Annotated in this window: 424 protein-coding genes, 3 tRNA genes, 2 other RNA genes, 1 pseudogene and 3 riboswitches (2 of these 433 running past the window's edge); of the genes and pseudogenes, 216 read left to right on the top strand and 214 right to left on the bottom strand. The window is 55.6% G+C overall.

Going from position 1 to position 451,104, the window contains the following annotated elements; all coding sequences use genetic code 11:
- Positions 1-386, top strand: the 3' portion of a protein-coding gene (locus tag AAAH10_RS07845; RefSeq protein ID WP_343562270.1) for an MFS transporter. 637 nt of this gene lie to the left of the window's left edge; only the last 386 of its 1,023 coding nucleotides appear in the window; its start codon lies off the left edge, out of view; the stop codon is at positions 384-386.
- Positions 387-502: 116 nt separating this feature from the next.
- Here the strand turns inward: AAAH10_RS07845 and rnpB are convergent.
- The 5 genes from rnpB to AAAH10_RS07820 all read right to left on the bottom strand — a co-directional run bounded on the left by rnpB (position 503) and on the right by AAAH10_RS07820 (position 5,886).
- An RNA gene (rnpB, locus tag AAAH10_RS07840) (RNase P RNA component class A) lies at positions 503-910 on the bottom strand.
- Between the two features lie 51 nt (positions 911-961).
- Entirely contained in the window at positions 962-1,696 is a 735-nt protein-coding gene (locus AAAH10_RS07835) for an N-acetylmuramoyl-L-alanine amidase (protein ID WP_343562268.1), read from the bottom strand.
- A gap of 5 nt (positions 1,697-1,701) precedes the next feature.
- Positions 1,702-2,829 carry an NAD(P)/FAD-dependent oxidoreductase gene (locus AAAH10_RS07830; RefSeq protein WP_343562266.1) on the bottom strand — a complete coding sequence of 376 codons (1,128 nt, stop codon included), beginning with the start codon at positions 2,827-2,829 and terminating at the stop codon, positions 1,702-1,704.
- Positions 2,830-2,867: 38 nt separating this feature from the next.
- Positions 2,868-4,712 (bottom strand): ATP-binding cassette domain-containing protein, encoded by a 1,845-nt coding sequence (locus AAAH10_RS07825; protein ID WP_343562264.1) that lies wholly within the window; start codon positions 4,710-4,712, stop codon positions 2,868-2,870.
- Between the two features lie 151 nt (positions 4,713-4,863).
- Positions 4,864-5,886: a permease gene (locus tag AAAH10_RS07820; protein WP_343562263.1), complete on the bottom strand. Its 1,023-nt coding sequence runs from the start codon at positions 5,884-5,886 to the stop codon at positions 4,864-4,866.
- An 86-nt stretch (positions 5,887-5,972) separates the two neighbouring features.
- Between AAAH10_RS07820 and AAAH10_RS07815 the strand changes: the two genes are divergently transcribed.
- A complete protein-coding gene (locus AAAH10_RS07815; RefSeq protein WP_343562261.1) occupies positions 5,973-6,821 on the top strand; it encodes a LysR substrate-binding domain-containing protein in 849 nt (282 codons plus the stop codon).
- On the opposite strand, the gene AAAH10_RS07810 is transcribed toward AAAH10_RS07815, so the two are convergent.
- Positions 6,822-7,595, bottom strand: a complete 774-nt coding sequence (locus AAAH10_RS07810) for a TerB family tellurite resistance protein (RefSeq protein WP_343562259.1) — start codon at positions 7,593-7,595, stop codon at positions 6,822-6,824. It abuts the gene before it with no gap.
- 216 nt (positions 7,596-7,811) lie between these two features.
- Entirely contained in the window at positions 7,812-8,933 is a 1,122-nt protein-coding gene (locus tag AAAH10_RS07805) for a mandelate racemase/muconate lactonizing enzyme family protein (RefSeq protein ID WP_343562257.1), read from the bottom strand.
- A 102-nt stretch (positions 8,934-9,035) separates the two neighbouring features.
- Here AAAH10_RS07805 and AAAH10_RS07800 point away from each other — a divergent pair, with 102 nt between their 5' ends.
- A complete protein-coding gene (locus AAAH10_RS07800; protein ID WP_343562255.1) occupies positions 9,036-9,950 on the top strand; it encodes a LysR family transcriptional regulator in 915 nt (304 codons plus the stop codon).
- Here the strand turns inward: AAAH10_RS07800 and AAAH10_RS07795 are convergent.
- From AAAH10_RS07795 to AAAH10_RS07785, 3 genes are all read right to left on the bottom strand, one after another.
- Positions 9,947-11,251, bottom strand: a complete 1,305-nt coding sequence (locus tag AAAH10_RS07795) for a peptidoglycan -binding protein (RefSeq protein ID WP_343562253.1) — start codon at positions 11,249-11,251, stop codon at positions 9,947-9,949. The genes AAAH10_RS07800 and AAAH10_RS07795 overlap by 4 nt on opposite strands.
- A 15-nt stretch (positions 11,252-11,266) precedes the next feature.
- Positions 11,267-12,430 carry a flagellar motor protein MotA gene (locus tag AAAH10_RS07790; RefSeq protein WP_343562251.1) on the bottom strand — a complete coding sequence of 388 codons (1,164 nt, stop codon included), beginning with the start codon at positions 12,428-12,430 and terminating at the stop codon, positions 11,267-11,269.
- 240 nt (positions 12,431-12,670) lie between these two features.
- On the bottom strand, positions 12,671-13,789 hold the full coding sequence (locus AAAH10_RS07785; protein WP_343562248.1) for an OmpA family protein: 1,119 nt from the start codon (positions 13,787-13,789) through the stop codon (positions 12,671-12,673).
- A gap of 355 nt (positions 13,790-14,144) precedes the next feature.
- Between AAAH10_RS07785 and AAAH10_RS07780 the strand changes: the two genes are divergently transcribed.
- Together AAAH10_RS07780 and AAAH10_RS07775 are read left to right on the top strand one after the other, a co-directional pair.
- Complete coding sequence (locus AAAH10_RS07780; RefSeq protein ID WP_343562246.1) at positions 14,145-14,612, top strand: Lrp/AsnC family transcriptional regulator; 468 nt, start codon at positions 14,145-14,147, stop codon at positions 14,610-14,612.
- Positions 14,613-14,616: 4 nt separating this feature from the next.
- On the top strand, positions 14,617-15,255 hold the full coding sequence (locus AAAH10_RS07775) for a LysE family transporter (RefSeq protein ID WP_343562244.1): 639 nt from the start codon (positions 14,617-14,619) through the stop codon (positions 15,253-15,255).
- Between the two features lie 61 nt (positions 15,256-15,316).
- Here AAAH10_RS07775 and AAAH10_RS07770 read toward each other — a convergent pair whose 3' ends face one another.
- From AAAH10_RS07770 to tkt, 6 genes are all read right to left on the bottom strand, one after another.
- A complete protein-coding gene (locus tag AAAH10_RS07770; RefSeq protein WP_343562242.1) occupies positions 15,317-16,126 on the bottom strand; it encodes an inositol monophosphatase family protein in 810 nt (269 codons plus the stop codon).
- 100 nt (positions 16,127-16,226) lie between these two features.
- Positions 16,227-16,793 (bottom strand): elongation factor P, encoded by a 567-nt coding sequence (efp, locus tag AAAH10_RS07765; RefSeq protein WP_343562240.1) that lies wholly within the window; start codon positions 16,791-16,793, stop codon positions 16,227-16,229.
- A 169-nt stretch (positions 16,794-16,962) separates the two neighbouring features.
- On the bottom strand, positions 16,963-17,643 hold the full coding sequence (locus AAAH10_RS07760; RefSeq protein WP_343562238.1) for a thiamine phosphate synthase: 681 nt from the start codon (positions 17,641-17,643) through the stop codon (positions 16,963-16,965).
- Between the two features lie 93 nt (positions 17,644-17,736).
- The gene (locus AAAH10_RS07755; protein ID WP_343562237.1) at positions 17,737-18,405 is read right to left on the bottom strand and encodes a trimeric intracellular cation channel family protein; all 669 of its coding nucleotides are present in this window, start codon (positions 18,403-18,405) and stop codon (positions 17,737-17,739) included.
- Between the two features lie 141 nt (positions 18,406-18,546).
- Positions 18,547-19,557, bottom strand: coding sequence for a type I glyceraldehyde-3-phosphate dehydrogenase (gene gap, locus AAAH10_RS07750; RefSeq protein ID WP_343562236.1), 1,011 nt, complete (start codon positions 19,555-19,557; stop codon positions 18,547-18,549).
- Between the two features lie 162 nt (positions 19,558-19,719).
- Positions 19,720-21,735, bottom strand: coding sequence for a transketolase (tkt, locus tag AAAH10_RS07745; protein ID WP_343562235.1), 2,016 nt, complete (start codon positions 21,733-21,735; stop codon positions 19,720-19,722).
- Positions 21,736-22,096: 361 nt separating this feature from the next.
- Between tkt and AAAH10_RS07740 the strand changes: the two genes are divergently transcribed.
- The 5 genes from AAAH10_RS07740 (at position 22,097) to AAAH10_RS07720 (ending at position 24,567) form a co-directional block, all read left to right on the top strand.
- A complete protein-coding gene (locus tag AAAH10_RS07740; protein ID WP_343562233.1) occupies positions 22,097-22,450 on the top strand; it encodes a hypothetical protein in 354 nt (117 codons plus the stop codon).
- Positions 22,450-22,824 carry a cell division protein ZapA gene (locus AAAH10_RS07735; RefSeq protein ID WP_343562231.1) on the top strand — a complete coding sequence of 125 codons (375 nt, stop codon included), beginning with the start codon at positions 22,450-22,452 and terminating at the stop codon, positions 22,822-22,824. The genes AAAH10_RS07740 and AAAH10_RS07735 overlap by 1 nt, the downstream gene beginning before the upstream one ends.
- A 50-nt stretch (positions 22,825-22,874) precedes the next feature.
- Positions 22,875-23,033: non-coding RNA, 6S RNA (gene ssrS / locus AAAH10_RS07730), on the top strand.
- 29 nt (positions 23,034-23,062) lie between these two features.
- Positions 23,063-23,701, top strand: coding sequence for a 5-formyltetrahydrofolate cyclo-ligase (locus tag AAAH10_RS07725; RefSeq protein WP_343562229.1), 639 nt, complete (start codon positions 23,063-23,065; stop codon positions 23,699-23,701).
- Positions 23,702-23,745: 44 nt separating this feature from the next.
- Positions 23,746-24,567 carry a TIGR00282 family metallophosphoesterase gene (locus AAAH10_RS07720; protein WP_343562227.1) on the top strand — a complete coding sequence of 274 codons (822 nt, stop codon included), beginning with the start codon at positions 23,746-23,748 and terminating at the stop codon, positions 24,565-24,567.
- 26 nt (positions 24,568-24,593) lie between these two features.
- On the opposite strand, the gene AAAH10_RS07715 is transcribed toward AAAH10_RS07720, so the two are convergent.
- Entirely contained in the window at positions 24,594-24,872 is a 279-nt protein-coding gene (locus AAAH10_RS07715) for a hypothetical protein (protein WP_343562226.1), read from the bottom strand.
- A 270-nt stretch (positions 24,873-25,142) separates the two neighbouring features.
- On the opposite strand from AAAH10_RS07715, the gene AAAH10_RS07710 reads away from it, so the two are divergent.
- The 17 genes from AAAH10_RS07710 to AAAH10_RS07630 all read left to right on the top strand — a co-directional run bounded on the left by AAAH10_RS07710 (position 25,143) and on the right by AAAH10_RS07630 (position 41,244).
- Positions 25,143-25,892 (top strand): YebC/PmpR family DNA-binding transcriptional regulator, encoded by a 750-nt coding sequence (locus AAAH10_RS07710; protein WP_343562225.1) that lies wholly within the window; start codon positions 25,143-25,145, stop codon positions 25,890-25,892.
- 100 nt (positions 25,893-25,992) lie between these two features.
- On the top strand, positions 25,993-26,547 hold the full coding sequence (ruvC, locus tag AAAH10_RS07705) for a crossover junction endodeoxyribonuclease RuvC (protein WP_343562223.1): 555 nt from the start codon (positions 25,993-25,995) through the stop codon (positions 26,545-26,547).
- A gap of 42 nt (positions 26,548-26,589) precedes the next feature.
- On the top strand, positions 26,590-27,222 hold the full coding sequence (gene ruvA, locus AAAH10_RS07700) for a Holliday junction branch migration protein RuvA (RefSeq protein ID WP_343562221.1): 633 nt from the start codon (positions 26,590-26,592) through the stop codon (positions 27,220-27,222).
- 25 nt (positions 27,223-27,247) lie between these two features.
- Entirely contained in the window at positions 27,248-28,327 is a 1,080-nt protein-coding gene (ruvB, locus tag AAAH10_RS07695) for a Holliday junction branch migration DNA helicase RuvB (RefSeq protein WP_343562220.1), read from the top strand.
- On the top strand, positions 28,324-28,833 hold the full coding sequence (locus tag AAAH10_RS07690; protein ID WP_343562218.1) for a YbgC/FadM family acyl-CoA thioesterase: 510 nt from the start codon (positions 28,324-28,326) through the stop codon (positions 28,831-28,833). The genes ruvB and AAAH10_RS07690 overlap by 4 nt, the downstream gene beginning before the upstream one ends.
- Before the next feature lie 16 nt (positions 28,834-28,849).
- Positions 28,850-29,620 (top strand): protein TolQ, encoded by a 771-nt coding sequence (gene tolQ, locus AAAH10_RS07685; RefSeq protein ID WP_343562216.1) that lies wholly within the window; start codon positions 28,850-28,852, stop codon positions 29,618-29,620.
- Between the two features lie 2 nt (positions 29,621-29,622).
- Positions 29,623-30,108: a protein TolR gene (gene tolR, locus AAAH10_RS07680; protein WP_343562214.1), complete on the top strand. Its 486-nt coding sequence runs from the start codon at positions 29,623-29,625 to the stop codon at positions 30,106-30,108.
- 154 nt (positions 30,109-30,262) lie between these two features.
- Positions 30,263-30,697: a hypothetical protein gene (locus AAAH10_RS07675; RefSeq protein WP_343562212.1), complete on the top strand. Its 435-nt coding sequence runs from the start codon at positions 30,263-30,265 to the stop codon at positions 30,695-30,697.
- The gene (gene tolA / locus AAAH10_RS07670) at positions 30,682-31,098 is read left to right on the top strand and encodes a cell envelope integrity protein TolA (protein WP_503128504.1); all 417 of its coding nucleotides are present in this window, start codon (positions 30,682-30,684) and stop codon (positions 31,096-31,098) included. Before AAAH10_RS07675 ends, tolA begins: the two co-directional genes overlap by 16 nt.
- A 107-nt stretch (positions 31,099-31,205) precedes the next feature.
- Positions 31,206-32,546 (top strand): Tol-Pal system beta propeller repeat protein TolB, encoded by a 1,341-nt coding sequence (gene tolB, locus AAAH10_RS07665; protein ID WP_343562208.1) that lies wholly within the window; start codon positions 31,206-31,208, stop codon positions 32,544-32,546.
- Positions 32,547-32,817: 271 nt separating this feature from the next.
- On the top strand, positions 32,818-33,333 hold the full coding sequence (pal, locus tag AAAH10_RS07660; protein ID WP_343562206.1) for a peptidoglycan-associated lipoprotein Pal: 516 nt from the start codon (positions 32,818-32,820) through the stop codon (positions 33,331-33,333).
- Between the two features lie 210 nt (positions 33,334-33,543).
- A complete protein-coding gene (ybgF, locus tag AAAH10_RS07655) occupies positions 33,544-34,569 on the top strand; it encodes a tol-pal system protein YbgF (RefSeq protein ID WP_343562204.1) in 1,026 nt (341 codons plus the stop codon).
- Positions 34,570-34,581: 12 nt separating this feature from the next.
- Entirely contained in the window at positions 34,582-36,150 is a 1,569-nt protein-coding gene (gene tilS / locus AAAH10_RS07650; protein ID WP_343562202.1) for a tRNA lysidine(34) synthetase TilS, read from the top strand.
- A gap of 125 nt (positions 36,151-36,275) precedes the next feature.
- Positions 36,276-38,219 (top strand): ATP-dependent zinc metalloprotease FtsH, encoded by a 1,944-nt coding sequence (gene ftsH, locus AAAH10_RS07645; protein ID WP_343562200.1) that lies wholly within the window; start codon positions 36,276-36,278, stop codon positions 38,217-38,219.
- Positions 38,220-38,313: 94 nt separating this feature from the next.
- On the top strand, positions 38,314-39,381 hold the full coding sequence (folP, locus tag AAAH10_RS07640; protein ID WP_343562198.1) for a dihydropteroate synthase: 1,068 nt from the start codon (positions 38,314-38,316) through the stop codon (positions 39,379-39,381).
- 95 nt (positions 39,382-39,476) lie between these two features.
- Positions 39,477-40,838, top strand: a complete 1,362-nt coding sequence (glmM, locus tag AAAH10_RS07635; protein WP_343562196.1) for a phosphoglucosamine mutase — start codon at positions 39,477-39,479, stop codon at positions 40,836-40,838.
- Positions 40,831-41,244 carry a YchJ family protein gene (locus tag AAAH10_RS07630; RefSeq protein ID WP_343562195.1) on the top strand — a complete coding sequence of 138 codons (414 nt, stop codon included), beginning with the start codon at positions 40,831-40,833 and terminating at the stop codon, positions 41,242-41,244. The genes glmM and AAAH10_RS07630 overlap by 8 nt, the downstream gene beginning before the upstream one ends.
- A 3-nt stretch (positions 41,245-41,247) precedes the next feature.
- Here the strand turns inward: AAAH10_RS07630 and chrA are convergent, their stop codons facing one another.
- Positions 41,248-42,555: a chromate efflux transporter gene (gene chrA, locus AAAH10_RS07625; RefSeq protein ID WP_343562194.1), complete on the bottom strand. Its 1,308-nt coding sequence runs from the start codon at positions 42,553-42,555 to the stop codon at positions 41,248-41,250.
- A 286-nt stretch (positions 42,556-42,841) separates the two neighbouring features.
- Here chrA and AAAH10_RS07620 point away from each other — a divergent pair, with 286 nt between their 5' ends.
- On the top strand, positions 42,842-43,639 hold the full coding sequence (locus AAAH10_RS07620; protein WP_343562192.1) for a substrate-binding periplasmic protein: 798 nt from the start codon (positions 42,842-42,844) through the stop codon (positions 43,637-43,639).
- 19 nt (positions 43,640-43,658) lie between these two features.
- Here the strand turns inward: AAAH10_RS07620 and AAAH10_RS07615 are convergent, their stop codons facing one another.
- Entirely contained in the window at positions 43,659-44,972 is a 1,314-nt protein-coding gene (locus AAAH10_RS07615) for a 3-deoxy-D-manno-octulosonic acid transferase (protein WP_343562190.1), read from the bottom strand.
- Between the two features lie 177 nt (positions 44,973-45,149).
- Between AAAH10_RS07615 and AAAH10_RS07610 the strand changes: the two genes are divergently transcribed.
- The 4 genes from AAAH10_RS07610 to AAAH10_RS07595 all read left to right on the top strand — a co-directional run bounded on the left by AAAH10_RS07610 (position 45,150) and on the right by AAAH10_RS07595 (position 49,529).
- The gene (locus AAAH10_RS07610) at positions 45,150-45,833 is read left to right on the top strand and encodes a D-glycero-alpha-D-manno-heptose-1,7-bisphosphate 7-phosphatase (protein WP_343562188.1); all 684 of its coding nucleotides are present in this window, start codon (positions 45,150-45,152) and stop codon (positions 45,831-45,833) included.
- Positions 45,834-46,014: 181 nt separating this feature from the next.
- Positions 46,015-46,974, top strand: coding sequence for a hypothetical protein (locus AAAH10_RS07605; protein ID WP_343562187.1), 960 nt, complete (start codon positions 46,015-46,017; stop codon positions 46,972-46,974).
- Positions 46,971-47,828, top strand: a complete 858-nt coding sequence (locus tag AAAH10_RS07600; protein WP_343562186.1) for a response regulator transcription factor — start codon at positions 46,971-46,973, stop codon at positions 47,826-47,828. Before AAAH10_RS07605 ends, AAAH10_RS07600 begins: the two co-directional genes overlap by 4 nt.
- A gap of 78 nt (positions 47,829-47,906) precedes the next feature.
- Positions 47,907-49,529, top strand: coding sequence for a sensor histidine kinase (locus AAAH10_RS07595; RefSeq protein ID WP_343562184.1), 1,623 nt, complete (start codon positions 47,907-47,909; stop codon positions 49,527-49,529).
- Positions 49,530-49,531: 2 nt separating this feature from the next.
- On the opposite strand, the gene AAAH10_RS07590 is transcribed toward AAAH10_RS07595, so the two are convergent.
- From AAAH10_RS07590 to AAAH10_RS07570, 5 genes are all read right to left on the bottom strand, one after another.
- A complete protein-coding gene (locus AAAH10_RS07590; protein WP_343562182.1) occupies positions 49,532-50,929 on the bottom strand; it encodes an MATE family efflux transporter in 1,398 nt (465 codons plus the stop codon).
- 211 nt (positions 50,930-51,140) lie between these two features.
- Positions 51,141-51,698, bottom strand: a complete 558-nt coding sequence (locus AAAH10_RS07585; protein ID WP_343562180.1) for a hypothetical protein — start codon at positions 51,696-51,698, stop codon at positions 51,141-51,143.
- Between the two features lie 35 nt (positions 51,699-51,733).
- Positions 51,734-51,950: riboswitch (cobalamin riboswitch) on the bottom strand.
- A 140-nt stretch (positions 51,951-52,090) separates the two neighbouring features.
- Positions 52,091-53,056, bottom strand: coding sequence for a lysozyme family protein (locus AAAH10_RS07580; RefSeq protein ID WP_343562178.1), 966 nt, complete (start codon positions 53,054-53,056; stop codon positions 52,091-52,093).
- 65 nt (positions 53,057-53,121) lie between these two features.
- On the bottom strand, positions 53,122-53,670 hold the full coding sequence (locus AAAH10_RS07575) for a GNAT family N-acetyltransferase (protein WP_343562176.1): 549 nt from the start codon (positions 53,668-53,670) through the stop codon (positions 53,122-53,124).
- 62 nt (positions 53,671-53,732) lie between these two features.
- Positions 53,733-54,713: an N-formylglutamate amidohydrolase gene (locus AAAH10_RS07570; RefSeq protein ID WP_343562175.1), complete on the bottom strand. Its 981-nt coding sequence runs from the start codon at positions 54,711-54,713 to the stop codon at positions 53,733-53,735.
- A gap of 172 nt (positions 54,714-54,885) precedes the next feature.
- Here AAAH10_RS07570 and AAAH10_RS07565 point away from each other — a divergent pair, with 172 nt between their 5' ends.
- Positions 54,886-55,302 carry a response regulator gene (locus AAAH10_RS07565; protein ID WP_343562173.1) on the top strand — a complete coding sequence of 139 codons (417 nt, stop codon included), beginning with the start codon at positions 54,886-54,888 and terminating at the stop codon, positions 55,300-55,302.
- A 133-nt stretch (positions 55,303-55,435) separates the two neighbouring features.
- Positions 55,436-55,510, top strand: a tRNA-Val gene (locus AAAH10_RS07560).
- A 39-nt stretch (positions 55,511-55,549) separates the two neighbouring features.
- Here AAAH10_RS07560 and AAAH10_RS07555 read toward each other — a convergent pair.
- Together AAAH10_RS07555 and AAAH10_RS07550 are read right to left on the bottom strand one after the other, a co-directional pair.
- On the bottom strand, positions 55,550-56,638 hold the full coding sequence (locus tag AAAH10_RS07555) for an MBL fold metallo-hydrolase (protein WP_343562171.1): 1,089 nt from the start codon (positions 56,636-56,638) through the stop codon (positions 55,550-55,552).
- Positions 56,639-56,732: 94 nt separating this feature from the next.
- Positions 56,733-57,422, bottom strand: a complete 690-nt coding sequence (locus AAAH10_RS07550; RefSeq protein WP_343562169.1) for an IclR family transcriptional regulator — start codon at positions 57,420-57,422, stop codon at positions 56,733-56,735.
- Between the two features lie 110 nt (positions 57,423-57,532).
- Between AAAH10_RS07550 and AAAH10_RS07545 the strand changes: the two genes are divergently transcribed.
- Both AAAH10_RS07545 and AAAH10_RS07540 read left to right on the top strand, forming a co-directional pair.
- Positions 57,533-58,726, top strand: coding sequence for a CaiB/BaiF CoA transferase family protein (locus tag AAAH10_RS07545; protein ID WP_343562167.1), 1,194 nt, complete (start codon positions 57,533-57,535; stop codon positions 58,724-58,726).
- Entirely contained in the window at positions 58,723-59,538 is an 816-nt protein-coding gene (locus AAAH10_RS07540) for a citryl-CoA lyase (protein ID WP_343562165.1), read from the top strand. Before AAAH10_RS07545 ends, AAAH10_RS07540 begins: the two co-directional genes overlap by 4 nt.
- Before the next feature lie 42 nt (positions 59,539-59,580).
- On the opposite strand, the gene AAAH10_RS07535 is transcribed toward AAAH10_RS07540, so the two are convergent.
- Positions 59,581-60,690 (bottom strand): NADH:flavin oxidoreductase, encoded by a 1,110-nt coding sequence (locus AAAH10_RS07535; RefSeq protein WP_343562163.1) that lies wholly within the window; start codon positions 60,688-60,690, stop codon positions 59,581-59,583.
- A 103-nt stretch (positions 60,691-60,793) separates the two neighbouring features.
- Here AAAH10_RS07535 and AAAH10_RS07530 point away from each other — a divergent pair, with 103 nt between their 5' ends.
- Together AAAH10_RS07530 and AAAH10_RS07525 are read left to right on the top strand one after the other, a co-directional pair.
- Entirely contained in the window at positions 60,794-61,693 is a 900-nt protein-coding gene (locus AAAH10_RS07530; RefSeq protein WP_343562161.1) for a LysR family transcriptional regulator, read from the top strand.
- Between the two features lie 21 nt (positions 61,694-61,714).
- The gene (locus AAAH10_RS07525; RefSeq protein WP_343562159.1) at positions 61,715-61,876 is read left to right on the top strand and encodes a hypothetical protein; all 162 of its coding nucleotides are present in this window, start codon (positions 61,715-61,717) and stop codon (positions 61,874-61,876) included.
- 53 nt (positions 61,877-61,929) lie between these two features.
- On the opposite strand, the gene katG is transcribed toward AAAH10_RS07525, so the two are convergent.
- From katG to adh, 3 genes are all read right to left on the bottom strand, one after another.
- Positions 61,930-64,134 (bottom strand): catalase/peroxidase HPI, encoded by a 2,205-nt coding sequence (katG, locus tag AAAH10_RS07520; RefSeq protein ID WP_442490266.1) that lies wholly within the window; start codon positions 64,132-64,134, stop codon positions 61,930-61,932.
- A 242-nt stretch (positions 64,135-64,376) separates the two neighbouring features.
- Positions 64,377-64,709 carry a DUF779 domain-containing protein gene (locus tag AAAH10_RS07515; protein WP_343562157.1) on the bottom strand — a complete coding sequence of 111 codons (333 nt, stop codon included), beginning with the start codon at positions 64,707-64,709 and terminating at the stop codon, positions 64,377-64,379.
- An 84-nt stretch (positions 64,710-64,793) separates the two neighbouring features.
- Positions 64,794-66,284, bottom strand: coding sequence for an aldehyde dehydrogenase (gene adh / locus AAAH10_RS07510; RefSeq protein WP_343562154.1), 1,491 nt, complete (start codon positions 66,282-66,284; stop codon positions 64,794-64,796).
- A 183-nt stretch (positions 66,285-66,467) separates the two neighbouring features.
- Here adh and fosX point away from each other — a divergent pair, with 183 nt between their 5' ends.
- Complete coding sequence (fosX, locus tag AAAH10_RS07505) at positions 66,468-66,884, top strand: FosX/FosE/FosI family fosfomycin resistance hydrolase (RefSeq protein ID WP_343562152.1); 417 nt, start codon at positions 66,468-66,470, stop codon at positions 66,882-66,884.
- Between the two features lie 54 nt (positions 66,885-66,938).
- On the opposite strand, the gene AAAH10_RS07500 is transcribed toward fosX, so the two are convergent.
- The 3 genes from AAAH10_RS07500 to AAAH10_RS07490 form a co-directional block, all read right to left on the bottom strand.
- Positions 66,939-67,259 carry a P-II family nitrogen regulator gene (locus AAAH10_RS07500; RefSeq protein WP_343562150.1) on the bottom strand — a complete coding sequence of 107 codons (321 nt, stop codon included), beginning with the start codon at positions 67,257-67,259 and terminating at the stop codon, positions 66,939-66,941.
- An 11-nt stretch (positions 67,260-67,270) separates the two neighbouring features.
- The gene (locus AAAH10_RS07495; protein ID WP_343562148.1) at positions 67,271-68,254 is read right to left on the bottom strand and encodes a sodium-dependent bicarbonate transport family permease; all 984 of its coding nucleotides are present in this window, start codon (positions 68,252-68,254) and stop codon (positions 67,271-67,273) included.
- Positions 68,255-68,443: 189 nt separating this feature from the next.
- Positions 68,444-70,033, bottom strand: a complete 1,590-nt coding sequence (locus tag AAAH10_RS07490; RefSeq protein ID WP_343562146.1) for a BCCT family transporter — start codon at positions 70,031-70,033, stop codon at positions 68,444-68,446.
- 612 nt (positions 70,034-70,645) lie between these two features.
- Between AAAH10_RS07490 and AAAH10_RS07485 the strand changes: the two genes are divergently transcribed.
- Positions 70,646-71,368: a transporter substrate-binding domain-containing protein gene (locus AAAH10_RS07485; protein WP_343562144.1), complete on the top strand. Its 723-nt coding sequence runs from the start codon at positions 70,646-70,648 to the stop codon at positions 71,366-71,368.
- A 46-nt stretch (positions 71,369-71,414) separates the two neighbouring features.
- Here AAAH10_RS07485 and AAAH10_RS07480 read toward each other — a convergent pair whose 3' ends face one another.
- Positions 71,415-72,701, bottom strand: a complete 1,287-nt coding sequence (locus tag AAAH10_RS07480; RefSeq protein WP_343562142.1) for a glycerate kinase type-2 family protein — start codon at positions 72,699-72,701, stop codon at positions 71,415-71,417.
- 211 nt (positions 72,702-72,912) lie between these two features.
- Here AAAH10_RS07480 and AAAH10_RS07475 point away from each other — a divergent pair, with 211 nt between their 5' ends.
- The 3 genes from AAAH10_RS07475 to AAAH10_RS07465 all read left to right on the top strand — a co-directional run bounded on the left by AAAH10_RS07475 (position 72,913) and on the right by AAAH10_RS07465 (position 74,526).
- The gene (locus AAAH10_RS07475) at positions 72,913-73,728 is read left to right on the top strand and encodes an N-formylglutamate amidohydrolase (protein WP_343562140.1); all 816 of its coding nucleotides are present in this window, start codon (positions 72,913-72,915) and stop codon (positions 73,726-73,728) included.
- A 32-nt stretch (positions 73,729-73,760) separates the two neighbouring features.
- Positions 73,761-74,066 (top strand): DUF1244 domain-containing protein, encoded by a 306-nt coding sequence (locus AAAH10_RS07470; RefSeq protein ID WP_343562138.1) that lies wholly within the window; start codon positions 73,761-73,763, stop codon positions 74,064-74,066.
- Between the two features lie 124 nt (positions 74,067-74,190).
- Positions 74,191-74,526 carry a DUF2312 domain-containing protein gene (locus AAAH10_RS07465; RefSeq protein ID WP_343562136.1) on the top strand — a complete coding sequence of 112 codons (336 nt, stop codon included), beginning with the start codon at positions 74,191-74,193 and terminating at the stop codon, positions 74,524-74,526.
- 106 nt (positions 74,527-74,632) lie between these two features.
- Here AAAH10_RS07465 and AAAH10_RS07460 read toward each other — a convergent pair whose 3' ends face one another.
- Both AAAH10_RS07460 and AAAH10_RS07455 read right to left on the bottom strand, forming a co-directional pair.
- Positions 74,633-74,866 (bottom strand): DUF6552 family protein, encoded by a 234-nt coding sequence (locus AAAH10_RS07460; RefSeq protein WP_343562134.1) that lies wholly within the window; start codon positions 74,864-74,866, stop codon positions 74,633-74,635.
- Between the two features lie 93 nt (positions 74,867-74,959).
- A complete protein-coding gene (locus tag AAAH10_RS07455) occupies positions 74,960-75,568 on the bottom strand; it encodes a short chain dehydrogenase (protein WP_343562132.1) in 609 nt (202 codons plus the stop codon).
- Between the two features lie 129 nt (positions 75,569-75,697).
- Between AAAH10_RS07455 and AAAH10_RS07450 the strand changes: the two genes are divergently transcribed.
- Together AAAH10_RS07450 and AAAH10_RS07445 are read left to right on the top strand one after the other, a co-directional pair.
- Entirely contained in the window at positions 75,698-76,618 is a 921-nt protein-coding gene (locus AAAH10_RS07450) for a LysR family transcriptional regulator (protein WP_343562130.1), read from the top strand.
- A gap of 38 nt (positions 76,619-76,656) precedes the next feature.
- Positions 76,657-78,921, top strand: coding sequence for a mechanosensitive ion channel family protein (locus tag AAAH10_RS07445; protein ID WP_343562128.1), 2,265 nt, complete (start codon positions 76,657-76,659; stop codon positions 78,919-78,921).
- A 24-nt stretch (positions 78,922-78,945) separates the two neighbouring features.
- Here the strand turns inward: AAAH10_RS07445 and AAAH10_RS07440 are convergent, their stop codons facing one another.
- From AAAH10_RS07440 to AAAH10_RS07430, 3 genes are all read right to left on the bottom strand, one after another.
- Positions 78,946-80,262 carry an MFS transporter gene (locus tag AAAH10_RS07440; RefSeq protein ID WP_343562126.1) on the bottom strand — a complete coding sequence of 439 codons (1,317 nt, stop codon included), beginning with the start codon at positions 80,260-80,262 and terminating at the stop codon, positions 78,946-78,948.
- Positions 80,263-80,315: 53 nt separating this feature from the next.
- Positions 80,316-83,855 carry an indolepyruvate ferredoxin oxidoreductase family protein gene (locus AAAH10_RS07435; protein WP_343562124.1) on the bottom strand — a complete coding sequence of 1,180 codons (3,540 nt, stop codon included), beginning with the start codon at positions 83,853-83,855 and terminating at the stop codon, positions 80,316-80,318.
- 211 nt (positions 83,856-84,066) lie between these two features.
- On the bottom strand, positions 84,067-85,965 hold the full coding sequence (locus AAAH10_RS07430) for an AMP-dependent synthetase/ligase (protein WP_343562122.1): 1,899 nt from the start codon (positions 85,963-85,965) through the stop codon (positions 84,067-84,069).
- A 216-nt stretch (positions 85,966-86,181) separates the two neighbouring features.
- On the opposite strand from AAAH10_RS07430, the gene AAAH10_RS07425 reads away from it, so the two are divergent.
- Positions 86,182-87,987, top strand: coding sequence for a M3 family oligoendopeptidase (locus tag AAAH10_RS07425; protein WP_343562120.1), 1,806 nt, complete (start codon positions 86,182-86,184; stop codon positions 87,985-87,987).
- Between the two features lie 112 nt (positions 87,988-88,099).
- Here the strand turns inward: AAAH10_RS07425 and AAAH10_RS07420 are convergent, their stop codons facing one another.
- Together AAAH10_RS07420 and AAAH10_RS07415 are read right to left on the bottom strand one after the other, a co-directional pair.
- On the bottom strand, positions 88,100-89,791 hold the full coding sequence (locus AAAH10_RS07420; protein WP_343562118.1) for a BCCT family transporter: 1,692 nt from the start codon (positions 89,789-89,791) through the stop codon (positions 88,100-88,102).
- A gap of 58 nt (positions 89,792-89,849) precedes the next feature.
- Positions 89,850-92,318 carry a CoA transferase gene (locus AAAH10_RS07415; protein WP_343562116.1) on the bottom strand — a complete coding sequence of 823 codons (2,469 nt, stop codon included), beginning with the start codon at positions 92,316-92,318 and terminating at the stop codon, positions 89,850-89,852.
- Positions 92,319-92,427: 109 nt separating this feature from the next.
- Here AAAH10_RS07415 and AAAH10_RS07410 point away from each other — a divergent pair, with 109 nt between their 5' ends.
- From AAAH10_RS07410 to AAAH10_RS07390, 5 genes are all read left to right on the top strand, one after another.
- Positions 92,428-93,378, top strand: coding sequence for a LysR family transcriptional regulator (locus AAAH10_RS07410; protein WP_343562114.1), 951 nt, complete (start codon positions 92,428-92,430; stop codon positions 93,376-93,378).
- 106 nt (positions 93,379-93,484) lie between these two features.
- Entirely contained in the window at positions 93,485-94,573 is a 1,089-nt protein-coding gene (locus tag AAAH10_RS07405; RefSeq protein ID WP_343562112.1) for a PLP-dependent cysteine synthase family protein, read from the top strand.
- Positions 94,570-94,944, top strand: a complete 375-nt coding sequence (locus AAAH10_RS07400; protein ID WP_343562110.1) for a GFA family protein — start codon at positions 94,570-94,572, stop codon at positions 94,942-94,944. Before AAAH10_RS07405 ends, AAAH10_RS07400 begins: the two co-directional genes overlap by 4 nt.
- Before the next feature lie 110 nt (positions 94,945-95,054).
- On the top strand, positions 95,055-96,488 hold the full coding sequence (locus tag AAAH10_RS07395) for an ABC1 kinase family protein (protein ID WP_343562108.1): 1,434 nt from the start codon (positions 95,055-95,057) through the stop codon (positions 96,486-96,488).
- Between the two features lie 161 nt (positions 96,489-96,649).
- Positions 96,650-97,498, top strand: coding sequence for a DUF547 domain-containing protein (locus AAAH10_RS07390; protein WP_343562105.1), 849 nt, complete (start codon positions 96,650-96,652; stop codon positions 97,496-97,498).
- A 75-nt stretch (positions 97,499-97,573) separates the two neighbouring features.
- Here AAAH10_RS07390 and tmpB read toward each other — a convergent pair whose 3' ends face one another.
- Both tmpB and tmpA read right to left on the bottom strand, forming a co-directional pair.
- The gene (gene tmpB, locus AAAH10_RS07385) at positions 97,574-98,155 is read right to left on the bottom strand and encodes a (R)-1-hydroxy-2-trimethylaminoethylphosphonate oxygenase (RefSeq protein WP_343562103.1); all 582 of its coding nucleotides are present in this window, start codon (positions 98,153-98,155) and stop codon (positions 97,574-97,576) included.
- Positions 98,155-99,381 carry a 2-trimethylaminoethylphosphonate dioxygenase gene (gene tmpA / locus AAAH10_RS07380; protein WP_343562101.1) on the bottom strand — a complete coding sequence of 409 codons (1,227 nt, stop codon included), beginning with the start codon at positions 99,379-99,381 and terminating at the stop codon, positions 98,155-98,157. Before tmpA ends, tmpB begins: the two co-directional genes overlap by 1 nt.
- Positions 99,382-99,443: 62 nt before the next feature.
- Here tmpA and AAAH10_RS07375 point away from each other — a divergent pair, with 62 nt between their 5' ends.
- The 3 genes from AAAH10_RS07375 to AAAH10_RS07365 all read left to right on the top strand — a co-directional run bounded on the left by AAAH10_RS07375 (position 99,444) and on the right by AAAH10_RS07365 (position 102,142).
- The gene (locus tag AAAH10_RS07375; RefSeq protein ID WP_343562099.1) at positions 99,444-100,343 is read left to right on the top strand and encodes a LysR family transcriptional regulator; all 900 of its coding nucleotides are present in this window, start codon (positions 99,444-99,446) and stop codon (positions 100,341-100,343) included.
- Positions 100,340-100,708, top strand: coding sequence for a RidA family protein (locus AAAH10_RS07370; protein WP_343562097.1), 369 nt, complete (start codon positions 100,340-100,342; stop codon positions 100,706-100,708). The genes AAAH10_RS07375 and AAAH10_RS07370 overlap by 4 nt, the downstream gene beginning before the upstream one ends.
- A gap of 81 nt (positions 100,709-100,789) precedes the next feature.
- Positions 100,790-102,142: an MATE family efflux transporter gene (locus AAAH10_RS07365; protein ID WP_343562095.1), complete on the top strand. Its 1,353-nt coding sequence runs from the start codon at positions 100,790-100,792 to the stop codon at positions 102,140-102,142.
- A 6-nt stretch (positions 102,143-102,148) separates the two neighbouring features.
- Here the strand turns inward: AAAH10_RS07365 and AAAH10_RS07360 are convergent, their stop codons facing one another.
- Together AAAH10_RS07360 and AAAH10_RS07355 are read right to left on the bottom strand one after the other, a co-directional pair.
- Positions 102,149-102,367 carry a SlyX family protein gene (locus tag AAAH10_RS07360; protein ID WP_343562093.1) on the bottom strand — a complete coding sequence of 73 codons (219 nt, stop codon included), beginning with the start codon at positions 102,365-102,367 and terminating at the stop codon, positions 102,149-102,151.
- Between the two features lie 101 nt (positions 102,368-102,468).
- Positions 102,469-103,248 (bottom strand): SDR family NAD(P)-dependent oxidoreductase, encoded by a 780-nt coding sequence (locus AAAH10_RS07355; RefSeq protein ID WP_343562091.1) that lies wholly within the window; start codon positions 103,246-103,248, stop codon positions 102,469-102,471.
- Positions 103,249-103,413: 165 nt separating this feature from the next.
- On the opposite strand from AAAH10_RS07355, the gene AAAH10_RS07350 reads away from it, so the two are divergent.
- Positions 103,414-103,704 carry a winged helix-turn-helix transcriptional regulator gene (locus tag AAAH10_RS07350; protein ID WP_343562089.1) on the top strand — a complete coding sequence of 97 codons (291 nt, stop codon included), beginning with the start codon at positions 103,414-103,416 and terminating at the stop codon, positions 103,702-103,704.
- Between the two features lie 161 nt (positions 103,705-103,865).
- Here AAAH10_RS07350 and AAAH10_RS07345 read toward each other — a convergent pair whose 3' ends face one another.
- The 4 genes from AAAH10_RS07345 to AAAH10_RS07330 all read right to left on the bottom strand — a co-directional run bounded on the left by AAAH10_RS07345 (position 103,866) and on the right by AAAH10_RS07330 (position 108,113).
- Entirely contained in the window at positions 103,866-104,984 is a 1,119-nt protein-coding gene (locus AAAH10_RS07345; protein WP_343562087.1) for a sirohydrochlorin chelatase, read from the bottom strand.
- A gap of 696 nt (positions 104,985-105,680) precedes the next feature.
- Entirely contained in the window at positions 105,681-105,884 is a 204-nt protein-coding gene (rpsU, locus tag AAAH10_RS07340) for a 30S ribosomal protein S21 (protein ID WP_343562085.1), read from the bottom strand.
- Between the two features lie 384 nt (positions 105,885-106,268).
- Positions 106,269-107,261 carry a glutathione S-transferase family protein gene (locus AAAH10_RS07335; RefSeq protein WP_343562083.1) on the bottom strand — a complete coding sequence of 331 codons (993 nt, stop codon included), beginning with the start codon at positions 107,259-107,261 and terminating at the stop codon, positions 106,269-106,271.
- Between the two features lie 123 nt (positions 107,262-107,384).
- Positions 107,385-108,113 carry a pirin family protein gene (locus AAAH10_RS07330; RefSeq protein ID WP_343562081.1) on the bottom strand — a complete coding sequence of 243 codons (729 nt, stop codon included), beginning with the start codon at positions 108,111-108,113 and terminating at the stop codon, positions 107,385-107,387.
- Between the two features lie 156 nt (positions 108,114-108,269).
- Between AAAH10_RS07330 and AAAH10_RS07325 the strand changes: the two genes are divergently transcribed.
- Positions 108,270-109,199 carry a LysR family transcriptional regulator gene (locus AAAH10_RS07325; RefSeq protein ID WP_343562079.1) on the top strand — a complete coding sequence of 310 codons (930 nt, stop codon included), beginning with the start codon at positions 108,270-108,272 and terminating at the stop codon, positions 109,197-109,199.
- Here AAAH10_RS07325 and AAAH10_RS07320 read toward each other — a convergent pair.
- Positions 109,196-110,110, bottom strand: coding sequence for a GlxA family transcriptional regulator (locus AAAH10_RS07320; protein ID WP_343562077.1), 915 nt, complete (start codon positions 110,108-110,110; stop codon positions 109,196-109,198). The genes AAAH10_RS07325 and AAAH10_RS07320 overlap by 4 nt on opposite strands.
- A gap of 98 nt (positions 110,111-110,208) precedes the next feature.
- Between AAAH10_RS07320 and AAAH10_RS07315 the strand changes: the two genes are divergently transcribed.
- From AAAH10_RS07315 to AAAH10_RS07305, 3 genes are all read left to right on the top strand, one after another.
- Entirely contained in the window at positions 110,209-111,399 is a 1,191-nt protein-coding gene (locus AAAH10_RS07315; RefSeq protein WP_343562075.1) for a TauD/TfdA family dioxygenase, read from the top strand.
- Positions 111,396-112,160, top strand: a complete 765-nt coding sequence (locus AAAH10_RS07310; protein ID WP_343562072.1) for a class II aldolase/adducin family protein — start codon at positions 111,396-111,398, stop codon at positions 112,158-112,160. The genes AAAH10_RS07315 and AAAH10_RS07310 overlap by 4 nt, the downstream gene beginning before the upstream one ends.
- Positions 112,161-112,359: 199 nt before the next feature.
- Positions 112,360-114,207: a pyridoxal phosphate-dependent decarboxylase family protein gene (locus tag AAAH10_RS07305; protein ID WP_343562071.1), complete on the top strand. Its 1,848-nt coding sequence runs from the start codon at positions 112,360-112,362 to the stop codon at positions 114,205-114,207.
- Between the two features lie 80 nt (positions 114,208-114,287).
- On the opposite strand, the gene AAAH10_RS07300 is transcribed toward AAAH10_RS07305, so the two are convergent.
- Together AAAH10_RS07300 and AAAH10_RS07295 are read right to left on the bottom strand one after the other, a co-directional pair.
- Positions 114,288-114,758: a hypothetical protein gene (locus AAAH10_RS07300; RefSeq protein WP_343562069.1), complete on the bottom strand. Its 471-nt coding sequence runs from the start codon at positions 114,756-114,758 to the stop codon at positions 114,288-114,290.
- 95 nt (positions 114,759-114,853) lie between these two features.
- Positions 114,854-116,554, bottom strand: coding sequence for a methyl-accepting chemotaxis protein (locus tag AAAH10_RS07295; protein ID WP_343562067.1), 1,701 nt, complete (start codon positions 116,552-116,554; stop codon positions 114,854-114,856).
- Positions 116,555-117,325: 771 nt separating this feature from the next.
- On the opposite strand from AAAH10_RS07295, the gene AAAH10_RS07290 reads away from it, so the two are divergent.
- From AAAH10_RS07290 to AAAH10_RS07260, 7 genes are all read left to right on the top strand, one after another.
- Positions 117,326-117,874: a GNAT family N-acetyltransferase gene (locus AAAH10_RS07290; RefSeq protein WP_343562065.1), complete on the top strand. Its 549-nt coding sequence runs from the start codon at positions 117,326-117,328 to the stop codon at positions 117,872-117,874.
- A 138-nt stretch (positions 117,875-118,012) separates the two neighbouring features.
- Entirely contained in the window at positions 118,013-118,498 is a 486-nt protein-coding gene (locus AAAH10_RS07285; RefSeq protein WP_343562063.1) for a DUF1285 domain-containing protein, read from the top strand.
- A complete protein-coding gene (locus tag AAAH10_RS07280; protein ID WP_343562061.1) occupies positions 118,495-119,244 on the top strand; it encodes an NUDIX hydrolase in 750 nt (249 codons plus the stop codon). The genes AAAH10_RS07285 and AAAH10_RS07280 overlap by 4 nt, the downstream gene beginning before the upstream one ends.
- A gap of 29 nt (positions 119,245-119,273) precedes the next feature.
- Entirely contained in the window at positions 119,274-120,530 is a 1,257-nt protein-coding gene (locus AAAH10_RS07275) for a CCA tRNA nucleotidyltransferase (protein ID WP_343562059.1), read from the top strand.
- 108 nt (positions 120,531-120,638) lie between these two features.
- Positions 120,639-121,364: a sporulation protein gene (locus AAAH10_RS07270; RefSeq protein WP_343562057.1), complete on the top strand. Its 726-nt coding sequence runs from the start codon at positions 120,639-120,641 to the stop codon at positions 121,362-121,364.
- A 225-nt stretch (positions 121,365-121,589) separates the two neighbouring features.
- On the top strand, positions 121,590-121,778 hold the full coding sequence (locus tag AAAH10_RS07265) for a hypothetical protein (RefSeq protein ID WP_343562055.1): 189 nt from the start codon (positions 121,590-121,592) through the stop codon (positions 121,776-121,778).
- A 187-nt stretch (positions 121,779-121,965) separates the two neighbouring features.
- Entirely contained in the window at positions 121,966-122,355 is a 390-nt protein-coding gene (locus AAAH10_RS07260; protein WP_343562053.1) for a hypothetical protein, read from the top strand.
- 56 nt (positions 122,356-122,411) lie between these two features.
- Here AAAH10_RS07260 and AAAH10_RS07255 read toward each other — a convergent pair whose 3' ends face one another.
- Both AAAH10_RS07255 and AAAH10_RS07250 read right to left on the bottom strand, forming a co-directional pair.
- Complete coding sequence (locus AAAH10_RS07255; RefSeq protein WP_343562050.1) at positions 122,412-123,431, bottom strand: carbon-nitrogen hydrolase family protein; 1,020 nt, start codon at positions 123,429-123,431, stop codon at positions 122,412-122,414.
- A 56-nt stretch (positions 123,432-123,487) separates the two neighbouring features.
- The gene (locus AAAH10_RS07250; RefSeq protein WP_343562048.1) at positions 123,488-124,168 is read right to left on the bottom strand and encodes a helix-turn-helix domain-containing protein; all 681 of its coding nucleotides are present in this window, start codon (positions 124,166-124,168) and stop codon (positions 123,488-123,490) included.
- A gap of 81 nt (positions 124,169-124,249) precedes the next feature.
- Between AAAH10_RS07250 and AAAH10_RS07245 the strand changes: the two genes are divergently transcribed.
- The 3 genes from AAAH10_RS07245 to AAAH10_RS07235 are packed head-to-tail and all read left to right on the top strand — an operon-like array spanning position 124,250 to position 125,837.
- On the top strand, positions 124,250-124,579 hold the full coding sequence (locus AAAH10_RS07245; protein ID WP_343562046.1) for an NIPSNAP family protein: 330 nt from the start codon (positions 124,250-124,252) through the stop codon (positions 124,577-124,579).
- The gene (locus AAAH10_RS07240) at positions 124,576-124,938 is read left to right on the top strand and encodes an antibiotic biosynthesis monooxygenase family protein (protein WP_343562044.1); all 363 of its coding nucleotides are present in this window, start codon (positions 124,576-124,578) and stop codon (positions 124,936-124,938) included. Before AAAH10_RS07245 ends, AAAH10_RS07240 begins: the two co-directional genes overlap by 4 nt.
- Positions 124,935-125,837 carry a DMT family transporter gene (locus AAAH10_RS07235; protein ID WP_343562042.1) on the top strand — a complete coding sequence of 301 codons (903 nt, stop codon included), beginning with the start codon at positions 124,935-124,937 and terminating at the stop codon, positions 125,835-125,837. The genes AAAH10_RS07240 and AAAH10_RS07235 overlap by 4 nt, the downstream gene beginning before the upstream one ends.
- Before the next feature lie 20 nt (positions 125,838-125,857).
- On the opposite strand, the gene AAAH10_RS07230 is transcribed toward AAAH10_RS07235, so the two are convergent.
- From AAAH10_RS07230 to ychF, 5 genes are all read right to left on the bottom strand, one after another.
- A complete protein-coding gene (locus tag AAAH10_RS07230; RefSeq protein ID WP_343562040.1) occupies positions 125,858-126,793 on the bottom strand; it encodes a LysR family transcriptional regulator in 936 nt (311 codons plus the stop codon).
- 296 nt (positions 126,794-127,089) lie between these two features.
- Complete coding sequence (locus tag AAAH10_RS07225; protein WP_343562038.1) at positions 127,090-127,578, bottom strand: PAS domain-containing protein; 489 nt, start codon at positions 127,576-127,578, stop codon at positions 127,090-127,092.
- 167 nt (positions 127,579-127,745) lie between these two features.
- On the bottom strand, positions 127,746-128,162 hold the full coding sequence (arfB, locus tag AAAH10_RS07220; protein WP_442490265.1) for an alternative ribosome rescue aminoacyl-tRNA hydrolase ArfB: 417 nt from the start codon (positions 128,160-128,162) through the stop codon (positions 127,746-127,748).
- Complete coding sequence (locus AAAH10_RS07215; protein ID WP_343562036.1) at positions 128,162-128,698, bottom strand: GNAT family N-acetyltransferase; 537 nt, start codon at positions 128,696-128,698, stop codon at positions 128,162-128,164. The genes arfB and AAAH10_RS07215 overlap by 1 nt, the downstream gene beginning before the upstream one ends.
- 103 nt (positions 128,699-128,801) lie before the next feature.
- A complete protein-coding gene (ychF, locus tag AAAH10_RS07210; protein WP_343562482.1) occupies positions 128,802-129,899 on the bottom strand; it encodes a redox-regulated ATPase YchF in 1,098 nt (365 codons plus the stop codon).
- A gap of 391 nt (positions 129,900-130,290) precedes the next feature.
- Between ychF and AAAH10_RS07205 the strand changes: the two genes are divergently transcribed.
- The 3 genes from AAAH10_RS07205 (at position 130,291) to cysN (ending at position 134,582) form a co-directional block, all read left to right on the top strand.
- Positions 130,291-131,364, top strand: a complete 1,074-nt coding sequence (locus AAAH10_RS07205; protein ID WP_343562034.1) for a glycosyltransferase — start codon at positions 130,291-130,293, stop codon at positions 131,362-131,364.
- Positions 131,365-131,775: 411 nt separating this feature from the next.
- Positions 131,776-132,684: a sulfate adenylyltransferase subunit CysD gene (gene cysD / locus AAAH10_RS07200; RefSeq protein WP_442490264.1), complete on the top strand. Its 909-nt coding sequence runs from the start codon at positions 131,776-131,778 to the stop codon at positions 132,682-132,684.
- Entirely contained in the window at positions 132,684-134,582 is a 1,899-nt protein-coding gene (cysN, locus tag AAAH10_RS07195; protein WP_343562032.1) for a sulfate adenylyltransferase subunit CysN, read from the top strand. The genes cysD and cysN overlap by 1 nt, the downstream gene beginning before the upstream one ends.
- A gap of 721 nt (positions 134,583-135,303) precedes the next feature.
- Here the strand turns inward: cysN and AAAH10_RS07190 are convergent.
- From AAAH10_RS07190 to AAAH10_RS07170, 5 genes are all read right to left on the bottom strand, one after another.
- Positions 135,304-136,065, bottom strand: a complete 762-nt coding sequence (locus AAAH10_RS07190) for an outer membrane protein (RefSeq protein ID WP_343562030.1) — start codon at positions 136,063-136,065, stop codon at positions 135,304-135,306.
- Positions 136,066-136,245: 180 nt separating this feature from the next.
- A complete protein-coding gene (locus AAAH10_RS07185; protein WP_343562028.1) occupies positions 136,246-136,431 on the bottom strand; it encodes a YegP family protein in 186 nt (61 codons plus the stop codon).
- Between the two features lie 164 nt (positions 136,432-136,595).
- The gene (nhaA, locus tag AAAH10_RS07180; protein WP_343562027.1) at positions 136,596-137,804 is read right to left on the bottom strand and encodes a Na+/H+ antiporter NhaA; all 1,209 of its coding nucleotides are present in this window, start codon (positions 137,802-137,804) and stop codon (positions 136,596-136,598) included.
- Between the two features lie 244 nt (positions 137,805-138,048).
- Positions 138,049-139,737 (bottom strand): Na/Pi cotransporter family protein, encoded by a 1,689-nt coding sequence (locus tag AAAH10_RS07175; RefSeq protein WP_343562025.1) that lies wholly within the window; start codon positions 139,735-139,737, stop codon positions 138,049-138,051.
- A gap of 283 nt (positions 139,738-140,020) precedes the next feature.
- The gene (locus tag AAAH10_RS07170; protein ID WP_343562023.1) at positions 140,021-141,001 is read right to left on the bottom strand and encodes an ADP-ribosylglycohydrolase family protein; all 981 of its coding nucleotides are present in this window, start codon (positions 140,999-141,001) and stop codon (positions 140,021-140,023) included.
- A gap of 130 nt (positions 141,002-141,131) precedes the next feature.
- On the opposite strand from AAAH10_RS07170, the gene AAAH10_RS07165 reads away from it, so the two are divergent.
- Entirely contained in the window at positions 141,132-141,734 is a 603-nt protein-coding gene (locus AAAH10_RS07165) for a glutathione S-transferase family protein (RefSeq protein ID WP_343562020.1), read from the top strand.
- A 95-nt stretch (positions 141,735-141,829) separates the two neighbouring features.
- Here the strand turns inward: AAAH10_RS07165 and AAAH10_RS07160 are convergent.
- Positions 141,830-143,709: pseudogene (locus tag AAAH10_RS07160) on the bottom strand (PhoX family protein).
- Between the two features lie 195 nt (positions 143,710-143,904).
- On the opposite strand from AAAH10_RS07160, the gene AAAH10_RS07155 reads away from it, so the two are divergent.
- The 3 genes from AAAH10_RS07155 (at position 143,905) to AAAH10_RS07145 (ending at position 146,443) form a co-directional block, all read left to right on the top strand.
- Positions 143,905-144,510, top strand: coding sequence for a flavin reductase family protein (locus AAAH10_RS07155; protein WP_343562018.1), 606 nt, complete (start codon positions 143,905-143,907; stop codon positions 144,508-144,510).
- Positions 144,511-144,633: 123 nt separating this feature from the next.
- Positions 144,634-144,969 carry a hypothetical protein gene (locus AAAH10_RS07150; RefSeq protein ID WP_343562016.1) on the top strand — a complete coding sequence of 112 codons (336 nt, stop codon included), beginning with the start codon at positions 144,634-144,636 and terminating at the stop codon, positions 144,967-144,969.
- A gap of 10 nt (positions 144,970-144,979) precedes the next feature.
- On the top strand, positions 144,980-146,443 hold the full coding sequence (locus AAAH10_RS07145; protein WP_343562014.1) for a methyl-accepting chemotaxis protein: 1,464 nt from the start codon (positions 144,980-144,982) through the stop codon (positions 146,441-146,443).
- A gap of 54 nt (positions 146,444-146,497) precedes the next feature.
- Here the strand turns inward: AAAH10_RS07145 and pth are convergent, their stop codons facing one another.
- Positions 146,498-147,271, bottom strand: a complete 774-nt coding sequence (pth, locus tag AAAH10_RS07140; protein ID WP_343562012.1) for an aminoacyl-tRNA hydrolase — start codon at positions 147,269-147,271, stop codon at positions 146,498-146,500.
- 81 nt (positions 147,272-147,352) lie between these two features.
- Positions 147,353-147,988, bottom strand: a complete 636-nt coding sequence (locus AAAH10_RS07135; protein WP_343562010.1) for a 50S ribosomal protein L25/general stress protein Ctc — start codon at positions 147,986-147,988, stop codon at positions 147,353-147,355.
- A 373-nt stretch (positions 147,989-148,361) separates the two neighbouring features.
- Here AAAH10_RS07135 and nhaC point away from each other — a divergent pair, with 373 nt between their 5' ends.
- Complete coding sequence (nhaC, locus tag AAAH10_RS07130; RefSeq protein WP_343562008.1) at positions 148,362-149,822, top strand: Na+/H+ antiporter NhaC; 1,461 nt, start codon at positions 148,362-148,364, stop codon at positions 149,820-149,822.
- On the opposite strand, the gene AAAH10_RS07125 is transcribed toward nhaC, so the two are convergent.
- Entirely contained in the window at positions 149,819-150,766 is a 948-nt protein-coding gene (locus AAAH10_RS07125) for a LysR family transcriptional regulator (protein WP_343562006.1), read from the bottom strand. The genes nhaC and AAAH10_RS07125 overlap by 4 nt on opposite strands.
- Before the next feature lie 188 nt (positions 150,767-150,954).
- Here AAAH10_RS07125 and AAAH10_RS07120 point away from each other — a divergent pair, with 188 nt between their 5' ends.
- Entirely contained in the window at positions 150,955-151,866 is a 912-nt protein-coding gene (locus AAAH10_RS07120) for a hypothetical protein (RefSeq protein ID WP_343562005.1), read from the top strand.
- Between the two features lie 222 nt (positions 151,867-152,088).
- On the opposite strand, the gene AAAH10_RS07115 is transcribed toward AAAH10_RS07120, so the two are convergent.
- Positions 152,089-153,021, bottom strand: coding sequence for a ribose-phosphate pyrophosphokinase (locus AAAH10_RS07115; RefSeq protein ID WP_343562003.1), 933 nt, complete (start codon positions 153,019-153,021; stop codon positions 152,089-152,091).
- Between the two features lie 580 nt (positions 153,022-153,601).
- On the opposite strand from AAAH10_RS07115, the gene AAAH10_RS07110 reads away from it, so the two are divergent.
- Positions 153,602-154,081, top strand: a complete 480-nt coding sequence (locus AAAH10_RS07110) for a hypothetical protein (protein ID WP_343562002.1) — start codon at positions 153,602-153,604, stop codon at positions 154,079-154,081.
- Positions 154,082-154,478: 397 nt separating this feature from the next.
- On the top strand, positions 154,479-155,105 hold the full coding sequence (locus tag AAAH10_RS07105) for a CARDB domain-containing protein (RefSeq protein WP_343562000.1): 627 nt from the start codon (positions 154,479-154,481) through the stop codon (positions 155,103-155,105).
- An 11-nt stretch (positions 155,106-155,116) separates the two neighbouring features.
- Here AAAH10_RS07105 and pgeF read toward each other — a convergent pair whose 3' ends face one another.
- The 5 genes from pgeF to rfaD all read right to left on the bottom strand — a co-directional run bounded on the left by pgeF (position 155,117) and on the right by rfaD (position 160,211).
- A complete protein-coding gene (pgeF, locus tag AAAH10_RS07100; protein WP_343561999.1) occupies positions 155,117-155,896 on the bottom strand; it encodes a peptidoglycan editing factor PgeF in 780 nt (259 codons plus the stop codon).
- A 102-nt stretch (positions 155,897-155,998) separates the two neighbouring features.
- On the bottom strand, positions 155,999-156,955 hold the full coding sequence (locus tag AAAH10_RS07095; RefSeq protein WP_343561997.1) for a transporter substrate-binding domain-containing protein: 957 nt from the start codon (positions 156,953-156,955) through the stop codon (positions 155,999-156,001).
- A gap of 125 nt (positions 156,956-157,080) precedes the next feature.
- On the bottom strand, positions 157,081-158,217 hold the full coding sequence (locus AAAH10_RS07090) for a class I SAM-dependent methyltransferase (protein WP_343561995.1): 1,137 nt from the start codon (positions 158,215-158,217) through the stop codon (positions 157,081-157,083).
- A gap of 30 nt (positions 158,218-158,247) precedes the next feature.
- Positions 158,248-159,159 carry a prolipoprotein diacylglyceryl transferase gene (gene lgt / locus AAAH10_RS07085; RefSeq protein ID WP_343561993.1) on the bottom strand — a complete coding sequence of 304 codons (912 nt, stop codon included), beginning with the start codon at positions 159,157-159,159 and terminating at the stop codon, positions 158,248-158,250.
- 68 nt (positions 159,160-159,227) lie between these two features.
- Positions 159,228-160,211: an ADP-glyceromanno-heptose 6-epimerase gene (gene rfaD, locus AAAH10_RS07080; RefSeq protein ID WP_343561991.1), complete on the bottom strand. Its 984-nt coding sequence runs from the start codon at positions 160,209-160,211 to the stop codon at positions 159,228-159,230.
- A 390-nt stretch (positions 160,212-160,601) separates the two neighbouring features.
- On the opposite strand from rfaD, the gene AAAH10_RS07075 reads away from it, so the two are divergent.
- Entirely contained in the window at positions 160,602-162,548 is a 1,947-nt protein-coding gene (locus AAAH10_RS07075) for a methyl-accepting chemotaxis protein (protein WP_343561989.1), read from the top strand.
- 75 nt (positions 162,549-162,623) lie between these two features.
- Here AAAH10_RS07075 and AAAH10_RS07070 read toward each other — a convergent pair whose 3' ends face one another.
- Positions 162,624-163,031: a GFA family protein gene (locus tag AAAH10_RS07070; protein ID WP_343561987.1), complete on the bottom strand. Its 408-nt coding sequence runs from the start codon at positions 163,029-163,031 to the stop codon at positions 162,624-162,626.
- 139 nt (positions 163,032-163,170) lie between these two features.
- Between AAAH10_RS07070 and AAAH10_RS07065 the strand changes: the two genes are divergently transcribed.
- From AAAH10_RS07065 to AAAH10_RS07055, 3 genes are all read left to right on the top strand, one after another.
- Positions 163,171-163,974, top strand: a complete 804-nt coding sequence (locus AAAH10_RS07065; RefSeq protein ID WP_343562478.1) for a dimethylarginine dimethylaminohydrolase family protein — start codon at positions 163,171-163,173, stop codon at positions 163,972-163,974.
- 145 nt (positions 163,975-164,119) lie between these two features.
- On the top strand, positions 164,120-164,377 hold the full coding sequence (locus AAAH10_RS07060; protein ID WP_343561985.1) for an accessory factor UbiK family protein: 258 nt from the start codon (positions 164,120-164,122) through the stop codon (positions 164,375-164,377).
- 40 nt (positions 164,378-164,417) lie between these two features.
- Positions 164,418-165,050 carry a LysE family translocator gene (locus tag AAAH10_RS07055; RefSeq protein WP_343561983.1) on the top strand — a complete coding sequence of 211 codons (633 nt, stop codon included), beginning with the start codon at positions 164,418-164,420 and terminating at the stop codon, positions 165,048-165,050.
- Positions 165,051-165,153: 103 nt separating this feature from the next.
- On the opposite strand, the gene AAAH10_RS07050 is transcribed toward AAAH10_RS07055, so the two are convergent.
- Positions 165,154-166,875 carry a methyl-accepting chemotaxis protein gene (locus AAAH10_RS07050; RefSeq protein ID WP_343561981.1) on the bottom strand — a complete coding sequence of 574 codons (1,722 nt, stop codon included), beginning with the start codon at positions 166,873-166,875 and terminating at the stop codon, positions 165,154-165,156.
- 357 nt (positions 166,876-167,232) lie between these two features.
- On the opposite strand from AAAH10_RS07050, the gene AAAH10_RS07045 reads away from it, so the two are divergent.
- The 9 genes from AAAH10_RS07045 (at position 167,233) to AAAH10_RS07005 (ending at position 176,207) form a co-directional block, all read left to right on the top strand.
- Positions 167,233-167,736 (top strand): type III secretion system chaperone family protein, encoded by a 504-nt coding sequence (locus AAAH10_RS07045; protein WP_343561979.1) that lies wholly within the window; start codon positions 167,233-167,235, stop codon positions 167,734-167,736.
- Positions 167,737-168,290: 554 nt separating this feature from the next.
- On the top strand, positions 168,291-170,093 hold the full coding sequence (locus AAAH10_RS07040; protein WP_343561978.1) for a methyl-accepting chemotaxis protein: 1,803 nt from the start codon (positions 168,291-168,293) through the stop codon (positions 170,091-170,093).
- Positions 170,094-170,195: 102 nt separating this feature from the next.
- Positions 170,196-170,777, top strand: coding sequence for a DNA-3-methyladenine glycosylase I (locus tag AAAH10_RS07035; protein WP_343561976.1), 582 nt, complete (start codon positions 170,196-170,198; stop codon positions 170,775-170,777).
- 171 nt (positions 170,778-170,948) lie between these two features.
- Entirely contained in the window at positions 170,949-171,479 is a 531-nt protein-coding gene (locus AAAH10_RS07030; RefSeq protein ID WP_343561974.1) for a PAS domain-containing protein, read from the top strand.
- On the top strand, positions 171,454-172,761 hold the full coding sequence (locus AAAH10_RS07025) for a methyl-accepting chemotaxis protein (protein ID WP_343561972.1): 1,308 nt from the start codon (positions 171,454-171,456) through the stop codon (positions 172,759-172,761). The genes AAAH10_RS07030 and AAAH10_RS07025 overlap by 26 nt, the downstream gene beginning before the upstream one ends.
- Positions 172,762-173,190: 429 nt before the next feature.
- Positions 173,191-173,721 (top strand): PAS domain-containing protein, encoded by a 531-nt coding sequence (locus AAAH10_RS07020; RefSeq protein WP_343561970.1) that lies wholly within the window; start codon positions 173,191-173,193, stop codon positions 173,719-173,721.
- Positions 173,696-175,012, top strand: a complete 1,317-nt coding sequence (locus AAAH10_RS07015) for a methyl-accepting chemotaxis protein (RefSeq protein WP_343561969.1) — start codon at positions 173,696-173,698, stop codon at positions 175,010-175,012. Before AAAH10_RS07020 ends, AAAH10_RS07015 begins: the two co-directional genes overlap by 26 nt.
- A 267-nt stretch (positions 175,013-175,279) precedes the next feature.
- On the top strand, positions 175,280-176,008 hold the full coding sequence (locus AAAH10_RS07010) for an SIMPL domain-containing protein (RefSeq protein ID WP_343561967.1): 729 nt from the start codon (positions 175,280-175,282) through the stop codon (positions 176,006-176,008).
- A gap of 43 nt (positions 176,009-176,051) precedes the next feature.
- Complete coding sequence (locus AAAH10_RS07005) at positions 176,052-176,207, top strand: hypothetical protein (protein WP_343561965.1); 156 nt, start codon at positions 176,052-176,054, stop codon at positions 176,205-176,207.
- Positions 176,208-176,274: 67 nt separating this feature from the next.
- Here the strand turns inward: AAAH10_RS07005 and AAAH10_RS07000 are convergent, their stop codons facing one another.
- The 4 genes from AAAH10_RS07000 to AAAH10_RS06985 form a co-directional block, all read right to left on the bottom strand.
- Positions 176,275-176,940, bottom strand: a complete 666-nt coding sequence (locus tag AAAH10_RS07000; RefSeq protein ID WP_343561963.1) for a pyridoxamine 5'-phosphate oxidase family protein — start codon at positions 176,938-176,940, stop codon at positions 176,275-176,277.
- Positions 176,941-177,019: 79 nt separating this feature from the next.
- Positions 177,020-179,149, bottom strand: a complete 2,130-nt coding sequence (locus tag AAAH10_RS06995) for a methyl-accepting chemotaxis protein (protein WP_343561961.1) — start codon at positions 179,147-179,149, stop codon at positions 177,020-177,022.
- A 21-nt stretch (positions 179,150-179,170) separates the two neighbouring features.
- Positions 179,171-179,551, bottom strand: coding sequence for a response regulator (locus AAAH10_RS06990; protein WP_343561960.1), 381 nt, complete (start codon positions 179,549-179,551; stop codon positions 179,171-179,173).
- Positions 179,552-179,618: 67 nt separating this feature from the next.
- Positions 179,619-180,653, bottom strand: a complete 1,035-nt coding sequence (locus AAAH10_RS06985; RefSeq protein ID WP_343561958.1) for an ATP-binding protein — start codon at positions 180,651-180,653, stop codon at positions 179,619-179,621.
- A gap of 325 nt (positions 180,654-180,978) precedes the next feature.
- Here AAAH10_RS06985 and proC point away from each other — a divergent pair, with 325 nt between their 5' ends.
- The 4 genes from proC to AAAH10_RS06965 all read left to right on the top strand — a co-directional run bounded on the left by proC (position 180,979) and on the right by AAAH10_RS06965 (position 185,141).
- Positions 180,979-181,800, top strand: coding sequence for a pyrroline-5-carboxylate reductase (proC, locus tag AAAH10_RS06980; protein WP_343561956.1), 822 nt, complete (start codon positions 180,979-180,981; stop codon positions 181,798-181,800).
- A 138-nt stretch (positions 181,801-181,938) separates the two neighbouring features.
- The gene (locus AAAH10_RS06975; RefSeq protein WP_343561953.1) at positions 181,939-182,529 is read left to right on the top strand and encodes a hypothetical protein; all 591 of its coding nucleotides are present in this window, start codon (positions 181,939-181,941) and stop codon (positions 182,527-182,529) included.
- A gap of 141 nt (positions 182,530-182,670) precedes the next feature.
- Entirely contained in the window at positions 182,671-184,746 is a 2,076-nt protein-coding gene (locus AAAH10_RS06970; RefSeq protein WP_343561951.1) for an O-antigen ligase family protein, read from the top strand.
- A 50-nt stretch (positions 184,747-184,796) separates the two neighbouring features.
- On the top strand, positions 184,797-185,141 hold the full coding sequence (locus tag AAAH10_RS06965; RefSeq protein WP_343561949.1) for a tRNA-binding protein: 345 nt from the start codon (positions 184,797-184,799) through the stop codon (positions 185,139-185,141).
- A 66-nt stretch (positions 185,142-185,207) separates the two neighbouring features.
- Here the strand turns inward: AAAH10_RS06965 and AAAH10_RS06960 are convergent, their stop codons facing one another.
- From AAAH10_RS06960 to AAAH10_RS06950, 3 genes are all read right to left on the bottom strand, one after another.
- Entirely contained in the window at positions 185,208-186,668 is a 1,461-nt protein-coding gene (locus AAAH10_RS06960; protein ID WP_343561947.1) for an ATP-binding protein, read from the bottom strand.
- Between the two features lie 98 nt (positions 186,669-186,766).
- Complete coding sequence (locus AAAH10_RS06955; protein WP_343561945.1) at positions 186,767-188,059, bottom strand: O-antigen ligase family protein; 1,293 nt, start codon at positions 188,057-188,059, stop codon at positions 186,767-186,769.
- A 153-nt stretch (positions 188,060-188,212) separates the two neighbouring features.
- Positions 188,213-188,947 carry an SDR family oxidoreductase gene (locus AAAH10_RS06950; RefSeq protein WP_343561943.1) on the bottom strand — a complete coding sequence of 245 codons (735 nt, stop codon included), beginning with the start codon at positions 188,945-188,947 and terminating at the stop codon, positions 188,213-188,215.
- Positions 188,948-189,041: 94 nt separating this feature from the next.
- On the opposite strand from AAAH10_RS06950, the gene AAAH10_RS06945 reads away from it, so the two are divergent.
- A complete protein-coding gene (locus AAAH10_RS06945; protein ID WP_343561941.1) occupies positions 189,042-189,944 on the top strand; it encodes a LysR family transcriptional regulator in 903 nt (300 codons plus the stop codon).
- On the opposite strand, the gene AAAH10_RS06940 is transcribed toward AAAH10_RS06945, so the two are convergent.
- Positions 189,945-190,736 carry a response regulator gene (locus AAAH10_RS06940; protein ID WP_343561939.1) on the bottom strand — a complete coding sequence of 264 codons (792 nt, stop codon included), beginning with the start codon at positions 190,734-190,736 and terminating at the stop codon, positions 189,945-189,947.
- Positions 190,729-191,196 carry a MarR family winged helix-turn-helix transcriptional regulator gene (locus AAAH10_RS06935; protein ID WP_343561937.1) on the bottom strand — a complete coding sequence of 156 codons (468 nt, stop codon included), beginning with the start codon at positions 191,194-191,196 and terminating at the stop codon, positions 190,729-190,731. The genes AAAH10_RS06940 and AAAH10_RS06935 overlap by 8 nt, the downstream gene beginning before the upstream one ends.
- A gap of 257 nt (positions 191,197-191,453) precedes the next feature.
- Here AAAH10_RS06935 and AAAH10_RS06930 point away from each other — a divergent pair, with 257 nt between their 5' ends.
- Complete coding sequence (locus AAAH10_RS06930) at positions 191,454-192,335, top strand: branched-chain amino acid aminotransferase (protein ID WP_343561936.1); 882 nt, start codon at positions 191,454-191,456, stop codon at positions 192,333-192,335.
- Positions 192,336-192,434: 99 nt separating this feature from the next.
- A complete protein-coding gene (locus AAAH10_RS06925; protein WP_343561935.1) occupies positions 192,435-192,965 on the top strand; it encodes a GreA/GreB family elongation factor in 531 nt (176 codons plus the stop codon).
- Positions 192,966-192,969: 4 nt separating this feature from the next.
- Here the strand turns inward: AAAH10_RS06925 and AAAH10_RS06920 are convergent, their stop codons facing one another.
- A complete protein-coding gene (locus AAAH10_RS06920; protein ID WP_343561933.1) occupies positions 192,970-193,590 on the bottom strand; it encodes a LysE family translocator in 621 nt (206 codons plus the stop codon).
- A 143-nt stretch (positions 193,591-193,733) separates the two neighbouring features.
- Here AAAH10_RS06920 and AAAH10_RS06915 point away from each other — a divergent pair, with 143 nt between their 5' ends.
- The 4 genes from AAAH10_RS06915 (at position 193,734) to AAAH10_RS06900 (ending at position 195,959) form a co-directional block, all read left to right on the top strand.
- On the top strand, positions 193,734-194,177 hold the full coding sequence (locus AAAH10_RS06915) for an Lrp/AsnC family transcriptional regulator (protein WP_343561931.1): 444 nt from the start codon (positions 193,734-193,736) through the stop codon (positions 194,175-194,177).
- Positions 194,178-194,255: 78 nt separating this feature from the next.
- Complete coding sequence (locus AAAH10_RS06910; protein ID WP_343561930.1) at positions 194,256-194,642, top strand: ArsR/SmtB family transcription factor; 387 nt, start codon at positions 194,256-194,258, stop codon at positions 194,640-194,642.
- A complete protein-coding gene (locus AAAH10_RS06905; protein ID WP_343561929.1) occupies positions 194,602-195,075 on the top strand; it encodes an SRPBCC family protein in 474 nt (157 codons plus the stop codon). The genes AAAH10_RS06910 and AAAH10_RS06905 overlap by 41 nt, the downstream gene beginning before the upstream one ends.
- A gap of 131 nt (positions 195,076-195,206) precedes the next feature.
- On the top strand, positions 195,207-195,959 hold the full coding sequence (locus AAAH10_RS06900) for a glutathione S-transferase family protein (RefSeq protein ID WP_343561928.1): 753 nt from the start codon (positions 195,207-195,209) through the stop codon (positions 195,957-195,959).
- A 147-nt stretch (positions 195,960-196,106) separates the two neighbouring features.
- Here AAAH10_RS06900 and AAAH10_RS06895 read toward each other — a convergent pair whose 3' ends face one another.
- Complete coding sequence (locus AAAH10_RS06895) at positions 196,107-197,294, bottom strand: nitrate- and nitrite sensing domain-containing protein (protein ID WP_343561927.1); 1,188 nt, start codon at positions 197,292-197,294, stop codon at positions 196,107-196,109.
- 288 nt (positions 197,295-197,582) lie between these two features.
- Between AAAH10_RS06895 and AAAH10_RS06890 the strand changes: the two genes are divergently transcribed.
- On the top strand, positions 197,583-198,623 hold the full coding sequence (locus AAAH10_RS06890; RefSeq protein WP_343561926.1) for a hypothetical protein: 1,041 nt from the start codon (positions 197,583-197,585) through the stop codon (positions 198,621-198,623).
- On the opposite strand, the gene AAAH10_RS06885 is transcribed toward AAAH10_RS06890, so the two are convergent.
- The 4 genes from AAAH10_RS06885 to AAAH10_RS06870 all read right to left on the bottom strand — a co-directional run bounded on the left by AAAH10_RS06885 (position 198,613) and on the right by AAAH10_RS06870 (position 202,252).
- The gene (locus AAAH10_RS06885) at positions 198,613-199,074 is read right to left on the bottom strand and encodes a hypothetical protein (RefSeq protein WP_343561925.1); all 462 of its coding nucleotides are present in this window, start codon (positions 199,072-199,074) and stop codon (positions 198,613-198,615) included. The two genes, AAAH10_RS06890 and AAAH10_RS06885, sit on opposite strands and share 11 nt — an antisense overlap.
- 43 nt (positions 199,075-199,117) lie before the next feature.
- A complete protein-coding gene (locus AAAH10_RS06880; RefSeq protein ID WP_343561923.1) occupies positions 199,118-199,378 on the bottom strand; it encodes a DUF4169 family protein in 261 nt (86 codons plus the stop codon).
- 2 nt (positions 199,379-199,380) lie between these two features.
- Complete coding sequence (locus AAAH10_RS06875; RefSeq protein WP_343561921.1) at positions 199,381-200,280, bottom strand: transporter substrate-binding domain-containing protein; 900 nt, start codon at positions 200,278-200,280, stop codon at positions 199,381-199,383.
- A 238-nt stretch (positions 200,281-200,518) separates the two neighbouring features.
- Positions 200,519-202,252: an OFA family MFS transporter gene (locus AAAH10_RS06870; RefSeq protein ID WP_343561919.1), complete on the bottom strand. Its 1,734-nt coding sequence runs from the start codon at positions 202,250-202,252 to the stop codon at positions 200,519-200,521.
- A gap of 581 nt (positions 202,253-202,833) precedes the next feature.
- Between AAAH10_RS06870 and AAAH10_RS06865 the strand changes: the two genes are divergently transcribed.
- Together AAAH10_RS06865 and AAAH10_RS06860 are read left to right on the top strand one after the other, a co-directional pair.
- Positions 202,834-203,418 carry a plastocyanin/azurin family copper-binding protein gene (locus tag AAAH10_RS06865; protein WP_343561917.1) on the top strand — a complete coding sequence of 195 codons (585 nt, stop codon included), beginning with the start codon at positions 202,834-202,836 and terminating at the stop codon, positions 203,416-203,418.
- A gap of 94 nt (positions 203,419-203,512) precedes the next feature.
- Positions 203,513-203,794 (top strand): hypothetical protein, encoded by a 282-nt coding sequence (locus AAAH10_RS06860; protein ID WP_343561915.1) that lies wholly within the window; start codon positions 203,513-203,515, stop codon positions 203,792-203,794.
- Here AAAH10_RS06860 and AAAH10_RS06855 read toward each other — a convergent pair.
- The 3 genes from AAAH10_RS06855 to AAAH10_RS06845 all read right to left on the bottom strand — a co-directional run bounded on the left by AAAH10_RS06855 (position 203,769) and on the right by AAAH10_RS06845 (position 205,962).
- A complete protein-coding gene (locus AAAH10_RS06855) occupies positions 203,769-204,248 on the bottom strand; it encodes a c-type cytochrome (RefSeq protein ID WP_343561913.1) in 480 nt (159 codons plus the stop codon). The genes AAAH10_RS06860 and AAAH10_RS06855 overlap by 26 nt on opposite strands.
- A 221-nt stretch (positions 204,249-204,469) precedes the next feature.
- Complete coding sequence (locus AAAH10_RS06850; protein ID WP_343561911.1) at positions 204,470-205,003, bottom strand: peptide-methionine (S)-S-oxide reductase; 534 nt, start codon at positions 205,001-205,003, stop codon at positions 204,470-204,472.
- Entirely contained in the window at positions 205,000-205,962 is a 963-nt protein-coding gene (locus AAAH10_RS06845) for a DMT family transporter (protein ID WP_343561909.1), read from the bottom strand. The genes AAAH10_RS06850 and AAAH10_RS06845 overlap by 4 nt, the downstream gene beginning before the upstream one ends.
- A gap of 410 nt (positions 205,963-206,372) precedes the next feature.
- On the opposite strand from AAAH10_RS06845, the gene AAAH10_RS06840 reads away from it, so the two are divergent.
- Positions 206,373-206,933 carry a hypothetical protein gene (locus tag AAAH10_RS06840; protein ID WP_343561907.1) on the top strand — a complete coding sequence of 187 codons (561 nt, stop codon included), beginning with the start codon at positions 206,373-206,375 and terminating at the stop codon, positions 206,931-206,933.
- A 123-nt stretch (positions 206,934-207,056) separates the two neighbouring features.
- Here the strand turns inward: AAAH10_RS06840 and AAAH10_RS06835 are convergent, their stop codons facing one another.
- Positions 207,057-207,641, bottom strand: a complete 585-nt coding sequence (locus AAAH10_RS06835; RefSeq protein ID WP_343561905.1) for a helix-turn-helix domain-containing protein — start codon at positions 207,639-207,641, stop codon at positions 207,057-207,059.
- 101 nt (positions 207,642-207,742) lie between these two features.
- Here AAAH10_RS06835 and AAAH10_RS06830 point away from each other — a divergent pair, with 101 nt between their 5' ends.
- The 6 genes from AAAH10_RS06830 (at position 207,743) to AAAH10_RS06805 (ending at position 213,395) form a co-directional block, all read left to right on the top strand.
- Positions 207,743-208,972, top strand: a complete 1,230-nt coding sequence (locus tag AAAH10_RS06830; protein WP_343561903.1) for a benzoate/H(+) symporter BenE family transporter — start codon at positions 207,743-207,745, stop codon at positions 208,970-208,972.
- Between the two features lie 199 nt (positions 208,973-209,171).
- On the top strand, positions 209,172-209,966 hold the full coding sequence (locus AAAH10_RS06825; RefSeq protein ID WP_343561901.1) for a BUD32 family EKC/KEOPS complex subunit: 795 nt from the start codon (positions 209,172-209,174) through the stop codon (positions 209,964-209,966).
- Positions 209,967-210,072: 106 nt separating this feature from the next.
- Entirely contained in the window at positions 210,073-211,077 is a 1,005-nt protein-coding gene (locus AAAH10_RS06820) for an HNH endonuclease (protein WP_343561898.1), read from the top strand.
- A 39-nt stretch (positions 211,078-211,116) separates the two neighbouring features.
- Positions 211,117-211,917, top strand: a complete 801-nt coding sequence (locus AAAH10_RS06815) for an alpha/beta fold hydrolase (protein ID WP_343561896.1) — start codon at positions 211,117-211,119, stop codon at positions 211,915-211,917.
- Between the two features lie 103 nt (positions 211,918-212,020).
- Complete coding sequence (locus AAAH10_RS06810; RefSeq protein WP_343561894.1) at positions 212,021-212,965, top strand: AEC family transporter; 945 nt, start codon at positions 212,021-212,023, stop codon at positions 212,963-212,965.
- A gap of 58 nt (positions 212,966-213,023) precedes the next feature.
- Positions 213,024-213,395, top strand: coding sequence for a hypothetical protein (locus AAAH10_RS06805; RefSeq protein ID WP_343561892.1), 372 nt, complete (start codon positions 213,024-213,026; stop codon positions 213,393-213,395).
- 67 nt (positions 213,396-213,462) lie between these two features.
- Here AAAH10_RS06805 and AAAH10_RS06800 read toward each other — a convergent pair whose 3' ends face one another.
- A complete protein-coding gene (locus AAAH10_RS06800; protein WP_343561890.1) occupies positions 213,463-215,568 on the bottom strand; it encodes a methyl-accepting chemotaxis protein in 2,106 nt (701 codons plus the stop codon).
- A gap of 129 nt (positions 215,569-215,697) precedes the next feature.
- Here AAAH10_RS06800 and AAAH10_RS06795 point away from each other — a divergent pair, with 129 nt between their 5' ends.
- Positions 215,698-215,946, top strand: coding sequence for a hypothetical protein (locus AAAH10_RS06795; RefSeq protein WP_343561888.1), 249 nt, complete (start codon positions 215,698-215,700; stop codon positions 215,944-215,946).
- A 16-nt stretch (positions 215,947-215,962) separates the two neighbouring features.
- Here the strand turns inward: AAAH10_RS06795 and AAAH10_RS06790 are convergent, their stop codons facing one another.
- Entirely contained in the window at positions 215,963-216,352 is a 390-nt protein-coding gene (locus AAAH10_RS06790; RefSeq protein WP_343561887.1) for a hypothetical protein, read from the bottom strand.
- Positions 216,353-216,530: 178 nt separating this feature from the next.
- On the opposite strand from AAAH10_RS06790, the gene AAAH10_RS06785 reads away from it, so the two are divergent.
- The gene (locus tag AAAH10_RS06785) at positions 216,531-218,744 is read left to right on the top strand and encodes a S9 family peptidase (protein ID WP_343561885.1); all 2,214 of its coding nucleotides are present in this window, start codon (positions 216,531-216,533) and stop codon (positions 218,742-218,744) included.
- Between the two features lie 53 nt (positions 218,745-218,797).
- Here AAAH10_RS06785 and AAAH10_RS06780 read toward each other — a convergent pair whose 3' ends face one another.
- From AAAH10_RS06780 to AAAH10_RS06765, 4 genes are all read right to left on the bottom strand, one after another.
- Positions 218,798-219,355, bottom strand: coding sequence for a PAS domain-containing protein (locus AAAH10_RS06780; RefSeq protein WP_343561883.1), 558 nt, complete (start codon positions 219,353-219,355; stop codon positions 218,798-218,800).
- A 204-nt stretch (positions 219,356-219,559) separates the two neighbouring features.
- On the bottom strand, positions 219,560-220,945 hold the full coding sequence (locus AAAH10_RS06775; RefSeq protein ID WP_343561880.1) for an aldehyde dehydrogenase family protein: 1,386 nt from the start codon (positions 220,943-220,945) through the stop codon (positions 219,560-219,562).
- A 10-nt stretch (positions 220,946-220,955) separates the two neighbouring features.
- The gene (locus AAAH10_RS06770; RefSeq protein WP_343561878.1) at positions 220,956-222,605 is read right to left on the bottom strand and encodes an acetolactate synthase large subunit; all 1,650 of its coding nucleotides are present in this window, start codon (positions 222,603-222,605) and stop codon (positions 220,956-220,958) included.
- Positions 222,606-222,737: 132 nt separating this feature from the next.
- Entirely contained in the window at positions 222,738-224,309 is a 1,572-nt protein-coding gene (locus AAAH10_RS06765; protein WP_343561876.1) for an FMN-binding glutamate synthase family protein, read from the bottom strand.
- 856 nt (positions 224,310-225,165) lie between these two features.
- Between AAAH10_RS06765 and AAAH10_RS06760 the strand changes: the two genes are divergently transcribed.
- From AAAH10_RS06760 to AAAH10_RS06740, 5 genes are all read left to right on the top strand, one after another.
- Positions 225,166-226,515: a substrate-binding protein gene (locus AAAH10_RS06760; RefSeq protein ID WP_343561874.1), complete on the top strand. Its 1,350-nt coding sequence runs from the start codon at positions 225,166-225,168 to the stop codon at positions 226,513-226,515.
- Between the two features lie 225 nt (positions 226,516-226,740).
- Positions 226,741-227,757, top strand: coding sequence for a branched-chain amino acid ABC transporter permease (locus tag AAAH10_RS06755; protein WP_442490268.1), 1,017 nt, complete (start codon positions 226,741-226,743; stop codon positions 227,755-227,757).
- 3 nt (positions 227,758-227,760) lie between these two features.
- Entirely contained in the window at positions 227,761-228,903 is a 1,143-nt protein-coding gene (locus tag AAAH10_RS06750) for a branched-chain amino acid ABC transporter permease (protein WP_343561870.1), read from the top strand.
- 1 nt (position 228,904) lies between these two features.
- Positions 228,905-229,687 carry an ABC transporter ATP-binding protein gene (locus AAAH10_RS06745; RefSeq protein ID WP_343561868.1) on the top strand — a complete coding sequence of 261 codons (783 nt, stop codon included), beginning with the start codon at positions 228,905-228,907 and terminating at the stop codon, positions 229,685-229,687.
- Complete coding sequence (locus AAAH10_RS06740) at positions 229,687-230,454, top strand: ABC transporter ATP-binding protein (protein WP_343561866.1); 768 nt, start codon at positions 229,687-229,689, stop codon at positions 230,452-230,454. Before AAAH10_RS06745 ends, AAAH10_RS06740 begins: the two co-directional genes overlap by 1 nt.
- A gap of 108 nt (positions 230,455-230,562) precedes the next feature.
- On the opposite strand, the gene AAAH10_RS06735 is transcribed toward AAAH10_RS06740, so the two are convergent.
- The 4 genes from AAAH10_RS06735 to AAAH10_RS06720 form a co-directional block, all read right to left on the bottom strand.
- The gene (locus AAAH10_RS06735; RefSeq protein WP_343561864.1) at positions 230,563-231,363 is read right to left on the bottom strand and encodes a MipA/OmpV family protein; all 801 of its coding nucleotides are present in this window, start codon (positions 231,361-231,363) and stop codon (positions 230,563-230,565) included.
- A gap of 72 nt (positions 231,364-231,435) precedes the next feature.
- The gene (locus AAAH10_RS06730; protein WP_343561862.1) at positions 231,436-232,755 is read right to left on the bottom strand and encodes a sensor histidine kinase; all 1,320 of its coding nucleotides are present in this window, start codon (positions 232,753-232,755) and stop codon (positions 231,436-231,438) included.
- Positions 232,755-233,441: a response regulator transcription factor gene (locus AAAH10_RS06725; protein WP_343561860.1), complete on the bottom strand. Its 687-nt coding sequence runs from the start codon at positions 233,439-233,441 to the stop codon at positions 232,755-232,757. Before AAAH10_RS06725 ends, AAAH10_RS06730 begins: the two co-directional genes overlap by 1 nt.
- A gap of 621 nt (positions 233,442-234,062) precedes the next feature.
- Positions 234,063-235,028 carry a c-type cytochrome gene (locus AAAH10_RS06720; RefSeq protein ID WP_343561858.1) on the bottom strand — a complete coding sequence of 322 codons (966 nt, stop codon included), beginning with the start codon at positions 235,026-235,028 and terminating at the stop codon, positions 234,063-234,065.
- Positions 235,029-235,119: 91 nt separating this feature from the next.
- Here AAAH10_RS06720 and AAAH10_RS06715 point away from each other — a divergent pair, with 91 nt between their 5' ends.
- Both AAAH10_RS06715 and AAAH10_RS06710 read left to right on the top strand, forming a co-directional pair.
- Positions 235,120-235,668 carry an RNA polymerase sigma factor gene (locus AAAH10_RS06715; RefSeq protein WP_343561856.1) on the top strand — a complete coding sequence of 183 codons (549 nt, stop codon included), beginning with the start codon at positions 235,120-235,122 and terminating at the stop codon, positions 235,666-235,668.
- Positions 235,665-236,483 (top strand): hypothetical protein, encoded by an 819-nt coding sequence (locus tag AAAH10_RS06710; protein ID WP_343561854.1) that lies wholly within the window; start codon positions 235,665-235,667, stop codon positions 236,481-236,483. Before AAAH10_RS06715 ends, AAAH10_RS06710 begins: the two co-directional genes overlap by 4 nt.
- A gap of 151 nt (positions 236,484-236,634) precedes the next feature.
- Here the strand turns inward: AAAH10_RS06710 and AAAH10_RS06705 are convergent, their stop codons facing one another.
- The 4 genes from AAAH10_RS06705 to carA form a co-directional block, all read right to left on the bottom strand.
- Positions 236,635-238,326 (bottom strand): methyl-accepting chemotaxis protein, encoded by a 1,692-nt coding sequence (locus AAAH10_RS06705; RefSeq protein ID WP_343561852.1) that lies wholly within the window; start codon positions 238,324-238,326, stop codon positions 236,635-236,637.
- Between the two features lie 857 nt (positions 238,327-239,183).
- Positions 239,184-239,660: a transcription elongation factor GreA gene (gene greA / locus AAAH10_RS06700; protein WP_343561850.1), complete on the bottom strand. Its 477-nt coding sequence runs from the start codon at positions 239,658-239,660 to the stop codon at positions 239,184-239,186.
- An 82-nt stretch (positions 239,661-239,742) separates the two neighbouring features.
- Complete coding sequence (gene carB, locus AAAH10_RS06695; RefSeq protein ID WP_343561848.1) at positions 239,743-243,003, bottom strand: carbamoyl-phosphate synthase large subunit; 3,261 nt, start codon at positions 243,001-243,003, stop codon at positions 239,743-239,745.
- A gap of 78 nt (positions 243,004-243,081) precedes the next feature.
- On the bottom strand, positions 243,082-244,311 hold the full coding sequence (gene carA / locus AAAH10_RS06690) for a glutamine-hydrolyzing carbamoyl-phosphate synthase small subunit (RefSeq protein WP_343561846.1): 1,230 nt from the start codon (positions 244,309-244,311) through the stop codon (positions 243,082-243,084).
- Between the two features lie 202 nt (positions 244,312-244,513).
- Here carA and AAAH10_RS06685 point away from each other — a divergent pair, with 202 nt between their 5' ends.
- Positions 244,514-244,966 carry a GatB/YqeY domain-containing protein gene (locus AAAH10_RS06685; RefSeq protein ID WP_343561844.1) on the top strand — a complete coding sequence of 151 codons (453 nt, stop codon included), beginning with the start codon at positions 244,514-244,516 and terminating at the stop codon, positions 244,964-244,966.
- 71 nt (positions 244,967-245,037) lie between these two features.
- Here the strand turns inward: AAAH10_RS06685 and AAAH10_RS06680 are convergent, their stop codons facing one another.
- A complete protein-coding gene (locus tag AAAH10_RS06680; protein ID WP_343561842.1) occupies positions 245,038-246,993 on the bottom strand; it encodes a DUF2207 domain-containing protein in 1,956 nt (651 codons plus the stop codon).
- A gap of 123 nt (positions 246,994-247,116) precedes the next feature.
- Entirely contained in the window at positions 247,117-247,797 is a 681-nt protein-coding gene (locus tag AAAH10_RS06675; protein WP_343561840.1) for a substrate-binding periplasmic protein, read from the bottom strand.
- Positions 247,798-248,191: 394 nt separating this feature from the next.
- Here AAAH10_RS06675 and dnaG point away from each other — a divergent pair, with 394 nt between their 5' ends.
- Both dnaG and rpoD read left to right on the top strand, forming a co-directional pair.
- Complete coding sequence (gene dnaG, locus AAAH10_RS06670) at positions 248,192-250,294, top strand: DNA primase (protein WP_343561839.1); 2,103 nt, start codon at positions 248,192-248,194, stop codon at positions 250,292-250,294.
- A gap of 71 nt (positions 250,295-250,365) precedes the next feature.
- Positions 250,366-252,405 carry an RNA polymerase sigma factor RpoD gene (gene rpoD, locus AAAH10_RS06665; protein WP_343561838.1) on the top strand — a complete coding sequence of 680 codons (2,040 nt, stop codon included), beginning with the start codon at positions 250,366-250,368 and terminating at the stop codon, positions 252,403-252,405.
- Between the two features lie 84 nt (positions 252,406-252,489).
- Here rpoD and AAAH10_RS06660 read toward each other — a convergent pair whose 3' ends face one another.
- Together AAAH10_RS06660 and AAAH10_RS06655 are read right to left on the bottom strand one after the other, a co-directional pair.
- A complete protein-coding gene (locus tag AAAH10_RS06660; protein WP_343561836.1) occupies positions 252,490-254,163 on the bottom strand; it encodes a methyl-accepting chemotaxis protein in 1,674 nt (557 codons plus the stop codon).
- A 51-nt stretch (positions 254,164-254,214) separates the two neighbouring features.
- The gene (locus AAAH10_RS06655) at positions 254,215-254,799 is read right to left on the bottom strand and encodes a hypothetical protein (protein ID WP_343561834.1); all 585 of its coding nucleotides are present in this window, start codon (positions 254,797-254,799) and stop codon (positions 254,215-254,217) included.
- A gap of 267 nt (positions 254,800-255,066) precedes the next feature.
- Between AAAH10_RS06655 and AAAH10_RS06650 the strand changes: the two genes are divergently transcribed.
- The gene (locus tag AAAH10_RS06650; protein ID WP_343561832.1) at positions 255,067-255,639 is read left to right on the top strand and encodes a DUF4279 domain-containing protein; all 573 of its coding nucleotides are present in this window, start codon (positions 255,067-255,069) and stop codon (positions 255,637-255,639) included.
- 86 nt (positions 255,640-255,725) lie between these two features.
- Complete coding sequence (locus AAAH10_RS06645; RefSeq protein WP_343561830.1) at positions 255,726-256,232, top strand: DUF4279 domain-containing protein; 507 nt, start codon at positions 255,726-255,728, stop codon at positions 256,230-256,232.
- A gap of 164 nt (positions 256,233-256,396) precedes the next feature.
- Here AAAH10_RS06645 and AAAH10_RS06640 read toward each other — a convergent pair whose 3' ends face one another.
- The 3 genes from AAAH10_RS06640 to AAAH10_RS06630 all read right to left on the bottom strand — a co-directional run bounded on the left by AAAH10_RS06640 (position 256,397) and on the right by AAAH10_RS06630 (position 257,647).
- Positions 256,397-256,813 (bottom strand): thiol-disulfide oxidoreductase DCC family protein, encoded by a 417-nt coding sequence (locus tag AAAH10_RS06640; RefSeq protein ID WP_343561828.1) that lies wholly within the window; start codon positions 256,811-256,813, stop codon positions 256,397-256,399.
- Between the two features lie 158 nt (positions 256,814-256,971).
- Positions 256,972-257,115: a DUF2256 domain-containing protein gene (locus tag AAAH10_RS06635; RefSeq protein ID WP_343561826.1), complete on the bottom strand. Its 144-nt coding sequence runs from the start codon at positions 257,113-257,115 to the stop codon at positions 256,972-256,974.
- Positions 257,116-257,419: 304 nt separating this feature from the next.
- On the bottom strand, positions 257,420-257,647 hold the full coding sequence (locus AAAH10_RS06630; protein ID WP_343561824.1) for a TIGR03643 family protein: 228 nt from the start codon (positions 257,645-257,647) through the stop codon (positions 257,420-257,422).
- A gap of 206 nt (positions 257,648-257,853) precedes the next feature.
- On the opposite strand from AAAH10_RS06630, the gene AAAH10_RS06625 reads away from it, so the two are divergent.
- Both AAAH10_RS06625 and AAAH10_RS06620 read left to right on the top strand, forming a co-directional pair.
- Positions 257,854-259,017 carry an agmatine deiminase family protein gene (locus tag AAAH10_RS06625; RefSeq protein WP_343561822.1) on the top strand — a complete coding sequence of 388 codons (1,164 nt, stop codon included), beginning with the start codon at positions 257,854-257,856 and terminating at the stop codon, positions 259,015-259,017.
- Positions 259,018-259,064: 47 nt separating this feature from the next.
- Positions 259,065-259,346 carry a hypothetical protein gene (locus AAAH10_RS06620; RefSeq protein ID WP_343561819.1) on the top strand — a complete coding sequence of 94 codons (282 nt, stop codon included), beginning with the start codon at positions 259,065-259,067 and terminating at the stop codon, positions 259,344-259,346.
- Here the strand turns inward: AAAH10_RS06620 and AAAH10_RS06615 are convergent.
- The 5 genes from AAAH10_RS06615 to AAAH10_RS06595 form a co-directional block, all read right to left on the bottom strand.
- Complete coding sequence (locus AAAH10_RS06615; RefSeq protein WP_343561817.1) at positions 259,318-260,370, bottom strand: AbrB family transcriptional regulator; 1,053 nt, start codon at positions 260,368-260,370, stop codon at positions 259,318-259,320. The genes AAAH10_RS06620 and AAAH10_RS06615 overlap by 29 nt on opposite strands.
- Before the next feature lie 253 nt (positions 260,371-260,623).
- Positions 260,624-262,135, bottom strand: coding sequence for a tripartite tricarboxylate transporter permease (locus AAAH10_RS06610; RefSeq protein WP_343561815.1), 1,512 nt, complete (start codon positions 262,133-262,135; stop codon positions 260,624-260,626).
- 19 nt (positions 262,136-262,154) lie between these two features.
- Positions 262,155-262,637 carry a tripartite tricarboxylate transporter TctB family protein gene (locus AAAH10_RS06605; protein ID WP_343561813.1) on the bottom strand — a complete coding sequence of 161 codons (483 nt, stop codon included), beginning with the start codon at positions 262,635-262,637 and terminating at the stop codon, positions 262,155-262,157.
- A 262-nt stretch (positions 262,638-262,899) separates the two neighbouring features.
- Entirely contained in the window at positions 262,900-263,898 is a 999-nt protein-coding gene (locus AAAH10_RS06600) for a Bug family tripartite tricarboxylate transporter substrate binding protein (RefSeq protein WP_343561811.1), read from the bottom strand.
- Positions 263,899-264,141: 243 nt separating this feature from the next.
- Positions 264,142-265,284 (bottom strand): ABC transporter substrate-binding protein, encoded by a 1,143-nt coding sequence (locus tag AAAH10_RS06595; RefSeq protein WP_343561809.1) that lies wholly within the window; start codon positions 265,282-265,284, stop codon positions 264,142-264,144.
- A gap of 86 nt (positions 265,285-265,370) precedes the next feature.
- On the opposite strand from AAAH10_RS06595, the gene AAAH10_RS06590 reads away from it, so the two are divergent.
- The 9 genes from AAAH10_RS06590 to AAAH10_RS06550 all read left to right on the top strand — a co-directional run bounded on the left by AAAH10_RS06590 (position 265,371) and on the right by AAAH10_RS06550 (position 274,355).
- Positions 265,371-266,036 (top strand): response regulator, encoded by a 666-nt coding sequence (locus AAAH10_RS06590; protein WP_343561807.1) that lies wholly within the window; start codon positions 265,371-265,373, stop codon positions 266,034-266,036.
- A 231-nt stretch (positions 266,037-266,267) separates the two neighbouring features.
- Positions 266,268-267,899: a sensor histidine kinase gene (locus tag AAAH10_RS06585; protein ID WP_343561805.1), complete on the top strand. Its 1,632-nt coding sequence runs from the start codon at positions 266,268-266,270 to the stop codon at positions 267,897-267,899.
- Between the two features lie 63 nt (positions 267,900-267,962).
- Positions 267,963-268,841, top strand: coding sequence for an MBL fold metallo-hydrolase (locus AAAH10_RS06580; protein WP_343561803.1), 879 nt, complete (start codon positions 267,963-267,965; stop codon positions 268,839-268,841).
- 195 nt (positions 268,842-269,036) lie between these two features.
- The gene (locus AAAH10_RS06575) at positions 269,037-269,471 is read left to right on the top strand and encodes a carboxymuconolactone decarboxylase family protein (RefSeq protein ID WP_343561801.1); all 435 of its coding nucleotides are present in this window, start codon (positions 269,037-269,039) and stop codon (positions 269,469-269,471) included.
- Between the two features lie 2 nt (positions 269,472-269,473).
- Positions 269,474-270,409, top strand: a complete 936-nt coding sequence (gene sigJ / locus AAAH10_RS06570) for an RNA polymerase sigma factor SigJ (protein WP_343561799.1) — start codon at positions 269,474-269,476, stop codon at positions 270,407-270,409.
- 618 nt (positions 270,410-271,027) lie between these two features.
- Complete coding sequence (locus AAAH10_RS06565) at positions 271,028-271,534, top strand: putative pterin-binding protein (RefSeq protein ID WP_343561797.1); 507 nt, start codon at positions 271,028-271,030, stop codon at positions 271,532-271,534.
- Positions 271,531-273,339, top strand: a complete 1,809-nt coding sequence (locus AAAH10_RS06560) for a sensor histidine kinase (RefSeq protein ID WP_343561795.1) — start codon at positions 271,531-271,533, stop codon at positions 273,337-273,339. The genes AAAH10_RS06565 and AAAH10_RS06560 overlap by 4 nt, the downstream gene beginning before the upstream one ends.
- Positions 273,340-273,806: 467 nt before the next feature.
- Positions 273,807-273,883 (top strand) — tRNA-Ile (locus tag AAAH10_RS06555).
- A gap of 136 nt (positions 273,884-274,019) precedes the next feature.
- The gene (locus tag AAAH10_RS06550) at positions 274,020-274,355 is read left to right on the top strand and encodes a hypothetical protein (RefSeq protein WP_343561793.1); all 336 of its coding nucleotides are present in this window, start codon (positions 274,020-274,022) and stop codon (positions 274,353-274,355) included.
- A 2-nt stretch (positions 274,356-274,357) separates the two neighbouring features.
- On the opposite strand, the gene AAAH10_RS06545 is transcribed toward AAAH10_RS06550, so the two are convergent.
- The 6 genes from AAAH10_RS06545 to AAAH10_RS06520 all read right to left on the bottom strand — a co-directional run bounded on the left by AAAH10_RS06545 (position 274,358) and on the right by AAAH10_RS06520 (position 284,073).
- Positions 274,358-276,754, bottom strand: coding sequence for a DGQHR domain-containing protein (locus AAAH10_RS06545; protein WP_343561791.1), 2,397 nt, complete (start codon positions 276,752-276,754; stop codon positions 274,358-274,360).
- A 3-nt stretch (positions 276,755-276,757) separates the two neighbouring features.
- Entirely contained in the window at positions 276,758-277,636 is an 879-nt protein-coding gene (locus AAAH10_RS06540) for a DNA adenine methylase (RefSeq protein WP_343561789.1), read from the bottom strand.
- 434 nt (positions 277,637-278,070) lie between these two features.
- A complete protein-coding gene (locus tag AAAH10_RS06535; protein WP_343561787.1) occupies positions 278,071-278,616 on the bottom strand; it encodes an HNH endonuclease family protein in 546 nt (181 codons plus the stop codon).
- Positions 278,617-279,317: 701 nt separating this feature from the next.
- The gene (locus AAAH10_RS06530; RefSeq protein WP_343561785.1) at positions 279,318-279,872 is read right to left on the bottom strand and encodes a VUT family protein; all 555 of its coding nucleotides are present in this window, start codon (positions 279,870-279,872) and stop codon (positions 279,318-279,320) included.
- Positions 279,873-281,152: 1,280 nt separating this feature from the next.
- Positions 281,153-281,386 (bottom strand): hypothetical protein, encoded by a 234-nt coding sequence (locus AAAH10_RS06525; RefSeq protein ID WP_343561784.1) that lies wholly within the window; start codon positions 281,384-281,386, stop codon positions 281,153-281,155.
- 1,799 nt (positions 281,387-283,185) lie between these two features.
- Positions 283,186-284,073 (bottom strand): MBL fold metallo-hydrolase, encoded by an 888-nt coding sequence (locus AAAH10_RS06520; protein ID WP_343561783.1) that lies wholly within the window; start codon positions 284,071-284,073, stop codon positions 283,186-283,188.
- A gap of 85 nt (positions 284,074-284,158) precedes the next feature.
- Here AAAH10_RS06520 and AAAH10_RS06515 point away from each other — a divergent pair, with 85 nt between their 5' ends.
- Both AAAH10_RS06515 and AAAH10_RS06510 read left to right on the top strand, forming a co-directional pair.
- Positions 284,159-285,067 carry a LysR family transcriptional regulator gene (locus AAAH10_RS06515; protein WP_343561781.1) on the top strand — a complete coding sequence of 303 codons (909 nt, stop codon included), beginning with the start codon at positions 284,159-284,161 and terminating at the stop codon, positions 285,065-285,067.
- 59 nt (positions 285,068-285,126) lie between these two features.
- Positions 285,127-285,816 carry a haloacid dehalogenase type II gene (locus AAAH10_RS06510; RefSeq protein WP_343561779.1) on the top strand — a complete coding sequence of 230 codons (690 nt, stop codon included), beginning with the start codon at positions 285,127-285,129 and terminating at the stop codon, positions 285,814-285,816.
- A gap of 1,077 nt (positions 285,817-286,893) precedes the next feature.
- Here AAAH10_RS06510 and AAAH10_RS06505 read toward each other — a convergent pair.
- Positions 286,894-287,733: a hypothetical protein gene (locus AAAH10_RS06505; RefSeq protein WP_343561777.1), complete on the bottom strand. Its 840-nt coding sequence runs from the start codon at positions 287,731-287,733 to the stop codon at positions 286,894-286,896.
- 688 nt (positions 287,734-288,421) lie between these two features.
- Positions 288,422-289,288: an XRE family transcriptional regulator gene (locus tag AAAH10_RS06500; RefSeq protein WP_343561775.1), complete on the bottom strand. Its 867-nt coding sequence runs from the start codon at positions 289,286-289,288 to the stop codon at positions 288,422-288,424.
- A 369-nt stretch (positions 289,289-289,657) separates the two neighbouring features.
- On the opposite strand from AAAH10_RS06500, the gene AAAH10_RS06495 reads away from it, so the two are divergent.
- From AAAH10_RS06495 to AAAH10_RS06445, 11 genes are all read left to right on the top strand, one after another.
- Complete coding sequence (locus AAAH10_RS06495; RefSeq protein ID WP_343561773.1) at positions 289,658-290,029, top strand: hypothetical protein; 372 nt, start codon at positions 289,658-289,660, stop codon at positions 290,027-290,029.
- Positions 290,026-290,697, top strand: a complete 672-nt coding sequence (locus AAAH10_RS06490; protein WP_343561771.1) for a DUF2312 domain-containing protein — start codon at positions 290,026-290,028, stop codon at positions 290,695-290,697. Before AAAH10_RS06495 ends, AAAH10_RS06490 begins: the two co-directional genes overlap by 4 nt.
- A gap of 825 nt (positions 290,698-291,522) precedes the next feature.
- Positions 291,523-291,921 carry a hypothetical protein gene (locus AAAH10_RS06485; RefSeq protein WP_343561769.1) on the top strand — a complete coding sequence of 133 codons (399 nt, stop codon included), beginning with the start codon at positions 291,523-291,525 and terminating at the stop codon, positions 291,919-291,921.
- Positions 291,867-293,060 carry a hypothetical protein gene (locus AAAH10_RS06480; protein WP_343561767.1) on the top strand — a complete coding sequence of 398 codons (1,194 nt, stop codon included), beginning with the start codon at positions 291,867-291,869 and terminating at the stop codon, positions 293,058-293,060. Before AAAH10_RS06485 ends, AAAH10_RS06480 begins: the two co-directional genes overlap by 55 nt.
- Positions 293,057-294,085 (top strand): hypothetical protein, encoded by a 1,029-nt coding sequence (locus AAAH10_RS06475; RefSeq protein WP_343561765.1) that lies wholly within the window; start codon positions 293,057-293,059, stop codon positions 294,083-294,085. The genes AAAH10_RS06480 and AAAH10_RS06475 overlap by 4 nt, the downstream gene beginning before the upstream one ends.
- Positions 294,086-294,156: 71 nt before the next feature.
- Complete coding sequence (locus AAAH10_RS06470; RefSeq protein WP_343561763.1) at positions 294,157-294,624, top strand: hypothetical protein; 468 nt, start codon at positions 294,157-294,159, stop codon at positions 294,622-294,624.
- A 708-nt stretch (positions 294,625-295,332) separates the two neighbouring features.
- Positions 295,333-296,196 (top strand): hypothetical protein, encoded by an 864-nt coding sequence (locus AAAH10_RS06465; protein WP_343561761.1) that lies wholly within the window; start codon positions 295,333-295,335, stop codon positions 296,194-296,196.
- 204 nt (positions 296,197-296,400) lie between these two features.
- Positions 296,401-297,264: a hypothetical protein gene (locus tag AAAH10_RS06460; protein WP_343561759.1), complete on the top strand. Its 864-nt coding sequence runs from the start codon at positions 296,401-296,403 to the stop codon at positions 297,262-297,264.
- Positions 297,265-297,578: 314 nt separating this feature from the next.
- Positions 297,579-298,403, top strand: a complete 825-nt coding sequence (locus AAAH10_RS06455) for a tail fiber protein (RefSeq protein WP_343561757.1) — start codon at positions 297,579-297,581, stop codon at positions 298,401-298,403.
- Positions 298,404-298,568: 165 nt separating this feature from the next.
- Positions 298,569-298,790, top strand: a complete 222-nt coding sequence (locus tag AAAH10_RS06450) for a hypothetical protein (protein WP_343561756.1) — start codon at positions 298,569-298,571, stop codon at positions 298,788-298,790.
- A 63-nt stretch (positions 298,791-298,853) separates the two neighbouring features.
- A complete protein-coding gene (locus AAAH10_RS06445; protein ID WP_343561754.1) occupies positions 298,854-299,639 on the top strand; it encodes a hypothetical protein in 786 nt (261 codons plus the stop codon).
- An 843-nt stretch (positions 299,640-300,482) separates the two neighbouring features.
- Here AAAH10_RS06445 and AAAH10_RS06440 read toward each other — a convergent pair.
- A complete protein-coding gene (locus AAAH10_RS06440) occupies positions 300,483-301,070 on the bottom strand; it encodes a hypothetical protein (RefSeq protein ID WP_343561752.1) in 588 nt (195 codons plus the stop codon).
- A gap of 165 nt (positions 301,071-301,235) precedes the next feature.
- Between AAAH10_RS06440 and AAAH10_RS06435 the strand changes: the two genes are divergently transcribed.
- From AAAH10_RS06435 to AAAH10_RS06415, 5 genes are all read left to right on the top strand, one after another.
- Entirely contained in the window at positions 301,236-302,762 is a 1,527-nt protein-coding gene (locus tag AAAH10_RS06435; protein WP_343561749.1) for a terminase, read from the top strand.
- Between the two features lie 76 nt (positions 302,763-302,838).
- On the top strand, positions 302,839-305,223 hold the full coding sequence (locus AAAH10_RS06430) for an SIR2 family protein (protein ID WP_343561747.1): 2,385 nt from the start codon (positions 302,839-302,841) through the stop codon (positions 305,221-305,223).
- A gap of 181 nt (positions 305,224-305,404) precedes the next feature.
- Positions 305,405-305,689: a hypothetical protein gene (locus AAAH10_RS06425; protein ID WP_343561745.1), complete on the top strand. Its 285-nt coding sequence runs from the start codon at positions 305,405-305,407 to the stop codon at positions 305,687-305,689.
- 586 nt (positions 305,690-306,275) lie between these two features.
- A complete protein-coding gene (locus tag AAAH10_RS06420; RefSeq protein ID WP_343561744.1) occupies positions 306,276-307,130 on the top strand; it encodes a hypothetical protein in 855 nt (284 codons plus the stop codon).
- Between the two features lie 179 nt (positions 307,131-307,309).
- Complete coding sequence (locus AAAH10_RS06415) at positions 307,310-307,606, top strand: hypothetical protein (RefSeq protein ID WP_343561742.1); 297 nt, start codon at positions 307,310-307,312, stop codon at positions 307,604-307,606.
- 179 nt (positions 307,607-307,785) lie between these two features.
- Here the strand turns inward: AAAH10_RS06415 and AAAH10_RS06410 are convergent, their stop codons facing one another.
- The gene (locus tag AAAH10_RS06410) at positions 307,786-308,349 is read right to left on the bottom strand and encodes a hypothetical protein (protein WP_343561740.1); all 564 of its coding nucleotides are present in this window, start codon (positions 308,347-308,349) and stop codon (positions 307,786-307,788) included.
- Positions 308,350-308,703: 354 nt separating this feature from the next.
- On the opposite strand from AAAH10_RS06410, the gene AAAH10_RS06405 reads away from it, so the two are divergent.
- The 21 genes from AAAH10_RS06405 to AAAH10_RS06305 all read left to right on the top strand — a co-directional run bounded on the left by AAAH10_RS06405 (position 308,704) and on the right by AAAH10_RS06305 (position 329,053).
- Positions 308,704-309,888, top strand: coding sequence for a hypothetical protein (locus AAAH10_RS06405; protein WP_343561738.1), 1,185 nt, complete (start codon positions 308,704-308,706; stop codon positions 309,886-309,888).
- Positions 309,889-309,993: 105 nt separating this feature from the next.
- The gene (locus tag AAAH10_RS06400) at positions 309,994-311,679 is read left to right on the top strand and encodes a portal protein (protein ID WP_343561736.1); all 1,686 of its coding nucleotides are present in this window, start codon (positions 309,994-309,996) and stop codon (positions 311,677-311,679) included.
- Positions 311,679-311,933 (top strand): Bbp19 family protein, encoded by a 255-nt coding sequence (locus AAAH10_RS06395; RefSeq protein WP_343561734.1) that lies wholly within the window; start codon positions 311,679-311,681, stop codon positions 311,931-311,933. The genes AAAH10_RS06400 and AAAH10_RS06395 overlap by 1 nt, the downstream gene beginning before the upstream one ends.
- Entirely contained in the window at positions 311,926-312,624 is a 699-nt protein-coding gene (locus tag AAAH10_RS06390; RefSeq protein ID WP_343561732.1) for a hypothetical protein, read from the top strand. The genes AAAH10_RS06395 and AAAH10_RS06390 overlap by 8 nt, the downstream gene beginning before the upstream one ends.
- A 2-nt stretch (positions 312,625-312,626) precedes the next feature.
- Entirely contained in the window at positions 312,627-313,649 is a 1,023-nt protein-coding gene (locus tag AAAH10_RS06385) for a major capsid protein (RefSeq protein ID WP_343561730.1), read from the top strand.
- A 134-nt stretch (positions 313,650-313,783) separates the two neighbouring features.
- Positions 313,784-314,209, top strand: coding sequence for a Bbp16 family capsid cement protein (locus AAAH10_RS06380; RefSeq protein ID WP_343561728.1), 426 nt, complete (start codon positions 313,784-313,786; stop codon positions 314,207-314,209).
- A gap of 5 nt (positions 314,210-314,214) precedes the next feature.
- A complete protein-coding gene (locus AAAH10_RS06375) occupies positions 314,215-314,541 on the top strand; it encodes a hypothetical protein (protein ID WP_343561726.1) in 327 nt (108 codons plus the stop codon).
- Between the two features lie 157 nt (positions 314,542-314,698).
- Complete coding sequence (locus AAAH10_RS06370; protein ID WP_343561724.1) at positions 314,699-315,289, top strand: phage connector family protein; 591 nt, start codon at positions 314,699-314,701, stop codon at positions 315,287-315,289.
- On the top strand, positions 315,273-317,054 hold the full coding sequence (locus AAAH10_RS06365) for a phage tail protein (protein WP_343561722.1): 1,782 nt from the start codon (positions 315,273-315,275) through the stop codon (positions 317,052-317,054). Before AAAH10_RS06370 ends, AAAH10_RS06365 begins: the two co-directional genes overlap by 17 nt.
- A 5-nt stretch (positions 317,055-317,059) precedes the next feature.
- Positions 317,060-317,536, top strand: a complete 477-nt coding sequence (locus AAAH10_RS06360; RefSeq protein WP_343561719.1) for a hypothetical protein — start codon at positions 317,060-317,062, stop codon at positions 317,534-317,536.
- A complete protein-coding gene (locus tag AAAH10_RS06355) occupies positions 317,536-320,697 on the top strand; it encodes a hypothetical protein (RefSeq protein WP_343561717.1) in 3,162 nt (1,053 codons plus the stop codon). The genes AAAH10_RS06360 and AAAH10_RS06355 overlap by 1 nt, the downstream gene beginning before the upstream one ends.
- A 149-nt stretch (positions 320,698-320,846) precedes the next feature.
- Entirely contained in the window at positions 320,847-321,287 is a 441-nt protein-coding gene (locus AAAH10_RS06350; RefSeq protein ID WP_343561715.1) for a hypothetical protein, read from the top strand.
- A gap of 16 nt (positions 321,288-321,303) precedes the next feature.
- Entirely contained in the window at positions 321,304-321,810 is a 507-nt protein-coding gene (locus tag AAAH10_RS06345; protein ID WP_343561713.1) for a hypothetical protein, read from the top strand.
- Between the two features lie 166 nt (positions 321,811-321,976).
- Entirely contained in the window at positions 321,977-324,154 is a 2,178-nt protein-coding gene (locus AAAH10_RS06340; protein WP_343561711.1) for a hypothetical protein, read from the top strand.
- Positions 324,155-324,292: 138 nt separating this feature from the next.
- The gene (locus tag AAAH10_RS06335; protein ID WP_343561709.1) at positions 324,293-324,658 is read left to right on the top strand and encodes a phage holin family protein; all 366 of its coding nucleotides are present in this window, start codon (positions 324,293-324,295) and stop codon (positions 324,656-324,658) included.
- A complete protein-coding gene (locus AAAH10_RS06330) occupies positions 324,645-325,022 on the top strand; it encodes a D-Ala-D-Ala carboxypeptidase family metallohydrolase (protein ID WP_343561707.1) in 378 nt (125 codons plus the stop codon). The genes AAAH10_RS06335 and AAAH10_RS06330 overlap by 14 nt, the downstream gene beginning before the upstream one ends.
- A gap of 69 nt (positions 325,023-325,091) precedes the next feature.
- Positions 325,092-325,463, top strand: a complete 372-nt coding sequence (locus AAAH10_RS06325) for a hypothetical protein (RefSeq protein ID WP_343561705.1) — start codon at positions 325,092-325,094, stop codon at positions 325,461-325,463.
- 86 nt (positions 325,464-325,549) lie between these two features.
- Positions 325,550-325,939 (top strand): DUF1353 domain-containing protein, encoded by a 390-nt coding sequence (locus tag AAAH10_RS06320; protein ID WP_343561703.1) that lies wholly within the window; start codon positions 325,550-325,552, stop codon positions 325,937-325,939.
- A 191-nt stretch (positions 325,940-326,130) separates the two neighbouring features.
- Positions 326,131-327,585, top strand: coding sequence for a hypothetical protein (locus tag AAAH10_RS06315; protein ID WP_343561701.1), 1,455 nt, complete (start codon positions 326,131-326,133; stop codon positions 327,583-327,585).
- Between the two features lie 347 nt (positions 327,586-327,932).
- Positions 327,933-328,451, top strand: coding sequence for a PAS domain-containing protein (locus AAAH10_RS06310; RefSeq protein ID WP_343561699.1), 519 nt, complete (start codon positions 327,933-327,935; stop codon positions 328,449-328,451).
- 68 nt (positions 328,452-328,519) lie between these two features.
- Positions 328,520-329,053, top strand: coding sequence for a PAS domain-containing protein (locus tag AAAH10_RS06305; protein WP_343561696.1), 534 nt, complete (start codon positions 328,520-328,522; stop codon positions 329,051-329,053).
- A gap of 212 nt (positions 329,054-329,265) precedes the next feature.
- Here the strand turns inward: AAAH10_RS06305 and AAAH10_RS06300 are convergent, their stop codons facing one another.
- The 9 genes from AAAH10_RS06300 to AAAH10_RS06260 all read right to left on the bottom strand — a co-directional run bounded on the left by AAAH10_RS06300 (position 329,266) and on the right by AAAH10_RS06260 (position 337,605).
- Positions 329,266-330,438: a M20 aminoacylase family protein gene (locus tag AAAH10_RS06300; protein ID WP_343561694.1), complete on the bottom strand. Its 1,173-nt coding sequence runs from the start codon at positions 330,436-330,438 to the stop codon at positions 329,266-329,268.
- Between the two features lie 107 nt (positions 330,439-330,545).
- Entirely contained in the window at positions 330,546-331,187 is a 642-nt protein-coding gene (locus AAAH10_RS06295) for a LysE family translocator (RefSeq protein WP_343561692.1), read from the bottom strand.
- A gap of 150 nt (positions 331,188-331,337) precedes the next feature.
- Positions 331,338-331,922 (bottom strand): MarR family winged helix-turn-helix transcriptional regulator, encoded by a 585-nt coding sequence (locus AAAH10_RS06290; protein WP_343561690.1) that lies wholly within the window; start codon positions 331,920-331,922, stop codon positions 331,338-331,340.
- 220 nt (positions 331,923-332,142) lie between these two features.
- Positions 332,143-332,742, bottom strand: coding sequence for a YceI family protein (locus AAAH10_RS06285; RefSeq protein ID WP_343561688.1), 600 nt, complete (start codon positions 332,740-332,742; stop codon positions 332,143-332,145).
- Between the two features lie 257 nt (positions 332,743-332,999).
- Positions 333,000-333,854 carry a hypothetical protein gene (locus AAAH10_RS06280; RefSeq protein WP_343561686.1) on the bottom strand — a complete coding sequence of 285 codons (855 nt, stop codon included), beginning with the start codon at positions 333,852-333,854 and terminating at the stop codon, positions 333,000-333,002.
- Between the two features lie 146 nt (positions 333,855-334,000).
- Positions 334,001-334,444, bottom strand: coding sequence for a flavodoxin domain-containing protein (locus AAAH10_RS06275; RefSeq protein ID WP_343561684.1), 444 nt, complete (start codon positions 334,442-334,444; stop codon positions 334,001-334,003).
- A 334-nt stretch (positions 334,445-334,778) separates the two neighbouring features.
- Entirely contained in the window at positions 334,779-335,285 is a 507-nt protein-coding gene (locus tag AAAH10_RS06270; RefSeq protein WP_343561682.1) for a ClbS/DfsB family four-helix bundle protein, read from the bottom strand.
- A 12-nt stretch (positions 335,286-335,297) separates the two neighbouring features.
- Complete coding sequence (locus AAAH10_RS06265) at positions 335,298-336,470, bottom strand: M20 aminoacylase family protein (RefSeq protein ID WP_343561680.1); 1,173 nt, start codon at positions 336,468-336,470, stop codon at positions 335,298-335,300.
- 73 nt (positions 336,471-336,543) lie between these two features.
- Complete coding sequence (locus AAAH10_RS06260; protein WP_343561678.1) at positions 336,544-337,605, bottom strand: LysR family transcriptional regulator; 1,062 nt, start codon at positions 337,603-337,605, stop codon at positions 336,544-336,546.
- Positions 337,606-337,784: 179 nt separating this feature from the next.
- Between AAAH10_RS06260 and AAAH10_RS06255 the strand changes: the two genes are divergently transcribed.
- On the top strand, positions 337,785-338,159 hold the full coding sequence (locus AAAH10_RS06255) for a YybH family protein (RefSeq protein WP_343561676.1): 375 nt from the start codon (positions 337,785-337,787) through the stop codon (positions 338,157-338,159).
- A gap of 346 nt (positions 338,160-338,505) precedes the next feature.
- Positions 338,506-338,582, top strand: a tRNA-Met gene (locus AAAH10_RS06250).
- Positions 338,583-338,691: 109 nt separating this feature from the next.
- Here the strand turns inward: AAAH10_RS06250 and AAAH10_RS06245 are convergent.
- Positions 338,692-339,228 carry a TetR/AcrR family transcriptional regulator gene (locus AAAH10_RS06245; RefSeq protein ID WP_343561674.1) on the bottom strand — a complete coding sequence of 179 codons (537 nt, stop codon included), beginning with the start codon at positions 339,226-339,228 and terminating at the stop codon, positions 338,692-338,694.
- An 85-nt stretch (positions 339,229-339,313) separates the two neighbouring features.
- Here AAAH10_RS06245 and AAAH10_RS06240 point away from each other — a divergent pair, with 85 nt between their 5' ends.
- Both AAAH10_RS06240 and AAAH10_RS06235 read left to right on the top strand, forming a co-directional pair.
- Positions 339,314-340,249, top strand: coding sequence for an oxidoreductase (locus tag AAAH10_RS06240; protein WP_343561672.1), 936 nt, complete (start codon positions 339,314-339,316; stop codon positions 340,247-340,249).
- A gap of 42 nt (positions 340,250-340,291) precedes the next feature.
- On the top strand, positions 340,292-340,978 hold the full coding sequence (locus tag AAAH10_RS06235) for an NUDIX hydrolase (RefSeq protein WP_343561670.1): 687 nt from the start codon (positions 340,292-340,294) through the stop codon (positions 340,976-340,978).
- A gap of 277 nt (positions 340,979-341,255) precedes the next feature.
- Here AAAH10_RS06235 and AAAH10_RS06230 read toward each other — a convergent pair whose 3' ends face one another.
- From AAAH10_RS06230 to moaA, 12 genes are all read right to left on the bottom strand, one after another.
- On the bottom strand, positions 341,256-341,840 hold the full coding sequence (locus tag AAAH10_RS06230) for a hypothetical protein (RefSeq protein WP_343561668.1): 585 nt from the start codon (positions 341,838-341,840) through the stop codon (positions 341,256-341,258).
- A gap of 128 nt (positions 341,841-341,968) precedes the next feature.
- The gene (locus tag AAAH10_RS06225) at positions 341,969-342,472 is read right to left on the bottom strand and encodes a hypothetical protein (protein WP_343561666.1); all 504 of its coding nucleotides are present in this window, start codon (positions 342,470-342,472) and stop codon (positions 341,969-341,971) included.
- Positions 342,473-342,688: 216 nt separating this feature from the next.
- Positions 342,689-343,462 carry a hypothetical protein gene (locus AAAH10_RS06220; protein WP_343561664.1) on the bottom strand — a complete coding sequence of 258 codons (774 nt, stop codon included), beginning with the start codon at positions 343,460-343,462 and terminating at the stop codon, positions 342,689-342,691.
- Positions 343,463-343,498: 36 nt separating this feature from the next.
- Positions 343,499-344,149 carry a hypothetical protein gene (locus AAAH10_RS06215; RefSeq protein ID WP_343561662.1) on the bottom strand — a complete coding sequence of 217 codons (651 nt, stop codon included), beginning with the start codon at positions 344,147-344,149 and terminating at the stop codon, positions 343,499-343,501.
- A gap of 43 nt (positions 344,150-344,192) precedes the next feature.
- Positions 344,193-344,705: a hypothetical protein gene (locus AAAH10_RS06210; protein WP_343561661.1), complete on the bottom strand. Its 513-nt coding sequence runs from the start codon at positions 344,703-344,705 to the stop codon at positions 344,193-344,195.
- A gap of 57 nt (positions 344,706-344,762) precedes the next feature.
- A complete protein-coding gene (locus AAAH10_RS06205) occupies positions 344,763-344,981 on the bottom strand; it encodes a helix-turn-helix domain-containing protein (protein ID WP_343561659.1) in 219 nt (72 codons plus the stop codon).
- Between the two features lie 9 nt (positions 344,982-344,990).
- The gene (locus AAAH10_RS06200) at positions 344,991-345,611 is read right to left on the bottom strand and encodes a DUF2975 domain-containing protein (protein WP_343561657.1); all 621 of its coding nucleotides are present in this window, start codon (positions 345,609-345,611) and stop codon (positions 344,991-344,993) included.
- A gap of 354 nt (positions 345,612-345,965) precedes the next feature.
- The gene (gene proX, locus AAAH10_RS06195; protein ID WP_343561655.1) at positions 345,966-346,958 is read right to left on the bottom strand and encodes a glycine betaine/L-proline ABC transporter substrate-binding protein ProX; all 993 of its coding nucleotides are present in this window, start codon (positions 346,956-346,958) and stop codon (positions 345,966-345,968) included.
- A gap of 78 nt (positions 346,959-347,036) precedes the next feature.
- Positions 347,037-347,975 (bottom strand): ABC transporter permease, encoded by a 939-nt coding sequence (locus tag AAAH10_RS06190; RefSeq protein WP_343561653.1) that lies wholly within the window; start codon positions 347,973-347,975, stop codon positions 347,037-347,039.
- Between the two features lie 9 nt (positions 347,976-347,984).
- Positions 347,985-349,073 (bottom strand): quaternary amine ABC transporter ATP-binding protein, encoded by a 1,089-nt coding sequence (locus tag AAAH10_RS06185; RefSeq protein ID WP_343561651.1) that lies wholly within the window; start codon positions 349,071-349,073, stop codon positions 347,985-347,987.
- 321 nt (positions 349,074-349,394) lie between these two features.
- Positions 349,395-349,559, bottom strand: a complete 165-nt coding sequence (locus AAAH10_RS06180) for a hypothetical protein (protein WP_343561649.1) — start codon at positions 349,557-349,559, stop codon at positions 349,395-349,397.
- A 291-nt stretch (positions 349,560-349,850) separates the two neighbouring features.
- Positions 349,851-350,843: a GTP 3',8-cyclase MoaA gene (gene moaA / locus AAAH10_RS06175; protein WP_343562476.1), complete on the bottom strand. Its 993-nt coding sequence runs from the start codon at positions 350,841-350,843 to the stop codon at positions 349,851-349,853.
- 301 nt (positions 350,844-351,144) lie between these two features.
- On the opposite strand from moaA, the gene AAAH10_RS06170 reads away from it, so the two are divergent.
- Positions 351,145-351,321, top strand: coding sequence for a hypothetical protein (locus tag AAAH10_RS06170; RefSeq protein ID WP_343561647.1), 177 nt, complete (start codon positions 351,145-351,147; stop codon positions 351,319-351,321).
- Between the two features lie 71 nt (positions 351,322-351,392).
- On the opposite strand, the gene AAAH10_RS06165 is transcribed toward AAAH10_RS06170, so the two are convergent.
- Both AAAH10_RS06165 and AAAH10_RS06160 read right to left on the bottom strand, forming a co-directional pair.
- Positions 351,393-351,563 carry a hypothetical protein gene (locus AAAH10_RS06165; RefSeq protein WP_343561645.1) on the bottom strand — a complete coding sequence of 57 codons (171 nt, stop codon included), beginning with the start codon at positions 351,561-351,563 and terminating at the stop codon, positions 351,393-351,395.
- Positions 351,564-351,730: 167 nt separating this feature from the next.
- Positions 351,731-352,624 (bottom strand): LysR family transcriptional regulator, encoded by an 894-nt coding sequence (locus AAAH10_RS06160; protein ID WP_343561643.1) that lies wholly within the window; start codon positions 352,622-352,624, stop codon positions 351,731-351,733.
- Positions 352,625-352,855: 231 nt separating this feature from the next.
- Here AAAH10_RS06160 and AAAH10_RS06155 point away from each other — a divergent pair, with 231 nt between their 5' ends.
- From AAAH10_RS06155 to AAAH10_RS06135, 5 genes are all read left to right on the top strand, one after another.
- Positions 352,856-353,632 (top strand): class II aldolase and adducin N-terminal domain-containing protein, encoded by a 777-nt coding sequence (locus AAAH10_RS06155; protein WP_343561641.1) that lies wholly within the window; start codon positions 352,856-352,858, stop codon positions 353,630-353,632.
- Between the two features lie 203 nt (positions 353,633-353,835).
- The gene (locus tag AAAH10_RS06150) at positions 353,836-354,864 is read left to right on the top strand and encodes a fatty acid desaturase (RefSeq protein ID WP_343561639.1); all 1,029 of its coding nucleotides are present in this window, start codon (positions 353,836-353,838) and stop codon (positions 354,862-354,864) included.
- Positions 354,865-354,880: 16 nt separating this feature from the next.
- Positions 354,881-355,720: a 3-methyl-2-oxobutanoate hydroxymethyltransferase gene (locus AAAH10_RS06145; protein ID WP_343561637.1), complete on the top strand. Its 840-nt coding sequence runs from the start codon at positions 354,881-354,883 to the stop codon at positions 355,718-355,720.
- Positions 355,721-355,794: 74 nt separating this feature from the next.
- Entirely contained in the window at positions 355,795-357,090 is a 1,296-nt protein-coding gene (locus AAAH10_RS06140) for a M24 family metallopeptidase (protein ID WP_343561635.1), read from the top strand.
- A gap of 10 nt (positions 357,091-357,100) precedes the next feature.
- A complete protein-coding gene (locus AAAH10_RS06135; RefSeq protein ID WP_343561633.1) occupies positions 357,101-357,412 on the top strand; it encodes a non-heme iron oxygenase ferredoxin subunit in 312 nt (103 codons plus the stop codon).
- Between the two features lie 217 nt (positions 357,413-357,629).
- On the opposite strand, the gene AAAH10_RS06130 is transcribed toward AAAH10_RS06135, so the two are convergent.
- Both AAAH10_RS06130 and AAAH10_RS06125 read right to left on the bottom strand, forming a co-directional pair.
- A complete protein-coding gene (locus AAAH10_RS06130; RefSeq protein ID WP_343561631.1) occupies positions 357,630-358,859 on the bottom strand; it encodes a Zn-dependent hydrolase in 1,230 nt (409 codons plus the stop codon).
- A complete protein-coding gene (locus AAAH10_RS06125) occupies positions 358,843-359,928 on the bottom strand; it encodes a diaminopropionate ammonia-lyase (RefSeq protein WP_343561627.1) in 1,086 nt (361 codons plus the stop codon). The genes AAAH10_RS06130 and AAAH10_RS06125 overlap by 17 nt, the downstream gene beginning before the upstream one ends.
- A gap of 100 nt (positions 359,929-360,028) precedes the next feature.
- Here AAAH10_RS06125 and AAAH10_RS06120 point away from each other — a divergent pair, with 100 nt between their 5' ends.
- Positions 360,029-360,502 carry an Lrp/AsnC family transcriptional regulator gene (locus tag AAAH10_RS06120; protein ID WP_343561625.1) on the top strand — a complete coding sequence of 158 codons (474 nt, stop codon included), beginning with the start codon at positions 360,029-360,031 and terminating at the stop codon, positions 360,500-360,502.
- A gap of 114 nt (positions 360,503-360,616) precedes the next feature.
- Positions 360,617-361,444, top strand: a complete 828-nt coding sequence (locus AAAH10_RS06115; protein WP_343561623.1) for an SDR family NAD(P)-dependent oxidoreductase — start codon at positions 360,617-360,619, stop codon at positions 361,442-361,444.
- 142 nt (positions 361,445-361,586) lie between these two features.
- On the opposite strand, the gene AAAH10_RS06110 is transcribed toward AAAH10_RS06115, so the two are convergent.
- Both AAAH10_RS06110 and AAAH10_RS06105 read right to left on the bottom strand, forming a co-directional pair.
- Entirely contained in the window at positions 361,587-362,555 is a 969-nt protein-coding gene (locus AAAH10_RS06110; protein ID WP_343561621.1) for an Nmad3 family putative nucleotide modification protein, read from the bottom strand.
- A 156-nt stretch (positions 362,556-362,711) separates the two neighbouring features.
- The gene (locus tag AAAH10_RS06105) at positions 362,712-363,644 is read right to left on the bottom strand and encodes a C40 family peptidase (protein ID WP_343561619.1); all 933 of its coding nucleotides are present in this window, start codon (positions 363,642-363,644) and stop codon (positions 362,712-362,714) included.
- Between the two features lie 296 nt (positions 363,645-363,940).
- Here AAAH10_RS06105 and AAAH10_RS06100 point away from each other — a divergent pair, with 296 nt between their 5' ends.
- Both AAAH10_RS06100 and AAAH10_RS06095 read left to right on the top strand, forming a co-directional pair.
- Positions 363,941-364,897, top strand: coding sequence for a DMT family transporter (locus tag AAAH10_RS06100; RefSeq protein WP_343561617.1), 957 nt, complete (start codon positions 363,941-363,943; stop codon positions 364,895-364,897).
- Positions 364,898-365,263: 366 nt separating this feature from the next.
- Positions 365,264-366,220 carry a DMT family transporter gene (locus AAAH10_RS06095; protein WP_343561615.1) on the top strand — a complete coding sequence of 319 codons (957 nt, stop codon included), beginning with the start codon at positions 365,264-365,266 and terminating at the stop codon, positions 366,218-366,220.
- Positions 366,221-366,300: 80 nt separating this feature from the next.
- Here the strand turns inward: AAAH10_RS06095 and arsJ are convergent, their stop codons facing one another.
- Genes arsJ through AAAH10_RS06080 form a run of 3 tightly spaced genes read right to left on the bottom strand, consistent with a single transcriptional unit; the run spans position 366,301 to position 369,221 of the window.
- Positions 366,301-367,770 carry an organoarsenical effux MFS transporter ArsJ gene (gene arsJ, locus AAAH10_RS06090; protein ID WP_343561613.1) on the bottom strand — a complete coding sequence of 490 codons (1,470 nt, stop codon included), beginning with the start codon at positions 367,768-367,770 and terminating at the stop codon, positions 366,301-366,303.
- Positions 367,771-367,794: 24 nt separating this feature from the next.
- Positions 367,795-368,811, bottom strand: a complete 1,017-nt coding sequence (locus AAAH10_RS06085; RefSeq protein ID WP_343561611.1) for an ArsJ-associated glyceraldehyde-3-phosphate dehydrogenase — start codon at positions 368,809-368,811, stop codon at positions 367,795-367,797.
- Positions 368,812-368,846: 35 nt separating this feature from the next.
- Complete coding sequence (locus AAAH10_RS06080) at positions 368,847-369,221, bottom strand: ArsR/SmtB family transcription factor (RefSeq protein ID WP_343561609.1); 375 nt, start codon at positions 369,219-369,221, stop codon at positions 368,847-368,849.
- 124 nt (positions 369,222-369,345) lie between these two features.
- Between AAAH10_RS06080 and AAAH10_RS06075 the strand changes: the two genes are divergently transcribed.
- Positions 369,346-370,104 carry a DUF4344 domain-containing metallopeptidase gene (locus AAAH10_RS06075; protein WP_343561607.1) on the top strand — a complete coding sequence of 253 codons (759 nt, stop codon included), beginning with the start codon at positions 369,346-369,348 and terminating at the stop codon, positions 370,102-370,104.
- An 86-nt stretch (positions 370,105-370,190) separates the two neighbouring features.
- The gene (locus AAAH10_RS06070; RefSeq protein WP_343561605.1) at positions 370,191-371,384 is read left to right on the top strand and encodes an NnrS family protein; all 1,194 of its coding nucleotides are present in this window, start codon (positions 370,191-370,193) and stop codon (positions 371,382-371,384) included.
- 168 nt (positions 371,385-371,552) lie between these two features.
- Here the strand turns inward: AAAH10_RS06070 and AAAH10_RS06065 are convergent, their stop codons facing one another.
- The 6 genes from AAAH10_RS06065 to AAAH10_RS06040 form a co-directional block, all read right to left on the bottom strand.
- Positions 371,553-372,290: a transporter substrate-binding domain-containing protein gene (locus AAAH10_RS06065; protein WP_343561603.1), complete on the bottom strand. Its 738-nt coding sequence runs from the start codon at positions 372,288-372,290 to the stop codon at positions 371,553-371,555.
- Between the two features lie 222 nt (positions 372,291-372,512).
- Complete coding sequence (locus AAAH10_RS06060) at positions 372,513-373,250, bottom strand: substrate-binding periplasmic protein (protein WP_343561601.1); 738 nt, start codon at positions 373,248-373,250, stop codon at positions 372,513-372,515.
- Positions 373,251-373,601: 351 nt separating this feature from the next.
- A complete protein-coding gene (locus tag AAAH10_RS06055; RefSeq protein WP_343561599.1) occupies positions 373,602-374,396 on the bottom strand; it encodes an ABC transporter ATP-binding protein in 795 nt (264 codons plus the stop codon).
- On the bottom strand, positions 374,393-375,295 hold the full coding sequence (locus AAAH10_RS06050) for an ABC transporter permease (RefSeq protein ID WP_343561597.1): 903 nt from the start codon (positions 375,293-375,295) through the stop codon (positions 374,393-374,395). The genes AAAH10_RS06055 and AAAH10_RS06050 overlap by 4 nt, the downstream gene beginning before the upstream one ends.
- 160 nt (positions 375,296-375,455) lie before the next feature.
- Positions 375,456-375,842 (bottom strand): VOC family protein, encoded by a 387-nt coding sequence (locus tag AAAH10_RS06045; RefSeq protein WP_343561595.1) that lies wholly within the window; start codon positions 375,840-375,842, stop codon positions 375,456-375,458.
- Positions 375,843-375,928: 86 nt separating this feature from the next.
- The gene (locus tag AAAH10_RS06040) at positions 375,929-376,909 is read right to left on the bottom strand and encodes an ABC transporter substrate-binding protein (RefSeq protein WP_343561593.1); all 981 of its coding nucleotides are present in this window, start codon (positions 376,907-376,909) and stop codon (positions 375,929-375,931) included.
- Positions 376,910-377,143: 234 nt separating this feature from the next.
- On the opposite strand from AAAH10_RS06040, the gene AAAH10_RS06035 reads away from it, so the two are divergent.
- A complete protein-coding gene (locus AAAH10_RS06035) occupies positions 377,144-377,632 on the top strand; it encodes a hypothetical protein (protein WP_343561591.1) in 489 nt (162 codons plus the stop codon).
- Between the two features lie 210 nt (positions 377,633-377,842).
- Here the strand turns inward: AAAH10_RS06035 and AAAH10_RS06030 are convergent, their stop codons facing one another.
- Together AAAH10_RS06030 and AAAH10_RS06025 are read right to left on the bottom strand one after the other, a co-directional pair.
- The gene (locus AAAH10_RS06030; protein WP_343561590.1) at positions 377,843-378,607 is read right to left on the bottom strand and encodes an ATP-binding cassette domain-containing protein; all 765 of its coding nucleotides are present in this window, start codon (positions 378,605-378,607) and stop codon (positions 377,843-377,845) included.
- Positions 378,604-379,308 (bottom strand): ABC transporter permease, encoded by a 705-nt coding sequence (locus tag AAAH10_RS06025; RefSeq protein ID WP_343561588.1) that lies wholly within the window; start codon positions 379,306-379,308, stop codon positions 378,604-378,606. The genes AAAH10_RS06030 and AAAH10_RS06025 overlap by 4 nt, the downstream gene beginning before the upstream one ends.
- 243 nt (positions 379,309-379,551) lie before the next feature.
- Here AAAH10_RS06025 and AAAH10_RS06020 point away from each other — a divergent pair, with 243 nt between their 5' ends.
- Positions 379,552-380,919: a KAP family P-loop NTPase fold protein gene (locus AAAH10_RS06020; RefSeq protein ID WP_343561586.1), complete on the top strand. Its 1,368-nt coding sequence runs from the start codon at positions 379,552-379,554 to the stop codon at positions 380,917-380,919.
- Positions 380,920-381,084: 165 nt separating this feature from the next.
- Here the strand turns inward: AAAH10_RS06020 and AAAH10_RS06015 are convergent, their stop codons facing one another.
- The 7 genes from AAAH10_RS06015 to AAAH10_RS05985 form a co-directional block, all read right to left on the bottom strand.
- Positions 381,085-381,702: a C40 family peptidase gene (locus AAAH10_RS06015; RefSeq protein WP_343561584.1), complete on the bottom strand. Its 618-nt coding sequence runs from the start codon at positions 381,700-381,702 to the stop codon at positions 381,085-381,087.
- Positions 381,703-381,744: 42 nt separating this feature from the next.
- The gene (locus AAAH10_RS06010; RefSeq protein WP_343561582.1) at positions 381,745-382,434 is read right to left on the bottom strand and encodes a hypothetical protein; all 690 of its coding nucleotides are present in this window, start codon (positions 382,432-382,434) and stop codon (positions 381,745-381,747) included.
- Positions 382,435-382,711: 277 nt separating this feature from the next.
- Entirely contained in the window at positions 382,712-384,370 is a 1,659-nt protein-coding gene (locus tag AAAH10_RS06005; protein ID WP_343561581.1) for a N,N-dimethylformamidase beta subunit family domain-containing protein, read from the bottom strand.
- Positions 384,371-384,502: 132 nt separating this feature from the next.
- Positions 384,503-384,877: a hypothetical protein gene (locus tag AAAH10_RS06000; protein WP_343561580.1), complete on the bottom strand. Its 375-nt coding sequence runs from the start codon at positions 384,875-384,877 to the stop codon at positions 384,503-384,505.
- Entirely contained in the window at positions 384,874-385,482 is a 609-nt protein-coding gene (locus AAAH10_RS05995; RefSeq protein ID WP_343561579.1) for a hypothetical protein, read from the bottom strand. Before AAAH10_RS05995 ends, AAAH10_RS06000 begins: the two co-directional genes overlap by 4 nt.
- Positions 385,483-385,643: 161 nt before the next feature.
- Positions 385,644-386,126, bottom strand: coding sequence for a hypothetical protein (locus AAAH10_RS05990; RefSeq protein WP_343561577.1), 483 nt, complete (start codon positions 386,124-386,126; stop codon positions 385,644-385,646).
- Positions 386,126-388,189: a TonB-dependent receptor gene (locus tag AAAH10_RS05985; RefSeq protein ID WP_343561575.1), complete on the bottom strand. Its 2,064-nt coding sequence runs from the start codon at positions 388,187-388,189 to the stop codon at positions 386,126-386,128. The genes AAAH10_RS05990 and AAAH10_RS05985 overlap by 1 nt, the downstream gene beginning before the upstream one ends.
- Before the next feature lie 161 nt (positions 388,190-388,350).
- Between AAAH10_RS05985 and AAAH10_RS05980 the strand changes: the two genes are divergently transcribed.
- From AAAH10_RS05980 to AAAH10_RS05955, 6 genes are all read left to right on the top strand, one after another.
- Positions 388,351-389,232, top strand: coding sequence for a helix-turn-helix domain-containing protein (locus AAAH10_RS05980; protein WP_343561573.1), 882 nt, complete (start codon positions 388,351-388,353; stop codon positions 389,230-389,232).
- 378 nt (positions 389,233-389,610) lie between these two features.
- Positions 389,611-390,429, top strand: coding sequence for a formate dehydrogenase accessory sulfurtransferase FdhD (gene fdhD, locus AAAH10_RS05975; RefSeq protein WP_343562474.1), 819 nt, complete (start codon positions 389,611-389,613; stop codon positions 390,427-390,429).
- On the top strand, positions 390,429-391,070 hold the full coding sequence (gene mobA, locus AAAH10_RS05970; protein ID WP_343561572.1) for a molybdenum cofactor guanylyltransferase MobA: 642 nt from the start codon (positions 390,429-390,431) through the stop codon (positions 391,068-391,070). The genes fdhD and mobA overlap by 1 nt, the downstream gene beginning before the upstream one ends.
- Positions 391,071-391,145: 75 nt before the next feature.
- Positions 391,146-391,400, top strand: coding sequence for a hypothetical protein (locus tag AAAH10_RS05965; RefSeq protein ID WP_343561570.1), 255 nt, complete (start codon positions 391,146-391,148; stop codon positions 391,398-391,400).
- A 39-nt stretch (positions 391,401-391,439) separates the two neighbouring features.
- The gene (locus tag AAAH10_RS05960; RefSeq protein ID WP_343561568.1) at positions 391,440-391,676 is read left to right on the top strand and encodes a hypothetical protein; all 237 of its coding nucleotides are present in this window, start codon (positions 391,440-391,442) and stop codon (positions 391,674-391,676) included.
- Positions 391,677-392,027: 351 nt separating this feature from the next.
- Positions 392,028-392,168, top strand: coding sequence for a hypothetical protein (locus AAAH10_RS05955; protein WP_343561567.1), 141 nt, complete (start codon positions 392,028-392,030; stop codon positions 392,166-392,168).
- A gap of 54 nt (positions 392,169-392,222) precedes the next feature.
- Here AAAH10_RS05955 and AAAH10_RS05950 read toward each other — a convergent pair whose 3' ends face one another.
- Both AAAH10_RS05950 and AAAH10_RS05945 read right to left on the bottom strand, forming a co-directional pair.
- Positions 392,223-393,185 (bottom strand): hydrogen peroxide-inducible genes activator, encoded by a 963-nt coding sequence (locus AAAH10_RS05950; RefSeq protein ID WP_343561565.1) that lies wholly within the window; start codon positions 393,183-393,185, stop codon positions 392,223-392,225.
- A 316-nt stretch (positions 393,186-393,501) separates the two neighbouring features.
- Entirely contained in the window at positions 393,502-393,849 is a 348-nt protein-coding gene (locus AAAH10_RS05945) for a winged helix-turn-helix transcriptional regulator (RefSeq protein WP_343561563.1), read from the bottom strand.
- 82 nt (positions 393,850-393,931) lie between these two features.
- Here AAAH10_RS05945 and AAAH10_RS05940 point away from each other — a divergent pair, with 82 nt between their 5' ends.
- Positions 393,932-394,822 carry an EamA family transporter gene (locus tag AAAH10_RS05940; protein ID WP_343561561.1) on the top strand — a complete coding sequence of 297 codons (891 nt, stop codon included), beginning with the start codon at positions 393,932-393,934 and terminating at the stop codon, positions 394,820-394,822.
- Positions 394,823-394,842: 20 nt separating this feature from the next.
- Here AAAH10_RS05940 and AAAH10_RS05935 read toward each other — a convergent pair whose 3' ends face one another.
- The 3 genes from AAAH10_RS05935 to bmt all read right to left on the bottom strand — a co-directional run bounded on the left by AAAH10_RS05935 (position 394,843) and on the right by bmt (position 398,604).
- The gene (locus AAAH10_RS05935) at positions 394,843-395,958 is read right to left on the bottom strand and encodes a trypsin-like serine peptidase (RefSeq protein WP_343561559.1); all 1,116 of its coding nucleotides are present in this window, start codon (positions 395,956-395,958) and stop codon (positions 394,843-394,845) included.
- Positions 395,959-396,133: 175 nt separating this feature from the next.
- Positions 396,134-397,207, bottom strand: coding sequence for a recombinase RecA (gene recA / locus AAAH10_RS05930; RefSeq protein ID WP_343561557.1), 1,074 nt, complete (start codon positions 397,205-397,207; stop codon positions 396,134-396,136).
- A 266-nt stretch (positions 397,208-397,473) separates the two neighbouring features.
- Positions 397,474-398,604, bottom strand: coding sequence for a betaine--homocysteine S-methyltransferase (bmt, locus tag AAAH10_RS05925; protein WP_343561555.1), 1,131 nt, complete (start codon positions 398,602-398,604; stop codon positions 397,474-397,476).
- Between the two features lie 625 nt (positions 398,605-399,229).
- On the opposite strand from bmt, the gene AAAH10_RS05920 reads away from it, so the two are divergent.
- Complete coding sequence (locus AAAH10_RS05920) at positions 399,230-401,140, top strand: CAP domain-containing protein (protein WP_343561553.1); 1,911 nt, start codon at positions 399,230-399,232, stop codon at positions 401,138-401,140.
- A gap of 126 nt (positions 401,141-401,266) precedes the next feature.
- Here AAAH10_RS05920 and fdhF read toward each other — a convergent pair whose 3' ends face one another.
- Both fdhF and AAAH10_RS05910 read right to left on the bottom strand, forming a co-directional pair.
- Complete coding sequence (gene fdhF / locus AAAH10_RS05915; protein ID WP_343561551.1) at positions 401,267-404,044, bottom strand: formate dehydrogenase subunit alpha; 2,778 nt, start codon at positions 404,042-404,044, stop codon at positions 401,267-401,269.
- 27 nt (positions 404,045-404,071) lie between these two features.
- On the bottom strand, positions 404,072-405,787 hold the full coding sequence (locus AAAH10_RS05910; RefSeq protein ID WP_343561549.1) for an NADH-ubiquinone oxidoreductase-F iron-sulfur binding region domain-containing protein: 1,716 nt from the start codon (positions 405,785-405,787) through the stop codon (positions 404,072-404,074).
- Between the two features lie 465 nt (positions 405,788-406,252).
- Here AAAH10_RS05910 and AAAH10_RS05905 point away from each other — a divergent pair, with 465 nt between their 5' ends.
- A complete protein-coding gene (locus AAAH10_RS05905; protein WP_343561547.1) occupies positions 406,253-406,930 on the top strand; it encodes a histidine phosphotransferase family protein in 678 nt (225 codons plus the stop codon).
- A gap of 343 nt (positions 406,931-407,273) precedes the next feature.
- Positions 407,274-408,290 carry a Fe(3+) ABC transporter substrate-binding protein gene (locus AAAH10_RS05900; protein WP_343561545.1) on the top strand — a complete coding sequence of 339 codons (1,017 nt, stop codon included), beginning with the start codon at positions 407,274-407,276 and terminating at the stop codon, positions 408,288-408,290.
- A 73-nt stretch (positions 408,291-408,363) separates the two neighbouring features.
- Here AAAH10_RS05900 and AAAH10_RS05895 read toward each other — a convergent pair whose 3' ends face one another.
- Positions 408,364-409,026, bottom strand: a complete 663-nt coding sequence (locus AAAH10_RS05895) for a helix-turn-helix transcriptional regulator (RefSeq protein ID WP_343561543.1) — start codon at positions 409,024-409,026, stop codon at positions 408,364-408,366.
- Between the two features lie 126 nt (positions 409,027-409,152).
- Here AAAH10_RS05895 and AAAH10_RS05890 point away from each other — a divergent pair, with 126 nt between their 5' ends.
- Complete coding sequence (locus AAAH10_RS05890; RefSeq protein WP_343561541.1) at positions 409,153-410,052, top strand: DMT family transporter; 900 nt, start codon at positions 409,153-409,155, stop codon at positions 410,050-410,052.
- A gap of 18 nt (positions 410,053-410,070) precedes the next feature.
- Here AAAH10_RS05890 and AAAH10_RS05885 read toward each other — a convergent pair whose 3' ends face one another.
- Complete coding sequence (locus AAAH10_RS05885; RefSeq protein ID WP_343561539.1) at positions 410,071-411,048, bottom strand: permease; 978 nt, start codon at positions 411,046-411,048, stop codon at positions 410,071-410,073.
- A gap of 166 nt (positions 411,049-411,214) precedes the next feature.
- Here AAAH10_RS05885 and AAAH10_RS05880 point away from each other — a divergent pair, with 166 nt between their 5' ends.
- Positions 411,215-411,508: an ArsR/SmtB family transcription factor gene (locus AAAH10_RS05880; RefSeq protein ID WP_343561537.1), complete on the top strand. Its 294-nt coding sequence runs from the start codon at positions 411,215-411,217 to the stop codon at positions 411,506-411,508.
- Between the two features lie 253 nt (positions 411,509-411,761).
- Here AAAH10_RS05880 and ribB read toward each other — a convergent pair whose 3' ends face one another.
- The 5 genes from ribB to AAAH10_RS05855 all read right to left on the bottom strand — a co-directional run bounded on the left by ribB (position 411,762) and on the right by AAAH10_RS05855 (position 416,818).
- Entirely contained in the window at positions 411,762-412,463 is a 702-nt protein-coding gene (gene ribB / locus AAAH10_RS05875; protein WP_343561535.1) for a 3,4-dihydroxy-2-butanone-4-phosphate synthase, read from the bottom strand.
- A 156-nt stretch (positions 412,464-412,619) separates the two neighbouring features.
- A riboswitch (FMN riboswitch) is annotated at positions 412,620-412,769 on the bottom strand.
- A gap of 112 nt (positions 412,770-412,881) precedes the next feature.
- Complete coding sequence (gene sbmA / locus AAAH10_RS05870; protein ID WP_343561533.1) at positions 412,882-413,898, bottom strand: peptide antibiotic transporter SbmA; 1,017 nt, start codon at positions 413,896-413,898, stop codon at positions 412,882-412,884.
- A 232-nt stretch (positions 413,899-414,130) separates the two neighbouring features.
- Complete coding sequence (locus AAAH10_RS05865; protein WP_343561531.1) at positions 414,131-414,913, bottom strand: ABC transporter permease; 783 nt, start codon at positions 414,911-414,913, stop codon at positions 414,131-414,133.
- Complete coding sequence (locus AAAH10_RS05860) at positions 414,910-415,653, bottom strand: ABC transporter ATP-binding protein (RefSeq protein WP_343561529.1); 744 nt, start codon at positions 415,651-415,653, stop codon at positions 414,910-414,912. Before AAAH10_RS05860 ends, AAAH10_RS05865 begins: the two co-directional genes overlap by 4 nt.
- Before the next feature lie 121 nt (positions 415,654-415,774).
- On the bottom strand, positions 415,775-416,818 hold the full coding sequence (locus tag AAAH10_RS05855) for a zinc-dependent alcohol dehydrogenase family protein (protein ID WP_343561527.1): 1,044 nt from the start codon (positions 416,816-416,818) through the stop codon (positions 415,775-415,777).
- 155 nt (positions 416,819-416,973) lie between these two features.
- Here AAAH10_RS05855 and AAAH10_RS05850 point away from each other — a divergent pair, with 155 nt between their 5' ends.
- A complete protein-coding gene (locus AAAH10_RS05850; protein ID WP_343561525.1) occupies positions 416,974-417,459 on the top strand; it encodes an Lrp/AsnC family transcriptional regulator in 486 nt (161 codons plus the stop codon).
- Positions 417,460-417,540: 81 nt separating this feature from the next.
- Here the strand turns inward: AAAH10_RS05850 and AAAH10_RS05845 are convergent, their stop codons facing one another.
- The 10 genes from AAAH10_RS05845 to AAAH10_RS05800 form a co-directional block, all read right to left on the bottom strand.
- Complete coding sequence (locus AAAH10_RS05845) at positions 417,541-419,730, bottom strand: hypothetical protein (protein WP_343561523.1); 2,190 nt, start codon at positions 419,728-419,730, stop codon at positions 417,541-417,543.
- A 221-nt stretch (positions 419,731-419,951) separates the two neighbouring features.
- Positions 419,952-420,635 carry a thiaminase II gene (gene tenA / locus AAAH10_RS05840; protein ID WP_343561521.1) on the bottom strand — a complete coding sequence of 228 codons (684 nt, stop codon included), beginning with the start codon at positions 420,633-420,635 and terminating at the stop codon, positions 419,952-419,954.
- Positions 420,628-421,587, bottom strand: coding sequence for an ABC transporter substrate-binding protein (locus AAAH10_RS05835; RefSeq protein WP_343561519.1), 960 nt, complete (start codon positions 421,585-421,587; stop codon positions 420,628-420,630). Before AAAH10_RS05835 ends, tenA begins: the two co-directional genes overlap by 8 nt.
- A 52-nt stretch (positions 421,588-421,639) precedes the next feature.
- Complete coding sequence (locus AAAH10_RS05830; protein ID WP_343561517.1) at positions 421,640-422,263, bottom strand: thiamine phosphate synthase; 624 nt, start codon at positions 422,261-422,263, stop codon at positions 421,640-421,642.
- On the bottom strand, positions 422,260-423,045 hold the full coding sequence (locus AAAH10_RS05825; RefSeq protein WP_343561515.1) for a thiazole synthase: 786 nt from the start codon (positions 423,043-423,045) through the stop codon (positions 422,260-422,262). The genes AAAH10_RS05830 and AAAH10_RS05825 overlap by 4 nt, the downstream gene beginning before the upstream one ends.
- Positions 423,046-423,051: 6 nt before the next feature.
- Positions 423,052-423,249: a sulfur carrier protein ThiS gene (gene thiS, locus AAAH10_RS05820; protein ID WP_343561513.1), complete on the bottom strand. Its 198-nt coding sequence runs from the start codon at positions 423,247-423,249 to the stop codon at positions 423,052-423,054.
- Positions 423,246-424,250, bottom strand: coding sequence for an FAD-dependent oxidoreductase (locus AAAH10_RS05815; protein ID WP_343561511.1), 1,005 nt, complete (start codon positions 424,248-424,250; stop codon positions 423,246-423,248). The genes thiS and AAAH10_RS05815 overlap by 4 nt, the downstream gene beginning before the upstream one ends.
- Positions 424,247-425,110: a bifunctional hydroxymethylpyrimidine kinase/phosphomethylpyrimidine kinase gene (thiD, locus tag AAAH10_RS05810; RefSeq protein ID WP_343561509.1), complete on the bottom strand. Its 864-nt coding sequence runs from the start codon at positions 425,108-425,110 to the stop codon at positions 424,247-424,249. The genes AAAH10_RS05815 and thiD overlap by 4 nt, the downstream gene beginning before the upstream one ends.
- 105 nt (positions 425,111-425,215) lie before the next feature.
- Positions 425,216-425,323: riboswitch (TPP riboswitch) on the bottom strand.
- Positions 425,324-425,401: 78 nt separating this feature from the next.
- Positions 425,402-426,367 carry a DMT family transporter gene (locus tag AAAH10_RS05805; RefSeq protein ID WP_343561507.1) on the bottom strand — a complete coding sequence of 322 codons (966 nt, stop codon included), beginning with the start codon at positions 426,365-426,367 and terminating at the stop codon, positions 425,402-425,404.
- Between the two features lie 109 nt (positions 426,368-426,476).
- Positions 426,477-427,682: a PQQ-dependent sugar dehydrogenase gene (locus tag AAAH10_RS05800; protein ID WP_343561505.1), complete on the bottom strand. Its 1,206-nt coding sequence runs from the start codon at positions 427,680-427,682 to the stop codon at positions 426,477-426,479.
- A gap of 280 nt (positions 427,683-427,962) precedes the next feature.
- Here AAAH10_RS05800 and yaaA point away from each other — a divergent pair, with 280 nt between their 5' ends.
- Positions 427,963-428,736 (top strand): peroxide stress protein YaaA, encoded by a 774-nt coding sequence (gene yaaA / locus AAAH10_RS05795; RefSeq protein ID WP_343561503.1) that lies wholly within the window; start codon positions 427,963-427,965, stop codon positions 428,734-428,736.
- A gap of 154 nt (positions 428,737-428,890) precedes the next feature.
- On the opposite strand, the gene AAAH10_RS05790 is transcribed toward yaaA, so the two are convergent.
- From AAAH10_RS05790 to AAAH10_RS05780, 3 genes are all read right to left on the bottom strand, one after another.
- Entirely contained in the window at positions 428,891-429,127 is a 237-nt protein-coding gene (locus AAAH10_RS05790; RefSeq protein WP_343561501.1) for a hypothetical protein, read from the bottom strand.
- Positions 429,128-429,417: 290 nt separating this feature from the next.
- Positions 429,418-431,445 carry an ASKHA domain-containing protein gene (locus AAAH10_RS05785; protein ID WP_343561499.1) on the bottom strand — a complete coding sequence of 676 codons (2,028 nt, stop codon included), beginning with the start codon at positions 431,443-431,445 and terminating at the stop codon, positions 429,418-429,420.
- A 398-nt stretch (positions 431,446-431,843) separates the two neighbouring features.
- Complete coding sequence (locus tag AAAH10_RS05780) at positions 431,844-432,740, bottom strand: methyltetrahydrofolate cobalamin methyltransferase (RefSeq protein WP_343561497.1); 897 nt, start codon at positions 432,738-432,740, stop codon at positions 431,844-431,846.
- Positions 432,741-433,339: 599 nt separating this feature from the next.
- On the opposite strand from AAAH10_RS05780, the gene AAAH10_RS05775 reads away from it, so the two are divergent.
- Positions 433,340-434,575: an MFS transporter gene (locus AAAH10_RS05775; RefSeq protein WP_343561495.1), complete on the top strand. Its 1,236-nt coding sequence runs from the start codon at positions 433,340-433,342 to the stop codon at positions 434,573-434,575.
- Positions 434,576-434,782: 207 nt separating this feature from the next.
- On the opposite strand, the gene AAAH10_RS05770 is transcribed toward AAAH10_RS05775, so the two are convergent.
- From AAAH10_RS05770 to AAAH10_RS05755, 4 genes are all read right to left on the bottom strand, one after another.
- Entirely contained in the window at positions 434,783-435,706 is a 924-nt protein-coding gene (locus AAAH10_RS05770; protein WP_343561493.1) for a methylenetetrahydrofolate reductase, read from the bottom strand.
- A 174-nt stretch (positions 435,707-435,880) separates the two neighbouring features.
- On the bottom strand, positions 435,881-436,177 hold the full coding sequence (locus AAAH10_RS05765; protein ID WP_343561490.1) for a virulence factor: 297 nt from the start codon (positions 436,175-436,177) through the stop codon (positions 435,881-435,883).
- 32 nt (positions 436,178-436,209) lie between these two features.
- Positions 436,210-437,175 carry a DUF1638 domain-containing protein gene (locus tag AAAH10_RS05760; RefSeq protein WP_343561488.1) on the bottom strand — a complete coding sequence of 322 codons (966 nt, stop codon included), beginning with the start codon at positions 437,173-437,175 and terminating at the stop codon, positions 436,210-436,212.
- A 22-nt stretch (positions 437,176-437,197) separates the two neighbouring features.
- Positions 437,198-437,890, bottom strand: coding sequence for a cobalamin B12-binding domain-containing protein (locus AAAH10_RS05755; protein WP_343561485.1), 693 nt, complete (start codon positions 437,888-437,890; stop codon positions 437,198-437,200).
- Between the two features lie 630 nt (positions 437,891-438,520).
- Between AAAH10_RS05755 and AAAH10_RS05750 the strand changes: the two genes are divergently transcribed.
- Both AAAH10_RS05750 and AAAH10_RS05745 read left to right on the top strand, forming a co-directional pair.
- Positions 438,521-441,415 (top strand): PAS domain-containing sensor histidine kinase, encoded by a 2,895-nt coding sequence (locus AAAH10_RS05750; protein WP_343561483.1) that lies wholly within the window; start codon positions 438,521-438,523, stop codon positions 441,413-441,415.
- A 318-nt stretch (positions 441,416-441,733) separates the two neighbouring features.
- A complete protein-coding gene (locus tag AAAH10_RS05745; RefSeq protein ID WP_343561481.1) occupies positions 441,734-442,621 on the top strand; it encodes a LysR substrate-binding domain-containing protein in 888 nt (295 codons plus the stop codon).
- Positions 442,622-442,684: 63 nt separating this feature from the next.
- Here the strand turns inward: AAAH10_RS05745 and AAAH10_RS05740 are convergent, their stop codons facing one another.
- Positions 442,685-443,509 (bottom strand): ferredoxin--NADP reductase, encoded by an 825-nt coding sequence (locus AAAH10_RS05740; protein WP_343561479.1) that lies wholly within the window; start codon positions 443,507-443,509, stop codon positions 442,685-442,687.
- Positions 443,510-443,920: 411 nt separating this feature from the next.
- On the opposite strand from AAAH10_RS05740, the gene AAAH10_RS05735 reads away from it, so the two are divergent.
- Positions 443,921-444,415 carry a YcgN family cysteine cluster protein gene (locus tag AAAH10_RS05735; protein ID WP_343561477.1) on the top strand — a complete coding sequence of 165 codons (495 nt, stop codon included), beginning with the start codon at positions 443,921-443,923 and terminating at the stop codon, positions 444,413-444,415.
- Positions 444,416-444,476: 61 nt separating this feature from the next.
- Here AAAH10_RS05735 and AAAH10_RS05730 read toward each other — a convergent pair whose 3' ends face one another.
- The 3 genes from AAAH10_RS05730 to AAAH10_RS05720 all read right to left on the bottom strand — a co-directional run bounded on the left by AAAH10_RS05730 (position 444,477) and on the right by AAAH10_RS05720 (position 446,557).
- Entirely contained in the window at positions 444,477-445,328 is an 852-nt protein-coding gene (locus AAAH10_RS05730; RefSeq protein ID WP_343561475.1) for an EamA family transporter, read from the bottom strand.
- Positions 445,329-445,388: 60 nt separating this feature from the next.
- On the bottom strand, positions 445,389-446,228 hold the full coding sequence (locus AAAH10_RS05725) for a substrate-binding periplasmic protein (protein WP_343562472.1): 840 nt from the start codon (positions 446,226-446,228) through the stop codon (positions 445,389-445,391).
- A 92-nt stretch (positions 446,229-446,320) separates the two neighbouring features.
- A complete protein-coding gene (locus AAAH10_RS05720; protein ID WP_343561473.1) occupies positions 446,321-446,557 on the bottom strand; it encodes a hypothetical protein in 237 nt (78 codons plus the stop codon).
- Here AAAH10_RS05720 and AAAH10_RS05715 point away from each other — a divergent pair.
- Positions 446,551-447,327, top strand: coding sequence for a hypothetical protein (locus AAAH10_RS05715; RefSeq protein WP_343561471.1), 777 nt, complete (start codon positions 446,551-446,553; stop codon positions 447,325-447,327). The genes AAAH10_RS05720 and AAAH10_RS05715 overlap by 7 nt on opposite strands.
- Here the strand turns inward: AAAH10_RS05715 and AAAH10_RS05710 are convergent.
- Together AAAH10_RS05710 and AAAH10_RS05705 are read right to left on the bottom strand one after the other, a co-directional pair.
- The gene (locus tag AAAH10_RS05710; protein WP_343561469.1) at positions 447,303-448,181 is read right to left on the bottom strand and encodes a substrate-binding periplasmic protein; all 879 of its coding nucleotides are present in this window, start codon (positions 448,179-448,181) and stop codon (positions 447,303-447,305) included. The two genes, AAAH10_RS05715 and AAAH10_RS05710, sit on opposite strands and share 25 nt — an antisense overlap.
- A gap of 124 nt (positions 448,182-448,305) precedes the next feature.
- Positions 448,306-449,196 (bottom strand): substrate-binding periplasmic protein, encoded by an 891-nt coding sequence (locus tag AAAH10_RS05705; protein ID WP_343561467.1) that lies wholly within the window; start codon positions 449,194-449,196, stop codon positions 448,306-448,308.
- A 447-nt stretch (positions 449,197-449,643) separates the two neighbouring features.
- Here AAAH10_RS05705 and AAAH10_RS05700 point away from each other — a divergent pair, with 447 nt between their 5' ends.
- Positions 449,644-451,104 carry the 5' portion of a formate--tetrahydrofolate ligase gene (locus AAAH10_RS05700; RefSeq protein ID WP_343561465.1) on the top strand. It continues 210 nt past the right edge of the window, so 1,461 of the gene's 1,671 nt are visible here — the first part of the coding sequence; its start codon is at positions 449,644-449,646; the stop codon falls past the right edge of the window.

The following is a 451,104-nucleotide window of genomic DNA, read 5'->3' as shown; positions in this document are numbered from 1 at the left end:
AAGTTCTCATGGTTTTTGTCGTTAGCTTTGGGGTTTTTTATCAAGTGCTTATACAGTTTTGGCAGCCTGTTTTAAAAAATGCAGGAGGCATTTCTGATCATGCGTATTTGTGGGGTGTTATTTTCTTTCTTGTTTTGTCTGTTCAATCCTTGTCCGGATATCTTTCAGAAAAACGAACTCGCATGATTTTACCGTCGATTTGGGTTTTCACGTTTGCGTTGATTGCCATCTGGCTTTTTGCAGAAAGCAAGGAATTGTTCTTCACAGCATTGATTTTAATAATTTTTTTGTTTTCAGGCTTTTCTCAATTTATATTAATTCTGTTTTTCATGAGTCAATTGATGACAGGCTCAGGAGTACGATGGAGTCTGTCAAGTCAACGATAACCAGTCTGTTTGTTATTGCTCTTGTTCCGGTTGCCGGGAGCTGGATTGATGAAATGTTGGCCTATCTGTAAGAAAAATGGCTCTGTTTGGTCTTGGGGAAGAGAGGTAAACAGGAAAATGTCAGACGGTCGTAAGCCGGGTTTTGTCGCTTGCCCGAAGGCAACGGATGGCTATTCATCTGGGATGCCTGTCGCCAGACACCTCGCGCAACTGACCCGGTTGACAGTGCGGATATTCACCTGACCCGAAGGTCTGCCAACCCTATTTAGTCTTGCTTCCGGTGGGGTTTACCATGCCGCCGCTGTTGCCAGCAGCGCGGTGCGCTCTTACCGCACCCTTTCACCCTGACCTTCAGGCTTGATCCGCAGCAGGCGGGCGTGAAGGCGGTTTGCTTTCTGTGGCACTTTCCCTGAGGTCACCCTCGCCGGACGTTATCCGGCACCGTATATCCGTGAAGCCCGGACTTTCCTCCCCTCCCGATTCAGCGAAACACTGTCGGAAGCAGCAGCCATCGGACCGTCTGACATCCCAGACTTATGGCTTTTGATCAGAGGGGTCAAATGTTTTGTCGCAGGCTATTCTTCGTGTTGTGCCCGGCTTTCGGCAAAGCAGCGTCGAACAGCCCAGAGTGTATCCAGCGTTTGCCTGTCCGTTTGCCCGGTGAGGCTATGGGGCTGGAAGTGTCGCTGAAAGGCGGTGATGACGGCGCTGTTGCCATCAGAAACGAGGTCCTGCTCCGGTTGCAGGCTGTAGCCGATTTCTCCGAAGGCCTGTCTGATGTCGCCGTCTGTTGCGACCAGGGGGGCACCGGTGCGGTGCTGTTCCGAAGGCCAGAGGCCGATGCCTGCAGAGGCCAGTCGTGCCCAGTCGAACAGTTCGCCCGGGTCCTGCTTGCGCTTTGGAGCGACATCGGAATGGCCCAGAACCCGGTGGGGCGGGATCGGATGCCGGGACAGAATGCTGCGACAGAGAACCTCGACAGCCTGCATCTGTATTGTTGTGAAGGGGCGGTATCCCCATTCGTGACCGGGATTGACAATTTCCACGCCGATGGAGCAGCTGTTGATATCGTTTTGCCCGTCCCAGGCGGCAACGCCGGCATGCCAGGCCCGTCTGTCATCAGGCACCAGCTGCAGGATCTGGCCGTCTTCGCAGACCAGATAGTGAGCAGAGACCTGGGCGTCCGGATCACAGAGACGTTCAAGTGCTTCTTCGGCTGACTGCATCCCGGTGTAATGCAGGATCAGCATGTCGATAAGGCAGTCCTCCGGACGCGGACCGTGATTGGGAGAAGCAAGGTGTGGCAGCATTGCGCTCAATCCAGAAAGTCGGAGACGTGTTCGGCAAGGGCGAGGCAGGATGTCAGGCCGGGAGATTCAATGCCAAACAGCTGAACCAGCCCTTTGAAGCCGTGTTCTGTTTCGGCCTGAATCACAAAGTCGGCACTGTCCTGGCCTTCCGGCGGTTTGATCTTTGGTCTGATCCCCACGTAATCAGGATCCAGTCTGTCCGCTGTGACACCGGGCCAGTATCTGGAAACAGACTCAACGAAATGGAGCTTTCTGTCTTCGCTGACCTTCAGGTGTTCATGGGGATTGCAGCCTTCCGGCAGCCACTCCACATCCGGTCCAAAGCGGATCTGGCCCCCCATATCGAGAGTGGCGTGAACTCCAAGGCCTCCTTTTTCCGGAACCGGATAGATCAGGTGGCTGAAGGGAGCCTTTCCGGAGAGCTTGAAGTAATTGCCCTTGGCAAGCAGTGGTGCCGGAACAAGGGTCGACGGATACCAGTCCAGCTTTTCCGCCAGCGGGATAGCACCCAGTCCGGCCGCATTGATAACCCGCATGGCTTTGATCCTGGCAGGATGAGAGCCGCCAACGTTTATCTGAAAGCCTGATCCTTCCGGGGTGAGAGAAAGCACCGGAGCATCCAGAGCGAGCATGCCGCCCCGGTCTTCCACTTGTCCCAGCAGGGATGTCATGAGGGCAGGGGCATCGACAATGCCTGTGGCCGGGCTGAAGAGGGCTTCCCTTATTTTGAGTTCAGGCTCCTGTTCGCGTATTGCATCACGGGTGAGCCATTCGAGTGGAACGGTCCCGTTTGCAGCGGCCTTGTCCCTGATGGCGGAGAGTGTGGCGGCTTCCTCGTCACTGGTGGCGACAATCCACTTTCCGCAAGCATTGAAAGGAACAGCTGCGGTCTTGCAATAGTCATAGAGGAGGTTGAGTCCGCGAACGCAGAGTTTGGCCTTCAGGCTGTTCGCCGGATAGTAGATGCCGGCATGGAGAACGCCGCTGTTCCTGCCGGATACGCCGTCACCGATGGCATGACCTGATTCCAGCAGGATGACATCCTGGCCTTTTTGTGCCTGTCGGGCAGCAACTGCCAGCCCGATGATGCCTGCGCCAATGACAACGGTGTCTGTTTCAAATATCTCTGTCATGCCGGGAGTTTGAGCGAGCCGGTCTGAAAGATCAAGCTCTAGCCTTTCTGAAGCGCTTCCTGTTTTTCTTCCAGTTCAAGCCAGCGTTCCTCGGCTTCTTCCAGTGCCGTCTGGGTGTCTTCAAGCAACCTGGTAAGACGGGCGAAACGATCCGGGTCCTTGGTGAAAAGATCAGCCTGTCCCAGCTCGTCCTGACAGCTGTCGAGTTTCCCTGTCAGCTCTTCCATCAGGGCCGGAAGACCGTCCAGTTCGCGCTGTTCCTTGTAGCTCAGTTTGCTGGCCTGTTTGGATTTTCGGGCCGGGATTGCCGGTTCACTTGCCCTGATCTTTGCCTTTTCAGTTTTGCGAACCTCTTCCTCCTCTTGCCGGGAGAGGGCTTTCTGGGCAAGGTAATCGCTGTATCCGCCAGCGTATTCAACGACCTCTCCATCACCTTCAACGGCATAGATTGCCGTGGCGAGGCGATCCAGAAAATCACGGTCGTGGCTGACGATCATCAGTGTGCCTTCGTAATCATCCAGCATTTCGACCAGCAGATCGAGTGTGTCCATGTCCAGATCGTTGGTTGGTTCGTCAAGGACCATGAAATTGCTGGGCTGGGCCAGCATGCGCGCCAGGAGCAGACGGTTTTTCTCCCCGCCCGAGAGGGCATGGACCGGTTGTCGGGCCTGACCCTCGTCAAAGAGAAAGTCCTTGAGGTAGGACACAACGTGTTTTTGCTGGCCGCGCACCATGATGGAATCGCCGCCTTCGGGGGCAAGTGTTTCCCAGAGGGTGTCATCCAGCTTCAGGTCTTCGCGCTTCTGGTCAAAGTAGTGAAGTGTCAGGTTGGTTCCCAGCTTGATTGATCCGCTGTCCGGTTCCTGACGCCCGATCAGGGTCTTGACCAGTGTTGACTTGCCCGCACCATTGGGGCCGACGATGCCGATACGGTCGCCCCGTTTGATCTTGGTGGAAAAATCGCGCAGGATCGTGCGCTGATTGCTATCCTTGTCGAGGTAGCTCTTGCTGATGTGCATGGCTTCAATGACCTTGTCGCCGCCGGTGTCCAGGGTTTCTGCCTGAAGCTTGGCCGTGCCGGGAGCGCGCATCCACTCGGCGCGTTTCTGGCGCAGGTCATGAAGGTTGCGCAGGCGGCCCATGTTGCGTTTGCGCCGGGCTGTGACGCCCCTCTGCAGCCAGTGTTCCTCGCGCTGGATTTGCTTGTTGAGGCGATAGAGTTCCTGTTCTTCCTTTTCACGCAATTCCTCGGACCAGCGATCAAAGTCCTCAAACCCTTTGTTGTTTTTGAAAATCTGTCCGCGGTCCAGCCAGAAGGTCTGGCGTGTCAGGTTGTTCAGGAAAGTACGGTCGTGGGAGATCACCATCAGGGCCCCCTTGAAGCGGCCCAGCTCTTCTTCCAGCCACTGAATGGTCGGAAGGTCAAGGTGGTTGGTCGGCTCATCCATCAACAGGACGTCGGGTTCGGAAATCAGGGCGCGCGCCAGTGCAGCCCGTCGTCCTTCACCACCGGAAAGCCCCGCCAGCAGGCGTTCACCGGGAAGGTTCATCGGGGCCAGAATGGCGTCAACCATGTAATCGGCATCCGCCATTTCCGGACGCAGGCCAGCCTTGACGTGATCAAAGACTGTGCCATCCTTTTCGAATACCGGGTCCTGCGGAAGATAGGCAACAGTGCAGCCGGGCTGGACAAAGCGTTCGCCTTCATCGATTTCCTGCCACCCGGCAATGACCTTGAGCAGTGTGGATTTTCCCGAACCGTTCCGGCCGACCAGGCAGGCCCGTTCCCCTCTGGCGAGGCCAAAGGACAGATCGTTGAAAAGGCTTTTGGTGCCAAAGCGAAGGCCTGCGGATTGCAGGGCGACCAGATGAGTTGGGGTCATGATCGAAAAACTCGTGAAACAGGAAAAGGCAGCAGGATGACCCTGACTGCCTTTCTTCTAGCACAGCTTTGCGTTTAGCCAAGCTTCAATGAGGGCAGGTTTGTTCCGGTACCCTTTTTTGTGGGCAGATTATTGCGTTGCCTCCCTCTTTTTATTGGGCCCACTGGAAGATGTAACCAGCGGCCAGAGAACCGAGAAGAGCGAGCACAAGATAGAGAAGGAAGGGTTTGAGCTTCAACACGGGGGCAATTGCCATAGCCCCCCAGATACTGACAACGCCGCCTGAAACCAGAAAGGCCATCGCTGCACCATGGGACATGCCTTTGTCGATCAGGGCTTTTGTCAGTGGCAATGCTGCATAGCCGTCAATATAGGCCGGAGCGCCAACCAGGACAGCTGCGGGAATGGCCCACCATTTGTCTTCTCCGGCAAAGCTTGCAAGGGCCTCGGGATCGAGTGAGGCATTCAGAAGATATTCGGCTGCAAAGGCGGGTGTCAGACAAAGGAGAATCAGCTGGGTTGTGCTCCGGAACTGCTTCAGAAAGGACACCCGGCGTGCCGGGTCGCGCCAAACGCGGAATTCGAAGGATTGTGGTTTGCTGCATGCCGAACAATTCGGTTTTTGAGACGGGGCATTGTTCCGCAGCGCTTTCAGGGCCCAGCTTTTTTGGGAAAAGAGGACTGTGCCTGCCCCGCCAAATACACCCAGACCAAAGGCCGCAAGGGTTTTGCCCAGGGCGAAGGGCAGGCCAAGGGTTGCTATCGTTGTCGCCAGCATGGCTGGGTCTGTAACCGGAGAGGACAGCCAGAAAGCCATGATGGGGGCCAGGGGAACTCCGGCAGTCAGCAAACCGGCCATCAGAGGCAGGACAGTGACGCCGCAGACAGGAGTGATGGAGCCTATCAGGGCTGCTGTCAGAACAGATTGAAGCGTCCGTCCCTCAAAGGCTCCTGAAATGCGGGAGTCCGCTCCACTGGCTATGATCCAGGCTGACAGAAGAATGCCGGGAATGACGATAGGGGAAATTTCTATCAGGCTCCAGAACACGAACAGGGTTGTGTCTTTTGCATGCTCCGGCCAGATCAGGGCGGACCCGATGAGAAGGATAAGGACTATTCCCCGGACATAGGTTTTTCTGTTGGCGGTTTTTTTGGCGGATGTTTGATCAGTCATTGGGGGCCTCCTTTGTCATTGTAAACTAGGAGTGTTCCGAATATAAATGAAACGAATATTGTTTATTTCAGCTATTCGAATTTACGATGGAAAATCTGGACAGTGATCTTTTGCGCACCTTTATTGCTGTTGCTCAGGCAGGCAGTGTCACGGATGGTGCGACCCGTATCCACCGCTCTCAATCGGCTGCCAGTATTCAGATCAAGCGCCTTGAGACAATCCTTGGTCATGCCGTGTTTGAACGACACGGAAGAGGCGTTGTGCTGAGTGAGGTCGGGCGCCGTTTGCTCCCGGTTGCCCAGGAGGTTACGGCGCGACTGGATGCTGTGTGTCAGGATCTTGGACAGGATACAGTTTCAGGCAGACTCCGGTTGGGGGTTCCGGATGATCATGGTCGTGAGAAGCTCACACAAATTCTCTCGGTTTTTACCCGGCAATATCCATTGGTTGAACTGGAAGTGATCTGTGCTCTCAGTGCAGGATTCCCCGATGCCCTGGTGAAGGGAAAGCTCGATCTCGCTGTCTATGAGGTTGAGGAGCTGAGACCCCATGAAGAGCTTCTGTTTGAAGACCCGACCTGTTGGGTCTCTTCCGTCAGGGTGGATTTTTCAAGGGCTGAGACCCTGCCGGTTGCCCTGTTTGACCAGGCCTGCTGGTGGCGGGAGACAGCGATCCGGTCGCTTGAGGATCAGGCGCGTCCCTATCGCATTGCCTATTCCAGTCAGAGTGTGTCCGGCGTTGCTGCTGCTGTCGAGGCCGGAATGGCAATCGGGTTGCTGGGGCGATCATCTCTTCATTCAGGGCTGTCGGTTCTCGGGAAGGAGTTCGGTTTTGGCTATACCCCTTCTTCCAAGCTGGTCATGGCTTCAGGCGGGCCTGTGAAAACGCGACCCATCGAGGCCATGAAAGCTGCCATCCGCTCTGCTTTTGTGTGATCAGTTCAGGCCACGGCGTTTCTTGATGTCGTCATAGGCGGCGTTCACAGCGGCCAGTTTCTCGTTTGCCAGATCTAGGAACTCTTGTGGCAGGCCCTTTGCCATCAGGCGATCCGGGTGATTTTCAAGGGCCAGTTTGCGGTGAGCGGCCTTGATCTCTGCATCTGTGGCGTCTGGTGTAACACCGAGAATCTGATAGGGATCACATTGGTCCGGTGGAAGGTTCGGGGCCTTGATGCGATCCCAGTCCTGTTGGGAAAAACCGAAAATCTGTGCAACGGTTTCCAGATAGACCAGTTCATCCTCTGTGACAGATCCATCCGCCTTGGCGATATGGAACAGGCCACCGAGAAGTTCTTCCAGAACAGCGGGATCGTCTCTGAAGATGTTGGCAATCTGCTGGGCGTAGGGTTCAAAACCGCCGGCATCCTGCCGGGCGCGATCAAAAAGTCGTCCGACCTGTTTCATGTCGTCCGTTGAAATCTTGAAGACCTGTTTGAAGGCGGCAATTTCATCGCGGGTGACAACCCCGTCTGCCTTTGCCATCTTTGCGCCCAGGACAATCACGCCGATTGTAAAGGTGATCTGTCTGGTGCCGGTGTTGTGCCCGAAGAGTCCCTGGTCATCGTGGTGCAGGGATTCTGCACTGGCTTCCTCTGCCTGGGAGCGGAAGCGGTCCACAGCATGTCCCGCCAGTCCCCCAAGCATGGCGCCAATGGGACCTCCCATTGCGAAACCAACTGTTCCACCCAGCACTTTTCCCCAAATCGACATTCTTTCCGCTTTCTGCTTTCGTGTTTGCTTCCTTTGGTGAAGCCTTTACATAATCATGACGAACCACAGAAAAAGGGCAAGAGTTAGACTGTTATGATTTGATTGCTTTTTTGGGGGCCCGGTGTTGTGTGTCCGTGTGGCAGGGCCATGGATGAAGTGATGAGACTGGCAGTCCGCTGAAACCCGCCATAAAGCAGGCTGGACTGCCAGACAGTCTTAGCTCCAGATTTTCAGAGGTGTTCCCAGAACTGAAAAATTCGGCGTTGCTCCAAGGCCGGGTTCGCGTGGTGCGCTGAGGGTGGCATCCACGATCGGCATGTCGATGCTGAAGGGTTCTGCAGTTGTTGCTTCACGCGGGTCCCACAGGCAACGCAGGAACTTTTCAGGAATGGTCTGTGCCATATGGGCAATGGTTGCTGCAGAAAGCGGAGAGCCCATTGTGTCCTGAACAGCCATGGTCATACCGGCTGCGATGCCGATGTCCCGGTGGCGGCGCGACCGTGTGAGGCCGCCGCTCTTGGTGATTTTAAGACCGAAGCCATCTCCGGCATCTGTTGCGATCAGATTGATAATGTCGGCGTCTGTTTCAACCTGTTCATCCCAGATCAGGGGAATGTTGCTGCGCTGGCGTACGGACATCATTTCACGCCAGGACGGGCAGGGGGCTTCCAGGGTGAAATCGAGGCCCTCCGGCAACAGGCGCAGCATCCGCAGGGTGCTTTCGGGTGTCAGGCCGCTGTTGCAGTCGGCCAGAAAGAATTCGCCCGGCTGACGATCTGCGAGGCAGGCCTTGATGCGCTCTGCATCCAGTGCCGGGCCTCCTTCGGCTTCGGTGGCTCCGATCTTGAAGGAATGTCCTCTGAAACCCTGTTCACGGTATTCGCGAATGCGCTCCCGCATGTCGTCGGGATCGCCGGCATAGCAGGAGGTCATGACCGGCATGGGCTTGCCTGTGCTTCCCCCCAGCAGGTCACAGACCGGTAGCTCAACGGACTTTGCAAAGATATCCCAGCAGGCGATATCCAGGGCAGCCTTGACCGGATTGTTCCCGCACAGGAGCGCGTCCATGCGTTCGTTCACACGATCGAAAAGGCGCGGGTCCATACCCAGCAGTTCGGGGGCAATGATTTCAATGCCTGCCCTGACACCCTTGGCATGGGCCGGCATGTAGTTGGCTCCAAAAGGCGTGCTTTCGCCCCAGCCTTCAAGGCCCCTGTCTGTGAGGATGCGAACGAAAGTGGCGTCAAAGGAGCGGTATTCACGCCCGCCGGAGAGTTTGTAGACACCGCGCGCATAGGGGAGGTCCAGCTGATACATTTCGATGGCTGTGATTTTCATGGGAGCGCCCTTTTTGAATTTTTTGTCCTGACCCTGACTATTGCGCGGGAACAGAGCAGAGACCACTGGACAAAAACTCGTGCTCTATCCTAACTTCAGGTTATGAACAGATTTCGAAAAAACCTTCCATCTCTTGATGCTCTCGTCTTTTTTGAAGCCGCTGCAAGAACTTTGAGTTTCTCGCGTGCAGCCGAGGAACTCTATGTCACGCAGGTTGCTGTCAGCAAAAGGATACGGGGGCTGGAAGAGGAACTGTCTGTGCGATTGTTTGTCCGTACGGGACGACAGTTGTCCCTGACCCCGGCCGGTCAGCGCTTGCAGGAACGGGTTCGGCCTGCCCTCGGATTTCTGGATGAGGCCGTGGCGCTTTGCCAGCAGGAAGGTCTCAGAAGGCAGTCTGCGATCCAGCTTGTGTGTAACCAGCACCTCAACTTCTTCTGGCTGGCTCCTCTGTTGAGGGAGTTTCAGCTCAATGAAGGGGGAGGCATGGTTTCTGTTGTGACAGCAAACAATCTGGTTGATGTGATCACAGCGGAAACAGACGTGGCTGTCTTTTACGGCAAGGCTCCGCCGGCAGGATGGGATGTCGAGTTTCTTTTCCGGGATATTCTCGTGCCTGTGACGGCGCCCGGAGTGGTCGGTCAGGCTGCTTCCCTGCCAATTCTGGAGTATGAGCGTGAAGCGCCCGACTGGTTGAACTGGTCCAATGTGCCCCGGCATCTGGAGCGGTTCGGGCTGGGGGAGGCAGAGGTCCTTCCCTGCCGGTCTTTTGTCGAAACGATCAGCCTGGCCATGCGGGGAAAGGGGATTGCACTGGGAGTGCTTCCCTTGCTGGTCAACGAACTGGCGGAAGGCAGGTTGACAACTGTGGGGTCGTATTCCTGGGATACGGGGCGATGCTATTACTTCGCCACGCCGAAGGGACGGGAGGTCTCTGAAGCCACAGCATCTCTCAAGGCTCATTTGCTCGGGGCTGTGCAGAACATCTCCTGCAAGGAACCCTTCAGTGAGCTTTAGCGCTGGGTCAGTTTCAGCTCAATCCGGCGGTTCTTGCGAAAGGCCCCGGGAGTTTCTGCGGTGTCGAGAGGCTGGAATTCCCCAAAGCCTGTCGCGGCAAGACGGTTTGCGGGGATGCCCTGTGTCATCAGGAATTTCACGACGGAAATGGCACGCGCTGTTGAAAGCTCCCAGTTTGACGGGAAGGTTGCCGTTGCAATGGGCTGAATGTCTGTATGTCCGTCAACCCGGAGGACCCAGTCAATATCTTCAGGAATTTCCCGTGTCAGTTCCAGAAGTGTCCGGGCCAGAGCAGCCATCTGTTCGCGTCCCCCGGCTCCCAGAACAGCTTCGCCACTGTTGAAGAGAACCTCTGACTGGAAGACAAAGCGATCACCGACGATACGGATGTCGCTGCGGTTTCCAAGAACCTCGCGCAGACGGCCAAAGAATTCGGACTGATAGCGTGCCAGTTGCTGGACCTTGGTGGCGAGTGCAACATTCAGGCGTTTGCCCAGATTAAGAATCTGGGCCTTCTGTTCTTCGTTGAGGGCCTCGGAGGCATCAAGGGCATTTGAAATGGAAGCAAGCTGTCGGCGCAGGGCTGCAATCTGCTGGTTGAGCAGGACAACTTCAGCACGGGCTTCCTCGGTGAGTTCCTGTTGTTGCAGCTGCTGTTCTTTCAGGCGGCTGTTGTCATCCTCGCGCTCTGCGAGCTGGTTGGCGAGGTCCTGACGCAGTTCGCGAAGCAGGGCAATCTCTGCAAGCTGGACCTCGATTTTTTCCTTGTCGGCCTCGATGGTGGAATAGGCATCAACCAGTTCTGCATCAACCTTTGCTTTTTCGGCTGACAGCAAAACGGCCTGTGCTTCCAGAGCGGAAATCTGGTTTTCCAGCTCCTCACGGGTTTGAGCCTGTGCCTCCACCGTGGCTTCTGCCGCGTTGCGTGCGGCTGTTACGGCAACCAGTTCCTCTTCAAGCTGATCCTTCTCGCTGGCCAGCTGGGCCAGTTGATCGGCCAGACTGGCTCGCTGTTGCTCCGCCTGCGCAAGGGTTTCGTTCAGCCCCTTGATGGAGGCGCGCAGCTGGGAGTTTTCCGATTGCTCCAGAGCCAGGATTTCGGCCAGCTGGGCCACTTCCCTGTTCAATTGGCCCAGAGCCTTGTTCTTCTGATTGAGGGTGGCGCTCAGGGTAAATTGCGCCACCATAAAGACCATCAGCACAAAAATGACCACAAGCAAAAGCGTTGCCAGTGCATCCACAAAACCTGGCCAGATGTTGACGCTGCGCTGGTTGGAATAGCCTCTGCCGTAAGATTGCATGTGTTCGGCCCCGCTCTATTTCTCTTCTGCTATGGCAGCAAGAGTGCGGGTCAGCAGACGGATTTCGTTGCGAATATCCTGAACAGACTGGTTGCGCCCCTGTTCAAAGTTGCTTGAGAGTTTTTCGATCTGGAGATCCATGTTGCGAAGATGCGAACGCGAGGCTTCATCCAGAATGGTCTGCTGGGGAGACTGCGACCCCGTCGGGGTGTTCGCCAGTTTTTCGAGCACAGGGTGAAGGCGATTCTGTGTTTCGGCAACCGAGAGCATCACACTTTGCTGGGTGCGCATGTGCTCTGTCAGCGTGGAGAGGCGATCGGCCAGATTGGTGATGGCGTGATTGACGCGAACGCGTTCCTCATCCTCGCGGGCGATGGTGTTCTGAAGTTTCTCAAGTGTTTCTGCCGTTTGCTCCAGCAGGGCAGAGACATAGGCCGGAACGCCCTGTTCCCCTTCGCCAGCAGGGCCGGAAGACAGACGTGTCAGGCTGGAAAGCCATTCTTCCAGATGGTTCATGAAACGGTTGTGGGCCTGCCCGGCCTGCAGTTCCAGAAATCCGAGGATCAGCGAGCCTGCGAGACCAAAGAGCGAGGAACTGAAGGCGGTGCCCATGCCGGACAGGGGCTTTTCAAGCCCGCTTTTCAACTCGTCAAACATGGCAAGGGGATCATCGCCGCCACCGCCCAGGCTGGCAATGGTTCCGCCAACAGAATTGACGGTTTCCAGAAGCCCCCAGAAGGTTCCCAGCAGTCCCAGGAAGATCAGCAGACCAATCAGATAGCGGGAAATCTCGTGGCTTTCCTGAATACGGGCATGGATCCCGTCGAGCAGGCTGCGCATGGAAAGGGTGGACAGGGAAAGACGGCCTGTTTTTTCCCCGATCATTGTTGCCATCGGGCCAAGTAGCCGCGGTGTCGGGGCATCCTGCAGGGCGCCTGCGAAAACAACACCTTCGCGAGCCTCGTTCTTGACGAATTCCAGCCAGCGCAGCTCAGGCTTCAGGAGGAGAACCTGTCTGAAGATATAGAGAATTCCCAGCAGAAGAACGCCGAGGATCATACCGTTGAGAAGCGGATTCCCCAAAAAGGCCCCAACCAGTTTCGGTGCAAGAAGACCTGTAACTACACCGACGATGGCAATGAAAAGAACCATACGGATCAAATGGCGGTTGGAACTCATGGAAAACCGGTCCTGTGCTGACAAGAACAAAGAGTGCGCAACAGGGGTATGAAAAAGGCCCCTTGGGGGGCCTTTGCGGAAGAACTGTCAGGAACGACAGCTGTGATTTCCTCCACCCCATTGAAAAACATGATGAAGGTACATTGTGGCATGTCAAGGGCCAGAGCCGGAAGACTGTCTCTTTCTTGCCTGCTGCGGCAGAAAAATCACAGCAGGATACAATCCGGACTGGTCTTTGTCCTAGCGTGCGACCGGAATGATTTCCACACGGTCAGGGTTGCCGCTGGTGGCCTTGTTGCCAAGCGCACGGACCTGCATGCGGGTGCTGCGGATGCCGCGATCCATCAGGATGCCCCGGACTGCAAGGGCGCGGGAGAGGGAAAGGCGGCGAGCCTGGCTGGCCTCTTCGTCAGAGCCCTTAGCGTAGGCCAGAAGCTGGATTGTCAGGCTCTCGTCTGCCTGCATGGCTGCAGCAAGCTTGTCGAGCTCTGCAAGGTTGCCTGCTGTAAGATCCGAACTCTGGTCCGCAAAACCGAGCTGCAGGGGAGAGACAAGGCCACTCGTTGCAGAAGAGGATGGAGTGCTCACATCATCCAGTGCGGGAGGAGGCGTCAGCGCGGCAGTGATGTCTGTCGGCTGATTGGGAACCGGTTCAACTTTTTTCGGTGCGGGTTTGGCTGCAGGAGTAGGCTCTGCCTTGGCAAGCTGAACGGGCTTTGGTGTTTCGGCCTTCTTGGGCTGAACCGGTGCTGTTGCTGCAATTTCATCCGCCGTCAGGGAAGAGGGTTTGGCCGCCGGAGTGGCTGGCTTTACTGCCGCAACTTCCACAGGCTTTTTCTCGGCAGCAGGTGCCGGTTGTGGGGCGGGAACTGTCTTTGGAGCCGGTGCCGCCACCTGTTTCGGAGCCGGGGAAGGCTTGCGAACAGCTTGTGGCTGGGGTTGTGCACTTGCAGCACTGCTGACCACAGAGGAGTTCAGGGATGCTGCAGGGACATTTCCAACAGTTGGTTGCGGGGCTGGTGTCCGCTCTGTTGTCAGAAGATTCGCAGAAGAGGAAAAGCCGGGGACGGTTGTCAGGCTTCTTGGATATTGCTGCGGGGGATAATAGAGATTGGCCGGACGGCTCAGGCTCTGTGCATCTGTTGTGTAGGGATACAGGCCGGGTGCGCTGTTGTATCCTGACTGATACTGTGTGACTGGTGTGCTGGAGTAGGTGGTCAGACCATTGTGTGCGCCGCCAATAATGACTGTGCCCTGGTTCAGACCCTGTGCAGCAGCGGGTGCTGTCTGACTTGCGAGAATCGAGAAGCTGACGGTTGTTCCCATCAGCAGCAGTGCCAGTTTTTTGCTTGCAGTCATGGCGTTTGACTTCCCCTTAAGCGTCATTTTGTTTTTGGAAAAGGGCAGGTTTCTGTCCAAAAGCAATTCCCCGGAGCCTGTTTGAGGTTTCCTGTGCTTTCGTTTTGTTAACCTTTATACCTCTTCCATGTCATCTAGGACAGTTTTGCATGATAAATCTATATGATCCGTTAATCTTTTTCGGATTTTGACACAAAAAAAACCCTTAAAAATTGATTTTTGGCAAAATTTTCCAGGGTAGGGTTTTTCGGAAAAAATCCTGATTTTCTCCAGGTTTCCCTTTTTGTTTTTTGATAAAAGAAGATTTTTAAGAAAATAATTTGATTTGTTGACATTTTTGGTTATTTTTCCGGATATGGATGAGGTTGATCGTAAAATTTCTGATTTTGTGCAGCGGAATGGACGTGCCTCCAATGCTGAAATCGCAGAAGTGGCTGGTGTCTCTGTTTCGACAGCCAATGAAAGGCTGAGGCGCCTTGCCGGTACAGGCGTTGTCTCACAGTGGCGTGGTGTGCTGGATCCGCAGCGGGTGGGGGCAGGGCTCTGTGTCTTTGTGATGATCGATATGGCCTATGACGGTGAAGAGCAGGCCTGTGAACGTCTGTGTCAATGTGATGAGGTGCAGGAGCTGCATCACATCTCCGGTCCGCATTCCTATCTGATGAAGGTACGGGTTGCTGACACCAGGGCCTTGCAGGATTTCATCCAGACTGTCGTCAAGCCGATGAAGGCTGTTCTGAAAACCGAGACGCTGGTGTCTCTTTCGACGCAGAAAGAGACCTCTGTTGTTTCGATTCCTGTCCCTTACATGGCGGGAGGCTAGAGCTGTGGATGTGTTGTTAAAAGGGATTGCCGTCGGTGTTGCCATTGCGGCACCGGTTGGCCCCATTGGTTTGCTCTGTATTCGGACGACCCTGATGCAGGGGCGCGTTGCAGGGCTTGCGACCGGGCTGGGTGCGGCCAGTGCGGATGCTCTTTATGGCCTGATGGTTGCAGCAGGCCTGACCCTGACGGGAATACTCGTGGCCTATGCCTTGCCGTTGAAGCTCTTCGGCGGCCTTCTGATCGCTGTTCTGGGAGGCTTGACCGTCCGCTCCTTTTTCAGGGGAGGGGGCGAAACAGATCCGGAGGCGTCCCGATCGCTGTCCTCTGGCGGGTCTGTTTTCAAGGCTTACGGGGTGACCTTTGTGCTGACCCTGTCAAATCCCATGACGATCATTGCCTTTGTGGGGATGGTTTCTGCCCTTGGGTCCACGGCCACTGCTGATGGGGAGGGGGCCTATCTTCTGGTTGCAGGTGTTTTTTTTGGCTCTGCCCTCTGGTGGCTTTTTATGGTTCACTTGAGCCTCTTTGCCAGAAAACGTCTTCCTGTTGAAAGATTGCGGTTCGTCGAACTGTTTTCTGGGCTGATCCTGCTGGTCTGGGGAGGCTGGATTGCCGGTGAGGCTTTCTTCGAGCTCTTTTGAGCCGGATGCAGAAAGGGAGGCTGTGAAGCCTCCCTTTTTAAAGGAAACTGCCGAATGACTGTTACTTGACGCGGGCCAGAGCATCCTTGAAGAGCTTCACCATGCGGGGTTGAAGGTCAATGTTGGCTGTCAGGATGCTTTCGCTTTTCCAGACGTCAAATGCCTTGCCATTGATGTCCGACACAACGGCGCCCGCTTCCTGGGCAATCAGGACACCGGCAGCAACATCCCATGCAGAAAGGCCACGCTCCCAGTAGCTGTCATAGCGACCGGCCGCGACATAGGCCAGATCCAGAGCGGCGGCACCCCAACGACGGATACCGGCTGTGTTTGCCATCACAGCATTGATTTCATGGAGGAACGGTGCGCGATCACCCCGGCCCTTGAACGGTGTTCCTGTTGCAGCAATGGTGCCGTCCAGGCGGACGCGGCTTGAAGCCCGCAAGCGACGGTCATTCAGGAATGCACCTTCGCCCTTTTCGGCGTAGAACATCTCGTCTTTCATGGGATCGTAGACAACACCGGCAACGATCTGGCCATCCTTTTCCAGAGCGATGGAAACGGCAAAGTGGGGCAGGCCATGCAGGAAGTTTGTGGTGCCATCCAGCGGATCGACAATCCAGCGTGTGCCCTTTTCCTCGCCTTCCTTCGCACCGGACTCCTCACCGTGAAAACCGAACTCCGGGTGGGACTTTGCCAGTTCCTCGCGGATGATTTTCTCGGCCTTCAGATCGGCAGTGGAAACAAAATCGGATGGGCCTTTGCGGGAAACCTGAAGGTTTTCAACCTCACCAAAGTCTCGTTTGAGGGAGCGGGCGGCCTTTTCAGCCGTGCGGGTCATGATGGTGATCAGCGGAGAGCGAACGGACATGGGAAAAATCCTGAAAATACTGTGCTGCTGGAGGGGCAGGGCGCAAGAGAAACAGGGTGCAGATGACTGCACCCTGTCTGCTGTTTCTGAGTGGAAGATCCTAGTCTTTCGCGCGCTCTACGTAAGAGCTGTCGGCAGTGTTGATCACCACACGGGTTCCAGCACTGATGTGCGGTGGAACCAGGATGCGCGCGCCGTTATCCAGAACAGCCGGTTTGTAGGATGAAGAGGCCGTCTGACCTTTGACAACAGCGTCTGCTTCAACAATTTCGCAAACGACGTGGTCAGGCAGGGAAACGGAAATGGGCTCTTCTTCGAAGCTTTCGACGGTCACGGTCATGCCGTCCTGAAGGAAGATAACAGGCTCGCCAACCAGATCTTCGTGAAGGGAGATCTGTTCGTAGCTTTCGTTGTTCATGAAGGTCAGCATTTCGCCATCGCGGAACAGGAACTGGTAGTCCAGCTGATCCAGACGAACACGCTCGACAGATTCACTGGCACGGAAGCGTTCGTTCAGCTTTGTGCCGTCACGAATGTCACGCAGTTCGGCCTGCAGATAGGCACCGCCCTTGCCGGGTTGAGTGTGGGCGATCTTTACAGCGCGCCACAGGCGGCCATTGTGTTCAATAACGTTTCCGGGACGAATGGCGTTGCCGTTAATCTTCATGGGATCAAGCCTGTATCTTCACAATTAACAAAGAACAAAGAGCCGACCGGACGTCACAAGGAACAGCAGATGGTCAGCTCGACAGCGCGGAACCTATCATCAAATACCGCCGGACGCAATCGGACAAAAGCAGCTGTGCTATGCCTTTAACGCATGGCTTGGGCGGAAATCAGTCCCCGAGCTTTTGCAGGGCAGCGGAAAGTTCTGCCAGTGCTGCCTCGGGTCCGGCGCTGTGCGACCAGACGCAGGATTGAACAGCGATGAAGTCCGCACCACTTTCTGCCTGTGCAATAGCGTCTTCGAGCGTGCTGTTGTCCATTGCAACGCAGGGAACTGTCATCATGGTCTGCCACCACTGAAGCAGTTCGTTGCCCTTGGGGCCGTCTTCCTCGAAAGCCTGAACCTCCGGATCGGAAAATTCCGGCAGGGGCTTGCGGTTGTTGAAGGCGACGTAGTCTGCCCCGACATGGGCCTTGTCACCGTCGCCACTGACCAGCGCGGCATGGCGGGACACACCACAGTCCACGCCAACAATATAGTTCGGACCGAGTTCTGCGCGCGCGGTTTTGAAATCTGCAGCATCACCAAGATGAACACCATCTGCCTCGTAGCGACGAACCTGCTCGGGAGCGTCTTCCAGCAGGAAGGCAACGCCTGCGTCCTGCACGACGGAACAGAGGCGTGTGACCATCTCCACAGACTGTTCATCTGTCCCGGGTTTGCCGGGCAGCAGGAAACAGGCGATTTCCGTGTTCTTCAGAATAGCCTGCAAAAGCGGGATGAAATCATCCGGTGCCGTTTCACCCTTAAGCAGACTGTCGGGAGCAACAAGGTAAAGCTGGCAGGCCATGGGGGTGACTTTCTCTTTGTCTTACAGAGTTCCCGGAGTTGGGTATTCGAGTTCCTTTTGCCCTATTCGGAACGGATCGGGCAACAGCTTTTCTCAAAGAGGTTTGTTGTCATCATAGCTGCTGGTGCGAATGGGGCGTGGTTTGTAAACGGGAATGCGCCATCCCAGAGCCAGGCTGCCAGCGCGCAGAAGGAAGGTCACAATGGCTGTCGCCCACAGGGCTTCGCGCTCTGAGCCGCCTGCCAGAATGACCAGAGGGAAAAAGATCACACCGCACACCGCAGCACTGGCGTACATTTCGCGCTGTTTCAAAAGCAGGGGCATTTCGTTGGCCACAACGTCGCGCAGCAGACCGCCGAATGTTCCGGTGATTACCCCCATCAGCAGAATGATGGCCCATTCCTGACCCATGTCGTGAGTCGCCGATACTCCGGCTGAAACGGCAACGGGCAGAGCCAGGGCATCGATCCAGATGAGGACGCGATAGCGGCTTTCAAGCAGGTGGGCACTGAAGTAAACCACAATGGCTGCGGCAGAGGCCACGAAGAGATTGACGGGATTGGCGACCCAGAAGACCTGTTCTGCACCCAGAATGACATCGCGGACCGTGCCGCCACCGACAGCGGTCAGACAGGCGAAGAAAACGAAGCCGATGATATCCAGCTGGGCCCGGCTGGCGACAAGGGCGCCTGTCAGGGCGAAGACAAAAACGGCTGTCAGGTCAAGAACAGCAGTGAGATTCAGGGCAAGGTCAAAGGTCATCTGTTTTCCATCAGCGATAAGAACCTGAAAGAGTGGCCTGATTTGCCCTCTTCGTCCAGTCTGTTGAAAGAAAAAGCTTTTTCCCCATACAAAAAAGGCAGCCCATGGGAGCTGCCTTTGTCTGTGAATTCCGGCTTCCGATCAGAGGAAGCTTCCGAGAATACGGGCATTGTCGAGCATGCGCAGGCTGAAGCCCCACTCGTTGTCGTACCAGGACAGGACACGCACAAAGCGGCCATCGATCACCTGCGTCTGGGTGGCGTCAAAGATGGAAGAATGATCGTTGTGATTGAAATCACAGGAAACCAGTGGCAGTTCATTGACAGCCAGAACGCCTTTCAGGCGGCCCTTGGCGGCATCCTTCATGGCTTCGTTGATTTCCTCGACAGAGGTGTCGCGACCGGCATCGAAGGTCAGGTCAATGACGGAAACGTTGGCTGTCGGTACGCGAACCGCGTTGCCGTCCAGTTTCCTGTTCAGGTTTGGCAGAACTTCGCCAATCGCCTTGGCTGCACCGGTTGAGGTCGGGATCATGGACACGGCAGCAGCGCGGGCGCGGCGCAGGTCCTTGTGTTTTGCATCGACTGTTGTTTGGTCGCCGGTGTAGGCGTGAATTGTGGTCATGAAACCGCGTTCAATACCGACAACACGATCCAGAACGTCAGCAACCGGAGCCAGACAGTTCGTGGTGCAGGAGGCATTGGAAATCACGTGCTGATCGGCTGTGATCTTCTCGTGGTTGACACCGTAAACGAACATGGGAGCCTGAACGTCCTTGCTGGGGGCGGAGATCAGAACTTTCTTTGCGCCGCCTTGCAGGTGCAGGCTTGCGCCCTCATAGTTGTTAAAGGCACCGGTACATTCCAGAACAATGTCCACACCCAGTTCGGCCCACGGCAGGTTGGCCGGGTTGCGATCGTGGGTCATGCGGATTTTCTTGCCGTTGATGATCATGCCGTCTTCATCGGCAGAAACCTCACCACGGAAAGTGCCGTGAACAGAATCAAACTGGAACATGTGGGCGTGGATTGCAGGGTCGCCGGATGCGTTGACTGCTACCACTTCGATGTCATCGTAGCCGCCTTCCAGCGCGCCACGCAGACAGAGACGACCAATACGGCCAAAGCCGTTGATACCAACTTTCAGTGTCATTTTCTCAAACCGTTATCCGTATTTATGTTTGGGAAGCCGACCTCCGGCTTTTCGCCTCGGGAGCTTCCGGGTGCAGGGCCGTTCGCATGAGGGGATGCTTGTATGAACGGCCTTGCGAATGAAAAAGCCGGGCTGTTTGTGCCCGGCTTATCTTTTACAGGATCAGAGTCGCGCCTTTACGGCGTCAACAATGGCATCCGATGTAATGTTGAAGTGTTTGTAAAGCTGATCAGCCGGGGCGGAGGCACCAAAGCCGGTCATGCCGACAAAAGCGCCGTGCTGACCGATGAACTCGTGCCAGCCGAAGGAAGAGGCTGCTTCGCAGGCCACTGTGAGTGTGCCGGGGTCCAGAACCTCGTCGCGGTAGTGTTGCGGCTGCTGCTTGAACAGCTCCCAGCAGGGAACGGAAATCACAGCTGTTCCGATACCGTCAGCTTCCAGAACCTTCTGGGCCTCCAGGGCGATCTCGACCTCGGAACCGGACGCCAGCAGTGTGACGCGGCGATCCAGAACAGAAGGGTTGAGGATATAGGCACCATAACCGGAATAGTTCACGGTAATGTCCTTGCGCTGGTATGGAAGCCCCTGACGGGTCAGGGCCAGAACAGACGGGCCGGTTTCATTTTCAAGGGCCAGTTCCCAGCACTCTGCTGTTTCCAGGGCATCGGCAGGACGGAACACAGCGACGTTTGGCATGCAGCGCAGGGCTGCCAGATGCTCAACAGGCTGGTGTGTCGGGCCGTCTTCACCCAGTCCGATGGAATCATGTGTCATCACGTAGACAACGCGCTGGTTCATCAGGGCCGAGAGGCGGATGGACGGGCGACAGTAGTCAGTGAAAACCATGAAGGTGCCGCCATAGGGGATAAAGCCGCCGTGCAGGGCCAGACCGTTCATGGCAGCTGCCATGCCGTGCTCACGCACACCGTAGTAGATGTAGTTGCCGGTAAAGTCTGTGGGCGTTACCCCTGTCTGTGATGCAGCCTTGGTGTTGTTGGATCCGGTCAGATCGGCAGAACCGCCTGCGAGGTACGGGATGGCCTCGGCCAGAACATCCAGAGCCTTCTGGGATGCAACACGGGTTGCCCACTTCGGCGTTTCCTCAATGAGAGTCTTCTTGTACGCCTGCATTGCGTCTTTCCAGCCGTCCGGCAGCTTGCCGGTCATCTGGTTCTCGAAGAGCTTTTGCTGATCGGCCGGTTTGCTTTTCAGAACCTCGTCCCAGGCAGCGGCGAGTTCCGCGCCACGTGTGCCTGCTGCACGCCATGCAGCCAGAACGTTTTCAGGGATTGTGAAGGGTTCGTGAGGCCAGTCGAGGTCCTTGCGGGCACCGGCGATTTCTTCGTCGCCCAGGGGAGCGCCGTGCGTTTTGGCTGTGCCGGCCTTTGTCGGGGCGCCAAAACCGATAACGGTTTTGCAGGCGATCAGGGATGGCTTGTCGCTGTTGCGGGCCGCCTCGATTGCGGAGGCAATGGCTTCCGGGTCGTGACCGTCAATGGCAACGGCATCCCAGCCGGAGGCTTCAAAGCGTTTCAGCTGGTCGTCGGACACGGAAACGTCTGTGGAGCCGTCGATGGTGATGGAGTTGTCATCCCACAGCACGATCAGCTTGTTGAGTTTCAGATGGCCTGCCATGGAAATGGCTTCGTGGCTGATGCCTTCCATCAGACAGCCGTCACCTGCAATCACGTAGGTGTAGTGATCAACCAGATCATTGCCAAAGCGTGCGGCCAGCATTTTCTCAGCCAGAGCCATGCCAACAGAAGTTGCGATACCCTGACCCAGAGGACCGGTGGTTGTCTCGATACCCGGAGCGTGGCCGTATTCCGGGTGACCTGCTGTGATCGCACCAAGCTGGCGGAAGTTGCGGATCTGGTCCATGGTCATGTCCGGATAACCGGTCAGGTGCAGCAGGGAGTAGATCAGCATGGAGCCGTGACCGGCCGAGAGGACAAAACGGTCGCGATCGTGCCAGTCGGGACGAAGAGGATCGAACTTCATGAAGCGGCTGTAGAGAACAGTGGCAACGTCAGCCATGCCCATCGGCATTCCGGGGTGACCGGAGTTTGCTTTTTGTACAGCATCCATAGACAGGAAACGAATTGCGTTCGCCATGTCCTTGTGTGTGGTTCCAGACGCCGCGTCATCGGCAGAGATGGGCAGTCGCTTTGTGGTCATGGGAAGTTCCAAATCCTTGTTTGGTTTGAGCAAGCTCTTCCTGACGCAAAAGGCAAAGAAATTACGCTCCCGGTCAACGGAAAAGCAGATTTTCGGGCGCAATCTGCACCCATACTGGCGCGAGGTCAACTCCGATCCGGAAAAAAACAGAAATCACCCGGAAAATTGTCTCCGGAACAGCCTGTCTGATGCCTTATTGTATTGTCTGCTAAAATGTCGTGGTTCTTTTGCTCTTTTTGGGGCACTATCCTTCCTCTGAACGCGATGCAGCCCGGACAGCTTCAAGCAATATCAATGCGCTGATAGCGGATTTGCGGGTAAGGCAGCGAAGCCTCGGGAAACCTTACAGAGAAGAAAGCGGATGTCTGAACAGCCTCAAGAGATTGCCGAAGACGAAAAAGGGCAGGACAGTCACAATCGTGTGACGAATGCCCGGTCCGTCGAAAAACTGTCTGCTGCCCTGACCCGAATGGAAGAAAAGCTGGAGCAGCGCCTGAGGAACGACGAGGATGTGATCCGGATCCTGCGGGAGGAGCTGTCTGCTGCCCGGGAGGAAAACGAGAACCTGCGTGCTGAAAACGGCAAACTCAGAAAAACCCGCAATGAAGTGCGCGACGGGCTGGATGATGTGATCGGTCAGCTTTCCATCCAGCTGGATGTTCCTGTGAACGATCAGCGGGCCTCTGAAGACAAAACGCAAAAGGCAGAAGAATAATGGCCCAGGTTACAGTTACAGTTCACGGTCGCCGTTATGCCATTGGCTGTCAGGACGGGCAGGAAGAGCATCTGCAAAAGCTGGCAGCCTATATCGACCAGCGTGCGGCACAGCTGGGTGATGTTGCAAAAAGCCTGAGTGAGCCCCAGCTCTTGTTGATGTCCTCGCTCATGATTGCGGATGAACTGCATGAATCGCTTCTCAAGCTTGAAAAGCTTCAGGAAGGGAGCGATACAGGAGAAATTCCGGAGAGCGATTCTCTCTCCCGAAACCAGCCGGAACAGGAGCAGAAAGAGCCGTCCGATGTCGCAGATGCACTTGTTGCTTGCGCAGACCGACTGGAAAAGATTGCGACACGTCTGGAAAAGGATTAACAGAACAGCGAACAGATATTTTCGCTGTTTCCTTATTGAAACATGACAAGGCAGTGCTGCGGGGTGCGTCAGGCAAGAGCGAATCCCTGGGGCCAATGAATATTCTCTAGGGAGCTGTCCCTGTCGAGATCGTGGTCTCGGTATATGGCGCCCACCTGCTTAGGCAGGCCACAGAGGATCCCAACGCCAACGGCTCGCGCGGCACTGCTTTTCAATCCTTTTTGCAGGGTACTTTGACATGACGGAAAAGAGCGCAACACCGCAGACCATTTCTGCCGAGGAAATGGCGGAACTTGATCTTCGCAAAAAAGAGCTTCGCAAGGCGGCCAAAGCGGCACGGGCGCACGCCTTTGCTGCTGATCCCGATGCCGGTCGGAAGGTGTGTGATCACGTTTTTGCGTCTCTGGCACTCTTCAGGGAGGCTGATCCTGCAAACACTGTTGTGTCTGTGTACTGGCCTCTGGGCGACGAGCTGGATCCCATGCCTTTGCTGAACAGCCTGCACGAGAGAGGCTTTGTGCCGGTGCTTCCGGTTATGGAAGGGGATGGCAAGCCTCTGATTTTCCGCCGCTGGGCACCGGGGGATGAGCTGGTTGATGCCGGTTTCGGAACCAGGGAGCCGTCTGCAGACAAGGAAGAGCTGTTTCCCGATATCATTCTGGCGCCGCTGCTGGCTTTTGACAGTGACGGATACCGTTTGGGCTACGGGGGTGGTTTTTATGACCGTACCCTTGCAAAGTTGCGTGCTTTCAAGCAGGTTGCGGCGATTGGTGTGGCCTATGCGGCCCAGGAGATGCCGGCTGTGATCCGTGGTCCCTACGACCAGCCGCTTGATGCAATTGTGACAGAGGAAGGGGCAAAGCTCTTTACGCTGTAGGAGCTGTGCCCTTTTGAAAGCCGGAGAAGGAAGGAACTGGTTCAGTGCGCCTGATGTTTTGTGGAGATGTGGTCGGGCGTTCCGGTCGCGATGCGATTGCGGCTCACCTTCCGGTTCTGAAAAAGGACCTGTCACTCGATTTTGTCGTGGTCAATGGCGAGAATGCAGCATCGGGTTTTGGCATGACCGAGAAGATTTGCAACCAGTTCTTCGAGGCCGGGGCCGATGTCGTCACAGGGGGCAATCATTCCTGGGACCAGCGCGAATGCATTTCCTATATCGAGCGGGAACCCCGCTTGCTGCGTCCGATGAACTTTCCCGAGGGAACACCGGGCAAGGGGGCTGCTGTCTTTGATGCTCCCGGCAATCGCAAGGTGCTTGTGATGAACGCCATGGCGCGTCTTTTCATGGATCCGCTTGATGACCCCTTTGCAGCCGTTCGCAAGATTATGGATCGTGTGAAAATCGGCCACAATGTCGATGCGGTCATTCTGGACTTTCACGGCGAGGCAACCAGTGAAAAGGTTGCGATGGGACACTATCTTGATGGCAAGGCTTCTCTTGTCGTTGGGACCCACACACATATCCCCACAGCCGATCACCAGATTCTTGTGGGCGGCACAGCATTCCAGACGGATGCCGGGATGACCGGTGACTATGATTCCGTGATTGGAATGAACAAGGAAGTGCCCGTCCAGCGATTCCTGAAAAAGATGCCAACCGAGCGCATGCGTCCGGCCGATGGAGAGGCAACACTGTGCGGAATATTCGTTGAAACGGATGATGAGACAGGACTGGCCAGACGCGTTGAACCTGTCAGGGTCGGTGGCCGCCTGTCACAAATGGTGCCTGCTGTTCAGGGATAGGGCATTAAGGCAGAGCGGTTGCGTTTTCAGTTCTTGGTCGCCTCAATGGACTGGGCAACGCCGAGGAACCGTTCGACTTCCTCACCAACCAGCTTTTGCTTGTGGCGGGCATTCTGAAAGACAGTGTGCGCTGTCTCCTGTGACGGGATGGAGATGTCCTTTTCAGCGAGAGCCAGCATGCGGTTGAGATCGTCGATCGCGGAATCCATGGAGAATTCACGAACCTGCTGGGCAGCAAGTGTGCTGGATTGTGGATCGTCATTTTTCAGACTTTGCAAGTCCGGGATCTCAAACAAGGTCGACATGTCATGTGTCCTGCGTGCGAGAGTGGGAATCCGGTATGGGGCCAGACTGACATTGTGTTTATCATATTATGGTTAAGAAAGTGTAAATGCTGTGGCAGGACTGGGGAGAAATCGGGGAAAGCTGTGTTTTGCAGATGCTGAAGGCTTTTCACCGTGCCGATTTTGTTTTACTAAGGCGGGAACAGAACTCTGCCCGGCCTTGTCACAGGTGCATCGGACGCGGAGCTCTTCAGAAATTGACTGTAACGATGAAGTTGGGAAGAAGGCAGTATGGCTGGCCATTCGCAGTTTAAGAACATCATGCACCGCAAGGGCGCGCAGGACAAGAAACGCGCCAAGATCTTTGCTCGTCACACCCGTGAAATCATGGTTGCTGCGCGCAGCGGAATGCCTGACCCGGAACAGAACTCCGCTCTGCGCAATGCTATAATCGCCGCGCGGGCAGCGAACATGCCCAAAGACAACATTGATCGCGCGATCAAACGGGTTGCGGGTGGCGAGGATGTCGCAAACTACGAGGAAATCCGTTACGAGGGTTATGGTCCGGGTGGTGTTGCCGTGATTGTCGAGGCCATGACAGACAACCGCAACCGTACCGCTTCCGAAGTGCGTGCCGCCTTTTCCAAGCACGGTGGAAACATGGCTGAAACCGGTGCGGTCTCCTTCATGTTCGATCGTGTGGGGAATATTCTCTATCCGGCTGATGTGGCCGATGCCGATACAATGTTCGAAGCCGCTGTCGAAGCCGGTGCAGATAACGTCGAGAGCAATGATGACGGTCACGAAATCGTCTGTGATCCTTCCGAGTTTGCAACTGTGCGCGATGCCCTGATCGAAAAGTTCGGCAATCCGACCGAACTGGGTCTGGTCTGGAAGCCGCAGAACACGATCGAGCTGGATGAAGACAAGGCGCGGACCATGATGAAGCTGATCGATGCGCTGGACGAGAGTGATGATGTCGGTACTGTCAGTTCCAACTATGAAATTTCTGACGATGTCATGGCTGCAATTGCAGGCTAGGTGACGTCGGCACGCCCATTTTTTGTGAACGCGGTCTTGTTCTTCTTTCAAGACCGCGTTTGTGTCTCTACACTCCTGATAGGGTTGAGCAGGAGAAACCATGCGTATTCTGGGAATTGATCCGGGCCTGAGGGCTATGGGATGGGGTGTGATTGAATCGGTTGACAACCGTCTGGTTCACATTGCGAACGGAACCATCAAAACAGCTGCAGACCGTGCGATTCCCGAGCGCCTTGTCGAGCTCCATGATGGCCTGAGGGCTGTCATGTCGGATCACCAGCCCGAAGAGGCGGCTGTCGAGATCACCCTTGCCAACAAAAATCCTGATTCCACGCTCAAGCTGGGGATGGCGCGGGGCATTGCCCTGTCGACACCTGCACTGGTGGGCTTGCCAGTCGGGGAATATCTGCCCATGATCGTCAAGAAATCGGTTGTTGGCACAGGGCACGCCGGAAAGGAGCAGGTTCAGATGATGGTTTCGCGGCTTTTGCCGGGTTGTGAACTTCATTCACCTGATTCTGCCGATGCTCTGGCTGTTGCAATCTGTCATGCGCACAACCTTTCAACGGGACGGGCCTGGTCAAAGGGGGTTGAAGATCCCCTGATGGAGGCCCTGATCAACAAGGCAACCGGACGGCGTTCCAGACGGCGCTAGGAAAGAGATCGAAGAAAAACAACAGGCGGGGGCAACGCTGATATGATCGGAAAACTCAAAGGGCTTGTGGACAGCTCCGGTGATGACTGGGTGCTGCTGGATGTCAACGGTGTTGGCTATATTGTTCACTGTTCCTCCCGCACACTGGGTGCCCTGCCTTCCCAGGGTGAGGCAACAAGCCTGATGATTGAAACGCATGTGAGGGAAGACCAGATCACCCTCTACGGATTTTCCTCCGCATCCGAAAAGGATTGTTACAGCCTGCTCTGCACCGTTCAGGGCGTTGGCGCCAAGATGGGGCTGGCCATTCTTTCTGCCTTGTCACCGCAGGAAATCGTCATGGCCATTGCTGCACAGGACAAGACCAGCCTGACCCGCGCCAGTGGTGTCGGGCCGAAGCTGGCGCAGCGGATCCTCAACGAACTGAAAGACAAAACCGCGGGCCTGTCTCTGGGGGAAGGCGCTGTGCTTTCCGGTCGGGACGGTGTTCCGGCCGAAGCCGGCAGCCCTTCCCAGGCGGCTGCCGTACCGGAAGATGCGGTGTCTGCGCTGACCAATCTGGGCTATCGCCGGTCCGAAGCCTATAACGCGGTTTCGAAAATGGCGCTGGAACTTGGTCCGGATGCAACGGTAGAAGATCTGATCAAGGCCGGTTTGAAAGAGTTGATGCCGTGATGCCCGTTGACGGAGATACAAGACAATGAGTGAACAGGACAGACTGGTCTCGGCAAATTTCTCCGAAGGTGATGGTGCCGATCAGTCCATCAGGCCCCTGAGCCTGGGGGAATTTATCGGACAGCGCCAGCTGCGCGAGAACCTGAACATTTTTATTCAGGCTGCAAAACAGCGTGGTGATGCTCTGGATCACGTGCTTTTCTTCGGTCCGCCCGGATTGGGGAAAACAACGCTGTCCCAGGTTGTCGCGCGGGAACTGGGCGTTGGCTTCCGGGCCACTTCCGGACCGGTGATTGCCAAGGCTGGTGATCTGGCGGCTATTCTGACGAACCTTCAGCCCTATGATGTTCTTTTCATTGACGAGATTCACCGTCTCAGTGCGCAGGTGGAGGAAATCCTCTATCCGGCCATGGAAGACTTCAAGCTGGACCTCATTATCGGGGAGGGCCCTGCCGCGCGTTCTGTGCAGATTGATTTGCCGCCCTTTACCCTGATTGGTGCCACAACGCGTTCCGGACTGATCTCGACGCCGCTGCGCGAACGTTTCGGCATTCCGTTGCGCCTGCAATTCTACGAGCCGGAGGAACTGCAACTGGTTGTAAAGCGTGCCGCCGGTATTCTGGGGGCTCCCATGACCGATGATGGGGCCTTTGAAGTGGCCCGGCGTTCGCGCGGTACACCACGTGTGTCAGGGCGGTTGCTGCGGCGTGTGCGTGATTTTGCGGCTGTTGCCGGGCTTGAGGAAATCAATGCCACCGATGCGGATGTTGCTCTGAAACGTCTGGATGTTGACGAGCGCGGGCTGGATGCCATGGATCGCAAGTATCTGCGTACCATTGCCGAAAATTATGGTGGTGGCCCGGTTGGTGCCGAGACACTGGCCGCAGCCCTCTCGGAACAGCGTGATGTCCTGGAGGATGTGATAGAACCCTATCTGATCCAGCAGGGACTTTTGCAGCGGACACCGCGTGGGCGCATGCTGACAACCGCAACCTATGGCTATCTGGGACTGGATGTTCCCCAGGCTTTCAGCGCAGGGGGAGGCGTCGTGCCGTCCGGACAGATGGACTTTCTGGACGGGACGCCCGGAGATGACCTGTCATGAGTGAAATGCAGGCTCTGGATTGCGTGGTCTTTGAAACACCGACTGCGGCTCTGCCAATGAGTGGGGTTTTTGAAAGAGGGGTATTCCGATTGCCCCTGCGTGTCTTTTTTGAGGACACGGATTTTACGGGTGTTGTTTATCACGCCAATTACATAAAGTTCGCTGAACGTGGTCGAACAGAATCCCTGCGCTTTCTCAATCTTGTAGAAAACGGGGGAAACGGGTCGATTCATCAGGTGCTCAAGGAGCAATTCGGCCTTTTTTTTGCCGTAAAGGATTGCTCTCTTAGCTTCGAGAGTCCTGCGCGTGTGGATGAACTGCTGGAGGTTCGGACACGCCTGAAGCCTGCTCGCGGGGCCACGCTGGACTTTGAACAGAAAATCATGCGCGGGGATGAGCTGCTGACTTCGGTTGAACTCCGTGTGGTCTTGTTGAGGGAAAAGGACGGAGGGCTTGCCCGTCCGCCCAGAGAACTGAAATCGCGCCTCGAAGCGCTGTGGCAATAAGGGGGCCGCAAAAACAATGGCAAATGAAGCAGATACCGGAATCCAGGTGACAGAGCTGGGTGGTGGTCAGGTGGAAAATCTGGTTTTGAACACAGCTGCTGCCGGTCATGACCTGAGTGTCTGGGGCCTGTTCCTTCAGGCCGATGTGATTGTGAAGGCCGTGATGATCATGCTGGTCCTGGCGTCTGTCTGGTCCTGGGCTGTGATGATTGACAAGACGCTTTTGCTGCGGCGCCTTCGTAAAAAAGCCGATCAGTTCGAGGATGCCTTCTGGTCCGGAGGATCCCTGTCCGATCTTTTTGACCGTGTTGAAAAACGTGCGACGGATCCGGTTTCCAATATCTTTGTTGCGGCCATGGGCGAGTGGCGCCGCACCAGCAGTCGCGGGGACAGCCTGCGATCCGATGGCGCGCGTGCCGGTTTGCAGCAGCGTATCGAACGGGTGATGGATATCAGTCTCAACAAGGACATGGAATCCGTTGAAAAGAACATGGGCTTTCTGGCTTCTGTCGGTTCTGCAGCTCCCTTTATCGGGCTGTTTGGAACCGTGTGGGGGATCATGAATGCCTTTACCTCCATCGCGGCGTCAAACAACACCTCCCTGGCTGTTGTTGCGCCGGGCATTGCCGAGGCCCTTTTTGCGACAGCTCTGGGGCTGGTGGCTGCCATCCCGGCTGTTCTGGCCTACAATAAACTGTCCAGTGATATCGGTCGCTATGCGGCGCGTCTCGAATCCTTCGCCGGTGAATTCTCCGCCATTCTCTCCCGTCAGCTGGAGGAGAACTGAGCATGGGCGCTTCCATTTCCGGCGGAGGTGGTGGACGGCGTCGAACCCGTCGTTGGGGACGCTCCAGCTATCGTCCGATGAGTGATATCAACGTCACTCCCTTTGTGGATGTGATGCTTGTTCTTCTGATTGTTTTCATGGTGACAGCACCGCTTCTGACAGTGGGTGTTCCCGTTGATCTGCCCAAGACCAAGGCGCAGGCCATCACGGAAGCCGAGGAACCTCTCGTGATCACCGTGAACAGGGAGCGCGAGATCTTCCTTCAGGAATCTGCTGTCGAGATTGTCCAACTGGTGCCACGCCTGCAGGCCATTACCGCGAACAAGCCCGACACCCGTATTTATGTGCGCGGCGATCAGGCGGCACCCTATGGTGAAGTGGCCCGCGTGATGGCGGAACTGCAGAACGCGGGCTTTAACCGTGTGGCCCTGATCACAAAAAGCCCGGGGGTTTCTGCTTCTTCAGCACAAGACGGGGACGGAAACTAGGATATGCCTGTGGGCCTTCTGTTCTCCCTTTTCCTCCATGCGGCTTTGATTGTGGTGTTGATCTTTGGATTGCCTGCTTTCCGTGATCGTATCCAGATTTCCCCTCACATCCCTGTGGAGCTGGTGAGCGAGGAAGAGTTCGCACGTTTGCAGGATGACGAGGCTGTTCTTGAGGAAGAACCCGAGCCAGAACCTGAGCCTGAGCCTGAGCCTGAGCCAGAGCCGGAACCAGAGCCAGAGCCGGAACCAGAGCCAGAGCCGGAACCAGAGCCGGAACCAGAGCCGGAACCAGAGCCAGAGCCGGAACCAGAGCCGGAACCAGAGCCTGAGCCGGAACCCGAGCCGGAGCCAGAGCCTGAGCCTGAGCCGGAACCCGAGCCGGAGCCAGAGCCTGAGCCTGAGCCAGAGCCTGAGCCCGAGCCAGAACCTGAGCCAGAACCTGAGCCAGAACCTGAGCCAGAACTTGAGCCAGAACCTGAGCCCCAGGCTCCAAAGCCGAAGCCGCGTCCAAAGCCGCCCGAGCCTCCCAAAAAGCCGGAGCCGGAACCAAAGCCTGCAAAACCGGCTGATCCGCTGGCAAACATTCTGAAGAATGTTGAAAAGCTGAAGGATGAACCCAAGGCGAAGCCAAGAAGCTCGTCCAGCCAGACGCAACCTCAAAGGACGCAAAAGGCGTCCCGTGCGCAGGTCGCCGGGATGGAACAACTGGTGCGCCAGTCTGTGGAACAAAGGTGGAAGCTGGAGCCTGGTGCCAAGGATGCGCGTGATTTCATCGTTCGGATGACCATTCACCTGACGCGAACCGGGCAGGTTGCCCAGGTGGATATCCAGGATGGCGCCCGTTTCAACCGGGATGCTTTCTTCCGCGCTGCTGCGGAACGGGCGAGGGCGGCCGTGTTTGCTGCTGCACCCTTTGCGCAGCTCAAACCGGAATACTACGACGACTGGAAAACGATTAACCTGACCTTTGATCCCAGTAATCTTTTCTAGGTTCTGGTGTCTTGTAATAGCCACTTTTTCATCGCAATCTCCTTGGCAATGCGATGTATGGGCAGGGCCTCACAGGTCAGGCTCGGAAGAGAGAGAAGGAACGACGCATGATTGTCAGAAACCTTGCCCTGTTTGTAATGGCTGTCGCTCTGATGGCTGTTGGCGCTCTGTTGCCTGCGGGATCAGCCCGGGCCGAACTGAACGTTGATATTACGCGCGGTTATGTTGCGCCGCTGCCGATTGCTGTCACAGACTTTGCCGGTTCCCAGCCGGACGAACAGCTGATCGGCAGTGATATCGCCAAGGTTATTGCGGACAATCTGGAGCGTTCCGGTTTGTTCAAGCCGATCAACAAGAATGCCTTTATCCAGGACAGCGCGTCCCTGCAGGCGGGTGTTCGCTATGGAGACTGGCGTCTGATCAATGCGCAGGCTCTGGTGACCGGCCGCGCCATTCTGCAGGCTGACGGTCGTTTGCGCGTCGAGATTCGCCTGATTGATGTTTTTGCTGAAAACCAGATGATCGGTTTTGCACTGGAGAATGTCAAAACAGCATGGCGCCGCATTGCGCACTACGCTTCGGATCAGATCTACAAGCGTCTGACCGGTGAGGATGGCTATTTCAACACCCGTGTTGTTTACGTTTCCGAATCGGGAACACAGGACAATCGCCGCCGCAGACTGGCGATCATGGACCAGGACGGCTTCGATCACAAATTTCTTACAGACGGCAGAGCGGACGTTTTCACGCCGCGTTTTTCACCGAATCGCCAGGAGATCACCTATCTGTCCTATGAGGGAGGCCAGCCGCGCGTCTATCTGTTGAATCTCAACACCGGACAGCAGGAAGTTCTGGGGAATTTCCGCGGCATGACCTTTGCCCCGCGCTTTACGCCTGACGGGGATACCGTTCTGATGTCCATGGCGGAAAACGGCAACACCGATATCTTTGCGATGGATTTGCCAACCCGCAGAATTCAGCGCCTGACGAACAATCCGGCCATTGACACTTCTCCGTCTCCTTCTCCTGATGGACAGTACATTGTTTTCAACTCTGACCGCGGTGGCAGCCAGCAGCTTTACACCATGCGCCGTGACGGTTCCGACGTGAAGAGAATCTCTTTCAACAAAGGCGCTTACGGTACGCCTGTTTGGTCGCCGCGTGGTGATCTGATTGCCTTTACACGCATCAACAGGGGCACTTTCTACATTGGTGTCATGCGTCCGGACGGCTCCGGAGAACGCATGCTGGCCGAGGGTTTCCACGTGGAGGGACCGACCTGGTCACCGAACGGTCGTGTCTTGTCTTTCTATCGTCAAAGCCGGGCTGATTCGCAGGGCCGCTTTACGACAAAGCTCTATACAATCGACCTGACCGGTTACAATGAACGTGAAGTTCTGACACCTCTGGATGGAACCGATCCGGCCTGGTCGCCTTTGCTGCAATAGCTTTGGTGTGTTCACCGACTTGTTTGTTGCAAAGCTTTTGCAGTTTTGTTTCCCTTGAGTTTCGGGGGGTGAAAATCCTCCAAAACTCTGTAGGCCTTTGGTTTTCAAGACGCTCTTTGCTTGATTATGGGCCGGGAGGTGATATAGTCCTTGCGTGTTAACCAGTTCGACTGGAACTCATGGGGTGTATGAGATTACGAGGAGTCCGGTTCCTTCGGGGGGGCCTTTTCGTGTGTAATTGTAATCGAAGATTTTTAACGAGAGGCAGAATATGCGCTTCAAACTTCTGACCATGTTCGCAGCAGCACTGATTGTCAGCGCGTGTGCGGGCACTTCTTCTGACACTGGAACAGGCTCTTCTGACGGTAGCTCCGCAAACAATGGCGGCAACGGTTCTTCTGTGTCTTCCAACACAATCGATGGCCCGGCTCCCGGCACTCAGGAAGCTCTGCTTGTTGAAGTTGGTGACCGTGTTTTCTACGCAACCGACAGCAGCACTCTTTCTTCTGAAGCTCAGAAAACAGTAGAGACTCTGGCTGTTTGGCTGAACAGCAACCCTTCCGTTACTCTGACACTGGAAGGCAACGCTGACGAACGCGGCACACGTGAGTACAACCTGGCTCTGGGTGAGCGTCGTGCAAATGCTGTTCGCGATTACCTGGTTGATCTGGGTGTAAATGGCAACCGTCTGCAAACCATCTCCTTCGGTAAAGAGCGTCCAGCTGTTCTGGGCTCCAACGAAGCTGCATGGGCTCAAAACCGTCGCACAGTTTTCGTTGTCAACTGATTGGCAACGCAGCGATTTGTAAAAAGCCGCCTCCGGGCGGCTTTTTCTTTTTGGAGAGACGGGCTGAAAACACAAAGTCGCCTCTTGCCACAATCTTTTCAAAAAGCTTTTATAGTTTGAATACCTGTCTGATCAGGATTGCGCCAAAAACCGTCTGGCAGATGCTGTCTTTATGACCACCGCCTTTATGACCACCGAAGGATAAGATGTATGTTGTTTTCACGCCTGTTCAAAGAGCCGGGAGTTCCCGGGAAGTCTGGCCGTCGGATTTGTGGTGCAGTGCTTCTGTCTGCGACGGCGCTGACAGTGAGTGTTGGAACAGCTGTTCCGCAGCATGCCCAGGCTCAGCAACTGGCACAAAGCAATCAGGTGCAGGGGCTGGTCAATCGTCTTGATCGTCTGCAACGTGATATTCTGACCCTTCAGCAGCATGTCTATCAGGGCAAGGAAATCCCGGCCAATGTGACAACAGCCGGACAGGTGCCCGAAGCCGGTGGTGCCAGCCGATCCCGCCTCAATCAGGTTGAGGAGGATATGAGGCGTCTCAATGGTCAGGTCGAGGAGTTCAATTTCCGTCTGCAGCAGGTTGCTGACAAGCTTGATCGTCTCGGTGCTGACATGGAACTGAGATTCTCCCAGCTGGAACAGCAGGGTGGTCCCGTAACAGCGCAGAACAATCCTGCAACCCTTAACACTGCAGCGCAGGCTGCGGCGGGCAATGGAGCGCAGCCGGGTACTCTGGGAGTCATTTCCCAGGGAGCCAATGGTGAAACTGCGGCGGTCACCCAGACTGCTCCGCAGAGCCTGGTGGCGTCAACAGGCTCGACAGCAGGGGTCACCCTGCCGGATACCAGTCCGACACAACAGTATCGTTTTGCCTTTGATCTGCTGCAGCGGGCGCAATACGCACAGGCTGAATCTGCATTTGGACAGTTCGTTGAGGCGCATCCGACGGATCCTCTGGCAGGGAACGCGCAATACTGGCTGGGTGAAACGCATTACGTGCGTGGTGACTTCCAGCAGGCGGCCCTGACCTTTGCGGAGGGCTTCCAGACCTATCCCGACAGCAGCAAGGCACCGGACAATCTGTTGAAGCTGGGACTTTCCCTTTCAGCGCTGGGCAACACGGCTGATGCCTGCGGAACCTTTGATGCCCTGCTGCAGCGCTATCCGAATGCCAACACTGTTATCCTGCAGCGTGCCAGCAGTCAGAAACAGTCCCTGTCCTGTCCGTAATTTGCGTGACGCATGAACGGCACAGAGAAGAAAAGCAGCCCCCGGGCTTTCATTTCACCCTCCAGTCTTGTCCGGCTGGAGGGTGATGCTGCTTTTACGGGTGACGGGGAAAGACTGTCTGAAGCTGAAGCCCCTGCACTGAGTGATCGTGATTTTGATCAGGCCATGGAACGACTTGGTCCGTTCAAGGCAACGGATGTCTTTGCGGTGGCTCTTTCCGGTGGTGCTGATTCCCTGTTGCTGGCCCTGCAAATGGCGCGATGGTGCTCTTCCAGGGATTTGGCTTTTCATACGGTCACTGTTGATCACACACTCAGGCCTGATTCCGGGCTTGAGGCACTTTGGTGCAACTGGCAGATGGGCAGGCGCGGCATTGCCCATGACAGCCTCATCTGGAAACGGAACGAAACCGGACAACAGAAGAAGGTTACCCAGTCAGAAGCGCGCAAGGCCCGTTACGCCTTGCTTGATCACTGGTGTCAAAGACAGGGCGTGACGCATCTTTGCACAGGACATCATCGGGATGATCAGCTGGAAACGGTTCTGATGAGGCGGGAGAAAAAGAGCGGTCCTTTCGGATTGGCCGGGATGTCCATGGTGGTCGAACGGCCCTTCGGGCTTCTGATCAGGCCCTTGCTGGGGGTGCCAAAAGCCGGTTTGACCAGGCGTTTGCGCGATGAGGAACAGCCCTGGCTGGAAGATCCGTCGAACAGCAGGACTGATTACCTTCGAAGCAGGATACGCACTGTGCTTGGAGACATGTCACCTGAAGAGTGCGAGCAGCTTTGCGAAACAACAAGAGCCCTGGGGCAAAGGCGTCACGATCTGGAGCGGGCAGCAAACCATTACCTGCTTGAGCATGCCCGTGTTTCTCCACAGGGTTTTGTCGAACTCGGCCTCGAGGCTGGCTGGCTCGACGAGCCGGAGAACAGGGATGTCCTTGCTCTTGCCATCAGGCGTTCCCTGCAGCTTCTCTCGGATGTGGAGCATCTTCCCGATCTAAAAAGCTGTCTCGATCTGTTGCAGCCCCTGCAGGAGCTTGCCGGGAACAATCAGACAGCGGCTGGCCGGTCGAAACCCCATTTCAGGCAGAATCTGGCCGGATGTATCGTGCAAAGCCGTGGAAGAAGGGCGCTGCAGATCCTGCGTGAAAACAGAGGCTTGCCGGTTGTCGGACTTGAAGCAGGAGAGCAGCGTGCGCCCGGTCAGCCCGTGCGATGGGACGCACGATATGATTTGTGCTATAATTGCGAACTGTTGTTGCGATGGCTTCAGGATTCCGGAGTGATCGCCGACGGGAATGCGAAGCTTTCTGTAGAAAGGACAGCACTGAATGCTGTCCGGGATGCAACAGGCAAACAGTTCGGTCAGACCGTTTGTCAAACCCTGCCGGCGCTCTATGTGGACGGGCGCTGTCTTGCCGTGGCTCTGGAGGCTGTGGTGAGTGAATATGAAGGGGTGGAGTACCCTGTTTTGCCGCTCTTTTGTGCACAAAATGCTTCAATTGTTCCCTTCGAGGCCCTGATGGTGCGCTGGAAGCCAAAAAAAAGCGTCATTGAACACCCCTTTACGGTTGCTTGATGGCGCAGGCGCATTATCTTCAAAGCAGACAACAAAACAAACGAATGGGCATCCTGATCCTTTTTCCACTCCCGGAGCGTAGGGATATCAGGAATGCCTGTCATGTAACGTAAAGGGGCTAAGCCTTGAATCTCGGAAAAAATGCTGCTCTCTGGATTGTTGTGGCGTTGTTGCTCTTTGCCTTGTTTAACCTCTTTCAGGGGCCGACATCGCAAGGTGGTCAGCAACAGATGTCCTATACAGACTTTCTGGCCCAGGTGGAAACCGGCCAGATTCAGACTGTGACAATCAAGGGGCAGGAAATTGTCGGCAAGTATCGCGACGGACAGAACTTCTCCACGCTGCGGATGGAAGACCCCGATCTTCTGAAAACACTGCGGAACAATGGTGTGCGCGTGGATGTTGCGCCACTGGATGATGGTGTGTCCCTGGGGTCCATTCTGATCTCGTGGTTCCCGATGCTGCTTTTGATTGGTGTGTGGATTTTCCTGTTCCGTCAAATGCAGGGCGGCGGTGGCGGCAAGGCCATGGGCTTTGGGAAAAGCAAGGCGAAGCTGCTGACTGAAAAGCAGGGCCGTGTGACCTTTGATGACGTTGCCGGTGTTGATGAAGCGAAGGAAGAACTGCAGGAAGTCGTCGAGTTCCTGCGTGATCCCCAGAAGTTTCAGCGTCTGGGCGGCAAGATTCCGAAAGGCTGCCTGCTTGTCGGACCTCCCGGTACCGGTAAGACCCTTCTGGCCCGTGCTGTTGCCGGAGAAGCCAATGTTCCCTTCTTTACCATTTCCGGCTCTGACTTTGTCGAAATGTTCGTGGGTGTTGGCGCCAGTCGTGTGCGTGACATGTTCGAACAGGGCAAGAAGAATGCACCCTGTCTGATCTTCATTGACGAGATTGATGCGGTCGGTCGTCACCGTGGCGCCGGAATGGGCGGCGGAAATGACGAGCGCGAGCAGACCCTGAACCAGATGCTGGTCGAGATGGATGGTTTTGAGGCCAACGAAGGCGTGATTATCATTGCCGCGACCAACCGTCCGGATGTGCTTGATCAGGCGCTGCTGCGTCCGGGCCGTTTTGACCGTCAGGTCACGGTGCCGAACCCGGATATTCTGGGGCGCGAGACAATTCTGAAGGTTCACCTGCGCAAGGTGCCTGTGGCTCCGGATGTCGAGCCTCGTGTCATTGCGCGCGGTACGCCGGGCTTCTCCGGTGCGGCGCTGGCAAATCTGGTGAACGAGGCAGCCCTGCTGGCCGCCCGTGCAGGCAAGCGCGTTGTGACCATGGCAGATTTCGAAAATGCCAAGGACAAGGTCATGATGGGTGCGGAGCGTCGCTCCATGGTCATGTCTGATGACGAGAAGGAAATGACAGCCTATCACGAAGCGGGTCACGCTCTGGTTGGCTTGCATGTGAAGGGCAATGACCCGCTGCACAAGGTCACAATCATTCCGCGCGGCCGTGCCCTGGGTGTCACCATGAACCTGCCTGAACGGGATCGTCTGGGCTACAAGGTCATGGAGATGAAAGCTCGCCTTGCGATGATGTTCGGTGGTCGTCTGGCCGAGGAAATCATCTATGGTCCTGAAAATGTGACCACTGGTGCGGGCAATGATATCCAGCAGGCCACCAACATGGCACGTGCCATGGTGATGGAGTACGGCATGAGCGACAAGCTTGGCCGCCTGCGCTATGTGTCACGTCAGGATGATCCCTTCAGCTATGGTGGTGGCGGCAATAACGGACTGACTGTTTCCGGTGCCACGCAGAAGATGATTGATGACGAGGTACGTGCGCTGATCGAAGAGGCCGAAGCCGAGGCGCGTCGTGTCCTGACAGAGCATCGTGACCAGCTTGAACTGATCACACGTGCCCTGCTTGAATACGAGACACTGAGTGGCGATGAGGTGAACACCCTTCTGGATAAGGGCTCTCTTGATCGTTCGGATGACAGTGGCAAGGGTTCCGGCTCTGTCCACTCCTCCATTCCGACGACAGGCAAGACCAAGTCGCCTTCTGATGATGCGGATGATGCCGCTCCTGATGGTCCGGCAGAGCCTCAGCCGGAAAGCTGATTGCTCTGACGTTACAGTCATTGATGATGCAGGGCCCTTTCTGATGGAAGGGCCCTGATCTGGTTTTAAAGAGATTTGACGGAGTTCGGGACTGATGGCCCAGAGACTTTATATTCGCCCCATTGCGCTTGTTGATGCTTCTGAAAGACGGGAGGGAGATCTTGCACTGGCTGGTGGCAAACGCTCCTTTTCAGCCGTTGAGGCCCTCTTGCGTGATGAGGAGGGCAAGATCCTCCTGCGCGAAGCCGGGTCTGTCACAGGGCTGATGGACTGGGTCAAACGCAGCTGTCCCGATCAGGAAGCCCGTGCCGCAGAACTTCTGCAACGTCTCCAGATGCCACGGGCTGCCTTTTCCGGTTTGCCAATGGACGAGCCGCATATCATGGCGGTGATCAATGCGACACCTGATTCCTTCTCTGACGGAGGGGATCGGCTTGATCCGGATGTGGCTGTTGCTGATGGTCTGAGGCTGTGGGAAGCGGGGGCAACCCTTCTGGATATCGGCGGTGAATCAACCCGCCCGGGTGCAGACCCGGTCAGTGAGGATGAAGAGCTCCGACGTGTTATTCCGGTCATCGAGGGCTTGAAAGCCGCTGGCACACGGGTTTCAATCGACACCCGTCATGCCCGTGTTATGCGTGAAGCCGTCGCAGCCGGGGCAGATATCATCAATGATGTCTCCGGTCTGGAAGGGGATCCCGATTCCCTGCAGACTGCTGTTGAGTGCGGCGTTCCGGTGATGCTGATGCACATGCAGGGCAATCCCCTGACCATGCAGCACAATCCCACCTACAGCGATGCTGCTCTTGATGTTTATGACTATCTGGAAAAACGGGTTGAGGGCTGTGTGAATGCGGGTATTCCCCGGGACATGATCTGTGTGGACCCGGGTATTGGTTTCGGAAAAACCATTGAACACAATCTGCGCCTTCTGGACATGCAGGCCCTGCTGCATGGCACAGGCTGTCCGGTACTGCTGGGCGTCAGTCGCAAAAGCTTTATTGGCAGGCTTTCCGCCGGTGAGGAGCCAAAGGACCGCGTGGCCGGGTCATTGGCCTGTGCCCTGGATGGCTGGCGCAAGGGTGTTCAGTTTTTCAGGGTGCACGATGTCGCGGAGACAGTGCAGGCTTTCAGAATTGCACGTGCGATAGCAGAACGTTAAGGTTATCCGGATACACTATTTTTCCCTGTACTCGTAAAATCTGATTCTCCAGATTCAAGGGCAAACAACAAGAAGACAGTTGGAGCAGACGTTCAATGGCTCGTAAGCTTTTCGGTACGGACGGTATTCGCGGTACCGCCAATTCCAATCCGGTAACAGCAGAAATTGCGATGGCGGTTGCCAAGGCGGCCGGTTCCCACTTTACCCGGGGCGATCACAGACACACTGTTGTTATTGGCAAGGACACGCGACTTTCGGGCTATCTGCTGGAACCTGCACTGACTGCCGGATTTATTGCCGTGGGCATGGATGTTATCCTGCTGGGGCCGGTTCCCACGCCTGCTGTGGGAATGCTGACCCGTTCGATGCGTGCCGATATGGGCGTGATGATTTCGGCATCGCACAATCCGTATCAGGACAATGGTATCAAGCTTTTCGGTCCGGATGGTTTCAAGCTGAACGATGCTGTCGAGGCAGAGATCGAAGCTCTTGTCGAGGACCCGTCTTCCATTGCTCTGGCCCCCTCGGAAAAACTGGGTCGTGCCCGTCGACTGGATGATGCTGCGGGTCGCTATATCGAATTTGTAAAGAACAGCTTTCCGCGCGATCTGCGTCTTGATGGCCTCAAGATCGTTGTCGATTGTGCGAACGGCGCAGCCTACAAGGTGGCGCCAACCGTTCTCTATGAACTGGGCGCAGAGGTGATCCCTGTCGCTGTGCAGCCGGATGGCTTCAACATCAACAAGAATTGCGGTGCAACAGCACCGGGGACCTTGCGGGAGGCTGTGGTAACGCACAATGCCGACTTTGGTATTGCTCTGGATGGAGATGCCGATCGCCTGATCATGGTGGATGAAAAGGGGCAGGTGATTGACGGGGACCAGGTCATGGCCCTGATTGCCAAGACACTTCATCAGTCCGGACAGTTGAAAGGTAACGGGGTTGTTGCGACGGTCATGTCCAATATGGGGCTTGAAAACTATCTGAAAGAGCTGGGACTGGATCTGATCCGGACCTCGGTCGGGGATCGCTATGTTCTCGAGGAAATGCGCAAGTCCGGCTACAACCTCGGTGGTGAGCAATCCGGTCACATGATCCTGAGTGATCACGCGACAACAGGGGACGGCCTGATGGCTGCCCTGCAGGTGATTGCTGCAATTCTCCGCGATGGTCGCAAGGCCAGTGAGGTTATGCGTGCCTTTGAGCCCTATCCGCAAATTCTGAAGAATGTCCGTATTTCTTCCGGTCAACCCCTGGATGAGGTGCTGGACCTGTCCCAGGTCAGGGAAGCCATCGATGAGGGAGGACGTTCCCTTGAAGGCAGCGGGCGTGTGCTGATCCGAAAATCCGGGACCGAGCCTGTGATCCGTGTCATGGCTGAAGGCAGGGAAAATGATCAGGTGAACGCCGTTGTTGACAGAATCAAAGCCGTGATCGAACAGGCGGCAGATGCCTGAATCTGAAGCCTGCCCCTGCTGTTCCGGTCTGTCCTACGGGAATTGCTGTGCACCTTTTCACAAGGGCACAGCCAGACCTGAGACATCGGAGGCTCTGATGCGGTCACGCTATGCGGCCTATGTGAAACAGCAGATTGACTATCTCAGAGAAACACTCTGGCCTTCGGAGCAAAGGAAGTTTGATGCTTTGGGGACGCTTCAGCGTGCTACCCAAAGCGAGTGGCTGGGGCTGGAAATCGTGGCCTGTGAAAAAGGCTTGGCAGACGATCAGCAGGGGACTGTGACCTTTGTTGCCCGTTCCCGCTTTGAGGGCATGCCATTCGGGGAAACGCATGAGCAGAGGGAAAAGAGCCTCTTCAAGCGGAAGGCAGGCCGCTGGTATTACGTCAGGGCCCTGAAGGAATAGATCTCAAAAGCCTGCTGTGTGAAGTCCGTAGGCAAGCAGGGCGGACAGTCCAAGGGTCCGGACAATTGACCATTTCAGGGCCAGCAACATCACTGCGGAAAGCAGTGACAATCCCAGAACCTTCGGATCAAGCGAGGCAGGTTCGGGCAGGCTCAGCTTTGTGATCCCGAGATCGAGAACCAGTTTCTGTGTAAAGAAGACCTGAAAGGCAAACCAGAGACTGAGGTTGAGGATAACGCCGACGACGGCGGTTGTAATGCCACCCAGTGCGCGCCGGATTTTCGGGTGGTGATTGAGTTGATCCAGCAGGGGCGCACCTGAGAAAATCCAAAGAAAACAGGGGGTAAAGGTGCACCAGAGTACAACAATTGCCCCGGCCATTCCGGCCAGAAGGGCCTGGTCCCATCCTGCATTTTTATAGGCGGCGAGATAGCCTACAAACTGTGTGACAAGGATCAGTGGACCGGGGGTTGTTTCCGCCAGTCCCAGCCCGTCGACCATCTCCCCCGCATTCAGCCAGCCAAACTGCTGGACAACGTCCTGTGCCATGTAGCTCAGAACGGCGTAGGCACCACCAAAGGTCACCACAGCCAGTTTTGAGGCAAAAAGCCCGAGCTGGCTGAAGAGGTCCCCCGGACCAGCCAGAACAATCAGTCCAATCAGGGGCAGCAGCCAGATTGCAAGCCAGAGGGTTGCTGTCTGCCCGATGGTTTTCAGACTGCCCTTGAAAGTGGATTGCGGGGCTGTGCTCTGATGGGCTGCCCCTCCCAGAAAACCGAGATAACCGACAAGTCCTGCAATCATGATAATCAGGGGAAAGGGGAGGTTCAGGGCAAAGAGGGCGACAAAGGAACAGAAAGCAAAGAGCCATTGGGCCCTGTTTTGCAGTGCCTTTTTGCTCAATCGCATCAGGGCCTGGAGAACGATGATCAGTACTGTGGCTTTCACACCTGTAAAGAGGACCTGGGCCAGAGGCTGCTCCCCGAACAGGGCGTAGAGTGTTGCCAGAGCCATGATCACAGTTGCCCCCGGCAGGATGAAGAGCAGTCCTGCGATCAATCCTCCGCGCGTGCCCGCAACTTTCCAGCCGCTGTAGGCGGCCAGCTGCATGGCCTCCGGGCCGGGCAAGAGCATACAGAAACTCAGGGCATCCAGAAACTCCTGCTCCGTGAACCAGTCCCGGTCTTCAACCAGTTCCTTGTGCATCATGGCGATCTGTGCCGTGGGGCCGCCAAAGGACAGGAGGCCAATCCGGAGCCAAACCGAAAAGAGCTCTGAGAGACTGATGGATGAGGCGCGGCTTTTTTGCACGAGGGAGATCCCCTGAAGGAACAGGCAGGAAAGATGAAAGCTTTCTATCATGTATTTCCAGGCTGTGCATGACTTTCAGTTTTCCATACTTTTTTTCAATGATAGGCTTGTTCGGGAGCTGTGGTTCGCTAGACTGGACAGTCTGAAAAAAGAACAACAAGAAAAAATGCAGTGCCAAGACACTGTATAAAATGGTTTTTGTTCGGGGTATTGGTGAGATCTTCTGATGGCGTTGTCGATGTGTCTCAAAGCATTTTTACTGCTTTTAACCTTCTGGGTTGTGCAGTTGTCTGCTTTGCTTCCTGCAAGAGCGACCGAAGATGGACAGGCAGAAACAGTGCCGGGACGAAAGGGTGTTGTGTCCGTTACTGTCGGGGAGCATTTTCCTCCCTTTATTGATGCCACGCTTGATGGGGGCGGGCCATTGGTCCGGCTGGTCAACCGTGTCTTTGTCAGGGCGGGGTACGATATTGATGTCAATTATGCTCCCTGGAAGAGAGGCGTGCAGGATCTCAGGACGGGACGGCATGATGTCAGTTTCCCCTATCTCTGGACCGAGGAGCGGGCGGCCGAGTTTATTTTTTCGGAACCGGTCTTGTATACAAGGCGGGTGATCTATTTCCGCAAGGGCGAGACACCGGAAAGTTTCACCAGAGAAAGCCTTGAGAGCAAAAGCTATTGCGAGCCGCTGGGCTATCTGAAAACACCTGTTCTGAAGCAGCTGGTCGAGCAGGGAATTTTGAAAAGCACATCAAGCAACACAATGGAGCAGTGTTTCCAGATGCTGAAAAACAGACGGGTGGACTTTGTTCCTGTCGGTCTGGAACTGGGCTGGAGAATACTGCTGTCCTTTCAGGAGCGGGATGACATCCTGAACAGCTATGAAACCGTCAGTCTGGGGAGCAATATCGGGCAGCGTCTGATGTTCTCGTCCTTCAAGGGGCGGGAGAAAATGCGGGACGCCTTTGACAGAGCCCTGCTGGAGCTTCAGAGAAACGGAGAGATGGATCAACTGGTACGGGAGACCTTTCGGGAAACTGCACCTGCAGAGCTGCAACCCCGGGTGAAGTTCGAACTGTACTAGACAGTGATCTGTTCCGGTATCAGATCAGAGACGAAATCTGGACAATCAGCGCATCAAGGCTTTTGTTTTTTGAATAGGTGAACTCATAGCCCTTTGCGATCATTTCGGCGGCTTTGCCCGGTGTTCTCTGCCACTGGATCAGCTGATTTGCGATGGCCTGCGAGAGTTCTTCCGCTTCTTCTGTATCCGTGGCCTGAAGCAGGCAGCCGGACGTCAGCATCTCCCGCGTTATGGTCTCGAAGTTCTGCATCTGGGCACCGCAGAAAATTGCGCTGCCCTGGCGCGCCGGTTCCAGAGGGTTCTGCCCGCCCCTGCGCAGGAAAGACCCGCCGATCACGACATGCCTGGCGAGACTGTACCAAAGTCCCATCTCCCCGAGGGTGTCCAGCAGATACACTGCTGTACCGGCCTCGGGTTTTTCGTCCCTGCTGCGCTGGGCCACAACCAGTCCCTGCGCCCGCAATGTCCGGGCAATCTCGTCCCCGCGTTCAGGGTGGCGTGGTGCCAGCAGCAGGAGAGGCAGAGTGTCTTCGGAGCCTTGCATGACCTTTTGGTGGGCCAGTCCCATCAGTTCCTCTTCTCTGGGGTGTGTGGAGGCCGCAAGCCAGACAAACCTGCCCTTCAGGCTGTCCTGCAGCGCAGCCTTGTCCTCTTCCCGAAAAGGCAGGGGATCTGCTGCGTACTTCAGGTTGCTCATGGTGTGAACGTTCAGATGACCCAGTATCCTGAACCGTTCGCCATCCTGATCGGACTGGGCGTGGATCTGCGCAAAGCTTTGCAGCATGTAGGCAATGGCTTCCGGGAGATGCCTTTTCCAGCTCCTGCCGGAGCGCTCCGACATGCGGGCATTGATCAGAAGCGCGGGAATTTCAAAGTCCTGAAGGTTCATCAGCAGGTTGGGCCAGAGTTCGGATTCAACCAGAATGGCCAGATCAGGCTTCCAGTGGGAGAGGAAACGCCGGGTTGCTGCAAAGGTATCGACAGGGATGAACTGGTGAACAGCATTGTCAGGCAGACGCTCTGCCATCAGTTTTGAAGAGGTCACAGTGCCGCTGGTCACAAGAAAACGGAGGTCGGAACGGCGTTCGTTCAGCTTCCTGATCAGGGTCAGAATCGAAAGCGTCTCCCCGACCGAGGCGCCGTGGAGCCAGACCAGCTTGCCATCTTCGCGTTCAAGCGAGGAATGGCCAAAACGTTCCGGCAGGCGCCGGGCGTCTTCCTTGCCCTTGCGGATGCGCTTTTTCAGATGAAGCGCAATCAGTGGGGACAGGAGTGCTGTCAGACCTTTGTAGAGTTGAAGGGATACAGGCTTTTTAAGGCGGGATGGGCTCATGAACAGGACCTGCTGTGACGTCTTTTTCTCTGTTTCTGCCAGTTTTGGCCTTTTCCATTGTTTGCCTGACTTTTAAAGAATGCACAAGGGTTCTTGAGAAAAGCAAGGGGCAGCCCTTTTCGGGACCTGCTGTTTGGGGTAGTGATGAAGGAACCATTTGAAACAGGCGGGAAAAGAATGACGGTGCTTCAAGCGGTCAATGAGGAAAATCTCTGGATTGAAGTCCGACCTGACAGTCCCTTTCGACACCGTGGAGAGACAGCGGCACGGGAGGGCAATCTGCTGCCTGCACTCTTTCTGGATCGGGATGGCGTGGTTGTTGAGGAAGTCAACTATCTGTCCAGCCCTGAAGATGTCGCCCTGGAAGCAGGTGTTGCCTCGCAGATTGCCGAAGCCAATGCAGCAGGCATCCCCGTTGTTCTGGTGACCAATCAGTCCGGTTTGGCCCGTGGCTATTTCGAATGGGCCGATTTCGCTGCTGTTCAGGAACGCCTGCATGCCCTACTGACTGCACAGGGGGCACGTCTTGATATGGTTCTGGCTTGTCCCTATCACCGGGACGGGCAACGTTTTGTCCATGCAAACCATCCTTTCAGAAAACCCAATCCGGGAATGCTGCTTGAAGCGGCCGGAACCCTGCAGCTCGATCTGGAAAAATCTGTCATGGTCGGGGACAGTCTGAGTGACATTCAGGCTGCTTTCAATGCGGGACTTCGGACTGCAGCCCATGTCCTGACCGGGCACGGAGACGGACAGAGGCCACTGCTTGAGGACTGGTGTGCAGAGCAGCCCGGCTTCACTGTGCTCAGGCTGAAAGGGCTTGAAGCCCTGTCCCTGCGGGATTGTTTCGGCTCGCGGTGATCCTGCAAAGGGCTCTCAGGACACAAAAAGATTACAGCACATTGCTGGTTTTGCCTTATTTGCGGCTGTAATGTCAGTTCATAACGTCTTGCAGATGCAAGAACGTCTGTTTCTGCTTGCCTGTGTTCGGGGGCACAAGGAAAATGCAGGAATATTGATAACTTTGAGTCCGGGAACAGGAATGCAGAACAGAGTGACAGAAAGCCGGTTGTTTTCAGAACGGCAGGGGCATTTGATCCGCTTTTCCAGTGCAGCCATTGCAATGAATTTCAGCCCGGATGCTGCCCGGCGGGCCCTGCGCGGCCTTTGTCTCGGAACAGTGGTTCTGTTGCTGGGGGGCTGCAGTCTGATCGAATCCCTCAGAGGGCAGCCGGAGGTCGAGGCTGCACCGGCCCCGCAAAGGCCGGAGGCGCTGGAAGACCTGCAGAAACCTGAAGAGGTTGTCGTGTTACCGCTGGTGCCAAAGAGGCGTCCGGATGCCCCGGAACGCCCCGAGGAAGTGAGAGACAGTCTTCTGCCCGAGGGCTTGCAGGTGCACCAGACTGTCATTACCGAACTGTCCCAGACAGAGCAGGGAGCGGTCGAGGAAATCCCTGTAACGGCAGAAGGCCTCGTGGGGGCTGATTACGGGGCGTTGCTGTCCATGCTGGGACAGCCTGTTTCAATTCGCGAGCAGTACCCGGCCAGGGTCTGGAGCTATCAGACGGATCTGTGCAAGCTGAACGTCTATCTTTTCCCGCGGCTGGAGCAGGCAGCCATTGCCGTACAGGGCGGGGAGCTTCAACCGGGATCGGAAGTCCAGGAGTTGAGGTTTCGCGCCCTGACGCTGGAGGTTTTTGAACCCGAGGACATGTCCGCTGAAGCAAGGGCCTCGCAGGAAGAAACCGTTGTTGCTGCTGAAACGGAAGACGGACAGGAAAACGGGCAAAGGGCTGCGGCCTTTGAAGAGGCCTGTGTGGCCTCGGTTGTCCGGGATCACCGCACCTTTTTGAGAGAGCTGCGAGCGAGGGATTTGCAGAGCGGGGGAAATGACGGGGATGATGTGACCCCGAGCGAAAATGCATCCGGTGATCTGGAGGAAAAGACAGACGCAGATCCCGCCAGTGAAGATGAAACGCAAAAAGAGGATGCCGAACAATGATTGGAATGGCACGATCCGCACACTACAGTTCCTTGTCACAGACCAGCAGGGAGAGCTTCAAGATGTCAGGTGAATATGGAAAATCTTCTGTTCCGGACAGACCGCGTGTCGTTCTGGTTGATGATGATGCTCTTTTCCGTGAATCCCTTGGTTTGAATCTGGAAGAGGAAGGCTACGAGGTTCTGGCCTTTGCATCCGGTCAGGAAGCCCTTGATCATCTGCTGAACGAACCTGCGCCGGACCCGATCCTTCTGGACTGGAGAATGCCGGGACTGGACGGTCTTGCTGTTCTGCGCCGCTTGCGTGAAGCACAGCGCCCCAATCCTGTGATCTTTCTGACCATGCTCAGCGATGACATCTACGAGGAAGCTGCCCTGAAATGGGGGGCTGTGGATTTCATCGACAAGTCCCGCAGGCTGTCCATCATTCTGCAGCGCCTGAGCCTGATTACAGTTGCGGGCAAGGGGCAGACACAGCAGGACGCTGCACCCCAGGCCGAGGCAGGCGAGGTCGAGCAGGTTCTGACGGTCAATCATGGCCGTTTCGGTGATCTGGAGCTGAGAGATGACATCAACCGTGCCTTCTGGAAGGGAACGCAGCTTGATCTGACACTGACGGAATATGCGATTGTCCGTCTTCTGGTCACGCGTGCCGGTCGGGATGTGACCTATCGGGATATCTATGATCTGGTTCACGGCAAGGATTTCGTCGCTGGCTATGGAAGTGATGGTTACAAGGCAAATGTCCGATCCTTCATCAAGCGCATTCGCAAGAAGTTCCGCGATGTTGATGAGTCCTTTGCCCTGATCGACAACTATCCGGGCTTTGGGTATCGCTGGCAGCCTCAGCAATAGGAATTGCCGGCGATTATTTGAAACAGCTGTGTGGGGACAGCTTGGGGAAACAACATGCGGGATGACAAAGGGCAGGCAATGTCCGGAGATTTCCTGACCGGCGAGATGGGGCGGGAAATGACGGGCAGGCAGACAGAGAAAGGCAGAAGGAAAAATGCTTCTGCCGCAGACGGTTTGCGAAAAAGGCGAAGTGTGGAACGCACAGAGTCTTCGGGCTTCGCCGTGCGCTCCCTTATGGGGAAACTTGCGCTGATCATTGTGGTCTTTGTCGCTGTTCCCGTCATTGTCTACAGCCAGTTCAGGGAAGCGGATGATGACCGTCAGGTTCTCATGCTGGCTGCACTGGAAGAACAGGGACGGCTGATGACCGAGAGTCTGCGCCCGGTTCTGAAGCAGTCCCAGCCCGTTGCCCTGACAGCCCTGCCCGAAGCCCTGGAGCGCGTGGCAACACCCGAGGCGGGGGTGAAGGTCCTCTTCCGCCCGAGTGGTGATGAGGGCTTTTTCTTTGTTGCCTCAGAGCCTCGCCTGTCCATGGAGGACCTGCAACAGGAGCGTCAAAGCCTTGAAGAGCGTGGTGTCTTCGAGAGTATGACCGAAGGCTGTGCCTTTGCCCGGGCCAGGGCTTTGCGCCACCAGAGACCTGATGGTGCCGAGGAACTTCTGACATCCATGTCGACTCTGCAGACGGAGGAAGGATGCTGGATTCTGATTTCCACCCAGACGGCAGAGGTCTTTTTGGGATCGTCGGTTGGTCGGCCTTACTGGCAGAGCATCGAAGTCCAGATTGCAGCGGCAATCTATGTGGCGCTGGCGCTTCTGACCACGGGGATTTTTGTCTCTGTCTGGCGTGATCTCACCCGTTTCCGAAATCTTGCGCGCCGCATCCGCCATCAGCAGGGTGGGGATATGGCTGCGGTTTCCTTTACACGAAACAACCGCGTGCCGGAACTCGAGCCTGTTGCGCGCGAATTTGACCATATGATCCAGTCGCTTCAGGCGTCCTCCAACAACCTCAAGGCTGCTGCAGAGGACAATGCGCATGCCTTCAAGACGCCGCTGGCCATCATGAGACAGGCGCTGGAGCCGCTTCAAAGAAGTGTCTCCGAAGACAATCCACGCGGCCGTCGTGCCCTGCAAATTGTCACAGAAGCGCTGGAGCGGCTGGACTCGCTGGTGGCGACAGCGCACCGGCTTGATCAGAGCTCTGCAGATCTGGTTGTCCCCCCGCGGGAGACGGTTGCCCTGTCCTCCCTCTTGTCCCGGATGGCAGAGGCCTATGCCCCCCGCTTTTCTGCGCAGCAGGTTTCGCTGGTTGCGGAGATCGAGGAAGGGCAGAGCGTTCTTGCCAGCGATGATCTGATTGAAACGGTTGTGGAAAATCTTCTGGACAATGCACTTGAGGTTTCTCCGCCTTCAACGACAGTTTCCCTGTCTCTGGCCAAACGCGGGAGCTCGGCTCTGGAACTTTCGGTTCGGGATCGCGGGCCGGGTGTTCCGGATAGCGAACTGGAGCGGATTTTCGAGCGCTATGTTTCCTACCGGTCTCAAACGCCGGGCAGTGGAGCAACCGGCAGTCCGCATATGGGAATCGGTTTGTGGATTGTCCGCAGGAACATTGAGGCGATTGGCGGGGAAGTGCACGCGGAAAACCGCAAGGACGGGGGGCTTGCCCTGGTGATTTCCCTGCCTGTTGCCACCTGATTTCAGGCGGCTTTTATGCTGTGTGTGTTTTCCGCTCCGATAGAGCTTCTCAAGGTCGGATAATAGCGCAAAAGTGTCAGGGCCCTTAAGGCGAAGAACCCGCTGAAGGCCAGCCAGAGGCCGTGATTGCCGTAAAAATGGCTCAGAACAAGGGCAGAAACAGCATAGACGATGGCTGACTGCACCATGCCGTTGCGCAGGGCCGAGGTCTGGGTTGTTCCCGTGAAAACACCATCGAGCTGATAGCTTGCCACACCAACCAGAGGTGAAATGGCCGCCCAGATCAGGTATGTCTCTGCATTGATTTGAACTGCGGGGATGCTGGTAAAAAGGCTGATGATTGCAGAACCGCCAAACCAGAAGGCCAGGGCAATGACCAGCGAGGTGCCGGCAGCCCACAGACTGGACTGGCGCACGGCGGCATCAAACAGGGATCTGTCTCTGGCACCTTTGGCCTGGCCGGTCAGGATTTCGGCAACATGTGCAAAGGCATCCAGAGCGTAGGACGCCAGATAGACAAGCTGGATCAGCACAGCATTGGCCGCAAGTGTCTCTTCGCCAAAGCTGGCCCCCATTTTTGTGAAGAGGCCAAAGGACAGCACAAGACAGGCCGAGCGGATAAAGATGTCGCCATTGACCTTTGCCAGCGCCAGCAGGCGGGCCCGTTCAAGAACCTGCGCCCAGTCCGTTCTGAGGCGGATTTTGCGCAGGCCTTGGAAGGCCATGACAAGGCCGGCCAGAAAACCGGTGCCCTCGGCCAGAACGGTTGCAAAGGCGACGCCCTTGATGGTCATGTTGAGTTCAATGACGAACAGCAGGCTCAGGGCAATGTTGACCAGATTGATCAGGACCTGGAGAAAAAGGGTTGTCCGGGTTTGTCCCCGCCCGAGGAACCAGCCGACCAGAGCATAGTTCCCAAGTGTCAGGGGGGCAGCCCAGATGCGGATTTCTGCATAGTCCCGGGCAAAGCCGGACACCTGTTCTGTTCCACCCATAAGCCAGAGGCCTGCCGTCAGCAGGGGCCACTGCAAAAGAACAAGAGCCACGCCGATACAAAGTCCCGAGATAAGAGGGCGCAGAAGACTGGCCTTCTGTTCCATCTGGTCTCCGGCACCCAGAGCCTGTGCCGAAAAGCCGACGGTGCTGAGGCGGAGGGAGCCGAAGCTCCAGAACAGAAAATTGAAGACAACCGTCCCGATTGCAACGGCTCCCAGATAGGCTGCATCGGGCAGGTGCCCCATAATTGCCGTGTCAACAAGACCCAGTAATGGTGTTGTCAGCGTTGTGATGATCAGGGGAATCCCCAATGACAGAACCTTTTTGTGAGGGACAAGATCGCTGGCAGAACCAGCTGTTTGCGCAGTCCTGTTTGCAGCCTCCTGAGGCGTTTGTTCTGACATTGTGGCGGATTCCTGAAAGTGTTCTTTGCGAGTTGGATCTGCAAATTACATCTTTTTTCAGGTGAGTGCGACCTGTTTTACAGCTTGGGGTTTTGCGAAAGCCCGGGCAAAAAAAGAGGGGACAACACGATCAGAGAGAGAAGAGAGAGAAGCGATCGTGTTGTCCCCTGTTGAGTGCTGCATCCCTGGGAATTACGGGAATGCAGCGAGGTCAATTCATGAGCTGTGAGGGCTTTTGTCTTGTAGTTTTGTTGTTGGACCGTGATCCGCCGCGGCGTCTGCGGGCCAGGGTATTGAGTTTTCCCGAAAGGGTCAGCGTCTCTTCCAGAAAGCCTTTGAGACGCTGACCTTCGGTGGTCAGGCGATGATGCTGCCCCTCATCACTGAGGAGTTTGAGGACCCTGGACGCAGCCTTTGCCGGAGAAAGATCGTCAGCAAGGCTCAGCAGCCATGTGACAAAAATATCTTCTGCCTTGAAGGTGCTGTTCCACAGAGAGTTGCGAGTGGAAAAAAAGTCTTCAAACAGCGAACGGTGGAGGATTGCACGCGGATCTTCCGGTACGGACCGGAACCAGACATCTGCTTCTTCTGAGCTGAGAGAGCGTTGCCCCAAAAGGCACAAGCGTGCAGACAGGGAGAGAGAACCCCCGGCTGTGCTTTCGCTGTCAGACAAAAAGGAAAGAGAGAAACCTTTGGATTCTGAAGTTTTCAGATCATCCAGGGACAGTTGGCTGTCCATCATGCCGGCAATGGCACTTGTCGCGTTCATATAAGCCTCCACCGGTGCACCCCGCCCGGAAAAATGGGTTGAAACAGTGCGCGGCAGGTCTCCTGGCTTATGGCTCGTAAACGCTTTGATCGCCTTCCCGGAAAAACCAGTGGACTTTGATCAATGCTGGCCATCTACAGTTGCGGGGGCAGCTTTGGAGTTGAAATCAGACTTTCTGACTTCGCACCAAATTCCCTTTTCATCCCGGTCAGAAGCGATCCTGACAGGGAAACCGTGCGATGTGTCCTGAGACTATGATTTTCAATCCGTGCTGTCAACACAGCTTTTGGGACGGGTGTGAGGAAAAATGCCTGGAAGGCTACTACAAGCTGTGTTTTTCATGGAAAATACACAAGATATTGTAGCTTTATCCCGGGTGCTCAACGCGCGGATCAGTGGCCGAAAAGAGTGCGGACAGAGATCGTTTTTCTGTAGATTGGCTGTGGAGTCACGTCATGGTTTTCAGCGACCGTCAGCAGTTCTCCGTCGACTTCTGCCTTGCCGATCAGGGCGTTTTCCGTTTCGAAGCTGATTGCGGCTGTTTCACGGGATGGCCTGACCGGATTGTGAGCGGAGCGGGCAAGGGCCAGTGATGGATGCGCCTGCGGTTTGATCCTGTTGCCGGTTTCTGTTGTCTTCTGTTTCTGGGCTTCCTGTCTGGCTTTCAGAGCAGCGCGGCGTTCCTCTGCTTCGACCTGCATGATTTCCTGGCGCTGCCTGTTCGCATCCTGCTGCAATCCCCGCCATGCCTTGATGGCCTTGTGGCGATAGGGGCCGGCATATTTGGGCGTTGCAGAATGGTAGCGGCCGACAGCCATGGTCCAGGATCTCATTTCTTTTCTCAAATTGAGTAAAAAATTGCCTGCGTAGCGTGCGTTGGCGTAAGGGTCGAAAGCTTCTTCCAGATTGGCAAAGGCATCAGGGTGGTAGTGAAGATTGACCTGCATGCAGCCGACATCGATATTCCGGACGCCTTTGGCTTTCAGTTTCTTCACCTCGGCAATCGCTGCCGCCTTGTTGGGAAGATATCGCCCCTTGCCTTCTGCCATGACCGTCCAGGGCCAGGCCTGTCTGCTTTTGCTTTTGGCATCCCATTTCCCGGATTCAACCAGGGAAATGGCGCGCAGGAGATAGAGGGGAATCTTGTTGTCCCGCTCGACCTGATCAATGGCAGAGCGGCAGAGTTCAGCTTCGTGGGACAGGGCGCCTGCAAGGGGATCGGCAAGAGATGGCTTGATTTGTCCGGGGTTGACCGATGCCTTCGCCTGGAACGCAAGACCACAGACAAGGGCAAGGGAGACAAGGCCGCCTGTCAGGTGTTTCAGGGTTTGCGCTGGAAGGATGGGCAGGGATTGCATGACTGACTCCGTTTCATTCCGGAGATGTTATGCAAATGCAGTGCCAGATTTCCTGTGTGGGAGGATCAGTCCGTTGCTTTCAGAGTGCGCTGCATCACAATGACGTCGAGCCATTTGTCATGCTTGTATCCGACCTTTTCCAGTAATCCGACTTTTTTGAAGCCAAGTGCTTTGTGCAGCCTGATGGAGGCGACATTGTCAACACCGCCGATCAGGGCCAGCATCCGGGCAAAGTCATAACCGCGATTTGAGGGTTCGCTGCAGGCCACGATCAGGCTTTGCAGGAGTGCACGGCCGATGCCCTTTCCGGTTTCTCGGGGGGCAAGGTAAATGCTGTTTTCCACAGTGTGGCGATAGGCCGGGCGGGTGTGATAGGGCGCAACATAGGCATAGCCGATGACAGTTTTGCCGCCATTCTGATCGCTTCGTTCCGCAACAAAACGCGGATAGTCCTGCGCTTCCAGTCCGTCCAGTTTGGCTGAGATGATTTCGAGGGAAGGCGGTTGTTCCTCAAAGGAAGCGGTGCTGTTTTCCACATGCCAGGCATTGATGGCCCTGATGGCGTGATAATCTGCAGAAACCATGGGGCGAATGGAAACAGAATCGCTGGACATGTGGCTATCCGAGAAATGCTGATGAGGAAAGGGGCTCCGGTACAGAGCCGGTTTCTCTATTGCTATTGACCGGCCAACGGATAGTCAAGCTGTTCCAGCTCATCCGGATCCAGAGACAGAAGCGAGTCAATGACGGCATTGAGAGCCTGCTCGACCGATTGCATGCCGGATGTTGGCTCCAGTGTGTTTTCGTCCATGTAAAGCTGTCTGGAAATCTCGATCTGGAGCAGGTGAACTCCCTTGGAGGGTGCGCCGTAATGGCGTGTGATGTAACCCCCGGCATAGGGCGTGTTGTGCAGAACATTAAAGCCGCAGGTTGCGAGTCGTTCCTGTGCGGAGGAAGAGACAGCATCATGGCAGCTGGTTCCAAAGCGGTCGCCCAGCACAAAATCCAGTGAAAGGCTGGTCCTGTTTGCGGCTTGCCGGGGGGCGAAGGGGTTCAGTTGCCGGAAGGCAGAGTTCATGCCGGGCAGATTGAGGCCGGGCATGGAGTGGCAATCGAGAACAATACAGTAACCGAAATCGGCCTGTGCTTCCCTGATCAGGTTATCCAGGGCCTGATGATAGGGACGGTAGCAGTCTTCCAGTCTGGCCTGTGCCTCGGCATAGGGCAGGGGCTTGTCGTAGATATCAATGTGGGTGCTGACGCTGCGGGGAACAGTGCCCAGTCCGGCATTGACCCGCGGGCTGGTTGTGTTTGCTCTTTCCGGAAGGGGATCGCTGAACATGGCTGGATCAAGTTCCAGTTCCTCGCGGTTCACATCGACGTAGGCCCTCGGGAAAAGAGCCTGGACCATGGCCAGAGCGTTTGCCTCTACCATGGGTTTGAGCATCCGGTCGACATAGGCGTCTTCCGAACGGCGAATGGAATAGCTGTTCAGACAGGACTGTGTCAGGAAGCTGTCCGGATAGGTCCTTCCGCTGTGGGGGCAGGAGAGAATCAGGGGATGTTTCAGCTCTTCCGGACGGTAAAGAGCCAAGGCATCTTCCCTTTTGGTGAAGGGACGTGCTATGGAAGCCGGAGATGAGCTGGACTGATTCATTTCGAAGTCTTTATTTCCAGAAAAATTACAGGTTTTGCAGTTTTAACCTGCATTCCGTCTGTAATTTTAAACAAGAGGTCTTTGAAATCCCAGCAGAAAAACGTTACAAAAAGATACGGGCAGGCCTTGGGGAAGGTTTACGGGGGCCCGAAAGACAGGCTTTGGGGGAGCTATGGCTAGAATTTTACTGGCCGAGGACGATGAGTCCTTGCGCCGTTATATCGCAAGATTACTCGAAAAAAATGGTCATGATGTCTGCACGGCATCCGATGGCTCTGAAGCCATGGGCATGCTGACTGGCGTTGCCTTTGATCTGCTTTTGACAGATCTGGTGATGCCGGGTGTGGATGGAATGGAACTGGCCCGTTTTGTTGCGGATCTTTATCCGGAAACTTCGATCATGTTTATCACGGGCTTTTCGGCTGTGCCGATCCGTCAGGCCCAGAAGCTGGACAGTCACCGGGCTGTTCAGGATGCAAGGGTTCTCTCCAAGCCCTTTCATCTCAAAGATATTGTCGAGGCTGTCGAAGAGCAGCTCAAACGCCGCAATCCGGCTCTTTTTCATACCGGAGAACAGGAGCCGGTCTAAAAAACTGTCATCTTTATGCGGGAATCCTGTATAAAGGGTCTTGCAAAGCCATTTTGCTTTTGGTACTTCCATCTCCACCGGCGCAGTTGAGCCTGACTTTCAATCGAAAGCGACTGCAAACAAACGGTTTTCAGGGCGTATAGCTCAGCGGGAGAGCACTTCGTTGACATCGAAGGGGTCACTGGTTCAATCCCAGTTACGCCCACCATCAAAACCCCAAGGGAAACCTTGGGGTTTTGTCGTTTTGTCACTCCGAGACAATTTCCTTTTGTGGAAAGTAGCCGCGGGTTCCGCCGATCGGCAGGGTTGTGAAGCTTTTTTCGGAAAGTTCGGCGTCCCTGAGGGCGCTGGACAGGGCTTCCGGCGGTTCGGTGACGGGTTCGCTGGTCAGGACAAAGGTGCCCCAGTGCATGCCGATGGAGTTGCGCGACAGGATGTCTTTGTGAATGTTCACGGCATCAACCGGGTCGACGTGTGAAGCCTTCATGAACCAGCGTGGAGCGTAGGCCCCGATCGGAATCAGGGAGAGGTCAAACGGGCCGAGCCTGTCGCCGATCTGCTTGAACTGGACGTCGTTGTAGCCCGTGTCGCCTCCGAACCAGAGATTGGCCTCAGTGTTCGTAAATTTGATCGCCCAGGAGCCCCAGAGGGATTCGTAGCGGTCAAAGAGCCCGCGGGCAGACCAGTGCTGGGTCGGGGTCAGGGTAAAGCGGACCTGTCCGAAATCATGCTCTTCCCACCAGTCAAGCTCAACAACATTGGTGACGTTTTCGTCTTCCAGAAGTTCCCTGTTTTTGAGTGGAACATACCAGACCGGACCATTGCCAAGTGCGCGGATGGTTTCGTTGTCCATGTGGTCGTAGTGATTGTGGCTGATCACAACGGCATCGATCCTCGGCAGGTCTTCGAGGGTGATGGCAGGTTTGGTGTAACGCTTCGGGCCTGCAAAGGAGAAGGGCGAGGCGCGTTCTGAAAAGATCGGGTCTGTCAGAATGTTCAGGCCATCGTGCTGGATCAGAAAGGTGGAATGCCCCACCCAGGTGACCTGTACTTCAGCCGGGTCGGGATTTTTGACACGCTCAAGGTCAACCTCCTGACGGGGGATCGGAGGGCTTTCTGCAAGAGCTTCGGCATCCGGCCATTTTTCCTTGAAGCGGACATCAAACCAGAAGTTAAAGAAACCGGCCTTTTTGTTGTCATCGAAATAGAGATTGCGGAAGCCGTTTTCCGTGTGATGGGCCTTGGGGGCTGTGGGGTCGAAGGCCTTGTCAGCCTCGCTGGCGATGGAGCAGCCCGTGATCATGGAGAAAAGGGCAGGAAGCAGGAGCTTGCGCATGAAAATCTTTTTCTTTCCGGTTGGAGCTGACCGCGGGTCAGTCTGAACACAATTGGCTATATATTGGAAAGAAAGGGTGGCGGATCAACTCCCCTTATTCCGCGATCCGGCTTTCCAGCTCCTGACGGGAAGCCTGCAGCAGGCACAAAAGCTCCTGCTGACGATCACGGGTAAAGCGTGTGACTGGCCCGGACAGGGCGAGAGCCCCGACCAGTTTTCCCGAGCCGGAGAGAAGCGGCAGGGCAATCGAGGCAACGTCGGGATCACGTTCGCCCTCGGAGTGGGCATGACCTGTCTGGCGGACGGCTTCCCCGCCTTCTTCCGGGTCTGGCGAGAAAGCGAGCAGCACCTTGCCGCTGGCACCGCATTCAAGGGGCAGTGTCGTGCCTTCGGTGATGCTGTGGCGAATGGAGCGATCCGGCTCGCTGCGCAACAGGCAAATCCGCTGTGCTTTGTCCCGTACGTAAAAGGACGCCGTTTCCCCTGTGCTACGCGACAGCTGTTCAAGTTCTGCGCGGATCATCGTGTTGAGGTCGAAGTTCTTTCGATAGAGTTCCCCAAGACGCCCGAGTGATGAACCGAGAACAAAGGTTCCGGAAGGTTGTCTGGAAAGATAACCAAAGCGCTCCAGTGACACGGCGAGCCTGAGGATGGTGCTTTTGTAAAAGCCTGTCCGTTTGGAAAGCTCTGCCAGAGACAGTTCGGCTGTTTCCCGATCAAAGCTGTCGAGAATGGAGAGCGCGCGTTCAACGGCTTCAACGCCTTTGGGTTCTGCTGGGGACAAGGATCGGGACTCCGGTGGATTTGACAAGGCATGTTGATTTTCGCAAAATTCTACTAAATAGAACTATATTCTGTCTAGTAGAACGATTGTCTGAGTGAGGATGAAATGCCATGGCGAAAATGCTGGAGGGAATTCGGGTTCTGGACCTGACAAATGTTCTGGCCGGGCCTTTTTGTTGCCATCAACTGGTTCACTTCGGTGCCGAGGTGATCAAGGTGGAAGCTGCCGGGCGGGGCGATCTTGCGCGCCAGCTCGGTGCCGATCCCGCGTTGAATGCAAAAAACATGGGGGTTTCCTTTCTGGCACAGAATGCCGGAAAGAAATCCGTGACCGTGAATTTGAAGAATCCTGACGGGAAGCCCCTTTTCAAGCGACTGGTGAAAACGGCAGATGTCGTGGTCGAGAACTTTCGCCCCGGCGTAATGAACCGTCTCGGCGTGGGTTATGACGTTCTCGGGGCGTTGCATCCCGAACTCGTCTATTGTGCAATTTCCGGCTTCGGGCAGGACGGTCCCTGGGTGCATCGTCCGGCCTATGACCAGATCATCCAGGGCGCGTCCGGAGTGATGTCTGTGACAGGGGATGCGCAGTCTGCTCCCCTGCGGGTCGGCTATCCCATTGCGGACACCATTGGCGGGATGACGGCAGCCTTTGCTATTGCGGCCGCTCTGAACGCCCGGCCCAGAGGAGCTTTTCTGGATGTTTCCATGCTGGAATCTGTGCTGGCGACAATGGGCTGGACGGTGTCGAACTATCTGATTGCCGGGGTTGAACCGTCTGCGCAGGGCAATGAGAACCCGACCTCTGCGCCATCGGGTGCCTTTGAAGCCGGGGGTGGTCTTTTGAATATTGCAGCAAACAAGGACGAGCAGTGGGTCCTGCTTACGGATCATCTGGGCTTGCAGGCGCTTCGTGACCGGCCGGAATACGCAAGCCGTGAAGAGCGCAAAAATAACCGTCTGGCGCTCAAGGCAGAGCTGGAAGCGGTTCTGAAAACCCGTCCGGCGCGGGACTGGGCGAAGGAACTCAACCGGATCGGTGTCCCCGCCGGCGCTGTTCTTTCCGTGCCGGAAGTGCTGGAAATGCCGCAGATCGCAGAGCGCGGCTTCCTGGCCAGTTTTGAGAATGTCCCCGGTGTCGGACGGGATATTGAAATCGTGACAACGGGGGTCAAGCTGGATGGAAAGGCTCCGGGCGTTGAAAGCCCGCCTCCCGAGCTGGGACAACACAACGACGAAATCTGGATGGAACTGGGTGTGTCCCGTCAGGAACTCCGGAATTTGAAGGAAGGAGGAGCCTTATGAATGGACAGGGCAGTGATGTTGCGGACTGGTGGACGACATCAATCATCGACATGAGACCGGGGCAGATCCGTTTTCGGGGGCATCCCGTTGAAGATCTGATCGGGCAGGTGAGCTTTCCGCAGATGATCTGGCTGATGACCCGGGGCGAGTTGCCTTCTGTCGAGCAGGCCAGACTACTGGAATGCGCCTTGGTTGCAGCGGTGGATCACGGACCACAGGCTCCTTCCATTGCGACCGCTCGTATGGCTGTTACCTGTGGTTTGGGCCTCAATGGTGCCATGGCTTCTGCTGTAAACATGCTGGATGATGTCCACGGCGGAGCAGGAGAGCAGGCGGTCGAGCTTTTCAACTGGATTGATCAGGCCGTTGCGGGAGGGCTGTCTCTGGAGGAAGCCACCGCGCGGATGGTCGACAGATGGCAGACAGAACGCACGGTTTTCGTTCCGGGGTTCGGACACCGTTTCCACAAGCCGGAAGACCCGAGAGCACCCCGTTTGCTGGGGCTTGTGGATGAGGCTGCCAAAGCCGGGGTCGTCTCCGGGCGTTATGCCGGGATCGGGCGGGCCCTTCAGCTGCTTTTGAACGAGCGCAAGGGCAAGCCCGTGCCCATGAATATTGATGGTGCAACGGCTGTGATCTATGCCGAGCTCGGTTTTGAAGGCCCGTTGGCCCGTGGTCTTTTCTGCCTGTCACGCTCTGTGGGGGTGATGTCTCACGCCTGGGAGCAGATGCAGCAGGGCGGACGGAACAAGGGCCCGACGCCGCCAGCCTATCGCTGGAGCTATGATGGCCCCAATCCCATTGGGGAGTGAGAAACGGCCCTGCTTTGAAGGCAGGGCCGGGGTCGCATTTTCTTAACTTTGTGTGTTGTGAAAACGCAGGGAGTTCCCGATATCCGCAATCGGTGACAGCAAGCCGAAATCGAATTCCGGACGGGGCCTGTCCTGAAGAACCCGCTCGGGCCAGTCGGGGGCTGCCAGTGCGGCTTTGCCGATGGAGACAAAATCAGCCTTTCCGGCTGCAAGCAGGGCTTCAGCCCGATCCGGTTCGTCAAGCTTGCCGTTGGCGATAACGGGCAGTCCCGAGAAGGCCTTCGCCAGAGCAGCGAGTGTTTGACCGCCTTCCTGCCCGAAGGCCGGCTGATCTCCGTGGTGTTCGGTTGTGTGCAGGAAGGAGGCTCCGGCTTCGGCAAGGCCCGAGAAGATGAGCTTTGCATCGTCTTCGGCACCGGCCCAGCGATGGTCGTAATTGTTGACCTTGGCCTGGGAGATGCGCACACCAAGAGTGAAATCCTTTCCGGCAGCCTCCCGCACGGCTGCTGTGATCTCGCAGGTCAGGCGGATGCGATTGGCAACGGAACCGCCGTAGTGATCGCTGCGCAGATTGCTGTAATCCGTTGCAAACTGATCGAGGAGGTAACCATTGGCTCCGTGGATCTCCAGTCCGTCGACACCGGCATCCTGAGCGCGACGCGCAGCATCCGTGAAGCCCTGAACAACATCTTTGATGTCGTCAGCGGAAAGCGCTTTGGGCAAGGCATATCCTCCCTTGCCATGATAGATTTCGAGCTGCTCGCCCATGGGCTGAAACGCACTGGGAGCAGCGGTTTCAGAGCTGAAACGGTTGTGCTGGGACAGAGCGCCGGCATGCATCAGCTGCATGATCACTTTTGCACCGGATTCCTGAACGGTCCGGATCAGCGGTTTCCAGCTTTCAGCCTGGGTTTGATTGGCGATGCCGGACTGGTTCCGGTATCCCTGGGAATAGAGTTCGTCTGTATAGACCCCTTCTGTAATGACGGCGGCAAATCCTCCATCGGCAAAGGCCTTGTAATAGTCGCTCATCAAGGGACCCACCTCGCCGGACGGCAAGGCGCTGATGCGGGTCATCGGAGCAACAAGAGTCCGGTTTTTGAGGGGAAGACTCCCGAGATTTGAGGGGGAAAATAAGACAGGATGGCTCATGGGTTCATTCCTTTCAGAGAAAAGCTGAAGCCAGTTTATTTTTTCCTGTTTGTTTGTATATAATGCCTTTTCTTGAAACATTTTTTACGAATAGTGGTGTAATGTGGCGCAATTCAATATCGCTGAAACCCTGAAAATCTTCTGCGTGGTTGTTGAGCAGGGCAGCTTTTCTGCTGCGGCCCGTCAACTGGGTGTGACGCCGGCCTGGGTGGCCCGTTCAATCTCCAGACTGGAGGAACATCTGGGCTCGGCTCTTGTTGTGCGCTCCACACGCTCCCTGCGTCTGACGCCGTCAGGACAGCAGTGCCTGCAACTGGCTTCATCAATTGTGGAGGATATCGACGGGCTGGAGAAATCCATGCGTGAAAGCTCCGAAGGGGTTTTCGGCTCGCTGTGCCTGAACATTCCCTCCATCGTTGCTTTCCAGTTTATGGGGCCGATCATTGCTGATTTCAGGGCGCTTTATCCGAAGGTCAGGCTCAACGTGACGGTCAGCGATGAATTTTCCGATCTCTACTGCGAGCAGTTTGATGTTGTGATGCGCATCACCCGCTCCCTTCCTGACAGTGGGCTGATTGCCCGAAAACTGCAGACGGTGCCGCGGGTTCTCTGCGCAACGCCGGAATATCTGGCTTCCGCGCCGACGCTGGAAACAGTGGAGGATCTGGCTGAACACCACTGTCTCGTCTTTTCGGGAAACAGGGGAAACGGTGTGAATATCTGGGAGTTGAGACAGGAAGAACACACTGTTGCCTTCAGGCATTCAAACTGTTCCTTCATGAACACCAGCTATCTGATCCGGACTGTTCTTCTGGCGCATGGTGGCGTGGCCTTCCTGCCTTATCCCGTTGTGGCGGGAGACATTGAAGAGGGCAGGGTTGTCTCTCTCCCCTTTGCCGGGGATGCTGATCCCTTTTACCTCTATGCCTTGAGGGCGCCGACGAAATACCTGCCTGCACGGACGAGGGTCTTCTGGGACTTCCTGCGGGACAGGCTGTCATGATTGTGATGCAGGGAAAAGGCCATGAGCGGATTTTACCGGTGTTTGAAACTTTTGGGTATTACGCTTGGTTTGGGTGTCCTGTTTGTTCTTCTTCTGGGGATTTACAGGTTCAACTTCACCAGCGATAACATCTATCTGCAGCAGCCTGACGGTTCTGTGGTGCCTTATGAGGCCCATGAATAAAAAAGGGGGGCGACCGTGGAACGGCCGCCCCCCTTGTCTGAGCTTTTGTGTTCTTAACCGTGCAGATCGAAGCGATCCAGTTCCATCACCTTGACCCATGCTGCGATGAAGTCATTGATGAATTTTCCGCTGGCATCGTCGGAACCGTAAACCTCGCAGAGTGCGCGCAGTTCGGAGTTCGCACCGAAGACAAGATCAACCGCAGAACCGTTCCATTTCTTTTCACCGGACTTGCGGTCAAAGGCTTCGTAGAAGTGGTCACAGTGCTCGGATTTCTTCCACTCGATGTTCATGTCGAGCAGGTTGCGGAAGAAATCGTTGGTCAGGGTCCCGGGGGTGTCTGTGAAGACGCCCATTTGGGACTGACCTGTGTTTGTGTCCAGCACACGCAGGCCGCCAACGAGGACCGTCATCTCCGGAGCCGTCAGGGTCAGAAGCTGAGCGCGATCCACCATCAGTTCAGGTGCGGAGCGGCGGTGGCCTTTGCTGTAGTGGTTACGGAAACCGTCAGCAGTTGGCTCCAGAACAGCGAAGGATTCCGCATCTGTCTGGGCTTCTGTGGCATCCGTTCTGCCCGGTGTGAAGGGAACCGTCACGTCGTGACCGGCTTTTTTCGCTGCGGCCTCAATACCGGCAGAGCCGCCAAGGACGATCAGGTCGGCCAGGGAAATCTGTTTGCCGCCAGCATTGAACGCGGACTGGATGCCTTCCAGGGTTTTCAGTACGCCGGAGAGCTGTTCCGGATCGTTGACAGCCCAACCGTTCTGCGGAGCCAGACGAATGCGGGCACCGTTCGCACCACCACGCTTGTCACTGCCGCGGAAGGTGGAGGCAGAGGCCCATGCCGTGGAAACCAGCTGGGAAACGGACAGGCCGGATGCCAGCAGTTTTTCTTTCAGGCTTGCAACATCGGCGTCGTTCACCAGTTCGTGGTCAACGGCGGGAACCGGGTCCTGCCAGATCAGGTTTTCTGCAGGAACCTGTGCTCCGAGATGACGGGCTTTTGGACCCATATCACGGTGTGTCAGCTTGAACCAGGCGCGGGCAAAGGCATCTGCAAACTCTGCAGGATTTTCCAGGAAGCGTCTGGAGATCGGGCCATAGATCGGGTCCATGCGCAGCGCCAGATCGGATGTGAACATGATCGGAGCGTGTTTCTTTGCAGGATCGTGGGCATCCGGAACGAGGTCAGCCGCCTTCGGGTCTGTCGGGACCCATTGCAGTGCACCAGCCGGGCTCTTGACGAGATTCCAGTCGTAGGCAAAGAGCGTTTCAAAATAGCTGTTGTCCCACTGGATCGGCGTTGGTGTCCATGCGCCTTCAAGGCCGGAGGAGATGGTGTCTCCGCCTTTGCCGGAGCCGTAGGTGCTTTTCCAGCCAAGGCTTTGCTCTTCGAGGGAAGAACCCTCAGGAGCTTCGCCAACATGCGCGGCATCACCTGCACCGTGCGCCTTGCCGAAGGTGTGCCCACCGGCGATCAGGGCGACGGTTTCCTCGTCATTCATGGACATGCGTCCGAAGGTTTCGCGGATGTCGCGTGCCGATGCAATCACATCCGGCTCACCGTTCGGGCCTTCCGGGTTTACATAGATCAGGCCCATCTGAACGGCTGCAAGCGGGCTGTCGAGATCGCGTTCACCACTGTAGCGCTCATCGGCAAGCCATTCGATTTCCGGACCCCAGTAGATGTCGTCTTCCGGCTCGTAGATGTCTTCGCGACCACCAGAGAAGCCAAAGGTTTTGAAGCCCATGGTTTCCAGGGCGCGGTTGCCTGCAAAGATCATCAGATCGGCCCAGGAAATGCGACGGCCGTATTTCTGCTTCACAGGCCACAGCAGCAGGCGGGCCTTGTCGAGGTTGACGTTGTCCGGCCAGCTGTTCAGCGGTGCAAAGCGCTGATTGCCCGTGGAGGCACCACCGCGACCGTCAAAGTTTCTGTAAGTTCCTGCAGAGTGCCAGGCCATACGGATAAAGAAAGGGCCGTAGTGGCCGTAATCGGCAGGCCACCAGTCCTGGGAGTCTGTCATCACGGCATCGACGTCCTTGGCCAGTTCGTCGAGGTCCAGCTTGCTGAACTCTTCCGCATAGTCGAAGTCGTCATCCATGGGGCTGGTTTGCGGTGTGTTCAGGTTCAGGATTTTCAGGTTCAGGCGGTTGGGCCACCATTGCTGGTTGGCAGAGGTCGATGCCGCTGCCTGATTGGCCTTGTGACCCATGACAGGGCACTTGCTGATATCTTTGTCGTTTCCGTTATCCACTAGATCTCTCCTGTAGTGAGTTTGCGCTTTTTTGTTTCGAGTTAAAGATAACATCGGGCTTCTGATCGACTAAATTGATTTATGTGATTATTATAATTCAGAAGATCGATTATTTTTTGCCCTGCTTCTGTGCGGGGCTTCTCGTTTCCCGTAAACCCGGGGAAAGTGTCCTGTCCTGATGATAAAAGGTTCTCCCTGTCAGGGGCTGATGTCAGCGGGATGACGGCTCGGGGATGATCAGCTCAGATGGCGCAGATTTCAGAGCGGGTCAGGAAGCGCTTTTCACGTCCGTTATCCAGTGAGAACATGCCGCCCCGGCCAGGGACGACATCAATGATCAGTCTGGTGTGCTTCCAGACGTCGTACTGGCTTTCGCTGATGTAGAACGGAGCGCCGCCAATTTCGCCCAGCAGCACATCGTGATCACCAATCAGAAAATCGCCCTGTTCGTAACACATGGGGGAGGAACCATCACAGCAGCCGCCGGATTGATGGAACATGACCTCTCCGTGATCGGCCTGTATTTCGCGGATCAGTTCAAGTGCAGCATCGGTTGCAACAACTTTTTCTTCCATTTCAAACTCCCTTGCTTACAGAAAGAGATGGGGAGGAGCGGGATAAAATAAAGGGCAGGGTCAAAGCCCTGCCCAAAGTCTGTCCTAGAAGAAGCCCAGTTTTTTCGGGCTGTAGCTGACCAGCATGTTTTTGGTCTGCTGGTAGTGATCCAGCATCTTCAGGTGGTTTTCCCGTCCGATGCCTGACTGTTTGTAACCGCCGAAGCAGGCGTGAGCCGGATAGGCATGGTAGCAGTTCGTCCACACGCGCCCGGCCTGGATGGCGCGCCCGAAGCGATAGCAGGTGTTCGCATCGCGGCTCCACACGCCTGCTCCCAGTCCGTAGAGTGTATCATTGGCAAGGGAGAGCGCTTCGTCGTTATCCCTGAAGGTGGTCACGGCAACAACGGGACCAAAGATCTCCTCCTGGAAAATCCGCATGGAGTTGTTGCCCTTGAAGACCGTCGGCTCAACGTAGTAACCGCCAGCCAGATCGCCTTCCATTCTGGCCTGATTGCCGCCCGTCAGGACCTCGGCACCTTCCTGACGACCAATGTCGATATAGGAGAGGATTTTTTCCAGCTGCTCTGATGAAGCCTGGGCGCCGATCATGGTCTGCGGATCGAGCGGGTTGCCCTGGACGATAGCCTGCACACGGCTGAGTGCGCGATCCATAAAGCGGTCATAGAGGCTCTCGTGGATCAGGGCACGGCTCGGACAGGTGCAGACCTCTCCCTGATTGAGGGCAAACATGACAAAGCCTTCGATGGCCTTGTCAAAGAAATCATCGTCCTCGCGCCCCACGTCTTCAAAGAAGATGTTGGGGGATTTGCCGCCAAGCTCCAGTGTGACGGGGATGATGTTCTGGCTGGCATACTGCATGATCATGCGGCCGGTTGTGGTTTCACCGGTAAAGGCCAGTTTGGCAATACGGTTGCTGGTTGCCAGGGGTTTGCCTGCTTCCAGACCGAAGCCGTTGACCACGTTGAGAACGCCGGGTGGCAGAAGGTCGCCAATCAGCTCCATGAGAACCATGATCGAGGCAGGTGTCTGTTCTGCCGGCTTGAGGACAATACAGTTGCCGGCAGCCAGGGCAGGAGCAATTTTCCAGGTCGCCATCAGCAGCGGGAAATTCCAGGGAATAATCTGGCCGACCACACCCAGTGGTTCATTGAAGTGATAGGCGATGGTGTCGTCATCAATGGGGGAAATGGAGCCTTCCTGGGCGCGAACAATGCCGCCGAAATAGCGGAAGTGATCAATTGCGAGGGGAAGGTCGGCAGCCATTGTCTCGCGGATAGGCTTTCCGTTGTCCCAGGTGTCGGCCTGTGCCAGCAGTTCCAGATTGTCTTCCATAACCTGGGCGATGCGATTGAGGATGGTGCCCCGTTCGGCCTGCGAGGTTTTCCCCCAGCTGTCCTTTGCTGCGTGGGCTGCATCAAGGGCTAACGCAATATCCTTGTCATCTGATCGAGCAACTTCGCAGAGGGGTTTCCCGTTGACGGGGGAAAGATTTTCGAAATAGCGTCCATTGACGGGCTCAACAAACTTGCCACCAATGAAGTTTCCGTAACGCGCTTTGTATTCAAAACCCATTTTTCGTCTCCCTGTGATATTGGCATGGTAAAATAGTGAGGGATGATTTGTAATCGGGTCAACGAAAACTTGTGTTATTTATTGGATAACTTCTGGTTATTTTTGCAGGAATGATTTTTATTGTATGTATTGGTGTGAATTTGTTTCCTGTTCTGTGTGGATTGCTTTCGTTGGAGAGGGGTGATGATTGAAGGTTTGAGCCATATGACCTTTGTTGTGGGTGATCTCGACAGAATGGAGAAAATTCTGACATCTGTTCTGGGTGCACGAAAAATCTATGACAGCGGAGAGAAAACCTTCTCGCTCTCAAGGGAGCGGTTTTTTGATGCCGGAGGACTCTGGATTGCCGTCATGGAAGGGGAGCCAATGAAGGAAAGAAGCTACAATCATGTGGCGTTCAAAATTGCAGACGGGGATTATGACACCTGTCTGGAGCGGGTTCGGGCGCTTGGGCTTGAATTGCGTGAAGGACGGCCCCGTGTAGAGGGAGAGGGGCGTTCGCTCTATTTCTACGACGATGACAATCATCTCTTTGAACTGCACAGCGGAACACTGGAAGAGCGTTTGCGACGCTACGGTCAGGAGATGTTGCAGGTATAAAAAAGAGGAGCGGTGGCTCCTCTTCCTGAACAGTCTGCTGTGTTCTCTGTCTGCTCAGAACAGCTCCGGTCTGAGGACCTCGATGTCGGACAGTGACACAATGCCGATCTGGCGTTCCAGAACCGCGTGAACGGCCTTGAGAACCTCTTCCACAAGGCTTTCGTCCAGTACAATCAGCACCTGAACCATTGTTCCGGCATCGGAAGACTGGGTGTCCCGGTTCCAGCTGCCGCTTTTGCCATTGCCGGCAAGGGCGGGGAGAACGGTGTAGCCGGGAACCTCAAGCTCATCGAGAATATGGCGCAACCGCTTGAGAAAAGGCGTCTCGATAATGATGGACAGGCGCTTTTTGGGGTAGGTCTTTATGGAGCTCATGATGCTTGTCCTTATGAGAGGGCTTCAGCCAGCGAAATATAGGCGGGAATGCCTATAGTAAGATTGAACGGGAAGGTGATGGCAAGGGAAAGCGTCAGATAAAGGGACGGTTTGGCTTCCGGCAGGGCGATCCGCATGGCGGCTGGAACCGCGATGTAGGATGCAGATGCTGCCAGTACGGAAAGCAGCATGATGCCGCCGGTGTCCAGTCCGATCAGGGCGCCGGTCAGGCCGCCGATCACAGCACCGATGGGCGGCATGTAAATCCCGAAACCGAGCAGAGCCGGTGTCAGGGTCTTGCGTACCTGGCGCAGCTCGCGACCGGCAACCAGTCCCATATCCAGCAGGAAGAGACACAGAACGCCTTTGAAGGGTGCGGTGATGAAGGGCGAGATTTCCTTGTAACCCTTTTCCCCGGTTGCCATTCCAATGAGGAAGGCGCCGACGAGAAGAACCACGGAGGCATTGAGGGCAACCTCGCGCCAGAGCATGGAGTTGTCTGCCGGAGCGCCCTGTTCCTCCTGCTTCTTGCGTCCTCTGTGCGCGAGAAACAGCGCTGTTGCAATGGCGGGTGCTTCCATGGCGGCAGCCGCGGCAATCATGATGCCCGGATACTCAATTCCGGAGAGTTCCAGCGCAGCTGTTGCGGCAATGAAGGTGACAATGGAAATAGAGCCGTAGTGTGCTGCGATGGCAGCCATGTTGATCTGATCAAGCTTTGTCGTGGTTTTCAGGAAGAAAAAGGCAACCAGCGGAATGGCAAAGCTCAGGGCTGTTGCGGCAATGATGACCAGCAGGAGATCCAGTCCCAGGCCGTGTCCGATTGCTGCGACACCGCCCTTGAAGCCGATTGCGAGCATCAGATAGAGCGACATGCCCTTGGCCACGGCTTGCGGGATGGCAAGTTCAGAACGGACGAGGGCCGCAAAAACACCAAGAGCAAAGAACAGAACCGGTGGAGAGACAAGGTTCTGAACGGCAAGCGAAAGGTCCATTTCCAATTCCTTTTGTCGGGGGTCACAAGGTTTAGACTGTTATGGGGGTAAAAGTCTTTGATTGAAAGAGGGAGGCTTTCAAAAAAGACAAACTTTTTTACTCGGGTATTTTCCTTTTTGCATCCGGACAAAAAAAAGAGCCCCTGCTTTTGCGGCAGGGGCCCAGTCTGATAGCGTCAAAAAGGCGAATTAATCGTCTTTTTTGACAACGTATGTTTTCTCATGGGAGAGACCCATGAAGAGACACACGCACATCACGATCAGAATGACTGTAAAGGGAAGACCAGTCGTGATCGCAGCAGCTTGAAGGGCCGCGAGAGCGTCAGCACCACCACCGAAGAGCAGGGCTGCAGCAATCATGCCTTCAATGATCACCCAGAAAATGCGCTGGATTACAGGTGCATCCACCTTACCACCCGCTGTGATGGCATCGATAACGAGAGAGCCGGAGTCAGAGGAGGTAATGAAGAAGACCAGAACCAGAACAATACCGATTGTGGAGGTAAGAACAGCCAGAGGCAGGTTTTCCAGCATCTGGAACATGGCCAGTTCAACAGCTCCCAGACCGTTTGCCAGCTCGCCAACACCGTTCTGGATCTGATCCAGGGCAGAGCCACCGAAAACGCTCATCCAGAAGAGTGTAACCAGCGTTGGAACCAGAAGCACAGCCACGATGAATTCACGAACAGTACGGCCTTTGGAGATGCGCGCGATGAACATGCCCACGAAAGGCGACCAGGAAATCCACCAGGCCCAGTAGAAGACTGTCCAGCCCTGCATCCAGGCTTCATCTTCGCGGTCAACCCAGTTGCTGAGAGACACGATGTCACCCAGATAACCGGTAAAGGTTGTGCCGATTGTGGAAATGATGACAGCTGTTGGTCCCACGACAAAAATGAAGAGAACCAGGATCGTTGCCATACCCATGTTGATGTTACTCAGGATCTTGACGCCACCGTCCAGACCGCGAACAACAGAGAACAGGGCAATCAGGGTAACGACCACAATGATTGCAATCTGCGTGGACAGGCCTGCTTCGAAGTCGAAGAGATAGGCCAGACCCGCAGAGGCCTGCTGGGCACCGAAACCAAGGGATGTCGCCAGACCGAAGAGTGTTGCGACAACGGCAACGATGTCAACGATGTGCCCGAAGAAGCCCCAGGAGTGGTCCTTGAGGATCGGATAGAACGCTGAGCGAATGGTCAGGGGCAGGCCCTTGTTGAAGCTGAAGAAAGCCAGGGACAGACCAACAACGGCATAGATGGCCCAGGGGTGGAGACCCCAGTGGAACATCGTTGCGTTCATGGCCTTCTGGGCTGCTTCAGGTGTGTTGGCTTCAACACCCAGGGGTGTTTCGTACCAGCCTGTGTAATAGGCTGTCGGCTCTGCAACAGACCAGAACATCAGACCAATGCCCATGCCGGCTGCAAAGAGCATGGCAAACCAGGACAGGGTGGAGAATTCCGGCCTGGCTTCGGCTCCGCCAAGGCGGATCTTGCCGTGTGGCAGAACGATCAGAGCCAGACAGAAGAGAACAAAAATGTTCCCGCCCAGCATGAAGAGCCAGTCAAAGGCACCAATGGCGGACCATTTGGCACCGTCGAGCAGTTCTTTGGACGCTCCCGGTGCAATCAGGACACCAAGAACGAAAAGGATGACGATAGCGGAAGCAATCCAGAACACCGGGTTATGGACATCAATGCCCCAGCGTTGAAGATTGTCCTGACCGGCTTCGTAGTCGGTATCGTACAGGACTTTCTTTGAGTCAGAGTCAGACATGACGTTTACTCGCTTTCCCTGATATTTTTTTTAGATTTGTTTAGGACAGATGATCTTTTTTTTGCTTTTTATTTTGCACTAATGGCATACATCGCTTTGCGAGTTTTTTGCAAGGCGTAAAAAAATATTATTGTTTTTCAGTGCCAAAGGGCAATTGAATCGGTTTTGATGCGGATGATTGGAGTCCGGAGTCTTTTTGAATATTTTGACGCTATATGTAAAAAAACTGACGCAATAGGTATGGAATGATCGAAAAGGCGATATTTGTCAGTATTTAGAGATGTTCTAAAAAATATATTATGTAATTGGTGGGTTTATTTTGATCTTTTTACTCATTCGTTGAGCGAGAGCGACATTCTGCTTTTGAAGGCAAGTTCCCGGCTCGGGGAAAGAAATACCAAAAGGTATTGATATATTTGTGAGTAGCGTTTTTTAAAAAAGACTTGATATCTGATGAAAAGAAAGGCCCAATAATTTAGAAAAGGGTACTTTTTATGCTTTAATATTACCGCGTTAATGGCAGGTTAAATGGTTGAGAGGCTTCTTGAAGATTTAAAGACAAAGAAGATTCATCTCGGGGAGTTTTGGGGATCTTTTGCATTTTTTCTTTCGATGATTGCGTTCTTCCTGTTGTCCAGTCCGGTTGTGGTGGCCGGGAGCAACACTGAGGAGCCATCCGGAGAGACGAACTGCCTGCACAGCTTCTACAAGGTTGAGGGAGCTGCCGAATGCAGTGAGGTCATTCGTGTCGGCTTTGTGGCCCACAGCGAGTTTGACCGGCAGGTGCTGCCAATCCTGCGTCAGGCCTACCGCAAGGTCGGGGTGGAAGTGGCCTTTGTCGGCTACCCGGCAGAACGGCAGCTGCAGGCCGTCAGCAAAGGGCAGGTGGATGGTGATGCCCTGCGCGTTGCCCTCATTGAAAACAAATACAAAAATCTGGTCAGGGTGAACATTCCGCTTCTGACGCTTCGGGGCTATGCCTATACCAACCGTGAGGATATCGAGGAATATTCCACAAAGGTGCTGGATGAATACAGCCTGATCCACGAGCGGGGCATACTCTGGTCAGAAAATGTCCTGGAGGGGCGTCAGGCGTCTGAAGCCGCGTCCTCACCCGAGCTTTTCAAGATGCTCGACGAGAAGCGGGCCGACATTGCGCTGGGAACGGAAATCTCGGCCGAGGAAGCCTTGCGCTCCATCAAGGAGCCCAAGAGTGTCATTCGCAAGCTTTACCCGCCGATCACGGTGATGCGGACCTACCACTACCTGCATGACAGTCACAGGCATCTGGCTCCAAAGCTGGAGGCGGCCCTGAAGGAAATCATAGGGGAATAAAGCAGCACCCCCTGTGGACCCGGACTGATCAGGCAGGTTTTCAGGCTCAGGCTTTTGGCAGAACCAGAATGGCACGGAAATCATTGACATTGGTCAGTGTCGGGCCTGTGAAAACCAGATCATCGATCGACTCAAAGAAGCTGTAGGCATCGTTGTTTGCCAGATGAGCCTTTGCATCTGTTCCTTTGGCCGCTGCACGGGCGAGGCTGTCCGGGAAGACCATGGCGCCGGCATTGTCCTCAATGCCGTCAATGCCGTCTGTATCGCCTGCGATGGCATGGATATCGGCAGCGCCGTCCAGCTCGATAGCCAGAGCCAGCAGGAACTCGGCATTGCGTCCTCCGCGACCCTTGCCGCGTACTGTGACTGTTGTTTCTCCACCTGACAGAAGAACGCAAGGGGCCGGGGCCGGCTGGCCGTGTGTGGCGACCTGACGGGCCATGGCGGCCATGACCTTCGCGACTTCGCGGGATTCTCCCTCGATGGAATCACCGAGGATCAGAGGTGTTACCCCGTTTTCCTGTGCCAGCTTTGCAGCGGCTTCAAGCGAAGCCTGTGGTGCGGAGATCATGTGGACTTCATTGCCTGCCAGCCGGGCATCGCCGGGCTTTGGTGTCTCGGGGGAGGCCTTGTCAAAATGAGCCTGAACGGAGGCTGGGAGTTCGATACCGTATTTTGCGATAACAGCCTTGGCATCATCAAAGGTGGTCGGGTCAGCGACGGTCGGGCCGGAGGCAATCACATCGGGATCATCGCCGGGAACGTCGGAGATCAGGAGGCTGACCACCCGAGCAGGAGCCGCTGCTGCAGCAAGCTGTCCGCCCTTGATGGCAGAGAGGTGCTTGCGCACCGTGTTCATTTCGCCAATGTTGGCCCCGGATTTCAGCAGCATCTTGTTGACGGCCTGCTTGTCTTCCAGTGAAACGCCCTCGGCAGGCAGGGACAGCAGGGCAGAACCGCCGCCGGAAATCAGACAGAGCACCAGATCGTCCTCGTTCAGCCCCTGAACCTTTTGCAGGATGCGCTCTGCCGCTTCGCGCCCGGCAGCGTCCGGGACAGGGTGTGAAGCCTCGACAACCTCGATTTTCCGGCACTTCTCGCCTTCGGGAAGATCGTGGTCATATCGTGTGACAACCAGACCGTCCAGTTCTCCGGACCAGTTCTCCTCGACGGCCTTTGCCATGGAGGCTCCGGCCTTGCCTGCACCGATCACAATGGTGCGGCCCTTGCCGGGTTCGGGCAGGAAACCGGGAAGGGTCAGACGCGGATTGGCGGCATCCAGTCCTGCCTGAAAGAGAGAACGAAGAAGTGTTTTTGGTTCCGGAGATGCCATGGCCTGCCCAACTCGCTAGCTTGGTGTGTCTTGTCCTCTTGCTTATCGGAAAAATATCCGGTGCTCGTCAAGCTCTAGTGGCGCAGTTTTTGTTCAGGAAGAGACATGAAACAGACAGAAATGAAAAAAAACGTGATGATCCATTGAGAGTGCAGCCATAAAGGCGTATGTGAAAAGGCAGGTTTTATCTGCAGGATGAATGGGGATCACAATGTCACTGCAAGAGCTTTCAGGCGGGCAGCCGTCTTTGCTGGCTGCGGACGAACCCGCGCCCTTCAGGATTGTCAATCAGGACAGTCCGTCGAACATTGTTTTCTTTTGTGATCACGCATCCAACTTTGTACCGCGTTCCCTGAACGGGCTGGGGATGTCAGGCGAAGACATGCAAAAGCACATTGCCTATGATATCGGCATCAGAGGCGTGACCGAGATTCTGGCAGAGCGTTTCGGTTTCTGTGCGATCTACAGTCATTTTTCCCGTCTTGTGGTCGACCCGAACCGGAAGCTGGACCATGACACGCTGATTCCGCCAGTGAGTGACGGGATTGAGGTGCCGGGCAACCGGGACCTGAGCGTGGACGAGGAGCAGGCCCGTATGGAGACCTTCTACTATCCCTATCAGGCTGCGCTGAAATCTGTTCTGGACGGCATTCGGGGACGTGGACAGGTGCCTGCCATTCTCTCCATGCACTCCATGACCCACGAGATGGATGGCGTGCAGCGGCCCTGGCCGGTCTGTGCGCTGTGGAACCGTGATCCGCGTCTGGCTGTTCCCTTTATGGAGGCCTTTAAAAAGCGTGATATCCTCTGCGGGGACAATGTGCCCTATGATGGTCGTGATGGCCACGGCAACTCGATCGAGGTACATGGCGACGGAAACGGCTATGCCAACATGGTGATCGAGGTGCGGCAGGACCTGATCTCCGACGAGCAGGGTATTCGCCACTGGGCTGCAGTCCTGGGGGATGTGTTCGCGGAAATCGTCGACAATCCGGAATTGAACGAAGTCCGTCACTACTGCGAGTGACACCATAAGGAATGAAGGAAAGGGTGAAAGCCATGGCGCTGGATCTTGACAAGCAAACCCGTACCGAACTGGAAGCAGCAGCCTTTCGCCGTCTGCTCAAACACTTTGACGAGCGCAAGGACGTCCAGAACATTGATCTGATGAACCTCTCCGGTTTCTGCCGCAACTGCCTGTCCAAGTGGTACAAGGCTGCTGCAGAAGAGCGCGGGATCGAGATTGATTACGACGCTGCGCGTGAGGAGATTTACGGTATGCCCTATTCCGAGTGGAAGGAAAAATACCAGAAGGAAGCCACTCCGGAGCAGCTAGAAGCCTTCAAAAAATCCCATCAGCACTGAGACCCGGTCCGGACAGGGTGTGATCCTGTTCTGTCCTGCTGAGACTTCGCTTGCCTGTGCGCCAGCGGATGAGTAGGGTGTGCCAGACCTTTTTAACAGATTCCCTATTACAGGATTTTAAGCGATGAGCGATTTTGACGAGGACATCAACGAAACCTCTTCCGAAAGCTTTGACGAGGCAGCTTCTGCTCCTCAGCCCACAACCTCTTCCGGTTCTTCCGAGGTGGGCGGTATTGCAGGCGATCGTCTGCGCGGTTTTATTGACCGCATCGAGCGTCTGGAGGAAGAGAAGAAAGCCATCGCTGATGACATCAAGGAAGTCTATGGCGAAGCAAAGGCTCTTGGCTTTGACACCAAGATCATCCGCAAGATCATCGCCATGCGCAAAATGGAAGACCACGAGCGCAATGAGCAGGAAGAATTGATTGAAGTCTACAAGCAGGCAATCGGCATGCTCTGATCCGTCCTGTCTGAACGGTTTGAAAAGCGCAGTCGCCCGAACGACTGCGCTTTTTTCTTTGCAGGGGCAATGCCCCGATCTGTCGAGCTGTCAGCAGCAGGAAGGGTTACGAATTCAGATACCCGCCCAACAAGGAGACAAATGCACCAACATGAACGACCATGATGGCTTTGTCCTTCCACATGCAGCCAACGGCGAACCAGAGAAAGATCCCCAGAAAGAACAGATAGATATTATATGGAGTCAGATTGAGCCCCTTCATTCCGTACCCGACCAGTTGAACTGCGGTTGCCAGCCATTTCACAGCGTCCACAGTTTGAATTTTGCCATTCTGAACCATCATATACCTCTTCAGCGGGGGGCCTGTTTAAACGCCAGTGAAGCAGGGGCCGGTGGTTGAGCTGGGACGGCTTTTCGGGCGCCTGTCGACTTTTTACAGACCTTCATAAAGACGGAAGACCTGTCCGGTTTCGACCCCCAGAACAGCGCGCACAAAGCCCTGTGCTGCATCGGCTCCGGCAATCGCCGGGAAACCGGGGAAGAAGGGACCATAGGCGCCCAGTGATTCCCTGAGCACGGTTGCGGAAACAGCATTGATCCTCTGACCGCGTGGCATTTCGAGTGCTGCAGCGCGGACAAAGCCGTGCAGGGCGTTGTTTACTGTTGTTGCGGCAATGCCCATGGAAATGGGGTGATCCGCGATGATGCCGGTTGAAAGGGTGACGCTCCCGCCGTCAGACAGGTGCCTGCTGGCAATGCGTGTCAGGTTGATCTGTCCCATCAGCTTGTTGCCCAGACTGAGGGCCCATTCTTCTTCTGTCATGTCCTGCAGGCTGTTAAAGGCAACCTTGCCAGCCGTGCTGACAACGGCATCAATCTGCCCTGTCTGTGCAAAGGCAGCCTCAATGGAAGCCGTGTCTGTCATGTCCATGCGAATGTCGCCGCTCTGTGATCCCAGTCTGATCACGTCATGGTCTTTTTGCAGGGCCTCTGCGACCTTTCCGCCGACTGTACCGCTTGCACCGATCAGGGCAATTTTCATCCTTTTGCTCCTTCGTTTCAGGATTGTTTCAAGTTCGCTGTTGATTGAAAGAATAAGGTGTTTTTTGTGCAGATAAACTGCCGCTTTTTCATTATACTGTTTCAAAAATGGATTTAATGAGCCTGTTTGATGAACCTGAACCACCTGCAAACCTTTTCAACTGTGGCCCGTCTGGGCAGTCTTACGGCTGCTGCGGATGAGCTTGATGTCTCAAAGGGATTGGTCTCCCGGCATCTACAGGCGCTGGAAAGGGATCTTGATGTGCTGCTTTTCCACCGGACAACACGACGGATCACCCTGACAGAAGCCGGAGAAGCGCTCTACACCAGAGCCCGTCAGATCAGCGATCTGAGCCGGGAGGCAAAACAGCAGATCCTCGATCTTGCCCGGGAGGTGTCCGGGGCGTTGCGGATCACGGTTCCGGCTGAACTGGGACGGGTGATTGCACGCGAGGTTGTGCCGGATTTCGTCAGGGATTTTCCGGCGGTTTCCCTGATCATGGATATTTCAACAGCTTTGCGCGATGTCGAGTTCGGCAATTATGATCTGGCCCTGCGGGCTTACAGTGCCTTGCCGGACAATGTCATCGCACGGGATCTTGGAACTGTGAAATCCGTCGTGGTCGCATCTCCTGCCTTTGTGGAACGTTTCAGGCTTGAGGAACTGTCTGCTCCGGAACAGCTGGTCCGGACAGATGCTCCGGCCCTGATTGTCAATGCGGGGCGCGATGACTGGAATCTCTGGCCGTTTCAAAAAGGAGCAGACCGTGTCGAGCTGGAACTGCACGGCCCTCACAGGATTGGCAACTACGGTGTTGCGTTTGAAATGGCCTGTCAGGGTCAGGGGATGGCCTGTCTTCCCTTCTATCAGGTCAGGTCTGCCCTCGAGCGTGGAGAGCTTGTCCAGGTCTTGCCGGACTGGTGTGTTGTCCAGCACCAGTTTCATATTCTGAGGGCCAGACAGCGCGGTCTGCCCGGAAAAATCAGGGCGTTCGAGAAAACGTTATTGGACTGGCGCAGGCAACATCCTGAATACTTTGTTGAACTGTAAGTGAAGGATTGTGTGTGACATGATCCTGAAAAGACAGAATGAAAACGAACCATAAGGGGATGGCTATGCTGGTTCGCTTGGGGAGCATGCTGGTTCTGCTGGCAGCTTTGGCGGGTGGTTTCGAGGGACAGAATACAGCCCGGGCGCAAGTGCTTCCGGGAAGTGCGAGTGCCGAGGCAGCAGGGGCGTCCCCTGAATTGCCGGAAGAGCTCAGTCCGGAAATTATTGATCAACTGATGGGCAAGCTCAGTGACGAGCAGGTGCGCGAGATCCTCAGAACAGAGCTGGTGCGCCGTGCCGATGAAGCAACGGCCCGGCAGGATGAAGGCAGTCAGGCCCTGATTGCACTGCAAACCCGTGCGCAGGAGATGTCTGTTGAAATTCGCTCAAGGCTGGAGCGCTGGGTGGGGGACATCTACAACATTACAAACCGTTCCGAAGAGGTCGAAAAACGTCTGGCCCGTGCTGAAAACGGTGTTGGTGGAATGATCACAGCGTCTCTTGCCGTGTTGCTGGCAGGAATTGGCTCTGCTGCTGTGATCCACCTTATGACCGTAAAGTGGCGTCGTCTGCTGGCCGATACACAAACGGAAAGCTATTGGGAAAAGGTTGTTCGCACTCTGGTGCTGGGTGTGGTCGAGATCCTGCCTGTTGTAGCCTTTTTCTTTGCAACCCAGACGGTCGCGCCCTTCTGGAGCGCCGAGCTGGGGCCACTTGGCGGACAGATCTGGATTTACAATGTCGGAGTGACCTACAGCTGGGTGGCACTGGTCATTGCGCGGCGCTTTCTGACTCCGCGTCTGCGCCAGATCCGCATTGCGCCCTTCAGCGATGAGGTGGCCCTTGGGACCTACCGTCTTTTGAGGCAGGCGGTCCTGATCGGGGCTTTTGGCTGGATTTTTGGCGGGTTCTTCCCGAATCTGGGTCTTGGCTTCGGGCCTGCCCTGATGCTTGTGATGTTCTGCGGGCTGGCTGTCGCGGTTCTGCTGGCCCTGTCCGTTGTGCGAAATCGTGCTGCTATTCAGGACACGATGGGAACGGTCCTGAATGTGCAGGAGCAATCGGGATTTCTGCCCCGTGTTGTGGCTCTTGCAACGCCGGCCCTTCTGATTGTCTATGTCGTTTTCGCCGCGCTGTTCTGGGTGGCGCACTGGATTGAACGGGGGCAGCATCAGCTGGCCGGACCACTGGGAACTGTCATTGTCGTGATCCTGTTGCCCATTGCGGACCGTTTCGGGCGGGAAGTCATTTCCTCCTGCATGACAATCCGCAGTGACATCGGGGTGCGTATGGAATATGCCCTGCATCAGATCTGGCGGATGATTGTGGTTTTCGTCTCCCTGCTCGTTGCCCTGAATCTTTGGGGACTGGACATCATTGCGCTTGCCAAAAGCGAGGATGCCTCTGTCTGGGCCAGCACAGGTTTTGATATTGCCATTACGCTTTTGATCGGAAGCATTATCTGGCGTCTGATCCGGGCAGCACTTCACAGTGAGAGGAAGGTCAGTGCAGGCGGAGAAGATGATTCCGAAAACGTGCAATCCTCCCGCTTTGATACGCTCACGCCCCTGTTGCGCAACACTCTTCTCGCCTTTCTGGCGACTGTCATTGCGATGATCATTCTGTCTTCGGTTGGCGTGGATATTGGTCCCTTGATCGCTTCGGCGGGGATTGTGGGTATCGCTGTCGGTTTTGGAGCGCAGACACTGGTGAAGGATATCTTCTCGGGTATTTTTTTCCTGATTGATGATGCGTTCCGGATCGGTGAATATATCTCGCTGGATGAAAAGACCCGCGGCGAGGTCGAGGCCATTTCCATTCGCTCCCTGCAACTGCGTCACCATCGCGGGGCTGTCATAACCGTTCCCTTTGGCGAACTGAAACAGGTGACCAACCACACTCGCGACTGGGTGATCTACAAGATGTCCTTCCGGCTTGAACCGGACACGGATCCGCAGCATGTCAAGAAGGTGGTCAAGCGTGTCGGGGCAGAGTTTCTGGAACATCCGGAGCACGGGGCAAAGTTTATCAATCAGCTCAAGAGCCAGGGTGTGCATTACATCGATGATGACTCGGCTCTGGTGATGCGGGTGAAGTTTACCTGCGTGCCCAGGGCGCAGTTCATTCTGCGGCGCGAAATCTATCACAGACTTCGCGCAGTCTTTGCAGAAGAAGGCATCCAGTTTGCCCGCCGCAAGGTCGAGGTCATCGGCCAGGAAGGCAATGAGGCTCCTGTTGCCATTCCACCCGAGGAACTGGAAAAGGCAGCCGGGGCAAACAAGCCTTCTGCAGACGCCCAGTAGAAGACATGGCAAACAGGGGAGGGCTCAGGCCGCTTCCCTGTTGAGCTTCCAGCCCTGAAACAGCGCGAAGAGTGTGCCAAGGGCAAGCATGCCGAAAAGATCTGTTGTGTTCAGGCCAAGAGCCTGCAGCCCCAGTGCTGCAACGGAGGCAAGAACCATGAAAAGGGCGTTCATGATGTTGGTGCAGGCAATGGCCTGTGCCCTTTGGTGCCCGGGGCTTTCCCTTTGCAGGATGGCATAGAGCGGGACAACATAAAGTCCGCCAAAGGCTGCGATCGCAACCAGGTCGAAAACAACGCGGAGGTTTTGCCAGTTGCTCAGGAACAGGCCGATATCCATTCTGTGGTCGCTTTGGGAGCAGAAATGATTGCTGGCCCAGACCAGATCGGCAATGGCGACTATCATGCCCAAAGCACCAAGGATCACAGGTTTCAGGGTCATGCGTCCGCGCATGATGCGTCCGCAGATCAGGGACCCCAGGGCAATACCCACTGAAAAGCTGCACAGAAGCAGGGTAAAGACATCCTCGTTCCCGTGGAGAACGGCTTTGGTGTAGGTGGGGAACTGGGTCAGGAACGTGGCGCCCACCGCCCAGAACCAGGAGATCCCCAGAATATAGCCAAAGAGGCGCCCTTCCTTCCGGATCATGCCAACAAGCGCGGCTGTCCCCTTGAAGATGTTCCATTGCAACGCTGGCAACGGATTTGAGGGCGGAACCGGAGGAGCCTTGGGAATGGCCAGAGCTGTTACATTGCCCAGAACGGCAAGGGTGATGACAAGACCTGCGATAAGGATCGTTCCGCCCTTTTCGAGAATCAGAAGATTGGCAAGGACAGTACCGCCCAGAATGGCCAGAAAGGTTGCTGCCTCGATCCAGGCATTGCCTGCCGGAAGTTCTGCAGTCGAGAGATGTTCCGGCAGAATACCGTATTTGAGCGGTCCGAAAAAGGCGGACTGGGTCCCCATCAGGAAGAGGACAAGCATTAAGTAGTCTGCGCTTTCCAGCAGGAAACCGGGGAGCGCCAGCAGCATGACAATGATCTCCAGCAGCTTGACCCAGCGGATCATGCCGGCCTTGTCCACCCTGTCGCCCAGCTGTCCTGCGAGGGCCGAAAAGAGGAAGAAAGGCAGGATAAAGATCCCTCCAGCAGCTGTGACCATCAGGGCCGGGGGCAGGGAGCCGGAGAAGGCGACATCAAAGGTGATCAGAACCACCAGAGCTGTCTTGTAGACATTGTCGTTGAAGGCTCCCAGAGCCTGGGTCAGGAACAGGGGGGCAAAGCGACGCGAGAAAAGAAGGGAACCGAGAGAGCGCGGGGGACGGTTTTGCTGCTCTTTCATTCAAAAAGTCCTGTCTGCCGAAAAACAAAAGCCACTTCTTATAGCCTGTTTTATTAAGCTTGTCTCATGGATCCTATTGCTCTGGAGGAGGGCTTTTCCCTTTTTTGTAAGCGGGCCTGTTCTTCCCCGGACAGGGATTGCAGGGCGAGATTGATCGCGCTCAGTTCATGGAGGGCTTTTTCTAGACCCTCAAGACGAACCGCCCCATAGCCTCTGGGGGTTCGAAATGTGTCTGCCAGTCTTTCCAGCACTGCAATACTTTGCGGGTTAACGGGGATCCTGCAGAGCCTTTCGAGGGTTCCAAGGGCTTCCGTTTTAAAGCTCTGCTGGAGTTTGTATTCGCGACACAGGCGGAAGGGATCGCACCACAGGCCCCGGATATGCCTGCCCTTCGCCAGCAGTGACAGGAAAGGACGTACTCTCCTGAGGGGCCAGGCTTTTTTCACAGGGCGTTCCCCGGAGCGGTGTTTTGCAAAGAGAGCCAGTGGTGAAGCAAGGTGCAGGGTGATTGATGCTGTGCGGTCGAGGCCATTTCGGGACAGGAAAGCCGGATCGGCATAACGTCTGGCAATATCGTAGATGTCCTTGGGGGCCAGCAGTTGCATCAGGCCGAGCAACAGGTTTGTCTTTTGCTGCTCTGACAAAGTCTTCCGGTTATCTGTTTCCAGCCATCGGGCCAGTTCTTTCTGGCTTTTTACGAAGAGGGGCAGAGCCCTGTCTTTTTGCCAGAGACCGTCATGGGCCCTCAACTCTGCTTTTATTCTCTGTTCAAGATCACTCAGGGACTGCTTTTTCTTCCTGGGACTGTTGCCTTTTGCGGCCTCGATGGTGCCTGCGTGAAAGGCTCTGAGGTTTTCCCCTGCTCCCTGTGGCTCCCAGAGCTTTTCAATGGCCCTTTCGATGGCGCCGCGTGAAAGGGGAACCAGAGCCTTTTGCCAGCTGAAACCCAGCATGAAAATCATGATGTGCCTGGATGACAGACCATAGGCTCGGGCTCTTTTGGCAAAGTCGTCATCACAGAGTTGTCCCGGAGATTCCAGTGATAGCTGAAGTGCGGTTTTTTCGGCCAAACCGGGGAGCGGTGCATCGGGGTTCTTCAGAAAGTCTCCCGTTGCGACCGTTTCCGTATTCAGGACAACGTGACTGCTGGAAGGGGAGAGAATTTTCAGAATATCCGGTGAGCTTGCGACGCGGAGTTCGCCAGCCAGCAGGAGATCGGCCTGTGCTGCCGGGATGCGGGCTGGTCTGCTGTGGAGCTGATCCTTTTCAAACAGACGCAGATGGCAGGTTACGGCGCCATGCTTCTGGGCCAGGCCAGCCATTTCCAGAGTTGTCACTGAGCGGTTGTCATATGTGGCAGCCAGAGCAAGCAGGCGTGACAGCGAGGTGATGCCGCGCCCTCCCAGACCGGAGAGGAGAAGATTCCATTCCTCGTGAATTGCAGGGAGCTGTGGAGGAGGAGGAAGGGGCGGGAGCTGTGTTTTGTCCGGGGTTTTTCCGGGAGGTTTCCTGACAGAGAAAAAGGAAGGGCAGGAAGCCTGAAGACAAAGCCTGTCCTGAACACAGGCTGACGGACTGATCTGTCGCTTGCGACCAAGGGAGGTTTCCACAGGTTCTATGGCTGTGCAGTTTGACAGGCGTGTGCAGTCCCCGCAGTTGTCACAGATATCGGGATCTATTTGGATCAGAGTCTCGTTCTTTCTGATGCTTTCGGGGTGTTTTTTCTTTCTGCGCTCTGCTTCGGTGGCGCAGGTTTTTTCGTAAATCAGAACGGTTACGCCCCGGGTTCGGGCAAGATTCTGCTGAATCTGGTCCAGTTTTTCCAGAGGGGCTATGGACAGGGGAGGAAGGCTTGCATCCAGATGGTACTGTTGCCGGAATGATCTGTACCGTTCCGGGTTCTCGCAAAGCAGGGCCAAGGAAGCAACGCGTTCCGCAGCGACCTGACGAACAATGTCGCGTGCTGTAATGGCTCCTTCCACCTGTTGTCCTCCTGTCATGGCAACCGCGTCGTTAAAGAGGATCTTGTAGGTCATGGTGCTTCCGGCTGCGACAGCCGCACGGATTGCAAGGCTGCCGGAATGGGTATAGGTCCCGTCTCCCAGATTGACGAAGACATGATTGTCGTTGATGTAGTCTTCCTGACCAATCCAGCTCACGCCCTCTGCTCCCATATGGCTGAAGGTCTCTGTCTTTCTGTCCATCCACATGGTCATGTAGTGACAACCAATACCGGCCAGTGCGCGGGACCCTTCGGGAACCGTTGTGGACGCGTTGTGCGGACAGCCGGCACAAAAGTGAGGCAGCCGTGCGGGGGCAGTCAGATCCTGACCGAGATGAAGTGGCGCAGTGCATTGCCTGTCCTGCCAGTGCTGGACGATCAACCTGACCTGGTCACTGTCCAGAGTTCCGAAATCGGGAACCAGAGGCTGTCCGCGATGGGTCTGCTTTCCGCAAAGCTCCGGACGCTCCCGTTCGGGCAGGTCATAGAGGAGATCCCTGAGGGCGCGTTCCAGGACAGGGCGTTTCTCCTCAAGAACCAGAATGCGCTTCCTGCCTCTCAGGGTCTGGCGAAGCGCTCTCTCCGGCAGAGGCCAGATGGTCGGGAGTGAAAGATGGTCGATGTCAGTCGCCTTTTCATTTCGGCTTTTCCAGGGTTGGAGGCTTTCATTGAGATCGCCGGTCAGCTTTCCCGTTGTAATGACAAGGGGTCTTGTTTTTCCGGATGTTTTGAGGGAGGACAAGCGGGAGGACACAAGCTTTTCCAGAAAGAGTCCGGTTGCCGCCATCTTGCTTGTCCTCAAACGCTTTTCCTGAACCTGCGGACTGTCCGGCCAGCGGATGGCTGTATCGGGAAAGGACTGCCGGGTTTCCTGCTCGAAACGCAGCAGGTCGTCATAGCGGGAGAGGTCAAACTCCACAGCAGCCGTTGTCTCGGCGATTTCTGTGGTCAGCTTGAGAGCGCACCAGCACCCGCTTGCCCGGCTGAGGCTCCAGCCTGTGATGGCAAGATCCAGCACCTCCTGAACCGATGAAGGATGCAGCAGGGGGATCTGGGCATCCATCATGGAGAACTCGCATTGATGGGCGGCGCTGGAGGATTGCGCGGCATGGTCATCCCCAACAACCATCACAACACCGCCACAGGGGGCTGTACCAGCCAGATTGGCATGGCGCAGGGCATCCCCGCTACGATCAACGCCGGGCCCCTTGCCGTACCAGAGGCCGAAGACACCATCCTGTTTCCTTTTGTCCGAAAGTTCTGTTTGCTGCGTTCCCCAAAGGATTGTTGCGGCAAGGTCCTCGTTCAGACCGGCTTTGAAAGCAATGTTGTGGTTGTTCAGAAACTGTTCATTCGTCATCAGAAGCTTGTCAAAGCCGGCCAGTGGCGAACCCCTGTATCCGGAAACAAGCCCGGCCGTGTTCCGACCGTTTTTCCGGTCAAGACTGCGTTGGGCAAACAGAGCCAGAATCAAGGCTTGCTGGGAATTGACCAGAACCCTTCCCGCGGTTGTACCATTGTTGCTCTCAGGGTGGTTTTGCAGGGAAGAAATAAAATCATAAAGAGATATTGTTTTTGTTAAATCAATCATAAGAGGCATTCCCGGGTACAAAGCACCCTTGGGGTGAGTATGATTTTCCGATCTGAAAGCTGCGCGGTCGAATGCTTCTATAAAGATAGAGAAAGACGGAGCTTCGCTACGCAGGATCAGGGGAGAATTTTCACAACCAAGGGTTTATTATTGTATGAATTGCACTCTTATTGGTATAGTTTTACTCAATTTTTATCAAGTGAAGATTGTGTTATGCGGAGCCGAACAGAGCGTTGATCTGATCTCCATACCGTTCAAAAATTTTGTGTCTTCTTACTTTAAGTGTTGGAGTCATTAAGGAATTTTCAATGGTGAAGCTCTCTGGAGCTATGATGAAACGCCTGACTTTCTCATGGGGCTGGACGCGACTGTTCACGGAGTCTACAACTTTTGCGAGTGACAGAGTCAGGGATGGGTTGTCGTGAACCTCCGAGAGCAGGGCAGCCAGATCGTTGGCTTCACCCCAGCGATCCAGAAAATCCTCGGAAGGAACAAGAATGGCAACAAGGTGTTTTTGCCTGTCTCCGAAAACAACAGCCTGCTGTATTGTTCCGCTTTTGGTCAGAAGCCCTTCTATACGGGCGGGCGCAACATTTTCGCCCCCCGAAAGAACGATGATGTCTTTCTTGCGATCTGTAATCCTGATGTGTCCGCGCTCGGTGATCACACCCACATCGCCAGTGTAAACCCAGCCGTCTTTCAACGTGCCTGCTGTTGCTTCTGGATTGTTCCAGTAACCGCTCATGACCAGATCACCGCTGATCAGGATTTCGCCATCTTCCGCAATGCGGACAGAGGTGTTGTCCAGCGGCGCGCCAACACATTCGGGGACTTCTATTCCGGGGCGGTTCACAGAAACAACAGGGCCTGTTTCGGTTTGTCCATAGCCCTGCAGGATCGGCAGGCCGAGAGCGAGGAGGTATTCACCAATTTCCGGATTGAGCGCCGCTCCGCCGGAGACCAGTGCCTTGAGGCGTCCGCCAAAGCGGGCGCGCACCTTTTTGCGGACAAGCTTGTCCAGTACAAGGTTTTGCAGTTTTTCCAAAGGGTTGAGGCTGCCCGGATGGCGCAGCTGTTTTGTCCCGAGTGAGACCGTTCTGGCCAGCAGTGCCTGTTGCAGACCACTTGCCGATTTCGCGCCCTGCGAAATCCTTTTGTAGATCGTTTCATAAAGACGGGGAACGGCGGTCATGATTGTGGGCCGGACTTCGGCCATGGCTGGCAGGAGTTTCTCAACCGATTCGGCGTAATAGATTTCTGCCCCGCAAAGAATCGGGTAGTAGAGGCCTGCGGAGTGCTCGTAGGCATGGGAGAGGGGCAGGAAGGAGAGAAAGACTTCCTGATCCAGTCCAAGGTCCAGAAGGATATCATGGGCTCCGATGCAGTTGTGCAGAATGGCGCGATGGCTGAGCATGACACCCTTGGGAGTGCCGCCTGTGCCGGAGGTGTAGATAATGCAGGCGATATCCTCCTTGCCGAGTTCGGCGATCCGGGCGTCTTCACCCGGGGGGAGGGACAGGCCCTCGGCCAGCACTGTGCTCCAGTCAAAGAGCGGCAGTGTGTCGGTGCTCTCTGCTGCGGAACTGTCAATCATGACAGCCCAGGCACAGTTCTGGCTGTCAGAGGCCGCAGGGCTGGCGCGTTCGAGCAGTCTGTCATTGGCACAGATGATCCCGATGGCTCCGGAATCCTGCATCAGGTGCCGGTGATCGTCTTCCGTGTGTGTCGTGTAGGCCGGAACGGTATAGGCTCCAGCCATCATGATACCCAGATCGGCAACGGCCCATTCTGTCCGGTTTTCTGCGACCAGAATGATGCGGTCCCCTTTTTGCACGCCTTTGCTGATCAGCCAGCGTGCGAGGGAACGGGCGTCTCTCTCGGCTTTTTCCCAGCTTGTTCCGTGCCACTCATCGGCTTTTTTCGGCTTTTGCCAGAACAGCGGTTTCCCGCCAAATCGCGCTGCCTGTTTCAGGAAGAGTTCCGGCAGGGTGTTGAACTGGCGAGCATTGAACAGGTCTTCCTGTTGCTGGTCACTCAGGCTTTTCAAATCTGCGGAAGGCTGACCGATCACTTCCTGTTGAAAGGCCGGAAAAGAAGAAGAGGCGTCCATTTTTATCCCTGTCGAAGAAACGTACTTTCAAAGCCGGTTCAGCATGTCACAAGTGCGAGGCGATTTCATGATAAAACAGTTTTGTGATAAAACGGTTTCAGAAGCGGAATGTCAGGCTTCGCCCTTTATCTTGTGATGGATAGGCTTATATTGAGTCTGAATATAAAGGCGTTGGACAATCGGGTTCAAGCGGCCAGCAAGACAAAGAGGACGATCATGAGCAATCCTGCCCACCCGGAAGCTGTACAGGACGAAAAACTGGGGCACTTGCCCGCATGGGATCTGACGGATCTCTACCCCGATCCGCAGTCGGATGCACTGGAGCAGGACCTGCAGGCGATTGAAAAAAAGGCCCGGGCTTTTCGGGAAAGCTATGCAGGCAGGCTTGCCGGGTTGTCCGGTGATGATCTGAAGGCGGCGCTGGACCGCTATGCAGACATGCAGGATCTGACAGGCAAGGTGATGAGCTATGCCTATCTGGTCTATGCCGGAGACATGAGCAGCCCGCAAAGTGGCCAGTTCATGCAGGCCATGCAGGAGCGCATCACCCGCCTTTCCGCCGAAGTGCTGTTCTTTGAACTGGAAATGAACAAGCTGGATGAGGATCATCTGCAGGGACTGATCCGTGAGACCGGCCTGGCTGTCTATGAGCCCTGGCTGCGTGATCTGCGTGCCCAGAGAGACCATCAGCTGGATGACGAAATGGAACGCCTGTTGCTGGACAAGTCTGTGTCCGGGCGTTCTGCATGGGTTCGTCTTTTTGATGAGACCATGGCCTCCCTGCGGTTCCCGTTTCAGGGGCAGGAGCTGGCCTCTGCCGAGCTGTTGAACAAGCTCACCAGCCGTGACGGAGCCGAGCGCAAGGAGGCAGCGCAGTCCTTTGGCAGGGTTCTGGGTCAGAACATCCGCCTCTTTGCCCACATCACCAATACGCTTGCCAAGGACAAGGAAACCGAAGACAGCTGGCGCAAGTTTTCCCGTCCGATTTCCGGACGCAATCTGGACAATGCTGTTGAGGACGAGGTTGTTGACGCACTGGTGTCCTCTGTTGTGGATTCCTATGAAAACCTGTCCCACCGCTACTACCGCCTGAAAGCGAAATGGTTCGGTGTTGAAAAACTGCCGTACTGGGATCGCAATGCGCCACTGCCCCAGGATGATGATTCGCTCATTGCCTGGGAGGATGCTGTTGATCTGATCCTCAAGGCCTACAGCGGGTTTTCTCCGGAACTGGGCGAGCTGGGCAAGCAGTTCTTCGACAATCCCTGGATTGATGCTCCCCTGCGGCCGGGCAAGGCACCGGGGGCCTTTGCTCATCCCACCGTTCCATCAGCACATCCCTATCTTCTGGTGAACTATCAGGGACGCACCCGCGATGTCATGACACTGGCCCATGAACTGGGGCACGGTGTGCACCAGCTGCTGTCCAGAGGACAGGGCCCCCTGATGGCAAGGGCGCCCCTGACGCTGGCGGAGACGGCTTCTGTCTTTGGAGAGATGCTCACATTCCGTGCCCTGCTGGATCGCGAGACAGATGTGTCAAAGCGCAGGATCATGCTGGCCTCCAAGGTTGAGGACATGCTCAACACAGTGGTACGCCAGATTTCCATGCACCAGTTTGAAGCACGGGTTCATGACGAGCGACGCAAGGGTGAACTGCTGCCGGAACGCCTCGGTGAAATCTGGATGGAGGAGCAGAAGGCTGCGCTGGGTCCGGTCTTTGAGTTCGAGGATGATTACCGGAACTACTGGTCCTACATTCCACACCTGATCCACGCGCCGTTCTACGTTTATGCCTATGCTTTTGGCGACTGTCTGGTGAACTCGCTCTATGCTGTTTACGAAGAAGCCGACGAAGGCTTTGCCGAGCGGTATCTGGAGATGCTGCAGGCTGGAGGCTCCAAACGTCACAAAGAGCTTCTGGCACCTTTCGGTCTGGATGCCTCGGACCCGGATTTCTGGAAGAAGGGTCTGTCCGTGATTTCGAAGTTCATTGATGAGCTGGAAGCCATGGAAGGCTGACGGCTTTTCCTTCTTTGTTCTTCAGACAAAAAAGAGGCCCCTGAAATGTCAGGGGCCTCAGTTGCATCAGGGGAAAGCGAGTAACAATCCCCGGATAAGCCTAGGAGTATGACTAGGCATGCAGATCCTGCTTGATGTGTGTTCCATCAGGTGCGACCTCTTCCTTGCCAAGCGGGCTGGCGGAAGGATCGGTTTTCAGGGATTTGTAGAGACCGCAGGCCATACCGATCAGGATAAAGGAGATCGGGAAGGCTGCTGCGATCGATGCTGTCTGCAGGGCACTCAGGCCGCCTGCCATCAGCAGGACAATCGCTGTGGCACCGATGCCGACACCCCAGATGATGCGGAACTTCTTCGGCGGGTTGTCGTCGCCCATGGACAGCATGGTGGTGATCACCAGCGTGCCGGAATCAGCAGAGGTGATGAACCAGGAAAAGAGCAGCAGGGTTGCCAGCGCGGACAGCGGCCAGCTTGTCCAGCTGAAATCACCCAGCCAGGATGTTGCACCCAGGTTGCCGATCGTCCCGTAGAGAGCCGCAGGCAAATCCCAGTTGCGCACCAGGTTGATGATCCCGGCACCCCCATCGCTTGCCGGTCCGGCAGCCATGGTCATTTCCTGCCAGATGGCGTTGCCGCCAAACATGCAGAGCCAGAAGAAACCGATCGCAGTCGGTACGAAAAGCACGCCAACCATGAACTCGCGGATTGTGCGGCCACGTGAAATGCGAGCAATGAACATGCCGACCATTGGTGCCCAGGCAATCCACCAGCCCCAGTAGAAGATGGTCCAGCCACCCTGCCAGGCGACGTTTTCCTCGTTGCTGGCGGTCCAGAAACCCATCGGAATCACGTTCCAGAGGTAGTCCCCCATGGTGGTGACGTAGAAGCCGAGCAGCCACTGCAGCGGACCGATAACAACGAAGGCCAGCAACAGGAGGATCGACAGCCAGATGTTCCATTCGGAAAGCATGCGGATCCCCTTGCCCACACCGGACACGGTCGAGATGGTGGCAATGGCTGTGACGATTGTGATCAGAATGATCTTGGATGTCAGTGTCGGTTCAATGCCGAAGAGCACGTTCATGCCGGTGGAAATCTGGCTGGAGCCGAGACCGAGCGATGTTGCAATGCCGAAAACGGAACCGAAGACAGCCAGCAGGTCGATGCAGTGTCCCAGAGGACCGTAGATGCGATCACCAATGAGCGGATAGAACGCAGAGCGCAGTGTCAGTGGCAGCTTTTTGCGGAATCCGAAGTAGGCCAGAGACAGTCCAACGATCACATAGAGCGCCCAGCCGTGGAAGCCCCAGTGGAAATAGGTCACGCGCATGGCATCAACAGCACGCTGAATGTCCATTTCTGCATGTCCGTTCAGATCGGCGTGCGGATTGTTCGGATAGCCGAAGGCCCCGGAATTGTCGAAGTAGAAAATGGGCTCGGCCACGCCGAAAAAGAGGATGCCAATCCCGATCCCGGCGGAGAAAAGCATGGCAAACCAGCTGAAATTGCTGAATTCGGGGCGTGAATCATCATCGCCCAGACGCAGGTTTCCGAATTTCGAGAACATCAGGAAAAAACAGAAGAGCATAACGCCCGAAAGCATGGAAATATAATACCAGCTCAGCCCGCTTTCGATCCAGCTGCGAACGGATTTGTACAGATTGCCGGCAAATTCGACATTGAGAATGGTAAAGATCACAAAGGCCGCAATCATGGCCTTGGATGCAATGCCCATCCCCGGGTGAAGCCCGGTAAAGAAGCCGGACTTGGCCAGCAGATGTTCATTATGATGTTTCTGAGACATAAAACCTCCCTTGGTTGGTGGCTTCCACTTTTGTGAAAAACCTTGTCCTGCCCGTTTTTTATTCGGGCAGATATTTTTCTGACCAGCGTTCTCCGGCTGTTCCGTCTGAGATCATTTGGTCGATTTTTTCATCGCTGTATCCCAGATCTGTCAGAATTTTACGGGTGTGTTTCCCGTATTTTGGCATGGGGCCGGGGATGGTGATCCGGCCTGATTGTGTTCGCACTGCATTGGGGGCAACCAGATCACACCAGCGCCCCATGGGGTGCTGGTCGTGACGCACCGCCCTGAAGGTTGCGCGGGTGATATCGATATTGCCCTTGCTTTCAAGCTGCAGGGAGGCATCCCTTGTCTGGTGGAGCGAGGCCAGGGGCACAACAGTGCTTGATCCTTCCCTAAAGACAGAGCGCCAGTGCGAAAGAGGTCTGGTTTTGAAGCGCTCTGACAGGGCTGCGTGCAGCTGTTCTTCCGGCAGTTTTGCCAGATCGGACAGTTCTGCAACGGACTTGAGGGCCTTGCCCTTGTCTGTGGGGGCTGCAAAGAAAAACCAGGCGTCAGAGGCTTCGTAACAGTGATAGAAGGGCCCCCAGCCGAGCGCTTCACGGCCCGATGGCTCGTCAAAGGGAGCGCGACCATCGTAGTCGTACATGAACTGGGCCTGAATGAGGTTCCCGGCTCCGGCGAGGGAGGCGCGAGCGATGCCGCCTTTTCCGGTTCTGTCCAGACGCTGCAGGGCGCCGCCGAGGGCGACACAGGCACAGAAGCCGGTCAGGACGTCGATGGTGCCGAAGTGCGCGTGCTCTTCCGGTGTTTCCATACCTCCGCCAAAGCGGACCATGACCCCGGTTGCTGCCTGGGCGAGATCGTCATAGCCAAGATGATCGGATTTCGGCCCGCGTTTTGGGCCGCCAAAGGCATCAAGCTGCACAAGGATCAGGCGGGGGTTGATGGCTTCCAGCCTTTCGGGTGAAAGTCCCAGTTTGTCGCGCTGCTCGTCTGTGCCGTTCATGGTGACCACATCGGCCTTGGCGATCAGCTTTTGTAATGCGGCCTGTCCGTCTTCCGTGCGGAGGTTGAGCAAAATGCTTTCCTTGCCGCGCTGAGCCTGAATACCGAAGACAACAGTGTTCCAGGGATCAACAGACGGTTCGACCGGCTGGACCAGCGTAATCTCTGCACCATAGCGGGCGAGGGTCGAGCCAATGGTCGGACCTGCAATCACGTTGGTCAGGTCCAGAACCTTCAGGCCGTCCAGCCAGCCCTTTCCGGCAGACTCCTTGCCGGATTGCGTGCGTGGTGTTTCCGAGAGCACTGTGTCCAGATCAGCCGGGGCAACAGTGGCCTTTGTTGTGGCGTGATCATCGCCGGAAAGCCAGGCGACGTTGCCCATCTGGCGCATGGTGCCGCGGCGGGCATCCACAACGTTCAGAACAAGTCCGCAGGCAAGGGCGTGCGGATCAGACAGCCATTCCTTCGTAAAGCGTTGCGCAGTTGCCGGAGCCTTGGCTGTGCCGAACAGCTCTTCCCATTCGCTGGAAGGTTTTGTCAGGAAGGCTTTTTTCATGGCTGTTGAAACGCGCTCGCGATCGGATGGTCCGACCGGATAGTTGCGCATGGACCATTCCGCAGGCCAGTCTCCGGTGTCCAGATAGGCCGAGAAATCGGGCAGTTCGTCTGCCAGTTCCTTCAGGCTCAGCGTTTCCAGTACGCGTCGCGGGTGTGTGGCCACAGACCCGCTGACAACATAGAAGCCGCGTCCATCGGCGCAGGTGTAGGTGCGATAGAAAGGGTCGAGGAATTCTGACAGTTCCCCGAATTTCAGGTTCATTGGCAGCCCTGCTGCGGCACGGCGGTCTAGCTCGACTTCGCGCGGGGATTTGTAGCGCTCCGGATAGTCCTCAATCTGTTCGCAGTTGTAGACCAGACCTTCCAGCAGGGCAGAGGCCAGTGGAACTTCAATGTAGTCGCCTCCGTTGTCGGCTCTGGCCTGCAGGGCAAAGAGGACGGCCATTGCCCCAAAGCTGGACCCATAGGCAGACGCCAGTGTCAGCGGCGTGAAGGAGGGGTTGATGCCCATCAGGCGGCGGTTCAGCCCCATGTCTGTGAACTGGCCGGTATAGGCTGCAATCACGGCTTCCCAGGCGGGGAGGTCGGCCAGCTCCGGATCGGTCGAGGCAAAGCCGGGCAGGGCAAGATAGACCAACTGGTCATTGACAGCACGCAGTTCGTCCGGCCCCAGTCCCAGGCGTTTCATGACACCGGGGCGGAAGTTTTCGATGACAACATCCGAGCGCCTGGCCAGTTCCAGCACGCTCTGGCGTCCTGATTCGGACTTCAGGTCAAGAGTCAGGGCCTTTTTTCCACGGGAAAGCATGTCAAAGGCCGGATCATCAAAAGCCGGACCTTCCGGCGGATCAATACGGATAACCTCGGCGCCCATGTCGGCCAGCATCATGCCGACCAGTGGACCAGCCAGATAGTGCCCAAAATCCAGAACACGGATATGGGAAAGGGGACGTTCAGCCATCTCTCATCCTGCCAGAATAGTTTTTCTTGTTTTAAAGTTTCGTGACAATAGCACCGCTTGCTGGTGCTATTAACTGGACAAGATTCTATTATCCTCATAACATTTTGTTATGAATGGACAGAAAACACCCATTGCCGGATCCCTGAACAGTCTGCTTGTGATGGAAGCTGCTGTGCGCTGCAGTTCCTTCTCTGTGGCGGCGAGAGAGCTTAATCTCAGCCAGCCAGCGGTCTCCCGTCATATCACGACGCTGGAGGAACGACTGGGCTGTGCCCTTTTCATCAGGGATCACAACAAGATCGTTCCGACAGAACATGGTATGCGTTTAGCTGATGCTGTTTCTCTCGGGTTCGGCCATGTGACCGCTGTATGGCGGGATATTCTGACAACAGCTGACTTCAGCAATGTCGTGCTTGCCTCGAGTTACGGTTTTGCCGATCAGTGGCTGATGCCCCGGTTTTCACGCCTGCAAAAGGCGATGGGCGGGGCGCAGGTGCGGGTGGTGACCTCAGACAGAATGGAAGATATCGATTATTCCCGGCTGGATGCTGCTGTGGTGTGGGATCTGTCCCGCGTGCCGGACCGTCCGATGATCCCCCTGGTGCCGGACGAAACCTTCCCTGTGTGCAATCCGGAGTTCCTGATCAAGTGGCAGGACAGAGGGCTGGCTGATCCCCGGACGGGCTTTCTTGATCTTTCAAGATTACCGCCGGAATTCTTCCTGCATGTGGCGGTCTATTCCTCGGGACTTTCAAGCTGGCAGAGCTGGTTTGCCAAGTCGGGCCTTTCGGTGCCGGATTTCGGGCAGCCTCCGATCTATGATGCCTACCGCTTTATGATGCGTGCAGCGCTGGACGGGGAAGGCGTGGCGCTGGGCTGGCTGGGCCTGATTGATGAAGAACTTGCCGAAGGTCGCCTTGTGCGTGTGGGGCCAAGCGTGTCCAACCGGGAAATTTCCTATTATCTTCAGCACCGGCATCTGACAGAGGAAGCCGTCGCGCTGAGACGACTGGTCCGCTGGTTCCGCGAGGAAGTCGAGCAGGTCTACGGAGTGAAGTGAGGCGGGTATGGTTCTTTGTCATGGTACAATATTCTGATTGCCACCCGTTCAAACCCGCGTTATGCCTAGGCTCTATTGTACAGATATGCGGTGGAGAATTGGTGTTATGACAGGTGGGACAGCGCAGTGTCGCGATTGGGTCAGGCAGGCGATGGGCAAGATCGAGGCGGATTTCAACCGCTCCTCCGACACCCATCTGATCAAGCTGGATTTGCCTGTTTGTCACGGTGTTCAGCTTTATCTGAAAGATGAGTCCACGCACCCGTCCGGCAGTTTGAAACACCGTCTGGCACGCTCGTTGTTCCTTTATGGCCTGAGCAACGGATGGATTACAAAGGGGACGACCATCATTGAGTCCTCTTCCGGTTCCACCGCGATTTCCGAAGCCTATTTTGCCCGCCTGCTGGGATTGCCTTTCATCGCTGTTGTGCCCAGGACCACAGCACCGGAAAAGCTGGCCAAAATCGAGTTTTATGGCGGGAAGTGCCATCTGGTTGACGGCCCGAAAATCTATGAGGAATCAGAACGCCTGGCACGTGAGCTCAACGGTCATTACATGGATCAGTTCACCTTTGCCGAGCGCGCGACGGACTGGCGCGGCAACAACAACATTGCTGATTCCATTTTCAGCCAGATGCAGCATGAACCCCATGCCATCCCGCGCTGGATTGTCGTGGGTGCCGGTACGGGCGGGACCTCTGCCACCATCGGGCGCTATCTGCGCTACCACACGGCTTGTGGGGCCTCCTCACAGCTTTGCGTGGTTGATCCGGAAAATTCGGTTTTCGCGCCGTTTCACGAAACACGGGACCGGACCCTGACATCGGACAGGGGCTCGCGGATCGAGGGGATCGGGCGTCCGCGTGTCGAGCCATCCTTCATTCCCGATGTGGTCGATCGCATGATCCGCGTTCCCGATGCGGCGTCCTTTGCTGCGGCACACCTGCTGGAGGATTTGCTGGGGCGCAAGTGTGGACCGTCTACGGGCACGAACCTTGTCGGTGTGTTTCAGCTCATGTCCGACATGCGGGCCGCAGGGGAAGAGGGCTCCATCGTTTCCCTGATCTGTGATCCCGGCGAGCGCTATCTGGACAGTTGCTACAGTGCGGACTGGCTCAAGGCACAGGGGCTGGATGTTGCTGGCTGGCGCAGCAGACTGGATGTCTTCCTCAAAAGCGGCGAGTGGGCGGAATGACAACAGATCCGGTTTACAAAGCCTCCTGCCACTGCGGGGCCGTTGAGCTGGAGCTGACTTTGCCGGATGGAATTGTGGATCCGAGACGCTGTGACTGTTCCATGTGCCGCAGGCGTGGCGCCATTGCTGCGACTGCGACACTGGAGCAGCTGAAAGTGGTGAAGGGGCAGGAGCATCTGCGCCTCTATCAGTTCAACACCAACACGGCGAAGCACTATTTCTGTTCGATCTGTGGCATATACACACATCATCAACGGCGTTCCAACCCGCAGGAATACGGATACAATGTCGCCTGTCTGGAGGGAGTGAACCCCTTTGATCTGGGCGAGATCGAGGTTGTGGACGGGATCAATCATCCCTCTGACCGGTAACATTTTCTTGCGTTGCCAAAAATAGTCTTCTGCCGATCTGTCTTTGCCACAAAGGCGTACTATATCTGTGGTAATATTCTTCACAGTTCTGAAAAAGACAGCAGGCTTCCATGAGTGATCAAAACAGTAACTCCCCTTCCCCGGATGATCTTTACGAGGATGATCCGGATCATCGCGATATTGATGACAATCGCGCCAATGTCGGAGGGCGTCTCAAGCGCTTTGCAAAGGTCGGGGTTTCTGTCGGCGGTCTGGCCGCGCAGGTCGCCGGGAACCGTGTCTTCGGGATGTCTCTGGACAGGGACAAGCACTCTTCGGAACTCAAGGCTGCACTGGGTGGTTTGAAGGGGCCGCTGATGAAGGCCGCACAGATACTGGCGACCATCCCTGATGCCCTGCCCAAGGAGTATGCGGAGGAACTGCGACAGCTTCAGTCCAATGCACCGTCGATGGGCTGGCTGTTCGTCAAGCGCCGCATGCGGAGCGAGCTGGGTATGGGCTGGCAGAAGCGTTACGAAAATTTCGAGCATGAGGCCTGTGCCGCTGCTTCTCTGGGGCAGGTTCATCGTGGTCTGTTGCCGGACGGTCAGAAGGTCGCCTGCAAACTGCAGTATCCGGACATGCTCTCGGCTGTGGAAGCCGATCTCCAGCAGCTCAAGCTGATCTTTGCAATTTACAAACGCTATGATTCCGCAATTGATCCCGGCGATGTGCACAGGGAACTGTCGGACCGCCTGCGGGAAGAACTGGATTACGGCCGCGAAGCGCAGCACATGCGTCTTTATGATGAAATGCTGAAAGCTGAAGCGCACATTCACGTGCCCAGCCCTGTCGATGAACTGACAACAGAGCGCCTGCTCACCATGACCTGGCAGGAGGGCAATCCCCTGCTGGATGAAGCCAGACGTCTGGAGGATGACCTGGAAGCCCGCAACCGGATTGCCCTGAACATGTTCCGGGCGTGGTATGTCCCGTTTTACAGCTTTGGTGTCATCCATGGCGACCCGCATCTGGGGAACTATTCCATCCGTCCCGACGGGGATGTGAACCTGCTTGATTTCGGGTGTATTCGTGTTTTCCCGGCCCGTTTTGTCCGGGGTGTGATCAATCTCTATTTTTCGCTGGAGCGCGGGGATGACGAACTGGCGGCCTCGGCCTATGAGGATCTGGGCTTCGAGAACCTCAACCGCGAGATGATGGAAACGCTCGGGATCTGGGCGAAGTTCCTCTATGGCCCCATTCTGGCAGAGGGGGTGCGCCCGATCATCGACAGTGAAAAGGGCGGCATCTACGGTGCCGAGGTGGCAAACAAGGTGCATCAGGAACTCAAGCGGATCGGCGGGGTAAAGCCCCCGCGGGAGTTTGTTCTGATGGATCGCGCGGCTGTCGGGCTGGGGTCTGTTTTCATGCACCTGAAAGCAGAGATTGACTGGCACGCGCTTTTCCATGAGCTGATCCGGGACTTTGACGCAGAGAAACTGCATCAGCAACAGTCTGCGGCCCTGAAAGCAGTCGGTCTGAAACCGCTGGAAGCCGAGCACTAGAACAGAAACTGTTTTCCGTCCGGGGAGCAGCGTACCCTGGTCTTTGCCCCGTTTCTCTCTGTTGTGTTCACCGAGGCTTGATACGGGGTGATTGGCAGCCTTTCACCTTTTCCCCCATTCTTGTGTCATCGCATTCCGACAGCCCTCTGGAGGATTTGAACATGCTGCCTTCTCCTCTCTTGCGCCTGATAGCACTGTTACTTGTCTGGTTTTCTGTCAGCGGTTTCAGCACCGGAGCACGACTTCTGGCTCCTGATGCCGATCTCTGGACGCGGTGGGAGGCCCATGACCCTGCAAGCCAGCAGAGTCTGGATCATTCCCCGTGGCAGTCCTTTCTGGATCGCTATCGTCAGGACGGGACTGGCGATGATGCGGTCCGTGTTGCCTATGACCGGGTTGATGAGGACGGACGGGCTCTGCTCGAAAGCTATCTGGCCAGTCTGTCGGCTGTTTCTGTCAGTACCCTGAACAGGGCGGAGCAGTTTGCCTACTGGGTGAACCTCTACAATGCACTGACGGTGAGGGTCGTGCTGGAGGCCTATCCGGTGGACAGCATCAGGGATATCGATATCTCTCCCGGCTTTTTCGCCTCCGGGCCCTGGGGGGCAAAGCTGATCGCGGTTGAGGGCGAGGAGTTGACCCTGAATGATATCGAGCACCGTATCCTGCGCCCGATCTGGCAGGATCCGCGCGTCCACTATGTTGTGAACTGTGCTTCGATCGGTTGTCCGGATCTGCCGGAACAGGCCTTGAGTGCACAGAATGCCGAAGCCGTGATGCAACAGGCTGCCAGAAGCTATATCAACTCAAGCCGCGGTGTACGGATCAGGGGTGAAAAAGTCACTGTCTCCAGCATCTATGACTGGTTTTATGATGATTTCGGGGTACGTGACAGGGACGTCTTCAATCACCTGCTGGATTTTGCAGAACCGGAACTGAGGAAAAATCTGGAAGCCATCGGCGAGATTTCAGGAACGGACTATGACTGGTCCCTGAATGATGCCTCGTAGGCGAGGCTCAATTCTGTAAAAAAGCCCCGGTTCCTTGTTTCGGGAGACCGGGGCTTTTCATTTCTTGGGCTGATCTTATTTGCAGTGCGCATCCACCAGACGCTGCACCATGGGTGCATAGTGACTGAAAGGCGGCGTTTCCATATCCGCTTTCTTGCCGGCTTCATCCAGATAGCGCACCTTGATGATGGCTTTCAAGTTCGGATTTTTCTCGAACGCAGCCACTTCATCTGCGTTCATCGGTCCGCCCTGAAGGTTCAGGGAGTGCACAGAGGCTTCCGACAAGCGGTTGAAGTATTCCGGCTTGGTTGCGCAGAGATAGCGCTTGGCTTCAACATGATAGCGTACGCAATCCGTGACAACACTTGGCAGAAAGCGTTCCAGAATTTCTGCGCCGGCATCTTCATGGTGGCGGTCTTCGGTGTCATCCATGGTGAACATGCCGAATTCGCTGGTGAAGTGCCCGATGTCGTGGAGCAGGGCGGCGACGATGATTTCCTCATCCTGTCCGCCGTCCTCTGCCAGCTTGGCGCCCTGCAACATGTGCTCTGCCATTGTGACCGGTTCACCCAGATATTCCTCGCCGCCGCGGCGTTCAAAGATATCCTGCAAAAAAGGCACAATGTTTTTTGTGGTCAACTCATCATAACGGGCCATTATTCTGCGGCCTCTTTTGTTGTGTTCTGGCTCAGGACGGAGAGTTTGGACAGCAGGCTGTCCTTGTCGGCATAGCATCCCTGCAGCCAGCGGTTTCCTGATCCGCTGTACCCCTTGCGGGCATGAAGAACACGTGTGTTGTCAACGATGAAGCTTTCGCCCGGTGACAGCTTGAAGGTCACTTCCATGTCCGTGTCGTCAATGATTTCACCCAGACGGCGATAGGCTGCGTAGTAGTCTTCCATTGCATCGAAAGGCACATCGACGAAAGGTGCTGCGGAACGGTTGTTGAAGCGTACGCCTTTCAACTGGCCTTCCGGTGTCAGTTCGATCATGGGGCGGCAGGAAAAGAGATGAACATCGTCTGTGCCCTGATAGTCAAAGCGGGCAGAGTGTTTGCTGAGCAGTTCGAAACCGCGCGGGTTTTCCTCGCGCAGGCGCTCCACGGCACGGAAGCCGTCGACGACCATGTTCTCGCCGCCTTCAGCAGAGTTCTCCAGACAGTAGAGAACCTGAAGTGTAGGAACAGGATCGCGGTAGGGATTGTCAGTGTGGGCCTGCAGCCCCAGTCCTGTAAAGGCGAGGTTGTTCGGATTGACCTCGGTGCGCACCTCAAAGAAGGGGCCGTAGTTGGTTTCGCGGATATAGCCGAAGAAATCAACCAGGGAGGTCAGAGCACCACTGTGGACCGGGCCATCTGTGATCTTCGCAAAGCCGTAGCGGTTTACAGCTGCCAGCCAGTCGCGTTTGACCTGGTCATTGCTGGCGATCTCCTTGAAGGAGAATACGGGAGCAGGCAGGGCGCTGTCCCAGCTTTCGATCCCGTTTTCCAGCCAGCCGCTGGTGCCTGGCAGGGGCTTGTCATAGCGGAACTGCAGCAGCCATTCTGCAGGGAAGGATACGGTTTTGCCTTCCGGTGCGAAGCTGACCTGCAGGTTGCCGTCTGTGATCTCGGCGGCAGAAAGATGTGTGTCTGCAGGGATGTCACCCAGAGTGATCAGGCGCTGGCCGTTGCCGGCTGCCTTGGTTTCCGGGTCCAGCGCGTTGTCGCGCAGCCAGATGGCGTGAAAACGGCTTTCCGAGCCGTCAGCAAAGACAACAGTCAGGTAGCGACCGTTGTCGTGAAGCGTGGTTGTCTTGAGCATGGTAATAGTCCCGACTTTGTGGTTTTTCTCCGGAGCCATGATCGCTGTTGTCGTGTGATCCTGTATCCTGTTGTTGCTCATTATCGACAATCAGGATATTAAAACAACGATGCCATTTTCCATACTGAGGGTCGATTTTTTTTATGGCTGATCTTCGTGCTCAAAAACTGCCACATCTTGAGTGGCTCAGGGTTTTCGAGGCTGCGGCACGCCTCAGGAGCTTCACGGCTGCTGCGGATGAGCTGGCCATCACCCAGGCCTCTGTCAGCCAGCAGATGAAAAGTCTGGAGGGCAGGCTGGGGCGTCCCCTGTTTGTACGCAAGGCACGCGGGATTGAGCTGACCCTGGAGGGCGAAAGCTATCTTCCCCATGTCCAGCGATCCCTGTCAGCCCTGCAAAGGAGCACGGCGGATCTTTTCGGTCAGTCCATGCAGGAGTTGAGGCTGGCTGCCGTCAGTTCCCATGTGAACCTGCTGGTGACACACAAGCTGCCGCTGTTTCATGCGCGCTATCCCTCTGTCAGGGTGCTGACAAACACAATTCCCCGGCGATCAGAGTATGATCAGGATCAGACAGCCCTGCAGCTGCGATACGGATCGGGGCGCTGGCCGGGCCGGATCTCCAAGCTGTTGCACAGGGAAGTGCTGGTTCCTCTCTGCGCGCCGGAACTGGCTGACAGGGGTGTGCAGGGAAACCTTGCCATCGAGCTGCGGTCCCAGCGGCTGGGCTGGCATGACTGGGCCATGGAAACCGGGCAGGAGCTTCCCGACTTCGCACTGGGGAGTTATGACACCATGGAGCATGCGCTCCATGCTGCTGTTTATGGTCAGGGCGTTGTGCTGGGGTCGATTGCACAGGCCGAATATCTTCTGGAACGGGGCTTGCTGGTCCGGCTTGATGAGCCGGAGCTGAAAACGCCGGACGGATACTGGCTGACCTGGCCGGAAGACTTTGCAAAGACAGATAAAATGCGCAAACTGGTCTCTGACCTCAGGGAGGTTTTGCGCAATCCGGATGACAGAAAGGACAGGGGGCCGTCATGACCATTCAACGAATCAGATCGGGCGGGATTTACGAAGACAGAATTGGCTATTGTCGCGCTGTCGTGGCTGGCGGCTTTGTCCATGTCTCCGGCACCACAGCGCAGGGGACGGACATTCCGGAGGATGTTGTCGGGCAGTGCCGTTCCGCCCTGCAGGCAATTGAGCAGGCGCTGAAGGAAGCGGGCACAGATTTCGCATCGGTTGTGCGCGTCACCTATATGCTGCCGGACAAAAACGATTTCGAGGCCTGTTGGCCTGTGCTGGCAAAAACCTTCGGAGCCAATCCACCAGCAGCGACAATGATCGAATGCGATCTGATTGACCCGCGCTATCGCATTGAAATCGAAGTGACTGCTCTGGCTTAAGTCTGCGCGAGTGTGTATATGAGACTGGTTTGCAGTTCTGTTAGGGGCTGCCGGTTCCGGGCGCATTCTGCAGGTTGAAAGATGGCAACAGAAGACGAAAATTCCATGATTGTGAACGGACCGGTCGGGCTGTTTGTTCGCTTTGCCCTGCCGTCTACACTTGGCATGCTTGCCATTTCCTCTGCCAGCATCATTGATGGAATCTTTGTGGGGAACTATGTCGGAGCGGATGCTCTGGCTGCTCTCAGTCTGACCGCGCCGTTTTTTGGTCTGGTTTTTGGTGTGCTGATCATGCTGGCTGTCGGTTCGGCTGTCATTGCCGGGCAGCATGTCGGTGAGGGAAGGCAGGACAGTGCCAATGATGTCTTCAGTCAGGCGCTTGTTTTTGTGCTGATGCTTTTTGCTCTGCTCGCCTGTGTCCTGTTGCTGTTTCCCGAGCAGGTTGTCCGTCTGTTCGGTGCCAGAGGGGGCTTGCTAGATCTGAGCGCCGAGTATGTCTGGGTGCTGGGCTGGTTCCTGCCGGTGCTGGCTGTTGATCTGCTTTTGAGCCATTTCCTGCGTGTGGATGGAAGGCCGGGACTTGTGCTGGCCGGAATGATGATCCCTGCCGTCGGCAATGTTGCTCTCGACTATATTCTTATTGCCTGGTTTGAGCTGGGTGTTACGGGGGCTGCTCTGGCAACGGGACTGTCCTACGTTTTCGGGCTGCTGATTATGCTGTCCCATTTCCTGTCAGCGCGTGCCCGATTGCGTTTTGTCAGACCGTCAGGATCGTTCCGCAGTCTTGTTCAGGCTTCACGCAACGGTTTTTCAGAGTTTCTCAATGAAAGCTCGGGCGGTTTGATTGTCTTTCTTTTCAACTGGATCCTGATTGTTTCAATCGGAACCGAAGGCGTTGCGGCCTTTACGATTGTCAATTACATGCTCTTTCTGGGCGTTTTGCTGTTCTACGGGGTGAGCGAGGGCGTCGTCCCGCTGATCAGTGTGAACCACGGAGCCGGGAAGTTTGTGCGAACACGGTCCTTTTTGAACTGTGCCATTGTCTTCAATCTGGCTTGCGGGATGCTTCTGGCTGCCATTCTCTTTCTGTGGCCGCGTGAACTCATATCACTCTTTCTGGAAAGGGAAGAGACAGAGGGCGTTGTGGAACTGGCTGTCGAGTTTACCAGAGTTGTCTGGTTCCTGTTCCTGCTCAACGGGATTTCCATTGCTGTGTCTGCCTACTTTACAGGGACCGGACAGGCCGGGAAATCAGCACTGATTGCCTTTGCCAGAGCTCTTTTCCTGCCGGTTGCCCTTATCGCCCTGTTCTGGCAGATCTGGGGCTATATGGGAGCTTTTTATGCTCTGCCGCTTGCAGAGTTCGCCACGCTTCTTCTCTGTTTCGTCCTGCTGCGCAAAAAATCGCGCAGCTTGCTGGGGGCAGAGCTGTAAAGGGCTTCAGTAGTGTGGTGGCTTCTGGTTTGCTGCCGGACCGTCACCCTGCTCCAGATCGCTGATCTGGTCGATCATCTTGTTGATCTGTGCCTTGTAGAGACCAAGCGTGTCCCACTGCTTTGTGACCATGGCGTTGAGATCGTCAATCTCCCGCTGCTGTTCGGCAACGGTCATTTCCAGAGCGTCCAGACGGGCCTGAAGTTCTTCTTCTCTTGTGCTCATGCTGAACTCCTGAAACGGGAAAGGGGAGCGGACAGTCCGCTCCCCTGCACATAGGCCTTTCAGCCTGTGGCGTCAACAGCCAGGCGCAAAGGGAGAGCTGCTCAGTTTCGCCCGGCCATGACCCCACCATCGACATCCTGAATGGATCCTGTGATCCAGCCGGCCTGATCGGACAGCAGGAAGGCGATGGCCTGTGCAACGTCACCGGCGGTTCCGACGCGGCCAATTGGATGAAAGCCGTTGAAGCTGTCGAGCGTGCCGGAAAGCTCTTCCTTCGGGATGAAGGCTTCATAGATCGGAGTACGAACCACGGCAGGAGATACGGCATTCACACGGATGTTGCTGTCTGCCAGCTCCATGGCCATGTGCTGTGTCAGCGCGTGGAGACCGGCCTTAGCCATGGAGTAGGCCGAAGAAGGCGTTGCCTTGATGGCCTGTTTGGCCCACATGGAGCCGATATTGACCACAGCGCCCCCGCCGTTTGCCTGCATGGATCTTGTCGCGGCCTGCGTGATGCGGAAGGTCGCCTTGTTGAGTTCCATGTAGATGTCATAGTCTGCTTCCGTGTGATCCAGGAAGGCTTTCGGATTGAAGTATCCGGCCGCATTTACCAGATAGGCTATGGGGGTCGGAGACTGTTCCACTTTGCTGACAAGGTCTGTGACGGAGGCCGGTTCGTAGAGATCGGTCTGGATGCCGGTTGCGGTGCCAAGTGCAGAGAGTTCGGCAACGGCATGGTTCAGCTTTTCGGCACGTTTGCCGACGAGTATGACCGGAACTCCCCTCTGAACGAGGAGGCGTGCGGTTTCAAGACCCATGCCGCTGGTGCCGCCGATAATGAGGGCGGAACCCTTGTGGGAAAAGGATTGTGTATCTGTCATGATCTGGCTCCTTGGTGTGATAGACTTGATGAGCCAAAGATCGGGGCTTTCGGGGCGCCGGAAAAGTAAGCACAATTTGGTGCCCTGGGCACAAAACGGGATATCTTTATGGAAACAAAGGAAAAAATTTTTGAACGGAAGCTGCCACCTGGAGATTCAGCCCGGATGGTTGAGACAATTTACGGCTGCAAGTGGTCCCTGACGGTCTATCAGTTGCTGGCACACGGCATCAATCGCCCGGGGGAAATGGTTCGCTCTGTGGATGGTCTGAGCACCAAGGTCCTGAACGACTGCCTGCGCCGCAATGTTGACTTCGGTATTCTTGACAAGCAGGTCTATCCCGAAGTGCCTCCGCGCGTGGAATATTCTGTCACAGCCTTTGGCGAGAAATTCATGACTGTGCTGGAACAGCTGGAAGAGCTTCAGAAGGAGTTGCAAGAACCTAGGGATTTATAAGCTCGAGGCTGATCCGGGGAGGGGCTTGTTGAATGGCTCTTCTTTCAGAGCGATCGCTTCGTCGGATGCCTTGCTCCGGCTGGTTCGCTTTTAAAGCCCGGGTGTCGGGCAGCAAAAAAGCCGCAGCAGGTTGCAGCGGCTTTTTTGCTGTGAAGCAGGGATCAACCCTTGTTCGCGCGCATTTCGCGTTCTTCGTCGATGACGTTCTGGGGGAACTGGCTCATGAAACAGCAGCAAACACCTTCATCAATCATCGTGCGTGGGCCATTGGGGTGCGCAATGTGCTTGTACACTCCGTGGCTGTGGCCGTGATGGTGGTGGTGATGTCCGTGATCGTGCCCGTGGTCATGATGATGATGGCCGTGATCATGATCATGGTCGTGGTCGTGTGAATGTCCACCGCCGGCTTCTTCGTCGAGCGGATCCTTGAATTCCGCATGGTGGTGATGGATTTCGACTTCCCCACGCTCCAGTCGTTCCTTGAAGGAACCCATGAGATCAGCACTGTCCTGCAGTTTTCCGGATTTGGCTTCTTCAATTCTTTCCACGAAGGTATCAATGACGTGGGCCTGATCCTTCAGGTATCCGGCTTTGTAAAACTGTACTTCAGGAGCTGTTTGCGCAACGCGATCCACATAGCCGTTGATCCGGTCGATCAGGCGGCCTGTGAACAGAAAATAGGGGGCTACGACAACTTTTTTGAAGCCCAGTTTTATGGACATTTCCAGGCCACGGCCGACAGAGGGGAAGGTCACTCCGGAATAGACTGTTTCGGACCAGCCAAAGCCGAGATTTTCACTGACAATGCGCGTCAGTTTTGCAGCTTCCGCATTGGCCAGTGTGTCGGATGTTCCGCGTCCCACGACAACAAGCATTGTATCGTAAAGCTCGCCATCATGAACATGATCCTTGCCGATGGCTTCGAGGATACGCGCCTCGAAAGCTGCGATCATTTGCGGGTGCAATCCCAGTTCCCGACCATACCGGATGGTCAGACCGGGGTGTTTTTCCTGATAGGTGCTCAGAACCGAAGGAATGTCATTCTTGGCGTGTGTCGCCGCGAAAAGCATTCCGGGAACGGCAATAATTTCGGTGACACCCTTCTCGACCAGAGCGTTCAGTCCCATGTGGATGTTGGGCGCTGAATATTCCAGGAAGCCGAATTCTACGGGAATGTCCGGATAGCGTTCACGAATGCCTTTCGCAAGAAGAGAGAACTCTTCCTCAGCGGATTTCGCACGGCTACCATGGCCACAAATCATAATACCAAGTTTTGACATTTTGTTGTCTTTTCCTCGTCCAGTTGCGGCCAGAGCCGGTTCGATGATTGACAGGTTTCATTTCCTTGTGCATCTCCCGCCATAGTGCGCCTGTGCGAAAAATACATCAGGGTAATACGGTCATTCCTGTCAGAAGGACCACGATCACATGCAGGTAAAAACAGGAAATGATCGCTTGTTCATGCTCAGTCAGATCAAAGCGTGTCATTCAAAAATTCTTGAAACAAAATTAGGTATAAAAATCAAGCAAATGAATTGATTCCAGCCCCTGATCCTGCAATGAGGCAGGGGCATGTACCCCGGGAGCCCGCCCGGGGGGCTCTCTACAGTTTTGAAATTGTTGGGATAGTTGTTGAAGCAGAGACAAAGACCGGTGATTTTGGTCCTTTGGGTTCGACTCCGCTTTGTATGTCTGCCGGATCTCAAGGTTCTTGTGAGGACTGGACGGCTGCAAAGGATGACAGCAAAAAGGGTGGGCATCAATTGTCGTGATCGCTTTGAGCGAGATGGCAGAGAGCCGCTTACTGTTTTGGACGGGATCGCAGTCCAAAGCCATGAAAACATGATGCCGGACTGGAAGGGCGGTGTCGGCAAGTTTTCTGCAGGCAGCAAAAAAGCCGCAGCGGGTTGCAGCGGCTTTTTTGTCCCGAAAACGGGAGACGTCGGCAGACGCCGTCGTGAAACGCGATCTGGCTCTTAGTAGCCTTCGCGATCCATGCGCTTGCGCAGAACCTTGCGGTAACGACGTACTGCTTCGGCACCTTCACGCTTTTTGCGCTCGGACGGCTTCTCAAAGTGACGGCGCAGCTTCATTTCACGGAAGACGCCTTCACGCTGAAGTTTCTTTTTCAGCGCGCGGAGAGCCTGATCGACGTTGTTGTCACGAACGTGTACCTGCACGGACATCAACTCCTTTCAAGTGCCAGACCCCTGTTCTGCTGCTGATGCAACAGTGCATGAGGAAAGGCGGGGTAAGATAAATCGCGGGAAGAATTCCCGACGACAAGGGTTCTTCCGCAAACGGAGTCTGCGGAAAGTGGAGAGTCTCTATCACAACGGGATGTCTTTGTGAAGGGCTTGTGCCCTTTATTTTTCAATCCTGTGACAGGACATACACTATCTAGTGGTTTCTCTAGTCAAAAGGCGGATTTAGGGGCAGAAGAGCTGCCTCAAATTGCATTCCGGGAGAAGGGTTGTGCCCCTGCCCGGGGATGGGGGAGATGGGGCAGGGGCACGGATGGTCGCGGCGTCTTTGGCAGTTAAGCGCAAGGAAAGCTGGCTTGCTTATCCGCGACCATGGGGGAGGTCAAAGTCAATCTCGGGACCTTTGGGGATGACCAGTGTTGGGTTGATCGTATCGTGGCTGCCGTAATAGTGCGCCTTGATATGATAGTGGTGCACGGTCCGGGCAACATGCGGCATCTGATACAGCTCCCGTGTGTAGCCCCAGAGGCTGGGATAATCCTGAATTCGTTTATTGTTACATTTGAAATGTCCTACGTATACAGGATCAAAACGGATCAGCGTTGTGAAAAGGCGCCAGTCGGCCTCGGTCAGGCGGTTACCCAGCAGATAGCGGTTTTGTTCGAGGCGCTTTTCTGTCCGCTCCAGGGCGGCAAAGAGCTGATCGAAAGCCTCTTCATAAGCGTTCTGTGTTGTTGCAAAGCCTGTCTTGTAAACACCGTTGTTTATGTTGTGGTAAATGTCCTCGTTCACAGCATCAATCTCTTCGCGCAGTTCTTCCGGGTACATGTCCGGCAGCTCGTTTGTGGCAAGATCATCAAAGGCAGAGTTCAGCATGCGGATGATTTCCGAGGACTCGTTGCTGACCGGGCGGTCCTGTTTCCTGTCCCAGAGCAGGGGAACTGTCACGCGACCGGAATAATCCGGAAGACTGTGTGTGTAGAGCTGGTGCAGGAAGCTGTAACCGTGAAGGTGATCTTCTGTTGCCGGCTGTGCGTGCGGATCGGAGGGTTCGGGATGAAACTCCCAGCCGTTTTCCCGCATGCGCCAGTGAACAGCCGAGACGGAAATCACCTCTTCAAGACCTTTGAGGGCACGGAAAATCAGGGTGCGGTGCGCCCAGGGACAGGCGTTGCAGACATAGAGGTGATAGCGTCCGGCCTCGGCCTTGAATCCGGTTTCACCAGTCGGCCCCGCAGAGCCATCGCGCGTGACCCAGTTGCGCAGCTTGGCGTCCTGTCGCTGAAAGTGGCCACCTGTGCTTTCGGTGTCATACCACTGATCTTTCCATTCACCATTTACGAGCAAGCCCATTGGTCTTTCTCCTGTTTTCTCTGTTTTTCTGTTCCGGCTTTCTGTTTCGGTTCCATCCCGGGTGATCCGGGGAAACCGGTCTGAGGCAAATCACGAGTGATGTCCTGTCCCTGCCGAGACGGACTATTGTGTAAGAGGAACATCCATGAAGAGAACTTCACTGTTTTCAAGGGCCTTGATGTTCATTGTCTCTTCATCGTAAAGCGCAACGGCATCGCGTTCCCTGATGACTGTTCCGTTGATCTCAGCAACTCCCCTGACCACCACAGCATAGATGCCGCGGCCGCTTTCGAGTGGTTGCGACAGCGTCTGTTCCCTGTCCAGAACTCCTCCATAGAGTGCCACGTCCTGATGAATGACCATGATCCCGTCATCATTGCCCCGGGTTTCCAGATCTCCGGCGCGGCCTGATGCAAAAAGCTGAAAGCCGTTGCTGTGCTCTGTCTTGTCGAAGCTGCGTTGTTCCCAGCGTGCAGGAAGGCCTGTCTGATCCGGTTCAACCCAGATCTGGAAAATCAGGGTGTCTTCGCTTTCGTGGTTGTATTCGCTGTGCATGATGCCCTTGCCTGCAGACATCACCTGGATGTCCCCGGCTTCTGTGCGGCCCCTGTTGCCAAGATGGTCTTCGTGGGTAATCGCACCCTTGCGCACATAGGTGATGATTTCCATGTCGCGATGACCGTGCATCGGAAACCCGGAGCCGGGCTTGATCGTATCATCATTCCAGACGCGCAAGGGGCCAAACCCCATGCGCTCCGGGTTGTGGTAGTTGGCAAAACTGAAATGGTAGCGGGCTGAAAGCCAGTCAATGTCCATGCGACCCAGACTTTCGAAAGGAGAGTGTTTGAGCATGATTGCGGCTCCTCGATTGCGTGTGGGGAAACCGGATTTCGCTTCTCGGCCCCGTTGATTGTGTCTGAATGAAAGATAGTTATTGCGAAGTGGTGATAAAATCCGCAGAAATGGAACAAGATTGTTTCGCTTCAGGATACAGTGCGGAGGAATGTTGTGGACTGGAATGACGTTGAGGTTTTTATCGCTGTTGTTGAAGAGGGCAGCTTCACTGCAGCAGCAGAACAGATGCGCCAGAGCAAGTCTGCCGTATCCAAACAGGTCAGCCGTCTTGAGGACAATCTGGGCATTCGCCTGCTGAACCGGACAACACGCAAACTGTCGCTGACAGAGGCAGGGGAGATATTTTTCAACAAAAGCCGTCTGGCGCTGGATGCGATGGAAGATGCCCGCCACGATATTCACAATCTGACCAATTCCCCCAGAGGACTGTTGCGAATCAACGCACCGATGAGCTTCTCGACCCTGTGGATGCCGGACATCATTGCCGAGTTTATGAGGCTCTATCCCGACATTGAAATTGATTTTGTCATGAACGATCAGATTGTCGATCTGATAGAGGACGGGTTTGATGTTGGGCTGAGGATCAGTGATCTGCAGGATTCACGGCTTATTGCACGGCGTTTGAAGACCATAAAAATGGTGCTGATTGCTGCTCCGTCCCTGTTGGAAAAGTATGGTGTGCCAAAGCATCCGGGAGAACTGGCGAAGATCCCCTTTGTCAACTATCGCTATGATTCCCGGAAAATTCTCGAGTTTTTCGGTGCGCAGGGAAAGGTGTCTGTTCAGGTCAGGAGTCAGTTGACTGTGAACAATGACAATTTCGCACTTTCAGCAGTTGCACGCGGGTTGGGTTTTGCGTTTCTGCCGACTTTCAGTGCGATGGATGCCCTTGTCAGCGGACGTGTTGTGCCGATCCTGCAGGACTGGTCGCTTGGGCATGATATTTCTCTGTATTCTGTCTATCCGATCAACAGAAACCTGGCGCCAAAGGTCAGGGTCTTTCTGGATTTTATCGTGAAAAATCAGGCGATGATGGACTGGGACAAGGCAATTGAGGAGCGCTTTGACAAACTGGGTTCCTAAAGCCCCCTGTCTTCGGATGGGGGCTTGCCATAGCGGTTCCGATAGGCGCGGGAGAAGGCTTCGGCATTTTCATAGCCGCACTGTATGGCAATGTCTCCGACCGGAAGTGTCGAGTTGCGCAGCATGTCGCGTGCGCGGACCAGACGCCGTTTCATGTAATAGCTTGTCGGTGAGCTGTGGAGATAGCGTTTGAACAGCCGGGTCAGTTTCCAGACCGGAAGCCCGACCCTGTCAGCAATTTCCGCGATGCCGAGGCACCGGGAAAGATTGGCCTCCATGATGGAGACGGCATCGTGTATTTCCGGCGCAATACTGCGGGGCAGTTGTTGGGGGTCCGGGCCGTGCAGCAGAGGTTTGTAGGTCAGGATTTCCGCTATTCTGCCGGAGAGTGTTTCATCGTTGAAATGTGCAATGAGGGCTAGGGTCATATCCAGTGTGGCAACACCTCCGGCGCTGGAAAGACGCGGTGGTGAGAAGTCCATCAGACGATCAATGAAAAGACTGTTGGGGAACTGTTGCAGGAAACCCGAAATGGCTTCCGGGTGAGTGGCTGCCGGGCGGGTGTTGAGCAGGCCTGCCTTCGCAAAGACCAGGGCACCAGTGTCCACGCAACCCATCAGACAGCCCAGTCGATCCAGTTTGCGCAGCCAGCTCAGGGTTCTGGGCGTGGCCGAGCGATCCGGCCTGTAGGACGTCAGCACTATCACAGCATCCGGTTTGCTGTCGGGCAGAGGGTCTGTTGTGATCGGCAGGTTGCTGGAGGAGTGAAGGGTTCCGCCTTCATCCGAGATGATTGACCAGATGAACTCTTCCCGTCCCAGTTCCCTGTTGGCCAAACGAAGAGGCTCGGTGATCAGGGTCAGGGACAGGACGGGAAAGCCTGCCGAGACATGGATGCAGATCGTCTTCATGGATTTTGCGTTTCTTGGTGCAAGGTCATAGTTCTTTAATATCAAATGTTCTGAGCGTTTTCCACTTACGATCAAAGGCAGGACAGGAGTTGATCATCATGGAAAATGTCGATTTACCTTTGACACCGGATTTCGAGGTCTGGCCGGTAACAGCGAAGACGGAAAGGTTTCTGGTGCAGGATGGTGCGCTGGTTGTTGAATGGTCGGACGGAGCGCGCTGTGCCTATCATCCCCTGCTTCTTGCAGAAAACGACCCTGCCGGAGATGTCCTGCATCCCCTTTCAAGGGAGACGGTCCTGTCGCCTCTGGATTTTCCTGAAGAGTTGAAGGTTGTTGATGCACAGATTTCAGAAGATGGGGGCATTGAGGTTTTCTGGTCACATGGCAGAAGGGGGAGCCGCTATCATCCCGGCTGGTTGAGAGGAATTGGCTGGTCGGGTGTCGTTGAACCTCTGATTCCTGCGCCGATTCTGTGGAGAGGGCGCGAACTGACCGAGCCTCCGACTTTTGACGGTTCGCAAGCTCTGGGTGATGAGACTGTTTTCCTGTCCTGGCTGCGTGCCCTGCGGGATTACGGAGTGGCCCGTCTGGAGGGATTGCCTGTTCGTGACGGCTTGCTGATGGAAACGGTTGAACGCATTGGTCCCGTGCGCGAATCAAACTTCGGGCGCATGTATACACTGGAAATCAAGGATGATCCTGACAGCAACGCTTTTACCTCTTCAGCCTTGCTGCAGCACATTGACATGCCCACGCGAGAATGCCCGCACGGTTTGCAGTTCCTCTTTTGCCGGGAGAACACGACCTCCGGCGGAGAGGGCATCTATACGGATGCCTGCCGCATAGCAGAGGATCTGAGAGAGGAGGAACCTGAGCATTTCAGGGCTCTGTGTGAAATCTGCTGGACCTACAACAACCGCTCGAAACGATCCGGCTACAAGGCATCGGGGCCTGTTGTCGAACTGGGGACATCCGGTGAGATCACAGCTGTTCGCTACAACTCCTGGCTTCGGGCGCCGCTGGTTGCCGCGCTGGAAGATCAGGACAGAGCCTATCGCTCCTACAGGGCTTTTGCCCGACGGGCACAGGATGAAGCCTATCAGATGAAATTTGCCTATCGGTCCGGGGACCTGCTTGCCTTTGACAACCGGCGGGTCCTGCATGGACGCAACGGATATGACGCACAGGGTGGAAAACGTTTGATCGAGGGCATCTATGCGGATCGGGATGACCTCCACTCGGCAATCAGAACACTTGAGAGACATGCAACAGGGAGAGAAAAATCATGAGTTTGGCTACGGAAACAAAACCCTTTGAATGCAGTGATGCCGAATGGCAGGCGCGTGTGGAGCTGGCAGCGATCTTTCGCATTCTGGCGCACTATGGCATGTCGGATCTGGCCAACGGAGCGGTTGGAGCGCGTGTGCCGGATCAGCCGGATCATTATCTGATGCATCCTTACGGGATGTTCTGGGAAGAGGCAACGGCCTCGATGATGATCAGGGTCGGACCGGATGGCAAGCCGACAGACCCGACTGCTCCCTGGTTGAATGACGGGGCGCAGAACCTGTGTCAGTGGATTTTCGGGGCGCGACAGGATGTCATGTTCTTCATCCATGGTCACGAGGAAGAGGTCATGGCTGTCGGGTCCATTGAGGAGGGTTTGATGCCGCTGAACCAGCCCGCTGTCTATTTGGGCAACCTGCTGGGCTATATTGAGTACGAGTTTGACGAGGATGAGGAGTTTGGCCGGCACTTTGTGTCTACACTGGGAAGCCACGATATTCTGATCAGTCGGAACCATGGCTACTATGCACTGGGGACGACAGCAGCAGAGGCTTTTTTCCGTTCCTACTTTCTGAGACAGACCTGTTCTGCACAGATCAAAACACTGTCCATGGGGCGGGAGCTGCACCTGCTCGACCCGCAGAAGGTGGCCCGCTATCAGGATCAGATGGCGAAGTCGGAACACTACAACTATGACGGAAAGACGGAATGGGCCGGATTGATCCGCAAGCTGGACAGAAATGAGCCTGACTACAAAAGCTGATGCCAGTCTTGCCTGTTGTTTATTTCCCCTGCCTGCAAGAAACCGGGCAGGGGAGCTATATCCGCTGTGTGTTTGAAAAAACAAAAGAGATTGTTTCTCTTTCAGGTAGAAAATCATAAAAAATTAACGACCTGATTTTAGTCTTCATCTGTTGCCCCGCTTTGTGTTGTCGAAGGGGAGCTACACATGGAGAAAAAGAATGAAAACAGGTTTTCGTAAAATCACTCGCAAAGGTCTTCAGGAGGGCGCTCCTGCCTGGGCCGAAAAACGTTCGCAAATTAACCATTTCTTTCCTGCGCCGGATCGCAACCCTGCAGAGGACAACCTGCTGCAGCAGGCTGTCAGCAAGGCCGTCGAGCGCGTCAATGCGCTCAAGCAGGAGCCGGGCGGGCCGGGATATCTCGGCAAAATTCCCTCTGTCAATCCACAGGACTACAACGCGCATTGCAACAACCAGCCGGATTACAGCAAGGCAAAGACAGCCCGTCTTGCCGAGAAAGTGTCTTCGGTCAATGAGGTGATTGATCAGTCGGCTGCCCTTTTTGAGGGAATGCCGAACTGGAACTCTCCCCTGACCATGCCGAACGTGATTCCTCCGGCCAACATTGGCGGGATGGTCGCAGCCATGATGACGGAAATCTTCAGTCCGAATATCATTGAGGGCGAATATGCCTGGAATGTCGAGTTCTCTGAAAAGGAGTCTGCCTACATGCTGGGCGATCTGCTGGGATGGGATGCGGACAAGTGCGGCGGTCTTTATACCTTTGGTGGAACAGGCTGTTATCTCTATGGGTTGAAATATGCCCTGACGCGCGTTCTGGGCAAGGAAAGCCGTTTCACGGGAATTCGCGAGGATGGAAAGATCCTCGTTTCCAGACAGGGCCACTACGTCAAGGAGAACACCACAGACTGGACCGGTCTGGGCATGAACAACATTATTGAGATCGACACGGACCCCGTGACAAATGCGATGAGCATTGATCACCTGAAGGAAATGCTGGAGCAGTGTCGTCTCAAGAGAGAACCGGTTATTTCCGTGATTTGTACGACGGGGACAACAGATGCCTTTGCGATTGATCCGGTTGGCGAGGTGCGCGCGTTGCTGGACAATTACCAGAACGCAAAGGGTTACGGGAAGCCTTTCCTCTATTGCGATGCGGTGATCGGCTGGTCCTGGATTATGTTCAAGGGCTATGACTTCGCAGCAAATCCGCTGGGTTTTTCGGAAGAGGTTCTGCCGCATCTGAAAGCCAATCACGAAGCCATGATGGAACTGCGTCATGCGGACGCCATTGGTTGTGATTTCCACAAGACAGGCTGGGCGCCCTATAACTGCTCCCTGTTCCTGATGCAGGATGAAGACACCTTTGTTGATCTGATGCGCCGTGGTGGTTCCGATTATCTGCAGGAGCGGACGGAATACAATCCGGGCCTCTATACTCTGGAAACATCACGGACCGGTGCCTATTCCATGGCAGGATGGGCAACGCTCAAGCTCTTCGGCAAGGAGGGTTTCCAGGTGATGCTGGGGGGTGTGCTGGAAGCGCAGGCCTATCTGCGCCAGCATATCAGGGAGGATTACCGTTCCATGACGGTTGTGAATGAAGCGGACAACGGCTTTGTGTCCCTGTTCCGCGTTTATCCGCCGCTAATCCATGCGTCTTTCTTCTATCGGAAAGAGTTGACGGATCCACGGTATCTGGATGCGCTGGTGCTGGGCAACGAGCTTCAGGAAAGGGTAGCCAACAAGCTCTGGTTCTGGTTCCGCACAGGTCACAAGATTGATGGTCACAATGTGCCCTATATCAGTTACAGCACGGGTTTCCGTCAGACGGACTACAATCTGGATGCTCACAATGAAAAGGCTGTGATCTATGCGCTGAAATCCTTCCCGATGAATTTGAACATTGATCGGGAAGCGATGGACATGGTGACGCTGGCTGTTCAGAAGGCCTGTCAGGATGTGCTGGAGGAAGATCAGGACTTCGCAGGGCGTCTGTTCGCAGAGGCGAAAAAGCTGGAAGGCGAGCTGGAGCCTGCTGAATAACACATCTGCATAAGGGACAAGAAAAAGCTGCTCCGGATGACCGGAGCAGCTTTTTTGTTTTGACTGTCGGGGGCTGGTTGTCAGAACCAGGCCATGGCGCAGACGATGTCGCTGGAGTTGACGGCCTCACAGTGCACTGTGCTGGACTGCAGCGCGCCTGTTACAGGGTGGGGAATGGCATCGCCCGGCCAGGAGAAGGTTCCGTCACCGTTGTCAACGGCCTTGAGGATGTCATCGACAACTGTTGAGCCGGTTGGAAGGGCAAAGCCGGAAATGTCCATGCCCTTTTCGGTCTGCTTGGAGTGATCAAACAGAATGATGCCCTTGCGGTTGACGCCAAAGGTGTGCAGGCCGGAATTGTCCAGGTCGAGATAACCCTGTGCCGGGTCGCCGAGTTTGACAGAGCCTGCATCAATGCCTTCGCTGGACAGGATCTGTGCCGCTGTCTTGCCTTTTGTGATCAGCTCGGAGGCATCCAGTGCCAGTGCGGAGCCTGTGAAAGCGAGTGAAGCGGCGAGGCCGAGGGACAGGGCGTGAAGTTTGGAAAACATACCGGATCTCCTTGATGGTATCGTTGCCCGAAACGCAAGAGAGGGCTTTTGTGTTAAGTGCGAGTATTGAAACGGTGAACAGCTCCGCGTTCTTGTCATGCTGATTGACGGATGCTGTTCAGAAAGTCAGCGACCTGGCGGTCCAGATCACCAATGCTTTGAGAGAGGTCGCGCGAAGCGGTCTGCATGCTTGCTGTCGCTTCGTAGGACTGCTCCATCATTTCGCGGATCTGCTCGACAGAGCGGGCAGAGGATTCCGCGGTTGCTGCCAGCTGTTGAATGTTGCTGGAAATTTCAACCGTTATGCTTTCCTGCGCTGTGACGGCCTGGCTGACCTCGCTGGAAATGGTGGTGACTGATTCAATGGTCTCGGCAACGGAACCCACGGCTGTTGCTGCCGTTTTTGTTTCCTGCTGAATTTCAACAATCTGGCTTTGAATGTTGGTTGTGGCCTGTCCGGTCTGGTTGGCCAGCCCCTTGACCTCGCCGGCAACGACGGCAAAGCCCTTTCCTGCTTCGCCTGCGCGGGCAGATTCAATGGTTGCGTTCAGGGCCAGAAGGTTTGTCTGTTCCGCGATATCGTCGATCAGTTTGATCACATCGCCGACATTCTGGGCCAGCTCACTCAGGCCGGAGATTTCCTGTACGACCTGCTGGGCCTGATTGGTCGCCTGCTGGGTCATGGACGAGGAATTCCTGACCTGGGAGCTGATTTGCTGAATGGCTGATGACATCTGCTGGGCTGAGCCTGCAACGCTCTGTGCGCTTTGAGAGCTTTCGGTGGTGTTGGAGGCGAGAAGACCGGCCTGTTCCGAGACCGTTTGTGTGGAGGCCAGAAGATGATCGCAGTCCTGAGCCAGTGCGCGGGTTGCCTGTGCAATGGTCGATACGCTCTGTTTGACATTGGCTTCCAGCTCGTCTGCCAGCTTCATGGCTATGGCCTTGCGTTCCTGTTCTTCCTGTTCTCTCAGCCGGGCCCTTTCCTCGCGCATGCGTTCGTTTTCCTGTGCGCTTTCCTTGAAAACGAGGAGGGATCGGGCCATGGCGCCAATTTCATCCCGGTTTTCGTGACCGCTGATGACGATGTCCAGTTCACCTCTGGACAGTCGTTCCATGTTTCGGGTCATGCCTTTGACAGGTTTGATGATCATGTTGCTGAAAAGAATGCCGACAACAAGGGCAACAACGATGCAGGCGGCAATCAGAATATAGAAGTTGGATTGTGTTGCTCTGGCCTTGGTCACGCTCAGTGCGGCATTCTCGAGAATGCTGTTCGTCTGCTGATCCTTGAAGCTGTCCAGATCCGTCAGGAAATCGTTCATGGCCTTGGTGGCGCTGCGCACAAGGGCGGCGCCGAAGGCAGGGTTGCGAATGACAGCTTTTAACGCGTTGTTTGCGTTGTTGCGGAAGACCTGAACGTTTTCATCAATCCTTGTCAGGATCTCCTGCTCTTCCGGCTCCAGCTGATAGGATGCGATATCCTGTTTGAGGCTGTCCAGCTTGTTGAAGTTTGCCTCGATCTCGTTTTGAAGCTTTTCGAGATCTTCTGCAGGAGCCTTCATGTAGCTGTAGGCTGTGATGTGGAAAAGTTTGGCTTCAATGAAGCGTGCTGTAATGGCAAATTCGCTGAGCTGTCTCAGCTTTTGCATTTCCACTTCGCTCATGGTTGTGATGGTGGCAGTCGATTTATGCAACTGTGAGGATGCATAAAGGCCTATGCCGATCAGGAAGGCAAGAATAAGGCCGGGCGCCAACATCATCTTGATGCGAATGGGCCAGTTTCCGATGCGAGTCATGGGTAATCCAGTCCTGATTATTTTTCTCTTTTTAAGAGTTATTTGTTTTTGGATTTTAGAAAGATTCGGTAAACAAAAACATAACAGGAATGCGTGTTTGAGAAGGAATCGGAGCAATTTAGTGTTTGGTTTGAATATAATATTATTCATTCAATACGTGTGTATGTCGATTTGGCTTTTGTGTGTCGTTTTTTCACCTTCAGGAGATGGTGAGAAGAAGAGGAGTCCTCTGCTGAAAGCCTTGATGTCTGCGCTTAAGGGCAAGGGTTGAAAAAGAGTCCTGTATATCAGTGATTGTATTAATTTCTGTTCATCATAAATGGGAAAATTGTGTTTGCTTTTTTTGTTTTGCAGGGTAATAGTTTCCCGATACGAAGCCTGCGCAATAAGGAAATATCCGGTTGCCGCGGCTTCCCCTGTAAGGATTGAGAGACGCGATAGATGATCTGCTTGTTCGCAAACAGCCGACGACGTAGTGGCCCGCAAGCCTGATGCTTGCGGGATAGACCTGCGTGCTGTTTCTGTTGAACAGACTGTGAAACTCTCTCCACTGTTTTCAAAAAACAACTGAATTCTTCGCTTGCGAGCTGGTGATCTGTGCCGTTTCGGGCCCTGTGTATCAACCGCATGGGAAGACAGGAAAGATGGTGGTATCATAGCAAAAAAGACAGAACAGACGCATGCCTGACGCAGACAGAACTGCAAGGGCCTCACTCGTTTGTTTTATTTCTGCCGACTTTGAAGGGCAGACCTGTTTTGGATTGAAGTCTGATGACGTCCACGCTTTCTCACACCCAGCCGCCTGCAAAGGTTGCGGTTCCATCCTATTCCCTTGTTCAGCAAGACGGCGATCACGAGCTGCATCTTGATGCCTTTCTTGATCAGACGATTGGCGCGGACCGCCACAAGCGCCCCTCCTACAGCTATCGCAACTCTGTTCCTGCGCTTGGCGAACTGTCCCTTGCTGCTGTTTGTCCGGATGGCCGTTTGCTCGGATCCCTGCGGTTCTGGCCGGTTGAACTGGCGGGCGGGCGGGCCCTGTTGCTTGGTCCGCTGGCGGTTGATCCGACCCTTCAGGGGGGAGGGATCGGGCGCGCCCTGATGGAACAGGGGCTGCATCATGCGCAGAAGCTCGGATATGAGCTGTGTTTTCTGGTCGGCGAGCCATCCTATTATGCGCGGTTCGGTTTTGAAGCCGCTGTGCCGAAGGGCTATGATATGATTGTCGAGGTTGATGCGCGAAAGTTCCAGGTGATGGATCTTCAGAAAAAAGGCTGGGAAAAGTTGCCGGTCGGGACCATTTATCCTGTCAGGGACTAAGGGGATTCCGGGTGTGATCCTTTTCCCTGATCGGGTGTCCTGATCCTGTGCCATGATCTTGTGTCTTTCGGGGCAGAGGCGTAGCATTGAAATCCTGAGACTCGTTTGACAGGTCTGATGGTGACGGGAGTTATCACTGTGTCTTTGCCAGAGCAATGTGCCAATGATTCCATAGAAATACGCAAGGATGGGCGCTGGTTCCACGAAGGTGGTCTCATCGCGCGTCCGCAATTGGTGAAGCTGTTTTCAACTGTCCTGCGTCGGGAGGAGGACGGAAGTTACTGGCTGGTGACACCTGTTGAGCGCACCCGTGTCAGGGTGGAGGATGCGCCCTATCTTGGTCTGGAAGTCAAAGAGGAATTTCGTGGAGAGGGGCCGCGCCAGTTGGTCTCCCTGCGCACCAATATTGATCAGTGGATCACCTTTGGTCCGGAAAACCCGTTGCGCGTTGTTGCGGATGAGCAGACCGGGGAGCCGTCGCTTTACGCTGAACTGGGCAAGGGGCTGGAGGCACGTCTGGTGCGTTCGGCCTGGTTCCATCTGGTCGAGCTTTCCGAGAGCAGGGGACGCGACTTCGGATTCTGGAGTGATGGTGTCTTCCACGTTTTGGGGGATGCTGAATGAAGCCTATGGATTTGCCTGTGCAACAAGGTGACGATCTCTGGACAGAGGCGCGTGTGCGTCGTTGTCTGGCAGAAAACTGGGCCTTTGAGCGTACTGTTCCTGCACCCCTGTCTCCGGATGGTCCCTTTTCGCAGGCTTTTGGCTGGCACAATCAGGGGGCAGCCTCTGTGCGCAGTGACTATGATCTGAACCCCCATGATCCTGTCGCTCCCGAAAAAGAGCTGACGCCTGCTGCGGTGCTGGTGCCAATTGTTTTGCGCCCCGGGGGAGCAACCGTTCTTTTGACGCAGCGTACAGCCCACCTGCACGATCACCCCGGTCAGGTTGCCTTCCCCGGCGGACGGATGGACCCGGGTGACAGGAGCCCGGTGGACACTGCATTGAGGGAAACGCTTGAAGAAATCGGATTGTCTGCCAATAAAATAGAACTGTCACGTTCCCTTGATCCTTATGTAACAGGAACGGGGTATCATGTAATTCCTGTTGTCGGTCTGATTCCGGGATCGCTGGATCATGAACGGGATCTGACGCTGGACGCTTTTGAAGTGGCAAAGGCTTTTGAAGTGCCTCTTTACTGGTTGCTCCAGCCCGAAAACAGGAAGCAGTATCACACCTGGCGCAATGGTGTTGAGCGCTATTATTTTTCCTTTCCATGGCAGGGAATGGACATCTGGGGAGCAACAGCCGGGATGCTGGTTGATCTGCTCGACCGTCTTCGTGCGGACCTTCCCCGGACTGAAGCCTGAACCTGCGCAGATGACAATGAGGCACCGCAATGAGCGGAGTTGAGCGCAGGATTGAAGCACAGGACTGGATGGTCTCCTGGGAAAGCAGGGCAGTGATGGCTGCACTTTCTGCCCGGGGGCAGGACGTTCGCTTTGTCGGGGGCTGTGTGCGTGATGCTGTTCTGGGACGGCCCGTCAAGGATATTGATATCGCGACGCCGGATCACCCTGAAACAGTCATGAAGCTGCTGAACAAGGCCGGTCTCAAGGTGATTCCGACCGGGCTGGATCATGGCACGGTCACGGCCGTCAGCAACCATGTCCCCTTTGAAATTACAACGCTCCGCCTTGATGTCGAGACCAATGGCCGTCATGCGACAGTGGCCTTTACCGGAAGCTGGGAAAAGGATGCCGCCCGCCGCGATCTGACCATGAATGCACTGTCCTGCCGTCCGGACGGGACAATCTTTGACTATTATGGTGGGCTTGATGATCTGGCGCGGGGGTGCATCCGCTTTGTCGGGGATGCCCATGCGCGCATTCGGGAGGATGCCCTGCGCCTTTTGCGCTATTTCCGCTTCTTTGCCCACTACGGCGGCGGGCAGCACGATGCCGGGGCGCTGGCGGCCTGTCGTGATCTCAAGAGCATGATCCGGGGGCTTTCAGCAGAGCGCATCCGGACCGAATGGGTCAAGCTGCTGGATGCGCGTGATCCCCTTCCGGTTCTGGAGGTGATGGAGCAGTTGGGAGTGCTGGGGGAGTTCCTGCCGGAAGGGCGTGATCTCGGGCCCTTGAAGGACCTGCTTGATCTGCAGGGCAGAATGGCTGTGACTCTTGCAGAGGGCTTTTCTCCGCTGGTCCGTCTGGCCTCTCTTTATCCAAACGCTCCGGATGCGCCGGATGAATGTCAGGAAAAACTCTGCAATCTACCCAATCGCCTGCGTTTTTCGAAGATCGAGCGGGAGTTCTTCTGTGATGCCCTGATGGGGCAGCAGGAGCGAAGCCTGCAGGAGCTCAGGGCTGATCCACGCCTGTTTTTCTACCAGCAGGATCGCAACCTCGCTGCTGCCAAGCTGCTGCTGGCTGGCAGCAACACAGGGGAAATCAGGCTGGCTGCCGAACTGCTGGACGAGCTTTTTCACTTCCGCAAACCGGCTTTCCCGCTTCAGGGGCGGGACCTGATTATGGACGGTTTTGAAAAGGGGCCGAGGATTGGGGAAACACTCCGCCGTGTCGAGCTGTGGTGGGTGGCCAACGATTTCCTGCCGGACCGTGAAGCCTGCATGAACGAGGCCCGTCAGAGCTAGAAGCTCTTGCCCTGTTCCAGAGAGATTTTTTCTGTTTTCAAGGGCTTTTCTTTTTCAATCTTGTTCCTATTTTCCGGGGTGTAGTTGTTTTTGACCCCGGAGTTATTGATGCTGAAAAAGGTTTTTGCGTCCATCGGAATTGGTGCGGCGCAGATTGATGCGGTTCTGGAAGATGATCATATTGAACAGGGCAGCGAAGTGCGTGGTTATTTCGATATTCGCGGAGGCGATGTTGAACAGGAGATTGACCACATCAACCTGAACCTGATGACCAGGGCGAAAACAGACGAGGCCTGGCACAGTGTCTGTCTGGCATCGATGAAGGTCGCAGGCAGCTTCAAGCTTCAACCGGCAGAGCAAAAGCGTTTGCCGTTTTCGTTCCGGTTGCATCCGGAAACACCGATCACAGCGCTGGAGCTGCGCAACAACCAGTCCGTGGTCTGGCTGCAAAGCTCACTGGATATCGACAACGCGCTGGACCCGACAGACAAGGATTACCTCTGGGTTTACCCGTCACAGGTGGTCAGGCATTTCATGACAGCGCTGGAAGAAGCCGGTTTCGGGATGGTGAAAGCCGATGTCGAGAAAGGCTATCTGCGCACCCGTACCTTTGCATCACGTTCCGGTTGTTATCAGGAGCTGGAATATCGCCCGCTGAACTGGCGTTCGGGAACGCGTGAGATCGAACTGTCCTTTGTTCCGGACGGAGAGATCATGCACTGTCTGATCGAGGTGGATCGCGGTTTTATGGGTGATGGTTATGTTGCCCTTTCCGTCCCGGCCTCGGCAAGTTTGCTGGACGTCAAGCGCGAGCTGCAAAAGCGGCTGGGCTGAGCCGGTTGTTACGGGGAAAGGGAGGCCTTCGGGCCTCCTTTTTTTGTTTCGGGGCTGCAGGAGGCGGGTGAGCGGGGACCTTGTCAGAGCGGGCGCTGTCTGTTTCTGAACGGGTTGGGATCAGAACAGAAGATCGCAAAGGGGAGACGCCATGCCGCAGGGTGTTTCTGTCAGCAGAAGCGTATTGTTGTCATTGGAAGCCGGGCAATTGTTTGAGGTTTTCAAATGGATGTTCGAAGCGTGGGAACTGTTGTCTTTCCCTTTTACGGCCTTTGTTTCGGAATGGTCACGCCAGCCGCGTGGATTACGCATCTTGTCTTCTCTGCCATGATGGGGGAGTGGGTGCTGCTTGTTGCAGGTGCCTTCGTGTATCCTCTGGGAATGGCGCATGGCATATGGTTGTGGTTTGTCTGAAGGCTGCAGGAAAACGGATGTGACCAGAAGGACAAAAAAGGATTGTCCTTCATGAAAGAGGGCTCCGTCCGTCCGGGACAGCTGTTCTGCGTCCGTACTGTTGGTCCTGTCACGGGAATGTGTTTTCCAATGTGAGGTGAAAATCCCCTATGAGAAAAAGGGTTAAACCATTCCATGGGGGATTGTCATGAAGAAGATTGTTCTGGGTGTGTTGCTGTCACTGGCTTTTGCTGCACCTGCTGCTGCAAAGGAAACCAAGCTGTCCGAATCTCAAATCCGTGAGCTTTTTGTCGGGCAGACGATCAAGGGAATTCACTACGGCAAGGAAACCCGTCAGTATTTTTCCAAATCCGGTTTGACGCTCTGGGTGAGCGAAGGGCATGAAACGCTGGCCGAGGGGCGTTACGAGATCAAAAACGGTCAGTATTGTTCCAGCTGGACAGGTCTGTGGAACAAGGAAAAATGGGGCTGTCTTGATATTGTCGAGGACAAGGATCAGGGGCTTTACTATTTCATCGGGAAGGGTTTCCGCGCACCTTTTGTCAGGGGCGGTTCTCTTCTGCCACAATTCGACTAGTTTTTGTGCTGTTCGAACAAAAGCCCCGTTCTTCAGGACGGGGCTTTTCCTTTGGGTCAATCCTCGAATTTTGCGATCGACTGGCGGGTGCGGTTGACCTGAAGCTGCGTGATATCCGGGCGGGAGTAATGTCCGGCGGGATCAAAGTTCTGGCGTTCCCGGCGGACGAGGGCGTGGTCGAGGTCTGCGACGATCAGGGCCTCCCTTTCAATCACGGGATCGATCAGAAAACTGCCATCAGGGGCTGCGATAGTGCTGCCACCATTGCCGAAAAAAGCCTTGTCGTGGGAAAGGATTTCCTCGCGACAGGGCATGTTGGCCGGTATGTCCTCCGGTCGCATCAGTCCGCAGCTGGCAATGATGTAGCTGCGGGATTCCTTGGCGAGGAAACCGGGCAGGTCGAAGGTGTTGTGCAGGCCGCCGGGCCAGACACTGACGTGAAGGTCCTCACCCTGGGCATAGAGTGCTGCGCGGGAAAGGGGCATCCAGTTTTCAAAGCAGTTCAGTCCGCCCACGGTGAAGGGAGGCAGATCATGCACCCGCAGGCCGTGCCCGTCACCCTGTGCCCACACAAGGCGTTCCTCGTAGGTGGGTTGCAGCTTGCGGTGAACCGAGCCGATCCTGCCGTTCCGGTCAATGTAAACCAGTGAACAGTAGAGGCTGTGCCCGCTGCGATCTGCTGCGCGCTCCATCACGCCCAGATAGATGGCAAGTCCGTGCTGTTTTGCCAGTGCGCAAAGAGGGGCAAGATCACCGCCGTCCGTGCTGTCCTGCGCGCCGGACCTGTCTGTGATCGAAACACCCTGATCCAGATAGTGGGCATAAAGAGCTTTTTGCTTTTCATCGTTAAAGCGCGCGCCATCTGTCAGTTCGACCCAGAAGGGATATCCGGGAACCAGGGCCTCGCCAAAAACCACAAGCTGACAGCCTTCTGCGGCAGCCTGTTTTACGGCCTCTTCAACTTTTTGCAGTGTTGCGTTTCGATCCAGCCAGACCGGTGCGATCTGCGCCACTCCGACGGTTAATCTGTCCTGTGGTCTGGTGTCGGTCGCGGAGGAAAGACGAATGGTTTCCATGAGGCCTGTATCCCTGTTTTGATTTTTTATAAGCAGATGGGGAGCAATTCTGGACTTCAGTTGCGAAAGCAGTCCAGCAGTTTCTGTTCACCTGACGGGGTGAAGGTAATGATCCGGCTGCCGTCTTCCCGTTTGGCCCAGCCTTGTGCATAGCAGTGATCCAGCAAGGCGGCCCCCAGTGATCCGGCAAGGTGGTTGCGGCGGGCGCTCCAGTCCAGACAGCCCTTGCACAGAGGACGGCGCGATGTTTGCAGCCGGGCCAGGTCAAATCCCAGTCCCGAGAAAAAGGCTTCGCCGTCATTGCAGAGAACAAGTTCCTCGCCTTCCTGCCGGAGGAAATCGCGGGAGAGCATCAGGTCATAGAGTTCGACGGCAAGATCACCAGCCAGATGGTCATAGCAAATCCGCGCCTTTCGAAGGGCGGGGTCTCTGGGGCCTGTGCGGGTGCGAATGAGCCCGCGCTTGGCTGCCAGCCCCATGAGGGCTTCCAGAACAGAGCCGATATCATCATCGGCAAGGGCAAAGTATTTGTGCCGCCCCTGTTTCATCTTGCGGATGAGCTGGGCGCTTTCGAGCTTTTGCAAATGGGCGCTTGCTGTCTGACGAGTCACACCGGCTTCACTGGCCAGTTCCGAGGCTGTCAGGGCCTTGCCGCTCATCAGGGCGATGAGCATGTTGGCGCGGGCGGGATCGCCGATCAGGGCGCCGAGGATGGAGATATCTGGTCCTTCTTTCATAGTTCGATGTTAAGCGAAGCATCTGCGCAATGCAACATGCTAAAGCTGACGGGGAGTGAAGCCAAAGAAAGGAAAAGAACCATGATCACCTGTTTTATCCGCTATCACATCGATCCGGCGAAAAGGGAACAGTTTGAACAGTATGCCCGCAACTGGGGACAGGCCATTCCACGCTGTGGCGCGGATCTGATCGGCTACTTCGCACCGCACGAGGGGTCTTCGACGCTGGCCTATGGCGTTTACACCATCGAAAGCCTGGCCGCCTATGAGGCATACAGGCAACGGCTGATGGATGATCCCCTTGGACAGGAAAACTATCACTTCGCCAAAAGGGAGAAGTTTTTGCTGCGTGAGGACCGGACCTTCCTGAAGCTCGCATCCGGTCCCCACAGCGCGGTGATCAAACCATGATTGCAGTGATCTTTGAAGTGAGGCCAAAGCCCGGGCGCAAGGGGGATTACCTTGCGCTGGCTGCCGGACTGAAGCCATTGCTTCAGGAAATTGACGGTTTTATTTCCGTTGAGCGCTTTCAGAGCCTTGTTGATGAGGAAAAGCTTCTGTCCCTGTCCTTTTTCAGGGATGAAAGCGCGCTGGAGCAATGGCGAAATCTGACCCGGCACCGTGCGGCCCAGTCCGCAGGGCGGGACAGCGTCTTTGATGATTATCGTATCCGGGTCGCCTCTGTCGTGCGGGATTACGGGATGACCGAGAGGGCGCAGGCCCCACAGGACAGTCAGACGGTCCACAGGCAGGGGAGGCTGGAGAAATGAAAGGAGAGGCTGTCGCCTGTCGTGAGCTGATGCTTCTGCTCCTGCTCGCATTTTTGTGGGGGAGTTCCTATCTGCTGATCAGGATTGCCCTGACGGATTTCCCTCCCTTGACGCTTATTGCCCTGAGGGTTCTTGGAGCCTTTTGTTTTCTTTATGTGACCATGCGCTGGCGATCAGAGCGTTTGCCGGGAGATCTGCTCTCCTGGAGGCGGCTGATGGTGCAGGCCTTTCTGAACGCGATCGGAGCCTGGACGGTCCTTGCCTGGGGGCAGCAGTTTGTGGATGCCGGGCTCGCATCGGTTTTGAACTCAACCTCACCCGTCTTTGTGTTGCTGTTCACTGCACTGGTAACGCGGCATGAGCCGGTCTCCGGGATGAAAGTGCTGGGGGCCGCTCTGGGATTGGCAGGTGTGTCTTTTGTGGTCGGTATCGATGTCTTCAGAGGGCTGGGGCAGGAGGTGGCCGGTCAGCTGGCCTGTCTGGCCGGTGCAATGCTTTATGGAGGCGCTGCTCTTTTCGGGCGTCGCCTCGTTCATTCAAGTGCTCTGGTTGTGGCGACAGGAACCATGTTTTGTGCTGTTGTGGTTCTGGTTCCTGCGGCTTTGATTTTTGAGGAACCCCTGAAGATTGTTCCCGGTCGTGATGCCCTGCTTGCGGTAATGGCTCTGTCCCTGTTCTGCACAGGCTTTGCCCTGTTGCTCTATTTCAGGTTGCTGCGAACACTGGGGGCGCTGGGTGTGGCCAGCCAGAGCTATCTGCGGGCCGTTATCGGAGTGTTGCTGGGAATTGTTGTTCTTGGGGAAAGCATGAGCCTTGCGGTGCTGTTGGGAGTGCTGGCAACACTGGCAGGTGTTGTGCTGATCAACAGTGCAGGCTTTTCTGGCCTCAAAAGAGGATAACACGGGTTTGTGGCGGGGCTCTAACGGATTTCGATTGTGTCCATGTCGGCAAAGTGAGCCTTGATGAAATCCACCAGACGGCGCTGACGCAGAGGCAGAACCTTTTGATAGGCATAGGTCAGATAAATATCAAAGGGAGGGGACTGGTAGTCTGTCAGCAGGAGAACCAGTTCCCCCGCCCGCAGTTCCCTGTCCAGAATGTAGGATGGCATCCAGCCGATACCGTGACTTTGAAGCGTGCGGATCTTAATGAGTGAATTGCGCTGAACGGTAAAGTCGCAAGGGACTGTCCGGCGTTTGATCTCTCCGTCGATCAGGAAGGGCCATCCCAGATTGTTGACCTCGAAATCTGTTCCGATGCAGTTGTGGTGGCGCAGGTCATCGGGGTGGTGCGGTGTTCCCTCTGCAGCCAGATAATCCGGAGTTGCGACAACAATCATGTGTCCCTTGACCAGGGGGATGGCGACAAGATCGGGGTCAAGTCCGTGCCCGCCGCGATCCGGATTGACAACACGCCCACCGCGAAAGGCCAGATCGAAATCGCCGCTTTTGAGATCAACCAGACCGTCTGACTGATCCAGATTGATGGTGACTTGCGGATAGAGTTCCTTGAAGGCTGACAGCAGGGGGTAGACGTGTGTCTCGCCAAAGGAAGGCGAGGCGCTGATGGAAATATGTCCGACCATTTCTTCCTGCAGGGAGCGGATGGCCTGTCGTCCCTCAGCGGCTGAACGCACCAGTTCCTGACAGTGCTTCAGGTAGACCTTCCCGGCTTCGGTCAGTGAAAGACTTCGTGTGGTGCGGTGCATCAACTGCAGACCCAGCTCTTCCTCAAGGCGGGACAGAGAGGCTGAGACATGGGATTTCGAACGCCCCAGAGCCTGTGCTGCACCGGTAAAACTGCCGTGTTCTGCAATGGCTGCGAAGATTGCCATTTTTTCCAGTGGTTCGTTCATTGTTCTTGTTTCGGGACAGTGAGTTCAAAAAAGAGCGTCTTATTCACAAAGAGCACTCCTATTAATCTTGTTTGTGAACAGTAAAGCAAGCCAGTGAACGAACCAATGTTTTTCTATTGCCTCCTTATTCTCCTGATTGTCCTACTCTGCCTTCAGTCCGGCGACCCGTCTTCAGGCATCCATTCAGGTGGTCCGGCGCTGCGCTGAGTTTGGTCGAAAGGATTGGCAAATCACATCAGCTTTCCGGTGGGGAGGCTTTGCTTCCTTTTGGTCCCGCTTTCAGCCCGGTTTCTTTGTTATCGGGATCGCTCTGCCAGCCTCGAGGCCTGACAGACGTGCAGGAAATGGGACACGGTGCCATCGGACCCGGCAAGGGGCAGGTCCAGGACTTCGAACTTCAGAAAGCGTCTTTCTTCTGTCGGCACAAGACCGACGGCATGCCCGATTTGGGGGCGATCCATCAGGGACAGAAAATGGAGCCGTGTTGCGTCTTTCTGATCTTCCGGCATGGAGGCAATGAGGAACTGTCCTGTTAAATCCCTGGCAAAGAGATTGACAAAGGTCGTTCCAAAAATACGGAACTGAAGATCGTCATTTTCCCTTTTGGAAAGAGCAATTCTGGAATGCCAGCCAATGAATTCGGGAAAATCAAAATCCTCCCACCCCGGTATCAATCGCTTGCCGCGTTTGTTGTCATAGAGATCCAGTATTTCCCTGAAGTCTCCCAACTCTGGCAAGGTGCTCAGTGAAAACCTGCTCATCTCCAGAGTGTTTGAATTTTCCATATGTGTGACGCCTGTTCCAGATACCGGTAATAAATGACTGTATTTATGCAAGGTGAAAGGGATTTTCCCTTAAAAGCTGTTAAGGAAAACTTGTTGCATTTGCATGTTCGGAAATAAATAGTGATTTTGATATGTTGGGAGGTGCCGGACTCTGAAAGGACAAGGCTTCAGTAATCGACTCTGCCCCGGTTTTTCTTGATCGCGCTGCGTTGCTTCTTTTGGTCCACCCGCCTGATTTTAGAGGCGCGTGTCGGTTTGGTCGGACGGCGTTTTTTCTGAACGATGGTGGCCTGGCGGATCAGTTCTGCCAGACGGATGCGGGCATCCTCCCGGTTGCGTTCCTGCGTGCGAAACTGGCTGGCGGTCAGAACAATGACACCTTCGCTGGTCATAAGGTGACTGGCCGTTTTTTGCAGGCGGGCAAAGACAGCCTCTGAAAGCGCCGGGCAGTTTTTTGCATCAAAGCGGAGCTGAACTGCTGTTGCGACCTTGTTGACATTCTGTCCGCCCGGCCCGGCAGAGCGGATGAACTTTTCCTCCAGCTCCTCGTCCTGCAGAATTATGCTGTTTGTGACCTTGAGCATCAGGGTTTCAGTCTCTCGAACATCAGGATGTTTTCGCCTTTGTAGCTTGCTTCCTGTGGATTGCCGTAACCAACCTTGCGTGCGACGGAGAGGGATGCGGTGTTGGAGGGAGACATGATACAGACCGTTCTGTCGTGCTCCAGCGTTGTGTCTGCCCAGTTGAGGATGGCCTGAACGGCTTCGGTTGCGTAGCCCTTTCCGTGCGCTGCAGATTTCAGGGCCCAGCCTGCTTCGGGTGTGTTTCCCAGCGGGGGAGACATTTGTCGTCTGTAGTTTGCAAAACCGATTTCGCCGAGGAAAGACCGGTTTTGTTTGTCTGTAACAACCCAGTAGCCATAGCCCAGCTGTATCCAGTGTCCTGTATAGCGCAGCAGGCGGGACCAGCTTTCTTCAGCCGTTGATGGTCTTCCGCTGATCCTTTCAACAACCTGCGGGTCAGCCCAGAGGGCGGCAACATCTTCAAAGTCGCTGATTTGATGTCCGCGCAGAACGAGGCGCTCCGTTTCAAGGACCGGGACACTGTTGATACTGTTCATAACCTTTGCCTCTTTTTATTCCCTGTCGGGAGCATAAGGCGCTTTGGGCAAAAGAAAAAGGGCAACCCGCAGGCCGCCCTTTTGTTCCGGTTGTCTGAAAGGCCTATACGTTGAAGCGGAAGTGGAAAATGTCACCATCCTGGGCAATGTATTCCTTGCCTTCTGCGCGCATCTTGCCAGCGTCCTTGGCCCCCTGTTCGCCGTTGCAGGTGATGTAGTCATCATAGGCGATGGTTTCGGCGCGGATAAAGCCGCGTTCAAAGTCGGTGTGGATAACGCCCGCACAGTTTGGTGCGGAGGCACCGACTTCAACAGTCCAGGCACGCGCTTCCTTTGGTCCCACTGTAAAGAAGGTCAGCAGGCCAAGCAGTTCGTACCCGGCCCGAATAACACGGGCGAGGCCGGTTTCTTCCAGACCGAGGTCGGACAGGAACATCTGCTTTTCCTCGTCGTCGGAAAGGGATGCCACTTCAGCTTCGATAGCAGCAGAAATAAAGACGCACTTGCCGCCCGCAGCTTCTGCCATTTCGGTCACGCGTTTGGAATAGTCATTGCCGGTTGCGGCGTTGTCTTCCTCGACGTTTGCAACATAGAGAACCGGCTTGGCCGACAGCAGTTGCAACTGGTCAAAGATCTCGCGTTCATCGCTGGCGATATCCAGTGTGCGGGCGGGTTGGCCTTCCTGCAGAACGGCGGCAACCTTTTCCAGAACGGCCAGCTTTGCCTTGGCTTCCTTGTCGTTGCCACGCGCTTTTTTGGTGTTGGTCTGGATCTGACGCTCAACAGAGTCCAGATCGGCAATCATCAGTTCTGTTTCGACAGTTTCGGCATCGCGGATTGGATCGACAGAGCCGTCAACGTGAGTGACCTCGCCATCGAAGCAGCGCAGGACGTGAACAATCGCATCAACAGAGCGGATGTTGCCGAGAAACTCGTTGCCCATGCCTTCGCCCTTGGAGGCACCGCGAACCAGACCGGCGATGTCGACGAACTCGAGTTGTGTCGGGATGATCTTTTGCGAACTCGCCAGGGCAGCAATCCTGTCAAGGCGCGGGTCGGGAACAGAAACACGGCCGACGTTTGGTTCGATTGTACAGAAAGGGTAGTTCGCAGCCTCGGCAGCTGCTGTCTCAGTCAGGGCGTTGAAAAGCGTGGACTTTCCCACGTTTGGCAGACCAACAATGCCGCAATTGAAACCCATGGTCATGATCCTTTGTCTTGGAATGTCTGTCAGGTCTGACAGCTTGTTGCCGCTTTTGTAGCGTTACAGGCCTTCCGAGCCAAGTCTTTTCCATACAGCCGTAGAGGGATCACGGGAAAAAGGGGCGTCAGATCCGGCAGCGTGGCTTGCAGTCCGGCAGAAGGCCTGTTTTGTGACGCCTTTTCCCTTTTGCTGCTTCTTCTCCTTCTCCGGTTCTTTCTGTGACGTTTCCGGAGGTTTTGGGATTTCCCTTGTTTGTCAGAGGTGTTACACAGAAAAGACCTTTGCCGCTTTTCCGCTTCCCTGTCCGGCTTTTCAGGACCTGCATGGAGTTTTTGACAGGATCGGCGCGTGGAGACAGATTGAAAGAACAGTGAAGACAGAACACGAGATGCCGACAGAAACCCAACCTTTGCGTATTCTTCAGGTCATGGCCGGAAACAAGCATGGCGGGGCAGAGATTGCCTTTGTTGACATGTGTATTGCCATGGCAGAGGCAGGGCAGATTGTCGAGGTTGTCACGCGTGCAAATGATGGCCGTGTTCCGCGCCTTGAAGAGGCTGGTCTCAAGGTGCATACGCTTCCTTTCGGAGGTGCCATTGATCTCTATACCCCCTGGGCCATCGGGCGTATTATCAAGGCTTTCCAGCCTGATATCGTTCAGACTTGGCTGTCCAGGGGCGCGTGGAAAACCCCGAAATGGAAGCCGGGATCCGGGGACAAACCGTACCGCACTGTCGCGCGTTTGGGGAATTACTACAAAATGAAGTATTTCCGGACGATGGAATACTTCGTTGCCATTACGCCCGATATCAAGAGCTACATCATTGGCGAGGGCAATCCGCAGGATCATGTTGTGCATATCAACAACTTTGCGGAAACCGAGGACGCACCTGTTCCTGTTCTGAGACGGGATCTGGAGACCCCCGATGATGCGACAGTTCTGCTGGGGCTTGGTCGCCTGCATGATGACAAGGCCTTTGATACCCTGATCGAGGCGGTTGGCAAAATGCCGGAGCATGTTCATCTGTGGATTGCCGGAGAGGGGCCGGATCGCGAAAAACTCGAAAGCCTGATCGGGCGTCTTGGTGTTTCCGATCGTGTGAAGCTTCTGGGGTGGCGGGATGATCGCGCGGCTCTTTTGCAGGCCTGTGATATCTGTACCTTTACCTCCCGCGATGAACCTTTCGGCACTGTCTTTGTTCAGGCCTGGGCGCAGAAAACACCTGTGGTGGTCAGTGATGCCGATGGTCCCCGTCAGTTTGTCCGCGATGGAGAAGACGGACTGGTCACACCGATTGATGATCAGGATGCCATTGTCCGCGCCATTGCGCGGCTGGATGGTGATCCGGCTCTGAAAGAGCGTCTGTCCCAAAACGGATGGGCGCGGTATCAGAACGAGTTCACAAAGGAAAAAACGGTTCAGGCCTATCTGGATTTCTATCGCAAAATCATCAGTGAGTAACCTTGCCTTTGAATGCAAAAAGTTATTCCGCAAAAATTTGTGTTGAATAATTTTGCGGAAATCCAGTGTGAAATAGTGGAGTCTTGTGTGCCATTGCGCACCCATTTTCTCGGTGTATGCAAGAGCAAAAACTCTTATTAAGTTATTGTAAACATAAAAAATATCTGGATTGTTCTGTTGTGATCATTAATAACATTAAAAAAATGTTTAAAAATATGATCAACACAAAAAACAGCACTTTTTGTCGATTCTGATAATTATTGCTCTTGTCAGTGTGTGAAAAGTGATTAGATTGACGGTTATAACCTTTCGGATTTTTCGGGCAGAACTGTTTGCTTTGCTGGCGTCTTTCACTAAAAGTGACATCAGACAGATCAGTGCAATGCCCCCTTTGATAATCAGGAGATCGCGGTGAGCGACCCAAGACTGACGCACCTGCGCCAATTGGAGGCGGAGAGCATTCACATCATTCGTGAGGTGGCTGCTGAATTCGACAATCCCGTAATGCTCTATTCCATCGGGAAAGACTCTTCGGTGATGCTGCATCTGGCGAGCAAGGCTTTCTATCCGTCAAAGCCTCCCTTTCCGCTGATGCATGTGGACACGACCTTCAAGTTTCGCGAGATGATCGAGTTCCGTGACCAGATTGCAAAGGATTACGGGTTTGACCTGATTGTGCACACCAATCAGGATGGCGTGCGCGACGGAGTGACACCCTTTTCCCATGGCTCTGCCCTCTATACGGATATCATGAAGACCGAGGCATTGAAGCAGGCGCTTTCAAAGTACAAGTTTGATGCTGCCTTCGGCGGTGCGCGACGGGACGAGGAAAAATCCCGTGCGAAGGAGCGCATTTTCTCCTTCCGTTCAGAAAACCACCGCTGGGATCCGAAGAATCAGCGCCCCGAGCTTTGGAACACTTACAATGCACGTGTGAAACCGGGTGAATCAATCCGTGCCTTCCCACTGTCCAACTGGACCGAGCTGGATATCTGGCAATACATCTATCTGGAAAACATTCCGATGGTGCCGCTCTATTTTGCGAAAGAGCGCCCTGTTGTCGAGCGCGATGGCGCCCTGATCATGGTGGACGATGACCGGCTGCCACTGCAACAGGGCGAAGAGCCGGTGATGAAGTCTGTGCGCTTCCGCACACTGGGCTGCTATCCGTTGACCGGTGCGGTCGAATCAACAGCGGCAACCCTGCCGGAAGTTATTCAGGAAATGCTCCTGACCACAACATCAGAGCGCCAGGGTCGTGTTATCGATCACGATCAGGCCGGCTCCATGGAAAAGAAAAAGCAGGAGGGCTACTTCTAATGGCCCATAAAGACGATCTCATTGCCGAGGACATTCTCGGTTATCTGAAGGCACAGGAAGAAAAGTCGCTGCTGCGCTTTATCACCTGCGGATCCGTGGATGATGGAAAGTCAACACTGATCGGGCGTTTGCTCTATGATTCCAAACTGATCTTTGAAGATCAGCTGGCTGCGCTTGAAAGTGACAGCAAGAAGGTCGGGACACAGGGCGGGGATATTGACTTTGCCCTGCTGGTTGACGGTCTGGCAGCAGAACGCGAACAGGGCATTACGATTGATGTGGCCTATCGCTTCTTCTCGACCGACAAGCGCAAGTTCATTGTCGCGGACACACCCGGACACGAGCAGTACACACGCAACATGGCCACCGGTGCCTCCAATGCACAGGCCGCGCTGATCCTGGTCGATGCCCGCCATGGTGTGCAGGTGCAGACGCGCCGCCACAGCTACATTGTGAACCTGCTGGGTATTCGCCACATCACTGTTGTGATCAACAAGATGGATCTGGTGGAATACAGTCAGGAGCGCTTTGAGGAAATCGTTGCAGAATATCAGGACTTTGCACAGAAACTGGGTCTTGAGGGCGTGAACTTTGTTCCGATTTCGGCGCTCAAGGGTGACAATATCACCAGCAGAAGTGAAAACCTGAACTGGTTCGATGGTCCCAGCCTGATGGAGTGGCTGGAAACCGTCGATGTCTCCAGTGATATCAACGAGCAGCCTTTCCGCATGCCGGTCCAGTGGGTCAATCGTCCGAACCTGGATTTCCGCGGTTTCTCGGGAACCATTGCCTCCGGTCGCATTCGCCCGGGCGACAGCATTATGGTTGCGCCATCCGGCAAAAGCTCGATTGTCGAACGTATCGTAACCTTTGATGGCGATCTGGGTGTTGCGGTGGCGGGGCAGTCTGTGACCCTGACACTCAGGGATGAAATCGATATCAGCCGTGGTGATGTTCTGGCGAAGACAGAGGAAAAGCCCGATCACAGTGACCAGTTGCGTGCGACTGTCCTGTGGATGAGCGAGGATGCCATGCTTCCGGGACGGACCTATCTGCTCAAGTCAGCGGCCAACACGGTTCATTCCGTTGTGACTGACCTGCACCACAAGGTGAATGTCAACACGCTTGAAGAACTGGCCGGAAAGACACTGGAACTGAACGAGGTCGGGGTGTGTAACCTGAGCCTTGATCGCGGCATTCCCTTTGATCCCTATACAGGAAACCGTACAACAGGCGGCTTTATTCTGATTGACCGTTTCACCAATCAGACCATTGGTGCGGGGATGATCCACTATGGCCTGCGCCGGGCGGACAACATCACCTGGCACGAAATGGATGTGAACAAGTCCAAACGCGCAGAGCAAAAAGGCCAAAAACCTGCTGTTCTGTGGTTCACCGGACTGTCCGGTGCCGGCAAGTCCACAGTGGCCAACCTTGTCGAGAAGAAGCTCTTCGCGCTCGGTCGTCACACCTACACGCTGGATGGTGACAATGTGCGCCACGGCCTGAACAAGGACCTGGGCTTTACCGACGCAGACCGTGTCGAGAACATCCGTCGTGTTTCCGAGACCGCGAAGCTCTTTGCCGATGCGGGTCTGGTCACGCTGGTGTCCTTTATTTCCCCGTTCCGTTCCGAGCGTCAGATGGCGCGTGCGCTGATGGATGAAGGCGAGTTCATTGAAGTCTTTGTCGATGCGCCGCTGTCTGTCTGCGAAGATCGCGATCCCAAGGGGCTTTACAAAAAGGCCCGTGCCGGGGAGATCAAGAATTTCACCGGTATTGATTCCGACTATGAAGCGCCGCGCAATTCCGAAATCCGTCTGGATGCCGGGAGCAGAACAGCCGAGGAACTGGCCGATCAGGTCATCGCCTATCTGCGCGAGTCCGGATACATCTGATCACGCCTGCGCTTTCAGGATGAAACAGAAAAAGGGGCATCCTTGTGGTGCCCCTTTTTGTATCTCTCGGAAAGAGGATCAGTCACCGGCAGGAATGCCGAGGATTGCGACAGATTAAAATCCACAGGGTGGCAAAAAGTGTTGTGACCATAACAATATTGGTTGTCGTCATTTTAACGGTTTCGTTTCTGTTCCGTGTGCGGTGCTGTTCCGGTGACCGGAATGTGATCCGGCGGGTGGATGATGTCCGGTTATGGTCCGGCTTTGTGTTCTTATTGTTGTCGGGGTGCGCTTTTTCAGCCCTTATTTTGCTCGATTTTTATTTCAGGGCAATTTCAAAGGGAACAGTCAACCGGCTTCCAGAGCGGTTGTTCTGCTTTCACGGTTTTTTCGAACAGGCGCATCAGGGATGCGGTTGTAAAGGCGCTCCGGGTGTGGAAAAGCTGTTGTCGGACATCAGGGCGTAGCGAGCGCTATCGCTTTGAATGGCTTGGAGCATTGGGCGTGGAGATGCAAAAAAGGCACCTCCGGGAGGTGCCTTTTCCGGATTGGTGAAAAGGGCGTGCCAGTTCCAGGATGGAGGAAGCTGGCGCGCCCTTTTCGCAGCCGTGGATGGACGGCTGTTGGGGGAGTGAGAGCCTTGGGGTGGGGTGCTCTCCCCTCTGCTTTTAATGCTGTTTCTGCTGAAAGTGCTGTGTCACTTTTCGGGTATTATAACAGATCAGAAGCTGTAACGCAGACCGATGTTGATGCTGGTGGAACTGAAACGCTCTTCCAGATTGCCTGTGTTTACCCCGGCAGTCTGGTTGATCCGGTCTGATTCAAACTCGTCTGTGACCAGATAACGCACATCGGAATAGAGCGAGATATGGTCTGTAAAGGCGTAGTCCACGCCTGCGATAAACTGTGCAGCGAAGACTTCGTCACTGTCGCCGAGATCAATGACAGGTGTTGTTGCGGCATTGGGAGCATAGACAACGTTCTGGTCAATAAAGGCAACTCCCAGACCGACACCGACAAACGGCGTGATCGAATGCTCTTCAAAGGCGGTGATGTCCAGATAGGCGTTGGTGAGCAGGGTGGTCAGACCGATGTCTCCGCCGAGATCGTTGTCCGGACCGGCACCGTTTCCGGAAAAGTTGATGCCGTCCGTGTCATGCTCGCGATAGCTCAGTTCCAGTTCCAGACGCGGGGAAAAAACGCCGTACTGTACAGAGTTGAAATCGTAACCAATCGCGCCACCAAAGACAAAGTCATTATCCAGATCAGTGTCTACGGTTTGCGGATTGCCACCGACCTGGCCATCATAATCCAGATCCTGTGCAAAGCTTGCTCCACCGAAAACAGAAAGATAGAACTGATCGGCGTGTTCGCCTTTTTCATGGCCTCCGGCCTGGGCGGTGCCTGCCATGGACAGCAGGCCTGCAAGGCCGAAAACGGTGGAGCGGAACAAACGGGACCTTGAAACAGAAGAGTTAAACATACCAGAGCCTCTTTGTGAAAATGTGCGTCTGGCAACGTTATGGAGGGAGTCAGATCAGAAGAAAATAAAACTCATTTTGAGGAAATGTTATTGAATAAAAAAAGAAAAAACGATTTTTGTTTTAATTTTCCCTGTTGGGAGCGGGCAAGACAGGGATGCTGTCCGGCCCTGTGGTCCGGTCTACTTTTGAACAAAGCCGTGTTTTTGCGCGCAGGCATCGCAGTCCCGGCGTTCGGGATAGCCTTCCGGGGAGGAATCAACGATTTTCCCGTCTGCTGAAAGCTGCGTCCAACGCCAGAATTCATGGGCATCCTGATAGAATTTCCATTGTGTTTTGTCGGTTGCGACAAGAATTTCCTGTGTCATGGGGCCTCTGTTTTCAAACGTGCTGATTGTCCCGTCTTTCTGAAACTAGGATGCCCTGCCGGATTTTGAAAGGAAAGTCCTGATCAAATTTGCTTGAGAGGTGATCCAAAAAAAGCGGCCTTCCCGGAGGAAAACCGCTTTTTCCATGAAGGGAGATCCCGGCTTCAGGCTGTTTCGGCCTTGGCCTGATCGCCACCAACTGCGGCATAGGTGCCCTTTTTCGTTGTCAGCAGCAGAACTGTGACACCGGCCAGGGTGGAAAGCAGTGAGCCTGCCAGAACACCAAGGCGAACCGCTGAGGCATGCTCAATATCGGTAAAGGCCAGGGTTCCGATAAAGAGGGACATGGTAAAGCCGATACCGGTCAGGAGCGCCATGCCATAATACTGCGGCCAGCTGGTGCCATCCGGAAGCTGGCAGATCTTCAGGCTTGTTGCGACGATTGTCACCAGCATGACGCCGATCTGCTTGCCAAAGAAAAGTCCCAGCATGATGCCAAGTGTAATGGGCTGTGTGAAGGTTTCCACCGACAGACCCGCAAGGGACACACCGGCGTTTGCGAAGGCGAAGACCGGGATGACGAGGAAGGAAACCCAGGGATGGAGAGCGTGTTCCATCACTTTCAGGGGCGCTTCATCGTGCTCGTCCTGGGCGCGCAGGGGAATGACAAGACCCAGTGCGACACCGGCCAGTGTGGCGTGAACACCGGATTTCAGAACGCAGGCCCAGATAAAGAGACCAACGACAACATAGGGGCCAAGGCGTGTGACGCCGCGCAGGTTCATCACCACGGCAACGGCCAGACCTGCGAAGGCCAGACCGAGGGCCAGCAGGGAGGTGTCAGCCGTGTAAAAGAGTGCGATAATCACAATGGCGGCAAGGTCGTCAATGATCGCAATGGCAACCAGACAGACCTTCAGCGCAGGGGGAATGCGATCCCCCATCAGCAGCATCACACCAAGGGCAAAGGCAATGTCCGTTGCAGAGGGAATGGCCCAGCCGTCAATGGTCCCGCCTGTGTTCCAGTTGAAGTAGGCATAGATCAATGCGGGGACGGCCAGACCGCCGATGGCTGCAATTGTGGGCAGGACAACCTGTGAGGGTTTGGAGAGGTGTCCTTCGAGCATTTCCCGTTTGATTTCAAGGCCGACAAGCAGGAAAAAAATCGCCATCAGGCCATCGTTGATCCACAGCAGCAACGGCTTGTTGATTTCAAAGGCGCCGAATTTCAGAACGACGGGTATATCCTTGAAGGAGGCGTAGAGGCTGGACAAGGCGGAGTTTTCGGCCACCATGGCCAGTACGGCTGCCAGACAGAGCAGAATGCCCGGTGCTGTCGGTTTGGCAAAGAAGTCTTGAGTGGCCTGTTTCATGAAATGACCCTGTTCCTAACGCGCGTTGAATTATAAAGCAGCAACACACAGGCTTTTCTGTGTGCGGCAGCTTACCTGATTTCCAGGTGATAATGGATTTGAATTTGTTGATTGTCCTGATTTATTTCAAGTCTTTTCCCGACCAAAAGAGTCGGTTTTTGTCAAAGAGGAGATTTCAGCGAAAAAAAGCCCCTGAAAGTTGTAGCTTTCAGGGGCGAGGCACAGACGTCAGGACTGTTGAAACTTACATTTCAACGACCCTGGCAATTTGCTCGTCACGGGAAGTCAGTCGCGTATCCAGCAAGTGTCCGTTGCGAGCAAGGATGGGGTAGGCCACAGTTGAAAGCTGGGCATTGAAATCTTCAAGACCGCGCAGGGTTTCCAGGTGGATATCACTGCTGCGGAAACTGGTGGAATCACCGGAAGACAGGCGTTGGAGGTGTTTTTTGCGGCTCTTGCGTTCCAGCTTTTTGACCTTGCTCTTGTGCGCAACCAGTTTGCGCGCGCTTTCAAGGTCATCATTCATGAGAATGCTGGAGGCCATGGTTGCTGTGGCTGAAACCTGCTTGTGAAGGTCGCGGAGCTCGACCCAGCCCTCGCGGGAAAAGTCAATGTTCTTCAGCAGTTTTTTCTCGGCCAGTGGCAGGAGGCGTTTTGCAATGATGTCGCCGGCTGTTTCGAGTGAAATGGCGTAATCCAGATAGCCCTGCAGCTCCTTGCGCTCCTCGCGTTCCAGATCCTTGCGCGCAAAGGCCGCACAGAATGAGCGGATGTCATCCAGCGAGTCATTGACACTGTCATCCAGCTTCTGGAGTTCCGCAATGCTTTTGGTGTCGCCGTTCTCGTAGAGCACCATAATGGGGCGGAACATGTTTTCCACCTGGTCTGTCATGCGCAACAGCTCGCGCTTCAGGCCGGTGAAGGCCTGTTCCGATGGCAGGGACAGCGCGCCTTCGGCACTTTCCAGCAGGCTCAGGCTGCTCTTGAGGTTCAGCTCCGGCTGCTTGTTGCCGTTGACAATACTGTTGATCAGTTTCTCGATCCGGCCACAGAACGGCAGGGCCAGCAGCAGGGAGGCGTTGAACAGGACGTGCAGGTTGACCAGTGTCTGCCCGGCGGATTTTGTGCTGATGAGATCGACAATCGGCAGGGCCTGAACCAGCAGGAGGGTGATAAAGGCCCAGCTTCCGCGGAGGATCAGATTGCTGTAGGGGATCAGACGGGCCTCGATCTGTGTACCGCGGCTCAGCCAGACCGGGATCAGGCCGCTGCCAAGGTTCGCACCCAGCACCATGGAAACGCCGACATCCAGTGGCAGGGCATCAATGGCAACCAGTGTGACACACATGAGAATGGTGGCGACACTGGAGTGCATGATGAAGGCCAGCATGGCACCAACCAGAAAGGCTGTGACGAAGTCGTTGGACAAATAACCGGCAATTGCCGGGAGGAACGCGCTCTCGCGGATCGGGTCCATGGTCTCCCGCAGGAAGCGCAGGGACAGCAGAATAAAGCCGATGCCAAGAATGATACGTCCTGCGTTTCGCGTCTGCTTGCCGGAGGTCTTCACATAAAGCCAGCCCCCCAGTGCAATCAGAACCGGTGTCAGCCATTCCAGACGGAAGGAGAGGATCTGGATAACCAGAGCGGAGCCCAGATCGGCCCCGAGGGCAATGGCAAGACCGGAGGCAATGGTGATGGCTCCTGCGGTTGCGAAGCCGGTTGCGAGCAGGATAACAGCCGTTGAACTTTGCAGAACCATGGCAAGACCCAGACCGCTGATCGAGGACCGCAGCGGTGTGCCTTTGGTGGTCATTGCCTGCTTGAAGGAGGAACCGAAGCTCTTCTCAATCCCGTTTTGTACCATTCGAACAGCAAAGAGCAGCAGGATTGTGGCTGCGAAGAGATTGATCAGGAAATCTATGATAGCCATTAAAGGCTTCCTCCTTGGGGTTTGCTGTTCGTTTCAGGCGTTTGCGTTCGGTACTCTTTGCTGTTTCAGGTGAGGGTTGAGCAGAATCTTACAGCGGAGTTCATTTTTGTAATATATCTTACAAAAAATCGAATTGCAACATTATTGTAACAAAAAAGAAATATTTCTGCTCGTTAAAAGTGTGTGAGACTTTTTCGCTTTTGAAAACAACTTTGATTTGAAGGACTTGTATAAAAAAAGCCTCGCAGGGAGCGAGGCTTCTCCTGTTACAGTTCACGGTGGATCACTGGCCTTGTGAAGCCCGGTGACCCAGCCAGAGACACTGTTGCCAGAGGAATGATCCATGCAGTGTTTTCAGTGACCAGTCCAGGGGAATGCCCCTGTCCGGATCCAGGCCGTACTTTGCCCCGAGCAGGGCCCCGATCATGATGGCGCGCCCGGCATTGTCGCCACCGCAGCGTGTGTTCAGCTCGATGGCTTCACTGAAGTCAGGGCCGTGGCGCAAAATGTGGAACATCAGTGGCACACTCATGGGCAGGTGACAGGCCCGCCCGGTGATTTCCCCGTAAGTGATCGAGCTTTGTTCCGGCGTCTCCAGGGCATCGCGGAGCTTTTCGCCTGTTTCGCCGGTCGCCGCTGCGGCTTCGTCCTGCATGGCCTGTAACAGATCATTCCCCTGCAGGACTTTTGTCAGGAGGCGGGTGAAAATGGCTCCGTATTCGGATGCTGTTTCATTGACATTGGTCACCTGCATGGCATCGGAGACAGCCTGTTCCAGTTCCGCTGTTCCGTGATAGGCGGCAACAAGGGCAGGCAGGGTGGAAATGGCGGGATGTTGATCATCGTCAATGCCGGAGGGCGTGCGCTGCCCCCTTGCCAGATTGCTCAGCGTGCCGGAGGTCGGTCGATCAATATAGCCTCTGTAAGATCCGCCTGCGCCAAAATAGGCTGCAAAGGCTGTCTGGTATTCCGCAACCTCCAGCTTGCCGTCATGACGACAGAGATGATCCAGCATCAGGGCGAGGCATTCACCATACTGTGTGGACATGCCGTTGTGACGATTGCCGTGGGCGAAGTATCCGCTGGTGTCTTCAAAGTTTTCAGCCAGCGGCGGAATGAAGGCTGTCGTGCCACCGTTCCGGTCCCGGATTTTCTGGATGCGCTCGGGATCGTAGAGCCAGTGCAGCCCCATTGTGGCCGCATCGGCAACCAGCGCGCCGAAAACAGCGGTGGCCTGTGAAGAGAGCGGAAGGGAAGAAGCCATGATCTGATCCTCCTGTCTGGACAGCAACCTGAAAGCATCTGTTACTTTGGGGGCTATGGTGCTATTGTCAAGCGATTGAAAAACAGGAGAGGCTCGCAAAAAGAGCCGCAGAATCACAGGGAGCTCTGTCATGAAGGTCTATGGTGATAAGCGATCCGGCAACTGTTACAAGATCGGTCTGCTGCTCAAACTGCTGGGACGATCCTACGAATGGGTTGATATTGATATCCTCAAGGGCGAAACCCACACACCTGAATTTCTCTGCAAAAACCCCAACGGGAAAATTCCCCTGATCGAACTGGATGACGGGCGCTGTCTGAGCGAGTCCAATGCCATTCTGGGTTATCTGGCCGATGGGACCGATCTGGTACCGCAGGACCCGTTCGAGAAGGCGCAGCTTTATTCCTGGCTGTTTTTTGAACAGTATTCCCACGAGCCGAAAATTGCTGTCGCGCGTTTTATCAAGCTCTATCAGGACATGCCTGAAGACCGTGTGGCAGAATATGAAACCTGTCTGGAAAAGGGATACAAGGCACTGGGGATCATGGAATCACAGCTTTTGCACACCCGCTGGCTGGTCGGGGAGAGCATGACCATTGCGGATGTGGCCCTTTATGCCTATACGCATGTCGCCCATGAAGGTGGCTTCAATCTTCGTGATTTCGAGGGGATCAGAACCTGGATTGAGCGCATTCAGGCCTTGCCGGACTATGCTTCCATGGAAGAGATCTGAACTTTTCCGGACTGGAAAGGTTGCGAAGACGAAAAAACGGTGCCGCAGTTTTTGCAGCACCGTTTTTTGCAGAGCCAGATCCGGAAAAGCCCGGTTTAGCCGACAGTCTTGCCGTCCTCGCGCCACACTGTGATGACAGAAGAACGTGGTTTGCCGTTGCCGTCAGGCCAGCTGCCACCGGGGTGCTGAATGCCGACGAAAGCGACCTTCTTGTCCGCAGACCAGCACAGGCCGGTCACTTCCGCACCGTTTGGAACGGTCATGAAGCGGCCAATTTCTCCGGTTTCGGGGTTGCCGACCAGCATCTGGTTGTTGCCCATTCCGGCAAAATCACCTTCGTTGCTGTCGTTCCCGTCAGTCTGGATCCACAGCAGGCCCGTGCTGTCGAAGGCCATGCCGTCAGGAGAGTTGAACATGTTGCCGGTTGTCACGTTTTTGGAGCCGGCATAGGCATCGCTGTGCACGTTCGGGTTGCCAGCCATGACGTAGAGTCCCACTTGAAGGTGGCGGCGCCATGGTCTTCATTTGCTGGAACCCAGCGAACGATCTGGCCGTAGTTGTTGGCATTGCGCGGGTTCGGACCATTTGCAGAGGTGTCATCCCCACCGGCGTTCGGTTTCTTGCCGCGGTTCTTGTTGTTGGTCAGTGCGCAATAGGCTTCGGCCTTCAGCGGGTTTGCGGCGATCCACTCCGGACGATCCATTGTGGTTGCGCCAACTTTGGAAGCAGCCATGCGTGAGAACACGAGGATTTCCTCGATCGTCATGCCTGTTGTTTCCGGTGTCAGTGCCAGCCATTCCCCGCTCTGGTCATCGTTGAACCTGGCGACATAGAGTGTGCCGTCGGACAGCAGGCCATCTGTCGGCTGACCTTCGGACCAGCTCTTGCTGGAAACGTACCTGTACATGAACTCGCCCCGTTCGTCGTCGCCCATGTAAACAACAATGCGGCCGTCCTTGGCCTGAACCATTTCGGCGTTTTCGTGTTTGAAGCGGCCGAGTGCTGTGTGTTTTACGGGTGTGCTGTTCGGATCTGCGGGGTTGATTTCCGTAATCCAGCCGTGACGGTGCGGTTCGTTTGGTTCTTTGGACAGGTCGTATCGCGCGTCAAACTTTTCGTAGGCATAGCGACTTTCGCCCTTGATGCCATAACGCTTTTCGCCCGGTGTCTGCTCCTTTTCGACTGTGGAGCCGAAATAGCCATTGAAGTTTTCCTCGCAGGTCAGATAGGTGCCCCAGAGGGTCTTGCCGGACCCGCAGTTGTTCATGGTGCCTTTCGGTGAAAGGCCTTCCGGGTCGGCATTGGTTTTGACAAAGTCTGAACCTGCTGCAGGACCGTCCATGGTCATCTGTGTTTCGTGAGTGATCCGGCGGTTGTACGGGCTGTCGAGGACAACTTCGAAGCCGTTGCCCCTGTCGGCAACTTCCATCACGGTCACGCCCTGCAGGTTCTTGAGAAGCCTGACCTCATCACCATTGCGCGGCGTGCCTTCGGATGCAGCCGGCAGGTTGATTTTCGGGTTTACGTACTCGGAGTTCACTGTGATCAGCTGTTTGCCGTCCACAACGAAAAGTTCCATGCCGTCTGTGTTTTCACCGAACACCTTGTCGGACATATCCGTGGAGACACCGTTGTCAGCAGAGTAGGCGTCCCTTGCAGAGGAGAACAGGGGGTCGCCCCAGCGGACCAGTGTTTTCCACTTGTAGCCGTCGGGAACGTGAACATCAAAATCTGTTGCGGTGCCGATGGGTTCAAACGGGAAGGTGCCGTGTGCATGAGCCAGGGCGCTGGTGCTGTTCAGCAGGCCCGAACCGAAAACAGCGGCTCCGGAGCCGAAAGCCAGAACGCTGCCGATAAAGCCACGGCGTGAGATCGCGTTTTCCACCACCTGGTCAAAACCGTTTTCGGCCGGGCGGGGGTCGCGATGTTCGTCGAACTCGTCCCAGGACAAGTCGTGCAAGGATTTCTCGTTCATTGGGTTATTCCTGACGTTAGAGATTTGATAGCGTTTTTTTTTGTTTTCTGTTTTTTGCTGAAAAGCCGGAATGTAATACCATAACGTTCATTACGGGTTTGTGACTCAACAAACTTTAACAATGATCTGTTTGGTTAATTTTTTGTTATGCTCTATTCTTCACCTTCTGATTGCTTTCTTCAGGATTGAATTTCCATGCATTTTGCATCCAAAGATCTGAGTGGGGCAGAGGCCTATCGCCTGCTGGCTGCCACTGTTCTGCCGCGTCCGATTGCGCTGGTAACAACGGTCTCTGCCGAGGGTGTTCCCAATGCGGCACCCTTTTCCTTTTTCAACGCAATGGGCAGCAAGCCGCCTGTTGTCGCAATGGGTATCGAACCCAGACCGGATGGAGCTTACAAGGACACACCTGCGAACATCATTGAAACGCGCGAGTTCGTGGTCAATCTGGTGGATGAACCCCTGGCTGACCAGATGAATGCCTGTGCGGCCACCCTGGCGCCGGAGGTCAATGAACTGGATGAAGCGGGGTTGAAGAGCATTCCCTCTCTTGAAGTCGCGGCACCCCGTATCGAGGCGTCCCCGGTTTCAATGGAATGCAAGCTGTTGCAAACGGTTGATCTGGCTGGTGGTGGCAGCATTGTTATCGGCGAAGTGATCCATTTCCATCTGCAGGACCGGATTGTTTCCTCGCTTGATCCCTTGCGCATTGACACTGGTGAACACAATCTGATTGGTCGTCTGTCAGCCTCTGACTATTGCCGTACAACGGATCGTTTCCAGCTGCAAAGACCGGGCTAGAGGATCTTTCCCTGCAGACTGTGGTGATTATTATTGTAATATTTCACCACAGTTTTTTAAGGGATTTTTAAGGCAAATAATCTACACCTTTATCAGGCTAAATAAGTGTGTGGATATAGCCGAATGTCGAGCCTGATCAATCGCGCAGAGCGCCATCCCCTTGTCAGTACAGCTGCCTTCTTTCTGGTGGCTTTGCTCTTGCTGGGCCTGGTCCAGTTCACAGCGCCATCCCGAAAGGGGCAGGCTGTTGCACTTGTTTTTCCCTTCCATCATCACAGTGAAGAAACCTTTGCCAGCGTTATCAATGCCGGGGGCTATGTCCTGCGGCACGGGCGCTTTGAAAATGTTGTGATTGGTGTTTTTGACACAATTGAGCCGGAGCGCATTGCCGATGCAACCGGTGCTCTTTTTGTTGTTGAAGTCGATCGGATCGCCTCTTGTCTGGGGCGTCTCACGTAAGGAAAATCAGATGAGAATGACCAAAGAGAGTATTCGCGAAAAGAACATTCGCTCCTTGCTCATTTACCTTGCCGTACATGTTCCCGTTGTCTGGATTGCCAGCCAGTTCGCAGGCAATGCGACCTTGGGGGCAACCGGCGTTGCTGTTGTCTTCGCAGCTGTTCCGGGACTGGTCTGGAAAATGAAAGCAAATTCGGAACTGGTCAGCTATCTGATCGCGGTTTCCCTGATGATGCTGGTCAGTCTGCTGGTCTACAGCTTCCGCGGGCATGAGTGGCAGATCGATATGCACATGTATTTCTTTGCAGCCATGGCCATTCTGTCCAGTCTTCTGAATTGGCAGGTTTTTGTCATTGCAACGGCTGTGGTTGCTGTCCATCACCTCGGTCTTGCGCTTTTCGTTCCGGCCTGGGTCTTTCCGGCGGATGATTCCCAGATTGCACGTGTGCTTCTGCATGCGGTTATTCTGGTGATTGAGGCCGCAGTCCTGTTGCTGGCCGCAAGGAAGATGGTTGAATCCCTGGATGAGGCTGACACTGCCATTGAGCAGGCCAATGCCTCTGCACGCGAAGTGGAGGCCGCTGCCGCACGCCAGCGTGATATGGAAGTTCAGGCCGGGCAGGACCGGAAAGCAGAGCTTGAAGAGGTCGCGAGCACTTTCGAGCGTGAAGTCGGACAGATTGTGGAGGCCGTGACTCAGGCTGTGGCGCAATTGCAGGCAACGGCTGAAAGCATGTCGGGTTCCGCCAGGGGAGTTGAAGACAGCTCCAATGATGCGACCAGTGCGGCAGACAGTATTTCCCGCAATGTTGATGCCGTTGCTTCTGCTTCGGAAGAGATGACAGCATCTGTTGGTGAAATTGCGCGACAGGTTTCCCAGGCAACCAGTGAATCCGAGGCCGCGGCCGATCTGTCGACCGAAGCATCCGGCAAGGTTGACAGTCTTTCGGGGCTGGTCAACGAGATCTCCGATGTTGTCGGACTGATTACAGACATTGCCGAGCAAACCAACCTTCTGGCCCTTAACGCAACCATCGAGGCCGCACGCGCGGGGGATGCGGGCAAGGGTTTTGCTGTCGTGGCCTCTGAAGTCAAGGGCCTTGCGAGCCAGACAGCGAGCGCGACGGAGCGCATTACGGCACAGATTTCTGCGGTTGTCGGAGCAACGGATGACACTGTGGAGGCCATCGCGCGGATCAACAGCTCCATCACGGAGGTCAAGCAGTCTTCTGTGGCTATCTCTGCGGCGATCGAGGAGCAGGAAGCTGCAACACAGGAGATCGCCGGCAATGCTTCGCGAACGGCACAGGATGTTGTGCAGGTTTCCGGCTCAATCCGCAATGTTCGGGAGCTTGCTGAAACCAACGCCGGTTATTCGCAGGGAGTTGTCTCGGCGTCCGGCAACCTGCAGCAGCTGTCGGATGATCTTTGTGCCAAGCTTGATGTTTTCCTCGGCAGACTTCGTGCAGGCTAGGAGCATCAGAACGTTGTAGAAAAAAGGCCCGTTTCCCGGAAGCGGGCCTTTTTTCTAGCGCTTGAACAGATCTTTCAACGCATCCAGACCGGAGCGGTTGTCTGTTGAACGGGTGGGCTCTGTCTCCGGTGATGATTGCCCGGATTTCTTCGCCTTGGCTGTCAGTCCCGGGGCCGAAGCTGAGGCAGACTGTTGCTGTGCAGGCCTGTCCTGCTGCTTCCCGGTGTTTTCTGCGGCTTTGGGCTTGTTGCCACCCGTGACGGCAGCCAGATCCTGTGCGACCTTTGAGCCAAAGGCGGAGCTGTTGTGGTCGGCAAGCAGCCCAATGTGACGGGTGATGGCGTCGAGTTCAGCTTCCAGCCACTTGTTTTCGGCCTTGGCAAAGTCGCCCAGAACATAGTTGTGGACCCGGGACTTGTCGCCGGGATGACCGATCCCCTGACGCACGCGCCAGTAATCCTTGCCCAGATGGGCGTCAATGGAACGCAGGCCATTGTGACCGCCGTGACCGCCACCCTGCTTGACACGCAGCTTGCCGGGTGCGAGGTCGAGATCATCGTGGAAAACAAAGATATCTTCGAGAGGGATTTTGTAGAAACCCGCAGCCTCGCGAACGGAACGGCCAGACTCGTTCATGTAGGTTTCCGGCTTGAGGATCAGAATCTTCTGTGATCCGATCCGTCCCTCTGATGTCCGGCCGGAAAAACGGACCTTCCAGGGGGAAAAGGAAAGGCGGCGGACAAGCTCGTCCACCGCCATAAAACCGATGTTGTGTCGATTTTTCTCGTATTTCGGGCCGGGGTTTCCAAGACCAACGAAGAGCAGCATGTCTGATCTCCCAACTGGACCGGGTCACCACAAGCTGTGGCCCGTCTGTACGATTGTTCCCTTGTGAAAAAAGCGGCCCGATTACTCGGAAGCAGCTTCTTCAGTCGCTTCTTCCTCGCCAGCTGCTTCTTCCTGCATTGCAGATTTGACAGAAGACGGAACAGCGATTGTTGCGATTGTGAAGTCACGATCGTCGATGGTCGGCTTCGCGCCTTCAGGCAGTTTGACGTGGGAGATGTGAACAGATTCACCCAGTTCGAAACCGGCCATGTCAACTTCGATAGACTCAGGAATGTTGTCTGCACGGCAGGCAACTTCGATCTCGTAACGAACAACGTTCAGAACGCCGCCTTTTTTCAGGCCAGGGCATTCTTCTTCGTTTGTGAAGGACACAGGAACGTTGACGCTTACAACAGTCTTCGCAGAAACGCGCAGAAAGTCTACGTGCTCGATGAAGTCTGTGATCGGGTGCTTCTGCAGGTCACGTGGCAGAACGCGCTCTTTTTTGCCTTCAACGTCGATTTCCCAGATACGGGTACCGAAATGACCAGCCCAGTACTCCTTCGTGATGGCACGAGGGTCGATGTTGATCATTGCAGGCTCTTTTTTCGCGCCATAGATTACAGAAGGAACCAAACCTTCACGACGTGCTGCACGAGCGGCCCCCTTGCCGGCCCGTTCACGCTTTGTCGCGGTGATTTTGATGATATCGCTCATCTTTGTATCTCCGAATAAACAAACGCGGCGAAGCCCTCTTCACCGCGCGACTGAAAGACCTCCAAGGGTGTCTTCCGATCTTTGAACGGAGGTGTTGTAACCGCGGGGGTCCTGCAGGTCAAACAAAAGAGTCGTTTCCTGACAAAAAATATGGGTTTCCCGAAGGGACCTGCCGGGAGCCCCGAGCGGCTTTCCGGATTTTGGGGAGGAGGATCCCAGATCTGGAAAAGGGTATGTTTGGGTAATATGATTGTATTCAAGTATCTGAATTTAAATAATCTTTTTGCTCTGTTTCGTAATGGTGATAGGCTGTTTTTACTGTGGGGTGCCAATGATTGCGGTTTGATCTTTCACACAAACAGGGGGGCAAGACATGAGCCCGAATTACGGAAATTATCCGGATCAGAGTGCGTCTGTAAAACCATCCTTTCTGCAAGCGTTGCTGACCTTTCTGGCGATTGTTACGGTTATCGGCATCGGGCTTTTTGTTCTGGAGACAAGCCTGCATGCGCTGTTGCTGATCTGTCTGCTGATTGCCAGCGGATCGGCCTGGCTGATGACCCGGGGGGATTTTGAGTCCATTCGCAATGCGATGAATTCCGGGATCGCCCGGGCGTTCAATGCGCTTTATATCTTTATTCTTATTGGTGTTCTGATCGCGGCTTTCATTCAGGCCGGGACCGTCCAGACCCTGATCTATTACGGGCTGGAGATTCTTGAACCCGCCTGGTTCCTGCCAGCTGGGCTGGTGCTTTGTGCCTTCATGTCGATTGCGACCGGAACAAGCTGGGGCACTGTGGGGACGGCCGGTCTTGTGCTGATCGCTCTGGGGTCCGTGATGAACATTCCGCTCGGGATCGTGGCTGGCGTGGTGGTTTCAGGCGCCTGTTTCGGTGACAAGATGTCTCCTGTTTCCGATACGACCAATCTGGCAGCGATGTCCTCCGGAACCGGTCTCTATGCCCATATCCGTTCCATGTCCTATACAACGGGTCCGACTTTTCTTCTCGCTCTGGTGATCTTTGCCTTTGTGTCAATGGGATACAGCGACAATGCCATGCCCTCTGTGCAGCTGGCAGCCTTGAAGGCAGGGCTGGAAACAGGCTATTCCATCTCGCTGATTGCCCTGTTGCCCTTTCTGGTGCTGATTGGTCTGAGCATGATGCGCGTGGCCCCCGAGCCTACAATGATGGCCTCTGCCATTGCGGCGGTTCTGCTGGCTGTCTTCTATCAGGGGGCCGACTTTGCGGCGGTTCTCTCGGCGCTCTTTTCCGGCGGTACAGGAAACACAGGGATTGAATTACTGGATAACCTGCTGGGCCGCGGCGGCATTTCTTCCATGATGTGGACGCTCTCGCTGGCCATTCTGGCTCTGGCGATGGGTGGTATCCTGCAGAGCTATGGTTTCCTGGAGGTTCTGGTCAGCGGCCTGTTCCAGCGGGCGCGCTCTGCCTTTGTGCTGGTGGGCTCGACCATTCTGGCCTGTCTGGTGGGCAACATGACAATGGGTGAAGCCTACATGTCGATCATTCTGGGCGGGAACCTCTTTGCACCGGCCTATGATGCCGAAGGGCTGGACCGTTCTGTGCTGTCCCGCTCGCTGGAAGAGGGGGCAACGCTGACAACACCGCTGATCCCCTGGACGACCGGTGGTGCTTTCTTTGCAGCCACGCTGGGGGTGGATGTCCTCGACTACCTGCCCTGGGCTCTGCTGAACTGGATGAACCCGATTGTGGCGATTGTCTTTGCGGCATTCGGCATTGCGATTTTCAGAAATCGTCAGGATGTGAGGCCTGACGGGCAAGGGGGGCTACACTCTTCTGGCACGGTTTAGTTTGAACCGGAAATCTCCTGAACGGCCTCTTCGAGCCACAGGCTAAAGGTCTCGAAGAAGGGGGGAACTTTCATATGGGGATTGCGAGTCAGATAGTAGCTGTAGGGGCTTGGTTGCTTCTGTTTGATCAGGGGCACCAGCTCCCCTTTGCGAAAGGCATCCTGAATCAGGGAACAGCGCCCCAGGGCGATTCCCTGACCCAGCTCCGCGAGCTGTAATGTGATATTGGACTGGGAAAAGTGCTGGATGTCCGCCTGTCCCAGCGGGAGATCATAGGCTCTGGCCCAGTGGTGCCAGAGGTCGGGGGCGCTGGCCTTGCCGGTTCCCACCAGACTGTCCATGCTTTCACCCAGCAGGGGAAGCTTCAGAATGCGTTGCATCACCTCGCGATCAGAGGCCTCCTTAGCAGAGGAGGACAGGGCAAGGCCGTGTTCTGCGGCAAAGGCCGGAGAGGCGACGGGTGTAAAGGCTTCCCTGAAAAGCGGGTTCTGATCGGGAAACACACCGTACTGAATGGCTGCATGGGTCTGGAGCTTACGAAAGTCAGAGGTTTCCGAAACGGTTTTAATCTCCAGCTTGATTTCCGGATGACGGGCGCGAAACTGGATCAGGCGGGGAAGGAGCCAGCGCACGAAAAAACCGGGAAGCACGGCGATGGACAGGCTGTTGGCGCGGTGGCTTTCGGTTTCATCCAGAATGGCCTGTCTGATCTGCCCGAAGCCTTCACTGGCGGCCTTGAGAACCCTGCGTCCCGCTTCGGACAGAACAACACGGCGCCCAATCCTGTCAAAGAACCTGACCTCCATGCTTTCTTCCAGAGCGCGAACCTGCTGGCTGACAGCAGACTGAGTGATGCCCAGCTCGTCAGCCGCTGCCGTGAAACTTTCCAGCCGGGCGCAGCAATCGAGGAGCTGAAAGGATTTTTCTGAAGGCAGGGAGCGCATTGTTTTTCCAGCATTTATAAAGAACGAATTAGTTATAGCTTATTTTTTTATTAGAAGCTTTATATTTTTCTAATGTTTTGTTCGTGCCATGATCAGGGAAATCAAAAAATCAGCAAACAGCACTGGAATGAAGAACCCTCATCACAGGGTCCCTCCAACCCAGGCCCCTTCCTGAAAGGAGGAAAGTCATGGCCGCCCTGACGCTTTCGGAACAAACATTCCACGAGAGCGCTGTCGTGTCGGAAGCTTCGGCTCATCTTGCAACGACGCCATCCTTCAAAGAGACCGTAAAGACCAGGTCCGGATCACCCTGCTTTGATGCTCTGGCCATGACGCGCTGTCTGCCACATGACATTCTGGAGGCTCTGCCGCGCCTTCTGGTCAACCGGCAGGGGACAACGCCGGATGCCTATATGCGCACAGAGAATTTCCTCGGCCATGTCAGGGCTGACCGGAGCTATCGTCTGACTGCCGAGGGCTTTGTGGAGGCACCTGAAGCCACGCCGGAGGCCCTGCCGAAACCTGTTGAGCCGCCGCATGTGGTTCTGGACGGAACCTGGGACCAGACCGTTGATCTGACAATTGACGATGCCAATATCCTGGGCGGGAACGGCCGTTATCTCCTCTGTCAGGGGCAGGAGGAACTGATCATCCCTGTTGCAGACTGTACCGCTGAACATCTGGCCTGGTATGACAGTCAGTTGATGGCAGTCGGGGATGTGACCCGTTTCAGAACCAGTGGCAACCTGCCCGTTACCCTGACATCTGTCGGCAAGGATTATCCGGCCAACTATCTGCTGGATGCGCAGCGTGGAGGCGGAGCCTATCTGGAGGTGCATGACCGCCCTCATTTCCACATGCCGCTTGATCGCGATGCCGGGGGATATCTGATCCTTGGCAAACAGGATGAGAAGGGGATCAGACGCGTTTCCGCCTTTCGCATTCCTTTCGGGTTCGGCGTTCACATGGCGCCCTGGGCCATTCATTGTGATGCCTACGTGGTGGGGCGCTATCTGGTGATCTATTCCGCCACTCCGGAATTTTCGACCGTAATTGTCCGCAAATCCTGTGGAGCCCTTGCGCCTGTCAGCTTTGCCTGACGCCCTGTCTTTTTCGTGAGGGGCTTCCAAGATTGCCTGTAAGCCCTTCGCAATCCCGTTTCTTTGGGGTATGCGGCCTTGTTTGTGCAGCGAGGAAAGGCGGAGATTGCTCATCGGTTGTCAGGGTCACGGAAATCCCGGAGCAACAGGGGAAACGATGACGGAAGCAAAAAGCCCCGCGCCTGGGATGGCTGCGGGGCTTTTTTGATGCTGAAATCAGGATCAGTCAAAGAGGTAGGAGACAGACTGTTCCTCGGCAATGCGGGTGATGGCCTCGCCCAGCAGAGGGGCGATGGAGATCTGGCGCATGTTGTGGGCAACGCGAACGGCTTCGGTGGCCTGGATGGAATCTGTTGTCACCAGCTCTTCCAGAGGAGAAGCGGTTACGCGGGCAACAGCGCCGCCGGAGAGAACACCATGTGTGATGTAGGCCGAAACAGAAGCGGCACCGGCTTCTTTCAGGGCAACAGCAGCGTTGCAAAGGGTACCGGCTGAATCAACGATATCATCGATCAGGATACAGTTCTGGCCTTCGATGGAGCCGATGATGTTCATGACTTCGGACACACCGGCACGCTCGCGGCGCTTGTCGATGATTGCCAGATCGGCGTCCAGGCGCTTGGCGATGGAGCGGGCACGAACAACGCCGCCGACATCCGGGGAAACGATGGTCAGCGGATTGCTGCCGTAACGCTCCTTGATGTCCTTGGCAAAGACAGGGGCCGCGATCAGGTTGTCTGTCGGGATGTCAAAGAAGCCCTGGATCTGGTTGGCGTGCAGATCAATGGTCAGAACGCGGTCAGCACCGGCTGTGGTGATCAGGTTCGCAACCAGCTTGGCGGAAATCGGTGTACGGGGGCCGGACTTGCGGTCCTGACGGGCGTAACCGTAGTAGGGGACAACAGCAGTGATGCGGCGGGCAGAGCCGCGCTTCAGTGCGTCGATGGTGACGAGCAGTTCCATCAGGTTGTCATTTGTCGGGAAAGACGTCGGCTGGATCAGGAATACATCCTCACCGCGAACGTTTTCGTGGATTTCTACGAACACTTCCATGTCTGAAAAGCGGCGAATGCTGGCCTTGGTCAGTGGAAGGTTCAAATAGGCGGAAATAGCCTCTGCAAGAGGACGGTTACTGTTGCCAGTCAGGATCTTCACGGTTTTTTCCCCGTTTTCAGGGACCATCAGATGCCCGCACCTTCTGCCTTTTGCAGATCCTGGCCGATTGAAGAGGGACAGCCGGATGTGCTTGCGCTCTGTTGGTCTGGGTTATCCCATTGTGGATGGGCGGAACTTATCAATAGCGAATGCAGCTGTAAACTACCGAACGACTCTTTTTGTCGCATAGGCGGTATGTGTCTTTGTAGGGCCTTGTTCCATAAAGCCTTTTACATCAGCCAGCATCCGGCGAAGAGCCCCAGTATGCAGAAGAGGAAGAACATCCAGAGGTGCGGCATCGGCAAATTCCCGCTTGTTGTCGTTGTCAGGAACGGTTGATTTCCCCCGCTTTGGGGGGTGCGACTCCCATCATAGCAAAAGTCACCGGAACCGTGTTCAGGCTTTTCCTGACACAAAACGGGAACGCTGCAAAGCAGATTGCTGTTCAATCCGGCTTGCGTGGTCGTTGTGGCAGAGAGAGGCCTGTTTCCCGGGCTCTGACAGGTGAGCTGTTTTATTTGTGAACCTTTCGTCGGGGGGCGCGACAAAGCGGTATCAGAAATTTTGAAGGTTCATGACAATGCTTTCTCGCACAATCATCCGAAACACTGTGTCAGGTGTCGCAACAACTGCTGCTGTTGCAATGCTTCTGGCGGGCGGTCTGACAGCAGAGCTCCAGGCGCGGACTGTCAACCAGACGACGCCTCAGTTGCAACTCAAGCAGGCAGCGCCACAGCTGCAGCTGAAACAGGGAAGAACAGCTTCGCCAGCCTCGGCGCCCCTGACGGCGGCTTATCTCTTCCAGCCACAGTGTGCAGGCGGGTTTCAAAAAGCCGGCCATGTCAAAAAGCCGGGTAGCCTGAAAGGCTGGACCGACTGGTACGGCTGCAAGACAGCAACGCTGGTTTGTCCCAGGCAGAAACAGCCGGCAGATGGTTATGTGTCTTTTGTAAAGCCCAAGGCTGTTGTGAAGCAAATGGGGAACCCTGAAGGGGGCGCTGTTTCTTTCCAGATTCAGTATGTCTGTGACTATCAGTACAAGGCTCCACCTACGCCGTAAGCTGGCAGAAGGACAAAGCCCGAAACGGTTTTTTGCAATGCTTGCAGGCAAAGGCTCCCTTGAAGAAAGGGAGCCTTTGTTTGTTCTCCGGCCAGGATGAAGCCTTCGGAGTTGCCATTGCAGTCTTCCAAAAAGCGTGTGGTGAACTTCGGTCCGGCCTTCGGACATACAGGCGCTGAGCAGGACAGGGGGTCCAGTAGCCACAGTGGTGTGCCCGCGTCACGCTTCCGGTTTTGTCATGGCTTCAAGGGTGGCTTCTCTTGTGTGTCTGAAGGCTGGTCCGGGCTTTTTGCAATTGGAAAAAGATCCGGTGATGTGTTGCGGATCTTTTTTTGAACCTTTTTTCTTCGTGATGCGACTGACAGACAGAACGAAGAAATCTTGAAAGGACAGACCAATGAAAACCGCATTTGTTTCAGTCGTTGCAAGTTTGATTGTTACCACCGGCTCTGTTGCCTTTGCACAGGAGGCAGCCCGTCAACAGCTTCCGCAGCGTGCAACCGCAATTCAGATGGTGCCCGTCACACAGCCCGCTGTTCGTGCTGTGCAGGCCCAGCACGTCAGGCCTGTCGCTCCTGCCCGGCGTTTGCAGGGAACACAGGCCGGAAGAGCAGCCGGTCCTGCCATTCTGAACGGTGTCGGCACGCCCGGACAGCCTGATCTGGTGATCGAGCCATGGCGGAACGGAACCGGTGGATTGCCAAACTCCGGTTATTGTGGCCCGTGGAATGGCGGCAACATGGCCGTGAAGTTCTACGTTGTGAACAAGGGCAATGCCCTGGCCGGTCCGACAGTGGCACAGGTCAATTTTGGAGGAACCAATTATGGAACAGTGCCTGTCCCGGCGATTGCTCCCAATGCCAAAAGGCTGATTACCAGCCAGATCCCCCTGGCTGCCTGGGGGCCGAACCAGTACCACGCATCAGTCAATTTCCTGATCGCTGCCGATCACAATGACGCTTTGAACGAGACGGATGTGACCAACAACTATGGTCAGGGCAAATGTATGGGCCCTGCAACATGAGAGAAGGGGATTTACTCCCCTTCAACTAGACAGATGATGGAAACGCCGCGGCCGTAATCCGCTTCGTTTCTGTGGCAGGAGCGACGGTAGGAGAAAAAGAGTTCCTCCTCCTGATAGGTGTCGTTTCTCGAGACGTTGATGGAGGTCAGTCCCGCTGCCTTGAGGCGATCGCGAATGTAGCCGCGAAGATCAAAGAGCATGCGGCCGCCCTCGCGCGGGGAGAGGACGAAATAGTCGGAGTTGTCATCGTTGTCTTCCAGAAAGCGCATGGCGAACTCCGGCCCGACTTCGTAGGAACGCTGGGCAATACAGGGGCCAATGGCCGCACGGATGCGCCCGCGCTGTGCCCCCAGCTTTTCCATGGCCTCAATGGTGGCTTCGCCCACTCCCTTGAAGGCCCCCTGCCAGCCAGCGTGAGCCGTCCCGATGACACCGGCTTCCGGATCGGCGAACAGGATTGGTCCGCAGTCTGCAGTCAGAACACCCAGGGCGATGTTCGGCCGGTCTGTGACCAGGGCGTCAACCCTGGGAGCATCCTCCGGGCCTTCCCAGGGATCTGTGACGACATGAACATCGGCTGAATGGATTTGATAGCCTGTGACCAGACGGGCCTGGTCCGCACCAATGCGTTGCAGGGCACGTCTGCGGTTCTCCAGAACATTATCGCGCGGTTCATCTGCACCAAACCCGGCATTGAGAGAACTGTAGAGCCCCGTGCTGACGCCGTCGCGGCGGGTCAGAAAGCCGTGGCGGATGCCCGGCAGGTCAGACAGGTTTGGTGTATTCAGCATGGGAATGTCCTGTGTGCGATGTCGTTGTTCTTCCCCTGACCTTAATCAAGCCCTCATGGCTTGGCAATCAGGTGGAGGTTTCTTTTCAAAAAGATCACAGGATCAGTTGGCTTCTGCCAGCGGGTTGAACCAGTAACGGGCTTCGTCGACCGGATCGGCACTGCTGAGATTCGGGTTGGGCAATCTGAAGATTGTGCGGTTGACCAGATTGGATTTCTCGATCAGTGCCCGGTGGTGCTCCCAGAAGAAGAGGTCAAAGGAGCCGTCTGCAATCATGGCTTCCAGACCTGTCTGGATGATCTCTGCCAGCTCGGGGTGGTCCGGTGCGACATAGAAGTAGGTCGGCAGGGGGATGAAAAGCGCGAACTTTTCATCAATTGCCAGATTTTGCGAGGGCCACTGGTGGAGTTCGAGTTCGTCATAAATTTCGTTCACGCCGCGTCCGAAGGTGTCGAAACGACCAAGACGCAGCATTTCAAACAGGTTCTGGTAGTCCTGGCTGACCTCGACCTTGAAACCGGCTTCTTCCATCACACGGCGGGTGGACCATTCGGCTCCCGAACCTGTTGTGAAGTTTCGCAGGTCTGCAAGTGTCCGGGCTTCATTGAGTTGATCCTGAAAGTCGCGCCGGATCAGAAACAGGCGATAGCCCTGTATGCCCTTGCGCAAGGGAATGCGGACCGTGATCAGTTTCTCTGTCCAGTCCGGTTTGGGGGCTTCGGCGGCAACACCCAGTTCCCTGCCCTGTTCCAGCAGTTTGAGCGCCCGGCTTCGTGTCACCGGGAAGGGGGAATGCATGACCTGGTAGTCATGAGAGCTGACAGAAGGATGTTCGAGAACTTTTTGCAAAAGCTCGAAGGCATAGGAATAGCGTTTGTCCTTTGCGGAAGCCTGACCAAAGAACCAGAGAGTGTGGCTGCCATGTTCACCGCCACCTTCAGGCGCTTCATGGGCACGCGTCAGCGAACCGCTGCCCAGCACAAGCAATGCGAACAGAAGCATGAACAGGACGGCATGACAGACAGATGTCTGGTTTATGTTCTTGAAAGAACTGAACATTCCCTGCCTCTCTCTCAAACAAGCGTGCTCCGCAACCAGCATACGCTTGTAAGTGTAGGCGTGAAAATATGAAGAAAATGTTTTTTTGTTGCAAAAGTTCCGAAGCAGATCTGGCGTGCTTCTGTTCAGGAGGATTGTCTGTCCGGAAAGCCTGCAGGACTTGGCTGTTCGGGATGGTGCAGGGCGATGGCCTTGAAGAGAGTGCCCATCTGCTCCGGACTGGTCAGGCGTTCCAGAGCCTGATCAATGCTTTCGCGTTGTCCGGGGGTGGCTCCGGCCCTGAGCATTTCTGCCCTTTGTTCCAGCCCCAGTCCTTTCAGGAATGTGCCCTGACCAACAGGCCCCCGTGCGAGAATGCCTGATTGTTCCGCGGCCCCGATCAGGGCGGGAAAGTCGACAAGGGCGGAAAGGTCGGCCGTGCCGGGAGCCTCCAGGACGGGATGGAATTGGTGTGCCCTGATTGCCTGCAGCGTTGGTGTGGGTTCAAAGCGATCCCGTCCGTAATCGATGATCAGTGCTGCTCCGCCGTCCTGTTTGATTCGGCGTGCTATTTCCCCGGTCAGGAGGACACTGGCCGGACAGTGTTCGAACACTGTGCCTTCTGCAGAATTGCGAAGGCTGTCCGGAAGACCGCGTTCGATCAGGGGAGAGGGCTTGCCCAGTGCAAAAACCAGTTCATCCGCGTTTTCGTTGAGGGTGATCAGACGTTCACACCAGCCTTGCGGGCTTTTTTCAAACTGATGTATGGGCAGCGCATCAAAGAACTCGTTTGCAACCAGCAGCAAAGGCTTGCCTTCGGGCAGCTCTGTGATCGCATTGTGCCAGGTGATGTCAAAGCCGCTGAGGGCTTCGGACTGAATTTCGCGCAGGGCCGGGCTGACCTCGACCAGATGGATTTCGATGGCCCTGATGAAATCGGGCACCATCCTTGCTGCGCGCAGGGCATCCGCCATCAGGGTTCCGCGACCCGGACCGGGTTCTGCGAGGATGACTTTTTCGGGGGCGCCCATGTTGGCCCAGGTATCAGCCAGCCAGAGGCCGAGCATTTCGCCGAACATCTGGCTGATTTCGGGAGCTGTGATGAAATCCCCCTGTGCGCCAAAGGGATTGCCCTCCATGTAGTAGCCTGCCCCTGACTTGCCGCGCGGGGCTGTCAGAACCTCGCTCATATAGTCGGCGACGGTGATGGCTCCTTCCAGGCGGATGCGCGCTGCAAGCTGGTCAAACAGGGTGGTGGAAGACTGCGGGGAATCTGAAGACATGACGGGACTCAATTCAATACGGTCGAAAACCTAGCTTTTTTGACCCTGTTCCTTTTCCCTGCGGGCCTTGTCAGAGATATCTTCCGGTTTGAAGTCCGGGCCTGTCGGCTGTTCGGGTTGACGCAGTGCCCAGAAGGTTATGGCCGTCCCGACAGCGATCATGGGCAGGGACAGCAACTGACCTGTTGTGATCTCAAAGAGGATCATATCGGCAAGGCCGTCCGGTTCACGGAACTGTTCCATGGAGGAGCGGGCCAGACCATAACCGATCAGGAACAGGCCGGACAGCAGTCCGCGACGCTTCAGTCCCCCCATTCTGCTGACGACAAACAGCAGCAGAAAAAGGGCTAGACCTTCGGTGGCTCCTTCATAGAGCTGGCTCGGGTGGCGTGGCTCCGGGCCGCCGTTCGGGAAAATCATTCCGACAGAGGCATCTGTGACGCGTCCGTAAAGCTCGCCATTGATAAAGTTTGCCATGCGTCCGAAGAAAAGCCCGACGGGTGTTGCGCAGGCGACAATATCACCGACCGTCAGGAAGCTGACCTTGTGGGTGCGGGCAAAGAGGAACATGGCTGTGATGACGCCCAGAAGACCGCCATGGAAACTCATGCCACCCTGCCAGACCAGAAAGATGTCAAGCGGGTTGGAGAGGAAATGGGATGGATTGTAGAACAACACGTACCCCATGCGTCCGCCGGCAATGACACCGATTGTTGCCCACATCATGAAGTCGTCGATGGCCACAGGGCGCAGCTGGCGCGGAGGCTGGAAACAGAGACGTTTGCAATACCACCAGGCAAAGAGCAGACCGGCAATATAGGCGAGGGAGTACCAGCGGATCACCAGCGGTCCCAGTTCCAGCGCGACGGGATCAATCTCCGGATAGGAGATCGTCGCAAGAACAGGGGAAAGCAGGGCACCTGCATTGATGAAATCCGGCATGGTGATCGTGTCCTCCTGTTCCGGTTTTGTCTGTCGTTACACCCGGCGTTACACCCGGTGGGGGGGTACTAGCGGCGTGCCATGTCTTTCATCAGAAAGTTCTGTACATAGTCGGCAACGCCGTCTTCCAGCTCCCGGAACGGCTTGTCATAACCGGCAACGCGCAGCTTGATCATACTGGCCTCTGTAAAATACTGGTACTTGTCACGAATGTTTTCCGGTGTCGGGACGAACCGGATGTTTTCATCGCGCTCGAGCCCTGCAAAAACGGCACGGGCCAGATCGTGGAAGGTGCGGGCCAGACCGGTGCCGATATTGAACAGGCCTGAAACCTTCGGGTTGTCATAGAGCCAGAGCATCACATCGACACAGTCGTCAACATGAACAAAGTCGCGCATCTGGCCCCCGTCCGGGTAGTCCGGATTGTGCGACTGGAAGAGTTTTGCCGCCTCGCCGGACTGCAACTGCCTGAACAGATGCAGGGGAACGGAAGCCTGGCCGCCCTTGTGATATTCGTTCGGGCCGTAAACGTTGAAGAACTTCAGGCCGGCCCACTGGGGCGGGCAGGATTTTCTGTCCTCGACGTGGCGAACAGCCCAGCGGTCAAAGAGATGCTTGCTCCAGCCATAGCCGTTCAGAGGTTCCAGCTTTGCGAGATAGTCCGGGTCCTGATTGTCATCAAAACCGTGTTCGCCGTCTCCATAGGTTGCAGCAGAGGAGGCATAGATCAGGGGAATGCCTGCAATGGCACAGAAGTTCCAGAGATCACGGCTCAGGCGGAAGTTGTTTTCCATCAGGGCATCACCGTCGGTTTCCGTGGTTGCTGAAATCGCGCCCATGTGAAAAACAGCCTTGAGTTCATGGCCGCGGTTTTCCAGAAAACGCGGAAGCTGTTCCGGTGAAATCATGTCTTCCAGCTGGTGTCTGGCAAGGTTGCGCCACTTGTCACCCTGTTCCAGCCAGTCGCTTACAACGACTGCATCGCCCCTGTCGCTCAGACGTGCAACAAGATTGGAACCGATAAAACCTGCGCCACCCGTAACCAGAAACATGGAAACCTCTTTGATCAAAATGCCTTAATCCGTCGGGCCGAGCAGCCGGATTGCTCCCGCTGTTCAGTCCTGTCCTTCTTCTATAGTGGGATTTTGTGACCATGAAAAGAAGAGCAGGTAAAAAGTTTACTGCGTGCCGGTCCTGTGCAGGGAGATGAACTTTTCGTGAGGCAGGGTGCACAATGTACACATATCAACGCTTTTTTAAACTTTGCTCTATAGGACTGTTAGAACTTTCCAGTCGACAGGCCACAGGATTGCAGAGCCAAAAGATCGTACGGAAGGAAAATACGCACATCAACGACCAGAACCTGCGACATGAACGTCCCCTTCTAAACGGCAGGCAACAGCAGATAATTGTTTGTTTAAGAGAGACTGGAAGGGGCTGAAATGTTCAGCGTTGGAAATCGCCTCCTTGTTGCGTCGATTGTGGTGATCGTCGCTGTCTTCGGGGTTTTTGTTGCCTATTCCGACATTCAACAGAGTGAGCAGACGCGCAAATCCATTCGTTCGGAACTCGCCGGAGTGGCGGGACTGACGTCGGATGCGATTGTAAACTGGGTGGATGTCCGCGTGAAAATGGTAGAGTCCATGTCGGACAGCCTCAAACGCGACAGCAGCAGTGAGGAAACAATCAGGGCAGCGATCACGCTGCCGACCTATGTCGATGCCTTTCTCTATACCTACTACGGAGAAAACAACGGGCATTATACCCTGAACCCGCCTGATCCGATCCCGGATGATTATGATCCGCGCAAGCGCCCCTGGTATCAGGATGCGCAAAAGGCAGGATCGACAGCTTTGACAGAGCCCTATATCGACGCCTTTTCGGGGGGGCTGATTGTGACGCTGGCCTCACCGATCAACCAGTCCGGTAGTCTGGCCGGTGTTGCGGGTGTCGACCTAGAGATCAAGGAACTGATCGATCTGGTTCAAAGCATCGATCTGGGTGATCTGGGCTATGCTTTTCTGGTGAATGGCCAGGGTGTTGTTCTGGTGCATCCCAACCAGGACTTCACCATGAAAAACCTGAACGAGGTCTTTCCGGATCAGAGCGTTGATCTGAACCGCAGCGTTGCGACACTCTTTGATGAGGATCTGGATCAGGACGTGGTTTTTGCCTCTGTCGAGGGGCTGCCTTCTGTCAACTGGTCTCTGGGGTTTGTTATTGATCGTGATGCGGCCTTTGCCGATCTGTCGGCCAACCGCCAGACGGCTCTGGTTGCCGGACTGGTGTCCGTTGTGCTGGTTGCCATTGTCCTCTTGTTCCTGGTTCGTATCTGGGTGTCCCGTCCCCTGTTGGGGATGGCCTCTGCGATGAGTGATCTGACGGATGGTCGTCTGGATATCACCGTTCCTGAAAGCAATTTCGAGGACGAGATTGCAGAGATGTCCCGCGCGATGGAAGTCTTCAAGGACAACACGCAGCGCATGAACGAGCTTCAGGCTGAAAACGAGGCAGCTGCACAGCGTGCAGAGCAGGATCGCAAGACGGCTCTGCGCCAGATGGCCGATGACTTCGAGCAGGAGGTTCTGGGGATTGTCGACCAGGTGGCAAGCTCTGCCAGCACAACCTATTCGGTTGCAGGCAATGTCCAGAGAAGCGCAAGTGAGTCCAGTGATCGTGCTGCGGCTGTTTCACGGGCTGCGAACGAGGCAACGGAGAATGTGCAGGCTGTTGCGGCCGCTGCCGTACAGCTGTCGTCTGCCATTCGGGAAATCGGACAGCAGGTGGACCAGTCCACTGCGATTGCCAATCAGGCCAATTCCAATGTGGGTGAGGCACACTCGACCGTCTCCCAGCTTGCAGATGCAGCCGAGCGCATTGGTGCGGTGGTCAACCTCATTCAGGATATTGCCGGTCAGACCAACCTGCTGGCCCTGAACGCAACCATCGAGGCCGCCCGCGCAGGAGAGGCCGGGAAGGGCTTTGCTGTCGTGGCGACCGAGGTAAAATCCCTCGCCACCCAGACGGACAAGGCGACAGGTGACATTCAGGTGCAGATCACGGACATTCAGGACGGCAGCAACAACTCTGTCTCTGCGATGGAAGGGATTACAAAGACCATCAACTCCATTACGGAATATGCCAGTGCCATTGCGGCGGCGGTTGAGGAGCAGTCTGCTGCAACCAGTGAAATCTCTGATTCTGTCCAGCGTGCTGCTGACGGAACCCAGCAGGTTTCCTCCAACGTTTCTGCTGTTTCCAGCGCTGCGGAGGAACTGACAGGCGAAGCGCAGAGCCTGCTGGAAGCGTCTGATCTGATGCAGAAATCCTCTGACGAACTGAAGGGCAAGGTCTCCGCCTTTATCGACAAGGTCCGTTCGGGAACCTGATGCACACTTGCAAGGAGCAACAGAAGAAGCCGGGCAGAGGATTGCCCGGCTTCTTGCTTTTGAACTGTTGGGATCTCAGGGCAGGCTTTTGGCGTGTTTGGGCAGGGTGTCACTGAACTCCAGCCATGCAGTTCGCTCTGACCAGAAGGTGTGTGCAGCAGGCTGATAGAGCTGCGGCTTGTCCAGGGTTGCAGCATAGAGGTCTGTTTCTTCTGCTCTGGCATCGTTTTCATAGGACAGAGGTGTGCCGCATTCTCCGCAGAAGGACCGGGTGATACCGGGCGAGGAGTTCCAGAACCTGCGGGGGCCTTCCCAGATCAGATCCTCTCTGTTAACGCCGAACCAGCTGACATAATCTGCCGAGGCCACGCGCCGGCAATCCGCACAATGGCACAGAACAGCCCAGTTCATGGTTGTTCCGGCTTTCCAGCTGACGGCTCCGCAGGCGCAATGCCCGGACAGCTTTTCTGATTGCTCTGTCATGATGGCTTCCTCCTTGCTGAAAAGATGTCTAGACTAGGGCCTTTCGGTCCTTTGCAAAAGGATCAACACGCTGTGCGGTTTGTTCGAAAAACCGGAAAATGTTCCCTGCAGGAGGCAGGTGCATTTTCAAAAGGAGGAGATGCAGGTGAGCCGGAAGTCCTATCGCTTTACCCATGCCATTACCCGCAAGCCGGGACATTCTGTTGTCGGAGGGCTCCGCGCTGTTGATACAGGGGCGCCGGATTTGCAGCTTTTCCTGCAGCATCATGCCGATTACGTTGCCGCGCTTGAAAGCACCGGAGCAACAGTACAGACGCTGGAAGCTCTGGAAGATTATCCCGATGCTGTCTTTGTCGAGGACTCTGCGCTTTGCTTTCAGGAAGGTGCGGTGATCATGCGTCCGGGTGCGCCAACGCGACTGGGCGAGGCTGGGATCATGGGCGAAACGCTTGTGGAGCTCTACGAGGAGGTTCTGCGCATCGAAGGCCCCGGTCATATCGAGGGTGGTGATGTTCTGGTAACGGAGAAGGAGGTCCTTGTCGGCCTGTCCGCGCGTACGGATGTTGCCGGTGTCGAGGAGCTGCAGCAGCTTGTTGCGCGCTGGGGCTACAGGGTGCGGGAGCTGAAAACACCGGAAGGTGTGCTGCATTTCAAAACGGATTGCTCTCTGCTGGATGAGGAAACCATCCTTTCCACCAGACGCCTTGATGCGTCCGGATGTTTTGAGGGCTATCGTGTCATTCACACGGCCGAAGGAGAGGAGGCCTGTGCCAACGCCATTCGCTTCAATGATCTTGTGATCATGCCGGACGGCTTTCCGCGTACGGCTGACAAGCTGCATGATGCGGGCTACAACGTTCGTCTGGTTGGAAACAGTGAGGCTGCGAAACTGGATGGCGGAATGTCCTGTCTGTCCTTGCGCTTTACACCGCCGGCACGCTAGAACCAAGCGGATCTGACGCACCTCTTTTGTTGATCGCGGGCTTGAAGTCGCGGTGCTGAAGTTCCATAGTATGGGAAAGAGCCGGAGTCTTTTGAGGATTTCGGCTTTCTTCCTGTTTTTAAGTTGATCTTGAATGGATAAAGCCATGCAAACCCAAAACCGTATTCTGGACGATCTTGCGCGTGTCGCTTCCTCTGCAATGGGCGCGGCCTCTGGTGTGCGGAGCGAGGTTGAGGCCCGTGTTCGTGAACAGTTCGAGCGCATCCTGAACCAGATGGATATCGTTTCGCGCGAAGAGTTCGAGGCCATGAAGGCTGTTGCTGTTGCCGCGCGAGAGGAAAGCGAAGACCTCAAAACGAAGCTTGAGGCTCTGGAAGAGCGTCTGGCCAAGCTTGAGAAGTAATAAAATGAAAGGCGGGAGCTGTTGAAGCTCCCGTTTTTTTATGTCTGCAGAATTCCTGATAACCTCCCTGATCGTTGTCCTCATTCCCGGAACGGGGGTGATCTATACGCTGGCTGTGGCGCTGGGCTATGGCTTTCGCATGGCCATTGTCGCGGCGCTGGGCTGTACGCTGGGTATTCTTCCGGCTGCACTGGCATCAATGGTGGGGCTGTCTGCTCTGCTTTATACCAGTGCGCTGGCCTTTCAGGTGATCAAGTTCTGCGGTGTGGCCTATCTGCTCTATATGGCCTGGAGCCTCTGGAGGGATCGCGGACAGCTTCTGCCTTCCGATCCGGGAGTGGGGCTTCTACAGAAACGGGCAAAGGGCAGGGTTCTGCAAATTGCGCGGGATGGCCTGCTTCTCAATATTCTGAACCCGAAACTGGCTCTGTTCTTTCTGGCCTTCCTGCCCCAGTTCACGCCGGTTCAGCAGGAGGGCAGCCTGCCGCATATGCTGTTGCTCACCGCTGTTTTCATGGTGATGACCTTTGTGGTGTTTGTCGCCTATGCCGCTGTCATGTCCTCCCTGCGAAAGCTGGTTCTGGAGCGTCCGCTTGTGCAACGCTGGATCAGGCGCAGCTTTGCTGTGACCTTTGGTTTGCTGGGCCTGCGACTGGCCTTTGAGCGTTCCTGAAAACCGGGACAAAAAAAGCCCCTGATGCTGAAGGGGGCTCGTGCATCAGGGGCAAGGCAGCAAGGCTCTGGGGTGCTTTGCTGTAGGCTGTAAAACGTCGGGCCTAGGCAGCCCGGAGAGAGCGGAAGAAATCTTCCACCCGGTCCCGCAGATTGCTGGACTTGGAGGACAGTCCCTCTGCGGTTGCGTTGACCTGAACGGCCGCGCTGCTGGTGTCACGAACAGCCATGGACATTTCGACCATGCTTTCCGTCACAACCTGTGTTCCATCGGCAGCCTGCTCAATGTTCTTTGCAATTTCCTGCGTGGCAACAGTCTGTTCTTCGATGGCGGAGGCGATCGAGGAACTGATCTCTGCAAAGGCGTCCAGGGCGGAGCCAATGTTGCCCATGTTGTCCACGGCTGCATTGGCAGACTGCTGAACGGCATTGATCTGGCGGTTGATGTCCTCTGTGGCCCGCTGGGTCTGGGTTGCCAGTTCCTTGACCTCCTGGGCCACGACAGCGAAGCCTTTTCCGGCTTCTCCGGCGCGGGCTGATTCAATGGTGGCGTTCAAAGCCAGAAGGTTGGTGCGTTCGGCGATTTCCGTGATCAGTTCGACCACTTCATCAATGTGCTGTGTGGCCTCGGCAAGTTGCGCAACTTCCTTCGAGCTTTGAGCGACCTTCTCGCGTGCATTCTGTGCTGCATTGCGAGACCCTTCTGCCTGTGAGGCAATCTCCTTGATGGAAACGGTCAGTTCTTCCGTTGCAGAGGCAACAGCCTGGACATTCCCGGCTGTGAGCTGGGAGGACTGGCTGACCTGGTTGCTCTTGCTGTCAGCCTGTGTGGCGACAGAGTTCATGGACAGGGCTGCGCCTTTCAGCTCACTGGCATCGGAAGCGACAGAGTTGACGATGTCATCAATAGTCCCGGCGAAGCTGTTGATGGCTTCCTCGCGTTCCTGCACGCGTTTGTTGCGAGCCATTTCCTCTTCACGCTGGGCCTGTTGCAGTGCCTCTGTCTTGCGCAGACCGTCCTGGAAGGTGGCGACGGACTGGGCCATTTGCCCCAGTTCATCCCTGCGGGTGGTGTGGGGGATTTCGTTGTCCCGCTTGCCATCCGCCATGGCGACCATGATCCGGTACAGGTCCATGATCGGATTGCTCAGGCTGCGGCCAATGAAAACACCCGCGATGATCCCGATTGCTGTTCCGGCGATGGCAATGACTGTCATGAGGACAATCCCGGCTTCCTCGTCCTGCAGGGCCTTGATGGTGGAGGCTTCTGTGAAGCGTTCCAGTTCTTCCAGCAAGGCAGTCAGTTCCTTGTCGAGGACTTCCTGTTCGTGTTCAAGCGCCGCGATGGGGTTGTTTCCGCTGCCCAGTGTTGGCTGGATATTGAGGGTTTCAAGAATTTCCAGGGCGTGTTCTTCATAGAGCAGATGCTCTTTCTGAATCTTTGCCAGAGTTGCCTCAACCTTTGTGAATTCTTCCAGGGCCGCCTGCGAAATGGCGTGCTCCCGGGCGGAGGCAACCATTTCCAGTCCCTGTACGATTTCCTCATCAACCTGGTGGGCCAGCTTGGTGAACTTTTCCTGATCCTTGATCGGGTCAGTGCCTTCCGTGCGCTGGGCCGCACGCAGAATGCGTTCCAGAATGATGGCCTGTTCAAGCTGGTGAAGCGTGATGTTGGTGACAATCCGCGTCATGGGAATGTCTTCGTGGGCAATCTCTTTCAGCTCTGCCCCAACCTGGGACATCTTGATGATCCCGGTTGATGCAATCAATGTTGCTGTGACAGCGATGAGTGCGATCAGCATATAGATACGATGGGCAATTGACATGGGGAACTCTCTTCAAACCTTACAGCTAAAAAGAACAATTTAACGCACCCTTCGTCATCTATGATTGTATAGTGAATGTTTGAAGTAAAAGTTAATTGGCTATGCAGTTGTTTTTGAATGAATTTAAATGAATGGCAGTCTTTTTTGGTTGAATATTTCTGTGTGTATTCCGGGGGATTGCAGACTCTGCGTTCCTTACACAAAAGATGAGGATTTTGTGAAGATGAAAGAAATCGCTTTGTGATGTGATTAAGTGAAGGCATACTATATCTAGTGACGCAGTCGACAGGTTGCCCATATTTGCGACTTTGTTTCGGATGCGGTCACGGTGCCCAGCAGCAGAAGGAGGCTTTCATTATGAGCTTCAAGGCATCCCAAGATGAATCAGCTGCCCATCCCATTGACATTGTGGAAGAGCTTGTCACGTCCTGCGAGTGGAATTTTTCCAGAGAGGGCGATGCAGAGCTTTTGGCGTCTCTGGACAACGGGATCGGGACCTTTGAACTGCACTTTCGGTGGGAGCAGGAGCTGGAAGCGCTGTTCTTTGCCTGCCATATTGATTTCGTCGTGCAGCCGGATCTCATGACAGAGGTCTGTCAGCTTCTGACGGGTGTAAACGGCAATCTCTGGCTTGGACATTTTGATCTTCCACAGGAAACCAATGCTCCGGCGTTCAGGCATACCATTCCCATGCGGCATTGCGCGAGCGGTGTGACAGAAGAACAGCTAGAAGATCTGGTCGCAACAGCACTCTATGAATGTGAAAAACTGATGCCGGCATTGCTGTTGCTGGATTCCAGTGACCCGAACGCGCGTGAAGCCCTGGCGCTTGCCATGATGGATGTCAGCGGGGAAGCGTGATGATCCCCGCTCTGTGACGGGACAGGCATGAGTGCTTTTCCGTTTCCGGGTTGCGGTTCTGATTGTGGTCAGTCTGTGCGGACTGTTTGTGGTCCGTGGAGAGCCTGTGAGGAATGAAACAGGTTTCGTAAAAAAATATCTGTGAATTACCCGTATCGGGGTTTTGGGATTTGTTGAAGCGTTCCGGAAAAAACGGGACGCTTTTTGTTTGTCAAACCGGAAGAAAAAAGGATGACACAAGTCACCGGAAAAGGTTTGAAGGAAATCCCGGAAGTTGCAAGGCATTCCGGATGGCCTGAAAAGGTATGATTGTTGTGAAATTTTATCCTTTTCATTTGATATACAAAATTTTGGTTGATTGTTTTTTCTGGAAAATTAAAATTTTGATTTTCCCTGTTTACTTGTTTTTCTTTTGATTTTCATCTATTGAATATTGCAAATAATGTTATTTTTATGCAGTCATTGTTGTATGTACTTGTGGCTTAACCGATTTTTAACATGCTCCGTCAATAAATGTATTTTCGACGAAAAGTTGTTTAAAAAAGGGGTTGGTTATGTCGAATATCAGGGCAATCTTTACTGCGCTTTTTGCAGGACTGATGGTCAGTGCCGCAGTTCTTGTCTATTCTTTCAATGCCTACAATGCAGCGATCAAGTACGAAGGCGAGACACGGGACAATCGGTACTATTCCTATCTTCTGGCTGATGAGTTGCGTCAGTCTTCCGATGATCTGACCCGTCTCGCGCGGACCTATGTCATCACAGGGGACAGTTCCTACAAGGATCAGTACTTCGATATCCTGGCGATCCGCGGCGGGGAAAAGGAGCGCCCGTCGGATTACCATCGTATCTATTGGGATTTCGTGGCTGCCGGTGAGGCAAAACCGCGTCCGGGCAGTGGTGTAAAGGCGCCATTGCTTGATCTGATGAAAGAGGCCGGTTTTACAGATGAGGAATTTGCCAAGCTGTCTGAGGCTCAGGCGAATTCCAATGGCCTGGTGAACACGGAAGTGGTGGCCATGAACCTTGTCGAGGGCAAGGATGATCAGGGCAATCCGGTCGGGACCTCCGATTTTGAACGGGCGCGAACCATGATGCACTCTGTTCAGTATCACGAGTTCAAGGCCAACATCATGCGCCCGGTGGATGAGTTCTTCCTGTTGCTGGAAAAGCGGACCCAGTCCGAGATTGATGTCGCCGAGGAGGACGTGGTGTTCTATCGGAACATGATGCTGGGAGCGCTGGCTTTCTCGATCCTGATGGCACTGGCCCTGTGTTTCTTTGTTTACAGTCGCGTGATTGTTTCCATGGGGCGGATCAGCCAGAGCATGGAGCGCATCGCTGGCGGCGATGTTGAAACCGCTGTGGAGGAGAGCCACCGTTCTGACGAGATCGGGAAGATGGCCGGTTCTGTGGAGTTCTTCCGGAAGTCAGCCGTTGAAAAGCGTGAGCAGGATGCTCAGCGTCAAAGCGAGCGGGAGGCCATGGCCCGTGAAGCTGCGCAGGAGCGGAGCAGTCTGGCGGAGTCCTTCCGTCAGGAGGTTTTCTCCGTGTTTGACAGTCTGCGCAACTCTTCGGGAAACATCAATGCTGTTGCGGGACAGCTCAACAGCATTGCGGCCCAGACACAGGACTATTCGGGTACAATGATCCGCGAGTGTGATCACACCTCGACTTCCATCCAGTCGGTGGCTTCGGCAACCGAGGAGCTGGAAATGTCTGTTCGTGAAATTGACCGCCAGCTCGGCATGGCCAGTACAGTTGTCAAAACGGCTGACGATGTGGCGCAGCAAACCAACGAAGAGGTTGGCAGCCTTGCCGAAGCCGCAAACAAAATCGGCGAGGTGGTGAACCTGATCCAGGACATCGCCGAGCAAACCAATCTGCTGGCCCTGAACGCAACAATCGAAGCGGCTCGTGCAGGAGAGGCAGGCAAGGGTTTTGCTGTTGTGGCGACCGAGGTGAAAAGTCTGGCCAACCAGACGGCCAGTGCCACAGAGCAGATCAGCAACCAGATCGGCGGCATCCAGACCTCGACCAGTTCTGCTGTCGAGGCAATCAGCCGTATCACAGCAACCATTGAAGAGATCAGCCAGGTTACAGGCGTGATCGCCTCTGCTGTCGAGGAGCAGGGGGCTGCAACCAACGAGATTGCCGTGAATATCCGGAACTCAGCGGATGCGGCGAACAATCTGACCTCGACAATGAGCCAGCTGGATTCAACCATTCAGGAAACCTCTTCAACGGCCGAGAGTTCTCTGGGTGCATCCAGCCAGATGGTGTCGGCAACCGAGCAGCTTGAACAGGCTGTGGAACAGTTTTTGCGTCGAATGGAGCAAAGTTCTCACGCTGCATAACTCTTTATGTTGCAAGGATTTTGATCAAAAGGCCGCTTCATTTCGGGGCGGCCTTTTGCTATTTTGTTTCTTTGAAACAACTGGCAGGCAGGGAAGAGGTCCATGGGGCTGAAGGCAGGAACAGACGGGAAGATGCGATGTTTTGGCAGTGGCAATCCGGTGTACGAGCATTACCACGACACCGAATGGTCTGTGCCTGTCCATGATGACCGACACCTCTTTGAAATGCTGATCCTTGAGGGGGCGCAAGCCGGTTTGAGCTGGGAAACGGTCCTGATGAAGCGGGAGGGATACAGGCGGGCCTTTCACAATTTTGATGTGAAGAAGGTGTCGGTTATGACGGATGAGGAGCTGGAAGCCCTTCGTGAAGATGAAGGTATTATCCGCAACCGCCTGAAGATCTATGGAACCCGCAAGAACGCAATTGCCTTCATGAAAATCCAGGAAGAGTTTGGTTCCTTTGATGCCTATCTCTGGAAATGGGTCGAAGGAAAAACGCGCGTGAATGACTGGGCGGATTTTTCGGATGTGCCTGCCACGACCGGGGTGAGTGATGCCCTTTCAAAGGATTTGAAAAAACGCGGCATGACCTTTGTGGGCTCGACCATTGTCTATGCCTTTATGCAGGGCGTTGGCCTAGTAAACGATCACGTGCAGGGCTGTTGTTGCCACCAATCTTCTTAACGAATAGTTAAGTCTATTTAACGAGTTGTTAAGACTGTATAAAATGCCATTTAAAAAGCAGGTGTTTTTCATGAATTTTTTTGAAAAATGCTTGTGCGGGATCGTTTTTCCTGTCAAATGCTGTCTTGGGGTTTATGTAAAACAAAAGAACAGCACTCGGTTATATAGCGGATGGACAGGACACAGGTACACGCCTCTTCAGGCGTAGAGCGAAGCTTTGACCAAAGCGAAACGATTGTCAGCAAAACAGATCTGAAAGGTCGCATTATCTATGCGAATGAACCTTTCATCAGGATTTCCGGATATGAGGAAAAGGAGCTGCTGGGGGAACCCCACCGCATCCTGCGTCATCCGGAAATGCCGCGCTGTGTTTTCAAACTGTTGTGGGACAGGGTTGCATCCGGGCAGGAGATCTTTGCCTATGTTGTAAACCGTTGCAAAAACAACGATTTCTATTGGGTTTTTGCGCATGTCACACCCAGCCTGAACAATGAGGGCAAGGTGACAGGCTATCACTCCAGTCGCCGGTTGCCGGACCGGGAGGTGATCCGCACAACGATTGAGCCTCTTTATGAAAAACTGCTGGGTATTGAGAAAAGTCATTCCAATGCAAAGGAAGGCATGTTGGCCGCCTCTGCAGCTTTGACAGAAATTCTCGGGGAGCAGGGAGTGTCTTATGACGAATTTATCTTCTCTCTCTAAGGCCAGATACCTTGTTTATGCTGTTGCGGTTCTGGGATTGATCAGTGTGGTCTCGCAGGCAATGGGCTGGGCTGTTCCTGCGCTGGTTTCAAGTGTTTTGCTGCTGGCTGTGATTGCCGGTGTGCTGTTCTATCAGCAGCAGGTGAAGTCTGTGATCCGCAGAACAGCCGCAATCTGTGATGCCCTGTCCGAGGGGGATTACGAGCGCCGCCTGACAAACATTCGTGAAAAGGGTGAGCTGGGTCAGCTGATGTGGTCTGTCAACCGGACGGCTGACCAGATCGATGCCTTTGTTCGCGAAGCCCGTGCGTCGATGGAGCATGTCAGCAACAATCTTTACTATCGCCGGATTATCCAGCGAGGCCTGAAGGGATCGCCCCGGGTTGGAGCGCAGATCATCAACCGTGCGATTGAAACCATTCGGGGCAAGATGGAGAGTTTCAACGGTGTGGCCGATCGTCTGGACAGCTCCCTGAAGACCGTTGCCGAGGAGATGCAGAGTTCCGTGGGCAATCTGGGCGAGATGACAGCTTCGATGGAAACAGTGGCCACGCAGGCCCGATCCGGTTCGGAAGCGGTGCGCCAGTCCTCACGCGAAGCTTCTGACGGTGTCAGCTCCATCTCCGCTGCTGCTGAACAGCTGTCGGCTTCCATTTCCGAAATCCGTACGCAGATGAGCCGGACCTCTTCTGCTGCTGAAGGGGCTGTCAAGCGGGTGCGGGCCTCTGCCAGTGATATTCGCCAGCTTGATGAGTCTGCCAGTCGCATTGGCGATGTGATCAAGCTGATCACCGAGATTGCCGAGCAGACCAATCTGCTGGCTCTCAACGCCACAATTGAAGCGGCGCGCGCCGGTGAGGCCGGGAAGGGCTTTGCTGTTGTCGCAAGCGAGGTAAAGAGCCTGGCCAATCAGACGGGACGCGCGACAGAGGAGATCGGACAGTATGTGTCCGGTATCCAGAGTTCCACACTGGAGGCTGTGAAGGCCTTTGACGAACTTGCCGAGCTTTTGCAGGATCTGAACAGCTCTGCAGTTTCAGTGGCTGCGGCTGTGGATCAGCAGTCTGCTGCCTCCAACGAAATTGCCGACAACGCAAGGATTGCAGCGCGGGAAACAGCGAACGTCAATCGCGGGATTACCGAGATCGGTGACGGGATCAATGAAGCCTCGCGGGTTTCGCGCGATGTTGATCGTGTTACGCGGGACCTGTCAGAGCAGAAACTGGCGGCCCTTTTGAATGACATGGGGCAGTTCATGGAAGAGCTGAAGAAGGTCAGTTGATCGACGGCCTGTTGAAAGGTTTTGTTTCCGGCTTCGAATCAGCTGTAAACAACACATGAATATGTGACTTGATGAAGCAGTGTGGTGTGAAAAACGCCCACTGCTTTTTTGCTGCCTTCCCCTGGTGCTCGTTGCTTGAAGGCTGCAATTTTTGCGGGATGAATTTTTTCGGATGCCTTATCTCTTTTGAATTCAATGCTTTTGTTTCTGACCATACTTTTTGTGTTTTTTTGGAATAGTGAACAAAGTTCTCTTGAAACTTATGGGAGAATTCATAAAAATCACACAAAATAACCATATAAAAAGAATGGCTTTCCGGGGGTGTGATTTAGATCATTTGTTTGAGTATAACTGTATGTAACTCTCTCCCCTGTCAAAACGTCCCGGAATACGGGGCACAACAATAAAAAAGATTTGGTGGCTTGGCAGATGTACAGGGTAGAAAACGACGTGACGACGGGTGTCGAACAACGGTTTGATCAAAGTGAAATTATCGTCAGCAAGACTGATTTGAAAGGACGCATCACCTACGCAAACGAGGTGTTTATCAGGATTTCCGGCTATTCGGAGGAAGAGCTTCTGGGGGAGCCGCATCGCATTCTGCGTCATCCGGGGATGCCGCGCTGTGTTTTCAAGCTGCTGTGGGACAGGATTGCAGAGGGGCACGAGATTTTCGCCTATGTCGTCAATCTTTGCAAAAACGGTGATCACTACTGGGTTTTTGCCCATGTGACTCCCAGTCTGGACAGCGATGGCACCATTACAGGATATCACTCCAATCGCCGCTTGCCCGATCCGGCAATTGTCAGCAGCACGATTGAACCGCTTTATGCGCAGCTGATGGAGGTTGAGAAGAGCCATTCCAATGCAAAGGAAGGCATGCATGCGGGCTTTGCAGCTCTCGAGCAGATCCTGAAAGACCAGGGGGTGTCCTATGATGAATTTATCTTCTCTCTGTAAGGCCAGATATCTGGTTTTCCTGGCCTTTGCCCTGACTGTGTCTGTTCAGGTTCTCGAGTTCTTGGGATTTTCCCTTCTGGCACAGGGAGCCAGCGCTGTTTTGCTGGTTGTCCTGTGCGGTGTTCTTTTCTTTCAGCACCGTGTGGCCCGGGTTGTGACCCGCATTTCCGATATCTGTGATGCCCTGTCCGAAGGGGATTACGAGCGGCGTCTGACCAACATTGATGAAAAGGGGCGCATCGGTCAGGTCATGTGGGCGGTGAACCGTCTGGCGGATCAGGTGGATGCCTTTGTCCGTGAAGCGCGCGCCTCTATGGATCATGTCAGCAACAACCTTTACTACCGCAAGATTGTTGAAACCGGCCTGCATGGCTCGCCACGTGTGGGGGCGCAAATCATGAACAGTGCCATGGCTTCTGTTGAAGAAAAGATGGGGAGCTTTGGCGAGGTTGCGGAGCGACTGGATGAATCCCTGAAGGAAGTCATCGGCGAGTTGCATGAGTCTGTGACCAATCTTGGCGGAATGACCTCGACCATGCAGTCGGTTGCCAGACAGGCGCGGGCAGGGACCCAGTCTGTGCGTCATTCCTCGACAGAGGCGTCGGAAGGCGTGAACTCGATCTCTTCTGCAGCAGAGGAGCTTTCTGTTTCCATTTCCGAAATTCGTCAGCAGATGAACCGGACTTCTGCAGTTGTAGAAGGGGCTGTGGGGCGCGTGCAAAGCTCGACGACAGATATTCGGGAGCTGGCAGAAGCTGCAGATCACATCGGCGAGGTGATCCGCCTGATTGAGGAGATTGCGGAACAGACCAACCTGCTGGCTCTCAATGCAACAATTGAAGCGGCCCGGGCCGGAGAAGCGGGCAAGGGCTTTGCTGTTGTGGCCAATGAGGTCAAAAGCCTTGCCAGCCAGACGGCCCGCGCGACCGAGGAGATCAGTCAGCACGTGTCCGGCATCCAGAGCTCGACAAGAGGAGCGGTGTCCGCCTTTGAGGAGCTGGGTGGTCTGCTGCAGGACATCAATGATTCTGCGGTTTCTGTCGCAGCTGCCGTGGACCAGCAGTCTGCTGCATCAAGCGATATTGCAGGCAATGCCAGAACTGCTGCGCAGGAAACAGCAAACGTCAACAGGGTGATTGCCGAGATCGGCGAGGGGATTGAAGAGGTCTCGCAGGTCTCCCGGGATGTCGATCAGGTCACGCGGGATCTCTCTGAACACTCCGAAAGAAAGCTGGCAGCCCTACTGGAGGATATGGAGCAGTTCATGGAGGAACTGAAAAAAATCACCTGATCTCTCCCCTGATCCTGTCGGTTTTTCAGTCGGGGGTTTTGGTCCCTGTCTGCCTGCCCCGGCTGTGTCCTTCGCTTGTTCTCACTTTCTTCCCTGTCTCAGTCGTGCTGTGTTTGCTGCCTTGCGGAGTGGTGTGGTCTGCGTTGAAACGGTCTCTGCCCATGATTGTGTTTTGCCATGGCTTTGCCTTGATTGCCGCGCAATTCTGCTTTGATTGCAGCAGAGAGTTGCAGACTGGATTTCCTTTAGAGAACGGGGGCCCATGTCATGGGACAGAATTCAGGAAACACAGGTCTGGTTGCCATTGCCGTAGCACTGGTTGCCGGTCTGGCTCTGGGTGGTTTTTTCGTCAGTCAGACCCTCTATAACGCCAAGGTGGCGGTGAATACGGCAGAGGCCAAGGGGCTTGCCGAACGCAGGGTCAAGGCGGATCAGGTCAGCTGGACTGTTCGCTATCGTCTTGCCACAGCGGAACGATCCGGTATTCCGGCGCTTTACGAAGAGGCGGAAAAGCAGAAGCAGGATATTGCGGCCCTTTTGATGGACAAGGGCTTTTCCCAAGAGGATCTGACCTACGGTGTGATCGATTACTATCCCCAGATCTATCGCAACAGCAACCAGCAGATCGTGGATGAAAGCCATGAACTCTCCGGTTCCATCACGGTCTCGTCCGACAAGGTTGATCTGGTCCGGAAGGTCCGTGGTGATGTGAACAGCCTGATTGCCAAGGGTTATGACATCGTCAACGAGCAACCGGCTTTCCGCTTCACCAGTCTGAATGACATCAAGCCGGATATGCTGCGTGAAGCCACGCAGAATGCCCGGATTGCAGCCAATGAATTTGCAAGCAATGCCGGTGTGGAAGTGGGCAGCATCCGCTCTGCGCGTCAGGGAAGTTTCTACGTTCGCGATGCGGGCGAGGAGTACGGTGACACGCAGAAGATTGAAAAGGATGTCCGCGTGGTGACGACCATCACCTTCTATCTGACCGAGTAAGGCGTCAATTTACACCTGTTTTCGATGGCCCGGTTGCTGGTCGATGTCCTGTGGAACACGCATTCTCCCGCGGGGTGGGCTGATTGGTGCGGCCATGATGTCCGGGCCTGAAGGACGTTTGAGCCATGACTTTGCGCTGAGTGTCTGTGACGAGGTTTTCGGTGTTGTTCTGGAAAACAGCAACAGGAAGAAACCCTGATCACGCAAAACATATATAATGGAAAAAGGCACTGTCTGCTGTGGGCGGTGCCTTTTTCCGTGTTCATTCAGTAAAGCAGTTTTCTGTAGCGGGCTTCCATAGCCTCCTGACTTTCCGGAGCTTCCTGGGTATTCGGAGAGCTTGGATTTTCCTGGTCAGAGGGACGGGATACTGTTGTCTTCCCGGCAATCTGGTCCGTGATCATCTGTCCCATTGTCGGGAAGTCAGAGCGAACAATCTGCCTGTTGCTGTCCCAGAGTTCTGATCGCATCAGGGCCTTGGCGCAGTGCAGGAAGACCTCCCGCACTGCGATGCGCAGCACGGACAGCGGTTTTTTGCCGTTGCGGTCAAAGAGCGCCAGCAGCTCCCCGTCCGTATGAATGGAAGCCTGTCCATTGATGCGCAGTGTTTCGTTGACACCCGGGATCAGGAAAAGCAGGCCCACGCCCGGATTGTCAATGATGTTGCGCAGGCTGTCGATACGGTTGTTGCCCGGCCAGTCCGGCAGCAGCAGGCTGTGATCGTTCTCGATATGAACAAAACCGGGCAGGTCTCCGCGTGGAGACACATCGCCAAGCCGGTCTGCTCCATGGGTTGCCAGCAGCACAAAGGGGGAGTGGGCTATGAAGCTGCGACTGTGGTGTTCCAGCTGCTCCAGCTGTTTTTCAACCGAGCGGCCTCTGGCGGGTTTGTAGTGCTGTGAAAGTTCAGCGTGGTTTGTGATGCGGGTCATATCTGCCTGTTGCAAAAGAAAAAGGGCCAGCAGGTGTGGTGCTGGCCCAGGTTTGCCTGAACTGAACGGAGAAGCAAGGCTAGGCTGCCCTGGTTTCGTCCAGATCGGCCGGAGTGGAGGGGGCTTGTGCGTTTGCAGTGTCGCGGGAGGCTGAGCCGGATTTGTTCTGGAAGCTGTCGAGCTTTTCGGACAACTCCTCCAGATGGTTCAGATCAAGCGGGAACTGCAACGCCGTTTTGTTGTCCTCGGTTTTGGCAATGCGGGCCTTGATGGTCAGTTCCATATCGGGAACCTCAAGATCAAGAGCCGTACCGGCAGGTTGGGACAGGGCCGGAGTTACCGTTGCAAAGGCAGCATTCATCTCGGTCACTGTACAGCCGGATTGCTGTCCGTTGATGTGCAGGGTGCCTTGGGTGTTCAGCGTCCGTGACGAGAAGGTGTCGTCTTCCGTATCGGTGTTCTGCATGGCTTTGAGGAAGGTTTCAACTTCCTTGCTCAGAAGCTTGGCATCGTCTGCCATCTCTGTTGCGGAGCCGTTGACCGAGATGGAGCTTTGTCCGACGGTCTCTGTCTGACTCTGGATTGAGTCCACGTTTTCAGTCACGCGGGTGGAGCTTTCAGCAACATAGTTTACGCTGCGGGCAATCTCCTGCGTGGTGGCATCCTGTTCCTCAACCGCAGCCACAATGGCAGAGGCAAACTGGTTGATGTTCTGGATGGTGTTGGCGATCTCTGTAATGGACAGGGACGATTTCTTCGCCGTGTCCTGGATCTTGTTGATCTTGTCAGAGATTTCCTCGGTTGCCTTGGCGGTCTGGTTGGCCAGGTTTTTCACCTCGCTGGCCACCACGGCAAAGCCCTTGCCTGCCTCACCGGCGCGGGCCGCTTCAATCGTGGCGTTCAGGGCCAGCAGATTGGTTTGCTCGGCAATGTCGGTGATCAGCTTGATTACATCGCCGATTTCCTCTGCTGTCTGGGTGAGTTCCTCAACCTCCTGTTGGGACTGGTCCGCTCGGCTGACAGCCTCCTGCGTAATCTCGGACGACTTGAGGACCTGGGAGTTGATCTCGCGGACAGAGGCAACCATTTCCTCGGTGGCAGCACTCAGCGCACCGGCGTTTTGAGAGGACTCGCGTGCCTCGTTTGCAACCATGCCGGCCATATCAAGTGTTTGCTGGCTTTCGCCGGACATGGTGGAGGCGAGGGCAACCATGTTGGAAGAGGTGTCTTCCATCTTCTGGAAGGCAGAGCCGATGGTGGCGCCAAAAATGCCGACAAGCTGGTTCAGCTCGTTCTGGCGTTGCAGCCGTTTGCGCTCTGCTTCCTTGTTGACCGTTTCGAGATCGCGGGCGCGTTGCATTTCTGCACGGAAGGTTTTCATTCCGTTTGCCATGGAGTGAATTTCATCCCTGAAGAAGGTTTCCGGAATGCTTGCATCCAGATTGCCCTGCTCCAGTTCGCTCAGGGAAGATGTCAGTGCCTTGATCGGGCGGCTGATCCCCAGACAGATCACGACAGAAAGCGCAATGCCGGTCAGTGTGATGACAACACCCAGTATCAGGATCAGTCTTTGGCCGGCCTGTTCGTCCTTGAGCGCTGTCTCGGCAGCTTTCAGTGTGAAATGCTCGACTTCAAACAGCAGGTGTTCGATTTCCTTGTCCAGAACACTTTGCTCTTCCTCGATCTGCTCGACAGCTGTGAAAATGGCTTCGTCATCTGCCGTGATGACAGTGTTTTCGATCTTCTTGAAGACGTCAAAGACGTGTTCCTCATACTCCTTGTGATGCTTTTCGATCGTTTTGAGCTGTTCATAGACAGCTTCCATCTCGGCTCTGGTTTCCGGCAGGTTGGTTGTCGCAATGAACGTCTGTGTTATGTCCTCGGCCTGAAGGATCTCCTCGTCAACCTTGTGGGCCAGTTTGGTGAAAAGCTCCATGGCCTCTTTCTTGTGCTTGATGCCGCTTTCGCTATCAATGGCCGCATAGCGGATGGATTGTTCCATCGCGATCGCCTGTTCCAGCTGGTGGACAGTGATCTTGGTCAGCATTTCGGTCAGGGGAATGTCCCGTTTGGTGATGTCTTCAAGCTCGTGGCCGATTTTGGCCATGGTGAAGTAACCCACAAAGGCAATGGTCGCCATGAAGGCAATGATGAGACCGGCAAGGGTATAGATCCGCTGCCCGATCGTCAGGTTTGCAAACAGTCGCATGGATTTTGCTCCGCTGGTTTATCAGGCCTGTGAATGTTCTGCGAGCAGCGGTGCAACTGCGTCCAGAAACTCGTTTTTGGAAAAGGGTTTGCTGAGTGTTCTTGTTGCCTTCTCCTGGGCAATCATAAGGGCCTGTTCAGCTGTGGCGCCGTTGCCACCTGCGGAAATGGCCAGAATGGGCAGGTTGGGATAGAGATCCCGCACATTCAGAATGAATTCGGTGCCGTCCATGACCGGCATCAGAATATCTGTCACGATCAGATCGGGTTGAAACACGGGAATGAGATCCAGACCTTCCTGACCGTTTTGTGCTTCTTTTATGGTGTGCCCGGCCATGGATAGAATCATATCCAGTGAATCACGGACTCCTTTCATGTCTTCTACCAGCAGAATTTTAGCCATAACGCACTCCTTTGTTTGTGCACTTCATTATTCATAGTCATCGTTATCGTCGTATTCGTTTTTGTGTTCAGTGAACCAGTCGTCGTTCAAGCGGCAGCCATGCTGAAAAACAGCTTCCCTTGTTTTCTTCGGATTCACAGGTGATGACACCACCGCTTTCGTTGACAAAGCGTTTGGCGATGGACAGTCCGAGCCCTGTGCCCTGATCGACGGACTTGGTGGTGTAGAAGGGATCAAAGATTGCACCGATCCTGTCGGCGGGAATGCCGTGTCCGTTGTCCCTGACGCTCATGCAGAGATAGCGTCCGGGGGTGAGGCTCAGGTTTGTTGCCTCGATGGTTTCCAGTTCAACGCCATCAAAGGTGATTTCTATCGAGCCATCCATGGGTGAGGCATCCCTGGCATTCATCATCAGGTTCAGCAGCAGGTGGTGAAACCCGCTGACTGAAATCAGGAGGGTGTCATTCAGATCAAGGTTGTTGACCTTGCCCGAGACATTGAGGCGCTTTTCCAGAAAGTACTGGGCGGCTTCCAGCGATTGCTTGGCCAGGGTCAGGACGGAAATTTCCTCGACATCGTCATTCAGTGGTCGCGAGAACTGAAGTGTGTTCTGAGCAATGTTCATCGCGCTGTCGGCATTGCTTCTGATAATCGAGACGCATTTTCTGATTTCGGTCGAAGACAGGTTGTTCCAGTCTTCCAGCAGGTCGGTCATCAGAAAGATGGGTTGAAGGGCATTTTTGATTTCGTGACTGATGTTTGCCGAGAGCCTGCCAAGGGCTTCGAGTTTCTGTCGCTCGGCACTGGCCCCCAGGCGCTGGCGTTCCAGCGAGACATCGGACTGGATGCCGATGAAGGCGATCAGCTCCTTTGCCTCGTCAAAAATGGGGGCGATGCTCAGGCGATTCAAAAAGGCTTCGCCGTTTTTCTTGTAGTTTCTGATTTCTGTTGTGATGGGCACTTTCTGATTGATGGCCCATCTGATCCTTTGCCTGATGTTTTCGTCCGACCTGTTCTGTTGCAGAAAGTTGCAGTTGCGTCCGAGTACTTCGTCAGATGAATAGCCTGTCAGTTCGTAAAAGGCCTTGTTTGCATAAATCAATGGATGACCAGGACTTGCCGACGCAACGGTATGCGCAAGATTACTTTGGTCTAACGCATGCAGTAGTATGGTCTTTGTTAATTCCATTGTATTCACCATTCGGTTTTTCTCGATAAAATTTGTACAGATATATAGTAAAGATAATCTTTATTTTGTCGGTGGAGTGATCTGTATTTTGCAACGTTATTGCCTTTATATGGGCGAAATCTCTTTTTGGATTTTTTTGATAATGGCTTTTCCGTTCCTGTTGAAGGAGAGGCTTGCAAGCCCGGTTCTTCAGTCCTACTCTGCCTGTCAAACAACGCTTTGAAACAGGGAGAAACCGATGCGTTTGATGCTGGTAGGCTGCGGAAAAATGGGAGGTGCCATGCTGGAAGGCTGGCTGGATGACGGCTTGCCGCCTGCCAATGTGACCATTGTTGATCCCGCTGCAAACAAACCGGAAGCAACATGGCTTTCTGCCTGGCGTGATCGGGGTGTTCTGGTGGTGGAACAGGCAGGCGCGGTTCCATCCGGGCAGACACCCGATGTCGTGCTTTTTGCCGTAAAGCCGCAGGTTATTGATGCGCTGATCAGTGAGTACAAGGAATTTGCAGAGCAGGGTGCGCTGGTTCTCTCGGTTGTGGCAGGCAAAACGATTTCCTTTTTTGAAGAGGCCCTCGGGGCGCAGACCGCGGTGGTGCGCACCATGCCGAACACACCTGCAGCCGTGGGACGCGGTATGACGGTTCTCTGTGCCAATGCACTGGTGCCGGACAGGATGAAAGAGCAGTGCGCGAAGCTTCTTTCGGCGGTTGGGGAAACGGCCTGGATCGAGGATGAGGCCCTGATGGATGCTGTCACAGGTGTGTCCGGTTCCGGCCCGGCCTACATTTTCCACATGGCAGAAGCGCTGGCAGAGGCCGGTGTCGCCGCCGGCTTGCCACGCGAGCTTGCGGTTCAACTGGCCAATGCAACGGTTTCCGGAGCAGGCGAGCTCCTGCGTCAATCGCCGGACACTCCGGCAACCCTGCGCCAGAATGTGACCAGTCCGGGCGGAACCACCCAGGCTGGACTGAACGTGCTGATGCACGATGAAAAGGGGCTTGTGCCCCTGATGACAGCCGTGGTTGATGCGGCCGCAAAACGCAGCCGGGAGCTGTCCTGAGAGCAGGCGCTGTTCTGCAACGGATTGAACCTTTGCAAGACAGGGGCGTAAAAGCTGGAAAAGACGGCTTTTGCGCCCCATATCTTTCACATTGGTCTGTTTTACTCGCATCCGGACAGATATTTCAGGAGACTTCCGATGAAAAAGGCAGAAATCCCCGCACATGTTCTCAAGGTGTCCATGGAGCAGGCAGCCCGCCGGGGCTGGGCTGACCTTTCCCTGCTGGATATTGCCGATGCCTCGGGTGTCGATCTGGCTGACATGCATGCCCTGTTTCCGACCAAATCTGCAATTCTGCGTGGCATTTCTGCCCGGGCGGATCAGGCTGTACTGGCTGATGGTGCGACTGACCGGCTGGGAGAACCGGCAAAGGATCGTCTCTTTGATGTCCTGATGACCCGTTTCGAAGCCCTGCATCCCTATCGCGATGGTCTGGCTGCTGTTGTTCGGGACAGCCTGCGTGACCCTCTTGCTGCCGGCTGGAACCTCATGTCACTGGGGGCTTCCATGCAAACGATGCTTGAGGCTGCCGGTTTTTCAACAACAGGTCTGCGTGGTGCCATTCGCATCAAGGCGCTGGGTGCTGTTTATCTGAAGGCCTTTCGCGTCTGGCTGAATGATGACAGCGAGGATCTGACCAAAACCATGGCGGTGCTCGACAAATCCCTGTCCCGGCTGGATTCTCTGGCTGGTCGTTGCCGCAGGGACAGAGAAACAGCAAAAGCCTGAGCCGGTTTTTTGTAACAGCTTTGTTTCATGTAACCTTTTATCCTTGCGTCCATTCTCTTGTGCTTGCTGATGCTGGACAATTGCTGCATAAAAAGACAGCAGCCAGTTCGTTGAATCCCAACACTTTTGTACTGATGTAAAATGGACCTGATTCTCAAGGCACTCCTTGTTGTCTCCCTGATGCTTATGATGCAGCTTCTCAGCAGCCTGAGATACTGGATTATCATGCGGGATTTTGCGCCTGGACTGACCTTGAAAGAAGCGCACAGGATCAACATCAAATCCATTGTCGCCAGCCAGGTCTTCTTTAATTTTTTCGGACAGGTTTTTGCACGGGCAGCCCTGACCAGAAAGTCTTCCGGCAGTCGGTCTGTTTCGGTGTTGGTCACATCTGTTGAGCGGGCCTGCGGCATTGGAATTCTCATTATTCTGACAGTTCTGCTGACCCTGTGGATTACGGGGAATGCCCAAAGTCTGTTGCAGGACAATCTGGCTGTTCTGATCTATTTTCCGGTTGTTGTCGCTTTCCTGCTGCTTGTTTTCTTTTTCAGGCTGCATCACCGTGCGCGCCGGATGATTATGGCGCTTGTGGCACGTTCGACACTGAGAGTGCTGGGGATGTCGCTGGCCGTAACGCTGGTCATGCATTTGCTGACACTTCTGTGCTACCTGCTGCTTGTCTCTGAAAGCTATGGACTCCTGCTGGACAGCAAAGCCCTTCTGGCATCGCTCTTTACCATGACATCCGCCTCCCTTCCGGTTGTTCCGGGGGGCTGGGGTGTGCGGGAAGCGAGTGCGGCCTTTGCCTTTTCGCAGGCAGGATTTGATGTTGCCCGGGGTGTCGCTGTTGGCCTGGGGGTCGGAGTTGCTGCAATGGTTGCGCTTGCCATCCATGTCCTGTGGATCGGGTGGGATCACTTTGCAGCGAAAGCGGAGATCGAAGAGGAGGCTGCATCCCGTCCAACGGTCCATGCAGCGTCACGTGAAAGTCTTGTCAGTCTGGCAACCCTGTCCTGGCTGATGCCTGTTGTGGTCGGCATTCTGCTGGCCTTTCAGTTCCGGGTTCATTCTGCGGATGTTGCGATTTCCCTGAATCTGGCTGACCCTTTTGCGATTGTTGTCGGGCTGTCAGTCCTGCTCTTTGCCCACAAGGGGCTCTTGAAACCTGACAACTGGGCCTTCCACGGGTTTTCGCTGTCCCTGCTGTTGACGGGCCTGAGTATCCTGATCGCCTTTGCCGTTGGCTATTGGCGCTACGGGCTGATTGAGTGGGCGCTTTTCAACAGGCTGATTGGCTTTGGTATTCTGTTGTCGGTGTTTCTGTCCGGAGCCTTTCTTGTTCAGATGAACGGCAGCTGGACCGTTCGCAAGACGCTGGATGTCCTGTTGTTTGTCGCAGCCGTTGTTGTGTTGCTGGAGTTTGTGACACGTTTTTTTGCGCCGCCTGATTTGATGAAGCTGCTGGAGTGGGAGTATCACCAGTACTCCGGCTTTTTGCTGAACCGGAATGCCTGGGGGTTCTTCCTGCTGATTGTGGCCTTTTCCTGGATCGGGGTGAACAGGGATGTGAGGTTCAATCCCTTTGTGGGGCTGGTTTTGCTGGGTGCCTATGCGACGTCTTCCAGAACAGCACAGTTGAGCCTGGTCATCTGCTTTGTCGTGCTGCTGTTGCTTGATTTCAGGAAATTCAGAGACGTTGCTGTGTCCTTCCTGGCTGTTCTGGCACTTTATCATTTGTCCCACTTCCTTGTTGTGCAGTTCCAGGTCACGGGAAATGCAACTTCCCTTATGGCCGGTTTCATGGGAGCAGTTTCGCAATCCAGTGATCATGAGCGGCTGGCAACCTTTCAGCAGGGCTGGTTGCTTTTTACGGAAAACCCGTTTTGGGGAGCCGGATTGGGACGCAATATGCAGCTTCCTGTGGGGGATCGACAGGTGCTTGTGGTGATTCACAATACCTTCCTGTGGGTGCTGGCTGAATTCGGGGTTCTGGGTTTTGTGCTCTTCTTTTCGCCTTTCCTGCTTTTGCTGGTACAGTTTTTCAGGCAGAAAATGAGTCTGAAAGAACCGACTGTTCAGGCCCTGTTTTTCTGTCTCGTTATCTTCGGAGCCTTTTCGATGGTTCACGAAATGGCCTACCAGCGTATCTTCTGGTTTGTGCTGGGGCTGCTGACCGCGTCTGCAGGTGCGTTCCGGAGTTTGCGCCGATCCGCATGAACACAGGTCTTTGTGCTCAGGGGCGGCTCTCTATCAGGGAAGAAGGATCAATGGATCAAAACACTCTGTCGTATGAGGATTTTCTCAAGGTTGATATCCGGGTTGGAACGGTCAAGGAAGCGCGGGAGTTTCCCGAGGCGCGGCGTCCGGCGATCAAACTTCTGATCGATTTCGGGGAGGAAATCGGCCAGCGCAAGAGCTCGGCCCAGATCACCGGGCATTACGATCCGGCCTCACTGGTTGGCAGGCAGGTTCTTGCGGTTGTGAACTTTCCGCCGAAGCAAATCGGCCCTTTTATGTCGGAATGCCTGACACTTGGTCTGAGCGATGATCAGGGAGAGATTGTTCTTCTGGCGAGCGACAAACCCGTTCCTGACGGACAGAGGGTTCACTGATCCGAAGGGTCTGCTGCAAATTGTGCAGAGACTGTTTTTCCGTGATGTTTTGTGCTGTCCCGGGACTTACAGTGGCAGGGTCACGCGCGCTCTCAGGCCACCCATGGGGCTGTCTTCGAGTTTCAGTTCGCCCCCGTGGTTGCTGATGATGTCCATGGTAATGGACAGGCCCAGTCCCTGTCCGCCTGTGTCACTGTTTCTTGAGGCTTCCAGACGAAAGAAGGGCTTGAGGACGTCCTTTCTTTTGTCCTGCGGAATGCCGGGGCCATCATCATCGACAATGATCTCGACCTGTCCGGCCCTCATGTTGGCCTGAACCGAGAGATTGTCTGCATAGCGGCGTGCGTTGCCGATCAGATTGCTGATCGCCCTTTTCAGACTGTTGCGCCGGATGTGCAAGAGGGCATCGCCCTGAACAAGGAGATCAACCTTGTCACATTCATCCCTTTGCAGGGCAGCCTGTTCCTGCAGGGCTGATCTCCGGAAGGGAGCAACCACATCTTCCAGAAAAAGGCGAAGGCTGACATCGCTGTAGTCTTCGCCACGATCCCCTCGGGCGAAGCTGAGATAGCCCTCGATCATGGTTTCCATCTCGGCAACGTCATCCTTGAGTTCGCTGATTCCCTCCTTGTCCCCCATCAGGGCGAGCTGGAGTTTCATGCGGGTAAGAGGGGTGCGGAGGTCATGGCTGACGCCGGCGAGCATGGCTGTACGGTTTTCGACCTGTCGCTTGATGCGTGAGCCCATGCGCAGGAAGGCAGCGGAAGCCAGCCTGACTTCACTGGCACCTTCGGGCTTGAAACCGGAAACATCGTGCCCCTTGCCGAAGGCTTCAGCGGCCTGTGCAAGGCGTTGAATGGGGCGCACCTGATTGCGCATGAACAGAACCGCAATACCGAAGAAGAAAAAGGAGGTTCCCAGCATCCAGAAAGTGACCAGATAGGTTGTTGTTGTAAACAGGCGCTTGCTGGGAACGAGAGCAAGCAGGACGCCTGTGTCCATTTCGATTTCAATCTTGATCTGGTCATCAAGGGATTTGGTGTCTATGGAATAGAGATAGCCTGTCTGTCTGTGACTGTGAAGCGAGCTGCGCAGCGCATTGTCCAGCCTGTTTTCCAGGATGGACCAGCCTGGTTTCCAGCTGTCATCCAGCAGGACAGCGCCTTCGTGAAAGGACAGGGAAAGGGAGGCTGTTCTTTGAAGCAGGCGAAAGATTTCGGCCTGTTCGGAAGGAGACTGCGCATCTTCCAGCAGGGTTATGGCAATTGCCAGATCACCGGCCAGAGCGTTGGTCAGGCGCTTGGTCACAGTCTCGTAGTGACGGTCGTAAAAGACCCACGCCGAAATGGCCTGCACAAGCAGGACCGGCAGGACAATGATCATAAGGGAGCGTCCCAGAAGCGTTCTGGGAAGAACGCGCTTCCAGAAACCTTGCTGAATCAGCTGACCGTTGTAGTCTCTCATGGGCTCCCGGGAGTGATCTTCCCTTGCAGAAGCCGATCCTTGCTCTGACGCTGTTGTGGTCATGCCTGGCGTCCCTGTAATGTTCAGGCCTGCTTCAGACTACACTGGAAGAGACAGGGGTGTAAATGTGAAGCTTTGGTGCCTGCCGTGATAAAAATGGTTCAGGCCTTGATTACAGGTTCGACTGTTTTTTCTGTAGCGATGGCAGAACGGGAGGCTTTTTCCCTGAGCGGAAAGGAGAAAAGCAGAACGGCAAAGAAGATCAGTCCTGCAAACCAGCGATTTTGCCAAATGCCCCATGACAGCATCGAGATGATGAAAAGAAAGACAAAGGTGGACTGAAAAAGCAGGTCGCTTTTCCTGTTCTTTCCGGTTCCCGGGATCATTGACTGTCTGGTTGCATCAATCAGCAGGGACAGCCCGGCCAGAACGATCAGGACCCCGACAACACCCAGTTCGTACCAGATCTGGATGGCGGCATTGTGCGGGTGCAGAGGCAGGGCATCATCCTGCCCCGAAATTTCGCCTGTTTTCTCGATGCTGACATAGCCTTCTTCGGGAGAGTTCTCATGGTGTCTGCTGGCATCAATGCCAAAGCCTTCCAGAGGTTTCTTCATAACCATGTCAGAGACATAGCTCCAGATGAAGAGTCTGTGGTGTGCAGAGTCCGGCATATTGTCAGGTATTTGGGGGCCAATCGCCTGCCATGCTGTTTGGGAGGCAATAGGCAGGGAAACAAAGCTGATCAGGACGAGGAATTTCAGAACGTGTGTTGAAGGGAGCGGAACAAACCTGAACAGCACATACCAGGTGAAAGCCAGTATGGAAGCCAGCTTGGCGCTTTCACTCGCTGTGAAGAACGGAAAAGCGGTAAGGGCAAGGAGAAGGGCAAGGCTCTTTTTCAGATCAAGGCGATCAGCATTTTGTGCAAGCAGGAACCAGCCCAGGCAGGACACAAAAACACTTCCGAAATTAAAACGGCTCGGATTGACTTCCTCGCTGAAGTCCTTGTCCTTGAGCAGGCGGGTGAGGGGAGAGTCAGCCTGATTTTCCAGCAGCAGAATGAACAGGCCGAGCAGAACACCGATACCGAGCACTTTCAGCAGTCTTTGTCTTGCAGCTTCATCCCGGTTTCGAAGGCTTTCAGTCAGGAAGAGTGCACAGACAATCAGTCCGAAAAGCCGGACAACAAGAAAGACATCCTTTTCAGGGAGCTGGGACCAGAACAGACTGAGGAAGAGCCATCCCAGAAATGCTGCCAGTATCAAAGCAGGGGCTCTTGACAGGCGCGGAAGGTGAACATGGCCTTTTGAAACCAGATCAAAGAGCACAAGCCCGACGCTCAGTAAAACGAGAACAGGGACAACTCCCTTGCTGGCCAGAACGGAAACGGCTGGCAGCAGAAACAGGATCACCCCTGTGAAATAACGATCAAACTGTTCAAGGGTCGGCATTGGTGCTCTTCCGGAAAATGACCCCTTCCTGTTAATCAAAAAAGAGTTACAGAGCAAGGCTTTTACTCTGTTCTGACCCGAGTTGTCCGGAAAGAGCAGGGCGTTTGTCTTTGTGCTTTCCCGCACGGTTCGGAAAAAACGCCCTGCTGTTGATCAGGGTTGCTGCCTTGTCGGGGCGACAACAATTTCCCGAACGCAGACAGACTGGGGTTGCTGGTAGGCAAAGGCAACGGCTGCTGCGATGTCATCCGGGGCAATAACGCCACCCATTGTGGTTTTCCAGTCCTCGTAACCCTCCCTGATTTCCCGGGATGTGGTGTGGGACAACAACTCTGTTTCAACGGCGCCCGGTGCGATGGTGATCACACGTACATTGTCATCTGCAACTTCCTCGCGGATGTTTTCTGTCATCGCATGAACGGCGAACTTGGTGCCACAGTAAACGGCGTGGTTCGGGAAGGTCTTGCGCCCGGCGATGGAGCTGATGTTGATGATGGTTCCGCTTTTGCGTGCTTTCATCGGTGCCAGCACAGTCTGCATGCCGTTGAGCAATCCGAGAACATTGACATCGAACATCTGTTTCCATTCGGAAGCATCCTGATCGTGGGCCTGCCCCAGAAGCATGAGACCTGCATTGTTGATCATCAGGTCGGCAGGTCCGAATTGATCCTCTGCTTCACGGAGCGCAGTTTCAAAATCCTGACGGTCTGTAACGTCTACCTTGCGGCACAGACAGTTCGGCAGATCAAGAGCTTCAAGTCTTTCAACGCGCCGGGCAAGCAGCAGGAGGGGATGTCCCTCTGCACTGAGTTTGCGGGCGATAGCCTCGCCGATACCGGAACTTGCACCTGTGATCACAGCCAGCTGTTTTGTTGGCAGTTCTTTCATGGAAATCTCCTGTGAATGAATGTTTCTTCACGACAAGAGATAAGGCTTTTGTTATTGATGATCTATGGATCAATAATCAAATCAGTTGTGTATTATGAGCAACAATGTGCCACTTTCGGATATTCGCGCCTTTGTCGAGATTGCCAGCAGCGGATCCTTCACCAGGGCGGCGGAAGAGCTTTCGGTCTCGCGTGCCCATCTGTCCCGCCAGCTGGCGCAACTTGAAGAGCGGTTGGGCGTGCAACTGCTGATCCGGACCACACGATCCCAGAGACTGACCAAGGCCGGGCGGCATTTCTTTGAGCGCTGTCAGGCGGCTCTGGGAGGTCTTGATCAAGCCGTTGTGGATGTCATTGATGAAAACCGTGGTCTGCGTGGAGCCTTGGCGATCAACTGTGTCGGTGGTCCGTTGGGGGAGGAGATTGTTGCGCCCTTGCTGGCGCGTTTTGGTGCGCTCTATCCCGATATTGACGTGACTCTGGATTTCACCAGTCAGCGGGTTGATCTGGTCGGGGATGGCTTTGATCTGGTGCTGAGAATGGGGGCGCTGGAGGACAGCCGTTTCATGGCGCGAAAGCTTGCGGACCTTGAGATCGAAACGCTGGCCAGTCCGGCCTTTCTGGAGCATGCCGGTTCATTGACCCATCCCTCTGATCTGAAAGCCGCCAACTGTCTGACGGGCAGTGTGGCCCGCTGGAGCTTCCAGCGAAAAGGTCAGGAGCAGGATCGCTTTGAGTTGTCTGTGAAGGGGAATTTCCGGTGCAGAAACGGGCGTGCCCTGATACAGGCTGCCCTGAACGGAAACGGAATTGTGCGCCTGCCGCGTTTCTATTGCAGGGAGGAGATCAGGCAGGGCAGGCTCTGCCCGGTCTTTTCTGACTGGGAAACGCTGCCGGTGCCGCTCTATTTGCTTTATCACCGCAAAAACTACCAGCCGGAACGCCTGCGGGTTCTGATCGATTTCCTCGTTGAGGGCTTGCCGGGAGAGCTGTCCTGATCAGCAGATCAGGGTATAGCCAACGCCGCGGAGTGTCTGCAGATACTGGGGATAGCGCGGGTCGTTTTCGATCTTGCGGCGCAGGCGGGTGATCTGGACATCCACCGTGCGGGCATTGATGGTGCCTTCACCCTGGGGATCGCTGTTCGGGTTGGCTGCGAGGGACGCTTCGGCCAGGGCATCGCGGCTGACGGCTTCATTGGCGTTCCCGGCAAGAGTGCGCAGCAGGGCAGCCTCGGCTTCGGTCAGGTGGATGAAGCGCTCTTCAGTGTCTTCCAGCTTCCAGAGTTGGCCGCGTTTGCGATCGAAACGGAAGGGGCCGAAACGCAGTTCATCACTGTCCTGCTCATCGGTTGTGAGGGGTGTTTCACTGCTCTGTTGCTGCGGAGCAGAGCGCAGGCGTTTCAGGATGGATTGAACGCGCAGAACCAGTTCGCGGGGTTCAAAGGGCTTGGGCAGATAGTCATCTGCACCACTTTCCAGTCCCGTGATGCGGTCTGTGCTTTCGCCCATGGCGGTCAGCAGCAGGATCGGCACGTCCTTGCCTGCCTCATCGCGAAGGGAGCGCGTGAGCTCCAGTCCGGTTTCGCCCGGCATCATGATGTCCAGGATCAGAAGGTCAAAGTCCAGGGAAGCCATGCAGTCGCGTGCAGCCCGGGCCGAGTCCGCCGTGCTGATGCGAAAGCCCTGTTCACACAGAAACCGCTTGAGCAGGCTGCGCAGACGCTCGTCATCATCAACGACCAGCAGGTGCGGGGCATTATCGGGCAGGGCAGCAGCAGTGTCAGTCATTCTTTTCCTCGAGCTGATGGCGATCATCCTCGTGGATCATCTGAAAAAGAACCTTCTTGAAGGCCTCGAAATCCGCCTTGCCGTTTTCCGAGCGGGCACTCCAGATCTGGCGGCGCTGAGCTTCATAGAGCGCCTGTTCCAGCCTTTCGCCCTTGCTGGTGAGATAGAGCAGACGCTGGCGGCGATCCCGTTTTCCGGCATACTGTTCGACAAAACCCTCGTCCAGAAGCTGGCGCAGCACCCGCGACAGGCTCTGTTTGGTGATCTTCAGTGTGGCGAGCAGATCGCTGACCGTGATGCCGGGTGTTCGCCCGACAAAGTAGAGCACACGGTGGTGGGCACGGCCAAAGCCGTACTCTTCCAGAATTTCATCCGGCTCGGAGGTGAACTCACGGTAGGCAAAGAACAGCATCTCGATCACGCGGCGTGTTTCGGCCTCGCTCATTTCAGGTGTCGGCATTGTGGAATCGCTATTCGAGTCTGCTGGTTTTGAAGACTGTTTTGTCAAGGAATCGGGTGCTTTGGAAAAAAATACGTCAGCCATGTTGACTTATTTGCAGAAAGACTGTTACAAGAATCTCAAGGGAAACGAAACATTCGTTTCTTATCTCGCCTAAATTAAACATTTCGTTGTTTTTGTGCAAAGCAAACTGGTAAAAGCCCGTTTTCTTTGCATCATATTAGAATCAAACCTAAACCATTCAGGGCTGAAAAGCTATGACAATGCTTCCATTTGATGATCGCGATGGATTTATCTGGTACAACGGGGAAATGCTCCCCTGGCGTGAAACAAAGCTCCACGTCCTCTCGCACGGGCTGCACTATGCCAGCGCTGTTTTCGAGGGTGAGCGGGCCTACAGCGGCAACATCTTCAAGATGCAGGAACACCATGAGCGCCTGCACAAATCCGGGGAACTGCTGGGTTTTGAAATCCCTTATTCCGTAGAGGAAATCAACAAGGCATCCATGGAAGTGCTAGAGCGCAACGGCTGGACCGATGCCTATCTGCGCCCGATCGCATGGCGTGGTTCAGAGATGATGGCCGTTTCCGCACAGAAGACGAAGATTCACGTTGCCATCGCTGCCTGGCAGTGGCCGTCCTACTTCACACCGGAAGCACGTATGAAGGGGCTGCGTCTGGACTGGGCTGTCTGGAACCGTCCTGATCCGAAGACCGCACCGACCTCTTCCAAGGCGGCGGGTCTTTACATGATCGCGACCCTGTCCAAGCACGCTGCTGAAGCCAAGGGCTATGACGATGCGCTGATGCTCGACTATCGCGGGCAGATCGCAGAGTCCACAGGCTCCAACGTTTTCCTCATTCAGGATGGTGTGATCCACACACCGACACCGGATTGCTTCCTGGACGGCATCACACGTCAGACCGTGATTGATATTGCGCGGTCCAAGGGCTACGAGGTCGTCGAGCGCGCCATCATGCCGGAAGAACTGGCGAAGACCCAGGAGGTCTTCCTGACTGGTACGGCTGTCGAGGTGACACCGGTTGCATCCATTGGTGATTACACCTTCACACCGGGTGACATCACCCGTGACCTGCTGGTGGCCTATGACGAGATGGTTGGCAAGCCGGCTGTCTAGGCCGATCCGACTGTTCAGACAAGGGGGCTCGTGCGGTTGTGCACGGGCCTTCTGTCTTTTTGTCCCTTCTGCTGCTGTTTTGTTGTCAAGTGAGGACCCATGAGCCGTGCTTTTGTCAAGGAACAGGACGGAGACCTCTCACCGGAGGAACTTCCGGATCGCCCTGTTTCCCCTCATCGCAATCTGGTCACACCGGAAGGTCTGGCCCAGCTGCGTGACCTTCTGGCCCGAACCCGCAAGGAGCTTGCGGAGCTGCGGCTGCAGGATGGAGAGGGGGCAGAGGCTTCTCTGGAAAACCGGACAGTTCAGGCACAGCTTGCCCGCGACCTGCGCTATTACGAGGCCCGTCTGCAATCTGCGGAGCTGCAGGACCCGAAAATCGTGCCCGGCAACAGCGTTGCCTTTGGTGCCTGGCTTCTGCTGGTTGACGAGGACGACACAGAGTATCGCTATCGCATTGTGGGAGAGGACGAAGCTGATCCGCAACAGGGCCTGATCAGCTATCGCTCTCCGCTGGCAATGGCTGCAATGGATGCTGAAGTCGGGGACCTTGTCAGGTGGCCCCGCCCCACCGGGACGCTGGAACTTGAGCTGGTTGCCCTGTCCTATGACGGGCCGGCAAAGGAATAGAACGCTATTTCATGTCACGCACGAGCCTGAGTGTCAGGCCCAGCAGAGTCACACCGGAAACAATCCTGAAAAGGCGATAGCGTTCCTGTGTGATGAAACGGGAGCGCAGGGCTGTGGCCAGTGCCGAGTAGCTGCTCAGTGACAGGATTGAAATTCCGCAGTAGGTGAGCACGAGAACAAGAGCCTGGGGCAGGACCGCATCCTGCGGATTAAGCACCTGCGGGAAGAGGGCAACATAGAACAGGATCGCCTTGGGGTTGGTAACCGCCAGCAGGAAGGCCTCTGCAAAGAGTACGCGACCCGGGATGTCAACAGCAGGCTCTGCGTTTGTCTCAATTCTTTCCGTCCTGAAAATCAGCTTCAGGCCCAGCCATCCCAGATAGGCAATGCCAAGCCATCGAAAGAGGTTCCACAGGAACTCCGAAGTCATGACAAAGCTCGCGACGCCGCCAGCACAGAGCAGCCCGGCTGTAAAAAGCCCCAGTGCATTGCCGAAAATAGTTGGCAGGACACGCTGAAAACCCAGCTGAATGGCACGCCTGACTGTGTTCAGGATCGCAGGGCCGGGGGTGATAATGTTGGCAGTGCAGATAATCACAAAGGATGACCAGACGACCCATGTCATAGAGCGTGCTCCTGTCTCGGTTTGCTGGAAGGGAAGATGTTGCTTCAGGTTAGAAGGGTTTTCATGATCTGTCCTTATTGTGTGGAAGGGATTTTCTTCTTATTCTTTCAGGAAGAAATATTTTCTGCTGAAAGTCTTTTGAAATGAAAAACGAGATTGATGATCTTGATCGCGCCCTGTTGAAAGCCCTTGGAGAAGATGCCCGAAAAAGCTGGCGGGAACTGGCTGAACAGCTGGGGGTGTCGGCCCCGACCATTCGGGATCGCGTCGGACGTTTGCAGGATATCGGTGTGCTGCGTGGCTTCGTGACTGAACTGGACCCGGTGGCGCTGGGCTACACTCTTGAAGCCATCGTGCGTTTCAAGGCCTTTCCGGGCAAGCTGCAGAAGCTGGAACAACAGATCAGGGAAGCCGATCGGATTGTCCAGTGTGACAAGATCACCGGAGAGGACGCCTTTGTTGCCCGTTTGCTCTTGCGGTCCATTGCGGAGCTTGATCCCCTGCTGGAGGGTTTCACTGACAAGGCCTCGACCAACACAGCCATTGTCAAGGCCAGCCCTGTCCGTATGAGACAACCTCCTCTGTAAAAAGGGTTCTTCAGAAAACTTAGCTATTTTGCTAACTTTTTTGTTGTCATTCTTTTCTGCCTCTTGTAACTTAGTCGTATGGCTAACTATTCTGTTTCCCTTGATCTGATTTTTCATGCCCTGGCGGATCCGACGCGCAGGGCGGTGGTGCAACGTCTGTGTCGCGGGGCGGCCTCTGTGGGTGAGTTGGCAGAGCCTTTCGATATGAAGCTGCCGACCTTCATGCAGCATCTCAAGGTGCTGGAGGGCAGCGGTCTGGTCCGTTCCCGCAAAAAGGGACGGGTGCGCACCTGTGAACTGCAGACCGGGGCACTGGACCCGGTGGAAAGCTGGGTTGGCGAACAGCGCAAGCTTTGGGAACAACGTTTTGATCGTCTTGATGCCTTCCTGAAAGACGGGGAAGACGGAGACGGGGAGATTGATGATGACGACAGCAACAGCAACAGCAGCAGCAGCAGAAAGTGATTTTGAACTGGTTATGGAGCGGGTGTTCGATGCGTCGCTGGACCGCGTCTGGGCTGCCTGGACGAACGCGGATGCCCTTGTGCAGTGGTTCTTTCCCCACGATTGCCAACTCGGGGAAAGCGTTTTTGATATTGTTGAGGGCGGAGCTTATCGCTGTACCTTGATGGGTTGCACATCAGGCAAACACTTCACAATGCGTGGAACCTACGAGGAGATCAAACCGCAATACAGGCTGGTCTTTACCCACGGCTGGGTAGGCGAGGGCGATCTGGTTGAGCGCATGACCCGCATTGTCGTGACCTTTGTGGAGGAAGAGCAGGGCAGAACCCGGCTCAATTTCTGCCAGAGCGGACTGGGCAGTGAAGAGGCCCGCAACAGTCACGCTGATGGCTGGGGTGGCGTGCTGGATCATCTGGGAGACCATGTCGCCTGATGGCTCCGGGACGGGGTGTGGAAAAGGAGGCTATCCGGTGATGGCCTCTTTCTTTTGCAGGGTGATTTTTCCCTCTTGGAGAACCGGCGGGGCAGGGATAAGCTGGCGCGGATTTTTCCGGAGACCTTTTTATGACGTACAGACTCTATGCCGCACCAGATTCCGCGAACATTGTCATCCAGATGATACTGGAGGAACTGGGGCTGGAGCATGAGGTGCTCTGGGTGAACAGGGCCGTCCAGGAGCACCGCAAGGAACCCTATCTCTCGCTCAATCCGCAAGGTCTGATCCCCGTGCTGCTGGATGAGGACACCCCGATCTACGAGACGGCTGCCATTGCCCTGCATCTCAGTGACAGGGCCGGAAAGCTTGCGCCGCAAAAGGCCGGTTCGCCGGAGCGTGCGACCTTCCTGCAGTGGCTTTTCTGGATTTCCAACAGCTATCACAGTGATCTGCGCACGCTGTTTTACAGTCATCGTCACGTTGCAGCCTGTGAAGGCGGGGCGGAGGATCTGACAGCAGCTCAGCTGAACCTGCTGGAGGGGACCAAAGAGCGGCTTTGCAAGCACATTACGATGGTCGAAAAACAGCTGTCGAAATCCATCGACGGGCCGTTTCTCTTCGGGCCAAAGATGACCGTTGCCGATCTCTATCTGGGTGCCTGCAGCCGCTGGCTGATGCTCTATCCGGCGAAGTTCCCGAGCCTGCCGCAGACCCATCCGCGCTTTGCACCGAACCGTCTGCCCTATCACCGCCGCCTGCTTTCAGCGCTGGAGGCCTTGCCCTCCGTTCACCGCGCCCTCGGCAGCAACAACATCAAGCCTCCGTTCTTCCTCGACCCGACCGGCCCGAATGTGGATGCGAGCGCGGTGCTCGGAGAGTGATCCGGAAAAAGGGATTTTAAAGGGAACCTGTCCCTTTTGTTATTTCTGTCCTTCTTGGTCGGTCCTGCTTTTCATTCTTTCGATAAAGAGCGCGTCCTGTGCCCGATCCTGCAACAATTCCGGTTTCTGTTCCTGTTGTTCCGGCGCTCAGTCGGATCTCTGCGGCAGTTTTTGTCGGGCCGGTTTTGCGACGGGCGACGGATCGGAGGGGAAGGCCGGTTTGTTCCAATGCGCCGGGCGTATGGGCGGAGCCTGCCTGTGATTGGTTGCTGTCCGTGGTTCGTGCTCTTTTTCTCTCTCCCTTTCCCGTTCTTCCTGCAGGGCTTTTGCTGTCTTTTTGAAAAGGGAGTGCAGCACAGCGGTGATCAGCAGGATGGTGGCACCGATGGCGGATGAAATGGCGATGGTGAAAAACAGGGCCTGATTGTGGAGCTCCTCTATCTTGATGAGGATATCGCTGGCCAGACGATCCTCGACATCCTGAAGCATGTCGATTTTCTGGGTCATGGTGCTGAACCAGATCCGGGGGTCGACCTCTGTGTTTCTGGCAATGAAGGTGTTTTTGATCAGGCTTTGGCGAATGGTGTCGATCTCGCCAAAGGCCGGGTCCTGCCGGGCCTTGAAATAGAAGGCCCGCTGCCCTTCGGAGGCAAAGGAACGGAAGGTGTCGGCCAGAGTGTTCTGGATGGTGACCAGTTCCTTGAAACGGTTCAGATTCTGAAAGCTGAAGTGTCCTGCGCTGAAACCTGCCGTGCCCACGGCACGTTCTATGGAACTGTATTCCTTGAGCTTGGTGAAGAGCACATAGCTGTGGATCATGTTGGCGATTTCAGCATCGTGTGACAGGAGGGCCATGCCGGCATTGATGTTGATGCTCTGCGTGTTCAGGCCGGTAAAGAAATTGATGACCTCGTTCGAACCGGTGGTGCGCTCATCGATGCGGGTGCGGAGTGTCGGGGTGAGGGAAAGCGATTGCAGCAGCATGTCCTGCTGATCCTGCAGTCTTTGCGGCATGGCCTGAAAGGGGGTGTTTTTCAGCACAAAGCGCAGAATGCGTACTTCCCTGTCGGTCAGGGCACGCTGCTCTTCCATCTCCTCTTCGAACAGCTGGCCTTCGTTGCTGAGAAAGCCTGTGGAAAGACCGCGTTCGATCTGCTGTTCATGAACAAGCGCATTGAGGTGCAGGGACAGATGAGCCAGTTTCGAGAGGGAGTTGACGGTACGGATCGCCTGAACGTTTTCATAAACCAGATAGCTGGCGAAACAGAGGGCCAGAAAGATCGGCAAACCTGAAGCAAGCAGCAGTACAGATCTGATTTTTGATTCAAGTGGCATTTACACGTTAACTTTCGATTATAAGTAGTGCCTGCCTTTTTTTATTATTTTCACTATATTAAAAGCATATTCTTATTAAAAAGTGAATAACATAGTAAAGATATAGGGTGTTTTGAGTGCAAAGATATGCGAATTTTCTTTTCGTTATTTTTTGATGATGTGACGTACCTCTCCCCTGGAAGCTTTTGCTGCAGAGGGGCATCTTTCCGGTTGCCAACAGGGCAAAGAGCTGTTTCCTTGCGCGGGTGAGTTGCCCTTCCCCCGGAACCTGACGCACGAGCCTTTCCCATGTTTCTTCGCTTTCTGCTGGCCAGCCTCTCTGTGGTGCTGGTGCTTTCTGTCCTGCCGGCTGTAACGTCACTGGAACGGGTAAAGACCTACAGTTTGAAGCGCTCTGACGGATCAGATATCGTTTATCATCTGATCAGCAGTTCCTCGCCTGCCCACGATGCAACGGAAAAGCGATCCCTGCTGGTTGCCCTGCAGGGATCGGACTGCAACTCCGCGCTGAACAATCCGGCGCTTCAGCGTGATCTGTGGGCCTTGCGTCCGCGGTCTGATCTTTTGCTGGTGGAAAAGCGCGGAATTGATGAAACACTGGTCTGGTCCGATGATCCGGAGCGTGCAGACTGTCCGCAGGAGGCCGTCCATCTGGACACGCCGGGAAGGCGGGCGCGTGATGTCAGCCGGGTTCTTGCCGGATTTCCGGACAGTGAAATCCATTACAGCAGTATCGTTGCTGTCGGAGGAAGCGAAGGTGCTGTGGTCGCGGCTCTGCTCAACGAGAAAATCTGGGGGCTTGATGCCATTGTGATGTTCAACAGCGGTGGCCGCAACTTTCGTGACGATATCGAGCACAGCATGGCGGCTTCCATTCCCGATCCGGAGCAACTGAAAGCCGTCAGGAGTGAGTTTCTGGGGTTCTGGCAGATGGTGAGAACGAGCCGGGAGCCCCTGGAGTTCGAGGTGAGTGGCCATGGCTATAACTGGTGGCGGGAGATGGTGTTGCAGGATCTCTGGCTTGTGTTGCTGGATGCGCGGGCGCCGGTTCTGCTGATACAGGGCGGTCAGGATGAAGCTGTCTCGCCACGGAGTGTGGATCGTCTTGTCCGTGACCTGCAAAAGGAGCGTCCTGAAATTCTGACCTATGAGCTTCTGCCGGAGCTGGACCATCGACTGTATGATCTGAAGGGGCAAAACCGGATGAACGAGGTCATGCAGGGGGCTGCCTTCTGGCTGAAGGATCACCTGACCGAGAAGGCAGAAGGAGAAGACCCCGGGGAGGATCTGATGCAGCAGTTCAGGATGCCTCTTTCCGTTACCCGCTGAGTCCGAACATTCTTTCCCAGTTTTTCATGGTCATGCCTGTTCGGTAGGATTCCTGCATCTCCGGATCGAGAACTTCAATCAGCAGGCGGTTCTCCAGCCAGATTTCCACACACTCAAAGGGGCCGCGATTGCACAGGCGTGCCAGCCAGTTTTGTTCTTCTGCCTTTGCAAGGATGGCTTCGTGCGACAGGGATGATGCCAGTGCCAGATGCACAGGCGAGGGGGCTTTGTCTTCTTCCCCGACGGTGCAGATGACCTGTTTTTCGCCTGCTGTCAGGCGGTGAGTGAGGGGATAAACCTCGACAGCTGTTCCGTCGTCCCTGACCCCGAAGGCAATCCAGCTGTCGGGAAAAGGAGGAAAGGGCAGGGCGCGTCCGCCCATCAGTTCAGCCAGAAAGATTGCGATCCTTTCCGGCTCTGCGGCAGGGAGTGACAGATGTAACAGGCTCATGCGTCCGACCTCCTGGGTTGTCCGGCAGGCGTTTTCACCTCTCTCAAGTGTCGCTGTTCTGGTCGCCCCTGTCCAGTTCGGGACTGTCTGTCCTGACTTCGTTTGTTCGGTCTTTGTCTGCCTGTGCCCTGTCCAGTCTGTGGGCTTCCAGTTCGGTCTCTGCCTTGCGTTTGGAAAAGAGATCGATTTGCTTTTGGGCTTTCGTGCGGCCGTGGAGCTGACGGTTTTGTTCGGCCCTTTTGGCTTTCTCGTCGCGATCCCGGGCCTTTTTGGCCTTGCGCAGATTGATGATCTTGCCACTCATGTTCACTCCTGCTTCTTGTTGGCCTGTGTACCGGAGCTGTTTGTAATCAGACGGCTTTGCAGTTCGCGAATGTCATACCAGTAGTCTTTCGGGATTCTGGAAACCAGCGGAGCAATGTCGGGGTTGGGGATCGGGATGATGGTCCGTTCCAGCGGGTTGAGTGTCTCCAGTGCGCGCAGCAGCTGGGGATGTTTGAGCAGCAGATTGTCATAGCTTCCATTGTTTATGGCGTTTTTCAGGCCTTGCAACAGGATGTCATGGCGCGTCCGGTCGTTTTTGCGAACATAGAGGAAGAAGTCGAACATGAGATGGAGCATCAGGTTCTCTTCCAGCCTGACCTTCATGTGGCGGCGCTGATCCAGTTCAGGGAGGATCTCCAGCAGGCCGCGGTGCAGGGCATCGTAGCGATCGCCGGTCAGCATGGGCCAGAGGCTGTCATAATCGGATGTGGTCAGTTTCATCCCGAGTTTTCTGAACAGATCGCTTTCCGGCCAGCCGACACCGGACCCTATGCGGACCTTTTCGCGCAGATCGCCCAGGGATTTGACAGGGTTGAAGCTGTCCTGGTCATCATCGCGAATGATCAGGCCGCGATAGCCCAGCAGGCCTCTGGTCAGGGGGAAGTCAATCTGGAGAAAACGCGTTTCGCGCTCTCTGGTGTGGCCTGCAAAGAACATGTCGATGGTGCCGCGTTCCAGCTCGTTGAAGATGCGCGGCTGAACCGCATCTCCCATGGGGATCAGATGCAGCCTGTGATCACCGGGGGCATGCTTTATGGCAAGTTTGATGACAGCATATTCGACAGCAAAGTAATCCACGGCATCGCGCAGGATGCCCAGTTTGAAATCTTCTGCCTTCGCTATGGTGCCAAAGAGGCCGGACAGGAGGAGCAGGCCAATCAAGAAGTGTTTCAGGACCACCAAAACATCACCATGGGTTCAAGATTTTACTCAGTCTCTGTGGCTGAGGACCGGGTCTCAGCGGTTGGGAGACAATCTATCGTCTTGTCGCAGACAGTGTCAAAGCGCAATCGGTCAGCTGTCGCAATCGTGAGAGAAAAAGGGTGCACAGAAAATCTGTGCACCCAGGCAAGTGATGCAGGAACCCGGGTGTCCTGCATCGGACAAGGAACCGGGAGTCCTATTCCGCGGGAGCCGGTGCGCTGTCTGGCTCCTTGTGGTGATGGTGTTCCTTGACGGGCCGCACCAGCAGATTGGCAAAGAACGCAATAACCAGAAGTGCCGCCATGGCGTACATGGTTGTGTTGTAGAGACCGGAGGTTGGATCGGCTGTTCCGGCCGGTACGATTTCCATCAGCTTGGCAATGGTCACCGTTTTGGCAGCCACCAGCTGGTCAAGCTGTGCAATCGGCGCGCCAAAGGTCTGGGCAAAGACGGCCGGATCAACCTTTGCAGACAGATCGTCGATGGCGTTGGTCACAGACAGCTGTCGCAGATAGGTGATCGCGAAGGGCCCCAGAACACCAGCGGTGGCCCAGGCTGTCAGCAGGCGTCCGTGGATGCCGCCGACATGCATGGTTCCGAACATGTCCGCCAGATAGGCCGGAATGGTCGCAAAGCCCCCGCCATACATGGTGAAGATAATCATGGTCGCACCATAGAAGCCGATCAGATAGATCATCGACGGGCCGGATGAAACGGCACTGGCGAAGAAGGGGATCGACAGATAGAGCAGGGTCCCCAGCACAAAGAAACAGTGATAGGTGTTCTTGCGCCCGATGTAATCGGATGTGGAGGCCCAGAAGAAGCGCCCGACCATGTTGAAGACAGAAATCATGAGAACATAGGTTGAGGCAAAGGCTGCTGTGACAACATCCGACATGGTGGTGCCGAAAATCTCTGTCATCATGGTCTTGGCCACACCGATCACTCCGATCCCTGCCGTGACGTTGAAGCACAGGACGATCCAGAGCTGCCAGAACTGTGGCGTTTTCAGAGCCTGGTCAATGTGGACATCGTTGCGGCTGATCATGCCGTTTTCCAGGGCTTTTTCCTTTGGCGTCCAGCCTTCCGGTTTCCAGTCCTTTGGCGGGATGCGATAGCTGAAGGCGGCGATGACCATCACGATGAAGTAGACAATCCCCAGCGTGACAAAGGTTGAGGCTGCACCTGTGTTGCCGGAGCCGACAACATAGACACCGGCCTCGCCACCACCGGGCAGTGCAGCGGCCTGTGATGCAGAGGCGACCACGACCTCGATGAGGCCATTGGCGGTCTGGGCAAACTGGCGCCCACCTTCCGTGACGAGCTGAACCGCCTCGATCGAGCCGAGGTATTCCGGTGCCTTTGCAAAGGTATCCAGAAGGAATCCCTTGAGAGGTGTGCCGATCATGGCACCTCCCCCGAAGCCCATGATCGCCATGCCGGTTGCCATGCCACGACGATCCGGGAACCAGCGGATCAGTGTTGAGACAGGAGAGACGTAGCCCAGTCCGAGACCGGCACCACCGAGTGCGCCATAGCCGACATAAAGCAGCCAGAGCTGATGTGTGGCAATGCCGACAGAGCCGATCAGGAAGCCGCCACCCCAGCAGAGGGCAGCCACCACGCCAACCATGCGGGGGCCAACCTTTTCAAGCCACTTGCCGGCAAAGGCAGCTGTCAGCCCGAGCGAGACAATGGCGACGGAGAAAATCCAGACGACAGAAGACAGGGTCCAGTCATCGGCAGCAGGGGCGACAACGCCCAGCTGACGGGTCAGGGCCGGGTTGAAAACCGACCAGGCGTAAACCGAACCGATGCAGAGGTGAATGGCAATGGATGCCGGGGGCACAAGCCAGCGGTTGAAGCCTGGCTTGGCGACGATGTTGTCTTTCATCAGGAAAGACAGAAAACCGCCAGAGGATGAGGACATAGAATATAACTCCCTTCCGATAGGTAGGCAGTTGCTTTCCGTTTCCTTGCGCGGGCCATTTGGCCACGGTTCAAACGCATAAAATCCCTGAAAAAACACACGATCCCGAGAAGGAACGGCACAAAAACAAAAACCGGGACGACACCCCGCATAACCCGAAAGCGGGGAGAAAAACCGAACAGCGTCCAAAGTGCCGGAAGGGCGAGATGGAAAGCCTTACCTGTTGTACAAAATCAGTGTTTGAATACACCGTTATGCTTCAGTGGTCTTTTTTGCAGACCTATTATGCAGCATACGCCTTTTGGTTAAGATTCAAAGAGAAAATTGACACACTCTGTCTGTTGGTATTCAGAGAAGATCTTGAAAAAGCGTATGTTTTTCACATTTGGGAAAAGTTAACACGTTGGTTTTCAAGGTTTTAGACGAAGGTTCTCACAGTTGAAAAAAAATTGATCTCTCAACCTTGTGACAGAGCCGTGTGAAAAGATTGCATTTTATTGATTTAGGACAATGCGCCCGGGCAGAGGGGCCGCGAAAGTGGAACGATAAAGAAAACAGGTATCTTTTCCGGAGACTCGCTTATGATCGTGGAACACGACAACCCGCTGGAAAGGATCGCGCGCGCCTTTGAGAACAAACACAGCGTGATCGATCGACGCAGCTTTGTGCAACAAACGGTTTCTGTGCTTTGTGCCTGTGTCCTTGCCGGAGGCAGCGGGGTTGCCCGGGCTGATGATGCAGTGTCAGCGGATGACAGGCTCAGGGTTGACCAGATCACGGATCCTTCCTCCAGTTCGGCCAGGGGAATGTTTCGCTTTGCGCCGGATCTCCTGAAGGTCGAAATCGGTGAAACCATTGCCTTTATGAACTCGCGCGGGGAGCACACGGTTCATTCGGTCAAGACACTCTGGCCTGCAGGCGTGCCCGAAGTGGCGATCAGCAATGCCGAGGAAGCTCTTGTCGATTTTCCCAAACGCGGCATTTACCCCTTCCGCTGTCGCCGTCATGGACAATATGGCATGGTGATGCTGGTTGTTGCCGGAGCCGTGACAACGCAGGAGCTTCAGGATTTTCATGTTCTGCTTGATGAGGCGCGTCTCAAACGCCGGGAAAAGGCGGCATTCGAAAGACTTTTGCAGCAGGCTGAAGAGCAGTATTCCGTCTGAACTCACAGTCATTTGAAGGCCTTTTGCTTGTCTTTGCACAACAAAAGGCGATGATCAGTCCTGTCTGGACGACTGCGACAGGAGAGATCGGGACATGGATGCATTTCTCTCGGCCTTGAAGGCAATACCCGAAGGTTACAGCACAGGCCTTTATCGGGGGTATAGCTATGGTACGACGCTTCTCGTTTCAGCGGACGGAAAGAGGGTCAAGCTCTATGCAGAAGAGCTGGGCGGCAATGACCATATTTCCTTTAACCTCTATCACACTGCAGGCAAGGGGCCCTTGCTGAAGCCCTGCGAGATGCCTGCTGAAAAGGTCATGGCCTTTGTTCTGGGGTATGAGCTTTCTGCTACTGCAACGCATTCTGCTGATTGATGCGGTCGTGGCGGCGCCGGATTTCTTCGGGCCAGGTGCTTTTGATAAAGGAAAGCGTGGCCTGGATTTCCTCGTCGGAGAGACTGCCTTCAAAGGCAGGCATGTTGTTGGGATAGCGCTTGCCTATCATTCTTTCCAGACCGAACTTGGTCATGAAAAAGAGATAGTCATCAGGGTGGTGCCAGGTGTGGCCTGTCTCATCGTGCGGCGGCGCGGGGAGGCGTCCGTCTGCATTGCGCTGACGCCAGTTGAGTTGCCCTTCCAGCTGTGCACCATGGCAGGCGGCGCAGTTTTCTGCATAGAGGTCGGCACCCAGAGCGACAAGTTCCTGATTGTCCGGTTGAAGCTGAATGGCAAGGTGCTGTGTGTCATCTTTCAAAAACAGGTGTGTGCCTGCAAAGATGGTGATGATGGCCAGTGCAACGCACACTGCGGCCAGAAGCTTCCTGCTCATTCCCCTGATACCCTGTTTCCGGTTTCTGATGGCACGAGCTTTACCCGTTCCTCCGGGGGGAAGGTAAAGCACTTTTTTCGTAGGGAAAAGTGCTGGGGACATTGTCCGCTTTTTGTTGTCGTCCAGGGCCGGTTGCCCGAGCGGCCTGATGAGCTGCTGAGGTCATGCAAAGGCAGGAACCTCGGGTTGTTTGGATTGCCCCGTTGACAGGATTTCGGAGGTTAGTGTTTTCTGGTTCTTGCCGGACTGTCACCCCGGAGAAGCTCGTGAAAGCTTCTGTTGAGCTTGTCCATCTTCGGGGCGATGTAACGCTTGCAAAAGGGGCGCATGTCATCGCTGGCGTAGTAGTTGTGAAAACGCGTGTCCGAGAATTTGAAATCGCGATAGGGCAGGACCTGTGTGACCAGTGCATTGTCATAGCCGTGCTGGAGTTCTCCCAGGATAAGACGGGCGCTTTGATGCTGCTGCTCATCAAGGGAGTAGACGGCGCTGCGATACTTGCCGCGCATGGAGTGATTGGAGGTGCTGGCATGTGTGCTGACATGGACCGCAATCAGCTTTGCAAGCGTGATGGCCTCAGGATCGAAGCTGACCACCACAGCTTCCGACCAGCTGTCATTCGGCGGGTCCGATCTGACAAAACCCTGCTCAACCCTGTGAACACCCCGCAACTGTTGAAAGACAGCTTCGGTGCACCAGTGGCATCCGCCTCCAAAGGCAACCTTTTCCAGTGGTATTGTGCTGCCCTCCTTCATGATGCGCCGGATCCTTCCCGGGCCTTTTGTGCTTTGAGCTGCGCGCGTTCGGCGCGGGTCTTTTTGTTCACAAGCCAGATGCCACAGGCGACCAGAACAAGTCCGGACAGCAAGGCCGGTGTCAGAGGCTCATCCAGAATAAGAGCTCCGCTGATCACACCAAACAGCGGGGTCAGGAAGCCAAATGAGGTCAGCTTGGCGGTCGGGTAGGTTTTCAGCATCCAGAACCAGATAATGTAGCTGATCCCGGCAACACCCACGGCCTGATAGATTAGGATCAGAACCGCACTTTCCGTGATGCGGATAATTCCCGGCTCGCCAAAGGCGGCTGAAAGCGGAAAGAGGACCACCGCCGAGACTGCCAGCTGATAAAGCAGGACCTTGCTGGCAGAGATGGTTGTGAGCGTGGAACCCCGGACGACCAGTGTTGTCGCGGCCCAGGCAATGGCGGCTGCAATGGCCAGGGCATCGCCGATCAGCATGCGCTCATCGGGCAGTGTCAGGCTTTCTCCAAAGGTGACGGCAAGACCGGCAAAGGCACAGAGCAGACCAAGCCCCTGCAACAGGCGCAGGCGTTCCCCGGCGATCAGGAAGTGCGCGCCCAGCGCAACAAAGAGCGGAGAGGTGTAGAGGAAAATGACAGCGCGCGAGGCCGAGGTCAGCTCCAGCGAGGCGTAAAGCAGAGCAAATTCAAGGGCAAAGAGAGCGCCAGCCAGCAGACCTGCTTTCAGGGTGCCGTCCCGCCCGAAAATCGGCTTCCGGCGCAGAAGCATCCAGCCGGCAATCACCAGCGTTGCAAAGGCCGAGCGCAAGCCGGCCTGCATGATGGGGGAGATATCCGCGACAGCCCATTTGATGGTGATTTGCTGGAAACCCCAGGAAAAGCAGCAAACCATGAGAACAAGGATGGCCAGACCGTCCAGATGGTCTTTGCGGCTGGATGAGGAGGAGGTGGACATGTGCGAGGAGCTCCGGCCTGTCAGGGTTGTTTTTCTTTTCCTGATCCATCCCTGTTTTCGCAAAGGATGCAAGCTGCTTTTTCTGCTTCATTAAAAAGGCTCGATAAAATTTGAGTTATTACTTTCTTTTTCCTTAAGGCTTTTTTGAAAATATTCTCCTTCAGGTTGAAGGAAGAGCGATGTTGTCTATCTCTCCGAAAACACAGTTCTCCATTCCGCAGGCCGGGGCTGTTCCTGTTCTGGTGGATGGCGATCAGGTGTCAGAAGAAGCAATGGTCACTGTTGTTGTTGAACTGGGAATTCTGGGGTACAGGCCGGAATTTCCTGTCAGGGTTTTCTCCTGCAGGAACAGATTTGAAAATCTGGATCCCCGTTTCGCCACAGTGAAGATGGTTCCAGTAGGCAAGGATATGGCCGATGTTCACATGATTCTGGAGTGTCAGCGGTTGCTGTCGTGCAGCAGTCAACCGCCTTTAAAGGTTGCTCTGATCAGTGATGACGGGATTTTTTCAAGTTTGGAAACAGCTCTGGGGCATGAAGGGAGTACACGACTTTTGCGGTTTTCCAGATTGGGAAAACTCTCACAGGACAATGTGCTTTTGGTTCCGGCAGGTACAAACGGTTGTTCTGTTAGCAGAAAAGCGGAAGACAGGGATGAAAGGGCAGAAAATACGGCAAATAAAAAAACAGAATCTTGTAAGACTTCCAAAACACAATCCTCTTCCGGAACGCTGCGGACCTTGGAAAAGTATTCACGGAACTGGTATCGTCGGCAGCACCTGTTGCACTATCTCGAAAACAATCCGGCGTCTCACTCAGCAAAGAAACTGGAGCAGGTGCTTGACGGGGTTTTCTTTCGCAAATCAGGTGATTTGAATGTCCCGCAGATCCTGGCGCACCATCCTTTTCTGGTTAAGGAAACTGTTAATCACTCCCCGCACTATTGCCATCAGAAACACACGAAATCATGACGTTTCCCGGTCCTCATTGAATGAAACATCAACTGCTGCCGGGATTGTCCTTTTGGGTTTGCAATATTGCAAACGTCTTCACTGGTCGCAGTCATTTTGAGGCTTTTTGCTGTATCGGAAGGTTTACCGGGGGCCTGATCCATAAAAAATCAGCAGGTTGAAGATCGCGGATTTGTCCGGGTCGCTGTTCCTGTAGCCGTGGGGTCTGTCAGCCGGAAAGCGGACAGCAGTGCCTTCGCTCAGGCTTGTCCAGGAACCATCGGTGAGGATTTCAGCTGTTCCGCTGATCATGACGATCTGTTCAACAACCCCTGTGTCGTGCGGCTCGGACAGCCGTTCATAGCCTGGCGGCATGGTCAGTGTCATGACTTCGAAGCCAAAGGCGGGGTCATAGGGGAAAAGAGGAGCCACCAGCATGGCATCCTGTGTCGGTTTCTGCTGCGTGTCCTGTACCGATCTGAACACTGCTTTATCCAGTGCCGGATTTTCTTCCCTTTGCACAGGATCAAGCAGCAGGGACAAAGGACAATGAAAGCCGTCGGAAATTTTCCAGAGTGTTGCCAGGGTCGGGCAGGATTCCTGTCGTTCGATCTGGCCCAACATGGCCTTGCTGACGCCGGTTTCCTGTGCGGCCCTGTCCAGGCTCCAGCCCTTGTCCTTGCGCAGGCTTTTCAGTCTTTGGGAAAGCTGTCTGTTGATCTGTTCCATACGGGTCCGATTGCTGTCTGAAAAAATCTCTTGTGCGTTATAGCATACAAATACTAAGGTTCAAGCAATGGACGTTATAACGCACAAACGGGGTGGGGATGATGTCATCCGGGCAGAAGACACCAGAAGGCACAGCAGACAGTGAAAGCCGGGGAGGGCCGGGGCTGCTCTTCAGTCCTTCGGCTATTGTGGCCGGGATGATTGCGGTCATGGTTGGCTACAGTAGCTCTGTTGCCATTATCTTTCAGGCGGCAGAAGCAGCCGGGGCCAGTGAAGCGCAGATCGGGTCCTGGCTCTGGGCTTTGGGGATCGGGATGGGGGTGACGTCGTTCGGCCTGTCTCTCTGGTTTCGCATGCCTGTGCTGACAGCCTGGTCAACGCCGGGGGCAGCGTTGCTGGTTGGCTCTGTTGCGGGGTTGACCCTGGGTGAGATCACCGGAGCCTTTGTTTTCTGTTCTGTCTTGCTGGTTTTTGGCGCTGTAACAGGCTGGTTTGAACGTCTGATGAAGCTGATCCCTTCGGAACTGGCGGCTGCAATGCTTGCCGGTGTTCTGCTTCAGTTCGGGATCCGGGCCTTTACGGCCATAGAAACAGATCCGGTGATGGCCGGGTTGATGCTGTTGTCCTTTTTGATCCTCAGACCGCTTTTGCCACGGATGGCGATTCCGACAACCCTGCTGGTCGGACTTGTCCTCCTGTGGTTCGGGGGGGAATTCCACTATGACTTCGGTGCTGCAACACTTGCAGGACCGGTTTTTGTCATGCCGGAATTCTCCCTTCCTGCCCTGATCGGCGTGGGGGTGCCGCTGTTTATTGTGACGATGGCGGGGCAGAATCTCTCGGGGCTGGCAGTCTTTCGCGCCAATGCCTACCGGCTATCGTCTTCTCCGCTGATTGGCTGGACCGGTGCGGCGGGGGTGCTGCTGGCTCCCTTTGGAGGCTTTGCCTTTGGTCTGGCGGCAATCACGGCAACGATTTGCATGTCGGATGAAACGGGGCTCCCACGACAAAGACGCTATATCTCGTCGGTCTGGGCGGGTGTTTTCTATATTCTCACCGGGATCTTTGCCGGCTGGGTGGTGCATCTTTTTGCGGCCCTGCCCGTTGCTTTTGTGGCTTCCATTGCCGGATTGGCCTTGCTGGGCACAATTGCCGGCAGTCTGGCCCAAAGTCTGGGCGAAACTGCAAACAGGGATGCTGCTTTTCTGACCTTTATTGTGACGGCATCCGGGCTGTCCTTTCTGGATATCGGCAGTGCTTTCTGGGGGATAGTACTGGGGCTTGCTGTAAGTGCCTTTCACAGGACGCTGAAGAAGCATTTGGCAAAATAGCTATTTCCCTCCTGAAATTGATTTGTCGGGCTTACAACGATTTAAAACAGCATTTTTTCAAACTTTACAGAAATGTGTCCTTTTTATGAAAAGGCTGTTTTCTTCAAAACCTTTTTGTGGCAGTTTGCGACCCACTGAATGCCTTTCGTGTGTGTGGAAGGCATCCTGAAACAAGCTGTATCGCAAAATAAAGATCGCAATGACAAAACAAGAAGTTCGCTACGTCAGTTGTGCGGTTCCCGGACTACAGGAAGTGCTCGACGGAGTTGTTGGAATTTATCAGCATCGCAACCTGAAGATTGAACACAATGGTGAAGTGTTCTGGTTCAAGCAGGTTGAGAACCTGAACCTGAAGGGCAAGATCCTCAAGGCCAATCCTGTTGATTCCTTCAGGCGGGAGTATGATGCGATGCTGCGTCTTTCTGACGAAGGTCTGCCGGTGCCGGAAATTGTGGCCAGCGGACCGGGCTGGTTTGTCACGCGTCACAGCGGAGAACAGGTGCGCCGTATCTTCCGGAAAAAGAGGGGAACTCTCGACGAGCGCCTGAAGATGTTTCGGGAGGTCGGTCGTTCCATGGCCTGCCTGCACAGGAGGGGCTACAGCCATGGTCGTCCCAATCTGAAGGACATGTCCTGGGACGGACAAAAGGTGACCCTGATGGATTTCGAGGGTTTTTATGACAAGCGCAATGCGGTTGCGGGACATGCCCGTGACATGATCCTGTTTGTCTTCTTCGCCATTCAGGACAAGGGCGGCTACACCGAGGAACTGGACAGTGCCCTGACAGCCTACCGCGAGGAGTTGACCAAAGGCGGCAAGCTCGGAATCTGGCTCGCAGCCCGCAGACGCTATATCATCCGCTTCGGCTGGCTGTGCTATCTCTGCCTGCCCCTTGCAAAGCTGTTTCCGCGCAACAAGCCCCTGGCTGCCCTGACCATCATCCGCGACGTCTTCAGCCAAAACCGCCGCCCCCCAATGCTGCCGGGCAGCTAGAACAGAGGACAGGAAAGCAGGAGAAAAGAACTTTTCTTTTCTCTCGTTTTGAGGGTAAGTTTTTAAAAACGTAGACTTATCCGCATCAGGCTCTTCTCCTCGCGTTATGACCAAGGCCATCCTCACAAGCAAACCGACTTCGATCTATAATGATCTGGTTGAGTTCCGATATCACTTTCCTGCGACTTACCTCAGGCAAGTGACAGATGCTGTTGGGGATTGGGTGATTTACTATGAACCACGCCGCTTAACCACACAGTTGAATATAGCAGGTGGCAGGCAGAGCTATTTTGCGACGGCAAAAATTAACCGTGTCGAGCGTGATCCTGAACGATCAGATCACTACTACGCTTATGTCACGGATTATCTGGAATTCGATCATCCCGTTCCTTTTAAAGAGCAAAGTTTCTATTATGAGAGTCGTCTTCGTAAGGAAGATGGTTCGACCAACAAAGGCAATTTTGGGCGTTCTGTCCGCAGTATCCCGGATGAAGAATACAATGCGATCTTAACGGCTGGCTTCCACAAGGCTGTAATCGGGGAAGACGCTTATTATGCAGCCATCCAGCAAGAACAGTCCCAACGGCAGTTGACGCTTCACTCGGTTATGAGCGGAATGGCTGAGGAGCAGGAGGCTTTTCAGGCAGGCAGCCCAAAGATCAGAGATAAAATTCTGGAGCGTGTGCGAGCTATCGCGCCGCGAGATGAGAAAATCATCACAAAGTTGGTCAGCCGCCCCTTCAGGGATGAAGCTTTTAAGCATGCTGTGCGGCAGGTTTATGGAAACACCTGCGCTTTGACTGGGCTGAGTTTGGTCAATGGTGGTGGACGTCCAGAAGTGCAGGCGGCTCATATTCAGCCTGTTGCTCAGAAAGGGCCGGACTCAATTCGCAATGGTCTGGCGCTTTCAGGAACGGTTCACTGGATGTTTGATCGCGGTCTGATCTCAATCCATGATGATTATCGCATTTTGACTGCAGATCAGTTCTTGCCAAAAGAGGCCAAAGCTTTGTTGAATAAAGACGGTGTCATGCGTTTACCTGATCGTGAAGATGAACGCCCTCATCAACAGTTTCTTGAATATCACAGGGATACCATCTTCAAAGGATGACCTTCTCTCTTAACCCAGTCCTACCAGCAGGAGCCATTGATGACGACAGTCTATCCGGTGTATTACGAGACCCATGGTGTGAAGGGGGCGCCGGCGGTGGCGCTGTCGATGGGGTTGGGGTCGGATCTGACGCGCTGGTCGCCGGATTTTCTGGCTGATCTGGCGCGCGATCATTTCGTGGTTTGTATTGAAAACCGGGATTCCGGCCGCTCGCTTCAGCCGGGGGATGAGGTTGTCCCCTATGACCTGCGGGACATGGCGGCAGATGTGCTGGCCGTCATGGACGAGCTGGAACAGCTGCGTTTTACCACGGTCGGTTTTTCGATGGGCGGGATGATTGCACAGCTGGTGGCCATCACAGCTCCGCACCGGGTGGAGCGGATGGTCCAGATTTGCAGCTCTGGCGGAGAGTCTCCGCCTGCCCTGTGTGAAGGGGTTCACGAACAGTTTGAGCGTACAGTGGCTCCCTTCGACAGTCGTGAGGAGATGATTGATTTCCTGACAGAGAGCTATCGCCATTTCTCCCATCCCAATCCATTGTCGCGGGAGGAGACCCGTGCCTCGGTGATCGAACGTCTGGACAGTGGTTTCAGCCAGCGTGGCTACAAGCGTCAGTACGAGGCCATTCGCGCCACGCCGGATCGACGGGTGGAGCTGCAACAGATCACGGCTCCGGCGCTGGTGATCGGCAGCGAGCAGGACAACTGCCTGCCGGTTGAAAGCTCCTGCTCTGCCGCGCAGCTGATCCCCAATGCCGAACTGGTGCTCTTTGCCAACAAGGGCCATGCGCTGGATGCGGAAATTCTTGAAACAGTCGCCACCTGGCTGCGCAGGGGGTGAAATGAAAAACATGCCTGATCATCATTTCGCCCCGTGCCGCCAAAAGGGGGAGACGTTGTGAAAAAAGCGGAGTAGGCTGCTCCGGCAATAAAGGAAAAGACTAATGGATCAGGCAATTTTCTGGGATTTTGCAAAGGCCTGTCTGCCTTTGCTGACCCTGATCGGGATGGGTGCGGCTGCGCGCCGCTGGCTGTTGAAGGACGATCAGGTCTGGGCGGGGGTGAACCGGCTCAATTTCTTTGTGCTCATTCCGGCACTGGTGCTGGCAACGCTGGTCAGGGCGGACCTGCTGGCCATTCCCGGGCTGTCGATCATCTTCACGATCCTGCTGGCTCTCTTTGCCCTGATTGCGATGCTGGTGCTCTATTATCGTCTGGCGGTTCCGGGCAGCATGGACCTGCCGGCCTACACCAGTCTTTTCCAGACCACGACCCGCTGGAACGGGGCCATGGCGCTGGCTGTCGCCGGACTGGCTTTCGAAGACACAGCCGTTACGGTCATTGCCATTGTCATGGTGGCGGTTGTGCCCTTTGTGAACGGCCTGAATGTCGGGATGATGGTGCGCCTGCTGTCTGGGGACACGCCCTCGATCAAAAAGCTGTCCTTTGCCGTTCTGACCAACCCGATTGTCGTTGGAGCACTGATGGGGATTGTCCTGTCACTTACCCGCGCGCCCTTGCCGGAGTTTGCCATTCAGAGCCTTGAGATGTTGCGGGCCAGTGCCATTGGCTCGATCCTGCTGGCGCTGGGAGCGGGCTTGCGCATTTCCGGCTTTCAGGGGCGGGTTTTTGCCATTTCCTTCAGCTGCTTCAACAAGCTGGTTCTCATGCCGTTGCTGGTTCTGCTGATCGGACAGGCTCTGGGAGTGGAACCAACCCTGCTGGCCTTCGTCGTGATTGCGCTTGCCATGCCTTCTGCGGCGAACGGCTATGTGATTGCCAGCCAGATGGGCGGTGATGCGCCGCTCTATGCATCCTGTTGCACCACCCAGACGCTGTTGTCCTTTGTCACGGTGCCGCTTTGGGTGCTGTTCGTTTTCAGCCTGTAAAGGGAGAGGCCGGGTGCCGGATCGCATCAGTTCTTTTTCGACGGGTTTGTTCCTGCTGTTGTCCTTGTTTCTGGCGCTGCTGTTGCCTGTGCTGTTCTCTGTCCTGTCAAAGGCGCAGGCGGTTGAGCGGCAGATTGTCTGCTCAACACCACTGCACAACCCGCAGGTTTTCCCCAGCTTGCAGGCGGCGCAGGAAAGCGGGGCTGCAGGGGAAAACGGTGAACCTGATCCACGCTACAGCCTGCACAATGGCGAGAGGCTGACTGCACTTCACGTCCGGGCCCTGATCATTCAGACGAACGGTCCACGCCTGTTGCAGGGCAGGCTTTTTGATGAGCGGGGCAGACAGGCCTGGCTGGAAGACACAACAGGCGGGCAGCGTCATGATATCCTCTTTGTTCCGGCCTATGAATGGCGGTGCGAAGATTAGGGAACACAGAAAATGCCCGCTGTTCCGTGACAGGAAAACAGCGGGCATAAACGACGGTCTCCGGTTGTCAGGAGGCCCGGATCTGGTTGACGAACTCATCAACCTGGCGGGTCAGGGCAACGGCATCGTTCTGCAGGTCCTGCGCAGCCGTCAGAACGGACTGGGACACATTGCCTGCTTCCTCGATATTGCTGTTGACCTCTGTGATGCTGCGGCGGACCTCGCTGGTTCCGGCTGCAGCCTCCTGAACATTGCGTGAAATCTCCTGTGTTGCCGCGCCCTGTTCTTCCATGGCGGAGGCAATAACGGTCGAGATTTCATTGATCTGGGAGATGGTGCTGCCGATGCCGCCAATGGCTTCGACAGAGGCATCGGTTTCATCCTGAATGCTGGAAATCTGACTGGTGATCTCCTCGGTTGCCTTGGCTGTCTGGTTTGCCAGGGACTTGACCTCGGAGGCAACAACCGCAAAGCCCTTGCCGGCATCGCCAGCGCGTGCAGCTTCAATGGTGGCGTTGAGCGCCAGAAGGTTTGTCTGCTCGGCAATGTCGTTGATCAACTGGATCACATCACCGATTTTCAGTGCGGCTTCGGACAGGCCCTTGACCCGTGAGTTGGCCTGATCGGCCTCTTTCACCGCTTCCTGGGAGACGGAAACAGCGCGTGCAATCTGGGCGTTGATTTCACCGATAGAAGCGGACAGCTCCTCTGTTGCACTGGCCACTGTTGCGACGTTGCCGGAAGCCTCCTCGGTTACGGTGGAAACCACGGTGGCCTGTTTGGAGACATTGTCTGTAACGGCTGACATGCTCTCGGCCGAGGTCAGCAGGTGATCGGACGAGCTGGACACATTGCCGACAACGCCCTGAACCTGTTGCTCGAACTGGTTGGCAAGGCCCAGCAGGGTCTCGCGACGGTCCTGTTCGGCCTGACGGTCTTTTTCCAGCTGCTCTGACTGCAGGTTGCGCACCTCGATCAGCTTGTTGCGGAACTGTTCCAGAGCCTTGGCCAGAACGCCGATTTCATCGCTGCGTTGCTGATCCTTGATTTCAACATCGGTTTCATCGCGGGACAGAACCTCGATCACGCCTGTGATGTTTTTCAGCGGCTTGCTCATCAGGGCTGTGATCAGGAAGGCAATGATCAGCGCCATGAGAACGGTCAGGACCACAGCGGCAACGATCATGTTGTCGCGCACGCTTGCAGCACCGGCCTGAACCTTGTCCAGCGGCATGATGGCTGCGATGGCCCAGGGTGTTTTCGATTGTCCGACGGTCAGTGGCACGAGCACATAAAGTGCTTCCTTGCCCAGTTCGCTGGAATAGTCGATCCAGCTGGCGCTTTCACCCTTTGCAACGAGGTCCTTGTAGGCTTCAAGCTGCGGAGAGCTTTCCTCGACGGGTTTGCCGATCTGCTCCTTGTCAGGATAGGCCGCCCAGACACCGTTGTTGGTGATCAGGGTCACGATGCCTTCGTCATAGGGGCGGATCTCGGCGATCTTGTCCTGGACCTCCTGCAGGTTGAAGTCGATCCCCACGGTTCCGATAAAGGTGCCGTCCTTGATCAGGGGAACAACAACAGAGGTTGCCAGAAAGGCTTCTGTGCCGCTGTCCTTCGCCAGTTCCATGGCATAGGGCTCGGTGATTACCTCGGCTCTGGCTTTTCTGGGGCCGTCATACCAGTCTGCGGTTTCGCCCTTGTCAATGTTCAGTCCGCGCACACCCAGATCGGTTGCGTTCTTCAGGAACCAGAGATCGATGAAACGGCCGCTGGCGTTGCTTTCCGGCGTGTTGGCAAAGTCGGCATCACGACCATCAAGTGCGTCGGGTTCCCATCCGCTCCAGACGGCTGCGAAGTCCGGATTGTTGCGGGTGATGCCCTTCAGGGCCTCGCGGTAAACCTCGCGGTCTGTAATTCCGGCGCGGTGATAGCTCAGAAAGGTCTCTGCCATGGTTCGCGAGGCTGTCATGGCGACATCAATGTCGGCCCTGACCTGGCTGCCGATGTTTCCGGCCAGTTCCTGCCCGTGCTTTTCGGCGACATCAAGGATGGCATCCTGACTTTCCTTCACAACGAAGGCCGTTGTTGCAGTCAACCCGATTGCGAGGGTGATCACGACCGAGGTCAGGATCTTGCCCGTGAGATTAAAGGAGTTACGCAGAAGCTTTGACATGATGTTACCTTACAAACAATGGGGACATATTGGTCTTGTGCTGTTCGCGGTAACAAGTATTGCCCTGAAGTATTAAATTTGAATTTAAGAGAATTGATATATTTGGAAGATCGCAAGGGCCGGTCAGCTGTGAGTCTTGCCATGTTCTTCGCATCGGACTGCCGGACAGAGCTGTGCAGGATCACAGTTCCCCCACTGGTGGCCGGTGTCCTTCAGGACTGCTGCCTGCCCCATGAAAGTTCCATCGAAGTCGTCCGCCAGATCCCGAACGCCGAACTGATGCTCTTTCCTCACAAGGGCCGCGTTCAGGATATGGAGATGCCAGGCACGGAGCAAGACTGGCTGGAACAGGTGTATCAGCAGCCGGGTGCTGTTTGAGAGTACCTTGTCTGGTTTACAGCTTTTGGGAAAACCATTTGTCTGCTTCTGAAAGGCTGGTGAAATATTCCGATATTGTGAAGTCCTCTACTTGAGGGAGGCTTTTCCATAACGAGAACAGGGGAGCAGACAGATCATCGCCAACCCATGCTATTTTGTGAATTTTACGAACAGATTTTTCGTTTTCCTTCATGATCGGGATAAATTTTTCAAGCATTGTCTGAAGGTCAATATTCCCCAGGCTGCTGTCAGGATTTAATATTGACAGGTAATCTATGCCGTCTGTGCAATAGGGAGAACTCATAAACTCCATAGAGGAATCTATGATTTCTTCTGAAGTGATTTCCCTGAAGTAGTTGATTACATACCGATGCTTGCTTTCTTCATAATGAGCTGTATATGGCATCCGCTGTAACTCCTTATGCTCTGGCATGAATACAGCTGTAATTCTACAGTTTGTTTAAATTGAAAGATAGAAACAAAATAATTGATAGCATAAGGCTTAAACTGTTGCTTCCCATTGACTCACGGCGTTCATAACCTACTTTAAAGTCCTGAGATTTCATGGCTTTGGAGAAGGTTTTATGTCTGGTGATGCTGTCCGGTCCGGGGGTGTTGTGGCGTCTGCGTTGGGGGTGGAGCCGCCTGTTCATGAGCGGCGGGACCACTGGCACGAGCTGCATGGTGATCGGCGCCATGACCCCTATGCCTGGCTGCGGGCGGAGAACTGGCAGGAGGTCATGCGTGATCCCTCTGTGCTGTCCGGTGACATTCGTGCGGCGCTGGAGGCGGAAAACAGCTATTGCAAGGCGGCCCTGTCTGAAACCGAAGGCCTGCAGGATGGCCTTTATGAAGAGCTGAAAAACCGGCTGGAGCCTGCTGAATCGAGCCTTCCGGTCGAGGATGGCAACTGGGCCTATTACAGCCGGTTCGAGCCGGGCAGGCAGCATCCGCTTTTCTGTCGCTGTCCGCGTGCCGTTGCCGATGCGACTGTCGAGCCTCCCGAAGACGGGCGCTATGCCGAAGAGGAAATCCTGCTGGATGGCAATGCGCTGGCAGAGGGGCATGACTATTTCCAGATCGGCGGTGCAGACTACAGTCCGGATCAGTGCTTCTATGCCTATGCGATTGATACCAAGGGTTCGGAATACTACGAAATCCGCGTGCGGGATCTGAGCACGGGGGTGTTGCTGGAGGATGTGATCGAAAGCACATCCGGTGCAATTGTCTGGGCAGAGGACAATGCGACGATCTTCTACACCCGTATGGATGACAATCACCGTCCGTCACAGGTTTTCCGCCACGTGCTGGGTCGTCCGGCTGCAGAAGACGTGCTGGTCTATGAAGAGCCGGACAGCGGTTTCTTTGTCGGGGTGGGCAAAAGCCTTTCCGGCCGCTTTATCGAGATTGACAGCCACGATCACCAGACTTCTGAAATCCGCCTGCTGGATGCCCGTAGACCGCAGAGCGCGCTGCAACTGGTTGCGCCGCGTCAGGAGGGAGTGGAGTACGAGGTTTGTGACATCGACGATCACCTTTACATCCGCACCAATGACCGCGAGGCCGAAGACTTCCGCATTGCCCGTGTCGCTGTCGCTGATGCCTTTGTCTCTGCGGATGCAAAGCCGGAAGACGCGCGCGCTGGCTGGGAGGATCATCTGTCGCACAAGGGCGGGGAGCTGATCCTGTCCATGGCGGGGCTGAAGGACTGGCTGATCACCAAACTGCGTGTTGGCGGCCTGCCGCGCATTCGTCTGGAACACCTGCCGACACAGGAGGTCCACTTCATTGCCTTCGAGGAAGAGGCCTTTGATCTGGGCTTTGGTGTGGGGGCGGAGTACGCGGCAGAGCGCATCCGTTTCCGCTACAGCTCCATGACCACGCCGGGGCAGCTCTATGACTATGGCCTGACCAGCCGTGAACGCCGTTTGCGCAAGGAGCAGAAGATCCCTTCCGGTCACAATCCGGCGGACTACATCACGCGCCGGATCGAGGCTGTGGCCCATGATGGCGAGAGGGTGCCTGTCTCGATCCTCTATCACAAGGACACAAAACCGGCTGTCGGTGCCGATGGGCCGCCGCTCCTGCTGATGGGATACGGTTCCTATGGTCACGCCATGTCCGCAGGTTTCAGTACGGCGCGTCTCTCGCTGGTGGATCGCGGTTTTGTCTATGCCGTAGCGCACATTCGCGGGGGCATGGACAAGGGCTATGCCTGGTACAAAAACGGCAAGATGGAGCGCAAGACCAACACCTTCAGGGACTTTGTTTCCGTTGCGGAAACGCTGCGCGATGAAGGCTTTGCCGGTGAGGGGAAAATCTGTGCGCACGGCGGTTCTGCCGGTGGCATGCTGATGGGGGCCATTGCCAACATGCGTCCCGACCTCTTCCACGCTATCGTGGCGGATGTGCCCTTTGTCGATGTGCTGACCACCATGTGCGATGCGACCCTGCCCCTGACCCCGCCGGAGTGGCCGGAGTGGGGCAATCCGATCGAAAGCAGGGCGGCCTATGACTGGATCAAAGCTTACTCTCCCTATGACAATGTGAGCGCACAGAGCTATCCGCACATGCTGATCACAGCCGGTCTGACCGATCCCCGTGTGACGTACTGGGAGCCTGCGAAGTGGGCGGCTGCGCTGCGGGAGAAAAAGACCGATGACAATCTGCTGCTTTTCAAAACCAACATGTCGGCCGGGCACGGTGGAGCTTCGGGCCGTTTCGAGCGGCTGAAGGAAGTGGCGCTGATGTATGCCTTCCTGCTCAAGGTCTGTGGCCTGTTGCCTGAAAAGGCATAAGCGCCGGGCAGGTTCATCATCCCGGAATGCTCAGGAAAAGCGGGGCTCTGCTGTCAGGCAGGATGCCCCGTTTGTCTGTCCGCTCCGGCGGCGTGTTTGAAGTTCACAAGGCAGAGGATGTAATCGACCAGCCCGCCCTGTTCGGAGAGCGGCAGGAAGAGTGCGTTGACCGAGGTGATCCTTTCCTCTTTCGCCAGCCGGGCCTGTCCTGTGAAGGGAAACTGTGCCAGTTCCGGTGTTGCGGTCTGTGCGACGTTTTCACAGGCGTGCCAGATTTGTCCGTGGTTGTTTCCGTAGACTTCGGTGACAGTGCTGCCGGTGTAGCATCCGTTGTGGCGTTCATCGAGATAGGTGCCGACAACCCGAAAGCGGAAGTCCAGGCTTTCCCTGTTGCGCAGAACCTCGAAGAGGATCAGGCAGGGGAGGAGATCGCTGATGGCAAAGGGGTCAAAATCCTGTTTGAGCGGAATGGGATGTCTGCCCCTGATCTGATGCCAGTAATCCAGAAGATCGTGAAAGGGACGGGACAGTTTCTGCTCTGCCAGGGGCAGGGAAAAGGGAGGATAGGGGCTCATTTGCTCCGGACTGTTGTCTGTATCATGCGCAAGCATGACAGCTTTTTTCTTGATCAGGCTTTAAAAGGATCTTCCCGCGCAGGTATCCCCGGAATTGCGGGAAGGTGCTCAAGGTGATTGAAACCGGCTGAAATCCTGGCGACTTCAGCAACAGTTTCCTTATAGCATAATATATATGATCGAGTCATATAAAATTACACTCAGTGAGATGATCACCCTTCGGTTTTCCCGAAGGAGGGACTAGAGCCTGATGACAGCCATCTTGTCCTGGGTCATGTCGTGCATGGTGTAGCCGATTCCTCCGGTGTTGTAGCCGGATTGCCTGCGCCCGGCGAAGGGCATCCAGTCGGTGCGAAAGGCGGTGTGATCATTGACCATGACGGCTGTGGCATCCAGCTCCCGGACGGCTGACATCGCCCGCTCGAGCCTGTCGGTGAAAACCGCAGCCTGAAAGGCGAAGGGCAGGCTGTTGGCACGGGCAATGGCCTCGTTGAAATCCTCATAACCATAAACGGAAACAGCGGGGCCGAAGATTTCCATCTTCGAAATCCGCGCCTCTTCCGGGGCATCAAGCAGGACGGTCGGGGCGTAGGTTGTCTCGCTCAGCCTGTCGCCCCCGCACAGGACCTTCGCACCGCCATCGCGCGCTTCCGAAATCCATTCGGCCACACGATCCACCTCGCGCGGCTGGATCAGAGGGCCGCATTCCGTGCTGTCATGAATGGCGTTGCCAACCTTGAGCTGGGCGGCACCGATGGCAAGGCGCTCGGCGATTTCCTGCGCGTGATCCTGTGGGGCATAGATGCGCTGTACGGACACGCAGACCTGCCCGGAATGATAGAAGCCACCCTTGAGAAGGGCCGGGATCATGGCCTTGAGGTCTGCACCTTCATCGATGATGACCGGAGCAACGCCACCGTGTTCCAGCGCGCAGCGTGTGCCGGGCGCCAGTTTCGAACGCAGCATCCAGCCAACCTTGCCCGAACCGATAAAGGAGAAGAAGGCAACCCGCGGATCGGTCACCATGCGGGTGGCGACCGTGTTGTCACAAGGGGTGAAGCGTGCCCATTCCTCAGGCAGGCCCGCTTCGTGGAGGATGTCAATAAAGGTCCGGCAGGACAGGGGCGTTGCGGTTGCAGGCTTGACCAGCACGGGGCAGCCCACAGCAACAGCCGGAGCAACCTGGTGGACGATCAGGTTCAGCGGGTGATTGAAGGCGGAAACCGCGACCACAACACCAATGGGTTCGCGGGTGGTAAAGGCCATGCGTCCGGCCCCCGCAGCAGTGAGGTCCATCGGGATTTCCCGCCCGCCGAGATGGGACAGTTCCTTGATGCAAAGCTCAACACCGTCGATGGCGCGTGTGACCTCGATACGGGCATCGATCAGCGGTTTTCCGCCTTCGTCGGCGATCTGGAAGGCCAGTTCGTCAAAGCGATCTGCCATGAGCCTTGCCGTCTTTTTCAGCACCCCGATCCGCCTGAAGGCAGGAAGCCAGTTGCTGCGGTTTCTGTAAAGCTGGTGGGCCTGTTCCAGATAGCGATCAACGGTGTTTTCATCCACGAGGCTGATTTCACCGATCTCCTGCAGGTCGTACGGATTGACGACGGATACTCTGTTTGTCATTTCTTCCCCCTTAAATCAGACAGACTTTCTGTGCCAGTTCATCAATCAGAACCCGCTGGTTTTCCGAGTAGTCGACGGGCAGATCGATCAGATGGACCCCGCCGGCCGAAAAGGCCTTTTCAAAGGTCGGGATCAGATCTTCGGTTGCGGTGACCCGGTGGCCAGTCGCGCCATAGCTGTTGGCGTACTGGACAAAATCCGGATTGTTGAATTCCAGCCCCCAGTCATCAAAACCCGCGTGTGACTGTTTCCAGCGGATCATGCCATAGGAGCTGTCGTTCAGGACCGTGACCACCAGATTGAGACCGAGGCGCACGGCGGTTTCCAGCTCCTGCGAGTTCATCATGAAACCGCCATCCCCGCAGATGGCCATGACGCGCCGGTCCGGGTTGAGCATGGCGGCCATCATGGCAGAGGGCAGGCCTGCGCCCATGGTGGCCAGGGCGTTGTCGAGCAGCACAGTGTTGGGCTGGTGAGCCTTGTAGTTGCGGGCGTACCAGATTTTGTAGATGCCATTGTCCAGTGCGATGATATCGCAGTCCTTCATCACCTTGCGGGTGTCGCTGACAAAACGTTGCGGGATCACCGGGAAGCGGTTGTCATCTGCGCCTTCGCTGATGTGAAGCTCGACCTCTGTCTTGATGCGGTCAAAATAGGCGCGGTCAAAATCGACTTTCCCGCCGAGCTTGTCTTTCAGGCGATCAATGGAGGCCGCCAGATCACCAATGACTTCCACCTGCGGGAAATAGACCTGGTCAACCTGTGCGGACTTGTAGTTGACATGCACAACCTGCTTGCCGTTTTCCTCCATGAAGAAGGGTGGCTTTTCCACCACGTCATGCCCGATGTTGATGATCAGGTCCGCGCGTTCAATGGCGCAGTGAAGATAGTCGCCATCGGACAGTGCAGCCGTTCCGAGGAAAAGTTCGGAGCGTTCATCGACGACGCCCTTGCCCATCTGGGTGACAAAGAAGGGGATTTGCGTGCTGTTGATAAATTCGGAGAGCGCATGGCGGGCGTGCTTGCGGTTGGCCCCCGCACCGATCAGAACCAGTGGCATCCGGGCGGACCTGATCATGTCGGCAGCCTTGTCGAGCACGGCATCATCGGCAACCGCATAGAAACGCTCGTGGGGCGGGATGATCGGCGCGTCGGTTTCCTCGGCCGCGATATCTTCCGGAAGTTCCAGCAGGACTGCGCCGGGGCGTTCTTCCTCGGCGAGGCGGAAGGCCTCGCGGACGAGGGCGGGGATGGTGTTGCCGTGGACAATCTGCTTGGACATCTTGCAGATGGGATCAAAAAGCCCGACGACGTCGATGATCTGGAACTGCCCCTGCTTGGATTTCTTGATCGGCTTCTGTCCTGTGATGATGATCAGGGGAAAGGCTCCCAGATGGGCATAGGCTGCCGGTGTGGCGAAGTTGGTCGCTCCGGGGCCGAGAGTGGCCATGCAAACCCCGGCCTTTCCGCTCAGGCGGCCATAGGTGGCGGCCATAAAGGCAGCCCCCTGTTCGTGGCGGGTGAGGATCAGCTTGATGCTTGAGGTTCGCAGGGATTCAACCATGTCGAGGTTTTCCTCGCCGGGAACGGCAAAGATGTATTCGACCCCCTCTGCTTCGAGTGCTTTGACAAACAGATCAGATGCTTTCATCTCAGGCATGATGTGACTCTTTCGTTTGTGTCTTGTCGGAACCGGTCTGTCCCGGACCGGTCTGTTTTTCAGATGCGCCCCGGATGTGTTTCCCGGGGTGTTTTGTTGCGTGTCTTTGATGAACCGGGCAGTTCCGTATTTCTAGCCGCAGTATCCTCTCTTTTCCTCATGAGGGCTGTTCTTTGCCAGTTCTGCTGCGATGGCAGCGTATTCCGGCATGATGTCCGGGCGGGGGTAGAGGACGTCCATGGGCAGGGAGCGGCCGTTGTCCTGGACTATGCGGACGTGCTTGCGCCGCATCAGCCGGGGACGGGCCACGCCACAGGAGTGGGAAATGATTTCGACCTCGTGGTGCATGTTCAGGCAGAAATTGGCGACCTTGGTTGACTTGTCTTGCGGGTCAAGGCCGCGCTGCAGGCGCCTGTTGTGTGTGGTGATCCCCGTCGGGCAGGTGTTCCTGTTGCACTTGAGCGCCTGGATACAGCCAAGGGAGAACATGAAGCCACGGGCCGAGGTGACAAAGTCCGCGCCGACAGCCAGGGCCCAGCCCACCTCCGAGGGTGTGATCAGCTTGCCGGAAGCAATCACCCGGATGCGCTCGCGCAGGCCGTAGCGGTGCAGGACATCGGACACAAGCGGCAGGGATTCCCGGATTGGCAGGCCGACATTGTCCATCAGGGGCATCGGGGCAGCGCCCGTCCCTCCGTCGCCACTGTCCACGGTGATAAAGTCCGGTGCCGATTCAATGCCGCGTTTGTGGATTTCCTGACAGAGCGTTTCCAGCCAGCCAAAGGAGCCCATCACGGTTTTAAAGCCGACGGGCTTTCCGGTGACGTTGCGCACATGGTTGATCATGTCCAGCATCTCGATGCTGTTGTTGATCTCCGGATGGCGGTTGGGTGATATGGAATCCTCGCCTTCCGGAATGCCGCGGATTTTTGCGATTTCGGCAGTGACCTTCACACCCGGAAGAATGCCCCCCTTGCCGGGCTTGGCCCCCTGGCTCATCTTCAGCTCGAACATGCGAACCTGTTCGTGGGCGGCCACTTCACGGAGCTTCTCGTCCGACAGCCTGCCGTCGGCTGTCCGCACGCCGTATTTGGCGGTGCCGATTTGAAAGACAACGTCGCAGCCTCCCTCCAGGTGATAGGGGGACAGGCCGCCTTCGCCTGTGTTCATCCAGCAGTCGGCCATTTTTGCGCCTTTGGACAGGGCGCGCACAGCCGGTGTGGACAGGGCGCCATAGCTCATACCGGAAATATTGAAAAATGACGGAGCCTTGTAGGGCTTTTCACAAAAGGGACCGATTTCCAGCGGCTGGATTTCGGCTGCGTCTTCTTCCAGTGTCGGGAAGGGGCAGTTGACGAAAATGGCCGTGCCTGCAGGGGTCAGGTTCTTGCTGGAACCAAAGGCAACGGTGTTGTCGTGGTCATGAGTGGCCCGGTGCACCCACTCGCGCTCTGCCCGGTTAAAGGGCATCTCCTCACGATCCATGGCAAAGAAATACTGGCGGAAAAACTCGCCCAGCGTGGAAAAGAGATAACGGAAACGGCCAACAACCGGATAGTTTTTGCGTATGGCGTCCTTGTGTTGCGTAATATCTATAATAAAAAGTACTGCGACTGAAAGAAAAGCGAGGCCAATCGCAAAGACAAAAATTGATGAGAGATATTGCAGCGAGTTCATCACGAAGTCGTGCGAAAAAGAATTCATAACTTGTGCCCTCCATCCATACAAGTTTCCTGAACCCTTAAGGATATGGGGGTCGCACTTTCTTTATCCCCCTCAAATTCATAGCACATAATCGTGAGTCTTTTTTTATTTTTGTTTCATGTTTGTTTCGGCCCGGAAGAGGTTTTGTCCTTGTCCCTGCTGTTGCAAGGCTGGGGGACCCTTTCTCCGCTCCGGAGTAAAAGGCGGAGATTCGCTGATTTTTTCCGTTGTTGTTTTTGTGGAAGGGCCTCTTTTTACAGGAATCTTTTCGGAAAGGATTTTTTGTCCGTTCCGGCAGTGAGCAATCACGTCTTTGTGTGAAAAAAGAGCGCATTCGCGAGAGGTTTTGCTGTTCCCGGAATTATTTTTTTACGCCCTATAAACCATAAGAAAAGTGCGGGTTTGGGGGTGATTGAGTGGTCTGGAAAAAAGTCCTCTAAGTTTTTGTCAACCCATAACAAATTGATGTGAAGTTGTTTCCTGTTTTCGTGCCATTGTATGTAGTGTTTGCCATGTAAAGAGCTGAAAATATAAAGGTCAGGTTATGTTGATTTTGTAAAAGGGGCTTGCATTCGCTTGATGGAATGCGTCATTATTTTGCTTGTGAATTGCGGTTTCGAATTTCTGTAAAAGGAATTCTCGTCCCGATTTAAATAAAAAAAGTAAAGGCCTTATGAGGAGAAGATGTGATCCAAGTTCTCATCTTCAAGGCCTTGTAATTGAGTGGTTTTCGGGAAAAGAGTGCGCAGTTCTGAATGGGTAAAGGCTTATAAAGTCCGCAGGTGACTGTTTGTCCTCTTGGTTTATTCCTTTTGGATTTCGGCGTCTTGCGGAAAACAAAAAGGAATGATGTCAAATGGGAGACAAGCTTAAATTCGGTTCTCTGGATCGGAGGCTTTTTCTGAAAGGATCAACGGTCGCTGCAGGCGGTTTGGCTGCACCGACTTTTTTTATGCGCAATGCCTATGCGAAGGACTTCACCAACGATCCCGGAAACAGTTCTTCGGTAACGCTGGGCTTTAACGTGCCGCAAACCGGCCCTTACGCTGATGAGGGTGCGGATGAACTGCGTGCGTTCCAGCTTGCTGTCAAGCACCTCAACGGCGAGGGTGATGGCGGTATGATGAATACCTTCAAGCCATCCAGCCTGAAGGGCAACGGCGTCCTGGGCAAGAAGGTCGAATACGTGACCGGTGACACCCAGACAAAGTCTGATGCCGCGCGCGCCTCTGCGAAGCGCATGATCGAAAAGGACGGTGTGCTGATGGTGTCCGGTGGTTCGTCCTCCGGCGTGGCGATTGCCGTGCAGTCGCTCTGTCAGGAAGCGGGCGTGATCTTCATGTCCGGTCTGACACACTCCAACGACACGACGGGCAAGGACCGTCGCCGTTATGGTTTCCGTCACTTCTTCAATGCCTACATGTCCGGTGCCGCACTGGGCCCGGTTCTTGAAAAGGAAATGGGCAAGGAGCGTCAGGCCTATCACCTGACTGCGGATTACACCTGGGGCTGGACACAGGAAGAGTCCATCAAGAACACCACCGAAGGGCTGGGTTGGCAAACACAGGCCACTGTGAAAACGCCGGTGGGTGCGGGCGATTTCTCCCAGTACATCACACCGGTTCTGAACTCCGGTGCGGACACTCTGATCCTGAACCACTATGGCAAGGACATGGTGAATTCCCTGACCCAGGCTGTGCAGTTCGGCCTGCGTGACAAGCAGGTCAACGGCAAGAACTTCGAGATCATTGTTCCGCTCTTCTCCCGCCTGATGGCGCAGGGTGCGGGCGACAGCATCAAGGGGATTCTGGGGACCACCAACTGGAACTGGTCCCTGCAGGACGAGGCCTCCCAGGCCTTTGTACGCTCCTTTGGTCAGGAGTACGGCTTCCCGCCATCCCAGGCGGCGCACACCTGCTATGTCCAGACACTGCTCTATGCGAATGCCTGTGAAATGGCCGGAACCTTCTATCCGCCGGAAGTGATCCGGGCGCTGGAAGGCTTCGAGTTCGACGGCATGGGCAATGGCAAGACCCTCTATCGTGCAGAGGATCACCAGTGCTTCAAGGATGTTCTGGTCGTGCGTGGCAACACAACACCAAGCAGCCAGTTCGACCTCTTGCAGGTCGTCCAGCAGGTTCCCGCGAAGCAGGTGAGCTATGCGCCTGACTTCTTCCCGGGCGAGCTGGGTCCTTACGAAGTCTGATCGCCCTTTCGTGGCAGAACGCGGGAGGAGGACCTGTGGCTTCCTCTTCCCGCTGTTCCTTCAGACCTGTGTGATCAGAAGCAGGGTGGCGCCTAGAACGCTCCGGTCCCGGCAGGGATCAGGGAAACCAGACATGAAATGGTCTCCCTGCTTATTCACCCGATAAAACAAACAGGCTGGCAGAGGGCAGGACTTGTCAGCCCAGAACAGGGAATGCCTGACGTTATGGATGCTGTGTTGCTACAACTCCTGAACGGGCTGGACAAGGGCGGGGCCTACGCGCTGATTGCGCTGGGACTGACCTTGATATTCGGCACCTTGGGAGTGGTGAATTTTGCCCACGGGGCTCTCTTCATGCTGGGGGCCTTCTGTGCCGTCAGTTTCCAGAACCTTCTTACGCTCTCCAAACGCGTCAAGGATGAGTCCGTGACCTTCTTTGAGGCCTACAAGGAGATCCCCTACCTTGAAATCTGGTTCGGTGATACCGGGACGCTGCTGATTGACATGGCCGTTCCGCTCTCGCTGATTCTGACGGTGCCGATCATGCTGGCCATTGGCTACAGCATGGAGCGCGGTCTGATCCAGCGCTTCTACAAGCGCACCCATGCCGAGCAGATCCTTGTGACCTTCGGGCTGGCCATTGTCCTTCAGGAACTGGTCAAGGCCAACTTCGGCGCGAACCCGATCCCGACACCTGCTCCGGATCTCGTGTCCGGATCGGCGAATGTCGGTTCCTGGTTCGGACTGGGTGACAACGTCATCTATCCGTGGTGGCGCCTGATTTTCTTCGGCTTTGCCGGGGTCGTGATTGCCGGGGTTTTTGCCTTTTTGCAGCTGACGACCTTTGGCATGGTGGTGCGCGCAGGCATGGCAGACCGTGAAACGGTCGGGTTGCTGGGCATTGATATCGACAGGAAGTTTACCATTGTCTTCGGTCTGGCGGCTGTTGTGACGGGTATGGCCGGTGTCATGTATGCGCCCATTCTGCCGCCCGACTATCACATCGGGATGGACTTCCTTGTCCTTTCCTTTGTTGTGGTTGTCGTTGGTGGCATGGGATCGCTGGGTGGAGCCGTTGCCGCAGGGTTCCTGCTGGGAATTCTCCAGTCCTTTGCGTCCATGACCGAGGTCAAGGCCATTATTCCCGGTATTGACCAGATCGTTATCTACCTCATCGCTGTGATTGTGTTGCTGACACGTCCGCGCGGCCTGATGGGGCGTCGTGGTGTGATGGAGGAGTAGGACATGGCACAGTTTCCAAACAAAGACCATATTCTGGTCCTCGGCTTTGCCGCCGTTATCCTCCTGATGCCTTTGTGGCTTCAGCCTTTCGGAGCAGGCTATCCCGATCTGTTGCAGAAATTTGCGATCTTTGGCCTCTTTGCCATTGGTTTCAACATTCTCTTCGGCATGACGGGCTATCTTTCCTTCGGTCATGCGGCCTTTATCGGCATTGGCTCCTACACGGCGCTCTGGTCCTTCAAGCTTTTCAGCATGAACGCCCTGCTGGCCATTGTCTTTGCCATGGCTGTGACCGGGGTCTTTGCGCTTCTGATCGGCTTTATTGCCCTGCGCCGTTCGGGCATCTACTTCTCGATCCTGACACTGGCCTTTGCGCAGATGTGCTACAACCTGGCCTATTCGGTTCTGACCCCGATCACCAACGGGGAAACCGGCCTCCAGCTGGAGCAGGCTGATCCGCGTATCTTTGATTCCGCGCCTGTCGGTGATGGCCTGCCCCTGCCGGATCTTTTCGGGATGGGGCTGACGGGCTACAACGGCTTTTACTTCTGCGCGGTGGTGCTGATCATCGGGTTTTATATTTCCGTGCGTCTGGTGCGTTCTCCGTTCGGCATGATGCTCAAGGCGGTGAAATCGAACCAGAACCGGATGAAGTACACCGGTCTTAACACGCGCCCCTATTTGCTGTCCGCCTTTGTGATCTCGGGCATCTATGCCGGTCTTGCCGGGGCACTGATGGTGGTGATCGATCCGCTGGCCGGTGCAGAGCGCATGCAGTGGACCGCATCGGGCGAGGTGGTGCTGATGACCATCCTCGGTGGTGCCGGAACACTGCTGGGGCCGATGATCGGTGCTGCGGTGATCAAGTACTGCGAGAACATTTTCTCGGCCTTTAACCAGGGTGTGCTCAATGACATCTTCGGCTTCCTGCCGGATGGTATCCAGGGGGCATGGGTGTCCTTTGCCGGGCTTTTTGTCGGCAGTGGCTGGCACCTGACGCTGGGTGTGCTCTTCATGCTGATTGTGATCTTCCTGCCCGGTGGGGCAATGGAAGGCTTCCAGCGGCTGGCGGACTGGATTTCCGCCCGTGTTGGCAAGGCGACTGCGTCCAAGAGCAAACTGAACGAGCAGGAAGGGGCCGAGTAACATGCTGAATCAATCGGAAGACGTCCTCGTCGTTGAGGGCGTGAACAAGAACTTTGGCGGCCTGAAAGCGCTGGATGATGTCAACATCCGCATTCGTGACGGCTCTGTCCATGCGATCATCGGGCCAAACGGAGCGGGAAAGTCGACCTTCCTGAACTGTCTGGTGGGACGCCTGATTCCGGATACGGGGTCTGTTGTCTATTACGGCAGGGACGGGGCGCATTCGCTCAGTGGCCTGCCGCCGCACAGGATCAACCAGATGGGAATCTCGCGCGTGTTCCAGACACCGGAGGTCTTCAATGATCTCAATCTGCTGGAAAACGCCATGATCCCGGCCTTTGCCCACAATGACGGAGCCTTCTCCCTCAATGCGTGGGGCGGGGTGGTCAGCCGCGGGGAGGTCAGGGAGGAAGCAGAGCATATCCTCGAAGACATCGGTCTGGCCGACAAGAAGGAAATGGTTGCCGGATCGCTGTCCCGCGGGGACAAACGCCGCCTGGAGCTGGCCATGTGCCTGGTCCAGAAACCCAAACTCCTGTTGCTGGACGAACCAACAGCGGGCATGGCCCGTGCGGACACCAACAACACCATTGATCTGCTGAAAAAGATCGGCGAGCGCGGCATTTCCAAGGTGATCATCGAGCATGACATGCACGTTGTCTTCTCATTGGCTACACGGATTTCCGTGCTGGCTCGCGGTCATATCATTGCCGAGGGAACGCCCGAGGAAATCAAGGGCGATCCGCGCGTGCAGGAAGCCTATCTGGGGGGAGCTGAAGTCTGATGCTGAGTATGGAAAACAAAACAGCCCCGGGTGTTGCCCCTGTTCCGAACAAGGGGTCTGCCCCGGCCTATTTCTCTGCCTGGAACCTGCACGCCTACTATGGCGAGAGCTATATTGTGCAGGGTATCAGCTTTGACATTCACGAGGGCGAAATCGTGGCCCTGCTGGGCCGGAACGGTGCGGGAAAGACCTCCACACTGCGGACCATCGCCCGCATGGACGAACCGCTTTGCACGCAAGGGGAGGTGTGGCTGGATCACAAGCCGCTGCACACCATGAAGTCCTTTGAGGCCGCGCGCAACGGTATTGGTCTGGTGCCGGAAGACCGCCGGATTATCCCCGGTCTCACGGTGCAGGAAAATCTGGAACTGGCGCAGATCGAAGGTCCGCTGGGCTGGTCGATTGAGCGTCTCTATGATCACTTTCCACGTCTGGGGGAACGCCGCAATCAGGAAGGGGTGACCCTCTCTGGCGGGGAGCAGCAGATGCTGGCTGTGGCCCGTGCTCTTTCGCGGGATGTCAAGCTCCTGCTGCTGGATGAACCCTACGAGGGTCTGGCACCTGTGATTGTCAGGGAGATCGAGAAGATCCTCGAGGAGATCAAGTCTCACGGGATCACGACTGTTCTGGTTGAGCAGAATGCAATTGCAGCCCTGCATCTGGCTGACCGTGCCATCATTCTGGAAAGCGGGCAGAAGGTCTTCGACGGCCTTGCGCAGGAGGTGCTGGAAAACGAGGACCTGCGCCAGCAATATCTGGCGATCTGAGTGTTCTTGGTACAACCCTGTATGGCGGAAAAAAACAGGCAGCAGGGCGGTGTGCCTTGCTGCCTGTTGAAGTTTCAAGGTTCTGCTGGGTGCTCCGGTGAGCGGGGACTAGAATCTGTAGCTGATGGTCATGCCGCCGAAGACCTGATCGGCGGAACCCTCGTCCTCGACAATCGGGCTGTCAGCAGCATCGCCAAGCAACCGTTTGTACTGCACGATCCCGTTGAGGGAGATGGACTCTGTCAGTGGGTAACGGGCCATGGCGTGCAGGCCCACATCCTTGAAGCCGGCATCGGCATCGAAGGTGGAATAGGCACTGGATGCGGCCTGTGAGGAGGAGATGCCGAAGAAGGACTGCATGTAGTCTTCGGAAGCCCAGGTCAGATCGGGACCGACCAGCAGGACGAGATCATCGGTGACCGGCAGGAAGACATCGGCTGACAGCTCGACGAAAGCGCCTTCGTGTCCGTCACCGAGATCCTGCGCAAAGAGCGCATTGATGCTGGCGAAGTCAAATTCGTAGGAGGCATAGAGACTGCCCTCTGCGCTGGTGTCAATGTCACCGAGGCCCCTCAGGGCGCTGTTGTCGGAATCATCGCGGCTGTCTGTCAGTCCAAGGCCGAAACCGAGAGTGAGCCTTTCACCCTGATAGGCATCGATGTTCAGTCCGCCGGGCGAAAGACTGACGCGATCTTTCCAGACGATTTCTGCCTCCGGAAGGAAAATGGCTTCATAGTCGTCGGATCCTTCATAGTCCGGAGCAAAGCCGACACCGGCACCAAGGGTAAGCTGCCAGTCGGACGGTTCTTCTTCCCTGTCCCCGTCAGGGGACTGTGCCCAGGCAGAGCCGGCAAACTGGACAAGGGCGAGAACTGCGCAGAGGGTGAATGTGTAAAGTGATTTTCTCATGGATTGCTCCGGAAGTCGTGGGGTCTGGGGGGACCCTATGACGACCGGGGGCATCCAAAGGGTAAACAAAAATCACTTTGTTTGTTTTTTGTAGTCAATGCGGGCGTGCATGCCTCCGCCAGCGAGGGGAGAGAGCGTGAAATCCCAGTTGCAGCGTGTGCAGATCTTGCGGACAAGCTGAAGGCCGATCCCGTGACCGGCTCCCTCTTTGTCTGTCTTTTGCGATGTGCTGATGTGGTTTTCAACCAGAATGCTGTTGTCGAGCAGATAAACCCGGATCACGCCCTTCGGTGTGTACTGGAAGGCATTGCGCAGCAGGTTGGACAGGGCAATGTAAAAGGCTGTGCGCTGACAGGTCAGAACTGTTTTGTCCGTTTCGACCTTAAGTTCGAACTCTGTCCCGTCTGCTTCGAAAAGATAATCCAGTTCACCCATCACGTCCTGAACGATATCGCGGATATCGAAGGTCTCCTCTTGCCGGGAGGTGTCGATTTCCCGCCCGAGCCACAACAGGGTTTCAATCAGCTGCTTCATGTTCTGCGTAGCGCGGTGAATGCGTCTGACGGCCTTGTCTTCGGTCGGGGTCGTCTCCTGCCGTGCAAGCAGCTCCACATTGCCGCTGATCACCGTGATGGGCGTGCGCAGCTCGTGGCTGGCCTGTCGCAGGAATTCCTTCTCGCGCGCGACAAAGTGGTCGAGCCGGACCAGAGAGCTGTGCAGTTCTCCGGCGATCTGGTTCAGTTCCTGAAAACCGAAGTTGGGGACAGGTTCGGCCAGCCTGTCGGATGACAGGCCCTTGATCCAGTTGGCCAGATGTTCGGACGGGCGGGAAAACCGCCGCCCCAGAAGCCAGAGGATGACAACAAAGGCAAAGGTAACCAGCAGGGCAAGGGGCAGGGTGATGAGGGTCAGTTTGTCCATTTCATCAAGGAAGACACTGAGTTCGTCCTCCGGCCCGAACCACTGGGTCAGATAGAGGGTTTTTCCGTTTTTCATCGTAAAGGGGAAAACCAGATGGAAGTATTTGGCATCCTCTTCGCTCACGCCGTCCAGTTCTTCCATGTCCAGTGGCTTGAGGCGATTGGGTCTCAGCCTGTCCTTGACCAGATGGCGCCTCAGATTGACAGGAATGTCCTCAAAGTTCCGATAGGGGGAAACATTGAACTGTTTGGGCAGCTCGGCATTCGGATTTTCGGCGAGCATCCGTTCGTAGAATCTGCCGAAGTTTTCCAGCTCGAACGCAGCCCCCAGGAATGTTCCCTTGGTGAGATAGAAATTGAGGATGACCGTATAGAACAGCACTGTAACGCCCAGTGTGAACAGGACGTATTTTCTCAGAATTTTCGGGAAGGTCCGCTCTTTTTTGGGACGATGTTTTCTGCGCCAGATCATCAGTCTTCCTCCCGCAATGCTGTTCCCTGATTGGGGACAGTGTGGATCAGGCTTCTGGAAAAGGGCCTGTCCAGTTTCTGCCGCAGTTTGTAGAGGTGGACCTTCAGGGCGTTGGTGTCCGGAGGTTCCCCGCCCCACAGGGCCATCTCAAGCCGGTTGCGCGACACCAGCTTCGGGCTGTTCTGGGCCAGAATTTCAAGAATGGTCCAGCCGGTCGGAGGAACCCTGATGAAGGTCGTGCCGCGCCGGATGGTCTTTTCCGTGAAGTCGATTTCCAGATCAGCCAGCCGGAAGCGTTTGATTTCCCCGCTGCGTCGCCTTGACAGGACGCGGGTACGGATCACCAGTTCCTCCAGCGCGAAGGGTTTGATCAGATAGTCATCCGCTCCGGCCCGGAAGCCGGTGAGCTTGTCATCCAGTGTGTCCCGGGCGGTCAGCATCAGAACCGGGGTGTCGAGGCCCTTGTCACGCAGAGCCTTGCAGACACTCACACCGTCGCGAAAGGGCAGCATGACATCCAGCAGGATGACGTCGTAGTGCCCTCCGGAAGCCATGCGAAGCCCCGTTTCGCCATCATAGGCATGGTCGCACTCAATGCCCTCCAGCGTGAGGAAATCGCTGACCGTTTCTGCAATGTCCATATCGTCTTCGATCAGAAGGACAAGAATGTTGGCGTCGGTTTTCATGGTGCTCTGCGCTTCATGGTTTGATGGGATTTCCGTGGAAGCTTACCACGGGATGCGGGCTGTCCGGCTTTCACAAACAGCTGTCCGGTTATCCTTAGTATCACAGGGGTGTCCAGTTGGTGAACAGCCCTGGCTGAAGCTGCAGGGGCGCCTTGTTTACTGCCGGGGGTGAACAGGGGTTTGAAAAGTTGGGACGATTGTCCGTTTGTTTGAAAAAATCTGTCTGGAAAGGCCTTTGTCCGGCCTGTCTGAGCGGGAGCCTTCGGTCAAAAAAACGCCGGGACCACGCGCGGGACCCGGCGGAAGTGTAGACCTCGTGGAGCAAAGTCGCTCACTAAAATCCCGCGCGGTTAAATCGCATGGGATCAAATTTGACCGGCAGGGTTCGACAGAATCAAAGGAGAGCAGGAGGCCAAATCAGTCAGAGACAGGTCTGTCAGAGGCCGGAAAATCAGTTTTTTTGGCCAACAGGGGCCGGAGCATCAGGCCCGGGACAAAACGATCCACAGAAATCCGGGTCTGAAAACAGGGCTGATGGTCAGGCGACAAGGTCAAGCCGGACCACAGGATCAGGCGGGGATATCAGACCGGAAAATCAGGCCGGACAATCAGGCCGGAAAATCAGGATTGTGACTGGATATAGGCCAGCAGGTCCTGAATGTCGCTCTCCTTCTTGATTCCGCGGTATTGCATCTTGGTGCCCTTGACCAGTCCTTTCGGGTTGGACAGGAAAGCTGTCAGGTTGGCCTGATCCCACACCAGTCCGGAGTCTTTCATGGCCTTGGAATATTTGTAGCCCTCAACGGCAGCAGCAGAGGCACCGATGATGCCGTTCAGGCTGGGGCCAACGCCGTTCTTGCCAGCCTTCAGGCTGTGGCAGGCCTTGCAGCCGCGATAGAGCTTCTTGCCCTTTTTGATATCGCCCTCAATGACATCGGCAGCTCCGACAGAGGCAACTGTTACGCTGTGGCTTTCGGGTTCAGCAGCGGCGTGATCGTGGGTTGCGGTAAAGACCGCGCGCAGGGTGATTGGAACCGTGCGTGTGATGCCGGGCAGGGAGGCAAGGTCCTTGAGCACATCCACACCGGCGTTCAGGCCTGCTTCCTCGGTGGACAGGAAGATCATGTCATTGGTGCTAGCCAGCAGCCTGTCCTTGCCGAGGCGTGCGACGAAGATTTCTGATTCCAGATCGATTGTCTGTCCCAGAAAGTCGAGCTGGCCTTCCATATCCAGTACAGTGCTGTCCCCCACGGCGAGGGCTTTGACCTCTTCCATGTCCACTGTGGCGCTCAGTGTTGCTGTTTTGTAGTCCCCGAAGACGTGTTCGAGAATGCGGCTGTTGCGGATATCAATCCAGGTTTCAACAGAGCCGAGATTGATTTCCAGTTCGACCTGGCCGTTTTCTGCCAGCTTGCCGGAAAGCTCCTGAAAATGGTGGACCTCACCGACAGTGTCCTTCTTGATCGAACCAAAGGACAGACGGGAGTTCTCGTTGTCGAGTTTCCAGCTTTCGTGTCCCCCGGCATGGGCCAATGACCCAAAAGTGAGTGCGATGAGAGCGGTCGCCAGCTTTACAATCTTCTTCATGGTTCCTATCCTCCTGTAGAAGCGGGTGTATGTTGCACCTGTGCAGTTCGGGCATTATCAGTACGAACACGCAGGGGAGATTATTTATTCAATGGCAACTGAAAAAAAATCGGACGGGGCTGACGGTCCGGTGAGTATGGGGGAATTGCTGGTTCCCTACCTCACTGTGATCTGGCGTTTTGCCCTGTCGCTTTCAGGGGCGCCCGATCTGGCGGATGATCTGTTGCAGGCCACCTGCCTGCGTGCTCTGGAAAAGGCCCATCTCTATCGGGAAGACCAGAATCTCAAGGGCTGGCTGCTGACCATCTGCCGCTCCATCTGGCTCAACGAGCTGCGCTCGAAGGCCATTCGCAAGACGGGAAGTCTGGAAAACTACACACCGGATCATTTTGCGGACAAAAAACCGGGTGCGGATGTGAATATTCTGGCGCGTGAAGTGTTTTCTAAGGTATTGGAGCTTCCCGAAGCGCAGCGTGCGACGGTCGAACTGGTCTATGTCGAGCAGTTCACCTATCGCGAAGCTGCTGAGATTCTGGGAGTTCCGCTTGGAACTGTGATGAGCCGCCTGCACCACGCGCGCAAGGCGCTGAAGACGTGGGAACCGGAACTGTTTGCCGAGAAGGAAAGTAAACGGAAATGACCTATTCAGAAGAAACGCTCCGCCGTTTTCTCGATGGCGAGCTTCCGGCTGACCTGACAGACGAAATCGTCGCGGCAATGGAGCAGGACGACACGCTGGAACAGCGTATCCTCGCACTTGACGAGTTCCACGGCTCTGTCGAGCCTGAAGCAACGGGCCTGCCGGATGAAGCAAAACGGCAGGAACTGGAAGAGTGGCTGCGTGAGGCACACGCAAGGTTCGAGCAAAATCAGGCGACCCGGGGAAAGCTGCAGGGGGAGAGTGCCTCCGACCGGCAGCGTGGCAGTTTTGCACTGGTGCGCCGCTGGGGTGCGCTGGCGGCGACCCTGGCTCTTGGTGTGGTGATCGGTGCAGGCGGCTATGACAGGTACCTGCAGGACCAGCCGCTGTCCTGGCAGATGGAGGTCGCCAGCTATCAGGCGCTCTATGTGACCGAGACGCTTTCAGGCCTCGACAACAGCCCGGAGGTTCTGAGCGAGCAGATCGCACAGGTATCCGATGTGCTCAGGTTGAGCGAGCTGGGTCCCCGGCTGGATGACCTTGGATCGCTGGAACTGGTGCGTGCGCAGGTGCTGGGCTTCAACAGCCTGCCACTGGTGCAGGTCGCCTATCTCGATCCCGACGGCGAACCCGTTGCGCTCTGTATCATCAACCGCAACGACGTCGGGCAGGACAGCGAACTGCAGATGAAGGAACTGCTGGGCATGGCCGCGGCCTCCTGGGAAACCGAGGACCACAAGTTCCTCCTGATTGGACGGATCAAGGACAGCGACATGCAAACGCTGGCCACCGAAGCCCGCAGTCGCTTCCTGTAAAATCTTCAGCAACAGAACAGGAAAAGGCGGACCTCAGTGGTCCGCCTTTTTCGCAGGGGGAACTCTGATTGTGATCCCGCAAGGTTCCTGACAGGAAAAAGGCCCCGCATCAGCAGGGCCTTTCTGTTTCGGCTTGTTCGTCAAACGAGGGTCAGGCATTGGCGCGGGAACGGATGTCGCGGAGGAAGTGATCGATTTCCTCTGCCAGTTGCTCGCTTTCCTGCACCAGTTCGTCTGCAGAGCTGGAAATGCCCTGTGTGGCGTTGAGGGTTTGCTGGGCGTTGCTGGCGACATCGTCGATGTGACTGCCGACCATGTGGGTGCTGGAAGACACCTGTGCGACACGCTGGGCAATTTCCTGAATGGCGGAGTTCTGCTCCTCGACAGTGGAGACAATGCTGTTGGCCTGTTCCGCCACCTTTGTGATGGAGCCACTGATGCCGGAAACAGAGGCCAGGGCCTTCTGGCTTTCGGACTGAACTTCCTTGATCTGCGTGGTGATCTCGGTCGTGGCGTTGGCGGTTTGCCCGGCCAGACTGCGAACCTCGTTGGCGACAACGGCAAAGCCCTTGCCAGCCTCACCGGCACGTGCGGCCTCGATGGTGGCGTTGAGCGCCAGCAGGTTGGTTTGTTCAGTGATGTCCTCGATCAGCTTGACCACATCGCCGATCCTGTCGATGGACTGGGCGAGGGCCTCCACGCGGGTGTTGGTTTGCTCGGCCTCGGTGGACACCTCGTTTGCCACCTGGGAGGAGAGCTGGATCTGGTTGCCGATCTCCCGTGCGGATGCTGTCAGCTCCTCCGTTGCCGCAGCAACGGAATCAATGTTGCCGGAGGCTTCGCTGGTCACGGAGCGGACCTCGCTGGAACGCTCGGAGCTTTGCTGTGCGATGGAGGTCATTTCGGAACTGGTGCTGTTCAGACCGGAAATGGAATGGCCCATCTTGTTGATCAGACCCTTGATCTGCTGTTCCAGCTGATCGGCCAGGGCGAGTGTTTCCTCCGCGCGCTGGCGTGCGGCGCTCTTTTCCATTTCCTGCTGGGATGAACGCAGTTCCTCGTTCTGCTGGAGCTTGGCGCGGAATTCCAGCAGGGTGGCGGCAATCCTGCCGATCTCGTCCCTGCGGTCTGCTTCGGGCAGAGCGTCGGTATAGTGCCCCTGCGAAATGCGGTCCATTGCAGACTGCAGCTTGGCCAGCGGTCCGGAAATATCCTTTGAAATCAGGATGCTCAGACCAAGAACAACGAGAATGATCACAGCGGAGAGAACACCGTTCTGTGTGGCCTCGGCCCAGAACTGTTCGTCGATATCATCAATGTAAAGACCGGTTCCGATAATGTGTCCCCAGGGCAGTCCGGCTGCATAGGAAATCTTTTCAAAGGTCAGTTCGTCCGGCTTGCCCGGCTTTTGCCAGAGATAGCTGAAGTAACCATCGCTCTCTGCCGCACCCACCAGCAGGCGGATCACGTAGTTTCCATCAGAGTCCTGAAGATCCCAGAGGTTCTTGCCCTTGAGCGATGGCTTTCCGGCGTGCATCTGTGTGACACCATCGGGACCAAAGGCGAAGAGATAACCCACGCCATCTGCAAACTTGAGTTCCTGCATATTGCGGTAATAGGTGGCGATGGCGGTGTCCTGATCCATCTCTCCGCTGTCAGCCAGACCCTGATAGTACTGGCTCATGTTAACGGCAGCGTCGATCACGGTTTTGACTTCCTGCTTGCGGTTTTCAATCATGTTTTCGCGCAGGGAATAGAGGCTGTAGGTGGAAATGGCGATCAGCGAAAGCGCAAAGACGCCCAGCAAAATGGACAACTTCACGAAAATGGACAGGTTTTTCATTGATTTACTTTCAGAAACACAATGGGACAAGTAATCCGGGCAACCGCCTGCCATTGTGTGTCTGGCAGGGAACGGGCAGTTTAGAGCAGAACTCTTAAAACTTTACAAAAACACTCGGATTTTCCTAAACCACACTTTGTGTGTGGTTAATATAGCAGAATGTCCGGTTTTGTCTAAGAGATCCGTTCTGTTTTGCAGGAGTGCATCCGCAGCTTGGGTTTGTGAAAGAAAGACGGGTAACGAAGAGCAGGCATTTGACTGATTTCCCAGAGAAGGGCCCGAGCAGGGAGAAGAGACTGAGCAGGCCGGATAGATATTATTATTCGTTTGTATAAAACAGAATATCTTCAAAAGTTTAAAACTTTGCAAAACTGGCCGGGTTTTGTGTTCCCGGGTGAATTTTTCTATGTCATGTCACAGGAGCGCGGAATGATGCAGAGCAGGGTCGGGAAGAACTTTCAGGAGGTGATCTCCGTTGAAAGGTCAGAGCTTTCCGGCCTGTAAATGGAACAATGTGAAGAGACTGGCTGCTCTGTGTTGAAAAGACAGAAGAGGCCCTGCGCGTCAGCTTTGGCAAACAGGACAGAAGCTGCGTTGCTGTGCTTTCATCCCTGTAACTGCGGGAGAGAGCAGCGCAGACCCTTGTTGCCGATCTCCAGTTCTACAGGGAAAATTCAGGGGCGGGGGAGACATCCTGTTGAGCGGAAAGATCGTGGGGCTTGCTGCTTTACTGAGGCTGTTCGGGAAATTTTGTGTCATGCAAAGCCTGCGAGATCCGGTTGGCTCAAAGGACACAAAAAAAGCCGCCTTCGGGAGAAAGCGGCTTCTGTGTCGGGTTTTCGAAAGGGATCGAAAACTCAGATGTATTTGATTTCGATGACTTCGTAGCCCTTGCCACCGTTTGGTGTCACGACTTCGACACTGTCACCGACTTCCTTGCCGATCAGGGCGCGGGCCAGTGGGGAGGTGATGGCAATGCGGCCTTCCTTGACCTCGGCTTCCAGATCGCCCACCAGCTGATAGGTGGCTTCTTCGTCTGTGTCTTCGTCAGCAACGGTCACTGTCGCGCCAAACTTGATGGTATCACCACTCATGGAGGCAACGTCGATGACTTCCGCACGGGAAATCCGTGTTTCCAGCTCCTGAATGCGACCTTCGATAAAGCTCTGTTTCTCACGCGCGGCGTGATACTCGGCGTTTTCAGACAGATCGCCATGTTCACGCGCTTCTGCAATGGCCTGAATAACAGCGGGGCGCTCTTCGGATTTGAGAACGCGCAGTTCTTCTTCCAGTCGAACGAGGCCCTGGGCTGTCATGGGGAATTTTTCACTCATGCAGCAAAATCCCAAGGGGTTAGAGGTTGTATAAAAAGAGTCAGGCTCCCGATTCGTTCAGAAATCGGGAGCCACAAGACACTTAGAATGACGTATTGAAGTAACCTTGTAAAGGTGCAACTTGCAAATCGTCACGCTGTTTGGCCTTCACGGCAGCAACCATGGCACGCGCACCGTTGGCTGTTGTGAAGTAGGGAATGGAGTTGTCCAGTGCACCGCGGCGGATGTCAAAGCTGTCTGAAATGGCCTTGAGGCCCTCTGTGGTGTTGATGATGATCTGAACACCACCGGACTTGATCGCATCGACAATGTTCGGGCGACCCTCGCGGACTTTCAGAACAGTCTCAACGTCCAGACCCTCGGCTGTCAGGGCCTGTGCGGTACCGGCTGTTGCGATGATGCGGAAGCCCATGTCGAGCAGATCACGCGCCACAGCCACCATACCGACCTTGTCCCGCTCCTTGACGGAGATAAAGACCGTGCCTTCGGTCGGCAGTTCGACACCGGCGGCCATCTGTGCTTTCAGGAAGGCTGCATCGAAGCTCTTGTCGAGGCCGATGACCTCACCGGTCGAGCGCATTTCAGGGCCGAGAACCACATCAACACCCGGGAAGCGGTTGAACGGGAAGACAGCTTCCTTCACCGCGATATGTTCACCCATTTCCCTGACGAGATCAAAGTCCGCCAGTTTCTCGCCAGCCATCAGACGGGATGCGATCTTGGCAATCGGGTTGCCTGTTGCCTTGGCAACAAAGGGAACGGTCCGGCTGGCGCGCGGGTTGACCTCGAGGATGTAGACCACGCCGTCCTTGACCGCGAACTGGACGTTCATCAGACCGACAACGTTCAGGGCCAGGGCAAGCTTGTGGGCCTGCTGGCGGATGTCCTCGACAATTTCAGCGCTCAGGCTGTAGGGCGGCAGGGAGCAGGCTGAGTCACCGGAGTGGATCCCCGCTTCCTCGATGTGTTCCATGATGCCGGAGACAAAGACGTCCTTGCCGTCACAAAGAGCATCGACGTCAACTTCAATCGCGTCCTGCAGGTAGGTGTCCAGCAGAACAGGGTTCTTGCCGGAAACCTGAACCGCGTTGGTGATGTAGCGATCCAGCTGCTCCGTGGAGTGAATGATTTCCATCGCACGGCCACCCAGAACGTAGGAGGGGCGGATGACAGCAGGGAAGCCGATTTCCTTCGCCACTTCGTGCGCGCCCTCGCGGCTTGTCGCGGTGCCGTTAGCAGGCTGGCGCAGATTCAGTTCCTGCAGAAGCTTCTGGAAGCGTTCGCGGTCCTCGGCAAGGTCGATCGCATCCGGAGAGGTTCCGAGGATCGGAATGCCCGCTGCTTCGAGCGCATGGGACAGCTTCAGCGGTGTCTGGCCGCCAAACTGGACGATCACACCCTTCAGTGTGCCTTTCGACTGCTCCTTGCGTGCAATCTCGATCACGTCCTCGGCTGTCAGTGGTTCGAAATAGAGACGGTCGGAGGTGTCGTAGTCGGTGGAAACCGTTTCCGGGTTACAGTTGACCATGATGGTCTCGTAACCGGCATCGCTCAGGGCATAGGCGGCATGGACACAGCAGTAGTCGAACTCGATGCCCTGGCCGATCCGGTTCGGGCCGCCACCAAGGATCATGACCTTTTCGCGGTCGGAAACATCGGCTTCACAGTCAGCCGGGTTTACGCCGTCGCCCTCGTAGCAGGAGTACATGTAGGGCGTATCGGACGGGAACTCGCCCGCACAGGTGTCGATGCGCTTGAAGACAGGGTGGATGTCCAGCTCCTGACGCTTCGCGGCCACCTCTGCTTCCGTCAGACCGGTCAGCTCTGCAAGGCGCGTGTCGGCAAAGCCCATGCGCTTGAGGCTGTGGAGGCCCTGACGTGTGGTTGGCAGGCCGTTTTCACGCACGCCGTTTTCAGTGATCACAATGTCTTCGATCTGGCGCAGGAACCACGGGTCAAACTTGGTCACCGCGAAGATTTCCTCTTCGCTCAGGCCGTGACGGAAACCCTGTGCAATGGAGAGCATGCGGTCCTTGGTCGGCTTGGACAGGAAGGCGCGGACCGCATCCTTGTCAACAGAGCCGTCTTCCAGAACTGCGCCGGGAATGTGAACCTCGTTGAAGCCTGTCAGGCCGGTTTCCATGGAGCGCAGGGCCTTCTGGGCGGACTCTGCAAAGCAGCGACCGATGGACATGGCCTCGCCCACGGATTTCATGGAGGTGGTCAGGTAGTCTTCCGCACCGGGGAACTTCTCGAAGGTGAAGCGCGGGATCTTGGTCACAACATAGTCGATGGTCGGCTCGAAGGAAGCCGGTGTCACTTTGGTAATGTCGTTCTTCAACTCGTCGAGGGTGAAGCCGACAGCCAGTTTTGCTGCAACCTTGGCAATCGGGAAGCCTGTGGCCTTGGAGGCCAGCGCAGAGGAGCGGGAAACGCGCGGGTTCATCTCGATCACGACGATCTCGCCGTTTTCCGGGTTGATCCCGAACTGGACGTTGGAGCCGCCGGTGTCCACGCCGATTTCACGCAGGGTGGCGATGGAGGCATCGCGCAGCAACTGGTATTCCTTGTCGGTCAGGGTCAGGGCCGGGGCAACGGTCACAGAGTCACCGGTGTGTACACCCATCGGATCGATGTTTTCGATGGAGCAGATGATGATGCAGTTGTCCGCGCTGTCGCGCACCACTTCCATCTCGTACTCTTTCCAGCCCAGAACGGACTGTTCGATCAGGACCTCGTTGGTCGGGGAGGCTTTCAGGCCGCCCTTGACGATTTCCTCGAACTCCTCGGGGTTGTAGGCAATGCCGCCACCGGTGCCGCCCAGTGTGAAGGACGGACGGATGATTGCGGGCAGGCCGACGAAATCCAGACCGTCCAGTGCTTCCTCAAAGCTGTGAACAACCTTGGAGCGCGGGGACATCAGGCCGATCTTGTCCATCGCGTTGCGGAACAACAGGCGATCTTCGGCCTTTTCGATCACATCGGCTTTCGCACCGATCAGCTCGACACCGTGGCGGTGCAGGGCGCCGGACCGTTCCAGGGCCAGACCGGTGTTCAGCGCTGTCTGGCCGCCCATGGTCGGCAGCAGGGCATCCGGCTTTTCGCGGGCGATGATCTTCTCGACGACTTCCGGTGTGATCGGCTCGACATAGGTCGCATCGGCCAGATCGGGGTCGGTCATGATGGTCGCCGGGTTGGAGTTGACCAGAATGACGCGGTAACCTTCCTCGCGCAGGGCTTTACAGGCCTGTGCACCGGAATAGTCAAACTCGCAGGCCTGACCGATAACAATCGGACCCGCGCCGATGATCATGATGGATTTGATGTCTGTTCTTTTAGGCATGGTTTTGTGCCCACTTCATAAGGCTGCTGTTGCTGTTCACCCGCGCGTTCATTCGCTGCGGAGCATGAAAGGAGAGCGTCACGCTTTGGCGCGACGCTCTTCCATGTTCTGGCGGAAACGCTTGAAGAGATACTGGCTGTCCTGCGGACCGGGGGAGGCCTCCGGGTGGTACTGGACCGAGAAGACCGGACGCCCCTTTATGGCAAGACCCTGGTTGGTGCCGTCAAAGAGCGAAACGTGGGTTTCCTCGACGGTCTCCGGCAGGGTTTTGCTGTCGACCATGAAGCCGTGGTTCTGGCTGGTGATTTCCACCTTGCCTGTGGTGTGATCCATCACAGGGTGGTTCGCACCGCGGTGACCCAGGTGCATCTTGGTGGTCTGCGCACCCAGTGCCAGGGCCATGATCTGGTGACCGAGGCAGATGCCGAAGATCGGCAGGTCCTCATGTTTGAGCAGGTCCTGAACCATCGGGATTGCGTACGCGCCGGTGGCCGCAGGATCACCCGGGCCGTTGGAGAGGAACACGCCATCCGGATTGTGGCTGAGGACCTGTTCTGCTGTTGCGTTCGCAGGCAGGACCGTAACCTCGCACCCCTGGGAGGAGAGAGAGCGCAGGATGTTGCGTTTGGCGCCGAAGTCGATGGCGACAACCTTGAAGGGCGCATCGGCTTCGCTGGTGTAGCCCTCTGTGCGGGTCCAGCGTTTTTCCGTCCAGTTCGGCTGGTCGTCTTTGGTCACATCCTTTGCGAGGTCCATGCCCTTCAGGCCCGGCCAGTCGGCGGCCTTTTTCTGCAGGGCCTCGAGGTCGAACTCGCCCTTTTCACTGTAGGCGACACATCCGTTCGGCGCGCCCTTGTCGCGGATGCGGCGGGTCAGCGCGCGGGTGTCGATCCCGGCGATGGCGATGAGGTTCTGTTCTTCCAGCCACTGGTTGAGCGTGCGGCTTGCACGCCAGTTGGACGGCTGGGTGACATCCATGCGGAAGATCCCGCCCAGACAGGCTGGCTCGGTGAGGGTTTCTACATCCTCGCCGTTCGCACCCACATTACCGATGTGGGGGAAGGTAAAGGTGATGATCTGTCCGGCGTAGGACGGGTCGGTCATGATTTCCTGATAGCCGGTCATGGAGGTGTTGAAGCAGATTTCTCCAACAGCGTCCCCTTGTCGGCCCAGACCGCGGCCCCAGAATACACTGCCGTCTTCCAGAACGAGAACGGCTGTTGTTCCTTCGGGCTTGATGGGCAGGCGTGTGGAATCATTGCCCCCGAGAGAATTTTCGGGAGTGTGCAAATCTGTCGAATGTGGCATGGGGCTGTCCTTCAGGCAGACGTGTGCGCTCAGCGCGTCAGTATGGCTGAATGCTTTATATATAGGCACTCACCCCCGAGGTCAAGTTTTAGAAAAAATAAAATATCTTTTAAAATCAATATCTTAACAAATAAAAAGCTCTTTGCCATTTATTCCCAAATGCGATAATGTCGGCCCTTTCTCACCCCATACGGAGCCTGTGATGCTACGCAGCACATTGAATGATGCCCTGAAAACCGCGATGCGCGAGAAGGATCAGCAACGTCTCTCGACAGTTCGTCTGATCCTGGCGGCCCTGAAAGACCGGGATATTGCAGCGCGCGGCGAAGGGCAGGATCAGCTGGGCGAGGATGCCATTCTGGAGATGCTCCAGAAAATGGTCCGCCAGCGCCGTGACTCTATCGAGCTTTATGAAAAGGCCGGTCGCACCGAGCTGGCCGACCGCGAAAAGGCCGAAGTGGCCGTGATTGAAGCCTTCCTGCCACAGCAGATGGATGAAGAGGCCACCAAAGCCGCTGTGATCGAAGTGATCGCAGAGGTCGAAGCCGCCTCCATCAAGGACATGGGCAAGGTGATGGCCGTCCTCAAGGACCGCTACGCCGGCCAGATGGACTTCGGCAAGGCCAGCGGCGTCGTAAAGGCCGAACTGGTCTAGGTCTTCGGATTTCCATCCTGCGAGATGCGAAAAGGCAGAGCTTCGGGGCTCTGCCTTTTTTTGGTTTTGTTCTACCAGCCACCGCCACCACCACCGCCGCTGCCTCCGCCGGAGGAACCGCCACCGCCGGAACCGGAAGAGGAGGTCGAGGAAGAGGTGGCGCTGCTGAGGCCGATGGACAGGGCGCCTGTGAGGGCTGCGATGTCAACCGGGGTGCTATGCCGGTTGCCGCTCCAGCGCGGGTCATAGCCCGTGCGACGCGTCTCTGTTGAAAGAGCTGCGCGCAGGGCGCTGTCGAGTGTGGCGCTCCAGTCCCTTTCCACGCCCAGGGCAATGGCATAGGGCAGCAGTTTCTCGAAGTGCTTCACATCCATGTCGGGACGGCCATGCAGGGCTGTGCGCCTGGCTTGGTTCATGGCGAGATACTGTTTCAGCCCGTCAATCTCGGCAAAGAGTTTCAGGCCCTCGGCTGTCGGTTGCCCGATCAGGTTGATGAAGATCCCCAGCAGCAGGATGGGAGCGCTGAGAAGGGCCATGTCAACAAGGCTTGCGAAGTCCTCTGTAAAGCCGAAGCCGATTGCCACGCCGACACCATAGAAGACGGCCCCGGCAATGAACCCCGCCGCGGTGGAAAGGAGTGGCTTTCCGGCCGGGTGCAGCAGGCGTGTGACCAGTGTGCCGAGGGAGATGGAAAGGGCCAGCGCACCGATACCGGCGAAGATCATTGCAAAGAGCACCGGAAGCTGAAAGGTTCCGCGCAGGGAAACCGCGGCAATCACGGCGGTGGCACTGATGAGGATGCCGGGCAGGAGCTTGCGGCCATTGCTGTTGTAATAGCACTTTGTGTCCACGGCCTTGATGACCCTGTCCAGTGCATCCCTGGCATCGCGCAGGGTGTCGCCGTTCTTGCGGTTGACGGGCAGCATGGTTTTCTTTTTGTCAAAGAGGGTGTCAAAGAGCACCTGTTCCTCTTCGTTGAGGGGATCGTCACTCCGGTCCTCCTCAGGGCATCGGATCAGGGTAATCTCGACCTCCTCCGGGTCGTCTTCAAAGCGGAGCCAGCCCTTGACAGCCAGACTGACAAGTACGGCTGCAAGGGCTTCATCGCCATCGCTGATCGCATCGTCCTTGCTGCGAATGTGGGCGATGTTTCCCGGTGTGGTGCCGTTCGGGGGTTCAAAGCGCGGGCGCACCTGCAGGGGTGCTGGATCGCGTCCATAGAGAACCCAGGCAACCAGATAGCAGAGGAGGGCGAGCAGCATTCCCGTCACAAAGATCAGCAGGATCCGGTTGGTGAGCAGCTCCTGCATCAGCTTTTCCTGTTGTGTGGGTTCCTGCACAAAACCCTTGGGGAAGGCTACGGCAACGCTCAGACCTTCGCTTTTGTTCAGGCGCTGGTTGGTGGTGTAGACCAGGCTGGAGCGATCCGGTTCGCCCAGCGAGGTGTTGTTGTCTGTAGAGCCTTCCGGCCCTGTGTAGGCTGCGGCCTGAACCACATGCGCTCCGTCAGGCAGGTTTACGGTGGCCGAGGCACGGTCAATGGTGAAGTCCCAGCCATGACCTGTCACGTTCCAGTAAAGCTCGTCGTAATTGTCGAAGAAGCGGATCAGCGGGCGGGTGTGATAGCGGATTTCATAGAGGTGGTGTCCCTGTGTGATCACACTACCCCTGCTGCCGATATAAAGGCGCAGGGCGTTGCCCAGGTGTTCGGTGAAATAGGGGCTGGGGTGGCCGTTGCGGCGTACCTCCAGAATGTCGAGGCCCTCGCTGGTGGACAGAAGACCGCTTTGAAGGATGTCGAGTGTGAAATCGCGATAGATGCCCTGGACGATTTTTTTGTTCTCGGCCTCGACCCCGATGCGTTCGACAACGATCAGCGAGCCGTCGGGCTGGATGTCAAGGCGGGTGTCAAAGGATGTGATGCGTTCCTGCGCCAGGGCTTCGCAGAGAAAGATAACGGTGAGCAGCAGGCCGGTCAGGGCAGGCAGGGCATGGGCCCGAAAGCGGGTGCCTGTAAGGCGTGGCATGGTTTGTCCCTTCGCGCAGAGATTTTGAAGCAGGTTCTCCTCTCAGTCGGAACAACCCTGCCAGAGGTTCAAGAAATCTGTCGCGCCTGACATTCTGCGCCTGCTGAAAGATGATCCGGTCCGTCAGTTTCTGCCCATGCCGGTCAGGGCGTCGTTGACCTGTTGCATCAGGGTTCTGTTTCGTCCGGTCGGCTGACAGGTCAGAGAGTCCCTGTAGATGCCCACTGGGTTTTCCCGGTCATGGGAAAAGGGCTCGACGTCATGGTGCTTGAAGGCCTGATAGATGTCGGGTGTAAAGGCGACGATGGCATCAAAGCGATCGGTTTTGAGCATCTGCATCAGGGTGTGGAGGTCGCTGACCTTGTCTTCCCCGATGGCCCGGTCGATTTCGGGCGGATAGGGCAGGCCAAGCTGACCGCCAACGCGCAGTCCCCTGAGGTCGGCAGCAGAACGGAGGGCCGGTTCGCCTGTGGGGGTGAAGATATGGATTCTGGCGCGCTGGAAGGGAATGGATTGCAGGTGATCCAGATGCTGTCCCTCGAAAACGGGGTCCAGTGGCAGGAGGCAGTCAAACCGTCCGCTTGCATATTCCTTGCGGGCGCGGCTGATCGGTCGAATGACCAGTTCGAATTCCACGCCGGTTTCTTCTGTTATTTGTGCCAGCACCTGATTGTAAAGTCCGTTCGGATCGGTGCCGATCACACCGGGAATGTCAAAGCTGACGACTGTCAGTGTCTGGCTTCCCGCCTTGCCTGTTCCGGAAGAAAATATCGCCGGAAGGAGGGCCAGAACAAATAGAAACAAAAAATATGGGGTTTTCTGAACGGAATTTGACATAGCAAACAAGATACTGAAATGACACGGAGGAACAAGCCCTATCGGAGCTGTTGTACTCCAGATTAAAGGCAGAAGGTAAAGAAAGCCTGTATGGGGGGATAAAGGAAAGGGGAAGGCCGCGGGAACTGAAAGGAGAGGCCTTTGCAGCAGGTGTGATCGCGGGGCTTTGTTCCGCTGGAATGGTGGCCTGTGCAGGCTGGTGAAAAACCATACAGAACAACATCCGTTTCGATGCACAAATCGGCTGCACAAAGCGATCAGCCTGTGTATAACTGTGCAGGACGATGCAGAGGCCTTTCTTCAATGTCTGTGCTGTAAGGCATTGGTGTCTCTGAAATTTTAACAGGCAGGTTTGATCAGGATGAGTTCCATCACCCCCGAATATCTGGACGAGCTGCGCGCGCGTGTTGCGGCCTCGGCTGTCGTGGGGCGAAAGGTCAAGCTGGTGAAAAAGGGGCGGGAGCATTCCGGTCTCTGCCCTTTCCACAACGAGAAAACGCCCTCCTTTACGGTCAACGATGAAAAGGGTTTCTATCACTGCTTCGGATGCGGGGCACACGGGGACATTGTTTCCTTTCTGATCGAGACCGAGGGACTGAGCTTTATCGAGGCCGTCGAGCGCCTGTCCGAAATGGCGGGCATGGAAATGCCGCGCGCCACAAGGGAAGAGCAGGAAAAGTCGGTCAAGCGGGCCAGCCTTTATGACGTGATCGAGGCGGTCTGCGTCTGGTTCGAGGACCAGCTTCACGGGCTGGGTGGACAGGATGCCCGCGATTACGTGGCCCGCCGGGGGCTGCGCGAGCAGACGATCAAACGGTTCCGTCTGGGCTATGCGCCCGACACCCGGGGCAAGCTGCGCAAGGCCATGCATGACAAGGGCTTTACCGATGAGCAACTGGTGGATATCGGTGTGCTCAAACAGGCCGAGGAAGACAGCGGACGGCGCAAGAAGGGCGAGTTCTACGATTTCTTCATCCACCGGCTGATGTTCCCGATCACGGACCGGCGCGGACGGGTGATCGCCTTCGGGGGACGGGCGCTGGGCGAAAGCAAGGCGAAGTACCTCAACTCCCCGGATACCGTGCTGTTCCACAAGGGGCGCATCCTCTACAACATGGCCCACGCACGCCAGGCGGCCCATCAGTCCGGCGAGGTGATCGTCGCCGAGGGCTACATGGATGTGATTGCCATGGCGCAGGCGGGTTTCCCTGCAGCTGTGGCCCCGCTGGGCACTGCGGTGACCGAGGAACAGATTGCAGAGCTGTGGCGCATGGCGCCGGAGCCTATCGTCTGTCTGGACGGGGATGCTGCCGGACAGCGTGCCGCACACCGTTCCATCGACCGGGCGCTGCCGATCCTCAAGCCCGGAAGTTCCCTGCGTTTTGCCACCCTGCCGGAGGGAGATGATCCCGACAGCCTTATTCAGGAAAAAGGTGCACAGGCCTTTCGCGATGTGCTGAAAAAGGCGGAACCGCTGTCAGAGGTCTTCTGGAAGAAGATGCTTGCCGGTCACGCCATTGATACGCCGGAGCGCCGCGCTGCGCTGAAGTCCGATATCCGCAAGCAGATCGGGCTGATCCGCGACGGCGATCTGAAGAACGAATACCAGAAGGAAATGCTGCGCCGTTTTGACGGATTGACCGCGCCTGAAAAGAAGGGCGGTGGCTCCCGCGGTGGAAATTACGGCGGAAACCATGCGGGCCGGGGCGGCGGTGGAGGCTATAACCAGTGGAATGGCGGTTATGGCGGAAATTCAGGACGTTATGGAAACGGCAATCGTGGCGGAGGCCGGGGCCAGGGCGGCTGGCAGGGCGGGCGAATCGGAAGGCCGGGATTGCCCCAGCGGGGGCTTCCGCGTCCGCAGGGTGTCGATCGGCAGAGCGGACCGGGAAATAATCTGGCCCGCAGGCAGGAGCAGGTTTTGCTCGCTGCACTGGTCAATCACCCGTCCGTTCTGGCTCAATACGCCGAGGAACTGGGGGCTTTGCAGCTTTCCTCTGTCGAGTGCAATCACTTCCTGCAGGAACTGCTGGATCGGATTATGCGTGATCCCGACCTTGACTCTGCAGACCTGAAGTGCCAACTCTCGGATAGAGGTTTATCCGGAATGCTGGACACATTGCTATCAGTTTCCGTATATAATCATGGTCGGTTTGCCCGCCCTGCCACTGACAGCCATTTGGCGGAGTATGGCGTCGCGCACGTCATTGCAATTCTCAGGGAGCAGCAGGCGAACCGGAACTCTGCACAGCAGAGAGAAGCCTTGTTGGCGGAGGGTCTGAGCGAGGAAGCACTTGCCAGGCATGAAGCCCATAAACAGATGAGAGTGGAACCTGTGGGAATAACCATTGACCTGGACGGTGTTGATCTGGATGGCATGGGGCAGACTGAAGAGACTGCTGCCACCGGAAAGCCGGACCGGGACGATAATGAAAAGAATACAGGTTTCGAAGGGGACGAGTAATCGTTCAGGACAGCGTGCCTGCCTGTTGATCAGGGCTGGCGCGCTCTATGCTATTTGGGGTGCTTTGCTCTATGGCCACAAAAGCGACTGAAAACGCTGAACAGACAACCACTGCGCGCGAAGAGGGAACTGACAGCCCTGTAACGGATATGTCCTCTGCCGCGGTCAAGAAGATGATCGCGAAGGCAAAGGAAGTCGGTTACGTCACTTATGATGAACTGAACAAGGTTCTGCCTTCCGACGAGATGTCCTCCGAACAGATTGAGGACATCATGGCGCTGCTGTCCGATATGGGCATCAATGTTGTCGAGAACGAGGAAGCCGATGAGTCTCTGGACGAGGAAGAGCCGGAGGCTGATGAGGAAGAGGAAACCGCCCTTGCGGTGACCGGTAACGTCAAGGAAAGCGACGTCGGCCGCACGGATGACCCCGTGCGAATGTACCTGCGCGAGATGGGCTCTGTCGAGCTGCTGTCCCGCGAGGGGGAAATCGCAATTGCCAAGCGGATCGAGGCCGGCCGCGAGCGCATGATCGGTGGCATCTGTGAAAGCCCGCTGACCATCCGTTCCCTGCTGCAATGGCGCGAGGCTCTCATCAATGGCGAGCTGCTGCTGCGTGACATTATCGATCTGGATGCGACCTACGGGTCCGGTCCGAACGATGACGACATTGCCTTTGAGGAGTCCGGTGCGAGCAGCAAGGTTGACGTCGATGACGAAATCGCCAGCCAGTCGGGTTCCGACGGCGATGATGACGATGAAGACGAGGAAGAGGAAAACAAGCCTGAGGGTGAAGAGGGCGAAAACGCCGAGAACGGCGATGATTCCAATGGCGAGGAGAACTCTGTTTCCCTGGCTGCCATGGAAGAGGCCCTGCTGCCACAGGTTCTGGAAAACTTCGACGTTATTGCCGCAACCCAGAAGAAGCTGACCGAAATCCAGGACAAGCGTCTGGCGAACCTGCAGGCGGGGAACGAAAGCTCCAAGTCTGTCGAGAAGGAATTCAACGCCCTGCGTCACGAGATGGTCACGCTGATGGATACGGTTCACCTGAACAACAACCGTATCGAACAGCTGATGGATCACCTCTATGGCCTGAACAAGCAGCTGATGTCCCTGGAAGGCAAGCTGCTGCGTCAGGCTGACAAGTGCGGTGTGAAACGCCAGGAATTCCTGGATGCCTACTTCGGCCGCGAGCTGGACCCGAACTGGCTTGAGGAGATCAAGGGTTACAAGACCAAGGGCTGGGACAAGTTCACAGACCGTTTTGAAGCCGACATCATCAAGGTCCGCGAGCGCGTGTCCGGCATTGCGGACGAGGTCGGGCTGCCGATCTCCGAATTCCGCCGGATCGTCAAGACAGTCCAGTCTGCGGAGAAGGATGCAACCCGTGCGAAGACCGAAATGGTCGAGGCCAACCTGCGTCTGGTGATTTCCATCGCCAAAAAGTACACGAACCGCGGCCTGCAGTTCCTCGATCTGATCCAGGAAGGCAACATCGGCCTGATGAAGGCGGTTGACAAGTTCGAATACCGCCGCGGTTACAAGTTCTCCACCTATGCGACCTGGTGGATCCGTCAGGCAATCACGCGTTCCATCGCGGATCAGGCCCGCACGATCCGTATTCCGGTTCACATGATCGAGACCATCAACAAGCTGGTGCGCACCAGCCGTCAGATGCTGCACGAGATTGGCCGCGAGCCACAGCCGGAGGAACTGGCTGAACGTCTCGGAATGCCGCTGGAGAAGGTGCGCAAGGTGCTCAAGATCGCCAAGGAGCCGATCTCCCTTGAAACCCCGATCGGGGACGAGGAAGACAGCCACCTCGGTGACTTCATCGAGGACAAGAATGCGATCATCCCGCTGGACTCTGCCATTCAGGCGAACCTGCGCGAGACCACAACCCGCGTTCTGGCCTCCCTCACCCCGCGTGAGGAGCGCGTCCTGCGGATGCGCTTCGGTATCGGCATGAACACCGACCACACGCTGGAAGAGGTCGGTCAGCAGTTCTCGGTCACTCGTGAGCGTATCCGTCAGATCGAGGCGAAGGCCCTGCGGAAGCTGAAACACCCCAGCCGCTCCCGCAAGCTGCGCAGCTTCCTCGATACGTGATTGCTGCCACCACAACCTGATGAAAAGAAAAGCCGCGCTCCCGGAATACCCGGGAGCGCGGCTTTTTCTCTGGCGTAAGGCGCCTTACGCGGTGCGGATGCTGTTGGCGAAGCTTTGCATTTCGCTTTCCAGTTTCTGGAACTCGCCGAGCAGGTGCTCCGAGGCGCTGAGGACCTGGCCGGAGGTGGCTTCGGTGCTGTCTGCCAGCTGGCTGACGCCGGAGACGTAACCCGAAACATCGCGTGAGTCCTGCGAGGACGCGTTGACGTTCTGGGCGATTTCCTCTGTCGCGCTGCGCTGTTCGGACACGGAGTTCGAGATGGTGTTGGAGATATCCTGCACCTTGTGGATGACATCGGCGATGGCATCCATGCGTTCGGCCGCGAGCTGGGTGGCGTTCTGAATGCCGCCGATCTGGCTGGAGATTTCCTCGGTGGCCTTGGAGGTCTGGTTGGCGAGGTTCTTGACCTCGCTGGCGACCACGGCAAAGCCCTTGCCGGCCTCTCCGGCGCGCGCGGCCTCGATGGTGGCGTTAAGCGCCAGAAGGTTGGTCTGCTCGGCAATGTCGGAAATCAGGCGCACCACTTCGCCAATACGATCGGCTGCATCGACGAGACTGACGACCTTTTCGTTGGCATTTTGCACCTCGTTGACGGCTTCGGTCGCAATGCTGTCGGACTGTTCGGCCTGCCTTGCGATCTCTGTGATCGAGGAGGTGAGTTCCTCGGTTGCAACAGCAACGCTCTGCATGCGTGATGTCGTCTGTTCGGTGGAGCCTCTGGCCGCGCCAACCTGGTCCTTGATATCATTGACAGAGGCGTTGATGGATTGCGCTGTTGTCTGCAGGCCCTCTGCTGCTGACTGAACAGAGGTTACAGCCGCTTTTGTCTTGTCTTCAAGCGACTGGGCCAACTGGTTCAGTGTGGTCTTTCGCTCTGCACTGGTCTGTTCTTCCTGTTTCCTCTGTTCGGTTTTGACCTGTTCCAGCTTCAGGGCATTGTCCTTGAAGATCTGAACCGCACGGGCCATGTCGCCTACATCATCGCTGCGCCGGAGCGAGGGAATGTCTGTTTCCAGATTGCCTTCGGCCAGTGATGTCATGGCTTCTGTCAGACGCATCAGCGGGCGAGCCAGCAGATGGTTCGATACCAGAACGAAGAGCAGCGAGATGATCACGAGACTGACAAGCGCCAGAATGATCTGGTTTTCCCTGGCCTCGGACAGGGCGGACTCAATGGGGCCCATGTCCCAGACTGCAACCATGGAGCCAATGATTGCTCCGCTTTTGCGGGCGAGAACAGGCACGGCGATGACCAGGGCGTTGTCCTGAATTTCGAGGGAGTGGGGCGCGCCGGAAGAGAGGATCGCAAGACCGGAGCTTGAAGTCTCCGTGTTCTGGAAACTTTCATGCTGATAGCGGGTGATCGAGCTTTCATCCTGTTTGAAGGCTTCGAAGCCAACCAGCAGGGCGTTGTCCTGTGCTGTCAGGGCTTCGTAGGTTTTGTCGATGGTTTTGGCTTTGCCGTATTTGACGCCGCCTTCGATTGATTTCGCCAGCATTTCCGTGGAAAGAAGCAAGGAGGCTTCCCCCTGTTTCTGCATGGCTGCTTTTTGCTGTTCAAGGGTAATGAGTGACAGGGCTGTGAAGGCCAGGGCCAACAGGGCGGCTGTCAGGAAGACGAGCTTTCGTGTAACGCTGATTTTGAAAAGGTTTTTTCCGGTCTTCTGTCCGGTTGTGATGTCGTTCTCGTTTCGCATTGTCATTCACCCGATTTTTTATGCGCGGACTTCATGGAGGAAGAAGAGGGGTCAAAGCCCCTCGACATCCAGTCCGACTGTAATCGCGCCAATAACATCACCCGTGTCCGGATCAACGATGGACATGGAAACCTGAGACAGGAAAGTCTGTGTTGATTCGTCTTCCTCGACCTCGTCAACGAAGACTGTGGCCTGACTGCTGCCGTAGGTTTTCTGCCATTTTGCTTCATCGCCCTGCCAGTAGTCGGATGTGACTTCGCTCTGGCCAACGTTCAGGCCCTTGTTGTCCATAACGAAGGCTTCCAGAACCAGTCCTTCGGTTTCTTCCTGCCTGTCGCGCAGGAATGCAGAGATCTCCCTGCCGAGAACTTCGTCGATCATGGGCTGGCTGCCGGCTTCTGTTTCCGAACGCCATTGCTGATCCATTGCATCAATGTCCGACTGGGACAGCCCTGCGTGTTTTGCATTCTGTTCGCGCAGGGCGCTCAGGACCTGCTCAGAGGCAACCCAGCTTGCAAGTGTGGAGTTGGCAAACTCTGTTGCGGGAGCGACGTGATCGTCATTTGCTTGCGCCGGAGCAACAGCAGTGAAGGTCAGCAGTGTCAATGTAAGGGACAGTTTTTTTGATAGCTTCATAGAACTCACCGTGTGATTTTGTTTTTCTGAGTGAGTATTCTATTTTTTATATCGATTAAAAAATGCCTAACATTGTAGGTTTAGTGATTTATTTAATATTAAATTACTGGTTTTATTTTTGGTTTTTTAATCTGTATGGATTTGTTTTGATTGATTTATTGAGTTTTGTAAATATTTTATTTCTGTCTTTAAGGGTTTGTTTTTTCTGTTGCAAGGTATGCTTTTGATCTCTTTTGAAGAGAACTTTGTTTTCACAAAGCCTCAGTCATGGCGCTGTTTTCAGGTTTCTTCCCATTGTATTGCAACTGTGTTATTGAACCTTTCGCTTTTATTGAAAATTACAGCCTTTTCAGGAGTTTGATGGTTAGCGAAAAACCTCTTGGCTCTCGTTATACACCCCTGGATGCAAACACCCCTAAAAGTGGGAGAACCTGTTGCAAACTGGTAATCTATCCGTCCTGTTCAGTTGAAGAGATAACTGAAATATTGGGAATAGCTCCATCTTCTCACGAAAGTCAGAATATCGGGCAGATAATCGTAAATTCCAGAGGCCGCCAAAGAACAGCCAAATTAACTTGCTGGTGTTTGACGTCAGATGACATCGTTGCTTCTCTGGATGTACGTCATCATCTGGACTGGCTTTTGCAGAAACTTGAAGGTGCGGAAGATCAACTGCGTCAGGTGCAGGGATTGCCGGATACCCAAATGTTTGTCAATTGCATCTGGTATTCCCGCCATGTGAAAGGACCAACCCTCTGGCCTGAGCAAATGGCCGCTTTAAGCAGACTGAATCTGGAGTGCAGTTTCGATATCTATTGGGATTATGACGAGGATGACTAGCGGATTGCCAGATGTATTTGTGAAAAGCTTTGGATCAATAAGTTTTCCTGTGAAATCAAATGCTGATGGTTGCCTGAAGGAACCCGATGACAGACGACAAACTTCTTGAATCCCGCTTAACACCATTGGATGAGAACTACGGCACCTGTGCAAAGACCTGTGCCGTGCTGACAATCTATCCGTCCTGTTGTGCCACGGGTCAGATCACCCGAATGTTGGAGATCAAACCGACTTTCTGTTTTAATTTAAAGGATGTTGCCGCGCATTCCATTAAGCATGAGGGCGTGGATCAAATGCCGGCTTGGTGTTTGAGTTCTGAAGGGAAGGTTGATTCTCGTGATACGCGCCATCATCTGGATTGGCTTTTGCGGAAACTTGAAGGTGCAGAAGAGCGTTTGCAAAAGATCAGAGAACTCCCGGATGTGAAGATGCTGGTGAACTGTATCTGGCATTCAAAGGGTACAGGAGGGCCTACTCTTTGGCCTGAACACATGGAAATTCTGAGCAAGCTTGATCTGGAATGCAGTTTTGAAATCTATTGGGAAGGTGACCATATACTGGCCGATTTTTTCAGGAACAATGGAATAAAGTGAAGAAAAAACCTTGCGGAAGCTGAGACACCCAAACTTCGAAGCTTTCTTCAAAGAGTTTGAATAACGGCTCGATTGCTGATCTTTTGTAAAGCCCGGCAAGGCATTGGAAAAGATGATTTGGGTAAAAGCGAACTTGGATGCAAGCTGACGAAGACCGGGTTCTGTTACGAAAGTCCGGTTTTTCTGTCGGCTGAAGCGCCTTGTGCCTCTGTCTTGCTTTTGCCGGTGTCGACCTGACAGTGGGGCAGGCGTTTGAAACGCCAGGCGGCAAAGGTGGTGTAGAGATGACGGGCGAGCCAGTGAATCGGGGCAAGGGAAACAAGGGCTGCGAGCAAACGCCAGTGCTTCAGTTCCTGCCAGATCAGAATAAAGGCATCGACGCCGATGTGGAGCGTGCCGTTGCTGTCCCTTGCGTGCAGCAGGCGCAGGGCCTCGGTGAGGCTGATGCCCTCGCGCTCCAGCTCTGTTGTGGTTTTTGTGATGTCCTGCCAGTCAAAAACAGCAGGAGGGGCGATCCGGCGATAATAGTTGATTTCCCTTGAACAGAGGCCGCATGCACCATCGTAAAAAACGGTAATCATCTTCGGTTCCCTTGCGTGAAATGTATTGAAGGTTGTCGGGGTGCTGCAGCCCTGACGCCTGCTGTTGTGTTGGCTCCTGCCCTTGTCATTGCCTCTGCACTTGCAGGAGGCCGGGGAAACAGGCCAGAGACCAGAGGCCAGAGACTGAACAGGGAGGGTCATGACACTGCCTTTCCCCTGTTGGCGCTGCAGCGTTTGGAGCAGTATTTGACCTCATCCCAGACCTTCGCCCACTTCCTGCGCCAGATGAAAGGGCGCTGACAGACAGGACAAAGCTTTAGCGGGAGATGCTGTTTCTTCATGAGAGCCTCTTTCTGTTCGATGTTGTGCGCAAGGGCTGCGGCAGAATGATCCTGTGGTCCCGGCAAGCGCCTGAACAGGTTCCCGCAACCGCCTGTAAGTTTTTGCTCTGCGGTTCCCGCAACCGCCCGTAAGGTTTGCTCTGCGGTTCCCGCAACCGCCCGTAAGGTTTGCTCTGCGGTTCCCGCAACCGCCCGTAAGTTTTTGCTCTGCGGTTCCTGCAACCGCCGGTAAGTTTTTTGCTCTGCGGTTCCCGCAACCGCCCGTAAGTTTTTTGCTCTGCGGTTCCCGCAACCGCAGGAGAGCTCATCTGTTCCGGTTCTTTCTGTGTTTGGAGATCCGTCCGCCGGCGTTGCGGTTTGTGACGCGTTTTCGCCAGAGACGAAAGCTGGAGGGTTTCAGGTTCCTGCGCATGATCAGCAGTGTTTCTGTTTCTGAAAGGCCTGTCTGATGCCGGATATCCTCGAATGAGGTCTTGTCGCACCAGGCCAGTTCGATGAGTTCACTGACAGCAGAAGGAGACATTCTTGTCATGACAGCCGACCGGGTTTTCCTGTGTTTTCCGGGCCATTTCGAACCCTGTTCAACGAATTGATTTGCCTGATTCACTTACGACGGTTGAGAGGCGACAGATCCCTTTCTTTTTGATCCTTGTGGCTGTTATCGTTTGAAAAACAGGACAATCAGGCCGACAATTCCGGGGGCGCTGGCATTTTCTGGGCAGACTGAAAGGAACGGGGATGAAAAAAATCCTGAACAGACGCCGCTTTGTTGCGGGGAGTGTCGCGCTGGGGGCAGGGGCCTTGCTGGGGCGTTCGGTTCGCTCTGCTGTGCCGCTGTCGGCCGTGGCGGTGTCTTCTGTTTCTCTCTCTGGCGTATCGGGGACGGAGGCCTCCCAAACCGGGGCCTACGGGCGCCTTGTCGTTCCGCCGGAAGAGAGCAGGCATGAACTGACCTTTATGCAGTGGCCTGCGCGCGGGCTGGTGCATGATGAGCCGGAGTTTCTTGAGCTCTTGCAGGGTACAATTGCCGATATTGCCAATGCCATCGCGCAGTTCGAGCCCGTGATCCTGCTGGCGGCTGCAGAGGAGCACAGGGATGCGCGCAGGATGCTTTCAGAGGCGGTGACGCTGTGGGATGTGCCGACAGAGGACCTGTGGTGCCGCGATTCCGGGCCGCTTTTTGCCCGCGATGACGATGGCAGGCTGGCCATCAGTCACATTCAGTTCAACGGCTGGGGCAACAGGCAGCTGCACCGGCGCGACGGGCAGGTTGCCGCGCGCGTGGCCGAGCGCCTGGGATTGGCGCTTGTGCCCAGCGGTCTGGTCGGAGAAGCCGGCGGAGTGGAGCAGGACGGTCACGGTCTGTTGCTGGCGCATGAAAGCTCGTGGGTGAACGAGAACCGCAATCCCGGTCTGTCGCGCGACGAGATTGAACGCCGTCTTCTCAGTGCCTATGGCGCGCAGCGCATGATCTGGTCAGAGGGCGTCTACGGAGAGGATATCACCGATTATCACATCGACAGCCTTGCGCGTTTCAGCGGAGCGGGACGGGTTCTGATCAATCTGCCGGACAATCCGGACCCGGATGATCCCTTCCACACAGCAGGGCTGGAGACCTATGACGCACTAGTGGCCGCCGGGCTGGAGCTTGAGGTGATCCCCGAGCCGGACCCAAGCCTGAGGCGCATCAAAACGCCGGATTTCGTTGCATCCTATGCGAACTACTATGTCTGCAACGGTGCGGTCATTGCTGCGCAGTTCGGAGACCGCGAAACCGATGAACTCGCGGTTGAAGCCCTGCAGCGCCACTATCCGGGGCGCGAGGTGGTTACGCTCAACGTCGATGCCCTGGGCGAAATCGGCGGCGGCATCCACTGCGCCACCCAGCAGATGCCTGCGTGACTTCCCGGGGAGAAGCGACAAGGGGCGGATTTTCAGGAAGGCGAGTCTTGGGCATTTTCTCAAGGTATGAGGTTCGCAATGACCCGGTTGTCAGCTTTATCGGCGATGTGATCGATGCAGGGGAACTGCGAAAAACCGATCCGCATTATGCTGTGCTGCAGCCCGGTGGTCTGATCCGGTCATTCTCTGTCTGGTCCCGGTTCCTGATCCGGGAAGCTCCCGGATACAAACAGTCTCACAGCGGGATCATTGAAGACTGCGGGAACAGGGTCCTGTCCTGTGACAAGCCCCGGAACAGGTCTAGCCTGCTTCTTCTCTGGCCTTTTTGACGAAGTGACGGATGAAGAAGGGGGCGATGAAGACGATCACGATCAGGCGCAGGGCGTGATGGGTGGTGACAAAGGCCGGGTCGAGGCCGAGGGAGAGAGAGGCCAGGGCCATCTCCGCAATCCCGCCGGGGGAGAGAGCGAGGATCAGGGCCTCGAATGGCAGGCCTGTCCAGCGGGCCAGTCCCCAGGCGGTCAGGAAGGTGACGCTCATCATGGCGATGGTCATCATGGTGGCGAGGGTGAGGACCTTGCGGATTTCACGTAAAGACCCGCCGGCAAAGCGTGCGCCCAGTGCCGAGCCGAGCACGATCTGAATGATCAGGGTCAGTTCTGAAGGCGGAACAGAGTTGATAAAACCGGAAAGATGCAATGCGGCGCTGAGCACCATCGGACCGATGATCTTGTCCGCCGGAATGCGCAACAGCCTTGCGACCGGGTAGCCCACTGCTGCACAGGCCAGCAGGATCAGGCCGTCTGTGAGCGACCAGCTGTTCAGGGTTGCCTGGGCTGCTGTCGGGGCGGGTGTGGCGACCAGCACATAGGTCAGCAGCATGGGGATCAGAAACAGCACCCACGCCACGCGACAGGCGTGAATCAGGGTCAGCTTGCGAATGTCTGCTCCGGCTTCCTCCCCCATCAGAGTCATTTCCGACAGGCCCCCGGGCAGGCCGGAGAAGAGCGAGGTGATCTTGTCCATTCCCATCACCTTGCGGCAGAAAACCTGTGCAATGGCCGTGATCAGGAAGACATAGACCACCGTTACACTCAGGCTGGGGATCCACTCTGCAGCGTGGGCGACAACCTCCGGCGTGAAGGTGGTGCCGACCAGAATGCCGATCACAACGGGGATCATCTGGCGCACCGGTTTGGGCACCTGAATGCCAACGCCGGACACCGAGGCGATCAGGTTGGCGCTCAGTGAACCCAGCAGCCAGGGCAGCGGCAGGCTCAAAAGCCAGAAAAGAAAGCCGCCACAGCCACCAATGGTCAGGGCGAGGAGAAAACGGGGAAGGGAGCCGGACATGTCTGTTTTGTCTTTTTTGCTGTTCGGGGTCTGTGGTGATCGGAAGCCGTCGGCAGGGGCGTGATGCCTGTGTGATCCCGTGCAGGTGAAAGGGAAAGTCCGGGTCGTCTGGAACACACATCGGCTACGGGACACAGGAGTGTGGGTGGATGGATGAAAACCTTTCTGTTTCTCTTTGTTCAGGTCGGTGGAGCTGTCACGTTTCGGGACAGTCAGGGGGAAGCCCGGTGCAGACAGGGCTTCCCCCTGAAGATCAGGTGCTGCTTGAACCGGATGCCTTGCGGGCGGCCCGTCTGCGCCAGATCGGCACGATGATCAGCAGCAGGGCGACAATCAGAAGCCCCAGTGTCATTGGGCGATCATACATGAAATGCAGGCCGTCTGTCAGGTTGACCGCGCGGGCGAAGTTGTCTTCCAGCATGCCGCCGAGGATAAAGCCGATCAGCAGCGGAGGCAGCGGGAAGTCTGCAAAGCGCAGGACCGTTGCCATCAGACCCAGCCCGACAAGGATCAGCAGTTCCGTGGCGTTGTTCTGCCCGATATAGGCCCCGACCATCGTAAAGAAGAGGATGAAGGGGATCAGATAGTTGCGCGGAATGGTGAGCAGCCTGGCAATGTAGGGGATCAGCGGCAGGTTGAGGATCAGCAGAACCACGTTGCCAACATACATCGAGATGATCACAGCCCAGAAGACAGACGGGTTGTCGACCATCAGGCGGGGCCCCGGATTGACGTTCAGCGCAATCAGCGCGCCGAGCAGGATCGCTGTGGTGCCGGAACCGGGAATGCCCAGTGTCAGCAGCGGCACGAAGGAGCCTGTGCAGGCGGCGTTGTTGGCGGTCTCCGGCGCGGCAAGACCCTTGATGGACCCCTTGCCGAATTCGTCCTGCTCTGCGCCTTTTGCAATGTTGCGTTCCACCGCATAGCCCAGGAAGGAAGCCAGTGTCGCTCCGGCCCCGGGCATCACGCCGATCAGGAAGCCCTGGATGGACTGGCGTCCGACAACAGGGGCCATGGCCCTGGCTTCGTCCCTTGTGATGCGCAGGTTGCTGATCTGGCCATTGTCCTCGCTGTTTTGTCCCTTGTTCGGATTGAACACGAGGTTCAGGGCCTCGGGCAGGGCAAAGAGTGCCATGGCCAGCGTGATGAAGCTGAAGCCGGACTGGAGGTCCTGCAGCCCCATGGTAAAGCGCGGGGCGTTAAAGAGTGCGGACTCCCCGACCGTGGCGAGCATCAGGCCGATCACTGTCATCAGCAGGGCCTTGAGAACCTTGCCTTCACCGGCAAAGGCAGCAATGGCGGACAGCCCGACGACCATCAGCGCAAAGTACTCGGCAGAGTGAAACAGCAGGGCGACGGATGACAGCGCCGGGGCGAAGGCCAGCAACAGGATCGCCCCGATGGTCCCGCCTGCGAAGGAAGCGATGGCGGCAATGGTCAGCGCCTTGCCGGCCTGCCCCTTTTGCGCCATGGGATAACCGTCAAAGGAGGTGGCAACAGTCCCGGCAACGCCCGGAGCATTGATGAGGATGGAGGAAGTCGAGCCTCCGAAAATTGCACCATAATAGACTCCGGCCAGCAGGATCAGGGCCGCGGAGGGATCACCGATGCTGATGGCAACAGGGATCATGATCGCAATAATTGACATCGGCCCCAGACCGGGAAGCATCCCGATCAGTGTCCCGATCAGACAGCCCGCGATCACAAAGAGGAGGTTTTGAAGGGAAAAGGCCGTGGCCAGACCGATCAGAAGACCTTCGATCATTTTTCAAGCTCCTTTCGGTTCAGCCGATAAAGGCGGGCAGTGGGCGGAGGAAAATCCCCAGCACTTCCTGCACCAGATACCAGATGCCAACAGTGCCGATGGCTGAAACGCTCACCATTTTGATGATTTTGCGTTCCCCCAGCACCCAGCTGCAGCCGACAAGAAAGGCGATGGTGGAGGGGATAAAACCGATCGGGCGCAGAACCAGGGCGTAGAGGACCATGGCTCCGACGATCAGGGCGGCCTGACCCAGTTTGTATTCCTTCAGGGCAGCGAATTTCCTGTCCTGCTCGGCCTGTGCCTCTGCGGTTTGCGGCTTGCCGCCACTGATCAGCAGTATCAGGGACAGACCGATACCGATCACGGACAGGGCCGTGGGCATGGTGTTGGGCAGGAAGACCATGTTGCGCTCAAAGGGCAGCAGGGGATAGTCAAAGGATGCGAAACCGTAGAGGCCGCAGAAAAGCAGAAAGAACAGCGCTATCGTTCGGTCCAGCGTCATGTGTCCGGTCCTTTGTTGCGGGCTGGGACAAAACCTCTGTGCGGACCCTGCCGGATGCTGCGGGGACTTGCAGTTCCGCGGTCTTCCCGCTTTTGCCTGCATGCCCGATCGAGCGAAGGGGGCCTTGGGGTCGAGGGTCCCGAGCCTGTACGTGTCTGGAAGGGAAGACGGCAGGGACAGCCCTGTGAACAAGGCAGCCGGAGAGCCTCCGACTGCCTTGTCCGGGGACAACAGGGACGTGCTGCCTCACTCCGTCAGGAGATCAAAGGAAGCCGAGCTTGGTCATCAGATCCTTGATGACAGTTTCCTGATTGACCAGGAAGCTTTCGAAATCCTTGCCGGAGTTGTGGATGTTGACCCAGCCGTTGCGGGCGCGGACTTCTTCCCACTCCGGTGTGTCATACATCTTTGCCAGAGCAGCGCGATAGGCTTCTGCCTTTGCATCCGGCAGGCCCGGCGCTGCAAAGAAACCACGCCAGTTGACGAACTCGGTGTCCACGCCCTGCTCCTTGAGGGTCGGGGCATCCGGGAAGGCGTCATTGCGTTCTGCGCCTGTCATGCCGATGATTTTCACTTCGCCAGCCTGGGCCAGTGCCACAGCTTCGGAGAAACCGGTGGACAGGGCTGCAATCTCGCCGGAGAGCAGGGAGGCCATGGCCTTGCCGCCTGCGTCATAGGGGATGTACTTCACCTTGGTGGGGTCTTCGCCGGCTGCCTGCATGGCCATGGCTGCAACCAGATGGTCCATGCCGCCCGGAACAGAGCCGCCGCCAATGGCGACATCACGCGGGTTGGCGCGATAGGCTTCCAGCAGGTCATTGAAGCTGTTGATGTCGCTGTCCTTGTTCACCACAAAGGCCGCGTAGTCACCGATGGTGCCTGCAACCAGTGTCAGGTCACGGAAGTTGTGCGGAAAACGGCCGACGAGGGAGCGGATCACGATCGGGGTGGAGTTGACCATCAGGGTGTCGTGGTTGGATGCTGCGTTCTCGATCAGGAAGCCAATGGCCTTGCCGCCCCCGCCGCCGGACATGTTTTCATAGGATGCCTTGCCGACAATACCGGACTTGGTCAGGGCCTCGCCCGTTCCGCGCGCGGTGCCATCCCAGCCTCCACCGGCGCCACCGGGGATCAGGAAGTGAATGTTGTCGATATCGGCAGCAGAAGCGGAACCCGCGCCCAGCGAAAGGGACAGGGCTGCTGCGACCGCGGTTGCGGCAAAGGTGCGGCGCGTCATGCGCAGTCTGGAAAGTGTTTTCATTTTAAGCCTCCGGTTTCAGATCGCCCTTCCTGCAGGCCCGGAGCCACCCCTGCACGCCGCCGTGTGATCACGGTTCATGCGCCTTGCAGCGGTTGATATGCCTCCCGACCCGTTTCTTGAGAACGGCTTCATCAAACCCTAGCGGCCTTTTCTGTCATGAAGCTGTCATGATAAAAAAAAGTTTCGGGAGGTCGTTTCTGTTTTCTGGTTTTCCGGAAATACGGAGTTCCACAGGGTGGAAGCTCACTCCACCTGACCGCGGCTGAGGGGGAGGGCGCTGGACTGGTCGGGGCCGTGAAGGATGCGTTTCCAGCGTTCGAGGATTTTGCGGCGCTTGATCTGGTCCTGATAGACCAGCAGGCTGGGGCTGACCTTGATTGGCTGGAAGTTGTTGGAGTTCTCGTTGATGGTTTCCTCGCTGCTGGGCCTGCTGTCGAGCAGATTGAAGCCTGTGGTCTCCATGATCAGCTCCTGCCCCTTGGCAGACAGCAGGTACTGCAGGAAAAGTCGCCCGGCCACGGAGGACCCGGCCTTTTTGGGGACCAGCGCAATGCGCGAGAAGATCAGTGTGTAGTCTTCGGGATAGGAGACCCCCAGATCGGGATAGCGGTCCATGAAGGTCACGGCATAGGAGCCGAGGACATTGTAGGCCAGTTTCAGTTCACCACTGGCAACCTGGCGGATCATGTCGGATGAGCTGACGTGGGTTTGCAGGCTGTTGACCTGCAGCGCCTGGGTCAGTTCCCAGATGGCGCTGTACTGGCTGATATCCCGCGCCATGAACAGGAAACCAACCCCGCTCTGGGTGATGTCATAGGTGCCGACCCTGCCGTTCAGTCCCGCCGGTGCGGCGTTGAGGTAATCGGTCAGGGCCGTGCGGTTGGCGGGGAACTCCTGCCCGGCGAAGAAGGGTTTGTTGTAGATCGTCACCACGGGTTCAAAGGTGATGCCAAAGGCCTCGTTCCGCCAGCGGGACCACTGGGGGTAGTCGCTGGGGGTGCGGATGTCCAGCGAGCGGGCATAGCCGTCGTTGACCAGCTTCATCTGCAGGTCCATGGCCGAGCTGATGGCAAGGTCTGCGGTGATGCCGTTCTGATCGCTTTCGGCCAGAATGCGCTCGTGCAGGTCCAGCGACTGAAGCTCGAAATAGTGGATGGTCATAAAGGGATGTGCGGTCTGAAAGTCGCGGATGACCGGTTCAAAGATGCTCTTGTCCGTGGTGCTGTAAATCCGCAGGCTGTTGGCCCCCTGGTCCGGACCCTTCTGTGCCTCGGAACTCACCGTTGCCGGATAGACAAACTCCTGCGCCGCCGCACCGGAAAGCCAGCCGAGAGCCAGAGCGGGGAGAAACAGAGCCAGACGGAAAAGAACAGCAAGGCGCGGCACGTAAGACCCCTTGTACAGCAAAAAGAAAAGTCCTGTTCCCAAGCCTAAGGCTTCCCTTCAAAAAGACAAGAGGCTAGTCTGGGCCCATGAGAGCACTGGTCGTAGAAGACAATCCGGCATTGGCAAACGGGATCAGCACGGCGCTGGAGCGGCGCGGGCTGGCGGTGGATGTCGTGCACGACGGGCTGGATGCCGATGGTATCCTGCGCGTGGAATCCTTTGATGTTGTGATCCTGGACCTGTCGCTGCCCGGCTGCGACGGTCTGGAGGTTCTGAAAAACCTGCGGGCGCGGGGCAACAACACGCAGGTGATGATCCTCACTGCGCGCGATCAGCTGCCGGACCGGGTCAGCGGGCTGGATCTTGGCGCGGATGACTACATGGTCAAACCCTTTGAACTGGTGGAACTGGAAGCCCGCGTGCGCGCCCTGCTGCGCCGGAGCAATGGCAACAAATCACCGGTGATCGAGGTCGGGGCACTTCAGTTTGACAGCAACACCCGTACGGTCCTGCTGAAAGGGGAAGCGCTGGACCTGCCCAAGCGCGAGCTGTGCCTGATCGAACTGCTGGTCATGAAGGCGGGCAAGGTGATCAGCAAGAACCAGATTGCCGAGAGCCTTGCGGGATTTGATGACGAGATCACCAGCAACGCCATTGAGCTTTACGTCAGCCGCCTGCGCAAGAAGCTGTCGGGATCGGAGCTGAAGATCAAAACCGTGCGCGGTCTGGGCTATCTGCTGGAAAAGCCATGAACAAGCCTTGCTGTTTTTCCCTCTGCCAATCAGCCCTGCCGGACTGTGCCCGGTGGTATTCTCCCCGACTGTATTTTTCCCGGTTGTATTTTTCCGGCTGTATTTTTCCGGGGCGCTGCTTGCAGGGGGCCGGTTGCTGTTTCCGGCTGCTTTCGCTGCTCCGGCGTCGGGCAGGCGGCAGGGGAACGGGAAGGAGCTTGGGCTTGAGCTTGTCTGTGGAAGGAGAGAGCCATGAGTGACCGGATGGTTCGTGATGCAGCATCGCCGAACGCCGGGCCTTCCGGTGGAGAAGGACATTCAGAGGCTGGAGGCGGAAGCGGGGCCTTTCGGGGGACGGCCGCGCAGTCTTCCGTGGCAGGGGGCTCTGCGACACAGCAGCCGAGCGGGCGCAGTTCCATTCGCAGGCGTCTGTTGCTGCTCTGTCTGGTGGCGCTGGCCTTTCTCAGTGGTTTGATGCTGCTGGAAATGCGCGAGAGTGCGCGGGTGGGGGCGAACAATGCCTATGACCGGGTTCTGCTGGGGTCTGCGCTTGCGATTTCCGACCGCGTGCTGGTGGTGGATGGTGCGCTGGAGGTCGATATTCCCTTTGTGGCCTTCGAAATGCTGACCTCGACGGCGGAAGACCGCGTTTTCTATGAAATCTATACACAGGACGGAGCCTTTCTGACTGGCTATGACGATCTGCCCGATCCTCCCCGGCGCCTGTTGCAAAGCCTGCTGCGGCAGGATCAGGAGAATATCTTTTACGATGCCGTCTACAAGGGCGAGAAAATCCGGGTGGCCCTGGTCAGCCGCTTCATCGCGGCCCCCGACTTTTCCACCCGCTATTTCGTCAAGGTCTCGGAGACCACGCTGGCACGCGAGCAGCTGATTGCCAGCATGGTCCAGGAGGCGGTGCTGCGCCAGATGACACTGGTGCTGGTGGCGGGGGCGCTGTTCTGGTTCGGGATCGGCTGGGGCCTGAAGCCCTTGTCGCGCCTGAAAGAAGCCCTGCAGCGCCGCAGTCCGGATGACCTGCGCCCCATCGAACACAAGGTTCCGGGAGAGGTGCAGCATCTGGTCGACGGGATCAACGATCTGATGGCGCGGCTGGAAAGCTCGATCACGGCCATGCGCAGCTTTACCTCGAACGCGGCACACCAGCTGCGCACACCGCTGTCCGTGATCCGCACACAAACCGAGCTGGCACTGCAGTCCAGCCAGCAGGACACTCCGGAAGGCCGGCAGGGAGCCGGGCAGAGCGATCTGGACAAGCGCCTGCGCTATCTGGTGCAGGCGACAGACCAGTCGACCCGCCTGGTCAACCAGCTGCTTTCACTTGCCACGGCTACGAACGGCAGGTCTGGCGATCTGGAGCGCGAGCGGCTGGACCTGCGGGATCTGGCATCGGAAGTCACCGGTGCCTTTGTTCCCCGGGCGCTGGAACGCAGCATTGATCTGGGGCTGGAAAACTGCGACCAGCCCTGCCCCGTGCAGGTCAACAGTCCGCTGATTGTCGAGGCACTGGGCAATCTGCTGGACAACGCGCTGAACTACTGCCCGGCCGGGAGCAGGGTGACGGTGCGCCTGCACAGCGGGGAAAACGGGATCACGCTGGAGGTTGAGGACAACGGACCGGGGCTTGCGCCGGAGCTGAGGGGCAAGGTCTTTGAACGCTTTGAGCGGACCGGACAGACCGACAGTGTCGGCTGTGGCCTCGGCCTGCCGATTGTGCAGGAGATCATGAGCCGCCACGGCGGGCAGGTGACATTGCACGAAGCCCCGGGTGGCGGCTGCCTGTTCCGTCTCACGCTTGATCGCGCGGCAGATGATGCTATACCGGAAGAGACTGTGAGCGGTGGCGGGGAAGCAGGTCAGGATTGACCTCCTGCTGCTGAAAAAGACAGATAAAACAGGGACAACAAGACAGGAAAGCGAAACAGGGCTATGGAAATCACACTTCTGGGGACGGGTTGTCCGGCGGTTCATACAGAGCGTTACGGCGCAGGGCAGATTGTCGTGCACAACCAGACGGCCGTGCTGATCGATTGTGGATCAGGCGTGACCCAGCGGCTGGTGGGCGCGGGTTATTCCGGTCGCGTGCTGGATGCGCTGGTGCTGACCCATCTGCATTCCGACCATCTGATCGATTTCTATCAGCTGGTGATTTCCGCCTGGCATCAGGGGCGCGAGAAGCCGCAGGTGATCTATGGACCGGAAGGCACGCGGGACTTTGTCGAGAAAACCATGGCGGTCTGGCAGGAGGAGCGCGAGCTGCGCATCGCCCATGAAAAGCGCCCGTCCGTCACGGGACTGGAGCTGGAGGTGCATGAAATCCGCGACGGGGACAGGCTGGAAATCGGCGATCTGCTGTTCGAGGTTGTGGCGGTGGATCACCAGCCGGTTGACCCGGCCTTCGGTTTTGTCATTTCTGCAGAAGACACCGATGTCCGCATTGCCCTGTCGGGCGACACCACGGAATGCGAACGCCTGATTGCGGCGGCGCAGGGGGTGGACCTGCTGGTCCACGAGGTCTTCATCCACCGCGACATGCCGGTTGTCCCGGGTGTGCGCTCGGCCGAAACGATCGAAGCTGTGGCCAGCTATCACACCCTGTCTGATGTGGTGGGCAAGGTGGCAACCCGCGCCAATGCCGGGGCCTTGTTGTTGACCCACATCGTTCCGCCGGACAGTGACCGCGCGGTCCTGCTGGCAGAGGTCAAGGCCGACTTTTCCGGTCCTGTGCTGGTCGGTGAGGACCTGATGCGCGTCAATCCGCAGGGCAAAACCGTGCGCTATGGTGCGATGCAGATGTCCTATGCCTGAGATTTGAAATACGCCTGAAAAAACACGCAGAAAAAGATATGCCCGAAAAGGCACGCCGAAAAACGCACGCCAAAAAACGCACTTTCGAAAAGATACTGCCGAGAGACGTGTCTGAAAAAATGAAGGCGTGATGTCACAAAGAGGTGCTGTGTTTCGTCATGGAGATGTCGCTTATGCAAACAATGGAGATACGACATGACATCAGCAACACAGCCCGTCCATCATGAGAAACACATCGGGGAGCTGATCGCCTATCTGGGGCAAACCCCCGTCATGATGCGGGAGCAGGGCCTGCCTTCCCGGCTTGAGCATCTGATCGAGCTGCGGGTTTCGCAGATCAACGACTGTGCCTTCTGCGTGGATATGCACAGCAGCGCAGCACGCAGGGAAGGCGAAAGCAGCGAGCGGCTGGATCGTCTGGCTGCGTGGCGTCATTCCGGCGTCTTTACTCCGGCTGAAAAGGCGGCCTTTGCCTGGGCGGAGGCACTGACCTATCTGGAGCGTGACGCCGATTATGGAACCTTGCGGGCCAGACTGAGGGAGTTCTATTCCGATGAGATCATTTCCCTGATCACCGGCTGTGTGTGTATCATCAACATGTGGAACAGACTGCAGGCATCCAAGTACTAGAGATGGCGAAATCCGACGCAAAAACCGATGCTTTCGAACAGGCGCGTCCCCGGCTTATGGGGATCGCCTATCGCCTGCTGGGAACGCTGTCCGAAGCAGAGGACGCCGTTCAGGACACCGCCTGCCGGTGGTTTGTCGGCGGTTTTGAGGAACCGGAGAACCCTGTCGCCTGGCTGAGCAGGGTCTGCACCAACCGCTGTCTGGATATTCTGAAGTCCGCGCAGCGCGCCCGCACCGACTACATCGGCCCCTGGTTTCCGGACCAGTTCCAGCTGGAAGGGGAAGGACTGGCCAGCCCCGAAGAGCAGCTTGCGCTGTCTTCCAGCCTGAACACCGCATTTTTGCTGCTGCTTGAGCGGCTGAGCCCGAAGGAGCGGGCGGCCTATATCCTGCACGATATCTTTGCCATGCACTTTGGCGATGTTGCCGAGGCTCTGGATCTGTCCGAAGCTGCCTGTCGCAAGCTGGCCTCGCGGGCCCGGCAGATGGTGACCCGTGAAGAGGTCCGCTTTGTGCCCGAGCCGGAGATACAGAACCACCTGCTGACGCTTTTTCGGGAAACCCTGAACAGCGGCGATGCCTCCCATCTGGCCGAGGCGCTCAGCCAGGATGTCAGGCTTCGGGCCGACAGCGGTGGCAAGGCTGTTGCCATTCGTGAAGTGCTGTCGGGTTACGACGCGGTTGTCCGCTTTGTCCTGAAGGTTCTGGTCGGGGCCTGGGGACAGGGCAAGGCGGTGCTGGAGACCCGCTCTGTCAACGGTCTGCCGGGGCTGGTCATTCACAAGGAGGGCAAACTGCTGGCGGCTGTGTCCTTTGCCTTTACCGCTGAAAACCGGATCGCCGATATCTTTGTCCTCAGACATCCGGACAAGCTGGAACAACTGGTCGGAACCTCCCTGCAATCCAGAGGCACCGGGCTGTTGCCTGCCTCCGAATGATCAGGATCGGGGCTGTTTCTGCCTCCCCCGTGATTGTGGCGGCGGCAGGATGGCCCTGGCAATCACGAAGGGGTGGCTTTTGCGGATTGTTCAGCGATTGTACGGGGATTGCCGATGATCACGCGCCCCGGATGATCGCAGGACCCTTTCCCGGAAGACCGAATGTCCGTTTCCTTTGTGGGACGGGACCGGGGATGGAGAAGTCTTTTGTTTGCTGCCCGCCTGACAGGTTTTTGCTCTGTTTTCCGGCTGTGTGTCTTTGTGGTCCGGCTTTGGTCCGGGGGAGCGCAGTGAGGCTCGTCTGGCGAAAAAAAACGGGAAAAAGCACTGCTGCGCGTCGAGTGGAAGGCTGGAAGCTGATGGTAAAAGACCTGATGCGTGTGTATCCGCAAGCAGAAAGTCAGTCCTTTGTCCCTCCGGATTGGGCCTGCGCAGGCGCTTAAGTCTCTCAAAGAAGTGATCAATGGAAAAAATCGTGTAAATGTTCTGTTTCGGAGACAATTCCACCAGTCATTGTATGAGTGAAAACTTGTAGAGCAAATAGACTATTTAAGACTTATTTTACGGCTTCTTCATTATACTGTATGTCTGTTGGTGACGTTGCACAGGTGGAGCCTGATGGTAGTGGGTTTTTTCAAGGCACAAGCGCTGATCATAGGAATGATCGTTGGTCTGATTATTCTGTTGCTGGTCAACTGGGCAACGGCGGATGCCGGTTCCTATGAAAAGCTGTCTGTCTATCACGCGAACGATGCGGGGGCGGTCCATATTACGACGCTGGATCGCGCGGCCTTTCGCGCTCTGCCACAGACGACCCTGATCACAACCAATCCCTGGTATGAAGGCCCTCAGCGTTTTGAGGGTGTGCTGCTGCGCGACTTTCTGGAACTCAACGAGTTGCCGATGACGAGCCTGCGCCTGATTGCCCTGAACGACTATGTGGTCGATCTGGAGATTTCAGAGGTGGAAGCCAACGATTTTCTGATCGCGGTCCTTCACAACGGGGAAGAAATGAGCACGCGCGAGAAAGGCCCTTTCTGGCTGATTGTGCCCGATACCTATGATCAGGAAGCCAACAAGTGGAAGATGATCTGGCAACTGGTAAGAATTGACGTCAAACTATGAAACTGATCCGGAATTTCCTGAATCTTGAGGCCCGGCTTCTGCTGCTGGCCATTGCGCTGGTCGGGGCTGTCGTCATTTCCATCTTTGCGCTGGCGGGCAGCAACAAGGAAGCGGACTTTATCGCCAAGCGGAATTACTGGGCGATCTTTCAGGTCGAGACCGATTACCTGCGTCTGGTGAGTGCGCTGGAGCTTTATGTGGCGGGCAGTCCGGAGATGACCTACGAGCGCTATCGCCTGGCGCTGGATATTTTCTTTTCCCGCCTTGATGTACTGGAAAGCCTGAAAATCGACAATGAGTACTTTGCCGATGCGGACCGGCAGGTTCACGTCAAGCTGACGGCTGTGGCGGTGCGTCTGGATGCGCTGACCGGCGTGCCGGACTTTCGCAACGCAGAAGAGGCGCAGCAGGCTGTCGCCCTGCTCAAAAGCGAGTGGCTGGAGCTGCACAACTGGATCAGGGAGGTCATCAATCAGGATCTGATCCAGCGCAGCAAGGACCTGTCGAGCGATCAGCAAATGCTGATCTATTTCAACATTCTGCTGCTGATGGTGGCTGTGGCCCTGATTCTGGGTGTCACGCGCCAGGCCCGCCAGCAGCAGCTTCTGGCCCGCAAGGAACGCCGCACGCGCATTGACGCAGAGCTGGCCATTCAGGCGCAGGACCGTTTTCTGGCCAACATGAGCCACGAGCTGCGGACACCGCTGAACGCCATCATCGGATTTTCCGAGCTGCTCAAGACCCGCATTTTCGGCGAGCTGAACGAAAAGCAGGACGAATACATCAACGACATCCACGGCAGCGGCAAGCACCTGCTGTCCATTGTCGAGGATGTGCTGCACTTTTCCAAGCTGGAGGCCAACAGCATCGTTCCCGTGATCAAGCCCTGCGATCTTGGGGCCATGATCCGCAACGCGGGAACCTATATCGAGCCGTCCTTTATCACCAAGGGAGGCACGGTTGACTTCCTGATCGAGGCTGATGCCCCCCGGGTCATGACGGATCACAGGCTGATGATGCAGTGTCTGATCAACCTGTTGTCCAATGCTGCGCGCCACACCCCGCTGGATCGCAGGATCACGGTCGAGTTCTTCATGATCAAGAACCAGCCCAGCATCATCATCGCTGATGAGGGGCCGGGCATGACCGAGGCTGAAATCAGAAAGGCCTTCAAGCCCTTCACACAGTTTGGCGACCCGATGACCACACAGAACCAGGGCACCGGGCTGGGGCTGGCCATCACCGCCATGATCTGCAAGGCACTGGATGTTGAACTGGTTATGAAGCCACGGGCGGAGGGTGGTCTGATGGTCTGCCTGCATTTCCCCACAGATGCTGTTGCGCACGAGGAGCAGCCGCTGGATGGGGAAGAGGAAAACACCGGCACTCCTTCCGGAGCGCACAATCAACAGACACAGAACCAGCAGGCGGGCAATGAGGCGGGCCTGTCCCTGATCAGCTCTTCCCGGACAGCATCCGCTCAGCCCGGGTCTGAGCGGCCCGCGACAGAGCAATCAGCAGGGAACCTGTCAGGGGCCGGGCCGTTGAACGCCGGCCAGCCGCGACCGGACGGCACGACTTCTGCAGGGCAGGATGACACGTCAACCCGTCTGGATCGGATGAACTCCAACCTCGCCAGTTCCGGACCTGCTGAACAGCAGGGCAGGACGGCGCGGACCGGGGAAGCTGAAGCCCCCCGGATCTCTGCCGACAGTGCCAGGGAACAGCCCGGTCGCGACAGCGCGCACGACAATCAGAACGAAGACACGCCCCCTCCATCCCTGCAACAGGCCGGACGGCTCTGAACTTCTGCCTGATCCAGCTCTCCCGCTTCGCCTGAGCGTGATCTGTGAGCGGTTTTTGTGTCTGCCCGGTATGGCTTCTGGCCGGAGGGCAGCGAATGGCCGTGTGCCGGGTCCGGGTGCAATGGTGTGAAGGGGGGGTGTCCGAGTGGCTTCCGTCTTGCTGTCCGTGCCGGGCGGATTTTCCAGTACCGCTGACGCTGAATGGTGTTGCCCTTTTGCAGCTTGTCGTTTTCAGGTGGTGGGGAGTTTCAGAAGAAGGCTCTGATGTGAAGGGGGCCGGAAGCAAGGTGATCCCGGTCTTGCAGGAAGCCTGTTCCGGAGCGCGGGACTGCGGGATATCCTCCTGTGGCCCCATGCAAAAAAGTGCAGCAAAATCCCAAATAGCACTTGATGTTACAGCGCGTCTGCGCAAAATTGCCCGGACGCACAGCGCGATTCTTCCTGTGATGAGGAACCGCCGCGCCAGTGGGCCTGTAGTTCAGTTGGTTAGAACCCTCCGCTCATAACGGAGTTGTCGCAGGTTCGAGTCCTGCCGGGCCCACCATTTTTTTCGACCATGTACAAGCGCTTTCCTGTTCTGATCATTCACTCGCATCTGACACGGGGTCTCTTCAGTCCTCAGATGGGGAAAATGGACAAAGGGAAGTATCTGGCATCCCTGATGCTCTTACACCACGGTCATGGGTGCTTTCGCTGTTCAGTTGAAACAGATTGCAGCCGGGCTCGGGATCTTCAGGGATGATCTCTACAGCGGCTTTGCCGATCCTAACAGAAGCGGTCACCGTTTCGGGACAACTCTGCTCGGTCCCGCCTTTAGTCCTGTAAATTTAGTTCTCAATATCGTCAGAGGGAGCAGCACACCGCAGCGCGAAGCCGTCGAAGCTTTTAAGTGTTATCTCGTTCCGGGATCATCTCTTTGGTATGTCAGAGTTGGAGGAGAATTAAGTGTAGTTATGAAGGTTTTACCAATGGATATTGTTTTATTCTTAAGCAGCTATATTGGTTCCAAACCGTGATTTCATTCTGTTAACGCGAGCTTTTTGTTGTTGGGAGTATTCTGATTAATTCGACTTGTTAGTTCCTGATGTATCTTGTCCAAAAAGTCGACTTCTTTGATGTTCAGGCCTTTTTCTTTTGTGCCTTCATGTGCAAGACTGTTTCTGTGTGAATTGAAAATAGTTAGCCATTTGGTTTTATCGTTTTTGCTATTAAATCCTTCTCCAATATTGATTGAAAATGTTGTCTCAAATGTTTTGAATCCAGGAAGAAAATCTTTAGGGGATTTACTCCAATGTTTTTCAATAATGTTTTTGTAGTCTGTTATGAAAAATTGCTCAGTCCATTTTATTTCTTTCTTGTCGAGTTTTTCTCTATACCTTCTTTCCTCCTCTTCGCTGGCTCTTTTTTCGCACTCTCTTTTAATAGGTGCAATTTCTAACTCCCAGTCATCATTATAAAGAGTTTTAAGTTGTGATAGGATAGTGTTCTTGAGGAGGCGCTCGATCTCTGTGGATAAATTTCTTGCCTTGTCCTGTAGATCCTTATCTTGACGTTCTTGCCAGTCAATCAGATCGCTAGGGTGATAATCTCGATATTTTTCATGTACCAAAAGTTGGAATTTTCTAAACCAAGCAACATCCGCTCCAGAACCTAATTTGCTCTTAAGTTCTTCCTCTTCCTCTTTGGGTAAGTTTTGTAAACCTTCTAGTGCAGCTTGAAGATATTCGGAAATTATTTCAAATCGATCCTTGGATGAAGTGGATGTGCGCAAATTCCCTTTATCTGTTTCAAATTCGTTCAAGCTGCTTATCAGGCTGATATAAGCAAAAGTTCCTCTATTAGATAGAATAAAACCTTGGTGTTCATCGCCAAATATTTCAGGAAAATAATTTTCTACGTAGTCATAGCAAAGAACTAAAAATCTGACCAGCTTATCTCTAGTTTGGCTCATTTCGGTGTTGTGGTCATTGTTGTAAGCATTGTACATAGAGTATTTTAGAAGGTCTTCATTGTATTTATTGCCGTTGGCTTTGGGCAAAAGCGTTGTTTTCGTCAGAGCTTTTGAGAATGGATTTGCTGACAGGGGCGCTCTGTCTTCTCCAATTGATATCTTTTTGAAAAGCGTACCTTGATTGTTTGCCAAGCGTTGAATTACAGATGATCTAAGAGCCTTAATCCTTGAGGCTGCAATTTCAGATCCCCAATAGAGATCTTCTTCAAGAGTTATTCTCAGAGTGGCGCTGACAGCTTTTTGATTTTGATTGATGTTCATAAACATTTCCAGCTGATCGGTGCTTTCCAACCCCTCAAAAGCGACAACAGGAATTGTATTTGTATCTTTGTAAGTGCTTCCGGCATATCCATAAACTCTGTGCTGCCCATCAATAATGTAGGCAATTGCATAGGTGTTTGGAATTTTCAAAGTACCATTGCGGGAAATGCTGCTCTTTTCTTTGCTTGATGCTTCAAATTGTAACTTATTTTTGTTTTTACTAAAGTTTAGAATTACTGAATTTGGAAAGTACCCACCTTTGTCGATAAATTTTCGAATCCCACTTAAGCGACTAGGTATTAAAAGTCTTTGGTAAGTAGGCATTTCGCTTTCGTTGGCACTTGTTCTGTGTAAGATGAAGCCAATTTTCAAGAGAGTGTGAGGTTCAATAGAAAACATATAGTATTTTTTTCCCCCCATAATTCCTTGGATGGCAGGTACTTCAATTTTGTTTTTGTTTATTGATTGCCCTTTGAAGAGCATGGCAGAAAACTGGTAATGAGCAGATTCCTTATAGGATTTTATTACACTGTTAATGTAATCGTAAGTGTTGTCATTATAATGAAATGAATTCGTAGATAGTAATCTTTCGATGTCGGTGCTTGTGGAATTAAGTTTTATATTTCTTGTTGCAAAAATATATTTTATCTTTTTATCTTTTCCGAACATCTGCTCCAGCGTTTTTTTGAAACCCAACAATCTGTTTTCTAACCCTTCGAACTCTGTCTTGTAAGATGGAGCTCTGATGACTTTTTGAGCGGATTTGCATTCGACCAACAGAATGCTGTCTTCGTTGATTGCGATAACATCAATTTGTTTCTTTTCGTTTTCGCCTTTGCCATAAGGTAACCGAAAGGTGTTATCGGTATTAAGGCATCGATAACCTAACTCGTAGAGCTGACACCAGATGTCATCTTCAAATTTGGTGTCATGACCTTTTTCTTTTCGCAGTTTGGTTTTTGTTTTAAGAGGAGATGTATAGTCCTCCCAGCCTTCTTTAAGCATTTCATCAACTAAGTTGTGATGAACATTTTTTTGATAATATTGACCTTTTCTTGCTTTGTATATTTTTCCAAGCGATGACTTGTCAGTTGTCAATTTGGTAAATAATTGCTCGACTTGAACGGGATCAATAAATGCCATTTTCTAGTAACTCTTCATAACTAATTCTGAAAAACGTCCTCTGGCTTTTGCATTGCCGGATATGACGCTGAGGCGATCCAAGCTTTTAATTGTACCTAGATCTTTATAAAGGTCTCGAATTGATGGATGATCTGCGTTTGTGAGCAGGATCTTCGCTCCTCTGGCCATTGCATTATCAATGCAATCCCGCAGACGTATTTGATCTTCCCAGCTAAAAATATGTTCGTTGTATTTTATGAAGCCATTTAAATTGTGTTTGACCGTGTAGGGGGGATCAATGAAGATAAAATCATCTTTACCGGCTGCATCAATTATCGTTTGAAAATCAGTTGAATAAAGCTGGGCATTTCTCAAGAGATTAGAAATGCTTTCAAAATCATCAGTGTTTAATACAACATTTTGTTTTGTTCCGATTGGAACATTGAAAGTGCCTTTTAGATTGACCCGATATAAGCCATTCCAGCATGTGCGATTTAGATAAATAAATCGCGCAGCCCTTTCGGGGAGAGATACAAAAGTTTTGTCTCTTATTTCATAATAAAAGCTTTTACTGTGTTTAGAGTGATACTTTTCAAGAATGGTGAAGGTTTCTGACCAGTCTTCCTTTAATGCTTTGTATGTGTCTATAAGATCACTGTTCATATCTCCCAATATGGAGACGTCGGGTTGGAGGTGAAAAAAGACTGCCCCGCTACCCAAAAAAGGTTCTAGGTACCTGTTATAATTTTCAGGAAATAGTTGTGAATGCTTTGAAACAAGCCATCGTTTCCCCCCAGCCCATTTTAAGAAGGGTATAGTTATCGATGAATGTTTGTTTTGATTTAAATCTGCTTTTTCCACAGTACACCATTTTGAAAAAACATAGCCATAATTAACAACCATGGCGTATATAAACCATTCAGCGGTTACTTTGAAGGAAAATATGAGGTTATTCTATGAAAATACACCTTATAAGAGAATCATAAGATTGAGATATCAAGGGTAGAAATAGATTACTAAACGCTTTAAAGCAAATAGACTCAATTATAGGTATTGACGAGTCCATGTTGGGTTTGGTGTGTCATCAAAAAGCCCCGCACGTTCTTGGAAGAGGTGCGGCGTCTCATGCGCCTTCCTACGCATGCAGGGTTAGGTGGGCTGCCGCAACGAGCTTCATCAGGCCAAGATTGAGACGGGATTGCTTGGCGTGAAGCTCAGCAGTTGGGGGCATCCTGAGAAGCTGAACAGAGGGGTATCGCTTCCTGAAGGGTACGGGAGCTGGTTCGAATTGCCATTCGGGGAGGGGAGACAATTGTTTGTCATTTGTCTCGCAAGTCTTACTCGCAGTGTTCCAGCTCTGTTTTCAGGAAGGCTTTTTCTGCCTTGTCGTAGGTCAGGTCGTAGCGTTCCTTGATGGAGATCCATTTTCTGAGATAGGTGCATTTGTAGCCGGGCAGGATGTCGAGCCACTGTGCCGGGTCCTGATCGGATTTCGCCCGGTTCAGGGAGGCGCTTGTGATCAGGAGGTTTTCCGGATCGTTGGCAAAGGCCTGCTTCAGGGTCCTTGACCAGGCCCAGCCTCCGGAACGGTGGGCCTCTTTCAGCGGAACGATGTGATCGATGTCCACCTGCTTTCGGCCGGTGAAGGTTTCTCCACCATAGGGGCCGACCCATTTGCCCGTGTCGACAGTGCATCCCTTGTCGTTTGTGAATGTCACCGGTTCCAGACTTTCAGCAATGAGCATCTCGGCGCGGAGGTTCTGGCAATCCCGGTCAACGTCAATCCAGTGGGGCCATTCGCTGCGATCGTATTCGGGGAGCTCGTGGGCCATGGCCGCAGGCGCAAGGACCAGCAGCCCGATGGCTGTCATTGTTCTGAACATAGCGAGTATCTCTTGTTTTCTTGTGTTTTTTTGGGGCGTCTTGAATGCGTTGAGACAAGGCTGTCTTATGATAGCGGACTTGCGAAAATAGTGCTGTAAAAATGTAATTGTTTGTAACTTTTACGACTTGTGATCGCGGGGTGATCCTTTGATTCCTGTCGCTCCGGGGCATTCAAAACCAGTCAGAGCCAACAAACCCGGGCGACGCAGCGAAACAGGCTGTTGTTTCAGGAGGAGATCAGAACAGGCGCAGCCTTTTGCCCGGATTGAAACAGGGACCGCCTGAAACCGGGACGGCCTGAAGCAGGTTCCCGGCGTTCCATTCGCCCGAAAAGAGGGAGGCGGGCGTGCTGGCTCCTGTATCCTGCGTCCGTTTTCTGACTGGTTTTTGTCTTTCAGAACGGCATGGAAACAGGTGCTCAAAGCTGATCCCTATCGCTGTCATCATCGCCGTGATCATTGTTGTCGGCAGGCGCAGACCCAAAAGCCCTATCCCGGATTGAAACGGGTCAGTCTCGTCATACAGCACCGGGGCTCTTGCTTTGTTTGAGAAGAGAAAGTCTGCTGGGTCGGCCTGATTGCGCGGACAGGTTCGCGTGTCCTGTCAGGCCTGATGCAGGCTGTCAGAGGGGAGTTCCTGTGCGTGATGTGCCACTGCAACCCGTGAGATTTCAAATGTATGGGCGAAGGGGGTTTTGTTTTCAGGCCGGGTGAATGCCTGCTCTCTGATCCCTCTTTCGCAGGAGTGCGATCAGGGGGAGGGCCAGCAGGACCATCCAGGCCTTGCCCAGAATTTGCCCGGACAAATAATCGAGACTGCCAAAGGCAAGCTGAAGAAAAACAATGCTGTCAATGACCAGGCCCACGACACTGCTGGCAAAAACGGCCAGAATCAGCCGCCGCTTCTGCAAGGGGGTGTAAACGGCAAAGTCAGCCAGTTCCGACAGAAGAAAGGCAACGGTTGAAGCCAGAACCAGGGGTGTCGGCGCTACAAGACCCGAAAGAAGGGCGCCCAGAATGATCGCGATCACGGCCCAGATCTTGCCCAAACGTCTCTGCAGCAAATCCCGTAAAACCAAGGCAATGCCAATCATCAGAACGCCGCTCGGAGCCATCTGGTCAGGGCCGACAGGAAGAAGACACGGGCCTTCCGGAACACAGACTGTCCCCACATTTCCAATCATCCAGTTGGCAAGCGGGATGCAGAGAAGGAACGCTGCAAAATAAACAAAACCTTCAATCTTCAACTGTTTCACCGGGCTTGCCCTCCAGCTTTGCGACCATGTCCGGTGTTTACAATCCGGCTGTTCTGATAGCAATCCCAAAAAACAGTTTCATTTTAAAAGTGTTTTGTACCGGGTTTGCCTGAATGTTTTCGTTCCCGTTTGACGTCGCGCTGACACTGCCCTGAATGTCCGGGACCTGACGGCGGGAAAGGTTATATCCCGCCAGCGCAGGGCGCTCCAAACCCCGGAAGGCCGTCTGTTTGCCTTGTGCGCATCAATGCACTGGAGCCCCGGGCCTGAGCGTATAGCCGGATGGCCTCAGGGTTATTCCTTTCGCACGCGGGACAACACAGACCGGCCCGGCGGGAATTCTGATTGCGGACTTTGTACAAACGGCTCTGAAGCAGGATTGCACATCCTTATTGCCCGGCTCTCCTTCTGTTGAAAGCAATTGATCCTGTTTCCTTTCTTTGGCCGGGATGCCTGTCCTTGCGTTGATCAGGAGCGAAAGCCGGTTGCGTGCGTTGCAGGATGACAAAAGGGAACGAAGGGAACGTCGTGCCCTTTTTTGTGTTGTACTTTCCGGAACCGGGGTGTGCGTTTCAGTTTTTTCAGTTCATATGCAACGGCTTGGTCATCAGGCTCTGCGGTTCCCGCAACCGCTTGTCGCCTGTCACGTGTTTTTCCATAAAAAAATCCCTTCCTGCGTGAACAGGAAGGGATTTGAGTTGTGATGACAAACACTTGTCAAAACCCTCGGAAGAGAAAGAACTCTCTGGGGAAAGAGAGTGACAAGGTATGTGGTACTCCTCATTGAGCGAGAACCACTTTGCCGCCTTTCTGTTTTCAGATGATTACAAAAAGACGGTTTCGGGCTTCAAAACGGTTTCATAAGTTTTTCCTGCGCTGTTTTCTCCGGGATGTTTCCTGGAGGTTTTGTCTTCTTTTCAGGTGCTCCCTGTCTCACAGAGCTGCCTCTGGATCGAGTGGTTTGCAGATGGTGAGGGCTGCCTCTGTATGTCGCGTTGTTGCCCATGCAGTTTGCGGAAGAGAAGAGGCGGTCTTTAGCCCGCGGTTGTGTGGAGCGCAGAGCGAACGAGACCAAGCGGTTGCGTGGAGCGTAGAGGGATCAGGAGTATGCAGGACTTGCCGGGCATTTGCAGGTGTGATCTGTCTCTGCTTTATCCGTGTCCGCTTTGCTTGCCTGCTTTTTGTCTGTGGCCGTTTGCGATGTGTCTGCTCCGGTTTCGTGCGTGGGCGTTTTATTATGAGAGGGTTGAGTTTTTGCTGGTGGTGCGGCCTGTCCTGTTTCATTTTTCCAGTGCCAGTGCCAGTGCCAGTGCCAGTGCCAGTGCCAGTGCCAGTGCCAGTGCCAGTGCCAGTGCCAGTGCCAGTGCCAGTGCCAGTGCCAGTGCCAGTGCGTCAGTTTGTGAGATCTTTTTTGAAACAGGGGGAGGGAGACTGGATAGCCAAACCAGGGTACAGCGGACTTCGGTACCAAGTCTCCCTCTTTGGTCAACAGGTGCGTTACTCCTCTCAACCAATTCACTGTTTCAGGGCCTCGTCTGCCCGAACAAGCGGGAAGGGGCTGTTTTCAATAAACCATCGACTTCAATACAAACCCGACAGAACTGCCAGCGAGGCAGTGAGCTTGATGATGTGTCGGCGAGAAAAAAGACGGCACGTGACTGGAAGCCATGTGTGTTTTAAGCCACGTGCCGCACAAGGATACACAAACGCCCACTCGCTTTAGGCTCTGTGTGCTACTAACGTCCTAAACAGAGAAAGCCTGTATGATTAGTAACAGGGACATTTTTAGGGGAATTTCGTTGCTGGACGATGACCGGAAGCCCCGCGTTTGACTTCAAATGACTTCTTTGGGTTTCCTCAGGATGTCTCATCTGTTTCCCGCGTTGATCCGTGTCTCCGGTTTGTCGGGATTTTCTTCTGAAGGGGCGGGCGGAATCTGATGGAACGCGGCCGGGAGGGGATGGCCGGGATTGGTGATTCGATCAGACCTTTTTCGGCCGCCTGCGCCCTGTTTCCGCTTCTCAGAGCTCTCTGTCCGTTACTCTGAAGGTCTTTGCCGGAGCTTCATTTCGACCGGAGGCCGTGGCCTGTTTCGCCTGCCCTGTCCGAAGGCCTTGCCGGGACGTCTTTCCGGTTTCTTCTCTTCCTTCCCGGATCTGCCTGGTCACGGAGTTTGTTTTGGAGGGCGTGGTTTGCCTGCCGGGACAGGTTGTGCCTGCATGAGGTGCTGCCGGTTCGCCGGACAGGATAACAGGTGTGCAGCAGACAGAGGCAAAGCACAGTCCGGGTGTAAAGTGTGAGAGGCAGAGGATCGGTTGTTCCCGCGTGTGATGGAGGGCTTCGTCTATCAGCTCAGGGAAAAGTTGCTGTGTTGGCGCAGGGGAGCAGGTACAGGACGCGGATTGCCTGCCGTGTTGCGGGCTGTGCAGGGGATTGGTGACAGGGGAGTTGACAGGGCAGGGGCCGGCGCCGGTTGCGTTGAGCATGAAAAGCCCCGCTGCGTATCAGGCGGCGGGGCTTGTTGCTTTTAAGTCGTTTCATCACGAATGCGGGAAACAAAAGGGTGGTGCACAGGCAGAACCAAATCATGCACCACCCTTTTAGGTGCGCAGGACCCCCACCTTGTCTTCTGCGCACCAGCTTTGTTGCCTGCATCAAGCGAGGGCGTCTGGCCATCCCAGGCAACGCCGTATTAGTTGGCAGGCTATTCCTTCATTAGAATTACAATTGTGGCCTTTTTGACTTCATTCGATTGCAGAAGAAAACCCCTCTCCCGTCTGGGGTGTGCTTGGGAGATCCCGCTGGAGGGACGGGAGAGGGGCGACTTCAGGCTGTCCGGGATAGCTGGCACAGTTTAAATGGGAGCCTAAAACTGTTTGACGTCACCCGAACGGGCTGAGGGATATCATTAATTGATAATGTGAGCGGACCCCTCAACCGCCTTTATAAACTCAAAATTCTGTTTCCCTGCGATTACCCGAAAGGGTGTTTTTGGTTACATCACGATTTCATTTGCATCGGGAACCCAAAGCCGAAGAGCGGGAATAAAGCGGGGATGGGCTGCTTCTGAAGGGCTTCGGAGCTGCTGTGGGCTTGCGTGGCGACGAACCGGATGAGGCGGTGGCCTCCTGATCCCGGAAGGCCCAGGGGCTTTCCGGATGGCAGGTGGGTAGACAGATGATCAGACGGGCAGAGGGGCAGATGAGCAGGCCAGGGGCAGGAGAATTCGGGGGAGTTGACGGGAGCCGTAAGAAAAAAGTGGCGGAAGAGCAGGTCTTCCGCCACTTTGCAAAGGATTTCGGAACAGGAGGGCTCAGGGCCAGCTCATTTCCCCTGTCGCAACTTTGGCGCTCAGCTTGAGGTCCTCGAGATTTGTGAAATCGGGATAGAGGCCTGTCATGGTGCTGACCAGCTCCTCCGAGGTCTGCGCAGAGGCCGCGGCCTTTTCAAAGTTCCCGATATAGTCACGGGTAAAGGCGACGATTTCTGCGGTTTCACTGCTGGAACCAATCACGTGTCCGGGAATGATCCGCTCCGGAGAGAGAGCCAGAATGGCATCCAGCGACTGGCGCCAGTTGTTGCGGGCTTCCTGTGTTTGTGCATCTGCCATCCAGACGTGAACGCCTTCGTAAAGCAGGACACCGCCAACAACAGTCCCGGCCGAGGGAACCCAGACAAAACTGTGCCGGGGATCATGCCCGTCCAGGCCGACAATCCGCAGTTCCTCGCCATCCACTGTGAAACGGTCTGTGGTGATGACCTCCGGAACAATGGTCCGGGTTGGTGCGTTGTCTCCCAGAATGGGACCCCAGTAGGACAGCTTGCGCTCCACGGTTTTTTCGATGTGTTCGACTGTGGTCGGGCTGGCCACCACCCGGGCCTCGGGATAGGCCGCAAGAATCACATCCAGACCAAAGTAGAAATCGGGGTCGCCGTGGCTGATGTAGATCGTTTTGAGCGCCTTGCCACTGTCGCGGATCATCTGCAGCACAGCCTGTGCATCGTCCCGCTGGAACTGGGCATCAATCAGCAGCGCCTCGGTCGGGCCGGTCACCAGTGTGGAGGCAACAGGAAAAAGGCTTTTTTCGCCGGGGTTAAAGGTTTGCAGCGTCAGCTTTTCGCCGGCCGCAGCGGGTGACAGGGCGAACAGGGCGCTTGCCATGATCGCCAGAAAAGTGGTGCGCAGGAACTTCATTGTCATACCTCGTTGATCAGAAGAAGGAACTGTGAACCGGACTATAGAGCGCCTTGATCAATCGATAAATATGGTGATATTGGTATAACCCATGCACAAAACTGATAATTTATCACTCGATGGTCACCTGCTGAAACTCTTTGTCCTGATCTGTGACACCGGCTCGGTCTCCGGCGCGGCGCGACATCTGGGGATCAACCAGTCCTCTGCCAGTCACGGGCTGGAACGGCTGCGACGCATCACGGGAGACCCGCTCTTTGTGCGATCCGGTCGCGGAATTGTTCCGACCGAGAGGGCAGAGCGGCTTTTGCTGCAGGCGCGCGAACTGCTGACCGGTATTGACAGCTTTGCAGAGGCCGACAGCTATGATCCGCTGACGGATCAGGGGGCTTTCAAAATCGCGGCGAACGATTTCGAGGTGGAAACCATCCTCGGCCCCCTGCTGGAAATCCTGCAGCGGGAAGCCCCCGGCGTGCAGCTTCATATTCTGCGCTCGAATGGCCGCAATGACTGGATCCCCCTTTTGCGCGACGGTCTGGCTGATCTGGTTCTCGCCCCCCGTCTTTCGGGAGACTATTCCGATCTGGCGCAGCAGGTGCTCTTCGAGGATCACCAGGTCTGTGTCTACTCCGGGAACAGAAAGGACGTGCCGGACAATCCGGAGAGCTATTGCGCGGCCGTTCACGCTGTTATGTTTTCGGGACAGAACCCCAGAACAGAGATCGACAGGCTGCTGGAGAAGCAGGGCAAAAGCCGCCGGATCGGACTTGTCTGCCCCAGTTTCTCAATGCTTGCGGGGCTGATGCGCGGGACAGAGATGATTGCGACCATGCCCTCGCGCCTGACCAACACTGTTTTTGCCGGCTTCGAAAGCGTTGCAGCGCCCGTTGACATCCCGGCCTTTTCCATTGCCCAGATCTGGCACACGCGCAACAGGGTCTCGGCCCGCCATCGCTGGCTCAGAGCCCGCATTCGGGGGCTTTTTCATCACGTGAATTGAATTTCCCTGCGATCTCCCGCTTAATGACAGGCAAGGTTGATCAGGAAAGGAAAAAGACCGTGAGTGCAAAGCCGGACAAACCGAAGGTGATTTTTTTTGATGTGAACGAGACCCTGCTGGATCTGACACCGCTCAAGGCTTCGGTGGGGGCCGCGCTGGGCGATCGGCCTGATTTGCTGCCGCTGTGGTTTACCACGCTGTTGCAGTACTCGCTGGTTGATACCCTCTGTGAGGACTACAGTGGTTTTGACGAGATCGGCGTGGCAGTCCTGTGCATGCTGGCGCAAAAGCAGGGCCTTTCCCTCAGTCTGCAGGAGGCCCGGAGCGCGGTGCAGGAGCCCTTTCGCAGACTTCCGCCGCATCCGGATGTCCTGCCGTCCCTGCAGCGGTTGAAGGCGGCGGGTGTCCGCATCACCTGTCTGGCCAATTCCCCGGCAGAGGTTCTGGCCGACCAGTTTGATTTTGCCGGCATGAGCGCTTTTTTCGAGCGCCGGATCAGTACAGAGGAGGCCGGAGCTTTCAAACCCGATGCGCGAACCTACGCCCATGGTCTCTCTGTGGTGGGGGAGCAGCCGGGTGATGTGATGATGGTGGCCTCGCACGCCTGGGATTTGAAGGGTGCAGCACGCGCAGGCCTGCGCACCGCTTTCCTGCAGCGTCCGGGCGCGATGCTCTATCCCCTGGCTTCGGAACCGGACATTGTTGTTCCCGACCTTGCCGCCCTGACCGACCACCTGCTGGGGGCGTAAGACAGAGCCGGAGAGCAGGGCTTTGTCCGGAGGCCGTATGGATTTCTGCGCCCTCAGGGCAGTCGAGCAGGTGTCGCGGAATGCGCGCAGGAAGGCTAGGCTGTGGTGCTTTTGTCCGGCTTATTCGAGGAAGAAGGCATTGGGGCAGGACCTTTGAAAGGCTGCACCTGTTTTGATGGTTCTTAAAAAAGGGCTGCTTTATCCTTTTGAAAAGATTGTAATTCTGACGGGGAATGAGTTGAAATTTCACGTCTTAAGGTTGTGTTTTTCTGAAATTTTGTTACCGGATCTGTCGCTTTTGTGATAGCGTCCTCCTCGATTGAAGTTGGGGATTGAAGTTGGGGATTGAAGCCGGGGAGTGAAACCGGGACTGTCAGAAGTGCTTTCTGAAAATTCAGGCGAAAGGCTGCAGAAGACAAGCGGCCTGACGCGTAAGGGAAAGCCGCTGAAAAAGCTGTTCAGTCCGGGAGGAAACAGGGAACCGGAAGACATTCCGGACAGAGTGACCGGGACCATCCTGCGGGAACACCGGTCCGTTCAACGTCTTTGTCTGTGCCTGTGTGCGGTATTGGGGGAAGAGCCTGCCTTTGAGGGCGGGCTTGCGGCATCTCTCCGGTCCTGACAGGCGTCGGGGCCGGAGGGCTGTTGCCATCTTCCTGCGGGGCGTTGCCACGAGCTGTTGCTGCTATGAATTCCGGTTTGACGCGAAGGTGATCGTTTTCATTTCTGAACAAAAGAACACAGACCGGAAAGCTGCCACATGATCCGGTGTCGGGCTGCCGGAGCAGGAGGCTGTTCCTCTTTTCGTTTTTTTTCGGGGCTTTGTCGCTGGTTTTCGGCAGAAAGAAACAGAAGAGACGAAGTTTTTTGGGGGCGGGATCGCAGCCCCGCTGTCCTTGAGAAATCAACAAATGTCACGTTTGTCGCTCACGGGATCCGCAGGACAGCGGGAAGGTGAAGAAGCGCCGGGAGGAGCCAACTGCCGGCGCTTCTTCTGCCTGGAGATCGTATTCAATCGAGCCTCGGGCAGAGCGGATGCGCAACGTTGGGGCATTGCCACATCCACCCCATGTGGCCTTATTGACCGAGCTCCATGCGCACGGCGTCGTCTGTGGTGTAGACAACGGATTTGTAGGCAAAGGGCGCAACCTCGGGCCCCAGCGCCAGAAGGGATTCCATGAATTCCAGCGCTGTGCGGCAACGTTCTGTCAGCGCGCTTTTGCGCGTGCTGTGGGCCTTGATGTAATGCAGGGGATTGTGCCCGGACTGCATGTAACCCTGCATGATCAGCGGCCAGTAATCCGCAGGACTGGACGGAGGTGTGAAAGCGCTCGGGCTTTTGCGCGCCCCTTCGATCACGTCACACCTGAAGCGGGAGAGACCGTCACGCTGGGTTGCACTGGCGCCGGCCCAAAGGTGGGAGCGAAAGCGCGAGCGGGCAAAGCTGTGACAGGCCTGCGGTTTATCCTGCAGGCTTTTGAGCAGCCCGGTTTCGTGGTGCATCAGTTCGAAAATCTGGAAGTTCGGTGCCCTGAAAAACGCGGCGAACCAGGGGCAGACCATCAGGCGCCGGGCAATCTGTCCTGCCCTTTGATGGCGTTCTTCTGCCGTGCCGGAAAAGCCGGAGAGATCGCGCTGAAGCCTTTCTTGCAACTGCTGTTCCAGATCGGGTGTGGCCTCCAGCAGGCTCTGCATCACCCTGTCGTTCTGCGCGAGCTCTGTAACCGTGTCCGACAGCTCCCTGGCAGAGAGGGGCGCAGAACCAAGGGCAAGACTGCCGGTCAATGTCAGGGTGGACAGCAGGTTGCCGGGCTGGAATGCGTTCAGAAAAAGGCCCTGCAGGTGATCTGCCGTCAGGGACAGTTCCGCAGGGTGCGGGGGAAACAGGGTGGACAAAAGGCCGATCGCATCAGGCATTTTCTGCATCTTTCTTTGCGTGTTGGCTCGGGGCTGTTGTTGCCCCGGGTATCAAAACGGAAAGTCCCAAGCGATGCCCCCACACCGCCTTTCCACTGCGTCAGTCGCGGGTCATGCTGGGAGGGTTCAAAGAAAAAACACAGAAAACGCCGCAACCGGATTGGTGCGGTGTTGTGCTGTGAAGGGAGATGTTTGCTGTGTTGTGTTTCAGTTTCTGTTTTCCGGAGGCCGCAAGGGTTACGAACAGAGCGCCAGATCCGGGAGACTCTTTGTTGCTGGTTATTGCCGGATCAGACGCAGGGCCTATAAGGCACCTGTGCAAGTCTTTGTTCCGTTGTTTCGGCTTTTGTTGAAAGACAGTGTCCGGGCCGGATTGCCGTTACAAGTCCGGTTTGGATCCGTCGGTCCTTTGCGACAGATGAGGATCAGGTGCGCTTCTTGTGAACCGGTTCTGCGGATCTGTCCTTTGTTCCGGCTTTGACTGGGAACAAAGTCAGAGCCGAACAATGCTTTTCTGAGAACCGGGCGTTGACAGAAGTGAGGCAGTCGTGATCACTGCTGTTCACGGGTTGATGTGTTGGGACAGGGGTGATCCTGACCGGTCCGGGTCCGATTTCGTCACATGACGCGTGAGGGCTGTCGCGATGGCCTCTGATTGCAAATGCTTCCGTACCGGATGGCTGCTTTGTTACAACCGTCGCCCGTACCAGACGACGCGGCCAACGATGTTGATTTCGTCGATGGCGCGCTCGTAGCTGTCGTGCAGGGGATTGTCGCTCTTGATGCGGAAGGTGGCCGGTTCCGTGTTCGGGATGAACTCCAGCCGCTTGACCACCAGACCAAAACCGTCCCAGATCGCAAAGACCCCCGGTGGAGTGGGGCGCTTGTCGCTGAGATCGACCATCACCCGGTCGCCCGAGCGCAGGGTGGGTTCCATGGAATCACCCTGGACTTCGATAATACGCACCTGTGCAGGGGAAACATGCAGCTCTGCACGCAGGAAAGCGGAGGGAATGCCCCAGGAGCCGCGAACATCATCGGCGATCAGGCTGTTGCCGTTCTCGTCGGTTACAGCCGTCTCGCCCGCCAGACCACCACCACCCATTCCGGCCTTGACGTCAATCTCGACCACGGGGGTCGTGTCTTCGAGCATCTGGGCGATGTGCTCTTCCCCGGCTGAGGTCGCGCGCGGGGTCTCCTTGCGGGTTCCGGCTTTGGTGCCTGTGGCCTTTCCCTTCTCCTTGGGGCGGAGAGGCTCGACATTGCTGGCGCGGGTCAGGGGCAGGTGATCCAGCATGGAAAGATCCTTTTTCCCCGCACGCTTGAAATCGTGCACATTGCCGGGGGTAAAGTCATCCTGCTCCCCGTTTTGCAGCCAGTCGGGATCACAGTTCAGCGCCTTGGCGATCTCCACAATCTTGCGGGTTTCGCGCGTCTTTCCACTGAGCAGCTTGTGGATCATCACCTGGGATAAACCGGCGAGATCAGCCAGCTCCCGCTGGGTCATGCCGAGGTCTTTCAGGCGGCGTTGCATGTTGGTCGATAGCTTTGTCATGGGAACAATTTATAACAAAAGTTATCGAAAAAAAACTAAATAAAGTTATTGACGGTTATTATAACTGAAGTTATTTTAAAACTGTTCCTGATAACCGGTGGTTATAACCGGTGCAGGACAGCGCAAAAGCCGCCCCGGAATCGGAAAAAGGAACCGGGACAGATGCCATACAACTTCAGGCGACCCACACCGGACAGGGTGATTTCCGGTGGTGTTCTCCTGTTGACTGAAACTGAACGTCAGGGCTGAAAAGCCCGTCATACAAACAGTGTCAAAGCCCGATGGACTGGTGTGGTTGCCCGTCGGCATCTGCTTCGGATCAGGTTTGCGAAAGGCCGGTGACCGAAGCTGCAATCCGGCGGTGCCTGTATGCGCACCACCGGTCTCACCAGAACCGGCAGAGCCGACGAACTGCTGCAGGATGCACTCCGGAAAGCCGATAAGGCGGGACCGGAGAGACCGTTTGGCAGAGCCATTGTAATGACTGTCGGAGATGCATCCCGGCAGGGCTGGCGTGGCGGCTGCCGGAGACACACCCCGGCAGGGCTGGCATGGCGGCTGCCGGAGGCAGAGAGAAAGGGCGTTACACGCATGACAGAACAGCTTGTCCGTGCCCGTCGACAGTGGGTGACGGAAATGGAATTGCGGTATGACACGCTGCCCCGCTGGTGGTGGAACCATGCAGAACGTGATCTTCATTTTGAGGCCTGGTACAGGGCCAGAAAGAGAGTGCGACAATGACAGGCCAGTACCATGAAAAGCAAAGTGAAGTTGCAGAAAAAAGCTTTTTAAACCATCCCTTTATGGCTTCCAGTCCAGCTGCTGAACAGCCTGTCACAGAAGTGCTTCCCCGCAACGGCTCTTCCGCTGCCCTGCAGGAGGATTTTTCCGCCCCTGAACCGGACAGCCCGCCGGTTTTGATAACCATCACAGGCCGTGACGGGACTGCAAGACAGCCTGCTTCGGGTTCTGTTTCTGCTACACCCAAAGTCGCTTCAGGCTCCGATCAAAGCGCAACCGCTTGTTCATCAGGCTCTGCGGTTCCCGCAACCGCTTGTTCCGTTGGCTCTGCGCATGGCGCAACCGCTGTTTCGGTTCGCTCTGCGGTTCCCGCAACCGCTTGTTCATCAGGCTCTGCGCATGGCGCAACCGCTGTTTCGGTTCGCTCTGCGGTTCCCGCAACCGCTGGGGAAAAACTCCACGGTTATATCGAGCGGATCAAACGTCTGGAAGACGAGCGTAAAACCATTGCAGGCGATATGCAGGAGGTCTGTTCCGATGCCAGGGTTCTGGGGTTCGATACGACTGTGATCCGCAGGATGATTGCCCTGCGCAGACGCGATGATCAAAAGCGCATCGAACGGGACGAACTGATTGAAATCTACAGACAAACCCTTGGAAAGGCATGACGCCGTTCAGGACCGGTTGCATCAGGCGAACAACGGCTGAGTCTTTTGATCCGGTGCATGGTGTCAAGACCCTGACAAATCGCTCTGTGCTTGTTGCAATCACCCGGTTTATTCGCTCTGGGGTTTCTGAACCCGCGGGTTCAGTCTGCTCTGCACACAGTCTAATCGTATGAACAGTTCGCTCTGCGCACCACGCAACCGCTCGGTTTGGTTTGCTCTGCGGTTCCCGCAACCGCTCGGTCAAATACTCTGCGGTTCCCGCAACCGCTCGTTCATCAGGTTCTGCGGTTCCCGCAACCGCGGGTCATCAGACGTTGATTTCATGATCCCGGTTGCTCTTGCCATCAAGGATATTTTTTTAACCTCATTGAGAACAAATCATAAACATATTTTTAAAACGCAGGCATCGATGGAACAGCGGAACACTTCGGGCCTGGCTGATGGAGCAGGCGCTGTGAAGGGCACGCTCTGAAATCTTGCTGACGCAGGACAGAGCGCACTCAGAGGGTGGGTTCAGGAGCAGGAACCTCGGGGCTACAGACGTTTCCTTTGGCTCTGTCGCTCCGGCAACCGGCTTGCCCGGTTTGCTCTGCGGTTCCCGCAACCGCTCGGTTTAGTTCGCTCTGCGGTTCCCGCAACCGCAGAAAAAACGATCAGAACCCCGTGTTTTGGCGAAGGGAGAGCTGCGGCCTGATGCAGGCCGGGAAGCTGCCGTCCTGTCGCTTTGCCGGGGACTGATCCGAAAGAAAACCCGTTGCTCCGTGATCCTTCGATTGCAGGGCAGCACAGAAGACAAACAGGCAAACACACAAGGAGGGGGCATCCATGATTGCTCTGCAACCCGCACTTTATGACATCTACAGGGAAGCACACGACAGGAAAGACTGGATCCATCGCGAGGCCTTTCTGGAACTGATCGGTCGCACCGAACGCACGGCAAAGCTCTATCTGTCCCAGCTTCTGTCCCTCGGACTGATCGAAAGCGACAAACCGCTCAAGCGTGGACGGGAAAAGAATGTGTCCTTTCGCGCGCGCATTCCGCTGGACCAGGTGCGTAAAATCCTGCGCAACGATGAAAAGGACAGCCAGCCGGAACGCAAAAAACGCAAGTGCCTGCGCTGCCAGGAGGATTTCATGAGCGAATGGGTCGGCAACCGGATCTGTGAGCCTTGCTCCCAACTGAACCGCATGGTCGGCGCAGACATGATGGGGATCGAATGGTGAACGAGGGCTTTATCAAACTGCGCCGCAAGGTGATGGAGTGGGAGTGGTACACGGAACCCAACACCATGCGGCTTTTCATCCATCTGCTGCTGAGAGTGAACTTCAGGGACGGCCGCTGGCAGGGGCGCGTGGTGCGAGCCGGACAAACCATCACCGGACGCAAAAGGCTGTCTGTGGAAACCGGCATGTCCGAACAGAATATCCGCACGGCCCTGCGCAACCTGCAGTCCACCAACGAGATCACCGTTGAAAGCACCAGCCAGTTCAGCGTGATCACCATCGTGAAGTATGCGGAATACCAGGGGGCGCAAATGGCGCGGGAACCCGGGCAGGGGCTGCCGGAGGCATCACCCTCCGCCCCCGCAAATTCATCTTCTGACGCGCAGGGTGAAGAGCACAGTCGCTTGTCCGTTGCGAAGTGCACAGCAGACAGGGATGCGGATCATCCGCACAACTGCTCGGATGGTTTGCTCTGCGGTTCCCGCAACCGCTTTGATAACCAGGGTAATACTCCCGACGGGCAGCAATCTGACCTGTCAGATAACCATCAGGAGGGCCTTGCCCTGAACCGGAGCGATGACCAGCCGATGACCAGCAGCCCGCCAGAGCTTCACCAGCTTTCAACCACTAGGGAGAAGGACAAGAACAAACAAGAAGGAGGGAGGAGTCCTGTTTCGGAAGACCGGGTTGAAGAGGCCGTGAGGCTCTGGTGCGAGATGGCCGCCCGGGTCAATGGTGGACAGGGGCGTGGTTGCCGGGGGCAGGGCCGTCAAGGTCAGGACCTGCCGGATCAGGGCGGGAAGGGGCATGCCCGGGGAAGGGGGCGCAGGCTTCCGGTGCCGCTGGAGGTCACAGGCGCACGGCGTGCTGCGATCCGGGCGCGGCTGGAGGAACCGGGGGGCTTGTCCGGCTGGGCTGACCTGCTGGAACGCGTGGAGCGCAGCAGTTTCCTCAACGGCAGCAAGGGGGGCTTCCGTGCCACGATCGACTTTGTGGCCAAGCGTTCCAACGCCCTGAAAATCCGGGAGGGAGCCTATGATGACACCACTGTTGCCGAAATCCGTGACGCTACGCCACAGGCGATGGATGACGCCTTTCACCGTGTGGCCCGCGACATCGCAGAAGGGAGAGGATTGTGAAGCGTCCGCTTGAACAGGGGCCATCGAGGTCTGACAGTCATCGTGGAGACTGGAAACAGCGCGGCTTCGGATCGCCAGCAGCGGCTTTGCCCGCTCACACGGGCGCTGTTGCTTCCGAAGAGGGGGAGAGCAGGGGCTGTTCTTCGGCTGCCCGTTCCGGCTTTGCACCTTCTGCCTCTGCCGGTTTTTCGTGTGCCCGTCCTTCAGGTGCGAGTCCTTCAGGTGCCGGTTCTTCAGGTGTTGATTTCTCGGGTGCTGATTCTGACTCCGCTGTTTCCGGAGGGGCTTTATTCCCATCCGGGGCTGGCGGCAGGGGGCAGGAGCTGTCCGGTTCTGCACTGACCAGGCGTTCGGGCGGTCGCCCCAGAACACCGACTGCGGCCCGGCACAAGGCCCTGCTGAGTGAGGAGCTTTTCTCCCGCGCCAGCTTTGGCCAGCCGTTGCCGTCCGGTTTGCCACTGATCCCGCGTGAAGACTGCGATCAGGTCATTGCCGAGCTGGAGCAGGCTCTGCAGCCCTGTGGCGATGCTGGAGGACTGGTCTTCGCCCGCCTGCTGATCGACAGCTACCGCCCGCCCAGGGAGTTCGCCGGGGGCATGCCTGACAGCTTTGTACGGGCTCTGGCAAAGGCCTTTCGCGCCCTGCCTCCCGATCTGGCCGAGCAGGTGGTCGACGAGGTCACCCGCACCCGCAAGTTCCTGCCCCATCGCGCCGATGTGGAGGAGGTTGCCGCCCGCCTGCTCAAACGCCGCACAGCCGCCCTGTGGCTGGCCCGCAAACACAGGGCGGCACAGGACAAACGCATCGGGGAGCAGCAAAGGGAGGAGGCTTGCGAAAAACGCAAAATCCGCATGGAGCGCCTGCGCAAACGGTTCGGAGAACTGCCGGTGATGGAGCTGATCCGGCTCGACAGGCAGGAACGGGAGCAGGGAGAACAGAAAGCCGGCAGCCCTCCGTTCCGGCAGACAGACAGCAGCAGAACCAACAGCAGGACCACCACAGGAGGTGCCGGAAAGACAGACTGAAGACTGCGGCCGTCAACGCCGCACCAGATGCAGGAAAACACCAAAAAGACAAAACAGGAATGAGGGTTGGAATGTCCGATTACGGTACTATTGAACGACAGGCCAGAGGTGACATGGTTGAGGAGCTGCGCCAGAACGAAAGCGGCGTGGTGACAGGAGCGGGCCTGCGGGCCATTGCACCACGGGCCATTGATCGCCTCTACCACGCCGGCGTGCTGGGCGACGAACCCGATGCCGGACGCCGTCATCAGGCCGGTCTGGCCTTTGCGGAGCTGCACCTGCTGGTTCATCCCTCGGCCGGGGTGGGGCGCTATTCCCCCATTGCACGCGGCAGCAGGAAGACAGGCAGCCATCAGGAACTGAGCGATCAGGAGGCTGCATGGGATGCACACCTGAAATCGATCCTCTTTTCCCTGCCCAAAGCCTCAACCCGCCTGCTGTGCAATGTCTGCGCCCGTGATGACATGCCAGGAGAACTGGAAAGATCCGCGCTCAACCGCGCCCTCGACGAACTCGCCGAGTTCTGGGGGCTGGGTTGAGGGCGCAGCCGCAGCAGGCAACAGACGTGTGACAGAAGAGGTCCGGACTGCAGGAGAGCGGGGGCTGGCATCATGCAGGAGTGCCGGGCACCGAAGTGAAACGGGATTTCCTTCGATCCCGCTCTGGAGATTGCGAGGAGCTGTTTGCTCCTCACATGATCTCCTGACAGGAAACCCTCGCCGGAACAGTGCCGGTGGGGGGCCTGTTTGCAGTGCGCTTCAGGCTGTCTGACAGTCGGAAAAGAGCTGTTTGCAAAAAGCTGTCCCATCCACTGGAAAGGTGAGCGGGAGGAAAGGCGGCATGTCAAAACCCTCGGCAGTGATTCTGCTCGGATGGTCGCCTTGCGGACAGGGATGGTTCAATGGCGCAATGGACGCACCGGATAGCTTTTTGCAATCGGCACAGGTTCGATCGCCTTGGCATTTATGCAGCCTGCGGCGTCAGTCGTCTTGAGCGCAGGGCGAGCGGCAGGACAGGCGCGAGAACAGGAAAAAAGGTGCGAAAAGTCTTTTGAAAAACATTGTTTGCAGCTTGTCCGACTCTGTGGTGATGACTATTCTTGGTCCCGGATCAGAAGGTTGTTTGTCCTGATCCCGAAGCCCTGTCGCAGTCCGCGGCGGGGCTTTTTTTATGAGCAGTTCTTTTTTATTCGCCCTGTCATCCGGATTTTCCTCGCGGTGGCAGGGCTTTTTTCTGGAAGGTAGAAAATGAGCGGTTTGAAGCACTGGAGCCCGGTCAAGGGTCAGAACTCTGTACCGGAAGTGGATGACAAATTTCAGGAGATTATGGCGGCGGTACGCTGTCATGCCGATGAAGCCGGTTTCTTCGATCCCGGTCACGAACCGTCCTTTGCCAGCGGGAATTCCTTCACTGTCGAGGGTGACAAAAGAGCTGTGTTCCGCGTTGGCCAGCGCATTCGCCTGTCCGATGACGGGGTGAGCAAGTACGGCGTGATCACAGGTGCCGAATTCCTGGCGCTGACCACTGTGACAGTCAGTCTTGACGATGGCCTGCTGATTACGGCCAATCTGACGACTGTTGCCATTGGTATTGATCCACGTGCTGTGGAAATCCCCAAGGTTCCTCTGGCGACCGAGACAACGGCGGGGATCGTCACGCTGGCGTCTGATGAGGACATCACCAACGGCACCGAGGACAAGGTTGTCGATGCCGCGCAACTGAAGGCGGTTGTGGATCTGATCACGCAGAACCCGAGCCTTGTGAAGGTCTTTGAAACGGAACAGTTGACTTTCAGCAATGCTGATACGCTGTCTGTTTCGCATACTCTTGGCTATATTCCGGATTTGTGCCAGTTCGAGTTTGTGTGTGTTGCTGCTGACAACGGCTTCAATCCGGGAGATGTGATCAAACAGAACAGTGCCTGTATCACACTGACGGGTGACAAACGCTATTACGGTGCGACCCTTGCTGTGAACGCAAACACGTTTCGCTTGCGTGTTCCAAGTCGCGGTGTGCTGATCAGCACACTGGTGAGCACTGGTACGCTGCCACTAATCCCGGAAAACTGGCGTGTGGTGATCAAAGCCTTTCACGCAACTGTACCGGCCTGAACAGGGCGTTCGCCTGTGGAGGTGAAAGGGAAAAAATCTCTTTTCCTGGCAGGCGGGGATTTTGACAGCGTTTTGTGCCTGTTTCATTCGTTTCCAATGAAACTGAAACTGAAACAGAAGCACTGAAAAGCCTGATCTGATTCAGCAACAAGCAATGGCTCTGTCGCACTTCTGCGGCAGGGCTTTTTTTATGGAAGGAAAATCATGAGCGGTTTGAAAAATTTCAGCCCTGTTGAAAACGAAAACACGGTTCCGGCTGTAGACCAGACCTTCAAGGTCATCATGGCGGCTTTGCGCTGTCATGCCGATGAAGCCGGTTTCTTCGATCCGGGGTTTGTCCCGGCACGTGTCAATGCCGGCTCCTTTACCGTTGAAGGTGACAAGACCGATGTCTTTCTGGTGGGGCAGCGTATTCGCCTGTCCGATGATGGTGATTACAAATACGGCGTGATCACAGGGGCCGAATTCCTGGCGCTGACCACTGTGACGGTCAGTCTGGACGATGGTCTGCTGATCACCAACAAGCTCTCAGCCGTCGCCATCGGCGTCGATCCGCGCGCTGTGGCGGTTCCGGAGGTTGCGCTGGCGACAGAAACAACAGCGGGGATCGTGACGCTGGCGTCCGATGAGGACATCACCAACGGCACCGAGGACAAGGTTGTCGATGCCGCGCAACTGAAGGCGGGGCTGGATGCCGCGGCCCAGGCCCGGGCTGCACTTCCGGTTTCTCCACTGTCCAGGGAGTTTACCAGTTCGGCGATCAGCTATTCCCACGGGAGCAGTGTTGCTGTTGACCACGGCTTTGGCGTCATGCCGCGCCTGATTGCCTATGAGGCAGAATGTCTGACGGCAGAAGGCGGGTATTCTGTTGGTGACAGGGTCAATCTTCTGGCTTCCAATTCAGGCACTAACTCTGCGCTGCAATGGGGGCTGACCTCAAAGTACAACACTGCGCAGATCACAATCCGTTTTGCGTCTTCCGGTCTTACCATTGCACATGGAACCACAGGCGGGCGCCTGACCCTGACCCCGGCAAACTGGGCGATCTTTGTCCGGGCCTGGGCCTGATATCCAGTAAAGCAGCCGGAGCGTGTCGTTGATCCGGTCACGATCCGGTGATTTTTTTCATGGAATTCTGTTCATGCCTTGAAAGGGAAAAGACAATCCCTATCTGTTGGTAGAGACCCAATTGTACGAGCAGCGGGTCTCGTGAACAGAACTCTGACTTGCAGCCCTGCCGCGTCCTGCGGCGGGGCTTTTTTTATGAACAGTTGCCCTGCGATCTTTCGGGAGTGCAGGGTTTTATGAGCAGCTTTTTTTCGCTCTGCCGCCGGGATGTCACATCGAGGCCGGCAGGGTTTTTTTTATGGGAGAAAACCGAAATGAGCGGTTTGCAAAACTGGAGTTCTGTCGAAGGCCGGAATGATGTTCCAATGGTGGATGCCAAGCTTCACGAGATTATGGCGGCGGTGCGTTGTCATGCAGAGGAAGCGGGCTTCTTTAATCCGGGCCATACTCCATCACGCGTGAGTGAAGCTGTCTTTTCTGTCGCAGGCGACAAAACCGGTGTTTTTCTGGTGGGGCAGCGTATTCGTATCACGGATGATGGCAGCTACAAGTACGGGATCATCACGGCCTCTGTCTTCAATGCACTGACCATGGTCACAGTGAGTCTGGATGAGGGACTGGTGATCAGCAACAAGCTGTCTGCCGTTGCGATCGGGATTGATCCGCGTGCCTATGTCGGTGGTCTGGTCGGTTCCGCTGCTGCGGTGTTGGCCCCCGTCGGTTCCCTGTCCTGGCATGCCGGTCAGACTGCACCGGAAGGCTGGCTGGCCTGTGAGGGGCAGGCGGTGTCCCGCACGGACTATGCCGGACTCTTTGCGGTGATCGGTACGGTTTACGGTTCCGGTGATGGTTCCACAACTTTCAATCTGCCGGATCTGCGTGGCGAGTTTGTTCGCGGCTGGGACAATGGCCGTGGTGTGGATGCGGGTCGTGCCTTTGGTTCTGCCCAGGCGGATGAGCTGAAAGAGCACGACCACAGGATCGGCCTGGAACGGATCAATGCCTCACAGGCCCAGCCAGGGAGCGGAATTGGTGTCGGTGCCGACAATGAAAGAGGCACAGAGGTTCTCACAACCCTGACAGGTGGTTCTGAAACCCGTCCGCGCAACGTGGCCCTGCTGCCGATCATCCGCTTCTGAGTGGTGAGCGGCCTGTCGTGTTGAATGTAAACAGAAATGCCGCTGCCTCGCTGAGTGCGGGGCGCTGAATTGCGGGAAAGGCCTGCTTCTGTCGCTGTGTTGTTTTTGAACATCCGGCAGAGGCGGGCCTTTTGTTCCCGGGCAGAAAAACAGGAGGCTTTGGGTGTGGAACGAGGTCTTGGTGCGGATTTGATCCGTGATGAAGTTTCAAAGGAGCACAGGCTTTCCGGTCCGTCTGACAGGGTCAGAGAAAAAGCGACCAGAGCCTGGTTTGCCGGATGGGAGAAACTGGAGCGGGAGAAACCCTGGCTGCTTCGTCCGCCCGTTTCTGACGTTCCATCAGGCGGGGATGAAGCTCTGGCCAGGGCGATGTGGATGAAGGAGTAGGAAAGGAAGCGTCAGCCACGACCCGGGATACTGGAACGATTGTATGGCGCGGTTGAGCGCGGAGTGAGTAAGGGGTGGGGCAAAAACGATCCGATTGGCCTTGATCCTGCGACCAGACAAGAGCTTCGGCAATACGGCGGCGTGTTTTATGGCCCTGCGGGAGTAATCAATGAAGCTGTTAGCGTCCCTTTCATGGAAGTTGGTGACATAGCTGTTCGCGGTGGACATGCTGCGGCGAGAGGCGGTGCGGCTTTGACCGGGCAGATTATAGAGGAGCTTGGTGCAGGATCAGCGCGTCAGATTGAAAGAGAGCTGATGGCATTACCGGAAGCTTTTGCGGGAGCCTTGGGACGCGCTGTCGGGATTGCACGGCATCTTGAAGCCGGGAACACAGTTCGGACAACAGCACGACATCACGTTCCGACACAACTGGATCGCTTGATCGCGAGAGGCGGAAAGCCGGTTAAGGTCGGAGAAATTTCGGAGGATCAACTGGAAGCGATCAGGATGGTCGTGACACAGAGCGCTTACAGGGATTTTCGTCAGGCAGACAAATCGGTTTATGCAACTGCAGAGCTGTTAAAGAGCCTGAGAATTGAACGTCCCAAACACGCAGAACGTTTGATAAGAGGGATGCCGGATCATTTGAAAGAAGGCGAGATCAGGGCCAACCGTCATGATGATCGTATGCACCGCCCGATCTTTTTGCGTCCGGGAGTGCGTAAGGGTAATGGCAAGAAATCGTATGATGTTATGGTTCTGGATGCGACAGAGAAACCTGGAGCAATCGGAGTGCCGACATTGCACACGGCGCCAGTGAAAACCTTTGATAGGGAAAAGAAGCCCTGAAGAAGTCGGCATCCACTCAAAGTGGCCTTCAATACAGCTATCGGGCGTGCTGCAAACGGCTAGCCTGAACCACAACCACTCGTCAGCGGTACCCGGGTGGACAGAGCATGGAGCCATGAACAGGGCTTCAGATATGAACAATAATCAACTGTTGGTTTGGTGTCAATTGTGCGCAGTCCCGGGGAAAGGGCGCTGGAGCGAGGGAGCTTGAGAAGATTAATCGGATGCGACAGAGAGACCTGGAGCAATCGGGGTGCCGACATTGCACACGGCGCCAGTGAAAACCTTTGATAGGGAAAAGAAGCCCTGAAGAAGTCGGCGGTCAGAGTCCACTCAAAGTGGCCTTCAATACAGCTATCGGGCGTGCTGCAAACGGCTAGCCTGAACCACAACCACTCGTCAGTGGTGCCCGGGTGGACAGAGCATGGAGCCATGAACAGGGCTTCAGATATGAACAATAATCAATTATTGGTTTGATGTCAATTGTGCGCAGCCCCGGGGAAAGGGCGCTGGAGCGAGGGAGCTTGAGAAGATTAATCGGATGCGACAGAGAGACCTGGCGCAATCGGAGTGCCGACATTGCTACACGGCGCGACCAAACATATTTGATGGGAAAAAGAAGCCCTGAAGAAGTCAGCGTAACTTTCAATACAGCTATCGGGCGTGCTGCAAACGGCTAGCCTGAACCACAACCACTCGTCAGCGGTACCCGGGTGGACAGAGCATGGAGCTATGAACAGGGCTTCAGATGTGAAGAATAATCAACTGTTGGTTTGATGTCAATTGTGCGTAGTCCCGGGGAAAGGGCGCTGGAGCGAGGGGGAGCTTATGATTGCGGTGTGGTCAGATTCCGCTTTTGTCAACACCCAGCCGGCTTTCCAGATCAAGGATGGTTTCTGTCATCCTGAAGGTATCCGTCATACAGCGGATTGTCGGGTTGTTTGTCATGCTCCTGCTTTCTGGTGGCCTGAGGCGGGAGGTCTGTCGTTGCAGTGCAGCATTGTCCTCTTCACTCAGAGCTGTTCCGAGAACGAGCTTGTTGAACGCTGTTTTCTGTCCTGTATCCAGAGTGTCCCAGGTGTCTTTTGAGCGGCATTGACACAGGCTGTGCTGTTCAGACGGAGAGGCCTTGCCAATGTGGTTGGTCAGTGTGCCGAGGATCTGTTTGAATTCCGGCAGGTCCGGGCTGATACGCAGAACGGCACGTATCCTTTCTTCGAACTCTCCGGTGACCAGATTCTGCTGACAAAGTGCGTAGGGAATGGCCTGGCCCGGTTCATCGAGTTTCTGCGCGATAAGGATCAGTTCAGCACGCATTGCCTTGTCATAGCGATAATTGACAAAGTCCTGCCTGCTCTGCCTGCTCTGCGTGGTCTGGCAGGCTGAGAGGATCAGGAGGATGGAGAGCAGAAAGGTTGTTTTAAAGGTCATCGGCGGTTTTACTGTGCGGTTTCGTGGCTGTTCTGCAAGAAAACAGCTTATCGTTTTGTCTTGAGAAATCAATGAAGTCCTTTTGATATTTCATGATCTGTTGCAGCCCCTTGTCGCGGAGTTTGGCTCTGCGCAAGGGGCTTTTTTGTTGGAGGAACTCTTTCAATGACCCGTTCTGTTCAGGTCTTCGCAAAATCCGGTTCTGCTGTTGAGGAAAATTCCGTGGAGGAGGCCAGTGAAGGCCTTTCAGAGGTTCTGCTGCAGGAACGTGCGGCGGCTCTGGCGGGGGACCCGCTGGGCTGGGTGCGCGAGGCCTTTCCCTGGGGGGAGGGTGAACTGAAAGCCTTTGCCGGTCCGCAGGACTGGCAGCAGGAGGTTCTGGAAGGTCTGCGCGACGGGCTGCTGACCCCTGAAGAGGCCATCCGGCTGGCGGTGTCTTCCGGTCACGGGATCGGCAAGTCGGCGCTGGTGAGCTGGATCGTGCTCTGGGCCATGACGACCTGTACGGACACCAAGGGCGTGGTGACCGCCAACACCGAAACCCAGTTGAAAACCAAAACCTGGTCGGAGCTGGCCAAGTGGCATCGCCTCAGCAGGTGGCGGAGCTGGTTCAAGTATACGGCCACCGCGATCTTTTCGAGCAGGGCCGGGCACGACAAAACCTGGCGCATTGATATGGTGCCCTGGTCCGAACGCAACACCGAGGCCTTTGCCGGTCTGCACAACCAGGGCAAGCGCATTCTGGTGGTCTTTGACGAGGCCTCTGCCATTCACGATCTGATCTGGGAGGTCACGGAAGGCGCGCTGACCGATGCCAACACCCAGATCATCTGGGCGGTTTTTGGCAATCCGACGCGCAACACGGGCCGCTTTTTCGAATGCTTTCATCGCTTTCGTCACCGCTGGCAGCATCGCCGGATCGACAGCCGTTCCGTGCCCATTACCAACAAGCGCCAGATCAAAAGCTGGGCCGAGGACCACGGCACCGACAGCGACTTTTTTCGCGTGCGGGTGCGCGGGGAGTTTCCCAAGACCAACGCGGACCAGTTTATCTCTTCCGCCCTGGTCGAGGAGGCCGCCCGCCGCAGCTGTGACCCGGACCCGGCTGCACCGGTTGTGATCGGCGTGGACTGTGCGCGCTTTGGCGATGACCAGTCGGTGATCCTCACCCGCCAGGGGCGCCGGGTTGTCGATATTGTCCGGCTGAGGGGCAAGCGCGGGCCGGAGATTGCCCGCAAGGTGCTGGAGGTCAGCAACAGCGCACGGGCCGATGCGATTTTTGTCGATGGCGGCGGGGTCGGGGCCAGCACCTGCGATGCGCTCCACGCCATGAGGGTCCGCCATTTCGAGGTCGCCTTTGGCGGCAAGGCGGACAACGACGGCGACAACGGCTATGTCAACAAGCGCGCCGAAATGTGGGGCCGTCTGCGCGACTGGCTGGAGCGGGCCGACATCCCCGACGATCCCGAACTGCTCACCGACCTCAAGGGCCCGGAATACAGCTATGACAGCCACATGCGCGTGCTGCTGGAAAAAAAGTCCGACATGAAAAAACGCGGCCTTTCTTCCCCGGACGTGGGCGACGCCCTCGCCGTGACCTTCGCCGAACCGGTGGCCAGCCAGCAGGTGCGGGCCTTGCTTTTCGATTATGCGGATGCCGCAGAAGATGATGACTGGATCAGCGGGGGATGAAATTTAAGGTTGATTTAATTGTTTTAAATTGTAACGTTTTAGGGGCGATGGAAAATTATGTTTTTATGAGATGAATATGGATCTTGAGCTTCTAAAAAATCTTGACGTAGAAAATTCAATTCTTTTTTTGGGTGCCGGTTTTTCGGTAGATGCTTTTAATATAAAAAATGAAAAACTCCCTACAGGGAAGCAGTTGAAGCAGAATTTTTTAGAAATTTTAGATGTAGAAGATAATAATTATGATTTGAAAATTTTGGCGGATGAAATTAATGAACGTGAAGATGTGGATCTTTACCAGATTATTTATGAGACATTTACTGTAAAATCTTACAGTGAAGATCAGGCTTTGATTTTGAAGTTACCTTGGAGAAGAATATATACAACTAACTATGATGATGTTGTTGAATGTTTTCGTGTTAAAAGTGATATCAAGCTGAATAGTTTTTGCCATACCGATGCTAAGCCAAGAAAAATACCAAAAGGAAGTGTCGTTCATCTGCATGGAATAGTTCGTAATTTATCTGCAGATAATGTTTTAGATCAGCTCGTTTTGAATGAGGCGTCCTACATTAGGCAAACCTTTGATGCTTCATCTTGGAATGATGAGTTTGTTCGAGATTTAAAGTTTTCAGAAAAATGTTTTGTAGTTGGATATAGTCTTTCTGATTATCATATTACAGGGAAAATACTTTCAAAAATACCTAGTGGTAAAAGTAAGATATTTGTTGTTACCAAGAATTTATCTGACGAAATGTTGAAAAAAAGAATGCAAAATTTTGGTACTTTGCTAGATATCGGTGTTTCAGGTTTTGCTGATTTTTGTAAGAATATTAAGGAACCTGAAAAAAGTAATGATCTTAATATGTTGAAGTCTTTTGATTATATGGATCCTTTCCTTGATAAGAAGTCATTAGCTCAACCGACTGCAAACGAAGTTTTGAACCTGATGGCTTATGGTTCATTTAATTACCAAAGGTGTTTGTCTTCTCTTTCGAATTATGATCCAAGTTATGTTGTGCCTCGATATTCGACAATCAACGAAATAATTGATTATATTAAGGATAATAATTGCTTTTTGTTGCATTCAAGGATTGGTAATGGGAAAACAATTTTTACTAATATTTTGTCTTATAAGCTAAGTGAGATGGGGTTTAAATGTGTTAAAAGAAAGTTTTCATCTCCTCTTGTACCTTCTGATTTGGACATTTTAAAGCAGCATAAAGATTTGGTTGTGTTTATTGATGATTATGATGCTGCTGTTGAAATTATTGGTGAGCTTAGTAATGAAATTGTTGATTCTAAATTTATTATTACTGTTAGGACTAGTGTCCAGGAATTACGGCTTCATGAGGCCTTGAAGTTATTTCCTAAACCCCTCAAACGCGTTGATTTAAATTATTTAAATCAAGATGATAAAGAAGATTTCAAAAGGATATTAGATTTTTCTGGATTAAATACGAGAAATATTGAGGGTATTATTGAAAAAGGTAGAGATTTTAGAGAAATTGTTTTAGATTTGTACAAAAATGAAGCGATTAGGGAGAAGATTGATCAAGCATTAAAGCCTTTGTTTCATGACAGAGAATTCAAAAAAGTTTTTGTTATTAGTCATTTGTTGAAATCGACAGGTGTTGATGCTGATAGTGGGTTTCTTAATAATGTTTCTAGAGTAGATGCTTATGAAAAACTAATTTGTTATCCAGAAGTATCTAATGATATTTTTATATTATCTGACAATAGTGTTAGGGTTAGATCTTCAATTTTTTCTGAATATATCATTAAAGAGTATTTTGATCCGAATGATATTGTGGATGGAGTGTCGTCGATTATCGTTGAAGCTGTTAAGAGAAAGAGTGAAAGGAGGTATCAGTCTATCCTTAGCTCTGTAATGAAGTTTAGTTTTATAAAAAAATGTTTAAGTAGGTATGGCGATTCTAAGAGCTATATTACTAGTATATTTGAAGATTTGAGGCGTGACATTGAGGTTAATCAAGAGCCTCTTTTTTGGCTTCAGTACTCAATATTTCAGCTTGATTATAACGATTTTGAATTAGCTGACAGTTTTTTGCAGACTGCATATGATAGAGCTAAAGAAAATAAAGGGTTTAGAACGTTTCAACTGGATACGTACGCCTTGAAACTTATATTGTTGATTGAAAGTGAAAAAAAGGAGTTTCTGTCAGCAGATAAATTTGAAGAAATTTGCGAAAGAATTGAGCAAGTTAGGATGATGATTACAGATGAAAATCATCGATCATTTGCAATTAAAGTTTTTCATGATTTTGAACTGTTCGTTAAAAATAAGAAAGAATATATAGGTAATTCTGAAAAGGCAGCTTTGACTTTTTATCTAAATTTGGTTGTGAAGGATATGGAAACTTTAACGCAAGAGCAAAAATTAGCAACAGATGTTACTTCTGTTATTGGAAGTTTGCATCGTGCGACAAGTCTTTTAATCTGAAGCATGTTGCTTTAGGAAAGTTTGATTCTTTTTCAATCAAAGCGATTGTGAAAAACTGATGTTCACAAGTCAAGAAAAGCCTGTGAGCCCAAGAAGGGACATCACTCTTTCCTGCGCAATCTGACAGGGTGTGATAGGCTCGTGCTTCGCGACAGATACCAAATGATCAAGCGGGGAAGCCATGTACAGCTCTGTAACCCTGATCTGTTTCATGATTTTGTACTGGGTGCTGGCCCGGGTGGTTCGGCCGCTTCGGGAGATGGATGCGCCGCGTGATCCGGATCTGGTGGTGCGCTATGATTCGGATGATGGCCGCCCGATCACGAAAGGCAAGGCGCATGCCGATTTCTGGTTTGTGGCGACCGCGCTGGGGGCCGTTGTCCTTATCGTTCTGGTCGCAGAACTCTTCGGCTTCAGGGAAACGCTGTTCGACAATCTCAAAAGCGAAATGAGCGAGTTTTTCTGACAATGCTGCGCATGTGCACCGGATCAGAGCTGATGATTGCGCATGACGACACCATTGGCCGGGGCTGGACCGGAAGATGGCCTTTGTTCTGTTCGCGAGTGAACCGGCAGCACTGCTGACGGTTTCGGAAATTTGTCCCCTGTTTCTGCCCGGCCGGAGAGAGCGATGGAGGGCGGTCATCCGGTGGTTGCTGGTCGCGGTCCGGCAAGGCTGCAAGCCTGGTCCGGTTTGTGTTCTGTTCTGCCTTTCGGGTGAAGGCTTCTTGCAGAGGCTCTTTCCAGAGGGAACAAGCCGTGGAAAAGCTGTTTTACGGGACATTAAAATCTTTTCAAAAGTCTGCACAGAGCGGTCTTGTGCGATCGGCTGTTAAGTTTCCCTGTGAGCCGGTTTCAGGGATCAACATCCCAAATGTCTGAAAAGACAGCAGGCGTTCTGCTGCTGATGGATGAGGATTGAAATAATTTCCCACCAAAACACTCGGCTATTGCTCCGAAACCGAAGCAAATGCTAAAAGCTTGCCTAAAGCTGTGCTCTGTCTTGTCAGGAGAGAGCGCGAAAAAAACAAATCAGCAGGCTTTGACTATTGATGACGGAATTTCTTTTGTTGCTGGGGCTTGTGTCCCTGCCGCTCTGCGCCGGGTTGCGCAGGGGCTGGCGTGTTTCCTGGCTGTTTGGCCTTTCAGTGCTCGGTTTTGTCGTGCTGTGGGGGATCAACACGGTCTATCTCTCCTTTCTTCTGATGAGCAATCCCGCCCTGACCCAGGATGTGCAATCAATCGAGGCGCACAATGAGCGGCTGATCTGGCCACTGGTGATCATGGCCTTTTTCGGTCTGCTGTACTGGGGGCTGGAACGCTGGCGTGTGCTGGCCTTTCCACGCTGTGCCGCCGTGCTGTTCTGGGTGCTGCATGTCGGGCTTGCCGCCAGCGGTTTTCTGCTGCACATGCTGGGCCACCACGTCGGGGGAGACCAGGGGCTGGGCGTCGATGGCCTGACGCTCTTTGACAATCTGGCGACCTTTGCCAGAGCCTTGTCCTGGTTTGCACTGGCTGCGGCCGTGGGGCTGGCGCTGCTGGCTGTACTCTCGGCGGCCCTGCTGTGCTGTGCGGACTTTCCTGTCGGTCGTTCCTGTCTCCCTTCTGTTTGGATGTTGCTTTCAGGTGGAGGGAAAACGCCTGAAGGAAGCCTTGTGCTTTGGATTTCCTTTTTCAGGTGTGGTGCAACCGGTGAGGCCTTTGCTTATCACTCGCTCATGGCCGAACGGAATGGGAAGGGCCGTATCAGCTTTGCGAGGTCTTTTCTGCTTCAGTTGTTGCGAGGAACCGTTCACGTTGGGCATTGTCGCGAACAACCGCTTACAGCGATCCAGAAAAAATCGAAAATCCAGAGGGCGAAAGGCAGACAAGAAGGCAGGTCACAGCAAGAGTCTGGAAGCTTTTGAAGAGCGCGGAAAACTGCTGACCGAGGATGAGAAGCAGGGCACATGCAGCAATTGGAGCAAGATAAAAATAGCTGGTGTTGTCTCTGTCCAGATGAAAGCGATGGGCTCCAAACCAGCCGAGTGTTGCCCAGATAAACCAGGCAAGAAACAGGTGGCGGCGCGGCGGGATTTCATGTTCTGTGTTATCGACTGGTGGCATTGTTCTTTTCTGGTGGTCTGGCGATCAGGTTTTCAAAGTTCAGTTTGCGCAATTGTGTCCCTTTTTTTCAACCACAGTTTTTTCTTCCCTCTGCGTCACCTTCTATGGTGGTGAATACATTGGTATTTTTGGAACAAAAGATCCGGAAGCGCCGGAAAATGGCTGTTTTATCCGGGCTTTGGGTTCTAAGACTCGTCTTTTGATTGAGAAAATGCAGCTCCACAGAAAAAAGGAGATGCATTGTGGTGAAAAAAAACAAGGAAAAGAAAGAGCGTAAAACCCTGATTGAAAACTACTTTTCAAGATATGACGGGGGTATAGAAAACCTTGAGAACTGGTCGGTCGAGACTGAAAGCTTCATAAAAAAGCTGAAGACTCTCAATCGTAAGATCGGCTGAAAGAAAACAGGCCCCGGATCACTCCGGGGCCTGTTTTTCTGGAAGGGGGAGAAGAGGACTATTCCCCGTGGATCGCACCAAGGAATTTGCTGGTCTCAGCAGAGGCATTGCCGGATGCGAGTTCTGGAGAGCAGAAATACCCCTCAAAGCGGTTGTTGCCTTCTGCACCTCCACCAGGAAGACCTTTGTTGTCGTTTTTGCCAAAATAAACACAGCTGACGTTTTGGACGGGGTGCTGGAAACTGAAACAGGTATAGGATGAGTTGCAGGAAACAGTCTGCACATTTGTGATTTGATGGTCCTTGAACTCGTTCCAGGATTTGACATCATCTGTTGTGTATGCCGTGTCACGTTTCCAGTAGTAGAAACTTGGCAAGGTCTGCAGGATAGTTTCACCCCAGTGCAGGTTATTGTTTTCAAAGGTCCAGGCTGTGGTGTACCACTTGCCGCTGTTGTCGGAGTAGAGGCCGTACTGACAGAAACTTTCCGTTTTTTCGTAATAGCCTGCGTCATCGAACCGGACAGGGCAATCGCGTTCGGCAATTTCAACAGGATCGTTCTTTACAGTCTGACAGGCGCTCAGAAGCAGGGTGCTCAGTAGAAGGGCGAGTTTTGTTTTCATGGCTTTACCTTGTACGTGGTTCTGAATGCCCTGCCTGTGATCTTTGAAGAAACGGACAGTTTTTCAGTTTCTGGAATTTCATCTTTTGTTAGCAAAAAGAACAGCTTTTGACCACATCCAAAAAACAGTTGTGTTTTTTGTTTGTTCTTGAAAGGTTCCTCTGAGTTCTCTATAGTCGTTTGCGGATCAACAGGTCCTGCGCAAAAGCTCCGCCTCTAACGAGGTCGGGGCTTTTTTTGTGCGTGTCGAGAGGCCGTCGGGCAATCCGGCCTGCTGTATTGTCCTGCAAAAAAGGTCTGTTGCCCGGGTAGCGCAGTGCAGGTGCAAACACACTTGAAAGAGGGAACAGAAACGATGGCAACAAGAGGTGGCCTGGAATCAGCGAAAGCTTCGGGGAGCATCGGTGACAGAAGCAAAAATGGCAGCCCCGGTGATGCAAGTGGCGAGGGCGGTTCAGGAAAAAATGACCGGAATAACCGGGGCAACAAGCCTTCCAAGGCACAGGAGAACAGGGCTGTTGCTGAAAAACCGGAAAGGGTTGCTCCTCCCGGTCCTCCCTCACCCGATGAGGAAGAGACCTTTGCCGAGCGGAACAGAAATCTGAACGATAATATCAGCTATGGCGGGAAGCTTGGCAATGGCGCAGGAACATACGATTCCGGAGCACATCCCCGCGACAGGGGGAGCTTTGCGGCCCGGGGGGTCACGCCTGGGCCGCAACTTGAAAGAGGGGGCAACAGCGTTCGTGCCACGCCTCCAACCTATTCCGGGCCAAAATCCCGACAGGGTTGGCAAACGACCCTGAACAATTGGGAGGCCAGAACCCCCGGAGTAAAGGGATACTTTTCCAGACAGGAAGATTATTTCGATGTGAACCAGTCTTTTTTCGAAGATATTGGTGAAGCGGTGCAGGGATTCTTTGGTTTTACGGAGAAGGCTCCGACTTATGATACCAATAATCTCTCAACCAGTGCCGGACTTGATTTCAGTCCGGGAGTGGCACTCGGGAATGTTGTTTCACTGGTAAACCCGATTGCCGGAGCGGTTTTGAAGACAGTCAATTCAGTTGCGGGTGATCCTTTTAAAAGTTCACTCGACAGCACGCCTGTTCAACGGTCCCAGTCTTTTGATGCACTGGGTTTCGGCCTGGGCATCGTCTCGACATTTGGAGGTCCCTATCTGAAAACCGCGGCCAGTTTGACAGAGACTGCTATCGGACTTGGCAAGGAAGTTGATCTCATTGATGAGGATTTTGGCCAGTTTTCAATTGACCAAACCGGGACACAGGCATCAGGAAGCACAAAACAGGGTGTATCCGCCAGCCGGACGGGTGATCTGCCGGAGCGTGGCGAGGGTGGTGTGAGAAGGCAGGTAGTCCGGTCGCGGACAGGATCAGCGGTTTCTGCTTCTGCATCGGCAGCTCCCGGTCGGACATCCTTCGGCCTGGGCGTGAGCCGGTCCACCAGCGCAAACCGCGGGTTTCTGGGACTGGATGAACAGGTTCCCCTTGTCGAACGACTTTATGGACGCGTGCGTTAAGTTTACAGCTTGTCGTTCCCGGGTGTTCTTGTTATGTTCTGTCCCGGATCAGTATGACCAAAGCCTCGCTTCGATGGAAGCGGGGCTTTTTTGTTGGAGAAATTCATGGCCTTGCATTCCGATGTTCTCAATCGTTATCAGGAACTGAAATCCATTCGGGAGCCGTTTCTGGCGATCTGGAAGGAAGTGGCTGCGCGGATGGACCCCTTCGGGGAGGTGTTGCGCGGCGAAAATGACAGCAAGCAGATCAGGGTGGGTGACCAGAGCCGGGTGTTCTCGTCCCGTCCCGTGCAGTCACGCGGACGCTTTGCCGCTGCGGCACAGTCGCTGGTGACACCGGCGCAGACCCGCTGGCACGGGCTGATGCCCATTGACGAGGCGCTGCAGGACAATCACGAGGTCAAAGCCTATGCGCAGGAGATGACCAAAATTTTGTTCAAGCTGCGCTATCACCCCATGAGCGGCTGGACCCGGGCGAACTATCGCATCTGGGACAGTCTGGGGACCTATGGCACCCAGTGCTTCATGCTGGAGGAAAACCTGCAGCGTACCCCGGCTGGCGAGGAGCTGCCGCCCTTCCGCTACCGCTATGTGCCGATGGCGGAAATCTGCCTGTCGGTGGATGACTGGGGCACTTATGATGCCGCCTATCGCCGCCACGCCATGAGCCTGCGCAATCTGGCCAGGGAATACGGGCCGGAGGCTCTGCCCGCCACGCTGCGCGCCAGACTGGATCAGCCGCAAAGCCTGGAAGAGCGCTTCTGGGTCATTCACGCAGTCGACCCGTCGCTGAAGGGGGTGAACACGAAGATGCCCTATCCTTCCGTACACCTGCTGGAGGGATACAACCACGTGCTGCGCGAGTCCGGCTATTACGAGTTTCCCTATTTCCCCTCGGCCTTCAATCCCATTGCAAACTCGGCCTACGGCTATGGCCCCGCGATGGCTGCCTTGCCGGATGTAAAGATGCTCAATGTGATGGTGCAGACCACAAAGGTCGCCGCCGAACAGGTGGTGCGCCCGGCCTTTGCCACCACGGAAAAGCTGACCCACCGTCTGAAGCTGACAGCCGGGGCGATCAACCCCGATCTGATCGACAAGGATGGCCGCCTGAAAATCCAGCCGCTGGTGACCGGCGCGAACCCGTCGCTGGGCGAGAGCCTGATCGACAAAACGGAAGCGCAGATCGGCAGCACCTTTTATGAGGATCTCTGGCAGATTCTGGTGAACAAGCCGAACGTCACTGCCTATGAAGCCGCTCAGCGGGCGCAGGAAAAGGGTGATCTGATCGGCCCGCCTTTCAGCCCGCAGGAAGAGATGATGGCCCGCTGTGTCCGGCGGGAGGTTTCCATTCTGGAGCGCCAGGCCCGTGACGGCATCATCGCGCTGCCACCGAAGCCTGCCATTCTGGAAGGCCGGGAACTGACACTGGACTGGCTGTCCCCGATGGCCCGTCTGCGCCGTTCCGGCGAGGTGGTCGGGATCAATCAGGTGCTGCAGCTTGGCGCTCAGATCGAGGCCTTCAGCCCCGGTGTGATGAGCCGGACCATCGACGGGGATGAAATCCTGCGCACGGTCCACGAACTTTCCGGTGCCCCGCAAAAGACCATCCGCTCCCGCCAGGAGGTGGAAGAGCGTCTGCAGGCCGAAGAGGAGCAGGCTGCCCGCGTCAGGCAACAGCAGGAGCAGACGGTTCAGCTGCAACAGGCCGGTGAGGCTGCAAGCCTGATGTCCACCCTGCAAGAGCAACAGCAGCAACAGGCACAGCAGAACCGGCAGGGAGGTGTCTGATGTTCGGACTGAACAGCAAAGGCCATCAGGCTGCACTGCTGCAGGCCTATCGCGAGATTTTTGCCAGCGAGCAGGGGCGCAGGGTTCTGGCCGATATTCTCTCCACAGCCGGAGCTTTCCGCGCATCGGAGGATATTGCGGCACTGGCCCACGACAACGGCAAGCGGGCGCTGGCCTTTGACATCGTCAACAAGGCCAGCATTCCCGAGGATATTATCAACCAACTGATGAGGGAGTCTTTCGCTGATGCGTGACGGACAGCTCTATAGCGATCAAACCGCAGACCGGATCTACACCGACCAAACCCCCGCTGATCAAAACAGCGGGGGTTTTCTGTCCGGCGCAGTGGAACAGGCCGGTGGTGAAACGGGTGGGGGAGCTTACGGCTCCTCGCACGGCGCAACCGCTGGGTCTTATGGCTCTGCGCATGGCGCAACCGCGGGACACAAAGAAGGGGCAGGTCAGCACAGCGACGCTGAACAGGACTATGCCATCGAGCTGGATGAGGACCTGGCCCCCTTTGTCGATGTGGATGCCGTCCGGTTTCTGGCCGCGCAGGTCGGCCTCAGCCCTGAACAGGCGCAGGTCATGGCCCGCATTGGTGCGGAGGCCGCGGTTGAAAACCAGCACAGGCAAGAGGCCTGGCTGCAACAGATGATCGAACGGCAGATCAGTGAAACCAAGGCAGAGCTTCATGCTGAATGGGGCGATGCCATGGTCGAGAATGTGCGCATGGCCAGCCGGGCTGTGCGTCACTATGGCGGGGAAGAGCTGGAGGCTCTCTTTGCCGAAACAGGATTGCTGAACAACCCGGTGGTTATTCGGGCATTCCACAAGGCGGGACAGGGACTGACCGAAGACTCTGCCCCCGGTTACAGCGGTCCGGGCAGGCCAAGGGCCTCGCTGGCTGACCGTCTTTATCCAACCCGTAACGAGGAGGGCTGATAATGCCAACTCTTGGAAATACCTACGTTGATTTGATTGACCTGCACTCGGCTTCTCCTGAAGGTGCGGTGATCGAATTGCTCAAGCAGGAAAACCCGATTTTGCAGGATGCGACAGCAATGGAGTGCAACAAGGGTGCCGAACACCTGCACACCATCCGCACCGGACTGCCGGAGGTTGTCTGGGGCACACTCTACAAGGGGATCCCGCAGAGCAAATCCACCACACAGCAGGTCAAGGACACAACAGGATTTCTGGAAGGCCTGTCATCCATTGACGAGCGTCTGCTGAACAACTACGCCGGCGAGCCGGAAAAGGCCAAGCTGATGCGCATGAACGAAGCCATGGGCTTTATCGAGGCGATGAACCAGAAGATGGCCTCTGCGATTTTCTATGAAAGCACAGACAGCAATGCCCTGGGCTTCAAGGGTCTGTCCCATCGCTTCAAGGTGATCGGTGGCGGCGGTTCCGGCCGTCAGGTCGTTGACGGTGGTGGTACCGGCAATGACAACACCTCGATCTGGTTCGTGACCTGGGGTGACCGCTTCACGCACATGCTCTATCCAAAGGGCACACGCGCCGGTCTGCAACGCGATGACATGGGTCGCCAGCGCGTGCTGGATGACAACGGTCACCCGTACTATGTGCTGGAAGAAAAGTTCACCTGGTTTGGCGGCATTGCCTGCAAGGATTACCGTTACAACGTGCGTGTTGCGAACATCGATGTGTCCCAGATGAAGGCGGGCAACGTCGATCTTTATGCGTTGCTGCGTCAGGGCTACTACCGCCTGCAGAACCGCAAGGTCAATCGTGGCAATGCCATGGAAGGCCGCGTGGCGATCTATTGCAACCGCAATGTTCTGGAAGCACTGGATGCACTGGCACACAACGCGGGTGCGGATGATTCCTTTGTGCGCCTGACGCCGAAGGAAATCGAGGGTCAGGAGGTTCTGACCTATCGTGGCATTCCGATCCGCGAGACCGATGCCCTTCTGAACACAGAAGAGCGCGTGCTGTCTGCGTAACAGCCGGACAAAGCGGATTGAAACAGGGACTGCCCGCAGAACAGCGGCGCAAGGTCCGACAGGTCGCTCGTGGCGGCCTTTTTTGTTGGGCAGTTCCTCACTCACGTTAATCCTAAACTCAGGGAAAAGAGAACATGATCACTTCCAAAAACCAGACCTTGTCTGACAATCAGAAGATCACGGCTGATGCGCGTTCACAGAACGTCATCGATCTGGGTCAGACCGGCACGGTCTATGGCGCCGATGCCGCGCTGGACCGTGATATCGGCAAGGGCTGCCCCGTGCCGATCCTCATTCAGGTGACAGAGGATTTCAACAACCTGACCCGACTGGACGTTTCACTTCAGGTGGACAGTGTTGAAAACTTTGCCTCCCCGAAGACCGTGGTGAGCTCCAGCATCAATCTGGCCGACCTGAAGGCGGGCCGAAAGGTGTCCTTCCAGTATCTGCCGGAGGGTGTGGATGAGCGCTATCTGTCCGTTCACTACGATGTCGTTGGTACGGCACCTTCCACAGGCAGGGTCTGGGCGGGCATCGTCGCAGGTCATCAGACAGCCTGATCCCCATGACAGCCCGAAAGGCTTCTGCATCCACGCGGAAGGCTGCCCCTGAACAGTCCGTTTCCGAAAAGCCTGCCGTGAGCAGAACGGTCCGGAAAAAAGCGGACGTGAACCGGACAGCGTCCGATGGAGCGGCGTCCGCCAGGGCCGTTTCCGGTGCGGTTGCTTCCGGAAGATCGGCCGCAGGACGCCGGAAAAAGGTCATACAGGCGAAAAGACATATCTGTATTCGCACCTGTTTCTGGCAAAGCCGTGTCTGGTCTGTGGGGGAGGTGATGGAGGCATCCGGTGAGGTGCCCCGTCACTTCGAACGTCTCACACCGGATCAGTGAACCGGCCTGTCGTGAGGAGCCTGTCCCCGGTTTTCAGGAACCCGGGCAGGCCGAAGGGAGCGTCTGTGACCATCAGGCGTCCCTGCAACAGAGGGGAGGAGCTGCCATTGGCGGTTCCTCCCTTTTTCTTCTTTCTTCCAACTTTTGAGGTGATGCCATGACCAGCAAGGTTGCCCTTTGCAACGATGCCCTTCTGCTGCTGGGCGACAAGATCATCACGGATCTGAACGAAAACACGCCACAGGCCCGCGCGTGCAAGACCGTCTATGACGGAGCCCTGCGCACCCTGCTGGTGTCCTGGCCCTGGGGCTGTGCGATCCGTCGGGCCCTGCTGCCGCAATCAGCAGAACAGAGCGCATTCGGGACGAGCAATGCCTATCTGCGCCTGCCTGATGATCTCAAGCTTTTGCCGCTGACCGAAAACGGGGAGAGGGACGGCGAACCTGTGCCCTACAGCATTGAGGGCCGCTTTGTTCACACAACGCTGGAGGCCCCGCTGCGGGTGCGTTACATCACCAGCCTGCTTGAGCCGGTCGACATGCCGCCCGCCCTTTACGACTGTCTGGCAGCTCTGCTGGCCGTCAGGTTGAGCGAAAAGCTCACAGGTTCCAAGAACAAGCTCAATTCCATGAACGCCATCTATCAGCAGCGCATGCGCGAGGCCGTGATGGCGGACAGCTTTGAGCGCAGTGCCGAGGAGATCGAGGTGGGTTCCTGGCTGGAGGCACGCCATGCCAGCCAGAATTAGAACCTTCCAGGCCAACTTTACCAGGGGCGAGCTTTCGCCGTTCCTGCAGGCTCGTGAAACGGCGGAGCTCTATGCCGCAGGGCTGGAGATCTGCGAGAACTTCATGCCGCTCTATCACGGTGGACTGACCCGTCGTCCCGGCACACGCTTTGTCGCCAACACCAAATATCCCGGTCGTTTCAGCCGTCTGATCACCTTCGAGTATTCGACGGAGGATACCTATGTGATCGAGATCGGGCACGAGTACATGCGGTTTTTCCGCAACTTCGCAGTGATCGAGGACCCGAACAACGCCGGACAACCCTACGAACTGGCCAGTCCCTACACGGAAGAACAGCTGCGCGCCCTGCGTTTCGAGCAGGATGACAACTCGATTTTTCTGGTGCACCGGGACCACCCGCCCAAGGAGCTGAAGCGGACCAACCATGCGGACTGGTCGCTCAGCGATATCTCCTTTACGAACAAGCCATCCGAGTGGAAGGCCGGAAACTATCCGCAGCTTGTGTCCTTTTTCCAGCAGCGCTCCGTTTTCTCGGCCACACCGGAACAGCCGCAGACCTTCTGGCTGTCGAAGTCGGGGGAACCCAAGACCCTGACCCAGGGCACGGATGATGATTCCGGCTTCAAGGTCACGCTGAAATCCGGCGGGGTGAACTCCCTGCGCTTTACACTGGACGGGGATTCCATCCTGGTGGGTACAGCCGGGGGCACGCGTGTTCTGGGACCGTCGGGCGGCAACGGTGTCATGACCATCCGCTCGCTGGACAACAAGCCGCAAACGGAAACCGGTGTCGGGGAAGTGGCACCGATCAAGATCGGTTCCGCTGCGCTTTTTGTCTCCAAGGACCGGCGTGGCCTGCACGAGATGCAGTTCTACTTTGAAAAGAACCGTTATGAATCTCCGGCCCTGACCGAGCTGTCGGAACACATCACGGGTACCGGGGTGAAGGAACTGGCCTACACACAGTTCCCGCTGTCCTATGTCTGGATGGTGCGCGACGACGGACAGCTGGTGTCCGTGACCTATCACCGTCAGCAGCAGGTTGTCTCCTTCGCCCGTCACAAGCTGGGTGGACGGACCGCAGACCGTGACTGGGGAGAGGTGGAAAGCATCACCGCTGCCTTCCAGGAGGAACGCGAGGTGCTGTGGCTGTCGGTCAAGCGCCGAATCAACGGTGCGGATGTCCGCCATATCGAATACATGGAAGCCCGCTTTGACAGCACGCTTCACAAAAAGGAAGACGCCTATTTCGTCGATTGTGGCGGAACCTACGAGGGAGAGCCTGCCCAGCAGGTCAGCGGCTTTGCCCATCTTGTCGGGGAACAGGTCGACATTCTTGCTGACGGTGCGGTGCTGCCGCAGGTGACTGTTGCCGGTGATGGCACTGTGACCCTGCCCAACAACCGTTCCGGCCGGAAGATTACAGTCGGCCTGCACTCGCGTGCCAGCCTGCGCAGCCTGACCCCGCCGACCCCTGCAGAGGGTGGTCCGGGCCATGGCAAGAAAAAGCGGGCCATTCGCATGGGGGTCCAGTTGCTGGACAGCGGTGTGCTGGATTACGGGCCGGACCCGGACAATCTGAGCGAGCATTCCTTCCGCACCAGTGAAGTGCCTCTTGGCTCGGTCGTGGGGCTTTACAGCGGCTATCTCGAAATTCCACAGGATGACGGTTTTTCCGATGAGGGGCGGGTCTGGATCAGGGCGGCGCAACCGCTGCCACTGACCATTCGCGCCATCGTCACGGACATTGAAGCAGAGGGCTAGATAATATGGGTTTTTTCAAAGCATTGGGGGAGTTCCTGGGTGGACCTTCGGGCGTGTCCTCCCTGTTGGGGGCCGGGTCGGCAATCTTTCAGGCCACGCAGCAGCGCAAGGCCGCAAAGGAAAACGCAAAGCGTGCCCGCCAGCAAGCGGCCGAGCAGGCCGCCGCAAAACAGCGGGAAGTACAGCGACTTGTGGGGTCACAGCGGGCTGCCTTTGCAGCCTCCGGTGTGCAGATCGATGACGACACGCCGGGCCTCGTGATCCGGGAAACCCGTGCGCTGGGGCAGCAGGATGTGAACCGCATTCTTGCCTATGGTGAGGCACAGGCCAGATCCTACAAACGCCAGGGACGCAACGCGCTGATCGGCGGCGCTCTCTCGGCAGGCTCCGGCCTGCTGGGCGGTTTCGCCGACAACCGTTTGATGGTCGAAAAATACGGGAAGTCTGTTCATAGCTGGAGCTTTCCCGGAGGAGAGAACTAATGGTGCAGGTGAGAGACAATCTGGGACTGGGGACTGTTTCCTCTGTTGGTGAGCTGCCATCGGATGGCAGCGAATATCTGGCCCGGGGGCTGCAGGACGCCACATCCACGGCAAGCCGCGTTGCCCGGTTGATGCAGGATGAAAACATCCGCAAGCGCAATGCGCAGTTCAACAACAAGCGTCTCGACAATGACCGGGCGTTGAACACGGCCAGTGTCGAGGGCATTCGCGTTGCGGCTGAAGCCCCGGATTTTGCGGTGCAGGATTTTGAAACGGTCGAGGCGGCATTCCTCAAGAACTTTGAAGAGCGCCACAGGGCGCTGAAACAGGCAATGGGGCTGCAGGGTTCACTGGAAGAAGAGCAGATTGATGCGGACTATGACGTCAAGAAGCAGTTCGCGCTCGGCGTGTTGAAACAGCAGCATGACGCCGCTGTTTTCGGTCATCGTGACGGCGTTCTCAATCAGGCCTTTGAAGACAGTCTCGAGGGTCTGAGACAGGCTCCGGAAAACCTTGTGGCGGCCCTGGAGACGCAAAGCGCAAAGCTTGAGCCTTTTCGCCATGACATGACGGAAGAGGAATTCCGGACACGATCCCGTTCCGAAACCGCAGCCCATCTTGCCACGGCGGTTGGAAGCTATATCGAACGTGGTGATTACGGGGCGGCCAGGCAGCTTCTGGCCGGGACTGATCCAAAGACAGGAAGCCATATTCCGGTCGGGCTCTATCTGGACGAGGGGGATGTGCAGTCCCTTGGTGAGACGGTCCGGCAGCTGGAACAGGAGGACGAGCGGGATCGGCGTCAGGACGCTGAAACGCAAAGGGTGCTTGAAAACAGCCTTTCAGCAGAGGACGCCAAACGACAGATCCGTGAAACAGTTGCTGCGGAAGACCGGGAAGAGGTAGAACGCAGGGTCGCAGAACAGCAGGAATTGCTGGAAGCGAGCGAGCGTCGCGAGAGCCAAAGATTTGCAAACGAGATGTGGGAGCGTTCCTGGGCCGGCGCGATCCCGCCTCTCGTATGGAGGGGGATGCCGGCAGAGTTGCAGCAGGCCATTCGCAAGGATCAGGCCCGTGTGCGCAGGATGCTGGCCGAGGATCCCTCCTATGATCACAGCGCGCGGGCGTCTTTTCCGGAAACGCTCCGGGAAATCCGGAATTACGATGCCGAAGCTTTTAAAACGCTTGATCTGACGCCCTATCGCGGTGCTCTTTCAGAGGCTGACTATTCCGGATTTGTGCAGGAGCAGCGCGATCTGCGTCAGGGCAAAGTCAATCCGGATGCCCGACAGGACCTGTTCGACGAGGTGGTCGGCCTTTACCGCAACCAGTTCAGGCATATGGTTCACGAAGCGGACAATTTCGAGAGGCAGATGGAGGCCTTCCGGGCGCAGGAGGCACGCGAGGGACGACCAATCAATCGCGCGGATCTTTTGAAAAGGGCACGGGAACTGCAGCCAGGTCTGACCGGGGAGCTCGGCTTCAGGGAAGAGGACTTCCTGAGCGAGGCGGAGAGATCCCGGAGGCGGAGTGAGCAGGAAGCGAAAGTTTTGTTCGAGGCCCGCAAGAAGGCGCAGCTCTATTCGCCTGTTTATAACAATGATCGTATCCATGGCTCTCTTGCACCTGAGTTGCGACCCGTTTCGGAAGTTCACAGAAAACTGGTCGATGAGCATGCGGTTGTCTTCCGTTCCCTTCTTGATGAAAGCGAAAAACAGGGAAGAAATATTACGCCGGAATTCACACAGGCGCTGGCTGACAGTTTGTATGAAGAAGTTGACTACAGGGATGCAGACGGTGAATCGAGAAGAGGCTATCTTTTCAAGATCATCGGCGGACCGGAACTGGAAAGCGCCGAGATCGGGGAACTGCTGGAACAATCTGCTGATACAGCTGTGGCTTCCCTGCTTGTGCCGGAATTGAAAGACAAATCCGTATACCTGAATGTCGCTTTGTCCCGTCTGGATCAGAGAAATCAGGCGTTCTCTGTCTCGAACATCAGGCAACAGCTGATTGATGAGGCCTATTACGCAAGATTGTGGGGGACTGCTCCCGAGCGTGTTGATCGCATTGCAAGGGCAATTGGTTCCTTCAGGGAAACGGATGGTACGCCAGTGGCTGTCCTTCAAAATCCACTGAATTTGTCAAATCCTGAAGTGATCAGGGTCAGCAGGCTGATTGACCAGGCGGAAGGAGGAAAAGACAGGGAGCTGTCTGCTGACGAGATCGGGAGTCTGATCAAAAAAAACGGATTGCCGGAAAAGTGGGCAAATGAGGTTTCCGATCAGGGTGTGTCTGATCGTCTCGGGGCTGCGCTGGATCGTGGATACGCCAAAAGTGAAATCAACAGGGTTGCTTTCGACATTATAGCTTCGGGTGACAGTTCCCAAAGAAGGGACAGCATTGAAGAGTTCAGTAAACTGGCTGGGACTACAGATCAGGGAACTGATTTTACAGGCAATATTCTTGTTCCTCTTTTTGAAGAGTTCGGATCGGTTTTCCAGTCTGAAACCAACTCTTTAACCGCGGGTATGGTGGCTGGTGGCTCTGCTGCTGCGATTGCCCTTCTGCTGGGGCAGGCCGGGCCCCAGGCCCTGTTCCCGGAGGAGCTTTTTACAGTACCGGGCTTTGCCGTGTCTGCTTTTACTGCAGCCTATAAAACCAGCAATGCGTTTGAAAACTTCAAGTCTGTCAGTGGTGAAACCTATCTTGATCTGGAAAGAATGATACAGAATGGGGAGAGTCATTTAAGCCGGGAAGAAGCTGTTAACCTGTCTTTTGGTGTTGGCGCTGTTGCGACTATTGTTGGTGTGGTGTCCCTGCCGGGGATTAACAGTGCGATTGCGAAGAAATCAGGTGCTGTTTTGCGGAGCGGCTTGAAAAAAGCCTTGAAAAATCCGGATCTTCAGAAAGCCTTTGCACAGATGGGGGCAGATTACGCTGCATCTGTTACAGAACAGGGGGCCCAGGCACTGATAAACGAAATGACTGCTCTGGTTGGACGAGAGTTTGCTGCAGCAGTGAATGAAGGTGGCTTCAATGAAGCCCGTGCAGAAGAGATGTGGTTGAATGTTGCCAGAAAATTTGCAACGTCGACTGTGACAAAAATTCCTGAAACAGCTGTAAAACAAATGGTTTCCGGAGTTCCTCTCAGAAGGTAACAGAAAAAGCGGTACTGCTCTGAGCGTTTTCGGGCAGTACCGGGTTTTCTGTCATTTTCTGTAATTGAAAGCCGGTGTTTCGGAAATCAATCGAAATGAATGTTCCTGTATTGTTCTCAATATTGTTCAAGAGACCAGAAGGAACAGCAATGAATTATTTCCAGGAACACTGGCAGGGAAAACAGGGGCTTGCGCAATCTGTTTTTGTCAATTTTGTCCTGCTTCATGCCGTGTTGGCTTTTGTGGCTTTTCTTGTGATTCAGAACTATGCCGGACCGGAGGTGTTTCAGAGTGAGGAGGGGTGGTTTGAGTTTTTGATCACAGTGCTGGTCGGTTTCATCTTTGGCGAGGGATTGATCCTGGCAACACTGGTTCTGGTGCTTCTTGTTGTGATCAATATCTGGTCAATGGTCGGAATCTGGCAGTCTGCCGTGCGGCTTAAAAGGGAAAAGCCCCAGTTCGGCGTCTGGTCCATACTGGCCCAGATCCTGGTGATTGTTGTTGTTCTCGTGACGATTGACAGGCTGGGGTCATGGATTGGCTTCCTCTACGTACAGCAGGCATTTATGTCTGCAGTTGGAAAGCAATGACAGGGAGAAATCAGGAATGACCCGTTCTGCAAATCAGACTGACACCCGCAAGCAGGGACAGAAGATGGACTATTTTTCAAGACACTGGCGAGGGGAATTCGGGGTCAGGCGTTCTGTGCTTGTCAACTTTCTCCTGGCAAATGTCCTGTTTGTTCTGGCCTTGTTTCTTGTCCTCAGGCTTGTCGGGTTTGAAAACCTCACAAATCCCGCTGTTTTGATGAAGTTTGCTGAATTTCTGGCCTTCAATCTGGGGGGCGGGGATTTGACGATAGAAGTCTGCAGTGTTTTGATGGCTCTTGTGGCGCTGAATGTCTGGTCCATGGTGGGACTCTGGCGAAAGGCAGCACGCTGCAAGGCTGAAAACGGCATTGATTCGGCCCTTTATCAACTGGCTTTTCTGGCTCAGGGGCTGGCTGTTGCTGTCTTTGCCTTTGCTGCTCTTATCACTGCGCTGGCGGCTTTCTTCCTCTATATCAAGCTGCGCCTGTTCATTCTGTATCTGCTTGTTATCTGGCAGCTTTAGGGAGCGGTTTTGCTGTTCCGGACAATCGGAGTTCAGGAGCGGACAACATTGAAAAGACAGATGTTCACATCTTGTTCTCTTGGAGGGATTGGGCTATAGTCAGTCCCGGATCAATACGACCAGAGGCCTGCCGTTTTCGGCGGGCCTTTTTTATTGGAGATTTCTCATGACCCTTGCGAATTCCAAACGCCGGAATGATCATTCCGGTGATGGATCAACTGTGGCCTTTGCTGTGACCTTCCGTTTTCTGGAAGCCGGGCATCTCAGGGTGGTTCTCACTGATGCGAACGGCGGTGAAAGTGAAGGTGTGATCGCCTCTGTCTCCGGTGTTGGCGATGCCAATGGCGGCGTGGTCACCCTGACCTCGGCACCTGCGGCCGGTGTGACCGTCACCATTCTGGGCAGCACGCCCCTGACGCAGGAAACAGACTTTGAAACAGGCGGAGCCATGCCCGAAGAGGTGGTCGAGGTGGCGCTCGACAAAATCACCATGCAGCAGCAGGAACAGGCTGAAAAGCTGGATCGCGCCGTTTCCCTGCCGGAGGGTTACAGCGGGGATGAGCTGCAGTTTCCTGTCCCCCAGAGCGGCAAGGGTATCAAGTTCGACGACAGTGGAAAGCTGGTGACAACAGACAGCGACATTGATGCTGCGGTGGCCTCTGCCCTTGCCTCGGCCCAGTCTGCCAGCGAGAGCCAGTCCGTGGCTTCTTCTGCCGCCAGCCAGGCCCAGAGTGCAGCCCTGATCGCCCAGCAAAGCGCAGGGGTCGTTTCCGATGCCACACCAACCCACGCCGGCAAGGTCTTCACAGCTTCACCAAGCGATATCGAACAGGGCAATGCCGGTCATGTCGTGGACGCCGCCCAGCTGAAAGCCCTCAGGGATGCGACAACCGCAAAAGACACCGAACTCACCACCGGGATCCAGAACGCCGGCATCAAGGCCCTCAAGTGCAAACGCCTCATGAACACCTGGCAACCGAGTTCCTGTACAAGCATTTCAACCTACTGGATTATGGAAGATGGCTCTGTCAGGGCTTCAGGATATACAGATGGTCATGATTCCCTTGCCCAGGGATATTTTGGTTATCACACATCATTGCCTCTCCATATCTCGCGTCCACATGGCCTTGCAGGAACACCTGAGCAAGTTGTGGCAGGGCGTTCATCTTTCGCAATTCTTACGGACGAAGGTGATATCTGCATGTGGGGGTTCAATGGTGATGGTCAGCTTGGTGATGGCTCGACGACAAATCGAAAGCATGCCGTTTTGCTTTCTCCTGTGATCGGTCCTCGTTCAGGAATTTCAGGAAGGAAAGTTATTAAACTGGTCCATAGCTCCAGTGCAGATAATTTTCGGATGTCCTGGTATGCCCTTTGTGAAAATGGCGAAATCTGGTCATGGGGTTACAATGGTTATGGTCAATTGGGTGTTGGCAGCACATCCAGCAGTTCAACTCCTGTACAGATGGTTGGCACTGACGATCAGCCGGTTACCAACGCTAAGGATGTAGTCGCTGCTGGTGGTCAGTACGGTCGTGTACTCGTTGTGTTGGAAGACAATTCTGTTCTGGCAGCAGGTTATAATCATAACTATGGTCTTGGTTTGCCAGCCAATAATACGAACTATAACAAGTTGACTGCACCTCCAAATCTTCCCTCCGGTGTTGCTGTCAAAAAGATTGATGCGCATGGGTTCGTGAACGTCGGTGCTGCGGGTGTTCTTTATGAGGATGGTCGTCTTTTTATGGCTGGATACGGTGCTTATGGTATCCATGGTGTTAATACAACCAACAACAACAAGTTTACAGAGGTCACCAGCCTTTCCGGTAATGTCAGGGATTTCTGGCTCTGCGGAGGGAATAACTTCCCACACGCCTTTGCAACGTTGAATGATGGAAGTTTTTACGCCTGGGGTCTGGGTAATGTTGGTCAGTTGGGGAACAGCGGTTCTTCTTCTGCGAACACAACACCTGTCAAAATCACTGTTGCTGGCAATGAGACACCAAATGTGATCAAGGCCTGTTCCGGTGGTCAGGAAGCCAGTGGAAGTTACTATCAGACAAGCTTTATCCTGACACAGGACGGGCGCTGTTTTGTGGCGGGGCGATATCCTTACGGCTGGGGTGGTTCTGCCTCTTCTCTTATCAACGAATTCCGCGAGTGGCTTTATCCGACAGGTTCGGGAAATATTGTGGATATTGTATCTGGTGGGCGTTCAAGCAGTCCGCTTTTCAGTGCCCTTGACAAGGACGGTGTTGCCCTTGGAGCCGGTTATAACAGCAATGGCGAAACTGGCTTGGGTCATACCAATGCCTCGACTGTCCCTCAAAAAGTGAGGTTCTAGGATGCCAATTCATTTCAGTTGTGAAATAGAGGCTCACAGTTTCGCCTTTCGCCTGAAGAGCGAAGAGGAAAAAGGGACGCGTCTGGAAAACAAAACCGGTTTCACTAAACATCTGTCAGCAGCAGAGGAGAGCCTGGCGTGATTGAGAACACACCAAAGGAGTGGACGACGCTCTGGAACAGTCTTCTCGGGCTTTTGCCTGTTGCTTTCATTGCCCGGCTCCTGGTTCACAACAAGCTTGTGAAGGCCGGGCATCGTCGTTTCTGGTCCATGGCACTGGTCTGGGAATTGCCGACGGCCATTTTCTGTGCGGTGGTTGGCGGTGCGCTGGCCAATCACTTTCAGCTTGAAGGCATGGTCACCCATGGCGTTGTCGGCGCGGTGGGGTGGCTTGGGCCGCGTGGTGTCGAGGTTCTGGCCGCGCAGTGCCTGCTGAAATCCGGCCAGCAGAAATCAACCCGGCAGGATGCGGGAGCAAGGGGCAATGGCAATGATGGACACTAGCCCCGACTGGTCGCTTTATCCGGATTTTTCCCGCGAAGAGTTCGTCTGTTCCTGTGGCTGCAACCGTGCAGAGATGCAACCGGCTTTTCTTGAGCGTTTGCAGGCCCTGCGCAACCGTGTCGGACCTTTGAAGGTGACCAGCGGATTTCGTTGCGAACAGCATCCTGTCGAAGCCCGAAAATCGAAACCCGGGGCCCATGCCTTTGGTCTGGCAGCGGATGTCAGGGCCATGCAGGCCGGGCGCTATGCCGTGGTTCTGGCCGCCTTTGACCAGGAGTTCAGAGGCATCGGCGTGGCCAGAAACTTTGTCCATCTCGATGTTGGGCATCCGCATCAGGCCCGACCGGCGCTGTGGTCCTACTGACTGATTGTCCTGATCGCAAAAGTGTAACCCGCTCTGCCTGTGCAGGGCTTTTTTTATGAGGAAAATCTGATGAACAAGGGAATTACCGGACCCGGACGCTGGTTGCTTGCAGGTCTTTCGCTGTTGGCTGTCAGTGCCTGTGGTTCGTTGCCCGGCGTGTCTCAGCAGGGGCGCGCAGGGATCGCGGACTGGCATGTTACCTTCAATCCGGAGACCGGCCATGTCGAAGAGGCCCGGATTATCGATGGCAAGGAAAAGGCCGATGTCGCCTTTGAAGTTGATCTCAGGGCGGGGACGGCCCGCTATTCGGCCCGCGGGGTAAAGGCCTTTGACGGTCAGAAAGCCCGCGCCCTGCTGGAAGCCGAGATCAGCGAGGATGCGAAGGAAGCTGTTCCGGGAATTGTCGACAGGGTTGTCGGGACGCTTGAAAAGGGCCTTTGAGGCTGAAGGGCAAAAGACAGAATTCAACAGGTCCAGACAGGGCAGGTCCGCAAGGATCTGTCCTTTTTTCTTTCAGGAGGCAGGAGATGCAACAGCAATGGCAAATCAGGGCGGAAGGTGTGCAGCAACCGGGCATTCTTGTCCGTGTGCTGAACAATGGGGCGGAAAACTTTGTTACCCATGTCCGCCATGAGGTCAGGGGGCCAAGGGACAGGCACTTTGTCATCCCGGCCGGGTTCCGGTTTGATTTTGCATCCATTCCTGCTGCAGGGCGCTGGTTTATCAGCAGGACAGATGCCAGGATCACCCGTGCCGCGATGGTGCATGACTGGCTGTATGACAGGCGCCTGGGGAGCCGCAAGGTGGCAGATGATATCTTTCTGGAAATCATGGCGGAAGACGGGATGCCTGTGATCAAGCGCCGGGTGGCATGGCTTGCTGTGCGCCTCGGAGGCGGGCGCGCCTGGCGCAACTGATCTGTCAGGAAGCTCCGGGTCTTTGTGCTGCTGCAGTAAAGCTCCTGCCCGAAACAGGAAGAGAATGCCTTGTCAGGCCACTTGAACAAGAGCGTATCGCCGGGCGCACGTGAGCAGTAATCCGGCCGCTGTCTTCACGCAGGCGCGCAAATGGTGTAGTCTTCTGTTGAGCAAAACCGGAAGAGAGCGAGATGTCAGGCCCTTTGAACAAGGGGGGCTTTTTGATCAGGGGGACTGTGCTGCTGGGTGCCCTGTGGCTGGGCGCCTGCCAGTCGTCGGTTGCAGAGCTTCAGCCGGACAAGGCTGAGGAGCGCGACAGGCTTGTCTCGGTTTATGTGAACCCTTTGGCGGTCACCGCCTGGGAAGACTATCTGGAACAGAGAGATGAGCCCGTTACTGGCCTCGGGCTTTCCGTGGCAGATGCCTTGCAGCGTCATCACAGCATTCCCTATGTCCTTGAACTCGAAATCTCCCTGATACCCCGGCAACAGGCAGCGCAGGATCTGCGGGCTGAAGTCCGACTGTCCTTCTTCGGGCAGGAGCGAATCAGGGCCTTGCGCGCGACCAGTAGGCTGTCCCCGGATGGGGAGCCTCTCAGGGTCGAGAGCCTCTATCATCCCGGACCCCTGGAACCGGCGCTTGTTGTTCCCCTGTCCGGATATCGGAGTGGGGAGCTGGGCCATGAGCGCCAGGGTTCAGCCCCGGGATCCGCTTCGGGGGCGGGTTTGGACCGGCCTGCGACACGCAGTCTGGCGGCGGGCAGCTCTACTGCGAGCAACCGGCCTGCCAGCAGTTCTCACTTGGACAATCCTTCCACAAACAGTCCGCTTTCCGGTCGTCTGTCGGGCAACCGTCTGGCCTTTCATTTCGGAGAGCAGGAGGGATTGCTTCCAGCACGCCAGCGCATAACCCTGCTTGTTCTGGTGGATGAGCCGGAGCAGCTGTCGAACGAACAGCACCTGCGCATCACGGCCAGCACGACACTGCACAACCCTGTCACTGGCAAGATCTTCCACGGGATCGGGGAAGAGGACCGGCTGGAGAGGACGGAGCGGGAACTGGCCAGAACCGGTTTCCCGCTGGAACGGGACAGGATCCGTCTGCTGCTTCAGGCCTTTGAACTGAATGATTTCGACCGTTTTTCCGATTTGTTGAGGCAGGGCGACAGCTCCGAGACTGATCCGGCAACACTTTGGAAACGGCTTGATCATGCCCAGAGCCTCAGTGGCTATCGTGTGCAAACCGTTGATCTGCCAAAGGTGCCGGAAATTCATTTGCCGCCTTCCCAGGCTGTGATCCTCTTTGATGATGGCAGGCAGGTGATCAGGGCAGGACTTGTCGGGGGCTATGGACTGGATCGGGTTTATCTGGATGCCATGCTGCATCTGAAGCTGGAAGACGGCAGTCTTCTGGCACTGCCGGCAACAGCTGTTGAAGTGGGGCGGGAAGGACGTCACCCTGTTTTCAGGTTTCCGTCACTGTCGCTGTGGGGGATCAGACCGGCACGGGACGGACGGCGCCTGATCGGAGCACATCTGGAATACAGATGGCTGATCAGGGGGAGCTATGACCGCCGCTATCTCAAGTCCACACCGGTTGCGCTGACCTCTTCCAGTCTTTTCTATCACCTTGAAGATTCGCAATAAGCTATGTGCGTTACACGTTATTGTGATGGCCTGCCCGGAGCACAAAGCGGTTTTTTAAAGCCTTTATAACCCATGGATTGCGGGAAAGGGGTGTTTTTTCTTGCCTTTAAAGCTCTGGAATTACAGTCCTTTAGGGCAGGGCGCTGTGAAAATACAGCCTGCGCATGTAGCAATTAAAGGATTTTTGATGTTTTTTGTGTTTTAATTTCTCATCTTTCGAATGGGTAGGGCGGAAACGGATTGTTGCCACAGTGCATGAAGTTTCCTATGGTCTGGAAGAGAGGCTGAGGTGGCGCAACACCCTGTTTCTGTCAATGTTTTATACTGACGATAAAGTGGGTGCGTTTGTGAAGTATCTTACCGAGCGGGTTGAAACCGAGCCTTCAAGACTGCTGCTTGAATACTGGGGTACTCTTCCGCGTGAAAAGGGTATTCCGGCCAAGGCTGATCTGGATGTCGTCCAGATGCCGCGCCCGTTGCTGCCGCATCTTTTCCTGCTGGAGTTTGACTACAGCCCCTTTCGCGCTGTTTTCAGGCTGCAGGGCACCTTCATGACAAACAGTCTGGGGCAAAGCTTTACAGGCAAGGAAATCGCCAATGGCTTGCTGGGGCATGAAACGGATCGTGTCCTGCAACAGATGGAGCGGCTTGCCTCCTCACAGGTTCCCTATATCACCAAGGAATGTCTCGTTTCCGAAACAGGCGTGAAACTGGCAATCGAGGTTGTTCATTTGCCCCTGCTGGATGAGGAAGGCAAAACCAGTCATCTGATTGGCAGCCTGACGCCGGTGCAGGGCAATCCGTCGCGGTTTGATGATCTGACCTACAGCTACTGGGCTGTGACGGACATCTGTGAAATCACATGAAAAAGATGTTATATGTTTCTTAACCGGGGGTGTCGTTTAATTCGGGCATAAAAGTGAGGTACCGAACAATGACAGAACAACAGGGAAGCACAGCAATCAGGACCCAGGCCGTGGTCGACATGCTGGCTTACTGGACCCGTCTGAGAGAGGCCGTTCAGGATGTCCCTGAAAAACGGGCCTTTGATATTCTTGATCTTTCCCCAGCCTTGTTGCCGCATCTTTTTGTCTGTTCGATCCGGCATGATCCCTTCGAGGTCTGGTTTTCCCTGCAGGGCAGCTGGCTGACAGAAAGTTTCAACCAGCACTTTACCGGCAAGCGGCTTGATCACGGCACCATGGGGGATTTTGCCGAGGTCTGCCTGACCTGGATTGCCCGCATGTGTGAAACGGGGGAACCGAACTATTCGCGGGAGGTCATGACCTCCATGTCCGGCCAGTCGGTCGAGGTTGAATGCATTCGTCTGCCGTTCAAAAAGGGCGGAGACAGGGTGGAGCACATGGTGGGGGCCGTGATACCGCTCGATCCGGACAACATGAGTTTGTCGCTCGGCTGGGGGGCCGGGGACGGTGACTGGGAAATCCGTTCGATGAACGGTGAGTAACGCTTTTTCGCAGAGCTGTGTATGAAAACAGGGCCCGGGATCTTCATCCTTCCGGGCCCTGTTTTCCTGTGACGGATTGTTCCGGGAGCTCCTGTTCGGGGGACTGGTGTGTCCGGAAGGCCGGGTCACCAGAGTTGTCCGCCAGAACTGTTGATCCGTACTGTTGATCCGTACTGTTGCCCAAAACTGTCAGCCAGAACGGGCCACCGGATTTATTTTGCAGCGGGCATCAGCTTGCTCACCAGTGTTGCCCAATAGGAAACACCGACTGGAATGGCCTCGTCGTTGAAGTCATACTCCGGGTGGTGCAGCCCCGCGGTCTCTCCGTTGCCCATGAAGATAAAGGCGCCGGGACGTTCCAGCAGCATGTAGGAGAAATCCTCCGCACCCATCAGCGGCGGGTGATCGCGGTCCACGTTGTCCTCTCCGACAACCTCTGCAGCGATATCAGCGGCAATGACGGTCTCGGCAGAGTGGTTTGCTGTAACGGGATAACCGTCCTTGTATTCGTAATCTGCGGTTGCGCCAAAAAGCGCCGCTGTCTGTTCGGCGACTTCGCCAATGCGGCGTTTGATGAAGAGGCGAACCTCTTCGTCCAGGGCGCGTACGGTGCCGCCGACAAAGGCTGTCTGCGGAATGACATTGTGCGCATCGCCTGCGTGGAACTGGGTCACGGAGAGAACGCCGGACTTCAGCGGATCGACATTGCGCGCCACGATGGACTGCAGGGCAGAGACAATCTGGGAGCCAACAATAATCGGGTCGATGGTCGTGTGCGGCATGGCGGCGTGTCCACCCTTGCCGGTGATGTTGATCTGGAACTCGTCTGCCGAAGCCATGAAACCGCCCGGGCGAATGCCGAACTGACCAACGGGCATGCCGGGCATGTTGTGCATGCCATAGACCTGCTGGATGCCGAAGCGGTCCATCATGCCGTCGTCCACCATGGCCTTGCCGCCTCCGCCGCCTTCCTCGGCAGGCTGGAAGATAACAGCCACCGTGCCGTCAAAGTCTCGCGTCTCGCTCAGATAGCGCGCGGCGCCAAGCAGCATGGAGGTGTGGCCGTCGTGGCCGCAGGCGTGCATCTTGCCCTCGACGGTGGAGGCGTAGGCCTTGCCTGTGGCTTCTTTGATCGGCAGCGCATCCATATCGGCGCGCAGGCCGACAACCCTGCCGCTGTCGCGCGTGCGTCCGTGGATCAGGCCAACGACACCGATTTTGCCAATCCCTGTGTGAATTTCATCAACGCCAAAGCTTTCGAGCAGGCTGCGCACCTTTTCGGAGGTACGCGGCAGATCGTAATCCAGCTCGGGGTTGCTGTGAATGTCCTGTCGCCACGCAGTGATATCCGCATGCAAGTCGGCAACACGATTGAGGATCGGCATGAAAAGCTCCTTTAAGACCTGTGATGGGAAATAACTTAGGCCGATCAGGGGGAGGGGGCAAGGGGGGGAATGTCTGCTTAATGGCGATCTGGCAGACAAAAACAATCTCACACGTTTGGTTTGTAGCTGGCGAGTTTGAGGCCAAAGCCGACGAAAGCGGCACCGGTTGCGCCTTTGAGCCAGCGCTGGAAGCGATCACTGCGGGTGGCCTTTCTGACACCGGTCAGCAGCAGGATCATGGAGCCAAACCACAGCACGACCACTGTGGCGTGCAGGCTTATGAGGAACAGGGAATTCAGGGCACTGTCCTGACCCGGTGTGATGAACTGCGGGAAGGCGGCGAGGTAGAACATGGAAACCTTGGGATTGAGGGCGTTGGTGAGCAGTCCCTCGCCAAAGGCCCTGAGAAGGGTGCGCCTGTTTTTTGCCGGGGTAATCTGTTGCTCAGAACGGGGAACTCCCTTCCAGGCAGCGTGGAGGGCCTTGCAGCCGATCCAGCAGAGGTAGGCAGCCCCCAGATACTTCACAAGGGCAAAGGCGGTTGCAGACTGCACCAGAATGATGGAGAGGCCGAGGATGGACAGGGAGCCGTGCAGGAACAGGGCGGCAACAAAGCCCGCGATATTGGCGCAACCTGCTGCCCGGCCGGAGGTCGGCACCGTCCGGGCGATCAACAGGCCGTTCGGGCCGGGGGACATCACCATCAGTGATGTCACAATGGCAAAGGAAAGAACATCGGACCAGATCATGTTGGAGACCCCTTATCTTTTGTTTCAGTCTTTGCTGAAAAGAGGCAGGGGACAAGGGACAAAATCAGAAACTTTGTCAGGGTACAATTGCCGGGGCAGACCGGGCGAAACGACAAAACAGACCCTTGCAACCGGGCCTCTTCCGGCGTTCTAGACGCCCCAGGGGTTGGGGGTGTCGCGGTCTTCGATCAGAGAGCTGAGGCTTTTGATGATCTCCCGGATATCGGTGGCGCTGGAGAGGGGAGAAAAGTGGCTGTGGATGGCGGGGCCATAGACGCTCCACATCTGTTGGCGGACTTCTTTGCCCTTGTCGGTGATCTGAATAATCTTGCCACGCCGGTCCGCTTCATAGACGGACTCCTGCAGCAATCCTTCCTCGCACATTCTGCGCAGGAGGCGTGACAGGTTGGACTGTTCGAAAATCACACTCTGTTCAAGCTCAAAGGGACGCAGGGCTCCGGTTTCAGTGCGCTCCAGGCTCCAGAGCACATCATACCAGACCAGCGGGGGCAGCCCCCGGGCCTTGAGCGCAGAGTTCATTTTCCGGTGGATAAAGCGGTGCGCCAGATTGAGCGCGATCCAGGCTTTGGTTTCATCCGGTGAGGGCAGAGCCACTGTCTCCGGTTCAGATGTCTCCTGCCGGGATCTGTCCCGCTTTGAGCTATCCTGTCCGGTTGTGTCCTGTGCCGCTTTGCTTTGTCCGGGGATGTCGTGTTCTGGCGTGTGTTCGGTCATGAGATATTTTGTCGACAGATGGGAGGCTGGCAGGAGCGCATTGCATCTCGCTCAGCGGTGGCCTCTAAAATGGGAGCGTTCCTTCAGGAATTAAAGCTCCAATCCTCACGGAGGATCGGCTGACAGCTTCTGCACTTCACAGACTGCAGATGTTGAAGGGGCTGGCGGTGGATCAGACCGGTCTGGAGGGACAGGCCTGATCCGCCGGGCGCAACAGGCTTTAGTCCTCGCGGTCTTTCAGCTCTGTATTGATCGTGATGGTAATCGGGCCGGTGGAGAAGTTGCCCACGCCGAAATCCTGATGATCGATGGTTGTTGTTGCCTTGAAGCCCATCCACTGGCCCCTGTAATAGTCCAGCACACTTGCGACAGGGTGTTCGCCACGGTGGATCAGTGTCGCGTTCAGAGTCACCGGACGTGTCGTGCCGTGAAGGATCAGATCCCCTGTGACCTCTGCCGTTGTCTCGCCTGTCGGTTTGATGGAGGTGCTGACAAAGGTGATTTCCGGATAGTTCTCGACAGCCAGAAAGTCACTGCTTTTCAAGTGGTTATCGAGTGGCGTGAACCCGGTTGAAACACTTGTGGCGTCAACTCTGGCTTCAAGCCGGGAGTTGGCGATGTTTTCGGGATCGAAGGTCAGCTTGCCTGTCGCCGTGGTGAACTCGCCGGTCTGAACAGAGACGCCGGCGTGGTTCCAGCTGAAGATCACTTCGGTGTGTCCCTGATCGGTGTAATAGATTTCACTCGCCAGACTTGCGGAGAGCGGTGCAGTCGCCAGTGCAGCCGAGGCCAGAAGGCCATAGAGGGTAGAGCGCGTCATTTCAGTGTCCCTGATGAAAGTTTTCAATATAGATGCATTTTCATCTATATCGGAATTGACGCCGGTTTCAAATGTGATTCGACCTGCGTCGCTTTCACAAATTGGTGAGGCCCGGGCAGGAGACCTCTTGCTGTTTGGGCCTGAACAGGCTTTTCCCGATAAAAAAGAGGTCAGACAAACATGACCCCTTTTCCATGGTGTTCAAATCCTGTCTCTCCAACTCTTTCAGTGCTCTGGACAGCTTTAAAGGCTGCAGATCAGAGTTGGTCATCCAGAACATCAAGCCTTGCAGCAATATTCGTCATCTTCCTTTGGAGTTTTTGTTGCTGCTCTTTCAGGCTCTCTATCAGGTCGGTGTTCCTAACGGCCTTGTTCTCTTCTGTATTCAAAAGTTCTGTGACTGTATCAAAGATCATTTGGTCTTCTGCTCTTTCGGCCCTGAGCAGTTTTATCCTTTCAGAAGGGGACGTTTCCGGTTTTCTGTTTGTGCGACCTGCTTTTTGTACAAGGGAAGACACGCCAGAATAGAAAGAGCAGAGCCTGTTGTAATTTTCTGCATCCCGGATGGCGTCGTAGACTGTGTATTGATTAACCTCTTTTTCTCTTTTGCCTTCCAGGGTTTTCAACAGTTCGGAACGATTGAAATCAATTTCTGCAATAATCGCTGCTGTCAGCAGTTCCTGATACACTTCTTCATTGACGCTTGAGCGTGTGGAATTTGTAAGGGCAGCCGCACCTGAAAGGACATTTGCAGCTGTTTGACCCGTGACAATCGCACCAGCACCAGCCAGAGTTGAAGTCAGTATGTCTGCTGAAACGTTAAAGACAGCGGAATTTGAGTGGATATAGGATTTGTGGTCTTCACAGGCCTGATCTGAATGCCTCAGGATTTTACTTTGCAGTATATTGCGCCCTGATTGGTCAGCGTATTTTCCGCCCGCGGCAATATCGTCCGGTACTATGTTAACAGCATAGGCTGATTTTTCGTCTGTGACGTCATTTGTAACAGGCTCAACGCGGGAAAGGTCAGCAAAGTAGCCGCAACCTGTTAATGCCATTGAAGCAAACAGAAAAAAGGCTGTATTTCTGATGTGCTGTTTTGCTTGAATCATGATTTTAAGGCTCCCCAATTAAATTTATGATTGTATTTTATTTTTTTGGAGCTTGAAAATAAGGCATTTTTATAGCTGTTTCCATAGAAAAGAGGCCGGATAATTCCGGCCTCCTTGGTTTTTCCATTTCAATTTGCCGCAGTGGCTTACTGCATGCGGCCGAGAATGTTTTTGAGCCAGGGAATGGCCACGTCTTCGGGCATGTCGGTGCCGGAGGCATCGAAGACATCACGCTCGCCGATCATGGTGGCCTTGCTGGCGAGCAGGGCTTTCATCAGCAGCTCGGACCCCACGCCGAAGGTGTCGTCAAAGTCAGTGTCGCCCAGCCCGAACATGGCAAAGCGCACATGGCTCAGATCCGGCTGGGTGCTGGTGAGCCTGTCATAGAAGGGCTTGGCCGTTTCGGGCAGCTCGCCCGCACCGAAGGTGGAACAGATGATGACGTGGAGTGTGTCCGTATCAAAGGCGTCGAGGCTTTTGTCCTCGAGACTGATGATCGTACTGGGAATGTCGGGAAGGGCCTCCTGAAGGTCCCTGCACACAAATTCTGCTGTTCCTGTTTCAGTACCATAGAGAAATTCTAAACGCATGGTCGGCCTTTCCTGCCAGATCGGGGAGCGACACAAAAAGCACAGCCGCAACGGGCCGGGCTTGTTTGCCGGGGCTAATCGGTCTCTCTGACGTTCGGGGCGCTGTACGATTTCTTGTGCTGCGTCTGGTTGGCAACACAGGTACATTTTCAAAATTTATAGGGCAGGAAATTGTCGTTTTGCAAATCCCTTTTTGGGGCAGTGCTGTTCTTTTGTCCCTTAGCGTTCACAGCTTCCTGTGTTTTTGCTGTTGTCTGTGGTCCCGAGGTCTTCTCTGTTTGAAGCTTCCCGTACTTTGATGCCGCCCCTGTGCGCAGCGTGCTGTCTGCGTCCGTTACTGTTCCCTGAGCCATTTGCGGATGCGGCTGCGTGCATTGCTGTAGGGTGAAGAGCTGTTGAGCTGGATCATGCGGCCCTTGGTCCACTTGCCATCGTACCAGGGGCGGCCATAGAGTTCTTCGTTTGTCCGGGCCTCAATGGTTGCAGCCAGCCTGTTCCCTGCCTCGACCAGCCGGGTCAGCAGGTCGGGCCAGGACAGGGTGCTGTAATCGCTGTAAAAGCGTTGCGCCAGCTGGCCAAGCTGATTCCAGCGGTAGCCTGTGTCGGGAAAGTCGACAGGTTGCCCCTGATCATCGTGGTCCAGCCACTTGAGGACCAGTTCGTTCCAGCCGATCAGGTAGGACACCAGATCGGCGGGACTCATTGTGGTTCCTTTGGCGTGCCCCGGCATGGTGCTGTCCCGGGCGCGGTCTTCCGGCACCTGCTCGAGGTCTCTGACAAGCTTTTCGAGCGTTGTGGAAAGAGCTGTCAGCAGTTCCTCTTTTGATGTCGGGACAGGCATGGCGGGCGGGCCTTACTTTTCCAGGGGCATCAGGCGGTTGATCAGGGTGGCCCAGTAGGAGATGCCGGTCGGGATGGCCTCGTCGTTGAAGTCGTACTCCGGGTGGTGCAGTCCGGCGCTGTCGCCGTTGCCCAGATAGATGAAGGCACCGGGGCGTTCCAGCAGCATGAAGGAGAAGTCTTCCGCCCCCATTTCCGGCGGGGTGTCCCGGTCAACCTTGTCCTCACCCACGATTTCGGCGGCAATGTCCGCAGCGATTTTCGTCTGTTCCTCATGATTGACGGTGACCGGATAGCTGTCCAGCTCGACATATTCGGCTGTTGCGCCAAAGGTTGCGGCGGTCTGTTCCGCAATTTCCTTCAGGCGTTTTTTCAGAAGGTGGCGGATATCCTGATCCAGCGAACGGATGGTGCCGGAGATCTTTGCTGTTTGCGGGATGACATTGTGCGCATCACCGGCATGAAACTGGGTGATGGAGACGAGACCGGATTTCAGCGGATCAATGGAGCGGGAGATCAGGGCCTGAACGGCTGTCACGAAATGTGCTCCGACGATGATCGGATCTATGGTACTGTGCGGCATGGCGGCGTGTCCGCCCCGGCCTGTGATGGTCAGGTCAAAGTCGTCGACCGAAGCGAGAATGCTGCCGGCGCGAATGGCAAATTCGTCTGTCGCCATGCCCGGAGAATTGTGAAGGCCATAGACCTGCTGGATGCCGAAGCGGTCCATCAGGCCCTCCTGAACCATCACCTCGGCTCCGCCGCCGTCTTCCTCTGCGGGCTGGAAGATCACAATCGCGGTCCCGTCAAAGTCGCGGGTCTCGCTCAGGTAGCGGGCCGCGCCCAGCAGCATGGCGGTGTGGCCATCGTGACCGCAGGCGTGCATCTTGCCCTCGACTTCAGAGGCATAGGGCTTGCCAGTTGCCTCCAGAATGGGCAGGGCATCCATGTCTGCGCGCAGGCCAATAACCTTGCCGCTGTCGCGCTTGCGCCCGTGGATCACACCGACAACACCGGTCTTGCCGATGCCGGTGTGAACCTCGTCCACGCCAAAGCTTTCCAGCAGTTTCTGAACACGCCCGGCTGTGCGGAAAACATCAAAGCCCAGTTCGGGGTTGCTGTGAAAGTCCCTGCGCCATGCGGTGACATCGCCGTGCAGGTCTGCGGCGCGATTGAGGATCGGCATGTGATCTGTCCTGTGTTTTTGTGGAATCTGCTCCGGATTTAACAGCAGAGACTAGGGCTATTCCCGGAGGACCTCAAGCCTCTTCTCCCGCTTTTGTTCTCCCGGCTTCCCTGAACTGGGCCTGCAGGCGGGTCAGCAGGGCGCGGACCCTTGCAGGGACAAGCTGGCGATAGGGATGCAGGGCATAGACCGGATTGAGCTGCCCTTCGGGCTGGAGGGGACAGGCGCGCAGGCGCCCCTGTTCCAGATCGTCGCGAATCATCACCTCGGGCAGGAAGCCGATCCCCAGACCAGCCTGCACCAGTGTGTGGGCCTCCTGCATGGAGTGGCAACGGATGCGCGGGGAGACCTTCAGGCCCAGAGGTCTGTCCCCGGAAGGAAAGCGATAGTGCAGGGCGCCGGCCTGCCAGGGACAGGCCAGATGCGGCAGGTCGCGCAGACGCTCCAGAAAGGCCTTGTTGTGATCCTCGCCGGGCTGAGTGCCCTGTTCCGGTTCTTCTTCAGGTGACGGATTTCCCTTTTGAGGCGCTGACCTTTGATCCGGTTGCATCCCTGCGCTGATCCGGCTTTCGTCTGTGTCCGGTTGCCTGTCGTCTGACAGCCTTTCAGCACCGGGCAGCTGCGGGGAAAAGCAGAGCACATCGCGCAGGCTGCCCAGACGCAGGCAGGTCAGGGAGCTGTCTTCCGGCTGCCCCACGCGCAGGGCAAGGTCAAGCTGTTCGTTGACAAGGTTCAGCGGCTTGTCGCTGGGGATCAGCTCCAGCGAAACGGCGGGATGCTGTTCCAGAAAGTCGCGGATGGCGGGCTGGACAATGCTGCGGGAGATCGCGGCCGGATAGGTCATGGTGATCGCGCCCTGGAGTTCTCCCTTGCGGGCGCTCAGGCTTTCGAGCGTGTCCTGATACAGCTCCTCGAATACCTTGCCGCGCTGATAGAGGCTCTGGCCTTCCTCTGTCAGTTCCAGATGGCGTGTGGTGCGCAGCAGCAGGCGGGCGCCGAGCCTCTCTTCCAGTCGTCCCAGTCTCTGGGAGACCGCAGAACGTGTCCGTCCGGATCGCTTGGCTGCCTCGGACAGGGAGCCGCTGTCGACCACCTGGCAAAAGAGCAGCAGGTCCGAAATTTCAAAATCGTTCATGGGCGGTCCGGTATGAAAAAGTGTCGGGGAAGGAGGAAGAATATTTGTCCAGTTTTTCTAAACAGTGATTTCAAAATAAAGCATATGGTCAAAAAATGTAATCAATTTAATCTGCGCTCCAGGATCAGGGCTGCTGTGAAAGACAGGGCCCTGCGGCAACCTTTCAAGGAGTTGGAAACATGTCTGAACACCAGGCGCTGCTTGATGCAGTGAAGAAAGCCAGCGAAGGCTGGAAAAATGCCTTCAACAGCCAGAATCCGGAAGGCTGTGCTGCGGCCTACGAGGAAGATGCTGTCATGCAGGCCCGTCCCTTTGGCACCTTCCGTGGCCGCGAGGAAATTCTGGGTTTCTGGACCCAGCTGATCGGCGATGGTGCGCGCGATGTGGAATACATTGATCCGGCGCTGGATGTGATCGACGAGCGCACTGTGCTGCTGCAGTCCGGCTGGAAAATGAACGTGGCTCAGGGGGTGATCCACAAGGAAATCTGGGTGCTGCAGAATGACGGCACAGCGCTGCTGCGCGAAGACGTTTTCGAGGCTCTCTCCTCCTGATCCTCTCCCCTGAGGATTGGTGACTTGCCTGTCGTGCGTCGACGGGCAGGGACAGGGCAAGGCGTCCCCCACTCATAATCGTCTTGCACTGTCCGGGATTTCCACAGGCTCCGGGGTTCCTCCCAAGGCTTCTTGAGACTGCGGTGATCCGGCAGAGAGACTCTGATCGGAGAAGCAGGGGAAAAACAGGTCCGGTGTCCCCAAACATTGACCTGTCTGTGCGGTCTTTTCCCCTGTTATCCCTTTTCCATGGCAGAGACTGTCATGTTTTTGAAAAAAAGATGCAGAAAATTCAGTGAAAGCACTTGACCCCTGCGAGGAAAGGTTTTAATCAGACCTCGCTTTCGGCGGATTAGCTCAGTTGGTTAGAGCAGTGGAATCATAATCCATGTGTCCGGGGTTCAAGTCCCTGATCCGCCACCAGAATTCCAAAGCCGCCGTTGAGTTGCAAAACTCCGGCGGCTTTTTTCTTTCCTGTCTGAAAGTCTGCTGAAAACGGCCCGCAGGCTGCCCGGCAATCCGGTTCCGGCCGTTACCTGAAAATAACCCGGAGCACGCGTTGCATGCCGATGGCAAAGTCCTCGCTGGTGTGGACCTTGTGCAGCAGTCCCTTGCCGGCCATCTGGAGGACATAGGCTGTTTCCTCGGCCATATGGGGAGGGGCCAGTCTATGTCTTTCGATGAAGGCAGTGATGGCTTCCCTGAAACGCAGTTCGAAATCCTTGATAACGTGCTCGGCTGATGTGTTCGCAATGTCAAGCAGTTCGTTGCCGTGCGGCGTGGTGCGCAGCATGGGGACGTGGTTGCCCATCCACTTCTGGAAGGCCTCTGCCAGCAGGTCGCCGGGATGATCCGCCGGTTTTTCCAGCACTTCGGCAATATGGGTGATCATGTCCGTCATGTAGCTGTTGATGCTCCACTCCAGCACCGCTTCCTTAGAGCCGAACTGGTTGTAGATTGATTGTCGTGACAGCTTTGCCGTTTTGGCAATGTCGCTCATCGACACTTTTCGGAAGCCGTATTGCGCAAACAGGCCAAGGACATCTCCGGCCATAGAATTTATTTTCATTGCACATCCTTGACACTTTGGACTCGGATTGTAAATCCTGTACAAGCCAAACACATCTTACAATTCTCGGTATCAGGTATAGCTCATGTTTCGTAAAATCAGCAACTCGGGTTTCAGGGACTGGACCCCGTCTCAACTTCCGGATCTGTCGGGGAAGACCTTTGTCATCACAGGCGCAAATTCCGGGATCGGGTTTGAGGCCGCCCGCTATCTGGGCGAAAAGGGGGGAGATATCGTGATGCTCTGCCGCTCGCGCGAGAAGGGAGAGGCCGCCCGGCAAAAGCTGTCTGCCCTTGTCAAAGGCAAGGTGGATCTCATTCTGATTGATCTCGGTGATCTGGTTTCCGTGCGTGCAGCAGCAGAGGAAATCCGGGAGAAGTACGAGAAGATTGATGCACTGATCAACAACGCTGGCATCATGATGACACCACAGCAGAAGACCGTTGACGGCTTTGACCTTCAGATGGGGGCAAACCATCTGGGGCACTTCCTGCTGAGCGGACTTTTGCTGCATCGTGTTGAAGTGGCAGAGGGGCGGATTGTTGTCCTGTCCAGCATCGTGCACAGAATGGGGCAGCTTGATCTGGACGATTTCATGTCGGATCGCAACTACACGCCCATGAAAGCCTATATTCAAAGCAAGCTGTCGAACCTGATGTTTGCCTTCGAGCTGGATCGTCGCCTGAAGGAAGCGGGCAGCAAGGCCGTTTGCATTGCCTGTCATCCGGGCTATGCCTCAACCAACCTGCAAAGCACCGGGCCGACCGGCGGGATGAAGTGGTTTTTGAAGCTGCTGAACAGGATCGTGGCCCAGAAGCCGGAAGCCGGTGCCATCCCGACTGTTCTCTCCGCAGCAGGCTGGGAAGCGCAGCGCGGCGCCTATTACGGTCCCCAGTTCCTCGGCGAATACCGGGGTCGAGTGAGCGATGCCAGGGTGGCGGATTATGCTCTGGATCTCGGTCTTCAGAGGCGCTTGTGGGAAAAGAGCGAACAGCTTGTTGATTTGAAATGGGGAATCTGAAATCGTGAGGGTCAGACAGAAGCCGGTGCAGGAGTTTTGAACATGGCGGATCGTTTTGCGCAGGCTGCCGGATTGGCAGACACCGGATTGTCAGGCTCTGAATTGTCGAACGCAGGGCGGCCGGAGGAAGGGCAGCCTGACAGGAAAGTATCAGACGGGGAAGGGGGCGGAAGCTGCTTCCTTGCCATCCCGCACGCAGGGCGCTTTGCCATCCGCAGTGAGCGCGACAGAAGCAATGCTGTGCGTCTCTCCCGTCTGCTGGAGGAACGGGGACTGGAGGCCTTTGCCTCTGACCCGGCGCAGGATCACATCACCGGTTCTGCCTTTGTTGTGAACCCCGCACGAACGAGACTGCTGATGACCCATCATGCCAAGCTGGACCGCTGGCTTCAGCTTGGCGGGCATTCCGACGGGGACTGCAATCCCCTTGTGGTGGCCCTGCGAGAAGCCCGGGAGGAAAGTGGCCTGAGCGAGATCCGGGTGATCAGTGCAGATGTCTTTGATCTGGATATCCACGAAATTCCGGCCCGCAAGGAAGACCCGGCGCACTTTCACTTTGATATCCGCTACCTGCTGGAGGCTGATGACAGCCAGCCTCTGGGCCTGACCCATGAATCCAGGGACCTGAAATGGGTCCCGCTGGATGAACTGGAACGCTACAGCAATGCGCCGTCCGTTCTGGTGATCCGCGACAAGCTGACGGCCTTTCTGGAGGAAGCAGGAGTCTGACAAAAAAGCTTCCTTTGGTTTCCCGGTCCGGCTTTGTGTGCGCTGTCTTGTGGTTCTGTTTCTGGAAGCCTGTCTTGTGTGCTGCTGCTGGAAGAGCAGAAAGAAACCCTCCCGCTTTCGGGAGGGTTTTGTGCTGTGAGGGCCTGTTGTTTTTGTGCGGGTCGGGTTGGATCAGCCAGCGGTGGGCGTGAGGGGCCGAACCTCTGTTGAATACACGTCAAGCTGTGCAGTCCTGCTGTTGCGCAGGCTTTTTGTCCCCTCTGTCGGGCGTGGTCCGTCAGGGGCGTTTTTCCTCCGGTTCGTAGACGGGGGAAAGCGTCTGGCGTTGCAGCAACTGGTCCAGTCTTTTGTTTTTCTGCCCCATTCTTTCCTCGTAGCGGGCAATCTCCTCCACGATTTCGCACCAGAGCCCGATTGCCTCGCGCTGGGTGGCATCGGGCAGATCGTCAAAGAGATAGGCAATCACCGGTTCTGTCCGGCTCTCGTAAAAATGGGTGTGGATCAGGTCTTCCAGATCGAACTTTCTTTTGGTCTGTTGCGCATCGAGCACCGGAAGATCTTTCAGGGCGACAAGCTCTTCCAGCAGAGGGCGGGCCTTTCGGGCGTGATCCTCGGGCAGACGGTTGACAGTGGCTGCATAGTCCAGCCCGTAAAAGGGATTGTGAGTGGGGCCGTAGCGTTCGGCATAGTCTGCAACCTGCGGGCAGGTGATGGTCTGGCCGGGTTCGTCCGCTGCGGCGTCCCAGCCGTGCAGCAGGGCTGTTGCTGTCAGGCCTGAAAGGAGAAGGCTGCGGAGTGTGAACTGTCGAAGTCCTGCCCCTGAAAGAGGGAAGACAAACGGGGTGGGGAACAGTGTTGTCATGGCTTGCTGCGTCTTTGTATCCAGTGTTTCCTGTCCGGTGTTTTGATGGCTGTGTGCCTTTGTCTTTCGCAGACCGGTGTCTCTGCCTTGCTTGTCCCTGCCTTGTTGGGGCCGTTGGTTGTTCCCGGCTACTGTTCCAGAACGTTGTTCAGCTCCTGCAGCTTTTCAACGGCCTTGCTGTCGTGGCTCGAGAGCCCTGCAGCGATTTCGCACCACAGGGTGATGGCACGGTTCCGGTCTTTTGCTGAAAGCAGCGCGAGCTGGTTGACCACAACGGGTTCGATATCGGCTTTATAGAAAATCTCGTGAAGATTATCTTCCAGCCGGATCATCCGGTCCATTTCTGTGTCGTTCGGGTCCTCCATCCTGTTGAGCACTTCAAGCTCCCTGCTGATGGTCCGGGCCTCTTTTGCCTGAAGGGGGGGAAGCAGGGTGATGGTCTGTTCTACGTCGACATCAAAGAAAGGGTTGTCCTGTGGTCCGAACATATCGTCATAATTCGTGACATTCGGGCAGTAAATGCCGTCTTCAATCGCCAGTGCGCTCAGGGGAAGAGACAGTGAAAGGGACAGGCTGCTGCAGAGCAGGACTGCAAATCCGGCGTTTTTTTGCGGGAAGGTCAGCGAGGTCATGGTCTGTTCCAATCTGTTCGGTTGCCGTCAGAACCACATAAAGCCGGTGAAGGGAAAGGGAGTTGTCTGCTCTGTCAGTCGCAGGAATGACATACAGGGTTCATATGAAACTTTTTGGAATCTTTTGTCCCATGACAAAAAAAGGGCAGACCCTTTAGGGGGGCCTGCTCTCCTGTGCGCCTGTCTTTTTATCGGGCAGCATGGCTTGCCGGGGTGTTAAAGTCCGGAATAGACAATGTTGCTGCTGTGGCTGTAGTGGCCGGTCGGCCAGTGAAACTTCGGGTAACTGTACGCGTCGGATTCAATGATTCTGACTGTTTCAGGCAGGCTGTCTTTCAAGGTCTTTCTGTTTTTCAGTCTCATTTCATCACTGTGCAGGTCTGCGTCCGATCCCAGATAGGCTGCTGTCGCAAGATAGAAGAATTCCGTGCTTTTGCAGGCGGCATCACAGGTGGGATCATTGTAGCTGTAGTAGCCCTCCCGGTCTGCTTTTTGCCACGCTCTGTAGACTTTGGAACGGGGCTGGTCTGAAAAGATATCGGGGTAGAGAACGGCCCAGCCTGCATTGATGACCAGGTGGTGGATTTCCTCCTGGGAAGCATCGCGTCGTGAGCCACCGGGGTTGGTTTCCTGCCCGTAAAGATCCTGGACAATACGGTCATCCAGTGTGTCTTCCAGCCTTTCGATGTCCCTTTCGGAAAATTCCGACTGGCTCATCACCAGCAGCGGTTTGCTTTTTTTCATACTGTCGAGAAGCCGGGGCTCGTCGATCCGGCCATCGCCATCGTTGTCCAGCCATTCGGCTGCAACCTGTGCCGCATGGGTCAGTTTGGCTGCCGGAACATCGGGTTTTGCACAGATGACGAGGCTGTCAAAGACCAGGGCGCTCTTGTCAAACAGTCCGGTTCCCGGACAGACCTGCGAAGCCTGTCCGGTCTGAAGCAGAAAAACGTTCAGCACAACAGCGGGAAGGATTGATCGTTTGAACATGAAATCATGCTCCTTTCATCCGGTTTGCTGGGCTTGTCACCACACGCGATTGTCACAGCGGCGCGCGCGCTGGCGGTCGGTTTCATGCAGGCTTTCATCCAGCGGAATGACACTCAGCCCGAAGAAATTGATTTCTTCCGGTGACATCCAGTGGATCTCTTCCGGCCCTGCTGCCTCCAGTGTGAACCAGTAGAAGTCTTCCGGAATATCCACGCTTTCATAGAAATCCAGATAGAGATCATGGTCGGGGGAGCTGTCGGGAACATCCGCGCCGCTCTCGTAGCCCAGCAGTGTCGGGACAGCCCAGCTGTGGACACCGATACAGGCACCATCCTCGATAATCCGGGTGGTGCCCATCAAGGCCATGTCCGTTCCGCCAGAGGCAACAAGACCATCAGAGGGAACGACGGTGATCAGGTCCCTGCGGCGGATGAAATCGGCAAGGGCGGTGAGGGAGGCCTCGTCATCGACAGAGCCGGGGACCTCCAGCAGATGGATCTGGGTGACGCCCGGGTTGTCCCGCAGCGCTCTTTTGAGAGAACCGAGGGTGTTGCCGTCAATTTCCCCCGTAAAGATCAGACTGTCGCCATCCGCAGTGAATTCGGCCGATGTTGCCGTTGCCGCACAGCCGGAAACCAGAAGCAGGGCAGCACCAAGGCCTGACGTCACAAAAGAGTTCAACGCCATGATAAATCTCCTGTTGTTTGTTGGAGAGGAGAGAGGGGCGGGATCAGGAGTGCTTGCTGTCCAGCAGTCTGTCCAGCTTGTCGAGCTTTCGCTCCAGGTCCTGTTCCTGCTGATCCAGACCGGCGGCAATGTCGCACCAGAGATCAAGTGCCTTGCGCTGATCCGCAGAGGACAAAGGGCTGAGCAGGTTGACCGTTACTGGCTCCACGCCTGCCTCGTCCAGCAGCTCCTCCAGTTCCTCCTCCAGAACCTCGGCTTCCTCGAAGGTGCTGTAGGCGATCTGCGTATCGGCATCCATTTTTTCATAGAGGCGTTCCAGCCTGTCATTCAGGGCGCGTGCGATGATGGCATCGTCCTCTGAAAGCTGGGCGAGGGTTCTGTCGACATCAATGTCATAGAAGGGGTTGTCCTCTGCGCCGAATTTGTCGGCGTAGTTCGGCACGTTTCTGCAGGTGATCTCCGGCGTGTCGGCAGCAAAGGCGGCGCTGGACAGGGCGAAGGCACAGAAGGCTGCGGACATCAGAAAAGTTTTCTTGGAAACTGCAAAGAGTTTCATGGTATTTTCCTTTCGAATCTTCGTTTCACGACCAAGATTTCATCAAATCCGATCCGGTCAGGGGGCATCCTGATCGGGTCGGTACTCCAGAATATCGCCGGGCTGGCAGTCCAGCACACGGCAGATGGCTTCCAGAGTGGAAAAGCGAACCGCCTTGGCACGGCCCGTTTTCAGTATGGACAGGTTCTGGACCGATACGCCGACCTGATCGGACAGGTCGTTGAGGCGCATCTTCCGCTTGGCAAGCATCACATCCAGATTGACAATGATGGTCATGGCGCTCTCCTAGATGGTTGCATCTGCATCATCCTGCAGCGCCACACCCAGCCGCATCACACGCGAAACGGCAAGAATAAAGACACCCGACAGCAGAAAGGAAAAGTCCAGACGGATCACATGTTCCAGCAGGCCTTCCTCCTCGGCCATCTCCCGGGGCACCTCTCCGGCAAGTTCCTCTGCAATCTCTGCCAGTTCAAAGCTGACAAAAACGTATTCGATGATATTGCTGGCAATGATGTTCCCGACAAAAAGGGCGATGAGGACCAGGCCGATATTGCGAAAGAGATCCACCGTGTGATCGGTGAAGATCAGTCCCTTGCTGAAGTGGGAAAAAAGGCGGTCGATCTGCCAGACCAGTGCAATCATCAGACCGGTCAGCATCAGGGCCGAGCTGTAGATCATCAGGGCGTGATCGGATGGAACCCGGTCGAATTCATCCGGATAGAACAGCAGATCAAGGCTCATGTAGCTGCTGAGCATCCAGTTGTTGTCCAGATTGGGCTCGATCACAAAGCCAGCAAAGGCAGGCAGTCCCAGAAAGCCGATCAGGCCAAACCCCACCACAGCCCAGAACAGCATGCGGACCTGCCGTCCCGTTCTGGAAATCTCTTCATGCGAAATCGACATTGTTTCCATCTCACCCTCAAGGCCACTTTCACAGAGCAGGGATGGCTTCAACAGCCGCTTGTCCCGCTCTTGCTTCTGAGCATTCTATAAAGGGGAATCGAAACCTGAATCAAGATATTTTTAATGATAAACGATAAAAAAATTATTTTTAGCATGAAATTCATGTGTTGAAAAATGAAGGGGAAACAATGGAAAACCGGGCAAATACAAGCTGTTCGGGGCAGGAGGTAAGGACGACAGGCAAAAAGCCCTCACCGGGCAGGGGGAGGGCTTTTTGATCATGCGACCTGACGCTTTTGAGACGGGGTGGAGAAAACAACCGGATCCCGTCAGGTCGACAGATGAAGGAAGGGCTTACTTGGCAGCAGCGCGGGCAACGGCCAGCCAGCCGTTGTAGATGCCCTTGTTTGCGGCAATCCATTCTTCGACGTGACGGTCGATGTCTTCAGAGCTGTCTTCGCCATCCGCAACCTTCTTGTTCTGTGCAGACACATCGTTCACGCTGATGGTCATGACCTCGAACAGCTTTGCCGCAGCAGGGTTTGCAGCCAGGAAGTCGTCAGAGGCAACGATGCGGATGCTGTCGACAGCAAAGCCGAGGTTCTTGCCTTCGAAGGTTGTCGGGGCATCGTTGTCGCCCGGCAGGGAGGTGTAGGGTACGCTGAGGAACTCGACGTTTTCACCCGGTGCCAGCACGCCGGAAACCCAGTAGGGGGTCCAGGTGTAGTAGAGGATGTTCTCACCGGCTTCGTTGCGGGCAATGGTGTCCGCGATAATCGCGTTGTATTCGCCCTGGTTGTGGTTGACGGTGTCACGCAGGTCGTATTCGGTGAGCTGGTGTTCGATCACACGCTCGCAGCCCCAGCCCGGTACACAACCGGCCAGATCGGCCTTGCCGTCGCCGTCTGCGTCAAAGAGCTTTGCCTTTTCCGGGTCTTTCAGGTCGGCGATGCTTTGTACGCCTGCGTCATAGGCGGACTTGTTGACGAGATAGCCCTGCAGCGCACCGCGCACCAGATAACCTGTCTTTTCCAGAACGGCATCACCACCGGCTTCCTCGAAGAAGTTGTTGTGCAGGCCGTCCCAGGACACGGTTGTGAAATCGCCGTCACCTGTACCCAGTGCAAGGTGCAGGGTCTGTGCCAGGACCTCCTGCGGTTCCTCGACCTCGTAGCCAAGGTCTTCCAGTGCGCGGAAAACGATACGCGCCTGGAAGAATTCCTCGACCAGTGGCTGGATCACCGGGCGGACGGTGACACCTTCGCCCGGCTTGTCTCCGGCTGCAAGGGCGGTGCCGCCGAGCAGTGTGGAGGCTGCAAGTGCAGCCAGTGCGGTTTTCTTGAACATTCTGTTTCTCCCTGTTTTTCTGGATGTCTGTTCAAAGTCCGAATGGGGTTTTCAATGGTTTGGGGAGGCTGATGAGGATCAGGCCTTTCCGACCAGTCGGAGGAGCAAGCCGACCGGACCGCCCTGCCACCAGTGACGGTGACCGCGATCGCGACCGGATTGCCCCATCCCCTGTGTGATCCGGTCAAGGACGATGGCCAGAATGACGATCCCCAGACCGCCAACCAGAGCCTTGCCTGCATCGAGGCGCCCCATGGCGCGCAGGACTTCGTTCCCCAGACCCTTGACCGAAATCATCGAGGCAATGACCACCATGGAAAGGGACAGCATGATGGTCTGGTTTACCCCAGCCAGAATGGTGTTGGTTGCCAGTGGCAGCTCAACCTTGAAGAGGATCTGCGCCGGATTGGCGCCAAAGGCGCGTGCGGCTTCGACAATGGAGGGGTTCACACCGCGAATGCCCAGTGAGGTCAGGCGGATCAGCGGTGGCAGTGCAAAGATGATGGTGACAATCACACCGGAGACATTTCCGATCCCGATCAGCATCACGACCGGCACCAGATAGACGAAGGCCGGAATGGTCTGCATGGTGTCGAGCACCGGGCGGATGACGGCTTCGAAGCGATCGTTCTTGCCCGCGATAACCCCCAGTGGCAGACCGATGACAAAGCTGAGCAGCACTGCAGAGACAACAATCGCCAGCGTTGTCATCGCCAGCCCCCAGGCGTTTGGCGCCAGGAACCCGAGTGCTGCCATCAGGACGCCCACCAGAATGGCGACGCGGCGTCCTGCTGCCTGCCAGGCAATCAGCACCAGAAGGAGCAGCATGATCGAGGGCGGCACGGCGTTGAGGGCCGTGTCGATGCCAACAATCATCTCGTTGAAAAAGCGTTTGACCGGCTGGATGACCTCGCGGTTGGCGATGGCCCAGCCCTTGACGCCGTCGGCGCTGTCGGCAATGCCCAGATCAACGGAGGAAAAGGGGTCGAGAATGTCGAACTGTTTGTCTTCTGCCATGGGTTTCACTCACTCTTGCCGGGCTGTGTCTGTTGCGTCGTTGTCGTTGCCCTGAATGCCGCGCAGCAGGGCGTTCTTGCTGACCACGCCAAGGGTCTTGCCGTCTGCCTTGACGATGACCGGGTGGTGGGTGGAGATGGACAGGTTGATCAGATCATCCAGCGAGTGATCCGGATGGGCTTCGGGCCAGTCGCTGTGATCAACAGGGCCGAACTCCTGCTCGTAGGCCTCGACCGGTTGCATGATCTTGCCGGCGGAGACCAGTTCCAGCTTGGAAATACCGGCCACGAAGTCGGCGACATAGTCGTCGACCGGGTTGGTCACGATGTCTTCCGGTGTGCCGACCTGGACCAGAACACCGTCCTTCATGATGGCGATGCGGTCCCCGATGCGGATGGCCTCGTCCAGATCGTGGGTGATGAAGAGGGTGGTCTTCTTCATCTCGGCGGACAGGGACATGAACTTGTCCTGCAGCTGGCGACGGATCAGCGGATCAAGAGCGGAGAAGGGTTCGTCCATCAGCAGGATCGAGGGATCGGCTGCAATGGCGCGGGCCAGTCCGACGCGCTGCTGCATACCGCCGGAAAGCTCGTCCGGGTATTTCTGGTCCCAGCCGTTGAGGTCCACGGCATCAATGGCGCGCATGGCGTTTTCGCGGCGCTCCTTCGCATCGTGTCCCCGCACTTCCTGGCTGAAGGACACGTTCTCCAGCACGGTGCGGTGCGGCATCAGGGCCATGTTCTGGAAAACCATGCCGATCTTTTCCGCACGCAGTTCGCGCAGTTCGCGGGCAGACAGCGCGTTGACGTCCTGGCCCTCGATGAAAAGCTGCCCGGATGTTGGTTCAATCAGACGGTTGATGTGACGGATCAGTGTGGATTTTCCCGATCCGGACAGCCCCATGATACAGAAAATCTCACCGCGATTGACGTCGAAGGTGGCATCCTGAACGCCCACCACGCAGTTGAAGCGATCCCGCACTTCCAGTTTGCCAAGTCCTTGTTCCCGGACGGCTTTCATTGCTTCATCGGCACGTGAACCAAAAATCTTCCAGAGATTTTTGCACGTGATCACGGCCTCTCCTGTTGGTCCTGTCATCAGGTCCTCCCTCATTCCGCATACTTTTCGTGTACTGCATGTTTGTCAAATTGTATACAAATTGTATTCTAGAGTCGCAAGAGGATTTCTTCACCACCCCGGGTGTGAGGCAGGAGGGCAGAGGAGGGAATTTTCTTCACGGAACAGGCAGGACTTTGAAATTACACGGAAAAGCCGCCGGCAGGAGGATTGGACAGGTGAGTCCTGTTGGGGGCAAAAAACAAAAAACGGCCCGGAAAACCGGACCGCTTTCTGTCGGAATTGCCCGCGGGGGGGGAAGGGGGCAACATCCGGATCGGGGCTTTGTTTCAGCCTTCCGATCTATGCGCGGGTCTTGTCTGCACCCGCGTCTGTCTCTTGTTGGGCGCTTTGGGCAGCAAGGCTTTTGCAGTGGCACTGAATGTCTTCAATTGAAGTCTTTTCAAGGCCGTAATCCCGCAGCATCCTTTCATTGAAGCTGCACAGCAATTCGAGTTCGTTATGCATTCTCTTCGCTCCCTTTTTCCGAAAGTGTCTACTAGTAAGTAGGTGGTTTGGCCGCGAGATCTTTTCAATGGTTTTTGTCTGAAAAAATACTGATGGATTGATGCTCCGGTGTATCGGAGTGAACCGGAGCGATCGGGAAATCCGATGATGCCCCGGAAACCAAAACGGAAACCAAAACGGAAATCAAAACAGGAACCAAAACAAAAAACGGCCCGGAAAACCGGACCGTTCTGCGCGTTTTTCGGTGTGCTTTCAGCGTGGCGGTTTGAGAGGGTCTCCGTCTCAACCGCCTCAACCGCCGGTAACGCTCATGTGGCGGGACACAGCGGGGCCGTGGTTGTTGCGGTCGATAATGAAATCGTGACCCTTGGGCTTGCGGCTGATCGCTTCAAGAATGGTGTTGCGCAGCTGCTCATCCCCTTCGCTGGAACGCAGGGCTGCGCGCAGATCGGCGTCCTCGTTCTGTCCCAGACACAGGAAGAACTGTCCGGTGCAGGTCATGCGAACACGGTTGCAGCTTTCACAGAAGTTGTGGGTCATGGGGGTGATAAAGCCAAGGCGCTTGCCGGTTTCCTTCACCGTCAGATAGCGCGCAGGGCCGCCGGAGTTGTAGCTGCTTTCCTCAAGCGTCCAGTGTTCTTCCAGCAGGCGTCGCACTTCGGTCAGGGGCAGATACTGGTCCAGTCGGCTTTCATTGCCGATGTCGCCCATGGGCATCACCTCGATGAAGGTGAGATCAAAGCCCTCATCACCGGCCCAGGCCAGCATGGTGTTCAGTTCTTTGTCGTTGACGCCTTTCAGCGCAACGGCGTTGATCTTGACTTCCAGTCCGGCACGCTTGGCGGCCTGCAACCCTGTCAGAACCTGATCCAGATCGCCCCAGCGGGTGATGGCGCGGAAGAGGTCGCGGTTGAGTGTGTCGAGCGAGACATTGATGCGCTTCATCCCGGCGTCAACCAGCTGATCGGCATAGCGGTGAAGCTGGCTGCCGTTGGTGGTGACGGTCATTTCGCGCAGCTGTCCGCTTTCCAGATAGGGTGTCAGGCTGTTGAACAGCTTCATGATGTTCTTGCGCACCAGGGGCTCGCCACCGGTAAAGCGCAGCTTCTTGACGCCCAGGTCAATGAAGGTGGCGCAGACGCGTTCCAGCTCTTCAATCGACAGCAGGTCCTTTTTCGGCAGAAACTCCATGTCTTCTGCCATGCAATAGACACAGCGGAAATCACAGCGATCGGTCACGGAGACGCGCAGGTAATCGACACGGCGCCCGTAGGGATCAATCATCCCCGGATGCCCGGACTGGATTTCAGGTGCCTGAACGACTTGTGACTGGGTGAACAAACTCATCTCTAACGATCCTGTATGCCCTGAACGCGGCGATCTCGCCCCTTGGTGCGGCGGTTTTTGTTGCTGTTGATCGCAGTCATATCACGACAGAATTTTCCTGATCACCATGACATGGCTCAATCGCAGAGCAAAATCAACCAGCAAAGACAAAATACCTGATTGTTTCTGTCGATTAAAATCACGGATTGGTGTGGGGTGCAGATCCTGCGGGCATCATGCCAGAATGGTTTTTGTCCAAATGTCTGTGTTGAAAGGTCCGGGTGCAAATGGCTGGAGTCATTGCGATGCAGGTTTGCGGGGCAGAAGCTGGTATTTTCCGGCTGTTGAGCCGATTGCCCGAAGGGTCTGCCATATTCAAACAGTCAAGGAAGCGGGCGCTGTCCGGATCGGAAGAGCCGCTCTGATTGTCCGGTGAACAGCCCGGAAAGAAACTGGCTCCGGCCAGTACAGCACTGAAGAAAGGCTTTTTTCCGGACCAGGGCGGATTTATCCCTGAGCGGTCTGGTCGGGCGTGTGTTCCCGGTCCAAGGCTTCGTTTTGTTTCTTCCTGTCCTGGTCGTAATGCCACTTGATGGAGAAGAACATGCCCACGATGATCACAAGGATCTTGAGTGGAAAGAAAACCATGGGGAACCAGCTCATTGATTCTGACGTCATCGTATCTTTCCAGGCTGTTACATCATGGTTTCTGCAGAGACGAACTCTATCGTCAAATCGACGCATACAACATCTGCTATATTGTCGCAAGCCACATCGCTGCCGCGGCAATGGGGCTGTTCTACACACCTGTTCTGCTGGGCGGCGAGGCCGGGCACAGTTTATCCCTACACTTCCCGCGCCATTCCACTCACTGCCATTTCCGCGTTCAGCCACTCGACAAAGGCGCGGCTGGCCGGGGTGTCATCGTGGGAGGCCGGGGGCATGAGGAAATAGGCTTCGGACAGGCGGGGCCTGTGATCAAAGGGGGCGACCAGCTGTCCGCTGCTGATCAGATCATCGGTCAGGGCGTGGTGCCCCATGGAGAACCCTGCTCCGGCCAGCGCAGCGCTCAGCGAGATCACAAAGGTTGAACCCAGATTGATCTCGGCAGAGCGGGTGAAGGGCTTTTTCCGGCTGTCAAACCAGCTGCTCCAGCTTCCGGTGATGCCTGAACAGTCAAAGAGCCGGGCGCTGTCCAGATCGAAAGCGCCGCCCTGATAGTCCGGTGCGCAGACCGGAAAGAAGCGATCGTCGATCAGCTTCTGTGCGGAGGGAGAGATGCCCTTTTCCAGACCAAAGCGGATTTCGACAGCGGCAGAGCTGGCATTGCGTTCCGGGTCCCAGATCGGGGTGATGATGTTGAGCACCAGCCAGGGGTGTTTTTCATAGAGGCGCGGCAGGCGCGGGGTCAGCCAGTAGATTGAAAAGGCCATGTTGCATTGCAGGCGCAGGGTGCGACCCCGGTCTCCACCGACGAAGGCTTCCGTTCCGCGCGACAGCACGGCAAAGGCTTCCTGCACCACGGGCAGATAGTTTGCTCCGGCCTCTGTCAGGTCCAGCGCACGGGTTTTGCGGATAAAAAGATCGCGCCCCAGATAGCTTTCAAGATTCTGGATGTGCTGGGAGACCGCAGACTGCGTCAGTCCCAGCTCTTTCCCCGCGAGGGTGAAGGACAGGTGCCGCGCCGCAGAATCAAAGGCGCGCAGCCATGTCAGCGGCGGCAGGTTCGATTGGCTCATGGCTGTTGCTTTCCCTGTTTTGAGGTGTGCATCAGTTATGCATAAGTATGACTAATCTATTGGCACGAATTTTATTGTTGGTCAATTGGTCACAGGCCGGACTAACAATAGCCCAACGACTTCTGATCAGGGGAAGGTCTGCGCGCAGGAAAAACGGCGACAGACACACCCGGAAGCGGCCGGAAGACAAACCGGAAGCCGGATGAAACAGAGAACCACAAGAGTACGATCATGCTGACACAGAAACAGGACAACGTTTCAAACCTTTCCCGCCCCAACATTGATCACTGGCAGGAGCGCGTGGACATGGCTGCGGCCTTCCGCTGGACAGAGCGCCTGAACATGCACGAAGCGGTGGCCAACCACTTCTCGCTGGCGGTCAATGACGAGGGCACGCGCTTTTTGATGAACCCGAACCAGGTGCATTTCAGCCTGGTCCGTGCATCCGATCTTCTGGAGCTGGATGCCAATGATCCCGACACCATGGAGCGTCCCGGGGCGCCGGACCCCACAGCCTGGGGCCTGCATGGTTCCATTCACCGCCTGGTGCCGCACGCGCGCTGTGTGATGCACGTCCACTCCATCCATGCAACGGTTCTGGCGAGCCTTGCCGACAGCAACATGCTGCCGATCGACCAGAACACGGCGACCTTCTACAACCGCTATGTCATCGACGAGGAATTCGGAGGTCTGGCCTTCGAGGAAGAGGGCACACGCTGCGCCAGCATGCTGACCGATCCGAAAAAGAAGGTCATGATCATGGGCAACCACGGTGTGCTGGTGATCGGCAAGAACGTCGCGGATGCTTTCAACCGCCTCTATTATTTCGAGCGTGCGGCTGAAACCTACATCCGTGCCCTGCAGACCGGACAGAAACTGCGTGTTCTCTCTGATGAAATTGCAGAAAAGACAGCGCAGGAACTGGATGACTATCCGGGGCAGGCCGAACAGCACCTCGACCAGCTCAAGGCCGTTCTGGACAAGGAAAACAGCGACTACGCGTCCTGATCTGCGCTGTTCCCTGCTTTGAACGGGACTGACAGAGGTCGCCCGCAAGGCTTCCCCTGCGCCCGGCAGATCAAAAAGAAACAGGGGAGATAAATCCCCTTCAAAGACAAGAAAAAACGCAGGATCCGACCTGTGTGGCTGCCTGTGCAAGCAGGGGCAACCCTTCCCCCTTGCCTGTCGCAGCCGGAAATGAGGAGTTTCCCATGCCCGATTATGTTCCGACAAACGCGGCTTCGTCCGGCGTCAAGCTTGACAAGAAGACACTGAAAGCACTGGCCAGACGCTCTGACCGGCCGGGGCTGATCTATCTGGCGAAGTGGATTGTCTCGCTTTGCCTGACAGGAGCGCTGGTGCTTTATACCGAAGGCACGGCGTGGATCTGGCCTGCGATGTTCCTGCACGGTGTCCTCCTGACTGTCCCGGCCTATTCTGCCAGTCACGAGACTGCGCACGGCACGGCTTTCCGTTCGCGCTGGCTGAACGAGACGGTGCTGTGGGTAACCTCTTTCCTCTATATGGAGGAGCCGCTGCACCGCCGCTTTACCCACACCAACCACCACACCTTCACATGGCATGCGGGCAAGGACAGCCAGATGCCGTTTGACACTCCGATGGGACTAGCCGGCTGGCTGGCCGAGGTGACGGGCCTGGGGCTGGCGCGGTTCCACATGCTGGTGTTCTTCCAGCTGGCGACCAAACGCTACACAGACACCATGCGCATGTGCACACCGGAATCCGAGTTCCCGCGCATGACCCGCAACGCCCGTATCATGCTGCTGCTTTATGCCGTGATTGCTGCGGCACCTTTCTATGGCATCTGGTGGACGGTTTGGCTGCTGGTGATCCCGCGACTGCTGGGAGCACCTGTCATGCTGCTGTTCACACTGATCCAGCACGTCGAGCTGCAGGAAAACTCTCCCTCCATTCTGGAAAGCACCCGCAGCTTTTCCACCAACTGGCTGGCGCAGTTCCTTTACATGAACATGAACAACCACGTTGAACACCACCTCTATCCGCAGGTGCCGTTTTATGCGCTGGACGATCTGGCCGTGGCGGTCAGGGATCAGGTTCCGGAGCCGGATCGCGGTTTCTGGCGGGTCAACTGGGAGGTCATGGTTGTTGTCTTCCGCCGTTCCCTGGGCTGGTCCACCAAGGCGCCAACCATTCGTCAGGCTCCACACATGGTCACGGATGGCGGCCCGATCGAGTCCGTTTCCAAGCGCACCATGTAGGCGAAGGGAGGAGAGGATGAAAAACATCTATACCTATGGCGGTCATCCGGCCAGGCGCAACCTGACCGTCGCCGATCTGCAACAGGCGAAGGCCGGGGGGCGCAAGCTGACACAGGTCGATGCGGCCACGACAGAGGAAGCCCGCATGCTGGCCGGGATCGGCGTCGATGTGATCACCATTGCCGATCTGGATATCGAGGCTGTGCGTCTGGGCGCACCCGAAACCTTTGTCACCGGAAGCCAGACCATGGTGCAGTACGTCACCGAGGACGAAGCGTTGGCCGCAGCGATTGCCTGTGCGGAAAAGGGGGCTGATGCCATCTACACCCCGCGCGGTCTGAAGACTGTCGAGCGACTGGCGGGCGAGGGGCTGGCCGTGCAGGGGCATCTGGGGCTGGTGCCACGTCTTTCTACCCGTGTTGGAGGCTTGCGCACCATTGGCCGGACGGCAGAGGAGGCCCTGCAGCTGCTGGAAAGCTTCCGCCGTCTGGAGGAAGCGGGAGCCTATGCCTGTGAAATCGAATGCGTCGCGGTCGAGGCGCTGGAGATGATCCGTGATCACACCGGACTGGTGACCTATTCCATCGGGTCCGGTTCGGGCGGGGATGTGATCTTCTCCTTCCTCGTGGATATCGCGGGCGATGTGGAGAACCCGCCACGCCATGCAAAGGCCTGGGGCGATGTTCTGTCGCTGCGCAAGGCCATTCGCGCCGAGCAGGAGCAGGCCGTGACGGCTTTCCGGGCCGAGGTTGTTGCAGGGACCTTCCCCGATACAGCGCACACCGTGGGCATGAAACCGGGGGAAGCCGAACGCTTCCGCGAAAAGCTGGCGAACTGGAAATCGCCACACCTCTAGCACGCAGGATGAATGACCACCATCACCGCAACAGGAAAAAGAAACGGTGAGGTTACAAGGGAGATGAGCATTCAATGAACGATGCCACAGACTATTCAAAGGCCTTTGCTGCCAAACCCCAGCCGCTGACGCTGGAACAGGCGGCGATGATCACGCCGCCCATGCAGGCCATTGACACCGAGGGCATGATCGATGTGCCCCGCATGCGGCGCTATCGCCAGAACCGCCTGCGCGAACAGATTGTCAGACAGGGGCTGGATGCGATCATTCTGGTCGAGCCGCTGTCGATCCGCTATGCGACGGGCGTGCGCAACTGCACCCTGTTCCAGATGCACATTCAGGCGGGTTACCTCTTCATTCCGGCAGAGGGACCGGTTGTCTATTTCGACAGCGAACCCGGGCGGGAAACAGGCTCGACGCTGGAGACCATTGATGAAATCCGCGAGGACCTGCTACCGCTGTCCTATATGTTTGCCGGGCCGAACCACCGCGAAATGACGCAGATGTGGGCGAAGCAGATGGACGATCTGATCCGCCAGCACTGCGGCAGCGGGGCAAGGAAGATCGGCATTGAACGCGCGGGTTTCCACGCGGAACAGGCGCTGGTTGATCTGGGACACAGTGTATCCGATGTGGCACCGGTGCTGGCCATGGCCCGCAAGATCAAGTCGCCCGAGGAAATCCTCGCCATGAACATGACGCTGGCGGTGGCCGAGGACGGTATGACCCGCATGCGCAACGGCCTGAAAAACGGGGTGATGGAGCAGGAGCTCTGGGCGCTGATGTGGCAGGCGCTGATCGAAGGCGGCGGGGAATGGCTGGACTATCGCCTGCTGGCCTCCGGCGAGCGGACGAACCCCTGGCAGCAGGAGGCCTCGAGCCGCATGATCCGCGCCGGTGATCTGGTGGTCTTTGACTGCGGCATGGTGGGGCCTTTCTCCTACGGTGCCGATGTCAGTCGGGCCTATCGCTGTGGTCCCGGCAAGCCGAGCGACTACCAGCGCAGTCTCTACACCATGGCCTGGACAGAGGTGATGGAAAACACGCCGCTGATGAAGGCGGGGGCGAGCTTTTCCTCCATTGCGATGAACCGGCACATTCCGCCTGCGGGCTTCGGCGATCAGCCCTATCCCTGCATGGCACACGGGATCGGTATGGCGGACGAGTGGCCCGTGATCCTGCATTCCCCCGATCATCCCGAATTCTATGACGGAGAGCTGGAAGCCGGCATGGTCATGTGTGTGGAAAGCTACATCGGTGAAGTGGGCGGCCACGAAGGCGTCAAGCTGGAAGACCAGGTGCTGGTGACAGAAAGCGGCCCGATCACACTGAGCCGCTATCCCTTTGAAGAAGAACTGCTGATACGTTGAGGTAAGAAAAATGAGTGAATGGGTTCACGCCTGTGCAACGGATGATATCGACGAGGAAGATCTGATCCGCTGGAACCACAATGGCAAGGGCTATGCCCTCTACAACACCGAAAAGGGTTTTTATGCCACCGACATCATGTGCACGCATGAGGAGCAGTCGCTGGAAGACGGTCTGGTGATCGACTGCATCATCGAATGCCCCCTTCACGGCGGCCGCTTTGACATTATTACCGGCAAGGCCCTGTCCGAACCGGTCTATGTCGATCTGAAGACCTATCCCACCAAGGTCGAGGACGGGGAGCTCTTCGTTCAGGTGGGCTAGGGCGCCGGAGCGGACAGGCGAAACAGGGTCGAAAGACCTGTGACTTCCGAAAGCAGGTTGGCTCAAAACCCGCTTTCCACAAAGGCCGGGCGCAATTCCACAGAATATCCCGCGTCCGGCCTTTCCTGTTTTAACGCGTGCTTCAGGACAGATGAACCACGCCACTCACCGGAACCTGTGCAGAGGCAGGTTCCGGTTTTTTGTGAAGCGGTCGGCGTTATCCCTCTGAACCCACTATTTTCCGGGCTGTGTCCAGCAGGATCTGGGCGCCGGCGATGAGGGAGGCCTCTTCGGTGTGTTCCAGAGGATTGTGACTGATACCGGCGCGGCTCGGGACGAAGATCATCGCTGTCGGGCAGAGGCGTGACATCATCTGTGCATCATGCCCGGCACCGGATGTCATGCGGCGGCAGGACAGTTGTCGGGCCTTTGCGCTGTCTTCGATCATTGTAACAAGGCCTTCGTCAAAGACGACGGGTTCGAAACGGGCCAGCTGCTCGGTTCTGATGCGCACACCATCGCTTTTCTCCAGCTCCTGCAGGAAACTGTCGAGGTCCCTTTGACGGGTCTCCCAGACCGCTTTGTCAGGGTCCCGCAGATCGACGGTCAATTCGGCGAAATCGGGTATGACGTTAATGGCATTTGGGCCAAAGCGGATGGTGCCCACCGTTGCGACGCTGTTTGAACGGTCGGTCAGCTTCCTCAGAAAGGTGATGATCTTTGCAGCGGCCAGCCCGGCATCAACCCGCAGGTGTGTCGGGGTGGTCCCCGCATGGTTCGCAACGCCGGACAGGGTGATTTTCTGCCAGAAGATGCCCTGCAGGTTGGCGACGGCTCCCATGAGTTTGCCTTCTGCTTCCAGCACGGGCCCCTGTTCGATGTGCGCTTCCAGAAAGGCGGAGGGCACGATGCTGCCCGGTTCCATTGTGCCTGCATATCCAATGCGGGCAAGCTCCTCCCCGAGGACTGTGCCATCCGTTCCGACAGTGGCCAGGGCCTGATCCGCATCCAGACCCCCGGCATGGACCAGGGACCCCATCATGTCCGGAGCAAAGCGTACGCCTTCCTCGTTTGTAAAGGCGGCCACGACAATCGGGCGGTCGGGCTGCAGACCGGAGGCCCTGAGAGCTTCGATCACGGAGAGACCGGCCAGCACGCCGTAGCAGCCATCGAAGATCCCGGCATTGATGACGCTGTCGATATGACTGCCCATCATCAGAGGCGCAATGTCGCTTTCAACGTTCCAGATGCCGAAAATGTTGCCAATTCTGTCGATCTGCACCTCGAGCCCTGCGCCATGCAGCCATTCAACAAGCTGATCGCGTCCCTGCTTGTCCGCATCGGAGGCGGCGAGCCTTGTCAGGATGCCGTCCTTCCGGCCAAGGTCCCCGAGCAGCTTCAGTCTTTCGAGAAGGCTGTGACTGTCGATGTTAAGTGCAAGAGCCATTGTCCTGTCCTTTGTCCTGTGTGTCCGGGCATTCGGTCACGATGATGAGGGGCCTGAAGGCGGCGTTCGAAGAGCGGTTCCGGTCATGCTTCATCAGCGCTCCATATCCCGCAGCGCCGGAGGGCGTGGTGGGGAGGCCCAGTGCGCGCAGGGCTTCGGCTGCTGCGCTGCCCTCTTCTTCACTCAGGCTTTCATAGAGCACGTCACAGCTTTCCAGCGTGTGCCAGGCAACAATGGATGGTTCCTTGCAATCCAGACGCCCCATGTTGCTGTCCGGTCCGTCCGAACGGACGGGTTTTCCGGCTGTATGGCTGGCCTGCAGGCAGGTTGCAGCCTCGGGTTCGACGACAATGATGTCCGGCTGCACGGCCCAGTTTTCCCGGATCATGAAGGCGATGGCTGCGGCCAGCCCGCCAACACCGGCCTGCAGGAAGACATGCGTTGGCCAGTGGCCTGATGTCTCAAAGGCTTCGCGCAGCTCTTCGGCGATGACGGTGTATCCTTCCATGACATACTTGGGGATGTCCGTGTAGCCGGGCCAGGTGCCGTCAGCCAGCAGTGTCGCACCGGTCTGTTCGGCATCGCGGATGGCTTCGGTCACGCTGTCGTCATAGCTTGCGCCCTTGCGAACAACTTCGGCCCCCTGGGCTTCAAGCCGGGCCGAAAAGCTCTCCGGAACAGTCTGTGCCAGATAAATCCTGGCTTTTGCGCCAAAGGTCCTGGCTCCGGCGGCGACCCCCAGGCCGTGGTTTCCCGCACTTGCTGTTACAAAGGTGCGTTTTGCAGCAAAGGACAGAAAATCCTGATCCGCAAAGTGCTCGGGGGCAAGGCGGGTGTCGCTCTGTCCCGACCATTCCGAGAGCAGGAGCCGGGCAATGGCATAGGGACCACCCAGAGCCTTGAAGGCCCCCAGTCCCATCCGGTTGGTTTCGTTCTTGGCAAGGATCTCGAGGCCGGAGGGTGTTTTCAGGGTTTCAAGCGCTGTGCTGCTGTATCCCTCAAGGGTCCTGAAGTGCTGGACGGCCCGTTTGAAATCCGGTGAAAAGTTCAGGTCTGTGATTTTTGTCATGCAGAAAAAATAATGGAATTTGGCGATGTTTTTTTTCTTTTTTTTCCTGTTTGGCGATTTTATTTTTGTTTTTTGGGTGAAATCATGAGGATTTTGTATCGTGAGTGATAGTCTTGATGCTGCTGACATGCGTTTGCTTGAGCTGGTCCAGCAAAACAGTCGCACGAGTTTGGAAACGCTGTCTGAAGAGTGCAATCTCTCTGTCCCCTCCATACAGAGGCGTCTCAAAAAGCTGAGGGACACGGGTGTGATCCGGAAGGAAGTGGCTGTTGTAGCTCCGGAAAAGCTCGGCTATCTGATGACCTTTATCGTGTATGTCGAGCTGGAGCGCGAGGCTCTGCATCAGCTTGATTCCTTCCGAAAACGGGTGAAGTCCGATCCCCAGGTCCAGCAATGCTATTATGTGACGGGCGAAAGCGATTTCATTCTGATCTGCAACGCGCGCGACATGCAGGACTTTGAAGCGCTGACACACAGGCTGTTTTTTGAAAACTCCAATGTTCGCCGCTTCCGGACTTCGGTGGTGATGAATGTCACCAAGCTGGGACTGAGCGTGCCGTGTGATCTGCCCTGAGCCCTGTTGCAGAAGGGAAAGAGCGGTCTGTATCCGCCTTCCTGCAAACATCCCGTTGCATCCTTTTGCCTGACACCCCATTCTCTTGAAAACAGGCAGTTGGAGGAGAGGGGCATGGGACCGTTGGAAGGAAAGGTTGCGCTGATCACCGGGGCGTCTGCGCCGCAGGGGATCGGTCGTGCCATTGCGGAGCGTCTGGCGCAGGACGGTGCTGCAGTGGTGGTCACGGATCGCGAGGGGCTTTGCCGGATTGACGGGCAGGACCGCCGAACCCCCGATCTGCTGGATGAACTGGCGCGCGCTGTCGAAAGCAGGGGCGGGCGGGCGCTGGCGGTAAAGCTGGATGTGACACGGCCGGAGGAGATCGCAGCCTGTCTGGATCAGACACAGGCGGCCTTTGGTGCCGTTGATATTCTGGTCAACAATGCGGGATCGCTGGCTGGGTCCGACAATTTCCTCTCCACCACTCCCGGGCAATGGCAGGCAAGCTTCGAGGTCAATCTCCTTGGGCCCATGATGCTGACGCAGGCGGTTATTCCCCTGATGCAAAGGCAGGGCGGAGGCCGGATTGTCAACATCGGCTCCACCGGCAGTCTGGGGGCCGAAGCCGGCTTCGGGGCCTACACCACCATGAAGCACGGGCTGACGGGCCTCAGCAAAACCATCGCAGCCGAGTTCGGCGTTGATGGCATCCTCTGCAACACGGTCTGTCCGGGCTTTATTGCAACCGATATGCACAACGCAGCCAATCTCCGTCTGGCAGGGGAAAACAGCATCCCGGTCGAGGAGATGAAAAGGCGCCGCTACGCAAATGTCGCCTTGCGCGATGCGGGTCTGCCTGCAGATGTGGCCAATGCCGTTGCCTATCTCGCCGGCCCCCAGGCGAACTATGTCACCGGGATCAATCTCCCTGTCACTGGCGGCGTCCCCTGCGGGATATGAGGCGCGCCTGCATGTGTTCCTTTTGTTCTGCCTGTTGCGCTCTGCGGGATCAAACGCAAGGGGTCGGGGAAAATCATGAAAGGGTACAGGGAAGGGGAAAACAGCAAGGGCTAAACGCAAAAGAAAAGCCTGATTTCTCTGACTAGTCCTCTGCAAACAAATCCCTGATCCATTTTTTCAGTCCGCTGCGGTTTTTCAGATCGAGGACAAATTCCTGACCCTTGGGGACGGATTGCAGCAACCAGTCGTGGTTCTTGCGGCGGTCCTTCGGTGCGGGTGTCCAGAATTTCGGGTTGCCGTGATAGCTCAGGGGCGCAACAGGACCGTCCTGTCCGGGACGATGGAAACTGTGCGGGAGCTGCCAGAGCGAGCGCTTGCCGGTCGGGTTGGCCTGCTGTGTCGTGGCGGTGAGAGTGCGCGTTGCGTTGAGGGTGGGAAACAGTCCGCCACCGGGCAGCGGAGCGAACAGGGATGTGTCTTGATTTCCGGTTTCATCCGGTCCTCTGGGAGATGTGATCCAGCGCGGCAGCTGTTCTGCTGCGCGATAGAGGCTGTTGAGTTTCTGGTTCTGTATCAGGGCGTGTGGATGTTCGCGATAGCAGGGCCAGTCTTTCCGGAAGGCTTCTGTATGGGGGCCAATGGAAATCACTTCCTCCACCAGCAGCCAGCCGAAGAGAACATGGAGGTCGGGGGCGTTGCGCAGGGGGCGCAGATCCGCGTCATACTGGCGGAACCAGCCGAAGAAAAGGAAGAGGTCGCCGCGCCCGATACCCTGTTTGCGCAGGTGTCCCTCTGCCGATCCCGTTTGCCCGAAGGCCGGACGCCAGTTTTCAGCCCGCGGGCGGTCTGTCGTGTTCAGGTCGGGGTCCAGATGTGTGCGATCAGCCCCCGTCAGTCTGCCGCGCGTGGCCCGTTCCAGTCGCTGTGCGAGACTGTCATCAGGGACCGGGCACAGGCCGCCTGCGCTGTTGTCCTGCCCGATATCGCTGTAGCAGATCGGGCCATGGGGATCGGGGATGGAGAAGGGCAGCAGTGTGCCATCGGGCAGGATCGGGCTGGGCACACCGCCATATTGTGAGTCAAAGCCCTTGCGGCTGAGGATGATCTTCATGCTGTGGTTCCGGCCTGCCTGTGCCTTGCTTCTGTTTGCCCGACCCGGATTGATCCATGCGGTTTGATCCAGCGCGAGTTGCTCTGCTTTGGCCCGTTTCTGCGGATGCTCCGGGTCTTTTCAGCATTGTGCCTGATGCGGACGGAGGCTGAAGCCCTACTGAACCGCACCCAGCAGCATGTCGGCGAGCTTGTCCTCTTCCGCTGAACGAGGGCGGCGTACAGCGGTGATGCCCCGGGCTTCGAAGCTGTCTCCGTATTTCTGCAGCTGTTCGTCAATCACCCGTTCGGTCACGCTGTCGATCGGTTCAATGCAGACATCCATGGAATGGGCTGTGGCGTGCAGCACGTTCATGCCGCACATGGCAATGCCGACATGCCCGGGCCAGTAGATGATATCACCCCTGCGGATTTCGTTCACATCAACAGCTTCACCCAGGGTTGTTTCCTGCTGGCCGGCATCACGCAGGACCTCGATCCCGCAGGCCTGCATCGCCATTTGCACCAGTCCGGAACAGTCCAGTCCGACAGAGCTTTTGCCGCCCCAGAGATAGGGAATGGCAAAGAAGGTCAGCGCCACATCCAGCGGGTCTTCGCGCAGGCGATCCAGCGGGGAAAGGTGTGGTTTGAAAATCCAGCGGCCACAGGCGAGGCGGGCGAAACTGCCCTTTTCCTCCAGCACCTGTACGGCCGAGGTCAGATGCAGCACCTCTTCGCTGGGGGATTTCATGTCGGCACGGGCATAGAGGAAGGTGCGGATCACATCGACGCGGTGATTGGCGTCCCACCGACCCTCACTAAGCGTATCTGCGCGGACGTAACCGACATAGCGATCACGCTGGTTCTGAACCCAGCACCAGCCCAGGCGTTCCTCGAACACGCGGACTTCCTCGCCGTAAAGCAGCTCTGTGTCCAGGCCGGAGGCCTCATCGGGGGAGCGGTGCAGCGGGGCCTTGCCTGCCCTGACCATTGCGGGCCAGCCCTTGACGAAACTGTCGGCTTCAACCTGGCCCTTGAGCGTTTCATCGGCCAGATCACTGCGAAAGGCATGAAGGCGCGGATCTGGCGCCTCTGCTTTTGTTCGGGTCATTGGGCATCCCAACTGCTGAAAGTCTTTTACTTGTCCATAAGCCTATGCCTGTCCCCCAACCCTGACAACCCCGCCGGTGTGACTTTCATGTGGAGTCTGGGGAATGGGTGGTGCGAACGGAACATTCCTGGGCTATATGCGTGTATTTTTTCTTTTAAATTCAATATATTGTCAAAAAACCTGCTCTGTCGTGTCCAGGCGGGACAGGCGCGGTTTTCTGTCGCACTCTTGTCTGAACAAACAACAACAGGCTGTATCACAAGAGCGTACAGCAGCAGACAGGATGGCAGGTGAGAATGGCGACGCATGCTGTGGCGAGGCCGAAGGGGCAGGAAAACATTCTTCTCGGAGTGGCCTGTATCCTATTTGCTACGGCGGGCATGGCCTTCACAGATGCCCTGATCAAGTTCTTCAGTGCCAATCTGACCCTGTGGCAGGTTTTTGTGGTGCGCTCCGGCTTTGCTGTTCCCTGCCTGATCATGATTGCGCGCTGGAAGGGCAATGTGTTGATGCCGGAGTCCGTGTTCTGGACGCTGGTGCGCTCGGTCTTTCAGGTGCTGTCCTGGCTTGCCTTCTATGCAGCCCTGCCTGTGTTGAGCCTGTCCATTGCCGCTGTGGCTGTCTACACCAGCCCGATTATCACAACAGTCTTTGCCGCGATTTTCCTCAGGGAAGAGGTCTCGGCCCGGCAGTGGGTCGGGGTCTGTATCGGGTTTGCGGGTGTGATTGTGATCCTGCGCCCCTGGACCGGAGATTTCAACTGGGCCGTGCTGATGCCCTTTGCCAGCGCGATTTTCTATACGCTGACCGTGATGGTGACGCGCAGGAAGTGTCAGGATGAACGGGCCACCACGCTGACCCTGTGGTCACAGTATACCTTTATTGCCTTTGGTGTGGCGGGTGTTCTGACTGTAACACTTGCCGGTCTGGACCCGGCCACAGCCGAGAGCTATCCCTTCCTGCTGAACGGCTGGCCAGCAATGGCTCCGCAGGAGTGGGCCCTGTTGGGTAGCATGGGCCTGCTGGCTGCCCTGGCCTTTCTTGCAGCAGCGCGGGCCTATCAGGCGGCACCTCCACAGATCATTGCCACGATCGACAACTGCTATCTGATCTGGGCTGCTGTATGGGGCATTGTTTTCTTTGGTGACACACCCGGGAGCCTGACCCTTGCAGGGATCGCCCTGATCTTCGTCGCGGGTGGCCTTGTCGCAACCCGACCGCTGGGGGGCAAGAACTCCATCAGCCGCCGCTAGGATGCTGCCTGTTCAGCATTGGCAGACCTGCTTTTCTGGAAAAATCTTTGGACCTGCAGCAACAGGCGGGGCCTTCCCTCTGCCTTTCCCTTCAGAACGGGAGATGAAAGAGCCTGTTCTTTCCCGGGTTCTTTTTTCTTCATCAGGGGGGCTTTCCGAAAGGCGAAGGAAATCCCTTTTGTCGACGGCAGAACATTTTAACGGCTTTCGGAGAGTGTTTTCTTTTTGAAAACAATATTTTGCCAAAAAACATTCCCTGTCGTGTCCAGGCGAGACGGGTGCGATTTTCTGTCGCACAATTGTCTAAACAAATAACAACACGCTGCATCAAAAAGAATGCAGCTCTGGACAGGATGGCAGGTGAGCATGGCGACGAATGTTGTCTCGAGGCCGAACAGTCAGGAGCAGGTCCTGCTCGGGGTGGCCTGTATTCTCTTTGCAACGGCGGGTATGTCCCTGACCGATGCACTTATCAAGTACTTTAGCGCCAATATCACGGTGTGGCAGGTTTTCGTTCTGCGCTCTGCCTTTGCGCTTCCGTGTCTCTATCTGATTGCGCGCTGGAAGGGCAATGCCCTCATGCCGGTTTCCCTGTTCTGGACCCTGATGCGGTCCACCTTTCAGGTTGCTGGCTGGCTCTGTTTTTATGTCTCGCTTCCCCTGATGAGCCTCTCGGTTGCGGCTGTTGTGGTTTACACCACGCCGATCCTCACGGCGATCTTTGCCGCGCTGATCTTCAAGGAAGAAATCACCTCCCGCCAGTGGGTCGGGGTGGCGCTGGGCTTTGCCGGGGTTGTGGTGATCCTGCGCCCCTGGACCGGAGACGTGAACTGGGCTGTGCTGATGCCTTTCGTCTCGGCAATTTTCTACACCGTGACGGTTCTGGTGACGCGTCAGAAGTGCCGGGACGAGCGGGCCACCACACTGACCATCTGGTCCCAGATGACCTTCATCACCTTTGGTCTGGCCGGGGCGACAATTGTGGCCCTGCTGGATTTTGATCAGACGCTTGTTGCGGGTTACAGCTTCCTGCTGAACAGCTGGCCAAGCCTGTCCGCGCATGAATGGGGCGTGCTGGTTGCCATGGGGTTGACAGCTTCTGTGCTCTTTATCGCTGCTGCGCGGGCCTACCAGATTGCGCCGCCACAGATTATCGGCACCATGGACAACAGCTATCTGGTCTGGGCGGCTCTGTGGAGTATCCTGCTCTTTGATGAAATCCCCGACAGCCTGACACTCTCCGGTATGGCGCTGATCTTTGTGGCGGGCGGACTGTCTGCGACCCGTCCCCTCGGGGGCAAGAGTGCAATCACGCGACGCTAGACTGTCGCGGGCTGTCTCTCTCTTTCACTCTGGTGCCTGATACCGGCTTTTCAGGGGAGGGGAAGTGGAATTCTGCGCCTTTATGAAGCCTGTTCCTGCCGGTTCTCTTCTGTTGGCAGCAGCAGGCTCACGCCAGTTGCAATGGCGATGAAGAGGGCGGAGATCAGCAGGCAGGCCTCAAGTCCCCAGAACATGTAAACCAGACCGGACAGCAGGGTCCCGGTCAGTCTTCCTGCGGCATTGGCCATGTAGTAAAAGCCCACAGAGAGTGTTACATCGCCGTGCTCGGCGTAACCCACGATCATGTAGGAGTGCAGGGAGGAATTCACGGCAAAGGCAACACCGTAGAGCAGCAACCCGCCGATCAGGATCACGTTTGCCATCGGCGTGTTCATGGGATCATCGCCGAGGATCAGCAGGCACAGTCCCATGGACAGCGGCAGCAGAAAGAGCGCGAGGCTCCAGAAGCGCAGGACATGAACTGCGCGGTAGATCGACTGCGCCTTTCCGCTCAGGCGCGGGGCGATGGCCTGGACAAATCCATAGCCGATGATCCAGAAGGCCATAAAGCCGCCGACTTCCCAGAAGCTCCACTCCAGAACGGTTTTCAGATAGAGTGGCAGTCCGACCACAAACCAGAGATCCCGGGATCCGAAGAGGAAGAAACGCGCCAGCGAGAGCAGATTGATCTCCCGGCTTTTGGAGAAGACGTCCCTGATCTTCACGCTGCTTTTGACGCTTCCCGGTGTGTCTTCGGGCTGAACCAGTACGGCGAGGAGAACCACGGCCAGACCTCCGGCCATGATCCAGAGTGCCGGGGCAAAGCCTGTGGTGCTGAGCAGCAGGCCGCCGAGGAAGAAGCCCAGCCCCTTGAGCGCGTTTTTGGAACCGGTCAGCAAGGCCACCCAGCGGAAGAGAACGCTGTCGGTGCTCTCCTCCGGATTGCTGGATCTGGCCACCAGCTTGACGCCGCTCTTGGCGCTCATCTTGGTGAGGTCCTTGGCGATCCCGGAGAGCGCCTGTGCGCCCATGATCCAGCCGATGGACAGGACGGGGGACCAGTCCGGCTGCAAGGCCGAGAGCAGCAGGAGAGCCACAATCTGAAGGGCAAGCCCGGACTGCAGGGTCATGCGCAGGCCAAAACGGGCTGCAAGCCAGCCTCCGCCAAGATTGGTGACCATGCCCATGGCCTCGTAGATCAGAAAGAGGAAGGCCAGATCAAGCGGGCTGTAGCCGCGTTCGTGGAAGTGCAGCAGCACCAGCATGCGCAGGGCGCCATCGGTCAGGGTAAAGCCCCAGTAGGCCGCAGTAAGAATGCCGTAGGCCCTGAGGCTGGAGGTCTGTTTTTCCCCGGAGGTACAGGAACCGGTTCCGTTGCCCTTCCGCTGATTGTCCCGGAGCTGTTCCCGGAAGCTCTCCCCGCTGTCCTTTTCAGGGAGCGCGTGTGCGCTTCCGTCCGGGTATTTGCGGGAGGATCTGCCGGACTCTTTACCGGAAGCTCTCCCGGAGTGTCCTTCTGTCTTCCGGGATGAGGGTTCACTGCTGCTCATCGTCTGTTCCTTCCGCGGGGCTTGTTACAGGCTTTCGCCCATCATGCGCGCGATATCGGCCATGCGGCAGACGTAGCCCCACTCGTTGTCATACCAGGCGTAGAGCTTGACCTGTGTGCCGTTGACAACCATGGTGCTGGGCGCATCCAGAATGGAAGAGCGGGGGTCATTGGTGAAGTCGGTGGAGACAAGCGGACGTGTCTCGTAACCGAGAATGCCCTTCAGTTCACCTGCTGCAGCCCCTGCAAAAAGGGCGTTGATCTCCTCGACAGTGGTTTCGCGTTCCATCTCGAACGCGCAATCCGTCAGCGAGGCGTTGAGCAGCGGGATCCGCACGGCGTGACCGTTCAGCTTGCCCTTGAGTTCCGGATAAATGAGCGTGATGGCTGTGGCGGAACCTGTTGTGGTCGGGATCAGCGCATTGAGACCGGATCGCGCACGGCGCAGGTCCTTGTGCGGCGCATCGACCATGACCTGTGTGTTGGTGACATCGTGGATGGTGGTCATGGAGCCGTGACGGATGCCGATGCTGTCCTGCAGGACCTTGACGACAGGGGCCAGACAGTTGGTGGTGCAGGAGGCTGCTGTGACGATGTTGTGTTCTGCAGCCCTGTAGAGATGGTGGTTCACGCCATAGACCAGATTGAGGGCAGAGCCATCCTTGATCGGGCAGGAGGCCAGAACCTTCCTGATCCCGCTGTCGAAATAGGGCTGCAGCGTCTCGCCGCTTTTGAACACACCGGAACATTCCAGCACCATATCCACACCCCGGCTGTCCCATGCAACGCCTTCAATTGTCCGTTCCTGTGTGAAGCTAATGCTGTGGCCATCCACACTGATGCTGTTGCCGGTAAAGGCAATGTCGTGATCCCAGTGACCGTGTACCGTGTCGAATTCCAGCAGGTGCGCTGCGACCTCTGCAGAGGCAGCAGGTTCATTGATGTGAACAATCTCGATGGACTCAACGTCCCAGATGGCGCGCAGCAGCAGTTTGCCCATGCGCCCGAAACCATTGATGCCGACTTTGATCCTTGTGCTCATCTTTCGATCTTTCCGAATAAGGGGAATTCTTTGGGTCAGTGTTTGAGAGAAAATGCCTTGTCAGCAGGCCGCCTTGGGCCATTGGCTGAAGCGGTATCTTCCTGAGGTTCGCAGCAGAGTTCAGGCTGGCCGCCACAACAGCGATCGGTCAGGAAGCCGACCAGAGCGTTCATCTGTGGCACCTGAGCCCGATAGATCTGCTGGCGTTGCTCCTTGCGCCGTTCGATCAGCCCCACACCACGCAGGGCATTGAGGTGATGTGTCATGGTCGAAGCCGGAAGCACCAGCTTTTCGGCCAGATCACCGGCACACAGCCCCGCAGGCTCGGCTTCCATCAGCAGGCGATAGGCCTCCAGCCGTTTTTCATGAGCCAGCGCTGCCAGCATCTCTGTTGCGATCTCCGTTTTCATATTTCCAGAATATTCGAAATGATTGGAGATTACAGTGAAGCTTTTGTGATGGTTTTGTTTCGAGCTTTGTCTTGTGGAACGAAGTCTCTAGAATTGTCATGCAATCCTTTCTGCCGAGGTGCTGATGCGTCGCTTTCTTTCTGTGCTGGGTGTGGTTCTGCCGTTTTTTTCCTCTGCCGCCTTTTCGGCGCCGCTGAAGGCCGGGCAGGAGGATTTTGTCAGCGCCAATATTCTGGGCATCTTCTATCACGAGCTGGGGCATGCGGTAATTGATGTGGAAGCGTTGCCGATTTTCGGGCAGGAGGAGATTGCAGCGGACGTCTTTGCAGTTTACGCGATTGACCATCTCTACGGGGAGGTGGCGGCCCGTGATATCATGGGGCATGTGCTGGCGGGTTTCCTCGCAGAGGTCCGCATGGAGCAGGAAGAGGAACGCGAGCTGGCATTCTGGGACGAACACGGCCTGACGCAGCAGCGCTATTACAACAGCCTGTGTCTTTTTTACGGAGCCGACCCCGAAAATCGCAGTGATATCTCTGTCGCCTTTGAGCTGCCACTGGAGCGCGAGGAAATCTGTCCCGACGAATTCGACAGCGCCCACAAAAGCTGGGGGTCGGTTCTGGAGCATCTGGGAACACGCGCTGACGGTTATGTTCTGAGCCTCGAGATTTCGGATCAGCTGAACAGGGATTTTCAGGCTGTGGATGTTCTTGGCTGGGAAGTGGAGCTGCTGAACCAGAGACTGCGCTTTTCCGAACCGGTGGTGGTTGCTGTCGAGCCCTGTGAGGAAGCCAACGCCTTCTACGATCCCGAGGGCAGGCGCATAACCTTCTGTGTGGAATACGAGGACGACCTGATTCATATGGCACGGGAAATGCGATAGTTTCGCAACTGCGACGTTGTGGGGTGTTTTGCTTTTGCAGCTTTTGCGCTAAATTTGACCAGTCAGGTCGGATACAGGAGGCAGTCATGGCAAGCAGTGCAGAACAGATCAGAGCCTGGAAGGGCCCTGCGCTCCTTTCCTACGGGTTTCGCCCCTTCTTTCTGGGCGGGGCTCTCTGGGCGGCCTTGTCGATGGTGCTGTGGATTGGTCTGCTGGCGGGCTGGTTTGAACTGCCAACGCGGTTTGATCCGGTTTCCTGGCATGCTCACGAGTTTCTCTTCGGCTATCTGGGTGCCATTGTCGCGGGCTTTTTGCTCACGGCTGTTCCCAACTGGACGGGACGTTTGCCTCTTGTGGGCTGGTCGCTTGCCGCTCTCTTCAGCCTCTGGATCGTGGGACGCGTGACCATTGCCCTGTCCGGTTTGAGTGCCCCGCTTTTGTCCGCAGCACTGGATTTGCTGATGCCTGTCACCCTGATGCTGGTTCTGGCCCGCGAGGTTGTCGCTGGCAGGAACTGGCGCAATGCCCCGGTGCTGCTTTTGCTTTCTGTCTTCATTGCCGGAAATGCCGTTTTCCACTGGGAGGTTGCCACAGGAGAATACGCTGCATCCGGTCTGGGAGTGCGGATCGGCCTCGGGGCGGCTGTGATGATGATTGCGCTGATCGGGGGACGGATCGTGCCGTCTTTTACCCACAACTGGCTGAAAAAGCAGGGGGAAACCCGCATGCCCGCATCCTTTGGCCTTTATGACAAGCTTGCACTGCTTGTTTTGCTGGGGGCTGTGGGCGCATGGATTGTCACACCTCATGGTCCCCTTGCGGCCTGGAGCCTGCTGCTGGCCGGTGTCCTCCATCTTGTCCGTCTGGCCCGCTGGAAAGGTTATCTGACTTTACCGGATGCCCTTGTCTGGGTGCTGCATGCGGGCTATGCAACAATTCCGCTGGGGGCGCTTGTGATTGCTGCGACCACCTTGCTGGATTTGCCCTTTTCTGCTGCCTCGTCCCAGCATCTGTGGATGGCCGGGGGGATTGGCCTGATGACCCTGGCTGTCATGACCCGTGCGACGCTGGGACATACGGGACATGAGCTGGTTGCAGACATTATCACCAGCCAGCTTTATCTTCTGGTGATTGTCTCTGTGCTTGCGCGTATTCTGGTGGATCTGGTGCCCGAATTCGGCATGGTGTTCTATCAGCTTTCAGGCCTGTGCTGGGTTGCGGCTTTCGGTGGCTTTGCGCTGTCCTATGGGCGCAAGCTGGTTTCGCCGCGCCGGAATTGAGCAAAACTGAGCATCCGCTATCCGTTCAGGGCTTCTGATTTTCAGGCTGTTGGCTCTTCCTGTCCCGGTTTGTCCTCGCTTCCCTGTGCTGAAACGGTTTGTCGCTTTTGCCAAGTGGCAGCTTCGTGCAGGCCTGTGCCGACAGGAAGAAAGAGAGAGGGAGATGGGTTACTGGCTGGCCATGATGTGGATGGCCTCGTCAATGCGACCGACCAGTTCCTGTGCTTCCTTGCCGCCATTTCTGTATTTTTTGCTGATGATAATGTAGACGTTGTTTTCTTCGCTGTAGGCCGGGGAGAGAATTTCCAGATCCTGCTCGATGCCCAGAAGCTTCTGGTGTTTCAGAATGGTTTCCCGCGGGATCAGGATACTGCCAAGACGTCCTTCCAGCAGCAGGCGCAGGTTCTGCTCGTCGTTGTAGGATTTCGAGACAATGCGGGCCTTGTCCTGTTTGCTGATTTCACCTGTAATCCAGTAACCGAGTGGCGAGCCGATGGGCTGGGGAAGCGCGCCAAGGTCCTTGCTGTCATCCCAGCCGTGCTCTGTTCCCTTGCGGATGACAGGGACGTGCCCGACCCGTCCGAGCGGGAAGGTGGTGAAGTGGGCAAAGGAAGCACGCTCCTCGTTGAAGGAGGCTGCATAGGAACCGTCCATCTCGCCTGCTTCGATCATCTTCAGGCAGCGTTTCCACGGGATTTTGTGCAGCTCCAGCCTTTCGGGGAGCTGCTCGAAAACCCGGATGGTCTTCTGGGTGTAGATGCCGTGTTCGGAAAAGCTCTCTCCGATCTGTGCGAAAGGCGCCCAGGCCCCTGAAGAGCAAAGGCGAACGGTCTCTTCCTCGGCTTTGGCAGAGACTGCCGAGGTGATCAGGAGGGTCAACAGGAAGAACGACGCAACAGATTTCACACAAAGGTTCCTGTTATAAGAACTGTAACTTTTACTTCACGCAGGGCTTTTTGGTTCACTGTTAATAGAGTGCGCACTAAAGACCGAGCTGTAAAGTTGTAAATTTAACCGAGTATGTCTTTGATTTCGCGCAATTTCTGTAACTTTTTTTGTGCCCGGTTCGCAACTTGCAATGACAAGTTGTCGAGTGTCATGGAACTTTGCGTGCAAGCCCGCCAGCTTTTATGACCTGTTGATCCCTGCCAGAGCCTTGTCAATACGCATGAGCAGATCAGCGGCACGGGCCGGATCATTTCTGTAGAGTTTGCTGAGGATCATGAAGACCTCGTTGCCTTCGCGATAGGGCGGGGAGAGGACCTCAATCGGGCAGTCTGCGCTTTTGGTGCTGAAAAATTCCTCAAGCGTTTCTGGGGTGAGGATAACACTGCCAAGCTTGCCTTCCAGCAGCAGGCGCAGGTTCTGCTCGTCGTCATAGGAGGTGGAGACCACCTGTCCCTTGCCCTCTTTCAGCAGGTCCCGCGTGACAGAATAGCCCAGAGGAGACCCGACAGGTTGCGGCAGGTCCTCCAGATCACGGTCTTCATCCCAGCTGTTTGAGACACCCTTGATGGTTACGGCAATATGGGTGACGCGCCCCAGTGAAACGGAAGGATAGAAGGCATAGTCTGCCCGTTCCTCATTGTAGGATGCGGAGTAGGCGGCATCCATTTCTCCGGTTTCCACCATTTTCAGGCAGCGTTTCCAGGGGGCTTCGTGCAGCTTCAGGTCTTCGTCAAGAGCCTCGAAAAGGGCAATGACCTTTTGCGTGTGCAACCCGTGTTCATCGGATTTTTCACCGATATTTGAAAAGGGAACCCAGGAACCGGAGGTGCAGACGTGAACCGTTTCGGCCAGGACAGAGGTTGAAAAAGACCCGGCCAGAAGAGACAGACAGAGAAACAGGGGGACACGCTTTTTCACAACAGGAATTCCAGTATCCGCGATCACAGGGAACGAATGTATCAATTATGCTGGCTGACGACTGATCATCTTTTGATTGAAAAGAGTGTGTCCTGTTGCAGTAAAAAAGGCAATCCAACTTGCATTGTCATTTTGAAGCTATCCTCTGTTCATGGATATTTTTTCGTTTTTAATTGAACAGAAGCATATTCCCGTAAGCCTTAAGAGCTTATTAACACAGAGGTATGTGATAATAGAAAAAGGCTTTTGGCTTCATAGGCTTAATTCTGTCGCGCGTACAGCATTTTCCCGGGGACATGAAAAAGGTCCTGTCTGGCAGGACAGGACCTTTTGAAGCGGTGTGACACAGGATCAGCCAAGCAGCAGGCTGTCGCTGTCCAGCTCTTCGCCACGGACCTTGCCGAACATTTCGATCAGGTCGGGGATGGTCATGTTCTTGCGATCCTCGCCCCTGACATCCAGAACAACAGCACCCTCGTGCAGCATCACGGTGCGGGTTCCGAACTGCAGGGCCTGCCCCATGGAGTGGGTGATCATCAGCGTGGTCAGACCTGATTCCTCGACGATTTCGCGGGTCAGGTCCAGAACGAAGGCCTGCATGCGCGGGTCAAGGGCGGCAGTATGCTCGTCCAGCAGAAGGATCTTGGTGGGCTGCAGGGTTGCCATGATCAGGCTTACGGCCTGACGCTGACCACCGGAGAGCAGACCCATCTTGTCTTCCAGGCGGTTTTCCAGCCCCAGACGCAGGCGGGACAGACGCTCGCGGAAGAGGTCCCGCTTGCCGGAGTTGATGGCAAGCCCCAGCGCGCGGGTGCGTCCCCGGGCGTGGGCGAGGGAGAGGTTTTCCTCGATGGTCAGGTTTTCACAGGTACCAGCCAGCGGGTCCTGAAAAACGCGGGCAACCAGTGCGGAACGCCGGGCGGCTTTCCAGCGGGTGACATCCTGGCTGTCGATGGTGATCCTGCCACTGTCGGCGATCAGTTCTCCTGTCAGGCAGTTCATGAGTGTGGACTTGCCCGCACCGTTGGAGCCGATCACGGTGACAAACTCGCCGTCGTTTACATCCAGATTGACGCCCTGAAGTGCCTTGTTCTCAATGGCTGTGCCCTTGTTGAAGGTAATGCGGAGGTCGGAAACGCTGATCATTTGGAGCCTCCTTTCGACAGCAGTCGCTTGAGCGGGTTTTTCGATCCGGGCAACACCAGTGCGGCTGTCACCAGAACAGCGGTGACAAGGTTCAGATCGGACGCCTGCAGGCCGATGGAATCAGCGTTCAGTGCGAAGGCAATGGCGATGCGATAGAGCACCGAGCCGATCAGGCAGGCAAAGACTGCCATCAGCATTCCGCGTGCCGGGAAGAGGGCTTCACCCGCAATCAGCGCGGCCAGCCCGACAACGATGGTGCCTGTGCCGATGGTGATGTCGGCAAAGCCGTTCATCTGGGCAAAGATCGCCCCGGCCAGCCCGACGAGGGCATTGGAAAGCGCCATGCCGACATAGGTGGTCCGGGCCGTGTTTATCCCCTGTGCGCGGGACATTTTCTGGTTTGCGCCTGTTGCGCGCATGGCCAGACCGTAATCCGAATTGAGGAAACGGGCGACCAGCAGGGCGACAATGATGGCGATGACGCCGGCCACCAGTGGCTTGAGGTAGATGGCGCGCAGACCCAGATCCTCAAAGGGGGTCAGGATGGTCGGCTCGGTGATGATCGCCACGTTCGGCCGCCCCATGATGCGCAGGTTGATCGAATAGAGCGCGATCATGGTCAGGATCGAGGCCAGCAGGTTCAGGATCTTGAAGCGCAGGTTCAAAAAGGCCGTAACCAGACCGGCCATCCCGCCTGCAAAGATCGCAGCAAAGGTCGCGAAATAGGGATCGTAGCCCGCAACGATCATGGTCGCGGCAACAGCAGCGCCCAGCGGAAAGCTGCCATCAACGGTCAGGTCGGGAAAGTCAAGGACGCGAAAGGAAAGGAAAATGGCCAGTGCAATCAGGCCAAAAATCAGGCCCAGTTCTATGGCTCCCAGAAATGCAACGATGTTCATGTTGTCGTGCTCTGACGTATTAGCGTGTGGACGATGGGGCTTTAATGGTCCGGAATGTTTTTGATTTTAACCGCAATAAATCCCCTGTTGCCTAGGGTCTATCGGAAGCATGGGGCAGCGTCAACCAGTGTAGCCCTCATAATGATAAAAGCCCTGCTGTTCAGAGGGCGGGATTGTGACAGACGGCTTCAATGTTGTGCCCGTCCGGATCAAGTACAAAGGCGCCGTAATAATCGGGATGGTAATGGGGCCTGAGACCCGGAGCACCATTGTCCTGTCCGCCAGCCAGAAGCGCTGCGGTGTAAAAGGCATCCACACTGGCACGATCGGAGGCCGTCAGGGCAATGTGCAGTTTGCCGGTTGTTGCCTCTTCCCCGGCCAGCCAGAACCAGGGGCGGTCATCGCCGTAGCCCGTGACTTTCACGCCTCCGGTCTGTTCCGGCGGGACCGTCCACAGGCGTGAGACACCAAGAGGCGCAAAGGCCTGATCGTAAAAGGCAACAGAGCGGGAAAAGTCACTGACGCCAAAGGTAATATGGTCAATCAAGCTGTTCTCCGGGGTGATGATGAAGCCGATAGAAAAAGGCCGGAGAAAATCCGGCCTTTCGTTCGGGAACCAGCGCGTTGCAGGTGTTACTGAATAACTTCCTGAGCGCTGTCGATCACGTCCTGAGACAGGCTCAGACCCATTTTCTCGGCCATTGCAGGATTGACGAACAGGTTGGTCTTGCTCACACCCTGGAAGGCAATGTCACCGGCGGACTTGCCGTTGAGGATTTCAACAACGATCTTTCCGGTCTGGCGGCCAACGTCATAGTAGTCGAAGCCCAGTGCGGCAACCGCGCCACGCTTGACGGAGTCTGTATCACCGGCGAAAACCGGGATCCGGTTGTCAACGCCGACTTTCGCAACAGCTTCAAAGGCGGAAATGATGGTGTTGTCTGTCGGGACGTAAATGGAATCAGCCTTGCCGATCAGGCTTTGTGCAGCCTGCAGAACCTCGGAAGACTTGGTTGCAGGAGCCTCGACAACAGCGATGCCCTTTTCGGCAGCGTGCTTTTTAACAAGGTCCAGCAGAACAACAGAGTTGGCTTCACCCGGATTGAAGGGAACGCCGATTGTCTTGGTGCTCGGGTTCAGTTGCAGAACCAGATCAACGTGCTTGCCAATCGGAGAGAGATCGGAAACCCCGGTGACGTTTGTGCCGGATGCTTCTGCAGAAGGAACCAGCTTCGCTGCAACAGGATCGGTCACAGCAGAGAATACAACGGGAATCTCCTTGGTCGCAGCAACAACAGCCTGTGCAGACGGTGTGGCGATCGGAACAATCACATTGGGAGCCTTGCCCACATAATCCCGTGCGATCTGTGCTGCAGTGCCCGGGTTGCCCTGTGCGGACTCATAGAGGAAGGTCAGGTTCTTGCCTTCGACAAAACCGGCTTCTGCCAGTTCGTCCTTGACGCCATCACGAACGGCATCCAGAGCAGGGTGCTCGACAATTGCGGTTGTTGCAACAGTCACATCGGCAGCAGAGGCTGCGCCGGACAGGCCAAGGCCGAGAGCCATTGCAGCAGCAGAGGCCATGATTTTGTGGGTGAGGGAGAGGGATTTCATGAACGTGAACTCCGTGTTGGTAACCGTAAACCTGCCTTCTTGCCGGGCAGGTTTCACATTTGCGTGATAAAAAAACATCATCCCCTATCCGGGCAAAAGATCAAGGGGAAAGAACGGCTTTTGTTTATCTGTGTGAAGAAGTTGCACGAAAGGGTCACCGGGGCCGGTTGTGTTTTTTTCCTGTCGCCGGCAAAGGGGACTGCGCGGGCGTTCACTTCGTGATAGGCTGTCGGCATGAACCTGACAAAAGAACAATTCATTCAGCTTGTTATTGCCCTGGAGCACCGCAACCTGACACTTGGACTGGTGCGCTCTGTCGATCTGGACGAGGGCGACGGGGAAGAGGCTGTCGAAATCCCGGAGGAGATCGCCAGCGAAATCGAAAGCTTCGAGGACCTGCAGCATTCGGTCTATGCCTCTGCCGAGCGCTATGGCCTGGCGGATCAGTTCACGCTTGATGAGGACACGGGACAGCTGATTGTTGCCCCGGACACGGAACTGGAGCAGGAGGTCTGGACCTCGATCGAGGAGATGGAACAGACGGTGGCCTATGAGCGTATTGTCCGTGAAAAGGCCATCGAATATTCCCACACCCTGCGTGAAGGGTCGTCACCGGAGAGCTTCGAGCCGGAAATCTTCTTTCCGAAGATCGAGGCCTTCAGTCGCAAGTACTGGAGCTATCTGAAGGAAAAGGGTCTGCTCGGCCTGATCCGCGATCTTTGATGTTCTGAAATGTAATCCCTGAAGAGCATATCTGAACAGGGCACAGGGCACAGATCCATATTCACAGTGTGATCATGCAGAAATCGGGGTGCCTTTCGTCGGCATCCGCCTTTTGACAGAGTGCCGGGAGTTTCTGTCTTGCTGCGTGCATCTTCAGAGCGTGAGCTCTGCCTGTCCTGTCTGGTGACGCTCTGTCTGTCGGTGCAGGGACTAGCGATGCAGGGCGTGGTATTCGCTGTCGAGAAAACGCTGTGCGGCTTCACTTTGCGGGGCAGAGAAGAACAGGTCCGCCGGGCTTTGTTCGCAGAGGCATCCTTCCGAGAAAAAGAGGATCTCGTCGCCCAGACGGCGAGCCTGCCGCATGTTGTGCGTGGAGAGGACAATCTTGGTGCCGCTGTCGTGAATGGTTTCAATCAGTTCTTCAATGCGCTCGGTGGCAGAGGGGTCCAGACTGGCCGTCGGCTCGTCCAGAAACAGCACCTGCGGGCGCAGGCTCCAGGCGCGGGCCAGAGCAAGGCGCTGTTGTTCTCCGCCGGAAAGGACGCGGGCCTGCCGGTCGCGCAGTGCGGTCAGCCCTGTGAGTTCCAGCACCTCATCGCGGCGTTCCCGGAGCGTGGCTTTGTCCAGTCCTGCCAGACCCAGCGCGTAATCCAGATTGGCGGCCACAGAGCGGCGCAGCATCACGGGGCGCTGGAAGACCATGGCATGGGCCTGTGCCGTCGGTGTGTCGGCCCACCGGATCGTTCCGCCTGTCGGGGTGATCAGACCGTGGGCGAGCCGCAAAAACAGCGACTTGCCGGCACCGTTGGGGCCAAGGACGAGCGTGCGCTTTCCGGCCTCCAGCCTGCAGCTGATCTCGCGCACCAGCGTTTTGCCCTCCTTTTCGTAGGAGAGACCCTCGATGCGCAGCGGCAGGATGCGGGGCTGTGTCCGGTTTGGGCTGGTGGGCCGGGGCGTTGGGGAAGGGCTGGTCACAGGTTGCCTTCCTTGACGCGGTCGCGCACGATGTAGGAGGTCGCGTTGATCATAAAGGACAGCAGGATCAGGATCATGCCCAGGGCCAGGGCGAGGCTCAGCTCCCCCCGTGAGGTTTCAAGGGCGATGGCGCTGGTCATCACGCGGGTCAGGTGATCGATGTTGCCGCCGACAATCATCACTGCGCCCACCTCGGCAGAGGCGCGGCCAAAACCCGCCAGCACCGCTGTGGTCAGGCGATAGCGCCCGTCATAAAGCAGGGTTGGAATGGCGCGGGCCGGTGAACATCCCAGCGATGTCAGCTGTTCGCGATATTCGCTCCAGAGGTCCTCGGCCGTCTGTCGGGACAGGGAGGCGACGATGGGGATGATCAGCAGGGTCTGGGCGATGATCATGGCCTCCGGCGTATAGAGCAGGCCAAGAGTTCCCAGCGGGCCGGAACGCGACAGCAGCAGATAGACCACCAGCCCCACGACAACAGGGGGCAGGCCCATCAGACCGGAGAGCAGCGCCATGACCAGCTTGCGCCCCGGAAAGGTCAGCGTCGCCAGCGCGGTCCCCAGTGGCAGGCCGACTGCTGTTGCAATGGCAACCGCCGAGAGGCTCACTGTCAGGCTCAGCCCCACGATCTCCGTCAGGTCGGGATCAAGGGAGATCACCAGCTCCAGAGCCAGCCAGAGGGCATGTGAAAAATCGTTCATCGGCAGGGACGACCAGATTGCACCGTTTTCAAGAGGGACTTTTGATCATGTCTCTACAGCCTGCAGCCCCCGAAGTGAAGCCTTTTTGCCAAAAGCCTCTCTCGCTCTCGCTATGGCCTTATCGGTTTTGCGGATGAGGGGGGATTATTTTTCTTTTTAAATTGTTTGATCAGAATGATTTTCTTCTTTAGGTTTTATTTTTGGTGCAGTTTAACAATACTTTGAAAAATTCTAAGGTGACAAATGCGCATTTTCCCTCCTGAAGTTAAAGTAGAAGAAAAAGAAGGTTTCACACCCGAGAAAGATATTTTTGGACGTAAAAATTTTGGTGAGAATCTGACTGATTTTTTAGCCAATATTGAAGATCCCATGGTTCTGGTTTTGGATGATCAATGGGGAAGTGGAAAGACGACTTTTATAAAAATGTGGGCAGGACATTTAAGAAACAAAGGTTTTCCTGTTGTTTATTTTGACGCTTTTGCAAATGATTACATTGATGATGCTTTTTCTGCTATTGCAGGTGAAGTTATTGGTTTAGCAGAAGAAAATAATGATGATGTGCAGGAAGCGAAAGAAAAACTTCTAGATTATTCTGTTAGTGCCTTAAAAGTCATAGCTGGGGGCGGCTTGAAATTGGGTGTTAAGGCAGCAACTCTTGGTGTGCTTGGAAGTGAGGAGTTAGAGGCATTTAGTAATATTTCTGCTGATATAGAAGCACAAGTTTCAGGTGCGGCTGATAAAGTCATAAGAAATACTTTGGAAAAGCAAGTTGAGCAGAAGCATGTTTTTGAAGAATTTCGTGAATCTTTAAAGGGTTTAATTTGGTCATTGCAAAGCAATCAAGAAAATAAAAAGCCTTTGGTTTTCATTATTGATGAGCTTGATCGTTGTAGGCCGGATTTTGCATTGCAGATTATAGAAAAAATAAAACACTTTTTTTCTATAGAAGGTATGCATTTTGTTTTGGTTACTCATCTAAGGCAACTTGAGAGTTCAGTGAAGTTTGCATATGGCGCAGAAGTAGATGCAACAAGGTATTTGCAAAAATTCTATCATTATAAATTATCATTTCCTGATAGTAATACTATGATTCAGGAAAGTTATATTGAACAATACGTGCGGCATATTTTTTCTGGTTTTCCATCCGACCATGAAAGGGGGAGTTATTCTCATGAACTAGCTCACACTGTTATTAGATTTGCAGAACTTAAGAATTTAAGTTTCAGAGAAATTGAAAGAATATGTACAAATATTGCAGTTGTATTAGCCTTTACTAGTGATGGATTTTTTAGAGTCCCTCCTATTATCGCTGGCTTATGTATCATGAAAAATATGAGGCCTGACCTTTTTGATAAAGCAAAAGCTGGAACCTTAACTTTTGCTGAGGTTAACGATTTTATGCAGTTTGATGATTGGGTGAAGTCTGGTTATGTATGTGGTGATTTTGATAAAGGGTGGTGGGAATATTTTTTATTAGAAGAGTTGCCAGAAGGTTCCAGAAATTGGCAAAATTATAACCGAGCTTTATTTAGGAACAATATAGATAGAAAAAGTGGAGTTGTTTTTTCTGCTCAAAAAATTGTCGATATTTTACAGAACAGATTGACGTGAGATCATGATATGAAGTCCCATCCCAAAAACCGGTCCGGAATATTCCCTGTAATCCGTTCCACCTGAGGGGCCCTGTCGATCAGTCCGGCGACCCATTCGCAGGTTCCGGTGGTAAGGGCATGGTTTGTCAGAATGACTTTATCGTCCGGGATTAAAACCCTGCTTTTAATCCTGCTGGTCCCTCTTCAAATAGATCTCTTCGTTTAAGCTGAAACTGCCTGTCAGAGCGAGGGGTTTCCGGGAGCTGAAGTCTGCGGGAGTGAATTCGTTGGAGGGTTTGTCTCCCTCTTGCAGGAGCCCCATGGCCTGGTAGCTTTCAGCGATCAGTTCAGAGCAAAAAAAGCTGGAGAGATCTTCTCCTTCTTCGTCGCCAAGAAAGGTGTTGTCCATCGCAGCGCGAACCAGTTCCAGTGCGTCTTTTTCGAATTTGCGCCCTTTTACGCTCTCGCGGAAAGCTGCGAGCCTGTCGATCTGTTCATCACTGATGCTTTTGTTCAGCTGCCGAATGGCTATTTTGCCTTTATAGCTTTGTACGCGCGAGCTGAGGGCAACCAGCTGGACGCCATTGGTGACAGTGCCACCTTCAATATCCTTGGCGTCTGATGGTGTGGTGGACTCCCACAGCAGCGCAAGGTTCCAGCGTTCGATTTTGATCACCATTCCGACATGAGACCACTGGCTTCTGGTGACAAAACGAATGGCTTTGGAAAAGAGGGACTCCCCTGCAAAGAGGACAATGTCTCCGGTCTTGAGCCCGGGGCGTAAATCATCATAAGTGGTCATTGGATGCCTCACAGTCTTTGCTGTTTCCATAAAGGGAGGGGGTCACTCGTTTTTGTTGATGAGAGGGGCGCGCAGTTTCTCCATGACCTGATGGAGTGCTTCCGAACCGCCGCCGATTAAACCGCCGGTGATAAAGACATCAACAATATTGAAGAGTTCGTTTTGCAGCGGGTCTCCGGAAGGCGTGTTGACCAGGATCTCTTCGAGAACTCTGGGGCCAACGAGCGAGATTAAAATGCCCAGGACAAGGCCGCTGATAAAGGCGATCTTCCTTGTTTTTGCTCTGTAAATTGTTATGGCAGTTGTCAGAATTCTAATCTGTCCCGTGCAGTAGGACAGGTCTGTTGCGGAGACATTTTCTGCTTCGCCGATGCCTTTGATATCAATCCATTGCTGTTTTGCACGTTCAAGTGTTGCGCGTTCCAGTCCCCGCCAGGCCTTTATGTAGACTTCCTGGGCCCTTTCGACAAACAGTGCAAGAATGATCAAAATGCCGAGAGTTTTCAGGGCTTCTTCAAAAGCATGATCTTTCAGACGGAAGTGTTCGAAATCCCTCAGGAAGACAAAGATCGCCGTAACAGCAACAATGGCGACCAGTATGCCTTTCATACTGTGATCGCTGGAGCGTGGCATGTTGATTTCTGTGCAAAGATCCCGAACGCCAACCAGTTCGGGAACGTTTTCTGCCAGCTTTCTGAGTGTTTCGTTCTGGAGTTTTTCCTGGTGAGACACAATTATCTTCCTTCGCGATATCCCGCTTTTGTCTGTTGAAGGGGCTGCGTCGTCTTTGCAGGGAAAGATTGCAGAGGAACTTTCAGGAACTCTAGGCGATTTTTACAGATTGAATTTCAACGATAGAGAATATTTAAAGGAATTTTTAACCATGACGTCAAGCCTCTTCTGCAACGCTCTGTGTTACAAGAAAAAATGGCACTGGAGCTTTGAAAGGGAGCGACAGGAAAGCTGATTTCCGCAAGTCTTTCTCCGGGTCGTCATAATGGTCTGTGCATCAGCCGTTCAAAAACCGGTCCAGAATATTCCCTGTAATCCGTTCCACCTGAGGGTCCCTGTCGATCAGTCCGGCGACCCATTCGCAGGTTCCGGCGGTGAGGACGGTTCCCTTTCCGCGTTTGAAGAGGGCGATCATGCCGGAGCCGCGTTTGTAGCGCTCGATCAGCTCTGGCGTGGCTGCTCCGTGGACGGCGCGGGCGGCGAACTCGGCGTCGGCTGAGCCAATGTAGGGTGTTGCGGTGCCATCCCTGTCGTTGCCGTGATCGGCTTCGTAGAGGGTGGCGAGGCCCAGGGCGAGAATTTCGAGGTTTTCCGGTGCGCCGTCGCTTCCGGTCGGCGCGGGCAGGCCGTCGCGGATGATGTGGTCCACGCCGTCGACCTCGTAACCGAAGAGGCGGGAGGGTGCGCCGAGCACATCGCCGTAATAGAGGTCTGCGCCCTCGAAAATCCAGTGTTCGGGGCGATAGATGGTGAAGCCTCCGGCTCCGCGCGGGGTGCAGCCTCCCCATCCGGCGTAGATGCCGCGTGTTCCGCTGAGGCCGAAGGTCTGTGCGCCGGGGCGGCCTGTCTCCAGCGCATCCCAGCAGGTGGTGGTCAGCTGTGGCTGGTCGCTGTTGCGCTGCGGGTCTTCCTCCCGCGCAATGTACTTGTAGCAAACCTGTGTGCGGCCTTCGTCCTCCAGCCTGATCTGCCACAGGAAGTTTCCGGCAAAGCGGGCGATATTGCCACCGCGTTCCACATAGCTGTCAATGCAGTCGCGCATCTCCCACGACCAGTATTCGCTGTGCCCGTTGAAGGTCAGGCAGCTGTAGCCCTCCACCAGTTCGGGCCGGTAGTGCAGGTCGGTCTCGGAGAGGAGGTCCACGGCATAGCCTGCTTCTTCCAGCCAGTGGAGATAGGCGCGGTCATAGCTGGCCCAGCCTGTCGAGGCGTACTTTTTGGAGTAGCCGTTTTCATAGGGCCACTCCAGATGGGGATAGCACAGGGGTGCTCCCATTTCAGGAGCCTCGCGCAAGGGGACGCGCGGGGCATCGGCCGGCAGCCTGACAAAGCCGCGGGCATAGGGACGCTGCAGACTGAGAACAGGGGAAAAGTGATCGCGGTTCGCCCCGGTGATGCCTTCGTAGTGATTGCTGCCGCCCCAGTCGTTGTAGGCCGTCCAGGTGCTGGTGGCGAGAACGAAGAGCAGGCGTCCCCTTTTGTCGGTCTTCTGAGCGGGACGCACGACAAGGATATGATCGTAGGACAGGGGCGTTCCGTCCGGTGCGGTGGCGCTCAGTTCCAGAACATAGGCTCCTGATGCCCAGTCCTCTCCAACGGGGATCTGCAGCGCAGCAGGCCAGTTGCACCCTTTGACAGAGCAGTCTTCGGGCGTTTCGTGGAAGTGCCCTTTCAGGCCGGACTGTTCAAACACGACCTCTTTTTTGAAGCCGTCCCGAAAGATCAAGAGATCACAGGTTTCCGCCGTTGTGCAAAGATGCAGGGTGATCGGGCGTCCGGGGGCATAGGACAGTGCATCCGTGTAGGCCCAGAGCTGCGGTACGGCGGGGTCGTTGCTGGCTTTCTGGTAATAGCAGTCGTGAACGGCATCGGGCTTTCCCGGGCGGCTGTACCCACCCCAAAGTGGCCCCTTGACCTTGCAGCTTTCAGGCGTCATGTCCTTGCCCTCCTGTTTTTCCAAATATTCAGGCAAAGGATCTGAGAGATCAAGAAGAGCTTTCAGGCCGTCGTGATGCTTCAGAATGGCAAAAAGCCCGGCTGGGAGACCGGGCTTTTTATGAAAAGGCTTTCACTGGCTTTGAGCGAGAACCGATCTCTCGACCGGGATCACCTTGCAGTTCTTTTTGTCTGACAATTCCAGCAAGCGTGCGTTTCGTGCTTCAAGTGCCAGGATTTCCTTTTTCTCGGCATTGTTGAGATTCAGAAGCATCAGTCCTGCAAGGCCCAGCAGCAGTTTGGGCGCATTGTTCCCGGATTGCCACTGACGCTCCTTTTGCAGGTCCAGCATTCTGTTGATGTTGGCTGAATACTGGCCTTCGATATGAATGCAGCTCAGTTTGTCATCAATGGATGTTGAAATTTCAACCGGGCGAGCGGCACGGCCGCCACAACCCGTCAGAATCATCAGTGGCAGGAGGATCAGGGCAATCCTGCTTCGGGTCATGAATTGATCTTGATCGAACGGATGGAAATGTTGTCCAGGGAAGAAAGCTGCTCGGGTGTTCTGTCCCGCTTGATCAGTTCGACAAGGAAGTGTCTGATATTTTCGCGAATGGAGCCTTCATTGGCGAGCCTGAGGCGTTGTACGGCGACAAAAGCATCTCCGACTGTCGCTGTGAAACTGTGATCAATGCTTTCATCGAAAACAACTTTTTGTTCCCGAATGTCAGTCAGAACATAGCGTACTTTGGAGGTGACGGTCATGTCGAAACCAATCAGTGGCTGATCCAGCTTGGTCAGGGTAACGACCAGTTCATAGCGTCCGTTTTCATTTGCAAGAAGAGCATGGGAGGCAAGTGCATCTCTCAGGGCACCTTCAAATTCGGCAGTGCCGACTTCGCTGGTCCACAGAGGATTTGTGTCTTCGCCTCCGGAAACTTCGCCAAGTTCAACGGCCTGTGCAAGCCGCGAGCTGTCGTCAATTAACGTTTCTTCTGTGACGTCCGGAATCATGGCCTGCTGCTGGGCCGGAGAGGCACAGGCAGACAGAGCCAGAAGGGCAAGCAGAGCGAGTGAGGTTTTTACATAACCAGCTGAAACATGACTCATCATTGTTCTCATTGTTTTTCATTAAAAGAAAACTCGTAAAAGAGAACAATGATGAGGTCAAATATAAACCACTGGATGTTAAGGCTTTTGCCCGGATCTGAGAATTGCGGCTCTCATTGTTGGGGGATGCTGTTGAAGATTGGGTTTCGCTGTTTGCTGTCTCATCGTTTTGTGCTTCGTGTTTCGCGGGGGAGGGGCTCTGCGGTTTGCTCCAGCCTTTGCAGAACCGTCTCAACGGAAGGAAGGTCACAGAGATGCCTGTGTTCCCCGATCCAGTCCAGAGCGTCCTGCAGATCGGAAAAGATGCCGCCGGGGATGCCAAAGACGGCTTCGACATTCATGTGTTTCATGGCCTCGAGGCTTTCCGGCGGGATGACGATCACCATGGCTTTGACAAGGCTTCTTATGTTCTGGTCAGCGCCGTCCCTCAGCCATTTTTTTGTGGCTCTGGCTGTTCCTTCTGCCTGTTCGAGTGAGAGAGGGTCGGCATAGAGCCGCAGGGTGACAAAGGGCTGATTGCGGGCAAACCAGCGGTTCCAGATTGCAAGCATTTCCAGATGCTGTGACAGGGACTGTGGCCCCTCCGCCAGTGTGGTGCAGAGGGGCCAGAGCGAGTGGTCGGACAGGAGTCTTGAGTTGGTCATCAGAACCGGACACCCATGCCGACGCGGAAGCTGCGGGGTTGTTGCAGAACGGCGGTGTCGGCTGCAGATGTCGCCCCGGGATAGCGGGTGACAGGACTGTCCGTATCCAGGATGTTGTTGACCTCTCCGAAGAACCGGATATTGCCGAGGGAGTAGCCAATTCTGGCATCGGCAACAACAAAGGGATCAACCTCGCCGCCGGATCTGTTGTTGATGTCGGTGAAGTAGCTTCCGGAATAGCGGGCCGACAGGCTGGCACTGAGATCATTCTGCTCCCACAGGACGCCTGCATTTGCGGAGACATTCGGTGCGAGAAAGAGCCGGTTGCCTTCAACGCCCGAGTTGGGGAAATCTTTGATTTTGGTCTGCAGAAGACCAACGTTACCAAAGAAACTCAAGCTGTTGCTGTATTGATAGGACGCGCCGAGTTCTGCGCCGTAGGTGATGACTTCATCGGCATTTCTGACCACAAAAAGCTCATCGCGGGAATCAAGGGGTGTCAGATCGAAAGGCAGCTGCATGTCACTGTACTGTGCAAAGAACAGGTTCTGGGTCAGGAGCAGCCTGTCATCCAGCAGGTTCTGACGACCATAGAGTTCGTAGTTCCAGACTGTTTCGGCATCGTACTCGTAATGAACAACGGGGAAGGGAACCGGGAAGCCGAAGGAAATTCCCCCGCCGCCGGCGTTGTAGCCTTTGGATATCTGGATGCCGTAGCTCTGGCTTGCGTCGGGTTGCCAGTTCAGGCGGGCTCTGGGAAGGAACTCCTCGAAGGTTTTGTCGCTGCTGATTGTGGCAACCGCGCCTGCTGCATCGCCGCCACTGCGTTTTCTGTCCTCGCGTTCATAGCGTCCGCCGACGGACAGTTCGACTGTGTCGCTCAGAGGAACGATGGTTTCTCCGTAGATTGCAAAGGTGTCTGTTTCGTCCCTGAAATTCTGATCGGAGACAAATTCGATGAATTCCTTTTGCCGGGACCGGAAATAGTGCGAGCCGATCAGAAACTCGAAGCCGTCATCCCCGGAAAAACGGAGGCGGGGGTCAAAATCCAGTTCGGTTGCATTGATTTCGGCATTCGAGGTGTTCGGGGCCACGGTTCGACTGAATTTGAAGTCTGAAACAGAGGCATCCATTTCAAAGCTCCAGTTTTCGTCCAGATCAACTTCAAAGCTGCTGCCCAGACTGGTGGTTCTGGGTTCGTGAACCGGTTGTTGCGGGAAGTTGGAGTTCCTGTCTTCAAAGGGGCGGACAACAATTTCGCCCTGTGGTGCCTTGTGGCTGTTGTGAGAGGCGGTGATCAGCAGTCTTGAGCCGTCCGCGATATCGGGATGGGCCAGGATTTTGCCCCGCAGATTGACGGAGCGAATGTCTCCGGGATTGCTGACGCCGGGGAAGGACTGGTAGCTGACGGCTGATTCCGCTGTCTGCAGATCGGCGGTGATGCGTGCAGCCAGAACGTTGTCGATCAGCGGCGCATTGACCATGCCGGAAAAACGGCGACCCTCGTGATCCCCCAGTTCGACCTGTGCCGCGCCGGAATATTTGAATTCCGGGTCCCTGGTCTTGACTGCAACGGTTCCGGCGATGGCATTGCGCCCGACCAGTGTGCTTTGCGGTCCGCGGAGAACCTGAACAGATTCCGCATCCCACAGGGATTGGTTGCCAAAGACGATTTCATTGAAGTTTGCTGAGCGGCCGTCGATGTTCAGTCCCAGTCGCGTCCGGCTTCCTGCAAAGAAGGCATTGGCGTTTTCTGCCGGGCCTGTGCCGTCAATACCGCGGATCGTTGCGGCCTTCGCTGCTCCGGTTGGCATGGTGACGTTGGTTGTGTTTTCCAGAATGTCCTGAACGCTGTTCAGCCCCGGACGTTTTTCCAGACTGTCTGCGTTGTAGACTTCAACGCTGGTTCCCGTGCGCATTCTGGTCTGACCGATGATTTCACCCGAGATAATAACGGGATCAAGGGTTTCCGTGGTGTCTTTGTCTTCGGCAAGTGAAGGCGTTGCGCAAAGCAACAGGAGCGACAGACCGGGGGCTCCATATCTCAGATTGTGAACGAACATAGTAGTAACCCAAAAAAACGAAATGGAATTGACGCCTTCAGTTGAGAAGTATTATCAATCTCAATTGAGGTCGTCACGAGGATCCTCAATTGAATGTTTTGCCGTCTACTCCATTCAGGACAGCACCAATCCGAAAGCGGCTTTATTGGGAAGAAACGGTTATGACAGATCACGTTCACTGGCAGGATGAACAGAACAGGTTCGAGGAACGCGTCGCAGAAAATGCTAGGGGAGGCTATGAAGTCCACTCTGATCGCGACGGGACTGTTTTGCTGGCTGTATCGGAGTTTGATGCCTTTGAAGGGGATTACGGGATTGGAACCCACTTGATGCTGGTGCAGGCGCTGGAACAGTCGGGGCCCTTTGTCCGGTACGGTGACTGGGGCAGGACCGAAGGCGTTCTCAGGCGGGGAACACAGACACTGGCCTTGCCGGAGACAAAATCGGAAGGCCGATCTGCCCGGACGAAACTGCTGGGTATTGCTGTGGCTCCGGAGCGGGTGAAGGCGACACTGCAGGATGAAAGGGGGCTTGAAGCCCTTTTGCCCGCCGCTTCGAGCCTGCACAATGATCCACTGGTAGAGGCTGTCATGATTGCCATGTGGCGGGATGCCCAGGCGCACGGTCTGTCCTCTGCCTTCTTCGATCATGGCCTGGATCTGATCCTGCGCCGCTTTGTCGAGGGCGGGAGTCCGCTGCCCGCGGAACCGGTTGCTGCCGGGCTTTCACCGGGGCAGTTGAGCAGGGCGCTTGAATTTATCGAAAGCCGTCTTGGAACGGACCTGTCCGTCAGGGAAATTGCAGAGGAAGCCGGGCGGGATGTTCGGGGGCTCACCAGGGCGTTCAAGGCCAGCACGGGTTATACGCCCTATGAATTCCTGACGATGCGGCGGATGGAACGCGCCAAGGTTCTGCTGGCAACCAGGCAGACGGTTATGGAGATTGCTCTGGATGTGGGGTATGCCAACCCGGCCAAGTTTGCTGCTGCCTTCAAACGCTTTTGCGGCTGTACACCGACAGAATGGCGCAGGCGGCTGTTGTGAGGGTGCTGCGGGTGGCAGCGCAGCTTTCCCGTCCGTTTGAATGAAAAAAGGGGACCTGTTCCTGCTGTCCTGCTGATCCTGTTGCACGTTTACATTATCCGTGATCTGGATGATCTGATTGCATCTTTGAAATTCTGTCGCAGGGCTGTTGCGTTGAAAAGGCTGGCCTTTCGCGGCTGTCGTGCTACATGAATGAGGAAGAGCTTTCATGGAAAACAGGCCAGAATGATGTCAGGAACACCGTCCCGCACCGACAGGAAACAGAGTGATCAGGAACCCAGACGTATCGGGGCGCGTGCGCGTCCGAAGCTGGACCCGGCACTGCTGGCAGACTATCAGCTGCTGCCCGATCCCGATCATCCGGCGCTGACCCGCGCGATGACGGCAGAGGATCAGGATGGCAATGCCATTGAAATCCCCGTGGTGGTCGAACGTCCCCTGACCCTTTTCCTGAATGGCCAGGAAATCGTGACCATGATGACCATCGGGGATTACCCGAACTATCTGGCGGTCGGGTATCTGCTGAACCAGAACATGCTGCGCGCTGATGATGTGATCACGGCAATCGAGGTCGATGAGGATCTGGAGCTTGTCGTGGTCCGCACAGAGCGGGAAACAAACTACGAGGAAAAGCTCAAGAAGAAGATCAAGACCTCCGGTTGCGCACAGGGCACGGTCTTTGGTGACATGATGGAAAAGTTCGAAACCATCAGATTGCCCGAGGCAGAGTTCCGGACCTCATGGTTCTATGATCTCAACCGCAAGATCAATGCAGCCCCAAGCCTCTATCTGAAGGCGGGTGCGATCCACGGCTGTGTGCTGTGCGAGGAAAACCGTCCGCTGGTTTATTTCGAGGACGTGGGGCGTCACAATGCTGTGGACAAGATTGCGGGCTATATCTTCCTCAAGGGGTTGGAGACAGCGGACAAGATATTCTTCACCACGGGGCGTCTGACCTCTGAAATGGTGATCAAGACTGTACAGATGGGAATTCCGATCCTGATTTCCCGCTCCGGCTTTACGGCCTGGGGAGTCGATCTGGCACGCGAAGCCGGTCTGACCCTGCTGGGGCGTGCCAAGGGCAAGCGCTTTGTCGTGCTCTCCGGTGCCGAGCGGATTGTGCGTGATGTGGACAGTGCCGCTGTTGAGGATGAAGATCCGAAACATCAGCGCGGTAGCAGGCGGGGGGAAGGCTGATGCCGGAGCTCTCGAAGGACCAGGTGCTTGGTTTTGTCCTGGCTGGCGGACTGGCGCGTCGTATGGGCGGGGGCGACAAGGGGCTGAAGAGGCTCAGGGGCCTCAAGGGACTGGAAGAGGTGACAATCCTTGACCATCTTCTGGAGCGTGCGCGCCCGCAGGTTGCGGAGCTGGCCCTCAACGCCAATGGTGATCCGGCGCGTTTTGAGGCTCTGGGCCTGCCTGTTGTGCCGGACAGTCTGTCCGGAAATCCCGGGCCGCTGGCCGGTGTCCTGGCCGGGCTGGACTGGGTGGCCGGGAACAGACCGGAGATCAGGGCCATTGTCACACTGCCCTGTGATGGCCCCTTTGTACCGACTGATCTGGTCGACGCTTTTCTGGTCGCTGTGCAGGAGAGGGATCACGCGCTGGCCGTGGCCTCTTCGCGGGGGCGCACCAATCCTGTGACCGCGCTCTGGCCCGTGGAGTTGCGTCACGATCTGCGCAAGGCTCTGGTCGATGAGGAACTGCGCAAGGTGGACCTCTGGACGGCCCGCCATGGTGTGGTCGAGGTACCGTTCCCCGATCAGGTGGTTGCGGGACAGTCCTTTGACCCCTTTTTCAATGCCAACAAGCCTGAAGATCTGGATCTTCTGTCCTGATCCTCCCGGAGGGCAGGATGTGGTATGGTTTTTCTGGCAGTGCTGGACTGCCGGACACAGTGGGGAGTGTAATTCATGGGGATCAGGAGAAACAGAATTGTTGCGGGGCTTGGGCTGACGCTGCTTTTCCTGCTGTCAGCCTGCAGTTCGGGTGATCAGCGCGATCCGATAGAAAACAGTCAGCCTCCTGCGGCACAGCCGGAGGCTCCGGCCACGCAATCAAACCCTCCAGCCCAGGGAACACTGGGTGCTGTTGTCCGGGACATTCAGTGGCGCAAGACGACAGTGAAACGTCTGGAAAGGGTGGATGAAACCTATTCGGTCGATTAAACTGTCGGCTTGGAGTGCGTGCAACAGGGCGGTAATGATATGAGTACGACAACCAGAGTTTACCTTTTCCTTTTCGTGCTGGCGATTGTCGGGAGCATTGGTTATTTCCTGTCCCGGCCACAGGAGGTCCAACAGGGCGACATTCCGAAGGATGCCAGTGGAAATACCCTGTCGCTGGAAGGCGTGAAGGATGACATCGAATGGCGCAGGGAAACCGGTGAGCGGCTTGAGGCCGTAACCGGTGATGGTGAGACAGGACAGTCCTCCGCAGACTGAAGAAACCTGCCCCGAAAGAATGATTTGAAGCCCGAACCAGAGGTTCGGGCTTTTTTATTGAAGTATATTTTTATCAGTAATAGCTATTTATAAATGTTTTATTTACAATTTATTTTTATTTTGTTGGAATTTAATTTCATGAGATAAGTAATTGTTTGATTTTTTATTGATTTATAGCTTGTTTTAAATGTTCTTCTGTTTTTTTTGTATTGAGGCAAGAGGTGTCTTGAAGGGGGCGGTGTGAAAAGTTGTTTCGGTTTGTGCGTCATGACAGCGGCATGGGTGGGGCTGGCAGGGGCCAGCGAACCGGCTGGGAACCATAAAGCGCCAGAAAACTATTTGAAGCAATACATGCAAAACAATGCCCGGGAGAATGTTCTGGTGCTGGATTACATGCAGCTCAATGATGTCATGGATGACATGGAGTGGCGTCAGGAGCTCGTAAACAGGTTGAAAGACATTACAGCACAGGAGGAAAGCGAGAGGGAATGAAATCGCTGCAGGGCACAAAAGGCCTGTTTTCCAGAGGGCAGATCTGTCCTGTTGCTATGCTGTTTCACCCTTTCCGGAAAGCTGCTGTGTTGTTGTCCGGAGTGTTTCTGCCAGAAGCTTGGCATCATTTTTCCGGGTAAAGCCCTTGCGCCAGGCCAGACCAAGAATGCGGAATCCCTTGGGATCATTGAGAGGACGCAGGGAGATATCCGCGCCCTGTAACAAACCGGAATGGCAGGCCAGTGCTGGAAGCAGGGAAATGCCGAGGCCTCCGGCAATCATGTGAACCAGTGTCAGCAGGCTGCTGGCCCGCAGGGCCTTCGGGTTGCGTTGACTGGCCGGTGTGCTCCCCAGTTGACAGGCTGCCATGGAATGCTCGCGCAGGCAGTGCCCTTCTTCCATGAGGATCAATGTTTCGGTCCAGCCTTCCGACTTGAAAAGCTCTTCCAGTTCAATGGCGCTCTCTCCGGCCAGCGGGTGGGAACGGGGACAGGCCAGCCAGAAGGGATCGCGTCCCAGCTCAATCCATTCCACGCCTTTGGTCTCGTAGGGAAAGGCCATCAGTGCGGCATCAATCTCGCCCGCGTTGAGCTTGTCCAGCAGACGCGCTGTTTCATCTTCCTGCAGGAAAAGCTGCAGATCCGGATAGTTCTGTCGCAACAGGGGCAGTGCGGAAGGGAGGAGGTAGGGCGCAATGGTCGGAATAACGCCCAGCCTGAACGGGCCGGACAGGGGCGTATTCTGATGCTGGGCCAGACGGGCAATGTCCTCGGCCTGATAGAGCAGGCTTCTGGAACGCTCGGCGATTTCCCTGCCCAGGGATGTCATGAAAACCGTTCGCTTGGTACGTTCCACCAGTTTTACGCCCAGCAGGTTTTCCAGCTCCTGAATGCCATTGCTCAGGGTTGACTGGGTGACAAAACAGGCTTCCGCGGCCTGACCAAAATGCTGGTGACGGTCCAGTTCAACCAGATAACGCAGCTGTTTGAGAGTGGGAAGATGCAGGGCAGAAGACATGACTGACGGGCCTATTAATCGAATGGCTGAATAACAGAAATAAAAAATATCCGTTGGATCGATTAATTGCAAGCAGGCATTCTGACAGGGTTGAAAGGCTGTAACGCGAGCAGGACTTTCGATGACTTTGTAATGGTTCCGGACCGGAAAACCGCTGTGCGCTTTGTGGTTTTCAAAGGAAGGCGGCAAGTCGTGTTGCGGTGTCTTCCGGGTCTCTCCATCAGTGTGCGGTGGCTGATTTCGTCCGCCAATGAAAGATGATGCCGCGCACTGATATAAGGGCTGCTCTCATCCCGTCCCCGAGAGTAGCCCTTTTTTATGCATCGCCCTGTTCTGGCAGGGCTTCGCCCCATTTGACGGCCCAGTCACCAAAAGGCTCCAGCAGGACAAAAAGCTCCTGTCCGGTCGGGGTGAGCTGATAGCCGTTTTCTCCCCTTTCGATCATGTTGCTTTCCCGCAGTTCCCTGAGCCGCCGGTTCAGGACCGTTGGCGATACAGATTCGCAGCGTTCCTGTAACAGGCGAAAGGTCATGGGCCCTGCAGAGAGCTGCCAGACAATTCCCAGAGCCCAGCTGCGCCCCAGCAGGTCAAAGAGCGCCATGATGGCCTTGCCGCTTCTGGAGCCGCGGACAGGAGAACCGGGACGGGGTGTTTTTGATGTCATGCGTTTCGTATCTTTTTTGTTGCTATCTTTTGTGTAGCAAATTAATGCTATTGAAAAAGTAGCAATCTTTTGAGAGGACGTCATGTTTCTTTTTCCGGTTCTGGCTGCTGTCGGTGCTTCCCTTGGCTGGGCGACAGGTATTGTTCTGGCCCAGAAGCCAGCCCGCCTGCTGGGGGCTTTCGAGTTCACCCGCGTTCAACTGATCACCTGTGGTGCAATCACGGCAGCGCTTTGTGCGGGACTGGGATACTGGAACAGTTTCGTCGGGGACCACTGGGGGGCCTTTGCGGTTTCGATCCTGTTCGGGATTGTTCTGGGCAATCTGGCCATGATCCAGTGTCTGCGTCTGGGAGGTCCCCGGCGGACAGAACTGCTGCTGGCCCTGAAGGCGCCGCTGGTCGGAACGCTGGCCTTTTTCTGGCTCGGGGAACTGCCGGAGCTGTCTGATCTGGCAGGAGCTGCCATCACCCTGTCGGGTGTGGTGCTGGCGATCCTCCGGGGCGGGGATGAGGACGCGGACAGCGATCGCCTTGGTGGTTCGCTGGTTGTGGTGGTGCTGTTGGGGCTTTGTGCGGCCCTGTTCCAGGGGGTGGGCTTTCTGATCATGAAGCCGGTCATGCTGGCGGGGATGGAGCCTCTTGCTGTGACGGCGGTTCGCCTTCTGGGGGCGGCTCTGGTCATCTCCCTGATTGCGCTCTGGCCTCTGCCGGCTTTCCGTTCAGGGGCCGAGCTGGCTCCCGGGCTGCTGTTCCGTACGGTTTTGCCCGGTTTCATCGGCTATGTGGTGTCGTCTTCCCTGCTGCTCTACGCCATTGCCAGTTTCAATGCCGGTGTTGCAACGGTGCTTGGGGCGCTGTCTCCGGTTCTGGTCTTGCCGATCCTCTGGTTCAGGGATGGGCGCAGACCCCGCGCCTTCGCCTTGCTGGGTGCCTGCCTCTGTGTCGCGGGAACGGCGGTTATCGTGCTGGTTTGACCTGCTGTGCCCTGACTGTTTCAGGATTGGCAGCTGACCTTCAGGGTGTGCAAGCGACTGGCGGCATCGTTGCCCATGTCCATTTTCTGGAAGGGTTCGCTTTTGCCGTTGATCTTGTAATGGGTGTCGGCCTCTCCGATCAGCATACTTTCGCCGCGATGGGTCAAGTTATAATAATAGTGGGAGATGTTGGTGCGGACTGTAAAGTTGGCGCGTTCCCCCAGAAAGATATTGTCCTGGGTTTCGAGAACCCATTTTTTCCCCAGGGCATCGTAAGCGGCGATGCTGATCCGGATATGATCGGAACTCTGACAGTTGTTTTGAATGGCAATGGCCGTGACGAGAGGATCCTGTGGAGCCAGTGACACTGTCTGGAAACTTTCATGTTTCTGTCCGCTCAAAACAGCATTTATGGCACTGATGTACTTGCCAAAGGTCTTGACCAGATAGATATCCCTGTCCTGGCTTCTTGCAGGAGACAGCAGGCCGACAAAATGACTGCTCTGCCCGTTGTTCCCGGTTTCATGAACAGCCGTTCCCCTGCGATAGAAAGACTTTTCACAGTCTGTCCAGTAAACACCGCTGAAGGCAGGACGGGTGTACTCTGCCTGACAGGACCGCTCGAGCGGGGCATGGCGGACGAGAGCGCCGCCGTGTGTTGTGAAGCTGATTTCAGCATCTGCATGATCGCTGAAATCTGCAGAACTGAAACGATCCACCACAGGCTGGGCCGGGTATTTGTCACCAACCCATTCAAAGGTCTGAGGCTCCAGAAACTCGATCAGTGCGAGATCAGAGGGGAACATCTGTTCTGCGCGACCTTGTCCCTTCAGTTCATTGAGATAGTCGAGGCTAACGTGACCGGATGCAGCAACAAACCCGCGTTCATCCTGAAGGGATGTGCCCTTGTAATCGGCGTGGAACTCCATCATGCCGATCTGTTTGTCCTGATGGAGGCGCAGGAAGCAACTGGCTGCAGTCAGCACGTGCTTTCGGGAAACAACGGTACCTTCGCAGCGTTCCGCAAGCTTGCCATCGGTGCTGTAGACAAAGATAACTCCCGGTGTGGCGAGGCCTGTAACAGGGACCGTCATCAGGGCAAGGGCAAGCAGCAATGATTGGAGAGAACGGGACATGATCGGGTTTGATCCTCTGGTGGGTGCAGGATGAGGGCTGCCTTCGGGAAGGAACAGGTCAAAAGGACAAGTCTTCAGATCATAGCCTCACTGTGGAAAGTCTGCCATGACGAAATAAAAAGCCCCGCAACCGGATGGTGCGGGGCTTTTTGTCTGTGTAGCAGATGAGTGCGGATTACTTTTTCTCGCCGTCTTCTTCCTCTTCTATGCCTTCGAGCATGGCGTTGGAGACGACACCGGCGTTCTTGCGGATTGCGTGCTCGATCTCGGCGCTGATCGCATTGTTTTCCAGCAGGAACTTCTTCGCATTCTCGCGACCCTGACCAATGCGCTGACCGTTGTAGGAGAACCAGGCACCGGCCTTTTCGACGATGTTGGCCTGAACACCGAGGTCCAGAAGCTCGCCCATCTTGGAAATCCCTTCGCCATACATGATATCGAATTCAATCACGCGGAAGGGCGGTGCCATCTTGTTCTTGACGACCTTGACCTTGGTCTGGTTGCCGACCACGGTGTCCTTGTCCTTGATTGCGCCTGTGCGGCGGATATCCATGCGGATGGAGGAATAGAACTTCAGCGCGTTACCACCTGTTGTGGTTTCCGGGTTGCCGAACATCACGCCGATCTTCATGCGGATCTGGTTGATGAAGATCACAATGGTGCGGGACTTGGAAACGGAGCCTGTGATCTTGCGCAGGGCCTGAGACATCAGACGGGCCTGCAGGCCGGGCAGGGAATCGCCCATGTCGCCTTCCAGCTCGGCCTTTGGTGTCAGGGCTGCAACGGAGTCAACCACGAGCACATCAATCGCACCGGAACGCACCAGTGTGTCGGTGATTTCCAGAGCCTGCTCACCGGCATCCGGCTGGGAGACCAGCAATTCGTTGACGTCGACGCCCAGCTTGGCAGCATAGGCCGGGTCCAGCGCGTGTTCCGCGTCGACAAAGGCACAGGTGCCGCCGGACTTTTGCGCTTCTGCAATCACATGCAGAGCCAGCGTGGTTTTACCGGAACTTTCCGGGCCGTAGATTTCGATGATACGGCCGCGTGGCAGGCCGCCAATTCCCAGACCGATGTCCAGACCCAGTGATCCGGTCGAGACCACTTCGGTTTCAACGGTGCGGTCTTCGCCCAGCTTCATGATGGAGCCTTTTCCGAAGGCGCGTTCGATCTGCCCCAGGGCGGCTTCCAGTGCTTTCGTTTTGTCCACGGTATCCCTCTCAACCAGATGTAAAACGTTTTGTGCCATTGCTTTGCCTTCCTTATCCCATAGGGCCATCAACTCTGCAATGAAACAAATGTACCTCTTTTGTTCTCGTTGTCCAGAAAAAAGAACAAAATAAGAACTTTTGTTCTTTTCCGGTTCTGTCTGCTGCCTTGCCGGGGGCAGGGAAACGGTACTGTTCCGGGAAAGAGGGGGGGCAGAATCCCGCTGGATTAAGGGGAATTCAGAAAATCCGGACAGCAAAAAAGGCGACTGAAAAGCCGCCTTTTTCAGAAACACTGCTCAGGCAGTCATACGCCGCCCGGGAACTTGCCGTCATCAGCAGCAGCGCGTTCGGGGCTGCGGCCCTTGCGACGGCGGCCGCGACCGGTTGCGGACTCGGGTTTGATGCCCAGCGGGCCTGCGCTGTTTTGTTCCTGCGCGCCAAAGGAGATGTCGCCCAGTTTGGAGACGACTTCATCCAGCGATGGTTTCGCGCGTTTGTCATGGCTGTCGAGGGCCTTGCGCATCGCGTTCAGGATGGCAGGGGTGGTGCCGCAGCAGCCACCGATGATGCGCGCACCGGCATCTACAGCCATACGGGCGTATTCCGCCATCAGATCGGGCGTTCCGGAATAGACAATCTTGCCGTCCATGTACTCGGGGATGCCGCAGTTGCTCTTGACGATAATGACGTCGCTGTCTTCGGAGCCGTGACCCATGTTGAGCAGGGCAGCCACCATTTCCGCCGGACCGACACCGCAGTTGGAGCCATAGCCGTTCGGACGGACAGGCCAGTCGCGCGAACCGCTGGCGAGCTGTTCGGGTGTGATCCCCATCATGGTGCGGCCGTTCGTGTCAAAGGACAGGGTTGTGACAATCGGCAGACCCAGGTCCTTGACGGCTTCCACGGCGCAGCGCACTTCCTCTTCGGAAGACATGGTTTCGATCCAGAAGGCATCGACGCCACCATCCTTGAGTGCAATTGCCTGTTCGCGGAATGCGGCAACACAGTCCTCGAGTGACAGGGGGCCAAGCGGCTCGAGGATGTCACCGGTCGGGCCGATGGAGCCGCCCACTGCAACAGTGCGCTCAACCGAGTCTGCAACCTTGCAGGAGATTTCGGCTGCTGCCTTGTTCAGTTCGTAAACCTGCTTGTCGGCCTTGTGCAGCTTCAGGCGGTTGCGGGTGCCGCCAAAGGTGTTTGTCAGAATGATATCGGAGCCTGCATCGACAAAGGACTTCTGCAGATCATAGATCTTTTGCGGCTGCTCAAGGTTCCAAAGCTCTGGCGCATCACCGGTTTGCAGGCCGACCTCGAACAGGTTGGTGCCTGTTGCGCCATCTGCCAGAAGCCACTTTTTCGTGGCGAGGAGTTCTTCGTAACGGTTGGTCATGGGCTGACGTCGCTCTCTTGTCCAGGCTGCTTTTGCAGTGATCATACACTGTTTCTCAAAAACATGCGCCTATATAATGATATCTTTATGTTGCTTGTGACATTAGTGGGCTGCGACATTTTTGTCCAGTGCTTTGTTTCACATTTCCGACTCTTGTGATGCTGTCAGGCCGACAGGATTTATCGAAAATCCAAAGCTATTTTTAGGTGAATTTGAAGATATTTTTTGATTCATTTTTTTAAAAATGTATATGAAAAACAATGAGTTATAGAAAAAATTACTTTGCAATTGAAACAAGTTTCTGTAGGTTTCACCTCACCTGTTCGGCTCTTGTAGTCGTGCAAGGACGTTTGGCGTTCTGACGGGGCATCACCCCCAATGGTGTCACAGGCAATCAGGCGGTCAAGCGGAGGAGGATGCACCCCCAATGCATCCTCCTTTACCTCCCCTGAAGGGAACGATTTCCCCGCAGCAAAGAGCGCCGTGACACCCTGTGCCCCGCGGGTCCCCTGAAAGATGAAACAGGAGCCAAGCCTTTCAGAAAAAGGCGAAATCATGGCTTTTGCGTCCTCTTTTTGCTCCAGAAATATCCACCCTTTCTCACAACAGTTTTCTGTGTCTCCCGTGCAGTCTTGGCAGCGGTTCTTATCGCTACCAAGGAGAAACAAGCATGGCGAACCCCACAGACACGGAACAGCTTCAGCTGGAACTGATCAACCGGGCCAGACTGGACCCGCAGGCCGAGGCGGATCGGCTGGGTATTGGTCTCAATCAGGGACTGTCAGCCGGACGGATCACCCCGGACAGCAAGCAGCCACTGGCTTTCAACGAGCAGCTGATTGATGCTGCTCGTGGTCACACACGCTGGCAGCTGGATACCGACAACTTCAGTCACACGGGACAGGGGGGCAGCAATCCCGGCCAGCGCATCACGGCGGCGGGCTATCGCCACCGCGGCTGGGGCGAGAACATTGCCTTTCAAAGCAGCAGCCGTGCCCTGGATGAAGAGGCCACGGCAACGCGTCAGCACGAAGGGCTCTTCCGCAGTCCCGGTCACCGCACCAACCTGATGAGTGACAATTTTAACGAGATTGGTCTGGGGATCCAGCAGGACGGGTTCAGGGGCCTCAACGGACAGATCACCACCCAGAAGTTCGGCACACAGGGGGGCAACAGCTTCCTGACCGGTGTGGTCTATGAAGACAGGGACGGAGATGATTTCTATTCTGCAGGTGAGGGGCGCGGCGGAGTGAATGTCTCCGTGAGCGGACAGAACGGCCAGAATGCCAGCACCTCGACTTACAGCACCGGTGGCTATCAGCAGCAACTGGCCAATGGAAACTATAGCGTGCGCTATTCCGGCAGTGGTCTGGCGCGTGCCGTGGCTGTGGACCTTGCCATCCAGGGAGAGAACGCCAAGGTTGATCTGATCGGTGAGGATGAAATCGCAAGCTCTGTTTCCGTTACGGCACGTGAAGGCGTCAAAACCCTGTCCCTGCTGGGGCTGGATGACCTGAGTGCGACCGGGAATGCCGATGACAATGTGATCAACGGCAACAAGGGCAACAATGAACTGGCTGGAGGTGAAGGCAACGACACCCTGCGTGGCGGAGCCGGAAATGACACTCTGGATGGTGGTGCAGGGACAGACACGGCTGTCTTTGCCGGCAATGCAGCAGACTATCGCATCACAGCGACAGAGAGCGGCCACCGTGTGGAACACATCAACGGAGGCGAGGGCACAGACCTTTTGCGCAATGTCGAGCGCGTACAGTTTGCCGATCAGGTTGTGACACTGGGGGCAACGCCCGAACCGGAACCTACGCCCGAACCGGAGCCCACACCCGAACCGGAACCCACACCCGAACCGGAACCCACGCCCGAACCGGAACCCACGCCCGAGCCGGAGCCAACGCCCGAACCGGAGCCAACACCCGAGCCGGAGCCAACACCCGAGCCGGAGCCAACGCCCGAACCGGAACCCACGCCCGAGCCGGAACCCACACCCGAGCCGGAACCCACGCCCGAGCCGGAGCCAACGCCTGAGCCGGAACCAACACCTGAACCCGCTCCTCTCAATGCCATCAACGGGACTTTCCGGTCAGAGTTCCTGATCGGTACGGACGAAGGCGACCACATTCAGGGCTTCTCCGGCCGTGATCTGCTCTTTGGCGGGGATGGAAATGATGTTCTCGACGGTGGTCGTGGTTTTGATCTGCTGATCGGCGGTGAGGGCGATGACATCCTCATTGGTGGTTCAGGTTTCAACATGTTGCACGGTGGTAATGGTGCCGACACCTTTGTGCTGGAAGACGGCTGGGGCATGAACCGCATTCTGGACTTCAATGCCGAAGAGGGCGATGTGCTCAACATTGCCGATCTGCTGGATGGCCAAAGCGAAGACGTTGATCTGGACAATCTGCTCCAGATTGAAGGCAACGCATTGTATAAGGTCAATGATCAGGCCGCAGGCCACTGCGCGCCATCGCATGACCTGATCGCCGTTGGCGATTTCGGCGGTGCCTCGATCCAGGACCTCGTCAACAACGGGAATATCCAGACCGAGCAGGTCGAGTTCTGATCAGGTGAACATAATGACCTTTTCTGTTTATCAGAATGCTTTGACAGCATAGCTGATCTCAAAAGAAAAGGGCCGACTGATTTCTCAGCGGCCCTTTGTCTGTCCTGTCCCTTGTCTGGACTTGCCCTATTCGGCAGCCATGTCCAGAGGCTCGACGCGTGCGGCGCTGAACTTGAACTCGGGGATTTTGCCGAAGGGATCCAGCACCGGGTTGGTCAGCATGTTTGCCGCCGCTTCTGAGAAGCAGAACGGGATGAAGATCAGGCCTTCGGGAACCTCGCGGTCCTGACGGACCTTCAGGGCGACATCGCCGCGGCGTGTGAAGACCTTCACCCAGGAACCCGGCTTGAGGTTCATGCGGTTCATGTCGACGGAGTTGATGAAGACCACCGCTTCCGGCTCAAGGGCGTCGAGAACCTTGGAACGACGGGTCATCGCACCGGTGTGCCAGTGCTCCAGCAGACGACCTGTTGTGAGAACCAGCGGGAACTCGTCGTCCGGCAGTTCGTCCGGATCAATGACATTTGTCGGCACCAGCTTGCCGCGGCCGGACTGTGTCGGGAAGCCGTTGGCAAAGAGGATTTCCGTGCCCGGATGATCCGGTGCTTCACAGGGGTATGTGACCGCTTCCTCGTCCTCCAGGCGCTCCCATGTGATGTTTTTCAGCGACGGCATGACCTGTGCCATTTCGTTGAAGACATCGCTCGGGTGTTTGTAGTTCCAGTTTTCACCCATGCGCACGGCAATCTCCTGAATGAGATCCCAGTCCGGACGGGCTTCGCCCGGTGCCGGAACAACCGCGCGGCCGATCTGGACGGTCCGGTTGGTGTTGGTGAAGGTGCCATCCTTTTCAGCATGCGCTGTGGATGGCAGAACCACATCGGCATGCCATGCGGTTTCGGTCATGAAGATGTCCTGAACGACCAGGTGGTCGAGTTTGGACAGGGCTTCACGGGCGTGTTTCGCATCCGGGTCGGACATGGCAGGGTTTTCGCCCTGGATGTACATGCCGGTGATTTCACCGTTGTGAATGGCATCCATGATCTCCACGACAGTCAGGCCGCGTTTGGGATCAAGTTCCTTGCCCCAGAACTCTTCCATGCGGGATTTGATGTCGGAGTTTTCGACGGACTGGTAATCCGGATAAACCATCGGGATCAGACCGGCATCGGAGGCGCCCTGTACGTTGTTCTGACCACGCAGCGGGTGCAGACCTGTGCCCGGACGACCGATCTGGCCGGTGATCAGGGACAGGGTGATCAGGCTGCGCACGTTGTCTGTGCCGTGAACGTGCTGGGAGACACCCATGCCCCACAGGATCAGGGATGCCTTGGAGCTTGCGAAGTCACGGGCCACCTCGCGCAGGGTTTGCGCTTCGATGCCACAGATTTCCTCCATGTCCTCCGGCTTGAACTTGCTGATGTTGGACTTGATGTCCTCGAAGCCTTCGGTGTTCGCCTGGACATACTGTCTGTCGTAGAGGTTTTCCTCTATGATCGTGTAGATCATGGCGTTGATCATCGCCACGTCACGGCCCGGCTTGAACTGCAGGTGTTTCTCGGCGTATTTCACCAGGTTCTGTCCGCGGGGGTCCATCACGTAGAGGCGCTTGTTCGGGTCCTTGGCTGCGTTCTTGATATAGGACGCGGCAACAGGGTGGTTCCAGCCCGGACGTGCACCGATCACAACCATGACCTCTGCATCGTCAACCGCATTGAACGGTGCAGAGACCGCACCGGAGCCGACACCTTCCATCAGCGCTGCAACGGAAGAGGCGTGACACAGGCGGGTACAGTGGTCGACGTTGTTGCTGCCGAAGCCGGTCCGGACCAGTTTCTGGAACAGATAGGCTTCCTCGTTGGAGCCTTTCGCAGAACCGAAGCCGGCCAGAGCCTTTGGACCCTTGTTGTCACGGATGGACTTCAGGCCGTTTGCGGCAACTTCCAGAGCCTCTTCCCACGTCGCTTCGCGGAAGAACTGGCTGTAGTCGTTGTCGGGAACCTGCACATCCCAGCCGCGCGGAGCGTCTTCGCGACGGATCAGCGGCTTTGTCAGGCGGTTCGGGTTGTGGATGTAGTCGTAACCGAAGCGGCCTTTGACGCAGAGACGCTTTTCGTTCGCAGGACCGTCGGCACCATCAATCTTGATGATCTTGTTGTCCTTGACGTGGACTTCTGTCTGACAGCCAACACCGCAGAACGGGCAGACCGATGTGATGATCTCGTCCGCGTATTCTGTGCGGCGCAGGTCTTCGTTCAGCAGGTTCTTTTCCATCAGGGCGCCGGTCGGGCAGGCCTGGACACATTCGCCACAGGCCACACAGGTGGACTCGCCCATGTCTGTGTCAAAGTCAAAGATAATGCTGGAGCGGGAGCCGCGATAGGCCATGCCGATCACGTCGTTCACCTGGACTTCGCGGCAGGCGCGAACGCAGAGATTACAGTTGATGCAGGCATCAAGGTTGACGGCAATGGCCGAGTGGCTCATGTCCGGTGCCGGACGTCCGTGAGCCGGGAAGCGGCTTTCGGTCACGCCGATGTCGGAAGCCCAGTGCCAGAACTTGCTTTCTTCCTCGTGGGTTTCCTCTCTCTCCGGCTGATCGGCAACCAGCAGCTCAAAGACCATGTTACGCGCACGTTTGGCGCGTTCGGTTGCCGTGTTGACCTTCATGCCTTCTGCAGGAACGCGGATACAGGAGGCAGCGAGTGTGCGCTCGCCTTCGATCTCCACCATACAGGCGCGGCAGTTCCCGTCCGGGCGATAGCCGGGCTCGGGCTGGTAGCAAAGGTGCGGGATTTCAGTGCCCAGACGCTCTGCCACATCCCAGATGCTTTCACCCGGGGCTGCGGTGACCTCTTCCCCGTTGAGGACGAAATTAACGGGTTTGTCGTTGTGCATAACCATTGTTTTTCTCTCCTGTTTTCGGGGTTCTTATAGTTCGTCAGAGAAGTGTTTCATGGCGCTCAGAAGCGGGTTCGGAGCTGCCTGACCCAGACCACAGATGGAGGCATCCATCATGACGGTCGACAGTTCCTTCAGCAGGTCCTGATCCCAGGTTTCCTGCTCGATCAGCTTGACGGCCTTTTCGGTTCCCACGCGGCAGGGTGTACACTGACCGCAGCTTTCATCCTCGAAGAAACGCATCAGGTTTGTGACAACGTCACGGATTTTGTCCTGGTCGGACAGAACCACAACAGCGGCAGAACCGATGAAGCAGCCGTATTCGTGCAGGGTATCGAAGTCGAGCGGGATATCGCCAAGGCTTGCCGGCAGGATACCGCCGGAAGGACCGCCTGGCAGATAGGCCTTGAATTCCTGGCCGTCGATCATGCCGCCACAGTATTCCTCGATCAGTTCCTTGATGGTGATACCGGCAGGAGCCAGCTTCACACCGGGGTTCTTCACGCGGCCGGATACGGAGAAAGAACGCAGACCCTTGCGACCGTTGCGGCCGTGTGATGTGAACCACTCCGGACCCTTTTCGATCAGGTCGCGCACCCAGTAGACGGTTTCGACGTTGTTGGTCACTGTCGGCAGACCGAACAGACCAACCTGCGTCGGGAAGGGAGGTTTGTGACGCGGCAGGCCGCGCTTGCCTTCAATGGACTCGATCATCGCGGACTCTTCACCGCAGATGTAGGCACCGGCACCACGGCGCACATCAACACGAACACCGTTATTCAGACCTTCGGCGTAGAGCTTGTCGATCTCCTTTTTCAGGATTTCGATCACGGCGGGGTATTCGTCACGGATATAGATGTAGCTGGCGTCAACCTCGCCACACCAGGCACCGATCAGCATGCCTTCTAGGAAACGGTGCGGATCGCTTTCCAGATAGGTACGGTCCTTGAAGGTACCGGGCTCGCCCTCATCGCCGTTGATTGCCATCAGGCGCGGCTTTGGCTGCTGGCGGATAATGCCCCACTTCATGCCGGTCGGGAAGCCCGCGCCCCCCAGACCGCGAAGGCCGGAATCCTTGAGCAGGTCAACGATCTGGTCGGGAGTGTACTTGCCGGCGTAGCAGTCACGCAGTGTCTGGTAACCGCCTTCTGCCACATAGTCTTCATAGGACTTGTAGTCGGGCAGGTGGGCGTGAGTGTCGTTGTCTTCAGCGGTCTTGATCAGCGCTTCGGCCGTCGCATTGACAATGTGGTTGTGACCGACCTCGGCAACAGGCGCACATTCGCAGCGACCCATGCAGGGTGCGCGAACAACGCGGACGTTGTCGCCTTTCAGGCGCTGTGTCTCGGCCAGCAGTTCCTGGGCACCGGCCAGTTCGCAGGACAGGCTGTCACACACGCGAATGGTGATTTCCTCGGGCTCTGCCTCGCCATCCAGAACGATGTCGAAGTGAGCGTAGAAGGAGGCAACCTCGTAAACCTCTGCCATCGGGAGGCGCATTTCATTGGCCAGAGCCTGCATGTGGCCTGCCTTCAGACAGCCATAGGTGTCCTGAACCAGATGCAGGTGCTCGATCAGCAGATCGCGCTGGCGGGAACGTGTGCCGAGCAGCTCGGCAATTTCCTTTTCCGCCTCGATCTCCAGATTGCGGCCCTTCGCAAAAAGCGCTGGCTTCCGGCGGCCGGAGCCCGGATGGATGGTACGTTTAACGGGCGCGTCGTTCGCCGGGACAGCAGACTGCGACATAACTCATTTCTCCAATTTCTTTGCGAGAGGCTCTTGCTGGCCTTTACGCTTTGTCCTGAAAGCCTGATACGGGATCCGGCAGATCAGGAACTGATCATTTCTTCAGAATGCATTTGCTCTGACTTTGCATAGAGTATGCACCAGTTTCCGTGTCCTTTTGAAGCACCTCCGGGCAAAGCACCATTCGCATTGAGCTATGCTGTAATAGGCAAAAGCTATTGCGAATGGATCGCAATGATAGGAAAATCCGAACAGGAAGACTTCCGGTGGTACGGAGATACTTCAAAATATTGCAAAAAAATGCAGTTTGCCGTGAAAATTCCCTGTATTGTTAACTCTTTCCAGAGAACTTTCATGTTCTATTGTGCCGAAGTAAACGGGCCATTCAGGTATTTTCTGCAGCCAAATAGGCGCTGATATCGCAGGCAGGGGTCCGAAAATCAGGAATACCTAAAGAGATTGAATATGGGAACAGTCGTAGATTTTCGTGTGATGGAGCTGCTGGCTTCAAGGCTTTGTCATGACCTCGTGGGGCCAATCGGTGCTGTCAGCAACGGTCTGGAACTGATGGCCGATGATTCGATGGGAATGCAGGATGAGGCACTGGAACTGGCCAGCCGTTCGGCCCGCCAGTCCGGTCATGCCTTGCAGTTTTACCGTCTGGCCTATGGTATGGCAGGCAACCGTGTCGGGGGGGACTTCGGTGCCCTGCGTGAACTGATTCTCAATTATGTTTCCCATTCCAAGGCACAGTTTGCCTGGTCTGTTGATGCCATTCCCGATGGTCTGCCGGACGAGGCGGGCAAGCTGTTGCTCAATCTGGTGGAGCTGGCTGTTGAGTCCCTGCCGCGTGGCGGGAAGATCACAGCGCATATCGGGTCCAGCGATGTCGGGCTGTTCCTTGCGGTAACGGCTGCAGGAGATCGCGCCGGGCTGCGGGATGATCTGCGGATCGCCATGGATGATCATGTCGAGGTTGAGGACCTGTCCCCGCGCAACGTGCACGGGTTCTTCACGCGTCAGCTGGCCAAACGCATGGGAACAGACCTGCTGCTGAACGAGGCCGTGGATGATCACATCCAGTTCATTGTGGCCTTCCCGCTGGCGAAGGAAGACGAGCTGGAAGAGGCTGCAGAGGGATAACCTGTCGGTTTTTCCGTCCGGATTCTTTCTAAAAGGCATCACAACAGGTGGTGCCTTTTTTGCTTTATGAAAAATGATTGTTCATTGTTTTGTTTTTGATATCAGGATGTTGTTTGCCTTTTTGGATGAGTTCCATTCGGCGTCATACGGTTGTAATGAATACCCGACCAGAAGAATCGGATATGTGAAACCCTTTTTCGCTTGAAAAAAGTGCGAATGATTTGCATTTTATCTTCCGAGTTGAGAGCGCTTCTTAGTATCAGGAGGGCTCAGGCAGAGTCCCGATTTCCCGGGGATTTTGTCCCTTTTTCAATTTCCGGAACGATTCCAAGGAGTTTTCCCGATGAAAGCACTTTTGATGGCAACAGCTGCCGTTATGGGTTTCAGCGCTTTTGCTGCCCAGGCTGAAGAAGTGGTGAATGTTTACTCTTCCCGTCACTATCAGACCGACCAGGCGCTGTATGACGATTTCACCAAGGCGACAGGCATCAAGGTCAACCTGATTGAAGGCAAGGGCCCTGCACTGGTTGAGCGTATCAAAAGTGAAGGTGAAAACAGCCCGGCTGACGTTCTGATCACCGTTGATGCGGGCAACCTGTGGCGCGCCGAGCAACAGGGTGTGTTCCAGGCTGTATCTTCTGATGAGCTGGAAAGCCGTATCCCTGCAAACCTGCGCCATGAAGATGGCAAGTGGTTCGGCCTGTCCACACGCGCCCGTGCAATCTTCTACGACAAAGCCAAGGTCAAGGAAGGCGAGATCACAAGCTATGAGGATCTGGCTGATCCGAAATGGGCTGGTAAGGTCTGCATCCGCAAGTCTTCCAACATCTACAACCAGTCTCTGCTGGCGTCCATCGTCGAGCACAAGGGCGAAGCTGCTGCTGAAGAGTGGGCGAAAGGCGTTGTTGCAAACTTTGCCCGTCAACCTGTCAGCGGTGACACAAACCAGCTGCGCGGCATTGGTTCCGGCGAGTGTGTTGTTGCTGTTTCCAACAGCTACTACTTTGCGCGTCTGATCAAGAAGCCAAAGGATTCCGACAAGGGTCTGGCCGAAAAACTCGGTATCGTGTTCCCGAACCAGAATGATCGCGGCACACACGTGAACATTTCAGGTGCAGGTGTGACTGCTCACGCTCCGCATCGCGAGAACGCGGTCAAGTTCATCGAGTATCTGGCGAGCGATTCCGCTCAGCGCTACTTTGCTGATGGCAACAATGAATACCCTGTTGTGGAAGGTGTTGCGCCAAACTCCACCATCAAGTCCTGGGGTGACTTCAAGGTCGATACCATCAACGTAAACGCTTACGGTGAAAACCAGCCGACAGCGCAAAAGATCTTTGATCGCGTTGGCTGGAAATAATCCGGACACCCCGGCCTGAGAATATTTTGCAGGCTCAGGAAAGGTCGCGCCATTGGCGCGGCCTTTTTTGTTTTCAGAAACAGGTGCCGTTGATTTCTGCCCATCTTTGCCTGAGGCTGTCGCCCTGTCCGGTGAAGCTGTCTTCCAGCACGGCGCTGGACAGAACGCGGTCGGCGCGAAAATGGCGGAAGTCCTCCCGCAGTTCGCACCAGGCCGCGATGACCACGGTTTCGGCGTAATAGATCAGGGCAAGGGGACGAATGGTCCGCTCTGAGAATTCCTGCTCCACATTGCGGTAGTGCAGGCAGACCTTGTGCTCCTGCCTGATGGCCTCGCGAAGGGCGGAGAGATCGATGTGACAGGGAGGCTCTGCGCCCCAGCTTGTGGAGAAGAGAGTTTCACTGATCTTTGTTGCCTCGCACAGCTTCGATGCCGCGCGCAGGGCGGCCTTTTCCAGGCTTTTGTCTCCTGTGCGTGCGATCATGCTCAGACCGACTGAAATGGCTTCGGCTTCTTCAATGTCGAAGTTGATCGGTGGCAGGTCATAGCCCTTGCGCATGATATAGCCGACACCGGCCTCCCCCTCTATGGGGATGCGCATGGACTGCAGGGAGGCAATGTCGCGATAGACCGTTCGCTTTGTGACTTCCAGCTGCTCTGCCAGATCCTGTGCTGTCAGTGGTTTCGAGGCACTGCGAAGCGACTGAATGATTTCGAACATCCGTGACGAGCGCATGGCTTCCCCTTTCTGCTGTCTCCCGGTCTTTTTACCACAGACTGCTGACAGATACATGTCAGCAGTCTGTTGTTATCCCTGTTTCACGACACAGGCAGTAATTCTGGAATGGGGAGGGTCATCATCATGATCAGAGCAGGAAATCAGGTCCGTTCGGACTATCGTCTGGGGCTGTTGTTCATCACGCTGTCCACTCTGGCCTGGAGTACGGCGGGGCTGTTTACCCGTTTCATTGAGCTGGACACAGCAACAATGCTGGTCTGGCGTGGCCTTTTCGGAGGGGTTGGCATTCTGGCCGTTGCCTTCTTTTTACAGGGGCGAAAGCTGTTCCGGGATCTGTTGCATCTCGGCTGGGCAGGGTGGGGCTTTGCGCTTATTTCTGCGGGCGGGATGCTCTGTTATATCAATGCCTTGCGTATCACGACGGTGGCTCATGTCGCCATTATCTATGCAACAGCGCCCTTTGTGGCTGCGGCGCTGGCCTGGCTGGTGTTGAAAGAACGCCCCGCCAGCAGCGCGCTCAAGGCCAGTCTTGTCTCGCTCGCGGGGATCGGGATCATGGTCGGGCTTGGCGTGGAAGGTGATCTGTTCGGGGATCTTCTGGCCTTTGGCATGACCCTGTCGCTGGCCTTTATGATGGTGATCTCGCGACGGTTCCGTTCCCTTCCGGTCGTGGCAGCGTCCGGTTTGTCTTCGCTGATCAGCGGGCTGGTGGCTGTCCCCTTTGCGGAGAGCCTTGCTGTTTCCTCCTTTGAACTGGGGCAGCTTGCGCTTTTCGGGCTGGTCAACTCGGCTGTTGGATTGCTGTTCTTTACGCTTGGTGCAAAGCTTTTGCCTGCCATTGAAACGGCGCTGATCGGTGCGCTGGATGCGCCGTTGGCCCCGATCTGGGTGTGGCTGGTCTTTGCCGAGACACTGGGGCAGGCAACACTGTATGGCGGGGCGATTGTTCTGGTGGCGGTCTTTGCCCATCTGGTCGTGCAGAACCGCAAACCGGGCAGGCGCGGGGAAACGGGGGCCTGTTAGCCCCCGCGTGGTTTTGCCTCAATAGAAGACAAAGGCTGTGTAGCCTGCAATGATTGCCATCGAGAAAATGACTGTGACAAAGGCGATCAGCAGCTTTGTTGTAAAGAGCGAGCGCAACAGGATCACCTCTGTCAGACTGGCACCGGCACTGCCGATAATCAGTGCAAGGATCGTCCCGGCACTGACACCCTTGAGCATCAGGGCATCGGCCAGCGGAATCACAGCGGTTGCACGAATGTAAAGCGGGACACCGATAATCGCAGCAACGGGGATGGCAAGGGGATTGTCAGCTCCGGCAAATCGTTCCAGCAGACCGGTCGGCATGTAGCCATAGATCGCGCTGCCGATGGAAATGCCCAGCAGCAGATAGGGCAGCACACCAACGTAGTCCTTCCAGACCTCACGCCACAGGGCAAGGTACTGTTCGCTTTTTGATTGCGGAGCAGGGCTGCTGCCTCCACAGTCGTTCTGTGAACTGCTCCCGCCGGAGCAGGTGTTTTCAGTCGGCAATCCGCAAGAGTTGTCCGCAGTTCCACAGGCTGTTGCCGTGGCAGGTTCCTCGCTGCTGCGGATAAAGCGGTTGAACTTTAACCGATGCAACAGCCAGCCGGAACCAAGGGAAACCAGCAGTGCGGCCAGAACGTAGATCGCTGTCAACCTGAAGCCGAAACTGGCCGTCAGAAGCACCACCACAACCGGGTTCAGAAGCGGAGAGGTGAAGAGAAACACCATCATGGGACCAAAACCTGCGCCAGCCTTGATCAGTCCCTTGAGCATCGGAATGGTGGAGCAGCTGCAAAAGGGTGTGATGGACCCGAGTGCGGCAGCGAAGAAGTAGCCTCTGCGTCTGCCGGAACTGAGCAGGCGTTCAATCGTCGATGCAGGAATGTGGCGTTGCAGAATGCCGACAAGATAACTGATCCCCAGAAAGAGGACAGAAAGCTCCACGGCGAGAAAGGCAAACATGCCCAGTGTGTCTTGTAGCTGTTCAGGCATCTCTGATAATCCATATTTCTAGTTTTATCGAATTAATGATAGAATGCTCTTTTTTGAGAGGCAGTCAATCAATAATTCGACTTTCATGGAAATAATTAGCTGTATTGCTTTTATATCAAGCACTCACTAGGCTTTTGGAGCTGTCGAAATACGGGATGAGACTCTGATGGAACACGAAACTGCTGCAGCCAGTCTGGCCGAGCTGGGCAACACACACCGCCTTGCTGTCTACCGCTTTCTGGTCAAGGCCGGACACGGGGGATCGAGTGTTGGTGATATTCAAAAAGCTATTGGCATTCCGGCCTCGACACTGTCTCACCATCTGTCACGCATGGCAAAGGTCGGCCTGATCCGGCAGGAAAAGAAAAGCCGCACGATTTTCTGCATTCCGGAATATCAGCATCTGTTCAGTCTGATTGATTTTCTGAAAGAGGAATGCTGTTCCGGCGAACCCTGCTAGACCGGCCAGAGAGCTTTGTGGGCTTCTGTGAACAGATCCTTGATATCTTGTCCGTGTGGTGATCGTCGTCCGCACGGGATTTGCTGATGGCTGTGTGCCCGGCGTTTCCTTGCTTTAAGTCTCCCGATCAGCCTGTCTTTTACAGGAAACGGCAAGGGATTGTGAAGCGTCGGATTGTGGGACAGTCCTTTGTGAGTGCAAAGAAAAAGGCCACGTCCCTGTGCGTGGCCTTTTGTGTGTCGGAAGAGGGATATCAGGCTGTCTGTTTCAGCAGGGCTTCGCGGTAGGCCACGATATCCTCGATGGTCAGCACAGGGAGATTGTGCCTGATGCCGAACTCGACAATTTCCGGCAGACGGGCCATGGAGCCGTCAATATTGGTGACTTCGCAGAGCACACCGGCGGGCGTGAGGTCTGCGAGCATCGCCAGATCGATGGTGGCTTCGGTGTGTCCACGACGTGTCAGAGTGCCACCTGTTCGCGCACGCAGGGGGAAGACATGACCCGGGCGGGCCAGATCGTCGGGGCCGCTTTGCGGATCAATGGCTGTGCGGATGGTGGTGATGCGATCGGCGGCGGAAACGCCGGTGGTCACACCGCGCTTTGCCTCGATGGTCACGGTAAAGCCGGTGCCCATGCTGGAGCTGTTGTCCTGCACCATCTGGGGCAGTTCCAGCTCGGCAACACGCTCCTCGCTCAGGCAGAGGCAGACGATGCCGCTGCATTCGCGGATCATGAAGGCCATCTGCTCAACGCTCATGGTTTCTGCCGGATAGATCAGATCGCCCTCGTTTTCACGATCGGCGTCATCCATCACCAGAACACCCTTGCCGTTGCGAAAGGCCTCGATGGCGCGTTCAACACGTTCTGCTGCTGAACCGAAGCGGGCCAGCAGTTCCTCACCTGTCGGGGTGTGGTCATTTGCAACTGTGTGGTCAGTATCAATCTGATTCATGGGTTCTCATCCCTAAAAGACTTTGTGGGTGAACCGGAATCAGGGCTCTTCGAAAGACTATGAACCCGAAGATATCCTGTGGATACCTGCAAGGCGCACAGCAAAGTGCCAGCAGTATCACGCACGGCCCAAGGGGCATGCGCAAGGCGGCTGGCAACCTATCCTCTTCCATCCGGACTGTAACCGTCGGCTCTGGAATCTGACCAGATCTGCTGACCCTCCGGCACAAAAGGCCAGAGGCGCTCGCGGGCTTTCCTGAAAAGGACTACCGCCGGTCGGGAGTTTCACCCTGCCCTGAGAACAAGCTCTGTTTTGTCGGATCCAGACGACCCGACCTGCCCAGAATAAAAAGGCCGCATTGTCCTTGCAAGACAAATACGGCCTCTTTTTCGGCTGTGAGCGACAGATTGGTCGCTGTTTACTTCATGGCCTCCGGACCTGAAGGCCGCGGTTCAACATAGCCGTCGGCAAAGATTTCAGCTTCGAAAGCCCGCAGACGCTTGTAGACAGAGATCAGCTCGACAATGGTGCTCCAGGAGCGAACGAGGAACTGGAAGGAGCTTTCCACGCGACCAAAGGCCCGAACGATCTGTTGCATGACACCCAGAGTGATGGCACCGGACACAATGGTCGGGGCAAGGGCGATGTAGGGCACGAGGACTCCGAACTGCAGATAGGACCATTTGGCGACGTCGAAGTACATGTAGTGGAAGAAAAGACGGAAGTAGTTTTTCCGCACGTTCATAAAGAGTTCCTGAACGGTTGGCGGTGAGGCGCGGTCCTCGTGATCTTCGCCGTAAACCAGCTCCTTGCGATAGGCTGCTTCCACCTTCTGGTTGTTGAATTCCAGCCCGGGCAGCTTGATTCCGACTGCTGCAAGAACGGCTGTGCCGAACAGGGCAAATATGATGGCCACATAGACCAGTGCATGATCAACCTCGCCCAGAACGGGGACTTCCTTGATCTGTTTGGACAGTTCCCAGAGGATCGGAAGAAAGGCAAAGAGTGTCATGACGGAATCAAGCAGATTGCTGCCGAGGGATTCCATAATGGCCGCGAAGCGCTTGGTGTCTTCCTGTACGCGCTGGCTGGCTCCTTCAATATGACGCAGGCGATGCCAGTAGGACATGTAGTAGTTGTTCATGGCCTGACGCCAGCGGAAAACCCAGTGTTTTGTGAAGAACCCCAGCATCACAGCGATGATGATGTAGATCCCGGCAATCTTTCCGAAGGTCCAGAGGAAGTCATAGAATTCCTCCATTGTGATGGCATTGGGTTCGCCGAGTGCTTTTTGAACAAGATCATAAAAACCGCCAAACCACTCGTTAATCTGGACATCGACCTGAACCTGATACCAGGTTCCGCCGATGATAATCATCATGCCAAGCCAGGCCCACCAGAACCATTCACGGGAAAGAAAAAAGGATCGAAACATTTCGAAAGTCACTCGTTTTTTTATGAGAGGGCGCCCGGAAGGGGACGGCCAGAGATATCGCAGTCTTTCACAGACATGGGGTCGGGAACAATAAATTTTGCTTCATAACCTGCTCCGCGAATTTCAAATGGCTGTGAAGGGGCTCAGGCTGGGGCACAAAAGTGGCAGCTTTGCGGAAGGCTTTGACGCTGTTTGCAGTTTTTGCAGCAGGTGTCACTCTGTTGCTGCTGCCTTATTGCTGGCTGTCCAGTTTGCGCGCAGCCAGCCTGTCGACCAGCCAGTGCAGGGTTACGGACATAAAGGCCAGAACAATCAGGCTGGCAAACATCAGATCGATTTTTACCCGGCCATTGGCGAGCAGCATCAGGTAACCCAGTCCGCTTGATGCTCCGACCCATTCGCCGATCACAGCCCCGATTGGCGCATAGACGGCCGCCAGCCTCAGGCCTGACCCCAGTGAGGGCAGGGCGGCAGGGATGCGCACGCGTGTCAGGATGGTCCAGCGGCTCGCTCCCATGATCCGGGCCTGATCCAGATAACCCCGCGGTGTGTTGACCAGCCCGTCAAAGAAGGCAGAGGTCACCGGGAAATAGATGATCAGCAGGGCCACCGCGATTTTCGAGGCCATGCCATAGCCCAGCCAGAGCGTGAAGATTGGGGCCAGTGCAAAGACGGGAATGGCCTGCGAGAAAACCAGCACAGGTCGCATGATGGCCCGGGCGGTGGGTGAGTGGGCCAGCTGCAGGGCTGTCATGATGCCGAAAAGCGTGCCGACCAGCATGCCCAGAAGAACCTCGGCAAGCGTGGTCAGGGCGTGTTCTCCGATCAGGGCTGCGTTGTTGTAAAGCGCCTGGGCAACCCGCCAGGGGGAGGGGAGAATAAAATGCGGCAAGCCTGTCAGCCGGACAAGGAGATCCCAGAACGTTACAACCAGAACAATGACAAGCCCGATGCGCGCCCAGCCCGGCAGGCGGAGAACCCAGGGCAGCTTTGCTGGAGAGGCCGGATGGTTCATGCGCTTGCCTCCTCTGGCGTGTTGCCCATCAGGAGACGATAGAGCTGCCCCTGACAGGTCAGGGTTTCGGGATCGTCCAGTGGGCGAACGGGCGGGCAGGCCGGTGCCGGAACGCTTTGCAGGCCGTCACGGGTCAGAAGGTTGATCTCCTGTCCCAGTCGTGCCGCTTCTGCCGGATCGTGTGTCACCAGCAGGACTGTGCGGCCCTCCAGCAGTTCAACAGCAAGCTCCTGCATCCCTGCGCGGGTTTTTGCATCCAGTGCAGAGAAGGGCTCATCCAGCAGAACCACGGGGCGATCCTCCATCAGGGTTCGGGCAAGGGAGACCCGTTGTCTCTGTCCGCCCGAAAGCTGGTGGGGCTTGCGTTTTTCATAGCCGCCCAGACCGACGCGATCAAGAATTTGCAGGGCACGGCTGTGATCGGCCGGTTCATGACGCAGGCTGGCTCCCAGACAGACATTGTCCAGCACAGTGCGCCAGGGAAACAGCAGGTCGGCCTGGGTCATGTAGGCAATGCGACCATTCAGGGGGGCGCTGTCGGAACAGGTGATGGAGCCGTCAAAGATGACATGGGCTTCCAGTCCGGCCAGCAGGCGCAGAATGGTGGTTTTGCCGACACCGGAAGACCCCAGCAGACAGGACCATTGTCCGGCGGGGAGCGTCAGTTCCAGAGGTGGAAAGAGCAAGCCTTCCCCTGTCGAGGCGCTGCCTTTGATTGTCACGCTGAAGGCTGGTGTCATTGCGGCTTTGTCCGGGTTCTCTGCAAGGGAAATGAACTGTGTTCTTTCTAGGCGTTCAGAGGCAATTTGACCAGCTTTTTCAGATGGTTTCGCTGTTACGGACTGCTGAAAGACAAGGGTTTCAGCTGAAATCCGTGACGACTGTCACACCGGAAAGACCAAACTGGTCCATACCGGTCAGGGCAGGGATGGACTCTGCAAGGGAAATCCGTTCGCCAATCAGTTTTTCCGGGGCGAGCTTTCCGGACTGAATCATGTTCAGCATGGCGTCGTAGCGATGGGCCTGCATGCCGTGGCTGCCGATGATTTCCAGTTCAAGACCGATAACACGGTCCATCGGGAGGGCTGTGTTGGCGTGATCGGCGAGCAGCAGCCCGACCTGGATGTGCCTGCCCAGACGTCTGAGGCATTTGACCGAGTTCACACAGGTCACGGGATGCCCCAGTGCATCCAGAGAGACATGCGCACCGCCTTTGCTGATCTCGAGGATTGCCTCGGCGACATCAGGGGTTTTGCTGGCATTGATAGTCCAGCCTGCCCCGACAGAGCGGGCGAGTTCCAGCTTGTCTTCGGCAATATCCACGGCAATGACGCTGGCGCCGATGGCATTGGCAATCATGATGGCAGACAGTCCCACGCCGCCACAGCCGTGAACGGCAACCCACTGTCCTGCCGAGACCCTGCCCTGGTCCACAACAGCGCGAAACGATGTGACAAAGCGACAGCCGAGACTGGCCGCCGTCGCAAAATCCAGTGTTTCGGGCAGGTGAACCAGATTGACGTCAGCATTGTGAAGCGCGACATATTCTGCGAAGGACCCCCAGTGGGTAAAACCGGGCTGGGTCTGGGTTGCGCAGACCTGGTGATTGCCGGAATGGCAGTCGGGGCAGCTTCCACAGGCGCTGATAAAAGGGACGGTGACGCGATCGCCAACGTTGAAGCCCCTGGTGTCGCGGCCGACTTCCTGAACGATGCCTGCAAACTCGTGGCCGGGGACATGGGGCAGTTCGATGGAGGAATCATGCCCCATCCAGCCGTGCCAGTCGCTCCGGCAAACACCGGTGGCCTCGACTTTAATGATCACGCCTTCGGGGGACAGCTCCGGATCTGGAACAGTTCTGATGTCCGGCTTGCCAGTGAAGGTTTCGTATACAACGGCTTTCATTCTTCTGTTCCCCTGTTTGGTTGTTGCAGCAAAGACGGGCTCTGCTTTCAATCATACAGCTTTTTACCGGAAAGAGCCTTGCCGGAATGGGTTGCTGCTCTTGAATTTGAGCAATAGTCTTCTTTTGAAAGACAAATAATGAGGGGATTCTTCTAATGTCAAAACTGGATCAGGTGGATCTTGGCATTCTGACACGCTTGCAGGACAACGGGCGGGAGACCAATGCCAGACTTGCAAGCGCACTTTCTCTCAGCGAAACACCCTGTTGGCGGCGGCTCAAGAGGCTGGAGGAAGAAGGTTATATCGAGGGTTATCAGGCCAGTTTGAACCGCAGAAAGCTTGGACTGGGGGTTATGGCCTTTGTCCAGATCAGCTGTTTGAAACACGATCAGGACACCACCGGTGAACTGGAGCGCCTGATCCGCAACTCGGACAATATCCTGTCCTGTCACAACACAACGGGGAGTGCCGATTTCCTGCTGCAGGTGGTGGCAAGGGATCTGGATGATTACAGCCGTTTTGTGGATCAGGTCCTCAGGAAGCTGCCGGGAATTTCCGATATTTCGTCCAATCTGTCTCTTCGGGAACTGAAGTCTTCTTCCCGCCTGCCGCTGTCACTGGTGGACACGGACAGGGGGTAGGAGCGTTCACAGCCTTTTCCCTTCCGGTTCGCAGGCGCTTTGCACAGATACCTTGCACAGACACTGTGAGGCTGGGGCCAGTCAGTCCCTGTCGGTCTCGCCAGCGTTTTGAAAGAGTTCGGCATAGAGATCGGAAAGCTCGATCCCGTTGTTTTCGGCAATGGCTGTGATGTCTGCATTCTGGAAATTGTCCAGCGCACACTGCCTCAGGCGTTCGAGCCAGACCGCGTGTTTGTCGCCATCACGATCATTGTCCCTGTTCCCGTAGGCGAGCAGGGCATTGTGGGCCGTTTTGGCCAGCTGGAGCTGGATTTTCTGGTTGTCCGGCCATTGCTCCGCCAGTTCGACCACGGGAATACCCCACGTCTCCAGGGCATTGTGCTGACCGGCGTTGCCATAGGTGCTGGTGGCATTGACCGCAGCCATGGCAAGTTCAAGCTGCATCTGTGGTTCGTCCGGCCATTCCCGGGCCAGTGTCTTGATGCGATCCCCCCAGTCTTCCAGCGCGTCAAACTGGCCGGAATCGCCATAGGCGTTGATGGCGTTGGCTGCGGTTCTGGCATGCCTGAGCTGGATTTGCCGATCCTGTGGCCATTGTTCTGCCAGCGCTTTCATGCGGTTGCCCCAGTTTTCCATGGCCTCGAACTGACCGAGGTTGCCATAGGTGCTGGTGGCATTGACCGCAGCCATGGCCAACCTGAGCTGAATGGCGGGATCATCAGGCCACTTTTCAGCCAGTTCCTCCATGCGGGCACACCATTCCTCAAGTGTGTCCAGCTGATTGGCTTCCCCATAATCGTGAATGGCATTGACGGCCCCGCGGGCCAGCTGGAGCTGAATGGGCTGGTCTTCCGGCCATTGCTCCGCCAGTTCCTCCATCTGCTGGCTCCAGTCCTCCAGCCCGTCGAACTGGCTGGCGGTGCCATAGTGACCCATGGCGTTGACAGCCGCGATGGCCAGTTCGTGCTGGATGTCCTGATCCTCGGGCCACTTGCGAGCCAGCTCCTTGATGGCGTTGCCCCATTCCTCCATCGCCTCGAACTGGCCCATGGTGCCGTAGGTGCTGGTGGCGTTGACCGTTGCCATGGCAAGCTCATGCTGGATCTGCTGGTCTTCGGGCAGGTTTCTGGCCAGTTCACTGATGTGTTTGCCCCATTCCTCCATGGCTTCGAACTGCCCCAGAGTGCCATAGTGGAGCATGGCACTGACTGCGGCTTCGGCACGCTTGAGGGAGATGGACTGGTCAAAGGGCCTGCTGTCGGCGTAGTGCTGGATGCGTGCGAGCGCCTCCTGGATTTCTGTCACATCCGAACTGTCCTGTGCGACCACCATCAGGTCATTTTCGAACTGTTCATGCAGCCAGGCACAGAATTCGGGGCAGGCGCTTTTGAACACGCTCCACAACTGGGCGAGCTTTTCCCTGTGTTCCGGCAACAGCAGGAGCTTGCTCTTGCTCAGATTGCTCAGACGTTTGAAAAAGGCGTCCGGGTTTGCACGCGCGGCCTTCTTGGCTGTTTTCTTCCAGTTTCCGGCCAGATCAATCCAGTTCAGGACAGCCTGATTGGCCAGGTGATCCGGTGACTGCGGAGGAACAAACCCCTTCTGATCATCCGCTTTTCCCTTTCCGTTCAGTTCTGCTCCGGTCAGGAAACTCTGTGCGGCTCTGCCAAATATGTCGGAAAGCTTGCCTCCGGCTGCCGGTCCGCTCAACGCGGCAAAGGCAAGCAGATCCTCCTGTGTTTCAGGTTTGCTCTCCGTGTCCTTTTCGAGGGTGGGCGCAGGCGGCTTTTCAGGAGCTTCTTTCGGTTTTGACACTCTGTCCTGCTTTTTGTCCTTGCCGGGTTTGCTGTCCGGCAGGGCAATTGCTGCAGGAGCTTTTCCCGGTTTTGGATCTGCCTTGCGATCTTCCCTGTTGTTGCCGGGCGGAGGGCTGTCCGGTGCGGCAGGAGAATTGATTTTCTCCCGGTTCAGGGACTTTTCCGAGTAGAGCGCATCGGGAAACCTGGACCACATGTAAAGGATTGCCAGCAAAAACAATGTAATGGCGACCAGGAAAATCAGGGTTGGAGAGAAGAGGGATCTCTCGGCACTGCCGTCATCACTGCCAAAAAAGTCATTGATAAAGGCGAAGACAACAGCGGTGTTCTGCCCCAGAGACTCCATAAAACCCGGCAGGAAACCGGGCAGAAGATCCCGTTTCTGAAAGACGACTGTAACCAGCGTGATCACGATGAGAAGGAGGATGACTCCCAGATTGCTCTTTGATTTCATGCTGATTGACTTTACCTGATACTTTATTTTTATGCAGAGACTCTAACCCGGCCTGTGAGCTTAGTTCACTCTCCTTAAGAATTGGTATCCAGCGGAAAGGTCCTGCGGTTTTTGTGCGGGCCTTCCGGACCTTGGCCCGATGCTGAAAGCAGGACATGAAAAAACGGGGAAAGAGCACCTGGCTCCTTCCCCGTTGAAACAGCTTGTTTTTCGGGATTTTCCTAGGGGTTCAAACCCATTTCCCAGAAGCCGACCTCCAGTTCGGTGGCCTTGTCAAAACGCCTGCTCAGGGCCGTCCATCGCGGGGCCTTGAGATAGTCTTTTCCGAGTCTGTTCAGAACAGCGCTGTCCAGAAGTGCACCGACGGCCTGACAGGCATCCTGATATTCCGGACCGGAATAGGTGTCGATCCACTCCTGATAGGCATCAGAGCTTCCGGTTTCCTTGAGGCGCAGGCCGATCTCGCCATAGCCGAGAACGCAGGAGGCAAGGGCTGCCATCAGGTCCAGAAAATCACCGCTGTATCCGGCTTCCAGCACATAGCGTGTGTAGGCCAGATTGGCTGTGGCTTCAGAGGTTGCCATGATGTCGGTTTCACTGATGCCTTCGCGTGCACAGGTTTCGATATGGAGCTGAAGCTCTTCGTTGACCAGCGCATTGACAGTTCCGGCTGCGATCTTCATTTCCTCCAGCGTTTCTGACTTGGCAGCGGCCAGAGCCCAGGCGCGGGAGAAATGGATCAGGAAGATATAATCCTGCTTCAGGTAGTGCAGAAAGGCTGCGCGTGGAAGGGTGCCGTCGCGCATCCCCTCCACGAAGGCGTGGTGCGTGTAGTCTGTCCAGACCGAACCGCAAGCCTTGCGCCAGTGCCCGAAAACCGTGCCGTAGTCGGGTTGGTTAGCCATCTGTGGACACCTCGACAGCCAGCTTTTCGATTGGCGTGATGTTTTTGGTCAGGCCGGACTCTTTCAGGAAGATCTCGAAGTCTTCATAGCGGCCCTTGTCAAAGGCAGCCGGACGGAGGGCAAAGCGGGGGAGGGTATCAACCCATGCCTTTGAATTCAGTTCGTCCTGCAGTTCCTTGGAGGTGCCGGAGAAGATTTCCCAGCTTTCCTGCGGGTGGTTCACGATGAAACGTGTTGCCTTTTCAATGGCACGCAGGAAGGCTGCAACAGCGTCCCTGTCCATTGTTTCCGGGTTTGCGATGTAGATCAGTTCGTCATAGGTTGGAACGCCTTCTTCCTCGACATAGAAGCAACGGCCTTCAACGCCGTCGATTTCCATCTGGTTCAGCTCGAAGTTCCGGAAGGCACCGATAACGGCATCCACCTGACCGGACATGACAGACGGGGAGAGAGACCAGTTCACATTGACCAGTTCCACATCATCCACGGAAACGCCGTGGTTGGAGAGAATGGCGTGCAGGACGGCCGTTTCAACACCGGAAACGGAGAAGCCGATTTTCTTGCCCTTGAGGTCCGCCACGGACTGGATCGGACCATCCTTGAGGGTCAGCAGGCAGTTCAGCGGTGTTGCAACGAGGGTTCCCACCCACTTGAGCGGGAGACCTTCCTGAACCTGCAGGTGCAGATCAGGCTGGTAGGACACAGCCAGATCAGCCTTGCCGGCAGCGACCAGCTTTGGCGGATCGGCAGGATCAGCCGGAGGAACGATTTCAATTTCCAGTCCCTCGTCGGCAAAGTAGCCCTTTTCCTGGGCAACGATGATCGGGCCGTGGTCCGGATTGATAAACCAGTCGAGGATCAGGGTCTGTTTTTTGAGGTCTTCTGCCGCCTGGGCCGAGAAAGCCAGTGCAGAGAAGGCTGCACCGAGGAGGAGTTTCTTCATGGAGAGCATGATGAGAGTTTCCTTGTTATCGCTTTTGTTGTGTTCTTGTGTGTTGAAAGGATCAGGGACGCGTGACATCCAGCCACTGGCGCACGCGTTCTTCGGGGTTCTCGTTGAGGGTGATGTCGGTCACGGCAGAGACGATGTCTGCACCGGCCGTCAGGGCTCCTGACGCGCGTTCGACGGTCATCCCGCCGATGGCAACCAGCGGTGTGTCGCCAACGCGTTTCTTCCATTCCGTGATGCGCTCCACGCCTTGTGGTGCCCACTTCATGGCTTTGAGAATGGTATGATAGACCGGCCCAAGGGCCAGATATTCCGGCTTGCAGTCGAGGGCGCGATCCAGTTCGTCGTGATCGTGTGTGCTCAGGCCCAGTCGCAGCCCCGCGGCGCGAATGGCGTCCAGATCAGCATCATCCAGATCTTCCTGTCCCAGATGAATAAAGTCGCAACCTTCCTCGATTGCCAGTTGCCAGTAATCGTTGACGATCAGGGTCGTTCCGTGTTGCGCGCAGAGCGTTTTTGCACGGCGGATTTCCTCGCGCAGGACCTCGGTCGGTTTGTCCTTGATGCGGAGCTGAACCAGTTTGATGCCGACAGGCAGCAGGCGTTCCAGCCAGTCTGCACTGTCAAAGATCGGATAGAAAGGATCCAGCCATTCCGGTCTGTTCTGATGCGTGCTCATGAGAGGAATGCCTTTCCGATCACAGGAGTTGAGGGGCTGGCCATATCGCGGGGTTCCATCGGATCGGCTTCTGCTGCCAGCAGTCCGGCCCGGACGGCCAGGGCAAAGGCCTCTGCCATTGCGGCTGGATCACCAGCCTTTGCGACTGCTGTGTTCAGCAGGATGGCATCGTAGCCCAGCTCCATCGCCGTTGCTGCATGGGAGGGAACGCCCAGCCCGGCATCAATAACGAGGGGAATGTCCGGGAAGGCTGCCCGCATGGCGCGCAGGCCATAGAGATTGTTCAGGCCCAGTCCGGAACCGATGGGCGCGCCCCAGGGCATCAGGACTTCACAGCCGGCCTTCAGCAGTTTTTCGGCAACAATCAGGTCTTCCGTGCAGTAGGGGAAAACCTCGAAACCATCTTCGCAGAGGATTTTTGCGGTTTCCACAAGCCCGAAAACATCCGGTTGCAGACTGTCGCTGTGCCCGATGACTTCCAGCTTGATCCATTTGGTGTCGAACACCTCGCGGGCCATGTGGGCTGTTGTGACTGCTTCCTTGACGCTGTAGCATCCGGCAGTGTTGGGAAGCACCTTGCAGCCCAGTGACTGGATCAGTTGCCAGAAATCCTGTCCGGCACCGGACACGCCGTTTTCACGGCGCAGGGAAACGGTGGCGACAGACGCTTTTGAACGGGTGAAGGCATCAGCCAGCACTGATGGTGACGGATAAAGCGCCGTGCCCAGCATAAGGGGTGTTTCAAGGGGCACACCATAGAAGGCTTTCCTGTCGAAGTTCATGACGGCCTATCCTCCGCTCATGGGGGCAACGACTTCCAGACGATCCCCGTCCCTGAGGGTGATGGTCTGGCGTTCGGAAATGGGGACGAAGTTCTCGTTCACAGCTGTGGCAAAGCGGCCTTCGATATACCCCAGTTCCCTGAGGGCTTCGTTGAGCTGCGGGTTGGCGATGGTTGTTTCCTCGCCATTGTGGTGGATGATCATGTCTTTTCCTTTCGGAAGAAACTGCTGTCTTCAGGTTCATGGCCCTTCAGCAGCCAGTCGGCAGCAAGCTCTGCCAGAACGGGCGCCATCAGATAGCCGTGACGGTAGAGACCGTTGATGAAAAGATCCTGTCCGCGCAGGATCACACGTGGGCGGTTGTCGGCAAAGGCCGGGCGCACATCCACGCCGATTTCAAGGATTTCCGCCTCTCCGAAGGCGGGGTGCAGGGCATAGGCAGCAGAGAGCATCTCCAGCATGGAGCGCGCCGTAATGCGCTGGCGGTCGCTGCTTTCGATCATGGTTGCGCCCAGCATGTAGGTGCCGTCTTCGCCTTCGCGCGGGACGATATAGAGCGGCACGCGGGGATGCAGCAGTCGCACAGGGCGGTTCAGTCTGATATCCGGGCAGCGGATCACCAGCATTTCGCCCTTAACGCCGCGGAGGTCTGTGATGACATCACGGGCATGAAGACCACGGCAATCAATGACAGCGCCGCTTTCACGGACATCGGAAGGTGACTGGATGCTCACACCCTGTTCCTGCAGACGGTTGCTCAGGTGGAGCAGGGCCTTGCGGGGGTCAAGATGGCTTTCCTGCTCAAAGAAGAGCCCGCCGGAGAAGCGCCCGGCCAGATCGGGTTCCAGACTGTCGATTTCATCGCCGGAAACAGCGCGATGGTTTTCTGTCCGTCTTGCAAAACGGCGCAACTCGCTTTGGTCGCGATCCAGAGCAAGAACAAGCGTGCCTTTGTGGTGGACAGCGCCTGTTGATTTTTCCCACCAGCCGATTGCCTTGCGTCCGGCCCGAACAATGCAGTCCTCGGCTGTCTCCCCCTCGCAGTCGGGTGCGAGCATTCCACCGGCCCACCACGAGCAGCCGTGTTCATCGGGAAGGCCCTGCGGATCCAGCAGGGTCACCTCGGCATCCCGAGCTTTTAGCTCGGTGGCCAGACAAAGGCCTGCGACACCCGCGCCGCGAATGGTGAAGCCGTTCTTGCTCACGCTGCGCCGCCTTTCCGGTCATCGTTCCAGAACTCGTGGAAATGATGAACGGGTCCGTGGCCCGTGCCGATGGTCAGGCTGTCCGCTCTGACGATGGCTTCGTGCAGCCAGCTGTGTGCCGTTTTGACCGCTTCCAGTGTCGGTTTTCCCTTTGCCAGTTCCGCAGCGATGGATGCCGAGAGGCTGCAGCCAGTGCCGTGGGTGTTCTTGGTGTCGATCCGGTCGACCTCCAGAACCAGTGGTTCTGCGTCGCGGGTGATGAGGACATCGCGGCAGATCGGCCCCCTGGCGTGGCCGCCTTTCATCAGGATGGCTGCGGGGCCCTTGTCCAGCAGCTGTTTGCCCTGTTCGACGGCATCCAGCAGGTCATAGGCCGGATCGGTGCCCAGCAGGCGCGCGGCTTCGGGAAGGTTCGGTGTCAGCAGGGTGGCGCGCGGAAGCAGAAGTTCGCTCAGCGTATCCACAGAATCATCCTGCAGCAGGGCATCCCCGGATTTGGCAATCATCACGGGATCAAGGACGACAGGGCCATGATAGTCTTTCAGGGCCTCCACAACTGTTTTGATCACGCCTGAATCCGCCAGCATGCCGATCTTGATGGCGTGGGGGTGGATGTCATCAAGGACAGCCTTGATCTGGGCCGCGACAACAGGCAGGTCAATTGCCTGTATTGCTGTAACAGCCAGAGTGTTCTGTGCCGTGATGGCTGTGATGGCCGAGGTTCCGAAGACACCACGCGCGCTGAAACTTTTCAGATCGGCCTGAATACCTGCGCCGCCGCCGGAATCAGAGCCGGCAATGGTCAGCGCCACTGGGGTGTGGTCAAACGGAGAAACAATATGGTTCTGTCCAGCCGACATCGGAAAACTCCCGGTTAACTCGTGCGATCCGGGAGCAGGCTTGCGGGTGGAGTGCGGGAGGAGCTGGCGTTTGCTTTTTTTTGGGGCTGTGATGCCCTGAACGCCTGAGAGCTGTCTTCCGTTCCCTCCGCCGGTACAATCCGGATCAGGTTCGGTGGGTTGACAGATACTTCTGTCTCTCAGCTCCCGGTCAGAGCACCCCAACGGAAATGTAATGAGGTCAAGCTAGGATCAGAGCGGCTCTTCTGCAAGAAAAAAATATGCGAAAGCCTTCATCTGCGCTGTCCGGCATCAGTTTGGCTCCACGCTTTGGTCAGACTGGTTCTGTTTCTGTAAGTCAGGCGTGTATTTCCCCTTGCATTGTTCTCCCGTGCGCTGTTCCCGCCAGAGGATGTAAAGACCACTGCCGACAATCAGCAGAACTCCCGGAAAGAGGCGTTCAAGAGGGGTTTCGTCAAAGAAAATCCATCCCAGTGTGAAGGAAAAGGGAATGGCAAAATACTCGAAGGGGGACAGGCTGCTGGGTTCCGCCAGCCGATAGGCCGCGATCAGGAAATAGGCCGCCAGCCCTCCTGCAAGACCAATGGCGCCGAGCCACAGCCAGTCTTCCGGATTGAGGATCGGGACAAAACTGTCCAGAACCAGCAGCATGATGACAAAACACACGAGAGACCCGGCATTGCCGTAAAGGTTCATCAGGGCGGTCGGGACGCTGTTGTCAAAGCGCTGTGCCGAGACACTGATCGAGCCAAATCCCAGTGCTGCGAGCAGGGGAAGGAGGGCATACCAGCTGAAATCCGGTGCTGTCGGTTGCATGACCAGCAGGACACCGGCAAAACCTGTGATCACGGCCAGCCATCGTATCAGACCGACCCGGTGCCCGAGAAGGGGAATGGACAGGGCTGTTACAAATAGCGGCCCGGAGAACAGTATGGTTGTGGCCGTGGCAAACTCCAGATGGGCGATGCCCAGATACATGCACAGCTGTGCGAAGGCAGCGACAACACCGCGGATCAGTCCCAGCTTCCATTGTCTGATCACCAGAGGTTTGCCTGCTTCTGCCCATTTCCGGGAGAAGAACAGGATAATCCCTGTCGGGATCAATCCGAAGAGATTGCGAAAAAAGGCCAGTTGCTCTGTCGGGTAGCGTGCGCTGAGGTGCTTGATAATGGCGCTCATCACATCATAGAGCATGATGGCGACAAGAATTGTCGCCGCCGCAGCCACGAAGGATGTGGAGCTGTCGTGCCTGTTCATGAGGAGACCTTGTGCGGGAGTCTGTGGGGCAGAGCAGTATTATTCGGCTTTTCGCGCCTCCTGACAAGGCATGGAGAGTTGTCGTGGAAACTGCCCTGCGTGTCAGGCCTCAGTCTTTGGGAACAAGGCGCAGGAGGCGGCCCTTGCTGGAATCCGTCAGAAGCCAGAGCGCTCCGTCCGGTCCCTGGCGGACATCGCGAATGCGTCCGTACTGCTTTTCCAGATAGATTTGCTCTCCGATAATTTCGTCACCGTCAAGATTGAGACGGATCAGCTTCTGATCCTTCAGCGCGCCAACAAAGAGGCTGCCTTTCCATTGCGGGAAAAGGTCTCCGTGATAAAAGCTCAGGCCAGAGGGGGCGATGGACGGGTCCCAGTAATAGCGGGGCTGTTCCAGCCCTTCCTTGTGGGTGCCTTCGCCGATGGGCAGGTAGGAATAGTGTCGGCCATAGGAAATGACCGGCCAGCCATAGTTCCTGCCGGCTTCGGGTTTGTTGATCTCATCCCCGCCACGCGCACCGTGTTCGACGGTCCAGAGTTCACCTGTTTCGGGGTGCAGGGCTGCACCCTGCGGGTTGCGGTGCCCGATGGACCAGATTTCCGGTTGATAGCCGTCCTGCCCGACAAAGGGATTGTCTTCCGGCACCGAACCGTCGAGATTCAGGCGCAGGATCGATCCGGCGTGATCGTTCGGATCCTGCGCGCGGTCACGGTCTGCGCGATCACCAACGGTCATGAAAAGGGTGCCATCGCCACGCATCACCAGTCTCGAGCCAAAGTGACGGCCGGAATCCGTTGGTCTGTTTATGGTGAAGAGGTTGGTCCAGTCTGTGATTGCCTGTCCGGTTCTGTCCAGAACCGCGGTTGCCAGAGCCGTGCCGCTTTCACCATTGGAAAAGGGGCGGGAATAGCTGAAGTACAGGCGCTGATCGCGTGCAAAGTCCGGAGACAGGGCAATGTCCAGCAAGCCGCCCTGTCCATCGGGAGCAACCGGGGCCACACCGTCCAGTCTGTTTACGGTACCATCCGGTGAAACCAGCGCCAGTGTGCCATTGCGCTCTGTGACTAGCATGTCTCCATCCGGCAGGAATGCCAGACCCCATGGGCGTTTCAGCTCTGTTGTCAGGACCTGAACATCAAAGTCCTGAGCTTGTGTCTGGGGAGGGGACTGCAGCAGCGTGAAAGCCATCATGCCAAGGCCCAGCAGGCCGGAGCCGGCAAATGACAGAAAGCGTTTCCTTATGGAGGCGGGGCTGTGTGTCTGTATCATGGCTTTGGCGCTTTCAGGGCTGGGGATGTCTGTCCGGTCCGGCACGTGCTGGTCCCGGTAGGAGGATCAGGGAAAGAAAGACAAGGCAGAACAGGCACAATCCGGAGATCAGCCAGACTGCACCCGTTGTTGCAGGGGGCTGATGCGCTGTTTTCTGTTTCATGACGGGCCTCTTCTGTTCATTTGCAGATGAGCACGCGATCTTTGTTCTTCAAGTTTTTATGCTTGTCCCTGCGTCCGAAAATGATCATCTGCCCTTGTCTTTTGCGAGGCAGGCTTTAACTATGGTTTGGGGACTTACCGAATTCCAAGACAGGATCGTCGAATGCTTGTTGTTGTATCGCCAGCGAAAAAACTGGATGAAAGCCTGAAAACCCGTGGTTTGCCTGTAACGCAGCCGGATTTTATTCCGGAAACACAGGAACTTCTGGAGGTTGCGCAGGAGCTGACCCGTCCGGATCTCAAGCGTCTGATGGGGATCAGTGATGCGCTGGCCGAACTGAACTATGAGCGCTATCGCGCCTTTGATTTCCCCTTTGCCGAACACAATGCCTCTGCTGCGGCCTTCATGTTCCGCGGCGACACCTACACAGGGCTTGATGCAGACAGCCTTTCGGATGAGGAACTGCTTTATGCGCAGGGACACTTGCGTATTCTCTCCGGCCTTTACGGTATTCTGCGTCCGCTTGATCTGATGCAGCCCTATCGTCTGGAAATGGGAACCAGGCTGTCCAATCCCGTGGGCGAGGACCTCTATGATTACTGGGGCACCAGACTTGCCGATCATCTGAGCGCGGACCTTGAGGGGCACGCTGCACAGGTTGTGATCAACTGTGCCTCGAACGAGTACTTCAAGGCTGCAAATGAAAAGGCCATCAGAGGGACTGTTATCACACCTGTTTTCAAGGAGGAAAAGGACGGGATTGCCAAGATCGTCAGTTTCTCTGCCAAGCGTGCGCGGGGCATGATGGCGCGTTACATCATTCAGAACCGCATCGAGCAGCCGGAAGATATCAGGGCCTTTACCGAGGGCGGGTATAAATTCCAGCCGGAGCAGTCTGATCAGACAACCTACATCTTCACCCGCCCGAAAGCCTAGACTGCGGCGAAGCCGGGTCTGTTGTGCCGCCTGGTTGTCCGGTTTGAAAAGCGAACACGAACAAAAGCCATCCGGAAGTCCGGGTGGCTTTTCCTTTGGAATGAACCTGAAGCGTTAACAGGCTAACGCTGATGAAAAAAGGCATTAACACCAATTAGTGCAAATACTGCTCTGACTGTGATTCGGAAAAGACATTGGCTTTGTCCTCTTCCTGTTTTCTGATGTCATGGACTTCCTGACAAATCAAAGCGAACGCCTTGTCCGGGCCAAGCTTCTCAAGGTGAAACTCAACAATACCCTTATATGCTTGTTCGCTGATCTGGAAGGTTTCGTGCGTGATGTTCACACGGGCCAGACGATCAATCAGATTGAGCGTGTCATTATCAATCATGATCCATTCCAACTGCAACTCTTGAGGGTTTGTTCTTGTTCTTGATGTTCCCAGAGTAGCAAACAATATGATTAATAGAAAGTTAATTTTTCAAAACATCTTCATTTGATGAGAGTAAAATCAGTTGCTTATTGGTTAACATATCGCCTTCAGGGGAATGGTTATGCGGAAATTCAATTATTCGTATTGTGCTCTGGTCCTTTGTTTTCAAGGCTCAAAGAAAAAAGCCTTCCCGAAAATGGAAAGGCTTTTTCATCATTACATTGTACTATGCCGCTAGGCATTTTTTCTTATCCGCGACGGCGTCGGCGGCGTCTTCCGCCTTCTTCTCCGCCCTCGGCAGGCTCTGCGACACGTTTTTCGGGGAGCTTCACAACAGTCTCCAGATTCGGGAAGCTCTCGACAGTGTTGGGCAGGCCCATGGCATTGATGAAGTGCTCCTGGAATTTCGGTTCAACCGCTGTTTCGATCTTTTCGACCCGCTGGATGACGCCTTCAATTTCAGCGCGCGCCTTTTTGTTCAGAAGGGCCATGCGGGCACCGGTGCCCGCCGCGTTACCGGCTGATTTGACGCGTTCGAGGTTACAGTCCGGGATCAGCCCCAGAACCATCGCATACTTGACGTCGATGTGAGAGCCAAAGGCCCCGGCAAGCTGGATGCGGTCGACCTGTTCGATCTCCATCTTTTCCATCAGCAGTTTCACACCGGCATAGAGTGCGGCCTTTGCCAGCTGAATGGCGCGGACGTCATTCTGCGTCACGGTCACAGAGGGTTCGCCCTCGACCCCGTCATGGATGAGGTAGGAGAAGGTCTTGCCGTTTGGAATGATGCGTTCGGATTTGGCTGCCAGTGAGCCGTCGATGGTGCCGTCTGTCAGGATAATGCCGGCAAGGAACATCTCGGCGACAGCTTCGATGATACCGGAACCACAGATACCGGTAACGCCAGTGCTTTTGATGTCATCCCCGAAGCCGTCCTCGTCGGACCATTTTTCGGATCCGATCACACGGAAGCGGGGCTGGAGTGTTTCCGGATCAATCCGCAGGCGCTCAATGGCACCCGGTGCAGCGCGCTGACCGGATGAAATCTGGGCACCTTCAAAGGCCGGTCCGGTCGGGGAGGAGCAGGCCAGCAGGCGCTCCTTGTTGCCGAGGACGATCTCGGCGTTGGTTCCCACGTCACACAGCAGGCTGATTTCATCCAGCATGTGCGGACCTTCGGAGAGGATCACACCCGCTGTATCCGCGCCAACGTGACCGGCGATGCAGGGCAGAATGTAGACGCGACCGTCTGTGGCGATGTCCAGATTGACGTCGCGGGCATAGAGGTCGAGACCGGAGTTCAGGGTCAGGGCAAAGGGAGCGCCACCCAGTTCTGTCGGATCAATACCAAGGAAGAGGTGGTGCATGACCGGGTTGCCGACAAAGGTCGCACTGAGGATATCGGAGCGCTCGATGCCCGCTTCCTCTGCAATGGACCCAAAGAGCTCGTTCATGGAATCCTGAACGGCTGCTGTCATGTCCTTGTCGCCACCGGGGTTCATCATGACGTAGGACACGCGGCTCATCAGGTCTTCACCGAAGCGGATCTGCGGGTTCATGATACCGGAGGAAACGGTGACTTCCCCGGTGCTGAGGTCACAGAGGTGTGCAGCAACGGTTGTTGAGCCGAGGTCGACAGCAACGCCGTAAACCTTTTCCTTCAGACCCGGCCAGATGGAGATGATCTTGCGGTCGTGTTCGGAGAGGGCAACAGTAACCTGCCAGTTGCCCTTGCGCAGGGCGACCTGCAGGCCCTGCAGCGTGCGCAGGTCACAGCTGACATCCCTGATATCCCACTGGGCTTCCAGTGCTTCCTGAATGCGTTCCCAGTCGCCCTTCGGGTTGTGCATATCGGGTTCTTCAACCTCGATAAAGTAGGTGCGGATGGGGGGATCGATCTCGATGTCGCGCACATCGGCGCGCTTGCGGACGACCTGTTTGTGAACCTGGCTTTCCGGAGGAACATCGACCACGAGATCGCCTTCGATCTGTGCCTGGCAGGACAGACGTAGTCCGGCTTTGATGCCTTTTTTCTCTGCGTAGCGGTCTTCTACCTTTGTGACGTCGCTGAGGTGTTCCGGGGACGATGTGATCTTGTGCTTTGCAAATTCGCCGTCACCCGGCTGAACCTTGCATCGACCACAAATTCCGCGACCACCGCAAACGGAGTCAATGTCGACACCCAAACTGCGCGCGGCAGTGAGGACAGGGGTGCCGATCGGGAAATGGCCCCGACGGCCGGAAGGTGTAAATACGATCAGGGCCTCTTTGGTCATGGTCTCTGCTCCTGGAAATCTCTCTTTTTATTGTTGAAATTTGGGGCCGACGGAAAGCGGTGTAAAGCTCTTTTGTCCGGGTTTCTTGTACGTCCTTGCACTTTTTTGGATGTGTGGTGTTCAGATCAAGAAGAGCTTTGCCATTCCTTAGCCCGGCTAAGCCGTCGAGAGAAAGGCAGCGGTTGCAGGAAAGCAGATATTCTGCCCGTGGGCAATCCTGTTTTCACCAGAGGAAAAGAGAGAACAGGAGCTGTTGCCTTGCTCGATTGTCGCATCAAATGACTCGGGTATTTGCCCGTTAAAAAACCGCTTTGGAAAGAGCTGGATCCGCAGCGGTTTTCAGGGGAAGGCAGAGCAGGCCGGAAAAGGGAGGGCGACCTGCTCTGTTCAAGCCCGATTTAGGCGCGACGACGACGGCGACGGCCTTCACCAGCTGCTGCACCTTCAGGAGCAGGCTCGCGATATTTCTTGATCCACTTCAGGCAATCCTGATCCTTGTTCAGCAGAACGTCGGACGCCAGGACACCAGCCATGTCTTCGGCGTGCAGCGGGTTCATGATTGCAGAGGTCATGCCGGCAGCAGCAGCCATGGACAGGAAGTGCGCGTTGATGCCGTGACGGAAGGGCAGGCCGAAGGAGATGTTGGAAGCGCCACAGGTTGTGTTCACGCCCAGCTCGTTCTTCAGGCGGTGCAGCAGGGCAAAAACCTGCTTGCCGGCTGTGCCCATCGCACCGATCGGCATAACCAGCGGATCAACGACAACGCGGTCGCGGCTGATGCCGTGGTCTTCGGCACGCTCAACGATTTTCTTGGCAACCTCGTAACGAACGTTCGGGTCCTGGGAGATACCGGTTTCGTCGTTGGAGATCGCAACAACAGAAGCGTCGTACTTTTTCACCAGAGGCAGAACGCGCTCCAGGGACTCGTCTTCACCGGTTACGGAGTTCACCAGCGCGCGGCCCTTGTAAACAGCCAGACCGGCTTCCAGAGCGTCGATGATGGAGGAGTCGATTGCCAGTGGCAGGTCTGTGATGCCCTGAACCAGCTGAATCACTTCAGCGAGGATTTTTGGCTCGTCGGCCAGAGGAATACCGGCGTTCACGTCCAGCATTGTTGCGCCGGCTTCGATCTGTGCGATCGCGTCGGCTTCAACGCGGCTGTAGTCACCGGCCGCCATTTCTTCAGCCAGTTTCTTGCGGCCTGTCGGGTTGATACGCTCGCCGATGATGCAGAACGGCTCGTCAAAACCGATAGCGATTTCTTTTCTGTCGGAAGACACAATTGTACGTGTCATTGGATTTTCTCCTCTGTTCAGGCCGAAACCCGAGATCAACAACCAGCTGCGACGGAACGTCGCTTGTCTGTAAAACTGGACGCTATACTGCATACCTGTCGCATATGAGGAAAGCTTGAATACGACATGGAATGTGCATTTTGCGCTTTCTTTACAATAAAGTTTCACAGCCTTCGGGGCGCATTATAAAAACGCAGAAGGCCTATCCGCTTTTTTTATAGGGGTATACGGCTCTATCCCTTGGACATCAGACCTTAGAGCTTTTTTCCTATGCTGCAGAATTCTACGCGTTTGAACCCTGTTCCGATGTCACTTTTTTGTGCGTGAAAATCATATAACATTTTCTTTATGTCGCGCCAATAAAAAACAAAAAACCTGCTGTCAAGCCGGTAATCTGTCGCTTTCAGACTGTTCTGAAAGGGTAATTCTGAAGCTTTGTGAAGAGCTGTTACTGTAATCGTTTGTTATTATATCAGAGTGCTTTTGTAATCGTTCCGGGATGCGCCTGTGTTTACGGTGTGTTTCCTGAAGTGGGGGGGGAGACGGTGAGGAAACAGCCGTTTTTATCAGTAAACTGAAACACAAAGCGTCCTCAGCCTATGCTTTTTTCTCCATACAGACTGCTTTTCAGTGATCCTGTCATATTGTTACTGCTGTGTCATCAGCTCTTCACGTCGCTGGCGAGCAGGGGGCTGGACTTAACACTGGTTTGGATTGCTCTGCAAAATGGTGCTTCGTACAGCGAAGTTGGATTTCTGGTTTTCTTCAGATTTTTACCATACGCATTTTTTGGATTACTCGGAGGGTGGTTCAGTGATCGCTATGACAGGAAAAAAATCATTATCCTGTCTGATCTTCTCCGGGGAGGAGTTCTGTTTGGTCTGGTTGTGCTGGTTTGGGCTGATTTTCATGTTGCCATAGTCTTGTCAGGAGGTGCGTTCCTGTTAACGACTTTGGGGACGATCTTTCAACCCGCATACCGTGGCATTTTACAACGGCTTGTCAGGCGGGATGATATTGCACCTGCAAATTCCATTTTGCACAGCTGTCATGAAGTGTGCGGGATGGTTGCTCCTGTACTGTTTGGTTTGGCGCTCAGTGTTTTTCCTGAAGCTATTGTTCTTGGCATGAGCGGTGTCCTTTTTCTTGTCGCCTCTTTTGTTGGTGTTTTCCTGAAAGTCCAATCGGGATCAAGGCTGAAAGAAATAGAATGGCCGTCAATAGCGAGAGATTACAGGGGACTTTGGCGAAAGCTGGGAACATCTTACAGGAACATCCGTGTTGCAATTGTTCTCAATGCCTTGTCTGTCCTTGGGGTCGGAGGTCTGCTTGGAATAGGCCTTCCTGTCTTTTTCGATGAAAGTAGTCAACTTGATGTAAGGGCTCTGGGTTTGTTTATGGGGGGTATTGCGTTGGGCACGCTTCCTGGAGCTTTCTTCGCAGGAACTTTATCCTCTCGTCATCACAGTTGTTTCATGTATTTGGGTTGGCTTTTCTACGGCGTACTTATTGCGTTGACTGTCACGATGACGAATATTTTCTTTCTGATCGTATTGGGAAGTTTACTGGGCTTTTCCGGTGCGGTTGCTGATGTCCTTTTCATCACTGTCATACAGAGGGCAGTCCCTGAGAAAGATGTTTCGAAGGCCTTTGCAATTTTCTCCTTTCTTGCGAATTCAGGGGAGGCAATTTCCGGGCTTCTGGTGGCATGGATTGTAGGCGTTGTTTCAGTGAAAGCGGCATTTGTCTTTGGTGGAGCTATTGTCCTGATGGCGTCTTTGTCCGGTTTGCTTTTGGAAAAGCGAATGAAAAAGGAGCTGAATCTTGATCCCTGATGTTTATTACAGAAAGTTGGAGGTGCTGTTTCAGCAAGGCCGGTTGGTAATATGCTGATTGTCCGTGGTGCGAATAAGATCAAACTGTGTTACCGGTGAAGAGGCAAAACCACATATTTTCCGTAGATACTTCTGTCGCTATCAAAAACAAAAACCCCCGCCGTTGGGCAGGGGTTCTGTCGTTTTCAGGCTATTGGCTTGAAGTGCTTAGCCGATTTCGCGGTTGACCTTGAAGCCCTTGCCCTTTGGATCCATGGTGAAGTCACCATCGACAACGGCGTAGGACCACTGTGCAGACTTTTTCATGCCGCCCAGCGGATACATGTGGACTTTCTTGATGCCGCAGTTCGGATCTGTGGCGGCGTAGTTCGCCAGATCCATCACCAGCTGGTCCGGTGCGTTGACAGTCATCAGCTTGGCGATGTTTTTCGCCTGACGTGTCAGAACGCGCATGGACGGGCCGACACCACAGGCTTTTGCGTGTGCGATCAGTGTCTTGATGGTTGCAAGGCCGGGAACACCGATGTGGATCGGCAGGGTGTTGCCTTCGGCGTTGATGCGTTTGTCCCATGCGATTACAGGCTCTGCCTCAAAGCAGAACTGTGTGGCAATGTAAACGTAGGCGTCTGTTTTTTCAGCGAAGCTGTTTTTCCAGGTGAGAGCCTGTTTCAGACCCTCGTCACTGATGTCCGGGCTGCCTTCGGGGTGACCGGCAACACCGATGGTCTTGATGCCGTGCTTGTCGAACAGGCCGGTTTCCAGCAGCTGCATGGAGTCCGAGAAATCACCGACAGGATTGTCGACTGCGCCACCCAGGGCAACGACGTGATCAACGCCGACTTCGTCCTGAAGACGCTTCAGGTTGTCTTCAAAGAAGGACAGGGAAGGGATGGAGCGCGCTGCGAAGTGTGGCATCGGGTCGAAGCCTTCTTCTTTCAGACGCTTGGCTGTCGCGATGGTGTCAGCAAAATCGGAACCCGGCAGGAAGGTCACTGCGATCTTGCAGCCCGGACGCAGGTGAACGCGGTAGTCCGGAGTCTTCGCAGCAGAACCTGGTGTGGTTTCGATTGTGAAATCGCTCATGAAGTCGATGATGCGCTGCTTCACGATCTGTGGATCAAAATCTGACATTGTATAACGCCTCTTGTATTCGGGCAGTGTCCTGCCCTGTCTTCTCTCTGTTCGGGGAGGGGCGTACCTGTTGTAATCCGGTGCGAACCGCCTGCTTTGGGCATTTTCTGCGAAAGCCTTGGCAGGTGGCCGGAGTGTCACAGGGACGACCTGTAGCAGGGATGACAGGATGGCTTAGACGAGGCCGCCGTTTGCCACCAGTTCATCCAGTCTTTCGTTTGTGTATTCCTTTTCGATGGACGCGGCTGCTTCATCTGCGACAGCTTCGAGATCATCTCCGCACTCTTGCGGCTCTCCCTTGCGCCATTCGGCAAGGTAGGAATCAGTGTCGCGCAGCTTGGCTTTCATCGCTGCACGGTCAATGGCCTTTTCGAAACGCTCGTCCAGAATGCGTTTTGCGTTTTTGCGACCTGCCTTCACAGTGACCTGTGCCGGAATGTCACGCCAGTAGGTGATGGTCAGTTTTGCCATGATCAGGGTTCTCCTATTCAAAATCGATGTTGTTATTGTTCTGAAATTCTGGGCATGAAGGACTCCAGTTCGCCATAACCGGTATAACGGTACTCGTAGCTGAGACCCAGCCGTTCTGCTGCTTTTTCGGCCAGTTCCTGCAGTTGCGGATTTTCGGTCTGGGCCAGATAAACCAGCTTTTTGTAATGCCCGAAATAAAGAGGCATGAGTTCGGGATGTTCTTCCAGTCCCATGCCCTTCATGATCAGTGTTTCAAAGTGACGGGCCAGATAGTCTGTGAGAAAGAAGCTGCCCAGCTCCTGCTCGTGCAGGTCTGCAAAGGCCTCCAGTCCTGTAAAGAAGGCATAGCAGTGATCGCCGTCAAGGCGCTCAACCCCTTCCCTTGCAAGGACCTGATCCAGTTCGCCACCCGTGCCGCAATCACCATAGAGAACCTTGATGGTGCCATAGTTGTCGGCCCGTGCTTCATTGATACGCTCCTGGACACCGAAAGGGATCTTTTCCGGTCTGTTGTGCCAGATGGCGGGAAGGCAGGAGACATCGAAATTCTCCCAGTTGTGCAGCTTCTTGAGTGCAACAACCTCGCGGGCCAGAGCACCGCAGGCAATCAGGAGCGTGCGCCGGGAATTGTCTTTTGAACTGTCGGAGGAAAGGCTGGCAATCTGGTCGGGTGCCAGCTCGTTGCCCTGGTCTTTCAGGCTGCCTGTCTGTTCCGCGGCCTTGCTCAATTCGGCATGAACACTTGCTGCAGAGATTTCTTCGGAGCGCTGTTTCTGTTTGCGACGACGACGCGGCGTGTCTCCGCTTGGGGTAGCCTGTGCCGTTTCGCGTTCCTCGGCCGTTGGCCTGCGTCTTGTGTGACGTCCACGGACACTGTTCGTCCGGGAGGCAGGTTTGGCAGAGGCGTCAGGCAAAATAAAATCCCGCCGTTCTTCCTTGTCCGAGCCTGTTTCATCAGAGCGAGAAAACTGTGGCAGGACAGAAAAACGGCGGGACATGGCCTTGGACTTTCAGCTTGGATCAGGCAGCGTTGTGCTTGCGCTTGATCATTTCCTTGGCTGTTTCAACGGCAACCGCTGCATCACGGCAGTAGGCATCAGCGCCGATTGCTTCACCAAAGGCTTCGTTCAAAGGAGCACCACCAACGAGGACGATGTAATCATCGCGGAGACCTTGCTCTTTCAGAGTGTCGATCACGACCTTCATGTAAGGCATTGTGGTGGTGAGCAGAGCAGACATGCCGAGGATGTCGGGCTGGTGCTCTTCGAGGGCTTCCAGATAGGTTTCAACAGGGATGTTGATACCGATATCGATGACATCGAAGCCTGCGCCTTCCATCATCATGGAAACGAGGTTCTTGCCGATATCGTGGATGTCGCCCTTGACGGTACCGATCACCATCTTGCCGAGTTTCGGAGCACCGGTCGCAGCCAGCAGAGGACGCAGGATCGCCATGCCGCCTTTCATCGCGCCCGCAGCCAGCAGAACCTCGGGAACGAAGAGGATGCCGTCACGGAAGTCGACGCCAACGATGCGCATGCCTTCAACCAGGGCTTCTGTCAGAACCCGGTATGGCTCCCAGCCACGCCCGAGAAGGATGTTAACGCCTTCTTCAACTTCTTCTTTCAGACCGTCATAGAGGTCGTCGTGCATCTGTTGGACAAGCTCGTCGTCGTCCAGGGAGTTCAGGTCAAGATCATCTTCATCAGACATCGCGTTTACTTCTCTCTTTTTTATGCTGTTTCTGGGGGCAGGTCTCAGTGGGACGCTGAAGACCGGAAACAGCCGGAAAAACAGAACAAAGGACACACCTTGAAGCGAGGCCCTGACAGGCAGGGATGCAAAAAATCAGGCCGTCTTTGCGAAATCATCCTCCCGGGCAATGCGCTGAGACGAATCTCTTTGCAAGGTCTCTCTCCCGATCAATGACATTTCGAATTCTATGTCGCATAGATGTCATCTGTCATGTCCTGAAAGCGACTTTTTTTTCTCTGGGCGCGCAAGTCATGATTTTTCACTGCTGAAAGTGCGGGTTTCACGTAAAAAAATATCACAAAACATTCTCGTTACTTCGCGGTTGAATCGGGCGAATCTTGTTTAAAAGGCTTCGGGTTTTTTACGATTTGATAAGGGATGTTTGTTTTATTGCTATGGAAAGACATTTTGCGCGTGGAAGACCGGATTCCCGGCTGTCCCCTGTAACAGACTGAAATGGGGAACCGGGCGCGGTGATGCTATGGTGTTTTCTGCGGTTTTGCAGGCCCTGTGGCAGGTTTTACATGGGTACTTGATGAGTGTTCCGGTTTGTTTGCGCCTTTGCTGTTGCACAGAGAAGCGATCCGGATGAAGCCGTGTCGTGGAGAGCGGATGAAGAACTGGCGTTCAGATGAGGAAGAGATCGGGGCGAAGTCTGCCGATCACGGCAGCGGCCTTGTGCGCAAGCGCAATGTCCAGATCAATCTTCTGTTGCTCATTCTCTCCGTTGTCATGATCTCCCTCTGGGTGGAAACCACCTATACAGAGGTTTCCAGCGAGGTTGAACAGCGCACAGTACGCAGTCTCAACCAGTCCATTGTTCCGATGAACATGTTCTTCCGTTCCGTGCTGCAGCGTTCCGATACCATTGCGGATCGTCTCAGGGAGGAGGCGCAGCGTGTTACGGCTCCCGGTGCTGTGCTGCCGATGTTGCCGCAGGTTAATCCTTCCAGAACCGACTACCATGTTCTCTTGCAGGACAATGGCGAACCGGTGCCGGGATGGCGCAAGATTGTCATGCCGCCGGAAGAGGTTGTTCAGGATATGATCCACCAGGTCAGACATGGCCGGAGTCTTGCGCTTTCCCTTCCCTATGATGATTTCGGGTCCCGTTTTGCCTCTGTCCTGCGCGAAATTCATCTGGACGATCGCCCGGGCTATTTCCTGGTCCAGACCTTCTCTGTCGAAAGACTGCGTGAAATCTGGAATGCCATGCAACTGCCCTACGAGCACTCGGTCTCGCTCCAGCTCGATACGGGGCAACTCTGGCTGGAAAAGAACTTCAACAGGGAGCTTCCGGGCACAAGGGTTCCCTATGACCTGACCGATATCATCCGGAACAACGAGTTTGCAGAACACACGGATTATGACGGGATGGAGCGACTGATTACGGCGCGTCCCCTTCAGCATATGAATCTGCGACTGGTGATCGGTGTGCCGGCGCAGGAAAAGCAGATGATCTGGGAGAACCGGTATCTTGTGTCTGTTTTCTTTGCCATTGGTGCCTGTGCGATTGTGATGACGGTGATGGGGCTGGGGGCCAGCTCCGTCAATCGCGAGATCACAAAGAGGGAAGAGGCTGTCATCGCCATGCAGGACAGTCAGCGCCGCCTTCAGGATATTGCTGATGCCGCATCGGACTGGTTCTGGGAGCTGGACAGTGATTTCCGCTTTGTCTACCTCTCGAGCCGACTGGTTGAGGTTAGCGGACTTGAGCCGGATGATTACATCGGCCAGACCCTGACATCCTTCAAGGAAGGCTATATCAGTGATGATCTGGATCGCACCCTGAAATCGCGTTTGCCCTTCCGTGATGTGGTCTTTGAAGTGCGCAACCGTCAGGGGTCCATTCGTGTGTTGCGCCTGAGCGGTCAGCCCGTCTTTACGCAGCACGGGATCTTCAGCGGCTATCGCGGTGTGGGAACCGATGTGACGGCAGAGCGTGAGGCGGCCAAGGTTCTGGAGGCGGCACAGTCCCGTCTGTTCCGGGCTTTCGAGAGCTTTACAGGAGGGATTTCCCTCTACAATGCCGATGATGTTCTGGTGTCCTTCAACAGGCGTTTTGCGGAGCTGTTCTTCCCGACAATGGGTTATCGCCTGCGTCCGGGTATGACCTTTGAGGAGGTGCTGAACCTCTATATTCTCGAAGCGCAGGACCCGCGGGCCAGTCGCTACAACAGGCTGTTCAAAACCTACATGCTGAGGCATCGCGGGCGGATGAACCAGGAAATCCGGATGCCGGACAATGTCTGGCTCAGTATCACGGATCACAAGACGCCTGAGGGTGATCTCTTTACAGTCTATACCGATATCACCGACTACAAGCGCAGGGAGAAAGCCCTGCTGGATCTGTCCCAGGAAAACCAGCGTCTTGCTGCGGCTGTCTCTGCAACAGATTCCGGTGTCTTTATTGCGGATATGGGGCAGCCGGGAAGTCCGGTTGTCTACCAGAACCCGGCCTTTACGCGCCTGACAGGCTATCGCCCGGGCGAGGTGCAGGGTTTCCACAATCGCTTCCTGCTGAGTGACGAGACGATCAATGGTGTGGCAGAGCAGCGCTTCCAGCAGGTTCTGGGAGGCAGCGATCACGTGACTGTTGACATGCTGACTGCGCGCAAGGACGGCTCGTCTTTCTGGACACACCTGAACCTGTCCCGCGTCGGGCGACATCGCGGGCAGGGGCGTTATCTCGTCGGTATTCTCTATGACATCACAGAGAACAAGAATGTGGAGCGGGAACTGACCGAGCTTAAGGAATCTGCAGAGATTGCCAGCCGCTCCAAGTCGGAATTCCTCGCCATGATGAGCCACGAGCTTCGTACGCCGCTGAACGCGATCCTCGGTTTCTCCGAAATTATTTCCGAGCAGATGTTCGGAGAGGTCGGGGATGACCGCTATGTGTCCTATTCGCGTGATATCCATTCCTCGGGCAAGCATTTGCTGGATCTGATCAATGACATTCTGGACCTGTCCAAGGCGGAAGCCGGAAAGATTGATCTCTTTATCGAGGAACTGGACGTTGTTTCGATCCTGGAGCGTTGCTGTTCCATGCTGCGCGGGCGTGCCAATGAAAACAGCCTGACACTGACGCTGGAGAGTTCAGTAGATCAGCCGGGGCTGGTGGCTGATGAGCGACGCCTGAAACAGGTTCTGATCAATCTGATTTCCAATGCGGTGAAGTTTACGCCGGAAGGAGGATCGATCACGGTTTCTGCCCGGCAGACGGAAAGGGGCTTTGAGCTGGCGGTGGCTGATACGGGTATCGGTATTGCCGAGGACGATATGGAAAAGGCCATGATCCCCTTCGGACAGGTTGATTCAAGCCTGGCGCGCCGTCATGAAGGGACGGGGCTGGGCCTTCCCCTTTCCAAAAGGCTTGTCGAGTTGCACGGGGCTGAGTTCGAACTGGAGTCCAAACTGGGCAAGGGCACGACTGCACGGATTGTCTTCCCGATTTCTGCCCTGGTCAATCGCGCGGCCTGATCGCGTTGTCCTTTGTGCTTTTGTTCTTTTCTTTGAGATCCGGCCTTGTTCGGGCAGGGCATGCTGCCGGACAAAACAAAACCACCGCTGACAGGTGAAGGTCTGCGGTGGTTTTTGTTTCCGGTCAAAAGAGCGCCAAATGAGTATGAGTGGGGTTGGACGGCCCCGGTGGACAAAGCACGCTTTTGACATGACAATCAGATATAAGATAAACAATGGACGTTTTCTTCGTTTATCAGATCCTGATTTCAAAATAACGATGTGCAGGGCCTGTGGCAAATAGGCTCTCGTGTTTTATTTATAAGATAGGCTTATATTATGCTGCCGTTGCGTGCTCTGCAGTTTTTCGAGGTGGTTTCCAGAACAGGCTCCCTGTCCAGGGCATCCGAGGAACTGGGGGTGTCCCAGCCTGCTGTGAGCCAGCAGCTTCGTCAACTTGAAGAATGGCTCAAGGTGACGCTCTTTACGCGGACGCGGCATGGCGTGTCCCTGACAGATGAAGGTCGTGCGCTTGCCGAAGGGCTGGGGGAGGGGTTCTCGCTGATCAGGCGCTCTGTGGAACGGGTGCGCGGGCGGCAGACTGTGACGCTTGCTGTCTTGAGCACCTTTGCCCAGCGATGGCTTATTCCCCGTCTGTATGATCTCCAGCAGAGCGAGCCGGAGATTGATCTGCGCCTGATCACGGTGTCATCGCTTGAAGATCTGCGCGGCGGTTCTGTGGATCTTCTGATTGAAACGGGTTTGTCCGAACGGCTGGGTCAGGCGGGAGAAGAGGTTTTTCCGCTTTTTGACAATGCCGCCTTTCCCGTGGCTGCGCCGGGGCTTCTGAAAAGCAAGCCTGTGCCTCACCCGGATGATCTGGCACGGCATTACTGGTTGCAGGTCGAGGGTGCCCCGAGGCGGGATGACTGGTCCCGCTGGCTTGCTGCTGCCGGGTTGAAAGGGCTGGAGCCAAGAGGTTGGCTTTATTTTGAAACCTCCAATCAGGCGCTGGAGGCTGCAATCAGCGGAGCGGGGGTTGCAATGGGGCATACGCCCTTTGTGCTGGATGCCTTGCGCCAGGGTATCCTCAGTGCCCCTCTGTCCCATTCAATTGACGAGGAAACGGCCTGTTGCCTGGTGTGCCGTCCGCGCGCACTGGAGCGTGAGCAGGTCAGGCGCTTCAAACGCTGGATACTGGGGCGTGCCGCAAGCGAAAGCGCATAAAAACAGGCCCGCGGAGTGATCAGCGGGCCTGTAAGTCTTGCGATGTTTGCTTGTCTGCTGTGATCAGCTGACGAAAGCCTTTTCCACGACGTATTCGCCGGGCTTGCTGTTCGCGCCTTCATTGAGGCCGGACTCTTCACAGAGCTCTGCGCAGCTGTTCAGCATGGCCATGGAACCGCAGATCATCACGCGATCTGTTTCAGGGTTCAGTGGCGGCGTGCCGAGGTCTTCGCAGATCTTGCCGGAGCGGAACAGGGCAGTGATGCGACCCATGCGCGGGAATTCCTCGCGGGTCAGTGATGTGTAGTGCTTCAGCTTGCCTGCAACCATTTCGCCAAGGAACTCGTCGTTAACGGTTTCCTCGACAATTTTCTCACCATAGGTCAGTTCGCTGCGATAGCGGCAGGTGTGGATCAGAACCACTTCCTCGAACTTCTCGTAGGTTTCCGGATCGCGGATCACGGATGCGAAGGGGGCAAGGCCTGTGCCTGTGGACATCAGGTAAAGACGCTTGCCTGGAATCAGGGCGTCGAGGACCAGAGTGCCTGTCGGCTTTTTGCCCAGCAGAACCTGATCACCAATCTGCAGGTGCTGCAGACGGGATGTCAGAGGGCCATCGGGAACCTTGATGGAATAGAACTCCAGGGTTTCGTCCCAGGCCGGGCTGGCGATGGAATAGGCGCGCAGCAGTGGCTTGCCGTCAACCATCAGGCCGATCATGATAAATTCACCTGTGCGGAAGCGGAAGCTGTCCGGGCGTGTGATGCGGAAAGAGAAAAGAGTGTCGTTGTAGTGTTGAACGGACAGAACCTTTTCGCCGGTTACGGACTTTGGCAAAGGTTTCTCTTCCGGGGCCGCGGCCTCCTGGGCCAGTGCTTGAACAGCCATTTCGTTGACTCCATCGCTTGTCATGTCTGCGCGTACAATCCTGACGTATCTGTTGGCGCCGGATTTGCGCCGCCGGTTTTCTGCCCGGCTTTTCGTCTTGCAATCTCTTCCAAAGGCTGTCTCATCCCCTTTCAGTGTACCAGACTTTCGGGGTGACGGGTTGCTTTTGGACTGCGTCGCCTTTTCCTATCACAGCTCGGACAGGGAGCGCGACACCTTTTCACAAGATGTAGCATCCTTTTTTCTGCAATCAAGCTAATTATGCTTTTTTTCATGTAAAAAGAAAGTGTTCAATTTTTATTATTTAATTTCAGTATCTTAAAATAACTTTATTTTTGTGTTTAAAAATAGAAAGTATTCTTTTCTGCAATCGATCTTGAAAGCTGCGACAAAAAAGCGTTCTATCCGGCCATGCAAAACAAGGAAGAATTGCCGTTCTGGCAACAAAAAACACTTCAGGAGATGACAGACACAGAGTGGGAAAGCCTCTGTGATGGCTGTGGAAAGTGCTGTCTGGTCAAGTTGCAGGATCCGGATACGGACGAGATTGTGGATACGGACGTATCCTGCAAGCTGCTGGATCTGGGAACCTGCCAGTGCAGCAACTATCCGCAAAGGCACAAATACGTCCCGGACTGTATCAAGCTGACGGCTGACAATATTGAAGAACTCAACTTCATGCCGCCGACCTGTGCCTACCGTCTGTTGCTCGAGGGGGAGGATCTTCCCTGGTGGCACCCGCTGGTTAGCGGTGATCCCGAACTGGTGCATGCCGTTGGAGTGTCCTGTCTGGATCGTATCGTGCCGGAGACAGAGGTGGAAGATGCCGATCTGGAGGACCATATCGTGGAGTGGCCCCAGGATCCCAGTCCGCCCCGCCCCTGGATCAGATATGGTGACAGCTAGTCTCTTTGCCGGTTTTGTCAGCCTTGCCTTTACCGGTTTGTTTGTCCGCCTGTCTGCCGGTTTACGGGTTTCTGGAAAACCTGAGCAGGGCTGCGCCGAAGAGCGTGATCATGGTTGAAAGCACCTTGGTCAGGTTCAGCTTTTCCCTGAGGACAAAGACGCCGATCAGCAGGGCAAAGACAATGCTTGTTTCCCGCAGGGCTGTCACCAGGGCAATCGGGGCCTGTGTGAAAGACCAGACAACCAGTGCGTAGGCGCAGAATGAAGCGCTGCCGCCCAGTGCGAAAACCCTGAAATTGTCTTTCAGAATGCTTTTCAGGGAGCAACTGCGATGCGCACAGGCCAGAAGAGCAAAGCCGAAGCCGTTGAAAATGGCAAGCCAGCAGAAAAATCCGAGGGCTGTCCCGGCCAGTCTTGCGCCGATGCCATCCACCAGCGAGTAGGCGGCGATAAAGCATCCTGTGACCAGGGCGAGCAGGGCTGCCTTGCTGTTCTGGGTTCCATCAGCCTGCCGCACAAGACAAAGACTCAGGATGCCGGCTGCGATGATCAGAATGGCGATCAGTTGAACCGTTCCAAGCGTGATGCCCAGAAAGAGGATTGATACCGTTGCGACGATCAGCGGAGCCGAGCCGCGGGCGACTGGGTAAACCTGGGTGAGGTCTCCCACCCTGTAGGAGAAAAGGAGAAAGAGCTGATACCCCATATGCAACAGGGCGCCGGCGAGAAGGTAGGGCAGGCTCTCCGGCGCAGGGAGAGGGACAAAGGGCAGAAGAGCGACAGCAATGGGGACATGCCCCAGGACAACAGCGGCCATGGTGCTGAATTTGTTTCCGCTTCCCTTGACCAGGGCATTCCAGAGTGCGTGCAGGAAAGCGGCAAGCAGGATGGAGAGAAAAACTGTCAGTGTCATGATCGGCCCTCGCTGTGCTCTGGTGTCTGTCACAAGAAGCCGGTCACCTTCCCGGTCGGATCAGGGCGTCTCTTCATCGAGTTTGTGGCGTTGCAGGATTTCTGTAAAGGTGCCATCGCTTTTCATGGCGGCAATTTCGCTGTCGAGGATCCGGACAAGTTGGGCGTGGTCCGGGTGAAGCCTTGAAACGCCAATGTGCATCGGGGTGATTTGAAGGGGCTTCTGCTGGAAACAGAAATCCTTGAGCGGCAGGTGCTGGTCCTTGATCAGGTATTTCAGAACTGTTTCATCACCGATAACGGCATCAACCCGGTTGTCTGCAAGCTTTTTGACATTCTGGCTCTGCTCCAGAACCTCCTGTTTGTGGTGACGGTTGTCGTTCATGAACAGGGCCGGATAGGCGCTGTTCTTGAGTGTGCCGACACGCAATCCCACAAGACTGTCCAGGTTTCGCGGAACAAGCCCGCTGTCTTTGCGGCTGACCAGAACAAGCTTGTTGAAATGGTACGGGGAAGACATGCTGAAAACGGCTTCGCGTTTGGGGCTGTGCCACATGTTTGGCAGAACATGGACGACCCCTTTTTCGGCCTCTGAAAGCAGGCGTCCCCAGGGGGCAACACGTTTTTTGACAGTGTAGCCGGCACGCTTCAGGGCTGTTGAGGCGACCTCGATACCAAAACCCTGGTTGGGAAGGTCCGGACCGGCAAAGGGAGGCCAGTTGTCCAGCCCCAGTATGACAAGTTTGTTCGCGTCTTCTGCCGGTTTCGATGTTTCCCGGGCATGGCCCGGAGAGAAGAGGGATGCGCTCAGCGCAGCACAAAGCAGCGTCAGAAGAAATGCTCTTCTGGCATGCGGTTTCTCTGCTGCAGGTTTCGGATGCAACACATTGATCTGAAACATCTTTGCCAAACTGGAAGCCCCTGTTGAAACCGCACGTTGAATTCGGCGGCAAATTTATAGTCGCGGAAACATAATAGATTCAATTTGAAATTTCAATTTGTAATGACAACTTGGTGCATCGTTTCGCTTTTTTTCTTCTTCTTTTGTATGCAGGAATTTTCTGTGGCAATCTTGCTGAGACGATTACAACCAGTTTGATCTGTTGCTTTCGGGAGAGGAAAGCCGGTGTTTTTACAGCTCAAGCGGGAATAATGAAAGACTTGGAATGTCAGGAAAAAGCGGATCATTTTTGCTGCCTTCAAAGCAGCCGACATGGGATGAGTTGTCATCGGCTCTTTCCCCTTTCGGTCTGTGCCTGAGAGGTGGTGTATCGCTGGAGAGCCTGACCGCGAAAGAAAAGGATGAGCTGGGGCTTGACCCGCAGTCCCTTTCTCTCCTGACGGACGAAGAACGCCTTGATTTCCGTTCACTGGTTCTGGTTGGCAATGGCGGGAGGCATTTCCTCTGGGAGGCCTTTCAGGACGGTCTGCGTGATAATCCGGCCCTGAAGGAAAGCCCCGATCCGCTGGATGACTGGACACGATCCGTACTTGTGCCTCTGACGTCATGGTTGGGGGGCGCCTTTTCCCATCCGTCTGACGGTCCTCCCTACATGCCCTTTCTGCGCTGGGCCCGCGCCTTCAGTCCTCAGGGCGAGAGACTGAGTGTTTCGCCCATGGGATGGACGCTGCATCCGCGTTGGGGGTCATGGCAGGCCTATCGCGGGGTTCTTTTCCTGCCCTTTGTGCCGGAAGGGATGCCGGATTGTCCGAAGAACAGGGAGCAGGAGGGCGAGATTTGTCTGAGGTGTGAAACCAGGCCCTGCCTTCAGGCCTGTCCTGTGAACGCCTTTGACTGGAAACAGTCGGAGGATGGTTCGATCAGTGGTTTGCTGGACATACCGCGCTGCAAGAGCTTTCTTGTCAGCCCGGAAGGTCAGCAGGGGGACTGTGTGCAATCCGGCTGTCTGCCCCGACGGGTCTGTCCCTATGCCAGTGAAGAGGCCCAGCCTCATGAACAGTCACGCTTTCATCTTCAGTCATTTCTGGGGGCGCACTGAGCGGAGGTGCGGCTGTCAGTCGCCCGGTCAAGTTCGTCTGTGACAAAGCTCAGGCTGTGTTGTGTCTTGAGTGCCATGACCGTTCCGTCGCCGGACATCTTTGCCAGCTCGCAGTCTATCTCTTTCATCAATTCCGGACTGCCGGGAGCTTTCCGGCTCAGGGCCATGTGCATCGGCGTCATGCTGATGGATCTATCGGGTATGAAAAAACGATCTTCACGAACCGCGAGCCTGCGAAGAATGAAGCGGGCAACACTCTCGTCGATTATCGTGACGTCGATACGGCCATTGACCAGCTTTTGCAGGTTTGCCGTGTCGTTGGGGGCGAACTCCTTTTGGATCCCGGGATCGTCGAGCAGTTTGTCCGGATATTCAAAACCCTGAACAAGTCCGACGCGCAGCCCCTGAAGATGGTCAGGTGAAGCTGGTGCCGGTGTCAGGCCTGCCCTGCTTATGATCTTGAGCTTGTTGTGGAGGATCGGAGCCGAAAAGACAAAGTGCTTGTCCCGCTCGGGTGTACGCCAGATATCGGAAACAAGATGAATGGTGCCGTTGCGTCCTTCCGTCAGGACACGTTCCCAGGGGGCAAAACGGATTTTATAGGCGTATCCAAGGCGATCAAGCGCTGTGGTGAGCAGGTGGGTGGAGTAGCCGTTTTGCAGCAGGTCCTTTCCTGCAAAGGGAGGCGATTCATCCACGCCGATGACCAGAACGTCAGCCGGTTCGCGTGCATGCGCAGGAAGGCATGGCCAGAGGCTGCCTGACAGAAGGATTGCTGCGGCAATCAGCTTTCGAAATTGCGAGTTGCCTGTCCATTGCAGGAAGAATGGAAGACTCTGTGAAAGCAAACGCATGAAGTGCTTTTCTTTTCCCCGACATCAAAACAAGTCCGCAAGGCTATCACAAAACAGGTTTTTTGCGAAGAAAGGGCATGGTTGTCAGAGTGGGCTGCAAACCGAGGGGGATTGCGCTTTGCCTTCAGCCTTCGTTTTCAGAAGGGCAGCGAAAGCGGGCATAGGTGTTAAAGGCCCGGTTGTAATCGTCGGTGATAAAAGCCAGATTGTGCTGTGCCTTGAGTGTTGTAACTGTTCCGTCGTTGAACATCTTTGCCAGCTCACAGTTGATCTGTCTCATGAGTTCCATGCCGTTCGGGGTCTTCCGGCTCAGCGCAATATGGAGGGGAGAGAGATCAATGGAGGCATCGGGGATGTAGTATTGATCCTCGCTGGCTTCCAGCTTGCCCAGAATGGAGCGGGCCACGATTTCGTCACCAATGGTCACATCAATGCGGCCGTTGATCAGTTTCAGCAGGTTCGAACGGTTGTCGGGGGCGAGTTCTCTGGCAAGATTCTGGTTTTCGACCAGCTCATCGGGATACTGAAAGCCCTGAACAAGTCCGATGCGCAGGCCGTTCAGATCATCCAGAAGCTGTGCCTTGGGTTTCAGGCCGGAGCGATTGATGATCTTGAGTTTGTTGTTCAGGACCGGAATGGAGAAAATGTAATGTTTTTTACGCTCGCGTGATTGCCACATATCCGGGATGAGATGAACCGAACCGTTGCGTCCTTCTGTTGTGATGCGCTCCCACGGGGCAAAGCGGATCTTGTAGGGATGTCCCAGACGCTCCAGAACCGTTGTCAGCAGATGGGTGGCGTAGCCGCCCTGCAGCATTGTCTTGCCTGTAAAGGGCTGCCATTCATCAACGCCGATGACAATGGGAGTGGGGAATTCTGTCTGCTCTTCGGCGGAAACGGATGTAAAAAAGCCTATGCTGCCCAAAAGGATAACCATCAGAGCAGTCAGTCGGTGAAACCATCTGTTGTGTCGTCCTTGCGGGACGCCACGAAGGTGCTGCGAAAGCAAACGCATGAAGTGCTTTTCTTTTAATCTTCTTCAATAGTCTGGCGAGCCTGAACCCTTAACATAGCACAAAAGGCAGGTTCGCTCATTATGTTAGGTTTTTTACATTTGGCTGCGTGGTGATGGCAAGCTTTAGTCTTCTGTAAAAAAAGATTCATCCCGAAGGGGATTTTTTAACGTTTTTTGCACGTTTTTAACGTTTTAGCCCAACTGGACAGGTTTTTCAAATGAGGTGATTTGATATTCGGAATATTATGGGCTGATCCACGTGTCCATTCTTGATGACCTTGTGACGCTGATAGGCTATCCCAGTGGCAGGCCATAGAGTAGGGTCCAGATGAATTTTTCAGCGCGCATTGCGCCTTTCCCGATGCATGAAAGCTGATTAATCCGTTTCCAATTTTGTATCGACGGGCTGAATGGTCAGCCGGTCAAACCAGGAGGTCAAAAGGCACCATGCCTAAGAGTGATATTGAAATCGCCCGCGAAGCTACGATGCAGCCGATCACAGACGTGGCTGCGAAAGTTGGCATTCCAGCTGACGCGCTGCTTCAGTACGGCCCAACAAAAGCGAAACTGTCCTTCGACTTCATCAACTCCGTTCAGGATCGTGAAGACGGCAAGCTGGTTCTCGTAACCGCGATCAACCCGACACCTGCAGGTGAGGGAAAGACCACAACAACTGTTGGTCTGGGTGACGGCCTGAACCGTATCGGCAAGAAAGCCATCATGGCACTGCGTGAGCCTTCTCTGGGCCCATGTTTCGGTGTCAAGGGTGGCGCTGCCGGTGGTGGTTACGCCCAGGTTGTTCCAATGGAAGACATCAACCTGCACTTCACAGGTGACTTCCACGCGATTGGCGTTGCACACAACCTGCTGGCTGCTCTGCTTGACAACCACATCTACTGGGGTAACGAGCTGGGTATTGATTCCCGTCGTGTTCAGTTCCGCCGCGTTGTTGACATGAACGACCGCGCGCTGCGTACAATCACCAACTCCCTTGGTGGTGTGAGCAACGGCTTCCCGCGTCAGGACGGCTTCGACATCGTTGTGGCTTCCGAGATCATGGCGATCTTCTGTCTGGCAACTGACCTGAACGACCTGACAGAGCGTCTGGGTAAAATGGTTGTTGCCTACACCCGTTCCAAAGAGCCGATCTATGCACGTGACCTGCAGGCTCCAGGTGCGATGGCGGTTCTGCTGAAAGATGCGATTTCCCCGAACCTCGTACAGACACTGGAAAACAACCCTGCGTTCATCCACGGTGGTCCTTTCGCGAACATCGCGCACGGCTGTAACTCTGTTATTGCAACCAAGACAGCTCTGAAACTGGCTGACTACGTTGTAACAGAAGCCGGCTTCGGTGCGGACCTGGGTGCAGAGAAATTCTTCGACATCAAGTGCCGCAAGGCTGGTCTGAAGCCATCTGCGGTTGTGATTGTTGCAACTGTTCGTGCGCTGAAGATGCACGGTGGTGTTGCCAAGGCTGATCTGGGTTCTGAAAACGTTGAAGCTGTGACCAAGGGTTCGGAGAACCTGGCGCGTCACATTGCAAACGTGAAGAAGTTCGGTGTTCCTGCTGTTGTTGCAATCAACCAGTTCATCACTGACACAGACGCTGAAATCGACGCTGTTCGCGCTGCGTGTGAAGCTCTGGGTGCGAAAGCAATCCTGGCGAGCCACTGGGCGAACGGTGGTGCCGGTACTGAAGAGCTGGCGAAGCACGTTGTCGAGCTGGTTGAGTCCGGTTCTGCAGACTTCAAACCTCTGTACCCTGATGAAATGCCACTGGTTCAGAAGATTGAAACCATTGCGACCGAAATCTACGGTGCTGCAGGTATCTCCATGGATGCTGCCGTTGAAAAGCAACTCGAAGAGCTGCAAAAAGACTACGGTCATCTGCCAATCTGTATGGCG

The sequence above is a fragment of the Carbonatibacter coralli genome (genome assembly GCF_039592655.1).
Lineage (GTDB): Bacteria > Pseudomonadota > Alphaproteobacteria > Kiloniellales > Kiloniellaceae > Carbonatibacter > Carbonatibacter coralli.
Note: the sequence above shows the minus strand (reverse complement) of the source record. Positions and strands in the feature narration are given on the sequence as shown.

Bases quoted from the DNA above. Each gene is read 5' to 3' on its own strand.
- AAAH10_RS06020 (WP_343561586.1), top strand. From the start codon at position 379,552: ATGCGCATTTTCCCTCCTGAAGTTAAAGTAGAAGAAAAAGAAGGTTTC.
- AAAH10_RS06440 (WP_343561752.1), bottom strand. From the start codon at position 301,070: ATGACCTTTAAAACAACCTTTCTGCTCTCCATCCTCCTGATCCTCTCA.
- AAAH10_RS07150 (WP_343562016.1), top strand. From the start codon at position 144,634: ATGTCGAGCCTGATCAATCGCGCAGAGCGCCATCCCCTTGTCAGTACA.
- AAAH10_RS07740 (WP_343562233.1), top strand. From the start codon at position 22,097: ATGTCTGAACAGCCTCAAGAGATTGCCGAAGACGAAAAAGGGCAGGAC.
- thiD (WP_343561509.1), bottom strand. From the start codon at position 425,110: ATGTCGGCTGGACAGAACCATATTGTTTCTCCGTTTGACCACACCCCA.
- AAAH10_RS06930 (WP_343561936.1), top strand. From the start codon at position 191,454: ATGACAATGCTTCCATTTGATGATCGCGATGGATTTATCTGGTACAAC.
- AAAH10_RS07400 (WP_343562110.1), top strand. From the start codon at position 94,570: ATGACAACAGATCCGGTTTACAAAGCCTCCTGCCACTGCGGGGCCGTT.
- AAAH10_RS06605 (WP_343561813.1), bottom strand. From the start codon at position 262,637: ATGACGCTGGACCGAACGATAGCGCTGTTCTTTCTGCTTTTCTGCGGC.
- AAAH10_RS06390 (WP_343561732.1), top strand. From the start codon at position 311,926: ATGCGTGACGGACAGCTCTATAGCGATCAAACCGCAGACCGGATCTAC.
- sigJ (WP_343561799.1), top strand. From the start codon at position 269,474: ATGGCGAAATCCGACGCAAAAACCGATGCTTTCGAACAGGCGCGTCCC.
- AAAH10_RS06575 (WP_343561801.1), top strand. From the start codon at position 269,037: ATGACATCAGCAACACAGCCCGTCCATCATGAGAAACACATCGGGGAG.
- ruvC (WP_343562223.1), top strand. From the start codon at position 25,993: ATGCGTATTCTGGGAATTGATCCGGGCCTGAGGGCTATGGGATGGGGT.
- AAAH10_RS05965 (WP_343561570.1), top strand. From the start codon at position 391,146: ATGGGGATCAGGAGAAACAGAATTGTTGCGGGGCTTGGGCTGACGCTG.
- AAAH10_RS06235 (WP_343561670.1), top strand. From the start codon at position 340,292: ATGGCGGATCGTTTTGCGCAGGCTGCCGGATTGGCAGACACCGGATTG.
- pth (WP_343562012.1), bottom strand. From the start codon at position 147,271: ATGCTGCTCTTCGTTGGTCTTGGAAACCCCGGCCCGAAATACGAGAAA.
- nhaA (WP_343562027.1), bottom strand. From the start codon at position 137,804: ATGAAACAGGCCACTCAAGACTTCTTTGCCAAACCGACAGCACCGGGC.
- AAAH10_RS07815 (WP_343562261.1), top strand. From the start codon at position 5,973: ATGGAAAATCTGGACAGTGATCTTTTGCGCACCTTTATTGCTGTTGCT.
- AAAH10_RS06400 (WP_343561736.1), top strand. From the start codon at position 309,994: ATGGCCTTGCATTCCGATGTTCTCAATCGTTATCAGGAACTGAAATCC.
- AAAH10_RS06345 (WP_343561713.1), top strand. From the start codon at position 321,304: ATGACCCGTTCTGCAAATCAGACTGACACCCGCAAGCAGGGACAGAAG.
- nhaC (WP_343562008.1), top strand. From the start codon at position 148,362: ATGAGCCCGAATTACGGAAATTATCCGGATCAGAGTGCGTCTGTAAAA.
- AAAH10_RS06460 (WP_343561759.1), top strand. From the start codon at position 296,401: ATGAGCGGTTTGAAAAATTTCAGCCCTGTTGAAAACGAAAACACGGTT.
- fdhF (WP_343561551.1), bottom strand. From the start codon at position 404,044: ATGGTTATGCACAACGACAAACCCGTTAATTTCGTCCTCAACGGGGAA.
- AAAH10_RS06630 (WP_343561824.1), bottom strand. From the start codon at position 257,647: ATGACAAGAATGTCTCCTTCTGCTGTCAGTGAACTCATCGAACTGGCC.
- AAAH10_RS07780 (WP_343562246.1), top strand. From the start codon at position 14,145: ATGGATGAGGTTGATCGTAAAATTTCTGATTTTGTGCAGCGGAATGGA.
- AAAH10_RS07455 (WP_343562132.1), bottom strand. From the start codon at position 75,568: ATGAAAATTGCCCTGATCGGTGCAAGCGGTACAGTCGGCGGAAAGGTC.
- AAAH10_RS07595 (WP_343562184.1), top strand. From the start codon at position 47,907: ATGTCCGGAGATTTCCTGACCGGCGAGATGGGGCGGGAAATGACGGGC.
- AAAH10_RS06745 (WP_343561868.1), top strand. From the start codon at position 228,905: ATGCTGAATCAATCGGAAGACGTCCTCGTCGTTGAGGGCGTGAACAAG.
- AAAH10_RS06560 (WP_343561795.1), top strand. From the start codon at position 271,531: ATGAAACTGATCCGGAATTTCCTGAATCTTGAGGCCCGGCTTCTGCTG.
- AAAH10_RS06895 (WP_343561927.1), bottom strand. From the start codon at position 197,294: ATGCCACTTGAATCAAAAATCAGATCTGTACTGCTGCTTGCTTCAGGT.
- AAAH10_RS07580 (WP_343562178.1), bottom strand. From the start codon at position 53,056: ATGCAATCCCTGCCCATCCTTCCAGCGCAAACCCTGAAACACCTGACA.
- AAAH10_RS06640 (WP_343561828.1), bottom strand. From the start codon at position 256,813: ATGATTACCGTTTTTTACGATGGTGCATGCGGCCTCTGTTCAAGGGAA.
- AAAH10_RS05910 (WP_343561549.1), bottom strand. From the start codon at position 405,787: ATGTCGCAGTCTGCTGTCCCGGCGAACGACGCGCCCGTTAAACGTACC.
- AAAH10_RS06155 (WP_343561641.1), top strand. From the start codon at position 352,856: ATGCTGACACAGAAACAGGACAACGTTTCAAACCTTTCCCGCCCCAAC.
- AAAH10_RS06720 (WP_343561858.1), bottom strand. From the start codon at position 235,028: ATGAAGAAGATTGTAAAGCTGGCGACCGCTCTCATCGCACTCACTTTT.
- AAAH10_RS06585 (WP_343561805.1), top strand. From the start codon at position 266,268: ATGAGTGACCGGATGGTTCGTGATGCAGCATCGCCGAACGCCGGGCCT.
- AAAH10_RS07290 (WP_343562065.1), top strand. From the start codon at position 117,326: ATGACGTCCACGCTTTCTCACACCCAGCCGCCTGCAAAGGTTGCGGTT.
- AAAH10_RS06005 (WP_343561581.1), bottom strand. From the start codon at position 384,370: ATGACGCCTGAAAGCTGCAAGGTCAAGGGGCCACTTTGGGGTGGGTAC.
- AAAH10_RS07825 (WP_343562264.1), bottom strand. From the start codon at position 4,712: ATGACCCCAACTCATCTGGTCGCCCTGCAATCCGCAGGCCTTCGCTTT.
- thiS (WP_343561513.1), bottom strand. From the start codon at position 423,249: ATGATCATCCACCACAATGGCGAGGAAACAACCATCGCCAACCCGCAG.
- AAAH10_RS05785 (WP_343561499.1), bottom strand. From the start codon at position 431,445: ATGACCAAAGAGGCCCTGATCGTATTTACACCTTCCGGCCGTCGGGGC.
- AAAH10_RS06315 (WP_343561701.1), top strand. From the start codon at position 326,131: ATGTCAGGCCCTTTGAACAAGGGGGGCTTTTTGATCAGGGGGACTGTG.
- AAAH10_RS06760 (WP_343561874.1), top strand. From the start codon at position 225,166: ATGGGAGACAAGCTTAAATTCGGTTCTCTGGATCGGAGGCTTTTTCTG.
- AAAH10_RS06920 (WP_343561933.1), bottom strand. From the start codon at position 193,590: ATGACATGGGTCGTCTGGTCATCCTTTGTGATTATCTGCACTGCCAAC.
- AAAH10_RS07485 (WP_343562144.1), top strand. From the start codon at position 70,646: ATGATTGCGTTCTTCCTGTTGTCCAGTCCGGTTGTGGTGGCCGGGAGC.
- AAAH10_RS06260 (WP_343561678.1), bottom strand. From the start codon at position 337,605: ATGAACGATTTTGAAATTTCGGACCTGCTGCTCTTTTGCCAGGTGGTC.
- AAAH10_RS07415 (WP_343562116.1), bottom strand. From the start codon at position 92,318: ATGGCTGAACGTCCCCTTTCCCATATCCGTGTTCTGGATTTTGGGCAC.
- AAAH10_RS06840 (WP_343561907.1), top strand. From the start codon at position 206,373: ATGGCCGATGTTCACATGATTCTGGAGTGTCAGCGGTTGCTGTCGTGC.
- AAAH10_RS06265 (WP_343561680.1), bottom strand. From the start codon at position 336,470: ATGCCGATCCTCAATCGCGCCGCAGACCTGCACGGCGATGTCACCGCA.
- AAAH10_RS06550 (WP_343561793.1), top strand. From the start codon at position 274,020: ATGGGTGCTTTCGCTGTTCAGTTGAAACAGATTGCAGCCGGGCTCGGG.
- recA (WP_343561557.1), bottom strand. From the start codon at position 397,207: ATGGCACAAAACGTTTTACATCTGGTTGAGAGGGATACCGTGGACAAA.
- AAAH10_RS07555 (WP_343562171.1), bottom strand. From the start codon at position 56,638: ATGCGCAAGCTCCTGCTTCCTGCCCTTTTCTCCATGATCACGGGCTGC.
- AAAH10_RS05790 (WP_343561501.1), bottom strand. From the start codon at position 429,127: ATGATTGATAATGACACGCTCAATCTGATTGATCGTCTGGCCCGTGTG.
- AAAH10_RS06615 (WP_343561817.1), bottom strand. From the start codon at position 260,370: ATGTCCGGCTCCCTTCCCCGTTTTCTCCTCGCCCTGACCATTGGTGGC.
- AAAH10_RS06205 (WP_343561659.1), bottom strand. From the start codon at position 344,981: ATGACCATCATTGTCAATCTGGATGTGATGCTTGCCAAGCGGAAGATG.
- AAAH10_RS06770 (WP_343561878.1), bottom strand. From the start codon at position 222,605: ATGCCTGAGATGAAAGCATCTGATCTGTTTGTCAAAGCACTCGAAGCA.
- AAAH10_RS07540 (WP_343562165.1), top strand. From the start codon at position 58,723: ATGAATGGACAGGGCAGTGATGTTGCGGACTGGTGGACGACATCAATC.
- AAAH10_RS06535 (WP_343561787.1), bottom strand. From the start codon at position 278,616: ATGTTCAGAACAATGACAGCCATCGGGCTGCTGGTCCTTGCGCCTGCG.
- AAAH10_RS07575 (WP_343562176.1), bottom strand. From the start codon at position 53,670: ATGTCCAGCGATTCTGTTTCCATTCGCCCCATGGTTTCTGCAGATTAT.
- AAAH10_RS05745 (WP_343561481.1), top strand. From the start codon at position 441,734: ATGCTGCCGTTGCGTGCTCTGCAGTTTTTCGAGGTGGTTTCCAGAACA.
- AAAH10_RS05960 (WP_343561568.1), top strand. From the start codon at position 391,440: ATGAGTACGACAACCAGAGTTTACCTTTTCCTTTTCGTGCTGGCGATT.
- AAAH10_RS06845 (WP_343561909.1), bottom strand. From the start codon at position 205,962: ATGTCCACCTCCTCCTCATCCAGCCGCAAAGACCATCTGGACGGTCTG.
- AAAH10_RS07225 (WP_343562038.1), bottom strand. From the start codon at position 127,578: ATGGAAAATTCAAACACTCTGGAGATGAGCAGGTTTTCACTGAGCACC.
- proX (WP_343561655.1), bottom strand. From the start codon at position 346,958: ATGTTCAAGAAAACCGCACTGGCTGCACTTGCAGCCTCCACACTGCTC.
- AAAH10_RS06655 (WP_343561834.1), bottom strand. From the start codon at position 254,799: ATGAAGCTATCAAAAAAACTGTCCCTTACATTGACACTGCTGACCTTC.
- AAAH10_RS07065 (WP_343562478.1), top strand. From the start codon at position 163,171: ATGCAGGTGAGCCGGAAGTCCTATCGCTTTACCCATGCCATTACCCGC.
- AAAH10_RS07615 (WP_343562190.1), bottom strand. From the start codon at position 44,972: ATGAGCCCATCCCGCCTTAAAAAGCCTGTATCCCTTCAACTCTACAAA.
- pal (WP_343562206.1), top strand. From the start codon at position 32,818: ATGCGCTTCAAACTTCTGACCATGTTCGCAGCAGCACTGATTGTCAGC.
- AAAH10_RS07360 (WP_343562093.1), bottom strand. From the start codon at position 102,367: ATGAGCACAAGAGAAGAAGAACTTCAGGCCCGTCTGGACGCTCTGGAA.
- AAAH10_RS07490 (WP_343562146.1), bottom strand. From the start codon at position 70,033: ATGTCTGACTCTGACTCAAAGAAAGTCCTGTACGATACCGACTACGAA.
- AAAH10_RS06925 (WP_343561935.1), top strand. From the start codon at position 192,435: ATGAGCCGTGCTTTTGTCAAGGAACAGGACGGAGACCTCTCACCGGAG.
- AAAH10_RS06050 (WP_343561597.1), bottom strand. From the start codon at position 375,295: ATGAACATCGTTGCATTTCTGGGAGCCATAGAACTGGGCCTGATTTTT.
- AAAH10_RS05990 (WP_343561577.1), bottom strand. From the start codon at position 386,126: ATGACCAACTCAAGACTCCTGTCCGACCACTCGCTCTGGCCCCTCTGC.
- AAAH10_RS06015 (WP_343561584.1), bottom strand. From the start codon at position 381,702: ATGACCACTTATGATGATTTACGCCCCGGGCTCAAGACCGGAGACATT.
- dnaG (WP_343561839.1), top strand. From the start codon at position 248,192: ATGAGTTCCATCACCCCCGAATATCTGGACGAGCTGCGCGCGCGTGTT.
- AAAH10_RS06730 (WP_343561862.1), bottom strand. From the start codon at position 232,755: ATGATCTGGCGCAGAAAACATCGTCCCAAAAAAGAGCGGACCTTCCCG.
- AAAH10_RS07355 (WP_343562091.1), bottom strand. From the start codon at position 103,248: ATGACAGATACACAATCCTTTTCCCACAAGGGTTCCGCCCTCATTATC.
- AAAH10_RS05765 (WP_343561490.1), bottom strand. From the start codon at position 436,177: ATGGCAAAACTGACCATCACCTACTGGCGTGACATTCCGGCACAGGTC.
- AAAH10_RS07435 (WP_343562124.1), bottom strand. From the start codon at position 83,855: ATGATTGATTTAACAAAAACAATATCTCTTTATGATTTTATTTCTTCC.
- AAAH10_RS07270 (WP_343562057.1), top strand. From the start codon at position 120,639: ATGCTGAAAAAGGTTTTTGCGTCCATCGGAATTGGTGCGGCGCAGATT.
- AAAH10_RS06405 (WP_343561738.1), top strand. From the start codon at position 308,704: ATGGCAACAAGAGGTGGCCTGGAATCAGCGAAAGCTTCGGGGAGCATC.
- AAAH10_RS06490 (WP_343561771.1), top strand. From the start codon at position 290,026: ATGACAGGCCAGTACCATGAAAAGCAAAGTGAAGTTGCAGAAAAAAGC.
- AAAH10_RS06545 (WP_343561791.1), bottom strand. From the start codon at position 276,754: ATGGCATTTATTGATCCCGTTCAAGTCGAGCAATTATTTACCAAATTG.
- AAAH10_RS07165 (WP_343562020.1), top strand. From the start codon at position 141,132: ATGAAGGTCTATGGTGATAAGCGATCCGGCAACTGTTACAAGATCGGT.
- AAAH10_RS07175 (WP_343562025.1), bottom strand. From the start codon at position 139,737: ATGGCTATCATAGATTTCCTGATCAATCTCTTCGCAGCCACAATCCTG.
- glmM (WP_343562196.1), top strand. From the start codon at position 39,477: ATGGCTCGTAAGCTTTTCGGTACGGACGGTATTCGCGGTACCGCCAAT.
- AAAH10_RS07760 (WP_343562238.1), bottom strand. From the start codon at position 17,643: ATGGCCTGCCAGCTTTACCTTGTTGCTCCCGACAGTCTGCTTAAGGGT.
- AAAH10_RS06320 (WP_343561703.1), top strand. From the start codon at position 325,550: ATGCAACAGCAATGGCAAATCAGGGCGGAAGGTGTGCAGCAACCGGGC.
- AAAH10_RS07755 (WP_343562237.1), bottom strand. From the start codon at position 18,405: ATGACCTTTGACCTTGCCCTGAATCTCACTGCTGTTCTTGACCTGACA.
- AAAH10_RS05755 (WP_343561485.1), bottom strand. From the start codon at position 437,890: ATGTCTGATGAAGATGATCTTGACCTGAACTCCCTGGACGACGACGAG.
- AAAH10_RS06095 (WP_343561615.1), top strand. From the start codon at position 365,264: ATGGCGACGAATGTTGTCTCGAGGCCGAACAGTCAGGAGCAGGTCCTG.
- AAAH10_RS06290 (WP_343561690.1), bottom strand. From the start codon at position 331,922: ATGACCGAACACACGCCAGAACACGACATCCCCGGACAAAGCAAAGCG.
- AAAH10_RS07050 (WP_343561981.1), bottom strand. From the start codon at position 166,875: ATGTCAATTGCCCATCGTATCTATATGCTGATCGCACTCATCGCTGTC.
- AAAH10_RS06220 (WP_343561664.1), bottom strand. From the start codon at position 343,462: ATGTTCAAACGATCAATCCTTCCCGCTGTTGTGCTGAACGTTTTTCTG.
- AAAH10_RS07010 (WP_343561967.1), top strand. From the start codon at position 175,280: ATGGGACAGAATTCAGGAAACACAGGTCTGGTTGCCATTGCCGTAGCA.
- AAAH10_RS06880 (WP_343561923.1), bottom strand. From the start codon at position 199,378: ATGAGTGGCAAGATCATCAATCTGCGCAAGGCCAAAAAGGCCCGGGAT.
- AAAH10_RS06810 (WP_343561894.1), top strand. From the start codon at position 212,021: ATGGATCAGGCAATTTTCTGGGATTTTGCAAAGGCCTGTCTGCCTTTG.
- AAAH10_RS06125 (WP_343561627.1), bottom strand. From the start codon at position 359,928: ATGACAAAAATCACAGACCTGAACTTTTCACCGGATTTCAAACGGGCC.
- AAAH10_RS06890 (WP_343561926.1), top strand. From the start codon at position 197,583: ATGTTTCTTCGCTTTCTGCTGGCCAGCCTCTCTGTGGTGCTGGTGCTT.
- AAAH10_RS06970 (WP_343561951.1), top strand. From the start codon at position 182,671: ATGGACCTGATTCTCAAGGCACTCCTTGTTGTCTCCCTGATGCTTATG.
- AAAH10_RS05900 (WP_343561545.1), top strand. From the start codon at position 407,274: ATGAAAGCACTTTTGATGGCAACAGCTGCCGTTATGGGTTTCAGCGCT.
- AAAH10_RS06565 (WP_343561797.1), top strand. From the start codon at position 271,028: ATGGTAGTGGGTTTTTTCAAGGCACAAGCGCTGATCATAGGAATGATC.
- AAAH10_RS07060 (WP_343561985.1), top strand. From the start codon at position 164,120: ATGCAAACCCAAAACCGTATTCTGGACGATCTTGCGCGTGTCGCTTCC.
- AAAH10_RS07135 (WP_343562010.1), bottom strand. From the start codon at position 147,988: ATGAGCGATATCATCAAAATCACCGCGACAAAGCGTGAACGGGCCGGC.
- AAAH10_RS05860 (WP_343561529.1), bottom strand. From the start codon at position 415,653: ATGACACCAGCCTTCAGCGTGACAATCAAAGGCAGCGCCTCGACAGGG.
- AAAH10_RS05935 (WP_343561559.1), bottom strand. From the start codon at position 395,958: ATGTCCCGTTCTCTCCAATCATTGCTGCTTGCCCTTGCCCTGATGACG.
- AAAH10_RS07800 (WP_343562255.1), top strand. From the start codon at position 9,036: ATGAACAGATTTCGAAAAAACCTTCCATCTCTTGATGCTCTCGTCTTT.
- cysN (WP_343562032.1), top strand. From the start codon at position 132,684: ATGGCCCATAAAGACGATCTCATTGCCGAGGACATTCTCGGTTATCTG.
- AAAH10_RS07245 (WP_343562046.1), top strand. From the start codon at position 124,250: ATGATCACCTGTTTTATCCGCTATCACATCGATCCGGCGAAAAGGGAA.
- AAAH10_RS07235 (WP_343562042.1), top strand. From the start codon at position 124,935: ATGAAAGGAGAGGCTGTCGCCTGTCGTGAGCTGATGCTTCTGCTCCTG.
- AAAH10_RS06780 (WP_343561883.1), bottom strand. From the start codon at position 219,355: ATGCTTGCGCATGATACAGACAACAGTCCGGAGCAAATGAGCCCCTAT.
- AAAH10_RS06160 (WP_343561643.1), bottom strand. From the start codon at position 352,624: ATGAGCCAATCGAACCTGCCGCCGCTGACATGGCTGCGCGCCTTTGAT.
- AAAH10_RS07040 (WP_343561978.1), top strand. From the start codon at position 168,291: ATGTCGAATATCAGGGCAATCTTTACTGCGCTTTTTGCAGGACTGATG.
- AAAH10_RS05750 (WP_343561483.1), top strand. From the start codon at position 438,521: ATGAAGCCGTGTCGTGGAGAGCGGATGAAGAACTGGCGTTCAGATGAG.
- tolQ (WP_343562216.1), top strand. From the start codon at position 28,850: ATGGCAAATGAAGCAGATACCGGAATCCAGGTGACAGAGCTGGGTGGT.
- AAAH10_RS06430 (WP_343561747.1), top strand. From the start codon at position 302,839: ATGGATCTTGAGCTTCTAAAAAATCTTGACGTAGAAAATTCAATTCTT.
- AAAH10_RS07630 (WP_343562195.1), top strand. From the start codon at position 40,831: ATGCCTGAATCTGAAGCCTGCCCCTGCTGTTCCGGTCTGTCCTACGGG.
- mobA (WP_343561572.1), top strand. From the start codon at position 390,429: ATGCCGGAGCTCTCGAAGGACCAGGTGCTTGGTTTTGTCCTGGCTGGC.
- AAAH10_RS05850 (WP_343561525.1), top strand. From the start codon at position 416,974: ATGTCAAAACTGGATCAGGTGGATCTTGGCATTCTGACACGCTTGCAG.
- AAAH10_RS05895 (WP_343561543.1), bottom strand. From the start codon at position 409,026: ATGCGCTCGTCACGGATGTTCGAAATCATTCAGTCGCTTCGCAGTGCC.
- AAAH10_RS06295 (WP_343561692.1), bottom strand. From the start codon at position 331,187: ATGATCTGGTCCGATGTTCTTTCCTTTGCCATTGTGACATCACTGATG.
- AAAH10_RS06830 (WP_343561903.1), top strand. From the start codon at position 207,743: ATGTCATCCGGGCAGAAGACACCAGAAGGCACAGCAGACAGTGAAAGC.
- AAAH10_RS06765 (WP_343561876.1), bottom strand. From the start codon at position 224,309: ATGAATTCTTTTTCGCACGACTTCGTGATGAACTCGCTGCAATATCTC.
- ruvA (WP_343562221.1), top strand. From the start codon at position 26,590: ATGATCGGAAAACTCAAAGGGCTTGTGGACAGCTCCGGTGATGACTGG.
- AAAH10_RS06825 (WP_343561901.1), top strand. From the start codon at position 209,172: ATGACAAAACAAGAAGTTCGCTACGTCAGTTGTGCGGTTCCCGGACTA.
- AAAH10_RS06755 (WP_442490268.1), top strand. From the start codon at position 226,741: ATGGATGCTGTGTTGCTACAACTCCTGAACGGGCTGGACAAGGGCGGG.
- AAAH10_RS06590 (WP_343561807.1), top strand. From the start codon at position 265,371: ATGAGAGCACTGGTCGTAGAAGACAATCCGGCATTGGCAAACGGGATC.
- AAAH10_RS07330 (WP_343562081.1), bottom strand. From the start codon at position 108,113: ATGCTCAAACACTCTCCTTTCGAAAGTCTGGGTCGCATGGACATTGAC.
- AAAH10_RS05905 (WP_343561547.1), top strand. From the start codon at position 406,253: ATGGGAACAGTCGTAGATTTTCGTGTGATGGAGCTGCTGGCTTCAAGG.
- AAAH10_RS06855 (WP_343561913.1), bottom strand. From the start codon at position 204,248: ATGAGCAGGAAGCTTCTGGCCGCAGTGTGCGTTGCACTGGCCATCATC.
- bmt (WP_343561555.1), bottom strand. From the start codon at position 398,604: ATGATCACTGCAAAAGCAGCCTGGACAAGAGAGCGACGTCAGCCCATG.
- AAAH10_RS06000 (WP_343561580.1), bottom strand. From the start codon at position 384,877: ATGACCCGAAGCAGGATTGCCCTGATCCTCCTGCCACTGATGATTCTG.
- AAAH10_RS06110 (WP_343561621.1), bottom strand. From the start codon at position 362,555: ATGAAGATCATCCTCAGCCGCAAGGGCTTTGACTCACAATATGGCGGT.
- AAAH10_RS07725 (WP_343562229.1), top strand. From the start codon at position 23,063: ATGACGGAAAAGAGCGCAACACCGCAGACCATTTCTGCCGAGGAAATG.
- AAAH10_RS06900 (WP_343561928.1), top strand. From the start codon at position 195,207: ATGACGTACAGACTCTATGCCGCACCAGATTCCGCGAACATTGTCATC.
- AAAH10_RS07440 (WP_343562126.1), bottom strand. From the start codon at position 80,262: ATGAAAGAGCAGCAAAACCGTCCCCCGCGCTCTCTCGGTTCCCTTCTT.
- AAAH10_RS07295 (WP_343562067.1), bottom strand. From the start codon at position 116,554: ATGACTCGCATCGGAAACTGGCCCATTCGCATCAAGATGATGTTGGCG.
- AAAH10_RS07770 (WP_343562242.1), bottom strand. From the start codon at position 16,126: ATGTCCGTTCGCTCTCCGCTGATCACCATCATGACCCGCACGGCTGAA.
- AAAH10_RS06380 (WP_343561728.1), top strand. From the start codon at position 313,784: ATGATCACTTCCAAAAACCAGACCTTGTCTGACAATCAGAAGATCACG.
- AAAH10_RS07055 (WP_343561983.1), top strand. From the start codon at position 164,418: ATGTCTGCAGAATTCCTGATAACCTCCCTGATCGTTGTCCTCATTCCC.
- AAAH10_RS05730 (WP_343561475.1), bottom strand. From the start codon at position 445,328: ATGACACTGACAGTTTTTCTCTCCATCCTGCTTGCCGCTTTCCTGCAC.
- AAAH10_RS07190 (WP_343562030.1), bottom strand. From the start codon at position 136,065: ATGTTTAACTCTTCTGTTTCAAGGTCCCGTTTGTTCCGCTCCACCGTT.
- AAAH10_RS06360 (WP_343561719.1), top strand. From the start codon at position 317,060: ATGGGTTTTTTCAAAGCATTGGGGGAGTTCCTGGGTGGACCTTCGGGC.
- AAAH10_RS06905 (WP_343561929.1), top strand. From the start codon at position 194,602: ATGACGACAGCAACAGCAACAGCAGCAGCAGCAGAAAGTGATTTTGAA.
- AAAH10_RS06975 (WP_343561953.1), top strand. From the start codon at position 181,939: ATGAAAAAGGCAGAAATCCCCGCACATGTTCTCAAGGTGTCCATGGAG.
- tmpA (WP_343562101.1), bottom strand. From the start codon at position 99,381: ATGAGCAACAACAGGATACAGGATCACACGACAACAGCGATCATGGCT.
- AAAH10_RS06420 (WP_343561744.1), top strand. From the start codon at position 306,276: ATGACGGAATTTCTTTTGTTGCTGGGGCTTGTGTCCCTGCCGCTCTGC.
- AAAH10_RS07600 (WP_343562186.1), top strand. From the start codon at position 46,971: ATGATTGGAATGGCACGATCCGCACACTACAGTTCCTTGTCACAGACC.
- AAAH10_RS05770 (WP_343561493.1), bottom strand. From the start codon at position 435,706: ATGTCAGATTTTGATCCACAGATCGTGAAGCAGCGCATCATCGACTTC.
- AAAH10_RS07365 (WP_343562095.1), top strand. From the start codon at position 100,790: ATGGCAACAGAAGACGAAAATTCCATGATTGTGAACGGACCGGTCGGG.
- AAAH10_RS06910 (WP_343561930.1), top strand. From the start codon at position 194,256: ATGGCTAACTATTCTGTTTCCCTTGATCTGATTTTTCATGCCCTGGCG.
- AAAH10_RS07565 (WP_343562173.1), top strand. From the start codon at position 54,886: ATGGCTAGAATTTTACTGGCCGAGGACGATGAGTCCTTGCGCCGTTAT.
- AAAH10_RS06025 (WP_343561588.1), bottom strand. From the start codon at position 379,308: ATGAACGATTTTTCACATGCCCTCTGGCTGGCTCTGGAGCTGGTGATC.
- moaA (WP_343562476.1), bottom strand. From the start codon at position 350,843: ATGATTGATCCCTACGGGCGCCGTGTCGATTACCTGCGCGTCTCCGTG.
- proC (WP_343561956.1), top strand. From the start codon at position 180,979: ATGCGTTTGATGCTGGTAGGCTGCGGAAAAATGGGAGGTGCCATGCTG.
- AAAH10_RS06735 (WP_343561864.1), bottom strand. From the start codon at position 231,363: ATGAGAAAATCACTTTACACATTCACCCTCTGCGCAGTTCTCGCCCTT.
- AAAH10_RS05740 (WP_343561479.1), bottom strand. From the start codon at position 443,509: ATGGCTGTTCAAGCACTGGCCCAGGAGGCCGCGGCCCCGGAAGAGAAA.
- folP (WP_343562198.1), top strand. From the start codon at position 38,314: ATGGCCCAGAGACTTTATATTCGCCCCATTGCGCTTGTTGATGCTTCT.
- AAAH10_RS06660 (WP_343561836.1), bottom strand. From the start codon at position 254,163: ATGCGAAACGAGAACGACATCACAACCGGACAGAAGACCGGAAAAAAC.
- AAAH10_RS06355 (WP_343561717.1), top strand. From the start codon at position 317,536: ATGGTGCAGGTGAGAGACAATCTGGGACTGGGGACTGTTTCCTCTGTT.
- tilS (WP_343562202.1), top strand. From the start codon at position 34,582: ATGAACGGCACAGAGAAGAAAAGCAGCCCCCGGGCTTTCATTTCACCC.
- ybgF (WP_343562204.1), top strand. From the start codon at position 33,544: ATGTTGTTTTCACGCCTGTTCAAAGAGCCGGGAGTTCCCGGGAAGTCT.
- AAAH10_RS06960 (WP_343561947.1), bottom strand. From the start codon at position 186,668: ATGACCACAACAGCGTCAGAGCAAGGATCGGCTTCTGCAAGGGAAGAT.
- AAAH10_RS06820 (WP_343561898.1), top strand. From the start codon at position 210,073: ATGACCAAGGCCATCCTCACAAGCAAACCGACTTCGATCTATAATGAT.
- AAAH10_RS06245 (WP_343561674.1), bottom strand. From the start codon at position 339,228: ATGAAAATAAATTCTATGGCCGGAGATGTCCTTGGCCTGTTTGCGCAA.
- ribB (WP_343561535.1), bottom strand. From the start codon at position 412,463: ATGAATCAGATTGATACTGACCACACAGTTGCAAATGACCACACCCCG.
- AAAH10_RS05805 (WP_343561507.1), bottom strand. From the start codon at position 426,367: ATGAACAGGCACGACAGCTCCACATCCTTCGTGGCTGCGGCGGCGACA.
- AAAH10_RS07585 (WP_343562180.1), bottom strand. From the start codon at position 51,698: ATGAACGCGACAAGTGCCATTGCCGGCATGATGGACAGCCAACTGTCC.
- AAAH10_RS05760 (WP_343561488.1), bottom strand. From the start codon at position 437,175: ATGTCCCGCCGTTTTTCTGTCCTGCCACAGTTTTCTCGCTCTGATGAA.
- AAAH10_RS07410 (WP_343562114.1), top strand. From the start codon at position 92,428: ATGAATGGACAGAAAACACCCATTGCCGGATCCCTGAACAGTCTGCTT.
- AAAH10_RS07215 (WP_343562036.1), bottom strand. From the start codon at position 128,698: ATGAACAGTATCAACAGTGTCCCGGTCCTTGAAACGGAGCGCCTCGTT.
- tolR (WP_343562214.1), top strand. From the start codon at position 29,623: ATGGGCGCTTCCATTTCCGGCGGAGGTGGTGGACGGCGTCGAACCCGT.
- AAAH10_RS05710 (WP_343561469.1), bottom strand. From the start codon at position 448,181: ATGCGTTTGCTTTCACAGAGTCTTCCATTCTTCCTGCAATGGACAGGC.
- AAAH10_RS07805 (WP_343562257.1), bottom strand. From the start codon at position 8,933: ATGAAAATCACAGCCATCGAAATGTATCAGCTGGACCTCCCCTATGCG.
- AAAH10_RS06680 (WP_343561842.1), bottom strand. From the start codon at position 246,993: ATGCCACGCCTTACAGGCACCCGCTTTCGGGCCCATGCCCTGCCTGCC.
- AAAH10_RS06885 (WP_343561925.1), bottom strand. From the start codon at position 199,074: ATGAGCCTGTTACATCTGTCACTCCCTGCCGCAGAGCCGGAAAGGATC.
- AAAH10_RS07795 (WP_343562253.1), bottom strand. From the start codon at position 11,251: ATGCAATCTTACGGCAGAGGCTATTCCAACCAGCGCAGCGTCAACATC.
- AAAH10_RS05980 (WP_343561573.1), top strand. From the start codon at position 388,351: ATGACAGATCACGTTCACTGGCAGGATGAACAGAACAGGTTCGAGGAA.
- pgeF (WP_343561999.1), bottom strand. From the start codon at position 155,896: ATGCTGAATACACCAAACCTGTCTGACCTGCCGGGCATCCGCCACGGC.
- AAAH10_RS07835 (WP_343562268.1), bottom strand. From the start codon at position 1,696: ATGCTGCCACACCTTGCTTCTCCCAATCACGGTCCGCGTCCGGAGGAC.
- carB (WP_343561848.1), bottom strand. From the start codon at position 243,003: ATGCCTAAAAGAACAGACATCAAATCCATCATGATCATCGGCGCGGGT.
- AAAH10_RS06715 (WP_343561856.1), top strand. From the start codon at position 235,120: ATGGCAACTGAAAAAAAATCGGACGGGGCTGACGGTCCGGTGAGTATG.
- AAAH10_RS06470 (WP_343561763.1), top strand. From the start codon at position 294,157: ATGTCCGATTACGGTACTATTGAACGACAGGCCAGAGGTGACATGGTT.
- AAAH10_RS06485 (WP_343561769.1), top strand. From the start codon at position 291,523: ATGATTGCTCTGCAACCCGCACTTTATGACATCTACAGGGAAGCACAC.
- AAAH10_RS07445 (WP_343562128.1), top strand. From the start codon at position 76,657: ATGAAAACGAACCATAAGGGGATGGCTATGCTGGTTCGCTTGGGGAGC.
- AAAH10_RS07810 (WP_343562259.1), bottom strand. From the start codon at position 7,595: ATGTCGATTTGGGGAAAAGTGCTGGGTGGAACAGTTGGTTTCGCAATG.
- AAAH10_RS05865 (WP_343561531.1), bottom strand. From the start codon at position 414,913: ATGAACCATCCGGCCTCTCCAGCAAAGCTGCCCTGGGTTCTCCGCCTG.
- AAAH10_RS06325 (WP_343561705.1), top strand. From the start codon at position 325,092: ATGAACAAGGGAATTACCGGACCCGGACGCTGGTTGCTTGCAGGTCTT.
- AAAH10_RS06500 (WP_343561775.1), bottom strand. From the start codon at position 289,288: ATGACAAAGCTATCGACCAACATGCAACGCCGCCTGAAAGACCTCGGC.
- AAAH10_RS06580 (WP_343561803.1), top strand. From the start codon at position 267,963: ATGGAAATCACACTTCTGGGGACGGGTTGTCCGGCGGTTCATACAGAG.
- AAAH10_RS05940 (WP_343561561.1), top strand. From the start codon at position 393,932: ATGTTTCTTTTTCCGGTTCTGGCTGCTGTCGGTGCTTCCCTTGGCTGG.
- AAAH10_RS07170 (WP_343562023.1), bottom strand. From the start codon at position 141,001: ATGGCTTCTTCCCTTCCGCTCTCTTCACAGGCCACCGCTGTTTTCGGC.
- AAAH10_RS06255 (WP_343561676.1), top strand. From the start codon at position 337,785: ATGTCTGAACACCAGGCGCTGCTTGATGCAGTGAAGAAAGCCAGCGAA.
- AAAH10_RS06965 (WP_343561949.1), top strand. From the start codon at position 184,797: ATGGATCAAAACACTCTGTCGTATGAGGATTTTCTCAAGGTTGATATC.
- AAAH10_RS06950 (WP_343561943.1), bottom strand. From the start codon at position 188,947: ATGAAAGAACTGCCAACAAAACAGCTGGCTGTGATCACAGGTGCAAGT.
- AAAH10_RS07515 (WP_343562157.1), bottom strand. From the start codon at position 64,709: ATGGAAGAAAAAGTTGTTGCAACCGATGCTGCACTTGAACTGATCCGC.
- AAAH10_RS05830 (WP_343561517.1), bottom strand. From the start codon at position 422,263: ATGAGCACGCATCAGAACAGACCGGAATGGCTGGATCCTTTCTATCCG.
- AAAH10_RS07345 (WP_343562087.1), bottom strand. From the start codon at position 104,984: ATGTCAAAACTTGGTATTATGATTTGTGGCCATGGTAGCCGTGCGAAA.
- AAAH10_RS06375 (WP_343561726.1), top strand. From the start codon at position 314,215: ATGACAGCCCGAAAGGCTTCTGCATCCACGCGGAAGGCTGCCCCTGAA.
- AAAH10_RS05950 (WP_343561565.1), bottom strand. From the start codon at position 393,185: ATGTCTTCTGCCCTGCATCTTCCCACTCTCAAACAGCTGCGTTATCTG.
- AAAH10_RS06610 (WP_343561815.1), bottom strand. From the start codon at position 262,135: ATGATCGAAGGTCTTCTGATCGGTCTGGCCACGGCCTTTTCCCTTCAA.
- AAAH10_RS07185 (WP_343562028.1), bottom strand. From the start codon at position 136,431: ATGACACAGGAAATTCTTGTCGCAACCGACAAAACACAATGGAAATTC.
- AAAH10_RS07030 (WP_343561974.1), top strand. From the start codon at position 170,949: ATGGACAGGACACAGGTACACGCCTCTTCAGGCGTAGAGCGAAGCTTT.
- AAAH10_RS06540 (WP_343561789.1), bottom strand. From the start codon at position 277,636: ATGGTTGTTAATTATGGCTATGTTTTTTCAAAATGGTGTACTGTGGAA.
- AAAH10_RS07045 (WP_343561979.1), top strand. From the start codon at position 167,233: ATGAGCTTCAAGGCATCCCAAGATGAATCAGCTGCCCATCCCATTGAC.
- AAAH10_RS07460 (WP_343562134.1), bottom strand. From the start codon at position 74,866: ATGGTTCAGAATGGCAAAATTCAAACTGTGGACGCTGTGAAATGGCTG.
- AAAH10_RS07370 (WP_343562097.1), top strand. From the start codon at position 100,340: ATGACCATTCAACGAATCAGATCGGGCGGGATTTACGAAGACAGAATT.
- AAAH10_RS07125 (WP_343562006.1), bottom strand. From the start codon at position 150,766: ATGCGCTCCCTGCCTTCAGAAAAATCCTTTCAGCTCCTCGATTGCTGC.
- AAAH10_RS05825 (WP_343561515.1), bottom strand. From the start codon at position 423,045: ATGAACTTCGACAGGAAAGCCTTCTATGGTGTGCCCCTTGAAACACCC.
- AAAH10_RS06165 (WP_343561645.1), bottom strand. From the start codon at position 351,563: ATGACGTCAGAATCAATGAGCTGGTTCCCCATGGTTTTCTTTCCACTC.
- AAAH10_RS06130 (WP_343561631.1), bottom strand. From the start codon at position 358,859: ATGGCTCTTGCACTTAACATCGACAGTCACAGCCTTCTCGAAAGACTG.
- AAAH10_RS07350 (WP_343562089.1), top strand. From the start codon at position 103,414: ATGGTTGAGACAATTTACGGCTGCAAGTGGTCCCTGACGGTCTATCAG.
- AAAH10_RS06080 (WP_343561609.1), bottom strand. From the start codon at position 369,221: ATGAAAACGGAGATCGCAACAGAGATGCTGGCAGCGCTGGCTCATGAA.
- AAAH10_RS07120 (WP_343562005.1), top strand. From the start codon at position 150,955: ATGGCCGCCCTGACGCTTTCGGAACAAACATTCCACGAGAGCGCTGTC.
- AAAH10_RS07710 (WP_343562225.1), top strand. From the start codon at position 25,143: ATGGCTGGCCATTCGCAGTTTAAGAACATCATGCACCGCAAGGGCGCG.
- AAAH10_RS07570 (WP_343562175.1), bottom strand. From the start codon at position 54,713: ATGAATCAGTCCAGCTCATCTCCGGCTTCCATAGCACGTCCCTTCACC.
- AAAH10_RS07405 (WP_343562112.1), top strand. From the start codon at position 93,485: ATGACAGGTGGGACAGCGCAGTGTCGCGATTGGGTCAGGCAGGCGATG.
- AAAH10_RS06340 (WP_343561711.1), top strand. From the start codon at position 321,977: ATGACCCTTGCGAATTCCAAACGCCGGAATGATCATTCCGGTGATGGA.
- tmpB (WP_343562103.1), bottom strand. From the start codon at position 98,155: ATGGCCCGTTATGATGAGTTGACCACAAAAAACATTGTGCCTTTTTTG.
- AAAH10_RS06425 (WP_343561745.1), top strand. From the start codon at position 305,405: ATGTACAGCTCTGTAACCCTGATCTGTTTCATGATTTTGTACTGGGTG.
- AAAH10_RS06995 (WP_343561961.1), bottom strand. From the start codon at position 179,149: ATGCGACTGTTTGCAAACCTGACGATCGGGCAGCGGATCTATACCCTT.
- AAAH10_RS07280 (WP_343562061.1), top strand. From the start codon at position 118,495: ATGAAGCCTATGGATTTGCCTGTGCAACAAGGTGACGATCTCTGGACA.
- ychF (WP_343562482.1), bottom strand. From the start codon at position 129,899: ATGGGTTTCAATTGCGGCATTGTTGGTCTGCCAAACGTGGGAAAGTCC.
- AAAH10_RS05855 (WP_343561527.1), bottom strand. From the start codon at position 416,818: ATGAAAGCCGTTGTATACGAAACCTTCACTGGCAAGCCGGACATCAGA.
- AAAH10_RS07305 (WP_343562071.1), top strand. From the start codon at position 112,360: ATGAAAACAGGTTTTCGTAAAATCACTCGCAAAGGTCTTCAGGAGGGC.
- AAAH10_RS07675 (WP_343562212.1), top strand. From the start codon at position 30,263: ATGACGAGGCTGTTCTTGAGGAAGAACCCGAGCCAGAACCTGAGCCTG.
- AAAH10_RS07070 (WP_343561987.1), bottom strand. From the start codon at position 163,031: ATGACAGAGCAATCAGAAAAGCTGTCCGGGCATTGCGCCTGCGGAGCC.
- AAAH10_RS06085 (WP_343561611.1), bottom strand. From the start codon at position 368,811: ATGAGCACAAGGATCAAAGTCGGCATCAATGGTTTCGGGCGCATGGGC.
- AAAH10_RS07395 (WP_343562108.1), top strand. From the start codon at position 95,055: ATGAGTGATCAAAACAGTAACTCCCCTTCCCCGGATGATCTTTACGAG.
- AAAH10_RS06645 (WP_343561830.1), top strand. From the start codon at position 255,726: ATGACAGACGACAAACTTCTTGAATCCCGCTTAACACCATTGGATGAG.
- AAAH10_RS07605 (WP_343562187.1), top strand. From the start codon at position 46,015: ATGCAGAACAGAGTGACAGAAAGCCGGTTGTTTTCAGAACGGCAGGGG.
- carA (WP_343561846.1), bottom strand. From the start codon at position 244,311: ATGCCACATTCGACAGATTTGCACACTCCCGAAAATTCTCTCGGGGGC.
- AAAH10_RS07005 (WP_343561965.1), top strand. From the start codon at position 176,052: ATGTCCTGTGGAACACGCATTCTCCCGCGGGGTGGGCTGATTGGTGCG.
- AAAH10_RS06945 (WP_343561941.1), top strand. From the start codon at position 189,042: ATGAGCAACAATGTGCCACTTTCGGATATTCGCGCCTTTGTCGAGATT.
- lgt (WP_343561993.1), bottom strand. From the start codon at position 159,159: ATGCCGGATTTCATCAATGCAGGTGCCCTGCTTTCCCCTGTTCTTGCG.
- AAAH10_RS07240 (WP_343562044.1), top strand. From the start codon at position 124,576: ATGATTGCAGTGATCTTTGAAGTGAGGCCAAAGCCCGGGCGCAAGGGG.
- AAAH10_RS06040 (WP_343561593.1), bottom strand. From the start codon at position 376,909: ATGAAATCCCTCTCCCTCACCCACAAAATCATGGCCTCTGCTGCTGCA.
- AAAH10_RS06850 (WP_343561911.1), bottom strand. From the start codon at position 205,003: ATGAAGGAGGGCAGCACAATACCACTGGAAAAGGTTGCCTTTGGAGGC.
- AAAH10_RS07260 (WP_343562053.1), top strand. From the start codon at position 121,966: ATGAAGAAGATTGTTCTGGGTGTGTTGCTGTCACTGGCTTTTGCTGCA.
- AAAH10_RS05725 (WP_343562472.1), bottom strand. From the start codon at position 446,228: ATGTTTCAGATCAATGTGTTGCATCCGAAACCTGCAGCAGAGAAACCG.
- AAAH10_RS06870 (WP_343561919.1), bottom strand. From the start codon at position 202,252: ATGTCCTCATCCTCTGGCGGTTTTCTGTCTTTCCTGATGAAAGACAAC.
- AAAH10_RS06835 (WP_343561905.1), bottom strand. From the start codon at position 207,641: ATGGAACAGATCAACAGACAGCTTTCCCAAAGACTGAAAAGCCTGCGC.
- AAAH10_RS06465 (WP_343561761.1), top strand. From the start codon at position 295,333: ATGAGCGGTTTGAAGCACTGGAGCCCGGTCAAGGGTCAGAACTCTGTA.
- AAAH10_RS07000 (WP_343561963.1), bottom strand. From the start codon at position 176,940: ATGACCCGCATCACAAACCACGCTGAACTTTCACAGCACTACAAACCC.
- AAAH10_RS06410 (WP_343561740.1), bottom strand. From the start codon at position 308,349: ATGAAAACAAAACTCGCCCTTCTACTGAGCACCCTGCTTCTGAGCGCC.
- AAAH10_RS07015 (WP_343561969.1), top strand. From the start codon at position 173,696: ATGATGAATTTATCTTCTCTCTGTAAGGCCAGATATCTGGTTTTCCTG.
- AAAH10_RS07155 (WP_343562018.1), top strand. From the start codon at position 143,905: ATGCATTTTGCATCCAAAGATCTGAGTGGGGCAGAGGCCTATCGCCTG.
- AAAH10_RS07025 (WP_343561972.1), top strand. From the start codon at position 171,454: ATGACGAATTTATCTTCTCTCTCTAAGGCCAGATACCTTGTTTATGCT.
- AAAH10_RS06150 (WP_343561639.1), top strand. From the start codon at position 353,836: ATGCCCGATTATGTTCCGACAAACGCGGCTTCGTCCGGCGTCAAGCTT.
- AAAH10_RS07145 (WP_343562014.1), top strand. From the start codon at position 144,980: ATGAGAATGACCAAAGAGAGTATTCGCGAAAAGAACATTCGCTCCTTG.
- AAAH10_RS07820 (WP_343562263.1), bottom strand. From the start codon at position 5,886: ATGACTGATCAAACATCCGCCAAAAAAACCGCCAACAGAAAAACCTAT.
- AAAH10_RS05885 (WP_343561539.1), bottom strand. From the start codon at position 411,048: ATGCCTGAACAGCTACAAGACACACTGGGCATGTTTGCCTTTCTCGCC.
- AAAH10_RS06370 (WP_343561724.1), top strand. From the start codon at position 314,699: ATGACCAGCAAGGTTGCCCTTTGCAACGATGCCCTTCTGCTGCTGGGC.
- AAAH10_RS06145 (WP_343561637.1), top strand. From the start codon at position 354,881: ATGAAAAACATCTATACCTATGGCGGTCATCCGGCCAGGCGCAACCTG.
- AAAH10_RS07105 (WP_343562000.1), top strand. From the start codon at position 154,479: ATGAAAACCGCATTTGTTTCAGTCGTTGCAAGTTTGATTGTTACCACC.
- AAAH10_RS05890 (WP_343561541.1), top strand. From the start codon at position 409,153: ATGATCAGAGCAGGAAATCAGGTCCGTTCGGACTATCGTCTGGGGCTG.
- AAAH10_RS06800 (WP_343561890.1), bottom strand. From the start codon at position 215,568: ATGTCAAAGCTTCTGCGTAACTCCTTTAATCTCACGGGCAAGATCCTG.
- AAAH10_RS05920 (WP_343561553.1), top strand. From the start codon at position 399,230: ATGGCGAACCCCACAGACACGGAACAGCTTCAGCTGGAACTGATCAAC.
- AAAH10_RS06865 (WP_343561917.1), top strand. From the start codon at position 202,834: ATGATCGTGGAACACGACAACCCGCTGGAAAGGATCGCGCGCGCCTTT.
- AAAH10_RS07255 (WP_343562050.1), bottom strand. From the start codon at position 123,431: ATGGAAACCATTCGTCTTTCCTCCGCGACCGACACCAGACCACAGGAC.
- AAAH10_RS06790 (WP_343561887.1), bottom strand. From the start codon at position 216,352: ATGCCATATACAGCTCATTATGAAGAAAGCAAGCATCGGTATGTAATC.
- AAAH10_RS07480 (WP_343562142.1), bottom strand. From the start codon at position 72,701: ATGGCATCTCCGGAACCAAAAACACTTCTTCGTTCTCTCTTTCAGGCA.
- AAAH10_RS07715 (WP_343562226.1), bottom strand. From the start codon at position 24,872: ATGTCGACCTTGTTTGAGATCCCGGACTTGCAAAGTCTGAAAAATGAC.
- AAAH10_RS07390 (WP_343562105.1), top strand. From the start codon at position 96,650: ATGCTGCCTTCTCCTCTCTTGCGCCTGATAGCACTGTTACTTGTCTGG.
- AAAH10_RS07315 (WP_343562075.1), top strand. From the start codon at position 110,209: ATGGAAAATGTCGATTTACCTTTGACACCGGATTTCGAGGTCTGGCCG.
- AAAH10_RS06115 (WP_343561623.1), top strand. From the start codon at position 360,617: ATGGGACCGTTGGAAGGAAAGGTTGCGCTGATCACCGGGGCGTCTGCG.
- AAAH10_RS07075 (WP_343561989.1), top strand. From the start codon at position 160,602: ATGTTCAGCGTTGGAAATCGCCTCCTTGTTGCGTCGATTGTGGTGATC.
- gap (WP_343562236.1), bottom strand. From the start codon at position 19,557: ATGACACTGAAAGTTGGTATCAACGGCTTTGGCCGTATTGGTCGTCTC.
- tolB (WP_343562208.1), top strand. From the start codon at position 31,206: ATGATTGTCAGAAACCTTGCCCTGTTTGTAATGGCTGTCGCTCTGATG.
- AAAH10_RS07545 (WP_343562167.1), top strand. From the start codon at position 57,533: ATGGCGAAAATGCTGGAGGGAATTCGGGTTCTGGACCTGACAAATGTT.
- AAAH10_RS06230 (WP_343561668.1), bottom strand. From the start codon at position 341,840: ATGACAACACTGTTCCCCACCCCGTTTGTCTTCCCTCTTTCAGGGGCA.
- AAAH10_RS06455 (WP_343561757.1), top strand. From the start codon at position 297,579: ATGAGCGGTTTGCAAAACTGGAGTTCTGTCGAAGGCCGGAATGATGTT.
- tkt (WP_343562235.1), bottom strand. From the start codon at position 21,735: ATGACCACAAAGCGACTGCCCATCTCTGCCGATGACGCGGCGTCTGGA.
- AAAH10_RS06210 (WP_343561661.1), bottom strand. From the start codon at position 344,705: ATGAAACTCTTTGCAGTTTCCAAGAAAACTTTTCTGATGTCCGCAGCC.
- AAAH10_RS07250 (WP_343562048.1), bottom strand. From the start codon at position 124,168: ATGAAAGAAGGACCAGATATCTCCATCCTCGGCGCCCTGATCGGCGAT.
- AAAH10_RS06495 (WP_343561773.1), top strand. From the start codon at position 289,658: ATGCGCACCACCGGTCTCACCAGAACCGGCAGAGCCGACGAACTGCTG.
- AAAH10_RS06935 (WP_343561937.1), bottom strand. From the start codon at position 191,196: ATGCCGACACCTGAAATGAGCGAGGCCGAAACACGCCGCGTGATCGAG.
- AAAH10_RS07020 (WP_343561970.1), top strand. From the start codon at position 173,191: ATGTACAGGGTAGAAAACGACGTGACGACGGGTGTCGAACAACGGTTT.
- adh (WP_343562154.1), bottom strand. From the start codon at position 66,284: ATGGGTTTTGAATACAAAGCGCGTTACGGAAACTTCATTGGTGGCAAG.
- AAAH10_RS07090 (WP_343561995.1), bottom strand. From the start codon at position 158,217: ATGTCTTCAGATTCCCCGCAGTCTTCCACCACCCTGTTTGACCAGCTT.
- AAAH10_RS06180 (WP_343561649.1), bottom strand. From the start codon at position 349,559: ATGCATAACGAACTCGAATTGCTGTGCAGCTTCAATGAAAGGATGCTG.
- AAAH10_RS06815 (WP_343561896.1), top strand. From the start codon at position 211,117: ATGACGACAGTCTATCCGGTGTATTACGAGACCCATGGTGTGAAGGGG.
- AAAH10_RS07425 (WP_343562120.1), top strand. From the start codon at position 86,182: ATGAGCAATCCTGCCCACCCGGAAGCTGTACAGGACGAAAAACTGGGG.
- rfaD (WP_343561991.1), bottom strand. From the start codon at position 160,211: ATGTTTCTGGTTACGGGTGGCGCAGGTTTTATCGGTTCCAATCTTGTT.
- AAAH10_RS05955 (WP_343561567.1), top strand. From the start codon at position 392,028: ATGCAAAACAATGCCCGGGAGAATGTTCTGGTGCTGGATTACATGCAG.
- AAAH10_RS06990 (WP_343561960.1), bottom strand. From the start codon at position 179,551: ATGGCTAAAATTCTGCTGGTAGAAGACATGAAAGGAGTCCGTGATTCA.
- AAAH10_RS07375 (WP_343562099.1), top strand. From the start codon at position 99,444: ATGGCTGATCTTCGTGCTCAAAAACTGCCACATCTTGAGTGGCTCAGG.
- AAAH10_RS07790 (WP_343562251.1), bottom strand. From the start codon at position 12,430: ATGAGTTCCAACCGCCATTTGATCCGTATGGTTCTTTTCATTGCCATC.
- AAAH10_RS05995 (WP_343561579.1), bottom strand. From the start codon at position 385,482: ATGAGTCATGTTTCAGCTGGTTATGTAAAAACCTCACTCGCTCTGCTT.
- ruvB (WP_343562220.1), top strand. From the start codon at position 27,248: ATGAGTGAACAGGACAGACTGGTCTCGGCAAATTTCTCCGAAGGTGAT.
- AAAH10_RS07590 (WP_343562182.1), bottom strand. From the start codon at position 50,929: ATGTCAGAACAAACGCCTCAGGAGGCTGCAAACAGGACTGCGCAAACA.
- AAAH10_RS06955 (WP_343561945.1), bottom strand. From the start codon at position 188,059: ATGCCGACCCTTGAACAGTTTGATCGTTATTTCACAGGGGTGATCCTG.
- AAAH10_RS05780 (WP_343561497.1), bottom strand. From the start codon at position 432,740: ATGACACGTACAATTGTGTCTTCCGACAGAAAAGAAATCGCTATCGGT.
- AAAH10_RS07320 (WP_343562077.1), bottom strand. From the start codon at position 110,110: ATGAAGACGATCTGCATCCATGTCTCGGCAGGCTTTCCCGTCCTGTCC.
- AAAH10_RS07465 (WP_343562136.1), top strand. From the start codon at position 74,191: ATGAGCGATTTTGACGAGGACATCAACGAAACCTCTTCCGAAAGCTTT.
- AAAH10_RS05735 (WP_343561477.1), top strand. From the start codon at position 443,921: ATGCAAAACAAGGAAGAATTGCCGTTCTGGCAACAAAAAACACTTCAG.
- yaaA (WP_343561503.1), top strand. From the start codon at position 427,963: ATGCTTGTTGTTGTATCGCCAGCGAAAAAACTGGATGAAAGCCTGAAA.
- AAAH10_RS06270 (WP_343561682.1), bottom strand. From the start codon at position 335,285: ATGCCTGTCCCGACATCAAAAGAGGAACTGCTGACAGCTCTTTCCACA.
- AAAH10_RS06940 (WP_343561939.1), bottom strand. From the start codon at position 190,736: ATGACTGACACTGCTGCTGCCCTGCCCGATAATGCCCCGCACCTGCTG.
- AAAH10_RS06725 (WP_343561860.1), bottom strand. From the start codon at position 233,441: ATGAAAACCGACGCCAACATTCTTGTCCTTCTGATCGAAGACGATATG.
- tenA (WP_343561521.1), bottom strand. From the start codon at position 420,635: ATGGCTAACCAACCCGACTACGGCACGGTTTTCGGGCACTGGCGCAAG.
- AAAH10_RS06385 (WP_343561730.1), top strand. From the start codon at position 312,627: ATGCCAACTCTTGGAAATACCTACGTTGATTTGATTGACCTGCACTCG.
- AAAH10_RS07095 (WP_343561997.1), bottom strand. From the start codon at position 156,955: ATGTTCAGTTCTTTCAAGAACATAAACCAGACATCTGTCTGTCATGCC.
- AAAH10_RS07430 (WP_343562122.1), bottom strand. From the start codon at position 85,965: ATGGACGCCTCTTCTTCTTTTCCGGCCTTTCAACAGGAAGTGATCGGT.
- AAAH10_RS06435 (WP_343561749.1), top strand. From the start codon at position 301,236: ATGACCCGTTCTGTTCAGGTCTTCGCAAAATCCGGTTCTGCTGTTGAG.
- AAAH10_RS06135 (WP_343561633.1), top strand. From the start codon at position 357,101: ATGAGTGAATGGGTTCACGCCTGTGCAACGGATGATATCGACGAGGAA.
- AAAH10_RS06505 (WP_343561777.1), bottom strand. From the start codon at position 287,733: ATGCCTGATGCGATCGGCCTTTTGTCCACCCTGTTTCCCCCGCACCCT.
- AAAH10_RS06185 (WP_343561651.1), bottom strand. From the start codon at position 349,073: ATGACAGGACCAACAGGAGAGGCCGTGATCACGTGCAAAAATCTCTGG.
- AAAH10_RS06170 (WP_343561647.1), top strand. From the start codon at position 351,145: ATGTCTGTGTTGAAAGGTCCGGGTGCAAATGGCTGGAGTCATTGCGAT.
- AAAH10_RS06300 (WP_343561694.1), bottom strand. From the start codon at position 330,438: ATGCCGATCCTCAATCGTGTTGCCGACTTGCATGCGGATATCACTGCG.
- AAAH10_RS06330 (WP_343561707.1), top strand. From the start codon at position 324,645: ATGATGGACACTAGCCCCGACTGGTCGCTTTATCCGGATTTTTCCCGC.
- AAAH10_RS06625 (WP_343561822.1), top strand. From the start codon at position 257,854: ATGAAAAAAATCCTGAACAGACGCCGCTTTGTTGCGGGGAGTGTCGCG.
- AAAH10_RS05945 (WP_343561563.1), bottom strand. From the start codon at position 393,849: ATGACATCAAAAACACCCCGTCCCGGTTCTCCTGTCCGCGGCTCCAGA.
- AAAH10_RS06515 (WP_343561781.1), top strand. From the start codon at position 284,159: ATGCACAAAACTGATAATTTATCACTCGATGGTCACCTGCTGAAACTC.
- AAAH10_RS06140 (WP_343561635.1), top strand. From the start codon at position 355,795: ATGAACGATGCCACAGACTATTCAAAGGCCTTTGCTGCCAAACCCCAG.
- AAAH10_RS06070 (WP_343561605.1), top strand. From the start codon at position 370,191: ATGGCAAGCAGTGCAGAACAGATCAGAGCCTGGAAGGGCCCTGCGCTC.
- AAAH10_RS06200 (WP_343561657.1), bottom strand. From the start codon at position 345,611: ATGTCGATTTCGCATGAAGAGATTTCCAGAACGGGACGGCAGGTCCGC.
- greA (WP_343561850.1), bottom strand. From the start codon at position 239,660: ATGAGTGAAAAATTCCCCATGACAGCCCAGGGCCTCGTTCGACTGGAA.
- AAAH10_RS07470 (WP_343562138.1), top strand. From the start codon at position 73,761: ATGGCGCTGGATCTTGACAAGCAAACCCGTACCGAACTGGAAGCAGCA.
- AAAH10_RS07475 (WP_343562140.1), top strand. From the start codon at position 72,913: ATGTCACTGCAAGAGCTTTCAGGCGGGCAGCCGTCTTTGCTGGCTGCG.
- AAAH10_RS07495 (WP_343562148.1), bottom strand. From the start codon at position 68,254: ATGGACCTTTCGCTTGCCGTTCAGAACCTTGTCTCTCCACCGGTTCTG.
- AAAH10_RS07205 (WP_343562034.1), top strand. From the start codon at position 130,291: ATGCCGACAGAAACCCAACCTTTGCGTATTCTTCAGGTCATGGCCGGA.
- AAAH10_RS07230 (WP_343562040.1), bottom strand. From the start codon at position 126,793: ATGAACGAACCACTGGAAAAAATGGCAATCTTCGCAGCCATTGCAGAA.
- AAAH10_RS07830 (WP_343562266.1), bottom strand. From the start codon at position 2,829: ATGACAGAGATATTTGAAACAGACACCGTTGTCATTGGCGCAGGCATC.
- AAAH10_RS05835 (WP_343561519.1), bottom strand. From the start codon at position 421,587: ATGCTCTCCATGAAGAAACTCCTCCTCGGTGCAGCCTTCTCTGCACTG.
- AAAH10_RS07035 (WP_343561976.1), top strand. From the start codon at position 170,196: ATGGGGCTGAAGGCAGGAACAGACGGGAAGATGCGATGTTTTGGCAGT.
- AAAH10_RS06215 (WP_343561662.1), bottom strand. From the start codon at position 344,149: ATGGCGTTGAACTCTTTTGTGACGTCAGGCCTTGGTGCTGCCCTGCTT.
- arsJ (WP_343561613.1), bottom strand. From the start codon at position 367,770: ATGAGCAGCAGTGAACCCTCATCCCGGAAGACAGAAGGACACTCCGGG.
- AAAH10_RS06600 (WP_343561811.1), bottom strand. From the start codon at position 263,898: ATGAAAACACTTTCCAGACTGCGCATGACGCGCCGCACCTTTGCCGCA.
- AAAH10_RS06285 (WP_343561688.1), bottom strand. From the start codon at position 332,742: ATGACGCGCTCTACCCTCTATGGCCTTCTGGCCTCGGCTGCACTGGCG.
- AAAH10_RS07110 (WP_343562002.1), top strand. From the start codon at position 153,602: ATGCTTTCTCGCACAATCATCCGAAACACTGTGTCAGGTGTCGCAACA.
- efp (WP_343562240.1), bottom strand. From the start codon at position 16,793: ATGAAGATTAACGGCAACGCCATTCGTCCCGGAAACGTTATTGAACAC.
- AAAH10_RS07265 (WP_343562055.1), top strand. From the start codon at position 121,590: ATGGATGTTCGAAGCGTGGGAACTGTTGTCTTTCCCTTTTACGGCCTT.
- AAAH10_RS06915 (WP_343561931.1), top strand. From the start codon at position 193,734: ATGAAAAACGAGATTGATGATCTTGATCGCGCCCTGTTGAAAGCCCTT.
- AAAH10_RS06365 (WP_343561722.1), top strand. From the start codon at position 315,273: ATGCCAGCCAGAATTAGAACCTTCCAGGCCAACTTTACCAGGGGCGAG.
- AAAH10_RS06685 (WP_343561844.1), top strand. From the start codon at position 244,514: ATGCTACGCAGCACATTGAATGATGCCCTGAAAACCGCGATGCGCGAG.
- AAAH10_RS06635 (WP_343561826.1), bottom strand. From the start codon at position 257,115: ATGAAGAAACAGCATCTCCCGCTAAAGCTTTGTCCTGTCTGTCAGCGC.
- AAAH10_RS07735 (WP_343562231.1), top strand. From the start codon at position 22,450: ATGGCCCAGGTTACAGTTACAGTTCACGGTCGCCGTTATGCCATTGGC.
- AAAH10_RS06190 (WP_343561653.1), bottom strand. From the start codon at position 347,975: ATGGCAGAAGACAAACAGTTCGACATTCTCGACCCCTTTTCCTCCGTT.
- AAAH10_RS06280 (WP_343561686.1), bottom strand. From the start codon at position 333,854: ATGATTCAAGCAAAACAGCACATCAGAAATACAGCCTTTTTTCTGTTT.
- AAAH10_RS05845 (WP_343561523.1), bottom strand. From the start codon at position 419,730: ATGAAATCAAAGAGCAATCTGGGAGTCATCCTCCTTCTCATCGTGATC.
- AAAH10_RS06055 (WP_343561599.1), bottom strand. From the start codon at position 374,396: ATGATCAGCGTTTCCGACCTCCGCATTACCTTCAACAAGGGCACAGCC.
- AAAH10_RS06305 (WP_343561696.1), top strand. From the start codon at position 328,520: ATGACAGAACAACAGGGAAGCACAGCAATCAGGACCCAGGCCGTGGTC.
- AAAH10_RS07450 (WP_343562130.1), top strand. From the start codon at position 75,698: ATGAACCTGAACCACCTGCAAACCTTTTCAACTGTGGCCCGTCTGGGC.
- AAAH10_RS07300 (WP_343562069.1), bottom strand. From the start codon at position 114,758: ATGTTTTCCAAACTTCACGCCCTGTCCCTCGGCCTCGCCGCTTCACTC.
- AAAH10_RS06520 (WP_343561783.1), bottom strand. From the start codon at position 284,073: ATGACAATGAAGTTCCTGCGCACCACTTTTCTGGCGATCATGGCAAGC.
- AAAH10_RS06105 (WP_343561619.1), bottom strand. From the start codon at position 363,644: ATGACCCGAACAAAAGCAGAGGCGCCAGATCCGCGCCTTCATGCCTTT.
- sbmA (WP_343561533.1), bottom strand. From the start codon at position 413,898: ATGTTTCGATCCTTTTTTCTTTCCCGTGAATGGTTCTGGTGGGCCTGG.
- AAAH10_RS07335 (WP_343562083.1), bottom strand. From the start codon at position 107,261: ATGGGCTTGCTCGTAAATGGTGAATGGAAAGATCAGTGGTATGACACC.
- AAAH10_RS06860 (WP_343561915.1), top strand. From the start codon at position 203,513: ATGGATGCATTTCTCTCGGCCTTGAAGGCAATACCCGAAGGTTACAGC.
- AAAH10_RS07610 (WP_343562188.1), top strand. From the start codon at position 45,150: ATGACGGTGCTTCAAGCGGTCAATGAGGAAAATCTCTGGATTGAAGTC.
- AAAH10_RS06785 (WP_343561885.1), top strand. From the start codon at position 216,531: ATGTCTGGTGATGCTGTCCGGTCCGGGGGTGTTGTGGCGTCTGCGTTG.
- AAAH10_RS06650 (WP_343561832.1), top strand. From the start codon at position 255,067: ATGGCGCTGTTTTCAGGTTTCTTCCCATTGTATTGCAACTGTGTTATT.
- AAAH10_RS06395 (WP_343561734.1), top strand. From the start codon at position 311,679: ATGTTCGGACTGAACAGCAAAGGCCATCAGGCTGCACTGCTGCAGGCC.
- rpoD (WP_343561838.1), top strand. From the start codon at position 250,366: ATGGCCACAAAAGCGACTGAAAACGCTGAACAGACAACCACTGCGCGC.
- AAAH10_RS05720 (WP_343561473.1), bottom strand. From the start codon at position 446,557: ATGACAACTCATCCCATGTCGGCTGCTTTGAAGGCAGCAAAAATGATC.
- AAAH10_RS07535 (WP_343562163.1), bottom strand. From the start codon at position 60,690: ATGAGCCATCCTGTCTTATTTTCCCCCTCAAATCTCGGGAGTCTTCCC.
- AAAH10_RS07275 (WP_343562059.1), top strand. From the start codon at position 119,274: ATGAGCGGAGTTGAGCGCAGGATTGAAGCACAGGACTGGATGGTCTCC.
- AAAH10_RS05985 (WP_343561575.1), bottom strand. From the start codon at position 388,189: ATGTTCGTTCACAATCTGAGATATGGAGCCCCCGGTCTGTCGCTCCTG.
- AAAH10_RS06750 (WP_343561870.1), top strand. From the start codon at position 227,761: ATGGCACAGTTTCCAAACAAAGACCATATTCTGGTCCTCGGCTTTGCC.
- AAAH10_RS07500 (WP_343562150.1), bottom strand. From the start codon at position 67,259: ATGAGCTCCATAAAGACCTACCCCAAAAAGCGCCTGTCCATCATTATC.
- AAAH10_RS06740 (WP_343561866.1), top strand. From the start codon at position 229,687: ATGCTGAGTATGGAAAACAAAACAGCCCCGGGTGTTGCCCCTGTTCCG.
- AAAH10_RS07420 (WP_343562118.1), bottom strand. From the start codon at position 89,791: ATGTCTCAGAAACATCATAATGAACATCTGCTGGCCAAGTCCGGCTTC.
- AAAH10_RS07310 (WP_343562072.1), top strand. From the start codon at position 111,396: ATGAGTTTGGCTACGGAAACAAAACCCTTTGAATGCAGTGATGCCGAA.
- AAAH10_RS06100 (WP_343561617.1), top strand. From the start codon at position 363,941: ATGGCGACGCATGCTGTGGCGAGGCCGAAGGGGCAGGAAAACATTCTT.
- AAAH10_RS07690 (WP_343562218.1), top strand. From the start codon at position 28,324: ATGAGTGAAATGCAGGCTCTGGATTGCGTGGTCTTTGAAACACCGACT.
- AAAH10_RS06240 (WP_343561672.1), top strand. From the start codon at position 339,314: ATGTTTCGTAAAATCAGCAACTCGGGTTTCAGGGACTGGACCCCGTCT.
- AAAH10_RS06275 (WP_343561684.1), bottom strand. From the start codon at position 334,444: ATGCGTTTAGAATTTCTCTATGGTACTGAAACAGGAACAGCAGAATTT.
- AAAH10_RS06035 (WP_343561591.1), top strand. From the start codon at position 377,144: ATGAACCTGACAAAAGAACAATTCATTCAGCTTGTTATTGCCCTGGAG.
- AAAH10_RS05705 (WP_343561467.1), bottom strand. From the start codon at position 449,196: ATGCGTTTGCTTTCGCAGCACCTTCGTGGCGTCCCGCAAGGACGACAC.
- AAAH10_RS05775 (WP_343561495.1), top strand. From the start codon at position 433,340: ATGCTTTTTTCTCCATACAGACTGCTTTTCAGTGATCCTGTCATATTG.
- fosX (WP_343562152.1), top strand. From the start codon at position 66,468: ATGATTGAAGGTTTGAGCCATATGACCTTTGTTGTGGGTGATCTCGAC.
- AAAH10_RS06075 (WP_343561607.1), top strand. From the start codon at position 369,346: ATGCGTCGCTTTCTTTCTGTGCTGGGTGTGGTTCTGCCGTTTTTTTCC.
- AAAH10_RS06225 (WP_343561666.1), bottom strand. From the start codon at position 342,472: ATGACCTCGCTGACCTTCCCGCAAAAAAACGCCGGATTTGCAGTCCTG.
- AAAH10_RS06710 (WP_343561854.1), top strand. From the start codon at position 235,665: ATGACCTATTCAGAAGAAACGCTCCGCCGTTTTCTCGATGGCGAGCTT.
- AAAH10_RS06705 (WP_343561852.1), bottom strand. From the start codon at position 238,326: ATGAAAAACCTGTCCATTTTCGTGAAGTTGTCCATTTTGCTGGGCGTC.
- AAAH10_RS05880 (WP_343561537.1), top strand. From the start codon at position 411,215: ATGGAACACGAAACTGCTGCAGCCAGTCTGGCCGAGCTGGGCAACACA.
- AAAH10_RS06775 (WP_343561880.1), bottom strand. From the start codon at position 220,945: ATGACAAACAGAGTATCCGTCGTCAATCCGTACGACCTGCAGGAGATC.
- arfB (WP_442490265.1), bottom strand. From the start codon at position 128,162: ATGCTCAAGGTCACAAACAGCATAATTCTGCAGGACGAGGAGCTGGAG.
- AAAH10_RS07525 (WP_343562159.1), top strand. From the start codon at position 61,715: ATGAGCGGATTTTACCGGTGTTTGAAACTTTTGGGTATTACGCTTGGT.
- fdhD (WP_343562474.1), top strand. From the start codon at position 389,611: ATGACGGCAGAGGATCAGGATGGCAATGCCATTGAAATCCCCGTGGTG.
- AAAH10_RS07785 (WP_343562248.1), bottom strand. From the start codon at position 13,789: ATGACTGCAAGCAAAAAACTGGCACTGCTGCTGATGGGAACAACCGTC.
- AAAH10_RS06350 (WP_343561715.1), top strand. From the start codon at position 320,847: ATGAATTATTTCCAGGAACACTGGCAGGGAAAACAGGGGCTTGCGCAA.